Annotated in this window: 436 protein-coding genes, 4 tRNA genes and 2 pseudogenes (1 of these 442 only partly in view); 258 read left to right on the top strand and 184 right to left on the bottom strand. The window is 40.0% G+C overall.

The genetic code is table 11. The features are described 5' to 3' along the window. The 3 genes in view from mnmG to ACOV1Q_RS02200 are tightly spaced (at most 11 nt apart) and all read right to left on the bottom strand, a layout consistent with a single transcriptional unit that may run on beyond the window. A protein-coding gene (gene mnmG / locus ACOV1Q_RS02210; protein ID WP_424492805.1) for a tRNA uridine-5-carboxymethylaminomethyl(34) synthesis enzyme MnmG crosses the window boundary here: on the bottom strand, positions 1-714 show its 5' portion. The gene continues 1,158 nt to the left of window position 1, outside the view; 714 of the gene's 1,872 nt are visible here — the first part of the coding sequence; the start codon lies at positions 712-714; its stop codon lies off the left edge, out of view. A gap of 11 nt (positions 715-725) precedes the next feature. Then, complete coding sequence (gene ybeY, locus ACOV1Q_RS02205) at positions 726-1,157, bottom strand: rRNA maturation RNase YbeY (protein ID WP_424492804.1); 432 nt, start codon at positions 1,155-1,157, stop codon at positions 726-728. Then, a complete protein-coding gene (locus ACOV1Q_RS02200) occupies positions 1,138-4,401 on the bottom strand; it encodes a hypothetical protein (RefSeq protein WP_424492803.1) in 3,264 nt (1,087 codons plus the stop codon). The genes ybeY and ACOV1Q_RS02200 overlap by 20 nt, the downstream gene beginning before the upstream one ends. A gap of 118 nt (positions 4,402-4,519) precedes the next feature. On the opposite strand from ACOV1Q_RS02200, the gene gltX reads away from it, so the two are divergent. Beyond that, a complete protein-coding gene (gene gltX / locus ACOV1Q_RS02195) occupies positions 4,520-6,043 on the top strand; it encodes a glutamate--tRNA ligase (RefSeq protein ID WP_424492802.1) in 1,524 nt (507 codons plus the stop codon). A 77-nt stretch (positions 6,044-6,120) separates the two neighbouring features. Here the strand turns inward: gltX and ACOV1Q_RS02190 are convergent, their stop codons facing one another. Beyond that, positions 6,121-6,795, bottom strand: coding sequence for a hypothetical protein (locus ACOV1Q_RS02190; RefSeq protein ID WP_424492801.1), 675 nt, complete (start codon positions 6,793-6,795; stop codon positions 6,121-6,123). Between the two features lie 76 nt (positions 6,796-6,871). Here ACOV1Q_RS02190 and ACOV1Q_RS02185 point away from each other — a divergent pair, with 76 nt between their 5' ends. Beyond that, complete coding sequence (locus tag ACOV1Q_RS02185) at positions 6,872-7,834, top strand: SPFH domain-containing protein (protein ID WP_424492800.1); 963 nt, start codon at positions 6,872-6,874, stop codon at positions 7,832-7,834. A gap of 25 nt (positions 7,835-7,859) precedes the next feature. Here ACOV1Q_RS02185 and ACOV1Q_RS02180 read toward each other — a convergent pair whose 3' ends face one another. The 4 genes from ACOV1Q_RS02180 to ACOV1Q_RS02165 form a co-directional block, all read right to left on the bottom strand. Further along, entirely contained in the window at positions 7,860-8,093 is a 234-nt protein-coding gene (locus ACOV1Q_RS02180) for a DUF6327 family protein (protein WP_424492799.1), read from the bottom strand. Position 8,094: 1 nt separating this feature from the next. Next, complete coding sequence (locus ACOV1Q_RS02175) at positions 8,095-8,469, bottom strand: phage holin family protein (RefSeq protein WP_424492798.1); 375 nt, start codon at positions 8,467-8,469, stop codon at positions 8,095-8,097. A 4-nt stretch (positions 8,470-8,473) separates the two neighbouring features. Continuing rightward, positions 8,474-8,878, bottom strand: coding sequence for a YtxH domain-containing protein (locus ACOV1Q_RS02170; RefSeq protein ID WP_424492797.1), 405 nt, complete (start codon positions 8,876-8,878; stop codon positions 8,474-8,476). Between the two features lie 127 nt (positions 8,879-9,005). After that, positions 9,006-10,685, bottom strand: coding sequence for a glutamine--tRNA ligase/YqeY domain fusion protein (locus ACOV1Q_RS02165; protein ID WP_424492796.1), 1,680 nt, complete (start codon positions 10,683-10,685; stop codon positions 9,006-9,008). 140 nt (positions 10,686-10,825) lie between these two features. Between ACOV1Q_RS02165 and folB the strand changes: the two genes are divergently transcribed. After that, the gene (gene folB / locus ACOV1Q_RS02160; RefSeq protein WP_424492795.1) at positions 10,826-11,182 is read left to right on the top strand and encodes a dihydroneopterin aldolase; all 357 of its coding nucleotides are present in this window, start codon (positions 10,826-10,828) and stop codon (positions 11,180-11,182) included. A gap of 91 nt (positions 11,183-11,273) precedes the next feature. Then, positions 11,274-11,344: transfer RNA gene (locus tag ACOV1Q_RS02155), tRNA-Cys, on the top strand. Positions 11,345-11,593: 249 nt separating this feature from the next. Here ACOV1Q_RS02155 and ACOV1Q_RS02150 read toward each other — a convergent pair. From ACOV1Q_RS02150 to rnr, 3 genes are read right to left on the bottom strand one after another with little or no spacing between them, the layout of a single operon-like run. Further along, the gene (locus ACOV1Q_RS02150) at positions 11,594-12,280 is read right to left on the bottom strand and encodes a LysE family translocator (protein ID WP_424492794.1); all 687 of its coding nucleotides are present in this window, start codon (positions 12,278-12,280) and stop codon (positions 11,594-11,596) included. A gap of 31 nt (positions 12,281-12,311) precedes the next feature. Then, positions 12,312-13,007, bottom strand: coding sequence for a head GIN domain-containing protein (locus ACOV1Q_RS02145; RefSeq protein WP_424492793.1), 696 nt, complete (start codon positions 13,005-13,007; stop codon positions 12,312-12,314). Beyond that, positions 12,994-15,195: a ribonuclease R gene (gene rnr / locus ACOV1Q_RS02140; protein ID WP_424492792.1), complete on the bottom strand. Its 2,202-nt coding sequence runs from the start codon at positions 15,193-15,195 to the stop codon at positions 12,994-12,996. Before rnr ends, ACOV1Q_RS02145 begins: the two co-directional genes overlap by 14 nt. A gap of 437 nt (positions 15,196-15,632) precedes the next feature. On the opposite strand from rnr, the gene ACOV1Q_RS02135 reads away from it, so the two are divergent. The 3 genes from ACOV1Q_RS02135 (at position 15,633) to ACOV1Q_RS02125 (ending at position 17,278) form a co-directional block, all read left to right on the top strand. After that, positions 15,633-15,875: a DUF2007 domain-containing protein gene (locus ACOV1Q_RS02135; RefSeq protein ID WP_424492791.1), complete on the top strand. Its 243-nt coding sequence runs from the start codon at positions 15,633-15,635 to the stop codon at positions 15,873-15,875. A gap of 519 nt (positions 15,876-16,394) precedes the next feature. Beyond that, positions 16,395-16,826 (top strand): ribose 5-phosphate isomerase B, encoded by a 432-nt coding sequence (rpiB, locus tag ACOV1Q_RS02130; protein WP_424492790.1) that lies wholly within the window; start codon positions 16,395-16,397, stop codon positions 16,824-16,826. Then, positions 16,826-17,278, top strand: a complete 453-nt coding sequence (locus ACOV1Q_RS02125) for a GNAT family N-acetyltransferase (RefSeq protein ID WP_424492789.1) — start codon at positions 16,826-16,828, stop codon at positions 17,276-17,278. The genes rpiB and ACOV1Q_RS02125 overlap by 1 nt, the downstream gene beginning before the upstream one ends. A 3-nt stretch (positions 17,279-17,281) precedes the next feature. On the opposite strand, the gene ACOV1Q_RS02120 is transcribed toward ACOV1Q_RS02125, so the two are convergent. From ACOV1Q_RS02120 to ACOV1Q_RS02095, 6 genes are all read right to left on the bottom strand, one after another. After that, entirely contained in the window at positions 17,282-18,913 is a 1,632-nt protein-coding gene (locus ACOV1Q_RS02120; protein WP_424492788.1) for a S41 family peptidase, read from the bottom strand. 7 nt (positions 18,914-18,920) lie between these two features. Beyond that, positions 18,921-19,295, bottom strand: coding sequence for a ribonuclease P protein component (locus tag ACOV1Q_RS02115; RefSeq protein ID WP_424492787.1), 375 nt, complete (start codon positions 19,293-19,295; stop codon positions 18,921-18,923). Between the two features lie 123 nt (positions 19,296-19,418). Beyond that, on the bottom strand, positions 19,419-21,266 hold the full coding sequence (locus ACOV1Q_RS02110; RefSeq protein WP_424492786.1) for a M1 family metallopeptidase: 1,848 nt from the start codon (positions 21,264-21,266) through the stop codon (positions 19,419-19,421). Positions 21,267-21,269: 3 nt separating this feature from the next. Then, positions 21,270-22,952 carry a S8 family peptidase gene (locus ACOV1Q_RS02105; RefSeq protein ID WP_424492785.1) on the bottom strand — a complete coding sequence of 561 codons (1,683 nt, stop codon included), beginning with the start codon at positions 22,950-22,952 and terminating at the stop codon, positions 21,270-21,272. 9 nt (positions 22,953-22,961) lie between these two features. Next, positions 22,962-23,822 carry an MBL fold metallo-hydrolase gene (locus ACOV1Q_RS02100; RefSeq protein ID WP_424492784.1) on the bottom strand — a complete coding sequence of 287 codons (861 nt, stop codon included), beginning with the start codon at positions 23,820-23,822 and terminating at the stop codon, positions 22,962-22,964. A 104-nt stretch (positions 23,823-23,926) separates the two neighbouring features. After that, positions 23,927-25,714 (bottom strand): monovalent cation:proton antiporter family protein, encoded by a 1,788-nt coding sequence (locus tag ACOV1Q_RS02095; protein WP_424492783.1) that lies wholly within the window; start codon positions 25,712-25,714, stop codon positions 23,927-23,929. A 215-nt stretch (positions 25,715-25,929) separates the two neighbouring features. On the opposite strand from ACOV1Q_RS02095, the gene ACOV1Q_RS02090 reads away from it, so the two are divergent. Both ACOV1Q_RS02090 and ACOV1Q_RS02085 read left to right on the top strand, forming a co-directional pair. Then, positions 25,930-27,960 carry a cation:proton antiporter gene (locus ACOV1Q_RS02090; RefSeq protein WP_424492782.1) on the top strand — a complete coding sequence of 677 codons (2,031 nt, stop codon included), beginning with the start codon at positions 25,930-25,932 and terminating at the stop codon, positions 27,958-27,960. A gap of 147 nt (positions 27,961-28,107) precedes the next feature. Further along, positions 28,108-29,994, top strand: coding sequence for a cation:proton antiporter (locus ACOV1Q_RS02085; RefSeq protein ID WP_424492781.1), 1,887 nt, complete (start codon positions 28,108-28,110; stop codon positions 29,992-29,994). Between the two features lie 3 nt (positions 29,995-29,997). Here the strand turns inward: ACOV1Q_RS02085 and ACOV1Q_RS02080 are convergent, their stop codons facing one another. Then, positions 29,998-30,756, bottom strand: a complete 759-nt coding sequence (locus tag ACOV1Q_RS02080) for a YebC/PmpR family DNA-binding transcriptional regulator (RefSeq protein ID WP_424492780.1) — start codon at positions 30,754-30,756, stop codon at positions 29,998-30,000. A 136-nt stretch (positions 30,757-30,892) separates the two neighbouring features. Here ACOV1Q_RS02080 and ACOV1Q_RS02075 point away from each other — a divergent pair, with 136 nt between their 5' ends. Continuing rightward, complete coding sequence (locus ACOV1Q_RS02075) at positions 30,893-31,246, top strand: four helix bundle protein (protein WP_424492779.1); 354 nt, start codon at positions 30,893-30,895, stop codon at positions 31,244-31,246. A 35-nt stretch (positions 31,247-31,281) separates the two neighbouring features. On the opposite strand, the gene lepA is transcribed toward ACOV1Q_RS02075, so the two are convergent. Beyond that, positions 31,282-33,078, bottom strand: coding sequence for a translation elongation factor 4 (gene lepA / locus ACOV1Q_RS02070; RefSeq protein ID WP_424492778.1), 1,797 nt, complete (start codon positions 33,076-33,078; stop codon positions 31,282-31,284). A gap of 257 nt (positions 33,079-33,335) precedes the next feature. Here lepA and ACOV1Q_RS02065 point away from each other — a divergent pair, with 257 nt between their 5' ends. From ACOV1Q_RS02065 to murQ, 5 genes are all read left to right on the top strand, one after another. Beyond that, the gene (locus tag ACOV1Q_RS02065) at positions 33,336-34,265 is read left to right on the top strand and encodes an ROK family protein (RefSeq protein WP_424492777.1); all 930 of its coding nucleotides are present in this window, start codon (positions 33,336-33,338) and stop codon (positions 34,263-34,265) included. Positions 34,266-34,283: 18 nt separating this feature from the next. Then, on the top strand, positions 34,284-35,549 hold the full coding sequence (locus tag ACOV1Q_RS02060; RefSeq protein ID WP_424492776.1) for a sugar MFS transporter: 1,266 nt from the start codon (positions 34,284-34,286) through the stop codon (positions 35,547-35,549). Next, positions 35,546-36,313: a creatininase family protein gene (locus tag ACOV1Q_RS02055; protein WP_424492775.1), complete on the top strand. Its 768-nt coding sequence runs from the start codon at positions 35,546-35,548 to the stop codon at positions 36,311-36,313. The genes ACOV1Q_RS02060 and ACOV1Q_RS02055 overlap by 4 nt, the downstream gene beginning before the upstream one ends. Before the next feature lie 62 nt (positions 36,314-36,375). Further along, the gene (locus tag ACOV1Q_RS02050) at positions 36,376-37,992 is read left to right on the top strand and encodes a beta-N-acetylhexosaminidase (protein WP_424492774.1); all 1,617 of its coding nucleotides are present in this window, start codon (positions 36,376-36,378) and stop codon (positions 37,990-37,992) included. Between the two features lie 18 nt (positions 37,993-38,010). After that, positions 38,011-38,829: an N-acetylmuramic acid 6-phosphate etherase gene (gene murQ / locus ACOV1Q_RS02045; RefSeq protein ID WP_424492773.1), complete on the top strand. Its 819-nt coding sequence runs from the start codon at positions 38,011-38,013 to the stop codon at positions 38,827-38,829. Between the two features lie 137 nt (positions 38,830-38,966). Here murQ and ACOV1Q_RS02040 read toward each other — a convergent pair whose 3' ends face one another. The 8 genes from ACOV1Q_RS02040 to ACOV1Q_RS02005 all read right to left on the bottom strand — a co-directional run bounded on the left by ACOV1Q_RS02040 (position 38,967) and on the right by ACOV1Q_RS02005 (position 50,064). Beyond that, positions 38,967-39,791, bottom strand: a complete 825-nt coding sequence (locus ACOV1Q_RS02040) for a sugar phosphate isomerase/epimerase family protein (protein WP_424492772.1) — start codon at positions 39,789-39,791, stop codon at positions 38,967-38,969. Between the two features lie 18 nt (positions 39,792-39,809). Next, a complete protein-coding gene (locus ACOV1Q_RS02035) occupies positions 39,810-41,525 on the bottom strand; it encodes a GMC oxidoreductase (RefSeq protein ID WP_424492771.1) in 1,716 nt (571 codons plus the stop codon). Positions 41,526-41,527: 2 nt separating this feature from the next. After that, complete coding sequence (locus ACOV1Q_RS02030) at positions 41,528-42,073, bottom strand: gluconate 2-dehydrogenase subunit 3 family protein (protein ID WP_424492770.1); 546 nt, start codon at positions 42,071-42,073, stop codon at positions 41,528-41,530. Positions 42,074-42,214: 141 nt separating this feature from the next. Further along, the gene (locus ACOV1Q_RS02025; RefSeq protein WP_424492769.1) at positions 42,215-42,817 is read right to left on the bottom strand and encodes a 3-keto-disaccharide hydrolase; all 603 of its coding nucleotides are present in this window, start codon (positions 42,815-42,817) and stop codon (positions 42,215-42,217) included. After that, complete coding sequence (locus tag ACOV1Q_RS02020; protein WP_424492768.1) at positions 42,814-43,554, bottom strand: 3-keto-disaccharide hydrolase; 741 nt, start codon at positions 43,552-43,554, stop codon at positions 42,814-42,816. Before ACOV1Q_RS02020 ends, ACOV1Q_RS02025 begins: the two co-directional genes overlap by 4 nt. Positions 43,555-43,571: 17 nt before the next feature. Next, positions 43,572-44,927, bottom strand: coding sequence for a Gfo/Idh/MocA family protein (locus tag ACOV1Q_RS02015; protein ID WP_424492767.1), 1,356 nt, complete (start codon positions 44,925-44,927; stop codon positions 43,572-43,574). A 126-nt stretch (positions 44,928-45,053) separates the two neighbouring features. Then, positions 45,054-46,826, bottom strand: coding sequence for a RagB/SusD family nutrient uptake outer membrane protein (locus tag ACOV1Q_RS02010; protein WP_424492766.1), 1,773 nt, complete (start codon positions 46,824-46,826; stop codon positions 45,054-45,056). 28 nt (positions 46,827-46,854) lie between these two features. Then, entirely contained in the window at positions 46,855-50,064 is a 3,210-nt protein-coding gene (locus tag ACOV1Q_RS02005; protein ID WP_424492765.1) for a SusC/RagA family TonB-linked outer membrane protein, read from the bottom strand. Between the two features lie 583 nt (positions 50,065-50,647). Between ACOV1Q_RS02005 and ACOV1Q_RS02000 the strand changes: the two genes are divergently transcribed. The 8 genes from ACOV1Q_RS02000 to ACOV1Q_RS01965 all read left to right on the top strand — a co-directional run bounded on the left by ACOV1Q_RS02000 (position 50,648) and on the right by ACOV1Q_RS01965 (position 61,755). Further along, positions 50,648-53,752 (top strand): SusC/RagA family TonB-linked outer membrane protein, encoded by a 3,105-nt coding sequence (locus ACOV1Q_RS02000; RefSeq protein WP_424492764.1) that lies wholly within the window; start codon positions 50,648-50,650, stop codon positions 53,750-53,752. Between the two features lie 10 nt (positions 53,753-53,762). Continuing rightward, positions 53,763-55,367, top strand: coding sequence for a SusD/RagB family nutrient-binding outer membrane lipoprotein (locus ACOV1Q_RS01995; RefSeq protein WP_424492763.1), 1,605 nt, complete (start codon positions 53,763-53,765; stop codon positions 55,365-55,367). Between the two features lie 15 nt (positions 55,368-55,382). After that, positions 55,383-56,171, top strand: a complete 789-nt coding sequence (locus tag ACOV1Q_RS01990; RefSeq protein WP_424492762.1) for a DUF4397 domain-containing protein — start codon at positions 55,383-55,385, stop codon at positions 56,169-56,171. 96 nt (positions 56,172-56,267) lie between these two features. Beyond that, entirely contained in the window at positions 56,268-57,863 is a 1,596-nt protein-coding gene (locus ACOV1Q_RS01985; protein ID WP_424492761.1) for a glycoside hydrolase family 10-like protein, read from the top strand. A 30-nt stretch (positions 57,864-57,893) separates the two neighbouring features. Beyond that, the gene (locus tag ACOV1Q_RS01980; RefSeq protein WP_424492760.1) at positions 57,894-59,336 is read left to right on the top strand and encodes a sodium:solute symporter; all 1,443 of its coding nucleotides are present in this window, start codon (positions 57,894-57,896) and stop codon (positions 59,334-59,336) included. Positions 59,337-59,353: 17 nt separating this feature from the next. Further along, entirely contained in the window at positions 59,354-59,494 is a 141-nt protein-coding gene (locus ACOV1Q_RS01975) for a hypothetical protein (RefSeq protein ID WP_424492759.1), read from the top strand. A gap of 2 nt (positions 59,495-59,496) precedes the next feature. Beyond that, positions 59,497-60,522 (top strand): dipeptide epimerase, encoded by a 1,026-nt coding sequence (locus ACOV1Q_RS01970; protein WP_424492758.1) that lies wholly within the window; start codon positions 59,497-59,499, stop codon positions 60,520-60,522. Positions 60,523-60,558: 36 nt separating this feature from the next. After that, complete coding sequence (locus ACOV1Q_RS01965) at positions 60,559-61,755, top strand: C40 family peptidase (RefSeq protein ID WP_424492757.1); 1,197 nt, start codon at positions 60,559-60,561, stop codon at positions 61,753-61,755. Between the two features lie 12 nt (positions 61,756-61,767). Here the strand turns inward: ACOV1Q_RS01965 and ACOV1Q_RS01960 are convergent, their stop codons facing one another. From ACOV1Q_RS01960 to ACOV1Q_RS01940, 5 genes are all read right to left on the bottom strand, one after another. Then, positions 61,768-62,568: an endonuclease/exonuclease/phosphatase family protein gene (locus tag ACOV1Q_RS01960; protein ID WP_424492756.1), complete on the bottom strand. Its 801-nt coding sequence runs from the start codon at positions 62,566-62,568 to the stop codon at positions 61,768-61,770. 88 nt (positions 62,569-62,656) lie between these two features. Next, a complete protein-coding gene (locus ACOV1Q_RS01955; RefSeq protein ID WP_424492755.1) occupies positions 62,657-64,441 on the bottom strand; it encodes an exo-beta-N-acetylmuramidase NamZ domain-containing protein in 1,785 nt (594 codons plus the stop codon). Between the two features lie 12 nt (positions 64,442-64,453). Next, positions 64,454-65,380, bottom strand: coding sequence for an N-acetylmuramoyl-L-alanine amidase (locus tag ACOV1Q_RS01950; RefSeq protein WP_424492754.1), 927 nt, complete (start codon positions 65,378-65,380; stop codon positions 64,454-64,456). A gap of 10 nt (positions 65,381-65,390) precedes the next feature. Next, a complete protein-coding gene (gene nagB, locus ACOV1Q_RS01945) occupies positions 65,391-67,316 on the bottom strand; it encodes a glucosamine-6-phosphate deaminase (protein ID WP_424492753.1) in 1,926 nt (641 codons plus the stop codon). Between the two features lie 40 nt (positions 67,317-67,356). After that, on the bottom strand, positions 67,357-68,619 hold the full coding sequence (locus ACOV1Q_RS01940) for an ROK family protein (protein WP_424492752.1): 1,263 nt from the start codon (positions 68,617-68,619) through the stop codon (positions 67,357-67,359). 201 nt (positions 68,620-68,820) lie between these two features. Between ACOV1Q_RS01940 and ACOV1Q_RS01935 the strand changes: the two genes are divergently transcribed. From ACOV1Q_RS01935 to dusB, 4 genes are all read left to right on the top strand, one after another. Further along, positions 68,821-69,978: an acyltransferase family protein gene (locus ACOV1Q_RS01935; protein WP_424492751.1), complete on the top strand. Its 1,158-nt coding sequence runs from the start codon at positions 68,821-68,823 to the stop codon at positions 69,976-69,978. Positions 69,979-70,033: 55 nt separating this feature from the next. Then, on the top strand, positions 70,034-73,021 hold the full coding sequence (locus ACOV1Q_RS01930) for a serine hydrolase domain-containing protein (RefSeq protein WP_424492750.1): 2,988 nt from the start codon (positions 70,034-70,036) through the stop codon (positions 73,019-73,021). A gap of 169 nt (positions 73,022-73,190) precedes the next feature. Next, positions 73,191-75,605 (top strand): outer membrane beta-barrel protein, encoded by a 2,415-nt coding sequence (locus ACOV1Q_RS01925; RefSeq protein WP_424492749.1) that lies wholly within the window; start codon positions 73,191-73,193, stop codon positions 75,603-75,605. Between the two features lie 137 nt (positions 75,606-75,742). Beyond that, positions 75,743-76,735, top strand: a complete 993-nt coding sequence (dusB, locus tag ACOV1Q_RS01920) for a tRNA dihydrouridine synthase DusB (RefSeq protein WP_424492748.1) — start codon at positions 75,743-75,745, stop codon at positions 76,733-76,735. On the opposite strand, the gene ACOV1Q_RS01915 is transcribed toward dusB, so the two are convergent. Beyond that, entirely contained in the window at positions 76,732-77,931 is a 1,200-nt protein-coding gene (locus ACOV1Q_RS01915) for an ABC transporter permease (RefSeq protein WP_424492746.1), read from the bottom strand. The genes dusB and ACOV1Q_RS01915 overlap by 4 nt on opposite strands. A gap of 3 nt (positions 77,932-77,934) precedes the next feature. Next, a complete protein-coding gene (rbfA, locus tag ACOV1Q_RS01910) occupies positions 77,935-78,327 on the bottom strand; it encodes a 30S ribosome-binding factor RbfA (RefSeq protein WP_424492745.1) in 393 nt (130 codons plus the stop codon). A gap of 141 nt (positions 78,328-78,468) precedes the next feature. Between rbfA and mce the strand changes: the two genes are divergently transcribed. The 12 genes from mce to dcd all read left to right on the top strand — a co-directional run bounded on the left by mce (position 78,469) and on the right by dcd (position 87,586). Beyond that, positions 78,469-78,906, top strand: a complete 438-nt coding sequence (mce, locus tag ACOV1Q_RS01905; protein ID WP_424492744.1) for a methylmalonyl-CoA epimerase — start codon at positions 78,469-78,471, stop codon at positions 78,904-78,906. 219 nt (positions 78,907-79,125) lie between these two features. Beyond that, positions 79,126-79,199: transfer RNA gene (locus ACOV1Q_RS01900), tRNA-Ile, on the top strand. Positions 79,200-79,318: 119 nt separating this feature from the next. Further along, positions 79,319-80,158 (top strand): hypothetical protein, encoded by an 840-nt coding sequence (locus ACOV1Q_RS01895; protein WP_424492743.1) that lies wholly within the window; start codon positions 79,319-79,321, stop codon positions 80,156-80,158. A 136-nt stretch (positions 80,159-80,294) separates the two neighbouring features. After that, on the top strand, positions 80,295-80,561 hold the full coding sequence (locus ACOV1Q_RS01890) for a helix-turn-helix domain-containing protein (protein WP_424492742.1): 267 nt from the start codon (positions 80,295-80,297) through the stop codon (positions 80,559-80,561). Then, a complete protein-coding gene (locus tag ACOV1Q_RS01885) occupies positions 80,554-81,855 on the top strand; it encodes a DUF3987 domain-containing protein (protein ID WP_424492741.1) in 1,302 nt (433 codons plus the stop codon). The genes ACOV1Q_RS01890 and ACOV1Q_RS01885 overlap by 8 nt, the downstream gene beginning before the upstream one ends. Before the next feature lie 109 nt (positions 81,856-81,964). Continuing rightward, positions 81,965-83,173, top strand: coding sequence for a phage integrase SAM-like domain-containing protein (locus tag ACOV1Q_RS01880; protein ID WP_424492740.1), 1,209 nt, complete (start codon positions 81,965-81,967; stop codon positions 83,171-83,173). Beyond that, positions 83,170-83,481, top strand: a complete 312-nt coding sequence (locus ACOV1Q_RS01875) for a hypothetical protein (RefSeq protein ID WP_424492739.1) — start codon at positions 83,170-83,172, stop codon at positions 83,479-83,481. Before ACOV1Q_RS01880 ends, ACOV1Q_RS01875 begins: the two co-directional genes overlap by 4 nt. 103 nt (positions 83,482-83,584) lie before the next feature. Continuing rightward, positions 83,585-84,445 (top strand): ATP-binding protein, encoded by an 861-nt coding sequence (locus tag ACOV1Q_RS01870; protein ID WP_424492738.1) that lies wholly within the window; start codon positions 83,585-83,587, stop codon positions 84,443-84,445. Further along, positions 84,423-85,439, top strand: coding sequence for a DUF3871 family protein (locus ACOV1Q_RS01865; protein ID WP_424492737.1), 1,017 nt, complete (start codon positions 84,423-84,425; stop codon positions 85,437-85,439). Before ACOV1Q_RS01870 ends, ACOV1Q_RS01865 begins: the two co-directional genes overlap by 23 nt. Before the next feature lie 154 nt (positions 85,440-85,593). Continuing rightward, positions 85,594-85,884 (top strand): hypothetical protein, encoded by a 291-nt coding sequence (locus ACOV1Q_RS01860; RefSeq protein WP_424492736.1) that lies wholly within the window; start codon positions 85,594-85,596, stop codon positions 85,882-85,884. Positions 85,885-85,889: 5 nt separating this feature from the next. Then, positions 85,890-86,954 (top strand): hypothetical protein, encoded by a 1,065-nt coding sequence (locus ACOV1Q_RS01855; protein ID WP_424492735.1) that lies wholly within the window; start codon positions 85,890-85,892, stop codon positions 86,952-86,954. Further along, positions 86,945-87,586 (top strand): dCTP deaminase, encoded by a 642-nt coding sequence (gene dcd / locus ACOV1Q_RS01850; RefSeq protein WP_424492734.1) that lies wholly within the window; start codon positions 86,945-86,947, stop codon positions 87,584-87,586. Before ACOV1Q_RS01855 ends, dcd begins: the two co-directional genes overlap by 10 nt. A gap of 84 nt (positions 87,587-87,670) precedes the next feature. Here the strand turns inward: dcd and ACOV1Q_RS01845 are convergent, their stop codons facing one another. From ACOV1Q_RS01845 to ACOV1Q_RS01810, 8 genes are all read right to left on the bottom strand, one after another. Next, a complete protein-coding gene (locus ACOV1Q_RS01845) occupies positions 87,671-89,035 on the bottom strand; it encodes an ATP-dependent DNA helicase (protein WP_424492733.1) in 1,365 nt (454 codons plus the stop codon). 127 nt (positions 89,036-89,162) lie between these two features. Continuing rightward, entirely contained in the window at positions 89,163-89,594 is a 432-nt protein-coding gene (locus ACOV1Q_RS01840; protein ID WP_424492732.1) for a DUF3157 family protein, read from the bottom strand. A 30-nt stretch (positions 89,595-89,624) separates the two neighbouring features. Continuing rightward, positions 89,625-89,978, bottom strand: a complete 354-nt coding sequence (locus ACOV1Q_RS01835; RefSeq protein WP_424492731.1) for a hypothetical protein — start codon at positions 89,976-89,978, stop codon at positions 89,625-89,627. Between the two features lie 4 nt (positions 89,979-89,982). Beyond that, entirely contained in the window at positions 89,983-91,527 is a 1,545-nt protein-coding gene (locus ACOV1Q_RS01830) for a class I SAM-dependent DNA methyltransferase (protein ID WP_424492730.1), read from the bottom strand. After that, a complete protein-coding gene (locus ACOV1Q_RS01825; protein WP_424492729.1) occupies positions 91,520-93,307 on the bottom strand; it encodes a GmrSD restriction endonuclease domain-containing protein in 1,788 nt (595 codons plus the stop codon). Before ACOV1Q_RS01825 ends, ACOV1Q_RS01830 begins: the two co-directional genes overlap by 8 nt. Then, a complete protein-coding gene (locus tag ACOV1Q_RS01820) occupies positions 93,304-94,809 on the bottom strand; it encodes a restriction endonuclease subunit S (RefSeq protein ID WP_424492728.1) in 1,506 nt (501 codons plus the stop codon). The genes ACOV1Q_RS01825 and ACOV1Q_RS01820 overlap by 4 nt, the downstream gene beginning before the upstream one ends. Continuing rightward, entirely contained in the window at positions 94,770-95,783 is a 1,014-nt protein-coding gene (locus ACOV1Q_RS01815) for a DUF7255 family protein (RefSeq protein WP_424492727.1), read from the bottom strand. Before ACOV1Q_RS01815 ends, ACOV1Q_RS01820 begins: the two co-directional genes overlap by 40 nt. Positions 95,784-95,801: 18 nt before the next feature. Further along, complete coding sequence (locus ACOV1Q_RS01810) at positions 95,802-98,603, bottom strand: type I restriction endonuclease subunit R (RefSeq protein ID WP_424492726.1); 2,802 nt, start codon at positions 98,601-98,603, stop codon at positions 95,802-95,804. A gap of 384 nt (positions 98,604-98,987) precedes the next feature. Between ACOV1Q_RS01810 and ACOV1Q_RS01805 the strand changes: the two genes are divergently transcribed. From ACOV1Q_RS01805 to ACOV1Q_RS01795, 3 genes are all read left to right on the top strand, one after another. After that, the gene (locus tag ACOV1Q_RS01805; protein ID WP_424492725.1) at positions 98,988-99,386 is read left to right on the top strand and encodes a hypothetical protein; all 399 of its coding nucleotides are present in this window, start codon (positions 98,988-98,990) and stop codon (positions 99,384-99,386) included. Between the two features lie 55 nt (positions 99,387-99,441). After that, the gene (locus tag ACOV1Q_RS01800) at positions 99,442-99,885 is read left to right on the top strand and encodes a JAB domain-containing protein (RefSeq protein WP_424492724.1); all 444 of its coding nucleotides are present in this window, start codon (positions 99,442-99,444) and stop codon (positions 99,883-99,885) included. 329 nt (positions 99,886-100,214) lie between these two features. Continuing rightward, entirely contained in the window at positions 100,215-100,706 is a 492-nt protein-coding gene (locus ACOV1Q_RS01795; RefSeq protein ID WP_424492723.1) for a hypothetical protein, read from the top strand. A 30-nt stretch (positions 100,707-100,736) separates the two neighbouring features. Here the strand turns inward: ACOV1Q_RS01795 and ACOV1Q_RS01790 are convergent, their stop codons facing one another. Further along, entirely contained in the window at positions 100,737-100,952 is a 216-nt protein-coding gene (locus ACOV1Q_RS01790; RefSeq protein ID WP_424492722.1) for a helix-turn-helix domain-containing protein, read from the bottom strand. Between the two features lie 87 nt (positions 100,953-101,039). Here ACOV1Q_RS01790 and ACOV1Q_RS01785 point away from each other — a divergent pair, with 87 nt between their 5' ends. From ACOV1Q_RS01785 to ACOV1Q_RS01765, 5 genes are all read left to right on the top strand, one after another. Further along, a complete protein-coding gene (locus ACOV1Q_RS01785; RefSeq protein ID WP_424492721.1) occupies positions 101,040-101,549 on the top strand; it encodes a hypothetical protein in 510 nt (169 codons plus the stop codon). After that, on the top strand, positions 101,546-102,040 hold the full coding sequence (locus ACOV1Q_RS01780) for a hypothetical protein (RefSeq protein WP_424492720.1): 495 nt from the start codon (positions 101,546-101,548) through the stop codon (positions 102,038-102,040). Before ACOV1Q_RS01785 ends, ACOV1Q_RS01780 begins: the two co-directional genes overlap by 4 nt. Before the next feature lie 573 nt (positions 102,041-102,613). Beyond that, the gene (locus tag ACOV1Q_RS01775) at positions 102,614-103,471 is read left to right on the top strand and encodes a hypothetical protein (protein WP_424492719.1); all 858 of its coding nucleotides are present in this window, start codon (positions 102,614-102,616) and stop codon (positions 103,469-103,471) included. A 78-nt stretch (positions 103,472-103,549) separates the two neighbouring features. After that, the gene (locus tag ACOV1Q_RS01770) at positions 103,550-104,482 is read left to right on the top strand and encodes a hypothetical protein (protein WP_424492718.1); all 933 of its coding nucleotides are present in this window, start codon (positions 103,550-103,552) and stop codon (positions 104,480-104,482) included. Between the two features lie 376 nt (positions 104,483-104,858). Beyond that, positions 104,859-106,034 (top strand): aldose epimerase family protein, encoded by a 1,176-nt coding sequence (locus ACOV1Q_RS01765; protein WP_424492717.1) that lies wholly within the window; start codon positions 104,859-104,861, stop codon positions 106,032-106,034. Between the two features lie 91 nt (positions 106,035-106,125). Here the strand turns inward: ACOV1Q_RS01765 and ACOV1Q_RS01760 are convergent, their stop codons facing one another. Beyond that, entirely contained in the window at positions 106,126-107,349 is a 1,224-nt protein-coding gene (locus tag ACOV1Q_RS01760; protein ID WP_424492716.1) for a cation:proton antiporter, read from the bottom strand. A 208-nt stretch (positions 107,350-107,557) separates the two neighbouring features. On the opposite strand from ACOV1Q_RS01760, the gene ACOV1Q_RS01755 reads away from it, so the two are divergent. From ACOV1Q_RS01755 to ACOV1Q_RS01740, 4 genes are read left to right on the top strand one after another with little or no spacing between them, the layout of a single operon-like run. Next, positions 107,558-108,019, top strand: a complete 462-nt coding sequence (locus tag ACOV1Q_RS01755) for a hypothetical protein (RefSeq protein ID WP_424492715.1) — start codon at positions 107,558-107,560, stop codon at positions 108,017-108,019. Positions 108,020-108,056: 37 nt separating this feature from the next. After that, positions 108,057-108,605, top strand: a complete 549-nt coding sequence (locus ACOV1Q_RS01750; protein ID WP_424492714.1) for an RNA polymerase sigma factor — start codon at positions 108,057-108,059, stop codon at positions 108,603-108,605. Continuing rightward, positions 108,595-109,842: an outer membrane beta-barrel protein gene (locus tag ACOV1Q_RS01745; protein WP_424492713.1), complete on the top strand. Its 1,248-nt coding sequence runs from the start codon at positions 108,595-108,597 to the stop codon at positions 109,840-109,842. The genes ACOV1Q_RS01750 and ACOV1Q_RS01745 overlap by 11 nt, the downstream gene beginning before the upstream one ends. 56 nt (positions 109,843-109,898) lie before the next feature. Continuing rightward, entirely contained in the window at positions 109,899-110,312 is a 414-nt protein-coding gene (locus ACOV1Q_RS01740) for a ribosomal maturation YjgA family protein (protein ID WP_424492712.1), read from the top strand. 9 nt (positions 110,313-110,321) lie between these two features. On the opposite strand, the gene ACOV1Q_RS01735 is transcribed toward ACOV1Q_RS01740, so the two are convergent. Further along, a complete protein-coding gene (locus tag ACOV1Q_RS01735) occupies positions 110,322-111,386 on the bottom strand; it encodes a transporter substrate-binding domain-containing protein (RefSeq protein WP_424492711.1) in 1,065 nt (354 codons plus the stop codon). 311 nt (positions 111,387-111,697) lie between these two features. Here ACOV1Q_RS01735 and ACOV1Q_RS01730 point away from each other — a divergent pair, with 311 nt between their 5' ends. Further along, positions 111,698-111,979, top strand: coding sequence for a hypothetical protein (locus ACOV1Q_RS01730; protein ID WP_424492710.1), 282 nt, complete (start codon positions 111,698-111,700; stop codon positions 111,977-111,979). 7 nt (positions 111,980-111,986) lie between these two features. Here ACOV1Q_RS01730 and ACOV1Q_RS01725 read toward each other — a convergent pair whose 3' ends face one another. Next, positions 111,987-112,577, bottom strand: coding sequence for a riboflavin synthase (locus ACOV1Q_RS01725; protein WP_424492709.1), 591 nt, complete (start codon positions 112,575-112,577; stop codon positions 111,987-111,989). 60 nt (positions 112,578-112,637) lie between these two features. Between ACOV1Q_RS01725 and pdxA the strand changes: the two genes are divergently transcribed. The 10 genes from pdxA to ACOV1Q_RS01675 all read left to right on the top strand — a co-directional run bounded on the left by pdxA (position 112,638) and on the right by ACOV1Q_RS01675 (position 121,612). After that, on the top strand, positions 112,638-113,693 hold the full coding sequence (gene pdxA / locus ACOV1Q_RS01720) for a 4-hydroxythreonine-4-phosphate dehydrogenase PdxA (RefSeq protein ID WP_424492708.1): 1,056 nt from the start codon (positions 112,638-112,640) through the stop codon (positions 113,691-113,693). A gap of 96 nt (positions 113,694-113,789) precedes the next feature. After that, positions 113,790-114,323 (top strand): YceD family protein, encoded by a 534-nt coding sequence (locus ACOV1Q_RS01715; RefSeq protein WP_424492707.1) that lies wholly within the window; start codon positions 113,790-113,792, stop codon positions 114,321-114,323. A 12-nt stretch (positions 114,324-114,335) separates the two neighbouring features. Next, on the top strand, positions 114,336-114,533 hold the full coding sequence (gene rpmF / locus ACOV1Q_RS01710) for a 50S ribosomal protein L32 (protein ID WP_029033380.1): 198 nt from the start codon (positions 114,336-114,338) through the stop codon (positions 114,531-114,533). A 173-nt stretch (positions 114,534-114,706) separates the two neighbouring features. Continuing rightward, entirely contained in the window at positions 114,707-115,702 is a 996-nt protein-coding gene (locus tag ACOV1Q_RS01705; RefSeq protein WP_424492706.1) for a beta-ketoacyl-ACP synthase III, read from the top strand. A gap of 29 nt (positions 115,703-115,731) precedes the next feature. After that, complete coding sequence (gene accB / locus ACOV1Q_RS01700) at positions 115,732-116,232, top strand: acetyl-CoA carboxylase biotin carboxyl carrier protein (RefSeq protein WP_424492705.1); 501 nt, start codon at positions 115,732-115,734, stop codon at positions 116,230-116,232. A 51-nt stretch (positions 116,233-116,283) separates the two neighbouring features. Then, positions 116,284-117,636 carry an acetyl-CoA carboxylase biotin carboxylase subunit gene (gene accC / locus ACOV1Q_RS01695; RefSeq protein WP_424492704.1) on the top strand — a complete coding sequence of 451 codons (1,353 nt, stop codon included), beginning with the start codon at positions 116,284-116,286 and terminating at the stop codon, positions 117,634-117,636. A gap of 298 nt (positions 117,637-117,934) precedes the next feature. Continuing rightward, on the top strand, positions 117,935-119,323 hold the full coding sequence (locus ACOV1Q_RS01690; protein WP_424492703.1) for an alpha/beta hydrolase family protein: 1,389 nt from the start codon (positions 117,935-117,937) through the stop codon (positions 119,321-119,323). A gap of 41 nt (positions 119,324-119,364) precedes the next feature. Continuing rightward, complete coding sequence (locus ACOV1Q_RS01685) at positions 119,365-120,480, top strand: NAD(P)/FAD-dependent oxidoreductase (protein WP_424492702.1); 1,116 nt, start codon at positions 119,365-119,367, stop codon at positions 120,478-120,480. A gap of 3 nt (positions 120,481-120,483) precedes the next feature. After that, the gene (mtgA, locus tag ACOV1Q_RS01680; RefSeq protein WP_424492701.1) at positions 120,484-121,152 is read left to right on the top strand and encodes a monofunctional biosynthetic peptidoglycan transglycosylase; all 669 of its coding nucleotides are present in this window, start codon (positions 120,484-120,486) and stop codon (positions 121,150-121,152) included. A 4-nt stretch (positions 121,153-121,156) separates the two neighbouring features. Next, entirely contained in the window at positions 121,157-121,612 is a 456-nt protein-coding gene (locus tag ACOV1Q_RS01675) for a transcription elongation factor (protein WP_424492700.1), read from the top strand. Positions 121,613-121,629: 17 nt separating this feature from the next. Here ACOV1Q_RS01675 and ACOV1Q_RS01670 read toward each other — a convergent pair whose 3' ends face one another. The 6 genes from ACOV1Q_RS01670 to ACOV1Q_RS01645 all read right to left on the bottom strand — a co-directional run bounded on the left by ACOV1Q_RS01670 (position 121,630) and on the right by ACOV1Q_RS01645 (position 128,790). Then, complete coding sequence (locus tag ACOV1Q_RS01670; protein WP_424492699.1) at positions 121,630-122,604, bottom strand: ABC transporter ATP-binding protein; 975 nt, start codon at positions 122,602-122,604, stop codon at positions 121,630-121,632. 139 nt (positions 122,605-122,743) lie between these two features. Further along, positions 122,744-124,897 carry a prolyl oligopeptidase family serine peptidase gene (locus tag ACOV1Q_RS01665; protein WP_424492698.1) on the bottom strand — a complete coding sequence of 718 codons (2,154 nt, stop codon included), beginning with the start codon at positions 124,895-124,897 and terminating at the stop codon, positions 122,744-122,746. Positions 124,898-125,022: 125 nt separating this feature from the next. Beyond that, on the bottom strand, positions 125,023-126,012 hold the full coding sequence (locus ACOV1Q_RS01660) for an aspartate-semialdehyde dehydrogenase (RefSeq protein ID WP_424492697.1): 990 nt from the start codon (positions 126,010-126,012) through the stop codon (positions 125,023-125,025). Between the two features lie 562 nt (positions 126,013-126,574). Then, positions 126,575-127,000, bottom strand: a complete 426-nt coding sequence (mscL, locus tag ACOV1Q_RS01655; RefSeq protein ID WP_424492696.1) for a large conductance mechanosensitive channel protein MscL — start codon at positions 126,998-127,000, stop codon at positions 126,575-126,577. A gap of 40 nt (positions 127,001-127,040) precedes the next feature. After that, positions 127,041-128,150 carry an alanine racemase gene (gene alr / locus ACOV1Q_RS01650; protein ID WP_424492695.1) on the bottom strand — a complete coding sequence of 370 codons (1,110 nt, stop codon included), beginning with the start codon at positions 128,148-128,150 and terminating at the stop codon, positions 127,041-127,043. A 1-nt stretch (position 128,151) separates the two neighbouring features. Next, positions 128,152-128,790 carry a thymidine kinase gene (locus ACOV1Q_RS01645; protein WP_424492694.1) on the bottom strand — a complete coding sequence of 213 codons (639 nt, stop codon included), beginning with the start codon at positions 128,788-128,790 and terminating at the stop codon, positions 128,152-128,154. A gap of 100 nt (positions 128,791-128,890) precedes the next feature. Here ACOV1Q_RS01645 and ACOV1Q_RS01640 point away from each other — a divergent pair, with 100 nt between their 5' ends. Both ACOV1Q_RS01640 and rsmI read left to right on the top strand, forming a co-directional pair. Then, a complete protein-coding gene (locus tag ACOV1Q_RS01640; protein ID WP_424492693.1) occupies positions 128,891-129,643 on the top strand; it encodes a DUF8457 domain-containing protein in 753 nt (250 codons plus the stop codon). A gap of 16 nt (positions 129,644-129,659) precedes the next feature. After that, complete coding sequence (rsmI, locus tag ACOV1Q_RS01635; protein ID WP_424492692.1) at positions 129,660-130,331, top strand: 16S rRNA (cytidine(1402)-2'-O)-methyltransferase; 672 nt, start codon at positions 129,660-129,662, stop codon at positions 130,329-130,331. Positions 130,332-130,350: 19 nt separating this feature from the next. Here rsmI and ACOV1Q_RS01630 read toward each other — a convergent pair whose 3' ends face one another. After that, the gene (locus ACOV1Q_RS01630; RefSeq protein ID WP_424492691.1) at positions 130,351-130,728 is read right to left on the bottom strand and encodes a hypothetical protein; all 378 of its coding nucleotides are present in this window, start codon (positions 130,726-130,728) and stop codon (positions 130,351-130,353) included. A 114-nt stretch (positions 130,729-130,842) separates the two neighbouring features. On the opposite strand from ACOV1Q_RS01630, the gene recJ reads away from it, so the two are divergent. After that, complete coding sequence (gene recJ, locus ACOV1Q_RS01625) at positions 130,843-132,540, top strand: single-stranded-DNA-specific exonuclease RecJ (RefSeq protein ID WP_424492690.1); 1,698 nt, start codon at positions 130,843-130,845, stop codon at positions 132,538-132,540. Positions 132,541-132,897: 357 nt separating this feature from the next. On the opposite strand, the gene ACOV1Q_RS01620 is transcribed toward recJ, so the two are convergent. Further along, positions 132,898-133,506 (bottom strand): superoxide dismutase, encoded by a 609-nt coding sequence (locus ACOV1Q_RS01620; RefSeq protein ID WP_424492689.1) that lies wholly within the window; start codon positions 133,504-133,506, stop codon positions 132,898-132,900. Between the two features lie 228 nt (positions 133,507-133,734). On the opposite strand from ACOV1Q_RS01620, the gene ACOV1Q_RS01615 reads away from it, so the two are divergent. The 5 genes from ACOV1Q_RS01615 to ACOV1Q_RS01595 all read left to right on the top strand — a co-directional run bounded on the left by ACOV1Q_RS01615 (position 133,735) and on the right by ACOV1Q_RS01595 (position 143,367). Continuing rightward, positions 133,735-136,881 (top strand): UvrD-helicase domain-containing protein, encoded by a 3,147-nt coding sequence (locus ACOV1Q_RS01615; protein WP_424492688.1) that lies wholly within the window; start codon positions 133,735-133,737, stop codon positions 136,879-136,881. A 30-nt stretch (positions 136,882-136,911) separates the two neighbouring features. Beyond that, positions 136,912-138,108 carry a glycine C-acetyltransferase gene (gene kbl, locus ACOV1Q_RS01610; RefSeq protein ID WP_424492687.1) on the top strand — a complete coding sequence of 399 codons (1,197 nt, stop codon included), beginning with the start codon at positions 136,912-136,914 and terminating at the stop codon, positions 138,106-138,108. Positions 138,109-138,304: 196 nt separating this feature from the next. Further along, positions 138,305-139,702 (top strand): OmpA family protein, encoded by a 1,398-nt coding sequence (locus ACOV1Q_RS01605; protein WP_424492686.1) that lies wholly within the window; start codon positions 138,305-138,307, stop codon positions 139,700-139,702. A gap of 63 nt (positions 139,703-139,765) precedes the next feature. Beyond that, positions 139,766-142,522 (top strand): PD-(D/E)XK nuclease family protein, encoded by a 2,757-nt coding sequence (locus ACOV1Q_RS01600; RefSeq protein WP_424492685.1) that lies wholly within the window; start codon positions 139,766-139,768, stop codon positions 142,520-142,522. Next, positions 142,516-143,367 (top strand): alpha/beta hydrolase family protein, encoded by an 852-nt coding sequence (locus ACOV1Q_RS01595; protein WP_424492684.1) that lies wholly within the window; start codon positions 142,516-142,518, stop codon positions 143,365-143,367. The genes ACOV1Q_RS01600 and ACOV1Q_RS01595 overlap by 7 nt, the downstream gene beginning before the upstream one ends. A 190-nt stretch (positions 143,368-143,557) precedes the next feature. Here the strand turns inward: ACOV1Q_RS01595 and ACOV1Q_RS01590 are convergent. Further along, positions 143,558-143,631, bottom strand: a tRNA-Ala gene (locus tag ACOV1Q_RS01590). 110 nt (positions 143,632-143,741) lie between these two features. On the opposite strand from ACOV1Q_RS01590, the gene ACOV1Q_RS01585 reads away from it, so the two are divergent. The 6 genes from ACOV1Q_RS01585 (at position 143,742) to ACOV1Q_RS01560 (ending at position 147,048) form a co-directional block, all read left to right on the top strand. Beyond that, entirely contained in the window at positions 143,742-144,242 is a 501-nt protein-coding gene (locus ACOV1Q_RS01585) for a GNAT family N-acetyltransferase (protein WP_424492683.1), read from the top strand. Between the two features lie 71 nt (positions 144,243-144,313). Beyond that, positions 144,314-145,642, top strand: a complete 1,329-nt coding sequence (locus ACOV1Q_RS01580) for an MATE family efflux transporter (RefSeq protein ID WP_424492682.1) — start codon at positions 144,314-144,316, stop codon at positions 145,640-145,642. Between the two features lie 96 nt (positions 145,643-145,738). Beyond that, a complete protein-coding gene (locus ACOV1Q_RS01575; RefSeq protein WP_424492681.1) occupies positions 145,739-146,506 on the top strand; it encodes an enoyl-CoA hydratase/isomerase family protein in 768 nt (255 codons plus the stop codon). A gap of 4 nt (positions 146,507-146,510) precedes the next feature. Next, positions 146,511-146,702 (top strand): hypothetical protein, encoded by a 192-nt coding sequence (locus tag ACOV1Q_RS01570; protein ID WP_424492680.1) that lies wholly within the window; start codon positions 146,511-146,513, stop codon positions 146,700-146,702. 29 nt (positions 146,703-146,731) lie between these two features. Further along, entirely contained in the window at positions 146,732-146,917 is a 186-nt protein-coding gene (locus tag ACOV1Q_RS01565; RefSeq protein ID WP_424492679.1) for a hypothetical protein, read from the top strand. Next, on the top strand, positions 146,917-147,048 hold the full coding sequence (locus ACOV1Q_RS01560; RefSeq protein ID WP_424492678.1) for a hypothetical protein: 132 nt from the start codon (positions 146,917-146,919) through the stop codon (positions 147,046-147,048). The genes ACOV1Q_RS01565 and ACOV1Q_RS01560 overlap by 1 nt, the downstream gene beginning before the upstream one ends. Here ACOV1Q_RS01560 and ACOV1Q_RS01555 read toward each other — a convergent pair whose 3' ends face one another. Next, complete coding sequence (locus tag ACOV1Q_RS01555) at positions 147,049-147,696, bottom strand: 2OG-Fe(II) oxygenase (protein WP_424492677.1); 648 nt, start codon at positions 147,694-147,696, stop codon at positions 147,049-147,051. It abuts the gene before it with no gap. 223 nt (positions 147,697-147,919) lie between these two features. Here ACOV1Q_RS01555 and ACOV1Q_RS01550 point away from each other — a divergent pair, with 223 nt between their 5' ends. Next, positions 147,920-148,372 carry a 6-pyruvoyl trahydropterin synthase family protein gene (locus ACOV1Q_RS01550; RefSeq protein WP_424492676.1) on the top strand — a complete coding sequence of 151 codons (453 nt, stop codon included), beginning with the start codon at positions 147,920-147,922 and terminating at the stop codon, positions 148,370-148,372. Here ACOV1Q_RS01550 and ACOV1Q_RS01545 read toward each other — a convergent pair. Beyond that, positions 148,369-149,001 (bottom strand): alpha/beta hydrolase, encoded by a 633-nt coding sequence (locus ACOV1Q_RS01545; protein WP_424492675.1) that lies wholly within the window; start codon positions 148,999-149,001, stop codon positions 148,369-148,371. The two genes, ACOV1Q_RS01550 and ACOV1Q_RS01545, sit on opposite strands and share 4 nt — an antisense overlap. Positions 149,002-149,005: 4 nt before the next feature. Continuing rightward, complete coding sequence (locus tag ACOV1Q_RS01540; protein ID WP_424492674.1) at positions 149,006-149,959, bottom strand: VOC family protein; 954 nt, start codon at positions 149,957-149,959, stop codon at positions 149,006-149,008. Between the two features lie 134 nt (positions 149,960-150,093). Here ACOV1Q_RS01540 and ACOV1Q_RS01535 point away from each other — a divergent pair, with 134 nt between their 5' ends. After that, positions 150,094-150,849: a UDP-2,3-diacylglucosamine diphosphatase gene (locus ACOV1Q_RS01535; protein ID WP_424492673.1), complete on the top strand. Its 756-nt coding sequence runs from the start codon at positions 150,094-150,096 to the stop codon at positions 150,847-150,849. 424 nt (positions 150,850-151,273) lie between these two features. Here the strand turns inward: ACOV1Q_RS01535 and ACOV1Q_RS01530 are convergent, their stop codons facing one another. From ACOV1Q_RS01530 to purN, 4 genes are all read right to left on the bottom strand, one after another. Beyond that, on the bottom strand, positions 151,274-153,172 hold the full coding sequence (locus ACOV1Q_RS01530) for an amidophosphoribosyltransferase (protein ID WP_424492672.1): 1,899 nt from the start codon (positions 153,170-153,172) through the stop codon (positions 151,274-151,276). 60 nt (positions 153,173-153,232) lie between these two features. Further along, on the bottom strand, positions 153,233-154,156 hold the full coding sequence (locus ACOV1Q_RS01525) for a PfkB family carbohydrate kinase (protein WP_424492671.1): 924 nt from the start codon (positions 154,154-154,156) through the stop codon (positions 153,233-153,235). Positions 154,157-154,283: 127 nt separating this feature from the next. Beyond that, on the bottom strand, positions 154,284-154,769 hold the full coding sequence (gene rnhA / locus ACOV1Q_RS01520) for a ribonuclease HI (protein WP_424492670.1): 486 nt from the start codon (positions 154,767-154,769) through the stop codon (positions 154,284-154,286). Next, complete coding sequence (gene purN / locus ACOV1Q_RS01515; RefSeq protein WP_424492669.1) at positions 154,766-155,365, bottom strand: phosphoribosylglycinamide formyltransferase; 600 nt, start codon at positions 155,363-155,365, stop codon at positions 154,766-154,768. Before purN ends, rnhA begins: the two co-directional genes overlap by 4 nt. A gap of 147 nt (positions 155,366-155,512) precedes the next feature. On the opposite strand from purN, the gene ACOV1Q_RS01510 reads away from it, so the two are divergent. From ACOV1Q_RS01510 to pyk, 5 genes are all read left to right on the top strand, one after another. After that, entirely contained in the window at positions 155,513-155,749 is a 237-nt protein-coding gene (locus tag ACOV1Q_RS01510) for an acyl carrier protein (RefSeq protein WP_013069791.1), read from the top strand. Between the two features lie 17 nt (positions 155,750-155,766). Then, positions 155,767-157,020: a beta-ketoacyl-ACP synthase II gene (gene fabF, locus ACOV1Q_RS01505; protein ID WP_424492668.1), complete on the top strand. Its 1,254-nt coding sequence runs from the start codon at positions 155,767-155,769 to the stop codon at positions 157,018-157,020. A 9-nt stretch (positions 157,021-157,029) separates the two neighbouring features. Continuing rightward, complete coding sequence (gene rnc / locus ACOV1Q_RS01500; RefSeq protein WP_424492667.1) at positions 157,030-157,776, top strand: ribonuclease III; 747 nt, start codon at positions 157,030-157,032, stop codon at positions 157,774-157,776. Positions 157,777-157,873: 97 nt separating this feature from the next. Next, positions 157,874-158,365, top strand: coding sequence for an IPExxxVDY family protein (locus ACOV1Q_RS01495; RefSeq protein WP_424492666.1), 492 nt, complete (start codon positions 157,874-157,876; stop codon positions 158,363-158,365). Continuing rightward, complete coding sequence (gene pyk / locus ACOV1Q_RS01490; RefSeq protein WP_424492665.1) at positions 158,365-159,795, top strand: pyruvate kinase; 1,431 nt, start codon at positions 158,365-158,367, stop codon at positions 159,793-159,795. The genes ACOV1Q_RS01495 and pyk overlap by 1 nt, the downstream gene beginning before the upstream one ends. Before the next feature lie 71 nt (positions 159,796-159,866). On the opposite strand, the gene dinB is transcribed toward pyk, so the two are convergent. Then, entirely contained in the window at positions 159,867-160,958 is a 1,092-nt protein-coding gene (dinB, locus tag ACOV1Q_RS01485) for a DNA polymerase IV (protein WP_424492664.1), read from the bottom strand. A 148-nt stretch (positions 160,959-161,106) separates the two neighbouring features. On the opposite strand from dinB, the gene ACOV1Q_RS01480 reads away from it, so the two are divergent. From ACOV1Q_RS01480 to ACOV1Q_RS01470, 3 genes are read left to right on the top strand one after another with little or no spacing between them, the layout of a single operon-like run. Further along, the gene (locus ACOV1Q_RS01480) at positions 161,107-161,769 is read left to right on the top strand and encodes an NAD(P)H-binding protein (RefSeq protein WP_424492663.1); all 663 of its coding nucleotides are present in this window, start codon (positions 161,107-161,109) and stop codon (positions 161,767-161,769) included. Positions 161,770-161,778: 9 nt separating this feature from the next. Beyond that, positions 161,779-162,252 carry a CYTH domain-containing protein gene (locus tag ACOV1Q_RS01475; RefSeq protein WP_424492662.1) on the top strand — a complete coding sequence of 158 codons (474 nt, stop codon included), beginning with the start codon at positions 161,779-161,781 and terminating at the stop codon, positions 162,250-162,252. Beyond that, entirely contained in the window at positions 162,249-162,764 is a 516-nt protein-coding gene (locus tag ACOV1Q_RS01470) for a YciI family protein (RefSeq protein ID WP_424492661.1), read from the top strand. The genes ACOV1Q_RS01475 and ACOV1Q_RS01470 overlap by 4 nt, the downstream gene beginning before the upstream one ends. Positions 162,765-162,829: 65 nt before the next feature. Here the strand turns inward: ACOV1Q_RS01470 and ACOV1Q_RS01465 are convergent, their stop codons facing one another. The 6 genes from ACOV1Q_RS01465 to ACOV1Q_RS01440 all read right to left on the bottom strand — a co-directional run bounded on the left by ACOV1Q_RS01465 (position 162,830) and on the right by ACOV1Q_RS01440 (position 171,273). Beyond that, positions 162,830-164,230, bottom strand: a complete 1,401-nt coding sequence (locus ACOV1Q_RS01465; RefSeq protein WP_424492660.1) for an efflux transporter outer membrane subunit — start codon at positions 164,228-164,230, stop codon at positions 162,830-162,832. A 9-nt stretch (positions 164,231-164,239) separates the two neighbouring features. Continuing rightward, positions 164,240-167,386: an efflux RND transporter permease subunit gene (locus ACOV1Q_RS01460; RefSeq protein ID WP_424492659.1), complete on the bottom strand. Its 3,147-nt coding sequence runs from the start codon at positions 167,384-167,386 to the stop codon at positions 164,240-164,242. A 7-nt stretch (positions 167,387-167,393) separates the two neighbouring features. Continuing rightward, positions 167,394-168,515 carry an efflux RND transporter periplasmic adaptor subunit gene (locus ACOV1Q_RS01455; protein WP_424492658.1) on the bottom strand — a complete coding sequence of 374 codons (1,122 nt, stop codon included), beginning with the start codon at positions 168,513-168,515 and terminating at the stop codon, positions 167,394-167,396. 20 nt (positions 168,516-168,535) lie between these two features. Next, positions 168,536-169,033 (bottom strand): GbsR/MarR family transcriptional regulator, encoded by a 498-nt coding sequence (locus tag ACOV1Q_RS01450; protein WP_424492657.1) that lies wholly within the window; start codon positions 169,031-169,033, stop codon positions 168,536-168,538. Positions 169,034-169,218: 185 nt separating this feature from the next. Then, positions 169,219-170,058, bottom strand: a complete 840-nt coding sequence (locus ACOV1Q_RS01445) for a phospholipase A (protein ID WP_424492656.1) — start codon at positions 170,056-170,058, stop codon at positions 169,219-169,221. Positions 170,059-170,202: 144 nt separating this feature from the next. Beyond that, positions 170,203-171,273 carry an isoaspartyl peptidase/L-asparaginase family protein gene (locus tag ACOV1Q_RS01440; protein ID WP_424492655.1) on the bottom strand — a complete coding sequence of 357 codons (1,071 nt, stop codon included), beginning with the start codon at positions 171,271-171,273 and terminating at the stop codon, positions 170,203-170,205. A gap of 163 nt (positions 171,274-171,436) precedes the next feature. Between ACOV1Q_RS01440 and ACOV1Q_RS01435 the strand changes: the two genes are divergently transcribed. After that, the gene (locus ACOV1Q_RS01435; protein WP_424492654.1) at positions 171,437-171,952 is read left to right on the top strand and encodes a 3-hydroxyanthranilate 3,4-dioxygenase; all 516 of its coding nucleotides are present in this window, start codon (positions 171,437-171,439) and stop codon (positions 171,950-171,952) included. A gap of 103 nt (positions 171,953-172,055) precedes the next feature. After that, the gene (gene amaB / locus ACOV1Q_RS01430) at positions 172,056-173,609 is read left to right on the top strand and encodes an L-piperidine-6-carboxylate dehydrogenase (protein WP_424492653.1); all 1,554 of its coding nucleotides are present in this window, start codon (positions 172,056-172,058) and stop codon (positions 173,607-173,609) included. A 178-nt stretch (positions 173,610-173,787) separates the two neighbouring features. On the opposite strand, the gene ACOV1Q_RS01425 is transcribed toward amaB, so the two are convergent. From ACOV1Q_RS01425 to ACOV1Q_RS01400, 6 genes are all read right to left on the bottom strand, one after another. Next, positions 173,788-174,726, bottom strand: a complete 939-nt coding sequence (locus ACOV1Q_RS01425; protein ID WP_424492652.1) for an EamA family transporter — start codon at positions 174,724-174,726, stop codon at positions 173,788-173,790. 190 nt (positions 174,727-174,916) lie between these two features. Then, complete coding sequence (locus ACOV1Q_RS01420; protein WP_424492651.1) at positions 174,917-175,921, bottom strand: acyl-ACP desaturase; 1,005 nt, start codon at positions 175,919-175,921, stop codon at positions 174,917-174,919. A 113-nt stretch (positions 175,922-176,034) separates the two neighbouring features. Continuing rightward, positions 176,035-176,763 (bottom strand): metallophosphoesterase family protein, encoded by a 729-nt coding sequence (locus tag ACOV1Q_RS01415; RefSeq protein ID WP_424492650.1) that lies wholly within the window; start codon positions 176,761-176,763, stop codon positions 176,035-176,037. Position 176,764: 1 nt separating this feature from the next. Then, positions 176,765-177,901 (bottom strand): ATP-binding protein, encoded by a 1,137-nt coding sequence (locus ACOV1Q_RS01410; RefSeq protein WP_424492649.1) that lies wholly within the window; start codon positions 177,899-177,901, stop codon positions 176,765-176,767. 36 nt (positions 177,902-177,937) lie between these two features. Continuing rightward, positions 177,938-178,693 carry an SDR family NAD(P)-dependent oxidoreductase gene (locus tag ACOV1Q_RS01405; RefSeq protein ID WP_424492648.1) on the bottom strand — a complete coding sequence of 252 codons (756 nt, stop codon included), beginning with the start codon at positions 178,691-178,693 and terminating at the stop codon, positions 177,938-177,940. Between the two features lie 112 nt (positions 178,694-178,805). Continuing rightward, the gene (locus ACOV1Q_RS01400; protein ID WP_424492647.1) at positions 178,806-179,585 is read right to left on the bottom strand and encodes an aldo/keto reductase; all 780 of its coding nucleotides are present in this window, start codon (positions 179,583-179,585) and stop codon (positions 178,806-178,808) included. A 154-nt stretch (positions 179,586-179,739) separates the two neighbouring features. Between ACOV1Q_RS01400 and ACOV1Q_RS01395 the strand changes: the two genes are divergently transcribed. From ACOV1Q_RS01395 to ACOV1Q_RS01340, 12 genes are all read left to right on the top strand, one after another. Further along, positions 179,740-180,549, top strand: a complete 810-nt coding sequence (locus tag ACOV1Q_RS01395) for a DUF4382 domain-containing protein (RefSeq protein ID WP_424492646.1) — start codon at positions 179,740-179,742, stop codon at positions 180,547-180,549. Positions 180,550-180,704: 155 nt separating this feature from the next. Further along, on the top strand, positions 180,705-181,706 hold the full coding sequence (locus ACOV1Q_RS01390) for an AAA family ATPase (RefSeq protein ID WP_424492645.1): 1,002 nt from the start codon (positions 180,705-180,707) through the stop codon (positions 181,704-181,706). An 81-nt stretch (positions 181,707-181,787) separates the two neighbouring features. Beyond that, positions 181,788-182,654 (top strand): DUF58 domain-containing protein, encoded by an 867-nt coding sequence (locus tag ACOV1Q_RS01385; protein ID WP_424492644.1) that lies wholly within the window; start codon positions 181,788-181,790, stop codon positions 182,652-182,654. A 33-nt stretch (positions 182,655-182,687) separates the two neighbouring features. Next, complete coding sequence (locus tag ACOV1Q_RS01380) at positions 182,688-184,322, top strand: DUF4381 family protein (protein ID WP_424492643.1); 1,635 nt, start codon at positions 182,688-182,690, stop codon at positions 184,320-184,322. Between the two features lie 15 nt (positions 184,323-184,337). Further along, complete coding sequence (locus ACOV1Q_RS01375; RefSeq protein ID WP_424492642.1) at positions 184,338-185,342, top strand: vWA domain-containing protein; 1,005 nt, start codon at positions 184,338-184,340, stop codon at positions 185,340-185,342. A 45-nt stretch (positions 185,343-185,387) separates the two neighbouring features. Continuing rightward, complete coding sequence (locus tag ACOV1Q_RS01370) at positions 185,388-186,428, top strand: vWA domain-containing protein (RefSeq protein WP_424492641.1); 1,041 nt, start codon at positions 185,388-185,390, stop codon at positions 186,426-186,428. Between the two features lie 9 nt (positions 186,429-186,437). Further along, a complete protein-coding gene (locus ACOV1Q_RS01365; RefSeq protein WP_424492640.1) occupies positions 186,438-187,346 on the top strand; it encodes a tetratricopeptide repeat protein in 909 nt (302 codons plus the stop codon). Between the two features lie 28 nt (positions 187,347-187,374). Continuing rightward, positions 187,375-189,141, top strand: a complete 1,767-nt coding sequence (locus tag ACOV1Q_RS01360; RefSeq protein WP_424492639.1) for a BatD family protein — start codon at positions 187,375-187,377, stop codon at positions 189,139-189,141. Positions 189,142-189,143: 2 nt separating this feature from the next. Continuing rightward, positions 189,144-189,890, top strand: coding sequence for a tetratricopeptide repeat protein (locus tag ACOV1Q_RS01355; RefSeq protein ID WP_424492638.1), 747 nt, complete (start codon positions 189,144-189,146; stop codon positions 189,888-189,890). 110 nt (positions 189,891-190,000) lie between these two features. After that, positions 190,001-190,255: a hypothetical protein gene (locus ACOV1Q_RS01350; protein ID WP_424492637.1), complete on the top strand. Its 255-nt coding sequence runs from the start codon at positions 190,001-190,003 to the stop codon at positions 190,253-190,255. A 207-nt stretch (positions 190,256-190,462) separates the two neighbouring features. After that, a complete protein-coding gene (locus ACOV1Q_RS01345; protein WP_424492636.1) occupies positions 190,463-192,013 on the top strand; it encodes a SulP family inorganic anion transporter in 1,551 nt (516 codons plus the stop codon). Positions 192,014-192,070: 57 nt separating this feature from the next. After that, the gene (locus tag ACOV1Q_RS01340; protein WP_424492635.1) at positions 192,071-192,694 is read left to right on the top strand and encodes a carbonic anhydrase family protein; all 624 of its coding nucleotides are present in this window, start codon (positions 192,071-192,073) and stop codon (positions 192,692-192,694) included. Between the two features lie 84 nt (positions 192,695-192,778). Here ACOV1Q_RS01340 and ACOV1Q_RS01335 read toward each other — a convergent pair whose 3' ends face one another. Beyond that, positions 192,779-193,306 (bottom strand): CvpA family protein, encoded by a 528-nt coding sequence (locus ACOV1Q_RS01335; RefSeq protein WP_424492634.1) that lies wholly within the window; start codon positions 193,304-193,306, stop codon positions 192,779-192,781. 46 nt (positions 193,307-193,352) lie between these two features. Here ACOV1Q_RS01335 and ACOV1Q_RS01330 point away from each other — a divergent pair, with 46 nt between their 5' ends. Genes ACOV1Q_RS01330 through ACOV1Q_RS01310 form a run of 5 tightly spaced genes read left to right on the top strand, consistent with a single transcriptional unit; the run spans position 193,353 to position 196,059 of the window. After that, entirely contained in the window at positions 193,353-193,709 is a 357-nt protein-coding gene (locus ACOV1Q_RS01330) for a hypothetical protein (protein ID WP_424492633.1), read from the top strand. Next, entirely contained in the window at positions 193,710-194,429 is a 720-nt protein-coding gene (locus tag ACOV1Q_RS01325; protein ID WP_424492632.1) for a ceramidase domain-containing protein, read from the top strand. Positions 194,430-194,480: 51 nt separating this feature from the next. Next, entirely contained in the window at positions 194,481-195,500 is a 1,020-nt protein-coding gene (gene pheS, locus ACOV1Q_RS01320; protein WP_424492631.1) for a phenylalanine--tRNA ligase subunit alpha, read from the top strand. After that, complete coding sequence (locus tag ACOV1Q_RS01315) at positions 195,497-195,664, top strand: hypothetical protein (RefSeq protein ID WP_424492630.1); 168 nt, start codon at positions 195,497-195,499, stop codon at positions 195,662-195,664. Before pheS ends, ACOV1Q_RS01315 begins: the two co-directional genes overlap by 4 nt. Beyond that, positions 195,664-196,059, top strand: coding sequence for a hypothetical protein (locus ACOV1Q_RS01310; protein ID WP_424492629.1), 396 nt, complete (start codon positions 195,664-195,666; stop codon positions 196,057-196,059). Before ACOV1Q_RS01315 ends, ACOV1Q_RS01310 begins: the two co-directional genes overlap by 1 nt. 78 nt (positions 196,060-196,137) lie before the next feature. Here ACOV1Q_RS01310 and ACOV1Q_RS01305 read toward each other — a convergent pair whose 3' ends face one another. The 3 genes from ACOV1Q_RS01305 to ACOV1Q_RS01295 form a co-directional block, all read right to left on the bottom strand. After that, positions 196,138-197,769: an LVIVD repeat-containing protein gene (locus ACOV1Q_RS01305; RefSeq protein ID WP_424492628.1), complete on the bottom strand. Its 1,632-nt coding sequence runs from the start codon at positions 197,767-197,769 to the stop codon at positions 196,138-196,140. A gap of 272 nt (positions 197,770-198,041) precedes the next feature. After that, entirely contained in the window at positions 198,042-198,497 is a 456-nt protein-coding gene (locus ACOV1Q_RS01300) for a DUF1801 domain-containing protein (protein ID WP_424492627.1), read from the bottom strand. A 10-nt stretch (positions 198,498-198,507) separates the two neighbouring features. Beyond that, a complete protein-coding gene (locus ACOV1Q_RS01295; protein WP_424492626.1) occupies positions 198,508-199,503 on the bottom strand; it encodes an NAD(P)H-dependent glycerol-3-phosphate dehydrogenase in 996 nt (331 codons plus the stop codon). Positions 199,504-199,876: 373 nt separating this feature from the next. Between ACOV1Q_RS01295 and ACOV1Q_RS01290 the strand changes: the two genes are divergently transcribed. Beyond that, positions 199,877-200,110 carry a PLD nuclease N-terminal domain-containing protein gene (locus tag ACOV1Q_RS01290; RefSeq protein WP_424492625.1) on the top strand — a complete coding sequence of 78 codons (234 nt, stop codon included), beginning with the start codon at positions 199,877-199,879 and terminating at the stop codon, positions 200,108-200,110. Between the two features lie 30 nt (positions 200,111-200,140). On the opposite strand, the gene nadD is transcribed toward ACOV1Q_RS01290, so the two are convergent. The 3 genes from nadD to ACOV1Q_RS01275 are packed head-to-tail and all read right to left on the bottom strand — an operon-like array spanning position 200,141 to position 202,168. Next, a complete protein-coding gene (gene nadD, locus ACOV1Q_RS01285) occupies positions 200,141-200,725 on the bottom strand; it encodes a nicotinate (nicotinamide) nucleotide adenylyltransferase (protein ID WP_424492624.1) in 585 nt (194 codons plus the stop codon). Further along, the gene (gmk, locus tag ACOV1Q_RS01280; RefSeq protein ID WP_424492623.1) at positions 200,718-201,311 is read right to left on the bottom strand and encodes a guanylate kinase; all 594 of its coding nucleotides are present in this window, start codon (positions 201,309-201,311) and stop codon (positions 200,718-200,720) included. The genes nadD and gmk overlap by 8 nt, the downstream gene beginning before the upstream one ends. Then, positions 201,311-202,168: a YicC/YloC family endoribonuclease gene (locus ACOV1Q_RS01275; RefSeq protein ID WP_424492622.1), complete on the bottom strand. Its 858-nt coding sequence runs from the start codon at positions 202,166-202,168 to the stop codon at positions 201,311-201,313. Before ACOV1Q_RS01275 ends, gmk begins: the two co-directional genes overlap by 1 nt. A gap of 136 nt (positions 202,169-202,304) precedes the next feature. Between ACOV1Q_RS01275 and ACOV1Q_RS01270 the strand changes: the two genes are divergently transcribed. Continuing rightward, positions 202,305-202,808, top strand: coding sequence for an acyl-CoA thioesterase (locus ACOV1Q_RS01270; RefSeq protein WP_424493382.1), 504 nt, complete (start codon positions 202,305-202,307; stop codon positions 202,806-202,808). 58 nt (positions 202,809-202,866) lie between these two features. Here the strand turns inward: ACOV1Q_RS01270 and ACOV1Q_RS01265 are convergent, their stop codons facing one another. From ACOV1Q_RS01265 to ACOV1Q_RS01255, 3 genes are read right to left on the bottom strand one after another with little or no spacing between them, the layout of a single operon-like run. Beyond that, positions 202,867-203,766 carry a DMT family transporter gene (locus tag ACOV1Q_RS01265; RefSeq protein WP_424492621.1) on the bottom strand — a complete coding sequence of 300 codons (900 nt, stop codon included), beginning with the start codon at positions 203,764-203,766 and terminating at the stop codon, positions 202,867-202,869. Continuing rightward, positions 203,759-204,112 (bottom strand): arsenate reductase family protein, encoded by a 354-nt coding sequence (locus tag ACOV1Q_RS01260; RefSeq protein WP_424492620.1) that lies wholly within the window; start codon positions 204,110-204,112, stop codon positions 203,759-203,761. Before ACOV1Q_RS01260 ends, ACOV1Q_RS01265 begins: the two co-directional genes overlap by 8 nt. Positions 204,113-204,133: 21 nt before the next feature. Next, entirely contained in the window at positions 204,134-204,895 is a 762-nt protein-coding gene (locus ACOV1Q_RS01255; RefSeq protein ID WP_424492619.1) for a DUF3298 and DUF4163 domain-containing protein, read from the bottom strand. A gap of 91 nt (positions 204,896-204,986) precedes the next feature. Here ACOV1Q_RS01255 and ACOV1Q_RS01250 point away from each other — a divergent pair, with 91 nt between their 5' ends. Then, complete coding sequence (locus ACOV1Q_RS01250; RefSeq protein WP_424492618.1) at positions 204,987-206,132, top strand: cystathionine gamma-synthase; 1,146 nt, start codon at positions 204,987-204,989, stop codon at positions 206,130-206,132. Positions 206,133-206,272: 140 nt separating this feature from the next. On the opposite strand, the gene ACOV1Q_RS01245 is transcribed toward ACOV1Q_RS01250, so the two are convergent. Beyond that, positions 206,273-207,046 (bottom strand): THC0290_0291 family protein, encoded by a 774-nt coding sequence (locus ACOV1Q_RS01245; RefSeq protein WP_424492617.1) that lies wholly within the window; start codon positions 207,044-207,046, stop codon positions 206,273-206,275. Between the two features lie 183 nt (positions 207,047-207,229). Here ACOV1Q_RS01245 and gdhA point away from each other — a divergent pair, with 183 nt between their 5' ends. The 3 genes from gdhA to ACOV1Q_RS01230 all read left to right on the top strand — a co-directional run bounded on the left by gdhA (position 207,230) and on the right by ACOV1Q_RS01230 (position 211,845). Then, positions 207,230-208,573 carry an NADP-specific glutamate dehydrogenase gene (gene gdhA, locus ACOV1Q_RS01240; RefSeq protein WP_424492616.1) on the top strand — a complete coding sequence of 448 codons (1,344 nt, stop codon included), beginning with the start codon at positions 207,230-207,232 and terminating at the stop codon, positions 208,571-208,573. Positions 208,574-208,723: 150 nt separating this feature from the next. Continuing rightward, a complete protein-coding gene (gene recO, locus ACOV1Q_RS01235) occupies positions 208,724-209,443 on the top strand; it encodes a DNA repair protein RecO (RefSeq protein ID WP_424492615.1) in 720 nt (239 codons plus the stop codon). Beyond that, the gene (locus tag ACOV1Q_RS01230; protein ID WP_424492614.1) at positions 209,443-211,845 is read left to right on the top strand and encodes a TonB-dependent receptor; all 2,403 of its coding nucleotides are present in this window, start codon (positions 209,443-209,445) and stop codon (positions 211,843-211,845) included. Before recO ends, ACOV1Q_RS01230 begins: the two co-directional genes overlap by 1 nt. A 124-nt stretch (positions 211,846-211,969) precedes the next feature. Here the strand turns inward: ACOV1Q_RS01230 and ACOV1Q_RS01225 are convergent, their stop codons facing one another. The 6 genes from ACOV1Q_RS01225 to ACOV1Q_RS01200 form a co-directional block, all read right to left on the bottom strand. After that, complete coding sequence (locus ACOV1Q_RS01225; RefSeq protein ID WP_424492613.1) at positions 211,970-212,734, bottom strand: DUF6090 family protein; 765 nt, start codon at positions 212,732-212,734, stop codon at positions 211,970-211,972. 87 nt (positions 212,735-212,821) lie between these two features. After that, entirely contained in the window at positions 212,822-213,871 is a 1,050-nt protein-coding gene (locus ACOV1Q_RS01220) for a serine hydrolase domain-containing protein (RefSeq protein WP_424492612.1), read from the bottom strand. Positions 213,872-214,114: 243 nt separating this feature from the next. Continuing rightward, positions 214,115-214,618 carry a hypothetical protein gene (locus ACOV1Q_RS01215; RefSeq protein ID WP_424492611.1) on the bottom strand — a complete coding sequence of 168 codons (504 nt, stop codon included), beginning with the start codon at positions 214,616-214,618 and terminating at the stop codon, positions 214,115-214,117. Between the two features lie 437 nt (positions 214,619-215,055). Further along, on the bottom strand, positions 215,056-215,502 hold the full coding sequence (locus ACOV1Q_RS01210) for a VOC family protein (protein ID WP_424492610.1): 447 nt from the start codon (positions 215,500-215,502) through the stop codon (positions 215,056-215,058). A 281-nt stretch (positions 215,503-215,783) separates the two neighbouring features. After that, positions 215,784-216,464 carry a CPBP family intramembrane glutamic endopeptidase gene (locus tag ACOV1Q_RS01205; RefSeq protein ID WP_424492609.1) on the bottom strand — a complete coding sequence of 227 codons (681 nt, stop codon included), beginning with the start codon at positions 216,462-216,464 and terminating at the stop codon, positions 215,784-215,786. Between the two features lie 13 nt (positions 216,465-216,477). Next, the gene (locus ACOV1Q_RS01200; protein WP_424492608.1) at positions 216,478-217,650 is read right to left on the bottom strand and encodes a metallophosphoesterase; all 1,173 of its coding nucleotides are present in this window, start codon (positions 217,648-217,650) and stop codon (positions 216,478-216,480) included. Between the two features lie 219 nt (positions 217,651-217,869). Between ACOV1Q_RS01200 and ACOV1Q_RS01195 the strand changes: the two genes are divergently transcribed. Both ACOV1Q_RS01195 and ACOV1Q_RS01190 read left to right on the top strand, forming a co-directional pair. Then, positions 217,870-218,688, top strand: coding sequence for a sensor histidine kinase (locus ACOV1Q_RS01195; protein WP_424492607.1), 819 nt, complete (start codon positions 217,870-217,872; stop codon positions 218,686-218,688). Beyond that, entirely contained in the window at positions 218,688-219,383 is a 696-nt protein-coding gene (locus tag ACOV1Q_RS01190) for a LytR/AlgR family response regulator transcription factor (protein ID WP_424492606.1), read from the top strand. The genes ACOV1Q_RS01195 and ACOV1Q_RS01190 overlap by 1 nt, the downstream gene beginning before the upstream one ends. A 167-nt stretch (positions 219,384-219,550) precedes the next feature. Here the strand turns inward: ACOV1Q_RS01190 and ACOV1Q_RS01185 are convergent, their stop codons facing one another. The 10 genes from ACOV1Q_RS01185 to ACOV1Q_RS01140 form a co-directional block, all read right to left on the bottom strand. Then, positions 219,551-220,210, bottom strand: a complete 660-nt coding sequence (locus ACOV1Q_RS01185) for a hypothetical protein (protein WP_424492605.1) — start codon at positions 220,208-220,210, stop codon at positions 219,551-219,553. A 175-nt stretch (positions 220,211-220,385) separates the two neighbouring features. Next, a complete protein-coding gene (locus tag ACOV1Q_RS01180) occupies positions 220,386-220,988 on the bottom strand; it encodes a short chain dehydrogenase (protein ID WP_424492604.1) in 603 nt (200 codons plus the stop codon). A gap of 10 nt (positions 220,989-220,998) precedes the next feature. Continuing rightward, complete coding sequence (locus ACOV1Q_RS01175; RefSeq protein ID WP_424492603.1) at positions 220,999-221,268, bottom strand: CBU_0592 family membrane protein; 270 nt, start codon at positions 221,266-221,268, stop codon at positions 220,999-221,001. A 44-nt stretch (positions 221,269-221,312) separates the two neighbouring features. Beyond that, the gene (locus ACOV1Q_RS01170; protein ID WP_424492602.1) at positions 221,313-221,615 is read right to left on the bottom strand and encodes an ArsR/SmtB family transcription factor; all 303 of its coding nucleotides are present in this window, start codon (positions 221,613-221,615) and stop codon (positions 221,313-221,315) included. Between the two features lie 92 nt (positions 221,616-221,707). After that, positions 221,708-222,145: a DoxX family protein gene (locus tag ACOV1Q_RS01165; protein WP_424492601.1), complete on the bottom strand. Its 438-nt coding sequence runs from the start codon at positions 222,143-222,145 to the stop codon at positions 221,708-221,710. A 4-nt stretch (positions 222,146-222,149) separates the two neighbouring features. Then, positions 222,150-222,797 (bottom strand): dioxygenase family protein, encoded by a 648-nt coding sequence (locus ACOV1Q_RS01160; RefSeq protein ID WP_424492600.1) that lies wholly within the window; start codon positions 222,795-222,797, stop codon positions 222,150-222,152. A gap of 94 nt (positions 222,798-222,891) precedes the next feature. Further along, on the bottom strand, positions 222,892-223,185 hold the full coding sequence (locus tag ACOV1Q_RS01155; RefSeq protein ID WP_424493381.1) for a LytTR family DNA-binding domain-containing protein: 294 nt from the start codon (positions 223,183-223,185) through the stop codon (positions 222,892-222,894). Positions 223,186-223,205: 20 nt separating this feature from the next. After that, on the bottom strand, positions 223,206-223,709 hold the full coding sequence (locus ACOV1Q_RS01150; protein ID WP_424492599.1) for a hypothetical protein: 504 nt from the start codon (positions 223,707-223,709) through the stop codon (positions 223,206-223,208). A 156-nt stretch (positions 223,710-223,865) separates the two neighbouring features. Then, positions 223,866-224,165 carry a hypothetical protein gene (locus ACOV1Q_RS01145; RefSeq protein WP_424492598.1) on the bottom strand — a complete coding sequence of 100 codons (300 nt, stop codon included), beginning with the start codon at positions 224,163-224,165 and terminating at the stop codon, positions 223,866-223,868. A gap of 198 nt (positions 224,166-224,363) precedes the next feature. Continuing rightward, complete coding sequence (locus ACOV1Q_RS01140) at positions 224,364-224,939, bottom strand: hypothetical protein (RefSeq protein ID WP_424492597.1); 576 nt, start codon at positions 224,937-224,939, stop codon at positions 224,364-224,366. A gap of 842 nt (positions 224,940-225,781) precedes the next feature. Here ACOV1Q_RS01140 and ileS point away from each other — a divergent pair. The 4 genes from ileS (at position 225,782) to ACOV1Q_RS01120 (ending at position 230,941) form a co-directional block, all read left to right on the top strand. After that, positions 225,782-229,183 carry an isoleucine--tRNA ligase gene (gene ileS / locus ACOV1Q_RS01135; protein ID WP_424492596.1) on the top strand — a complete coding sequence of 1,134 codons (3,402 nt, stop codon included), beginning with the start codon at positions 225,782-225,784 and terminating at the stop codon, positions 229,181-229,183. 4 nt (positions 229,184-229,187) lie between these two features. After that, a complete protein-coding gene (locus tag ACOV1Q_RS01130; RefSeq protein ID WP_424492595.1) occupies positions 229,188-229,571 on the top strand; it encodes a TraR/DksA family transcriptional regulator in 384 nt (127 codons plus the stop codon). 71 nt (positions 229,572-229,642) lie between these two features. Then, entirely contained in the window at positions 229,643-230,260 is a 618-nt protein-coding gene (locus ACOV1Q_RS01125) for a DUF4097 family beta strand repeat-containing protein (protein WP_424492594.1), read from the top strand. A 39-nt stretch (positions 230,261-230,299) separates the two neighbouring features. Next, positions 230,300-230,941 (top strand): lipoprotein signal peptidase, encoded by a 642-nt coding sequence (locus ACOV1Q_RS01120; protein ID WP_424492593.1) that lies wholly within the window; start codon positions 230,300-230,302, stop codon positions 230,939-230,941. On the opposite strand, the gene ACOV1Q_RS01115 is transcribed toward ACOV1Q_RS01120, so the two are convergent. Genes ACOV1Q_RS01115 through ACOV1Q_RS01090 form a run of 6 tightly spaced genes read right to left on the bottom strand, consistent with a single transcriptional unit; the run spans position 230,926 to position 235,683 of the window. Beyond that, positions 230,926-231,339 (bottom strand): response regulator, encoded by a 414-nt coding sequence (locus ACOV1Q_RS01115; protein ID WP_424492592.1) that lies wholly within the window; start codon positions 231,337-231,339, stop codon positions 230,926-230,928. The genes ACOV1Q_RS01120 and ACOV1Q_RS01115 overlap by 16 nt on opposite strands. Position 231,340: 1 nt before the next feature. After that, complete coding sequence (locus ACOV1Q_RS01110) at positions 231,341-232,792, bottom strand: PAS domain-containing sensor histidine kinase (protein ID WP_424492591.1); 1,452 nt, start codon at positions 232,790-232,792, stop codon at positions 231,341-231,343. A 44-nt stretch (positions 232,793-232,836) separates the two neighbouring features. Continuing rightward, positions 232,837-233,409, bottom strand: a complete 573-nt coding sequence (locus tag ACOV1Q_RS01105) for a 5-formyltetrahydrofolate cyclo-ligase (RefSeq protein WP_424492590.1) — start codon at positions 233,407-233,409, stop codon at positions 232,837-232,839. Further along, a complete protein-coding gene (locus ACOV1Q_RS01100) occupies positions 233,396-234,385 on the bottom strand; it encodes a succinylglutamate desuccinylase/aspartoacylase family protein (RefSeq protein WP_424492589.1) in 990 nt (329 codons plus the stop codon). Before ACOV1Q_RS01100 ends, ACOV1Q_RS01105 begins: the two co-directional genes overlap by 14 nt. 3 nt (positions 234,386-234,388) lie before the next feature. Next, on the bottom strand, positions 234,389-235,261 hold the full coding sequence (gene rimK, locus ACOV1Q_RS01095; RefSeq protein WP_424492588.1) for a 30S ribosomal protein S6--L-glutamate ligase: 873 nt from the start codon (positions 235,259-235,261) through the stop codon (positions 234,389-234,391). Further along, positions 235,258-235,683, bottom strand: a complete 426-nt coding sequence (locus tag ACOV1Q_RS01090) for an ATP-dependent zinc protease family protein (RefSeq protein ID WP_424492587.1) — start codon at positions 235,681-235,683, stop codon at positions 235,258-235,260. Before ACOV1Q_RS01090 ends, rimK begins: the two co-directional genes overlap by 4 nt. A gap of 386 nt (positions 235,684-236,069) precedes the next feature. Here ACOV1Q_RS01090 and uvrC point away from each other — a divergent pair, with 386 nt between their 5' ends. The 12 genes from uvrC to ACOV1Q_RS01030 all read left to right on the top strand — a co-directional run bounded on the left by uvrC (position 236,070) and on the right by ACOV1Q_RS01030 (position 254,202). Further along, positions 236,070-237,863, top strand: coding sequence for an excinuclease ABC subunit UvrC (gene uvrC, locus ACOV1Q_RS01085; protein ID WP_424492586.1), 1,794 nt, complete (start codon positions 236,070-236,072; stop codon positions 237,861-237,863). Further along, the gene (locus ACOV1Q_RS01080) at positions 237,860-240,082 is read left to right on the top strand and encodes a patatin-like phospholipase family protein (RefSeq protein WP_424492585.1); all 2,223 of its coding nucleotides are present in this window, start codon (positions 237,860-237,862) and stop codon (positions 240,080-240,082) included. The genes uvrC and ACOV1Q_RS01080 overlap by 4 nt, the downstream gene beginning before the upstream one ends. 112 nt (positions 240,083-240,194) lie before the next feature. After that, entirely contained in the window at positions 240,195-241,355 is a 1,161-nt protein-coding gene (locus ACOV1Q_RS01075; RefSeq protein WP_424492584.1) for a homogentisate 1,2-dioxygenase, read from the top strand. A 47-nt stretch (positions 241,356-241,402) separates the two neighbouring features. Beyond that, positions 241,403-242,539, top strand: a complete 1,137-nt coding sequence (gene hppD / locus ACOV1Q_RS01070; RefSeq protein ID WP_424492583.1) for a 4-hydroxyphenylpyruvate dioxygenase — start codon at positions 241,403-241,405, stop codon at positions 242,537-242,539. A 295-nt stretch (positions 242,540-242,834) separates the two neighbouring features. Next, positions 242,835-243,608: a DUF3108 domain-containing protein gene (locus ACOV1Q_RS01065; RefSeq protein WP_424492582.1), complete on the top strand. Its 774-nt coding sequence runs from the start codon at positions 242,835-242,837 to the stop codon at positions 243,606-243,608. Positions 243,609-243,610: 2 nt separating this feature from the next. Then, positions 243,611-244,576 carry a tryptophan 2,3-dioxygenase family protein gene (locus ACOV1Q_RS01060; protein WP_424492581.1) on the top strand — a complete coding sequence of 322 codons (966 nt, stop codon included), beginning with the start codon at positions 243,611-243,613 and terminating at the stop codon, positions 244,574-244,576. A 7-nt stretch (positions 244,577-244,583) separates the two neighbouring features. Further along, the gene (locus ACOV1Q_RS01055) at positions 244,584-245,816 is read left to right on the top strand and encodes a M23 family metallopeptidase (protein ID WP_424492580.1); all 1,233 of its coding nucleotides are present in this window, start codon (positions 244,584-244,586) and stop codon (positions 245,814-245,816) included. 4 nt (positions 245,817-245,820) lie between these two features. Further along, a complete protein-coding gene (gene pgi, locus ACOV1Q_RS01050) occupies positions 245,821-247,461 on the top strand; it encodes a glucose-6-phosphate isomerase (RefSeq protein ID WP_424492579.1) in 1,641 nt (546 codons plus the stop codon). A gap of 178 nt (positions 247,462-247,639) precedes the next feature. After that, entirely contained in the window at positions 247,640-250,177 is a 2,538-nt protein-coding gene (locus ACOV1Q_RS01045; protein ID WP_424492578.1) for a TonB-dependent receptor, read from the top strand. Between the two features lie 10 nt (positions 250,178-250,187). Then, positions 250,188-251,900, top strand: coding sequence for a hypothetical protein (locus ACOV1Q_RS01040; protein WP_424492577.1), 1,713 nt, complete (start codon positions 250,188-250,190; stop codon positions 251,898-251,900). A 120-nt stretch (positions 251,901-252,020) separates the two neighbouring features. Beyond that, the gene (locus ACOV1Q_RS01035) at positions 252,021-253,667 is read left to right on the top strand and encodes an Ig-like domain-containing protein (protein WP_424492576.1); all 1,647 of its coding nucleotides are present in this window, start codon (positions 252,021-252,023) and stop codon (positions 253,665-253,667) included. Positions 253,668-253,761: 94 nt separating this feature from the next. Further along, entirely contained in the window at positions 253,762-254,202 is a 441-nt protein-coding gene (locus ACOV1Q_RS01030; protein ID WP_424492575.1) for a hypothetical protein, read from the top strand. Between the two features lie 21 nt (positions 254,203-254,223). Here the strand turns inward: ACOV1Q_RS01030 and ACOV1Q_RS01025 are convergent, their stop codons facing one another. Then, positions 254,224-255,303 carry an endonuclease/exonuclease/phosphatase family protein gene (locus ACOV1Q_RS01025; RefSeq protein ID WP_424492574.1) on the bottom strand — a complete coding sequence of 360 codons (1,080 nt, stop codon included), beginning with the start codon at positions 255,301-255,303 and terminating at the stop codon, positions 254,224-254,226. A gap of 120 nt (positions 255,304-255,423) precedes the next feature. On the opposite strand from ACOV1Q_RS01025, the gene ACOV1Q_RS01020 reads away from it, so the two are divergent. From ACOV1Q_RS01020 to ACOV1Q_RS01010, 3 genes are all read left to right on the top strand, one after another. Continuing rightward, entirely contained in the window at positions 255,424-258,231 is a 2,808-nt protein-coding gene (locus ACOV1Q_RS01020; RefSeq protein WP_424492573.1) for a TonB-dependent receptor, read from the top strand. Between the two features lie 12 nt (positions 258,232-258,243). Next, on the top strand, positions 258,244-259,659 hold the full coding sequence (locus ACOV1Q_RS01015; RefSeq protein WP_424492572.1) for a DUF5689 domain-containing protein: 1,416 nt from the start codon (positions 258,244-258,246) through the stop codon (positions 259,657-259,659). Between the two features lie 81 nt (positions 259,660-259,740). Beyond that, entirely contained in the window at positions 259,741-261,297 is a 1,557-nt protein-coding gene (locus ACOV1Q_RS01010; protein WP_424492571.1) for an NAD(P)/FAD-dependent oxidoreductase, read from the top strand. Between the two features lie 5 nt (positions 261,298-261,302). Here the strand turns inward: ACOV1Q_RS01010 and ACOV1Q_RS01005 are convergent, their stop codons facing one another. From ACOV1Q_RS01005 to ACOV1Q_RS00935, 15 genes are all read right to left on the bottom strand, one after another. After that, a complete protein-coding gene (locus tag ACOV1Q_RS01005; protein ID WP_424492570.1) occupies positions 261,303-262,031 on the bottom strand; it encodes a hypothetical protein in 729 nt (242 codons plus the stop codon). Between the two features lie 60 nt (positions 262,032-262,091). After that, on the bottom strand, positions 262,092-262,334 hold the full coding sequence (locus tag ACOV1Q_RS01000; RefSeq protein ID WP_424492569.1) for a DUF3784 domain-containing protein: 243 nt from the start codon (positions 262,332-262,334) through the stop codon (positions 262,092-262,094). A 69-nt stretch (positions 262,335-262,403) separates the two neighbouring features. After that, positions 262,404-263,624: a GTPase HflX gene (gene hflX / locus ACOV1Q_RS00995; protein WP_424492568.1), complete on the bottom strand. Its 1,221-nt coding sequence runs from the start codon at positions 263,622-263,624 to the stop codon at positions 262,404-262,406. Positions 263,625-263,780: 156 nt separating this feature from the next. Further along, complete coding sequence (locus ACOV1Q_RS00990; protein ID WP_424492567.1) at positions 263,781-264,683, bottom strand: DUF3078 domain-containing protein; 903 nt, start codon at positions 264,681-264,683, stop codon at positions 263,781-263,783. A gap of 7 nt (positions 264,684-264,690) precedes the next feature. After that, the gene (locus ACOV1Q_RS00985) at positions 264,691-265,194 is read right to left on the bottom strand and encodes a DUF2480 family protein (RefSeq protein ID WP_424492566.1); all 504 of its coding nucleotides are present in this window, start codon (positions 265,192-265,194) and stop codon (positions 264,691-264,693) included. Positions 265,195-265,230: 36 nt separating this feature from the next. Beyond that, positions 265,231-265,554: an SUF system Fe-S cluster assembly protein gene (locus tag ACOV1Q_RS00980; RefSeq protein WP_424492565.1), complete on the bottom strand. Its 324-nt coding sequence runs from the start codon at positions 265,552-265,554 to the stop codon at positions 265,231-265,233. Position 265,555: 1 nt separating this feature from the next. After that, the gene (locus ACOV1Q_RS00975) at positions 265,556-265,981 is read right to left on the bottom strand and encodes a SufE family protein (protein ID WP_424492564.1); all 426 of its coding nucleotides are present in this window, start codon (positions 265,979-265,981) and stop codon (positions 265,556-265,558) included. 1 nt (position 265,982) lies between these two features. Beyond that, complete coding sequence (locus ACOV1Q_RS00970; protein WP_424492563.1) at positions 265,983-266,390, bottom strand: META domain-containing protein; 408 nt, start codon at positions 266,388-266,390, stop codon at positions 265,983-265,985. Between the two features lie 7 nt (positions 266,391-266,397). Next, a complete protein-coding gene (locus ACOV1Q_RS00965) occupies positions 266,398-267,636 on the bottom strand; it encodes an aminotransferase class V-fold PLP-dependent enzyme (RefSeq protein ID WP_424492562.1) in 1,239 nt (412 codons plus the stop codon). A gap of 20 nt (positions 267,637-267,656) precedes the next feature. Beyond that, positions 267,657-268,970: a Fe-S cluster assembly protein SufD gene (gene sufD, locus ACOV1Q_RS00960; protein WP_424492561.1), complete on the bottom strand. Its 1,314-nt coding sequence runs from the start codon at positions 268,968-268,970 to the stop codon at positions 267,657-267,659. Between the two features lie 78 nt (positions 268,971-269,048). After that, the gene (gene sufC / locus ACOV1Q_RS00955; RefSeq protein ID WP_424492560.1) at positions 269,049-269,801 is read right to left on the bottom strand and encodes a Fe-S cluster assembly ATPase SufC; all 753 of its coding nucleotides are present in this window, start codon (positions 269,799-269,801) and stop codon (positions 269,049-269,051) included. Positions 269,802-269,845: 44 nt separating this feature from the next. After that, positions 269,846-270,238, bottom strand: a complete 393-nt coding sequence (locus ACOV1Q_RS00950) for a hypothetical protein (RefSeq protein WP_424492559.1) — start codon at positions 270,236-270,238, stop codon at positions 269,846-269,848. Between the two features lie 3 nt (positions 270,239-270,241). After that, positions 270,242-271,690 carry a Fe-S cluster assembly protein SufB gene (gene sufB, locus ACOV1Q_RS00945; RefSeq protein WP_424492558.1) on the bottom strand — a complete coding sequence of 483 codons (1,449 nt, stop codon included), beginning with the start codon at positions 271,688-271,690 and terminating at the stop codon, positions 270,242-270,244. Positions 271,691-271,719: 29 nt separating this feature from the next. Next, a complete protein-coding gene (locus ACOV1Q_RS00940) occupies positions 271,720-272,112 on the bottom strand; it encodes a four helix bundle protein (protein WP_424492557.1) in 393 nt (130 codons plus the stop codon). Between the two features lie 47 nt (positions 272,113-272,159). Further along, positions 272,160-272,489, bottom strand: a complete 330-nt coding sequence (locus tag ACOV1Q_RS00935; RefSeq protein ID WP_424492556.1) for a HesB/IscA family protein — start codon at positions 272,487-272,489, stop codon at positions 272,160-272,162. 284 nt (positions 272,490-272,773) lie between these two features. On the opposite strand from ACOV1Q_RS00935, the gene thiL reads away from it, so the two are divergent. Continuing rightward, entirely contained in the window at positions 272,774-273,829 is a 1,056-nt protein-coding gene (gene thiL, locus ACOV1Q_RS00930; RefSeq protein WP_424492555.1) for a thiamine-phosphate kinase, read from the top strand. A gap of 189 nt (positions 273,830-274,018) precedes the next feature. Here thiL and ACOV1Q_RS00925 read toward each other — a convergent pair whose 3' ends face one another. From ACOV1Q_RS00925 to ACOV1Q_RS00915, 3 genes are all read right to left on the bottom strand, one after another. Then, entirely contained in the window at positions 274,019-274,279 is a 261-nt protein-coding gene (locus ACOV1Q_RS00925) for a DUF1660 family phage protein (protein WP_424492554.1), read from the bottom strand. Positions 274,280-274,350: 71 nt separating this feature from the next. After that, positions 274,351-275,121, bottom strand: coding sequence for an alpha/beta fold hydrolase (locus ACOV1Q_RS00920; protein ID WP_424492553.1), 771 nt, complete (start codon positions 275,119-275,121; stop codon positions 274,351-274,353). Between the two features lie 82 nt (positions 275,122-275,203). Then, complete coding sequence (locus tag ACOV1Q_RS00915; protein ID WP_424492552.1) at positions 275,204-276,499, bottom strand: aminopeptidase P N-terminal domain-containing protein; 1,296 nt, start codon at positions 276,497-276,499, stop codon at positions 275,204-275,206. Between the two features lie 207 nt (positions 276,500-276,706). On the opposite strand from ACOV1Q_RS00915, the gene ACOV1Q_RS00910 reads away from it, so the two are divergent. From ACOV1Q_RS00910 to ACOV1Q_RS00895, 4 genes are all read left to right on the top strand, one after another. Then, on the top strand, positions 276,707-277,420 hold the full coding sequence (locus ACOV1Q_RS00910) for a succinate dehydrogenase cytochrome b subunit (RefSeq protein WP_424492551.1): 714 nt from the start codon (positions 276,707-276,709) through the stop codon (positions 277,418-277,420). Between the two features lie 3 nt (positions 277,421-277,423). Next, positions 277,424-279,427 (top strand): fumarate reductase/succinate dehydrogenase flavoprotein subunit, encoded by a 2,004-nt coding sequence (locus tag ACOV1Q_RS00905; RefSeq protein ID WP_424492550.1) that lies wholly within the window; start codon positions 277,424-277,426, stop codon positions 279,425-279,427. Positions 279,428-279,499: 72 nt separating this feature from the next. Further along, positions 279,500-280,243, top strand: a complete 744-nt coding sequence (locus ACOV1Q_RS00900) for a succinate dehydrogenase/fumarate reductase iron-sulfur subunit (protein WP_424492549.1) — start codon at positions 279,500-279,502, stop codon at positions 280,241-280,243. Between the two features lie 77 nt (positions 280,244-280,320). Continuing rightward, positions 280,321-281,481, top strand: coding sequence for a methionine aminotransferase (locus ACOV1Q_RS00895; RefSeq protein WP_424492548.1), 1,161 nt, complete (start codon positions 280,321-280,323; stop codon positions 281,479-281,481). A gap of 8 nt (positions 281,482-281,489) precedes the next feature. Here ACOV1Q_RS00895 and ACOV1Q_RS00890 read toward each other — a convergent pair whose 3' ends face one another. Further along, positions 281,490-281,996 (bottom strand): DUF1440 domain-containing protein, encoded by a 507-nt coding sequence (locus ACOV1Q_RS00890; RefSeq protein WP_424492547.1) that lies wholly within the window; start codon positions 281,994-281,996, stop codon positions 281,490-281,492. A 110-nt stretch (positions 281,997-282,106) separates the two neighbouring features. Between ACOV1Q_RS00890 and ACOV1Q_RS00885 the strand changes: the two genes are divergently transcribed. After that, a complete protein-coding gene (locus ACOV1Q_RS00885; RefSeq protein WP_424492546.1) occupies positions 282,107-282,889 on the top strand; it encodes an amidohydrolase in 783 nt (260 codons plus the stop codon). Between the two features lie 26 nt (positions 282,890-282,915). Here the strand turns inward: ACOV1Q_RS00885 and ACOV1Q_RS00880 are convergent, their stop codons facing one another. Both ACOV1Q_RS00880 and ACOV1Q_RS00875 read right to left on the bottom strand, forming a co-directional pair. Continuing rightward, positions 282,916-284,520 (bottom strand): Ig-like domain-containing protein, encoded by a 1,605-nt coding sequence (locus tag ACOV1Q_RS00880; RefSeq protein WP_424492545.1) that lies wholly within the window; start codon positions 284,518-284,520, stop codon positions 282,916-282,918. 52 nt (positions 284,521-284,572) lie between these two features. Further along, positions 284,573-285,253 carry a ComF family protein gene (locus ACOV1Q_RS00875; RefSeq protein ID WP_424492544.1) on the bottom strand — a complete coding sequence of 227 codons (681 nt, stop codon included), beginning with the start codon at positions 285,251-285,253 and terminating at the stop codon, positions 284,573-284,575. A 72-nt stretch (positions 285,254-285,325) separates the two neighbouring features. On the opposite strand from ACOV1Q_RS00875, the gene ACOV1Q_RS00870 reads away from it, so the two are divergent. The 6 genes from ACOV1Q_RS00870 (at position 285,326) to ACOV1Q_RS00845 (ending at position 294,106) form a co-directional block, all read left to right on the top strand. Then, positions 285,326-286,210 carry a hypothetical protein gene (locus ACOV1Q_RS00870; RefSeq protein WP_424492543.1) on the top strand — a complete coding sequence of 295 codons (885 nt, stop codon included), beginning with the start codon at positions 285,326-285,328 and terminating at the stop codon, positions 286,208-286,210. 65 nt (positions 286,211-286,275) lie between these two features. After that, positions 286,276-287,817 (top strand): glycine--tRNA ligase, encoded by a 1,542-nt coding sequence (locus ACOV1Q_RS00865; protein ID WP_424492542.1) that lies wholly within the window; start codon positions 286,276-286,278, stop codon positions 287,815-287,817. 245 nt (positions 287,818-288,062) lie between these two features. Further along, positions 288,063-291,032, top strand: coding sequence for a GEVED domain-containing protein (locus ACOV1Q_RS00860; protein WP_424492541.1), 2,970 nt, complete (start codon positions 288,063-288,065; stop codon positions 291,030-291,032). Between the two features lie 251 nt (positions 291,033-291,283). After that, positions 291,284-292,045 carry an exodeoxyribonuclease III gene (locus ACOV1Q_RS00855; protein ID WP_424492540.1) on the top strand — a complete coding sequence of 254 codons (762 nt, stop codon included), beginning with the start codon at positions 291,284-291,286 and terminating at the stop codon, positions 292,043-292,045. Between the two features lie 31 nt (positions 292,046-292,076). Next, positions 292,077-293,042, top strand: a complete 966-nt coding sequence (locus ACOV1Q_RS00850; RefSeq protein ID WP_424493380.1) for an OmpA/MotB family protein — start codon at positions 292,077-292,079, stop codon at positions 293,040-293,042. A 29-nt stretch (positions 293,043-293,071) separates the two neighbouring features. Further along, entirely contained in the window at positions 293,072-294,106 is a 1,035-nt protein-coding gene (locus ACOV1Q_RS00845) for an NADP(H)-dependent aldo-keto reductase (protein ID WP_424492539.1), read from the top strand. Positions 294,107-294,111: 5 nt separating this feature from the next. Here the strand turns inward: ACOV1Q_RS00845 and ACOV1Q_RS00840 are convergent, their stop codons facing one another. Both ACOV1Q_RS00840 and ACOV1Q_RS00835 read right to left on the bottom strand, forming a co-directional pair. Next, the gene (locus ACOV1Q_RS00840) at positions 294,112-295,260 is read right to left on the bottom strand and encodes a peptidoglycan DD-metalloendopeptidase family protein (protein ID WP_424492538.1); all 1,149 of its coding nucleotides are present in this window, start codon (positions 295,258-295,260) and stop codon (positions 294,112-294,114) included. 36 nt (positions 295,261-295,296) lie between these two features. Then, positions 295,297-295,611: an antibiotic biosynthesis monooxygenase gene (locus ACOV1Q_RS00835; protein ID WP_424492537.1), complete on the bottom strand. Its 315-nt coding sequence runs from the start codon at positions 295,609-295,611 to the stop codon at positions 295,297-295,299. A gap of 174 nt (positions 295,612-295,785) precedes the next feature. On the opposite strand from ACOV1Q_RS00835, the gene xth reads away from it, so the two are divergent. Further along, positions 295,786-296,562, top strand: coding sequence for an exodeoxyribonuclease III (xth, locus tag ACOV1Q_RS00830; RefSeq protein ID WP_424492536.1), 777 nt, complete (start codon positions 295,786-295,788; stop codon positions 296,560-296,562). An 18-nt stretch (positions 296,563-296,580) separates the two neighbouring features. Here xth and ACOV1Q_RS00825 read toward each other — a convergent pair whose 3' ends face one another. The 7 genes from ACOV1Q_RS00825 to panC form a co-directional block, all read right to left on the bottom strand. Beyond that, entirely contained in the window at positions 296,581-296,883 is a 303-nt protein-coding gene (locus ACOV1Q_RS00825) for a type II toxin-antitoxin system RelE/ParE family toxin (RefSeq protein ID WP_424492535.1), read from the bottom strand. Then, the gene (locus tag ACOV1Q_RS00820) at positions 296,876-297,121 is read right to left on the bottom strand and encodes a type II toxin-antitoxin system ParD family antitoxin (protein ID WP_424492534.1); all 246 of its coding nucleotides are present in this window, start codon (positions 297,119-297,121) and stop codon (positions 296,876-296,878) included. The genes ACOV1Q_RS00825 and ACOV1Q_RS00820 overlap by 8 nt, the downstream gene beginning before the upstream one ends. A gap of 95 nt (positions 297,122-297,216) precedes the next feature. Further along, positions 297,217-298,581, bottom strand: coding sequence for a DNA repair protein RadA (gene radA, locus ACOV1Q_RS00815; protein ID WP_424492533.1), 1,365 nt, complete (start codon positions 298,579-298,581; stop codon positions 297,217-297,219). Positions 298,582-298,602: 21 nt separating this feature from the next. Continuing rightward, the gene (locus ACOV1Q_RS00810; RefSeq protein ID WP_424492532.1) at positions 298,603-299,751 is read right to left on the bottom strand and encodes an alpha/beta hydrolase; all 1,149 of its coding nucleotides are present in this window, start codon (positions 299,749-299,751) and stop codon (positions 298,603-298,605) included. Positions 299,752-299,787: 36 nt separating this feature from the next. After that, a complete protein-coding gene (locus tag ACOV1Q_RS00805) occupies positions 299,788-300,753 on the bottom strand; it encodes a lysylphosphatidylglycerol synthase transmembrane domain-containing protein (RefSeq protein WP_424492531.1) in 966 nt (321 codons plus the stop codon). A 4-nt stretch (positions 300,754-300,757) separates the two neighbouring features. Next, complete coding sequence (gene panD, locus ACOV1Q_RS00800) at positions 300,758-301,108, bottom strand: aspartate 1-decarboxylase (RefSeq protein WP_424492530.1); 351 nt, start codon at positions 301,106-301,108, stop codon at positions 300,758-300,760. Between the two features lie 6 nt (positions 301,109-301,114). Then, entirely contained in the window at positions 301,115-301,963 is an 849-nt protein-coding gene (panC, locus tag ACOV1Q_RS00795) for a pantoate--beta-alanine ligase (protein WP_424492529.1), read from the bottom strand. A gap of 110 nt (positions 301,964-302,073) precedes the next feature. On the opposite strand from panC, the gene ACOV1Q_RS00790 reads away from it, so the two are divergent. From ACOV1Q_RS00790 to ACOV1Q_RS00770, 5 genes are all read left to right on the top strand, one after another. Then, complete coding sequence (locus ACOV1Q_RS00790; protein WP_424492528.1) at positions 302,074-302,883, top strand: glycogen/starch synthase; 810 nt, start codon at positions 302,074-302,076, stop codon at positions 302,881-302,883. A gap of 22 nt (positions 302,884-302,905) precedes the next feature. Beyond that, entirely contained in the window at positions 302,906-304,477 is a 1,572-nt protein-coding gene (gene bamH / locus ACOV1Q_RS00785; protein ID WP_424492527.1) for a BamH family beta-barrel-assembly machinery protein, read from the top strand. Positions 304,478-304,480: 3 nt separating this feature from the next. Then, complete coding sequence (glmS, locus tag ACOV1Q_RS00780; protein WP_424492526.1) at positions 304,481-306,334, top strand: glutamine--fructose-6-phosphate transaminase (isomerizing); 1,854 nt, start codon at positions 304,481-304,483, stop codon at positions 306,332-306,334. Positions 306,335-306,621: 287 nt separating this feature from the next. Continuing rightward, on the top strand, positions 306,622-308,133 hold the full coding sequence (atpD, locus tag ACOV1Q_RS00775) for a F0F1 ATP synthase subunit beta (RefSeq protein WP_424492525.1): 1,512 nt from the start codon (positions 306,622-306,624) through the stop codon (positions 308,131-308,133). Positions 308,134-308,207: 74 nt separating this feature from the next. Continuing rightward, complete coding sequence (locus tag ACOV1Q_RS00770; RefSeq protein WP_424492524.1) at positions 308,208-308,498, top strand: F0F1 ATP synthase subunit delta/epsilon; 291 nt, start codon at positions 308,208-308,210, stop codon at positions 308,496-308,498. A gap of 75 nt (positions 308,499-308,573) precedes the next feature. Here ACOV1Q_RS00770 and ACOV1Q_RS00765 read toward each other — a convergent pair whose 3' ends face one another. After that, entirely contained in the window at positions 308,574-310,346 is a 1,773-nt protein-coding gene (locus tag ACOV1Q_RS00765) for a M61 family metallopeptidase (RefSeq protein WP_424492523.1), read from the bottom strand. A 280-nt stretch (positions 310,347-310,626) separates the two neighbouring features. Here ACOV1Q_RS00765 and ACOV1Q_RS00760 point away from each other — a divergent pair, with 280 nt between their 5' ends. Genes ACOV1Q_RS00760 through mnhG form a run of 7 tightly spaced genes read left to right on the top strand, consistent with a single transcriptional unit; the run spans position 310,627 to position 316,400 of the window. Continuing rightward, positions 310,627-312,945 (top strand): putative monovalent cation/H+ antiporter subunit A, encoded by a 2,319-nt coding sequence (locus ACOV1Q_RS00760; protein WP_424492522.1) that lies wholly within the window; start codon positions 310,627-310,629, stop codon positions 312,943-312,945. 30 nt (positions 312,946-312,975) lie between these two features. Beyond that, positions 312,976-313,386 carry a Na+/H+ antiporter subunit B gene (locus tag ACOV1Q_RS00755; protein WP_424492521.1) on the top strand — a complete coding sequence of 137 codons (411 nt, stop codon included), beginning with the start codon at positions 312,976-312,978 and terminating at the stop codon, positions 313,384-313,386. Positions 313,387-313,389: 3 nt separating this feature from the next. Then, entirely contained in the window at positions 313,390-313,743 is a 354-nt protein-coding gene (locus ACOV1Q_RS00750; protein ID WP_424492520.1) for a Na+/H+ antiporter subunit C, read from the top strand. Continuing rightward, positions 313,740-315,266, top strand: coding sequence for a proton-conducting transporter transmembrane domain-containing protein (locus ACOV1Q_RS00745; protein WP_424492519.1), 1,527 nt, complete (start codon positions 313,740-313,742; stop codon positions 315,264-315,266). The genes ACOV1Q_RS00750 and ACOV1Q_RS00745 overlap by 4 nt, the downstream gene beginning before the upstream one ends. Next, positions 315,263-315,739, top strand: a complete 477-nt coding sequence (locus ACOV1Q_RS00740; RefSeq protein WP_424492518.1) for a Na+/H+ antiporter subunit E — start codon at positions 315,263-315,265, stop codon at positions 315,737-315,739. The genes ACOV1Q_RS00745 and ACOV1Q_RS00740 overlap by 4 nt, the downstream gene beginning before the upstream one ends. Continuing rightward, positions 315,736-316,008, top strand: coding sequence for a cation:proton antiporter (locus ACOV1Q_RS00735; protein ID WP_424492517.1), 273 nt, complete (start codon positions 315,736-315,738; stop codon positions 316,006-316,008). The genes ACOV1Q_RS00740 and ACOV1Q_RS00735 overlap by 4 nt, the downstream gene beginning before the upstream one ends. Beyond that, positions 316,005-316,400 (top strand): monovalent cation/H(+) antiporter subunit G, encoded by a 396-nt coding sequence (gene mnhG / locus ACOV1Q_RS00730; protein WP_424492516.1) that lies wholly within the window; start codon positions 316,005-316,007, stop codon positions 316,398-316,400. Before ACOV1Q_RS00735 ends, mnhG begins: the two co-directional genes overlap by 4 nt. Here the strand turns inward: mnhG and ACOV1Q_RS00725 are convergent. Further along, positions 316,397-316,846, bottom strand: coding sequence for an MgtC/SapB family protein (locus tag ACOV1Q_RS00725; RefSeq protein ID WP_424492515.1), 450 nt, complete (start codon positions 316,844-316,846; stop codon positions 316,397-316,399). The genes mnhG and ACOV1Q_RS00725 overlap by 4 nt on opposite strands. Positions 316,847-316,874: 28 nt before the next feature. On the opposite strand from ACOV1Q_RS00725, the gene ACOV1Q_RS00720 reads away from it, so the two are divergent. The 9 genes from ACOV1Q_RS00720 to ACOV1Q_RS00680 all read left to right on the top strand — a co-directional run bounded on the left by ACOV1Q_RS00720 (position 316,875) and on the right by ACOV1Q_RS00680 (position 324,942). Next, positions 316,875-318,023, top strand: a complete 1,149-nt coding sequence (locus ACOV1Q_RS00720; protein WP_424492514.1) for an aminotransferase class I/II-fold pyridoxal phosphate-dependent enzyme — start codon at positions 316,875-316,877, stop codon at positions 318,021-318,023. 5 nt (positions 318,024-318,028) lie between these two features. Further along, entirely contained in the window at positions 318,029-318,433 is a 405-nt protein-coding gene (locus tag ACOV1Q_RS00715; RefSeq protein WP_424492513.1) for a putative signal transducing protein, read from the top strand. Next, on the top strand, positions 318,430-319,047 hold the full coding sequence (gene bioD, locus ACOV1Q_RS00710) for a dethiobiotin synthase (protein ID WP_424492512.1): 618 nt from the start codon (positions 318,430-318,432) through the stop codon (positions 319,045-319,047). The genes ACOV1Q_RS00715 and bioD overlap by 4 nt, the downstream gene beginning before the upstream one ends. A 71-nt stretch (positions 319,048-319,118) precedes the next feature. Continuing rightward, entirely contained in the window at positions 319,119-320,396 is a 1,278-nt protein-coding gene (bioA, locus tag ACOV1Q_RS00705; RefSeq protein ID WP_424492511.1) for an adenosylmethionine--8-amino-7-oxononanoate transaminase, read from the top strand. A gap of 101 nt (positions 320,397-320,497) precedes the next feature. Then, positions 320,498-321,100 carry an SET domain-containing protein gene (locus ACOV1Q_RS00700; protein ID WP_424492510.1) on the top strand — a complete coding sequence of 201 codons (603 nt, stop codon included), beginning with the start codon at positions 320,498-320,500 and terminating at the stop codon, positions 321,098-321,100. Between the two features lie 50 nt (positions 321,101-321,150). Then, positions 321,151-322,314: a beta-ketoacyl synthase N-terminal-like domain-containing protein gene (locus ACOV1Q_RS00695; protein ID WP_424492509.1), complete on the top strand. Its 1,164-nt coding sequence runs from the start codon at positions 321,151-321,153 to the stop codon at positions 322,312-322,314. An 84-nt stretch (positions 322,315-322,398) separates the two neighbouring features. Then, positions 322,399-323,490 (top strand): biotin synthase BioB, encoded by a 1,092-nt coding sequence (bioB, locus tag ACOV1Q_RS00690; protein WP_424492508.1) that lies wholly within the window; start codon positions 322,399-322,401, stop codon positions 323,488-323,490. 50 nt (positions 323,491-323,540) lie between these two features. Further along, positions 323,541-324,425, top strand: a complete 885-nt coding sequence (locus ACOV1Q_RS00685) for a cupin-like domain-containing protein (RefSeq protein ID WP_424492507.1) — start codon at positions 323,541-323,543, stop codon at positions 324,423-324,425. A 103-nt stretch (positions 324,426-324,528) separates the two neighbouring features. After that, positions 324,529-324,942: an ester cyclase gene (locus ACOV1Q_RS00680; RefSeq protein WP_424492506.1), complete on the top strand. Its 414-nt coding sequence runs from the start codon at positions 324,529-324,531 to the stop codon at positions 324,940-324,942. 17 nt (positions 324,943-324,959) lie between these two features. On the opposite strand, the gene ACOV1Q_RS00675 is transcribed toward ACOV1Q_RS00680, so the two are convergent. The 3 genes from ACOV1Q_RS00675 to ACOV1Q_RS00665 form a co-directional block, all read right to left on the bottom strand. Beyond that, the gene (locus ACOV1Q_RS00675; RefSeq protein WP_424492505.1) at positions 324,960-325,442 is read right to left on the bottom strand and encodes a regulatory protein RecX; all 483 of its coding nucleotides are present in this window, start codon (positions 325,440-325,442) and stop codon (positions 324,960-324,962) included. Between the two features lie 87 nt (positions 325,443-325,529). Beyond that, positions 325,530-327,074 carry an Rne/Rng family ribonuclease gene (locus ACOV1Q_RS00670; RefSeq protein ID WP_424492504.1) on the bottom strand — a complete coding sequence of 515 codons (1,545 nt, stop codon included), beginning with the start codon at positions 327,072-327,074 and terminating at the stop codon, positions 325,530-325,532. A gap of 298 nt (positions 327,075-327,372) precedes the next feature. Next, entirely contained in the window at positions 327,373-327,702 is a 330-nt protein-coding gene (locus ACOV1Q_RS00665) for an HU family DNA-binding protein (RefSeq protein WP_424492503.1), read from the bottom strand. 97 nt (positions 327,703-327,799) lie between these two features. Here ACOV1Q_RS00665 and mutY point away from each other — a divergent pair, with 97 nt between their 5' ends. From mutY to ACOV1Q_RS00635, 6 genes are all read left to right on the top strand, one after another. After that, positions 327,800-328,840: an A/G-specific adenine glycosylase gene (gene mutY, locus ACOV1Q_RS00660; RefSeq protein ID WP_424492502.1), complete on the top strand. Its 1,041-nt coding sequence runs from the start codon at positions 327,800-327,802 to the stop codon at positions 328,838-328,840. Between the two features lie 117 nt (positions 328,841-328,957). After that, complete coding sequence (locus tag ACOV1Q_RS00655) at positions 328,958-329,413, top strand: single-stranded DNA-binding protein (RefSeq protein WP_424492501.1); 456 nt, start codon at positions 328,958-328,960, stop codon at positions 329,411-329,413. Between the two features lie 21 nt (positions 329,414-329,434). Next, a complete protein-coding gene (locus ACOV1Q_RS00650) occupies positions 329,435-330,757 on the top strand; it encodes a gliding motility-associated protein GldE (protein ID WP_424492500.1) in 1,323 nt (440 codons plus the stop codon). After that, positions 330,754-331,326, top strand: a complete 573-nt coding sequence (gene gldD / locus ACOV1Q_RS00645) for a gliding motility lipoprotein GldD (protein WP_424492499.1) — start codon at positions 330,754-330,756, stop codon at positions 331,324-331,326. Before ACOV1Q_RS00650 ends, gldD begins: the two co-directional genes overlap by 4 nt. A 66-nt stretch (positions 331,327-331,392) precedes the next feature. Next, entirely contained in the window at positions 331,393-332,277 is an 885-nt protein-coding gene (locus ACOV1Q_RS00640) for a DMT family transporter (protein ID WP_424492498.1), read from the top strand. A gap of 70 nt (positions 332,278-332,347) precedes the next feature. Continuing rightward, on the top strand, positions 332,348-332,488 hold the full coding sequence (locus ACOV1Q_RS00635) for a hypothetical protein (RefSeq protein WP_424492497.1): 141 nt from the start codon (positions 332,348-332,350) through the stop codon (positions 332,486-332,488). A 277-nt stretch (positions 332,489-332,765) separates the two neighbouring features. On the opposite strand, the gene ACOV1Q_RS00630 is transcribed toward ACOV1Q_RS00635, so the two are convergent. Next, positions 332,766-334,829, bottom strand: a complete 2,064-nt coding sequence (locus ACOV1Q_RS00630; RefSeq protein WP_424492496.1) for a M16 family metallopeptidase — start codon at positions 334,827-334,829, stop codon at positions 332,766-332,768. Positions 334,830-334,848: 19 nt separating this feature from the next. After that, positions 334,849-336,174, bottom strand: a complete 1,326-nt coding sequence (locus tag ACOV1Q_RS00625) for a M16 family metallopeptidase (RefSeq protein WP_424492495.1) — start codon at positions 336,172-336,174, stop codon at positions 334,849-334,851. A gap of 185 nt (positions 336,175-336,359) precedes the next feature. On the opposite strand from ACOV1Q_RS00625, the gene ACOV1Q_RS00620 reads away from it, so the two are divergent. The 5 genes from ACOV1Q_RS00620 to ACOV1Q_RS00600 all read left to right on the top strand — a co-directional run bounded on the left by ACOV1Q_RS00620 (position 336,360) and on the right by ACOV1Q_RS00600 (position 338,932). Next, entirely contained in the window at positions 336,360-336,824 is a 465-nt protein-coding gene (locus tag ACOV1Q_RS00620) for a DUF4199 domain-containing protein (protein WP_424492494.1), read from the top strand. A gap of 95 nt (positions 336,825-336,919) precedes the next feature. Next, positions 336,920-337,405, top strand: coding sequence for a 50S ribosomal protein L21 (gene rplU / locus ACOV1Q_RS00615; RefSeq protein ID WP_424492493.1), 486 nt, complete (start codon positions 336,920-336,922; stop codon positions 337,403-337,405). A gap of 28 nt (positions 337,406-337,433) precedes the next feature. Further along, the gene (gene rpmA / locus ACOV1Q_RS00610) at positions 337,434-337,694 is read left to right on the top strand and encodes a 50S ribosomal protein L27 (protein ID WP_027885029.1); all 261 of its coding nucleotides are present in this window, start codon (positions 337,434-337,436) and stop codon (positions 337,692-337,694) included. A 226-nt stretch (positions 337,695-337,920) separates the two neighbouring features. Next, positions 337,921-338,499 (top strand): DUF3332 domain-containing protein, encoded by a 579-nt coding sequence (locus ACOV1Q_RS00605; protein WP_424492492.1) that lies wholly within the window; start codon positions 337,921-337,923, stop codon positions 338,497-338,499. A gap of 199 nt (positions 338,500-338,698) precedes the next feature. Then, positions 338,699-338,932: a putative signal transducing protein gene (locus ACOV1Q_RS00600; RefSeq protein ID WP_424492491.1), complete on the top strand. Its 234-nt coding sequence runs from the start codon at positions 338,699-338,701 to the stop codon at positions 338,930-338,932. A gap of 83 nt (positions 338,933-339,015) precedes the next feature. Here the strand turns inward: ACOV1Q_RS00600 and ahcY are convergent, their stop codons facing one another. Beyond that, positions 339,016-340,332: an adenosylhomocysteinase gene (ahcY, locus tag ACOV1Q_RS00595; protein ID WP_424492490.1), complete on the bottom strand. Its 1,317-nt coding sequence runs from the start codon at positions 340,330-340,332 to the stop codon at positions 339,016-339,018. A gap of 62 nt (positions 340,333-340,394) precedes the next feature. On the opposite strand from ahcY, the gene ACOV1Q_RS00590 reads away from it, so the two are divergent. The 9 genes from ACOV1Q_RS00590 (at position 340,395) to ACOV1Q_RS00550 (ending at position 347,339) form a co-directional block, all read left to right on the top strand. Continuing rightward, on the top strand, positions 340,395-341,036 hold the full coding sequence (locus tag ACOV1Q_RS00590) for a 4'-phosphopantetheinyl transferase family protein (RefSeq protein WP_424492489.1): 642 nt from the start codon (positions 340,395-340,397) through the stop codon (positions 341,034-341,036). A gap of 2 nt (positions 341,037-341,038) precedes the next feature. Beyond that, positions 341,039-341,776: a phosphoglycerol geranylgeranyltransferase gene (locus ACOV1Q_RS00585; protein WP_424492488.1), complete on the top strand. Its 738-nt coding sequence runs from the start codon at positions 341,039-341,041 to the stop codon at positions 341,774-341,776. 76 nt (positions 341,777-341,852) lie between these two features. After that, positions 341,853-342,113: a YkoF family thiamine/hydroxymethylpyrimidine-binding protein gene (locus ACOV1Q_RS00580; RefSeq protein ID WP_424492487.1), complete on the top strand. Its 261-nt coding sequence runs from the start codon at positions 341,853-341,855 to the stop codon at positions 342,111-342,113. Further along, positions 342,097-342,729: a nicotinamide riboside transporter PnuC gene (gene pnuC / locus ACOV1Q_RS00575; protein WP_424492486.1), complete on the top strand. Its 633-nt coding sequence runs from the start codon at positions 342,097-342,099 to the stop codon at positions 342,727-342,729. Before ACOV1Q_RS00580 ends, pnuC begins: the two co-directional genes overlap by 17 nt. Continuing rightward, positions 342,690-343,268, top strand: a complete 579-nt coding sequence (locus tag ACOV1Q_RS00570; protein WP_424492485.1) for an AAA family ATPase — start codon at positions 342,690-342,692, stop codon at positions 343,266-343,268. Before pnuC ends, ACOV1Q_RS00570 begins: the two co-directional genes overlap by 40 nt. Beyond that, the gene (locus ACOV1Q_RS00565) at positions 343,258-344,805 is read left to right on the top strand and encodes a DUF4301 family protein (protein WP_424492484.1); all 1,548 of its coding nucleotides are present in this window, start codon (positions 343,258-343,260) and stop codon (positions 344,803-344,805) included. The genes ACOV1Q_RS00570 and ACOV1Q_RS00565 overlap by 11 nt, the downstream gene beginning before the upstream one ends. A 2-nt stretch (positions 344,806-344,807) precedes the next feature. Further along, complete coding sequence (arfB, locus tag ACOV1Q_RS00560; protein ID WP_424492483.1) at positions 344,808-345,209, top strand: alternative ribosome rescue aminoacyl-tRNA hydrolase ArfB; 402 nt, start codon at positions 344,808-344,810, stop codon at positions 345,207-345,209. Between the two features lie 190 nt (positions 345,210-345,399). Further along, positions 345,400-345,735, top strand: coding sequence for a hypothetical protein (locus ACOV1Q_RS00555; RefSeq protein WP_424492482.1), 336 nt, complete (start codon positions 345,400-345,402; stop codon positions 345,733-345,735). Positions 345,736-345,992: 257 nt separating this feature from the next. Then, positions 345,993-347,339, top strand: a complete 1,347-nt coding sequence (locus ACOV1Q_RS00550; RefSeq protein ID WP_424492481.1) for a sigma-54-dependent transcriptional regulator — start codon at positions 345,993-345,995, stop codon at positions 347,337-347,339. Here ACOV1Q_RS00550 and ACOV1Q_RS00545 read toward each other — a convergent pair. Beyond that, positions 347,329-349,746 (bottom strand): hybrid sensor histidine kinase/response regulator, encoded by a 2,418-nt coding sequence (locus ACOV1Q_RS00545; protein ID WP_424492480.1) that lies wholly within the window; start codon positions 349,744-349,746, stop codon positions 347,329-347,331. The genes ACOV1Q_RS00550 and ACOV1Q_RS00545 overlap by 11 nt on opposite strands. 59 nt (positions 349,747-349,805) lie before the next feature. On the opposite strand from ACOV1Q_RS00545, the gene ACOV1Q_RS00540 reads away from it, so the two are divergent. Further along, a complete protein-coding gene (locus tag ACOV1Q_RS00540; RefSeq protein WP_424492479.1) occupies positions 349,806-349,982 on the top strand; it encodes a hypothetical protein in 177 nt (58 codons plus the stop codon). A 79-nt stretch (positions 349,983-350,061) separates the two neighbouring features. After that, positions 350,062-352,440 (top strand): TonB-dependent receptor, encoded by a 2,379-nt coding sequence (locus ACOV1Q_RS00535; RefSeq protein ID WP_424492478.1) that lies wholly within the window; start codon positions 350,062-350,064, stop codon positions 352,438-352,440. A 58-nt stretch (positions 352,441-352,498) separates the two neighbouring features. Here ACOV1Q_RS00535 and ACOV1Q_RS00530 read toward each other — a convergent pair whose 3' ends face one another. Next, the gene (locus ACOV1Q_RS00530) at positions 352,499-352,930 is read right to left on the bottom strand and encodes a Rieske (2Fe-2S) protein (RefSeq protein WP_424492477.1); all 432 of its coding nucleotides are present in this window, start codon (positions 352,928-352,930) and stop codon (positions 352,499-352,501) included. Between the two features lie 116 nt (positions 352,931-353,046). Between ACOV1Q_RS00530 and greA the strand changes: the two genes are divergently transcribed. Together greA and ACOV1Q_RS00520 are read left to right on the top strand one after the other, a co-directional pair. Further along, entirely contained in the window at positions 353,047-353,523 is a 477-nt protein-coding gene (gene greA, locus ACOV1Q_RS00525; protein ID WP_424492476.1) for a transcription elongation factor GreA, read from the top strand. A gap of 152 nt (positions 353,524-353,675) precedes the next feature. Beyond that, complete coding sequence (locus ACOV1Q_RS00520; protein WP_424492475.1) at positions 353,676-354,065, top strand: HIT family protein; 390 nt, start codon at positions 353,676-353,678, stop codon at positions 354,063-354,065. A 47-nt stretch (positions 354,066-354,112) separates the two neighbouring features. On the opposite strand, the gene ACOV1Q_RS00515 is transcribed toward ACOV1Q_RS00520, so the two are convergent. After that, positions 354,113-355,273, bottom strand: a complete 1,161-nt coding sequence (locus ACOV1Q_RS00515) for a sensor histidine kinase (protein WP_424492474.1) — start codon at positions 355,271-355,273, stop codon at positions 354,113-354,115. A 109-nt stretch (positions 355,274-355,382) separates the two neighbouring features. Between ACOV1Q_RS00515 and ACOV1Q_RS00510 the strand changes: the two genes are divergently transcribed. The 4 genes from ACOV1Q_RS00510 (at position 355,383) to ACOV1Q_RS00495 (ending at position 358,253) form a co-directional block, all read left to right on the top strand. Then, positions 355,383-356,255: a flavin reductase family protein gene (locus ACOV1Q_RS00510; RefSeq protein ID WP_424492473.1), complete on the top strand. Its 873-nt coding sequence runs from the start codon at positions 355,383-355,385 to the stop codon at positions 356,253-356,255. 1 nt (position 356,256) lies between these two features. After that, positions 356,257-356,634, top strand: coding sequence for a DUF3127 domain-containing protein (locus tag ACOV1Q_RS00505; protein ID WP_424492472.1), 378 nt, complete (start codon positions 356,257-356,259; stop codon positions 356,632-356,634). Positions 356,635-356,711: 77 nt separating this feature from the next. Further along, on the top strand, positions 356,712-357,350 hold the full coding sequence (gene aat / locus ACOV1Q_RS00500; protein WP_424492471.1) for a leucyl/phenylalanyl-tRNA--protein transferase: 639 nt from the start codon (positions 356,712-356,714) through the stop codon (positions 357,348-357,350). A 105-nt stretch (positions 357,351-357,455) separates the two neighbouring features. Further along, the gene (locus ACOV1Q_RS00495) at positions 357,456-358,253 is read left to right on the top strand and encodes a sterol desaturase family protein (RefSeq protein WP_424492470.1); all 798 of its coding nucleotides are present in this window, start codon (positions 357,456-357,458) and stop codon (positions 358,251-358,253) included. Positions 358,254-358,287: 34 nt separating this feature from the next. On the opposite strand, the gene ACOV1Q_RS00490 is transcribed toward ACOV1Q_RS00495, so the two are convergent. Genes ACOV1Q_RS00490 through ACOV1Q_RS00460 form a run of 7 tightly spaced genes read right to left on the bottom strand, consistent with a single transcriptional unit; the run spans position 358,288 to position 362,995 of the window. Further along, positions 358,288-358,983 (bottom strand): DUF2490 domain-containing protein, encoded by a 696-nt coding sequence (locus ACOV1Q_RS00490; protein ID WP_424492469.1) that lies wholly within the window; start codon positions 358,981-358,983, stop codon positions 358,288-358,290. 14 nt (positions 358,984-358,997) lie between these two features. Continuing rightward, positions 358,998-359,567 carry a DNA-3-methyladenine glycosylase I gene (locus ACOV1Q_RS00485; protein ID WP_424492468.1) on the bottom strand — a complete coding sequence of 190 codons (570 nt, stop codon included), beginning with the start codon at positions 359,565-359,567 and terminating at the stop codon, positions 358,998-359,000. Next, complete coding sequence (locus ACOV1Q_RS00480) at positions 359,564-360,292, bottom strand: hypothetical protein (RefSeq protein WP_424492467.1); 729 nt, start codon at positions 360,290-360,292, stop codon at positions 359,564-359,566. The genes ACOV1Q_RS00485 and ACOV1Q_RS00480 overlap by 4 nt, the downstream gene beginning before the upstream one ends. A gap of 20 nt (positions 360,293-360,312) precedes the next feature. Beyond that, positions 360,313-361,023 carry a tRNA pseudouridine(55) synthase TruB gene (gene truB / locus ACOV1Q_RS00475; protein ID WP_424492466.1) on the bottom strand — a complete coding sequence of 237 codons (711 nt, stop codon included), beginning with the start codon at positions 361,021-361,023 and terminating at the stop codon, positions 360,313-360,315. Beyond that, positions 361,004-361,801 carry an undecaprenyl-diphosphate phosphatase gene (locus tag ACOV1Q_RS00470; protein ID WP_424492465.1) on the bottom strand — a complete coding sequence of 266 codons (798 nt, stop codon included), beginning with the start codon at positions 361,799-361,801 and terminating at the stop codon, positions 361,004-361,006. Before ACOV1Q_RS00470 ends, truB begins: the two co-directional genes overlap by 20 nt. Next, the gene (locus ACOV1Q_RS00465; RefSeq protein ID WP_424492464.1) at positions 361,802-362,059 is read right to left on the bottom strand and encodes a DUF3098 domain-containing protein; all 258 of its coding nucleotides are present in this window, start codon (positions 362,057-362,059) and stop codon (positions 361,802-361,804) included. Positions 362,060-362,116: 57 nt separating this feature from the next. Next, positions 362,117-362,995 carry a cell division protein FtsX gene (locus tag ACOV1Q_RS00460; RefSeq protein WP_424492463.1) on the bottom strand — a complete coding sequence of 293 codons (879 nt, stop codon included), beginning with the start codon at positions 362,993-362,995 and terminating at the stop codon, positions 362,117-362,119. 161 nt (positions 362,996-363,156) lie between these two features. On the opposite strand from ACOV1Q_RS00460, the gene leuS reads away from it, so the two are divergent. Both leuS and ACOV1Q_RS00450 read left to right on the top strand, forming a co-directional pair. Next, complete coding sequence (gene leuS / locus ACOV1Q_RS00455) at positions 363,157-366,042, top strand: leucine--tRNA ligase (RefSeq protein WP_424492462.1); 2,886 nt, start codon at positions 363,157-363,159, stop codon at positions 366,040-366,042. Positions 366,043-366,177: 135 nt separating this feature from the next. After that, on the top strand, positions 366,178-366,870 hold the full coding sequence (locus tag ACOV1Q_RS00450; RefSeq protein WP_424492461.1) for a zinc metallopeptidase: 693 nt from the start codon (positions 366,178-366,180) through the stop codon (positions 366,868-366,870). Between the two features lie 72 nt (positions 366,871-366,942). Here ACOV1Q_RS00450 and ACOV1Q_RS00445 read toward each other — a convergent pair whose 3' ends face one another. The 3 genes from ACOV1Q_RS00445 to ACOV1Q_RS00435 all read right to left on the bottom strand — a co-directional run bounded on the left by ACOV1Q_RS00445 (position 366,943) and on the right by ACOV1Q_RS00435 (position 369,321). Continuing rightward, a complete protein-coding gene (locus tag ACOV1Q_RS00445) occupies positions 366,943-367,455 on the bottom strand; it encodes a ferritin (protein ID WP_424492460.1) in 513 nt (170 codons plus the stop codon). Positions 367,456-367,544: 89 nt separating this feature from the next. Next, positions 367,545-367,874 carry a hypothetical protein gene (locus ACOV1Q_RS00440; protein WP_424492459.1) on the bottom strand — a complete coding sequence of 110 codons (330 nt, stop codon included), beginning with the start codon at positions 367,872-367,874 and terminating at the stop codon, positions 367,545-367,547. A gap of 73 nt (positions 367,875-367,947) precedes the next feature. Beyond that, positions 367,948-369,321 (bottom strand): saccharopine dehydrogenase family protein, encoded by a 1,374-nt coding sequence (locus ACOV1Q_RS00435; RefSeq protein ID WP_424492458.1) that lies wholly within the window; start codon positions 369,319-369,321, stop codon positions 367,948-367,950. Between the two features lie 81 nt (positions 369,322-369,402). Here ACOV1Q_RS00435 and ACOV1Q_RS00430 point away from each other — a divergent pair, with 81 nt between their 5' ends. Together ACOV1Q_RS00430 and pckA are read left to right on the top strand one after the other, a co-directional pair. Next, positions 369,403-369,792, top strand: coding sequence for a DUF423 domain-containing protein (locus ACOV1Q_RS00430; protein WP_424492457.1), 390 nt, complete (start codon positions 369,403-369,405; stop codon positions 369,790-369,792). Between the two features lie 78 nt (positions 369,793-369,870). After that, the gene (gene pckA, locus ACOV1Q_RS00425) at positions 369,871-371,472 is read left to right on the top strand and encodes a phosphoenolpyruvate carboxykinase (ATP) (protein WP_424492456.1); all 1,602 of its coding nucleotides are present in this window, start codon (positions 369,871-369,873) and stop codon (positions 371,470-371,472) included. Positions 371,473-371,542: 70 nt separating this feature from the next. On the opposite strand, the gene ACOV1Q_RS00420 is transcribed toward pckA, so the two are convergent. Both ACOV1Q_RS00420 and ACOV1Q_RS00415 read right to left on the bottom strand, forming a co-directional pair. Further along, positions 371,543-372,295 carry a uroporphyrinogen-III synthase gene (locus tag ACOV1Q_RS00420; protein WP_424492455.1) on the bottom strand — a complete coding sequence of 251 codons (753 nt, stop codon included), beginning with the start codon at positions 372,293-372,295 and terminating at the stop codon, positions 371,543-371,545. Positions 372,296-372,316: 21 nt separating this feature from the next. Continuing rightward, a complete protein-coding gene (locus tag ACOV1Q_RS00415; protein ID WP_424492454.1) occupies positions 372,317-372,976 on the bottom strand; it encodes a DUF4271 domain-containing protein in 660 nt (219 codons plus the stop codon). A gap of 103 nt (positions 372,977-373,079) precedes the next feature. Between ACOV1Q_RS00415 and ACOV1Q_RS00410 the strand changes: the two genes are divergently transcribed. From ACOV1Q_RS00410 to ACOV1Q_RS00400, 3 genes are all read left to right on the top strand, one after another. After that, positions 373,080-373,811 carry a polyprenol monophosphomannose synthase gene (locus ACOV1Q_RS00410; RefSeq protein ID WP_424493379.1) on the top strand — a complete coding sequence of 244 codons (732 nt, stop codon included), beginning with the start codon at positions 373,080-373,082 and terminating at the stop codon, positions 373,809-373,811. Continuing rightward, a complete protein-coding gene (locus ACOV1Q_RS00405; protein ID WP_424492453.1) occupies positions 373,811-375,151 on the top strand; it encodes a dihydroorotase in 1,341 nt (446 codons plus the stop codon). Before ACOV1Q_RS00410 ends, ACOV1Q_RS00405 begins: the two co-directional genes overlap by 1 nt. 69 nt (positions 375,152-375,220) lie before the next feature. Continuing rightward, positions 375,221-375,700, top strand: coding sequence for a DUF4296 domain-containing protein (locus ACOV1Q_RS00400; protein ID WP_424492452.1), 480 nt, complete (start codon positions 375,221-375,223; stop codon positions 375,698-375,700). Here ACOV1Q_RS00400 and ACOV1Q_RS00395 read toward each other — a convergent pair. Continuing rightward, positions 375,678-376,694 carry an SDR family oxidoreductase gene (locus ACOV1Q_RS00395; protein ID WP_424492451.1) on the bottom strand — a complete coding sequence of 339 codons (1,017 nt, stop codon included), beginning with the start codon at positions 376,692-376,694 and terminating at the stop codon, positions 375,678-375,680. The genes ACOV1Q_RS00400 and ACOV1Q_RS00395 overlap by 23 nt on opposite strands. An 82-nt stretch (positions 376,695-376,776) precedes the next feature. On the opposite strand from ACOV1Q_RS00395, the gene tyrS reads away from it, so the two are divergent. Continuing rightward, positions 376,777-378,072: a tyrosine--tRNA ligase gene (gene tyrS, locus ACOV1Q_RS00390; RefSeq protein WP_424492450.1), complete on the top strand. Its 1,296-nt coding sequence runs from the start codon at positions 376,777-376,779 to the stop codon at positions 378,070-378,072. A 206-nt stretch (positions 378,073-378,278) separates the two neighbouring features. Here tyrS and ACOV1Q_RS00385 read toward each other — a convergent pair whose 3' ends face one another. The 4 genes from ACOV1Q_RS00385 to ACOV1Q_RS00370 all read right to left on the bottom strand — a co-directional run bounded on the left by ACOV1Q_RS00385 (position 378,279) and on the right by ACOV1Q_RS00370 (position 384,822). After that, complete coding sequence (locus ACOV1Q_RS00385) at positions 378,279-379,259, bottom strand: LuxE/PaaK family acyltransferase (protein WP_424492449.1); 981 nt, start codon at positions 379,257-379,259, stop codon at positions 378,279-378,281. Positions 379,260-379,506: 247 nt separating this feature from the next. Then, positions 379,507-379,842, bottom strand: a complete 336-nt coding sequence (locus tag ACOV1Q_RS00380) for a T9SS type A sorting domain-containing protein (RefSeq protein WP_424492448.1) — start codon at positions 379,840-379,842, stop codon at positions 379,507-379,509. Between the two features lie 176 nt (positions 379,843-380,018). Further along, entirely contained in the window at positions 380,019-382,010 is a 1,992-nt protein-coding gene (locus tag ACOV1Q_RS00375) for a hypothetical protein (protein ID WP_424492447.1), read from the bottom strand. 49 nt (positions 382,011-382,059) lie between these two features. After that, on the bottom strand, positions 382,060-384,822 hold the full coding sequence (locus ACOV1Q_RS00370; protein WP_424492446.1) for a TonB-dependent receptor: 2,763 nt from the start codon (positions 384,820-384,822) through the stop codon (positions 382,060-382,062). A 360-nt stretch (positions 384,823-385,182) separates the two neighbouring features. On the opposite strand from ACOV1Q_RS00370, the gene ACOV1Q_RS00365 reads away from it, so the two are divergent. The 4 genes from ACOV1Q_RS00365 (at position 385,183) to ACOV1Q_RS00350 (ending at position 388,497) form a co-directional block, all read left to right on the top strand. After that, complete coding sequence (locus ACOV1Q_RS00365) at positions 385,183-385,815, top strand: MarC family protein (RefSeq protein WP_424492445.1); 633 nt, start codon at positions 385,183-385,185, stop codon at positions 385,813-385,815. Positions 385,816-385,918: 103 nt separating this feature from the next. After that, positions 385,919-386,281 (top strand): toxin-antitoxin system YwqK family antitoxin, encoded by a 363-nt coding sequence (locus ACOV1Q_RS00360; protein ID WP_424492444.1) that lies wholly within the window; start codon positions 385,919-385,921, stop codon positions 386,279-386,281. Positions 386,282-386,737: 456 nt separating this feature from the next. Continuing rightward, positions 386,738-387,421: a response regulator transcription factor gene (locus ACOV1Q_RS00355; RefSeq protein ID WP_424492443.1), complete on the top strand. Its 684-nt coding sequence runs from the start codon at positions 386,738-386,740 to the stop codon at positions 387,419-387,421. Next, positions 387,421-388,497, top strand: coding sequence for a sensor histidine kinase (locus tag ACOV1Q_RS00350; protein ID WP_424492442.1), 1,077 nt, complete (start codon positions 387,421-387,423; stop codon positions 388,495-388,497). The genes ACOV1Q_RS00355 and ACOV1Q_RS00350 overlap by 1 nt, the downstream gene beginning before the upstream one ends. On the opposite strand, the gene ACOV1Q_RS00345 is transcribed toward ACOV1Q_RS00350, so the two are convergent. Beyond that, positions 388,435-389,493, bottom strand: a complete 1,059-nt coding sequence (locus tag ACOV1Q_RS00345) for a glycosyltransferase (protein WP_424492441.1) — start codon at positions 389,491-389,493, stop codon at positions 388,435-388,437. The genes ACOV1Q_RS00350 and ACOV1Q_RS00345 overlap by 63 nt on opposite strands. 609 nt (positions 389,494-390,102) lie before the next feature. On the opposite strand from ACOV1Q_RS00345, the gene trmB reads away from it, so the two are divergent. From trmB to ACOV1Q_RS00310, 7 genes are all read left to right on the top strand, one after another. After that, a complete protein-coding gene (gene trmB / locus ACOV1Q_RS00340) occupies positions 390,103-390,777 on the top strand; it encodes a tRNA (guanosine(46)-N7)-methyltransferase TrmB (protein ID WP_424492440.1) in 675 nt (224 codons plus the stop codon). A 6-nt stretch (positions 390,778-390,783) separates the two neighbouring features. Then, entirely contained in the window at positions 390,784-391,407 is a 624-nt protein-coding gene (locus ACOV1Q_RS00335) for a LysE family translocator (protein ID WP_424492439.1), read from the top strand. After that, positions 391,400-391,729, top strand: a complete 330-nt coding sequence (locus tag ACOV1Q_RS00330; protein ID WP_424492438.1) for an MGMT family protein — start codon at positions 391,400-391,402, stop codon at positions 391,727-391,729. Before ACOV1Q_RS00335 ends, ACOV1Q_RS00330 begins: the two co-directional genes overlap by 8 nt. 127 nt (positions 391,730-391,856) lie before the next feature. After that, positions 391,857-392,984: an Mrp/NBP35 family ATP-binding protein gene (locus ACOV1Q_RS00325; protein ID WP_424492437.1), complete on the top strand. Its 1,128-nt coding sequence runs from the start codon at positions 391,857-391,859 to the stop codon at positions 392,982-392,984. A gap of 1 nt (position 392,985) precedes the next feature. Continuing rightward, positions 392,986-393,228 carry a NifU family protein gene (locus ACOV1Q_RS00320; RefSeq protein ID WP_424492436.1) on the top strand — a complete coding sequence of 81 codons (243 nt, stop codon included), beginning with the start codon at positions 392,986-392,988 and terminating at the stop codon, positions 393,226-393,228. Between the two features lie 48 nt (positions 393,229-393,276). Continuing rightward, entirely contained in the window at positions 393,277-394,338 is a 1,062-nt protein-coding gene (locus ACOV1Q_RS00315) for an NAD(P)/FAD-dependent oxidoreductase (protein ID WP_424492435.1), read from the top strand. A 14-nt stretch (positions 394,339-394,352) separates the two neighbouring features. Then, positions 394,353-394,691 (top strand): 2Fe-2S iron-sulfur cluster-binding protein, encoded by a 339-nt coding sequence (locus ACOV1Q_RS00310; protein ID WP_424492434.1) that lies wholly within the window; start codon positions 394,353-394,355, stop codon positions 394,689-394,691. Positions 394,692-394,985: 294 nt separating this feature from the next. Here ACOV1Q_RS00310 and ACOV1Q_RS00305 read toward each other — a convergent pair whose 3' ends face one another. The 4 genes from ACOV1Q_RS00305 to ACOV1Q_RS00290 form a co-directional block, all read right to left on the bottom strand. Next, a complete protein-coding gene (locus ACOV1Q_RS00305; protein ID WP_424492433.1) occupies positions 394,986-396,164 on the bottom strand; it encodes an acyl-CoA dehydrogenase family protein in 1,179 nt (392 codons plus the stop codon). Positions 396,165-396,284: 120 nt separating this feature from the next. After that, complete coding sequence (locus ACOV1Q_RS00300; RefSeq protein ID WP_424492432.1) at positions 396,285-397,004, bottom strand: tRNA1(Val) (adenine(37)-N6)-methyltransferase; 720 nt, start codon at positions 397,002-397,004, stop codon at positions 396,285-396,287. A 142-nt stretch (positions 397,005-397,146) separates the two neighbouring features. After that, a complete protein-coding gene (gene rimM / locus ACOV1Q_RS00295; RefSeq protein WP_424492431.1) occupies positions 397,147-397,671 on the bottom strand; it encodes a ribosome maturation factor RimM in 525 nt (174 codons plus the stop codon). Between the two features lie 18 nt (positions 397,672-397,689). Next, positions 397,690-398,259 (bottom strand): 30S ribosomal protein S16, encoded by a 570-nt coding sequence (locus tag ACOV1Q_RS00290; RefSeq protein WP_424492430.1) that lies wholly within the window; start codon positions 398,257-398,259, stop codon positions 397,690-397,692. 272 nt (positions 398,260-398,531) lie between these two features. Here ACOV1Q_RS00290 and ACOV1Q_RS00285 point away from each other — a divergent pair, with 272 nt between their 5' ends. The 5 genes from ACOV1Q_RS00285 to ACOV1Q_RS00265 all read left to right on the top strand — a co-directional run bounded on the left by ACOV1Q_RS00285 (position 398,532) and on the right by ACOV1Q_RS00265 (position 405,311). Beyond that, positions 398,532-398,981, top strand: a complete 450-nt coding sequence (locus ACOV1Q_RS00285) for a ferritin-like domain-containing protein (protein WP_424492429.1) — start codon at positions 398,532-398,534, stop codon at positions 398,979-398,981. A 223-nt stretch (positions 398,982-399,204) separates the two neighbouring features. Beyond that, positions 399,205-403,590 carry a DNA polymerase III subunit alpha gene (dnaE, locus tag ACOV1Q_RS00280; protein WP_424492428.1) on the top strand — a complete coding sequence of 1,462 codons (4,386 nt, stop codon included), beginning with the start codon at positions 399,205-399,207 and terminating at the stop codon, positions 403,588-403,590. A 128-nt stretch (positions 403,591-403,718) separates the two neighbouring features. Then, complete coding sequence (gene trxA, locus ACOV1Q_RS00275) at positions 403,719-404,075, top strand: thioredoxin (protein ID WP_424493378.1); 357 nt, start codon at positions 403,719-403,721, stop codon at positions 404,073-404,075. A gap of 146 nt (positions 404,076-404,221) precedes the next feature. After that, entirely contained in the window at positions 404,222-405,151 is a 930-nt protein-coding gene (locus ACOV1Q_RS00270; protein ID WP_424492427.1) for a DUF58 domain-containing protein, read from the top strand. 86 nt (positions 405,152-405,237) lie between these two features. Beyond that, a tRNA-Asp gene (locus ACOV1Q_RS00265) sits at positions 405,238-405,311 on the top strand. Between the two features lie 104 nt (positions 405,312-405,415). On the opposite strand, the pseudogene ACOV1Q_RS00260 reads toward ACOV1Q_RS00265, so the two are convergent. Both ACOV1Q_RS00260 and ACOV1Q_RS00255 read right to left on the bottom strand, forming a co-directional pair. Beyond that, positions 405,416-406,369, bottom strand: a pseudogene (locus tag ACOV1Q_RS00260) (ISAon1 family transposase). 10 nt (positions 406,370-406,379) lie between these two features. Next, a pseudogene (locus ACOV1Q_RS00255) lies at positions 406,380-406,595 on the bottom strand (ISAon1 family transposase N-terminal region protein); the annotation flags it as partial. 7 nt (positions 406,596-406,602) lie between these two features. Between ACOV1Q_RS00255 and ACOV1Q_RS00250 the strand changes: the two are divergent. The 15 genes from ACOV1Q_RS00250 (at position 406,603) to ACOV1Q_RS00180 (ending at position 430,480) form a co-directional block, all read left to right on the top strand. Further along, a complete protein-coding gene (locus ACOV1Q_RS00250; RefSeq protein ID WP_424492426.1) occupies positions 406,603-407,271 on the top strand; it encodes a hypothetical protein in 669 nt (222 codons plus the stop codon). Positions 407,272-407,768: 497 nt separating this feature from the next. After that, positions 407,769-408,491 carry a GntR family transcriptional regulator gene (locus ACOV1Q_RS00245; RefSeq protein ID WP_424492425.1) on the top strand — a complete coding sequence of 241 codons (723 nt, stop codon included), beginning with the start codon at positions 407,769-407,771 and terminating at the stop codon, positions 408,489-408,491. Then, on the top strand, positions 408,488-409,399 hold the full coding sequence (locus ACOV1Q_RS00240; RefSeq protein WP_424492424.1) for an ROK family protein: 912 nt from the start codon (positions 408,488-408,490) through the stop codon (positions 409,397-409,399). The genes ACOV1Q_RS00245 and ACOV1Q_RS00240 overlap by 4 nt, the downstream gene beginning before the upstream one ends. A gap of 11 nt (positions 409,400-409,410) precedes the next feature. Then, complete coding sequence (locus ACOV1Q_RS00235; protein ID WP_424492423.1) at positions 409,411-410,562, top strand: MFS transporter; 1,152 nt, start codon at positions 409,411-409,413, stop codon at positions 410,560-410,562. Continuing rightward, positions 410,559-412,913, top strand: coding sequence for a GH92 family glycosyl hydrolase (locus tag ACOV1Q_RS00230; protein ID WP_424492422.1), 2,355 nt, complete (start codon positions 410,559-410,561; stop codon positions 412,911-412,913). Before ACOV1Q_RS00235 ends, ACOV1Q_RS00230 begins: the two co-directional genes overlap by 4 nt. A gap of 39 nt (positions 412,914-412,952) precedes the next feature. Further along, entirely contained in the window at positions 412,953-414,737 is a 1,785-nt protein-coding gene (locus ACOV1Q_RS00225) for a class I mannose-6-phosphate isomerase (RefSeq protein WP_424492421.1), read from the top strand. A 296-nt stretch (positions 414,738-415,033) separates the two neighbouring features. Further along, positions 415,034-418,156, top strand: coding sequence for a SusC/RagA family TonB-linked outer membrane protein (locus ACOV1Q_RS00220; protein ID WP_424492420.1), 3,123 nt, complete (start codon positions 415,034-415,036; stop codon positions 418,154-418,156). Between the two features lie 10 nt (positions 418,157-418,166). Further along, entirely contained in the window at positions 418,167-419,786 is a 1,620-nt protein-coding gene (locus ACOV1Q_RS00215; RefSeq protein WP_424492419.1) for a RagB/SusD family nutrient uptake outer membrane protein, read from the top strand. Positions 419,787-419,819: 33 nt separating this feature from the next. After that, entirely contained in the window at positions 419,820-420,947 is a 1,128-nt protein-coding gene (locus ACOV1Q_RS00210) for a SusE domain-containing protein (RefSeq protein ID WP_424492418.1), read from the top strand. A gap of 58 nt (positions 420,948-421,005) precedes the next feature. Beyond that, positions 421,006-422,178, top strand: a complete 1,173-nt coding sequence (locus ACOV1Q_RS00205) for a glycoside hydrolase family 76 protein (RefSeq protein WP_424492417.1) — start codon at positions 421,006-421,008, stop codon at positions 422,176-422,178. A gap of 30 nt (positions 422,179-422,208) precedes the next feature. Further along, positions 422,209-423,633 (top strand): glycoside hydrolase family 125 protein, encoded by a 1,425-nt coding sequence (locus ACOV1Q_RS00200; protein ID WP_424492416.1) that lies wholly within the window; start codon positions 422,209-422,211, stop codon positions 423,631-423,633. A 63-nt stretch (positions 423,634-423,696) separates the two neighbouring features. Beyond that, positions 423,697-425,898: a GH92 family glycosyl hydrolase gene (locus ACOV1Q_RS00195; protein ID WP_424492415.1), complete on the top strand. Its 2,202-nt coding sequence runs from the start codon at positions 423,697-423,699 to the stop codon at positions 425,896-425,898. Between the two features lie 148 nt (positions 425,899-426,046). Continuing rightward, complete coding sequence (locus ACOV1Q_RS00190; protein ID WP_424492414.1) at positions 426,047-427,156, top strand: ROK family protein; 1,110 nt, start codon at positions 426,047-426,049, stop codon at positions 427,154-427,156. A gap of 118 nt (positions 427,157-427,274) precedes the next feature. Further along, a complete protein-coding gene (locus tag ACOV1Q_RS00185) occupies positions 427,275-429,110 on the top strand; it encodes a glycoside hydrolase family 2 protein (RefSeq protein WP_424492413.1) in 1,836 nt (611 codons plus the stop codon). A gap of 338 nt (positions 429,111-429,448) precedes the next feature. After that, positions 429,449-430,480 (top strand): LacI family DNA-binding transcriptional regulator, encoded by a 1,032-nt coding sequence (locus ACOV1Q_RS00180; RefSeq protein ID WP_424492412.1) that lies wholly within the window; start codon positions 429,449-429,451, stop codon positions 430,478-430,480. Positions 430,481-430,996: 516 nt separating this feature from the next. Here the strand turns inward: ACOV1Q_RS00180 and ACOV1Q_RS00175 are convergent. Then, a complete protein-coding gene (locus ACOV1Q_RS00175) occupies positions 430,997-431,758 on the bottom strand; it encodes a DUF481 domain-containing protein (protein ID WP_424492411.1) in 762 nt (253 codons plus the stop codon). A 98-nt stretch (positions 431,759-431,856) separates the two neighbouring features. Here ACOV1Q_RS00175 and ACOV1Q_RS00170 point away from each other — a divergent pair, with 98 nt between their 5' ends. Then, positions 431,857-432,534 carry a copper homeostasis protein CutC gene (locus ACOV1Q_RS00170; protein WP_424492410.1) on the top strand — a complete coding sequence of 226 codons (678 nt, stop codon included), beginning with the start codon at positions 431,857-431,859 and terminating at the stop codon, positions 432,532-432,534. Positions 432,535-432,550: 16 nt separating this feature from the next. Here the strand turns inward: ACOV1Q_RS00170 and ACOV1Q_RS00165 are convergent, their stop codons facing one another. From ACOV1Q_RS00165 to ACOV1Q_RS00155, 3 genes are all read right to left on the bottom strand, one after another. Next, the gene (locus tag ACOV1Q_RS00165) at positions 432,551-432,727 is read right to left on the bottom strand and encodes a histone H1 (RefSeq protein ID WP_424492409.1); all 177 of its coding nucleotides are present in this window, start codon (positions 432,725-432,727) and stop codon (positions 432,551-432,553) included. A 421-nt stretch (positions 432,728-433,148) separates the two neighbouring features. Next, entirely contained in the window at positions 433,149-433,361 is a 213-nt protein-coding gene (locus ACOV1Q_RS00160) for a helix-turn-helix transcriptional regulator (RefSeq protein ID WP_424492408.1), read from the bottom strand. Beyond that, positions 433,358-433,771: a hypothetical protein gene (locus ACOV1Q_RS00155; protein ID WP_424492407.1), complete on the bottom strand. Its 414-nt coding sequence runs from the start codon at positions 433,769-433,771 to the stop codon at positions 433,358-433,360. The genes ACOV1Q_RS00160 and ACOV1Q_RS00155 overlap by 4 nt, the downstream gene beginning before the upstream one ends. A 1,037-nt stretch (positions 433,772-434,808) precedes the next feature. Here ACOV1Q_RS00155 and ACOV1Q_RS00150 point away from each other — a divergent pair. Both ACOV1Q_RS00150 and ACOV1Q_RS00145 read left to right on the top strand, forming a co-directional pair. Then, positions 434,809-436,125 (top strand): DUF5723 family protein, encoded by a 1,317-nt coding sequence (locus ACOV1Q_RS00150; protein WP_424492406.1) that lies wholly within the window; start codon positions 434,809-434,811, stop codon positions 436,123-436,125. A gap of 441 nt (positions 436,126-436,566) precedes the next feature. Continuing rightward, positions 436,567-437,733 (top strand): PQQ-dependent sugar dehydrogenase, encoded by a 1,167-nt coding sequence (locus ACOV1Q_RS00145; RefSeq protein WP_424492405.1) that lies wholly within the window; start codon positions 436,567-436,569, stop codon positions 437,731-437,733. A gap of 91 nt (positions 437,734-437,824) precedes the next feature. Here ACOV1Q_RS00145 and ACOV1Q_RS00140 read toward each other — a convergent pair whose 3' ends face one another. Next, positions 437,825-438,514, bottom strand: coding sequence for an FMN-binding negative transcriptional regulator (locus ACOV1Q_RS00140; protein WP_424492404.1), 690 nt, complete (start codon positions 438,512-438,514; stop codon positions 437,825-437,827). A 178-nt stretch (positions 438,515-438,692) separates the two neighbouring features. Between ACOV1Q_RS00140 and ACOV1Q_RS00135 the strand changes: the two genes are divergently transcribed. Continuing rightward, on the top strand, positions 438,693-439,427 hold the full coding sequence (locus ACOV1Q_RS00135; RefSeq protein ID WP_424492403.1) for an SDR family oxidoreductase: 735 nt from the start codon (positions 438,693-438,695) through the stop codon (positions 439,425-439,427). Positions 439,428-439,669: 242 nt separating this feature from the next. Here the strand turns inward: ACOV1Q_RS00135 and ACOV1Q_RS00130 are convergent, their stop codons facing one another. Together ACOV1Q_RS00130 and gntA are read right to left on the bottom strand one after the other, a co-directional pair. Continuing rightward, positions 439,670-440,248, bottom strand: coding sequence for a DUF1989 domain-containing protein (locus tag ACOV1Q_RS00130; protein ID WP_424492402.1), 579 nt, complete (start codon positions 440,246-440,248; stop codon positions 439,670-439,672). Between the two features lie 97 nt (positions 440,249-440,345). Continuing rightward, positions 440,346-441,029: a guanitoxin biosynthesis heme-dependent pre-guanitoxin N-hydroxylase GntA gene (gntA, locus tag ACOV1Q_RS00125; RefSeq protein ID WP_424492401.1), complete on the bottom strand. Its 684-nt coding sequence runs from the start codon at positions 441,027-441,029 to the stop codon at positions 440,346-440,348. 311 nt (positions 441,030-441,340) lie between these two features. On the opposite strand from gntA, the gene ACOV1Q_RS00120 reads away from it, so the two are divergent. From ACOV1Q_RS00120 to ACOV1Q_RS00095, 6 genes are all read left to right on the top strand, one after another. Beyond that, positions 441,341-441,472 carry a hypothetical protein gene (locus ACOV1Q_RS00120; protein ID WP_424492400.1) on the top strand — a complete coding sequence of 44 codons (132 nt, stop codon included), beginning with the start codon at positions 441,341-441,343 and terminating at the stop codon, positions 441,470-441,472. Beyond that, complete coding sequence (locus ACOV1Q_RS00115) at positions 441,465-441,680, top strand: carboxylesterase family protein (RefSeq protein WP_424493377.1); 216 nt, start codon at positions 441,465-441,467, stop codon at positions 441,678-441,680. Before ACOV1Q_RS00120 ends, ACOV1Q_RS00115 begins: the two co-directional genes overlap by 8 nt. Before the next feature lie 156 nt (positions 441,681-441,836). Continuing rightward, the gene (locus ACOV1Q_RS00110) at positions 441,837-442,013 is read left to right on the top strand and encodes a hypothetical protein (RefSeq protein WP_424492399.1); all 177 of its coding nucleotides are present in this window, start codon (positions 441,837-441,839) and stop codon (positions 442,011-442,013) included. 12 nt (positions 442,014-442,025) lie between these two features. Continuing rightward, complete coding sequence (locus tag ACOV1Q_RS00105; RefSeq protein WP_424492398.1) at positions 442,026-442,214, top strand: hypothetical protein; 189 nt, start codon at positions 442,026-442,028, stop codon at positions 442,212-442,214. A 215-nt stretch (positions 442,215-442,429) separates the two neighbouring features. Next, positions 442,430-443,422, top strand: coding sequence for a DUF1028 domain-containing protein (locus ACOV1Q_RS00100; RefSeq protein WP_424492397.1), 993 nt, complete (start codon positions 442,430-442,432; stop codon positions 443,420-443,422). A gap of 16 nt (positions 443,423-443,438) precedes the next feature. After that, positions 443,439-443,627, top strand: coding sequence for a hypothetical protein (locus tag ACOV1Q_RS00095; protein WP_424492396.1), 189 nt, complete (start codon positions 443,439-443,441; stop codon positions 443,625-443,627). Positions 443,628-443,721: 94 nt separating this feature from the next. Here ACOV1Q_RS00095 and ACOV1Q_RS00090 read toward each other — a convergent pair whose 3' ends face one another. Next, positions 443,722-443,886 carry a hypothetical protein gene (locus tag ACOV1Q_RS00090; protein ID WP_424492395.1) on the bottom strand — a complete coding sequence of 55 codons (165 nt, stop codon included), beginning with the start codon at positions 443,884-443,886 and terminating at the stop codon, positions 443,722-443,724. 441 nt (positions 443,887-444,327) lie between these two features. On the opposite strand from ACOV1Q_RS00090, the gene ACOV1Q_RS00085 reads away from it, so the two are divergent. From ACOV1Q_RS00085 to ACOV1Q_RS00030, 12 genes are all read left to right on the top strand, one after another. Further along, positions 444,328-445,314: an aldo/keto reductase gene (locus ACOV1Q_RS00085; protein ID WP_424492394.1), complete on the top strand. Its 987-nt coding sequence runs from the start codon at positions 444,328-444,330 to the stop codon at positions 445,312-445,314. 194 nt (positions 445,315-445,508) lie between these two features. Further along, the gene (locus ACOV1Q_RS00080) at positions 445,509-445,763 is read left to right on the top strand and encodes a hypothetical protein (protein ID WP_424492393.1); all 255 of its coding nucleotides are present in this window, start codon (positions 445,509-445,511) and stop codon (positions 445,761-445,763) included. Positions 445,764-446,112: 349 nt separating this feature from the next. Beyond that, positions 446,113-447,327 (top strand): phage integrase SAM-like domain-containing protein, encoded by a 1,215-nt coding sequence (locus ACOV1Q_RS00075; RefSeq protein WP_424492392.1) that lies wholly within the window; start codon positions 446,113-446,115, stop codon positions 447,325-447,327. Positions 447,328-447,604: 277 nt separating this feature from the next. Then, entirely contained in the window at positions 447,605-448,813 is a 1,209-nt protein-coding gene (locus ACOV1Q_RS00070; RefSeq protein ID WP_424492391.1) for a DUF5906 domain-containing protein, read from the top strand. A 308-nt stretch (positions 448,814-449,121) separates the two neighbouring features. Continuing rightward, positions 449,122-450,030: a DUF8464 domain-containing protein gene (locus ACOV1Q_RS00065; RefSeq protein WP_424492390.1), complete on the top strand. Its 909-nt coding sequence runs from the start codon at positions 449,122-449,124 to the stop codon at positions 450,028-450,030. A gap of 106 nt (positions 450,031-450,136) precedes the next feature. After that, positions 450,137-450,433 (top strand): mobilization protein MbpA, encoded by a 297-nt coding sequence (gene mbpA, locus ACOV1Q_RS00060; protein ID WP_424492389.1) that lies wholly within the window; start codon positions 450,137-450,139, stop codon positions 450,431-450,433. Continuing rightward, positions 450,430-451,302 carry a relaxase/mobilization nuclease domain-containing protein gene (locus ACOV1Q_RS00055; RefSeq protein WP_424492388.1) on the top strand — a complete coding sequence of 291 codons (873 nt, stop codon included), beginning with the start codon at positions 450,430-450,432 and terminating at the stop codon, positions 451,300-451,302. Before mbpA ends, ACOV1Q_RS00055 begins: the two co-directional genes overlap by 4 nt. A gap of 12 nt (positions 451,303-451,314) precedes the next feature. After that, the gene (locus tag ACOV1Q_RS00050; RefSeq protein ID WP_424492387.1) at positions 451,315-451,752 is read left to right on the top strand and encodes a DUF6730 family protein; all 438 of its coding nucleotides are present in this window, start codon (positions 451,315-451,317) and stop codon (positions 451,750-451,752) included. 199 nt (positions 451,753-451,951) lie between these two features. Further along, a complete protein-coding gene (locus ACOV1Q_RS00045; protein WP_424492386.1) occupies positions 451,952-452,266 on the top strand; it encodes a hypothetical protein in 315 nt (104 codons plus the stop codon). A 79-nt stretch (positions 452,267-452,345) separates the two neighbouring features. After that, positions 452,346-454,721: a TonB-dependent receptor gene (locus tag ACOV1Q_RS00040; RefSeq protein ID WP_424492385.1), complete on the top strand. Its 2,376-nt coding sequence runs from the start codon at positions 452,346-452,348 to the stop codon at positions 454,719-454,721. Further along, the gene (locus ACOV1Q_RS00035) at positions 454,721-455,071 is read left to right on the top strand and encodes a hypothetical protein (protein WP_424492384.1); all 351 of its coding nucleotides are present in this window, start codon (positions 454,721-454,723) and stop codon (positions 455,069-455,071) included. The genes ACOV1Q_RS00040 and ACOV1Q_RS00035 overlap by 1 nt, the downstream gene beginning before the upstream one ends. A 41-nt stretch (positions 455,072-455,112) precedes the next feature. Beyond that, positions 455,113-455,607, top strand: coding sequence for a DUF4625 domain-containing protein (locus ACOV1Q_RS00030; RefSeq protein WP_424492383.1), 495 nt, complete (start codon positions 455,113-455,115; stop codon positions 455,605-455,607). Between the two features lie 339 nt (positions 455,608-455,946). Here ACOV1Q_RS00030 and ACOV1Q_RS00025 read toward each other — a convergent pair whose 3' ends face one another. Together ACOV1Q_RS00025 and ACOV1Q_RS00020 are read right to left on the bottom strand one after the other, a co-directional pair. Further along, complete coding sequence (locus ACOV1Q_RS00025; protein ID WP_424492382.1) at positions 455,947-456,435, bottom strand: thioredoxin family protein; 489 nt, start codon at positions 456,433-456,435, stop codon at positions 455,947-455,949. Positions 456,436-456,446: 11 nt separating this feature from the next. Continuing rightward, on the bottom strand, positions 456,447-458,813 hold the full coding sequence (locus ACOV1Q_RS00020) for a TonB-dependent receptor (RefSeq protein WP_424492381.1): 2,367 nt from the start codon (positions 458,811-458,813) through the stop codon (positions 456,447-456,449). Between the two features lie 218 nt (positions 458,814-459,031). Between ACOV1Q_RS00020 and ACOV1Q_RS00015 the strand changes: the two genes are divergently transcribed. The 3 genes from ACOV1Q_RS00015 to ACOV1Q_RS00005 form a co-directional block, all read left to right on the top strand. Further along, on the top strand, positions 459,032-459,415 hold the full coding sequence (locus ACOV1Q_RS00015) for a hypothetical protein (RefSeq protein ID WP_424492380.1): 384 nt from the start codon (positions 459,032-459,034) through the stop codon (positions 459,413-459,415). A gap of 83 nt (positions 459,416-459,498) precedes the next feature. After that, positions 459,499-460,341 carry a FixH family protein gene (locus ACOV1Q_RS00010; RefSeq protein ID WP_424492379.1) on the top strand — a complete coding sequence of 281 codons (843 nt, stop codon included), beginning with the start codon at positions 459,499-459,501 and terminating at the stop codon, positions 460,339-460,341. Between the two features lie 70 nt (positions 460,342-460,411). Beyond that, on the top strand, positions 460,412-461,373 hold a 962-nt coding region (locus tag ACOV1Q_RS00005; protein WP_424492378.1), incomplete at its 3' end, for a TonB-dependent receptor plug domain-containing protein.

The raw sequence follows: 461,373 nt of genomic DNA, 5'->3' as shown, positions 1-461,373 counted from the left end.
TTGTTTTTTAAGAGGCGTAGTTTCATCCAGGTAAGAAAATTTTGCCGGAATGTCATCTCCCGGTTGTTCGGTCATTTTAGTATAATCTAAAGACCTTCCATCTACCCTTGGTGGCGTTCCGGTTTTCATTCTTCCGGCTTCAAAACCTATTTGAACAAGATCCTCGGTTATACCTTTTGAAGCTCTTTCCCCAGATCTTCCTCCACCCATTTGCTTGTCCCCAATATGGATTAATCCGTTAAGAAAAGTTCCATTTGTAAGCACAACAGATTTGGCTTTTACTTCTATTCCCAAAGAAGTTTTTACTCCAACTATTTTTCCATTTTCTATAAGCAAACCGGAAACCATTTCCTGATAAAAATCAAGATTCTTTGTTGCTTCAAGGCGCAATCGCCAATGTTCTGCAAACATCATTCGGTCGCTTTGCACCCTTGGACTCCACATAGCAGGTCCCTTAGATTTATTAAGCATCTTAAACTGGATCGCACTGGTATCGCTTACCAATCCGCTATAGCCGCCCAACGCATCAATTTCCCGCACGATTTGCCCTTTTGCAATTCCTCCCATAGCAGGATTACAACTCATCTGTGCAATATTCTGGAGGTTCATTGTAATCAATAAGGTACTGCAACCAACATTGGCGGCTGCGGCTGCGGCCTCGCTTCCTGCGTGCCCTCCTCCTACTACAATAACATCATATTCTTTATCAAACATAAATTTTCCTTCTATTGTTCCACGTGGAACATTTTCATTTTTTCCTCTTCTTTACGCCGCATTTCAGCTTTCTCGTCCTCTGTTTTATCAGCAAATCCTGCAAGGTGAAGAATTCCATGGGCCATCACTCTCTTTAATTCTTCCTCAAAATCTACCATGTAAGTTTCAGCATTTTCGGCAATTCTTTCAGTGCTGATGAAAATATCTCCCTGAAGTATATTTCCTATGCAATTATCAAAAGTTATAATATCTGTATACGTATCGTGATTGAGATATTTTTGATTTATTTCGAGAAGATAATCATCATCACAAAAAATAAAACTTATCTCACCCGTCTTCTTTTCTTCTGAAAGAATTACATTTTTTAACCAATCTGAAAACCGCTTTTCATCGCTAAGCTCGAATTGATTTTCTGAATAAAAATTAATGGTCTCCTCGTTCAAAATACTCCTTTACTTTTCGTTTGTAAATTTGGCGCAAAGGTAAGCTTTGTCTGTTTAAAATTTCAGTGGTATTAAAATATTCTTTTGCCTTAAGCATTTGATCCTTAACTGTATTTTTAAACTCATCCCTATTCGTATTAGATTCCCTTTCCTGCTTACTCCCCTGCTCTAAATTTGCGTGCTCTAATTCTAGCAATTTGTGTTCCAGATTTTTCATTCTCCTAAGCGTTTCCTCGTTGAACCCATTCCGCAGCATTTCTTCTTCAATATGCTCCATTTCCATTTGTAATTCTTCACCGCTTTCATTCATTCCATTCTTTTTCAAGATATCCTCCAGTTGCTGCCTTAACATTTGTTGTTCCTGAAAAATTCGGAATAATTCGCCATTCTCCTGTTCACTACCCTGACCTTTATTCTGTCCCTCTTTTTCACCATTTCCTTCCTTACTTTTGTGAAGTCCTTCCTGCATCTTTTCACTCAATTGCTCCTGCTTTTTAATAATGTCTGGCAACTGCATATCTCCTCCTCCACCCCCCGAAGAATTCATCATGTTGCTCATGCTTTCAAGGATCTTACTAAGAAAAACCGCAAGATCGTTGGCTCCTGTAATCGCGTACTGCTGACTAGCCATTCCCTGCGGAATCTGATTATCTGCAAGGCGCTCCAATGACTTCTCAAGTGCAAATTCAACATCCGTAAGTTTTTCTGTGATATTTTCGGTGATCATTGGGTTTCTCAACGCCAGCGCATATAGACTATCATCCACATGCTTAAAATGCTCTTTCAAAAGATTCTGTTGCCTTAGGTTGGACGCAAATGCAGGATTATCCTGTCCAAGCCTCTTAAAAGCATTCAATAGGTCCTCCTGCTCAAAGGAGAAAATCACCAGGTTATCCAGAATTTTCCTTAGCATCTCGGCGTCTTCAGCAATTTGTTCACCAGCAGTCATCTGCTGTTGCTGTTGCATTTTTTGACTTAGCTGTTTCATACTTTCCCCAGCCTTTTTCTGATGCTTCCCTGCTCTAGATTTCTCATCCTCTTGAAGTTCCTCGCCAGCCTTCTCCTGCTCTTCCCCTATCTCTTTTTCAAGCTCCTTATCTCTTCCTGTCTCCATGGGTTTCGTCAGCTTCTTATTTTCCTCTTCTAATTTCTGAAGATCCTCTTTAATTTCTTCATATTTTTCACTCAAAGATTCCTGCGCCTCAATACTGTTATTTTCTTCGTCATCGGCGAGTTTCTCCTGTTCCTCCCCGAGTTTCTCCAGGTCACGTGAAATCTTTGCTCCCTTCTCCTGAACATAATATTTCTTAGTCAATTCCAGAAGTTGCTCCAGGCTTTTCTCCTGATTGCGGTTATTTTTAGACATTTCTTCAAGCTTTTTTCCAAGCTCTTCTTCATTTATTTTCTCACCATACTTACGCAATTCCTCCAGCAGTTTTTCATTTTCTTCCAAACGATCTTCTTTCTGCTCTATCCTCTTTTCAAGTTGCTCCTTTAGATCATCTGCTCCAGAATCTTCTTCCAAATTTTTTTTCAGTTTTTCGGAATATTCTTTCATCATATTCTGTTGTTTTTCCTGCCGATCAAAAAAATTCTCCAGCTTCTTACGGTCGTTGTAATCCAGGTTTTGCTTCTGTTTTTGTAATCGTGAGATCTCCTCTAAAAGCTCTTCTGAAAACTGAAGGTTTTCCAAAGATCTATTCAAACCATCAATGGCATCACTTTGCACTTCCAGCCGTTCTTCCTGTTTTTCATCTTCCGTTTTATTTCTGAACTGAAAATTTCTGCTCTTTATACTTTTCCTGTTGTGCACACCGTCATTGTCAAAAACCTGAAAATAGAATTCGAACGATTTTCCCTCCTGAAGTTCCAGGTCGCCGGGAAAAACATGCAAAAATTCGGAATAAGGTGCTTTCTGCACATCGATAGGTATTATTTCCTTTTCCTCGGGATTATCTAAGGAATAGTAAATTAATCTCACTTCAGAAATGCCGTAATCGTCAGATACTTTTCCGAAAAAATATTGCGTGTCATTTTCCAATAAATCAATCTTTTGCTCCAGTTCCAATTCAGGAAATTCATCTTTGGTAATCTCAAGCTTGTAATCAAGCTGTTCGTAATTCATAACCGCTGCATTTGAAGTGGAAATCTGATATGAAAAATCTTCAAAAACCTCCTTTTTAAGAGAAAAGCGATCAGCATCTTTCCGGAACTTTTCCAGCGTATCCATGGCATAAAAAGAAACTTCATCTGTCGCAATGGTTGCAAGCTTCCACTCTACGGTGGTTCCTTCGGGAATGGTGGCATTTCCAGAACCCTCTAAAATGGCATTTTTGAGACCCGTATGTGCCGGGTATTCCAAATGCATTTTGAAATTACGTAGTTCGGGAACTTCGACTACGCTAATAGTATAATTTTCAGAAGAAACCTTATTCCCGGAAAGATAAAATTCCACAGGATTTTCGAGTGGTTCAAATTCATATTCAAATAAACCCGGAGAGATGTTATTTAAAAAATAAGTTTGACCATTATAATGAACAGCAGGTTTTTCTGGTAAAACATTTCCAACTGTTTGTACCCTAAGTTTAAATGCTTCATTCGCCCTCGTAGTTAAATTTTTATTTATAATTTGGAATGCAAAAGGCGCGGGCGGCGCATAGACCTGATTGTAATGAACAACCCTTTTATAGCTATCGGCAAAGAGTGCACTTTTTCCGGAGAAGAAAATTAATAGAATTAGGACCGCCGGAATGGCCGCATATTTCAAAAATGGCAAATTACTTCTAAAATCTACCGCCAGGCTAAAAGGCACAGGCTTCAATTCCGAAGCCTTTTGATCAACCCCCGCAAGAAGTAATTCAGACCGTTCACCTGAACTACGTAACTGTAACAAATTCAGTAATTTATCACTCACTTCAGGAAAGTGTGAGCCAATAATTCTGGAAGCTTCAGAATAATCGATTCCTTTTGAGATCCTGAAGAGCTTCAGAAGTGGAAAAATGATAAACCTTCCGAAAAGAAAGACCTCCACTCCCACAAAAAGCCAAAAAAGTACCTGTCTGCCCGTGCTGGACAGCCATAAGAAATATTCCAGTGATAAAATGATCAGGAAATACAGTAGCCCAATCGCGAGGAAGAGAATCATTCCTCTTAAAAGCTCATTTAGGTAATATCGTTTTATAAAAGCCTCGAGCTTTTTACGTAGTACTTCAAAATTATCCATACTTCCTCCCCTTTTCATCATCTTTAAAACTACAACTAAAATTTAAAATTGTAAAGAAATGTCATTTTTCCAAACCTTCCCTAAAAACGGCATTTTAGAAACCTAAAGAAACCGTTACCTTTGCAATAAAACAAGGTTTATGTCTCAAGCAAAAGTCAGGGTGCGATTTGCACCAAGTCCAACAGGGCCCTTACATATTGGCGGTGTACGTACGGCACTTTTCAATTACTTATTCGCGAAAAAGCATCAGGGTGATTTCATCCTGCGAATAGAAGATACAGACCAGACTCGATATGTAGAAGGCGCAGAAAATTACATTATTGAAGCCCTTAACTGGTGCAATATTCCTTATGATGAAGGCCCCGGAAAAGAGGCTGACTGCGGCCCTTATCGCCAAAGCGAGCGCAAGCATTTATATAAAGAATATGCTGAAGAGCTCATTTCTACCGGAAATGCCTATTACGCATTTGACACTCCTGAAACTTTAGATGCACACCGAAAAGATCACGAAGCGAACGGAAAAACTTTTATCTATAACTGGCACAACAGGGAGAAACTAACGAACTCTCTTTCTCTGTCTTCAGAAGAAGTGAATCAAAGAATGGAGGCGGGAGAACCTTATGTCATTCGTTTTAAATCCCCGGAAGCAGAAACTATGGAACTTAAAGATGAGATCCGCGGAAATATGACCATTGAAACGAAGATCCTCGATGATAAAGTTCTTTTCAAAAGTGATGGTATGCCCACCTACCATTTGGCGAACATCGTGGACGATCATCTTATGAATATAACGCACGTAATTCGTGGGGAAGAATGGCTTCCTTCCCTTGCCCTTCACGTGCTACTTTATCGTGCTTTTAATTGGGAAGCGCCCAAATTTGCTCATTTACCTTTAATACTAAAACCTCAGGGAAAAGGAAAACTAAGCAAGCGGGATGGTGATAAAATGGGCTTTCCTGTTTTTCCGCTGGAATGGAATGATCCAAAAACCGGCGATGTTTCAACGGGATATCGCGAAGAAGGATATTTCCCTGAAGCTGTTGTAAACATGCTGGCCTTCCTTGGCTGGAATGAAGGCGGGGGCAGCGAAAAAGAAATTTATTCTCTCGAAGAACTGGTGCAAGCTTTTAGCCTGGAACACGTTTCAAAAGGAGGGTCTAAATTTGATCCTGAAAAAACAAAATGGTTTCAACATCATTATTTACAGGAAGCCAAAGATGAAACTTTAGCCGAACAGCTAACAGTTCTTTTAAAAAGTAAAACCATTGACATCTCCCCGGAATATTCTTTAAAAGTAGTTAAGTTACTTAAGGAACGTGCAAGCTTTGTAAGCGATTTTTGGGAGCTCGGCTTCTACTTCTTTGTCGCTCCTGAAAACTACGACCAGAAAGCCGCTAAAAAAGCCTGGAAAGAAGATACCGGCAACTTAATGGAGGAGCTTATTGCAGAATTAAAGAAAATCAATGACTTCAGCAGTGAAAATCTTCAGGAGCAAATAAAAGGATGGATCAAATCTAAAGAAATAGGTTTTGGAAAGGTCATGCAGCCATTTCGGTTGAGTTTGGTCGGTGCCATGCAGGGTCCCGATGTCTTTGATATTGCTTCTGCCATAGGTAAGGAGGAAACTATTTCTAGATTCGAGAAAGCTAAAAAAGAGCTTTAAAAAGCGTATTTTTGGATATAAAAAAAAGCCCTGCAGATATGATTCTGCAGGGCTTTTTTTATATGCTTTACAAACGTTTATAAGAAGAACATGACTCCGCCGGTAATGATGCTAAGGTTTCCGCTTAGATCGGTTACCCTTGGATCGCTCTCATCAAGATCCTCCCCTTTTAATCCATTAAAGAAATTATTGATTCCGTACTGGTATTGCGCAAAAAATTTCACGCTCTCAAATCCTCCTGAAATTCCTGCAGCAAAATTAACATTGAAAACAGATACATTTTCCAAATCTATGGCCTGAATGTCATAATCCTGAACATAAAATCGCTTTTTATCTTCTCTGGGTTCAAATTTTCCATTCACCTGTACGACGGGACCTGCTTCTATACTTAAATAATTACCAATGATCTTATAACTACCAAAGAAATTGGCCTGCACCGCAATCATATTATATTGCAGTGCTTCAGAAACTTCCACATCTTCCTGTAATTGCCTACCCGGTATTTCTACATTAAAATCAAAAAAATTGAGCCCATAGATAAACTGAAAATCATTATAATAATTTGCCCTGGCCGTAAAACCGGCAGTCCAGCTTGTTTTTGAAGTGACATCAAAATTCCCGGTATGTATGTTGAAATGATTCACCCCGGCCTGCATTCCTAATCGATTATAATTACCTTTCCACATCCTTTGGGAATGAGATACAAGGGAACACATTAACAAAAAGTAAAAGATCCAATAGCTCTTTTTCATGATACAATTTTTCTTTGAGGGCATAAATGTAAGGGTTTATTTTCTATCTTGACCGGTGAAATTTAAACCTCGTATCATGATTACCACCTTTCTAGCAGCCCTTTTTATCTTCTTTGGGTTAATAATTCTTTTTTCAGGAATTTTTACTGTCAAGCAACAAACTGCAGCCATTGTAGAACGTTTTGGAAAATTTCAACGTATAAGCAACAGCGGACTCCATTTTAAAGTCCCAATCATTGACAAAATAGCGGGACGTATCAATTTAAAAGTTCAGCAGCTGGACGTACTCGTTGAAACCAAGACCAAAGATGACGTTTTTGTAAAGCTTAAAGTTTCAGTGCAGTTCAGGGTAATGACGAATAACGTTTATGACGCTTTTTATAAACTGGAAAATTCACACGATCAAATTACTTCTTATGTTTTTGACGTTGTACGTGCTGAAGTTCCAAAAATGAAGCTTGATGATGTCTTTGAACGCAAGGATGATATAGCGATTGCGGTAGAAAGAGAATTAAACGATGCCATGCAGGAATATGGATATGACATCATTAAAACTTTGGTGACAGACATTGATCCCGATATACAGGTAAAAGCCGCTATGAATCGTATAAATGCTTCTGAAAGGGAAAAAGTAGCTGCAGAGTATGAAGCAGAAGCAGAACGTATTAAAATAGTCGCGAAAGCCCGAGCAGAAGCAGAAAGTAAAAGATTACAGGGGCAGGGAATCGCAGACCAGCGAAGAGAAATAGCCCGTGGTCTGGAAGAGAGTGTGGATGTTTTGAACAACGTAGGGATTAATTCTCAGGAAGCTTCTGCCTTAATTGTAGTAACGCAACATTATGATACCTTGCAGTCACTTGGGGAAGAAACCCAAAGCAATTTGATCCTGTTGCCAAATTCGCCTCAAACTGGAAGTGATATGCTAAACAATATGATCGCCTCTTTTACCGCTTCCAACCAGATTGGGGAAGCTATGAAAAAAGAAAATGCCCTAAGGGAGAGCAAAAAGAAGGAAGAAAAAAAGAAAAACAATGAATAAAAGAAAAGGATAAGAAATAGAATTCTTATCCTTTTTTGTTACCTGTTTTTCCAATCATGCCAAGTAATTTATTGGCTCCTTTCAACACAACAGCAGATTTAAAAACCGTGCCTGCCAAATCTTTAATAATGGTCATGGGGGCAAGGCTTTCTTTGGTATGATTGTAACTTAGAATCGTCTTTTCTTTATCTATCTCCATTTGAAGTTTCAATAAACGAAGATCCCTGTCTATTTCTTTAAAGTTCTTATACTGCCTCATATCAAATCTCTTTCCTATCTTCTTTTGAGCTGTTAAACACTTTTCTGGATATTTTTATAAGCATCTTTTTGCGTATTAGTTTTCTTCCGAAAAGGAGCATAAACAAAATCAGAAGAAAGTAAAAACCGGCGACAATAAAGAAACCACTGCTGGGTACGCCAATCACATCACTTATCCATACCGAAAACGCCAGAGAAATAAATAGAAGGAAAAATAAAGAAAGAAAGCCAATCACTACCATACTAATGGAAGTTGTGGCTCCTTTCATGACCTTTGCAAACATGTCAAGCTTATAATATTCGGCACTGCTCTGGCCGAGAGCTTTGACATTTTTGTTTAATCTCTCTAAGTTTGCTGATATCTTTTCAAATGCCATGTTGTTAGGCTATTGAATTATCTGTAGATGGTTTTACTGAATTAGAGGGCGTTTCAACCTGCTCTTTTTTTTCATTTTTATCGCTCCTTTGAAATTTCGCATTCTGCTTTCTAAGTTCTTCTAGTTTTGATTCTAAACCGTCAATAATTTCATCAGCTTTAAAACTTGCAGAAGAAAGAGTATCTTCCAACCTCGTTTCGAAATCCATTTTAGCCTGACGCGCTTTCTGAGTTAAGTTAGTAGAAGTTTCTCTATACTGTCGGTTAAGATTATCTTGAGTCCTTCTAGCGTTCTCTCCAATTTTGCGACGTGTTTCTTCACCTCTGTCGGGTGCGTATAACATTCCAAGACCTGCTCCAATGGCAGCTCCTGTTAATAATGCTAAAAATGTAGATCCTGTATTTGCCATGTTATCGTTTACTTTTTGATTAGTACTAGATCCAAATTTAAAATTTACATCTGTGCTTCACTGTTAATAACCGGTTAATATCATTTTCCGTTTGCTAATAAACTCTTAAATAGCAAGAGAATAAGTCTTATCCTCCCTTTTTAGTCCAGGAATCACGCAAAGTAACGGTACGATTGAAAATGAGATTTTCACTGCTGCTTTCTTTATCAACATTAAAATAACCTATTCGCTGGAACTGAAAATGATCTTCGGGTTTTACATTTTTTAAACTAGGTTCAAGATAACCTGTGATCGTCTTTAGAGAATCAGGATTTATATAATCAAGAAAATCCTTTTCCTTATCTGCATCAGGAGATTCTACTGAGAATAGGCGGTCATATAGCCTTACTTCAGCTTCAATAGCATGTTTGGCCGAAACCCAGTGCAGCGTTCCCTTCACCTTTCGCATAGATTCTTCGGTGCCGCTTCCGCTTCGGCTTTTAGGATCATACGTACAGTGAATTTCTGTAATTTCTCCGCTTTCATCTTTTATCACATCCTCACCTTTGATGATATACGCGTTCTTTAATCGCACTTCTTTCCCTAAAGTAAGCCTGAAGAATTTTCGGTTCGCTTCTTCCTTGAAATCTTCCCGTTCAATATATAATTCTCTTGAAAATGGCACTTCCCTACTCCCTGCAGCTTCATCCTCGGGATTATTTTCAGCTGTGAGCCACTCCTCTTCCCCTTCGGGATAATTTGTAATGACCAGTTTTACAGGATCCAGAACCGCCATAACTCTAGGCGCATTTTTATTAAGATCTTCACGAATACAGAATTCCAGTAAAGAAACATCGATGATATTTTCTCTTTTTGCAATACCTATAGTTTCGGCAAATTTCTTAATGGAAGCAGGGGTATAACCTCTTCTTCTTAAGCCCGAAATGGTTGGCATCCTTGGATCATCCCAGGAAGATACCATGCCTTTCTCTACCAATTGAAGCAGTTTTCTTTTACTAACGATGGTATGACTTAAATTCCTTCGCGCAAATTCCCGCTGTTTGGGTTTAAAATCATCGCTCTTACTCACCTTTTCAAGGAACCAGTTATACAGTTCCCTATGAGGAAGAAACTCAAGCGTACAAAAAGAATGAGAAACGCTCTCTATAAAATCGCTTTCACCATGCGCCCAGTCATACAAAGGATAGATCATCCAGTCATTCCCGGTACGATGATGTGCCCTATGAAGCACCCTGTACATTACAGGATCGCGCATCAACATATTTTTAGAAGCCATGTCTATTTTAGCCCTCAAAACATGGGCGCCCTGCGCTGTTTCACCATCTTTCATTTTCTCAAAAAGCTCCAGGTTTTCTTCAACCGACCTTTCCCTGTACGGACTGTTCTTTCCGGGTTCTGTAGGAGTTCCTTTTTGTTCAGCTATTACTTCTGAAGGCTGGCTGTCAACATACGCATACCCGTTCTTAATAAGCTCTACCGCCCAGTCGTACAGCTGCTGAAAATAATCTGAAGCATAACATTCCTTTGCCCATTCAAAACCTAACCATTCCACATCCCGCTTAATGGCGTCCACATATTCCTGCTCTTCCTTCATTGGGTTTGTATCGTCAAAGCGAAGGTTTACAGGCGCATTGTATTTTTCTCCAAGACCAAAATTGAGACAAATGGAAGACGCATGCCCAATGTGCAAATATCCGTTAGGCTCGGGTGGAAAACGAAATCTTAGTTGCTCCTTTTTATAATCGGCTTTAAGATCTTCTTCTATAATTTGCTCAATGAAATTGAGGGATTTCTTTTCTTCAGACATAGTTGTTTTATACTTCAATTACGAATCAAAATTACTTAAAATAAACCGCAAAACTACTAAAACAGCGGAATTTGGAAAGATAAAAATCTATTGCCTAATATGTCTCCCCAATAGTTTTTATCTTCGCAAAAAACTGAAACGTGGGTTCCATAAAGATCAAAAATATCAAGGTTTTCGCTTATCATGGCTGCCTTGATGAAGAAGGAAAAATAGGAAGCGATTACAGGGTTGATCTCAAAGTTAAAGGAGATCTATCCCTTTCTGCGAAAACAGACGCCTTGAAAGATACCATAGATTATGTTCACCTGAATAAAATTGTAAAAGAGGAAATGGCCATACGCTCCAAATTACTGGAAAACGTGGCCGAGCGTATCCTCAATCGGGTCCTGGACGAACTGCTTATAGTTCAAAAAGCTACGGTAGATGTTTCCAAGATAAATCCGCCAATTGGGGGGAATGTCAAAATGGTAACGGTGAGGAGAAGTAAAAGTCGGTAAATAAAGAAATAATCCCGAATGCCTTTTTTGGATAGTAAAAAATTATGGACTTCCTAATAAAATTTTATTACATTTGCCTTCCCAAATTTAGGGCATCGTGGCCGAGTGGCTAGGCAGAGCTCTGCAAAAGCTTGTACAGCGGTTCGAATCCGCTCGATGCCTCAACAAGAAAGCTTCCTGAAAAGGGAGCTTTTTTTGTTTCTGAAAAGAGCTTCTGAAACACCATTTTTGGATGCTTACTACGTTTAAGGCTTTAAATTTACCTTCTTCTTCTTAAAATCAGAAAGCGGTTGGAAAAAACTATATTTTCTGAATAAATGTTTCAAAAATGACATTTCTGGATGATCTTCCTGTGAAATGTTTCAGTAATAAGGTATCAGAAGCCTTTACAAGAAGCGATTTAAGCGCCTTTTATTCTCTTTCAGGTGAAATGGTATCAATTTGTTCCTGAAGTTGCGTCAACTCCTCCGGAAGCAGCCCCTGTCCTATTAAAACAAATCCAAATACAATCAAAACAATACTAATAATCCTTTTCATGAGAAAGATCCTGTTTGGAGTAAGTTTTCGGTTGAGTTTTTTAGCTAACAATATCTTGAAAACATCAAAAACTAAATAAGTTCCCAGTACAGTAGCAAAAAATACCGCGATGCGATTGGTTTGCATTTCCATCTTCGGACCAAAAACAATGATCAATCCCAACCAGAATCCTAGGACTCCAATGTTTATAAAATTCAGCAGAAAACCTTTTGCGGCAAGGCCTAAATAATCTCTTTTGTTGAGTTTCTGGATTTCGGGAACTTCCTCGTGCAGCAAAACTTTCTTCGTCTGGATAAACTGAATGATCCCGTAAGTAACTAATATTCCACCCCCAAAGACAAAGAGCGCAGGATCATCCTTTATCCTGTTCAGCAGCTTTGTGGTACTTAAATATGCGATTAGAAGAAAGACAATATCGGCAAAAATTACACCTATATCAAAGGAAATAGCAGCTCTAAACCCTTTTATTGCAGCAGTTTCCAGTAAAACGAAGAATACCGGTCCTAATAGAAAAGCAAGAAAAAAGCCGAGGGGTATGGCAGCCAGAATATCTTGAAGCATTGCGAACTTTTAATTTTACAAATGTAAGCTTTTAGTTCATTTTCTGAATTTCTCCTCCAAAGCTGGTCTTTCGGTCAAGTTGTTGCGGGTTTCCGAAGACAAGGATAGTACCTCCCAGCTTGGCGGTTGCCTTGCAGTATTCACTGGCATAAACCTCTGCTCTCCCTCCTGCACTTATCTTTACATTGGTACTTTCAGAATTAAGGTTTTTCCCGTAGAACTGTCCCCCGGTATTGATCTGGATTTCCTGCTCCTTTACCTTGCCATCAAGCTGTACCTGTCCTCCTGTCACCGCTTTTGAACTCTGCTTTATCGCATCAATCTTTGCGAAAACAGCGGCACCTTCCTGCGCCCGGAAGACCAGATTTGAACCCAAAAGTTCTCCCTGAACTTCCACAACAGAATTTTCATTTACATCAATTACCTGCAGTTTCCTGGTATATACTTTTACCAGCGTATTGTCTTCTGACCAGATGTTTTGCAGAGACATCCTAAGTTCAAGCCTGTTTTCAACCAGCTCATACTTCACCTTTTCTTTGCTGTGGCCGCTAATGACAATTCGGTTTTCTTTGGCGGGAAAAAGCTGAACTTCTATCCCGTTAAAAACCTTTAGTTCATTAAAATCTGATAAAGCTTCGGAAATGTCCTGTGCCGCTGCATTTCCTGAAAAAAGCAGCAGGAATATTCCGAAGACAATATTGTAATATTTTAACCTATTCTTCCACATCTTGCCTGGTACCCATTAGAGTAAAATCGAGATGCCTTTTTACAAGATCGGCATTCTTGACTTTTACATAAACTTCATCTCCCAACTGGTAAACTTTCTTGGTTTTACGACCTACAATTGCATAATTTTCCTGGTCAAAATCAAAATGATCTTCCTTAATATCCCTAAGACGTACCATTCCCTCACATTTATTCGCAACCACTTCTACATATATTCCCCATTCGGTCACTCCTGAAATCACTCCCAAAAATTCTTCCTCCTCGTGCTCCTGCATGTATTTTATCTGCATGAATTTAATGGAATCTCTTTCGGCATTTGTTGCAAGGCTTTCCATATTGCTGCTATGCTTACATTTCTCTTCATATTCTTCTTCCTTGGCAGAAGATTGCCCGTCAAGATAAAGTTGTAAAAGTCGATGCGTCATCACATCTGGATACCGCCTAATAGGGGAAGTGAAATGGGAATAATGACTAAAAGCCAGCCCGTAATGACCAATATTATCGGTACTGTAATAGGCTTTACTCATTGTCCTGATGGCAAGGGTGTCAACTAGGTTTTGTTCCTTTTTCCCCTGTACGTCTTCCAGTAATTTATTCAGGGATTTACTAATGGACTTTTTGTCCTTAACAGTAAATTTATGCCCGAATTTGGAAACCAGGGTTTTAAGTGAAGCCAGTTTTTCATCATCGGGTTCATCATGACAACGATAGACAAAGGTCTTTTTCGGCTTTTGTTTTCCAATAAATTCAGCTACTTTTTTATTTGCTAAAAGCATGAATTCTTCAATAAGCTTATTCGCATCTTTAGAGGTCTTAAAGAAAACCCCGGTGGGTTCATTATTCTCATTAAGATCAAATTTCACTTCAACCTTGTCAAAGGAAATAGCCCCAGCTTTCATCCTCTTCTTGCGCATAATTTTCGCCAGATTATCCATTTCCAAAATAGCAGAAACAACCGCATCTTTAGCGTGATAAGATTTTCCTGTTAAAGAAATTTCTGAAGGAATTTCACTGGCGGTAGATTCTATGATGTACTGTGCTTCTTCATACGCAAAACGTGCATCGGAATGGGTCACCGTTCTTCCGAACCACTGGTCTACAATTTCTGCTTTTTTGTTCATTTCGAAAACCGCGGAAAATGTATATTTCTCCTCATTGGGTCGCAGGGAACAGGCATTATTTGATAAAACTTCAGGAAGCATTGGCACTACCCTGTCTACCAGATAAATAGAAGTTGCCCGGTTATAGGCTTCTTCATCGAGAATGGAATCGGGCTGCACATAATGCGCTACATCAGCAATATGAATTCCAACCTCAAAATTGCCATTTTCTAACTTTCTAAAACTTAGGGCATCATCAAAATCCTTGGCATCTTTTGGATCTATGGTAAAGGTTAATACCTTTCGCATATCACGCCGTTTTTTGATCTCTTCCTCTTTAATGGAAGTATCCAATTTGCCGGCAAACTCTTCTACTTCCGCAGGAAATTCATGAGGAAGACCATACTGTGCCAGTATAGAATGCATTTCCGTATTATGCTCGCCCGGTTGCCCCAGTACCTGTGTTATTTTTCCAAACGGAGAATCGGCTTTTTCCGGCCATTCTTCCATTTCCACAACTACTTTATCCCCGTCCTTTGCATCACCAATCTTGTTCCTCTGTACGAAAATATCAGTATACATTTTGGGATCGGACATGGCCACAAAGCCAAACTTTTCTTTTAGCTGAAGAACTCCAACAAATTCTGTGCGTTTTCTCTCGATGATCTTCGTGATCTCACCTTCATGCTTTTTGTTGCGCCTTCTTTTGTAGATGTATATCTCGACTTCATCCCCATGCAATGCCTTGTTCAAATTATTGGAGGGAATGAAAACATCGTCTTCCAGTTCTTCTACAATTACATAACCGCTTCCTTTAGCCGTAAGATCCAGCACCCCGCGATAATAATCTTCGGTGCCCAAAAGCCGAAACTTACCTCGATTTACTTCTTCAATCTTTTGTTTGGCAGCCAATTGTGCCAGGTTACGAACTATCTTGTTCCTGCTGGTGGGATCATCTACTCCCAGTTTTGCAGCTATTTGTTTATGGTTGAACTCTCTTTCAGGATCTTTTCTCAAAACTCCTAAAATCCTTTTGGTAAAATCTTCGGTTTTGGCAGATCCTTTATTCTTCTTTGTATTTCTAGTCATTGTTCTTATTAAAAGATAAAATTACGGCTTATAAAACAACTCCTTCATTTTAGCCAATAAATTTTTCCCAGGCCGCTCATTTAACGCAGATTTACAAAAATATTTATATTAATTTCTAATTACCAAGTAATTGGAAGCAGTAATTATTTTAAAGCAGATAGATTTAATTCTTAAAAAAATCTTAAATTACCTAATAATTTTAATGTAAAATCCGTTGCTCGAAAGCCAGGACAGGTAAATTATGAATAAATCGACAAAACTCACCATTCTATTTATTTTAATTTTTCTGGTAGGTGTACTTCTTTATGTAATTTCTATCAATAGTTTTCTTAATCATCCCGGTTAGAATATACACTCCCTCTTATCTCAAAAAGAAGCAATTTTTACCTCTTTCATTTCAAGGCAATTATTTATCTTCATAGGGTTTAGAAAATGCTATGAGAGATTTCATCACAGTTGCTGTTTTTACGTATCCTCACGAGTATGCGGTTCTTAAATTATTGCTGGAACAGGCTCAAGTGAATCACTTCTTCCAGAATGAAACCATGGTAGAAGTTTTTCCCTTCTATTCAAACGCCCTGGGCGGAATTTATCTAAAAGTGCATAAAAGCAATACAGAAAAAGCAAAAGAGATTCTTCATTCTCTTGAAGACACAACTTCTCCCCTCAAAATCGTTTAGTTGTCAACACTTATTATATAATATTCTTTTTCTTTCTTTTTTAAAAAATTAAAATGTCTGTTATTATGGTCTGTTGATAAGGGGCATAACTTTTTTTAATTTTTCTTGCTCTTCCAGTTCATTTGTTTAGGTAACAGGTTATGAACTTCTTTATATCTCTTTAACGGCTTGATTTCTAATTAATGTTAAGACTTTATTAACAACTGTTCATAAGAAAGTGTGAAACAAAAAAGCGCATAACTATTTTCTTTTTTTATGTTTATAACCGAGTTTTTGCTGCTGAAAACTTTTCCAGAAATAGCGGATTAAAAATTTTGATGCTAAGAAATATAGTGACTATTGTGATTATTAACCAACATTCCAAATTTGGTTTTTATTTTTTCATCCAATTTTATGAACAAATACTAACATTTTCTAATCCTTTTGTTTTTAAAGCTTTGTAACATTTAATTAACAAACTATAAAATTGAAGTTGATAAGCCTATTTTCTACCTTTGTGAACAACAAAACCCAACAAAAATGAAAATCTCTATTGGAAATGACCACGCGGGAACTGCATATAAATTTGCCATTTCTGAATATCTAAAATCTCAAAATATTGAAGTAAATAATTATGGAACAGATACTGAAGAAAGTGTGGATTATCCAGATTTTGTTCATCCTGTTGCCAAAGATGTTGAAGAAGGTGCGGTAGATTTAGGTATTATTATATGTGGTAGTGGCAATGGCGCTTCCATGACGGCAAATAAACACCAGGGGATTCGATGTGCCCTTTGTTGGACCAAGGAAATTGCAGAACTGGCTCGCGAACATAACAATGCCAATATACTTAGTATTCCTTCAAGGTATACTTCGGAAGCGCAGGCGCTTGAAATGGTCAAGGTTTTTCTAAGAACGGAATTTGCCGGTGGCAGACATGAGCGCAGAGTTGAAAAAATTGCGTGTAAATAATGACAGAAGGATTTCATATTGAGATTAAAACCTTTTCCGAATTAACACTTTTAGAACTTTACCAAATTCTGCAACTGCGTTCAGAAGTATTTGTGGTGGAACAGGATTGCGTATATCAGGATATCGACGGAAAAGATCAAAAAGCCCTTCATGTGATGGGTTTCAAAAATGGGAAACTGGTGGCATATACGCGGTGTTTTCCCCCAGGAATTTATTTTGAAGAAGCGGCTATTGGTCGTGTAGTTGTTGAAAACTCTGCCCGAAAAGAAGGTTATGGTCATAAGATCATGAAGGCTTCTAAAAATGCCATTTTTGAAAGGTTTTCTACCAAAACCATCAAGCTTTCAGCCCAGACGTATCTGATTAAATTCTATGAATCCCATGGTTTTAGACAAATTGGTGAGGGATATTTGGAAGATGGCATTCCTCATATAGGAATGCTCAAAAATTAGGTTTTACTGCAGGATTCTGTTGTATTCTGAAGGTTGGGAAAGAATTTTCTTTGCCTCCAGTATTTCAGGATTCTGCTGTACCGAATAATCAAAAAGTCCTTCTTTATAGAAATATCTTTTAATGATCTCATCTGAAATCAAACTGCTGATTTCAGCTCTTTTTTCATCCAGCGCCCGTTCTTTTTCCTGTTCAAGTATATTTTCCAGTTCCTGGTAAGCAGTAGAAATTTCTTCTGAAAATCCTTCATCTTCAGCAGTTTCGTAGGCTTCTTGTAGATAATGTTCGGTGCTGGTTTCATACTGGAATCCGCTGGATTTCAGGTATTGCTTAAAATCATTATAATCTTCTTTGGTAAAGGTAAAATCTTCAGGTTTTTCCAGAGAATGTTCGTAATAATAATTTGTAGCATAGTCAAAAATGGCATTTTCGAGCAGTAATGCATTTGTCACGCTGCTGTATTCTGAAGTTTCCATAGTGACATCAGGTAAGATTCCGCCGCCATCGTATACTTTTCGACCATTTCGAGTTTTAAACTCGTTGTATTCTTCAGTTTTTATACGAACGGCATTACCTTCTTCATCACGGTTTCTGTAATCTAGTGCCTGTATACATCTTCCGCTGGGGGTATAATAGCGGGAAATGGTAACTTTAAGCTGAGTGCCATAGGTAAGATCTTTAGGACGTTGTACCAGTCCTTTTCCAAAACTTCTGGCTCCCAGGACTACAGCACGATCAAGATCTTGTAGGGAACCCGCAACGATCTCACTTGCAGAAGCACTACGGCCATTTATCAACACCGCCAGCGGAATGGAAGAATCTACCGGCTGACGCATCGTATAATAGGCTTTATTGTATTTATCGACCACAGATTTTGTAGTGGTGATCAACTCTCCTTCCTGTACAAAAATGTTTGAAACATTAATAGCTTCAGAAAGTAATCCTCCGGGATTGCCCCTTAAATCCAGAAGAATGCTTGTCGCCCCCTGATTTTTAAGTTCTTTTAGCGCCTGTATGGTTTCTTTTGAAGCATTTCTATTAAACTGGGAAAGCACGATATATCCAATATTACCGTCGAGCAATTTAAAATAAGGGACTGCTTTTATTTCGATGGAACCGCGTGTTAACACGGTGCTTTGAAGTTCTCCCTGTCTTTTGTAGGTGAGTTCCACCTGTGAAGCTGGAGCACCATTAAGCAGTTCTCCCGCATCTTCTTCAAAACTAGAAATCTCTACATCACCAATCTTAATAATCTCGTCTCCGGCCTTTAAACCGGCTTCATCTGCGGGATATCCCTTATATGGTTCCACAATGGTGATCTTGTGATCTCTCACCATAACGGTTGCGCCAATTCCTGTGTATTCTCCCAGGTTATTGATCTTTGCCGCCTGCACTTCCTGTTCATTCCAGTAATGCGTGTAAGGATCTAAATCCTCTAGCATAGAGTTTATAGCGATATCCATTAATTCCGCAGGATTGGTTTCATCTACGTAATTCATGTTAAGCTCCTTGAACAAAGTGGTGAAAATTTCTATTTGCTTTGCGATCTCAAAAAAATCAGATTTATAGCTTACGGTACTTAAAAACAACAAAACCGCACCACCCACAACTGCAATTCTCTTCCCCTGGTTTTTCATAAAATATTTATTTTAATTCCTTTTCTGTAAACCTTTTCAGCAATTCTTCAGTAACCTTAAACAACTTTTGATAACAAACCTGTTCCCTACCAATATAGATGAACATAAGGGCATATTTTAAATCCATATTACTGGTTACAAGGTACTTATTTTTTCTAAAAGCTTCCCGCATGAGACGCTTTAAATAAATCCTGTCCACGGCTTTTTTGAAATTTCTTTTAGGTACAGAGACAGCGGTTTGAAGAGTGTCATACCGCGCTTCGGAAACCGGCAGGTAAACCAGTTTTAGCGGATATTTATTTAAAGATTTTCCTTCCGTGAACAAACGGGTGATAAGGATCTTACTTTTAAGTTTTTCTTTTCTTCCGAAGCTTTCATTCATGGGTCAAAATTAAGGATAGAAAAATTGTTTTCTGCAGCCCAGGCGCTTTATTTGGAAATGTAGTATAAAAAAAGCCCTTCCTGAGTATTCAGAAAGGGCTTTAAAAATATCATTTTTGAGGCTCTATTCCTGTGTGGTTTCTTCTGCTACATATAAATTATTAGCTCTATCCACATCTGCCATCAGTTGAGACTCATCAAGTTCTATCTTGGCAATTTCAGATTTTGGTTTGGTCAAAGTAAAAGTGTAGGTAGGCATTGCCCACGCCCAGTCATCCTTGACAATCCTGTTGGCATCTTCTGCAGGTTTTTTCATGCGCATCATTTGCAACGGAATGTAAACAACCTCTTGTGAGCCGTTGTTGTAAGTAACCGTGACATCTAATGGCATTGCCATCTCTCCTATTCTCTCTAAGTTCACTTTAGTATTACCGGCATCTTCCTGTACACTTTCAATAGCATAATCAACAACAGCAGTGGTACGAGCAAAATCATTAAGGTACCAGTCCAGTTCAGCTCCCGACACCTTTTCGGCTACTCTTATAAAATCATTTGGAGTAGGATGTTTGAACTTCCAATCATCGTAATAACGATTTAATGTTTTATTCAGATTTTCCTGACCAATGATGTAGCCAAGCTGTGCAAGAAAAACCGCACCCTTAGAGTAGGCTCCAATTCCGTAGTTACGGTTCGTTGTATACCTGTCGGCATGGGTGGTCAACGGCTCTTCTTGTCCTGAATTTGCCAGCCAAAGGTAATTTCTATAGCTGCCGGCGAATGGATTTTCATTGGCCTCGTTCATCACTTGAGCCATCGCCTTAGCACTTATGTAACTGGTGAAACCTTCATCCATCCATTCATGTTTGCTCTCGTTGGTAGCCAAAAGGTGCTGAAACCAGGCGTGTGCCATTTCATGAGCAGTAACTCCTACCAGGCTTGAAAAGCTTCTTTCTCCAGTAATAAGGGTTAACATGGCATATTCCATACCGCCGTCACCACCCTGGATCACAGAATATTGTGGCCATGGATATGCACCAATATGTTCATTAAAGTATAAAAGTAGTTCTTCGGTTTTTGGCTGCAGGTTTTTCCAGTTTTCCTTGATTTCAGGATTGTTCTTGTAAAGGAAATGAAGAACGGTACCGTCTGCAGCTGTTCGTTTGTCGTGGATATATTCAGGATCTGCTGCCCATGAGAAATCGTGAACATCTTCGGCTATAAAATGCCAGTTGTGCTTGTCTCCTCTGGTTTTCTTCACTTTTACGCCTTCATCTTCATAACCGTATCCAATCTCGTTAGCGTTTTGCAGAATTCCAGATGCTCCAAGGATATAATCTTTGTCGATATTGATCTTAACATCATAATCTCCCCATACGCCGTGCCATTCCCGGCCTATGTATGGATCTGCATGCCAGCCTTCAAAATCATATTCGGCAAGTTTAGGATACCATTGTGTCATGGAGAGCGCGACTCCCTCTGCACTGTTTCTTCCTGAACGGCGGATTTGCACAGGCACCTGTCCTTTAAACTGCATGGCAAAAGTGGCTTTTTCACCGGGTAATATTGGTTCTGTAAGCTCTACTTCTAAAACAGTACCCACTTCTTCAAAAGTAAGCGGCTGTCCATTCTGGGTAAGGGAATTCACCCTTAAATAGCCTTGTTCTTCTGGAGAAAGATTGGAAATTCTGTCTCCAACCCTGCTATCGGGATCGGCGATGGTTCTTGAACGAACATCCATCTCGCTCCCGGGCTGGAAGGCATTAAAAAAGAGGTGATAAAATACCCTTTTTAGAGTATCTGGTGAATTATTGGTATAAACCAGCTCCTGTTCACCGGTATATTGAAAATTTTCCACGTTCATATCCACATTCATGGAATAATCTACATGTTGTTGCCAGTATGAAGTGTTGTTTTGCGCGTTTACCGCCCCAAAAGACGCTAATAAAGCAATGCTTAAAAAAATTCTTTTCATAAATTATTGTTTTGAAATTCTGTCTGCCATTATTAATGCATTATACAAATTTGCCATTTTTCCTGATGTTGAAAGGGAAGTAAATGCTGCTGTACTCGCAGGATTTCCACCAAGTACAACCTCTGCACTGCTGCTTAAACCGCTATCCATAATGATTTGTTTCACCTGTGGCGCTGTTAATTTAGGATAAAATGAACGAATAATAGCGGCAACTCCTGCTACAGCCGGTGCTGCCATGGAAGTTCCCTGTAAGAATTCGTATTCATTATTTGGCGTGGTGGACCATATTTGTGTCCCGGGTGCGAAAACATCAACATTAAGATTGCCATAGTTTGAAAAACTTGCCACTAGATTGGAACCATACGTATAATTTAAAGCTCCTACAGTAAGGAAATTGTCTACAATCTCACTTGGATTTTCAGGATCCTGGTCATTTGGATACATAACATTCTCATCCAGGTTGATTCCGTCGTTTCCGGCAGCATTAACGATCAAAACATCATTTTCGGCGGCATATTGAATGGCTTCTCTTACCCATTCAGGATGTGGTGAAAAAGATTTTCCGAAGCTGGTATTGATCACACTTGCTCCATTATCTACGGCATAACGTATGGCCAGGGCAATGTCTTTGTCATACTCATCTCCATCTGGAACGGCACGAATGGCCATAATTTCCACATTATTGGCAACTCCGTTTATTCCAATTCCATTGTTTCGCTCGGCAGCAATAATACCGGCAACGTGCGTACCGTGTTTGATATCTTCTTTGTCTGGTGTTGGCCCTATTACGTTATTGTTCCCGTAATTGGTATCTGTAATATCATTTGGATCATCACCTACGATGGCTCTTCCGTTAAGCTCAAGATTGAAGTGGCTGGAAAGTCTTCCGGAGAAATAATCCAGTGCTTCGTTCAGTTGGTCTATAGCTTTGGGAATACTTTCTCCCACACTTCCCAATACTTGTGAAAGAAAGCCTTTATACTGCTGCATTTCTTCGGTAGTAGCTTCCATAGAAGCAAGTTCTGAGCGCGTGTAATCTTCTTTACCTAATTCTTCTGAAACCGCCTGGTGAGCCATTTCCAGCTGCTGAAGAATTCCTTCATACTGGTTTTTCATTTGCAGTGTTTCATTGTACTGCTTCTGGTATTCTGCCTGTGCAGCTTTATAAAGCTTAAATTCTTCCTGGTTCTCTTCACTAATCGAAGAAGCAGGAATACCATCATATTTTGGTTTAAGGTCTCTGTATATCCTGGTGTATTCCAGGTTCTCCTCTACAGCATCACCAAGAAAATTCCACCCATGAATGTCATCTACATAGCCGTTATTGTCATCATCTTTATTGTTGTTTGGCTTCTCACCTTTATTGGTCCATATCACGCCATCAAGGTCCTCGTGTTCAATATCAACCCCGCTGTCTATAACACCTACAATTACTTTATTGCCTTTGTAGTTTTTAATGATCTCTTCATAAGCCTTGTTTACGCTCATTCCCGGTACAGTGTCTGAAACGAGATCTGCTCCTCCCCATCCTTTTAATTCGGTTTCAGAAAGATCTGAAACCTTCAACGGCATGGAATCTATATTTTCTAAAGGAGTTGAGACAATTGCTGGAGCAGAGCTACCACAACCTGTCATTGTTGCAGCCAATCCTGCAATGAGTAGGGGTCTAAAAATGGGTATTTTCATAGTATTCTTTTAGTTAAAAAGTTCATTAAATGTATATGTTTCCTTCAGGCGGACACCCTTTTCGGTTTCTTGAACGCGAATTATTTCGTTATGAGCATCATGCTGCATAAAAAGTAAAAAATCTTCATCTGCAGCTTTCTTTAAAAAAGTTTCTTTCTCCGGAAGGGTGAGTAAAGGTCGTGTATCAAAGCCCATGACGTATGGCAACGGGATATGTCCTGCAGTAGGAAGAAGATCGGCCATGAAAACCAGGTTCTTTCCCTTGTATTTTATATGCGGAATCATTTGCTTGTCTGTATGACCATCAACAAATAATATTCCAAAGCCTAATTCTGAATCTTCCTGGAAAGCTCCGTTGGTTCTTTCAATAAAATTCAGTTGTCCGCATTCCTGCATTGGAAGAATATTTTCTTTTAAAAAAGAGGCTTTTTCGCGGTCATTTGGATTTGTAGCCCAATCCCAGTGCTCTTTATTGCTCCAGAAACGAGCATTCTTAAAAGCAGGTTCGTAGCCGGTGCGATCTTTGTTCCACTGTATGCTTCCGCCACAATGATCAAAATGAAGATGCGTCATAAAAACATCTGTGATGTCGTCCCGATGAAAACCATGTGCTTTTAAAGATTTATCAATAGAATGATCTCCCCAGCGGTAATAATATCTGAAGAATTTGTCACTTTGCTTATCTCCCATTCCTGTGTCTATAAGAATGAGGCGGTCACCGTCTTCAACGAGAAGACATCTCGCAGCAATGTCAATCATATTATTGGCATCGGCTGGATTTGTTTTGTTCCAAAGCGATTTTGGCACCACGCCAAACATGGCACCTCCATCTAATTTAAAGTTGCCTGCCTGTATAGGATATAACTTCATTAATTGTGAATTTTTGATGAACCAGCTATAAATCAAGCTGAGATTGAATGGCACTTAACCGTAGCCTTTCAAAAATGACGTTTTAGGGGTCTAAATTTAAGGAATTATTGCAGATAAACTACTCTTTCACCTGTTTGAATGGTATCATCGTAATGAAAAGGTCTCGTTCTGCTTTCAGGATCAATAATTATAAGGGGAAGAATTCTTTTTTCCTCGTAGTCCTGAATTTTATACCATTCACGAGTACTTATCTCTTCTGAAACTTCTACTTCTTTCTCTTCAAAGTCTCCCGAAGTGATTTTGTAGATCCATGGGGCGGGAAGCATTTTCGTAGCAAACATAGAAGAAGCACCAGTTTTATCTAAAAGTTCAACATCTGCTCCTGTTTCACTGCGGGTCATGAGAACGATTTTTTGTGGTACATAGAAAGAATCGTGGGCAAGCTGTGCTGCCAGTAAATTGATTTCGCTATTCCCGGTAAGGCCTAGAAAAGTGCCTTTGTCAATAGCATTTGCTTCTTCCATCGTCTCCTCTTTCAGGATATTTCCATAGATGGTCCTAAGTCCCTGCTGTTTGGCAGCTTCGAGAAAATCCCGGTTGGAATCAACGACAGTAACTTCATTATCATCAGACTGTAATTTTTTGGCAACATAAAGGCCTAATGGGTTTGCCCCAAGAATGATATAGCCGTTACGAGATTGTTGATGAACCAGTTCACCGCGTTTCTTAAGCCAGTTGGTGGTCCAGGTAAGAAGTATGGGAACACTAAGGGTGGTAAAAATGGCCATAAAAACGAGAATGGAAAATATTTCGGCTGAAATGATCCCCATTTGGAGTCCAATACCTGCAATAATGATTTCTACCGCACCACGGCCGTTCATTCCTGTACCTACAGCTATACCTTCACGCCAGCCGAATCCGCTGGGAAGGTAAAACAATGCGGTTCCAAAAATCTTTCCTATCATAGCAACAAGGGTAACAGAAACGAGCAAAGCGAGATCAGATTCAAAAACATCCAGGGTTACGTGAAAACCTGCGGTGACAAAAAAGATTGGTGCTAAAAACCCGATAGAAATATCATGAAAAACCTCATTTATTTCCTTTGAGATTTGCCTGTTGAACACTCCATCCCTAATGAAAAGTCCGGCCATGAAAGCACCTAAAATGCTGTGAAGACCGGCAATTTCTGCTAGTTCTGCAAAGGCAAAGACGATTATGAGAATAAGGGTAAAATGAAGAGTTCGGCTTTTATTACCTGTTTTTGAGAGATATTTTCCTAAGACAGGTAAAAGATAAATTCCGGCTAATGCCGTTAGGGCAAAGAAGAGAATAGCTTTACCGGCTACCCATAGCAAGCCCAGAGTGTCAATATTTCCGGCGTCCACAAAACTTACTATTCCGGCGAAAATAATTAGAGCAAGCGTGTCAGATATCAATGCACCGGCCATTAATACGTAGGCAATACGGGTATTGAGGAGTTTTAGATCAACGAGAATACGGCTTTTTGTTGCAAGTGACGTGACTCCCACGGCAATTGCCACAAAAACGGCAGCCATATTGGTACCACCAAAGAAAATGATCGTGTAATATCCTAAAGCGAAAGGTACAATGAAACCTCCGGCAGCAGCCAATAAGCCCGGCCACGAGGCTTTTCCCAGATCGCGAAAATTAATTTCAATTCCAATGTAGACCATGAGCAGAATTATGCCCACTTCTGCAAGAACATCAAGCATTTCGGAACTCTCTACGAGTCCAATTAAAGCGGGTCCAAGAATGATCCCGATAATTAGTTCCCCTAAAATGGCAGGATAACCCAACTTTTTTGAAAGAGATCCTCCCAGCCATGCAGCTAACAGAATTATAAGAAGGTTTAAAATATTGAATTCTTCCATAAGCAGCAGTTTCTAAGGTGAAAACCAATGATTTGCAAAATACAAGGATGCTTTTAAAATTATGTTATTATAATTAAAATTTAACTTTTTTGATGAATTTAATCCTCCATATTTGTTACACCCTTAGCTACCATGAATGGTATTTTGAGGATATTTTAGAATTTGAGGACTATATCATATTTAGGTAAGATCCTGTTTTAGCAGGTACATGAAAAATGAAGGAATTTCTGGATATTTTGAGTCATGAATTTGAGTTGCCCCTTAGCAACCCGGTGCTCGTTTTTGCACTTATTCTTATCATCATACTTGTTTCTCCCGTGCTTCTAAGAAGAGTGAATATTCCGGGGATTATCGTCTTGATTGTTTCGGGAATTATAATTGGTCCTTTTGGTGCCGGTCTTTTGGAACAGAATTCGGCCATAGATCTCTTTTCCAAAATAGGTTTATTATACATAATGTTTATTGCAGGCCTTGAACTGGATATGAATCAATTCAAAGTGAATAGAAATAAAAGTTTTCTCTTTGGATTTCTCACTTTTTCACTGCCTCTTGCTATTGGTTTTCCCGTTTGTTTCTACCTCCTGAAATATGATTTTAATGCGAGTTTTTTAACAGCAAGTATGTTTGCCACTCATACACTTCTGTCTTACCCAATAGTAAGTAAAACTGGTGTTTCTAAAAATGAAGCAGTAGCGATCACCGTAGGAGGAACTATTTTAACTGACACGGCTGTATTGCTCATCCTGGCAGTGATTATGGGTAATGTTCAGGAAGGTGGCCTCACGTCCAATTTCTGGCTGCGCTTGATCATATCTTTGACCATTTTTTGTGCGATCATGTTCCTGCTGGTTCCAAAAATCGCTAAATGGTTCTTTACCAGCATGGAAAAGGAAAAACATTCCCATTACATTTTTGTTTTGACCGTGGTTTTTCTTTCCGCTTTTTTGGCAGAACTGGCGGTTGTGGAAGATATCATAGGAGCGTTTCTCGCCGGGCTGGCGCTAAACAGATTGATTCCGCATTCCTCCGCACTTATGAACAGAATAGAATTTATGGGAAATTCGCTTTTCATTCCATTTTTCCTGATTAGTGTAGGGATGCTGGTGGATGTAAGTGTAATCTTTAGCGGGTACAACGCAATTGTGGTGGCTGTGACCTTATCTATTGTAGCTATTTTGGGAAAATGGTTAGCTTCTTTTTTTACCCAAAAGCTGTTTAAATATACAGCTATACAGCGCAAGGTAATTTTTGGACTGAGTAGTGGTCATGCTGCAGCAACTCTTGCAGTTATTCTGATTGGTTACAGTGAAGGAATTATTGATGAAAATATTCTTAACGGGACGATCATATTAATTTTAGTAACATCTATTGTAGCCACTCTTGCTACTGAAAATGCTGCAAAACAAATGCTTGCTGAAACCAAAGCAGTTAATCCCCAAGAAGTAAAAAATTCTGAAAATTACAAAATGGAGAATATCCTTCTTCCCCTGGCCAACATTACAAACCTTGATAAACTTCTGGAATTTGCCATTCTTATTAGAGATAAAAATTCAACGAATCCTATTTCCATTGTTTCTGTGGTACCCAATGATGAACAGGCAGAAATAAATATTGTTCAGGCAAAAGACAGGCTAGATGAATTTGTAAAACAAGCTTCGGCAACAGAAACCGCAGTTGAAATTACTGCTACCATTGATACAGATATTGCCAGCGGCATTTCCCGAAAATCCAAAGAATTAATTGCAGATTTAATTGTAATGGGATGGCCCAGGAGTTCAGGAAAAAATGAGGTCATAGGGGAAAAAATGTCCCAGATCATCGAACAAACATCAAAAACCATCTTTTTATGCGAATCAAATAAACCCTGGGCTACACATCCAAAAATAGTATTAGCTGCGCCACCACATTCAGAAAAAATGGAAGGTTTTGAATTGTGGGTGAAAAAAGTAATTCGAATGGCGGAGGAATTAAGTGTAGAAATTGTGGTGAATTGTACTGCGGAATCTAAAAATGCTATTGAAATACTGGTTCAGAAACTAAAGATAAAAGCACCTTTTCAATTTAATGTGCTGTCAATCTGGGGTGATTTTTTGGATATATGGAAAAATGTAGGGCCTGAAGATCTTGTAATTTTCATCAGCGCACGAAAAAATGCGGCTGCCTATCAGCCAAGTTTAGATATTATTCCTCAAAAAATTGAAGAATATCTTAGTAAGAACACAAAGATACTGGTGTTTCCGCAGTAGCGTCTTACGATTTTTATTTAATAAAGTTTTAATGTTTTACCCTTCCTGAGGGTTTTAAGAGCTTCTTTATCTTAAGATAATGCCATTTTATTTGGGAAAATGGGTAACTTTCTGAAGTTTTTATTACTATAGCACAAATTTTCCTTAATGTTAGAATTAGCAGGACTCGTAATACTTGGAATACTTGCACAATGGGTGGCCTGGAGATTGAAGATCCCGGCAATTTTGCCCCTTATTTTAATAGGCCTTTTTGTAGGACCAGTTTCTACTTTAATTTCTGAAGATGGAACGAAATGGCTTGAACCTATCTGGAATGGAGAGGAGGGCGTCTTTCCGGGTGAAAGCCTGTTCTATTTTGTCTCCCTGGCGATTTCGATCATTTTATTTGAGGGCGGACTTACCCTTCGAAGAAGTGAAGTAGGAAATATTGGACCTGTAATTGTAAAGCTCATTAGTGTGGGCGTGATAGTTACCTTTATAGGTGCAGGACTGGCCGCACATTTTATTTATGGCTTTTCCTGGCAAATCTCCTTCTTGTTCTCTTCACTCATTATTGTGACAGGTCCCACGGTGATTGCACCTATACTGCGTAATATTCCTCTTAAAAAACATGTGTCTTCCATTCTTAAGTGGGAGGGAATTCTTATAGATCCAATTGGCGCTTTAATTGCTGTTTTAATGTTTGAATTTATTCGTGTCGAAGGAGGACAGGATTTCACTCAGACAGCATTGATGGAATTCGGAAAAATCCTGCTATTTGGATTTACTTTTGGATTTACTTTTGCCCATTTTCTTGCATTTCTTATTAAAAAGCAGGTCATCCCTCATTATCTGCTCAATGTTTTTACTTTGGCTACTGTTCTAGGAGTCTTTGTACTGGCAGATATGTTTGCGCATGAAAGCGGACTTCTGGCCGTAGTGGTCATGGGAATGGTAATGGGTAACCAAAAACTACCAAATATTAAAGAACTTCTATATTTTAAAGAATCTCTGAGTGTATTATTGATTTCCATACTTTTCATTCTTTTATCGGCAAATATTAAAGTGGAGGAGTTAATGCTCATTTTTAACTGGAAAGCTTTAATTTTATTTGGAGTGGTAGTGCTTGTGATTAGACCCCTCGGAGTTATTTTAAGCTCCCTGGGTTCAGGCCTAAAAGTTAATGAAATTGCATTTATCAGTTGGGTGGGACCAAGAGGTATAGTTGCAGCAGGTATTGCTTCTCTTTTTGGACTTAGACTAGCCAGGGAAGGTGTAGAAGGTGCCGAATATATCACGCCGCTGGTATTTATGATTGTACTTCTTTCTGTGCTCTTGAATGCAACAACAGCAAGACTTTTTGCAAAACTCGTAGGTGTATTTATAAAAGATGCTGAAGGAATTCTCATTATTGGAGCTTCCTCTATCTCAAGGCTGATAGGAAAATATCTCCAGGACAATGACAGGCATGTGGTTTTAGTAGATAATAATGCAGATAACATACGAAAGGCCAAAGGCCTGGGATTGGAGGCAATCGAAGGTAGTGTTTATGCAGATGATCTTATGAACAATATTGAGTTGAATGATGTAGGTTATCTCATGGCCATGACTCCAAACAGCGACATCAACAAAACAGCGATTACAAAATTTACGAAGCAGTTTGGTGAAAATGGTTCTTTTAGAGTGGTTTCTTCAGATGAAATGAATAATCCTGAAAAGAATCCTTCAGAAGGGCTTTTTTCACACACAGATGATTACATCAAATTAACCGAAGTTTCTCGAAAATATCCTACTATTCATGAAATCCCGCTTAACAGTAAAACTCACTACAGCGGCTTGATTGAAATATCAAAAACTCATCCAGAAATCATTCCTTTGTTTGTTAAAAGACCTTCAGGAGCATTGAGTATTATTCCTTCCCACAGTTCTGAAGTGGAAATACACGAAGGTTCTAAGCTGGTGTATTTGGGGAAAAAGATCCAAAAAGAAGAAGCGATGGATGAGGAAGAAGACTATGAGGAAACAGTAGAAGAACTGGATGAAAATGAACAATAGAATTTAATCTTTTTCAATCTCTTCCACTAGTTCATCTGTGATTTCCATGTTGTGATATACATTCTGAACATCATCATCATCTTCAAATTTCTCCACAAGATCAATGATTTGTTTTGCGTTCTCAACAGGAAGTTCAAGCGTGTTTAAAGGGATACGTTGAACTTCAGAATTTTTGGTTTCAATTCCCATTTCCTCTAGTTTGGAATTCATCAAACCAAAATCAGTGAACTCTGTGTAGACGGTAATGAAATCATCTTCTTTTTCTATACTTGTGGCACCTCCTTCAATTAGTTCCAGTTCAAATTCTTCCATATTCATTTGAATGTTTTCTTTTTCGATGACAAAAACTCCTTTTTTATCAAATAAAAATTCCAGAGAACCATTGGTGCCAAGACTGCCGCCATTCTTTGAAAAAATAGATCTTACAGAAGCCACTGTTCTATTGGTATTATCTGTAGTGCATTCCACAAAGATCGCAATACCATGGGGTCCATAACCTTCAAAGGTGACAGCTTCATAATTGTCGGCCTCTGCCCCACTTGCTTTCTTTATAGCGCGTTCAATGGTGTCCTTGGGCATATTTACCCCTTTGGCATTAGATACAGCATTACGCAGCGCCGGATTTGTTTCCGGGTCTGGTCCTCCTCCTTCTTTTACTGCCACACTTATCTCCTTGATCGCCCTGGTGAACTGTTTTGCACGCTTTTTATCCTGTGCTCCTTTGCGATGTTTTATGTTTGCCCATTTACTATGTCCGGCCATTTGTAGAAAATTAGTTACTGAGTTCGTGGTTCGGAGTATTTCCGATGGTCTTGACAAAGGTAAAAAAGTTCAGGACAAGGCAGAAATATGACACGAATTCTCAGTTTTTCAATTTAATAAACCTATCTGAACTTCTATGAATTTCAATTTTGAAGATTTAGAAGTGTATAAGAAGTCTCTAATTTTTACAGACCTAGTTTATAGAGTGACCCGGGAATTTCCAAAGGAAGAGACCTATGGGCTAATATCGCAGTTTAGAAGAGCTGCGGTTTCGATCTCGTTAAATATTGCTGAGGGTTCGGCAGGTTCAAAAAGAGAATTTTCAAGATATTTGGGAATAGCTTCAGGTTCCTTAAGGGAATGTGTGGTATGTATAACAATTGCAGAAAAGCAATTATTCATTACCTCCATTCAACAGACAGAAATGAGAGCAAATTTGGTTGAAATTTCCAAGATGATCTCAGGTTTAAAAAATTATCTTGAAAAATAACCTTTTACTTCTCCGAACTCCGAACTCAAAACTCCTTAATCATTTAACTTCAAAACAGCCATAAAAGCTTCCTGTGGAATTTCCACATTTCCTACCTGGCGCATTCTTTTCTTACCTTTCTTCTGCTTTTCTAAAAGTTTTCTTTTACGGGAAATGTCTCCTCCGTAACATTTGGCGGTAACATCTTTTCTAAGTGCCTTTACAGTTTCACGGGCAATAATTTTTGCTCCAATCGCCGCCTGGATAGGAATATCAAACTGCTGTCTCGGGATAAGTTCCTTTAACTTCTCACACATCTTTTTACCTATGTCATAGGCATTGTCTACATGTAGTAAAGCCGAAAGTGCATCAACGCCGTTACCGTTCAGTAGAACATCTACTTTTACGAGTTTTGACTGGCGCATTCCAATAGGGGAATAATCAAAGGATGCATAGCCTTTCGATACCGTTTTCAAACGATCATAGAAGTCAAAAACGATTTCTGCCAGGGGCATATCAAAAGACAATTCTACGCGCTCGGTAGTAAGGTAGGTTTGATTAGTGATCTCGCCACGCTTTTCAATACATAAAGACATTACCGGGCCAACAAAATCTGCTTTCGTAATAATTGTAGCTTTAATATATGGTTCTTCTACTTTCGCAAGGCTCGAAGGCTCGGGAAGGTCTGAAGGATTATTTACAAGGATTATATCTTCCGGATGCTTATGCGTGTAGGCGTGGTAAGAAACGTTTGGTACGGTTGTTATAACCGTCATATCAAATTCTCTTTCCAGTCGCTCCTGAATGATCTCCAGGTGCAGCATTCCAAGGAATCCACAACGGAAACCAAAACCCAGTGCGGCCGAACTTTCGGGAGTAAACACCAGCGATGCATCGTTTAGCTGAAGTTTCTCCATAGAAGCTCGAAGTTCTTCGTAATCTTCGGTATCAACAGGATAAATTCCTGCGAATACCATTGGCTTCACATCTTCAAAGCCGGGAACGGCTTCTGTAGTAGGATTTTTTGCATCTGTGATCGTATCTCCTACTTTAACCTCTTTGGCTTCTTTTATACCCGTAATTAAATAGCCTACATCTCCTGTCTTTATTTCCTGTCTTGGAAATTGTTTCAGCCTTAAAGTTCCTACTTCATCTGCAGAATAATTCTTGTTTGTTGCTACGAATTTTATATTCTGTCCTTTTTTAATTGTTCCGTTAATAACTCTGAAATAAGTCTCAACTCCTCTAAAAGGATTATAAACCGAATCAAAGATTAAGGCGCGAAGAGGTGCGTCGACTTTTCCTGAAGGAGGTGGAATTCGTTCAATAATGGCAGCCAGGATCTCCTCAATTCCAATGCCCGTTTTAGCACTTGCAGGAATTACCTCAGACGGATCACAACCTAAAAGGTCTACAATATCATCTGTCACTACTTCTGGATTTGCACTAGGAAGATCTACCTTGTTGAGCACTGGAATGATTTCCAGATCATTTTCCAGAGCAAGATATAAATTTGATATTGTTTGTGCCTGTATACTTTGTGCGGCATCCACGACCAGCAAAGCACCTTCACATGCAGCAATAGAACGTGAGACTTCGTATGAAAAATCTACATGGCCCGGGGTATCGATGAGGTTTAGAGTAAATTGTTCTCCTTTATATTCATAATCCATTTGGATCGCATGACTCTTAATGGTAATCCCTCGCTCACGCTCCAGGTCCATACTATCAAGTAGTTGTTCCTGTTTTTCACGATCTGTGACAGAACCGGTAAAATCAAGAAGCCTATCGGCTAAAGTGCTTTTACCGTGGTCGATATGTGCAATAATGCAAAAATTACGAATGTGCTTCATGTGTCTTTTTCATAGCTGGCTATAAAAGATAACCAACTTAAATTATGCAGGCAAATATAGTTTATTTAGAAGTCTTCAAAGAAAAATTGTAGCGCACTGTTAGCTGAAGTTTAGAAACAGACGGAGCTTCTTCAGATAAAATTGCACTTTATTGAAAATATTATAAAAGTATTTGTTTATTATAAAAAAAACAGCATACTTTGTAGGTGTGTCTTTCTTAATTTTTAAAAAGATTAGTTATTAAAACTTTCTGAAATGTGAAAGGAGAAAGTTTTCATACTTATGAAGTAATGAGTGATAGAACAATAGGTGTTGATATAGGAGCAACAAAAATCCACGTAGGAGTGGTGCAGTCGGGAATCGTACAAAGGGAGCATCAATTTCCCACTTTAGCCGGTGCCGGGAAAGAAGATATTATCCAGAACCTTATTGAAGGAATAGAAGCTATTGGCGGTAGTGATTTTGCCGGTATTGGTATTGGAGTACCGGGTTTGGTAGATGAGGAAAAAGGGATTATCTATGATCTTTTAAATATAGCTTCCTGGAAAGAAGTATATCTAAAAAGACATTTAGAACAGCATTTTCAAAAACCAGTGCGAATTACCAATGACGCGAATGTATTTGCACTGGGAGAAAAAACATTTGGCCAGGGTAAGACATTTCGGAATATGGTAGGTGTTACTATGGGTACTGGACTGGGAACAGGAATTATTATAGATCATAAACTCTACTCGGGTAACCTCTCGAGTGCAGGTGAATTGGGAAGCATTCTATACCTGGACAAGACTATTGAGGACTATTGCAGCGGGAAATTCTTTATGAATGAATATAACATTTCAGGAAAAAAGATATATGAGCGAGCGCAGATGGGTGAAAAAGAAGCTCTGGAAGCTTTGAAGGAGTATGGGAATCACCTTGGCAACGCGATCAAACATATTATGTACATCCTCTCTCCCGAAGCTATTTTCCTTGGAGGCTCAGTAAGCAAATCTTATTCATTTTTTGAAGCAGGACTTAGAGAGAACCTGCAAAATTTTCCGTTTAAGAAGGTGCTGGAAAAGCTGGTAATAAAACCTTCAGAAGTGTCAAATATTGCAATCCTTGGTTCTGCGGCGCTTATAGTTTCAGAGTTTTCCGAAGAAAAGCGTTCAGCAAAAAAAGCACATAATAAAAATTTTATATCCTAGAAATCCACTCCTAAAAGTATGGCAAATTCAGTAGCAAAAGAAGCAGATAATTCACAAGGTTCTGCCAATACCAATCGCTCCATAATTATCATTGGAGCATTATTTTTCATCTTCGGATTCGTCACCTGGCTTAACGCCCTATTGATTCCATATCTCAAGATTGCCTGTGAACTCACTACTTTCCAGTCTTATTTTGTCACTTTTGCCTTCTATATCGCTTATGTGGTGATGGCGCCTATTTCTACGAGGACATTAAATCATTTCGGGTTTAAAAAAGGAATGTCGGTCGCTTTGGGAGTAATGGCTGTGGGAGCACTGCTTTTCATCCCTGCAGCAATAAACCGTACATACCTGATTTTTCTCCTTGGGTTGTTTGTCATGGGTGGTGGATTGGCCATCCTTCAAACCGCAGTTAATCCTTATGTTACTATAGTTGGGCCGGCAGAGAGTGCGGCAAAACGTATAAGCATCATGGGAATCTGCAATAAACTTGCAGGTGCGGCGGCTCCTATTTTAATTGGATTCTTTCTTCAGTTAGACAAGGCAGAAGAACTTACGGGAACCACTAATGAAGCCGCTCTTAATGAGATGGCGCTAAGAGTAATTCCGCCATACATCGGGATAATTGTAGTGCTTATTTCTTTGGCGCTGTGGGTCTATAAGTCCAGCCTTCCCGAAGTAGAGGCCGAAGATGAAGAGGATTCAAGTGCTGTACAAAAAGGAGCGAAAAAGATTTCAGATTACCCACACGCCATTCTGGGTGTGGTGACGTTGTTCATCTACGTGGGAGTGGAAGTGATTGCTGTTGATACCATCATTGACTATGGAATTTTTCAGGGATTCGATTTTGAGACAGCAAAAGGTTTTACTACGGGCACCATGGCAGCAATGATTATAGGTTATTTGATAGGGATCGTGGCTATTCCGAAGTATATCAAGCAGGAAAACGCCTTAAAAGTGTGTGCTATTTTGGGAGTGGTGTTTACAGTTGGAGCTATTTTCACCTCAGGCTTTTTGTCTGTAGCTTTTATCGCTCTATTGGGATTAGCAAATTCTCTCATGTGGCCCGCGATATGGCCATTAGCTCTGGCTGATGTTGGGAAGCTTACAAAAGCTGTTTCCTCCTTACTCGTGATGGGAATTGCCGGAGGAGCAATTATCCCACTTGCTTATGGAGGTTTGGCAGAAGTTTTCAACAAACAAGGTGCATATTGGGTGGCCGTTCCGCTTTATTTGTTCATCCTTTATTACGCTGTTGCAGGGCATAAAATTAGAAAAGCATGAGACCCTATTTATTAGCTGAATCATCATGGAAAGACGTAAAAGAAGAGAAAACTGAAGTAGTTGTTTTACCCTGGGGAGCAACCGAAGCTCATAATTATCATCTTCCATACGCTACAGATAATTACCAGATAGAAGCTATTGCTGCGGAAGCAGGAAAACAGGCATGGAAAGCCGGTGCAAAGGTAAAAGTGCTTCCAAACATCCCTTTTGGAGTAAATACTGGGCAGGCAGATATACAACTTGATATTAACCTTTATCCAAGCACGCAGCTAGCAATCCTGTCAGATATTATTGAAGTTTTGAACCGGCAGGGCATCTATAAATTAATAGTATTAAATGGTCACGGCGGCAATAACTTCAAGCCTCTTTTAAGGGAGCTGGGATTGAAGTATCCAAAAATGCTGTTAGTGATGACCAATTTTTTCCAAACGGTAGACAAAAATGCCTTTTTTGAAGAGAAAGGTGACCATGCAGATGAAATGGAAACCAGCCTTATGATGCACTTGCATCCAGATCTTGTTCTTCCGCTTGGGCAGGCCGGTTCAGGCAGGGAAAATAAATCCAGGATCGCCGGAATAAGAGAAGGCTGGGCCTGGGCCGAAAGACAATGGTCTATGGTAAGTGAAGATACCGGCATAGGAAACCCTTACAAAGCAACGCCCGAAAAAGGAGAGAAATTCTTTAAAGCTGTTTCACAAAAAGTGGGAGAGCTGATAAAAGATGTTGCCGAAGTCGAAATAGATAATCGGTACGAATCTAAATAACACTAAGTAATTAACCCGAAAAAGCTTATATATTAAGCTTTTTCAGAATAAATCTGCATTTTATGAAATTACCGTTCCTTAAAATTTCCTCGGCCTTTGTGGTGGGATTCCTGTTCTTGACGTCATGTTCAGGCTCTCAAAAATCTCAAGAAGAACCTGTGGTGACAGTAGCAGCAGAGGTAGAAATACCGGCAATTATACCCTTGCCGCAAGCTGTAGAATGGGGTGAAAATTCCTATACGCTACCGCGAGAGAATGTGATTTGTTACACTGCGGGAAGCGAAAAATCTGTGAAATGGCTGCAACAGCTTTTAACGGCAGCAGGTTTACAATCTTCAACCACAACAGGAGAAGATTGTGGTAACTGGAACATTAGCATGGATTCAGGTTTGGAAGGAGAGACAGGAGAGGAAGGTTACCTACTTGAAATCACCGACTCTGGAGTTTCTTTAAAAGCGGCAACAGAAGCCGGGTTATTCTACGGAATTCAAACCTTACGTCAAATGTTCCCTTCTGAGATAGAAAACCAGGAACTTGAAGGCCAGGTAGTCTTACGTCAAACCTCTATTAAAGATCAACCGGAATATTCCTGGAGAGGAACGATGGTGGATGTTGCCCGAAGTTTCTTTGGCTTAGATTATCTAAAGCGTCACGTAGACAGGATGGCGCTTTATAAAATGAACCGTCTACATTTACACCTGACAGATGATCAAGGCTGGAGAATAGAAATTAAGGGTTGGCCAAAATTAACAGAAGTGGGCGGTAAAGGATCTGTGAGAAGAGGACGTGGAGGATTCCTTACGCAGGAAGAGTATAAAGAGCTTCAGGATTATGCGCTGGCGAGAAATATCATCATAATTCCTGAAATAGACATGCCGGGACATATTTACGCCGCGCTTGTTTCTTATCCAGAACTTAATTGTGAGGGATTTTCAAATTTAAGTCCGCAGCGCGTTACACCACCAGAGTTGTATGAAGAATACAACGTGGGCTGGAGTAAATTCTGTCTTGAAAATCCTGAAATTTATGATTTTGTGAGCGATGTGATTGGAGAAATGTCAAATATCACCAAAGGACCCTGGATACATATAGGTGGAGATGAGATTGAAGATCCACGATATGAGGAATTTGTTGTAAAAGCAGATTCCATTGTGCAAACTTATGGGAAGATAAGCATTGGATGGGAAGAAGTGACAAAAGCCGAGGTGAGTTCAAGTCTTATCAGTCAGCAGTGGCATGGTAAAGTGGATCCTGTGGTTGAAGGAAATAAAGTAATCCATTCGTTATGCTCCCAATATTATTTTGATCATGCTAACATCCCGGGGCAGGAAAACACAAACAACTGGTGTAAAAAGGATGGGGTAAGTCTTGAAGACACCTACAGTTTTAATAATGGTAACCCCAATGTGATTGGAATAGAGGCTCCTGTGTGGAGTGAATTTGTACTTACAGATGAGATGATGGATGACCGTTTTTGGCCTCGTACAATAGCTGCGGCAGAAATTGGCTGGACCGCAGGTGAAAAAAGAGATTTTGAATCGTTTAAGGAAAGACTGGGTGCCCATGGGGATTTGTTAAGGGCTTTGGATATCAATTTCTTCAGAACACCTGGTGTAGACTGGGGTTCTGAAAAGGCCATTCCGGGAATCTTTTCTAATTTTACGCCGGCTTTAGAATAAGAAGATTTAAAAATATCTATGGAAAATAAACAGACAACAGAGCGTTCTTCAAACTACGATCATTTAGAAAAAATGAGTAGCCGGGAACTGATCACCAATATGAACAAGGAGGATCAAAGTGTTCCTAAGACCATTGAGAAGAAAATTCCGGAAATTGAAAAACTTGTGGACGTGATCGTGGAGCGAATGAAGCAGGGGGGAAGGCTCTTCTATATTGGTGCAGGCACCAGCGGCCGCCTTGGTGTTCTGGATGCTTCTGAAATTCCACCTACTTTCGGAGTTTCCGGAGATTGGGTGATAGGGTTGATTGCAGGTGGAGACACTGCGCTTAGAAATGCCGTCGAGAATGCTGAAGATGATACAGAGCAAGCCTGGAAGGACCTTCAGGAATTCTACATTAGTGAAAAAGATGTGCTGGTGGGAATTGCTGCTTCTGGAACGACGCCTTACGTGATAGGAGGTGTGAAAAAGGCCAGAAAAGAAGGTATTGCTACGGGCTGCATTACGTGTAACGAAGGCAGCCCCTTAGCTGCGGAAGCAGAATATCCCATAGAATGCGTGGTAGGCCCTGAATTTGTGACCGGTAGCACACGCATGAAAGCGGGAACAGCCCAAAAACTGGTTTTGAACATGATTTCTACAAGTGCCATGATCAAGATGGGCCGGGTAAAAGGCAATAAAATGGTCGATATGCAACTCTCTAATAAGAAGCTGGTGCAACGTGGCGTCAAAATGATCATGGAAGAGCTAAAAGTAGGGGAGGAGGAAGCTCAGCGCCTTCTACAGGAGCACGGAAGCGTGAGAAAAGCTTTTGAATCTCATAAAAAGGGTATTTAAAAAAAATATCTGAGCAACTAAGGTGGCAAAAATGGCATTTTAGGAGCTTTTTGCTGAAAGAAAAAATAGTTGAACAAAAAATCCGGAGTTTCATCGCTCCGGATTTTTATTTCCTATTTCTTATATTTCTGAATTATTTATTCAGCTATCTTTTTGAAGTATTTTACACTTTTCTCTATTTCCGGAAGGGAATTGTCCCAGTTGTATTCATATTCTGCAGAGATTACGCCTTCAAACTTCTGGCGCTTTAATTCCTGTACCATAGCATCTACATTGCTAATTCCTGTTCCCCAGGGCACATCATGGGCTTCGCTGCTTTTCTCGTTAAGATCCTTAAAGTGAAGACTGGCGATATGGCCTTCCAATTTTTTAAGATTCTCCACAGGATTCATTCCAGAGCGTACCCAGTGACCTACATCTGCGCAGGCTTTAATATTTTCTCTACCTTTTACAGCATCCAGGACGGTGTCGGGATTCCAGTAAGTACTTGGTTTGGGATGATTGTGAAGTGCTACGGTTACATCATATTCACCTGCTAACCTGTTCACCATATCCAAAGATGCCGGAGCGGGTTCAGAATTAATGATTTTGATCCCCATGTCTTGTGCAAACCCGAAAATATTGCGCCAGTCCTGTTCATTCTTTCCTGAAACGACGCCATAGGCTACGATTTCTATTCCATTAGATTTTAATAACTGTTTAACCTGCTGGCGTCTATTGGCATCCATTTCGTAATGCATCGTGCCTTCGATATTGTTTCCAATGCTTTGTCCCGGGTAAGCTTCCACGTATTCCAGATCCATGCTCTTTATTTTATCTAAAGCCTCGGAAAAGGTGAAATTCTTAAAGGAATAAGCTTGTACACCAAGTTTCCAGTCCAGATCTTTATTGATTGAGTTGTTTTGCGCTAAAACCGGTTGCAAAGTGAATACCAGCGCGAATAGTAAATAAATTTTTTTCATATCAGGTTTTTGGTTGGTTTAACTTAGGTTTCCTTTCTTCATTTCCTTCACCGCGTGGTCTACCGCCCGTGCAGTGAGTGCCATGTAGGTTAAAGAAGGATTCTGCGTACCCGTTGAGGTCATGCAGGCACCATCTGTCACAAATACATTTTTCGCATGGTGCATCTGGTTCCATTCGTTTAAAAGGGAAGTTTTGGGATCTTTTCCCATGCGAACGCCGCCCATTTCGTGAATGTCAAGACCCGGAGCCTGGTGGCTGTCGCTGGTTTGGATATTTGTAAATCCTGCGCTTTCGAACATTTCAGTTATTTGTTCAAAATAATCCTGAATCATTTTTTCATCATTATCGTCGTAATCCACCGAAAAGTTCAATAACGGCATTCCCCATTCGTCTTTTCTGGATGTACTAAGGTTCACGTAATTGCTTTCCTTTGGAATTGTCTCTCCCATCATATGACTTCCTACTCTCCAGGGACCTAACTTAGGATTAAGCAGGTTCTCCTTTAAGGTTGAACCTATTCCTTCGGTATTAGATACGGTGCTTCGATGTGCCCCTACACCTGCAGCATATCCACGTAAAAAGTTGGTTTCCTGCTTTCTAAGGTTTCTAAAACGAGGTATATACCCGCTTGTTGGCCGGTTTCCGTCGGTGGTATAATCCAGGTATCCATCGTATTCTGCCTGTACGCGTGCCCTGTAATTATGAAACGCCATATACTTTCCAAGTAATCCATTGTCATTCCCTAATCCATTTGGAAAACGTTTTGATTTAGAATTCAGCAGGATCAAATTAGTGTTAGCGGCAGATGCATTTACAAAAATGACTTTTGCGTAATACTCTGTAGTTTCTTTTGTTTTTGCATCAATGACACGAACTCCTGTCACTTTTTCTTTTTGTTCATCATAAATCAATGATTCCACTACTGAATCTGGCTGAAGCGTTAAATTCCCAGTTCTTTGTGCCCATGGAATTGTAGATGAGTTACTGCTAAAATACCCTCCGTAAGGACATCCTCGCTGGCAAACCACTCTATTTTGGCACTGGGTTCTGCCTTGTTCTGTGAAAATAGATTTCTGTTCAGAAAGATGGGCACAACGGGCAATGATTACATGCCGGTCATTATACTTTTCAGCTACCTTATCTCTAAAGTGGCTTTCTACTTTTGTCAATTCGTAGGGGCGTAAAAACTCTCCGTCAGGTAGCTCTGGAAGGCCATCCTTATTTCCCGATACACCTGCAAATTTTTCAACGTAGCTGTACCAGGGAGCAAGATCCTTGTAGCGAATTGGCCAGTCAACGGCAAAGCCATCCCTGGCAGGACCTTCAAAGTCAAAATCACTCCAGCGTTGCACCTGTCGCGCCCACAGCAAAGATTTACCTCCAACCTGGTATCCTTTGATCCAGTCAAAAGGTTTTTCCTGTACGTAGGGATGTTCTTTATCTTTTACGAAGAAATGATCTGCGTCGTCTTTAAAAGCGTAACACTTACTTACGATTGGATTCTCTTCGATTACCTCCAGGGGAAGTCTGCCGCGATATGGCATTTCCCAAGGACGCATGTGCGTAGTTGGATAATCTTTAATATGCTCTACATTTTTCCCTCTTTCAAGAACCAGGGTTTTAAGGCCTTTTTCTGTAAATTCTTTGGCGGCCCATCCACCACTAATCCCCGATCCTACGACAATAGCATCATAAGTTTGTTTTGCCTTTGCGTCTATGTTGTAATATGCCATGATTATGCGTTAGTGTAAACAGTTTTTTCAACAGGAAAGCTTCCATTGAAGCGTCCCGGAATAAATTCATACCCCAAATGATTCTCCAGGATGTATTGGGAACTCATGTACCCTGTGACTGTTAGGTCTTTTATAAAAGAGACAAAATTGATCTTTTTTTCAGGATTTTTTTCAGCAGATTCCAGGATAGTAATCACCTTTATCTTTTGTTTTTCTGAAAGTTCTGTAAAAGGTTTTTCGAAATTTTCCTTTGAAACTTTCTCCAGTTCATTAAAACCGGCCAAGAACTCCTTTTGTATATCTTTCTGAAAACATCCGTCCACCATTGCTATAATGAAACGGTCAACCTCAAGCTCTTTTGCCCCGGGAATCTCTCCTGCGGGAATATAGGTATCTACCAGTTCTGCAAGAACTAATTTCTGCTCATCGTTTATTTCGGAAGTATCTGCGGGTAGATCATCTGTGGACCAGGAATCCATCCATAGAGGCACTGTTGCCACTCCCACTGCAGATAACCCCAGTACTTTTAAGAGATTTCTTCTTTTCATAATTAGTTTTTATAGGTAGTATGTTCAATACTAAAGTTGATAAATACAAACCTGGGCTATGATAAAACAAAAATCCACTTTAGGGTTAATACTATTTTATCTAAAGCTTGCACATTTTGATCATGTAACTGTCCAAACTGTTTAGATTTCCCGAAGCTTTATATTACGCCAGTAAACTTTTATTCCGCCGCCATCATGGATTTGGAGCGCAATCTTTCCGTTAGCTTGACCAATCTTCTCATCATTATAAGAGATCATTTCCACACCGTTTAGCCAGGTAGTTACCTGATCTCCTACGACTTTGATCCTCATTTTATTCCATTCTCCGTAATTTAAGATATCTTCTTTTTCGGGATCAGGTTTAATGAGCCAGCCTCTTCCGTAGGATTCATAGACGCCGCCCGTGTGTAGGTTAGTAGGCGCGACTTCTACCTGCCAACCGGAGATCTTGGTTCCTTCCAGGCCAGATCGAAAGAAAACTCCGCTATTTCCGTCAGCTTCCTGCAGAAATTCCAATTCCAGTTCAAAATCCTTGTAATCGTCAACGGTAGCCAAATATCCATATTGTTCATCAGGTCCGCTTTCTGCCACTAAAAGATCATCTTCTACATACCATTTTTCGGTACCATGTACCTGCCATCCTGTTAGATCTTCTCCATTGAAAAGTTCAACAGAATCTGAAGATTTACAACCCGTGAAGATAAGTGTGGCCAACAAGAGCGTTAAAAATGTCATTTTTCTCATAACTTTCTGATTTTAATGTTTTTAAACCAGGTGTAACTTCCGTGATCCTGAAGACCTATAAGTCCGGAACGGGCTTCTCCGTAATCTTCAAATTCACTCCATTTCCCTTCATTTTTCCTTTTTTTCCAATCCTCGGACCACGGATCAAACTCGACCGTTTTTTGGCCATTCAGCCAGTACGTCACTTTATCATTTGTAAAGACGATCCTGCTGGTATTCCATTCTCCCACTTCTTTTAGGGCACCTTCATAATTGGGATTGTACATGCCGTAATCTGCACCAATTGATTGCCAGGCTTCCAGTTTTTGAGGAAAACCTTCTTGATCGATAATTTGATATTCTGGAGCAGTATAATACGGAGCATCATATTTTTCATCTTCAACCACATGGTAGAAGATACCGCTGTTACCTCCTTCAGCAATTTTCCAATCCAGCTGCAGTTCAAATTCTGCAAATTCTTCATCACCATATACGATATCACCGCCTATGTCACCTCCTGTACCAAGAGATTTTAAAGTACCGTCTTCTACTATCCATGCATCAGAAAGTTCATCACCATTGTACATTCTCCAGCCTTCGGTTCCGTTTCCGTCAAATAAATATTGCCATTCGTCTTCACTTGCTTCTGAAGAAACTTCTGGATTTTCTGTATTTTCCTCCACCACTTTTTCTGCTTCGGAATTTTTGCAGCTTACAAAAGCAGCCGCAACGAATAAACTGAGTATTGCTTTTTTCATTTTACTTGATTTTAATATTAAATAATTTGCATCTTTTTGGGATCCCATTTTATGAACTTTTCCTGCTGATAACTGTCATTGCAGAGCAGGGCAGGGGCCGCAGCACGGAATCCAAAAATGGGGTTTTCGGCTACCGTTCCATTTGTCCTAATGGCATGAAAAAAGTTTGCGAAATGATCATAATGGGCTCCTTTATAACCGCTCTCAGCTTTATAAACAGTTTCTAAAGGTGCTCTCATCTTCTTTCTTTCAGGTTGACGCAAATTCTCTCGTTTTTCCTGTTCAGCAAGAAAAGGATCGTCCTGTCCCGAATTCTCGTTCCGTTTTAATACAACTTCATCCCATTTTACATCCATAGAGCCTTTACTACCAACTATTTTTAGGTAAGTACTGCCACTGGTTCCATCAACGAAATTGCAGCGAAGGGAAAGATTGAAGGGTGGGTGTTCTTCAGTATCGGGATAATCGAACATTCCAAGAAGGACATCGGGCACTTCCCTTCCATCTTTCCAGTATCTAAGACCTCCTGTGGCAGAAATCTTGTTCGGCCCCAACGAATTTGTGATGAAGTGCAGACTGGAAAAGAGATGTACAAATAAATCTCCGGACATTCCGGTTCCATAATCACGATAATTTCTCCACCTGAAGAATCGCTCTTCATCGAATGGACGCTTTTTGGTATTTGAAACGTATGTTGACCAATCTACTGTGGCGGGGGAAGCATCCTCAGGGATGTGGTACTGCCATGCACCGGTTGGAGAATTCCTGGCCCAAAAACCTTCCGCATAATTAAGATCGCCAATTGCACCTGCGGCGAGAAGTTCTTTTGCTTTTTCATTACCAAGAGAGGACATACCCTGGCTTCCTACCATGAAAATTTTCCCAGATTTTTTCCAGGCATTGATTACTTCATGCCCTTCATCAACACTGTGAACCATGGGTTTTTCGCAGTAGACATGTTTGCCCGCCTTTAGGGCATCTATACTAATTTGTTTATGCCAGTGGTCTGTGGTGCCAATTATGACGGCATCAATATCTTTCCTGTTAAGAAGGTCCTTATATTTTTTTGTGGTAGAAATGTCATTTCCCCATCGCATTTTGGCTTCATCTAACCTTCCGGAATAAAGATCGCATACGGCAACGAGTTTTATGTTGTCGTGAGAAAGTGCAGTTTCAGTGTCCTGAGTGCCCATAATTCCTGCTCCAATTAAACCTAAACGGATCTCCTTTTGTCCCGACCCCGCTATAGCGAACTTTCTTTGAAGCGATTCAATATCTTTATTTTCTGCTGAAAATGCTATTGAGGGAATAGCGGCAGCTGCAGCTCCGGCTATCCCCAGATTTTTTAAAAACAAACGTCTGTTGTTACTCATGTTCAATATTTTAAAATGGTGTTGAAATGGTTTTTTATTGATCGATTGTGGGTAAAAAAGAAATCGCCTGTTTTTTTGGACAGACGATTTATGACAACTATTAAATTCAGCTAATTCAAATTTAAATTAGTAGCCTGGATTTTGCTGAAGTACCGGTCCTTCTGAAGTGGTGCTCAAGTCAATTTGACGTTGAGGAATAGGAAAGTACCGGTCATTTGTACTGAAATTGCCACCACGCACATCAGTAGTGATTTGTCCTTCGTACTGGAAGAAATCATTGAGAACTTCTTCTGCAACTCCCCATCGTACAAGGTCAAAGAATCTATGTCCTTCCATGGCTAATTCTACCCGGCGCTCATGCATGATAGCATCCATAGCTTGCTCCTGTGATGCGAAATAACCTTCAGGATATCTTTCAACATTGTAATTTGCTGCAAACTCATTAGAAAAACCTGCTGTTGGGTTCTCTGGATCCACGTAATCTTTTAACCAGAATTCAGGGTGATCAGCCATTCTTCCACGAACCATATTAACGTAATCCAGTGCCTGGTCAAGATTTCCGGTTTGCGCATGTGCTTCGGCAGCCATTAGTAAAACATCGGCAAAACGAATTATTGCATAATTTATGGCGTTCCCGGGAGCCCAGGAGCTTTGATCAGAAAACTCATCAGCATGTTCCTGCCAGTAAATGTGTTTTTTAGGTGCATAAGGTCCTCCCGAAGATTGCTCACGAATCCAGTTATATCCAGGATGATATCCCCAGTCGTGGTATGGCACATCACGTCTTCCAACGGTCCAGTCAAGACGAGGATCTAAAGATTGCGTATCTGGTGTGAATGGTTCATTAGACAATATTCCCATGTCGTTCTTTACCGGATTGTCATTGTAATTATCAATAAAAGGTAAACCTGTGGCTTCATCTGTTCGGAAGGAATTCACAAGATCCTGAGTGGGTTGATAAAATCCGCAACATCTAAAGGGACTGTTGTAAGGATAAGCTAACATGAGGCCCTGGTTTGAATTGGCAATAGTATTGGTGCCGTCATTAGCTACCATTTGAATGGCAAATACAGCTTCTTCATTATCTTCATCTGCAGCATTGAAATTGGAATGGAAATTATCTACAAGACCATAGCTTTGCCCATCTGTAGTTACCCCGTTATTGATAACTTCTTCAAATACTACTGTTGCTTCCTGAAACTTTGCCTGGTATAGAAGGGTCTTTCCAAGATAAGCACCTGCAGCCCATTTATTGGCACGACCAATTTCTCCCTGGGTAGGAGGAAGGTTGTTGTAGGCAAATTGAAAATCTGCCTCTATGTTTGGCCATATATCCACATCATTTGGCACATTTGGGTTCTCCATCGTCTCGTCGACCCACGGTACCATGTTAAACATTTTCTTTAGTTCAAAATAGTAGTGCCCTCTCAAGAATCTCGCCTGCCCGGCAATGTTGGCACGTTCATCTTCCGGAATGTCTTCAAGGGTTGATAATAACCTGAGAACGGCATTGGTACGTGCAACTCCTTCATAAAGCGCCTTCCACTTCGTGTTAAAAAATCCATTACTGGGGTCTACATTATGAACCGCTATGGAGTTAATTGGGGGCTGGTCACCACCGTCACTTCCTTTATGTGCATCTCCTCCGGTAATATCACCATAAATCCAGTTTGTTGGGGCAGATTCCCAGGGGTTTCCTCCTCCCAGGGCAACTGCATTACCTTGTAAATCCAATGCGGCATAGGCACCTAATAATAGTGCATCAACGCCTTTGTCGTCAGAAAGAACTTCGTCACTTAATGCTCCGTAGGCCGGTTTGTCTAAAAATTCCTCAGAGCAGGAGCTTAGGAAGAGTCCAAAGCCTAATGCCCATAGCATTATTACATTTCTTTTTTTCATGTTCTAAACTTTTAAATTATGATATTGTTTATAACGAAAGATTAATTCCTCCAATGAACTGTCTTGGTGAAGGATAAGCACCTTCGTCAATTCCAAAAGCAGTAGCGCTTCCAGTTAATTCTGGATCCACACCGGAATATCCTGTTATTGTAAATAAATTAGTGGCCTGCACGTAAAATCTTAATCTGTCCAAACCTAGTCTCTCGGCCAAACCTGTTGGCAATGTATACCCTAACTGTACATTCTTGGCACGCAGGTAAGATCCATCTTCTACAAAATAAGAGTTCGGAACGTTAGCTGTACTAAAACTTCCACCAGTTTCCTGAATAGGAGCAGTGGCATTTTGATTTTGAGGCGTCCAGGAATCATATAGTGCTGTGGTACTTTTAGCACCACCAAAAGAACTGTAGAAATCATGCCACCACTTCACCTGGTTCCAGATATCGTTTCCGTAGGAAGCATAAAGGAAGATGTTCATATCAAAATTCTTGTAAGTGAAATCCAAATTAAGACCCCCTGTGAATTTTGGGTTTGGATTCCCGAGGAATGTTCTGTCTTCTGCGCTGATCACCCCGTCCCCGTTAACATCTGCATAACGGAAGCGTCCTACTCCTATGTCCTGTTGATACTCGGCATCAGGATTGTCAAGAATTTGCTGGGCAGAATTATTTGCTGCATCTACTTCACTTTGGGAATTCCAGAATCCTTCGATTTGGTATCCATAGAATTGCCCTACAGAATGACCTACAGCATTTCTTACAATAGAACTACCGTTATATCTTCTTGCTTCCTGATCAAAGTATTCAACACCTTCAGCAATGCTTACAATTTCATTATCATATGTAGTAAGAGTTAATGTAGTATTCATTCTAAAATCGTCGCTCATGTCTATAAAGGCAGTAGCGGACAGGTCAAAACCGCTGTTCTTCATTTCTGCAATGTTCACATACGGAAATGTGGAAACACCGGCAGTACCAGGAAGTTCAGGGTTATAAAGCAGGTCGATAACATCTTTTCTATAATAATCAGCAGTCACCTGTAATCTATCCTGAAAGAAAGCAGCATCTATACCTATGTTGGCGTTAACATTTTTCTCCCATCCGGCATCAGGATTGCCAATACGAGATCTTTCAAAACCTTCAGCCAGAGTTCCATTAGTTCCATTGATGTCATAGTAGGAGGTAAAACGACTACTTCCATAGGTAGTAAAGGCATTTGCGGGATCCACATTCATTTGATTCCCCATTAAGCCATATCCTCCACGAATTTTTAAGTCACTCAACCATGCTACATCTTCCATAAACGCTTCTCTTGAGATACGCCATCCGGCACTTACAGCAGGAAACCATCCGTGGCGCGGATTTTGGAATCTTGAAGTGGCATCCCTTCTAATAGTTGCTCCAAGGAGATACTTTTCGTTGTAGGTGTAGTCTAATCTTCCAAAAACGGAGAAAAGAGCATCTTCAGTATAAAATCCTGAATTCGTCTGAGTTCCTGCACCGGTACTAAGATTAACATAATCTGGATCAAAAGAATAATAACCCTGTGTTACTCCAATCATTTCTTCGTACTGATTGTGGTATGCCTCGGAACCTATTAAGACACTTACATCGTGCAGGTCATCGAAATTCTGTTTGTATTGAAGCGTATTCGACCACGTCCAGTTATAACCATTTTGAGCGGTTTTCTCAAGCTGGTTAAATGTACTGTTCTCGGCATTTTCATATTCCGGATAGATAAAAGTATGTCCATTAGTATTGTAGTAGCTACCACCAAAAGTTGTTCTAGCCGTGAAAACCTCTAGAAAATCAAGTTCTGCAAAGACATTACCGAATATGCGGTTAGTTCTGAAAAGGTTATTTCTGTTTCTTTCCAAAGTAGCGACAGGGTTGTATGAATTTCCTAAAGAAGGAGCCTGTGTACCCGCAAAGTTTCCTGCGATATCATATACCGGAATAATAGGTTGCATCCTGTAGGCAAAGTTGATTGGGTTTTCCCCAACTATGGCCACCCGGTTGTCATCTTTTAAAGATACCGACAGATTTTCACCAATTCTGAAATTTTCAGAAAAGTCAAACTGGCTGTTTACCCTTGCGGTATATCGCTCCATGTGTGTGTTGATAAGCGTTCCTTCCTGGTCCATCCAGCTTAATGAAAAAAGAACATTTCCATTTTCGCCTCCCTGGCTAACAGAAAAATCATGACTAGTTATGGGTGCAGGATTAAATATCTCCTGAAACCAGTTGGTTCCTTGCTGATTGGCTCTTATAATTTGATTAAAACCACCAAGTACACCACCATCAGTATAATAAGGGTCTAGATAATAGGCAGATTCATCCACGTCACCCTCGGCTGCACCTGCAGGAAGAATGTAAAATGGAAGCGTTGGCTGTGCTCCTGATCCATATTGCCTGTCGGTAATAGTTTCACCGGGATTGGTATTTTGCATCGCCATCCACCTAAGTTCAGCATGTTCCTGTGGAGAAGCAATGTCGTATACATTTCCGGTGGGAACTCTTTGAGTTCCGTAGAACCCATTATAATTTATTTTTAAATCCCCGCGCCCTTTTTTAGTAGTTATTATAATAACTCCGTTGGCAGCACGCGCACCATAAATGGAAGCAGACCCTGCGTCTTTAAGAACCTGCATATTCTGTATATCATTGGGATTGATAGAAGTAATATCTCCAGGAATTCCATCAATAATATACAGTGGGTTACTGTTTCCAAAGGTGTTTATTCCTCGAATTCTAACCTGAGGTGGTTCCCCGGGTTGTCCAGAACTTGCAATGGTAACCCCTGAAACTCGCCCCTGAAGCCTTTCTGAAACCTGCGGAGAAGGTTGTTTGTTCATGGATTCTATATCCACGACAGATACCGCCCCAGTAAGATCTGCTTTTCGCTGGGTTCCATAACCAACTACAACTACTTCATCTAACGAAGAGGCTGCTGGTTGCATTTCAACGTCCAGTTGCGCACGATTATCTACAGGATATTCCAATGTAGAGTATCCAAGATAACTAAATACCAGGAGTGCATTCGAAGGAACTTCAATCGTGAATTCCCCATCGAAATTTGTTACTGTTCCGTTCGAAGTCCCTTTTTCAATTACGTTGACGCCCGGAATGGGAATTCCGTCGCTATCCGTCACAGTTCCTTTTACTATGGAAATTTCCTGAGCAAAAGCCGGTGTTTGGAACAGCGTCATGATTAATAATAATAGTAAAGATGTTCTCATACTTAAATATTAATGGTTAGTTAAAAAATCCTATTGCTCATAGGTCAAGAGTAGATTGTTTAAGATTCCTTTAGGGAAAAAACGTTTTCGTTGTAGCTAATGTAGAAAAACTTTTATAAAATTATGAGAATTAGATCACAAAATTCCTCTCTTTTTCATTTAAGGAGATGAACTAGGAGTAAATTTTATATTGTTTGGAATTACAGTAGTTAAACTTTACGACAGCAAATTCACTTGATCATGATAAATTTGATGTCAGGCTCGGTTTAATAGATTAACACAGGAAAGTTAATTGAAAAAAAACATTTTTGGGTAGCCTATGATGGCTGGAATAGAAGTGTATTTATTAGATTCTGAAGGTATTTGCTGAAGACCGAAATACCGCACAACAAGACTGTTAATAAAATTCTTTAACTAGTAAGAAATAATTCAAGAAATCATACTTTGTTTAAAAAATTATTTAAGTCCTCTTAAATTCACAATAAAATTTTATGAAAGATTTTTATTTTTTTTAATATTTGCTTTATCTTGCCGCTACTTAGTAATCATACTTCATAACGATTTATTAAATAATTCTAAAATTATGAGAAAGAAACTACAAATGTTTTTTTTGTTTTTCTTGTTTCTGTTTTCTGCGCAAACCTTTGCGCAGGAACGTGCTATTACGGGAAAGGTATTTGATGCGCAGGGGATGCCAGTGCCACAGGCAACCGTGCGTGTTCCGAACACTGCAATAGGTACGACAACTAATTTTGACGGCGAATTTAGACTGGTTGTTCCTCAATTGTATAATATACTAACTGTTTCTTATGTAGGTTTTAAGGAACAGGAAATAGTTCTTGATGATCAAACCTATTTTGAAATAAGCCTTACTACTGATGTTGAAAATTTGGATGAAGTAGTTGTTACTGCTTTAGGAATAACGCAGGAGAAAAAAGCCCTGGCTTATACCGTCACGGAAATAGAAGGGGTAACAATTGCGGAAACACAACGAGAGAATTTTTTGGATGCAATGGCTGGTCGTGTGGCTGGAGTTGATATTCAAACTACTTCAGGTCTTCCTGGATCGTCCACCTCAATTGTTATTAGAGGAATTAGTTCATTAAGTGGAAATAATCAGCCTCTTTTTGTTGTGGATGGTCTTCCTATTAGTAATAATACAACTTCAACGGCAGTTTTTGCTTCTTCCATAGGGGCTGGAGGCACTTCTTTTGAAAATAGGGGAGTCGATTTTACAAATAGGGCTGCGGATATTAATCCTCAGGATATTGAAAGCATTACTATTTTAAAAGGTCCAGAGGCATCTGCATTGTATGGAATTGAAGCTGCTTCAGGGGCGGTGGTCATAACTACAAAAAGGGGAAAAGCCGGTGATATGCGGGTTGACTATAGCAATAGCTTTAGAGTTGATCGCATTGTAGAATATCCCGAAATTCAACAAGTTTATGGACGTGGGTCAAATGGATATACACTTGAAGGGGATGAAAGTCTTTACTACTTTGGAGAACGCTATCCTGAAGGTACGGAGTTTTACGACAACGTTGGGAATTTCTTTCAGGAGACAATTACCAAGAAACATAATCTTTCATTTTCTGGAGGGACTGAAGCAGTTCAATACCGTCTTTCTGCCGGACATACAGATTCGGAAGGTTTTGTTCCTACCACCGGCTTAGAAAGGTTAAACCTGTCATCTTCCATCACAGCAAATGTTAATGATTGGATCAGAGCAGATGTGACATTTGACTATACAAGATCAGATAACGACCAAACCTTTAGAGGGGCTGGAGGTCCTTTACTTCACTTGTTACTTTGGCCTTCAACAGATGATGCCAGCAACTACTTAACTCCTGGTGGACAAAGGAGGAATTATGCTGATTTCGCCACGGCGGTAGAGAACCCATTCTTTAATGTAAATAGTAACATTTTTAATTCCTTGACAGATAGGTACAAAATGAATACCCGATTAGACGCTTCTCCGTCAGATTGGTTACGTTTTGTTGGTCAGGTAGGAGTGGATTATTATACTCAAAAAAGTACAATCGTCCGTCATCCGGAGTCAAACACCGGAAGAGACTATAATGGGATTTTTGATCAAGCGCTTGTCACTACAAGAAATTTGACAATGCAATCTTATGCACAATTTACACCTCCGGCACTTTTTAGCGAAAAATTTTCAACAGACATTAAAGTGGGGGGTGCTATTTACGATTACAACACCTTTAGTGCGGCCGCAGGCGGACAGGATTTTCAAGCTCCAGACCTTTGGTCTATCAATAATACAAGATTGGATACGCACAGAGCGTTTAATAATTTAACCCAACGTAGATTAGTTGGTTTATTTGCAAGTGCGAATTTCAACTATGACGACATGCTTTACATGATGTTCACGGCACGTAATGACTGGAGTTCCACACTTCCTGTAAAAAATAATTCGTTCTTTTATCCATCAGCAGGACTGAGTTTTATCTTTACCGAGCTAGACGCTTTTGAAGGGATAAGTGACGTTTTATCTTTCGGAAAATTAAGGGCTTCTGTAGCTCAAGTGGGTAAAGATGCCCGCCCATACAGCATTCGACCCTTCTATGAAAATGCCCAGACTACTGGAGGTGGTTTTCGATATGGATTTACTGGTCCAAGTTTGAACTTGAAACCAGAAATTACTACATCCTATGAGTACGGTATGGAATTAAAGTTATTCAATGGGGCACTTGGTCTGGATGCTACCTATTTCAACAAAAGATCAGAAGATCAAATTGTACAGAACCTTCGTTTAAGCTATGCCACAGGGTTTGTTCTTATGACTTTCAACGCAGGTGAAATTCAGAATGAAGGAGTAGAATTGCAGCTGAAGGCTACGCCAATTCAAAATCAGGATTTTTCCTGGGACATCTTAGCTAACTTTACTAAAAACTGGAGTGAGCTCGTAAGTCTTCCAGGTGACGTGGCCGAGTTCTACAATTCCGATACCTGGTTGTATGGTAACGTTAGAGTTGGCTCCAGAGTTGGAGGACCGCTAACTACATTTACAGGTTATGATTTTGAAAAGAATGAAGAGGGTGAGATTCTGGTAAATCCATCCAATGGTTTGCCGATTTTGGACACCAGTGAATGGGTGGTAGTTGGCGACAGGAATCCAGATTTCAACATAGGTTTGAGCAATAGTTTCCGATACAAGAACTGGTCTATGAATTTCTTGCTTGACTTTAGGGTTGGAGGAGATGTTTATAATGCTACCGAACATTACCTTACCACCCGTGGTTTAAGCCCAAGAACATTAGACCGGGAAGTACCACGAATAGTAGATGGTGTTTTAAGGGATGGTTTGGAGAACTCTGCCGATCCAACAGAAAATAACATTCCAATCGATCTTGCCAGGAATTCAAGTTACTGGTCCTCTATTTATCCTTATCAAAGTTTCATAGAGAAGGATGTGAACTGGATGCGTCTTAGGGATGTAACTCTTAATTATTATGTGCCAAGAACTGTTTTAAATAAAACGAATGCAATAGAAAGTGCCAGCGTTTTTGTGACGGGGACAGATTTATTTCTTTTGACAAATTATTCTGGACTTGATCCTGTTGGAAGTGGAAATTCTGCCGCCGTTGGTGGTGCCGGTGGTACCGGTCTTGACTATGGTAACTTCCCAATGCCAATAGGGATCAATTTTGGAGTTAGAATTGGACTATAAAAAATTAGATATGAAAAAAATTAGAAATTTTTGCCTAATACTTACCGGCTTATTTATACTTGCTGGCTGCGAAGATTATTTGGATGTAAATACAAATCCAAATGGGCCCGATGCATTGTTACAACCAGAATTGTTTCTGCCACAAATTCAATCAGAGTTGGCTGTAGCTGTGCAATGGGATGGACGTTTCACCGGGTTCTATACACAGAACTGGATTTACGCCTCGGGAGAAGGGTATTCCCTTAACCTGCATTCAAACCCATTATCAGATTCCTATGCACAATTATGGCGGGCTGTTTATTGGAGTATGGGATATAACCTGTCAGATATGATAGAAAGTGGGATGCTAAACGAGGAATATGGCTTTGTTGGAGTAGGATACATTTTACGAGCTTACGGTTGGCAAATGTTGACTGATTATCATGGTCCTGTTATTGTAAATCAGGCTTTTGATTCTGATCGCAGAGTATTTGACTATGACGACCAGGAAGAAGTATATGCTGAAATTGAAAGGCTATTATTGCAGGGAATTGAAAATCTCGAAAGGACAGATGGAGTAAGTCCTGCAGATTCTGGAATTATGGATGCCGATTTAATATACAACGGTGATCTGGAAAAATGGAAAAAATTTGCCTATGGTTTACTGGCCATCAATAAGCATCGTTTGACCAACAAGAGCTCCTATGATCCGCAAGAGGTGATCAATTATGTAGACCAGGCACTTTCCAGCAATCAAGATAATGCTCTTATAAGGTTTGAAGGGACAGTAAGTCGTAACACCAATTTCTTTGGGCCACGAAGGGGAAATATTGGATATTACCGCCAGTCTAAATTTATAACCGGCCTATTGGAGGGAACAAATCCGGCATTTAACGATCCGGCATTGGAAGGAATGGACCCTGTTTATGAGGATCAACATGTTAAAGATCCAAGAATTACAGCTATGCTGGCTCCATCACCTGATGGAGAATATAGAGGAATTGACCCTAGAGTAGGAATTAATGAATGGACCGCTGAGGAATCAGACATGGTGCCAAAGAATTTTTGGAATGAAGAAGGCTACACAGGAAGCAATCCTTCTCCTCAAATTTATTTCTTCAACAATGATGCCCGTTTTCCTCTAATGACATATTCACAGCTGCAGTTTATAAAATCTGAAGCTGCCTGGATAGCCAATCAGGAAACAGTGGCCCTAAGTGCATACGAAGAGGGAGTTACTGCCCATATGGATTTTGCACGTGATTACGCACCAGATGTTGAGGTATTCGACCAAAGAAGAACCCAGTATTTGGAAAGTGAGGAAATCATTCCTTCTTCCCCTGATGGGTTGTCACTTTCTAAAATCATGTTGCAGAAATATATCGCTACATGGGGATGGGGATTCTTTGAGACCTGGTCTGATATGAGAAGATATCATTATAGTCAGGATAATGACGTGTACACAGGTTTTGAACTTCCAAATCCTTTGTACATCACAAATGATGAAGAACCAGCTTACAGGGCACGGCCAAGATTTAATTCTGAATATATGTGGAACCAGGAAGCCCTGGAGGAATTAAATGCTTTTGAAGAGGACTACCACACCTATGAAACCTGGTTTAGTAAGTCGGAATAAAAAAATATTAAGATTATGAAAAACATATTCAACAAGTTATTATATGTATTAGCCATAGGAGTTTTTTTTCTCTCTTGTGAAGAAAATGCTATCCCAGAACTCACAGTGCCTGTAAATGAAGAATCGACTTTTGTCAAGTTCTTTTTCCATGCTGAAGATGCACCAGAGGCTAACTTTTATTTAGACGATAAGAAAATTACAGGTGTTAATACAGATGAGGAAGAAGTGGAAGGGCTTGATTTTGGTGGAGTTTATCCAACTAACGCCTATGCCCTGGTCCCATCAGGGAATTTTGAAATGAGGGCGGTAGATATTGATATGAACGAAGTTGCTTTCACCCAGGCATCTTTTGAGCAGGGCGAGAACTATTCTGTTTACCTCGTTGGCACATCAGAAAATTACGAAGTGGCCGTTTTGGAAGACAACCTTCCTGCAGATCACCCTCAAAATATTTACTGGAGGTTTGTGCATACGATGGCTAATCTTCCTTTTGAAGTGGATGCGTATGCTGTAAGAGCAGCTGTTCCTGAGACCGAAAATTCACCTGCCGAAGAGGCGCAGGTAATAGAGTTGGGGAATAGTATAGGGTTTACAGAAGGAGGAGAGTATCAGTTATTGGAACCTGGCAGGTATGACTTTAAGATCTTTGAATCTGGCAGCGAATATGATCCTGTGGAATCCACACCTTTCATTCAGCACAGTGTTACCGTTGGAACTCGTGGAAGAGCCTATACTACACAAATTAGAGGTACATATTCAGAAGAAACAACGTCAGGTAAGATTGACTTCTGGAGGGATCGTTAATTATTTCCGATTTTTTTTTGTAGAAAAGAAAGAGACACATCTGTGGCTCTTTCTTTTTTCATATTATTTTTCGTTATGAAACAAACACTCAAATTAATGTCAAAAAAACCAGCTTACCTTTTCTTTGTTTTGGTTTTCCTTCTGTTTAATTCCTGCACCTCTTCCAGGCCTGTAGTGGAGAATAATGACGAGGAAACTCCAGCTGTTGTTGAGGAGCGAAAAGAAGAAGTGCCGGAAGTTATTCCTGAAGACGTTGAACCTGTTCCTGTCGCTAAAAAGGAAACAAGGAACTTTCCAACGGCCAACAGGGAGTTTCGCGCAGCCTGGATTGCTACAGTAGCTAATATTAACTGGCCCAGCAAACCGGGACTAACATCTAAGCAACAACAGCAAGAGGCTATTGCTTTACTTGACCTTTTGAAGGAGAATAATTTTAATGCGGTAATTTTTCAGGTGCGTCCGCAAACAGATGCGCTTTATCAAAGCGAAATTGAGCCATGGTCTTATTTTTTAACCGGAACTCAAGGGCAAGCGCCAGAACCCTTTTACGATCCCTTGCATTTCTGGATTGAAGCGGCACACGATAGGGGGCTGGAGCTACATGCGTGGTTAAATCCTTATCGTGCGCATCATACCACAGGAAAAGAAATTACCGGGCATTCTATTGTTAAGACAAAACCGGAGTTGGTCGTGAAACTTCAGGATGGTCAATATTGGATGGATCCTTCTTTGGAGGGAACAAAAAAGCACTCTACTGCAGTGGTAATGGATCTTGTAAAACGATATAATCTTGATGGTATTCATTTTGACGATTACTTCTATCCTTATGATTCTTACAATGGAGGAGAAGATTTTCCTGATCATCAAAGTTGGGCTGCTTATCAATCCGGTGGAGGAGAATTATCGCGCGGAGATTGGAGAAGAAAAAGCGTCAATGATTTCATCCAAAATCTTTATAAGCAAATAAAGGCTGAAAAACCACATGTTAAGTTTGGATTGAGTCCGTTTGGAATCTGGAGGCCGGGTTATCCTGAGTCAATTGCTGGTTATGACCAGTACGACAAGCTTTATGCAGATGCTAAACTTTGGCTTAACAAAGGCTGGATAGATTACTTTACGCCGCAGCTTTATTGGACTATTAATAAGAGTGCTCAAAGTTTTCCGGTATTGTTGGGATGGTGGGAATCTGAAAATATTCAAAAAAGGCATTTATGGCCTGGTATTAATGTAGGATTAGGTGGTGATGAGAAGAATATCGATGAGACCATCAACCAAATCATGATCACACGAGGAATGCTTCCTAAAAGTCCAGGAGTGGTTCATTGGAGTATTGGTCCCTTGGTGAAATATCCCAATCTTATCAAAGCTATTGCCGAAGGTCCTTATCGAAAAGAAGCCCTTGTTCCAGAAAGTCCATGGCTTGATGCCATTGTTCCTGCAGCCCCCGTTGTTGTACCAGAGAGAATAAGTGACAAAATAAACATTACCTGGGTTCCCGGTGATGAGGAAGAGATTTTTAAGTGGGTCGTGTATCTAAAGCGCGGCGATAGCTGGACCTATGATATCCTTGATCGCAATGCTACTTCTGTTGAAGTTGTAAGAACTGAGAAAAACCCTGTAACTGCGGTTGCGGTCACAGCAGTGGACAGAACAGGTAATGAAAGTGAATTCAAAGAGGTAAAAATAAAATAGTAGCTACTCAGGTTGCGCAAAATACAAATTATGGCCCCAATTCTTGTTTTTAGTGTCATATCCGGTTATTTCCTACTACTCCTGGGTATTAGCTATTTCACTTCGAAAAATGCCGATAATGCTACCTTTTTTACAGCCAACCGGGAATCTCCATGGTATTTGGTAGCTTTTGGTATGGTAGGCGCCACTCTCTCGGGAGTGACTTTCATCTCTGTTCCGGGAGAGGTTGGAAATTCGGGCTGGACATACCTGCAATTTGTAATGGGAAATATGGTTGGCTATGCAGTCATAGCTCTAGTTCTTATTCCGCTCTTTTATAGGTTGCGGCTGGTTTCTATTTATCAATACCTTCATAACCGTTTTGGTAAAAATTCTTATTTAACCGGGTCGTCATTCTTCCTCATCTCCCAAACGATTGGTGCATCCTTCCGGCTCTTCCTGGCTGCATTGGTACTGCAAATCGCGTTTTTTGATGCCTTTGGAATTCCATTTTATGTTACTGTTTTGGCAACTATAACCCTTATCTGGCTCTATACTTTTCGGGGTGGGATAAAAACAATTGTGTGGACAGATACCCTGCAAACCACATTTTTAATGCTCGCCGTGATTATAAGTATATATATCGTAGTTGACCATTTGGAATTAACAATTCCGGGAGTTGTGAAGGTGGTCGGGGAGAGTGATATGTCAGAGATTTTCGATTGGGGATGGCGATCGGACCGAAACTTTTTTAAAACATTTTTAGCGGGTATTTTTATTACAATTGCCATGAACGGGCTGGACCAAAATGTGATGCAGAAAAACCTGACCATTAGAAAAACATCAGATGCGCAGAAAAATATTTTTTGGTTTGCCATCACTTTTTTTATTGCAACTATATTATTTCTATCGCTGGGTGTACTTCTGTATAAATTTGCACTAGATCAGGGAATTGTAATTCCTGAATCCACCGATGATCTATACCCTATGCTCGCTTTAAACCATTTCGGTTTAGCGGCAGGAATTGTATTTCTACTAGGCATCGTTGCTGCCGCTTTTTCCAGCGCAGATTCTGCATTGACGGCTCTTACAACCTCCTTTTGTGTAGATATACTTGATTTACAATCGAGAAAATTAGAAAATCAGAAGAAAACCAGGCTTTTTGTTCATATAGGATTTACAATACTTATGTTCGTTGTAATTATTCTGTTCAATGAAATTAATGATAGTAGTGTGGTAAATGCGGTTTTTAAAGTGGCAGGATTTACCTATGGTCCGCTCCTGGGGTTGTTTGCCTTTGGGTTGCTTTCCAAGGCAAAAGTGCGGGATAAAATGGTGCCGGTAGTTTGTGTTCTATCACCAATTATCTGTATTATTCTGGATATTAATTCAACCGCATGGTTCAACGGCTATAAATTCGGTTTTGAGATTTTGCTTGTGAATGCTGCTATTACCTGTCTTGGTCTTCTTGCACTGAGTGTAAGAAAAAGATAGTTTAAAATACAGTTCTTATGAAAAATAATCTTCGTCAAAAATGCCATTTTTGGATCCTCACGTTCTCTGTCTTTTTCTTCGGAAATATTATAGCCCAGGAAAGCGGGAATTCCAGTTTTATCCGGCTGGATCAGGTAGATTATTTAGAAAATGATTAGCTATGGAAATAAAACTACATAAATATGAGTTGCAACTGAAAAACACTTTCAGGATTAGCCATATCTCTCGAGATGTGCAGCCTACGCTCATAGTTGAACTTTCAGACGGTGGTTTTACCGGTTTTGGGGAAGCCGCGGCAACTTCCTACTATGGGATTACTGTAGAGGAAATGAGTGAAGATATAAGATCCATCGAGCATGTTATTGAAGAAAACCTTTACAAAACCCCTGAAGAACTTTGGGAGATCACCAATCCTTATTTCAAGAATAAATCATTTGCCCAGTGTGCTCTGGATATTGCGGTACATGATCTTTTCGGAAAAAAGAAAGGGCTGCCGCTGTACAAACTTTGGGGCCTGAACCTAAATAATATTCCGCTGTCAAATTATACCATTGGAATAGATTCCGTAGAAAAGATGGTACAAAAGATGAAGGATTTTCCCTGGCCACTTTACAAGATCAAATTGGGGACAGAAGATGATATTAAAATCGTAAGAGAATTAAGGAAACACAGTGATGCCATATTTCGGGTAGATGCGAATTGTGCCTGGACTGCGGAAGAAACTATCAAAAATTCCAGATTCTTGAAAGATTTGGGAGTCGAATTTATTGAGCAGCCCTTACCCGCTGCCGATCTTGAGGGAATGGCAGAAGTTTATAAAAACTCAGTACTACCTGTTATTGCTGATGAAAGCTGTATCAGCGAAAGTGATGTAAGGAAATGTGCCGGTTTTTTTCATGGAGTTAACATAAAGCTAACCAAATGTGGGGGATTCACACCGGGACGCAGAATGATTGCTGAAGCCAGGAAACTTGGATTAAAGGTCATGGTGGGTTGTATGACAGAATCCACAGTGGGAATTTCTGCTATTGGGCAGCTTTTGCCATTACTTGATTATGTAGATATGGATGGCGGATTATTGATAAAGAATGATATTGCAGAAGGAGTTAAAGTTCATAGTAATAAAGTTCATTTTCCAAAGAGAAACGGAACCGGCGCAAAATTGATTAAATTTACCAGTAAATAAATGTACAAGATGAAGAATATCCAAAAATGTAGTTTTTTGGCCCTTTTATTTTTAATGATCCTTGGGTCCTGTAAAAATGAAGAGGTCGAAATTTCAGAAGAAATCAGTGAGACAGAGCAGTATATTGCCGAAGTCCGTGAAGAATATGCGCCCGATGGACGTGTGGCTTTATTTGACATTCAAGCTTCCCAGAAGGATGATAATTATGTTCTTAAAGGAGAGTCAAATCTTCCGGAGGCAGTGGCAAACCTGAAGAAACGGCTGGAGCAGGAGAATATTTCCTATACAGACAGCATTCAAATGCTACCATCAAAAGAACTGGAAGGGTCAACAGAAGGAGTCATTAAAATTTCCGTGGCGAATTTACGATCCAGACCATCTCACTCTGCTGAACTTGTCACACAGGCAACTTTAGGTATGCCTGTAAAAGTTTACAAGAAAGATGGCGGCTGGTACTATATCCAGACACCAGATGGTTATTTGGCCTGGGTGGATTATGGCGGAATAACTCCTATGACCGGGGATGAACTTCAACAGTGGAAAGCATCAGAAAAATTAATTTTTACCGAACCTTACGGGCAAAGTTTTTCTGAAGCTAATAAAGAATCACAATCGGTTTCAGATGTGGTTGCGGGAAACATCTTCAAATTAAACAGTTCTAAAAATGGCTTTTTTGAAGTACAATATCCCGATGGGCGCGTGGCCTATTTACCGCAGGACCAGGCGCAGCCGTATAAAGATTGGCTAACGTCTCTTGAGCAAACCGAACAGGACCTGGTAAAGACCTCCAAAAAGATGATGGGGGCTCCTTATCTATGGGGAGGAACTTCTCCTAAAGGAGTTGATTGCAGCGGTTTTACAAAGACCGTATATTTTCTTAATGGAACTGTAATACCACGAGATGCCTCGCAGCAGGTACATACCGGCAAACTGATTGATTCTGTAAAGAATTTTGAGAACCACCGCCCGGGAGATCTCCTTTTCTTTGGAAGGAAAGCGACAGATTCAACAAAGGAACGGGTAGTGCATGTTGGAATGTGGATTGGTGACAATAAGTTCATACATTCTATGGGTGACGTTCATATCAGCACTTTTGATGAAAAGGATTCTGAATTTGATGAGTACAACTACAATAGATATTTAAGAACCAAGAGATTGCTTGGCGAAGAAGAAGAGAAAGTGATCCAGCTGGCCGAGAGTGATCTATTTACGACTAGCGAAAGCGGAAAATAAGATTGGAAAATATTACTTCGGAAGAAGTTCCAGTACAGCAAGTACCGCACAATGATCTGAAGCTTTTTCGTCACAAATAATCTCGGTGCTAATTATTGTCCATCTATGCTTAGGATAGAACATGATGAAATCTATTTTCTTCTTAGGCAAAGTTGAAGGAAAGGTGGGTTGAGGTGTTCTTTTAGAATAAACCGAACCCCATTTTCCCTCAAGTAGGTTAACTGTTTCACTTTTGGGAGTATCATTTAGATCTCCCGCAAGAATGGCAGGAAAACCTTCATTTCTAAGCTCATTTAGCCTTTGAGCCTGGAGAACTCTGTCACGGCTGTTTTCATCATGATCCAGATGTGTGGTCAAAAATTGAATAGTATCGCCATACTTTAGTTGAACATAGGCTTCTACGGCTATTCTAGGTTCTTTTCCGGGCTGCCCCGGAAGAATGATTTTTTGCGTCCTTAAAAAGCTGTTTTTAGAGAGTATTACCTGCCCGTATTCCCCACCGGCAAAGTCGGTAGCTTTTCCGAAGATGCCGTACATCCCGGTAGCTTGAATGAGCTCTGAAACTAGATCCCTGTTGTTGACCCGGCTGGTCTTGGAGTCGATTTCCTGTAGTGCAACAAGATCAGGGTCAGCTTTTATAATTACTGAAGCCGCTTTAGAGGGATCAAAATCTCCTTTAGCGCTACTTCCATGATGTATGTTGTACGAGAGGACCCTGATAATAGTTCTGTCGCCAGATGTTTCCTGAGAGCTTCCTGAAAAGCTCAAAACCAATATGGAAACTGTGGTAAAAATCGTTCTTCGGAATGTCATTTTTAGATGATTTTAATACCTCTTTAAATCATTTGCAGTTTCACAGATATTCTTCTGGAACATATTTATTTATTCCGGTTTAAGATCTTCAGTAAAGTAGAAATTTTTTTCGCTTTTTTTGGAAGCTTGCCAAATCATCCTCCCATTTCTCTATAATCTTACTTGGATGTACCCCTGAGATCAAAGCTTCTCTCACCTCTGATGTGCCTAAAAGGCCATCCAGTCTTTCTTTTCTCCATTCCATTTTATTGGGATACAATTCTTTTAGGGCATACAGAATGTAGATTCCGGCTTCGGCAGATTGAAAACTGTCCCTGTTGGTTACCACTATTTCCACTCCATTTACCTTTTCTCCCATAAATTTTGGCGGATAAATCTTGATTCCATCAACCATACTATCGGGAACAAAAGTTACTGGTTTGAAAACCACTCCGGTTAACTGGTAACTATTCAATTTTTGGGTAAGTTTTTCGCTGTTAACCCAAGGAGCACCAAATCGTTCAAAAGGATATAATGTGCCTCGCGCTTCAGAATAATTTGTTCCTTCCAGTAAACAGGTGGCGGGATAGACTGTTGCTGTTTGCAGCGTGAGCATATTGGGTGAAGGTTTTATCCAGGGAAGGCCTGTTTCATCATACCATTGGTCCCGGCTGTAATTTTGAAGAGGAATTACGGTAAGATCTGCTTCCTTTAGATTATTTTTTTTGCGTTCACCGTTGTACATCATCGCCAGTTCTCCCACGGTCATTCCATGAGTAACCGGAATATTACCAATTCCTTTTTCAGGATCCAGAGCTTTTCCTACAGGTCCGTATTCATATTGACCTGTAATTGGGTTAGGACGATCCAGTACCACAAAAGGAATATTAGCTTCAGCAGCTGCTTCCTGCACCAATAGCATTGTTTTGATATAGGTGTAATATCTTGCCCCTACATCCTGAATATCAAAAACTAAGACATCTACTTTTTGCAGCATTTCAGCAGTAGGTTTCCGTACTTTCCCGTAAAGGGATATGATGGTTATACCAGTTTTGTTATCTATAGCATTGGAAACATGACTATCTTCTTCACCTCTCAAACCGTGTTCAGGACCAAAAAGTAAAGCCAGTTCTGCTCCTGGATGATTATTTATAACATCTATAAGATGTTTTCCATTAGGGAGCAACCCAGTGTGGTTAGTAACCAGTCCCACCCGCTTATTATTGATGAGGTGTTCGTAGGCTTTAGAAGTTAACTGTTCTGCCCCAATTTTTACCCTGGAAATATTGGTTTCATCTATTTGTTTTCGCAGCTGTGGGATTAGTTTATAAAGGTCCTCTCCGGGACAGGTTGTCTCAGCCTGGTCTTTATGACCTGAAATATTTTCGGGAGCAATCTTGTATTTTTCAGCAAGTGCCAAAACGATCTTTTTCAGGTTTTCATACTGCAGTTCGCTTATCTCTTCCTTCTCGAAATTTCCTTCTACGACCACCAGGGCATGACCGGTTAAGTCATAACCTGTATTTGAGTCGCCCTCATATTTAAGTTCTCTCCCTTCTGCAACCGTGCCATCGGCAGCGATGTAGAAATGATAGGGAACATCTGGCCACGGCTTTTTAGGCGTGACTCCATCTCCCAAAACACCTTCGGTATAAGAAAAATTTTGTAGTGCCTTGAGCTTTTCTGCCGTCGTTCTGGTTAAATTTTGATTGGTTCCTGTGTGGTGAATGGTAATGTATTTTGGAATATGCCGAATTACCTCCTTTTTTGGAGGCTGTGCATTCCACTCTTTGCGGGTGATTATGTCAAGACCCTCCACTTCAATTTGTGCAAAGGCCGGTAATCCAAAATACATGAAAAGGAGGCCAGCAAAAACATTTAGGAACTTGTACATAATTAAAAGGCTTTACAAATATTTCTGATAGAGGTTGTATAATATTTTCAGGTCTTCATCTGTCAATTTAGAAGAGACATCTTCTTGTATAAAATGAAGCTTAAATGCCCTAATTGCAGCATCCATATTACTTACGTCATAGCCAATAATTCGTAAAGCAAGTTTTGGGTTTATAGTTAGAGAAATAGTATCTGTTGGATTGCCATCTTCCAGAATTTCATTTTCTGTAACTACTACCTCTCTTACCCCTTTTGAGGGAACAAGGCTGTCTCCTACAACCTTGGGAGCTGCTTCGATATTGTCATACCACAATCCGAAACCATTTTCAGCCAGTCTTTCCCAGGGAAAATTGGCATTTGGATCTACTTTTCGGGAGGGAGCGATGTCTGAGTGCCCAATAAAATTCCTGGCAGGGATTCCATGTCTCTCTTTTAGAACCCCAAGGAGTTGTAAAAGACTCTCAATCTGTTTCTCCGAAAATGGCTCATATCCATTATTATCCAGCTCGATCCCAATCGATGAAGAATTAAGATCGCTATCATTACCCCATTTACCGGCGCCGGCATGCCAGCCTCTGTAATAGTCGTTGAGCATCTGGTAGATCTTACCATCCTCCCCAATTACATAATGGGAGCTGACTGACGTCCTCTTTAAAGTAAAAGTTTTTAAGGTATGGTCAACAGAATTCTGTGCCGTGTGATGAATGATGACATAGTTTGGCTTTCGTAAATTAAAGTTTGTGGTCCCTACCCAGTGCTCTCCATAGTCCAACCCCTCTTCATCTTTTCCTTGTTCAGGGGGAAAGGTTCGGAACTGTTTCGCATATAATTTTGCCTGTTTTTTGTGAACCTTATTTGTCTTTGAATACGGATTGGAACCGCAGGCTACAATGACCAGTGCAAGAAGAATCGTTGAGAAGACTGAAAACTGCTTTTTCATTAAATATCTTTTATTGATTAAACTTCCATTTTACGAAGGCTTCCATAGCTTCATAATTTGCTAATCCCAACTGGTGGTAATTAATGGCAGTTTCCCTGTTCCTCTCCTGCGCCCTCATCCAGAATTCCCGCTCGTCATCACCAGGAAATACCGGCCTGTCCTTCTGAGATTGATGCTGAAAAATGGCATTTTTCTTACGTTCTACTTCCATAGGAGAAAGCGGAACGGCCATTTCGATCTCATGCGTCTCAAACTCATGCCATGCACCTCTGTACATCCACAACCAGGCTTTTCTTGCCCATTCCTCGGTTTTTCTAAGTTGTTCCATTGCCGCCACTACAATATTAAAACAAACCAGATGTGTTCCATGAGGATCGGCAAAATCGCCGGCAGCAAAGATCTGATGAGGTTTGATCTTTTGAAGCAGCTCCACGGTAAGTTCCACATCGCGATCTGTAATGGGGTTTTTAACAGTTTTTCCGGTTTCATAGAACGGCAGTGCCATGAAATGGATATTTTTATCCTGCAGGCCAGCATAACGGGCGCCGGCAATAGCTTCGGTTTTTCTGATAAATGCTTTTACATTTCGTACTTCGGGAAGATCAATTTCATTAGGCTCTTTCTTCTGAATGAAAGCTCTCATTTCTTCATAAGTTCTTTCCAGTTTTGAAACATCTTCCCCAATACTTTTATTAAAATCAATGGCAAATTCTACATATCGCAACACGTCGGTATCCCATACAGCCGTATTCCCGGAAGTTTGGTATGCTACATGCACATCATGCCCCTGGTCTACCAGGCGAATAAATGTTCCCCCCATGGAAATCACATCATCATCGGGGTGAGGAGAAAATATTAGAGCTCGTTTTCGCGCAGGTTCTGCACGTTCGGGACGCTGAGAATCATCGGCATTGGGTTTTCCCCCCGGCCAGCCGGTGATGCTGTGCTGCAGCTGGTTAAAAACCTCAATGTTTATATCATAAGCGGGACCTTTTTCGGTCGCGAGCTGGGCCATTCCATTGTTGTTGTAATCTTCATCGGTAAGTTTCAGAATAGGCTTATTTACTGTTCTGGAGAGCCAGATTACCGCCTTTTTTATAAGCGCCTCATCCCAAATACAATCCTTCACAAGCCAGGGAGTATTAAACCTGGTAAGTTCTGAAGCAGCATCTGCGTCGAGTACGAATTCTGTATTTTCTGAAAGTTGCAGGTAAGTAGCAGGAACTTCTCCCGAAATTTCTCCTTCTACCGCCTTTTTAATAATGGAAGCTTTCTTGGTATTCCAGGCCATTAAAATAATTTCTCGAGCCTTGAAAATGGTACCAATTCCCATGGTGATGGCTTTGGTGGGAACATTTTCCTTCCCGCCAAAATCTCTGGACGCATCACGCCTGGTAAGATCATCAAGGGTTACCAGCCTGGTTCCCGAATTGGGAGCCGAACCCGGTTCGTTAAACCCAATATGTCCTGTTCTTCCTATTCCCAGTACCTGCAGGTCTAATCCACCCAACGCGCCTATTTTGTTTTCATAAGCAATACAATATTCGGCGATTTTCTCCTTTTCGAGTGTACCATCAGGAATATGGATATTTTCTTTCTTAATATCAATATGATCAAAAAGATGCTCATGCATGAAGGTCACATAACTCTGTTTTGACTTGGGATTCATGGGGTAATACTCGTCCAGGTTGAAGGTCACCACATTCGCAAAGCTAAGTCCCTCTTCTTTATGCTGCCTCACAAGTTCCCCGTATACTTCAACAGGGGTAGCTCCCGTAGCCAGGCCAAGTACTGCAGTCTCTCCCTGCGCCCGTTTTCTTTTAATAAGTTCTGCAATACGGTTTGCTACCGTTTTAGAAGCAATGTGCTGATTTTCATAAACGGTTACAGGTACTTTTTCAAAACGAGTTTCTTCGAGAAGGTTTAATCTTGCCATTTTATATGCAAATATTTTGGTGGTTAAAAATGTATTATTATTAATTGGCGCCGGCCAGTCTTAATTGGTTTTCAAAAATGTTTTCCATTACCGTGGCTATAGAACCCAGCAATACAGAATCCTCACCAAGTGTGGACAGGGAGATGGTTGTTTTTTCCCTTAACTGAGCCATGCAATAAGTATTTATGGACTGTTGAATTGGGGTGGTGATAAATTGTTTTGCTTCGGCAAATTTCCCTTCCAGGATGATAAGTTCAGGATTGAAAAGCTGAATAAGAATTGCAATACCTTTCCCCAGGTTAATACCTACTTTAGATAAGATATTAATGGCAAATTGATCTCCTCTATTGGCAGCTTCAATCACCGTTTGCGGTTGTATTCGTTCAATTTCTTTTTCAGATAATTGGCTTAAGACAGAACTTTCACCTGCTTTAATTCCTTCTTTGGCCATTCGTGCCAGTGCCATTCCTGAAGCAACAGTTTCAAGGCAGCCTCGCTTTCCACAGTGACACAAGAGCCCATCATCTATTAAAGGTATATGCCCAAATTCTCCCGCAAAACCTGAAGAACCCTGTTGTACCTTACCTTCTATGATAATCCCAAGTCCAATACCCCAATCCATGGAAATTACAAGCACATTCTTTTTCTGACTGGCCTGCCCAAAATTAAATTCGGCTAAACAGGCACTTTTTGCATCATTTAATATATAGACCGGTTTATTGAATTTCCTTTTTAACACCTGCTCAAGGGGTTCAGATTCTTCCTCTTTTATGAAATAAGTAAAGTTTTTACCTTCCCTCGAAGAAACCAGACCGGGCATACTTATTCCAATTCCCAGCAGGTTGTTTTCATCTATCCCCGATTCTTTTATCAGCTTGTTTGTAGTATCATACAAATGGTCTACGATACTTCCTTCTTCCTCAATCTTGAAAGGAATGTCTGCATACTCGGCAATTTTGTTGTTGTTGTTATCGAAAAATGCCATTTTTATCTTGAATCTTTCCAGTTGTATTCCTACAACATAAAAGCTTTTCTCCTGGAGCTGGTAAAGATCTGGTTTTCGCCCGCCGGCAGACTTTCCATGACCGTCCTTTTTAATCCAATCCTCTTCAATAAGCTGGTTTAGCAGTCTTATGGATGTTGGGGAACTTATATTAAATGTCTCACAAATTTCGGTATTGGTTTGGGGGCCTTGGAAATAGAGGTTTTGTAGTATTTTTATCTTTTGAAGCTGTTTTTTACGCTCCACATTGCTGGATTTTTCCAGTTGGTCCTTTTCAGTTAATAACTTCAGGTTTTTCATATTAGTTTAAAGAATATATGATCAAAAAATTCTGAATATAGAATATTTGATTTAAAAATAGAACAAAAATACAATCTCCCGGCGATCTTTCATAAAAGTTTTATTAAAGATATTACTTTTGATTAAAATTTATATTTTTATCCTGGTAAGAATCTTCGAATGTTTAGGTATGTGAAACATTCAGTTAATTGAATTTATGATATGACTGTAAAAACTGCTGCAGCATTTGCTGTTGCTCCTCAAAATCGAGAGCGGTATCTTTCTCTGGATGTATTAAGAGGCTTAACCATTGCTTTGATGATCCTTGTGAATACCCCCGGAAGCTGGAGTACTATCTACGCTCCTTTTAAACATGCCGCATGGCATGGCTTTACAATCACCGATCTTGTTTTTCCCACTTTTCTATTCGTAGTAGGAAATGCCATGAGCTTTAGTATGAAAAAGTTCAGCAAGCAGCGAGATGCTGTCTTTCTTAAAAAGGTGTTTAAAAGAACCTTTCTTATTTTTATAATTGGCTTGTTATTAAATGCTTTTCCCTTCTTTTATCGTTCAGAGGGAGAATTAGTGTTAAAAGATTTCACTTCCCTGCGAATTATGGGAGTTTTGCAGCGCATTGCACTGTGTTATCTTTTTGCGTCACTTATTATAAAATATTTGCGACTTAAAGGTGCGGTTATTGCCAGTGCAATTTTATTGCTCGGGTATTGGGCGATCATGTACTTCTTTGGCGATCCCGGTGCTCCTTACAGCCTGGAAGGAAATGCGGCTTTAAAATTTGATCATCTCATATTCTCTCCTGAAAACCTCTACCGGGGTTTCGGAATTGCTTTTGATCCTGAAGGTCTTCTAAGCACCTTACCGGCAATAGTCAATGTCATTGCAGGATATCTTGCGGGTGTTTACATACAACAATCACGCACTAATTTAAGAACTGTGCTGTTTCTGGTAGCCGGTGGAATTACCTTTGTTCTCCTTGGACAAATCTGGGATCTTGCCTTTCCAATAAATAAACCTGTCTGGACCAGTTCGTATGTTTTGCTTACCGTGGGCTGGGACCTGGTGCTAATTGGAAGCCTCATTTGGTTCATAGAAATCGCCAACGTGAAAAAATGGACTTATTTTTTTGAAGTCTTCGGAAGAAATCCCTTGTTTATTTATGTAATGTCTGGCGGAATCGTAATGTTAATGGCAATAATTGTGATTGGCGAAACGAGCCTAAAAAGCTGGTTATATCAAAACTTGTTTTTAAACTGGTTGACAGATTATAATGCTTCGCTGCTGTTCGCCGTTACATACGTGTTCCTATTATGGCTTTTGGGCTACTGGATGGATCGCAAAAAGATATATATCAAAGTATAAAACCTCCTTTATAGGATAACCCAACGAAATTTTATAAGTTTTAAATACTCCAATAATGAAATACAAAAACGCTTTATTTTTATTGCTTCTCGCCCTAACCGGGGTACTGTCGCTTCAGGCACAGGAAAATACTTCTGAAAAACCCCCTTTTCAGAAGTATGAGAACAGCGCCTGGGTAGATTCGGTCATGACAACCCTTACTCCAGACGAACGAATTGCGCAGCTAATCATGGTAGCCGCTTACTCTAATCGCGGTGAAGATCATAAACAGGAAATCTTAAAGCTTATTAAAGAGCAAAAAATAGGCGGACTCATATTTTTCCAGGGAGATCCTGCCACACAGGTTCAACTTATGAACGAATATCAAGAGGCTTCAAAAATGCCACTTTTGGGTGCTATTGATGCAGAATGGGGGCTGGGAATGCGCCTAGACAATACGATTAGCTATCCTTTCCAAATGGCCTTAGGTGCTATTCAGGATGAGCAGCTCATTTATCAAATGGGTGCCGAGGTGGCAAAACAAATTAAACGAGCAGGGCTACACCTCAACTTTGCACCGGTCGTAGATGTGAATAACAACCCAAATAATCCTGTAATCAACTACAGGTCTTTTGGAGAGGACAAATACAACGTTGCAAGAAAATCTATTGCTTACATGAAGGGTATGCAAGATTCCTTTTTGCTTACTACAGCAAAACATTTCCCCGGTCATGGAGACACAGATACAGATTCTCATTATGCCCTTCCGCAAATCAACCATTCGCTTGCGCGCTTAGATTCCCTGGAATTATATCCTTTTAAAAAGGTGCTGGAAGCGGGGATTGGTGGCGTAATGGTGGCGCACCTGGATATTCCGGCACTCGATTCTACCGGGGTTCCGTCCACTTTATCTAAACCAATTATTACCGATCTCCTAAAAGAAAAGCTGGGCTTTGAAGGGTTGATCGTGACAGATGCTATGAACATGAAAGGCGTAACTGCTGGTAACCTTCCGGGAGTTGTTGATAAAGACGCCATTCTTGCCGGGAATGATCTCCTTGAGTTTACCGAAGATGTGCCAACAGCCATTTCTGAAATAAGAAAAGCCATTAACCAGGGGCTTATAAGTCAGGCGGAAATTGACCGGCGGGTTCGAAAGATCCTGGCCGTAAAACAATGGGTAGGATTAAATAACTACCAGCCTGTGCCTTCAAAGAACATCCTCAATGAGCTAAACACTCCTGAAGCACTATTGCTCAACAGGAAACTTGTCGCGGCTTCCCTTACGGTGCTTAAAAATGACAATAAGATTTTGCCGGTAAAAGATCTTTATCCGCGCAAGATCGCATCGGTTTCCTTTGGCGCAGAAAAGAAGACAGATTTTCAGAAGACTTTGAGTTTATACACCGAAGTTGCACATTTTCAGGTTCCGGTAGATGCCAGCCAGGCTGAAGTGGATAAAATCAAGAATAATCTGAAGAAGTTTGATCTTGTGATTGGTGGTATTCATGATTACAGCAAATATCCTCGTAATAACCTGAAGCTTTCTAAAGCAGCGCAAGAACTCATTGCGGAGCTCTCAGAAGAAAGAAAGGCAATTTTTGCCCTTTTTAAGAACCCTTATGTACTCAACAAGATCAAAAATATTGAGAAAGCTGATGGTCTTATTGTGGCATATCAGGATTCCAAAAATACACAGGAACTGGCAGCGCAGCTTATTTTCGGCGGAATCAGTGCGAATGGAAAACTTCCCGTGAGCGTTGGTAAGAAATTTAAAGCAGGAGAAGGAACGACTGTGCAGGGAGGAATACGCTTTAGTTATACGCTGCCCGAAGAAGTGGGGATGGATTCTCAAATCCTCAACAAGCGCATTGATTCCTTAATGAACCAGGCAATAACGATGAAAGCCACTCCGGGAGGGCAAATCCTTGTGGCAAAAGATCAAAAAGTAATCTTTCATAAGGCTTACGGGGAACACGTGTATCATGATACCATCATGGTTGAGAAAGAGGATCTTTACGACCTCGCTTCGGTAACGAAGATTACTGCTTCCATGGCTGCTTTGATGAAATTGTATGACGAAGATAAATTCAACCTGGATGGTACGCTGGCAGATCATCTTCCGAAGTTTAGAAGGTCGAACAAGGCCGATATTCCTTTTACAGACATTCTAACGCACCAGGCAAGATTCCAGCCCTGGATCCCATTTTGGAGAAACACGCGCAGGGATAACGGGAGTTACCGGTGGTGGACCATCAAGAAAGATTCCTCTGCCAGGTATCCCATAAAGATTTCAGAAGATATGTACCTGCACCGCAATTATCCCGATAAAATAGTAAAAGCAATCAGGAAGTCTTCGCTAAGGGATAAGAAGGAATATGTATATTCCGATTTTTTTTTCATTCTCGCACCACGGGTGGTGGAAAGCAGGACAGAAGAAGATTTCCCCACCTATCTTGAGGAGAATTTTTACGGGCCACTGGGAGCCACCAGTGTAGGTTTTAATCCAGATTATCCAAAAAGCCAAATCGTTCCTACAGAAAGTGATTTTCTTTTTAGGCGGGAATTAATTCATGGAACGGTACATGATGAAGGTGCGATCATGCTGGGCGGAGTCTCAGGCCATGCAGGTTTGTTTGCAAATGCCAATGACCTGGCGAAAGTGCTGCAAATGTACCTCAACATGGGTGAATATGGTGGCAGGCGATATATTGAAGAAGAAACCCTGGAAAAATTTACGCGGCGCACCTTTCCTGATTCTGAAAATTACCGCGCCCTGGGTTTTGACAAGCGTCGCCCCAACAGCCAGGGAGTTGTTAATAATACGGCCCGTGATGCAAGTCAGGTGAGTTTTGGCCATACCGGCTTTACGGGGATCATGGTGTGGATGGATCCCGAAGTAGACCTTCTTTATGTCTTCCTGTCTAACCGGGTTTCTCCCACACGTGACAACCACCGTCTCTACCGTTTAGATACCCGCACAAATATTCAACAGGTGCTGTATGATTCCCTGAAAAAAGATGCTGAAAAAGCAGCCTCGGAAATGGCGCTGAAAAAGAGTTGAATTTCTGCCATTTTTGGATCTTCTGCTTAGGAAATTTCTTAGATTTTTCCTTTCAAATATACGATGCCCAGAGGATTTAAGGCTGGCATTATAATTTTGATGTTTTTGAAGAAATGCTATATTTGCTTGATTTTGTTATTCTTATCAAGCCAACTAACCATAGCATTCCATGATAAAATATTACCGCCCCCTTCTTATAGGTCTTAGTTTATTATCTTCTGCAGCAGCTATCGCTCAAAATTCTGTGACAGGAAAGATCGTTGACAAAGCCAGTAATCCCGTGCCTTATGCAAACGTCATTTTGCTGAATGCACAGGATTCCGTGAGCGTTTATAAAGGTGCGGTTTCTGAAGAATCTGGTGTTTTCAGGTTTTCGGAAATAGAGAAAAATGACTATTTATTAAAAATAAGTTTTGTAGGTTTTGAAGATTATCTTCGGAAGATAAACGTTTCCAAAGATGAGGATCTTGGGGAATTCATGCTTTCCGAAAACGTTTCCAATCTTGGTGAAGTTGACATTAGGGTTAAAAATCCAACCGTGAAAAGGGAGGTAGACAGGCTGGTTTTCAATGTGGCTAATACCAGTCTTTCCAGCGGAAATTCATGGGATATCCTGCGAAAAACTCCAGGCGTTATCGCTACAAACGGAACGCTTCAGGTAAGGAACCAGGGCGTGCAGGTTTATATCAATGACCGTAAAGTTTATTTAACAGCTTCAGAATTAAGAGATCTTCTTGAGAGTTATGCCGCAGAAAACATCGAATCGGTTGAGGTGATCATGAACCCTCCCGCGCGCTATGATGCCGAAGGTGGAGCCATCTTGAATATTGTCACTTCCAAAGGCATTTCCATAGGATATAAAGGAAGTGTAGATGCAGCCTGGACACAGGCGATCTTTCCAAAATACAATCTTGGAACCAGCCATTATTATAAAACCGACAAACTGAATCTTTTTGCAAATTATAGTTTTAGTCCGCGCAAGGAATTTAAGGAAGATGAGAGCTTTATCAATTTTATGGACGAAGACGAGGAAGTTTTTTCGCGTTGGGAAACAGATTTTGAACGTACTACCAGATCCAACGCTCATAATGCAAACATCATTTTAGATTATGAACTTGACGAAAAAAATACGCTGAACTTTTCTTCAAATGTGCTTTACTCTCCAAACAAGACCTTCAAAAATGAGGTTTTTACAGATATTCCTACCCAACTGAATATGCCATACAGCGATTTGTTGACGAACAGCAGCCTTGGCGAAGACCAGGTGAATTTTGCGGCAGATCTTGAATTTCGGCATAAAATGGATAAAGAAGGAGCCGAAATTTCAGCACGTGGACATTTTACAAGGTATGAACAGGACCGGCAGCAGGATGTAGCAACCAATTATTATACTGGCGGCGGCGACCTCTTCTCGACCTATGCTTTTTCTACAGCTGCACAACAGGAGATCAATATTTATGTGGGCCAAATAGATTATGTAACACCTTTGGGAAGTACAAATTTCGAAGCCGGTGTTAAGACATCTATTATAAATTCCTTAAGCGGGATTGACTATTTTGATGTGATGGGAAGCGAGGAAACCTATAACTCTCAGCTTTCTGACCAGTTTTCTTATGATGAAAAAATTTTCGCAGGATATCTAAGTTTCGCCAAAGACTGGGATGTGTGGAGCATGAAAGGCGGACTTCGCGGAGAGTTCACCGATAGAACCGGTTTTTCTGAAGCTATGCAGCAGGAAGATAACCGTGATTATTTTGAATTGTTTCCCACTTTTTACCTGCAGCACCGTATTTCCAACAATCACAGCCTTACATTTGATTACAGCCGAAGAATTCAAAGGCCACGATATGAAAGCTTAAACCCTTTCAGGTATTTTCTTACCGAATATAATTTTAATGCAGGAAACCCCGATCTTGGAGCGGCAATAAGTAATAATTTCAACCTCAACTACAGCCTTAAAAATGCCTATTTCTTTGATCTTTATTACAGAGATAACGGGCCATCTGTAAGCGTGCTGAGTTTTCAGGATAATGAAAATACGGTCCTTCGCAACGTGAACGTTAATTTGTTGGAAAGCTTTTCTTATGGGCTGGATATCACCCACGGAAGGTCGCTTACAGATTTTTGGTATACCTATGCCTATGTTTCTCTTTTTCACGAAGAGCAAACCTTTCTTGCGCTTGAAAGTAACAATGCCGAAGTCTCAAATGAGATCGACGGTTTCTTCGGAATGTGGTCCAACAGCTTTACCCTCTCAAAAGACGGGACATTTTCAGGAGATCTAACGCTTACCTATATTTCTGACTGGCTTACGGGATCTTATTATCTTGATCCCATGACCACGCTTTCCTTTGGCGTGAGAAAAACACTGTGGAATAACAGGGCAGAGGTCACGTTGCATGTGGAAGACGCGCTTAACGAAACCAATACCTGGATGCGTGCAGATTATCTCAACCAGGACAACGGCTTTTTTGCCCGTCCAGAATCGAGGTATGTGCGGGTTGGCTTCAAGTATAACTTTGGAAACTTCAGGTTGAGCGATAATGAGCGCAGCATCGAGGCCGCAGAAAGAGACCGACTATAAGCTTCCAAAAATGTGCTTTTTTGATATCTTTCTGAAAAGCTTCTGAAATACAAGAACCTTTTCATCATTTTTCAGAAAATGCTAAATCTTGAAAATCATTAAAATTTCGTATTTTTGCCACCTGAAAAACAGGAGTTTTGGCTAAAATAGGAAACATAGATGTAGGAGAATTTCCATTGTTGCTTGCACCAATGGAAGATGTGAGCGATCCGCCTTTTCGCGCCTTGTGCAAAGAGCAGGGAGCCGATGTGGTGTATACTGAATTCATTTCTTCGGAAGGGCTTATTCGCGACGCTGCAAAAAGCGTGATGAAACTTGATATTTACGAGAAGGAACGCCCTGTGGGTATCCAGATCTTTGGAGCCAACCTTGATTCTATGCTGCAGTCTGTTGAGATTGTGGAAAAATCAGGGCCAGATATTATTGATATCAATTTTGGCTGTCCCGTAAAAAAGGTCGTTTCTAAAGGCGCGGGAGCGGGAATACTAAAGGATATTCCGCTCATGGTTTCTTTGACCGAGGCCATGGTGAAGCACACCAAATTACCTGTTACTGTAAAGACCCGGCTTGGCTGGGATAATGATTCCATAAAAATTGTTGAGGTAGCCGAACGTCTTCAGGATGTTGGCGCCAGCGCCATTTCCATTCACGGGCGCACCAGGGTGCAAATGTATAAAGGAGAAGCCAACTGGAAGCCGATTGCTGAAGTAAAGAACAATCCGCGAATGCATATTCCCGTTTTTGGAAACGGAGACGTTGACAGTCCAGAAAAAGCGATGGAAATGCGTGACAAATTCGGACTGGACGGCGCGATGATTGGCCGTGCCAGTATTGGTTATCCCTGGTTCTTTAGAGAAGTAAAGCATTACTTCGAAACCGGAAAACATCTTGCCCCTCCTACCATGGAAGAACGTCTTGATGCCGCCCGCCGTCATTTGCAAATGGCGATCGACTGGAAAGGGGAGAAATTAGGGGTTTTTGAAACCCGAAGACATTATACCAATTATTTTAAAGGAATTCCGCACTTCAAAGAATACCGCCAAAAGATGGTTACCAGCGATGATGCTGCAGATGTTTTTGCCGCCTTTGATGAGGTAGAAAAAGAATTCGCGGGTTACGAGTTTGCTTAGGCGTTCAATGCTTTCTTACTCTGGCTTGCTGCCACATAAGAAGCAATAACTCCCAGTGCAGAAATAGTTAAGATCACTACCAGGATATTTTCCCAGGTGATGCTTACCGGGTACGGCAGGCTTGGCGTGATCATCACTAGATCAAACTGCAGCTGCAAGTATACAAGTAGGATCGAAAAGATAAGCCCTAAAGATCCGCCGAGCAAAGTCATAAAAACTCCCTGCCCAAAAAAGATGTTTTTGATCTGGTTTGGAGTAGCGCCCAGGCTGTGCAGGGTTTTAATATTTTCTCTTTTATCAAGGATCACCATAATAATAGAACCCACCACGTTAAAAAGCGCAATGATAAGGACGAGTGTAAAGATGAGGTACACCGCGAGATTTTCTGTATTCAGCATTTTGTAGAGCGCGTCGTTCAATTGTGCTCTGTTCCTAATTTTCACCGGGGAATTGAGAGCAGCCTGTACAGCCTCTTTCACTTCTGAAGCATCTGCGCCGGGTGCAAGCTTGATTTCTATGGCCGTGATCTGGTTTTCTTCCAGAGACAGCAGGTTTCTGGCAAAATCCAGCGAAGAAAAGATGAATTTATTATCAAGTTCTTCGTTGACGCTAAAGATTCCGGAGGCTACGGTGTATTCAGAATTAAAAGCATCTGTAGGGGAAAGCACCTGTCCCGTTCCCGGTTTGGGAACCATGATCTGCAACAGGTTTTGATAATCAAAGCGGCCAATAGAAAGTTCCCTGGAAATACTATTTCCCAGTACTACCTGTTGCTCACCTTCGGCAAACCAGGTACCAAAGACCATCATGCTGTCCAGCTGGTTCACCTTCCGGTAGTTTTGATCTACCCCTTTTATAAATGCAGTTTTGTTCTTATTCCTGAATTCGAGAAAAACACGTTCTTCCACGACTTCGGAATATTCGGCAATACCCGTAACTTCAGCAAAAGCTGCGCGTTCTTCAGAAGAAAAATCAAAGAATTTACCGGTTTCAGGAAATACTTTTAGATCGGGGTCGAACTTATTGGAAAAAGATAAGCTGAAATCTTTTAAACCCGCAAAGCCCGAAAGTACAATGAATAGTGAAAAAGCCCCTGCGAACACGCCTATGGCAGCAATGATCGTAATAATGTTGATCGCGTTCCTGCTGCTTTTGGAGAACAAATACCTCCTGGCGATGTAAAAGGGGAAATTCAAGTGTTAAGATTTTTTCCGACGAGAAAGAAGGTCCCGCTGTTCTATAGGGTTTTCTTCGCCTTTAAGAGATTTGTCTATCTTCTCGATGTATTCCAGGGAATCATCAATATAGAAAAGCAGCTCGGGCATTCTTCTAAGCTGGTTACGGGTACGTTGTGCCAGCTCGTGTCTGATCTTTGGTTTTAAAAGGTTAAGTTCCTTTAAGATCTCCTCTGCATTCTTAGAAGGAAATACGCTTAAATAGGCTTTTGCCTGGCCAAGATCACTCGTGACCTTCACTTTAGAAACCGAAATCAATATTCCTGTCACTCCTGCATCTCGTAAATGGGCCTGAAGGATCTCTGCCAGGTCCTCCTGCAATACTCCTCCAATTTTTTTCTGTCTGTTCGTTTCCATAGGGCAAAAATAACATTTTTAAATGTCATTATTCTTAAATTCGTCACAGGATAGCTTTTAGCTCTTCGTCGTGGCGGTTTTGGAAAGAAAGTTAATGGAGAATAGCTAAAAGTTCATTTTTTAGAAGATAAAATAATTGATATGAAAAAGATAGAACATATAGGCATTGCCGTTAAAAACCTGAAAGAAGCTAACAAAACTTATGAAGCATTACTGAATACTTCCTGCTATAAAACTGAAGCCGTGGAAAGTGAAGGCGTTGAAACGGCATTTTTCAGGACGGGGGAAAGCAAGATCGAGCTGCTGGCAGCTACTAACGAAGATAGTCCCATTGCAAAGTTTATCAATAAAAAAGGAGAAGGCATTCATCATATTGCTTTTGCCGTAGATGACATAAAAGCAGAAATAAACCGACTGAAAGAGGAAGGATTCGTGGTATTGAATGAAGAACCCAAAAAAGGAGCCGATAATAAGCTGGTGGCTTTCCTGCATCCAAAGTCCTCTAAAGGGGTTTTGGTGGAACTGTGCCAGGAAGCCCCTCCACAGCCCTCCCCAAAGGGGAGGGGGATTGGATCTTAATTTTACCCAAGACTTGTTTCAGAATCTTATGAATGCTAGCTGATCTTATTGAAGTTTAACCTGCTTAAAATTTTAAGTTGTTGGGTGCAAAACAAATAGCAGTAAAAAACGCCCTTTTTGAATGGTATGGACTCTGACGACACCTAAAAAATAAAAAGAAATTGTTTGCGGTGTAAAATAGATTTATCTAAATTTGCGCCCTCTCAACACCATTGAGCCGGTCCTATAGCTCAGCTGGTTAGAGCACCTGACTCATAATCAGGTGGTCCCTGGTTCGAGTCCAGGTGGGACCACTAGTAAAATCAAGCCTTTCACGATGTGAGAGGCTTTTTTTATTCCTTGGGACTAACATAGGATCAACATATTTCTTTTTCTTTTCTTTTCTTTCTGTTTCAGTGTGTATTTTTAAATTATGGAAAGTACACAAGAGGGACCTCTGCATTTTATTAAGCTTTATCTGCAGACAGGCTTGTATGAAAGCCTAAAACTGTTTTATGAACAGGGTAAAGAACTAGGAGAAATTGTAGAAATCAATAAAGAAAAATTAGAAATAGTTGTTAAAGATGCTTCTGGGCTGCTGACTTTCTCTTTTGAAGATGTTGTAGAACGCGAAATGAAAACTTTGGCAATGTATGCGGAAAGACAGCTAGAAAACAAACTTGAATCCAAATTTGAAGAGGGAACTGAACAGCAATATGTTGAGTTTCTCCTGAAACAACTGGATAGATGCCGAACATTCCCCTCCTATAGCGCATTTCCTTATCTAGAAAAATATTTGACTCAGATCCAACAGGTAATAGAGCACTATTCTACTGGACCTGCAGAAAATCTTCTTAATCTAGGATCAACCACTTCTTTTGATTTCATTGCGGCAAATACTGATCAAAAACTAGAAAAATTAGAAAAGCTCTACACTCTCTTGACCACCTCTCCTCCTCTGGTAAGATGCGAAAAAGAGGAATTCCTTCTGGCTTTTTCAGGAGGGACTGTAGAAGAAGGGATTCATTGGCTTGTAATAGGCAAAAACAATCTTACTAGTAAAAGGTCTCTCCTGTACTTTCTTGACTTATTAATTGGCAAAAGCTATCTACCTAGTGTTGATCATTTACATCTTTCCGAAAAAATATTATATGTCTTTAGAGATGTCAACGGAAGAGTATTTAAAAATGTGAAACAGTCAAAATCAAGTTGGACGGAAAGTAAAAGACCAACTGAAGGAAGCCGTATAGAATCAATTATTGAACAGCTTTAAAAATACCTTTACCCAAAAATTCAGCTATTGTAAAGTTATAGTAAAGATATCTCCTAAACTCTTCGTTGTTATTTCGCATTGTTAATAATCGGAACCTTTTCTTGGATCAAACCAATGGTTTCTTAAAACATAAACAATGAAGAATGTACTCACCGAAATTCGAGACTTGCTAGCCAGCCTTGTCTATTTTCAGAAAGAAACACTGAGCTTTAATGAGGCTGTCAAATATTTAGATGTTTCAGCTTCCTATCTCTACAAGTGTACTTCCCAGGGAAGAATTACACACTTTAAACCTAATAATAAACTTATTTATTTCAAGCGACAAGATCTTGATACTTTTCTGCAAAGAAATAAGTTTGTTGGAGATGAAGGTTTAGCTAAGAGAGGAGGCTATTGTGAATAATCCATTGATAAGCGATGATGTCTACCAGAATCTACCTCCTATACTTAAGAAATTGACAGACAATTTTGAAAGGAGGGAAAAAGATATTGTACTTCTATCTTCCTTAGGTGCCTTAAGCAGTTCTCTTCCCAACGTGTATGGCATGTATGATGGAAAAATCGTTTTTTCTAATTTGTATATCATGATAATAGCCCCACCGGCATCTGGTAAGGGCGTAATGACTTTTGCTCGAGACTTATTAAAACCAATTCATGATAAAGTGTATGGTGAAAGTAAGACCGAAATTGAAGAATGTCATGAAGTTGGAAAGCAAAATAAAAAGAAAAGAAAGAAGCCAGCTGCAGCACTTGAAGGTTCTTGTCCTCCAATTGTGACTAAAATAATTCCCGGCAACATTAGCTCCGCCGAAATGTATCCTACGATTAAAAATGCACATTATGGGGGTATTATAATAGAGTCAGAAGCAGATACTTTATCTCTTATGCTCAATCAGGATTGGGGTAACTTTTCTGATGTTCTGCGCAAGGCCTTTCATCATGAACCAATTTCTATCAGCAGAAAAATGGAGAATTTATATATGGAGATAGATGCACCACAATTATCCTTGGTAGTTTCTGGCACTCCAGATCAGCTTCAGCCATTAGTGAAATCTAAAGATAATGGCTTATTCAGCAGGATGATATTTTACACTTTTGAAGAGGTCAATGACTGGAAAGATGTTTTCAAAAAAGAAAATAGGAATCTCAAAAGTATCTTTCAGTCGACAGGGATTGAAATATTTAAGTTGTATGGTCAATTAGCCGATTTAGAAACACCGGTGGAATTTAAGTTGACCAGGGAGCAGGAGGATCATTTTAATAGTGAAATGAGTAGAATCTACGATGTAGTTGTAGAGGGGCATCCCCAATTTTTTACCTCAAATGTAAAAAGACATGGATTAATTCTTTTCCGGATATGCATGATCTTTTCTGCCTTTCGCAAAGGAAATGAGGTGCTAGCAAACTCTGTTCTAGCCTGTAGTGATGAAGATTTTAATACTGCATTAATTTTAACAAAGCAGTTGCTTCACCACGCTGATGCTGTTTCTCAAAGTGTAACCACGGGATCTTTAACTGAAATTGAAGAGGAGCTTCTCTTTGGATTAAAGGAAAGTTTTACAAGGGAAGAAGCTTTAATTAAAGCTAAAGAATTGGGTATGCCAACAAGAACGGTAGATGAGAAGTTGAAAAAATGGAGAGAGCTCAAATTCCTTAAGAGAGTTTCCCAAGGAAGGTATAAAAGAATTTTAGGATAAAACTCAGAGAACCTGCAATACCTGCAGTTTCTGCAAAATCAGCAAATTTTCAAAAGAATTATTAATAGTAGGAACCTGCTACAGGATCTCCTATGCCAAAAATTAAGTTATGCATTCAGTAAAGATAGTTATAAGAAAGAAGAAATTAAAGGATGGCAAGTATCCTGTAATGCTCCGTATTACAAAGAATAGAAGAACCAAATTACTTCATATGGGTCTACGCACCTGGAAAAATGACTTTAACGAAGATAAGGGAGAGTTCTTAAGGAGCTATCCTAATTACAGAAAAAGAAATATTTTTCTTGCTAATCAGAAATTATATGCAGAAAAAATCATAGATGATTTTTTGGAAAAAGGCAAGGTATTCACCGTTGAGGATATAGCCAGCGCAATGGCCGATGGAGACAATAGTGAAATAGATGTCTGGACCTTCTTCAAGCAAAGGGTGGATCACCTTCAGAGGTCTGATAAAATGGGAACAGCTAAGGCATATGAGGAAACAAATGCAGCTTTAAAGAAGTTCCATTCAGGATCATTGAATTTTAAAGATGTTAATGTGCAGTTTTTAGAAAGATTTGAGTTGTACATGAGAAATAGAGGAAATCAGGAGGGAGGGATCGCCTTTAAAATGAGACACTTGAGAGCTGTCTATAATGAAGCTATTCTCAAGGATGTTGTTGAGCAGAATTTCTATCCGTTCAAGAAATATCGTATTTCTAAACTGAAACGAAAAGAGAATAAAATAGCCCTTTCAATTTCAGAACTTAAAGCTTTTGAAAATGCAGATCTTTCTGAGAATCCTCATTTAATTGAATCTCACCATTATTTCGTCTTTTCCTTTTACTGCAGAGGGATGAATTTTGCAGATATGGCTTTCTTAAAATGGAGTGACGTCAGAAATAATAAAATTACCTACTCCAGACAAAAAACTCAGAAGCTTTTCGTTATTGAAATCTTACCACCAGTTGAAAAGATTCTAAAATATTTTAAGGAGCAAAAGAGTACCTCACCTTATGTTTTTCCTATTTTTCTCAAGGAGGGAATGAGTGCAAAGCAGATTGCTAATAGGAGGCACAAAGTTCTAAGCAGGTACAATCGAAGATTGAATGAGATAGCTTCATTAGTAGGCCTCGATAGAAGAATCAGTTCGTATGTGGCAAGGCATTCCTATGCGACAATTATGATGCACAAAGGAGCTTCTGTTGAGGTAATTTCAGAAGCTTTAGGACACTCGAATGTGCAGATTACCACTTCTTATTTGAAAAGGTTTGATAACAAGAGAATCGATAACGAACATAAAAAACTTTTAGACTTATGATAATTCAACACCAGGAAGCAGATAGATACAGAAAGATCCGTGGATTTGAATACGGCAAAGAATACAGTATGGATGAGGTTGCAGATAAATTGGGGTTTACCAACGGTACTGCGAAGGTTCTTTTTTATTCCAATTTGATCAAACACGGTATAATTACTCCTGAACTTAAGCCTTCTTATTTATCTTTTATGGCTGGTTTGATTCAGTGGCCTAAAGCAGGAAAAGAAGAGAATACAGTAACTTATTCAGGAACAATTATCATAGGCGATCTCTTAGAAGCATATGAAGCTTTACCTCCAAAATCGTAATCCATAATTATTAATAAACAATTAAAAAGGAGGTGGATATAAATCTGCCTCTTTTCATTTTTACCTGAAAAGGACTTCAATAATAACTTAAATATAATACAGTATGAAATTAAGAAAATCAAGCAGGAGACAAGCCAAAATAAAAATGGCACTTCAAGGACCAGCGGGAAGTGGGAAAACCTATAGTTCCTTACTAATAGCAAAAGGGCTTCTGAATGGCAGATTTGAAAAAGTAGCAGTGATTGACAGTGAAAAAGGCAGTAGTGATCTATACGCTGATCTCGGAAACTATAATGTACTTGCTCTTGATGACTACAGCCCCGAAAAGTACATTCAGGCAATCGATTTATGCGAAAAGGAGGGAATGGAGGTAATAATTATTGATTCTATTACTCATGCCTGGGAATTTCTCTTGGATTATCACGGATCTCTTTCAGGAAACTCTTTCACAAATTGGAACAAAATTACACCCCGACAAAGGGCTTTTGTCGAAAGAATCTTGAATAGCAGCTGCCATGTCATAGCTACTATGAGAACGAAACAGGATTATGTGCTGAATCAGAAAGATGGGAAGTATGTTCCAGAGAAAGTAGGGCTGAAAGCAGTTCAAAGAGATGGTGTAGAATATGAATTTACAGTTATACTTGATTTAGACATTAAACATTTTGCTTCTTCAAGTAAGGACAGAACAGGTTTGTTCATGGATAAACCAGAATTTAAGATTACTCCAGGAGTCGGAAAACAGATTTACGACTGGTGTAATTCAGGAGCAGATGTGGATAATATGAAAAACCAGATTAAGAACTGTAACTCCCATAAAGAGCTGAATGAATTATATGTGAAATTCTCTGATTATGCAGATGTTCTAAATGTGAATTTTGTTGAACAGCAGAATTTGATTAAAAGAAAAAGTTTAACCAACCTTCAAAATGTAAGTAAAAATGGAACTACAAGTAGCCAATAACAGACAACTATCCCAAACGGAAAATTATTCCAGTACCTCCTCTCCACTCCCCGGTACCAGGGAGAGAAAGGGAAACAAATCGGCTCCCTTTATAGAGGCTAACACAAGTGATGTTAGCCTTATACATTTAAAGGAGGATTGTATCATTCCTGTATTTGCAAAAGATAATGAGCAAACATTAGCTCACCAGGAATTTATAGATGTTGCTTTAGAGTGTGCGTCAAATTTATTCCCGAATGAGGATATTGATAATCCTGAGGTGAGAGTAAGCCATCAAATTAAAGGTAGAACTCCAGATGCAATTCATATTCCAGCCAAGGAATTAATGAACCATCAGAAGACTATCTACTATGAGCGCATGGCTTTTCTGGTTAGAATTCCAAGTGTAACCAGTACCATCAGCGGCAATGAACTATCTCTATCTATAGGAGGTGTAAGAGCTTACAATAGAGAAAATCTCTTTAGTAAAAAGAAAATGGAAAGCTTCAAGTTCTTCATTGGCTTTCAGAATATGGTTTGTTGTAACATGTGTATTTCTACGGATGGATATCTGGGGGAAGTTAAAGCTTCCTCTCACCAGGAATTAAAAAGAATTATGCTGCAGGCCATTCAGACCTATAGCATAGAAGATCATTTACAAGGGATGAAAAGGTTGACAGAAGAGAGCTTGACTGAAGAACAGTTCGCTCAACTTTTAGGGAAGGCCAGACTTTACAACTATATACCAAAAGAAGAAAAGTCTCAACTTCCGCAGTTGTTGCTTAATGAGAGTAATTTTACAACAGTCGCTAAAGATTATTACCAGAATGAGAGCTTCTGTAAAGATGCTTCTGGGAATATCAGCTTATGGAATGCTTATAATCTGCTTACAGGAGCTAATAAGAGCAGCTATATTGACACTTTCCTTGATAGGGGAGAAAATGCCTATGCTTTTGCAAAAGGCATCTCAAAAGCAATCAATGGTGATTCTCAATACCGTTGGTTTTTGAGTTGAGGTATGCGCTCATCTAAATATGGTGAGCGCTACTTTTTCATCGAAATTTAGTAGACTAAATAAGTTAAAATTTTCTTTTTTTTTCTACATTTGCCGCCTGTTTAAAAAAATGTTCCTAAATTAGGAATCAGGAAACCGTCTATAAACCAAGCCTATGTATCTTGCTCAAACATTGAATTCTCAAGATTTGCAAGCTCCTTTATACATTACACTGCTGGAAAATTTAATTGATGACACCAATTTGCCTGCAAAAGAAAATGTTGATAGAGCTATAGTAAATGCTCGAGAGGTTGCTCTGAATAAAAAAGATATTTATTCTATAGATCATAAGCATTATTACTTTATTTCTACTCTTTTGATAAACTATTTTGAAGGATTAAAGAGGTTAAATGGAAATAATTTCTCTTCACAAATATATTCAGAAATTTTAGATGCTTTGAAATAGTTTTAATGGATGTATCAGCCATTGAATTGCAGCTCAGACAAGTAGATGTTGCCTTTTCTAAAAGCAGGATAAATGTATATTCTGATAAGAAAAAGGAACAACATTATAATGAGCTATATGACCTATTTTGCGCTATAGACCAAGCTCCCAAAAGTGGTTTGATCTCAGAGAATGAATTGAATATCCATTTTCAGATATTAAATTATATTCTAAATGGACTTGAATATCTCGATAGTAGCACTTTAAATAATATTCCTTTTGAAATTGTTTCTTGTTTAGAATATGTTCTTGATGAGTGGATAGTTGATAAAAACTTCATTATTGTAACATCCTTATCAAATCGACACCTTGAATATTTGTTCAGTACATATTTTAATGCTGAATTATTCTCTTCCCTAAACGAGTTCATTAAAGAGAAGTATAATTTAAGCATAACAAATAGATTAATAAGAATCACATTACCAAAATCCCTAAGTCGTGATTATTTAGCAAGCATGGTTTTATATCACGAGCTTGGGCATTTCATTGATAGCGAATTAGCAGTAAGCACTAAATTTATTGCGAAAAAATATGGGTTTGATAAAATAAACGATCATATAAGTGAATTTAAACATACGAAAGAGTATTTCGCTGATATTTTTGCTGCTCAATATATAAATGATGCTTCTAATTATTTCCTGGAAAGGATAACTCCGAATGGAGCAGATCTAGATAATTATTCACATCCATCCTTAACCAAGAGAAAGAATACCGTTGAGGGCTTTTTGGAAGGAACAAATATTCATATATTAAAGGAGTTTAATAATATTTTAAAGTATTCCGAAAATACCACATTAAAAAGACGGCATAAATTAATTGATGAAGAGCTATCTTGTTTTAATAAATTAATTCCGGAAAATATTGAATCAAAAGAGGAGCTTCATTCTGTGTTTAAACTTGCGTGGGATATTTGGTTAAATTCGGATAATAATTTTCTTAAGAATTTTTCCTCTAAGGAAAAATATAATGTTATAAATAATCTGGTAGAGAAAACTATTTCAAATTATACAATATTAGAAAAGTGGAACTAATAAAGCGATTATTTAATAAGGAAAAATCTAATATGGTATATGGTTTAATTTCTAAGAAAGAATTAGAACTACTTATAGAGAACGAAGAATTGACTATAGTCCCTTTACTTGAATCTAATCAAATTGGAGCTATTAGTATTGATTTTAGAGTAGGAATAGATTTTCTGGCTCTTAACCAAGGCAGAGATGAATTTATTGATACGACTGATAACTCACATTTTAAACGACCAATTAAGGGACATTTTTCTGATTCAAGAAGGAGGTTAGGAGAATCATTTCTATTACATCCTGGTCAAACGATTTTATTTTCAACCTTAGAATACTTGAAATTGCCTGAAAATGTTTATGCCGATTTATCACTACGTAGTTCTTATGCTAGGTTAGGCTTAACATTATCTACCTTTATTCAACCCGGTTACGTTGGTTGTGCATCCGTAGAATTAGTTAATGGTAGTAATACCACAATCAAAATACTATCAGGAGCAAGAATTATACAAGCACGTTTTTATCGAATACAGAATTCTGAGGAGTATTTTAAAAATAAAAGAAAGTATAGCTGTCAGGTAAGACCTGTTTCCTCAAAAGCGAATGAAGATAAGGAATTAAAAAAATTGAAAGATCTTTTTGATTAATTAATCTATAATTTTCCCATCACCCCAATTTTTCCTTTAGATGTGAAAATGTTTTCCAACTTTTTTCTAAGATACCATATATATTTAATTATAAACAAAAACCTCATCTATTGCTCTTGTAAATGCTGTATATTTTGAATTATAATAGGTTTTTGATTGAGGATACCAATTTGATATATATAGCTTTTTCCATTCACCACCTTGCGCTTTATGAATTGTAATAGAATATCCATATAACGCTCTAATAGCACCCAGAAAAGGATCTTCCATTGCGTTCCCATTTTCCCGATACTTTTTATTTTGAATTTTACGGGTTTGATGAAGGGCTTTTTCTTTCTTCTTCCCTAGGCCTCTTGGTTCCTCTAAAGTATCAAGTAAGATATAATCTTTTACTATAAACTTTTCATTATTTATATTTTTAGCCTCTAAGATGATTTTTACAAATTCCAAACCTTCAATTGTTTCAGTACTATCCAGGTCAATCTCTTTTACAATAACATGGTCGCCATTATAAAGAGTGTATTCAGGCTTTTTTAAGGTTCGGTTAATAATTAACAATTCTCCGGGAACAATCTTTTCCGGTGGATTATCGAATAAAATGGAGCGTACATTTCTATTAAATTGCAGATTTTTACTGTGACTATAGGCAATAGCTGTACAGTAATCATGACCTTTTTCTGCAAAATCGACTGCATAATTGTATTCAGCTAATACTTGACCATTTTCTTTAAAAAAATGCCGAGTTCTTAGATCATTACATTTTCCTTCAATGACACCCTTTATGTTTTCAATATGCTTATATATAGAACTATCGTTATCCTGTCTTTTAACCTCTTGAAGTTTATAAGAATTTCCAGAAAGATTATAGTGGTTTTTAATAAAGTCTTCGGATAAGGCAGCTGAGAATTCTTCTTTAACTGGTGGTAATTGATTTTTGTCCCCAACAAATATTATTTTATTTAAGTCATTTCCCTGTTTGGCAAAGTAGATAAGATCATCTAGTAAACAGTTTCCACCTTCAAATAAGCTTTCTTGGTCTGATATGGATTTTGAAGATACCATTGAAGCTTCGTCAACAATAAAAATTGTATAGGAAGTTGATTCATTATCCTTAAGATTGAATCTAATGGTGCCTTCTTCAGGATCAGTAGCAACATTATATATTAAAGAGTGGATGGTAGAACAGGGTACATTAGCTTTTGAAGCTAATATCCTGGCAGCTCTTCCAGTTGGAGCAGCAATATTGTAATTTATTTCTTTTTGCCCGAGAAATGATATACACACCGACATAAGCAAAGTTTTACCGGTTCCCGCTGATCCATTAATAATGAAAAAATCTTCTGTACTGTTGGTAAAGAATTCTTCAAGTGCAATTAATACATTTTTCTGATCTCCAGTTGGGGTGAACGGGAATAGCTCTAAAATTGACTTCTTATCTGATGTATCCATAGATATAATTTGATTCCATTTATACCCCAAACTATGTGGGTTAGTGGGTGAGTTCCTCTCTTCTGGTTTGAACAAATAATTTGAGAATGCCAGGATAATAAATCTTATAAGTTCTATCTGCCACAGTTTAAAAAGGACTTTCCCCTTTTTCCATAAATACAGTACCGACTCTTCTGTATTGGACTTTTTTCCCGTTTACACAGAGAACATAGTTTCCGTTACCTTTCTGCTCTGAAATTTTCATAAGAATTACTTCCTCGGGCTTTACATCCAGGTCTACAGCCACGTGCTTTTTTAGATCTGCAACAGTAGCATCTCCTCTTTTTAGCCATCTTTGAATTCCTTTGTCACCTTTAGGTTCTTCAAAATTTTCCGGTAATTTACAATCGGCATCAGAAGAAGAGGTGTTATTATTAGGTTTTGGTGTGGGATCTAAAAACTGCCAGGTGTGATCCTCTTTAAGCAGAACCTCCCTCCCGTCATTAGTAGTGGCAATAATTGTTTGTGCTTGTGTTGCAAATGGCAAGGCCAATAAAACAATAAGTAGTAATTTTTTCATGATATAATTCATTATAGTTAAAGATAAATTCTATTCTTTTTTATAAACAGTTGCTGGGCTATACCCGTTAGTCACCTCCATATAACATTCTGTTCCATACCCGGCATATCCAAAGTAGAAGTCGAATGTGATAAAAATGTCTGTCCCTTTAACTTCATAGGTGTCGCCAGGACCATCAGTAAGCTCTATTTCATAGATACCGCTGTCAAGTTCTGTTTCAACCAGGATGTATTCAATTTCATCTCCTTCGTCGTCTAAAGTGCCATAATCCACCTCTATTTTTTTGTAGATCTTATCGACGGAGAAATCTTCCAGCTCTTCCAAAGATTGGGCAGAGCAGATTGTTGAAATGAAGAGAAAAGCAGTTAGTAAAACTATTCTCATATGTTTAGGTATTTATTTCTCTTTCAGGTTCCCCTTCAGAAAGAGTTTCCATGATCTCTCGGAAACTCTCCAATCCTGCTTCAAGATTATCTATGATTTCACTCGCAAGAATGTCTGGATCAGGTAAATTATCAAGATCTGCAAGAACCTTATCTTTCAACCAAAAAATATCCAGATTGGTTTTGTCTCTTTCAATGATTTCATCATAGCTATACTTTCTCCACCTTCCTTCTATATTCTCTTCAGACCAGGTTTCTTTGCGCTTATTCCTGTTTTTGGAATTATAACAGTTAATGAAATCTCTCAAATCCTCTAACTGCAGTGGTTTCTTCTTTAATGTATGATGCACATTAGTTCTGTAGTCATATACCCAAACATCCTTGGTCCAGGCATCTCTTGAAGCTGGTTTATTGTCAAAAAACAGAACATTTGCTTTTACTCCCTGGGCATAAAATATTCCTGTAGGTAACCGTAGAATGGTATGAAGATCTGTGGTTTTCATTAATTCTTTTCTCACTGTTTCCCCTGCACCTCCTTCAAAAAGTACGTTGTCGGGTAAGACTACAGCTGCTTCTCCAGTAATTTTTAGAAGACTACGGATATGTTGAAGGAAATTGAGTTGCTTGTTACTGGTTGTTGCCCAGAAATCTTGTCGATTATAGCTTAAATCCTGCTTTTCCTGCTCACCTTCTTCATTAGTAATGGTCATACTACTCTTCTTGCCAAAAGGAGGATTTGCAAGCACGTAATCCACCCTTATTCCCTCATCTGAAATAAGTGCGTCATTAGGGGAAATAAAGGTCTCTCCATCTATCTCACCTATATTATGAAGAAACATGTTCATAAGGCATAACCTTCTCGTTCCTGCTACTATTTCATTACCCGAAAATGTGTCATTCTTTAAATAAATCTTTTCCTCTTTGTTGAGGTTATGATGTTTGGTGATGTAATCATAAGCAGCTAAAAAGAAACCACCAGTGCCGCAACTGGGATCGTGAATTTTTTTATTAGGTTCTGGAGCTACACATTCTACCATAGTCTGGATTAATGCCCGGGGAGTAAAATATTGCCCTGCACCACTTTTTGTATCGGCAGCATTTTTTTCCAGTAAACCTTCATAAATATCACCTTTGACATCGGCTCCTACCATTGTCCACTGTTCCTGACCAATCATATCAATAACCTTTAGTAGCTTGGCAGGATCCTGGATCTTGTTTTGCGACTTGGTAAAGATCTGGCCGAGAATTCCTTTTTCTGAAGCCAGGGACCTCAGCATTTGTGTATAAAAAGCCTCCAATTCTGCTCCCCTTTTTTTACTGAGGGTGGGCCAGTCACAAAATTCTCCATCAGTTATTTCATTACCTTCCGTATCCTTTATTTTAGGTAAGTCAATCTGTTTATTATACGGAGGTTTAGTCATTTCATCTGCCATTTTTAAAAATAACAGATATGTGATTTGCTCCAGATAATCGCCGTAACCTACCCCGTCATCACGAAGTACACCTGCAAAATTCCAAACCTTTGATATTAATCCGTTTTCGTTACTCATTACTTTCTGTTACTTGATTTCTTTGTACTGTTTTTCCCGTTGCTTTCTCAACGGCATAGATTATTGACTCCTTTCGATCATTAAGAAAATCATCGAAGCTGTCCTTTTCCAGTAATTGTTTATTTACAAAATGGCTCCTCAGAATTTCCTGTAGCCTTTTGTCATCTATTTGCCCTTGTTTTTTTACCGTTGCAAGATATACAGAAGGCGCTCTTCCACCAATCATTCGGTTAGTTCTTGCAGTTAGTGGCGTCTTATTAAGAATACTATTATAAGTTGCAGGTTTAATCCCATTCTCCTCACACCATTTTTGCGGGAATATATGATGTACATCGATGGCTTCATCGTAATAATTTGTCCATTCTACCTCATCTCCAGATTTGAAGTCTTTAGCGCCATTCTGCATCTGAAGCACAAAAATTCCCTTGTATGCAGCACTATTTCTGGTCCTAAGGGTCCACAACCTGTCCTCTGCAAAATAGGCATCCTTGATAGTTGTAGGTTCTTCCCCTCCTTTTATCCAATCCACAACCTCAACTGCGTCTTTAGCAAAACGGGTCTCATTTGCACCACCATAAAGTTCTCCCAGGATTCCATTCCAGTACCAGCGCATAATTTTTTGCTTCACTCCATCATTAGAAAGTTCATTTTCCAGTCTTCCGATAATTACTGAAAGAGGTACTAATTGTGTAGAATAGGGAAGATCTCGGCTTTTAAAGATCTTATTCTTTTTAAGCATCTTTCCTGCTTCTACAAAAGCTTGAGTAGCAATGGAAACCCACTTCTTGTAAGTCTCCAGATCAAGCTTAAGAACATCTTTCTTTTTACAGGTTACTGCAGGAAGATTTTCGGGAGTTACTCCACGTTTTGCAGCTTCTTCCTTCCGATTAATAGAAGCAAAAAGAGTAATAGCTTGTAAAAGTTCATTACTGCTGAGGTTGCAGATGACATCATGCTGCTGGAAAATCTTTTGACGTTTTTCCCAATCTTCTCTAAGATTAAATTCATCAGCAGCAAAAGTAGCAGTTAGAAGTTCAAAAACTGTGAGGGAAACACCGCCGGTATTTACCTTTTCAAAAACCTGACAAACAGCATCCTTTGGGTTATGCTTCAGCATCTTTATTACAGGTAGCTGATAACTTTCAAATCTCTTAATGACATTGCCTTGAAAATTCTGGAAAGTTTTAATTCTCTCTTTGTCGTAGTTCCAGTATTCCATATAACCGTTTAGCCATTCTGTGGAATTGAGCACCTGGTTAACCGGGAACATCAGGTTTTCATACTCTTTTTCAGCAGTCGAAAGATCCAGTATTATATCCCGTCCAAAATTGCGGGTTATTTTCTTTTCTTCCGGAATGGAAAGAATGGCATCAAACATATCTCCATTAGGATTTAGAGCCTGCTTAATGTCAAAGTAGTACCACCTCTTAATTGCTTTTTGTTTATGGTCTTTGGTGTCAACTACCAGGGAGGAATATAATGTTTGAAAAAGGGTGGTAAGTCTTTGTTGACCGTCAAGAATAAAGCTTTCAGGATAACCATTTGAATCAGCACCGTGTATAGCGCGAGGCTTAAATCGAACGTCCGGATTTCCTGTTTCTAATAACATAATAGCACCTATAGGATAAGAGACCCCTATACTCGCAATTAATCCTTTTACCCGTTCATCATCCCATACCCAACCTCGTTGAAAATCGGGCAACTGAATTTTTCCATCATTGATGGACTTTAAAATATCATTTAGCGGTGACTTTGAAGAGTCAAATGTTTCCTGAATCATACTTCTTCTGCAACTTTAGGTTCTTTTTCTTTATTTTTAATCCTCTCCAGAAGCTTCTCTGCAGGCTCCCAATCTGGTTCTTTCCTGCAGGAGTTAAGCTCCTGTTCGGAAAGTAATTTTCCTTCAAATGCTTTTTTCAGGATACTTTGTCTCAGTGCCTCTGATCTTTGTAGGTCTTCATCAATATCTGTCACTAACTTTTCACAAACTGAAAGACGGGAATCCAACTCCTGGACTATTTGGTTTTGCTCCTCCATTGAACAAAAAGGAATTACTAAATTTTCGAGGGTAGTTAAATTTATATTTTTCTGAGCTGTGGCAGGAGCGTAGGCTTCTATTCTCAATTTTGCTGATCGAAAAAAATATTCGACATATTTGGCATTAATTATTCCCGTGAAGGGAGTAAAACCAACAACACTGTCCGGGAAACAAGCATCAACTCCTAAAAAACCAGTTTCAGCTATATTGGCGGCTATGGTAATACACATAGTGCCTTTTGGCCAAAGTTTGCTTTGAGCCAGTCCTGTTTCATTGTAGGTTTGGGAATATTCTGTTATTATATCTTGTGCTTTGACATCTCCAGTTTGAATGAAAGGATATTTCCCCCCAAAAAGGTTCTTGTCATTCCGGGGTCTATGCTTTGATTTTCCCCTTCCCATTACGCCAGCATGGGAGAGAAAGTTATAAAGCCAGGAGCTAGGCACAGAAGAGAGCTTTTTACTCTCTTCTTCAGTTAAAGGTTGAACTGCCTTTAATTTTTTAGGTTTTCCTGGTTTCCTTCCCTTTTTTCCAGTTGATTCCCATTTGGCGAAAGAGTTTTCCCATTCCAGTAATTGATGTTCATAGTATTTCAATCGTTCTTCTTCAATCTTGTTTATTAGATCTTCTGCTGTAGGTAGTTGGCTCTGTTTCCTCCGCCATTCTCTGGTAACCTCCCCTTCAAAAGCTCTCTTCAGGACAGCCTGCTTATAAATTCCCAGCTTCGCCTTAGCTTGTTTGAGATTGGTAAGGCCATTATCCAGTTCACTTAACAATTGTTCTATTTTAGCCACTATCGCTCTTTGTTCGGGAAGAGGAGGTAGAGGAATTTTTTTCTTAGAGTACAAAGATATCCAGTACCTTTTATGGGTGTCACTGCGCACTCTCAAGGTTTGCATACCATAAAAAACAAACTTTATATTTACAAGTTCAGATGCAGGAGAAAGAATCTTCATGGCTGAAGATTTCACCTTGAAAGGGAAATTAACATACTTTGAAGCTGTAGTAAAGTCATCAAAAATTATTGTTGGAAGATTACTATAGATCCCCTCAACTTCATCAGTATAACCTTTTATGAAAGTTTTTCCCGGAGTAAGGACGGGTGTTTTAAACTTGTCATTATATGCAGTGCTTTTTACAATGTAATTCGTCGGCTGCACGTAATCCAGCAGCCAACCTAATTCAGCATTTATCCAACTATTTTTCATTCTAAACCTGTGAGATATTTCTCCAGGATCTTCCAATCCTGATTATTTAATTCTTTTCTTTTCCATCCTACCAATTGAGCATGAATTCTTATTACCGGAAGCCAACCGTTTTCAATGCTCCATGCATCCTTCACCATATCCCTAAAAGCTCTTTGCCTAAGCCGATTATCTTGTTTTTCTTTACCAGGTTTTTCAGGAAACAGAGGATCAGGTGATTTGAGGAAGTAAAAACCACTCTTTTTGCTTCCCGGTTTCACTTGTTTCTCACAGAGCTTTTTGTACAGAGAAAGGTCAAAGCTTTTCCATTTTTCATAAAGTGGGCTTTCCAAAGTTATGGCACGAAATTGATTAAAATGCTGTTCTTCGTCATACTCCACAATTTGCAAGTAAGGTGAGAAGATCAATACATCAGCTTCCTGCCTGCTCATTTTAAGATTGGCTTTGTTCCTAATTATTACCTCATCCAAATCCAATTCTGCACCGTTTATCTTTCGGTATACCTCAGCTAAAAAGTGCCAGGTGTTTGGAAATTGTTCCGGTAAAGGGGTGCTCTTAAGACCGGGAATGCTTTGGGAGCAACTGAATTCTAAATTTTCGCCCTTGATCTCCTGTACCAATTCTCCTATCTGCCGATAAAAGTTAATTTTTACATTTTCTTCAGGTTTCGGTTTTTTCTCTCTTTTTAGAGTGCCAGTTTCTTCTGAGGGTGTAGTTAATGGTTCCTGGTCGGTGGTGCTATTCAAGTAAGGCAAGAAATTATATAGTCCGTTTATGACGGATGATTCTGCACTATTTAACGGGTTACCCTTTTTGGCCGATAACTTTTCTTTTAATTCAGTTTTGGAATATTGAACCAATGACTTTGGTTCATCAATTATTTCAGGAAAACTTTGCAGGAAAATATTCTCAAGATTCATCAATGCATTCAGTCTTATCTGTGGACTTTTCAACCCTTTGCTGAGGTGATCTTTTTTATAGAGATCTTTCAATTGTGCCCACTCCTTACTCATCGCTCAAAAGTACCTTGTTTATGCGGCCAAAGCCTCATTAAGATCGTCAATTATTTTCTCCATATCATTACCGAATAATTGCCACATCATTCCCCTGCCACCTTTAGAATCAAAGGGAGTATAATCAAGATCCTCAACATCTAAGTGGAAACTGCTGGAAACATGGTTTTTGATCATTCGCAGCCACTCCATTTGTTCTTCATTAAATTTATTGTGCTTTCCCGCATTTTGCCGAAATACCCAGTTCTGAAAATTTTTATCTACAACACTGCTGTACGGCGTTAACTGCTTATCTATTTCTGTGACCCTTCTTATAAGTGAAACCAGAGCAACTAATTCGTCTTTCGGATTATCACCCTTTACTTCTTCAATTTGTTCATAAGCCTCCCAAACATAACTTGGAGCCAATAATGGTTTTTCCTGCTTCAGCTTCTGAAGTAAATTTTTGATCATGGTAAAAGTTAGTTCCCTTCTTCTGTACGGTTGATCATAAAAGATACTAAGGGCAGTTATCTCGTCTTTATGTTCCTCTATATAAACCTTAAAATCTTCAACAACTGTCTTTGCTTTATCTTTTGAAAAAGAATCCCACTCGGCTCTTATAAGCTGATCCTGATTGATGTTGTCAATGATCTGTTCGTGCACCCGGCGTATATTTTCGATATAGTCATTAAGTTCTCCAGTAAAGGGTGTAGCTGCATGGTGTCTTAGGTCTTGGAGCTTTTGTTTAATTTCCTTCTCGATTTCGGCAGGTGGATCTCCTTGCCTATCCCTGGTGACGGTATCTTTTATATTTTGAATGGTGTCAGGATCATAAGCATTTAAAAGGCTTTTCACTGTACCATTCATACTTTTACCACCGGAAAGTTCAGTGAACCTTTCTTTTTCCTCATCGGTCAGTTGCTTATCCAGCCTAATGAGCCTGTTTGCTAAGGAGGTAAACAGATCTTCATCCTGGTGCCCAAAGGCTACTGCTCCTAAAAGATCTTTTAAAGGCGTTGTTGGTTTTCTTTCAAGTGGACGACTATCTGTTTTTTTAGACTTAGTGGCACCAATAGCATCAATAATGACGAAGTGACTTTTGGTATGAACAGCTGTGCGGGTCACCTTTTTAAGGTCATCAAACTTTATAGTTCTGGTGCCCCGCCCTTTCATTTGCTCAAAGTAGTTAATGCTTTTTACATCTCGCATAAAGAGCAGAATCTCCAGTGGTTTTACATCTGTACCAGTGGCTACCATATCCACAGTAACAGCTATTCTTGGTGCCCAGGAATTCCTGAATCTATTCAAGACAGACTTTGGATCATCATCAGCTTTGTACGTTATCTTTTTACAGAAGTCATTGCTTTCTCCAAATTCTTCCCGCACAATCTGAATGATGTCGTCTGCATGACTATCAGTTTTTGCAAAGACCAAGGTTTTTGGCACTTCATATTCTCCGTCTTCATTTAACCTTTTCGGAAATATTTCTTCCTTAATGGCTCTCTTGAACTCTTTGATAATTAGTCTTATTTGACTTGGATTGACAGCATCTTTATCCAGTTTATTGGAGGTATAGCTATAATCTTCGTCTAGCCGTTCCCATCTTTTTCTTCGCGTAAGCTTTTCCCTTTTATCTACAAATTCCTTAGCCCTTATATTACCGCCTTTTTGAGAAACTTCAGTTTCAATAGTGTATACATCATAAGGCACATTAACTCCGTCAGCTACAGATTCTTCGTAGGTGTACTCACTTACCACATTTTGATTAAAGAATCCAAAAGTTCTCTTGTCTGGAGTTGCGGTGAGCCCCACCAAGAAAGCATCATAATATTCCAAAACCTGCTTCCAAAGATTATAAATAGATCGGTGAGCCTCATCTACAATGATAAAATCAAATTGTTCAATGGGATTTTTTGCTGAATATTCTACAGGTATGGGATCTTTTTTCTGCCAATTATATGAAGATTCGTTTGGGTTCTTTTCTTCTTCAGCTTCATCCAGCTCTTTCCCCTGTAGAACAGAATATAATCGCTGAATTGTAGAAATACAAACCTGACTATCTGAAGCAATGTAGCTTGAACTTAATCGTTGAACATTGTAGAGTTCAGTGAATTTTCTGTTATCATCGTTTGGTTGATACTTCAGAAACTCCTGTTCAGCCTGTTCTCCCAAGTTTTTCGTATCAACCAGAAAGAGTATCCTTTTTGCATTGGCATACTTCAATAACCTATAGGTGAAAGTACAGGCAGTAAAAGTTTTACCGGCTCCTGTGGCCATTTGAATCATTGCCTTTGGACGATTCTCTTTGAAAGATTTTTCCAGCTTTTTTATAGCGTCAATTTGAGCATCCCGTAGTCCTTGTTCTGGTAAAAGAGGCATCTTTTTTAGCCTCCCCCGAAGTGTGGTCTTTTGATTGTGCCAATTTGCTAAAGTGCCGGGTTGATGGAAATGAAAAACAGGACGGGAACGGGGCTTTGGATCCCGGTAATCAGTAAACCGTGTAACTGCCCCTGTACTTTCATAGACAAATGGCAGGGGTTCATTGTTGAGGTACTTTAGTTTGCTATTCGCATAACCACTGGATTGATCTTCTGCAACAGTAAGTCGCTCTCCTTCTTCCTCACGTTTTGCTTCTATAACTCCCACAGGAGTTTGATCGACAAAGAGAACATAATCTGCGGGACCAATATCTGTTTGATATTCCCTTACTGCAATACCAGAAGCGGTGTAAAGATTCACTTTCTCCTTTGACTGCACTTGCCATCCTGCAGAAATCAACATCTGGTCAATGTTGTCTCTTGCTATTTGTTCGGGATGTTGGTTGAGGTTTGGTTGCATAAAAAGTTATTGGTAAAATGCCTACCTATTATTCTAATGTTTTTATTATTACTGGAAATTATTATAAGGTCTGGTACTAAAATTTAGCTGCCAATTACTATGTTCTGTAGGGTGAGAACGACATAGAATTGAAGATAATAAAGTTAAAAAAATTAACACGAATAATCATTCAAATTTTTTTTAAAAAATTTGCAGGTTTACTCATACGCAATGTTCCCTGTGGCAAGCCCCTAACTTCATCTTTGCAGGGGACATCCCCCCGCCCTCTATTATCAGTAATCAAATTTCACGGCCAAAAAGAAAACCAAGGTGATAGCTGTGCTTTCTTCTGGATAGAAAAAGATCTGAAGCAAGAGGTTAATACAAACTCAAAAATCAAACATTATGGTTAGAATCATTAACTACAAAGAAAGAGTAAGAGAGGACGGAGAACCCTTTTTCGTACTTGAGCTGCAAGGAGGAATTCAGATGGTAAAATCTCAGCAAACCAACAAATTTTATGTGACAGCTAAGAAAGCCACAATTCCGTCTACATTTGACGAAATCACATGTAAGGCTTTAATTGGAACTGAGCTTCCTGGGACAATTAATAAGGTGCAATGTGATCTTTATGAATACACCATTAAAGATACGGGAGAAGTAATTCAGTTGGATTACAGGTATGAGTATTCAGAGGAGAAGAAATCTGAGCCTATTCAGGAAGAAGACCTCAATCGGGCTACTGTTGAAGATATTCTCAAGATGAGTAATACACGCAGCTTTTCAGCTAACGGCGTGGAGTAAATTTGATGAGCATTAGCAGACCAGTTTCTGCTAATGCTTCTTAAAAACCAGAGAGATGAGAGAAATTAATATAAGTGAAATACGAGTTTCGTATTCAAATGAAAATCGTGAAAAAGTAAGTATCCATGGTAGTGGATCAGCCTATAGGATTTTATTAGCCTGTTGGGATAAATCTACTATGGAACTTCAGGAAGAGTTTAAAATACTACTTCTCAATAGAGCCAATCGGGTGCTAGGTGTAAACACAGTATCTAAGGGTGGAGTAGCTGGAACTTTAGTGGATCCAAAACTGGTTTTCAATGTGAGCCTTAAATGCAATGCCTCCGCAATAATTCTTGCCCATAACCATCCTAGTGGGAATTTAAATCCAAGTATCAATGACAAGCAACTCACCAAAAAACTCAAGAGTGCAGGCGAGTTTCTGGATATAAAAGTACTTGATCATTTAATAGTAACACCTGAACATTATTTCAGCTTTGCTGACGAGGGGATTTTATGAATTTACGAATGCGTGCATGAGCCAAGTTAAAGTGATTTTGGGACATATTCCAGCAACTGTAAAATTTCAAGATAATTATAATAGCCTTTTCTTTATGATGTGCTAAGGAGCATATACCGGGGGGAGAAGAGGGAGCTTGAAATTAAAGAGTTTTTTGGAATTTGTCCCTTTTACGTATTAAATATTGTCCTGGAAAACTTCAGGAATGACATAAAAGAATATTAAATATTTCCTTATAATAGCGAAAATTTAACCTAAATAATATCAGCACCTTTTCATCTTCATCCATAAAAGAACTTTTAAGCCTTAGCAATGATGACTTGTATACTATGGATAAAATTCATTGGTGGCTTTTAAAATTTAAGGAATCTTACCAATTGTTAGATGAAAAAGAACAAAGCAGATATGTTGCTGAACTAGAAGATGGTTCAGTTGCAAGGTTGCCTCCATTCCAGACACCCAATGAAAAACAGGTCTTCTTGTGCATTTATGAGGCTCTGGACACCATTTCAGATTTTCATAGAAATGAGGAATATTATCAGAGAGAACTCGTAAGGTACAAATCAATATCAAAAGCTGACACTCTTTCCCTAAAAAAATGGGTTGCTGATAATGAAAAATTAGGAGCTGAAGATTACGATTGCTTCCTACTTGATTACCTTGACTACTCAGATACTCCGAAACATCTCAGTATCTTTTTCTTGTATGCTAAAGACTTAAACTTTTATGTAAATAGGAAGAATTTCAAGTACACACTAATATTTTTAGAAATTTTCCAGGATCTTTATTGGAATCAAGATATTCTACAAAGATTTGCTTGAGGAAAAGCCAGGGTAAGCCGTAGATAAACCTTAAAATTTAAAAAGTTCTACTATACTTACTTCGAGCCCTTGGGCTACTCTGTTTAGAGTTGCTAACGTGAAATTAACCCTACCAGATTCCAGACGGGACATGTTGGATTTCTCAAAATTACATTTAGCAGCCAATTCTTGTTGAGAAATATTCTTGATTTGCCGGATCTCCTGAATACGTTTACCTACTTTTTTCTGTAAGGTTTCATCTCTCATTTGGTTGTCATTAAACGACAACTCAAAAATTGATATATATTTGCCTTACTTGGTTATCACAAACTACAACTTGTAAATCTTCACATCATGCTATATAAAATGCCACTCCTATTTCTACTATTCTGTTCTTTTAGCTATTCACAAACTGGACATAACATCAAAGATATTGATACTGCTTTGAATAGAGTTTTTTCTGAGTATAAACTGAATATTGTAGAAAAGTTTACTGATCCAGATTCCGATAATATCCTGTACACTATTAATGGTATAGGTAATAATGCTGAAGCTTTTGACAAATACGATAAAACTCAAATAGAAATCTCAGTCTTTCAACAAGGGAGTAATAAGAATTTCACCTATGTGGTAATGGAAACAATAATTTCTACACCTAGTTTTTCCACTGAAAAGAAATATAAATTTCTCAACCAATGGTCTGGTCCACCTGCTAGGGTGCATGTTTCCTGGGTAAATGAAAATAGAGTCAACTTATCAATTACGGATATAATTATGACTACAGGAGATTCATATCCACGTCTCCAGGATGCTATGATTTCACTTTTCGGTGGCTTGTATGACCTAAAAAACAAATTGAAATGAAAAAAACATTACTCTTTATTCTTAGTATTACATTTGTCTCCTGCCAAAATGAGGATCTGGAAATTATAGTCGAAAAAAATGATTGTGGTTGTATACAAGAAGTTTTTACCCAGTTTCCTACGTTATACGATACATACTGTTATGAAAAATTCCAAGACTGTAACAAGATCATTAGTGATTCTGAAGTTCTGGTAAAACTACAAAATACAAATCCAGTCATTGTGAAAAATTTCTCACGTACAAATGTTTATGAGATTTTGATTCAAAAAGATGTTGGTGGATCTGTTTCTTACCAGGTCTATAATCTCGAACCTACTTCTATGTTCTATATAGGATGTACTCGGCAGTTTGATGTGGAAATCCGCAGTCAGACCTTTAATGGCCTTGGCCAAGGAAACTTAACTTGTGAAGATCAAGTTCAAATTTCAGAGATGACTAATGTTGAGGTGAAATATAAGATACATAAAATTGAGAAACTGAAAGAATACTAATGCCTTAGATGAAATGGAATTGCATGAAAAAAACTGTGTAAAAATAAAAGAAGCATATTACACGGTCGGTTGGCATATGGATGTTGCACCTTCAGGTTTTGATAATTATTGTGATGACGTTTTCTATAAAGTTACAAAGTAGGCAACAGAAATAATATTAATTTAGAAATGAAACTGTTTAAATTAGAAAGTTAAAAATGCAGAAACTGCAGGAATTGCAGGTTTTGTATAAGTTGCGGTTCTAAGGAATTGGGACTAACATAGGATCAACAAATTGGCGAAAAAGTGAAAAAATATGAAAAAGAAAAGAAGCTCAATTTTAAATAACCCTTATGTATGTCTACAAAAGAAAGAAATTGCAATATAATGCAATTCAGTTTCTACGGTCTCATAATCAGGTGGTCCCTGGTTCGAGTCCAGGTGGGACCACTTTTTAGCTCTGAAAAGCCCTATAAACAGTACGTTTGTGGGGCTTTTTTTTAATACATGGGCGGAGAGAGGGGCGGAATAAATAAATAATTGTTCCAACATATTAGTATATTGCATAATCCTAATTCCCTTGTAGATAGCAGTATGATAACCGACCCTTCTAATTTAGAGTTCATTGATACTAAAGAATTAAAGTTTTCCCACACTAAAGAAGGGGTAGTAGCCAAGTACCAGAACAAAAAGATCATCATAAGTAATTTAACCATTTCCAAAAAGGATAATTTTACGGATGACAAATTACTTGCCCTAGCAAAAGGAACTTTTCAGCTCCAATGTGCTGTAAGAGGTTGGCCAGTTCATAAAGTTGAAAAATCTTATCCTGTTTCACCAAAGCAGGCTAATGATTACACTCCATTTTCCAAGTATGTTTCAGATGAAATATTTGAAAAATATATTAAGAAGGGAATATGGCAATTAGGAACAATTGAACAATACAAAACTATTGAGAACAAAAAGCAGAGAGATGAATTTGAGGGGATATCTTATTTAAACTTGGATATCAACGAGCATCTAGTAAGTGTTCTTTGTACTTCTGGATATAATTATCTTATTTTCTGCGGAACCAATTCTAGCGGTTCTACTAATCATCAAACTCAATTCGGAGGCAAAGAGTTGTTCTTCCCTAATGTCCGATCTTTTGCTGAGGCTGTTAAGAAGAGCATTAACGCTAAAAGATATTTTATCCAGAAAATCGAATATAATACATTCAAATTCTATGTTAATAAGAATTCTATAATCGATTCTCAAATTGACCTCAATAATGTTCTCACACCGAGATTCTTTGAAGTTTTAAAAGATCATCTAGTTTACCCGAGCCTTTTTGTTAAACCTGAATTTTTTACTCCTGAGAATGAAGTTCGTATTGTCTTTGAAATGCCTAAGGATTATAAAAAGCCTTTAAGGTTTGAAAATAGGCAGCTGTTAGATTACATTAAATATTGAATCAGGATTTAAAGAGACAAATTTCACTTTGGGGTGATAAATGTCTAAAATTTTAGACTAGCTTAAAAAACTTAAAGTATGACAAAGTTTAACTTAGGATTTATATTCACTAGAATTTTTCTTCAAAAGAGGATTGAAATTTCTGAAAACATTTCAATAATACCATTGTCCAACACTGGCAGTAACGGTCTAATAACTGATATTCGAAACAAGTTAAATGAAATTGGTTATCCCCTTTCCCAATCTGATTACATCCAGTTTTTGACTAATCATGCAGATACTGGCCAATCTATTCTACTTGAGTTACGATCCATTGAAGCTAGTGAGTTCAACGAGGCAATAGATAAATATGAAGATGAAGCTATAAGATTAGTAAATAATTTAGCAGTGATAAGTTTAAATCCGCCACAACTAATTCTTTGTTACGCCCTAAGTTCTTCAGTCCAAAATGGAGTGAAATTTTTTGTTCCTAAAGATCGAAAAATTAGTCACGCTACAAACATTCCAGGGTTTCTTGATGCCATTCCTGATTTAGTCAAAGAATCCAATGAAAACCCTAAGTTTAGATTGTTAATATCACTTTTTAAAAGCGCACTAGAACAATCCAATTGGAGAAATAAAGCTCTATACTTATTAATATTATTTGAAGAAGCTTCAGACAATGAAACAGGATCATTGGCGGCAAGATTAAAGTCACACTCAGAAAAACAAGGATATTTTGGTGATTTAGACCTTATCGCTCAAGAAATCGGAGTAAGTATACCTGAAGGAAAAAGTGTAATTGACCTTGTAGTTAAACTAAGAAATTCTGCTACCCATAACGGAACCATCACCGAAGAATCACTAAATGAATTTAACGGGGATTGGGTTGTTCCCATCATAAAAGAATCAGAGAAATTTGTTACCCTGCTAATTGAGAGTGCTAGATATATGTTGATGACTTTAGTTGGTCACGACAGAAATTCAAAAGCACTAAAAATCACTGGTACTACTGAAATAAAATTTGAATAAATTTTTGATAATCCCGAGTCCCAAAACTTTTCCTTAGGCTTGGTTCTTTGGAAAATGGTCTTCAGATACTTTTGTTTTTATCATCTAACCTTCTATAAAGGGGAAGAGTTTTTCTATTGAGGTCTATCATCTTAATTTTTAGGAATGGCTGTTCTCTGTGATCCTTTACCTCAAATTCCTTCAGAACTGCATTTAAACGCTTAAACTGATCTGTGAACTCTGTAGTGGTATAAAAGTCGGTGTAAAGCTCTGAAACACGCTTAGAGCAGTTCCAGACCTGACATTTTAATTAATATATTCGTAGAAGAGAATGAGTGCAGCAGCGTTTTTGCTTTGTATGATGTTCATCGATTAATGCAATAAAATCATTATAAAAATGAATCTTCGAAAAATCGTACCCGTTTTAGGCATTTTTGCCTGTGTCGCCTGTAAAAATTCTGAGGTAAAAGAAGAAAAAGTTTCTGTTGAAGAGGAAGAGCTCATGGAGGCTTCTGCTTTTCAGGATACCATACAGGGCAAAGGAGTCACTCTTAATAAAATAGAGAATGGGGATTTGACCGCCTATTTTACGAACTACGGGGCCAGGTTAGTAGGTTTATGGGTGCCCAATGAAGACGGGGAGCTAACAGATGTGGTGGTAGGCTTTGGAGATATTGAGGGGTACCTGAATTCCACTGAAGCTTATTTTGGAGCTACCATTGGCCGCTATGGAAACCGAATTGCAAAAGGCAGGTTTTCGCTAGACGGCGAGGAGTATCAACTTCCCATAAACAATGATCCCAACACCCTTCATGGCGGGAAAAGCGGTTTTGAAGACAAAGTCTGGGAGGTAGAACAACCCAATGACAGCACTCTGATTTTCTCCTATACTTCACAGGATGGGGAGGAAGGATTTCCCGGTAACCTTGAAACCACAGTGACCTATGCGCTTACAGATGATAACGCGCTGCGTATTACCTACGAGGCAACGACCGATGAGAAGACTGTTGTTAATCTTACCAATCACGCTTTTTTCAATCTTAATGGCGAAGGCAGTGGCAGTATCCTAAATCATGATATGAAAATTTTCGCCGATAGATATACTCCCGTAGATAGTACGCTTATACCAACCGGTGAACTGGCCAGCGTGGAAGACACTCCTTTTGATTTTCGGGAGACTAAAACCATTGGTAAAGATATTAATGAGAACAATACACAGCTGGAAAACGGACAGGGATATGATCACAATTTTGTCCTGAATGGCGCGTATGGAAAAATGCGCCCGGCGGCCATCGTGACCGGAGAGAAATCTGGAATTACGATGGAAGTTTTCACCCAGGAACCAGGAATACAGTTTTACAGCGGAAACTTCATGCAGGGGGAGAACACCTTCAAAAATGGCAGTAAAGATGATCAAGATGATCATAGAACTGCTTTTGCCCTGGAGACACAACATTTTCCTGATGCTCCAAACCAGCCCGATTTTCCCAGTACCGTCCTGGAACCTGGTGAAAAATATCAGACTGTTTCAATCTATAAATTTTCTGTAGCTGAAAAGAAGCCGAAAAAATAATGCGTTAAACCAATTAGATGTTATTAGTAGGATTGTTCTAGAATATATAGGCTTAAGAATAGCTAATAATTAAGCTCTTTTTGAGATGCTGTCACTCATCCTTCTTCCTGCTTCTGTAGTACAATTTCTCAAAAGGTACGCTGCTTACGCCGTGGAGGACTGTAGAGGCAAAAACAATAAGGCTGGGGATGATCCAGGCCTTATCAAAAGATGCAGCTTCTTTAGAATGTAAAGCATAATAAAGGGCGGCAACACCTATGGGGCCAAACCATCCCATAAGAAGAACGTCTTTAGTCTTTCCTTTAAACATAGGCAACAACGGAATCATTGCCAAAAGAGCGGGAATCCGCCGCAGGAAAATGATGAAAAGTACAATATAAAAACCTGTCCAGCCCAGCGAAAACCACTCCTGCCATGGAAGTATGAGTCCAAAGATAAAATAAGCAGGGATGGTAAATATACGCTCCATAGATTCCTGTACTCTTTCTTCCTTCAGGTCTTCATCTTCAGAGATGGTTCGCCTAAATGCCAGTCCGCCAATAAAAACTGCAATGATGCCATTCATCCCCAGTAGATCGAGTCCGGAAAGCAGGATCAAAGAGAGGGAAAGGGAAAAGGGTAAAACAGTTTTCTCGTTCATAAAACCTCGTTTATTGGCATGATGCAGAGCTCTCCCTGCAAAATGACCAACGCCGTATGCGATGATACTGCAGAGTATGGTTTCATATAAAAGGGTATGGGTGATCCATTTTTCCAGGGGAAAACTTTGGGAATTCAATAAAAATATTCCAAAAAATACAAGGGGAAAGGCCAGTCCGTCGTTTACTCCGGCTTCAAAAGACAAGGTATTCCGCACCCGTTCAGGAAGGTATTTTTTCGCTTTGTCCCCGGTTACCAAGGTAGCCGCTACAACAGGATCTGTAGGAGTGATGATGGCGCCCAGCAGGAGACATTCGGCCAGGGAGAAATCAAAAATCCAGTAGAAAATGCTGCTGCTGCTTATCCACATAAGGACCATTCCAAGAATGACGAAAGGTAGTTGGGTTTTTTTATGGCTTCTGAAGAAGCTTTTAGGAAGCCGTAGTGCAGTGGCCATTAATGCCACAGCCATAGTGAATTCACAGGTTCTTTCCAGGATATAAAACTCCTGGCTGGTATCTGTCTTTAAAAAATTTATCCCGTCGGGGCCCAGGATGACAGCAGTAAGCATAGCAAGCAGCGGCTCTGTGATCGAGATGTTCTCAAACTTCTTGAATAGAGCTCCCGAAATAAGTATAAGCAGTGCAATTATAAAAACGACCAGCATTAAATCCATAGTTCGGTAAAAGTGGTTTTAAATAAATTCTTTTCCTCTTATAATGTACATTTTTTAATCTTCTGGACGAAGCCTGCTATCAAAAAATGACATTTGTAATGATCTTTTTGAAAGTTAGATAACTCGATAGAAAATAAATTTTAAATATCACGCAACCTTTTCCAGTTTTCAGGTCATATAAGTAGATACAAACTTAAAATCTAAAAAAATGAAAAAATTAGTTTTGCTGTTGAGCTGCGTATTTCTTTTAAACAGTTGTGAAGTTGATGATGATGGCCCTAAATTTATTTCCTACTATTCCGAAGTGAGTGAAATTGATCTTCCCGCTTATTTTGAAGAAAATGAGCAGTATGAAATCGAGGTCACTTATTTATTACCAACCGAATGTCATCAACCCGTAGGACTGGAAGTGAGCAGAGGAGGGTCTACCGGTGAAGATTACCGTGATATTTATGTGGTGGGCGTTTCCAGAATGGATGCTTCTTTAGGTGAGTGCGGTGAGGAAGGTACAGACGTACCTGCAACGGCCTCTTTTTTCATCACCATTGACAGGGATGAACCTTATACATTTTATCTTTGGGAAGGTATTGATGAAAACGATGAGAACATCTTCACAGAAATTGAAGTTCCTGTTGGCGAGCCGGAGCCAAGTGAAGGAGATACTGAATAACAACCATTTGAAGTAATATGAAGAAGAAGCTTTCCAGGTGAGTTTAAAAAGACTCATAGCTCAATGCAGAAAGCAGGATAGAAAGGCCCAGGAAAAGATATACCGTGAATATTCCGGCAAATTCTTTACCCTGTGCCTTAAATATTCTGCTAACTATGAACAGGCTAAAGACAACCTGCAGGACGGCTTTATTAAAATTTTTCAGAATATTTCACAGTACAAGGGCAAAGGTTCTTTTGAGGGCTGGATGACCCGGATCATGATCAATACATCCCTGAAAAAATTCCAAAAGCAAACTGTTTACCTTACAATTGATGAAGAACAGCTTGAAGATCCTGAAGTGGAGGTGGATGATCAATTCTTTAACGTAGACCTGCTTATAAAGCTGGTGCAGGAACTGCCAGAGCGTTACAGGCTGGTTTTTAACCTGTACACTATGGAAGGCTATTCTCACAAACAAATTGCAAAAGCATTGAACATCACCGAAGGTACTTCTAAATCAAACCTTGCGAGGGCGCGACTCAAACTTAAGGAAAAGATCGAATCTCTGCAGCACAGCAAATTGGAGGAAGGATATGGAAAATAAGAAAAAGATAGGTGATATTTACCGTGAGAAACTACGGGATGTGGAGACAACTCCGCCGGCAGATGCCTGGGAAAATATCTCGGCGGCGCTGGATGAAAAGCAGCAAAAAAGCACATTTTTGCCAATCTGGTTAAGGCTTGCGGGATGTGCAGCCCTCCTGGCCATTATAATTATCGGGTTCCTGTGGCCTGCTTCTACGCTAAAGCCTTCTTCGGAACCGGCTTTTGCGGTGCCGGTAGAGAGAAATTGGAATACTATTGATCCCGTTTCACCCTATTATAAAGAAACCATGTTGAGATCATCTATTTTGCTGGAAATGTTGATGAATCAAAGCCGAAAAAGTAATGCCGCGGAAGAAATTGCATCAAAAGAGGAGTATCAGGCTTCAAATAATGCGGAAAAAGTGTTGGCCGAAACTCAGGAAAGCGAAGTAGTAATACCGGGATCAAAGGAAGAGCCTTCAGCTTCGGAAGTTGCAGAAAAAGAGCCTATCCTCCCTGAAGAAACAGAACTTTTCGAGGCGGTTAAGGGTGGTAATGAAATCGAACAGGCCTTTGCGGAAAAAAATACTTCAGAAGAAAAAACTGTCAAAAATGTCATTTCAAAGAGGTTTAGTGTGACTCCCACTGCAGGAGCTGTGTACTTTGACCATCCTGGCACTGGGAATGCTCTTACTGCGCAGTTTGCAGGACAAGAAAGTAAAGGACAGGTTTCTATGGCTTACGGGGTAAGCCTAGCGTACCAGGTTTCAGAAAAGGTGAAAATAAGAACCGGTGTAAGTAAAGTGGAACTGGGACAAAATACCACACAAACCAGTTTTGCTTCGGCAATGAATTCTACTTTAACAGTGGTAGATCCTGAGGACACCTCTTCTCCCGCCACCGGTAACCTGCAACAAAAAATGGGATTTATAGAAATTCCCATGGAAATGGAATATAATCTCTTTAAAAAGCGTTTTGGGCTCAATCTTATTGGCGGCGCCAGTGCATTGATCCTGGATAAAAACGATGTTTCTCTTGATTCACCTTATGCAACCATGCGCACGAGCGAAGCAAATAACCTGAACAGCCTTAGCTTTAGTGCAAACTTAGGATTTGGATTGGATTATGACATTTCAAATGACTTTCAGCTGAATCTTGAACCAATTTTGAAATATCAGCTCAACACTTTTAAAGATGCTCCCGGAGTAAAACCTTATTTCTTTGGGATATATTCGGGGCTTAGTTATAAATTCTAAAAATATAATAATTCAGGAAATGTAATATTTATAATTATGGGATTAATTATATAGAAATGAGTCCTTTAAATTTGAAATTAGACAAGGCTTACCTTTTTGCGACCATTTTGCTGTTTATTACTGAAGTAGTAATTGCACTTTTTGTTCGGGATAAGATCGTTCGGCCTTACGTGGGCGATTTTCTTGTGGTAATGTTATTATATACTTTTTTAAGAAGTTTCTTCAGGGTTTCTGTCCTTAAAGCCGTGCTTATAGCACTACTCTTTTCTTATTTCATTGAGATCCTGCAGTATCTCAATCTTACCGGTTTACCGGGGTTGGAGCATAAAAAAATTGTACTGGTGGTTCTTGGGAGCCACTTTGAATGGATAGATATGTTCATTTATACCTGTAGTGCCGCAACAATTTATGTGTTTGAAACCTACGGAAGAAAGATACAGGACAAACCAGGAAACCAGTTTCTTGTTTAAATCTTTTGTTTAATATTCCTTAATAAGCTGGTTCCATTCCATGGATTTAAGAGTGGAAACCAGAAGAGGATCTATAATTTCTACAAGCGGTGATCCTTTTGGAAAACTGTAGCTGTAATAATCCCTTTTTAAGCTCCGCTGAATCACTTCCAGGTCGTCTCCTGCTTGTCTTCTTGCTATTTCATACTTTAAAAGAGGTTGGTCATAAACAAAAAAGGTGGTTTCCTTACTAAGTAATTGTTCGATTCCTTCCCGGGTATTGGCCACTTTCTTACTTTGCACATTGTATTGATCCAGTAATTCCTGTGAACTGGAGTTTTCAACGGTAACTACTTCAAATCTGCCAAGATCTTCAACAGAGGTAATTTCATCGTTGATGTTTTGCACGGTGAGTGAAGAGGCAATTCCCGCAGTAAGGCTGGAGATCATAATAATAGCCATAAACATCCATATGAAACCTACAATTCTACCGCCCAGCGTTCTTGGGGATTTATCTCCATAACCTACTGTAGTCATTGTTACGGCGCTCCACCAGAATCCCTGAAAAATTCCACGGGTACCATTTCCAAATTCTTCGTGGTTCTTTTTTCTTTCAAACAGCCACACTAAAAACCCAAAGATGAAGATGACACTCAGTAACACCAGGATAGCAGAAATGAAATTCCAGCTTAACAGGTTGGCAATATATCCCCACACTTTAGAACCCGATCGCTGCGCAATTCCTGTATAAGAAATAAAATAAGGCTGTGAGAAATCCATTCTTTTCATGCGGTTGTCGGTAACCGTAATAGGATTAATACTTAAATCAATCTCTTCTTTTTCAATTCCCTGCATTAGAGCTGTGAGGGACGGGTAGACTTTATACTCATATTCTGCACCCAACTTTTCATTTACCAGTTCCCAGGAGGAAATGCTAAGACCACTAAATTCTCCGTTTTCTTCTGTGACAAAGGGCGGCGTTGGTGTAATACCAATGCGCAATTTTTGAGTTTCAGAAGTAAGTGTATCCTGGGCCGAGACCGGTAATGACAGCAGAAAAATGATTGAAAAGGCAGCTATTAAAATGTTTTTCATCTTAGCGGGAGATTTAGTGTCAAACCTAATAAAATTAAGCAATGCAAGGCAAGAGCCTTTTATCTTGTTCAGCAGAAAGCACATTGTGAAGAGGATTTTTCTTTCTGTTCCGAAAAGACATGAACAAAAAGTGGCGGATATAAGGATCTTTTTTGTTTATTTTTGTAAGTAATTTCTTTTCTTGAGACTTACGTAAAAGCATTCTGTATATTTGGCTTTTAGAAAAGTAGGTGTAAAACCTTATTTTTGAGTGGAATAAATATCTTCCGAAGAAGCCAGATTACAGTATAAACTGAAGTTTGAACAGAAGTATGGTTATCAAAATAAGAACAATTTCTTTCTTTTTTGCTCTTTCTATTTTGCTGAACCTGTCTTCCTACGGGCAGTTTTCGCAGCATCCCCCAGCGCCCATGGCTCAGGATAATACGGGTTATGATTACCAGGATTGTGCTGATGAGGTGGAGGATGATCCCGGTTCGGGGCTTCCACCGCCGCCTGCACTTTGCATGCCTATAGATGATTATTTATTGCCGCTACTCTTTGCAGGTGTCCTTCTTGGAGCTTATAAAATGCGAAAATTCGAACAGATTTAAATAGCTTCTATTTTTCCAGTTCCTGTAGCCGCTTTACATACTTCCCAATAACATCAAATTCTAGATTGACAGTATCTCCTTCGTGCAGGTGTTTAAAGGTGGTATGTTCTAAAGTATATGGAATTATGGCAACACTAAAACGATCTTTTAGGGAGTTTACTACAGTAAGGCTTACCCCATTTACAGTAATTGAGCCTTTTTCAATGGTGAGGTTTCCTAAAGCAGGGTCGTACGAAAAGGTGTAAATTGTGCTTCCTTCCTGTTCTTCGATCTTTTCACAAATCGCTGTCTGGTCTACATGTCCCTGTACTATGTGACCGTCAAGCCTTGCCCCTAGTTTCATTCCTCTTTCCAGGTTTACTGCATCACCTTTACAGAGTTTACCTAGATTCGTCTTTTCCAGAGTTTCCTTTATCGCAGTAACGGTGTAATTTTGATCTTCCAGGTCCACCACTGTAAGACATACACCATTGTGTGCTACACTTTGGTCAATTTTAAGTTCCGGAGTCATTTTTGCTGCTACGGTGATGTTCAAATTATTTAAAGACTGCTCCAGCTTTACAATCTCCCCCAGTTCTTCAATGATTCCTGTAAACATTTTACTATTATATTAATTACCTTTGCGTGTAAAATTAAGAATAAAAACGGGGAACGAATTATGAAGCCAGCCGAAAAAATTAAAGTAGGAATTAGTATTGGAGATTTAAATGGGATAGGCAGTGAAATTGCTTTAAAGACTTTTGAAGATTCAAGAATGTTGGATTTTTGTACTCCTGTCATTTTCGCTTCCGCCAAACTCATTTCTTTTTTAAACAAGACCTTTAAATTTGATATCAAATTCCAGGGGATAGAAGATGCTTCACAAGCTGTTGACGGTAAAGTGAATGTTGTGAATGTTTGGAAGGAAACAGCGCCGGTACATTTTGGAGAAGAGGAAGCCATTGCAGGTGAATACGCCTTTAAATCTCTAGAAGCTGCGACCAACGCTCTGAAAGAAAATAAAATTCATGTGCTGGTTACAGCGCCAATTAATAAGCATAATATTCAATCGGAGAAATTTAATTTCCCGGGGCATACAGATTATCTCGCAAAAGAACTTCAGGGGGATAGCCTTATGTTTATGATCACTCCTGAAGCGGCAGGTTTAAAAGTTGGCTTACTTACAGACCATGTTGCGGTGAAAGATGTAGCTACTCACATAACTCCGGAATTGATTGAAAAGAAAATTAATATTATTTCCAAAACCTTGCAGCAGGATTTCCGCATAAGTCAGCCAAAAATAGCGGTTTTGGGAATTAATCCGCACAGTGGTGATGGTGGTGTTATAGGGAAAGAGGATGATGAGGTAATGAAACCCACCCTTGAAAAAATAAGGAATAGCGGAAAACTGGTTTTTGGTCCCTATTCTGCAGATAGCTTTTTTGGCTCTGGGAATTACAAAAATTTTGATGCTATCGTTGCGGCATATCACGACCAGGGGCTTATACCCTTTAAAACCCTTTCTTTTGGGCACGGAGTAAATTTTACTGCAGGTCTAAAAAAGGTGCGTACATCACCTGATCATGGAACCGCTTATGAAATCGCAGGAAAGAATAAAGCCGATCATCATTCTTTCAAAGAGGCTGTTTTTAAAGCAATCGATATCTTTAGAAACAGGATAGAATATATGGAACTCACCAAGGATGTCCTGAAAAAACAAGGTAAAAAGATATAAACATAAAATTGTTTATAAAGAAGTGCCAATTAATTAATTTTTATATCTTTGCACCCGCCTTATCCTAGCGGGTAAGGACTCGAAACTGATGATGTAATGAGGAAATTAAAAGAGTTTACAATCCCTTTTGTGGGATTAAAACTAGGAAAGCACCGGTTTGAGTACAGTATTGACAATAAGTTCTTTGAACATTTTGAATACGATGAGTTTAATAGTTCAAACCTGAAGGTTGATCTTCTATTGGAGAAGAAAACAACTATGATGGAGTTGAATTTTAAAGCATCGGGAACGGTAAATATTTATTGTGATCTTACGAGTGAACCTTATGACCAGCCTATTGACAGTGAATTGTTTCTGGTTGTAAAATTTGGTCAGGAGTATAATGATGATAATGAAGATCTATTGATTCTTCCGTATGGAGAATTCGAAGTAAATGTACAGCAGTATATTTACGAATTGATCGTGCTCGCCGTTCCGTCAAAACGAGTTCATCCGGGAGTTATTGACGGTACCTTAAAATCTGAAGTACTTGAAAAACTTGAGGAATTGAGTCCGGGAGAAAAAGAAGTAAAGAAAGAGGAAGATATTGATCCTCGTTGGAACAAGTTAAAAAATTTATTAAACGATTAATAATACGCAGCCATGGCACATCCTAAGAGAAAAATCTCTAAAACCAGAAGAGATAAGAGAAGAACACACTATAAAGCGTCTGTTCCACAAATAGCTACAGATCCTACTACAGGAGAGGCTCATTTGTATCACAGAGCTCACTGGCATGAAGGTAAACTTTACTACCGCGGTCAGGTACTAATTGATAATACTGAAGAAGTAGAGGCTTAATTCATTAGAGCTTTGAAACTCATACAAAACTCTCACATTGTGAGAGTTTTTTGTTTTAAGTTGAAAAAGTGCTAAAAACACCTTAATTTGCACCGCTGTATAAAGAAGTTTTAGTACATTCCTGATAATGAGGCGTGTCGAATTTCTTAATGCCTGGGCATAAAATCAATTTTATGGATAAAATCACAGCAGCGATCACAGCTGTAGGCGCATACGTACCCGATTTCGTTCTGTCCAATAAGGTCCTTGAGACTATGGTAGACACCAATGATGAATGGATTACCTCAAGAACAGGGATTAAAGAGCGCCGCATACTAAAGGATTCTAGTAAAGGAACCTCTTACCTCGCCATACAAGCCGCCAAAGATCTTATTGAAAAGAAAAACATAGACCCAAAGGAAATCGATTTAGTGATCATGGCTACTGCCACACCAGATCTTCCGGTTGCATCTACCGGTGTTTATGTAGCTTCAGAAATAGGAGCAGAAAATGCCTTTGCCTACGACCTGCAGGCAGCATGTTCAGGATTTTTGTATGGAATGTCAACCGCGGCTGCTTATATAGAATCAGGGCGATACAAAAAAGTCTTGCTTATTGGAGCAGATAAAATGTCTTCCATTATAGACTATTCAGACAGGACAACCTGTATCATCTTTGGTGATGGTGCGGGAGCTGCGCTTTTCGAGCCAAATTCAGAAGGCCTTGGGCTGCAGGATGAAATGTTGCGCAGCGATGGCCGGGGAAGAGAATTTTTGAAAATCGATGCTGGTGGTTCTATACTTCCGGCAACTGCACAAACAGTGGCCGACAAAAAACATTTTGTGCATCAGGACGGGAAGACCGTATTTAAATTTGCCGTTTCAAACATGGCAGATATTAGTGCCGAGATCATGGAACGTAACGCTCTTACTAACGAAGATGTGAAATGGCTGGTTCCGCACCAGGCAAACATGCGTATCATTGATGCAACAGCAAACAGGATGAAACTGGACGATGCTAAGGTCCTTAAAAATATTCAGCGTTACGGAAATACTACTTCAGCAACGCTTCCTTTGTTGTTAAGCGATTATGAAAATAAATTGAAGAAAGGAGATAACATGATTTTTGCTTCATTTGGAGGAGGTTTCACATGGGGATCTATCTACCTGAAATGGGCATACAATTCTTAAAATAAAACCCAACACTTTAATTCAATCTTATGGATTTAAAAGAAATTCAGAATTTAATCAAATTCGTAGCAAAATCCGGGGCCAGTGAGGTTAAGCTGGAGATGGATGATATTAAGATCACCATCAAAACAGGATCTGACGAGAACCGGGAAACTACGATCGTGCAACAGGTGCCAATGGGGGGAATGCAACAGCAACCTCAAATGCAACAACCGCAAGCTTCATCACCTGCCCCACAACCTGATGCTTCATCTGGCCAAAAAGAACCAGCCGCTCAGGAAGATTCGAAATATGTTACTGTAAAATCACCTATAATTGGAACTTTCTATCGCAAACCATCGCCAGACAAAGGTCCATTTGTAGAAGTTGGAGACAGCATCAAAGAGGGAGACGTGCTTTGTGTGATCGAGGCAATGAAACTTTTTAACGAAATAGAAAGTGAAGTTACCGGTAAGATCGTAAAGGTATTGGTAGACGATTCTTCCCCGGTAGAATTTGATCAACCATTATTTTTAGTTGATCCATCATAAAATAATACCATCGTTAGGCTGGGGTAACTGGCCTGCAAAAAAATTACAGGTATGTTTAAAAAAATATTGATTGCCAACAGAGGCGAAATTGCACTGCGTGTAATTCGCACCTGTAAGGAAATGGGGATTAAGACCGTGGCCGTATATTCCACTGCCGATGCTGAAAGCCTGCACGTGCGCTTTGCAGATGAAGCAGTATGTATAGGTCCGGCTCCAAGTAACCTTTCCTATCTTAAAATTTCGAATATTATTTCAGCTGCAGAAATTACAAATGCAGATGCTATTCATCCTGGATATGGCTTTTTATCAGAAAATGCCAAATTCTCTAAGATTTGTGCAGAACACAATATAAAATTTATTGGAGCCAGTTCTGAAATGATTGACAAAATGGGAGACAAGGCGACAGCCAAAGCTACCATGAAAGCGGCTGGCGTACCATGTGTTCCGGGATCTGAAGGGATTCTTGAATCTTACGAAGAAGCCGAGCGAATTGCGCTAGATATGGGATTCCCCGTCATGCTTAAAGCAACTGCCGGAGGTGGTGGAAAAGGAATGCGTGCCGTATGGAAGAAGGAAAACCTTCGAGCTGCATGGGATTCTGCCCGTCAGGAAGCAGGTGCTGCTTTTGGAAATGATGGGATGTATATGGAAAAACTTATTGAGGAGCCTCGCCATATCGAAATACAGGTAGTAGGTGACAGTTCCGGAAAAGCCTGTCATTTATCTGAAAGAGATTGTTCTGTACAGCGTCGCCACCAGAAGTTAACCGAAGAAACTCCGTCTCCTTTCATGACAGACAAACTTCGGGAAGAGATGGGGAACGCTGCAGTAAAAGCGGCTGAATTTATTAAATATGAAGGTGCAGGTACTGTGGAATTTTTGGTGGATAAACACCGTAACTTCTACTTTATGGAGATGAACACCCGTATACAGGTGGAACATCCAATCACCGAACAGGTTATAGATTATGACCTGATTAGGGAACAAATTCTTGTAGCTGCCGGAATTCCAATCTCAGGAAAGAATTATTTCCCGCAGTTACATTCCATTGAATGCCGAATTAATGCTGAAGATCCTTATCATGATTTTAGACCTTCTCCGGGAAAGATCACAAATCTACACGCTCCCGGCGGACATGGGGTAAGAATAGATACGCACGTTTATAGTGGGTATGTGATTCCGCCGAATTATGATTCCATGATCGCTAAATTGATCACCACAGCCCAAACAAGGGAAGAGGCAATCAATAAAATGAAAAGAGCGTTAGATGAGTTTGTGATAGAAGGAGTAAAAACTACCATTCCCTTCCACAGGCAGTTAATGGATGAGCCAGATTATGTGGCCGGAAATTATACTACCAAATTCATGGAGACCTTTAAAATGAAACCGGTAGAAACAGAATAAATAGTAAGCCCCGAATCTTCGGGGCTTTTTTGTACCTATAATTTAATAAGAGCTATGTGCTTTCCTTTTTCATAATTACCTCACCATCGGTCGTTAAAAATAATGCTTTGTCAAAGAGGTGTCAAAAATGTCATTTTTGGCTATGTTTTTAGGACTAAAGCGTTTGTAGATTTTATCTTCATTGAGAATAGCGAGGAATATGGGTTGTAGCTGGCAATAAAGGGATCCAGGATTCCCTTTTTAAATGCTGTTGGTTTATTCCTAATTACTTAAATTTAGGAAATCGTAACTTCTTAATATGAAATTCGTTATTTCCTTTTTACTTCTGTTGATTACAGGTACTTCTGCAACTGCACAAGACATCACCGGCGACTGGTATGGAATCCTCAATGTTCAGGGAACCCAACTTGATGTTGTTTTCCACATTGCTGAAACCGAAGAAGGTTATGCTACTACGATGGATAGTCCAAAGCAAAACGCTTATGGAATTCCCATAGATTCTACTTCCTTTAATAATAATACGCTTCTCCTTAAGGCTCCAAATGCAGGAGGAATGACATATGAAGGAATTTTAAAGAATTCGGGGATTAACGGTACCTTTAAACAGGGTGGGATGCAACTCCCCTTAGATCTTTCCCGGGCAAAGCCGATAAGTACTTCAGAAGAAGTAAATAGGCCACAGGAACCAAAACGACCTTTTCCTTATGTGGAAGAGGAAGTGAGCTTTGAAAATATAGAAGAATCAGTAACCCTTGCAGGTACATTGACCTTACCTGCAAAAGAAGGAACTTTTCCCGCAGTGGTATTAATTACTGGTAGCGGTCCGCAGGACAGGAATGAAGAGATCCTTGGGCACAAACCTTTTTTAGTGCTTTCCGATTACCTAACTCGTAATGGAATTGCTGTTTTGCGATATGATGATCGTGGGGTTGGGAAATCTACCGGAAAATTTGCAGGAGCTACTACTGCCAATTTCGCCAATGATGCCCGTGCAGCTGTCGAATTTTTAAAAAACAGAAAAGAAATAGATTCTGAAAAAATCGGGATCATTGGTCATAGTGAAGGAGGTATGATCGCTCCTATGTTAGCTGCAAATGATAAAGATATTTCCTTTCTCGTTTTGCTTGCTGCTCCCGGGGTAGGTGGCGATAAAATATTATTGTCTCAAAAAGAGAAATTAGAGAGAAAAAGTGGAGTGCCAGAGCGTGTGTTGCAGCAAAGTCAGGAGATATTTCGCGGCGCCTATGATATAATCCTGGAAATGGAGCCTGGAGAACAAATGTATACTGCGGTCTTCAATCATTTCAAGGCAAAGTTTGGTCCTGAAGTCAAGGAAGAAACCATTACGCAAATTAGTAAACAGCTCGTTGACCCCTGGACGGTTGCTTTTGTAAAGCATGATCCTGCCGTAGCTTTGAAAAAAATAGAAGTTCCGGTGTTGGCCATCAATGGAAAAAATGATTTTCAGGTCATTTCAGAAATAAATTTACCGGCAATAGAGAAGGCGCTGGAAGAGGCTGGGAATAATAATTTGACCATCAAAAATTACGACAAGCTCAACCATTTGTTTCAGGAGAGCGAATCAGGTTTATCTACTGAATATGAAGAAATTGAGCAAACCATGGCTCCTGAAGTTTTAAAAGATGTGACCACCTGGATACTTGAAACCATTCAAAAAAGGGATTAATTCGCCCATTTCTAAAAACAACCACGATTAACCAAAAAACAATGAATTTCTCCTACTGGGAACAACAAACCTGGCTTTCCAATATAGATTTTACTATTGCAGGCAGTGGCATTACCGGCCTCAACTGTGCCCTCAGTTTAAAGCGGCGTTTCCCAAAAGCCAGGATCGTAATCCTTGAAAAAGGGCTGCTTCCTAACGGCGCCAGTACCAAAAACGCCGGATTTGCCTGCTTCGGAAGTATTTCAGAGATCCTGGATGATCTTAATTCTCATTCTGAAGAGGAAGTGCTCGAAGTGATCCAAAAGAGAGTCAGCGGTCTTGAATTGCTTCGGAAGAATCTTGGAGATCGCAATATAGGTTATGAGTCTCACGGCGGCTATGAATTGTTCACTTCAAAGGATAAAGAGCTGTATGATCATTGCAGTGCCAATCTGAAAAAAATAAACCGTTTCCTGAACCCCATTTTTGGAGAGGATGTGTTTAGTATTAAAGAAAATTCCTTTGGATTTCAGAATATTCAGGAGAAATTGATTTACAGCAAATTCGAGGGACAGATCAATACGGGAAAAGTGATGGAGACTTTGCTTCATAAAGTGCAGGCGGTAGGAGTGAAGATCCTGAACAATGTGAATATTGAAGAATTTGCAGAAGCCGGGGAGACTGTAAAGATCAAAACCGATCAATTTGAATTTTCTAGCAAAAAACTCATGATCGCCACCAATGGATTTGCTTCAAAAATGGGAATTCCTGAAGTAAAACCGGGTCGGGCACAGGTGTTGATCACGAAACCCATTCCTGATTTAAAGATAAAAGGAACTTTTCACCTGGATCGAGGTTTCTATTACTTCAGAAATGTGGAAAATCGCATCCTTTTTGGAGGCGGCCGAAATCTCGATTTTAAAGCTGAAGAGACCACCGAAATGTGTGAAACAGCGCTTGTGCAAAAAAAACTGGAAGAACTTCTGGAAAAAACCATTTTACCAGATACAAATTTCGAGATCGACCATCGCTGGAGCGGAATTATGGGCGTTGGTAATCAGAAAAAGCCGGTAGTAAAACAAATTTCTGACAATGTTTTCTGCGGGGTTCGCCTCTCGGGGATGGGTATTGCCATTGGCAGCCTCATAGGGAAAGAACTGGCAGATCTAATACAGTAAGCTATGAAACGCTTTTTTAAATTTATCCTAAAGCTACTTGTTTGGTTTTTCATCATCAGCATATTTTTAGTTGTGCTTTTTAAATGGGTTCCGGTGCCGTTTACTCCATTGATGGCGATTCGGTATTTTGAACATCTCGATGAGGAAATAAAACATGACTGGGTGCCAATGGAAGAGATTTCTCCCAACTTACAACTGGCGGTGGTAGCCAGTGAAGATCAGAATTTTTTAAGCCACAACGGTTTTGATTATGAAGCTATCAAAAAGGCGATCGAAGAGAACAAAACCCGAAAACGCGCACGCGGGGCAAGTACCATTTCCCAGCAGACTGCGAAAAATGTGTTTTTGTGGCCACAAAGCAGCTGGATAAGAAAAGGTTTCGAAGTCTATTTCACATTTTTAATTGAACTTTTCTGGAGCAAAGAACGCATCCTGGAAGTGTATTTGAACAGTATAGAAATGGGAAAAGGAGTGTATGGAGCAGAGGCTGCAGCTCAAATCTGGTTTGGGAAATTTGCAGAAAATTTGGCACCTTTTGAAGCTGCTGCGATCGCGGCTATCTTGCCTAATCCGCGGCAGTATAATGCCAGTCCCGCCAGTAATTATATTCAGCAGCGAAAGAGCTGGATTCAACGGCAAATGAATAACCTTGGCCGATTAAATTTCGAATAATAGTATGAATTCAGAATTGATACACAAGTTGAAAACAGCTGCCGGGAATTACGTGGAAGATCGTATTCAACGCATTCATACCGCAATTGCAGACCTTGAAGATGCGCTCAAGCTGGAAACCAAGTGCTCCATGGGTGATAAATATGAAACGGGCCGTGCAATGCTGCACCTGGAGTTTGAGAAACTTTCTGCGCAACTGGAACAATACAGCCGACTCAAAAAAACGCTGACCTTTATCAAAGAAAAACAGACTTCGGAAAAAGTGGAATTTGGCAGCGTGGTAAAAACTGAAAAAGTGAATTATTTTATTTCAATTCCTGCAGGGGAATTGGAAGTTGAGGGAGAGAAATTTTATGCCATTGGCGCCGGCTCTCCTGTTGCGCAGGCTATGACGGGAAGGAGCGAAAGCGAGGAATTTACTTTTAACGGGATCACCAACAAGATCCTGAAGGTTCTCTAAAAAGTCCCTTTAAAATGTCATTTTTGACGCACCCGTGATAGAATTAATTCTTTTGACACATTAATCCGTACTGTTTTTCCCGGTTCAAGTGCTTCCGGAGCTTCAAAAAAGTGGTTTTTCCCATTGATTTCTGCCTGAATAAGAAAATGTGCTCCTTTAAAGAAGGATTTTTTCACATTCACCTCAATTCCTGCTGTTTTTTTTACCTGAATCTCATGCGGATATAAAATGACATTTTTTCTGCCTTTTTCCTCCGGCAGAAATAGTGCAACAGGCAGCTCATTTACTTCTCCAAAAAGTGATGCGACATAGGCATTTTTGGGATTTTGGTAGAGTTCTTTTGGTGTGCCTTCAGCAATTATTTTTCCGGTTCTCATGGCGAACGTTTTATCGGCAAAAGAAAGGGCATCTGTGCTGTCATGGGTAGCGACAAGGCAGGTGATATTGTTCTCTTTGAAATATGAAAAAAGATTTCTGCGAAGGTTGTTCTTCCTGAAATGATCAATATGGCTAAAGGGTTCATCCAGCAGCAATATCTCCGGCGGATTGGCTAAAGCCCTCGCCAGCGCCACCCTTTGTTGTTGTCCGCCGCTCAGGAATTTTGCTTTGGCTTTTGCCATGTCGGCCATTTCCACCAGCTCCAGAAGTTCCTTCACCCGTTGCTGCTTTTTCCGCGGATACATATTTGACAGGTGCTTTCCTACATTTTCGGCCACGGTGAGCGGCGGCATAAGATCAAAGTCCTGCGTAAGATACTTGATGAATTCCTCCCCGGGAACAATATTGAAATTAGGCCCTAATAGCTCCTTGTCCTTCCAAAAGATTTGTCCTTCCACATGATGCAAGCCGTAAATGATCTGTAAAAGAGTACTTTTTCCGCATCCGCTGGCGCCAATGATAGAAACATTTTCTCCTTTTTGAATAGTAAAACTCAGGTTCTTGATAAAAGGTTTTTCGGTGTATCCAAAAGTGACATTTTTGACTGTTAACATAATGAGGATTCAGAAGTTTAAAGATACGCAGCCCAGCCTACTTAAAAAAGTGCTTTAGAAGGATGTTTTCAGGCTAACCCAAAATCAAAAAATCCCCGAAAATGCTTCCGGGGATTTGAATTTCAAAAATGATAATAATTTATCCTTTTATTTCTTTTCCGTCTTTTTTAGGTAATTCTTCGAAGCCCATGTTGTACAGGGTAAATCCGAAGATATCTGCGTACTGCTCAATAGTTTTGCTAACCGGGGTCCCTGCACCGTGTCCTGCATTGGTCTCAATACGAATTAATACGGGATTGTTACCGGCTTGTTTTTCCTGCAGTTCAGCAGCAAATTTGAAAGAGTGCGCAGGAACCACGCGGTCATCGTGATCACCTGTCGTGATCAAAGTCGCGGGATACTGCTCTCCTTTTTCAACGTTATGAACAGGCGAATAGTTGAGCAGATAATTGAACATTTTAGGGTTGTCCTGGGCTGTACCGTAATCGTACGCCCAACCGGCACCGGCTGTAAATGTATGGTAACGCAACATGTCAAGTACACCCACGGCTGGCAATGCCACTTTCATAAGATCTGGCCGCTGCGTCATGGTCGCACCTACTAACAGTCCGCCGTTGGAACCACCGCGAATTGCAAGGTAATCTTTAGAAGTGTAGTCATTTTCGATAAGGTATTCCGCAGCTGCGATGAAATCGTCAAAAACATTTTGCTTCTGAAGTTTAGTCCCGGCGTCATGCCATTCTTTTCCGTATTCGCCACCTCCCCGAAGGTTGGGAACGGCGTAAATTCCGCCTTGCTCCATCCAAACGGCATTGGCAATGCTGAAAGAAGGGGTAAGGCTCACGTTGAAACCACCATATCCGTATAGGATTGTAGGGTTCTTTCCGTTGAGCTCCAGCCCTTTTTTATAGGTGATGATTATTGGGATCTTAGTACCGTCTTTTGAGGTGTAGAAAACCTGTTCGCTGGTATAGTCTTCAGAATTAAAGTCGATACTTGGTTTGTTGTAAAGTTCCGAAGTACCTTCTTTAATATTATACTTATAGATACTTCCCGGGGTAACATAGTTCGTGAAGTTGTAGTAAAGTACATCTTCCTCTTTTTTAGCTCCAAAACCACCTGCAGAACCAATTCCCGGAAGTTCAACTTCACGCATAAGATTTCCTTCGTAGTCATACTGCTTTACGTTAGAAACCGCATCTTTCATATATTCTGTAAAGAAATATCCACCAGCGGTAGACGGACTGAGTACGTTTTCGGTTTCAGGAATGAAATCTTCCCAGTTTTCGGGCTTTGGATTGGAAGCGTCTACAGTTACGATCTTCCTGTTTGGTGCATTTCTATTGGTCACGATATATAGTTTGCTGCCAACATTCTCGATCACGTAACTATCGGTGTCTTCATTGTCAAGAATGGTTACTAGCTCCGGATTATCTTGTGTAAGATCCATCATGAACAATTTTCCTCCTGAAGTAGAATTTCTTGCCGAAATGAACAGGTAACGATTGTCTTCGGTCACACTACCACCTACATAACGGTGTTTCTGAGTTTCAGTTCCGCCAAAGACCAATTTATCATTTTCCTGGCTTGTGCCAAGTTTATGGTAGTATAATTTATGTTGATCTGTTTTAGCGGAAAGTTCACTTCCTTCGGGCTTGTCATAGCTTGAATAGTAGAAACCTTCATTTCCTTTCCAGGAAACGCCGCTGAATTTTACGTCTACCAGAGTATCTTCCTTAACCTCTTCAGTTTCTACATCCATAACGATGACTTTTCTCCAGTCACTTCCGCCTTCAGAAATGCTGTAGGCAAGGGTTTTTCCATCTTCCGAAAATGACATTCCGGCTAAGGAAGTTGTACCGTCCTCACTGAATTTGTTTGGATCAAGGAAAACTTCGGGAGCATCGTTTTCATTCTTTTTCCTGTAAACCACGTACTGATTTTGCAGTCCGTCATTTTTGTAGAAATAGATGTAATCACCTTCTTTTGAAGGAGAGCTTATTTTCTCATAATTCCAAAGTTCAGAAAGGCGGTTTTTTAACTCTTCTCGAAAAGGGATCGACTCCAGGTAACCGAAAGTCACCTCATTCTGGCGTTTTACCCAATCTTCAGTTTCTTCGCTTCGATCGTCTTCAAGCCAGCGGTATGGATCTTTGACTTCGGTGCCAAAATAATTGGTTAACGTATCTACTTTTTTTGTTTCAGGATAGTTCAAGGCAGTTTCATTTGAAATTTCATTTCCGCAGGAAGCCAATGCTCCGGCAGCAAAAATACCCATAATAGCTTTTTTCATAGGAAGTATAAAATTAGTTGTCGTAAAATTAGTATAAAACACAAAGCATATGTTACGTGCTGTTATAACAAAAAATCCTTTTTCCCGGTTGTGGGAAAAAGGATTTCAAGTTGGACTTATAATATTTAAACCAATTTGTTCTCCACAAGATATTCAGCGACTTGAACGGCGTTGGTTGCCGCCCCTTTTCGCAGGTTATCTGCAACCACCCACATGTTAAGCGTGTTTGGCTGGGAATAATCCCGCCTTATCCTGCCAACAAAAACATCATCTTTTCCTTCGGCATAAATGGGCATGGGATAGGTGTTGGTATCTGGGTTGTCCTGAACGGTGACTCCCGGGAAATCGCTAAGTAGTTTCCTCACTTCCTGCTCCTCAAAATCTGAATGAAATTCCACATTTACAGCTTCACTATGCCCACCAACTACAGGAATCCTAATAGCCGTCGCGCTTACGTTTACAGAATCATCTCCCAGGATTTTTTTCGTCTCTTTAGTAAGTTTCATCTCCTCTTTGGTGTAGCCATTTTCCTGGAAAACATCGCAGTGAGGCAGTGCGTTGCGGTGAATTGGATAAGGATATGCCATTTCACCTTTTTGTCCTGCATATTCATTTTCAAGCTGTTCAACGGCTTTTACGCCGGTTCCTGTAATCGACTGGTAAGTCGAGACAACTACTCTTTTAATTTTGTAATTATCGTGTAGTGGCTTTAAAGCCATCAATAGCTGGATCGTAGAACAGTTTGGGTTGGCGATGATCTTATCTTCGGCAGTTATTTCTGAGGCATTTATTTCGGGAATGATCAGCTTTTTGGAAGGATCCATTCTCCAGGCAGAGGAATTGTCGATGACTGTGGTTCCGGCTTCAGCAAACTTTGGCGCCCATTCCAGGGAAGTGTCACCTCCTGCTGAGAATATGGCAATTTGCGGTTTTTGTGCTACCGCTTCTTCCAGTCCGATTACTTGATATTCTTTCTCCTGAAAAATGATCTTTTTGCCTATAGATCTTTCCGAAGCTACGGGCAATAGTTCCGTTACAGGAAAATTTCTCTCTGCTAATACTTTTAACATGACCTCACCAACCATTCCGGTGGCGCCAACAACAGCTACTCTCATATTTTTTTATTGTCAGGACTTTTAAAGGCTACTTAAAAAGTCTTTTTATTAAACCTTATCCGGAAACGATGATCCGAACTTTAATTACAAATGTATTGTACTGCTGGGAATTATAAGAGGAGGAATGCTGAAATTTCAATCTACATTTAATTCTTTAACGACTTTGCACAAATTGTTAAATATGATAATTAAGAAAAAGCTTCAAAAATATCATTTTTGGAACTTCATTGTAAAAAAAGAACCCCGCCGCAGCGAGGTTTAAGGATTAAATATATAGTGTAGCGGTTACTACGTGCGTACAGTTTATTGCTGCAAATATAATTCTTTGAAATATCTCCTTCTCATTCCGTTATACATCAATTTCCAGATCTCATTTTTCTCAATTAACCCTTTGCTACTAAGTCGCATTCCATCAAGCCAGGTGCGATAGATAAGACTGTAAAACAATAAAAAGGCCAAGGAGATTTTTGGAGGGAAATAATTCCAATAAATCCCTAAAAGAATTGCGGGCAGTAAAAGTGCAATATAATAGAGAATTAGATTTTTCACGGTCTTCCACACATTACTTTTGCTTTCTCAATTCATCTCTTATTTGTGTAAGCAGTTCTTCCTGAGAAGGCCCTTTTGGAGCAGCTACTACAGGTGCTTCTTTTTTCTTTTTCGTCCTTTCATAGGCTCTGAGAACGATGAAAATAAAGAATGCCACAATAAGGAAATAAATGATTGCCTGAATGACATTTCCATAGGTGAGGACAGCGGCCTCAGCCTCTTGAGCGGCCTGAAGGCTCTCATAGTTTTCACCATCTAATGCTATAAATTGCTGGGAGAAATCTGTTCCTCCCATGAAAATACCAATGATGGGCATGATAATATCTGCAACAACCGAGGAGACAATCTTATTAAATGCCTGACCAACCACCACCGCAGTCGCGAGCGCGATGATGTCGCCTTTCATAATAAAGGCTTTAAAATCTTTGAAAAATGACATATGAATAGTTTATTTTTTAACTAATATAAAGGAAAAACTGTTAACTTCCTATTAAAATTCGTTTCACCCGTGAAGAAATCCCGGTGATTAATTCATAAGAAATGGTATTTCCTGCCGCCGCAAAATCAGTGGCATGTTGAGGTCCGCCAAAGAGAATTACTTCATCACCTTCTTTGCAGTCAATTCCCGTGACATCAGTCATTATCATGTCCATACATATATTTCCAATGATTGGGGCATATTGTCCATTGATGTAGACACCAATCTTACCATTGCCGTATTCCCTTTTGATACCATCAGCATAACCAATGGGAAGAGTAGCAGTTTTCGTAGGCTTTTCAGCAGTAAATGCCCTATTATAACCTACAGAATCTCCTGGCTTTATATGGTGAATTTGTGAAATAATGGTTTTTAAGGTGCCAACAGGTTTTAGTTTTTGATCTTCGGTTTTATCATTTCCAAAACCATAAAGACCAATCCCTGTTCTTACCATATCAAAAGCGGCTTCAGGATAATTAATGATCCCCGAAGTATTACAAATATGAAGCAGCGGCTGGTAGTCCAGCTGGTCAAAAAGCTTAATGGCAATTCGTTCAAACGTGTGTATTTGCTGCAGCGTAAAATCCCTTTCCTTCCAGTCTTCACTGGCCGAAAGATGTGAAAAAATGGAAGCCGCTTTTACTGCCGTGGTTTTATTTAAAATACTGCTGACTTTGGTTACTTCCTCCTCCGAAAACCCGAGCCGGTTCATGCCGGTGTTAAATTTTACGTGCACCGGGAAATCCTTCTGTTTAAGTTTGTCGGCAGTTGCAACGAATTCTTTTAATACAAACTCACTGTAAAGGCTGGGTTCCAGACAATGCTCTACCAGGCTTTCATAGTTGGTAGATTGCGGATGAAGTACCATGACCGGCAATTCTATTCCGGCCTCTCGAAGCGCAATTCCTTCAGAAATATAGGCAACTGCCAGGTAATCTGCTCCCAAATCGCTAAGCTTTTTAGCCATTGCTACTACATCACCGCCATAAGCCGAAGCTTTTACTACGGCCATGACCTTCACATCTTCCCTTACTTTTGATTTCAAATATTTGAAATTATGAGCAAGTGCGTTTAGATCAAGTTCCAGTACGGTTTCATGTGCTATAGGCATATCAAACTTTTTTGGGGCTTTTGATTTCTTCCGAATCACGAACTTCCAGGTTCAGTACCTTTTCTTTTAACCTGGCCTTGAAAAATGCCGCCCTGCTAAGTGGTTCGTACTCCTCTGTTTCTCCCAGTAATACCAGGTCCTCACTGGCCGCTTTCCTGTAGCTGTACTGCGCAAGATTTCCTGTGCGGGTGCAAACAGCATGGACCTTGGTAACATATTCTGCAGTCGCCATGAGATATGGCATGGGCCCGAAGGGATTGCCTTTAAAATCCATATCCAACCCGGCAACAATCACTCGTATACCCTTATTCGCAAGGTCGTTACAAACAGAAACGATCTCTTCATCAAAGAACTGGGCTTCATCTATTCCCACCACGTCACAACCGTCAGCCAGGATTCTTATATTGGCTGCAGCGGGAACGGGAGTAGACCTAATTTCATTGGAATCATGGGAAACGACCATTTCTTCATTATAGCGGGTATCTACGGCCGGCTTGAAGATTTCAACATTTTGTTTGGCAAATTTGGCACGTTTGAGTCTGCGTATGAGTTCTTCGGTCTTTCCCGAGAACATAGATCCGCAGATAACTTCAATCCATCCAAATTGCTCCTTGTGATTTACTGTATTTTCGAGAAACATTTTGTATTTTTCAAGACGAAAAAGCGAAGGTCGCTTTCGTATAAAGGTGACACAAATTTATTAAAAATACAACCGCAATTAATCCCTAAGCAGGAAAGTTATGAAAAAGCAATTGAAAGAGGAATTGATCGCTTTAGCTGAAAAAGTGCTGTCCTTAAAGCAGCAGGAGCACTTTGACTCTGAGGAATTAAAGAATCTTGCACAAAATTTATACGATAAACTAACCATTCTGGATTTCACTGAAAAAAACCTTTTTTCTGCTGAAAAACCTGTGGAAGAACAACCGAAGCAGGAACCTGTTCAGGCACCTCAAAAACCTAAGGTGGAAGCACTAAAACCCGCTCCCGAAGAAGAGGACGAAGACAGATTCGCGCCAGATGGTACTCTTTTCAATGATTCTGAAGCTATTACCGAACCCAATACCGAAAAGATAAAAGATATCGTTGCTCAAATGCCGCCAGAGGCTCAGGAATTTGATGAAATGCTGGAGCACATTCTTCCGAAGAATTATAAAAAGAACGACATGGAAGATATAGGTGGGGTACACTACGATCACCTGCCGCAGTTTGAGCCTATAAATTCCCGCGAAGCAGAAAAACCAAGGTCTTTGAATGATCGTTTAAAGAAGTCTTTTCAGGTAGGAATCAATGACCGGCATGCCTTTGTGAAGCACCTTTTTGAAGGAAGCAATGCCGATTATAACAGGGTGCTTTCCCAACTTAATACCATGAAAAGCAAAGAAGAAGCGGTAAATTTTGTTTTAAACATGGTAAAGCCAGATTACAATAACTGGGAAGGCAAAGAGGAATATGAAATAAGGTTCCTGGCCGTAGTTGAAAGCAAATTTGAATAAAGAGGATCTCCCACAAATGGCAAAATTATTTTTGGTGCCAACACCTATTGGAAATCTGGAAGATATGACCTTCAGGGCTGTTTCAGTTTTAAAACAGGTGGATACCATCTTAGCAGAAGATACGCGTAACAGCGGAAAACTTCTTAAGCATTTTGAAATTAATACGCCCATGCACAGCCACCATATGCACAACGAGCATAAAACTGTGGAGGGCATTGTGCAGCAAATCAAGAATGGTAAAACCTTTGCTTTGATCAGCGATGCGGGAACGCCCGCCATTAGTGATCCCGGATTTTTGCTTACCCGCGCCTGTGTAGAAGCCGGTATTGAAGTGGATTGCCTCCCGGGCGCAACAGCTTTTGTACCTGCACTTGTTAACAGCGGACTGCCAAATGATAAATTTGTTTTTGAAGGATTTCTTCCGGTGAAAAAAGGCCGGCAAACCAGATTAAATCTATTGGCCGAAGAAACCAGAACTATAATTTTCTATGAATCTCCGCACAAGCTAATAAAAACCTTGTCCCAATTTGTAGAATTTTTTGGAGAGGACAGGCCGGTTTCAGTTTCCAGGGAAATTACCAAATTGCACGAGGAAACCATCCGCGGCACAGCTTCTGAAGTTCTTGAGCATTACACGAGCAAACCTCCAAAAGGGGAAATTGTGGTGATCGTTGGAGGAAAGAAATAAGCTTCTTCTGTCGAATAAATTATTCAGAAACTACAATTTGTAATTTAGTAACTCCCGTTGCTGTCATTTCGGGTCCGCCGGGAGATATGTAGTGCGTGATTTCGACCTCGTCTGTCCCTGTAAAGCCCTCTTCAGGTTGATAAACATAGAAGATTCCGTCCTGTTGATATTCAATTTTACTGAATGCCGCATGTTGGGCGTCCGCTGTGATTTTTGGTCCGCCTTCTGTTGGGATTGATTCCGTAAGCAAATAACGATGCTTAAGGTTTTCCGAAGTTTTCTTTGAAATAGTAAAAGTTTCTTCCTTCATGGTCTGGTCCACATTTTGTTTCTCATTTTTATTTTCAGAACAGGCGAAAAACAGGGATAATATGAGAAGTGAAAATATTTTTTTCATAAAACTTTCTTTATCAGTCATTGAAGGTAGTATCAATCCTTAAAACGAACAAATATTTTTATGAGTTGTACCTTCAAAAAGAGCATTTACAATTACTATTTTTGAGCAAAAAATATGCGCTGGTCTCTAAAACCCAAACCCAATCCCGAAATAGTCGCTCAACTTGCCAAATCACTTGGTGTAGGAAAGCCTGTTGCTTCTTTGCTGGTGCAACGCGGAATTGAGACTTTTGACCAGGCAAAGAAATTTTTTCGACCTTCTCTTCAAGATCTTCATGATCCTTTTCTCATGCAGGACATGGAAAAGGCAGTCTTACGAATTGAAAAAGCTATCGCAGAAGGAGAAAATATCATGGTTTACGGTGATTATGACGTTGATGGAACCACCAGCGTCGCACTGGTCTCTTCTTACCTTAAAACCTTTTACCCGAATATCGCCACTTATATTCCAGATCGCTACGAGGAAGGTTACGGAGTTTCTTATAAAGGAATTGATTTTGCTGCAGACAATGATATTTCTCTTATCATCGCCCTTGACTGCGGAATAAAAGCCATTGAAAAAGTTGCTTACGCTTCTAAAAAAGGAATTGACTTTGTGATTTGTGACCACCACCGTCCCGGGGCCGAAATTCCTGCAGCCGTTGCTGTGCTGGATCCTAAAAGAGAGGATTGTAATTATCCTTATAAAGAACTTTGCGGCTGCGGAGTAGGTTTTAAACTGCTTCAGGCTTTGGGCTCTCGCCGAAATGAAACCATAGAAGACTTCATCCCATACCTGGACTTAGTGGCTACAGCCATTGGAGCCGATATTGTTCCTGTAACCGGGGAAAACCGGGTGCTCGCCTACCATGGCCTCCGCGTAATAAATGCAGCTCCAAGACCCGGATTTAAAGCCATTCTGGAGCAGGTAAAAAAGGAAACCCTCACCATAACAGATGTCGTTTTTATCATTGCGCCCCGCATTAATGCTGCCGGCAGAATGAAACATGGACTACATGCAGTGAACCTTTTAACTGAAGAGAATGAAGGAACCGCACGACATTTTGCTTCAGAAATTGAGATTTTTAATAGTGACAGGAAGGATGCGGATAAAACCATCACGGCCGAAGCACTCCTGCAAATAGAAGCGGCCAGCGAACAGGAAAGATTCACAACAGTTGTCTACCAAGAAAACTGGCATAAAGGGGTGATAGGAATAGTGGCGTCACGGCTTACCGAAACTTATTATCGCCCAACCCTGGTTTTTACTAAAAGCGGAAATAAGCTTGCAGCATCGGCACGGTCTGTCAAGGGCTTTGATGTATATGATGCTTTGGAATGCTGCAGCGAACATATTGAACAGTTTGGTGGCCATAAATACGCAGCAGGTCTCACCCTGCTGGAATCTGAATATGAAAATTTTAAACGAAAGTTTGAAAAAGTCGTTTCAGAAAGTATTGATAAGAATCTGTTGATCCCTGAAACATCTATAGATGCAGAAATTCAATTAGCAGATATTACCCCAAAATTCCATAGAATCCTGAAACAATTCGCTCCTTTTGGCCCTGGAAATATGACCCCGGTTTTTATGACGTCAAACTTAAAAGATGCAGGTTATGCAAAGTGCGTGGGTGGAGATTCACTGCACCTAAAAGCACGTTTTGTAGAGGAAAGTTCAGGAATATCTTTTGATGCCATTGGTTTTAATCTTGGTGGAAAATGCGAACTGCTTTCTAATGGCAGTAAAGTAGATGCAGCCTACTGCATTGACGAGAATGAATGGAATGGAAATATAAGTATTCAGTTAAGGCTTAAAGACATTCGGACTAAATAAGAGATTTAGGATGTAATTAACTGATTTTCAGAAAAAGAGCAAGAAATATGTTCTATTTCTTACATTCAAAATTAGACCTTTGTAATTCAACTATTTTCCCTGTAGTTGGTCTAGAATAATTTATGGAGGTGCATTTTTAATCTATATTAGCAAAGCCATAGCATAAGTAGGTTAAGTTCATGGTAGATTTGGGGCAAAGGGAGGCGGAATAACTTATTTCGCCTCCTTTTATGTTTGCCTTGCATTTCTTTTTCCTTTTTCAGAAGATTTGAAAAGAAGAGATACAACTTTTAATTTGCACGAAAATAAAAAGGCTGCCCTAGGGCAGCCTTTTTGATCATTATTCTATTTCAGCAATTATTTTTCCTGAGCATATCTTCTGGAAACTTCTTCCCAGTTGATCACATTAAAGAATGCATCAATATATGCAGGACGCTGGTTTTGATATTTTAGGTAATATGCATGCTCCCAAACATCCATTCCAAGGATAGGAGTTCCACCGCATCCAACGCCGGGCATAAGAGGATTATCCTGGTTTGCAGAAGAACAAACATCAAGCTCTCCGCCTTCTTTTACACACAGCCAGGCCCATCCAGAACCAAACTGAGTAGCGCCAGCTTTAGAAAATTCTTCTTTAAAAGAATCAAAAGAACCAAATTTCTTATCAATTGCTTCAGCAAGATCTCCACTAGGCTTTCTACCTCCGTTTGGAGACATCACTTCCCAGAAAAGGTTGTGGTTGTAATATCCACCACCGTTGTTACGAACGGCTTTGTCGTTCATGTCAAGGTTTGTAAGGATATTTTCAATGGTTTTTCCTTCCTGGTCAGTTCCCTGGATAGCATCATTTAATTTGCTGGTATATCCCGCATGGTGCTTATCGTGGTGAATTTCCATTGTTTTTGCATCTATATGCGGCTCTAATGCATCAAACGCATATTTAAGTTTCGGTAATTCGAATGCCATAATATGATATGTTTTTTTAATTATTAATTCAGATCAACCCCAAATTTAGGAATAAAGCTTTTCAGGAAAAACATTTAGATGTTATAAAATCCTTAAACCTTTAGGTTTTTAACTGAAAAAGATGCTCATTCCATAATAAATTATGCCGGGATTTTGATGAATCCGAAAGAAAATCAGGCGGTTCCATAGAACCAGAAAAGGATTTTATATTTTAGTAAAAAAAATAGCTTGAAGAAAGAGAATTCCTTTACCATTTACAATGCTTCCGCAGGATCGGGGAAGACTTTTACCCTCGTAAAAGAGTATTTATTGCTCCTTTTTTCCTCTTCCAGAACCGATGCCTATAAAAATATTCTGGCCATTACTTTTACCAACAAAGCGGTAGAGGAGATGAAATCCAGGATCGTAGATAATCTTTATGCATTTTCTAAAGATCCTGTTCCGCAGAAATTTCAGCCGCTTCTGAAAATTATTTGTGAGGAAACTGGCTTTTCTGCTTCCGAAGTCAGAGGCCGCAGTCATAATATCCTAAAGAATATCATTCACAATTACGCAGCTTTTGAAGTTTCTACCATAGATGGTTTTACGCACCGGGTTTTGAGAACATTTGCCAAAGATCTTGACCTGCCCCTCAATTTTGAGGTGGAATTGAACACCGCCGAAGTACTACAGGAGGCCGTGGAGCGATTGATCAATAAAGCCGGGGAAGATAAGGAACTTACCAGAGTTCTTATCAACTTTTCACTCAGTAAGACCGATGAGGATAAAAGCTGGGACATTGCAAAAGACCTTTATAAGATCGCAGAATTGCTGAACGCTGAAGATAATCAGGCTTTTCTGCAGTTACTGAAAAACAAAAAACTTAAAGATTTTGACTCGCTCGATTCTGAAATAAGGAATCAAAATGCCCTTTTTGAAGAGGGGGTGGTGGAGACTTCCAACCGTTTTTTTGAGCTGCTGCAAAGCAACGGACTCGAAAATTCAGATTTTAATAGAGGTAGTTGCCCTAATTTCTTCCTAAAACTTCAAAATAAAAATTTTAAGGTAGATTTCGATGCAAAATGGCAGCTGGGCATTGCAGATGAACCTTTATATGCAAAGAAACTAAGCGAAGACAAAAAGATCATCCTGGATCGCCTGCAGCCAGAAGTTGCTTCGCTCTTTAATGAGGCGAAGAGATATATTACGAAACTTCAATATTTCGCGGCTGTTGAGAAAAACCTTACTCCGCTTTCCTTGTTACGTGCCATTCAGGAGGAGGTGGCCATGATCAAAAAAGAGCGTTCTATCGTGATGATATCAGAATTCAACGCTACCATTTCCGGCGCGGTAAAAGATCAACCCGCTCCTTTTATTTATGAGCGTCTCGGGGAGCGTTACCGGCATTATTTTATAGACGAATTCCAGGACACCAGTGAAATGCAATGGGAAAATATTATTCCGTTGGTAAATCATACCTTAACGACAATACATGAAGAGGGAGAACATGGCAGCCTTACGCTGGTGGGAGATGCAAAACAAAGTATTTACAGATGGCGTGGTGGAAAAGCAGAGCAATTCATGGCGCTCTGCGGAAGCAAAAATCCGTTCAACCTGGAGAATAAGGAAGTGGTTTTACTGCCGCATAACTACCGAAGTTCGAAACAGGTCGTAGATTTCAATAATGACTTTTTTCAATTTTCATCATCTTGTTTTTCAAATCTGGAGCATCAAAAATTGTTTAAGGAAACAGCTTCCCAGGAACCGAAAAAGTCGGAGGGAGGTTACGTGAATCTTTCTTTTATTGAAGCTGAAAATGCCGAAGAAGAGATGCAGGTTTATCCCGAGAAGGTGTTGGAGATCATAAAAGACCTGCAGGAAAAGAAAGTTTCGCTGAGTAATATTTGCATTCTTACCCGAAGGAAAAAAGAAGGTGTAGCGATCGCTTCTTTGTTAAGTGAAAATGGAGTGCCGGTAATATCTGCGGAAAGCCTTTTACTTTCCCAGTCTCCAAAAGTGAACTTTATAACCGCTGTTTTACGGTTTTCCCTTGACGGACTGGATAAAAACCTGAAGCTGGTTATTCTCGACTACCTTGTGGAAAACCTTATAGCGCCAGGAAATGCTTATAAATTCATCAAAGAAAGGCTGGATCTTGATCATCAGCACTTCTTCAATAGCCTCAAAACCTTCGGGATAGAGTTCAACCTGGAACAGGTGACAGATTATTCTTTGTATGAGGCTGTGGAATATATTATAAGAAAGTTCAATTTGGTACAGTCTTCAGATGCGTATGTGCAGTCATTCCTGGATTATGTCTACGAAGTTTCTCAAAAAGAAAACCACGGAATTTTTGAATTTTTGGAACTGTGGGAGCATAAAAAGGATAGAAAAAGCATCGCCGCTTCGCCAGATAAAGATGCAGTGCAAATTATGACCATTCACAAAGCCAAAGGCTTGGAATTTCCAATTGTGATTTTCCCGTTTGCGAACAGTAATATCACAGATGTCGCCCGGGAATCTTTGTGGATGGATATTCCTGAAACTTTAAGTGAAGAAATTCCTGTGGGATATTTAAAAGCTTCCAAAGATATGCTGCAATGGGGCGAGGAGCCTTCACTTTTATACGAGAATCTTTGTCATTACAGTCAGCTGGATGCGCTAAATGTACTTTACGTGGCTCTTACCCGCCCGGTGAAGCAGTTATATATTATTTCAAAATATGAATTAAACAAGGGCAAAGAAAATCTGAATAAATTTTCCGGCTTATTTATATCATGGCTTAAATCGATTGGGAAATGGGATGAAAGTCATGAATATGAATTTGGAAGCAGGGAAGATCTTCCGGTTTCAGAAGAAATAGAAGAGAATAATAATTATCAACAGGAAAAATACTATTCCTCACCAACAGGAAGCAATGCCGTTTCTATAATAACAAAATCGGGTTTGCTTTGGGATTCTTCCCAGGCGCAGGCTATCGAAAAAGGGCATTTGGTGCATGATATTTTCTTCAGAATAAAGACTAAAAAAGATGTTCCAAGAGCCATTGCAGAGGCGCGGGAAGAAGGACTTTTTCAAAATAATGATGAAGAAGAAGTAACAGCCGGAATAATGGCAGTGGTGGAGCATCCTGAATTAAAGAAATTTTTTGAACCCGAACTTGTGGTCTACAATGAGCGTGATATCATTACCGAAAACGGAACCATATTAAGGCCAGACAGGCTTGTATTTAATGAAAATAAAGTAAACATAATTGATTACAAGACCGGTGAAGCAAGTGAGAGCCACAAATCACAGATTAACAGTTATGCGCAGGTGCTTACGGCAATGGGGTTTGAGGTAGAGAGCCGGGTTCTTATTTATATTAACCGGCAGGTCACGGTAAGCGTTGTTTAAAAGAAGTGTAATTTTGTAAAAAACAGAATCATGTACGGAAAAATAAAAGATCATTTACAGAAAGAAATAGAAGAAATAAAGGAAGAAGGCCTTTATAAAAAGGAGCGCATCATTACTTCTCCGCAAGGTGCGGCGATCACCATCCAGGGGGGAAAAGAGGTGATTAACTTTTGCGCCAATAATTATTTAGGGCTTTCCTCTCATCCTGAAGTCATCCAGGCGGCAAAAGATACAATGGATACACATGGCTTCGGAATGAGCAGCGTTCGATTTATTTGTGGAACGCAGGATATTCACAAGGAACTGGAAGGGAAAATAGCCGATTTCTACAAAACTGAAGATACCATTCTCTACGCCGCCGCCTTTGACGCCAATGGGGGTGTTTTTGAACCTTTGTTTTCAAAAGAAGATGCTATAATTTCTGATTCGCTTAACCACGCCTCTATTATTGACGGAGTTCGGCTTTGCAAAGCTGCGCGTTATCGCTATGAGAACAACAACATGGACGATCTAGAAAAGCAGTTAAAAAAGGCTAATGAAGATGGAGCGCGCTTTAAGATCATTGTGACCGATGGTGTGTTTTCTATGGATGGGTTAGTTGCACCGCTTGATGAAATTTGCGATTTGGCAGATAAGTATGACGCGCTGGTAATGATAGATGAAGCCCATGCAACAGGTTTTATTGGAGAAAATGGAATTGGTACTCTTGAGGAAAAAGGAGTGCTGGACCGAATAGATATTATAACAGGTACCCTCGGAAAAGCTCTTGGTGGTGCCATGGGAGGTTATACTACCGGTAAGAAAGAGATTATTGAAATGCTGCGGCAAAGATCAAGACCTTATCTTTTTTCAAATTCCCTGGCACCGGCTATTGTAGGTGCTTCTATTAAGGTATTTGAAATGCTGTCTACAGATAGTTCTTTGAGAAATAAGCTGAAAGAAAATACCAGGTACTTCAAAAAGGGGATTAAAGATGCCGGTTTTGATATCATTGATGGGGATGCCGCAATTGTACCGGTAATGTTATATGACGCCAAACTTTCGCAGGATATGGCCGACAGGCTTTTGGAGGAAGGGATTTACGTAATTGGCTTTTTCTATCCCGTGGTTCCAAAAGGCAAAGCAAGAATTAGAGTACAACTTTCAGCGGCCCATAAAAAAGAACATTTAGATGCTGCTATTAAAGCTTTTGTTAAAGTTGGGAAAGAGCTCGATGTTATCTCTTAAGAAGGAAATTGGGCTTTTAGAAGGTTTTGAAAGATTTATAAATTTATGAAAATATTTAGATTTTAAATGAGAAATGTTCTGTAAAGCCCCGTAAATATTGAGATATTAAGAAAACTTTATTATTATAAGCTTTGCCGCTAATGAATATCAGCCTACTTTTGTTTCAACTAACCCAATTGAATTTAAACATTTAGATATGAAACATTTAAACACTTTTTTATTGGCTGCGTTTTTTATGCTGAGCTTTACAGCTGTTCAGGCGCAGGATGAAAATAATCCCTGGGCGATAGGAATAGGTATGAACGCCGTGGATTTTTACCCTACAGGTGAAGATGCTCCTTTAGGAGGTTATTTTGAAGACTTTTTTAATGTTGGTGATCATTGGAACATACTTCCAGGTTTTACAAGACTTTCGGTTGCGAGAAATATAGGAGGAGGCTTTTATTTTGAAGGTGCAGGATCTGTGAACATGATCGAGAGATTCGGTGATGACAGTTGGGACCGACTTACTTATTATTCGTTAGACGGTACTTTTAACTACAGTTTTAGAAACGATGCCAATGCAGGGTGGTTTGATCCATTCGTTGGTGCCGGTGGTGGTTATTCGTGGGTTGACGATGAAGGAGCTGCAACCCTTGATGGTACAGTTGGACTTAACTTCTGGTTTTCAGATAATATAGCACTTTCAGTACAAACTGTTTACAAGCATGCGTTTCAGGATGATTTCAATTCTCATTTCCAGCATGTTGCGGGAATCAAAATTGCTTTTGGTGGTATGGATACTGATGGCGATGGGATTTACGACAAGAATGACGAATGTCCTGAAGTAGCCGGTCTTCCAGAATTCAATGGTTGTCCTGATTCTGACGGTGATGGTATTGCAGACAGAATGGATGCTTGTCCTAACGAAGCCGGTTTAGCTCAGTTCGATGGGTGTCCTGACACCGACGGGGACGGGATTCCTAATCCACAGGATGAATGTCCTACAGTAGCGGGAACTGTTGCAATGAACGGTTGTCCTGATGCCGATGGCGACGGGGTAAGAGACAGTGAGGATGAATGTCCTAACGAAGCAGGACCAGCAGATAACAACGGTTGTCCTTATATGGATAATGACAATGATGGTGTGGTGAACGAAGAGGACGAATGTCCAGAAGTAGCGGGAACTGTTGAAAACAATGGGTGTCCTGAACCAACTGTAGAGGTTATTAATGAATTGAACGAATATTCAAGAACAATTTTATTCGACTTGAATAAAGCAACACTTCGTGGTGAATCTGAAGAGACTTTGCAGGCAATTGCAGATATCATGGAAGAATATCCAACTACAGATTTCCACATAGAAGGTCATACTGATAGTACTGGAGCTGAGTCATATAACCAGCAACTTTCTCAAGAGCGTGCAGAAGCTGTGATGAACTTCCTTGTGGAGGCAGGAATTTCACGAGACAGGATTTCAGCGACCGGTTATGGGGAAAGTCAGCCAATAGCTACGAACGGTACAAGTGAAGGAAGACAGCAAAACCGAAGAGTGGAAATTTCACTTGAAGGTGAGCAGGGCGAATCCACAGATGAAATGAATATGAACAACTAGAAAAGAATAAATCTTTTTGTAGAAAACGCTCCGATACGTCGGGGCGTTTTTTATTTTTATACTATGATACCATTTATTACCCAGGTTCTACAGGAACTACTTTCTCGAAATAAATCTCTTGCCAATCATACCTTTATTCTGCCCAGCAAACGAGCAGGTTCTTTTTTAATCACAGAGCTCGCCAAACTTTCTGAAAATCCTTCTTTCGCTCCCCAAGTGTTTAGCATTGAAGAATTTTCAGAAGAAATGTCTGGTTTAAAAGCTATAGATAATACAACTGCTTTATTTGAATTCTATTCAGTTTATCTGCAATGCACACCTAAAGATAAAATTGAAAATTTCGACACCTTCTCCTCCTGGGCGCAAACTCTCCTATACGATTTTAATGAAATTGACAGGTACCTGATTGATTATAAGCCTTTTTTTAATTATTTGTCAGATATTCAGGAGATAAATCACTGGTCTGCGCAAAAGGAGAAGACTTCTCTAATGGAGAACTACTTAAGTTTTTGGCAGAAGCTTCCTGAATACTACGAAGCTTTAAGAGCCTCTTTGGAGCAGCGAAAAATGGCATATCAGGGGATGGTTTATCGCAGGGCATCAGAAGGAATTGAAAAATATGTAGAAGATCATAAGAACCCACATATATTCCTTGGTTTTAACGCACTAAACAATGCGGAACAAAAGATCCTCCAAAAAATGGAATCTTTGGGTGTGGCGCAAATTTTTTGGGACATTGATGAGGTCTTTTTAAAAGATACGCAGCATGATGCTTCCCTGTTTATGCGCAGGTATAAAAGAGATTGGCCAATGTACCAGGATAAGAATTTTGAATTTGTTTCCCGTAATTTCAGCGGAAGCAAAAACATCCAAATGACGGCTGTTCCTGGAAATATTGGGCAGGCGAAATACGTGGGCGAACTTCTTGCGAATTTAAGTCCGGAAGAAATGAGGAAAACAGCTGTTGTTCTTGGAGATGAATCGCTGCTGCTGCCAGTATTGAATTCTTTGCCTCAAAACGTGGAAGAAATTAATGTCACCATGGGTTTCCCGCTAAATGCGGCACCTGTGACTTCATTATTCGAAGAATTATTGAGGGTACATACTCATAAAAAACACGAGCTTTATTTCAAAGATGTCATTGGGATTAGCAACCACCCCTTGGTCCAGAAAATAACCTTTGGGTTTTCGAAGGAAATTTCAGGAAAGATTCAACAGGACAACCTGGTTTATTTTTCTACTGCCAAGCTGCTTAGCTTTATTCCTGAAAAATATTCAAAAATTTTCAGTCTGTGCTTTGAAGACTGGAAAGACGATCCGCATTTTGCCATTTCTCAGTTTCAGAAGTTGATTTTCGAGATAAAGGGAAGTCTTGACAAGGAGAAAGATCAACTCACCCTGGAATTTCTTTACCAATACCATTTGCTGTTCAATAAGCTTACGAATCTGCTGGAGACCTATTCTCACGTGAGATCGATCAAAACCTTATACACTATTTTTAAAGAGCTTCTGGCTAGCCAAACAGTAGATTTCCATGGAAAACCTTTCACGGGGCTTCAGCTAATGGGAATGCTGGAATCACGTGGACTTGATTTCGAGAACGTCATTATTACGTCTGTAAACGAAGGAGTCTTACCGGCCGGGAAGAGCAGTAATTCCTTTATTCCTTATGATCTTAAATGCTCTTACGATTTACCAACCTACAAGGAGAAAGATGCGGTATATACCTACCATTTTTACCACCTCCTGCAAAGAGCGAAAAACGTTCAGCTGCTTTACAACACCGAGAGCGACGGACTAAGTGCAGGGGAAAAAAGTCGCTTTTTGTTGCAACTCGAAATGGAAAAACAGGAGGCTCACAACATGAAAAAAATAACGGTGGCACCAAAAGTGCCTGCAATAGGGAGAAAGCTACAGCAGGTGGAGAAAAATGAGGAGATACTTGAAAAGCTTAAGCAGCTTGCGGACCGCGGGTTCTCACCCTCTGCGCTCACTACATATATAAGAAATCCCATTGATTTCTATAGGCAATACATCCTGGGAATCAAGGAAAAAGATGAGGTGGAAGAAACCATCGCCTATAATACCCTGGGCACGGTAGTGCATGATACGCTGGAAACCTTTTATAAAAACTGGATAGGAGAAGAACTCACTATGGATAAACTTAAAGAAGCAGTCAAAAGAACGCCTGCAGAAGTTGCTGTACAGTTTCAGAAAACCTACACCAAAGAACCTCTCAAAAAGGGCAAAAACCTTCTCATTTTTGAAGTGGCCAAAAGGTATGTCATCAATCTTCTGAAAATGGATATGAATTTTCTAAAAGATGGAAATATCCTGAAAATCTTGGAAGTGGAAAGTGACCTCAGAACCGAAATCCCCATTGAGGAGCTGGATTTTCCTGTTTTTTTACGCGGAAAAGTAGACCGTTATGATTGTTTGAACGGAAAGAAGCGCATTATTGATTATAAAACGGGAAATGTAAATCAAAACCAGGTAGAGATCGTTGACTGGGAAGATTTAACGAGCGATTATAACAAGTATGGCAAAACTTTTCAGATATTAAGCTATGCCTGCATGCTGAACGCTGAAAAAGCTTTTAATGAGCCTGTAGAAGCAGGAATTATTTCTTTTAAAAACCTTCAAAATGGCTTTTTGAAGTATTCTAAAAAAGATAAGCCTGGCGCCTGGGCAAAAAAAGATCCCGATATTGATGAGAACGTATTGGAGGCATATCGGGCAGAATTAAAGAAATTAATAACAGAAATATGTGATCCGGAAATACCTTTTCTGGAGAAAGAAATTCCCTCACAAACATGGTAATTAAGAAGATAAAGAACATTCCATTGCAAGGAAAGCATGGACGTCCTGTAGTCACAGATGTATTTTATTCAGAAAAAGAAGAGAAAAAGCCGGTTCTCATTTTTTGTCACGGCTATAAAGGTTTTAAAGATTGGGGTACATGGAATTTAATGGCAGAGGAGTTCGCAGGGAATGGGTTTATGCTAATCAAATTCAATTTTTCCTTTAACGGAGGAACTTTGGAGCAGCCCATAGATTTTCCCGATCTTGATGCATTTAGTGAGAACACCTTTTTAAAAGAACTGGACGATCTTGATGTGGTGCTGGATTGGGTGAGCGGAAAAGATTTTCCACATAAACCTTATGCAGATACTTCGAGCATCTCACTGATTGGCCATTCCCGGGGCGGTGGTACGGTGACTGTGAAAGCTGCCGAAGATGATCGCGTGACAAAGCTTATCACCCTGGCATCCATAAGTGATTTCGGAAACAGGTTTCCTTCCGGACCCGAGCTGGAGGCATGGAAAGAAAATGGCATCGCCTATGTTGAAAACAGCCGCACCAAACAGCAAATGCCCCATTTATATAGTTTTTATACCAATTTTAAAGAAAATGAAGAGAGGCTCACGATCTCCAGGGCGGCAAAACAGTTGGAAATTCCTTTCCTCATCATTCATGGAACCGCAGATCCCACAGTAAACGTTGATAACGCACAACATCTTAAAGAATGGAACCCAAATGCTGAATTATTTCTTCTGGAGGGCAGTAACCATGTTTTTGAAGGAATCCATCCATGGAGTGAAAAAGGATTACCAGATGCTTTTAAAAAGATTGTGGCAAGGGTAACGCAGTTCGTTCGGGAGTAGTAGGTTTGTAATAATTTAGATTCCTAAAATGCTGTTTTAGAGTTTTTTTCTCTGAAGAAACTGTGGTTCCAAAGACTGTTGTCGAACACAAAATATTGAAAAAGGGCAAGAAAATGATGAATTCTGAAAAATCACAATCAGGAAAAGTATGAAAATAAAAAAAGCCCGCTATTAACAGGCTTTCTTGATGTGGAGAATATCGGAGTCGAACCGATGACCTTTTGGCTGCCAGCCAAACGCTCTAGCCAGCTGAGCTAATCCCCCATACGGCATTGAATTTTCAAAATTCAACGAGGCAAATGTACCAAAATAATCTATACAAGGAAAGGGTTTTCTTCATTGTATAAATTATTTTTGACACCTAAATAGCAGAAATGATCCAGTTAGCCAATTCTTTAGAATTAACCGAAATTAAAAATTTAACCGAGGCTTGCGCCGTGGCGATGCAGCAAAAAGGCATTTTTCAATGGAATGAACATTATCCTTCCAAGGAAAGGCTTGCCAATGATATTGAAAAGGAACAATTATACGTTTTAAAAGAAAAAGAAGGAATTCTTGGAATCATTGTTTTGACGCCAGAGATGGATGAGGAGTATATCCCCATAGAGTGGCTCACTCCCAACCAAGAAAACCTATATGTACACAGGCTTGCTACGCATCCAGTCGTGTGGGGGACAGGATACGGGCAGCTTTTAATGGATTTCGCAGAAACTTTCGCACGCAATAATCGTTACAATTCTGTACGGTTGGACACCTTCAGCCAGAATCTCCGGAATCAAAAATTTTATGAAGCCAGAGGTTATAAACGTTTGGGCAATATATATTTTCCAAAGCAAAGCGAGTATCCTTTCTATTGCTATGAGCTGAAATTGTAAATAAATTGCTTCCATCGACATTCTGAATTTAAGCTTAAGGATTCTATCTTTGCGGCTGCAAAAGCCGAAATTTGGAATCTTCCGTAAGTTTTAGGAACATCAATCGAATTGCAATTCCCGCAATCATAGCCGGGATTGCAGAACCTCTTATTTCCCTTACAGATATTGCTGTAATTGGAAACGTAGAAGAAAATTCCATAGAAGCTCTGGCGGCAGCGGGAATCGTGGGTTCATTTCTTTCGGCGATCATCTGGATCGTGGCGCAGACAAAAACGGCGATCTCTGCCATTGTTTCCCAGCACCTGGGTGCCAGCAGGCTTCATGCGGTAAAAACATTAATTCCACAGGCGATTTATTTTAATTTCCTGTTTAGCCTTGTCATTTATGGGGTAACGGCTTTCTTTGCCGATGTGATTTTCAGTGCTTACAATGCCGAAGGTCTTATACTCGAATATTCTGAAGAATATTACCAGATAAGGGCACTAGGCTATCCTTTAACCCTCGTTACCTTTGCCATTTTCGGGGTATTTCGAGGGCTGCAGAACACCTTATGGGCGATGAAATGCAGTTTAACGGGCGCGGCGGTAAACGTAGTTCTGGATTACTTGCTGGTCTACGGAATTGAAGGTTATATTCCTGCAATGCATTTGGCGGGAGCTGCTTATGCCAGCCTTGCTGCGCAGGCAACCATGCTGGTAATGGCGCTTTGGTTCTTCTTTAAAAAAACGCCTTTCCATCTCAAATTTAGTAGGAATATTAATCCGCAGATGAGCGGACTCTTACTCATGGCTGCAAACCTATTTGTTCGAACGGCAGCACTAAATTTCGCCATTTATCTCGCCAATGCCTACGCAACAGATTATGGCAAAAATTACATTGCAGCACAAAGCATCCTCATGAATATCTGGCTGTTCTTCTCCTTCTTTATCGATGGTTATGCCAACGCGGGAAATGCCATTGGCGGTCGACTTTTAGGCGCACGAGATTATAAGAACCTGTGGCAACTAAGTAAAAAGATCAGTAAATACGCCGTTTTGATCTCGCTCATTCTTGTCGGAATCTGTGCACTATTTTACAATGAAATTGGCTGGATTTTCAACAAGGAAGCTTCGGTTTTAGTATTGTTTTCTTCGGTTTTTTGGATTGTTCTGCTTATGCAACCGGTAAATGCGATTGCTTTTATGTTTGACGGCATCTTTAAAGGACTGGGAGAAGCAAAATTCCTTCGAAATCTACTCCTGGCGGCTACTTTCATGGGATTTGTCCCCGTTTTATTGCTTACAGATTATCTTGGCTGGAAATTACACGCCATCTGGACCGCTTTTTTTGTTTGGATGCTTATTCGCAGCGGCGGACTCGTATTTAAGTTCCGAAGGAAATATCTTCAGAAGGAAGTTTGATACATTCTTAAAAGAATGAATAAAATGCCATTTTTGGAACATCAGAGTTTCATGTCTGGCCTTTATTTTTAACTTTGGAACAAACTCATTAATTCTATGACTACTACCCGCGAAAACGGAAGTTTATTTACCAATATTGTCAATGGTATCGCCAGCCTTGAATTTGGACATCCCGCCAGTAACTCTTTCCCTTCGGAACTGCTGCATAGACTGGAAAAGGAGATTCAGAAGTTATCTGAAAACGATGCGGTAAATTTGATCATCCTGAAATCTGAAGGCGAACGTGCTTTTTGCGCCGGTGCTTCTTTTGATGAGTTACTCGCAATTGGTAACATGCAGGAAGGAAAGCTGTTCTTCTCAGGTTTTGCTAACGTAATCAATGCGATGCGTACCTGTAAGAAATTAATCATTGGACGCATCCAGGGGAAGACTGTGGGTGGCGGAGTAGGACTTGCGGCAGCCTGTGATTACTGTATGGCGACTGAACAAGCAGCTATAAAACTTTCAGAATTAAGTATTGGGATTGGTCCTTTTGTCATTGCTCCCGCAGTAGAACGAAAAATGGGAGTTGCTGCTTTAGGAGAATTGACGCTTGCAGGCCACGAATGGAAAAATGCCTACTGGGCCAAGGAAAAAGGGTTGTATGCCCGTGTTTTTGAAGATATAAAAGACCTGGATAAGGAGATAGAAATATTTTCTGAAAAGCTGGCATCATACAATCCGCAGGCATTGTATGAAATGAAAAAAGCCCTATGGAAAGGAACTGAAAACTGGGATACGCTCCTGCCGGAACAAGCTGCTGTTTCAGGAGAACTGGTGCTTTCAGAATTCACAAAGGAGGCACTTAATAAATTTAAAAAATAGTAAGATGACAGTATTATTATTACAGGTGTCAGAAGAGGTTTCGCAAAGTATTCCTTACAAAATGGGTTATGCAGTTGGCTATTTTGGGCACACCTACTTTTGGCAAATTATGGCTTTCCTCGTGTTATTGACAGCAGGTGCTGTTTATCTTTTTATTAAGAAAAGAAAAGCAAGAAAATCTCTTGAGGAATTGTAGTTTTACAATACAGCTAAATAGCATAAGGTATGGCGCCACAGGAACATTTACCAAGGGATACACAAACAACTTCTGAAGAGGAATGGGGCTACACCCTCATGGAATTTCTTGGTGAAAACTGGCCGTATCTACTTGGAATCCTGATCGTATTGGGTGTTTTTCTCTATTCCCGCTACAGCTGGAGAAAAAGACATGAAAAAAACCGGATGAACTAATGCAACAGGATGACGTACCAGTAAACGAAGAAACCTTTGAACTTCTTACATTCTTGAGCGGCTACGGCTTTTGGCTTTTGCTGGCAATTGCCTTAATAGCCGTCGTATTTTATAAGAAATTCAAAAAGTAATTACCGGGTTTTGAGCCAGCCGGTGATGCTAAGACGTTCGGTCTTTACAGGTTTTACTTCGTGTTCCAACACCTGGCTTTCAAAAATCACCACTCTCCCGGGAAAGGGATAAATGGTTTTTGGAACTTCCACGCCGTTTTCTTCTTTATAAATTACTAATTCCCCGCCATATTCAGGCTTCCAGTCTTGCTCGTTGAGGTAGCAAACCATAGAGAGTTTTCTGCGGTCGTCATTCTGAAAAGTATCCAGGTGGCGCTTATAGAAAGTTCCTTCAGGATAGAGCGCGAAGTGAAATTCCTTGTGAAGGATTCCGAGGAAGCAGGTTTTATTCAGGTAATCAACAAATTTATTAATCTTGTTGAAAAATACCTTTTCTGCATCGCCGGCACTGGCTTCATTCAACCATAAAATAAAGTCTCCTCTAACGGCTTTTTCGATTACCTCGTTCACATGGTTCCCAATCGCTGCTTTTTTAAAGTTGTCTTCTTCATATTTTTCGAGAAGGGAATTCCGTAGCATTTCAACTTCAGAAAGCTCAAAAAAATCTTCAACGACGGAATATTGCTGCTCCAGAAGATCTGAAATGACCTTTTCATACAGCGGATTCTCCACAAAATTTACCTGCTCAAATAATTCGTTTTCCACCATAGTTCAATTTAAAAAAATCGTGCGAATGTAGTACTTTTTGCAAAGCGATGTTCTTCTTTTATGATTTTCTGAAATGAGGTTTATATTTCATTCTGAAGCTCTTATTTTGACAGAATAGGAGTCGTAAATGCCCTTTTTGAATGGTAAAGCTGAATAAAATCGCTCTTCTCAACCCTCTTTTTGAGACCTTATTTAATACCTTTACAGCCTTAAAGTAAATCAAATGTCAAAAGTAAGAATCACCAAGCAGTTTTCCTTTGAAACCGGGCACGCTCTCTACGGGTATGACGGGAAATGCAAAAATGTTCATGGGCATAGTTATAAACTGTGGGTGACGGTAATTGGCGAACCGGTGACAGATGAAACGAATGTCAAACTGGGAATGGTCATTGATTTTGGTGATCTAAAGAAGATGGTGAAACAGGAAATTGTGGACGTTTTTGATCATGCAACCGTTTTTAACAAGAATACACCTCATATTGAACTTGCCGACGAGCTGAAATCAAGAGGACACGACGTAATTCTGGTAGATTACCAGCCTACGAGCGAAAATATGATACAGGATTTTGCCGAAAAGATCAAAAACCGGCTTCCCGCGCCTATTGAGCTGTTTTCCCTGAAACTCCAGGAAACGGAAACTTCTTATGCAGAATGGTACGCTTCAGATAATTCTTAAGGAGTTACAGGTCTCTTAAAAATGAAATTATTTGCAATGGTTATTTCCTGTTGCAGGATGGTGTGACCGGCATTTTCGAAAACTTCAAAAAGGACTTCAGCATTTTTGTTTTTCAGGATCTCTACGCTGCGTTCTACCCGCTCCAGTGGCACATGCGTGTCTGGATTGCTAGTGCCAATAAAGACAGGTGTATGATCAAAATCTGTAATATAATCTCCGGTATTGATCGTCTCCCCAATGAGTCCGCCGATGATGGCTACGGCACCTCCATATTTTTTGGCGTTTCTGGTGATGTATTCTATAGTCAAACAGGCACCTTGAGAAAACCCGAAAAAATAGATGTTTTCTGAAGGAATTCCCTTGCTGTTGAGTTCGGCTTCAGTTTCTTTCAGAAGTTCCAGGGCAGAAGAGAGCCAGGGTTCATTTTGCTTTTCGGGAGCCATAAAAGAGAGCGGGTACCAGCTGTTGTTGTAGGCTTGGGGCGCAACCAGGGCGTAATCTTTTACGTCAAAGTGCTCTGCCAGGGTAAGGATATCTTCTGCCGATCCTCCACGACCGTGGATCATGATCAAAGCTTTATCTGCTTCCTCTATTGATTTGCCTGCGGTTATTAATTCCTTCTTGTGCATCTTTTTATTTAAATTTTTCCAGGTTTAAACGAACGGGTTTGACTGCGGATTCTATTTGTTCTCTGCGCGATTCATATTGTGACGGAAGTTTTAATTCCTCCCCCAAATGTTCTGGGGATTCATCTATGGCAAAGCCAGGTTCGGCAGTGGCGACTTCAAAAAGAACGCCGCCGGGCTCCCTGAAATAAATAGATTCAAAATACTGCCTGTCGAGCACAGGAGTAGGGTTTAAACCTCTTTTAAATATCTTGTCGCGCACTTCCTGTTGAGATTCAGCATTGGCCGTGTTAAAGGCGATATGATGAACGGTTCCGCCGCCGCCCAGTCCGCGAAGCCCATCGGGTGAACATACAATGTCAATATAATTGCCGGGTGCATCTGTAGCTGCAAACCTGAAGCGGTTTCCTTTTTCAGAAATAAGCTGATGATCCATAACTTCTGTAAGTAAGCCGGCGGTGCGTTCATAACCTTCCTGTGCGATTTCGGCGCTGTAGAAGCCTTTTATGGAATGTTCTAAAGGAATTGGGCCATAAGAAAATCCAGGGCGCGTATCTCTATCGTTAAAAACCAGCTCCAATCCTAGTCCATCGGGATCTTCAAAGTAAATAAACGCTTCCCCTTCAAATCGATCCTGTGCCGGTTTGTGGGTTATATTAAATTTCTTCAGGCGATTTTCCCAGTATTCAATAGAACCTATAGGAACCGAAAAGGTGGTGACGTTGAGCATTCCTTTTCCATGACGACCGCGGCGAATTCCCTCATAAGGAAAAAAGGTAAGGATAGAACCGGGCGCTCCTGTTTCGTTTCCGTAGTAAAAATGATATACATCGGGAGCGTCAAAATTCACGGTTTTTTTTACCATTCGCAGCCCCAGAATGCCGGTGTAGAAATCTAGATTTCTTTGAGGTTCACCGGCAAGCGCAGTAATATGATGAATGCCGGTAATCAAATTTGCCATAGCATTGTTTTTTACTAAAGATAGGCTTCTTTTACTGAAAAATCAAAAGCTGATTGCGCTTCTCTTTATGATTGAATGCAGCATTTTCCCTTTTCGGGATTTTACTTCTATCTTTACACCCAGAAATGTTTAAAATGAATATTCCGGAAGGTAAAAAAATCTATTTCTCCAGTGACAATCATCTTGGAGCACCAACTGCTGCTGAAAGTAAACCTCGCGAAGAGAAATTTGTGGCATGGCTTGAGGAGATCAAAGACGATGCGGCTGCCATTTTCCTGTTGGGAGATCTTTTTGACTTTTGGTTTGAATACAAGCACGTGGTGCCTAAAGGCTTTGTGCGTACGCTGGGAAAGCTGGCTCAAATTAAAGACAGCGGAATTCCTGTTTATTTTTTCGTGGGAAACCACGATCTCTGGATGAATGACTATTTTCAGGAAGAACTGAATATCCCGGTTTTTCATCAACCTCAGGAATTTGAATTCAACGGAAAAAATTTCCTGGTGGGTCATGGCGATGGATTGGGCCCGGGAGACAAAGGTTATAAACGCATGAAAAAGGTATTTACCAATCCTTTTTCTAAATGGCTTTACCGCTGGCTGCATCCCGATCTTGGTGTACCGCTGGCACAATATTTTTCCGTCAAAAACAAAGCGATTTCAGGAGAAGAAGATATGGAGTTTCTAGGGGAAGATAAAGAATGGCTCATTCAGTACTGCAGGAGAAAACTGGAAAAGAAACATTACGATTATTTTCTCTTTGGTCACCGGCATTTACCTATGGAGTTTTCTTTAAATGAAAAATCTACCTATATCAACACCGGCGACTGGATTAACCATTATACCTATGCCGTTTTTGATGGGGAAGTTACCAGGCTCCAGAAAATTAGCTAAAAATACCCTTTTTGGACTTAACTCTGATTGAGGTTCTAAAAATGACATTTTCAGCACGCCTTCTAAAAACTTATTCTTCTTTTGAAAATGTAGAAGTACTGAGGTAATTCAAAAATAAAAATTCAGAGGGATTGGAGATTTTTAGCTCTCCAAAAATGGTGTTTTTGACGAAGATTTTTAATAAAAACCTGTGACAGGGAAGATTTGAAAATCAGGAAAGTATAGAAAATAAAAAAGGTGGATAGCTCCACCTTTTTTGCCCCAAATCTACCATGAACTTAACCTACTTATGTTATGGCTCTGCTAAAGTAGGTAATAATAACCAGCCTCACTTATTTTTTAGATGAACTACAAGGATTCTGGATAAACAACACAAAATCTTTTTCAAATGTGCGAAATATAACCTGAACCTAATGTGCTATCTTTAATAAGCGCGATCTTTATTGCCTTCAAAGAAGTTAATAAAGGCCCGGTTTACAACCCGGTTTCCTCCAAAAGTAGGGTAGTTTCCTGTGAAATACCAGTCACCTAAATTCTGCGGACAGGCCTGGTGCAAATTTTCTATAGATTGATAGATGATTTTCACTTCTGCTTTTACACTTTCTTCACTCAGCAAATCGGCTATTTTATCTGAGATTTGTTCTGGACTAAAAGGAGCGTAGATTTCCTTTACGAAGTTCTTTACTTCTTTATCCTCCAGGTGCACCTGTTGCAGGCATTTTTTATAAACTTCTTCAATAATGCCTGATTTTTCATTCTCTTCCAGAAGTTCCAGAGCTGCTCTAAATGCTACAAGATCTTCCAGTCTTGCCATATCTATTCCGTAGCAATCGGGGTACCTGATTTGAGGTGCAGAAGAAACCACAATGATCTTTTTCGGGTTCAACCGGTCCATCATTTTTATGATACTTTTCTTAAGCGTGGTTCCCCGCACGATACTGTCATCAATGATCACCAAGTTATCCTCGGGCTTAACTACGCCATAGGTCACATCATACACATGGGCAACAAGATCATCACGGCTGCTGTCTTCAGTAATGAAGGTTCTTAATTTCGCATCTTTAATGGCAATTTTTTCGGTTCTTAGACGATGATCAAGAATCTGCTTTAAACGAGAATCCGTTAGAGTTTCTTTTTCGGCCAGGATGGTATCATTCTTTTGTTTATTCAATTCATCCTGCGCCGCTTCCACCATTCCATAAAAAGAAGTTTCCGCAGTGTTTGGAATAAATGAAAAAACGGTGTTGATCGTGTCGTGATTTATTGCCTTCAAAACCTCGGGCATCAGCAATTTACCCAGCATTTTACGCTCACTGTAAATCTCGGCGTCACTTCCGCGGGAAAAATAAATGCGTTCAAAAGAACAGGCTTTTCTTTCCAGGGGTTCAATAATCTTCTTGATTTTGACCTGGCCACTTTTCTTGGTAATAATGGCGTGCCCCGGAGGCAATTCTTGTACAGCGTTAAAATCTACATTGAATACTGTTTGGATCACAGGTCTTTCTGAAGCTACCACTACAATTTCATCATCTTTGTAATAGTATGCAGGACGAATTCCCGCAGGATCGCGCAAAACAAAAGAATCTCCATGGCCCAGAAGACCGGCCATTGCATAGCCACCGTCCCAATTCTTAGAAGATTTTTTCAGGATCTTTGATACTTTTAATTGTTCTGCAATTAGGGGCGAAGCCTCTACTTTAGAATAGCCTTCATTTTTTAGCTTTTTATAAAGTTTTCTCACCTCGTCATCCAAAAAATGCCCTATCTTTTCCATTACGGTGACAGTATCGGCTTTTTCTTTGGGGTGCTGTCCCAGTTCTACAAGATTGTTGAAGAGCTGATGAACATTCGTCATATTGAAATTTCCTGCAACAATAAGATTACGGTGCATCCAGTTGTTCTGCCGAAGGAAAGGGTGAACGGCTTCCACGCTGTTTTTCCCAAAAGTGCCGTACCGTACATGACCCAGAAAAAGTTCTCCTATGTAAGGAATATGCTTTTTCTGTAGCGCGACATCATCGGCATATTCAGGATGAAGATTTATTTCTTCATTGATACGGGCATTAATTTGCGCAAAAATATCCTGAATAGGTTGAGTGGCATTAGAACGCACCCGACTAATATAGCGATCTCCGGGAGTTGTATTTAATTTAATACTTGCAAAACCAGCACCATCCTGTCCGCGGTTGTGCTGCTTTTCCATCATTAAATACATTTTATTTACGCCGTAGAAAGCCGTACCATATTTCTCTTTATAATATTCCAGAGGTTTTAAAAGCCTTAACTGTGCGATTCCGCATTCGTGTTTTATAGCATCACTCATAAAATGTCCTTCTTAATATATTCGTGTTTGTCACAAAAAAAGCCCTGGGATTACAGGGCGTTAAGTTAATTTTATCTGGAATTGCGTAAGAGCTTTGAAATCTTCTAGGCGCTGGTGAATCTCATCTTTATTTAATTCAACCATTCTCTCGGTTCCAAATTTTTCAACACAAAAAGAAGCGAGGTTTGAGCCGTAAATTACCGCATTCTTCATATTTTTAAAGGAGATGTCACCGGTTTGCGCCAGGTATCCCGTAAATCCGCCAGCAAAAGTGTCACCGGCGCCAGTTGGGTCAAAAACTTCTTCCAGAGGTAAGGCTGGAGCAAAGAAAATTTGTTCGTTATGGAATAAAAGGGCACCGTGCTCCCCTTTTTTGATCACCACGTATTTAGGTCCCATTTCTGCAATCTTTCTTGCAGCTTTTACAAGGGAATGTTCATTGGTTAACTGGCGTGCCTCTTCATCATTAATGGTGACAACATCCACTTTGGCAATTACCTTCATAAGATCATCCCAGGTGTTGTCCATCCAGAAATTCATGGTGTCAAGCACCACAAGTTTTGGACGCTCCAGTTGCTCGAGAACGCTAAGCTGTACCAACGGGTGGAGGTTACCAAGCATTACGATGTCAGGAGATTTGAAATCTTCGGGTACCACCGGTTGGAAATCTGCCAGTACATTCAACTGTGTATCCAACGTATCTCTTGAATTCAAGTCGTTGTGGTATTTTCCACTCCAAAAGAATGTTTTTCCTCCTTTAACTACTTCAATTCCGGAGATGTCAATATTTCTATCGGTCATAAGATCGAGATATTCTTGAGGGAAATCTTCACCTACTACGGAAACTACTGAAGTTTCAATATCAAATTGCGCTGCCGAAAGTCCTATATATGTACCGGCGCCTCCCAGGATTTTATCTGTTTTACCAAAAGGGGTTTCAATAGCATCAAAAGCTACGGTTCCCACTATTAATAATTTGCTCATAAGAATTTTTAAGAATGAGGTGCAAATATAAGGAAAGTTAAAAGGTAGTCTGGCATAAAATCATAAAACTGAAGTCCTATTTTACAACCTTTTTTCTTACTTTTATGGGTACATCACAGGGTGAGGTTCAGGAAAAAAGACTCGTTCCATCTCCTTCAAAGCCTGTGTCTATAAGCAATCTTTTGCTTTTAGAAGCTGCCACGGCCAGGGCATCACAGCGTTCATTTTGCCTGTGATTGTTATGGCCTTTTATCCATTTAAAATGAACTTTGTGCTGCCGGTATTCTTTTAAGAACTCCTTCCAGAGATCGGGATTTTTCTTGTCTTTAAATCCTTTTTTCTCCCAGTTGAAAAGCCAGCCTTTTTGCACTGAGTCTACCACGTATTTGGAGTCTGTAAAGACCACTACAGAAATGCCTGGTTTTTTTAGCTTTTTTAAAGCGTCAATGACCGCCAGTAATTCCATACGGTTATTTGTGGTATGTTTAAAACCCTTGGAAAACTCCTTTTTGTAAGGCTTTCCCACCCATTCCATCACGATGCCATAACCGCCGGGACCGGGATTTCCCCTGGCAGCACCATCGGTATAAATATGCACCTGCGCATCTGTCATTCTTCGGAAGAATAAAGGATTTTTTCTATCACTTTTGGGAAATGCTCGTATTCAAGTTTGTGGATGTTTTCAGCGATATCTTCAGCGCTGTCTTCAGGTTTTACCGGGGTGGTCGCCTGGAATATAAGCTCGCCCTCGTCATAATTCTCGTTTACATAATGAATGGAAATACCACTTTCTACCTCTTTTGCCGTGCGAACAGCTTCATGAACGTTCATTCCATACATTCCTTTTCCGCCGTACTTTGGTAATAATGCAGGGTGAATATTAACGACCTTGTTAGGGAATTGTTTCAGGATCTTTTCGGGAAAAACCCAAAGGAAACCGGCAAGTACAATAAGATCGGGATTAATATCCTTCAGTACGTTAAGCACTTCATTGGTCTCATAGAAAGCTTCGCGGTCAAAATGCAGCGCCGGAATCTCGTGCTCAAATGCCCTTTTTAGCACCTTAGCGGAACGTTTATTGGAAAAAACCGCTTTTACTTCAGCTTTGCTATTCTTTTTAAAATACCTAATGATGTTTTCTGCGTTCGTCCCCGAACCGGAAGCAAAAATCACGATTCTTTTAGAGGATGATTGTGGTGGAGTGGTCAAACTGGAGCTGTTAACATTTATTAGCAAGTAAAATTAAAGGGTTTCAGTGAAATTGCGTAATTTAACTTCACATTTTTCTAGTAAAAACAGGTTTTAAAATAAAGTTTTTTATTTTTGCCACTTAATTAAAATTTAAAATTAAATATTATGTCAGACATTGCATCAAGAGTAAAAGCGATTATCGTTGACAAATTAGGAGTTGACGAGAACGAAGTAGTAAACGAAGCTAGCTTCACCAACGACTTGGGCGCTGATTCATTAGACACTGTTGAATTGATCATGGAATTCGAAAAAGAATTCGATATTCAAATTCCGGACGACCAGGCAGAAAATATTGCTACTGTAGGTCAGGCAATTTCTTATATCGAAGACGCAAAAAAATAAAAATCTAACATACCCTTATGGAGTTAAAGCGAGTTGTAGTTACAGGATTAGGTGCACTTACCCCTATCGGAAACAATATCGAAGAATATTGGGACGGACTTAAGAATGGAAAAAGTGGGTCTGCGCCTATTACGTATTTTGATACGGAAAAATTCAAAACTAAATTCGCTTGTGAAATCAAAAACTTTAAAGTTGAAGATTTCTTTGACCGAAAGGAAGCCCGAAAACTGGATAAGTTTGCGCAGTATGCCATGGTTGCTTCAGATGAGGCAATCAAGGATTCGGGAATAGATCTTGACGTAGTTGATAAGCTTCGTGTAGGCGTGATTTGGGGAGCAGGAATAGGAGGTTTGGAAACTTTTCAAGACGAAGTTCTTGCTTTTGGTAAAGGCGATGGAACCCCACGGTTCAATCCGTTTTTTATTCCTAAAATGATCGCAGACATAGCCCCGGGGAATATTTCCATAAAGCATGGATTTATGGGGCCTAATTATACTACGGTATCTGCTTGTGCTTCTGCTGCCAACGCTTTAATTGATGCCTTGAACACCATTAGATTGGGGTACAGCGATATTATAGTTACTGGAGGATCTGAAGCTGCCGTTGCTCCTGCAGGAATGGGAGGATTTAATGCAATGCATGCCCTTTCCACCCGAAATGACAGTCCTGAAACGGCTTCGAGACCTTTTGATGCCACCCGCGACGGGTTTGTATTAGGAGAAGGTGCAGGTGCTCTTATTCTGGAAGAATATGAACATGCAAAAGCAAGAGGAGCAAAGATCTATGCTGAAGTAGCAGGTGGCGGATTGTCATCTGATGCGCACCATATGACAGCACCACATCCCGAAGGAATTGGAGTGGTAGCGGTAATGGAAAACTGTCTGAGAAATGCCGGTGTAAAGCCCGAAGATGTTGATGCTATAAATACCCACGGAACCTCCACACCTTTAGGAGACGTAGCCGAATTGAAAGCGATCAAGAAAGTCTTTGGAGAACACGCCAAAAACATTAATATCAATTCAACGAAATCTATGACCGGGCATTTGCTTGGTGCGGCCGGAGCTATTGAAGCTATCGCTTCCATTCTTGCAATGAAGCATGGTATTATTCCGCCAACCATCAATCATCAAAATCCCGATGAAAACATAGATTCTGAATTGAACTTAACGTTGAACAAGGCACAACATCGGGAAGTAAAAGTGGCCATGAGCAACACGTTTGGTTTTGGAGGTCATAATGCCTGTGTGTTATTTAAAAAGTTTGACGAATAAAACTATCTCATGAGTGTTATTCGAAATATATTAAATTCCCGTTCTTCCAAAGGCGGGAATTTTTTTATTGCTATTACCAAGATAGTGGGTTTTAAACCTAAGAATATCAACTACTACAAAAAGGCATTTACGCATCGTTCTTTAAATATAAAAGACAAAGAAGGCAATGCCGTGAACTTCGAGCGTATGGAATTTCTTGGAGATGCCATGCTTAGTGCGGTGATAGCATCTCACCTCTTTAAAACCGTTCCCGGCGGAAATGAAGGATATCTCACAAAGATGCGTTCAAAAATTGTAAGTCGGAAGCACCTGAATGAACTTGGGAAGGATCTCGGCCTGCTCCGTCATATTGAAACCAATATTCCAAGCGAACAATTTGGAGTCAACATTCATGGAAATCTTTTTGAAGCATTGGTGGGTGCGATCTACCTTGATAGAGGTTACAAATATTGTAAAAGGTTTATCTACGAACGGGTTATTGAACCTTATGTAGATATCGAGCAGCTGGAGGGTACCGTGATAAGCTATAAAGGCTTATTGATTGAATGGTGCCAAAAAGAGAAGAAGGAATTCAACTTTGAAGTTTACGAAGACACCGGAAAGGATGAAATAAAACATTTTGCGGTGAAGCTTAGAATTGAAGACCGGGTGGTGGCAAAGGCACGAGCCACTTCGAAGAAAAAAGCCGAAGAAAAAGCATCAAGGCGAGCCTATTACGCATTCCAGACTAAGATCCCAAACACTTCAGATTCTTAGCAAAACTATAACGTTTTCGTATTATTCTGTAAGAATTAATGGTGAAAGTTTAATTTTTTACCCTATTTATTTTATCTTTATCAATTAAGTTGAGAATATGCTGGCGCACAAATTGGTTTTGGATGCTGTTGTTGACCAACCTTTTAAACTTATAGCCATTCACTGTTCCCTGGAGGAATACAAATTGGCTTTCTTATTAAACAAGCATCTCGATTTAAGGTTGTCCAGGGCACGCAATGATATAGATTTATATATTAAATCTGTTCGTGCTTTATTTTCATTGTACGAGTATAAAGATCAACAAAAATATTGCGACTATTTTTTGGTGAGTAACAAGTACAAAGGACTGTCCAAGAAAACAACAGAAGGCTTCGGATCCCTGTTTGGGGAAGAAGAAATGGCTTCTGAAACCACTCATCTATTGCCGGAATATGCTAAAGTGGATTTCTTTCTCAAATTAGAAGAAGAGTCCGGGTTGGTGTCTGAAGTTTTACTGCTGGACAAAATCAAGCAAATTCCACAGATCGCCACGGCATATTGCGTCGCGACTGAAAATATAAAATCAAAGGAAAATCTAATTTTTGACTAATGCCAAATAACAAAAAGACCAAAATTGTGGCTACCCTGGGTCCCGCCACAAGTTCTAAGAATGTGTTGCGTGAAATGCTCCGTGCAGGAGTGAATGTGTTCAGGATCAACTTCTCTCATGCCAATTATGATGACGTTAGAGAACGGATTAAAATGATAAGGGAGCTCAACGAAGAAGATGGTTTTACGGCTGCTATCTTAGGAGATTTACAGGGGCCTAAGCTTAGAGTTGGGAAGATGAAGGAAGAAGTGGTCGTTTCTGAAGGTGATGAAATTATTTTTGCTACCGGGGAGGAATTCGAAGGAACCGCAGAAAGGGTTTATATGAACTATGACACCTTTCCACAAGATGTGCAGGCCGGGGAACGTATTCTTTTAGATGATGGGAAACTCATTTTTGAAGTAATTAGTTCAAATAAGGAAAATGAAGTAAGGACGAAAGTGATCCAGGGAGGCCCGCTCAAATCTAAAAAAGGAGTGAACCTGCCCAACACTAAAATATCTCTTCCTGCTTTGACCGAGAAGGACGTTAAAGATGCAATTTTTGCTGTAGAGCAGGAAGTTGACTGGATAGCCCTTTCTTTTGTAAGGCACAGTGAAGATCTCATTGAACTTCAGGATTTGATAAGGCAGCATACAGACCATAAGATTCCAATCATTGCGAAAATTGAAAAGCCTGAAGGTGTCGAAAATATTGACAAGATCGTCGCGTATTGTGACGGAATAATGGTTGCTCGTGGAGACCTTGGAGTAGAAGTTCCTGCTCAGGAAGTTCCGCTTATTCAGAAGCAACTGGTTTTAAAAGCCAAGAAAGCCAGGATTCCGGTAATTATCGCTACCCAAATGATGGAAACCATGATCACCAGCCTTACCCCAACAAGGGCAGAGGTAAATGACGTGGCAAACTCTGTAATGGATGGTGCCGATGCTGTGATGTTGAGTGGAGAAACTTCCGTAGGAAATTATCCGGTACAGGTAATTCAGAAGATGTGTCAAATCTTGATGAGCGTAGAGAATTCACCGCTTATTAAAGTTCCGCATGAGCCACCGCACGTGCGTACCAAAAGATATATTACAAAATCTGTTTGTTACCATGCTGCGCATATGGCAAATGAGATAAAGGCAAGCGCCATATGTACACTTACCAATAGTGGTTATACGGCCTTCCAGATCTCTGCCTGGAGACCGGAATCAAACATTCTGGTGTTTACATCTAACAAACGAATTCTTACCCAATTGAGCTTGTTATGGGGCGTGCGCGCCTTTTTCTATGATAAATTTGTGAGTACAGATGAAACAATAGATGATATTAACAGGATCGCTTCGGAAACGGAATATGTTCAAAAAGGAGATTTTACGATCAACCTTGCCGCCATGCCTATTACAGACCGCGGAATGGTAAATACGTTGCGTATTTCTGAAATAGAATAATTTCTTCGGAAAGAAGAAAAAAAGCATACAGAGGCTGCAGATCCAAAAATGGTATTTTGCAGCCTCTTTTTTTAGAATTCAAATTTTAACTGAACGGCAACCTCTTCTTTATCTGCACTATCTTTGTCAGTTTTTTCGGTGTTGAGGTTTGATAGTGAAATTCCCAGAAGTCGAACAGAATTCTTCATTTTTTCCTGATACAGCAGGTCTTTTGCTGTCTCCAGGATCAATTCTCCGGAAGAAACGAAATAATTAAGTGTTTTACTGCGCGTTTGCAGTGTAAAATCACTGTATTTGATCTTGAGAGTGATGGTTTTTCCTGCCACTTTGCTCTTTTTGAGTCGGCGCTCTATTTCTTCTGAAATATGTTGCAGCCGCTCGAGCATAAAAATTTCTGAAGAGATGTTTTCATCAAAAGTACGTTCTGCGCCCAAAGATTTTCTTATTCTGGAGGGTTTTACTTCACTTAGATGAATACCTCGGACGACGTTATAATAATACTGACCACTTTTTCCAAAGTGATCGTTCAGGAATTCCAAAGACTTGGATTTTAAGTCTTTTCCGGTAAAAATCCCAAATTGATACATTTTTTCCGCAGTAACTTTTCCCACGCCGTAGAACTTCCTTATTTCCAGTTTTTCAAGGAATTCTTCAACTTCTTCCGGGTCTACCGTTTTTTGTCCGTTGGGCTTATTTACATCACTTGCGACCTTTGCAATGAACTTGTTAATAGAAATTCCTGCCGAAGCATTTAAACCTGTCTTTTCAAGGATTTTCTGCCGAATCTCTTTAGCGATCAAAGTGGCGCTTGGCAGGCCTTTTTTATTTTCAGTCACGTCGAGATAGGCTTCATCGAGAGACAGTGGTTCTACAAGATCTGTATATTCAAAAAAGATGTTTCTGATGCGTTGTGAAATCTCGCGGTAACGTTCAAAATTTGGTTTGACAAAAATGAGGTGAGGACAATTCCTTTTCGCAATGACACTGCTCATCGCACTGCGCACACCGTACTTTCTCGCCTCATAACTTGCAGCCGAAACTACCCCACGTTTCGAACTGCCACCTACGGCAATGGCTTTCCCCTGCAAATCTGGGTTGTCCAGTTGTTCAACAGAAGCGTAGAAAGCGTCCATATCTACATGAATGATCTTCCGAAATGCCATTTTTGGATCCACAGTGTAAAATTAATTAAACTTGCGGTGCTACTGTGGCAAATAGACCGATTTTCGTTGCTGAAACATTTGACCTAAGAAATACGCTATCTTTGATTTTAGTAATTAATGAAGTATCTTCAAAAGAAAATCAGCTTTTATGAAAACAGCTATTATTTTAGGTGCAACAGGTTTAACGGGAGGGATTCTGCTGGAAAAACTTCTTAATGATGATAGATATGAAAAAATAAAGCTTTTTTCGAGGAGCTCTACAGAGTTTAAGCATCCAAAAATTGAAGAACATTTGATTGATCTTCTGGAGCTTGAAAAGTATGAAGAACAATTTACGGGAGATGAGGTGTACTGCTGTATTGGAAGTACCCAAAAGAAAACTCCTGATGAGGAATTATATAGAAAAGTAGATTACGGCATACCAGTGACCGCTGCCAGGTTGTGTGAAAAAAACGGAATAAACACATTTTTGGCGATTTCGGCATTGGGAGCAGACAAGGATAGTAAGTTTTTCTATAATCGCACCAAGGGTGAAATGGAGGCGGAAGTGCTTCAGAAAAACATTCCGCAGACGTACATTTTCCAGCCATCCCTTATAGCGGGAAACAGGGACGAAAAACGGCCTTTTGAATACGCCTGGAAGCAGATGATGAAAGTAGGAGACCATTTACTTGTAGGGCCGCTTAAAAAGTACAGGAGCATACATGCAGCTTCCATTGCAGAGGCCATGATCTACGTAGCGAATAATACTTATTCCGGGGAGAGAATTGTTTCGCGGGAAATAAAGGAGATCGCCGAAAGTAAACGCTAAACGATTTATATGCAGGAAATAGAACGCAAATTTTTACTGCTTTCTGAAGATTTTAAAAAGGAGGCATTTAGAAAAACCAAAATCGCTCAGGGATATCTTAATTCGCATGTGGAGAGAACTGTGCGGGTAAGAACGAGAAATGAAAAGGCTTTTTTGACTATTAAAGGAAAGTCTGGCGAGAGTGGGATGAGCCGTTTTGAATGGGAAAAGGAAATCCCTCTTAACGAAGCCGAAGCTCTGCTGAAGCTTTGCGAACCAGGCATTATTGAAAAAGTGAGGTATGAAGTAAGAGCAGGAAAACATATTTTTGAAGTAGATGAATTCTTCGGATTGAATGAAGGACTTCTTCTGGCGGAAGTAGAACTTGCATCAGAAGATGAGGAATTTGTAAAACCTGCATGGCTGGGAAAGGAAGTAACCGGTGAACGGGAGTATTATAACTCATACCTTTGTAAGAATCCATATAACAAGATATCATCATGAAGAATATGATTACCCTTTTCGGTTTTTTGATCCTTTTTACTTCTTGCGAGGAAAAAACTGAAAATCCCGAAAATACACGTGGCATTCCTGGTCCTGAAAAAGTAGAAGCCGCTGTGCAATCATTTGCTAAACAACAGGATTCACTGGCAGAAGCACTCAAAAATGAGGGTTACCAGGTCTTTTCTTATCAGGAAGGCGACACAACTTATTTGATGCAGCAATACTACATGGTCTTTCTGAAAACAGGAGCGAATCGCAGCCAGGATTCTACAGAAGCAGCAGCGCTTCAGCAACAGCACCTGGCATATTTAACCCGTATGGCAGAGGAAGGCTACGCAAGTCTTATTGGGCCCTTTGGTGATGATGGAGATATTCGCGGAATAGCAGTTTACAATACGCGTACAGCTGCTGAAGCCGATAGTCTCGCCAACCAGGACCCAATGGTGAAGGCCGGAAGGTTAGAAGTGGAAGTACATCCCTGGTGGACAGCAAAAGGAGGGAAGTTGCCTTAAAAAGAAACTGCCCCATCACAAGCGACGGGGCAGAAACCAACAACTAACTAATCAATCATGAAAAATCATTCCCAGCCTCCGCCAAGAGCCTGGTATAAATCTACGATGGAGTAAAGTCTGTTCAATTCTGCATTTATAAGCTCCAGCCGTGAGTTAAGCGCATTTTCTCTTGCCGTAAGCACTTCCAGGTAGTTTGCCATTCCGTTATTAAGCAGTTCTTCGGAATAGGAGGTGGCAAGATCATAAGTCTCAAATTCCTTTGTCTTGAGCTCTATAGTTTCCACGGCGGCTTCATGGCTGTACAAAGCATCAGAAACTTCACGGGCCGCTATTAAAAGAGACCTTCTGAAGTTTAGAAAAGCGATCTCTTCCTGTGCTTCGGCTACTTCATATTGCGTTCTTATTTGCCTCCTGTTAAAGATAGGCTGGGCCAATGAACCTACAACATTGGCAAATAGCGAATTAGCATTGATCCAATCCTCAAGTTGAAGGGCTTGAAATCCGCCGGAAGCGCTCAATCTCAAACTTGGATAAAACTCACTTCGCGCCACATTCGTAAGTTGAAAAGCATTTATCAGGTTATATTCGGCCGCAATCACGTCAGGACGATTCCTAAGAAGCTGCGCAGGAACACCGGCATTAAGGTCGGTATTCATATCCTGCACGGCAAGGCTCGTACGCTCAATATTGTGCGGTGCCTCACCCAGTAAGATAGACATGGCATTCTCCAGCAGCCTGATGTTGTTCTCGATATCCACAAGTACAGCCCTCGCCCGGTATAATTGAGCTTCAGTTTGCTTTACACCCACTTCAGTAAGGTTACCGGCTTCTTTTAAAGCTCTGGTGGTTTCCAGGCTGTTTTCCCTGTTTTCGATAGTTTGCAATGTGATCCTCTTCTGTTCATCCAACGCTAGAAGCTGAAAGTACAAAGAAGCGACATCGGCAATAAGATCTGTCTTTACAGCCTGGTGCGCGGCTACAGACTGTAGGTAAGAAGCCTGAAAAGCACGGTCATTGCTTCTTATTTTTCCCCAAATATCAGCTTCCCAGGAAAGATTGGCCGAAAGATCGAATTGATCTATGGAACCACCTGTCAATGCTGCGAACTGGCTGTTCCGGGAAAGTTCCTGATGAGTAACCTGGGCATTTGCATTTAAAGTAGGAAAATAGGCTGCTTTTCCCTGTTTAACATATGCTTCTGCCGCCTCAATTTGTTGAAGGGCAACACGTATGTCTATGTTGTTTTCCAGTGCTTCTTCGATATAGGAAGTGAGAAGAGGATCTGTGAAAAGCTCTCTCCAGGAAACATCTGCCATGCTCGAATTACCTTCCTGTAGAAGATCTGTTCTGTATGATTCTGTCTCTACCACTTCCGGGCGCTGATAATCTTTGGCCACAAAGCAAGATTGCAGTGACATAAGAACGGCAGGCACTAAAACTATTTTATATATTCTTGAATTTTTCATTGTTCTAATTTATGCATGATCACTTTCTGCAGTAATTGCTTCGGGTTTTCCGCTTATTTTTTCCTGTAGCCACTGGAAGAGAATGAAAAGGATGGGAATAATAAAAACTCCAATCACAGTTCCTACCAGTAAGCCTCCTACGGCTCCCGTTCCAATAGAACGGTTTCCAGCAGCTCCCGTTCCGCTCGCGAACACCAGCGGGAGGAGACCAACTATAAATGCAAAAGAGGTCATTAAAATGGGTCGCAATCGAACTCTGGCCGCATCCATGGCCGCATCTATAATAGAATGTCCTGCGCGGCGCCGTTGTATTGCAAATTCTACGATCAAAATGGCATTTTTAGCAAGGAGACCCAGTAACATTATGAGAGCAATTTGAAAATAAATGTTGTTTTGTAGCCCCGAAAGATTTGTCGTTAAATATGCTCCCATAACCCCTACCGGCAGCGAAAGTAAAACAGCCAGTGGCAGGAGATAACTTTCGTATTGTGCAGCAAGAATAAAGAACACAAACAGGATACTCAGGAAGAAAATAAAAGTAGTTTGATTCCCAGCGGAAATCTCTTCCCGCGTAAGTCCCGAAAATCCAATATCAAATCCTGCCGGCAAAGAACCGGTTCCTACTTCCTGTACGGCAGCAATCGCGTCTCCGGAAGAATATCCGGGAGCAGCGGTTCCATTCACACCTGCCGAATTGAACAGGTTAAATCTCGTTACTGATTGTGGGCCGTAAACTCTTTCCAGCGTTACAAACTGTGTGATAGGTGCCATTTCTCCCTGATTGTTTCTAACAAACATAGAATTGAGGTCATCTACGGTTGCGCGATCTTCTGGCAATCCCTGGATGTAAACCCGGTACTGCTTACCAAATCTGGAGAAATCGGCCGCATACACACTACCAATATAGCCCTGAAGCGTGGAGAAGATATCGCTTATTGCGACCCCTGCAGCTTTTGCCTGCTGCACATTCAGGTTAATTTCGTACTGCGGGTAATTGGTATTAAATGAACTACGTGCGTATAAGATCTCTGGCCGTGCAGATAATTCAGCTAAATACTGCTGAGTCGCCTGGTCGAGATCTGCAAAACTACCGCCTGTCCTGTCCAGCACCTGCATTTCAAATCCTGAAGAAGCTCCAAACCCGGGAACACTGGGAGGTTGGAAAAAGATAATATTTGCATCGCTTATGGAAGCAGATAACTGGAAGAACTTCCCGGTAATAGCTTCCGCAGAAAGAGTTTCATCTTCACGTTCATCCCATGGATCCAATTTAATGAATCCAAGGGCATAGTTACTACCGGCACCACCAATTAAACTAAAACCGTTTACCATAGAAACTGCTTGAACGCCTTCGACATCTTCGATACGGTTTCTTAATTCAGAAGTGATTTCAACGGTTCTATCTAAAGAGGCTCCTGCGGGAAGCTCGATACTTGCGAAAACAAGTCCGCGATCTTCATCGGGTACAAAACCTGTTGGCGTATTGTTTGAAGCCCAGTATATACCGCCTATGGAAGCTAATATTATGAATGCGGTGATCCATTTATGGCGATGTAAAAACGACAGGGAATTCACATATTTACGGGTAGTGGCATCAAAAGCAACATTAAAACCTATAAAAAACCGTTGCAAAAAGCCCTTTTTTCGATCTCCTTTTTCTTCATGAGACTTAAGCAAAAGTGCACATAGCGCCGGGGAGAGGGTTAAAGCGTTTACGGCTGAAATTGCAATGGAAACAATTAAAGTAACACCAAATTGCTCATAGAACACCCCCGTGGGACCGGTGATGAAAGTTACCGGGATAAAAACTGCAGCCATCACCAATGTAATAGAAACAATAGCTCCTGCTATTTCTTCCATGGCAGAATGAGTAGCCTTGCGAGCTGTTTTAGCACCTTCTTCCAGTTTGGCGTGAACGGCTTCCACCACTACAATGGCATCATCTACCACAATTCCAATCGCCAGCACCAGTGCAAACAATGTTAACAGGTTGATGGAATAACCAAAAAGGTTTAAAAAGAAGAACGTCCCAATAATCGAAACCGGTACGGCGATCGCAGGAATAAGAGTGGATCTAAAATCCTGTAGGAATATAAATACCACCAGGAATACGAGTAAAAAGGCTTCTATTAAAGTCATTACCACTTTTGAGATAGAAGCATTCAGGAATTCATTCGTATCAAAATTTACAATAACTTCCAGACCTGTTGGGAAATTTCCAGATAGCTCGTCCAGTTTTGCGTGAATATTTTCAATGATCTCCTGCGCGTTTGATCCTGGAGTTTGATAAACCGCCATACTCACCCCGGGGTTACCGTTGGTGTAAGAGATAACGCTGTATCCTTCTGCATCCAATTCTACTTCCGCAATATCTCCAAGGCGCAGGAAGTTTCCGTTACCAAGGGATTTTATCACGATGTCATTGTATTGACTTTCGGTACTGTACCGGCCGCTGTACCTTAGTACATATTCAAAGGCTTCAGCATCATTTTGTCCTATAGAACCTGCAGCAGCCTCCTGACTTTGTTCATTGATAGCTGCAATAACATCTGAAGGGATAAGGTTATACGCTGCCAGCCTTTCAGGTTGCAGCCAGATACGCATGGCGTAGTTCTTTGAACCAAAAACCCTTACGTCTCCAACCCCGTTGATCCTTTTTAGTTCAGGAATAACGTTGATGTTGAGGTAATTCTGAATAAAAGTGGCGTCATATTCCTCATTTTCTGATAGTACAGTGAAAAACATCAACGAACTGGTTTGCTGCTTCTGCGTAGTAACCCCTGATTGTGTCACTTCCCTGGGCAACAGCGGACTTGCCCTCGCTACCCGGTTCTGAACGTTTACCGCAGCAATATCTGGGTCAACACCCTGGTCAAAAAACACCTGAATGCTGGCGCTACCGTTGTTGCTGGCAGTAGAGGTAATGTAATCCATTCCCTCTACCCCGTTTATTTGTTCTTCAATAGGAATGATCACACTCTCCAAAACAGTAGCGGCGTTAGCACCTGGATAGTTGGCGCTAACCTGTACTGTAGGAGGGGCAATGTCCGGATACTGAGTAATAGGTAAGGTGAGAATCCCCAATACCCCCAGAACTAATATTACAATTGAAATAACCGTTGATAATACCGGTCTTTCTATAAATGTTTTTAGCATTTTTTACTTATTTAAATACAGGATTGATGGAATTGGCTATACTGTCGAAAGAAACAGGTTGCGGCTGGATAGGTGTATTGTTTCGAAGCTTTCCTACACCTTTGGCGACGATTTTAGCGCCGGGTTCTAAGCCAGATTCAACTACAATGAGATTGTCTACCCTGTCGCGAACCTGAATAACCCGTGAAACTGCAAGCGTATCTCCCTGTATCCCGTAAACATATACTCTCCCCTGTTGCTCAAAAGAAGAAGATTCGGGCACGACAGGAACATTTTCATAAGTCTTAGGAATTCTTATTCTTCCGCTGTTCCCGCTGGAAAGAATTCGGTTGGGGTTAGGAAATTTTGCTCTAAAACCAACAGTTCCTGTGTTAGGATCTACCTGTCCTGTTACCGTTTGGATTTCACCTTCCTGTTCATAAATTTGACCGTTAACAAGCTCCAGACTTACTGGTGGGAAATTTTGGATTTTTTCTGAAATTGTTTCTCCTTCGGTGCTCTGAATGAAATTGAGGTAATCTCGTTCATTCATTGAATAAAACGCATAAACATCGTCTATGTCTGAAACCGTGGTAAGCGGCGTTGGATCCTGCGGACTTACCAAAGCACCTTCCCTAAAAGGAATGGCACCTACATAACCGTCTACCGGACTTTTAATGGTGGCATAGCCAATGCTGGCAGAAATACTGTTCAAATTTGCTTTTGCCTGTTCCAGTCGCGCCTTCGCGGTTTCGAGTTGCACAGGGCTAATAATGCCTTTTTCTACGAGCGGTTTAAGTTTGTCTACTTCTACCTGGGCAGCATTAACGTTGGCTCTTGCAGCACCTGCATCCTGAGATAAAGATTCGGTTTCGAGTCTAAAGAGCGTTTGCCCCTTGTTTACCTTTTGACCTTCATCTATAAGAACATCTGTGATGTAACCTGAAACCTTTGCTCGTACCGCGCTATTCACTGTACCTTCAATGCTTACGGGGTAAGCGGTATAACCGGTAACTGTTCTTGTTGGGACCTCAATAACTGGAAAACCCGCGGGTCCCTGGCCTGTTCCCGCCTGTGCACCCTGGTTTTGCTGACATGAGACGAATAAAAGCGAGCTTAATATAAAACCGATATAACTTAGTTTTTTCATATGATGGATTCTTGAGTTGATTAGCTGTTTCTTGATAAAATTTTAGACTTAAACTTTTGTACTGCAGCAGTGGTTTCTTCAAGGAAAGTGAGGAAATCTTCCTGAAATTCAAGATCGAACTTGAAATCTTCATCTTCCCTGCACATTTCGTTCTTTCTTTTCTTATACTGCTGAATTTCTATATGGATCTTCTTTTCATTTTCCCACCTGTTAATTTTTTCATCAATAATGTTCAGCATTAGATCTGGGTTAATGATGAAATATCTTTTCCGGTCCCCCGGTTTTGTATAATATTTTACCCGGTTGGTAGCCTGTAAATGATCGAGGTGGGTGGAAATTGAACTCTTGCCGGCACATAAGTCATTTACCAATTCTTCAAAGGTGATCCCTTTTTTACCCGTAAGAATTAAGGTTGCGAATATTCGCGCAGCCAGGGGGGCAAGGTTTTCTCCTTCCAAATGCACGCCTAACTGTTCTATGAGCCTTCTTTTTTGAATTTCTAAATCTTCTTTCTGCATCTTCTTTTATTTCTGAAGCGGCAAAATTACTGATTAGTTCTGAATTATCCGAACCAAATGAACCATAATTTTTTTATTGGGCATCTTAGGCTTTGTGAATTAGAAATTCTCCTCTGTGGTTAATTTTGCAAGTTTCTTTTGATCTAAGAATATTTTTAAAAGTTTTCAGGCTCTTACATCATACATCATATTTGGTTGGGTGCAGGTTTTAAGAAATTTAAATCGTCAGACCGAAAAAGAAATCCTATTCTTATCATGCTTGATAAGTTGTTGTAATTTATGAGGCTTTCTCCATAGCCATGAAACCATTCCAGCGTTAATCGATGGGTGCGCATTTCAAAAGGCCGGTATAGGAGACGCATTTTAACTGCTCCTTTCCATTCCCAGTTAAGCCCTTTCCGAAGCATAAGTTCGAGCGCCAGGTTTTTAGGTTCTAAATTATAGCTGAAGTTTAATTCTCCCGGGCCCAGATATTCCATAAGATCTGGGTTGTCTTTTTTATATCTAACAGGATACCAGCCTTCCAAGCTCATGTTGATCCTGTCACTAATTCGGGCATGAAAGCTTATTGCAATCTTGTTCCAGCTCCTGGAGTAGATACTGTCCCTGCCATTTGACTCATGCTGAGCATTCAAAAATGCCATTCCAATAAGACGTTCTTTGCTGTTATAAACGGGTTTTCCCAGGCTAATTCCCGGATTAAAGTTTATTTCAGCAAAAGGGCTTGAAGCCGCATAAACATTCCAGAAAGCAGTTTGGGTGTAAGTAAGAAAAAGATAAGAATCTAGCGGAAGGGTTTTTCGGGTAAGAAGCTGTTTAAAACTAATCTGGTATTTAATATCTGCCGATCCTTTGTTTATTTCTTTGTTGAGCGGCACTCCTGTAACCATGTAATTGTCTTCATACATGGAAAAGGAAGGCATTTTGCTAATAGTATCATCAACTTGTTCCCTAAAAAGTTGTTGAGAAAACGAGTTACTGCAAAAAAATGCAGTGAAGAATAAAAACAGCAGTGAAATCCTCATTTTATAAAGTTTGGAAGGTTTATTTAAGAACAAGGTATGTTCAACCTGCAAAACTAAACCTGAGGCTTCAAATACAAGAAATATAGAATTTAATCTTGTGTTAAAAGAGATTGTTAAGGAACTTTTCCAAGTTGCTGGAAAAATCTATTTTTCATAGATCCCTATCTTCAAATCACCATTTTTGTTCATGCTGGCACGATACATACCGGCGGTATTAAATTCCATTGCAACATTGCCTTCGCCGTCAATGGCAATAATTCCTCCGTTGCCGCCCAATTCAGGGTTTTTCTTCTGAATCACTTCTCTTGCAGCTTCCTGTAGGCTAAGACCTTTGTACTCCATAAGTGCAGAAATATCATAGGCGACCACACCTCTAATAAAAAATTCGCCCCAACCGGTTCCTGATACTGCGCAGGTTTTATTATTGGCGTAAGTTCCTGCGCCAATAATAGGTGCGTCGCCAATACGGCCCCACCTTTTGTTGGTCATTCCGCCGGTAGAAGTCCCCGCGGCAAGATTTCCATGCTTGTCTAGAGCAGCGGCACCAACCGTTCCGTATTTTGAATCTTTAATATATGGATCAATAAAAGCCGATCTATGGTCATCGTGGTCGAGTTCTGTTTTTTCTGAATCTTTAATGCGCTGCAAGCTTTTAAAGCGGTTTTCGGTATAGAAATATTCAGGATCTACCAGTTCAAGACCCTGTTTTTTAGCAAAAGTTTCGGCGCCTTTACCGGCCATCATCACATGTTCAGAATTTACCATCACCTCATATGCCAGGTTGATAGGATTCTTTACAGTCGTCACTCCGGCAACGGCGCCGGCATTTAATGTTTCTCCATCCATAATAGACGCATCAAGTTCGTTGGTGCCGGCATTGGTAAAAACCGCACCTTTTCCCGAATTAAATAGCGGGGAATTCTCCATTACATTGATCGTCCTTTGAACCGCCTCTAAAGCAGTTCCGCCATTCGCAAGAATTTCATGACCGGTCCTAATCGCTTCTTCCAGTTTCTCCTGGTAGGCTGCCTCAAGGGAATCGCTCATGTTTTCCTTGAGAATGGTTCCGGCTCCACCATGAATTACGATCCCGAAGTTATCAGCATTTGAGTTTTGTTCATTTTCTGAAGCTTCAGCGGTTACTACTGGTTTATTTTCAGAATTATTGCATCCCGTTAGAACAGCAAGGGATAATAGGAAAAGTAATTTTTTCATGGTGAGAAATTAATTTGTGGTGGAAAGTTAAGAAATTAAATGTTCTTCGTAAATGCCATTTTTGAATGTGCAGTTTCTTCCGGAATGATTCCGAAGCAAAGAAAAAGGCGCAGCTGCCGTTGTTTGGCAGAGAATGTTTAATTTTATAGTTAAAACTTGAGAGATGGCAGTAAATAAACCGTTCAACCTGAATAAATGGATTGAACAGAACCGCGATTTGCTAAAACCGCCGGTAGGAAATAAAAGTCTGTATAAGGATTCTGAAGATTATATCGTCATGGTAGTAGGTGGTCCCAACGACCGTAAAGATTACCATTACAATGAAACTGAAGAGCTTTTTTACCAGCTGGAAGGGAACATCAAAGTACATGTTCAGGATGAAGGCGAGAAGAAGACCATGGAACTGGGACCGGGAGATATGTATCTCAACCCTGGAAAAGTGCCGCATTCTCCTGAGAGAGGTCCGGGTTCTGTAGGAATTGTGGTAGAAAGAAAACGGGTAGATCTCGATGCCAAAGACGGACTTTTATGGTTTTGCGAGAACTGTAATAACAAATTGCACGAAGTGTATTTCCCACTAAACGATATTGAAAATGATTTTCAGAAGCATTTCAAGGAATTCTATGAAAGTAAGGAGCTGCGCACCTGCAATAAATGCGGCACTGTAATGGAAAAATAACTTTTTCCGGCGGAATGACTTATGCTTTTCAACACAGGAAGCCGGGTTAATTTTCTTATTTTCGCAATTAACCACACAAAATCATATTAAAACTTAAGAATTAATGAGTAAAATAGCAGAAAAATTTGGAATCACTCAAGCTCTCGAAGAGCTGGGTGTTAAAGATATAAACAACGGTACTTCCACAGGAGCCAACTGGTTTTCTTCAGGAGAAGAAATTGAATCTTACTCTCCGGTAGATGGTGCTTTGATTGGAAAAGTAAAAGCTACCACTGCCGAAGATTATGAAAAAGTGATCCAGACAGCGACCGATGCTTTTAAAGTCTGGCGAAAAATGCCTTCCCCGCAGCGCGGGGAAATCGTGAGAAAATTTAATGATGAGCTGCGAAGATTGAAAGCACCGCTTGGAAAGCTCGTTTCTTATGAAATGGGTAAATCTTACCAGGAAGGTTTGGGAGAAGTTCAGGAAATGATAGATATCTGCGATTTTGCAGTAGGACTTTCGAGACAGCTGCACGGGTTAACCATGCATTCAGAAAGGCCGGGGCACCGCATGTATGAACAATACCATCCGCTGGGGATTGTAGGGGTAATTTCTGCGTTTAACTTCCCGGTGGCCGTCTGGTCCTGGAATACTGCCCTTGCATGGGTGTGTGGAGATGTTTGCGTGTGGAAAGGTTCAGAAAAAACACCGCTAACTTCAGTTGCCTGCCAGAATATTGCGGCACGGGTTTTTGCTGAAAATGACCTGCCGGAAGGGATTTCCTGCCTTATTACGGGAGATCATACGGTAGGAGAAATGATGACGAATGATAAAAGGATTCCGCTGGTTTCTGCCACCGGTTCTATACGAATGGGGCGAAAAGTAGCGGCTGCAGTTGGAGAACGATTAGGAAAATCTCTCCTGGAACTTGGTGGTAATAATGCCATTATCGTCACTCCAGATTCCGATCTAAAAATGACAGTTATCGGGGCCGTTTTTGGTGCCGTGGGTACCGCAGGACAACGCTGTACTTCTACAAGAAGATTGATCATTCATGACTCCATTTATGACAAGGTGAAAAATGCGATTGTTGATGCCTATAAACAACTGCGCATTGGTAACCCATTAGATGAAAACAACCATGTGGGGCCGCTTATTGATAAGGATTCAGTTAAAAACTACCAGAATGCGCTTAAGAAAGTAGTTGAAGAAGGCGGAAAAGTTATTGTGGAAGGCGGCGTGCTGGAAGGAGAAGGCTACGAAAGCGGTTGCTACGTAAAACCTGCCATTGCCGAAGCCGAAAACCATTACGATATCGTACAGCACGAAACTTTTGGACCTGTATTGTACATGATGAAATATACTGGCGATGTCGAAAATGCCCTGGAACTCCAAAATGGCGTTACGCAGGGGCTTTCTTCAGCAATTATGACGAACAATCTTCGGGAAGCTGAGAAATTCCTCTCGGTTGAAGGATCTGACTGCGGAATTGCGAACGTGAACATAGGGACTTCGGGAGCAGAAATTGGAGGCGCTTTTGGAGGTGAAAAGGATACCGGCGGCGGAAGAGAATCCGGTTCTGATGCCTGGAAAGTTTATATGCGACGACAAACCAATACGATCAATTATACAACAGAACTGCCGTTGGCGCAGGGAATCAAATTTGATCTGTAATTTTTAATAAAAGCTGAAAATATAAAGTTTCAAAAACGGCATTTTTGAGGCTGTTCAAAAAGGTTAGCTTTACGTCAACCTGAACTTGTTTCAGGTTCTATTAGTTTTGAAAATGAGAGCAATAAGATTCTGAAATGAATTCAGAATGACGTGTTAATAGCTTTTTAAACAGCCTCTTTTATTTGGATTTTGTTGTAGCCCGGTTGGTGAACCTGGAGAGCATGAGTAGTTTCTTCTTGGTATTGATAAAGAAAACCCCGGTCAACAATACTCCGGCCGCAACTATAGATTGGGTGGTGATATCTTCATTTAAGAAATACCAGCCCAGGAACATGGCAATGACAGGGTTGACGTAAGTAGAAGTGGCCACTTTTTCGGGAGAAACTACCTTTAGTAAGTAATTGAAGGAAGTGAAGGCAATAATACTTCCGAAGAAAATTAAGAGGATCATAGACCATTGTGTGGGTGCAGTCCACGTGGCAGGAGCGCTCCATTCTTCCTTAAAAAAGTAGCTGGCGATCATTAGCAGGATGCCTGCCGTGAACATTTGGTAACCTGTGTTGACGAAATAGTTGGAAGGCAGGTTTGCTTTGCTCACGAATATGCTGCCGTAGGCCCAGCTCATAAGGCAGCCAAAGATCATAAGGATGCCTAAAATGGAATTTTCCTCACTCGTTACCTGCTTTTGACTTAGCAGTAAGTATATTCCGAGTAAACCCAAACCAACTCCCAGCATAGAAGTGGATTTGATTTTCTTGCCGTCAATAAGCCACATGAGTAAGAGCACCATTAGCGGCTGGGCTGAAATGACCAAAGCTGCAAATCCGCTGTCAATGAACCGAAGTGCCCATACGGCCACGCCATTTCCGAAGCTGAGAAAAAGAAAGCCGGCGATGATGGTATTCGTAAGCTGCTTGCGGGTAATACGAAGTTTCTTGCCTGAAATCTTTGCTAATATAAAAATTAGAATCCCGGCTGTTGTGAATCTAATAGAGGCCAGCATGAACGGGGGCAATTCGGTTACTGCAATTTTATTGAGCAGATAGGTGGAGCCCCAAATCACGTAAGTCGCAAAAAAAGCCAGAATGATTAAAACAGGTTTTGAAGCTTTGCTCATGCGCCTTTGTGATTTTAAAAAGGGTAAAATTAGGGAGAAACTTTATTATTCCGCAGGAATATTTTTAGGAGTTGGCAGGACCCGATCTGGCATGCAGTAGTTTGGCCGGTAAATGAGAAATATCCTGTATTTGGCCACTAAAAAACCCGCTTCTTTTCAAAAGCGGGTTTTAAGATGCTATTTTTGAATGCTATAATGTTCCGTTAGCGCCTACCCAGGTGAACTGATGTTGATCCTGTGGTACAGAGATCCTTCCGGCGATTCGGGTCATCCTGTCGGGAAGCTTCATAAGGTAATCCCGCGCTTTTTCGGCTTTGTCTGTAAGAGATGTCATTTTATCGATTTCCCAATAATCATTCAATTTCTGAAGAATATCAATATAATCGTGTGTGGTGTAAACTCCCAGTCGTTGTGCGGCATTTGAGAAGTTTTCAAAAGCTTCTCCAATGCCCTGCCCAGATTCCCGGATAAATTGAGCAGGCATTACGATCTTCTTCTTCATCATATCTTCGAAAGCCAGCATCATTTCGCTGGGGTCATATTCGAAGATTGTCTTTACAAATTCCCTGTAGGCCAGGTGGTGACGCATTTCATCGCCGGCAATGATATTACACATTTTGGCAAGCATCTTATTCCCCTTTTTTCGAGCCAGTTGCCCTACACGTTTGTGAGAAATATTGGTGGCCAATTCCTGGAAACTGGTGTAGATAAAGTTTCGGTAAGGATCTCTTCCCGTTCCAATATCAAAACCATCATTGATTAGGTATTGAGTTGTTTTCTCGATCTCTTTCATATCCACCCTTCCGGAGAGATATAAATATTTGTTCAAGGTGTCTCCATGTCTATTTTCTTCCCCGGTCCAGTGACGGATCCATTTGGCCCAGCCGTTCTGTTTCCCCTGCAGTTGCCCGTGTTGCTCTACACCTTCCATGTCCATTAACCAGGATTCATAGGTAGGTAATGCTTCTTCGGTTACCATATCGGCTACCAGAACCACCCAGAAATCATATCCCAATTCAGTCGCCTCTTCCCGAATCTGCCGTACATCTTCAAAAAAGTTCTCGTCCTGAGAGTTTGGTAGCAAATCTGTCGGTTGCCAGATATCTTCCACGGGAACAAGATATTTGTCCACAAAATCATCTATGGATTTCTCCACAGTCTTCATGACTTCTAATCTAATATTTTCTAAGGCCATATATTTTAATTCTATTCTTTAGTACTAATCAACAACCAAACCACAGGTTAATTTTGCAGTTAAATTGATCTACAAAGGTACTAAACAAAAAATACAAGACGTTTAAAATCCTCTTAATTTCTACCCTGTTCCTCCGGGTACAATTCGCATACGGGATCACTTTGAATGACTTCTTTGGTGTCTATGTTAATGACGGAAATTCTGCCTTTAAAAGCAGCACCGGTATCAATGTTCCAAACATTGGCAGCGTTTACAGGTTTTGTTTTGCCAATCCTGGTGACGGGAGTATGCCCTATGAATATTTCTTCAAAAAGTGAGAGCCTCTTTGGGAAGATGTCTTCTTCGGGTTTTAGATTTGGATTGAGTGAAAGTGCCATTTCCCATAACGTGCGATCCCAGTAAAAAGGCGTAGGAGTATATTCCTGTTCCGGGCCTTTTTGATTGGTGAAGCCGGCATGAACAAAAAGCCGGTTCTGTTTATCAATATAGTAATTGAGCATTTGGTCGTAAAATTCAATATGCTCTTCTTTTTCTTTGTTGGTAAACTTCCTGTAGGCATCAATGCTTGACTGCCCGCCATGCTGAAGCCATTTGTCATTCAGTTCTCCTGTCTTGAGCCAGCGATGAGTGAGATCGTCATGATTTCCGCGGAGGAAAATACATGTGTTTTGTTTGGCGAGCTCGATAAGATAGGAAACCACGTTTGCCGAATCGCTCCAACCATCTACATAATCTCCCAGGAAGATCAAACGATCCTGCGGGGTAATTTCTGCGCGTTCCATTAATTGGATGAGCGCTCTCAATCCTCCATGAATATCTCCTATTGCCAGTACTCTGCTCATGTTAATTATATTTTACTTTCCTTAGGATCCTGCTGCTGTCTTTGTGTAGCTGGTAAAGCTCATCGCTGTATTCCTTAAGGAGGAATTTTGAATTTTCAAGCCGCTCCATGGCATCTTCAAAACCGTTGAAGTAACAAATGAGATACGTTGAAGGCAGGTAATGCAGGTCCTTTTTCTCGTGAGGGGTCAAAGGTATATTTTTTCTTATTTTTTCGATCAGGGTGTTGTTGGTATTGTAAATATGATAAAGACTCTTCCGGTCGAACTGCGGTGGTTCAAAAAGTAGAGTGCTTTGAATATCATAAGTCGCGTTGTCTCTAAAGTAAATGTTCACTTCCTCCAGCGGATAATACCTGAAATTATCATTCAGCCCCAGGTGCACGTATTCAATGACCCGAAAACGGTCTTCGGTGATTTCAATGCTCACTTCATCAAGTTCTGAATAAAAAAGCTTTACCTGTTCATTGATCAATGCAATGTCAACTCTGGAATAATAGGTGTTTTCTTTGGTTTTCTTTTTCTTGCCAGACCAGCATACCACGAAATATTCCTTAAATACCTTGTAAGTGGGATGGATATCCTGGTGTTTTTCAAAGAAATCAAAAACGCCATCCAGCGTTAACTCAATGTTGTTCTGGGAGTGAGCTTCGATAGCAGCCACCGCTTCCTTGTTCTTTGTGGCATCTTTTAAAGGTGCTCCGGAAGGCATACTTATGCTGCCTTCCCTGAAGAAAACGGTGCCTGTGGTATATTTCCAGATGTTTTTCCGAAGCGAACAAATTTCGCCGCTATTGGGCTGAATACTTACCAGTCCCACCACGAGATCCTCAGGCAGGTGTGGGAAAGGAATGTTTTCATAGGAAACCTGCGGCGGATTTTGCAGATACGCATTGATGAGGTTTTGGATCTTACTGTCGTCAAAGAAATCTACCCCTTTTATAGCATTGTCCTCGTCTTCCACACCAATCACGATATAGGAATTGTTGTAAGGGTTAGAATTGGCAAGTGCACAAATGTGTTTCAGAAATTTAGCTTTTCCTTCTTTTTCTGAAAAATTTACCTGTCGCTTTTTGTCATAGAAGCTGTTTTCGCTGTTGTGAGCGAGCAGGTTCTTAATTAAAAGGCGCTTGTTGATCATGCTGAAAAGCTGCTTTTCCGTCTGGATTTTTTGAAGCTACTTATTTTTGTGAACTGTGGTAGAATTTGCCTGGGCTGTTGGTAAGACCAACAAATCGGCAATGTTTACATGATAAGGACGGGTCACCACAAACCGAATAATATCTGCAATGTCTTCAGGATGCAAAGGTTCAAACCCTTCATAGACAGATTTTGCCCTTTCATGATCTCCCTTAAAACGGACTTCACTGAATTCCGTTTCAACCAATCCTGGATGAATGGCGCCTACGCGAATTCCTTGTTCATTCAGGTCAATACGCATGCCTTTATTTATTGCATCTACCGCATGTTTACTGGCGCTGTAGACATTTCCATTTGGGTAAACCTCTTTCCCTGCAATAGAACCTATGTTGATGATGTGACCGCTTTTTCTCTCTGCCATCTGTGGAATTACTGCTTTGCTCACATATAAAAGTCCTTTGACATTGATGTCTATCATGGCATCCCAGTCTTCAATGCTGCCAGATTGAATAGGATCTAATCCATGTGCATTCCCGGCGTTGTTCACCAGAATATCAATCTGCCGGAATTCCTCCGGAAGGCTTTCAATGGCTTTAAAAACCTCTTCTTTGTTTCGCACGTCAAAAGATAAAGCATGAACCCGAATCTTTCCTTCAAGCTTCTTTTGAAGATCCTTCAAGGCTTCTTTTCGTCTTCCGCAAATAATGAGGTTGATGCCTTCTTCAGAAAAAGCAATTGCAGTGGCTTTTCCAATTCCGCTGGTTGCGCCGGTGATAAGGGCTGTTTTAGTCATAGTAATTATATAGGGTTTTGAAAACCACCTTCATTTGATTCTCTCAAAATTACAAACTCCACTTCTTTTTCTGTAGAACATTAGGAAAGAAAATGCTGAGGTTCCAAAAATGTTATTTTAGGAGGAAATTTATTTTCTGCCAGTCTACGGGATCAAAAGAAACTTCTTTTGACTTTACAGCACGGGCGATTTCTTCTTCACTGTCAAATGAAATTACCGGGTGCAGGTGAGAAGGATGGTTGAGGAGCCAGGAAAGCAGTAAATGTCCTTTATCACAATGGTATTTTTCAGAAAGTTGTTTGAAAATATCATTTTCGACTATTCTGTCGATTTTTTTAGGGTCAAATTCTATCATTTGTACAATTTCTTCGGAAAATTCTTGAGACTGTCCATTTTTTTCTTCCGAAGCAGAAAAATTAAATTCAGAATAATTTGCACTCAGCGAAAAATGCTCTTTAAAAGCTGTAATTTCCTGCGCCTGAAGGTTAAAACCGCCTACTTCACTTATTTTTCCCTGGGAAGACAGCTTTTCCAAATCATTTCTCAATGTTTCTGGCTGCTGTGGAGCTTCCAGTAGAAGGAGATCGAGATAATCTGTCCGCATGTTCAGCAATAAGCCGTCTACCTGCGTAATAAGGTCTTTTTCAGTATGGTTTTTAAACTTCCCTATGAGCTGAATTTCATCGCGGCTGAGTCCGCTTTCGCTCAGGGCTGTTCCGAAGGTTTTTTTAACCGTCTCGCCGTTTTCACTGCACGCGTCGAAAGAAGTAATATCATTTTCAACGCAAGAGTGAAGCAGGTGGATCATTTTGCCTTTTTGGAAGGTTTCCTGCGCTGTGCCCCAGTTAAATACATTCTGGATTATTCTGGAATAGGTGTTTTTTTTCCTCATTTTTTAAAAGTAAGAAACTAATAAATGTTGAGAGAGGCCGCTGCTGTTAAAGGACGGTTAAGGATAGTTAACAGAAGTTAATTTTTCAAAATCGCTAAATAATCTCCTGTTTACCGGCGTTATCATGGCCTAAACTTAAAAAGAACCGCAAATTATGAAGAAGTATTCAATTGCATTTATGTCGTTTTTCCTGTCTCTGCTAGCCGTTGGCTGCAGCGAAGATGACAATTCCGGGAGAAATGAGGAAACCTCAAGAATCACCGTTGAACTTACCGATGCCCCGGGAGACTATGAAGAAGTGTGGGTAGAGGTGGAAGATGTAATGGTTAAAAGAGAAGCGAGCGATGATGGGGAAGAAGGCTGGATAAGTCTGGAAGGTGTACGTACAGGAACTTATAACCTGCTTACTCTAACCGGTGGTGAAACAGAGCTTTTAGCCGAAACTGAGATCTCTGCCGGATTTATTAGCGAGATGAGGCTTGTTTTGGGAGAAAACAACACTGTAGTTGTAGACGGTGTTTCCTATGACCTGCAAACACCCAGCGCTCAGCAATCTGGGTTAAAACTTCAGGTAGATAAGGAACTGGAGGCAGATATCGAGTACAATTTTATTATGGATTTTGATGTAGATCAATCTGTGGTGAAAGCCGGTGCATCTGGAAATTATAATCTGCACCCGGTTTTACGTCTTTCTGCAATGGCCGAAACAGGAAGTATTATGGGAACAATTCATCCTACAAATATTACTTCACTTGTGGTAGCTGAAAACGCGAGTACTACTGTTTCTGCATACACGAATAGCGAGGGGGAATTTAAACTGAATGGTCTTCCGCAGGGAACTTACAAGTTAACAGTGACACCAGATGTTGGATCGAACTTTAAATTTTCTGTAGTTAACAATGTGCAGGTAGAGGTAGGAAGTATTACAGAATTGCCAGATGTAATTTTCCTTCCGGAAGGATAGACAACGAATTAGATATTATGAATAGAAAAGCAGCGGACAAACTTCGCTGCTTTTCTTATTTTAACAAATCGTTAACAATTGTTGGCTGAATATTTGCTGAATTTGCCGCGTTAGCTTTATGTAGCTATCTTCACCACATAAAATTTTAGTATAAGATGCAGGAAAATACTTCGGTTGATATCGCCGGTATCAATGAAAAAATAGAAAGAGAGAGCGCTTTTGTAGACATTCTCAGTAATGAGATGAAGAAAGTGATCGTTGGTCAAAAACACATGGTAGAACGTTTGTTGATTGGTCTTTTAGGCCAGGGGCACATTCTACTGGAAGGTGTACCGGGCCTGGCTAAAACCCTCGCCATAAACACCCTTTCTAAAGCAGTTCACGGGAGCTTCAGCCGAATTCAGTTTACACCCGATCTTCTTCCGGCAGATGTTGTGGGAACGCTTATTTTTAACATGAAGGAGAATGACTTCAGTATTAAAAAAGGACCTATTTTCGCCAATTTTGTACTGGCAGATGAGATCAACCGTGCTCCTGCCAAAGTACAATCGGCTTTACTGGAAGCCATGCAGGAAAAGCAGGTAACCATTGGTGAAGAAACTTTTATTCTTGATCGTCCTTTTCTGGTAATGGCGACGCAAAACCCGGTGGAACAGGAAGGAACCTATCCTTTGCCAGAAGCGCAGGTGGACAGGTTTATGCTGAAAACTGTGATTGATTATCCGCAGATGGAAGAGGAGCAGTTAATTGTTCGTGCCAATCTAAAGGGTGCTTTTGAGCAGGTGAATCCTGTGGTGAGCCTGGAGCAAATAAGCAGGGCGCAGTTGGCGGTTCGGGAGGTATATATGGATGAAAAGATCGAAAAATACATTCTGGACATTGTTTTTGCTACCCGTTTTCCTGAAAAATATAATCTGGCAGATCTAAAACCGCTTATAAGTTTTGGAGCTTCTCCAAGGGGAAGTATTAATCTTGCCACTGCGGCAAAATGTTATGCATTTATCAAGCGCCGCGGATATGTTATTCCTGAAGACGTAAGGGCGGTGGTGCAGGATGTATTGAGACACAGGGTAGGTATTACTTATGAAGCCGAAGCTGAAAATGTCACTTCTGAAGATATTATCACCAAGATCGTCAATGAAATTGAAGTCCCTTAATCAATGATCAATTATAGATTATCAATGATCAGGTTATTCGGTCATTGCTAATTGTTTGTTGCTAATTGTGAATTGAAAAAAATGGATACGAAGGAACTACTCAAGAAAGTCAGAAAAATAGAAATTAAAACCCGCCGCCTGAGTGATCATATTTTTGGCGGGGAATACCATTCTACTTTTAAGGGAAGGGGAATGACTTTTAGCGAAGTACGGCAGTATCAATTTGGTGATGATGTACGCAATATTGACTGGAACGTCACCGCACGCTACAATGAACCATTTGTAAAAGTTTTTGAAGAAGAGCGGGAGCTCACCATGATGCTGGTGGTAGATATTTCAGGCTCTGGACTTTTTGGAACACGCCAAAGCTTTAAGAAAGATATTATTACAGAAATTGCCGCAACTTTGGCATTTTCGGCTACCCAAAATAATGATAAGATAGGATTGATCCTGTTTTCGGATATTGTGGAGCTTTATATTCCGCCGAAAAAAGGTCGCTCTCATGTTTTAAGGATCATTCGGGAATTGCTCGAATTTGAACCTAAAAGTGAGAAAACCGATATTTCCCAGGCCCTGAAATTTCTTTCCCAGGTGATGAAGAAAAAGGCGATCGTCTTTTTACTTTCGGATTTTATGGCCGAAGATTACCAGCACACTTTAAAAATAACCAGTGGTAGGCATGACCTAACAGGAATTAGGGTCTATGATGCTCGCGAAGAAGCAATCCCAAACCTGGGTCTTGTGCAAATGCAGGATGAAGAAACCAATCGAACGATATGGGTCGACACTTCTTCAAAGTCGGTAAGGAGGAACTACGAGAAGTATTACCGTGAGCGGGTAGATTATTTTAAGGAAAGCTTTAGGAAAAGCGGAGCGGGCAACTTAAGCACAAGAGTGGACGAAAGTTATGTCAAAAAATTATTGGGATATTTTAAAACAAGAGCCTGATTTTTAAGGTCAAAAAGAATAATTGAACATAAAATGAGAAGATTAAGAATTATGGTGCAAAATGCAGAACCTGGGAAGAGGTGGATGTCTATTCCTGTTCTTTTCTGTTTTCTGTTTTCTTTCTTTTCATTTACTGCAAATGCGCAAAGAGTTGAAGCCACAATTGACACGGCTCAAATCAAAATAGGCGAACAAATAACCTATAGTGTTGCTGTGGAAGCCGGGGAGAATGATCTTGTGATTTTTCCCGAAGGGCAGACTTTTTCCCCACTTGAAATGATCGAATCTTATAAGGTTGACACTTCAAGAGTAGAGGACAGGTTGAGGTTACTAAAAGAATATGCGCTTACACAATTTGATTCGGGATCCTATACCATTCCGCAGCAGAGGGTTCTTATCAACGATCAAGGTTTCTCCACAGATTCTATTTTGGTGGAAGTGAGAAATGTACTTGTAGATACTACAAAACAAAAAATGTATCCTATCAAGCCTTCCGTTAAAGTGCCTTCAGATTTTTCTGTTCCCGGCTGGGTTTGGTGGCTGTTGGGAATAGTCGTATTGCTTTTATTGGTTTATTTTTTCTTCCGAAGAAGAAAGAAAAAGAAGGATGCTATTAAGAAATTGCCTCCATATGAACAGGCTTTATTTGAATTAAAACAGCTGGATGATTCTCATTTGCTCGAGAAGCGTGAGATCAAGGAATATTATTCCCAGCTTTCGGCAGCGGTGAGGCGTTATCTTGATGAAGAGATCTTTGATCATGCGATGGAAAGTACTACGGGAGAGCTTATCATCTATCTGGAAAATGAAAAACGTGCGGGAAATCTTAAGATAGATGACAGTACTATAGAGAAGTTAAGAAAAATCCTTCAACGTGCCGATCTGGCGAAATTTGCAAATTCTAAACCCAACGTGATCACCGCTAAGGAAGACCGCTCTAATGTGGAATGGGTGATTAACGACACAAAGGCCTCTAAACCGGAACCCACCGAAGAGGAATTGCTACGGGACGAAATGTATCGTCAAAAAGTGGCAAAAAAGAAGAAAATCAGGAAAATAATTATTGGAGTTTTTCTGGTATGTATGGTGATTGCAGCCTTTACAGCTTATATGGTCACTACCAAAGGTTTTGATTATGTGAAGGATAATTACCTGGGGCATCCAACAAAAGAGCTGTTGGAAGGGGAATGGATAAGAAGCGAGTATGGCACGCCAGCAGTGGCAATTACCACCCCAAGGGTTCTGAAGCGAGGCGAAATAGATGTCCCTGAAGAAGTAAAGGAACAAATGGCGGGAAGTGAAACTTTTCTCTCCGGAAGCCTTCTTGGGAATTATTATGTAGCTCTTACCACCGTTCCGGTTGTGGGGCAGCAATTTGACCTTGAAGCCGGCGTGGAAGGTATCTACGGTTCACTTGAAGCCCGGGGAGCAAAGAATATCCTAATGAAAAAGGAGAATTTTACCACTGTGAATGGTGTAGAAGGAATCAGGATCTATGGAACCCTGGATATTGAAAACCCAATTAATGATGAGTTGAGCAGCAATGAATATGCAATACTGAATTTCGCAGAAAAAGGCGGTTTTCAGCAAGTAACCATAATTTACAGTGAAGATGACGCCTATGCCGATGAGATCACGCAGCGAATTATTAATTCGGTTGAACTTTAAAAATACAGGAAATTAATGTTTGAGAATTTCACTTTTGAAGATCCGCAGTTTTTCTGGCTTTTGCTTTTGCTGCCGCTGGCTATTGGCTGGTACGTATGGAAGCGCCATCAACAAACAGCAGAGTTAAAGATCTCGAGCATAAAAGGATTCCAGGGCAGCCCAGGATTTCTGGTGAGATTAAGGCCGATTCTGTTTATCCTGCGGCTTTTGGTCCTGGCACTGGTGATCACTGCATTGGCAAGACCGCGCACCGTAGATGTTTCTACTCAAACAAGTTCTACGCGCGGGATTGATATCACCCTCGCGATAGATGTTTCTGCCAGTATGCTGGCAAGAGATTTTGAACCTTACAGGTTAGCGGCAACCAAAGAGATGGCAGCAGAATTTGTAAAAGGTCGTCCTACAGATCGTTTTGGACTGGTGGTGTACGCTGGTGAAAGCTTTACAAAAACGCCTATTACCAGCGATAAATCTATTGTGCTTAATGCCCTTGAAGATGTGGAGTACAACAACGTACTGGAAAATGGAACCGCTATTGGAATGGGACTTGCAACTGCCGTAAATCGTTTAAAAGACAGCGAAGCAGAAAGCAAGGTGATCATATTATTGACCGACGGAGTAAATAATGCAGGTTTTATAGATCCTAAAATTGCCAGTGAACTGGCCGTAGAATTCGGGATTAGAGTATATACTATAGGCGTGGGAAGTAATGGTACGGCATTGTCACCTGTATCAATTCGGCCTGACGGCAGTTTCCAGTATGGGAGAGTGCCGGTGGAAATTGACGAAGAGCTGATGGAGAATATAGCCGAAATGACCGGAGGCCGCTATTTTAGAGCGACCGACAATGACAAACTGAAAGAAATCTACGAGGAAATCGATGAACTTGAGAAAACCGAAATAGAAGAATTCAGGTTTTATAATTATGAAGAGAAGTTCCGTCCGCTGGTATTATTGGCAGGGCTCTTGCTATTGGTTGAAATCATACTGCGAAACACCCTTTTTAGAAGTTTTGTGTAAGGAATTTTTGCACCTGCTTAAAGGAAAATTGAAATTGAGGTTTAAATGTATCTGTTAGAAGAAAAAATATATTTTTGGTTCCTGCTGGCAATTCCGGTGCTGGTTTTGCTGTTCCTTCTGGTGATCATCTGGAAGAAAAGAACACAGAAAAAATTTGCTGATATTGATCTTTTCCAAAGGCTTAGTCCAAACCGCTCAATAATTAAATCAATATTGAAAGTCGTAGTACTTTCCCTTGCGATTGCATGTCTCGTGGTAGCATTGGTTAATCCCAAGGTTGGTACAAAATTGGAAACTGTAAAAAGGGAAGGTGTTGACGTGGTTTTTGCCGTAGATGTTTCCAAAAGTATGCTGGCAGAAGATATTGCGCCCAACCGCCTGGAGAAATCCAAACAACTCGTCACACAGATCATTAATAATCTTGCGAGCGACAGGGTTGGAATTATAGCTTACGCGGGAAGTGCTTTTCCGCAGTTGCCAATCACGACCGATTATTCTGCGGCGAAAATGTTCCTGCAGGGTATGAACACCGATATGGTCTCCAGCCAGGGAACGGCTATAAACGAAGCTATTGAGCTGGCGACTACCTATTACAACGATGAGGATCAAACCAACAGAGTACTTTTTATTCTAAGTGACGGGGAAGACCACCAGGGGGAGATTGAAAACATGGTAGAAGCCGCAGCCGAGCAGGGTATACAGATCTATACCATTGGGGTAGGAACTCAAAAAGGAGGACCCATTCCAGAGAAGAGAAATGGAATTATCCAAAGTTATAAAAAGGACAGGAACGGGGAAACTGTGATTACCCGACTTGATCAACAAACCCTTCAGGAGATCGCTTCGGAAGCCAATGGGGAATACATAGAAGGAAATGTGACCAGTGAAGTGACTGAAAAAGTGACAGAAATCCTTCAGAATATGGACAAGAAAGAATTTGAGGCAAAACAGGTAGCCGATTATAAATCACAATTTCAATGGTTTTTGGCACTAGGTTTGTTTTTCCTTCTTCTGGATATATTCTTATTGGAAAGGAAAACTTCCTGGTTACGCAAGCTGAATTTGTTCAATGAGAACGCTAAATAGAAGATGAGCATGAAAAATAGCAAAATCATACCGAATTCTTTTCTTCTGAAAACGATGATGATAATGGCATTTTTGGCTGTGCAGCAACCGCTTATTGCACAGGAAAGCCCTGAAAAAGCCATGAAGGAAGCAAAAAAGTATATGCAGGAAGCCGAAGAGGCGCTGTCGGATAACGACTTTGCTTCTGCCGAGGCATATTACCGGCAGGCGATTGCCAAAGATCCTGCTAACGCAGCGGCAAGATATAATTTAGGAAATCTTTATTACAATAAAGAGATCAATCATGAGGCTGTGGAAATGCACTCTCAGGCTGCGGAAGTGACGCCTCAAAAAGAGATAAAACACAGCTCTTTTCACAACCAGGGAAATGCTTTTATGAAGCAGAAGAAATACCAAGAGGCAGTAGAAGCATACAAAAATGCGCTTCGAAGCAATCCTGGTGACGACGAAACCCGTTACAATTTGGCGCTGGCTAAAAAGATGCTTGAAGAAGAGCAAAAAGATGGCGGTGGCGATGATGACAATAAAGATCAAAATCAGGATCAGAAAAACGAGGACCAGCAGGACGACCAGAATAAAGAAGGTGACCAGGGAGAAAAAGAGCAGAGTGAGGATGGTGAGCCACAGCAAAATAAAGAAGGTGGCGACCAGGATAAACAAGAGCAAAAAGAAGGAGAAGACCAGAAAGGTGATAAGGGAGATCCTAAAGACGATCAAAAACAAGATAAGCAACAGGATCAAAAAGGGGAGAATGGAGAAAAGCAGCCTCAGCAACAGCAACCTGTGCCCGGTCAGCTTTCTCCTCAACAGGTAAAGAACCTTTTGGAAGCTATGGGGAATGAAGAGAAAAAGGTTCAGGATAAAATAAATGCCGAAAAAGCAAAAGGAGGCAAAACAACCTCTGAAAAAGACTGGTAAAAGTGAACCCAAAACAGGGAGCAGAAGCATGAAGATCAAGTATTTATTTACAGCACTTTTTATAGTAATTTCAAACCTCGCAATGGCCCAGGTAAAATTTGAGGCTTCTGCGAGTAAAACTACTTTGGGCGTAAATGAACGTTTGCGTGTTGATTTTGAAATGAACCAGGACGGTGATAATTTCAGGCCGCCGCAGTTCAGCAATTTTACAGTGGTTGGCGGGCCCAACCAATCTGTGAGCAACAGCTGGATCAACGGGAAGCGAAGTTATTCCAAAACCTACAGTTATTTTCTCGCTCCAAAAGGCCGTGGTAATTTTACCATTGGGCAGGCAGAGATCACCATCGATGGCGAAGTATATAAGACAGTGCCTATTGAAGTGGAGGTGACTGCAGCGGTAGATCAACCTACCGGTGGAAATGACGCCGAATCTATCGCGGCTGAAAATCTTCATCTTGTTGCTGAAATCTCCAATACTAATCCTTTCCTTAATGAGGCGATAACGGTAGTTTATAAACTGTATGTGAGTCCGCGAACCAGTGTGAGCAACTGGCGCCAAATTGATAATCCCACCTATAGTGACTTTTGGAGTCAGGATATCAGTATCAGGGAATTTCAGGTAAAAAACGGAGAATATAGAGGAGAGCCGTATCGATATGTAGAACTTAAAAAGACAGTTCTCTATCCTCAAAAAACAGGTGAATTAAATCTAGAGCCTTTAACGCTTTCAGTTTCTGTTGATGTGCCTTCACAACGCAGGGATATATTTGGCGGAAGAATTTATACGACGGTAGATAAAACAGTTGCCGCCGGTAACAGAACCATTAATGTGAAGCCCCTTCCTGCTGCAGGTCGCCCCGCCGATTTTACCGGTGCTGTGGGTGAGAACCTTAATTTTAGCGTTAGTGCAGATAAATCATCTTTAGCTGCCACCGAGTCTTTGGAAGCAAAAGTGCGGGTGAGCGGTAAAGGAAATCTGAAGCTATTCAATTTGCCAGATTTAAGCGTACCTGCTTCTATGGAAATCTATGAGCCGGAGTATGCCGAAAATGTGAAGGTGACGCTCAATGGAATGCAAGGGAGCATCGAAAACACATATACCCTGGTTCCGCAGAGCAAAGGAAAATATCCTATCCCAGAAATGTCATTTTCTTACTTTGATCTTGACAGTGAGACCTATAAAACCCTTACTTCAGAAGAGATTTTGATTGATGTCGCAACAGGACCTGCTGTAGCTGCTTCCCCTTCACCGGGAAGCGTAATTTCAAATAAGCAACCGGTAGCTGCTGCCGCAAACCAGTTTAGATACATAAAATTAAATGCTTCTTTAAAACCTATAGGTGAAAATGCCTTTTTTGGATCACCTCTGTTCTGGGCCTTATTTGTTTCACCTCTACTGTTAATTCCGCTGGTATTGATCTTCGGAAAAAAACGAAAAGCGAGAGCAGATGACGTACGCGGAAACAAAATTAGAAAAGCCGATAAACTGGCTCGCAAATATCTTTCCGAAGCAAAGAAAAATCTGGGACAGGAAAAAGAATTCTATGTTTCTCTTGAAAAAGCCCTGCATAATTATTTAAAAGCAAAACTTCATATCCAGACCACCGAGATGAGTAAGGAGCGAATTTCAGGATTGCTACAGGATAAAGGAATTTCTCCCGAAACAGCTGAAAGGTTTAATAGCCTTCTCACAAGCTGTGAAATTGCAAGGTATACACCAACTTCTAATGTTGCCATGAAACAGGATTACGAGAAAGCAGTAGAAGTAATTTCTGAAATAGATAAACAGCTGTAATTATGAAAAAGCTTTTTTATTTGTTGTTCTTCTTTAGTGTAGTTGTAAATGCTCAGGAATCTGCCCTTTTTGAAGAAGGAAATACAGCCTATTCCGAAGGGAACTATGAACAGGCGATCGAGAGATACAACAGCATCCTTGAAGATGGTAAAACTGATGTGGCGGTACATTACAACCTTGCCAACGCACATTACAAACTAAATCATATTGCGCCCAGTATTTATCATTATGAAAAAGCGCTGCAGCTGGCTCCAAATGATGAAGACGTGCGCAATAATATAGTTTTTGCTCAAAATATGGCCATAGACGCTATTGAAGAAACTCCGCAATCTCAGTTTTCTGGCTGGATGGAATCAGGGTATGCCTTGTTTAGCGTTAGCGGCTGGGGATGGACCGCCGTTACTTTTGTTGTTTTGTTTGCAGCATTTTTTCTGGTTTACTACTTCAGTTCAAAACCCGTTCTTAAAAGGGCATTTTTCATTGCTGCTGTTTTCTTTTTTGTTTTAGCCATTGGTTCAGTCTTTATGGGTTATTCGCGCCAGAGTTTTGAAGAAAGTCAGGAGTATGCAATTATTTTTTCTGAAGAGGCTGAGGTTCTAAGTGAACCCAACGTTCGTGGAGCTGAAGTTTTTGTTTTGCATGAGGGGACAAAAGTTCAGGTAGTGGAAGACTTTCAGCAGTGGTCCAAGATCGAACTTGCGAATGGGAACCAGGGCTGGATTTTGCAAGATACTTTCCGGCGATTGTAAAATTTAATGATGAGTTAACATTTATCTAATGAAGGTCATTTTGAATTTAGCTTTTAAATAGTATTTTTGCAGCTGTGAAGAAAATCGCTTACATCTTAACCTTTGTGTTTATGGCATTTGTTGCCGGTCCTACTGTTGTGACCTGCATAGATGAAGATGTGGATGTTTCATTTGCCTTTACGGCCAATGAGGAGGAAAATTCTTCTAAAAACCTTCTTTCTGTGGAATACAACATAGAAGAACATCATTCAAATTACGAAAGCATATTGTTCCTTCAACAACAGGAAGCCAACCGCTTCTCTTACAAAGAGGGCGCGCACCAGGTTTTTCTGGATGTACTTTCACCTCCGCCTAAAACTGTATAATACTTTTCGCTTGAAGAATTGCCTGTAGAAGGGTTTTTTGCACTATTGTATGTGTATAAGATCGTTTATGGCCTTGTTTCAGCGTGTCTTTTCAAATCTGGATTGAGGGAGCTAAATATTCACTTCTCTCCTCTCCTTTTTCTTACAACTTAATTATTCAATCAGGTAATTAGCATGTATGCTTTTTACCGTACTAAAGTATTATATATGTTTAAAAATCTTAAAAATGATCTGCCTGCCAGTATCGTAGTATTTTTTGTAGCCCTTCCTTTATGTCTTGGAATAGCCCTGGCTAGTGGGGCCCCATTGTTTTCTGGTTTAATTGCCGGAATTGTTGGTGGTATAGTAGTGGGAGCCCTTAGTGGTTCCAGTGTAGGAGTGAGTGGGCCGGCCGCCGGACTTGCTGCTATCGTACTTGCTGCTATTGCCAGCTTAGGAAGTTATCAGGATTTTCTATTGGCAGTTGTTTTGGCAGGTGCCATTCAAATCTTATTTGGAGTTCTTAAAGCCGGAATTATCGGCTACTATTTTCCTTCCTCGGTGATCAAAGGAATGTTAACCGGGATCGGGATTATCATCATCATAAAACAGATCCCTCATTTCTTTGGATACGACGGGAATCTGGGAGATATTTATTCTCTGGATGGGTTTTGGAACGCCTTCAGTAATATAAGTCCGGGTGCGACAATAATTGCAATCATAGGTTTGGGAATCCTTATTCTTTGGGATAAAGTACTCACTAAGAAGAACAAGATCTTTAGATTGGTTCAGGGACCACTTGTGGCTGTGGTATTAGGAATTATCTTTTACCTGCTAACGAGAGATTCCGAAATGTTTGCAATTAGCGAGAAGTTCCTGGTAAACGTGCCGGTACCAGATAGCTTTGATTCTTTTATAGGCCAGTTTACCTTTCCTTCTTTCAGCATGATTGGTAGTACAGAAATTTGGGTCACCGCTTTTACAATTGCACTAGTGGCCAGTCTAGAAACCTTGTTATGTGTGGAAGCGACAGATAAGCTGGATCCTCACAGAAGAACAACACCTACCAACAGAGAATTGTTTGCACAGGGAACCGGGAATTTGGTATCAGGTTTAATTGGTGGATTACCTATTACTCAGGTGATCGTTAGAAGTTCTGCAAATATACAGTCTGGAGGGCAAACCAAACTTTCGGCTATTATTCACGGATTTTTACTGTTGATTTCGGTGATTATTATTCCAACGGTACTTAATTTCATTCCCTTATCTGTGCTGGCTGCGGTTCTGTTCCTTGTAGGTTATAAACTGGCCAAACCACAACTTTTCGTCCAAATGTACAAAGCAGGTTGGAAGCAGTATGCACCGTTTTTTATAACCGTAGCTGGTATTGTCTTTGCTGACCTTCTTGTAGGTATAGGCTTAGGATTGTTAGTGGGAATTTGTGTGATTCTTATAAAGAGTTACCAAAATTCTTACTTCCTTCACAAGGAAGATGTGGAAAATGGAAGTAAGGCAGTGAAGATGACGCTGGCCGAAGAAGTTACTTTTATAAACAAAGGAGCTATTATTAAGGAGCTGAATAGCCTTAAGGAAAATTCAAATCTTATTATGGATGTTACCAAAACTCATTATCTTGACAACGATATTATAGAAATCCTGGATGATTTTAAAATTAAAGCAGAGGAAAAGAACATTAATATAAAGATCATTTCTCAAAGAGGTATAGTAGAAAATCCAGCTAGTTATCAGCAATTTTTCATGAAGCCGAAGACGGCTTAAAACTGACCTTTTTGCAAAGCCTTTTTGGAAACAAATTTAGAACTTAATTAAACCATCATGATTAAAGAAATTATAAACAAAGAGAAACAAGAAAGTTTAACCCCAGGGAACGTATTAGACGCTTTAATGGCCGGAAACGAAAGATTTACCGAAAATAAAATGCACTCAAGAGATTACGCAAGCCAAATAGATCAAACCAGTGGCGGCCAATGGCCTCAGGCAGTGGTGTTGAGCTGCATAGATTCCAGAGTGCCGGTAGAAACCGTGTTCGACCAGGGAGTAGGAGATATTTTTGTTGCCCGCGTTGCAGGAAATTTCGAGAACACTGATATTCTTGGAAGTATGGAATATTCCTGTAAGGTTGCAGGCAGTAAACTGGTTTTTGTTCTTGGCCACGAAGCTTGTGGAGCGGTTAAAGCGGCATGTGACGATGTGGAGCTTGGAAACATCACGCATTTGCTTTCAAATATTAAGCCTGCTGTAGAGGCTACGAATTCAGATGGAGAAAAGAATTCCAAAAATGATTCTTTTGTAGCTGGTGTTGTGGAGAATAATGTTAAGCTTACCATGCAAAGAATCAGGGAAAAAAGTCCTATTCTTAAGGAAATGGAAGAAAAAGGTGAAATTAAGATTGTGGGCGGAGTTTACTCTATCTCCAGCGGAAAAGTAAGCCTTTTATAAATATATTTTCTTTAGGTGAAAGGCTAAAGAATTACTTCAGCTAATAATCCGGTGTGGAATTCCTGTAATTCCTGCCGGATTTTTTTATTTATAATCCTCTTCTTCGGAAGAAGTCTCAAAAAGTTGCCCTTCCTTAATGGTCTCTATGATACCAGGTAAAAAAAGTGGAGCCAGCCGGGCGACCGATGGATAAATGACAGATCCCTCCTTTGTTTCCTCCTCAATCTTTAAAGCTTCACTCCTATTGAGGAACATCAGGAAAATACTTGCCAAAAATGCCATTTTTAGCAGTCCAAAGACGCCGCCAAAGAATCGGTTAACAATTCCAAGAGCCAGCATTCCAGCCATCTTTGTGAGGATTTTCCCAATAATAGAGATGATCACAACTATAAGGATGAAAGTTAATGCGAAAGCCAGAACAGACAAATATTTTTCTTCCCAGGTTATGAAGAGATCAAGAAACGCATACATTCTGTGGGAAAAATGAATTGCGCCATAAATTCCCAGGATGAGAGCAACCAAACCTGCCAGTTCCACAAAAAATCCTTTGAAGAAGCCGCGAACTACCCCTAAGAGGAGGAAAATACTTAAAATGATATCCAGTGTATTCATCTTTCCAAATATAGTAAAATCCCCAACTTAGAATTATCTTTGTGGCATGGCAAGAGATGAACAATTAAAAATACGCTGGGAGCAGGTGCAGGAGAAATTATCTGGGCAGTTTGCAGATGGTGAAAAACTGGAACTGGATGCTATTATATATCTTATAGGACTTCAGGAACTGGGACAGCCGCACAGGAAGTTTAAAAAAGATCATAAACTTGATCTTATGCATATCGCGATATGTCGACTTTTAGAGCCCTATGGATATTACGAATTTGATTTTTTTGACGATGATGGCTGGCCGCATTATAAAATCCTGGAACCCCTTCCTGCACTAAAAGCAGGAGAACAATCTGTGCTTATGAAAGAAGCGATCGTACAGTATTTTCTGGAGAACGAGTACATTACATAAATGACGCTCTCCGAAAAGGTTTTAAGACTGGCTGCCGATGGCGGCCCTGTGTATACAGAAACAGATCTTAGCAGGTTTCCGGTAGAACCTTTCAACACCTTTAGCAATCTGGTGTTTTTGAGCATCATTATTTACTTTGCATTTAAGGTATACAAAGAGCCTGCAAAACACTATTTTTTAGCACTTAGTATACCGGTGCTTTTTCTTGGATTTATTGGAGGGACTGTCTATCACGCCACCCGCAGCAGCCCGGTATGGCTGTACCTTGACTGGGTACCCATCATCCTATTGTGTATGGCTGCTTCCATTTATTTCATTTTCAGGTTGCAAAAATCGCTGCTTTATAAAATAGCAATTATAGTTCTTGTGGCTTTTATTTCTATTGGAGTACGGCGCTTATCTGTTCCCGGTCTTTCGAAAGACACTGTGGGTTATATTGCTACGGCGTTGGCCTTATTATTACCATTAGTGTGGTACATGATTGCTACCGGCTTCAAAAATGCCAAATATATAGGAGCTTCATTAATGAGCTTTTCCTTTGCAATTTTTTTTAGAATGTTTGACCGGTTCGTAGAGACCGAATTCTTTTTCATGGGCACACATTGGCTATGGCACCTGTTTGGTGGTATTGCCGTATTCTTTTTAATGTCTTACATTTTCATAGGTACTACTTCTGAAAATGAACAACCACAGGCACTTGAAAAGGCCCGGGGTTTCTGAATATATACCACTTTATTTTTTTAAATTTGCTGTTTCCGAAAGTAAGGAGTTATGGTAGATAAGATCAACGCACACATTTCTGAAATTGATGCTTTCCAGGCAAAAACAATGGAGGAAGTAGAAAATTTCAGAATAAAATATTTAGGCAAAAAGGGCATTTTGAATCAGTATTTTGCTGAATTTAAAAATGTTCCCAATGAGCAGAAGAAAGATTTTGGGCAGGCAGTCAACAGGCTTAAAAATGCAGCACAAGACAAGGTGAGCGAACTTAAAGCGCAGCTGGAAAACACCTCTGAAGAAAAAGGTGTTTACGGTGATCTTTCCAGGCCCGGGGAACCTGTTCAAATTGGTGCGCGGCATCCTATTTCTATTGTAAAAAACCAAATCATCGAGATCTTTTCAAACATTGGTTTTAATGTTTCTGAAGGACCCGAAATAGAAGACGACTGGCATAACTTTACCGCTCTAAACCTACCGGAATATCACCCGGCGCGGGATATGCAGGATACGTTCTTTATCCAGACAAACCCTGATGTATTGCTTAGAACTCACACCTCCTCTGTGCAGGTGCGGTACATGGAAGAGAACAAACCGCCTATTCGTACGATTTCTCCCGGAAGAGTGTTCAGGAATGAAGCTATTTCTGCACGTTCTCATTGTATCTTCCACCAGGTGGAAGGTTTATATATAGATAAAACCGTATCGTTTGCAGATTTGAAGCAAACTTTGTTGTACTTTACAAAGCAGTTATTCGGAAAGTCAAAAATTCGTTTACGCCCGTCTTATTTTCCTTTTACAGAACCCAGCGCCGAAGTGGATATCTACTGGGGGCTGGAAACTGAAACAGATTACAGGATCACAAAAGGAACGGGATGGCTGGAGATCATGGGTTGCGGAATGGTAGACCCGAATGTGCTTAAAAACTGCAACATAGATCCAGCCGAGTATTCAGGTTTTGCTTTTGGAATGGGAATAGAACGTATTGCAATGCTGCTTTATCAAATTGGCGACATTAGGATGTTCTATGAAAATGATTTGAGATTCCTTGAACAATTTAAATCTTCAATATGAAAACAATAGGTCTGGTTATCCTTGCAATCATCGCGTTTGCAGTAATTATTGTCTTAGTAGCCATAGAAATCATTGAATTCACCATTGGTCTAATTCTATTTGTGGCCGCGGCATTAATTCTTTATGGCCTCTACAAGTGGGCAAAAAACAAGCTTGAGCGTTAGTGAAAAAAGACATTGAAATACCCGAAGTTGAGAATGTCTATGTTGCAGCGGTAAGAGAATTCAACGAGGAATTCAGGACCGATGAATGGAATGTCTACCTCATAAATGATCGGGAAACCGAAATTGAAATGGTGCTTATAGTAGCCCGTGGAGAAAGTACTAAGAAAAAAACCTCGGTCATGCGGCACAAACTGAAAAAATTACCTGCACGTTCGTTTGCTAAGATCGAATTCATTCAGGATGAGGTGCTACAGCTGGATAATGAATACCTGGTGACCTTTTTCGCAGAAAATAAAATGTATGAGCGCAAATTCAGTTTTAAGAAAAACAGCGTTTCTGAATCAAGAGCCGGGGATATTCCTGTAATTCCGAAGAAAGGAGTATTAGCAAAGTAAAGATTTAAAAAGAGAGTAAATTAAAAATCCCCTTCATTAATTAATGAAGGGGATTTTTAATTTTATTATGTACCTCGATTATAACTTATTTGAAGTATCTGTATATTCTCCAAGAATAGTGACATTGTTATTTATTCTTACGTTACCATACACATGAATGGTAGAATCATCTCCAACAAATTCGAGCGTAGCACCGCTGTTAAGGTTTAGGTCTCCATAAACAGTAAGGCTTCCCTCAATTCTCAAAACAGAGTTGGAATTGATGTTTAGATGATGGTTTTTGCCCACTGCACCTATGGCGAGTGAACCGCTCATGTTAAATGTTCCGTGGCTGTTAATATTGGTAGAACGCTCAACATTTAAAGACCCGCAAAAGTTGAGTTCGGCGCCTACATTTAGGTGCTTCACTGTAGCAACTCCGCTGTAATTTCTAGCTTCTTCATTGGAATTTATGTTCAGGTGAGGTCCTCCGTTGTACTCGGGGTATTCTGAACAGGATAGAAAGCTTTCTGAGGCTACTTCTGGTTTGTTCATTTTGAGAATTCGAAAACCAGTGCCCGAAGCCACAAAAACGTAATCATCTATCGCCTTTAAATAATTTACAGATCCTTTTACCTCAATAACACCTTCCTGGATGACCGCATTGTTATCATCTAATTTCGTAATTCCAAAACCGGCGCCACCGTTGCCCATCAGGATGTAATCGTCGGTTATGCTTACGGCGTTCGTAACTTTATCTTCTTCAGCGATCGCATCTTCAGGAAGTGTATTTATTCCTAATCTTGCGATTTCTGCAGAAGATTCTAAATTGTATAGCCCAGCTCCATTTTGGCCTTCTGAGACAAGTAAATGATTTCCGTAGAAAGTAATAGTCCTTTTAGCAGCATCTGTCATAAGAGGTAAGGATATCCTTTTTTCAGTTTGAAGATTGGCATCAAGCACCAGGAGACCTTCATCACCGCTTAAGGCTACTAATTTACCATTTGAAAAAGCAGCCGATCTAAGATCAGCATACGGAATCTCGTTTTGCAGCGTCATATTTGCTTCTCCGGAAGAAAAAGTTGCAATGCTTCCTTCGCTACCCGTGAGAGCCACAATAGAATTATCATAGAACAGTACATCTACCCCGGTTTGCCCTGAAAGCGCAACATCATCAAAAGTGGAGCTGAATCTTCCATTAGAGACATCTACCTTTCCAAGAATTGATTCATAAAAATCAAGATCTGGATTAGCAAAAGCCCCGGTGAAGTAAAGTGTATTGTTTCTTACAATTAAGGCATTTACATCAACAGTAGCTGTCATTTCTTCTACGACTCGCGGATTGTACTTATCGCTTATATCAATAATTTGAATCCCTCCTAAAAAGGTTGATCCTTCTTTATTGTATGCTACATAAGCATAATTTCCTTCAACATCTACATGAGTAGCTCGCATTGCTTGACCATTCATAACCGGTGGTTCTACTGTCGCGATTTGCTCAAGCGCAATGTTAATAGCTTCGGGATTTTCTTCGGAATTTTTAGTCGTGGAAGTAGATTGTACGCCAATAACACCAACTTCATCCATAGAAATCGAAGAGGTTACTCCGTCACCGCTATTGACATTGTAAACTTTGTCCTGCAAAATTTCAGTTGAAGAGTAATCATCTTGAGAACATGATAGGAATACCAGAAGGGTGAACAAGCTTAAGGCAAGTAATTTTTTGCTCATTTAATAGGAATTAAGTTAATAGATTCGGGTCTATATGGGAGCAAAGATAAATAGTTTTTCTATTATATTTTTATTTTTTTTCCTGATTTAGAATCTATTAGCCGGTTTATGCGTTAATTCACTGGTAGTGATAATAGCAAAAACGAGGCTTATTACGGGGGAGTACTTACTTCGGATTAATGCCATAGATAATAAAATTTCGTAGCACTTGGGTAAAGTAGTTGCAGGCTATTAAAGCTCCAAAAATGGCATTACAGGAGAGTTTTTGTCCATTATTTTTTGACCTGTTTTTCATAGAGAGAAATCCAGTCTTCCGGGGTCATCTTTGAAGCAAGTTCGCCTATCAGGTCATACGGAATGGATTTTATATTGTTAAACCGAATACAACTTTTGCCCATATCGGGTTTTTTGTCCAGCCTGTCTCGATATGCTCCTGTAAACCAATCCTGAAGCTTTTTATCTGCATACAGGCCCATGTGATAAACCGCAATATATTTTTTTTGAGAGGCAAGGTTCATAAATGGCAAGGGCTGTTTGGGGTTGCAGTGGTAACCCGCAGGATATGATTTATGCGGCACCACATAAGCCAGCATCCCGTAGGCCATTTCTTCCTGAAAACCTTCAGGAAGATTTTCTATAATGACATTTCTTAACTTCTCAACAGGTTCTTTTCGGTCTTCAGGAAGAGATCTCAGGTATTCTCGAGTAGTGCTGGCATTTGATTGCATATTTTAGTCGTTAATCCAGTTTATCAGCCAGCTTCTTAAACACTTTTTTAGGATCTTTTCCCTGGTATAAAATTCCATAAACTGCATTAATGATAGGGGTTTTTGCCCCCTTTTCTTTGTTGATCTTAAAAGCACTTTCTGTGGCATAATAACCTTCGGCTACCATGCTCATTTCCATTTGTGCGCTTTTAACCGTATATCCTTTTCCAATCATATTCCCGAACATCCTGTTACGGCTAAAGACGGAATATCCAGTAACAAGTAAATCACCTAAATAAGCCGAATCATTGATGTTCCGTTTCATTTTATGAACTTTCTTGATGAATTTTTTCATCTCCCGTATGGCGTTGCTCATAAGTACACTCTGGAAGTTATCACCATACCCGAGTCCGTGTGCGATTCCCGCGGCAATGGCGTAAATATTTTTGAGCATGGCGGCATATTCGGTCCCAAAAATGTCATCACTTGTCTTACAGTTAATATAGTCACTAGTAAGGTAAAGCGCCAGCATTTTTGCCTTTTCTTCATCTGCACAGGCAACGGTGAGATAAGAAAGCCGTTCAAGCGCCACTTCTTCGGCGTGACAGGGACCAGTAAGTACACCAATATTGTCATATGGAATTCCATAGGTGTGATGGAAATGCTCTCCTACAATGAGGCTAGTTTCCGGAACAATTCCTTTAATGGCCGAAAATATAACCTTTCCTTCCAGCGGTACCGTAATATTGTCTAGTTCCCTTTTTACAAAAGCCGAAGGAATGGCAAAAATCAGAAAATCTGACTCTTCAATGACTTTATTAATATCATTGCTCAGGTTGAGTTGGTTCACATTAAATTCGACCGAGCTGAGGTAATTGGGATTATGTTCCTGCTTTTTAAGGTGTTCAATAGCATAAACACTTCGCATGTACCAGCTCACTACTTCAACGTTTTCGCACAACATTTTAACAATAGCGGTCGCCCAGCTTCCTCCGCCAATAACGGCAAATTTTGGTGTTTTACTCATAAATTAGTTTTCTCTGCTCAAAAATAAGTAAAATATTAAGCTTTCTGTATTTCTGGAAGGAGTAGCTAAGCTTTATTAGAGAAAGCTTAATGCCTGTTTTTAAAACTTTAACATTATTGGCGGTACAAATGAACACGAAAGCGAAAACATTTGCGTTAATAAGTCAGAAAGAATGAACTTTTTCCCGAAAGAAAGTTTCCATTTTTTTTGGTTGGTTATTAGTTAGTTAGGGTTGCCTTCAGGTTTATGCTTGAAGGCAATTTTTTTATAGATTCTGGAAATCATTCTGGAAATCCTATTTTTGGATAATTACGCTCCCATTTTTATGGTTACGAGAGTAATTGAGAATAAATTTTAAAGAAAATTCTAAGCTATGGAAACTACAAGTATTTTTATCCTCGCTTTAGTGGCATTAACAGTGCTTCTATGGCTGTGGGCTTTGATCGACCTTGTAAGATCAAGCTTTAAAAAGCCTACCTATAAAATTTTATGGCTTCTGGCGATCCTGGTCTTTCCTGTAATGGGTTCCATCTTCTATTTTATGCTGAAGAAGGAATTCGTTGATCCCGGAAAGAGGAAATTTGATCCAGATTTCCAGAGAAAATAAGGGCTTCAAGGTCTTCTTTAAAGATTTCTTCTAGCGATAGAACCCCATTTGATCTATATAGCGCCACACTTTCTCCGGAAGCAGCGGCCGCACATCCTTTCCTTCCTTGATTGCCTTTCTGATAAAGGTGGAAGAAATCTCTATTTTTGGTGCATCAACCTTCGTAATCTTTGGGTGATCCAGGAATTGCGGGTGCATATCTCCTTCAGAAAAACGTGGATAAACGATGATATTATACCGCTCAAGGATGACCTCATAATTTTTCCACTTATGGAAACTTTTCAAATTGTCTTCGCCCATAATGAGGGTAAAATCATGTTTTTTGAACTTTTCCTCAAGATGTGCCAGCGTTTTGACGGTATAATTGGGTTGTGGCAATCCAAATTCAATGTTGCTGGGTTTTAGCAATGGATAATCTTCACAAAGATTCCAAACCATGTCATACCTGTGGTTGTTGTCTAAAAGGCTTTTCTTCTTTTTGTGAGGATTATGAGGAGTCACGACCAGCCAGATTTCATCAAGACTGGAATATTGCACCAGGTGATTGGCAAGGATGAGGTGCCCTATGTGAATGGGATTGAACGTACCAAAGAAAAGTCCGACCTTTTTATTCACGTGCTGCTTTCTTTTCTGCTCCTACATATTCTGAAACCAACGAATAAGCCTCTTCCAGAGCGATGTTTAGGTTATTGTTCACTATGATGTGATCAAATTGTGGTGCGGTGGCTAGTTCAATAGATGCTTTGGCCACGCGCATATTGATCTTGTCGTCAGATTCTGTTTTGCGTTTTTTAAGTCTTATTTTCAGCTCTTCAATACTTGGAGGTTTTACAAACACGGCAAGAGTTTGTTCAGGATAAATTTGCTTGATATCCAAACCGCCCACTACATCTATGTCAAAAATGACATTTTTGCCTTCTTTCCAGATTCGATTGACTTCGCTTTTTAATGTTCCGTAGAAGTTATCGCGATAGACTTCTTCCCATTCCAGGAACTCGTCGTTCTTGATCTTGTTTTTAAATTCCCGCAGGCTCAGAAAGTAGTAATCCTTTCCGTTTATTTCATTGCCTCGTGGTTCCCGTGAAGTTGCTGAAATGGAAAAATCCAGTTTCAGCTCTTTTTGAGCAAGAAGGTATTGTACGATCGTGGTTTTTCCCGAACCGGAAGGTGCGGAAAAAACAATAAGTTTTCCGTCGGCCATTAGAGTACGTTTAGAAGTTGTTCCTTGATCTTTTCGAGCTCGTCCTTCATTTGTACGACCAGTTGCTGCATAGGCGCGTAATTAGATTTGCTGCCAATGGTATTGATCTCCCGTCCCATTTCCTGGGAAATAAAAGCGAGCTTTTTGCCGTTTGAATCCTGAGAATTTAAATTCTCTGTAAAGAACTTCAAATGATTTTCCAGGCGAACTTTTTCTTCGGTGATATCAAATTTCTCGATGTAATAAACCAGCTCCTGTTCGAAACGATTTTCATCTATATTCTCCTTTAATTCTGAAACCCCTTTGTGCAGGCGTTCTCGCACCGCTTCAATTCTGTCAGGATCCATGGCGATGACATCACTTAGCAGGCCAGAAATGTTGTTTACCCGTTGCTGCAATTCCTCTTCAAGTGCTTTTCCTTCGGAAGTTCTAAACTCATTGATTTCTTTTAAAGCCTCTTCTACAGCTTCATTAATGGAATCAAATTCACTTTCATCGATCTCTTCCCTTTCGGTTTTAAGAGCATCGGGCATCCTAACTGCCATTTTTAAAAGTTCGGTTTCATCTCCGGCTACAATTTCCTTTAATTGTGCTATATAATTCTTCACAACCGCAGCATTTACTGTTGCGGTGGTTTCTTCCCCGGTGATTTCCACAAAAACAGAAAAATCTACTTTTCCGCGGCTTAAACTTTTGGAAATTTTGTTCCGCAGCAATAGTTCCTTCTCCCTGTATTGCGAAGGAATCCGCGCATTCAGGTCCATGTTTTTGCTGTTAAGTGACTTTATTTCAACGGTTATTTTCTTGGATGGCAGCTGTAAAATGCTTTTTCCAAAACCGGTCATTGACTGGATCATGTAGCTTTTTTAAAGTTGCGTAAAGATACGTAAAAGTGTAAAAGTGGGAAAGAATCTGGAGTATGAGTCGGGAGGATTTGTGGAAAGGAACTTTATTCTATGCATGCATAATAAAAATTTGTAGTTTTATGCTAAAATTGAAAAGATGTACTTTAAAGAATTTGAGATAAGGTGGAGCGACCTTGACGCGAACCGCCACCTGGCCAATACGGCTTACATTAACTTTATGAGCCACACCCGTATGGGATTTCTAATGGAAAACGGCTTTGGGCAAAAAGAACTGGCAGAGCGAAATTTAGGTCCGGTGGTTTTTTACGAGCACATTTATTATTTCAGGGAAGTCTTTGCAGGTAAACCCGTGCGTGTTTCATTGCAATTAAAAGGGCTTTCTGAAGACGGAATGTACTTTGAATTTGTTCATAATTTTTACGATCATAAAGGAAGAAATTTTGCTTCCTGTGAAATGATGGGAGCCTGGATAGATCTTGAAACCCGAAAATTGACCGCTCTTCCTGATGATTTTTATAAAAATTTCGATAGCATGGAGCACGCTGATGATTTCAAGGTTTTGACCAAAGAAGATACGCGCAGGTTTGGGAAACGTCCAAAAGATATAGACCCTGAAAAATTCTCAGCCTAAGAGAAACCTGTTTCTAAATCTTTTAGTGGAAAAACTGAAGGTTCGGCTTTTATGGAAATCATGAAGCCCTGATCTCGGTTTTCTTCTTCGTGACCATGTAAACTCCCACAAAGACCAGTAAGCCCGCAACTAATTTTGTGGTGTTTAGGCTGTCAGCCCCTGTGGAAATTGCGTAAATAATAGCAATTAGAGGTTGCAGGTAAATGAACGCACCTATGGTGGAAGCCGAAAGTTGCTTTAACGCGTAAACATTCAGTAGGTATGTGGTGAAGGTAGTTCCCAGTACCACAAATGACATTTTCCAAACCGCTTCAAAAGGTAACGCTTTCCATTGTACTGCTGTAAATTCAGAGATGGTAATGGGAAGATTAATGATGACGGCAATGGTAAAAAGCCATTTCATCAAAGTAAAAGGATGGTATTTTGAGGTGAGCGGTTTTACGATGATAAGATACAATCCATAGGAAAGCGCGTTTACAATAAACAGAACATTTCCCAGGGGGATATTTGGTGCATTGCTTTTACTTTCTGCGCTAAAAAGTACCAGTACAAGGGCCCCTGTTAGTCCTACTGCAATCCCGGTGCTTTTAAGCAAGGTGATTCTCTCCTTAATAAGTATGGAGGCGAGTATAAGCACCATAACAGGGGAAAGGGTTACTATGACCGAGCTGTTAATTGGGGTGGAAAGGCTCAAACCTTTAAAAAAGAAAAGCATGTTGATCACCATTCCAAAGACGGCACAGGCAAAGATGCGCGGCCAGTCTGAAGTTGTGATTTTTTCTTTAGGTCCAAAGATACTAATTGCCCAAAAAAGGACGGCGGCGCCAAAAACCCTTAGAAAAATGAAGCCAAATGGCTCGATGTAGGTTGGCATCACCCCTTTTGCTACTGTGTGATTGATCCCGTAGATCGCACTTGCTACAATAGCGGCGATGATCGCCAGGATACGGCTATTCATGCAGGCTGGTTTTGGCAGCTTCTACAGTTTTCTTAGCATTGCCAATAAAAATATCATCTCCATGAACGAGCACCGGGCGTTTCAAGAACGTATAATGCTCCAAAATGAGGTTTTTGTAATCTTCTTCAGAAAGATCTTTATTCTTTAAATCTCTCTCCTTATATAACCTGGCTCTTTTGCTGAAAAGAGCTTCATAACTTCCTGCCAGAGTTTTTAGTTCTTCCAGTTCTTTTTCAGAAACAGGATTGGCTTTAATGTCCTGCAGTTCAACATTGGTGGGTAAATCGAGTTCAGAAATGATCCTTTTACAGGTATCGCAGGTAGAGAGGTAGTAAATCTTGTTCATAGCGGCAAAATTTCTGCAAAACTATTCAACTTTTAAGTAGGATTCAACCTCTGCCTTGGGAATTTCCAAATAAACACTGCCTGCAGAATAAGGAGCTACTTCATAGGCGTTGTACGCCAGTAAAATTTTATCATCTTTAAAACCAATATTTAAAGGAAGGTGAAAAGTGTCATTTTCGAACCAGAAGCCCGTGCTGTTTATGTTTTCACCTTCAGGAATTTCCTGATTTTCGCGGAATACATTTTCAGCATAATCTTTGAATTCCGGAGTAAAAAGTTCTTCGTAGGTATAGAGTTTGCCTGTCTCTTTGCTGAAATTTAAAAAAGACAATCCGCGATAGCCGTGTGCGCCGCCCCTGAAGATTTCGGAATTGATGCCAACAGAGATAAGGCTGTCGCTCTCATGGTAAATTTCTCCGTCCACGTAAGCTTCCCAGGTGGGTTCTTGTGGAAAATCTGCGGCAGTTTTGCGATAATCTTGTATAAAATTATTTGCAAGTTCCTGTAATGAAGCGGGTCGTTCACCATCTACCGGAGAAATGATCTGGATGATCTCTTCCTTCAGCTCCCTGTTGATCTCCCGGGAAGCATCTGAGTTTCCTGTCGCCAGGGGGAATTTAATAGAGATCACCGTGCAGTTCTTCTCGAGATTTTCACAATTTTCACCTGTGGTTTCCAAAATGGTCTGAGTTTCAAAAATGAGATTTTCAGGCTCTTTTTTGTCAGATTTGCAAGCGGTGAAAATGAGGAAGAGCAGAGAGAGATGCCTGAAATTTAGCGCCATATGAAGTGGGTGTTAAAGAAAACTGAAAGATAAGAGGTATTTTGGGAAAGCCCAATGCTTATGGTACATTTGTGGACAAATTTTTTAAGATATGAAGTTTAATACCAAAGCAATTCACGGAGGCCAGGAAAATACAGATCCGGCCTACGGATCTGTCATGCCTCCAATATACCAAACCAGTACCTATAAACAAAGCACCCCGGGAGGACACAAAGGATTTGAATACTCCAGAAGCGGGAATCCCACGCGCGCAGCACTTGAAAACGCCTTGGCGAGTATTGAAAATGGGAAATACGGGCTGGCTTTTGGATCTGGTCTTGCTGCTATAGATGCAGTGATCAAGCTTTTTGAACCAGGCGATGAAATTATTTCGACAAATGACCTATACGGTGGTTCTTATCGTTTATTTACCGGGATCTATGAAAAGTTTGGCATCAAATTCCATTTTGTGGGAATGAATGATGCTGAAAAGATCAACGATTACATCAACGAAAATACCAAAATGATTTGGGTGGAAACTCCTACCAATCCAATGATGAACATTGTGGATATTGAAGCGGTATCCAAAATAGCAAAAAAGAACAACCTTTTACTGGCTGTAGATAATACCTTTGCAACTGCTTACCTGCAACAACCTTTAGATATGGGCGCAGATATCGTGATGCACAGTGCAACAAAATATCTTGGCGGGCACAGTGATGTTGTGATGGGTAGTTTAGTAGTGAAAGACCAGCCGTTGGCAGAAAAATTATACTATATCCAGAATGCAAGTGGTGGAGTTACAGGGCCGCAGGACAGTTTTCTTGTGCTTAGGGGAATCAAAACCCTGCATTTAAGAATGCAACGTCACTGTGAGAATGGAGAAGCCGTCGCAAAATTCCTGAAAGATCATCCAAAGGTTAAGAATGTTTACTGGCCGGGATTTGAAGATCATCCAAACCATCAAATCGCGAAAAGGCAAATGAAAGGTTTCGGCGGAATGATCTCTTTTACAACTGCTGAAGATACGCTGGAAAGTGCTGTAAAAGTGGTAGAAAACCTGAAAGTATTTACCCTTGCCGAATCTCTTGGTGGTGTGGAATCGCTGGCAGGACATCCTGCAAGTATGACCCACGCATCTATTCCACAGTCAGAAAGGGCAAAAACCGGGGTTGTTGATTCTTTGATCCGTTTAAGTGTAGGGGTTGAAGATGAAGAAGATTTAATAAGTGACCTGAAACAGGCACTGGAGAAATAAAAGGAAACCATTTTTCTGAATTACAGAAAGAGGCTGTCTACAAATCTTGCTTTACGTCAACTGGAACCTTTTCAGGTCCTAACAAATAAAATGACGTGGGTAAAGCTTTTTGGACAGCCTTTTTTATTGATGGCAGGTATTTAAAAGTTGATGTAATAGATATAACCTACATTTAACCAGTAAATGATGTCTTTAGCTTTGTTTTGAGGATTGTCGTGGTTTAGCCCATCCAGCCAGTCGGTATGGTAATACCGCCATTGCCCTATCGCTACCAGGTCACTGGACCTCCCCAATTTATATCTAATGCCCACCCCCAAAGCTGCAGACCAGGTGCTGCCCCGGTCAAAATCAAGTCCGCCTTTAAAAGTGGGAAATAAATTTTCTTCTAAAGGCCCCAGTGTAGAATAGGCATCGGGTTTATAAGAAACAAAACTACCACCAAAACTCACAAAAGGAGCAATAGGGTAAGCGAAATTCGTATAATCTCTAATGCTGTAAGGATACCATTCAAGATGTGCCCCTATTTCAAAAACGCGGGTAGAACCCTGCATTTCTCGCAGGCGCTTGCCATTTTCGTTTTGTTTTTCTGCTACGGGGCCAAAATGGTTGAGTTCGGTATAGTGAAAGTCTATTTCAGATCTCAATTTGAAATGATCGTTGAAATAAGAATCTGTAGTGTAACAATTACAGTCGGTGCTGTAAGCGAAGTTCATGTAATGAACTATCCCTACCCCAAACCCTATGTTGCTTGAATTTGCTTCAAGGCTGTAGCGCTCCCCATAATCTGAAAAGAAGGCTACCGGTCCTGCCACCACTCCTATTTCCTGCCCAATTCCATACTGTGCATTTGCAGTACCTTTTCCGAAGAAAAAAAGCAAGCACAGCAAGGTAAAAGTGAAGGAGAACTTTGTCATACAAATGAAATGGAGCCGGGACAAATATATAAAAAGATGCTTAAGAATGTGCTACTTATCTCTCTTACAGTATTAAGTTAAATTTATATCAATCTATAAATTTAAGCGGCTGATTTTTGAAGAAAACGTATATTTGCACTACCCTAAAAAAGGGCTTTAAACATCTAAATTGTATTTTATCCTATGGAAAAAAATGTACAGGAATTCTTGGATAGCGTTTCTAAAAGAAACGCAAATGAACCGGAATTTTTACAGGCGGTTCATGAAGTAGCCGAAACTGTAATTCCATTTATAGAAAAAAATAAAAAATATCAGAATAAAAAGTTGCTTGAACGCATGGTAGAGCCAGAGCGTGTGATCATGTTTAGAGTGCCATGGCTGGATGACAACGGTGACGTGCAGGTAAATCGTGGGTTTAGAATACAAATGAATTCTGCGATTGGACCTTACAAAGGAGGACTTCGTTTTCACCCTTCTGTGAACTTAAGTATCTTGAAGTTCCTTGCTTTTGAACAGGTGTTCAAAAACAGCCTTACCACACTGCCAATGGGTGGCGGTAAAGGAGGATCTGATTTTGATCCAAAAGGAAAGTCTGATAATGAAGTGATGAAATTTTGCCAAAGTTTTATGACCGAGCTTCAACGCAGCATTGGTGCAAATACCGATGTACCTGCAGGAGATATTGGGGTTGGCGGCCGTGAAATTGGATTTTTGTACGGGCAGTACAAAAGGCTTAGAAATGAATTCACCGGAGTACTTACCGGAAAAGGCCTTTCTTACGGCGGATCTTTAATTCGTCCCGAAGCAACAGGTTACGGAAATGTTTACTTCGCTGAAAATATGCTGCAGAAGAAAGGTGATACGATAAAAGGTAAAACCGTGGTAATTTCAGGATCTGGGAACGTGGCGCAGTTTGCTGCAGAAAAAGTAACCCAGTTGGGCGGAAAAGTAGTGACTCTTTCAGATTCTTCAGGATACATCTATGATGAAGACGGTATTTACGCCGAAAAACTTTCTTTCGTGATGGAACTTAAGAATGAAAGAAGAGGAAGGATCAAAGAATATCTTGAGAAATATCCAGATGCCAAATATTACGAAGGGGAAACTCCATGGAATATAAAATGCGATGTGGCGCTGCCATGTGCTACTCAAAACGAATTGCATGAAGAAGATGCGAAGGCATTGGTTTCTAACGGCTGTAAACTGGTAGGCGAAGGTGCAAACATGCCGTGTACTCCCGAAGCAATTGGCGTTTTCCAGGAGAACAAGATCTTGTTCTCACCGGGGAAAGCTTCAAACGCAGGTGGTGTAGCGACTTCAGGATTGGAAATGTCTCAGAATAGCTTGAGGTTTAACTGGACTTCTGAAGAGGTAGACGCGAAACTGAAGCAGATCATGAAGGACATCCACGAACAGTGTGTGAAATATGGAACAGAAGAAGACGGTTATGTTGACTATGTAAAAGGAGCAAACATCGCCGGATTCGTTAAAGTTGCAGATGCCATGCTCGCGCAGGGAGTTGTATAAATAAATATTCATTAACTGAATATCCAAAAAGCCGCTTTTATAGCGGCTTTTTTGTTTAATAATAGTTCACATTGGGAAACACCGAAATAGTTTACTATCGAATTAATTGTACTTTTGGGTCCATCGGGTTCAGAATAAAAACCTTAGTAAATGCTTGTCACCACCAAAGCCATTGTTTTTAGTGCGTTGAAATATGGAGAATCTGATCTTATTGTAAAATGTTTTACAGAAAAGAGCGGGTTAAGAACTTATTTACTGCGCAGGATCCTGAAATCCAAAAAAGGCAAATTAAAGACTTCTTTATTTCAGCCGCTTACCCAGCTTGAAATAGTGGCAAACCACAAAGACAAAGGCACTTTGGAAAGCATGCGGGAAGCCAAGGTGGTGCAGCCATACCATACGCTACATACCGACGTTATGAAATCTTCTGTAGTTTTCTTTCTTGCTGAAATGCTGCGGAATTCAGTGAAGGAAGAAGAGGCAAACCTGCCTTTGTTCCGTTATCTGGAAAATGCGTTTAGCTGGTTTGATACGCACAACCAAATTGCTAATTTTCACCTGTTATTTCTACTAAATCTCACGCGGCATCTGGGATTCTATCCTGATACCGACGGATTGGAAATGCCTTATTTTAATTTACTCGATGGCACATTTCAACCCGTGGAGACAAACAGGTACTGCGTTCATGATGAAAATTTAGACCTTTTAAAAAAGCTGTTGGGCACAGACTTTGATGCCCTTTCGGCCATTAAACTCAACCAAACCGGCCGTTCAAAATTTTTAATGCTGTTGCTCGAGTATTACGAGTTGCACTTGCAGGGTTTCAAAAAGCCCAAATCTCTTGCGGTCTTAAATGAAATATTTAACTAATGCGCGCGCTCCTTCTAATTGTGTTGCTGTTTTCTTCTTCTTTATTACAAGCACAGGAGATCACTGTTCTTGACAAAGCTACCCGAGATCCAATCTTTAATGTTGCAATTTTTAACCTGGATAAAAGTAAAAGTGCGCTTACGGATTTTGACGGTAAGGCAGATATTTCTGAATTTTCTACAGATGAGATCCTGTTCTTTCAGCATATGTCCCACCGAAGGTATCACAGCACAAAGAAAAAGATCCTTCGCAATAATGCTGCGGTACTTTTAAAACCCGGTGAGAACCAGCTGCAGGAAATAGTGGTTTCTGTGGCACGTTTTGAACAGGACCGGCAAAATGTTCCGCAGAAAGTCATTAGTCTGCCCAGAGAAGAAATTGTTTTTTCCAATCCGCAAACCTCGGCCGATCTTCTTGAAAACAGCGGACAGGTTTATGTTCAGAAAAGTCAGTTGGGCGGTGGAAGTCCTATGATACGAGGCTTTGCGACGAACCGCTTGTTGATCACCGTAGACGGAGTGCGAATGAATACTGCCATTTTTAGAGGTGGGAATGTTCAGAATGTAATTTCTATAGATCCTCTGGCCGTAGAAAGAACAGAAGTAGTACTTGGGCCGGGTTCTGTAGTGTATGGGAGCGATGCTATTGGCGGGGTAATGAATTTTTTCACTTTACGGCCGTCGTTGTCAATGAATGATAACACAATGTTTTCCGGAAATGCCTTTGCACGCTACGCAACCGCAAATAATGAGAAAACAGGCCACCTGGATTTTTCGGTAGGTACTCAAAAATGGGCTTTTTTGACCAGTGCCAGTTATTCAGATTTTGGAGACCTGAGAATGGGAAGCCACGGGCCTGAAGAATACCTGAGGAATGAATACGTAGTGCGCCGGGATGGCAATGATGTGATGCTGCCCAATGACAATCCAAAGGTGCAGATTCCTACAGGTTATGAGCAGCTGAATCTTCTTCAGAAGGTGAGATTTCGCCCCAATCAAAAATGGGATTACCAGTTGGGAGTGATATATTCCACCACTTCAAATTATCCGCGATACGACCGCTTATACAGGAAAAGAGATGGTGTGCTTCGTGCTGCGGAATGGTATTACGGGCCGCAACGATGGCTGCAGAGTAATTTCCAAATTCATAAAAAAGGAAACGGTAGCTTTTATGATGAAGCCAAATTAACGGCGGCTTACCAGTATTTTGAGGAAAGCAGGAACGACAGGGATTTTGGCGGAGAAATCCTTTACCAGACAGAAGAGCAGGTAGATGCGTATTCTTTCAATCTGGACTTCGAAAAAGGATACGGCGAAAACAAATTATTTTACGGAGTGGAATATCTGCTGAATGAAGTGGATTCCCACGGAAACGAGACAAATATTTTTACTAACGGCACAGTACCCGGAGCCTCGCGATATCCCAATGGCTCCACCTGGCAATCTATGGCCGCTTACGGAAGTTTTCAATGGCAGCTGGCAGAGGATCTTGTGTTGCAGACCGGCGCACGATACAATCATATTTTGCTAAATGCCACATTTGATAAGAATTTCTATGACTTTCCATTTGAAGAAGCAAAACTTAACACGGGAGCGCTCACCGGGAGTGCGGGTCTAAGCTGGATGCAAAATGAGCTGCTCAACTGGCGCCTTAATCTTTCGACGGCATTTAGAGCACCCAATATTGACGATGTGGGGAAAATCTTTGATTCTGCGCCGGGAATGGTGGTAGTTCCAAACCCTGAGCTGGAACCTGAAACAGCTTACAATGCAGAACTGGGCGTTACGCTCAACTTCGAGAATATTGTGGTACTGGATCTTGCAGGATACTACACGCTTTTAGACAATGCTATGGTTCGAAGAGATTTTTCTCTTAATGGTGAAACAATGGTTGAATACCAGGGCGAGCTTAGCCGGGTACAGGCAATTCAAAATGCTGCTGAGGCCTATGTTTACGGGTTTGAGGCCGGCGCTAAGATCAACTTTTTTGAAAACCTGCACCTGCTTTCACACCTGAACATTACCGAAAGAAAGGAAGAGCAGGATGACGGTACAACCGCGCCCCTGCGGCATGCCGCGCCACTTTTTGCAGATGCGCACCTGGTATGGAAAAATGACATTTTGAAGTTCGATCTTTTTGCCGATTATAATGCCGAATTCAGTTACGATGAACTTGCACCTACCGAAAGGGATAAGCCTTATTTGTATGCTGTAGACGCAAACGGAAATCCTTATTCCCCCGAATGGTATACAGTGAATTTTAGTACTCAGTACAAGATCACCAATGATCTTTCAGCAACAGCTTCTTTGGAGAATATAACGGACCAGCGCTACCGGACGTATTCCTCAGGAATTGCTGCCGCAGGTAGAAATTTGATCCTAGCGCTGAGTTATAATTTTTAGAATGTTCAGCTTCTTTTCGGGATTTCAGATTGTTATTTCAGGTTTTGATAATTATTATATCCTGCTGAACCTGAATATCCAAAAATGGAGTTTTTCAGAAGGTTTCTAAGTGTTTTCTGAAGAGTTAATTACTAGTTAGCGCATCTATTTCTGAAATGACACCGTGGCCGGCATCTCTTAATTGGTCGTATTCATAGACCATTGCATCAAATTGAAAGGCCGCTAAACTAATAACATTTCTATAGGGAGCAGAGGCCGTGTATTCTATGAAATCCTCGAAGTATTCAGATTGCGGGGTGGCTCTCATTCTAAGGGAATCCTGTGGTAAAAAAGCAGATGCCAGGATCAAAGACCGGTCGAATTGGGTGGAAAGATAGGCTTCCTGGCTTACCACATAATCATTATAGCTTTTCTCATTCTGGGCAATATCTTCTACTATGCTGTGATACCTTGTCAAAAGCGAATCCAGGTGCGTATTATTAATTTTTCCGAAGTAATTTGAATTTTTCAAGGCTTCATATCCGCCGGTATTTGGCTTAAAATAAAAATCTGCAAAGGCTACTCCACAGTTCATAAAAAGCAGAAGATCCTCGTCTTCTGTTTTATCCAGCATACGGGTTCGGGCTTTTTTGCACAAATTGGCCATTTGCGTTCGGTATTTCGAGATGGTATCCAGTTTCCGAAGATCTTCTAAAGTGTGGGATCTTACTTTTCCCAGATATTCATTCAGCGCCCTGTGGTCTTTTCGCGCCTGGTTCCAGTTGTTGATTTGTAACGCAATCAGGATGCCAATGACCACCAGAATGATTTCACCAACCGCATACATGAAGTATTTACTGAACTTATTTTCGGTAAGTAACTTCTGACGAATTTTCCTGAAGAATTTCATATCTGAAAATCAAATAGTTACAATAAAATTATAACATTAATTTGTAAAATGAAAAGGGAAGGAGCAGGTGAATTTTTCAGGTAAAGGCTACTCTAAAGTTTGATTCCGATTCTTCAGTATTTTGACGATACGGCTGTATACAATTTCTGAAAGATTCCAGTTATAGCCCTCGAAATTTACGGTATTGGTAAATTGAATAACAACGGCGTCTATGTCTTTATGATATTTGGCGATACTTTGGTACCCGGGGATTAAACCTGTATGATTAAATTTATAAAGAGAAGCGTATAATTCCTGTTCTTTTTTGTCCTTAAAAACGCTGCCATCATTTAAAGCCCTTAAGAACTTGCCTAAATCTTCGGCCGTGGCCAGCATAGAGTCATTGTCATCTCCCTTCAAATCGTACTCATAGCCAACGTAGTAACCACTCATCACGTCGTCCAGGTTCACATCGTGAATAGATCCATAGGTGTTGTTAAGATGTAACGGGTTTAAGATCTTTTTCTGAATGTACTGGAAACTGCTTGCGCCCGTGACCTTTTCAATAAGTTCAGAAAGTAACAGGTAATTTGTATTGCTGTATTCATAGTCATCGCCCGGTTCAAAACTGGCCGGGGAATCAAGTACCAGCGCCAGCCGTTCTTCGTTGGTTTCTTTTGGTGCCGCCCAGTAATTATAAGTGTTTGTGTAATTTGGAATGCCGCTCCTGTGCTGTACCATCATTCTCACAGTGATCTCTTCAGCATTTTCGATTCGCCCTACGAGTTCAGGGAAGTAATAAGCAAGGGTTTGATCCAGCGAAATTTTATTCTCCCTTACCAGTTTGGTGATGGCCACGGCCTCATATAATTTCCCGATACTGGCAATTTTGAACAAAGAATGCGGATTGGCAGGGATTTTATTTTCTCTGTTCTTGTAGCCGGCAGCATAAAATTCAGGTTCTTTAGCCTTCTGGTCTATGTATACAATAATGCCATCAAAACCCAGTTCTGTTGCTTCATTTACCTGCTCCTGAACCGTATCTGGTAGTGGTTTGATCCATGCGGTAACTATAGGCCAGGGAACAAAGAACAAAGAAATTGCCGTGGCCCCAAGTAATACAATTCTAAAAAGCTGTTTTTTCTGTTTTTTCGTCATTTTATGATAGCGCTGCTTTTCCTCCTAAATTTATCATAAAAGAGGATAATAAGGAAGGATACTGAAGGTAAAATATTGAGCAGGTTTTTGTAATCGCCAAATTACATCCAATAACTCCCGCCGGTTTAAGACAAAAGCAGCCGGAATATCTTCTTTAGAATAAAAAAGATAATTTTCTAGAAGTGTTAAAAATGAGATTTTTAAAACTTATTCTGTTGCGTTGAGGAAATGGCTATACCGTTTCTACAAGTTTGTTTGCAATGAAACTTCTATTAAAAATTGAAGATCAGTGGCTTCGTTTTGTAATGCTATTTCCTGATTATTAAAAACGGCTCCGGTAGGAACGTAGTAAAATAGTTCACAAGGAATTTCGACCAATTCTGCTTCAAATTCTAAAGTAATAGAAGTTGAATCGTCTAAATTAATTTTATACTCGAATTTTTCCTCTCGTGGAATAAACATAGAAAGTGTATTGTCATATTTTCGGATTTCGGCATCCGGTTCAGCATATTCATGTGGTGGAATATATCGAAAACCGGGGTTCATAAAATCACCTTCCACAGTTATATTTTCGGGGTCAATGGTTCCGATTCTGATGAGGTTAACTCCGTTTTCATCTACCATGCGTACAAATAATTCGGGAAATTCCGGGTCAAAAAGCCTGCAGTCAATCCCGTTATCATCATCGTTACTGGAGCAGGCTGAGGTGAATGCTGCAAGTAGAATTATGATAAATATCTTTTTCATATTTCAGTTTTTAAAGAGGATGGATAGGTATGACTGTCTATTAAACTCTATCTTAAAAGGTATTTAAAATGGCATTTTAAAGATGTATTCCGCACTTCGGTTTTGTTTTTCAATTCAATATATGATTCCGCTTTTAAATTGAAACTGGTCTTTTTAAAAAACCCATTTCAATTGGATTTGTTTTCCTGATTGCGTTTTGTATTGATTTATTCGAGGTGCAAGAATAGCAGAAACTCCAGCACTAATCATTCCCTTGTATGGACTCTCCAAATTCTCAAATACAATATGTAGAATTGTCCAAACCGTTAGAAAAATTACTAAGAATACTAAATGGCTCAAAATTCTCACTTTAGTTTTAATTTTTATTTTTTTAAATATTTGGACTCAATCCACAATGAATGTCAACAGTTTCAATTTTTACAGGTTGCTGTGTATTTTTATTCATTAGTGCTGGTTTTGTCATTAAAACTCATCATCCAGTTAATTCCAAATTTGTCGATAAACATTCCGAAATAGTCTCCCCAAAATGTATCGGCTAAAGGCATTGTTATTTGTCCGCCTGCAGAAAGTGCATTAAAAATTCTATCTGCTTCTTGTTTTGTATCAGTAGAGATAGCAATAGAATAATTTGTTCCCGGTGTATAGTTAGCAGTCCACTCTCCTCCTGTGTCACTTCCCATTAACATAGTTTCCTGGCTAATGGGAAGGCTTATATGCATAATTTTGTCTTTGTCTTCTTCAGAAACTGGAGGTAAACCTTCCTGTGGAGGCATTTCGCCAAATGTTCCTACATATGGAAACTCCCCTCCAAATACCGATTTATAAAATTCGAATGCTTCACGGCAATTGCCGTTAAATGTAAGATAAACGTTTACAGTTGTCATTTTTATTGAATTTAAAATGTTAATAATTAAAAAGGATTTGGGGGAGGATTCACTGCCACAGGGTTTAAGTGCTGTTTATAAAAGTAGGCGAAAAGATCATTTTTGAAGCTGTATTGTATGTTGCACAAGTTAATCAAAAGTGTTAATTTTTTATGTACATGGCAATACAATATCATGCAGCTGCCAACTATTCCCCGTAACCCGAAGAAGTATTAATAATTTACGAACCAAATGGCTAAAGCAGGGTTTTTGGTTGCGCAGCCTTGAAGGAGGGCTCTTAATTAGAAGATTTGTTTTATCCATTCAGAAAAAAGATGGTCTTTATTCAAATAAATTAGCGTTAAACCTATCGTATCAGTAAATCCATGGACTAGAACCAAAAGCAATAAGTTGTTCCTGTTTTTATAAAATAGCGTAGAAATTAAGAAGGACCATAAAAATACCGATACTATACCTACGACGCCCTGGTAGGCATGGGAAATCCCAAAATATATAGATGTAATAATTGCAGATAAGAACCAGGCCTTATTAGAGTCACCAAATAATTCAGCTAAACTTTTCATGTAATATCCTCTGAAAAGGAATTCTTCTCCAAATGCTGCAAAAACCCACATGACTCCCATAAGAATAATATAACCTACCAGGTTGCCTCTTATATCATCTACAGAAGATAAATCGAAGTCTCCCAGGTAGTGTTGAAGAATGGGGTCTATAAATACACCGAACAAAATATAAATAGCAACAGTTATAAGTAAACTATGTATAACTGTTCTTCTGGTTAATTTCTTTCTAATTCCAAATTTTGACCATTCAAAATTACCAGACCATAATATTAAAAATGCAACGCCCAATCCAAAAAAGAAAACAAAGTTTCGGTCTATAAAACCAAATAAAGGTGCAATAAGCATTGTGAGTACCACTATGTATGGTTTCGTTAGGAAATTATAAATTTTAGTTTTCATAGGATATTTGATGTTATAATTCTATTCTCTCTCCGTTAGCCTTTATGCGGAAGTATTTTCCTTTCGTTATTAAAAGACCTTCAGATCTTTTTCTGGGCCAGTTTTTATTATAGTCCTTAGGGTGCTTCACATCAATGGCAAATACTTTCCCGTTATAAAGTTTTTTTACCTTCCACTGAATGGTGTGACCAACGATAATTGCAGTCGCATTAAATTTTTCCAGACCTTTCTCAACATCTTCCTGTGATAAATCATCTTGAAAATAGCCTCTGTACCAGCATATTCCTTTTTTGTTGGAAAGTATTAGCTGTTCTACGGTTTCTTCTGGTTTGGGATAATATGAATGATAATAGTTCTCTCTATTAATTTGATTCACCTTTTCTAGGTCTATATCATAATTGACAATTTCTGGGTGTATACCACCGTGAGCAAATAAATGTCCATTAATTAGTTCCATAGTATTTTTAGAAGCCATCCATTTTCCTATAAATGCATCTTTATTGTATAGCTCGTGATGTTGTTTTCCCAGAATTGAGGCAACTCCATAATATTTATAAGAAGCAGATTGAAATTTACCCTGCATGTTGTACAGTTCATGATTTCCTAAAATAAAATGCACCTTCCCGCCTTGCTTTTTGGCATCCTGTTCTAATTTATAGATGAACCAAAGTACTTGCGTAGTTGAGAAACCTCTGTCTACAAAATCACCAACTAAGACAAGATGCCCCTTATCAAATGTCCAGTTTAAATGGCGGTCAACAACTTTATTAGCAATTAAAAAATCACGGAACGTCTTGTAGCTGCTTTCAATATCTGAAATGGCTAAAATGGGTTGGTTATCAGTATAAGTGGTTGGGGGAAATTTAAATTTAGAAGTAATATTGATTTTAAAACTGGACGAATCTAAAGGGAATTGACTAGTAACAGGAATGATCGAATTAATAGAATGATTTGTTTTATCTACATAGAAACCATCAGTTTTATTTCCTCTTATATAATTTACATTTAAGGTGCTATCTGTATCATAAAAAACATAAGGACCTTCTTTTTCTAAATATATATTTAATGGATTGCTTCCGTATTCCAGACTTCCATTCAAAGAGATTATTACCACAATGCCTATGATCAATAATACCAGGATTGTTCCAAATACATTCTTTAAATAGCGTATGAGTTTTACTTTCATTTTCAATATTTTATGTTCAATTTTTGACTGATTAGAACCAAATATATAGTGCTATCCTGGCTCGATTAATTTATTGTGATGTACGAATGTTACCTGTGGATATAAACAACTACAGAGGACTGAACAGCCTTTATCACGGGATTTGGATATTACATAGTGAATAACATTGCGTTGGTCACTATTAGTTTTCTGCCAATTTATTTGTACTATTTTTACAGCATGACGTCTATTATAAGAAGAGATAAATACCTAATATTAAGGATTGTGGTTCTGGTCACTATTCTCATTCCTTTGATAATAACGACCTACGAGTTTATAATTCTTGGGAATGAATCTGTAGTTTTCCTGGCAGAATATCCATCAGCAATAGGTATGGTAGTTATATTATACTACTCGTTACTTCTGGTTGGTGGTTTGCTTTGGCTTATCAAACAATTAAAGTCAATTTTAAGTCTAAGGAATGAAACCAGGAAAAATGAATTACTTCATTTACAAAGCCAGGTAAACCCACATTTCTTCTTTAATATGTTGAATAACCTATATGGCATTATTGACAAAGACACAGATGCGGCTAAAAGACTAATATTAAAGCTATCCGAATTAATGCGATACAGTATTTATGAAGGAGAAAAGAATGCTGTTACTTTATCTGAAGAAATATCTTATTTAAAGAATTATATTGAATTGCATAAAATGAGATACCATAAAGATATCGCTATTCAATTCAAGACAGATATTGCAAATGAAAGGGTGAAAATAAGACCATTATTATTGATCATCTTATTAGAAAATGCATTTAAGCATGGTGTTGAAAATATACGGGAAAAAGCATATGTTTCAATAGATCTAATCGCCAGCAAGGAGAAATTGATCTTTAACCTTGAAAATAATTTTGATGCTACACAAACCTCGAACCCGGTTGGTATTGGTCTCAAAAATTTAAAAAGAAGGCTGGAGTTAGTTTATCCTGAAAGGCATAAACTAACTATTAAAAATGCTGATTCAGTATACAAAGCGCACTTAGAATTACAGTTATAATGACTTATTTAATAATAGATGATGAACCTGTAGCGCACGATATCATTAAAGGATATTGTGATTTGTTGCCTAATATGAATTTGATGAAGCATTGTTATGATGCCATTGAAGCCCTGGATTATTTAAGAGAGAATCCGGTAGATTTAATTTTTCTGGATCTAAATATGCCTAAATTAAAAGGATTCGAATTTTTAAGAATTATTAAGGAGGCACCTGCAGTTATTGTGACGACAGCTTATAAAGAACATGCTTTAGAAGGTTTTGAGTTAGATGTCGTAGATTATCTACTGAAGCCTTTCAGCTTTGAGCGACTTTTAAAAGCCATAAACAAATCCACTCATTTAAAAAGTAGGATGAAGCCATTCGAATCTCCCTTAATTACTGAAGAAGAACAAGTTTTTTTATACAGCGATAAAAAACACATTCGGGTTAAACTGAACGACATATTATTTGTTGAAGCTGCAGGAAATTATTGTAAAGTTGTTTTAGCAGAAAATCAAATATTGATAAGAGAAAAAATATCGGATGTGTTAGACATACTTGATTCCGAAAAATTTATTCAGGTCCATAAATCCTTTATTGTTTCTAAAAATAAAATTGAGACAATACAAGGCAATAGAATACAAATGATAGAGCACCAGATTCCGGTAGGAAAGAGCTTTAAAAATAATCTGGTTAATTACCTGAGATTGTAAACAACGTCCCGGTTAACGCAAGTTGCGGCTTGGGAACTCGAATTTTTCCGTTTATTCGCTATTTTTAAAGGTATCCGAAAATGGCATTTTTGACTGGTCTGCCGCATTTGTATTAAGCCTTGTTGGCAACTCGCTTTTTCTCGACTCTATAATTAGAGCTTTGATTTTTAATCCTTCATTGGTCTTTCAGGAATGTAAACAAAATCAATTTCGATATCATCTCCATATTTAACTATCATAGAACACAATACTGAGACACTTTTTCCATTGTCAATAGCGGGTTTCATTACGGGCATTTTTCTAAGCACTCTCAAAATTTCAGCTTGAATGGTTAATTCTGTATCTCTGACTTTCATGCCTGTTAATTTTCCGTATTCAGTAATTATAAAAAAAGCTTCAACCTTCTTAGGTTCTGAAAGATTTAATTCTTTCAATAAATTTGAGTTAATTTCACGCTTTATAAATTCCGCTACTTTTTCTTTGAAGCATTCTCTTGTTTCTTCTTCAGAGAGATCTTCACAACCATTATACACTGGCGTAATCTCTACATTTTTTAATATAATACTATTGTCAGTAGTATAATTTGCCAAACCGTCATCCTGTGACACAATACTGCATATACTTAACATCGCTTGTTCCTCTTCTTTAGTCAAATTTCCCTGTGCCATAACCTGTTCCTGAACAGCATTGATTTTCATTATCAATTCATTTTCTCCATTTTTTGAAGAATGAGATCTTTCCTTGCAGGAAACGCATAAAAGCCCCATAGAGAGGCTTGAAAAAACAATTAAATTTTGTAATCGTTTACTTCTTTTAAAATTCAACATGTAATTCATGAGTTTGGATTTTTCAGCTTATAGCCAACGGCCTCGCATAACGACACATGGCGTGGAGTAGGGGACAGGGTTTTTTCGGTTTAACGTTTTTGTTTGCTATGAAAACTAATTTAGTTCTTTTAAATTAAACCCGCCATTTGCAGTCTACGTGGTTGGCAACCGGCTCCTAAACGTAAATTTTAATGATTTCTCCATTACCTTTTCCATCTACACTTCGAATATATCCTCTAACTACCTTTTCCATAGGTATAGGATTATGACCTGGAAAGGCATCTTTATATTTTTCATAAGCATCTTCAACCATTCCTGATGAAACAACATTAACTCGGACACCATTTTCAATTTCGAGAGCAACAGCCTTTACAAAACTATGAATTGCTCCATTTACCATAGCTGCACTAGTTGTTTGAGCTACTGGATCATCTGCCAAAATTCCAGTTGATAAGGTTACCGAACCATTTGGATTCAAATAATTTTGTCCTATTCGAACCAAATTAACTTGCCCCATTAATTTACTTTTAAGTCCGATGTAGTAATCTTCTTCAGAAAGTTGATTGAAATTAGCCCATTTTGCTTCTCCAGCAATGCATATGATTGCATCAAGCTTCCCTGTTTTATCAAACATAGATTTTATTGAATTACTATCTGCAATATCTACTGTGACATCTCCAGAATTTCTTCCTGCGATTATAATCTCATTGCTTTCTTGAAATTGGGCTACAACTCTTTTTCCAATTGTTCCATTTCCTCCAATTATTAATATTTTCATCTTTACGTTTTTAAGTTAAACATTGAGTTTTATTGCATTTTCTTTTCTCACTTCTATTATTGTAGATGGTTAAAGTTGCAATTACACTCCATAGTAAGTTTGTCACAAACGGTGGAATTGCGTGATAATAATAACAGTTTACCGCAATTAATAAACCGCCAAAAAGATTTAAATATTTACCATACTTGAAATATTTTTTGTTCTTTATCAAAGTCAGGGAGTACGCAAGAATTATTAATCCTGAACCAGTCCAACCTAATATGTCAAAAAGTAATTGCATAGTTTGTTATATTGCGATATATAGATATATTATTAGAAATTTTTTTAGCTTATAAACTTTATATACTCCTGGATCACATCTTCATTTCGCTTTAAATAAGACCATTTTCCATGTCTCGTTGAAATTAACAATCCACATTTTTCCATATTATTTAAATATGTTGAAATAGTGGATTGAGATAGTCCAGCTTTTTCTTGAATATATGTAACACAAACGCCATCATTAAAGTGTTTTAAAGTTTCATGTGGAGGAAAGTTCGTTTCAGGTTCTTTCAACCATTCCATGATTTGCACTCTAGTTTTGTTCGATAAGCATTTACCTATTTCTGTGGCAGATTTTAAATCCATAGCACAAACATATCTATATTTTCCGATATATAAAAATGTCTTTAAATAGTTTTAACGAAATTTCGGAGCGGAGCTTATCGCCATTGTGGGTATTAGTTTTTATTTTCCCCAAATAGTATAAAATCCAGGGAAAAGTAGCCGCTACCACTTATTAGTAGACTTACATAACATATTAAATAAATAAAACTTTTTTCCTGAAAAATAAAGTCTTTTCCACCATTAACTATCCAAGTGGCTACAATCATTGTTATTATTAATGGAACACAAGTCCATCTTGTTAAAAGACCAATTACTAAAAATATGGAACAAAAGAATTCGGCAAATACAACTAAGGCTAAACTTGTCTCAGTTCCAATTCCTAGAGGGTCTGCAAATTCTGAACTGATCTTGCTAAAATTTATAAGTCTTGGATATCCGTGCAGATAAATCATTGAAATCGAAACACCAATTCTCATTAAAAATAAACTGAAACTCACACTTTTTGAAGATGTAGTCACAACCGATTTTTTAAATAACTCTGTTACATCCATATTTCTAGTTTTCAAATTTTTGAAGTATTATATTTCTTGAACCTCTCAAAATGTTGTAATCATCTTTGGTTAGTGTTGTAATATTGGAAAATCCGCCGTCTCTTTCTATTTTATCTAAATAGGATGCTACTCTTGGGTCATCCGAAAACCACAAGCCAGTTAACCAATATTCAGGATAATCAGGATGTTCAATAGTGTAATGGATATGTGCAGGTTCTCCATGGTGAGTTTGATATGGTGCAGGACGTATAGTTTCAAATTCATACTTACCATTAGTATCCGTTTTCATCCAACCACGCAAATAACCGTGATATTTCCCGTGTCCAATTTCATTCCCTTTCTTAGGATAAATTCCTTGGTTGTTGGTATGATACACGTAAACAATAACATCCTTAGCTGGGGTTTTTCCATCTGGAAAATACACTGTTCCTGAAATAATAAGTTTTTCTCCTGGTTCGTCTTTTGGTGGAATTGTAGTTCTCCAGGATACATTTTCTGGGGCTTCAAATGCCCCGCTCCAACTGGGCTTTTTCTGGTTTGAAACAGATGTTTCTATATTCTTGTTTTGCTCTATAATCGATTGAGAACAAGCGTTAAAGGAAAATAGAAAAACTACAATACAAATTGTTGATATGTGTTTTAAATTAATCATTACATTGAATTTAGTTGAGCCTAAAAATCAAGAAAATAAAATGTAATAATTATATACTTTGCAGTAAATAGGCTAAAACGAGTGATTTTATTGCTTAGTGGTTGAGCAAGGTATTCCAATTGGGACGATAATGTCTGCTCAATCTAACAGAATGTTGGTTTGTTAGAATAGCATCGTAATCCCCATTTTTTCGAGAAGAAATTTCTTTGATATGGTTTTTATTAATAATTGCTGAACGGTGAACTCTAATAAAAACTTGAGGATCTAATAATTTTTCAAGTTTTTTCAAACTCTCGTCGTGTAGTAATTTCTGGTCTAGAGAAAATATTACCGTATATGGTCTGTCTGTTTTAATGACTAAGACTGTTGATACCTCTAATTTTGTTATTCGAGTACCATTCTTTACGGTTATAAATTTTTGTTCTGCAATATCGTTATTTTGATTTTTTTTCTGTTTTGGTAATCTATAACAAAAGGAAGGAAGAAATATACTAGGATTGTGATTTGTGATTGACTTGAGATAGCGTTTTTAAATATTGTTGAAAATCGGTGAGGTATTTCATAGATTATATTGCTTCCTATAATAAATAGGATAGAAAAAATAGAAATATGTAATGCAGTAAATACAAGACCAGATGCAAAAGCATAAAGAATTTTAGCTTTTTTTATTTTAGGTTGAACTTTGATTTTGGCATATTTAGCAAGTTTTATAAATGGAATAAAAAATAACCAATAAATATTATAGAGCATTGTGTCCGACCAATAAAACCCAGTCGATTTAAATCTTGAGAAAAGATAATCCTGAAAAATAGCTAGTCCATATATCAAAAAACAAAACAAGATTATTGTTCTTAAATTTGTATTTAATAATTTTCTATTCAATTTATTAAGTTCTTGTGTTCTGATTGTCATTTTTCAAATTACTACCAACGGTTTCGCTTATCGCAAGTTGCGGGATGGACGAACGCAACTGTCCAATGAACTTATTTTAAATGGTAGTCAAAAATGCCATTTTTGACAGGTATTCCGTAATTTGTGGTATTCATTGTTGTGCACTGGCTCTTTGTACTAAATTTCAAAAGGACCAAATTCTATACTACATTCAGCCCTTGTTGAACCCAATTCTAAGTAAACCCCAAACTCATATTCTAATTGAGACATATACTCATTAATTTTTTGGAGGTCGAACATCTTTTTATCATTCTTCCATTGCATCTTAACCTCTAATTCAAGTAAATTGTTGGCAGTATCTCTTTTATGGACTATAATATCGGGATAAACAGAATTTTTACTTTTTCCATACTTTTCTAGATCGAGCCTTTTTCCGATTTCATTTCCAATAATATCTTCCCCGTATTGATTTCTCATTCGATTATATTCTACGTCAACAATATAGTCGGTTTCTTTAAATTGATCTTCTAAATATATTGCTAGTCGATGTGTTATGGATCTTTCGTGAAGATCATATTCTTTAAGTATTATTTTCGAATCCTGCTCAAATTATCTGTCTAATGAAGCCTCAATTATTTCTAAGATTATATCTTGGGTATAATTCATTTTTTGGTGCTAAATAAATTGTGATAAGCTAACAGCAAAACTTCCAACTGAAGAGATATTGCTTAACAATGTTATCAAAGTCCGGATACCAAATTTTGGAATATTATTTTTATCTAAATTATTCTTTATTTCCTCAATGCATTCCTTGATTTCCTTTTCTTTAGTTGGATCAACCTTATCATCATCATTCAATCTGCTTAAGATATTATTTAAAAGGTTATTAATTTCTTGAATATCGGATCCAATATTAACTCCTGTAGAATGACTTACAATATTAGAATTTGGACTATGACTTATTGAATATTGATAATTATTAGTAATAACTGGACTGCCTTTTTCGCTAAATGAATCTTCTTCACAATACTCGATTCCAGAACTTGTTATTTTGGCGCCATCTCCATCTTTCGTTGAAAAAGTCTTTATTAGCCCTAACTCTTCTAATCTTTCAAGGATTAAACTTTGTTCATTTTCACTGATATCAATGTTTAGGGAGCCATAAATTTCTTCTGGATCAAAATATTGATTATTAAAGCGCTCTTTATAAAGTTCTTTTAATAAAATATCTAATTTTTCAATTTGTTTCATGTAAATTATTATTTAGAGCTTGTGCACAACGTCTCGTATAAAAACAGTGCGAGCTGGCGAGCTTGATTGTCCGCAGGACAATCAGGCGTTGCAAGCGAGCACGGAGTTTCGAATCAAGACAGGTTCAAGCATTGTTTTTATATGTTGTTGTAACAAGTGCTGCCCGTCTGAGTGAGCCGCCCGAGTTGGCTGCGTTTTCTTTTTTTATTTTCCAGGTCTGAGTGAGAATTCGCTTTGTTTAATTTAAACTTCCTTACTTCTCAAAAATGGCTTTTTTGCGTCCGATTATTTTTTACCGTTTGAGTGAGAAAGTCCGTTATATTTTAATTTGAAACTCTGATTTTCTTACCTCTTCAAAAAAGTAATTTTTAGCACTTCATTTTTTCTCCGCCTGAGTGAGAAGTCCGCCACCATTTCCCTTTTTAAGCTCAATTTATCTTTCTTTCCTAAAAGGACATTATAGAAGTTCGTTTTTAATCCGAGTCAGCTTTATTTTTTCCAGCGCTTTGTTTGTCAGCAGCATTTGTTACAACATAAATACAAACGTACTATGTAAATTTATTTCTCAATAAACGTACTATTACATTTATTGCTACTTTGTCTTTACTAAGATAGAATAATTTGCAAATCCTCAAGGACTTCCGCGGCGTGTTAAGAATGCACCGGTAATATTTTTAAATAAGTAAAGAAACTGTTTTCACGAAGAGGTGTCAAAAATGACATTTTCAGGCCTTCTTCATTTTCACCCGGTAAAGTTGGCCGTGGAGTAGGATTTTATTTATAAAATCTTTCTATTTGCTAAAAATCATTAATTTTGCAAATCCATTTGAAAGAAGGAGTAAATGACTACAAAATTCCCTGAATATAAAGGACTTGACTTGCCAAAAATAGCAGAAGAAATTCTCAATTTTTGGGAGGAAAAAAACATCTTTGAAAAAAGTGTAAGCAGCCGTGACGGTAAAGAACCTTTTGTATTTTTTGAAGGGCCGCCTTCAGCAAACGGTCTGCCGGGTATTCACCACGTAATGGCGCGCGCTATCAAAGATATTTTTTGTCGCTATAAGACTCAAAAAGGATTTCAGGTAAACAGGAAAGCCGGCTGGGATACGCACGGTTTACCCGTAGAACTTGGGGTAGAAAAAGAGCTGGGGATCACCAAAGAAGATATTGGCACCAAAATTACGGTAGAAGAATACAACGAAGCCTGTAAGAATGCCGTAATGCGTTATACCGATGTGTGGAACGGTCTTACCGAAAAAATGGGATATTGGGTAGATATGGACGATCCATATATTACCTACAAACCAAAATATATGGAAAGCGTATGGTACCTGCTTTCCGAAATATACAAGAAAGGCCTTATTTATAAAGGGTATACCATACAGCCGTACTCTCCAAAAGCGGGTACGGGCCTTAGTTCTCACGAGCTAAACCAGCCGGGGACTTACCAGGATGTGACAGATACTACTGTGACTGCCATGTTTAAGGCAAAAAAGGAAACTCTGCCTGCTTTTCTTTCCGAAGAAGAGGGCGAGCTGTTCTTTATCGCCTGGACGACCACTCCATGGACCTTACCGTCAAATACAGCACTTACAGTAGGTCCTAAAATTGAATATACGCTTGTAAAAACTTACAACCAGTACACTTTTGAGCCTATGAATATTGTGGTGGCGAAGAACCTGGTAGAAAAACAGTTTGACAAGAAGTTTAAAAAAGTAGAAAACGAAGAAGCTTTACAGGAATATAAACAGGGCGATAAAATCCCATTTTTCGTCGGAAAGTCTTTCGTTGGGAAGGATCTTGTAAATGCAAAATATGAGCAGTTACTGCCATTTGTGCAGCCGTATCACCATCCTGAAAATGCATTCAGAGTCATTTTGGGAGACTTCGTAACTACTGAAGATGGTACCGGAATCGTACACACCTCGCCTACTTTTGGGGCTGATGATGCCATGGTGGCAAAACAGGCACAGCCCGAAGTGCCGGCGATGCTGGTAAAAGATGAAAATGACAAACTGGTACCGCTGGTAGATCTCCAGGGGAAATTTCGTCCCGAAGTGGGAGAATATGCCGGCAAGTATGTCAAAAATGAATATTATGACAACGGCGAAGCTCCGGAGAAATCTGTTGATGTTGAAATTGCCATTCGATTAAAAGAAGAGAATAGGGCGTTTAAAGTAGAAAAGTATCTCCACAGTTACCCAAATTGCTGGAGAACAGACCGTCCTATTTTGTATTATCCGCTTGATTCCTGGTTTATCAAAGTGACCGAGGTTAAAGACAGGATGTACGAACTAAACCAGCAAATCAACTGGAAGCCGAAATCTACCGGGGAAGGTAGATTCGGGAACTGGCTGGCAAATGCCAATGACTGGAACCTTTCCCGAAGCCGTTTCTGGGGAATTCCGTTGCCAATCTGGCGAACAGAAGATGGAAAGGAAGAGATCATCATAGGTTCTGTCGCCGAGCTTAAAGCCGAAATAGCAAAAGCTGTTGACGCCGGAGTAATGGAAAAAGACCCTTTTCCAGATTTTAAAGCCGGCGATCTTTCTGAAGAAAATTACGATAGCGTAGACCTGCATAAAAATGTGGTAGATGAAATTACGCTGGTTTCAGAATCAGGGAAACCAATGAAGCGTGAAAGTGATTTAATTGATGTTTGGTTTGATTCCGGTTCTATGCCGTATGCGCAGTGGCATTATCCATTTGAAAACAAGGAAAAAGTAGAAGCCGGACTTAAAAAGGCCGATTTCATAGCCGAGGGCGTTGACCAGACGAGAGGATGGTTCTATACGCTTCACGCTATCGCTACCATGGTCTTTGATGATGTTGCTTATAAAAATGTGGTTTCCAACGGACTCGTGTTAGACAAGAACGGACAAAAAATGTCCAAACGTCTTGGGAATGCAGTTGATCCCTTTGAAACTCTTGCTGCTTTTGGACCAGATGCCACACGCTGGTATATGATCTCCAATGCAAACCCATGGGATAATTTGAAGTTTGATATTGAAGGAATATCTGAGGTGCGCCGTAAATTCTTCGGAACACTTTACAATACCTATTCTTTTTTCACATTATATGCGAACATTGATAACTTCACATATTCTGAAGCCGATGTTCCTTTAGAGCAGCGTCCGGAGATTGACCGCTGGATCCTTTCCGAATTACATACGCTAATTGAGCAGGTTGATGGTTTCTATGCAGATTATGAACCTACCAAAGCTACCCGTGCAATATCAGAATTTGTGCAGGAAAACCTGAGTAACTGGTATGTTCGTTTATGTCGCAGGAGATTCTGGAAAGGAGATTACGAACAGGATAAGATTTCTGCTTACCAAACGCTTTATACCTGTCTTGAAACAGTGGCGAAACTGGGAGCTCCCGTGGCACCGTTCTTTATGGACAGGCTTTATAAAGATTTAAATGCTGCTACTCAAAAAGAGGATTTTGAATCGGTTCATATTGCTGAATTTCCGGTAAGTGACGCCTCATTTATAGATAAGTCGCTGGAGCGCCAAATGCAAAAGGCACAAACCATTTCTTCCCTTGTACTTTCACTTCGAAAAAAAGAAATGATTAAGGTACGCCAGCCGCTGCAAAGAGTGATGATCCCGGTCTTGGATGAGCAGCAAAGAGCAGAGATCCTGGCGGTGGCGGAATTAATAAAATCTGAAGTTAACGTTAAGGAACTGCAACTAATAGATGATGCTTCGGGTATCCTTGTAAAGCAAATCAAGCCTAACTTCAAGGCTCTTGGCCCACGCTTTGGGAAAGACATGAAATTCATCGCCAAAGAGATCAACAATTTCACTTCAGAAGAAATAAGTACCATCGAGCGTGAGGGTAAAATTGAAATTGGAATTAATGGAAAAATGATTACTTTAGGCGTTGAAGATGTTGAGATTACTTCTCAGGATATTGAAGGTTGGCTGGTAGCAAATTCAGGTAATATCACGGTTGCTTTGGACATTACAATTTCCGAAGAGCTAAAACAGGAAGGAATTGCCAGGGAACTAATCAACCGAATCCAGAATATTAGAAAGGAATCTGGGTTTGAAGTAACCGACAAAATAAATGTGACCCTACAAAAAGACGGCATTGTCGAGAAAGCTGTTGAAAACAATATAGATTATATTAAAAACGAAACGCTTACTGCAAATCTCGACCTAGCAGAATCGGTAAACGATGGTGTTGATATTGACTTTGATGAAGTAGCAACAAAATTGTTTATTCAAAAACACTAACAACATGTCAGTAGAAGTAAAAGAACGTTACAGTGACGCAGAATTAGCAGAATTTAAAACCCTGATTCTTGCGAAAATTGAAAAAGCCAAGGAGCAGCTTGAATTGTACAAAAGCGCCTACATGAATGATGGGAATAATGGTACAGATGATACCTCTCCCACCTTTAAAGCTTTTGAAGAGGGTAGTGAAACAATGAGTAAGGAAGCGAATTCGCAACTGGCCATTCGCCAGGAGAAATTTATTCGTGATCTTAAAAATGCCCTGGTTCGAATTGAAGGAAAAACATATGGTATTTGCCGTGTTACAGGAAAATTAATTGCAAAAGAGCGATTAAAACTGGTTCCGCATGCCACCTTAAGTATTGAAGCTAAAAATATGCAGCGGTAACGTAAAACTATTCTTTATAAAAGCGCTCCTTTCCTTTATTGGTTTGGAGCGTTTTTTGTATCCCTTCGCCCATGAAATATTTTTTTCTACTGCTCTTTTCCTGTACCAGTTTTCTGGGTTCTGCTCAAAAAGAAACTACCAGCATCATTGATGGGAAAGAAATCAAGACAATCATGATCTCCAGTGATGAAGTCTTTAGGGTGAGCATTACGGCTGCACCGGTAGATGAGATTACCATCAGCACAAAATCAGACGGGGAATACTTTAACAACATCAGTCTGGAGGCCGAAGTAAAGGGAAACACCCTACTGCTTACTTCCCGCTACCGGGAAATACTTCAAAGCGGGTTTGATAAATTAAGCGCCCATAAAGTTTTTGCTATGGAAGTGCTGCTTGAAGTTCCTCAAAATTTAAATGTGGAGATTACCTCTAATCTTGCTGCTGTTATTGGAAAAGGGGATTATAATAAGCTTTTTGTACAACTAAAAAGCGGATTCTGTACCCTGGAAAATTTCACCGGAAACGCTGTGATCAATACCTATGACGGGAATGTGGAGGTAGAAACTGAAGATGCCTCCATTGAAGCAAATTCCCGGCATGGCAAGGTAGATATTCCTGAAAATAGCTTTGGCGCTCATTCCATTCAAATTACCACCATCAACGGTGATATAAGAGTAAAGGAAAACTAAATAAAAATAGTATTTTTGAGCGGTTTTAATTCCAATTCAATGTCTTTAAAGAAAGCTTCCGTTATCATTATCCTGGTTTTACTCATCGACCAGATCTCTAAATTTTACATTAAAACCACTTTTGCCCTCGGGGAAGAGATCAAGGTCTTTGATTGGTTTCGTATTCTTTTTGTGGAAAATGAAGGAATGGCCTGGGGCGCTCAAATTCCCGGGGAGTATGGGAAGTTGATCCTTACCAGTTTTAGGCTGGTGGCAATCGTGGGAATTGGTTACTGGTTGTGGGATTCGGTAAGAAAGAACGGTTCGAAGATTCTAATTACTGCCATTGCTCTTATTTTTGCAGGTGCTTTTGGGAATATTATAGATTCGGTATTCTACGGAGTAATATTTGAACATAGTTACAGTCAGGTAGCAGAATTTATGCCGGCAGCCGGTGGTTATGGTACACTTATGCATGGAAAGGTTGTAGATATGCTTTATTTCCCTTTGTGGAGCGGCTATCTTCCAGAGTGGATCCCGTTTTGGGGAGGTGATTATTTCACCTTTTTTGAACCTGTATTTAATATTGCAGATTCTGCCATTACCATTGGGGTTTTCCTTCTTATAATCTTTAATAAGAGAGCATTTCCTTCAGAAGAAAGTAAGAAGAATGAGGAGCAGAAGGATTACGCTACGTCCTGATCGAAAATCTTCTCAAAACGCTTTAATTCAATAGGCTTTATCAGGTAATCTGTAACCATATTGAAGGATTTCGCCCGTTCCAGGTCTCTGGGATTTATGGAAGAGCTCACCACGTAAAGGGTTATTTTTTTCTGGAAGTTGTTTTTTATCTTCACAAATTCGCTCAGGAATTCCCAACCATCCATGATAGGCATGTTTAGATCCAGAAAAATAATGTCTGGCAAACGGTTTTGATTGAGGTTCTCAAGAATAGACCTGAAATATTCCAGTGCTTCTTTGCCATTTTTGAAGATGATAAGGTTGCGGGATAGCTTTTTGATCTCAATGATCTTCTTTACCAGGTTCACGTAGATTTTGTCATCATCGATGATGCACGCTAATTCTATGGGCTGTTCCATTTTAGAATTTAATTTTAAATGTAGTGCCAATGTTTACGGTACTGGTAACAGAAATACTGCCTCCCATTGCCTCCACCTGGTTTTTGGTTATAAATAAACCTATCCCGTTTGCTTCTGGGTGCCGGTGAAACGTTTTATACATACCAAACATTTTGTCACCATACTGCTCCAGGTCTATACCCATTCCGTTGTCACTCACTTCCAGAAAGTGGCTTCCATTCTGCTCATACGTCTGAATGTAGATGACCGGTTTGCGACCTTTTTGACAGTATTTTATCGCATTGGTGATCAAATTTAACAAAATACTCTCCAGATACTCAGAACTGTAAGTAATTTCGTTCAACTTCTGGAAATCAGGGATGATCTGCGCATTTTCCCTTTTTATAAGCGAGGAAGTGGAGGCAATGACAACTTCCAGGGCATCCTGGAATTTCAATGTCTTTTTCTCCATTTTAAGGTTGGTCTGCTTCGTTACCACCTCGTTAAGCCGATGAATGGCTTCCTCAAGATTCCCGGCAATATGGTTTATATTGGTTAGGAGATCCAACTTGTCCTGTGCGCTTTTAGATTCTGATAGCAGTTGAGAAATAAGACTGAGGTTACTGCTGTGAGACCTCAGGTTATGAGAAACAATATGTGCAAAATTGAACAGCCTTGAATTTTGAGCCGCAATGATATCCAGCGAATTCTGAAGGTTGATTTCGTTGGTCTTCTGAATATCTATATCCTGAAAAACGCCGCGGATACCAATGATGTCCTGATTTTTATTATAGACCGGTTTCCCCGTGGCTTTTATCCAAAACTCACTGTTGTGAAAGGTGAGCATCTTAATTTCCACCTTGAAGGGAATCCCGTATTCTAAGCATTTTTTAAAGATTTCCTCTGCAAATTCCTGGTGTTCCGGGGCATAAAATTTCATTTTATCTCCGGGAACAGGTTCATAATCATGCGGGCAGTTCAGGATTTTTTTCGTTACCTCGTCCCAGTAAACAGCTCCAGTCTCGGCATCGTGGTACCAGCCGCCGGTAGAGGTCATTTCGGCCGTTTCCCTGTAGTAAAAGAAATTTTCCTCGATTGTATATTGATCCCGTTTCGCCTGGTGAATGTTGACAAATAAAAGTACTGAGGAATCTACATTGGAACCTTCTCTGTTCTTTAACGTACGGCATTCAAACCAGCGAAACTTGCCATTCTCCAGCTTTATCCTTAGTTCCTGGCTAAAAGGTTCGTTTTCAGAAACCAGCTTTTGGAAATTTTCCCTGAAATCATATCTAAAATCCTTGTGTAGGATCTCGTTGACGAAATGATCGCAGTTAACTTCGGGAAGCTCAGATTTTCCTACTAAAGTGTGAAAATGAGGAGACCAGGAAATTTCTTTTGTGAGAAGGTTTATGTTCCAGTAAGCAACATCAAAGTCTTCTAAAATACTGTTTAACTGGACGTCGTTGAGCATCAACAATTCGATTGGTGCATTAAAAGTAGCCGAAAAAACGGCTTTTACAAACTTTTAAAGCTATAAATTTTTGTAGGAGTCACACAAAAATCCAGCGGAATGTCATCTTCTGAAATTTCGGAAATTTCAGGTTCGGCTTCGAAGAAAGATAATCCCACTTTTACTGTTTCCACGCTGCAGCTGCTCAAAAAACGATCGTAAAAGCCTTTTCCGTAGCCTACACGGTTTCCTTTTTCGTCAAAGGCCAGCAACGGAATAAAAACCACATCGATTTTTTGTGGTGGTACCTCAATGCCATCTACAGGTTCTGGAATGCCATACTTGTTTTTCCGAAGCACCGTAGAATCTGTAAGTAAGTAGTTAGTAAGTTTAAAATTCTCAAAGTCTGTTTTGGAAACTACAATTTCCTTGTCTTTTCCATGGAGAATTTGCAGAATGAACTCGGTATCTATTTCCTTTTTTTGAGTAATGCTTAAAAAGAGGTGGAAGTAGGAGTATTCCCAAACAGGTAACTTTAAAAGGTTATTGGCAATTTCAAGACTTTGTACTTCAATTTCTTCTGAAGAAAGTTCTTGTCTAAGCTTTTTATATTTCAGCCGGGCTTCATTCTTCGTCATACGTTTTGTTTACACTTGATAAATGGAAAATGGCATCTCCCTGGTAAACGATTGGAGATTCGTTCACGTTAATAATGTAGCCTTCGTTTGGTGCCTTTACTTTGTGGCGCAACTTCCCGTAAGGATCTGTAATAATCGCAATATATTCCCCTTTCTCAACGTGTTTTCCACAGGGGATCTTGACGTGCAATAAGCCGCTGTATTTGGCCCTCATCCAGGAGCTGTTTTCGATGATCACCGTTTCTCCTTTAGGCTCAGGAACTTCAAACTTTTGCTTGAGCATTCCAAAATGGGCGAGGATGCGCATAGCACCTTCCACGCCATTCCTGGCAATGTCTTTGTTGCTGTCGTTAGATTTTCCTCCTTCGTAAAGGAGCACATGTTTTCCATGTTTTGTGCAGGTTTCTCTATAGGATTTATTGATGGTTTTGGATAAAACAGTAAAAGGCGAATTAAAGATTTTTGCATAATGCAGAGCATCCTCATCTCCTCTTACCACGCGTATTTGAGGTGCATTAAACCTGCTGGCGCCACCGGTGTGAAAATCCAGGCAAAAATTTGCTACGGGTAAAATCTTCTGAACAAACTGGTAGGCAAAACGGCTGGCCAAAGAGCCATTTTTGGATCCCGGGAAACTTCGATTGAGATCGCGCCCATCAGGGAATTCTCGTGTTTTATTAAGGAATCCAAAGACGTTGATAATAGGAATGCAAATAATTGTTCCTATCGCGGGTTTGTTGATTTCCTTGACAATGATTTGCCGCACCACTTCAACGCCGTTGATCTCATCGCCGTGAATTCCTGCAGTTATAAGAACCACAGGTCCCGGTTTTTTTGCCCTTTCGATAATTATTGGCACTTCTACCGAGGTAGCGGTGTAAAGCTTTGCCATGTTGAAATTAATAGTAGCGCCTTTTCCCGGGGGAATTCTTTTACCTAAAATTTCAAGAACGTTATTTTCGTCTATGGAAGCCATGGGCTACATATTTCTTTCAATATATCTTATAATGGTTTTTGCAATGTCTTTTCCGGTAGCTTTTTCAATGCCTTCAAGTCCCGGGGAAGAATTTACCTCGAGGATTAGCGGCCCCCTTGAGCTTTGTAGCATGTCAACCCCCGCAACACCGAGCCCCATTGCTTTAGCAGCTTTAATGGCGGCATTTTCTTCATCATCCGTCAGCTGAATGACAGATGCCGAACCACCGCGGTGCAAATTACTTCGGAATTCTCCTTCTTTTCCCTGCCGCTTCATGGCTCCTACTACGTGGCCGTCAACTACCAGCACTCTAATATCGGCACCGCCGGCCTCTTTGATAAATTCCTGCACGATCACCCTCGCCTGGAGTCCGTTAAAAGCTTCAATGACAGATTCTGCCGCGTTCTTGGTTTCAGCCAATACAACTCCAAGCCCTTGAGTGCCTTCAAGTAATTTAATAATAAGAGGTGCCCCGCCCACATGATCAATAACTTCCCCAACATCTTTGGAATAATTGGTAAAAACCGTTTTAGGCAATCCTAGTCTGGCGCGGGAAAGCACCTGCAGACTTCTTAACTTATCACGGCTTCGCACGAGAGATTGAGACTCAGTGGTGGTGAAAACGCCCATCATTTCAAATTGTCGAACTACCGCGGTTCCGTAGAAAGTAACCGAAGCACCAATTCTGGGAATGACCGCATCGGTATTTTCAAGATGTCTTCCTCTATAGAAAATAGAAGGATGTTTTTTCTCAATGATGAGGTCACATTTTAAAGGGTCGATGACCTCTATATCATGTTTCCTTGCTCTTGCAGCTTCTATAAGCCGCTGAGTGGAATATAGATTGCTGTTCCTGGATAAGATTCGTATGTTCATTCGATACGTTGATTGGCTGATACATCGAAAAATTCGGTATCAACAATGAATTTTTTAGTGAGAAATTTTCTTCCTAGCAGCACAGGAAATCTCATTTCCTGGCGGGCAGAGAGCGAAAGTGAAATCTTGTAAGTACGGTCAAAAATGGTGATTTTTGTTTGTATTTGATATCTTTTTTGTACCATCCCGTTACTGGACTTTACAAAAACGATGTCATAATCTGTAAAGGTAAATTCCCTGCCGTTGTACAGCGGATGCTCCTCATCCAAAAAAGTGCATTTTAGCACTCCTTCTTCTTCTGTAATGTTATCACAGTGGATGGACGAAGTATAGGCACCGGTATCAACCTTTACTGAAATATCGTTTAAGTGCAAATCGGGAAAATCTGCCCTGTCATAACGACCAATCATTCGTTTTTCCATGGCTGCAAGTTAATAAAACAAGAATGTTTTAATCTTAACTATTTATCAAAATATAATGCTGAATTTCAATACATTTCATGAATAAAGTTACTTTTAAATCTTCAAAAATGGCATTTTTGGAGCAGGTTATGAAGAAGATGTGCGGAAGAATTGCTTCGGAAAATCGACTTTTTGAGTAGCTGGTTTTCATACATTTCATGCGGCCTCACTTTTCTATGGAGGTAAGAAAGGCAGGTTTTTTTACGTTCTCTTCCAATCTGAAAAGATTTCGCATCAACATAAAGAAGCGGTTCTTGGCAGTGGTGCTTCTTGAATTAAGAAAAAATTAACATTATTCAGAAGCGGCTGGATTCTCTTCGGCTTTATTAAATTTTACCTTTGGATCAATGGAAAAACCTAATGTAGAACTACAGTTAAAAACCCTTCCCGAGAGCCCGGGCGTATACCAGTATTTCGACAAGAACGGAAAGATTCTTTACGTAGGAAAAGCCAAAAACCTTAAAAAACGCGTCACTTCTTATTTTACCAAGAACAATGACAGTCAGCGTATTCGGGTCATGGTAAAGAAGATTCACGAGATAAGGCATATCGTGGTCTCTTCAGAAACAGATGCTTTGTTGCTGGAGAACAATCTTATCAAAAAATTACAGCCACGCTTCAATGTGATGCTGAAGGATGATAAAACCTATCCCTGGATATGCATCAAAAATGAACGTTTTCCACGGGTTTTTCCTACACGCCGTCTTGTAAAGGACGGGAGTGAATATTATGGGCCCTACACCAGTTTTAAAACGGTGAACACTTTGCTGGATCTCATCAAGGGGCTTTATCAACTAAGGACCTGTAATTATGACCTTTCTGAAGAAAAAATAAGGAACGGAAAATACAAAGTGTGCCTGGAATATCACCTGGGTAATTGCCAGGGGCCTTGTGAAGCTAACGAGGCCGAGGAGGAGTACCTAAAAAAGATTGACGCAATACGGCAAATCGTCAAAGGGAATTTTAAAGATTCCTTGCAAGGTTTTCGGCAGCAAATGAAGCTGCATGCAGAAAAGATGGAATTTGAAGAAGCTCAAAAAATCAAATCAAAAATTGATGTTTTAGAGAACTACCAGTCTAAATCTACTGTGGTAAATCCCAAGATCAATAACGTAGATGTATTTTCTATTGTGACAGATGAAGAGTATGGTTATGTGAACTTTCTGCAGCTGTCTCATGGCGCTATTATACGGGCGCATACCATTGAAATGAAAAAGAAGCTGGACGAAACAGAGCAGGAACTTCTTGAACTTGGAATTACTGAAATCCGGCAGCGCTTTAATTCTCATACCCGCGAAATTTATGTGCCTTTTAAGGTAGATGTGGGAGAGGATATTAAAGTGACCATTCCAAAACTGGGGGATAAAAAGCAAATTGTGGATCTCTCTACCCGAAATGCAAAATATTTTAGGCAGGAGCGTTTTAAGCAAATGAAGATCGTTGATCCCGACAGGCATGTGAAAAGGATCATGGCACAGATGAAAAAGGATTTGAGGCTTAAAGAGGAACCGCGGCATATAGAATGTTTTGATAATTCCAACATCCAGGGGTCTAATCCTGTGGCTGCCTGTGTGGTTTTCAAAGATGGCAAGCCCAGCAAAAAAGACTATCGAAAATTTAATATAAAGTCGGTAGAAGGGCCTAATGACTTTGCTTCTATGGAAGAAGTGGTGTTTAGGCGCTATCGCAGACTGCTGGAAGAAGGAGAGCCTTTGCCACAGTTGATTATTGTAGATGGCGGGAAAGGCCAGCTTTCCTCCGCAGTAAAGGCGCTGGAAGTTCTGGATTTACGAGGAAAAATTGCGATCATTGGAATAGCCAAACGCCTGGAGGAGATCTTTTATCCCGGGGACTCTATTCCGCTTTATCTTGATAAAAAATCTGAGTCTTTAAAAATTATTCAGCACCTTCGGAATGAAGCGCACCGCTTCGGGATTACTTTTCACAGGAACAAACGCAGTAGTACCGCGTTAAATACAGAACTGGAAACCATTGCGGGGATTGGAGAAAAAACGGTGGTGGAATTGCTAAAGAATTTCCGATCTTTAAAGAGGGTAAAACAGGCAAGTATGGATGAACTTGCTGCAGTGGTGGGAAAATCCAAAGCGGGGATCGTCTATAAGCATTACCACGAAAAATGATAAAAAAGGTATCTTTTCTTTTTCTGTTCTTCAGCTGTATCGCTTTTTCGCAGGAGAAGGGAGATCCTAAGGTAGGCCTTGTTTTAAGTGGTGGTGGCGCAAAGGGACTGGCTCATATTGGGGCCTTAAAAGTGCTGGAGGAAGCCGGGGTGCAAATAGATTACATTGGCGGCACAAGTATGGGTGCTATTGTGGGTTCTCTCTATGCTGCAGGTTATTCGGCACAGCAGCTGGACAGTATCTTTGAAATGACAAATTTTAACGTTCTTATCCAGGATGAATTGCCACGCGGTTCGCGCACTTTCTATGAAAGAAATGATGCTGAAAAATATGCCGTAAGGTTGCCTTTTGATAATTTTCATATTTCTTTTCCGTCGGGGATATCCCGCGGGCAGAATGTATATAATATGATGTCTGAACTTACGCTTCACCTCGCAGATCGTAACAACTTTGAAGAACTGCCCATTCCTTTTTTTTGTGTCGCCACAAACGTGGAAACCGGCGAAGAAGTGATCTTAGATAGTGGCCATTTGCCGCAGGCTGTGTTGGCTAGTTCTGCTATTCCCACTTTATTCAGCCCCGTGATCGTAAATGGAAAACTGCTGACAGATGGGGGTGTAGTCAACAATTTTCCTGTAGAAGAAATGAGGAAGAGAGGCGCCGATATTATTATTGGCGTAGATGTTCAGGATAGTTTATCGGGAAGGGATGATCTTTCTTCCGCGTTTGAGATCCTCACCCAGATAAGCAACTTCCGAACCGTGAAAGACATGAAAGAAAAGGTGGAAGAGACCGATGTTTATATTGATCCGCCCATCGCGCCTTTTGGAGTAATGTCTTTTGACCGCGGAAGAAAAATAATTGATGCCGGCGAAGAGGCGGCCCGCAAAAAGTTGAACGAACTACAGGAAATCGCCCGCTTACAGAAAAAGGAGCCTAGGGAGCAGCTGGTGATCAAAGAAGTTGACAGTTTATACATCGCAGATATACGCATTACTGGAAATCATTCCTATCCCCGGGCATACGTGCTTGGGAAGCTCAAAATTCGTTACCCTTCAAAAGTGTCTTACAGAAGCTTTGTTTTGGGGATTAATAATTTATCGGCTACAGGAAACTTCAATAGGGTGAATTACAAATTGATTCCGTTGAATGGTGGGTATGTGATGGAGCTTGATTTGGAGGAAAAAGTAAATAAGACCTTTCTCCAAATGGCACTGCATTACGATGATCTATATAAAAGCGGGGCGTTGGTCAATCTTACCCGTAAAAGTCTTTTGTTTACAAACGATCTGGCTTCTTTAGATGTAGTTTTAGGAGATAACTTCAGGTATAATTTTGAATATTACTGGGATAAGGGATATTACTGGAGCGTGGGCGTAAGGTCCAGGTATAACAGCTTTAATAAAAGTGTAGGCATTGATTTTACCGAAACCTCTCCCCAATTTTCCCAAATCAACCTTAATAGGATTTCCATAGATTATAAGGATGTTACAAACCAATTATATTTTGAAACCCTGTTTGAGCAGGTTTTTTCTATTGGAGTAGGAGCGGAACATAAGTTTCTGGAGGTTTCTTCAGAAACCATTAGTGACTCTGAAAGTACTGTGCCTTCTACTGTTTTTGACAGGAGCAGTTATTTCAGTACTTTCAGCTACCTCAAGTTTGACAGCTATGACAACAGGTTTTTCCCCGGAAGCGGATTTTATTTTAATGGAGATTTTCACTTGTACCTGCTGTCTTCAGATTATAATGAAGACTTTTCAGAATTTTCTATCGTAAAAGGGGATTTAGGATATGCATTTTCACCAAGCAGGAGGTTTACCACCAGGCTTTCGACGGGCACAGGATTCCATTTTGGAAAGAACAGCAGCAATTCTTTGCACTTCCTGCTGGGTGGCTACGGGAATGATTTTATCAATAATATTTTCCCTTTCTACGGGTATGATTTCCTGGAACTCTCTGGTGACAGTTATGTGAAAAGCATGGTAGAGCTGGATTATGAGATTTTTAGAAAAAATCACCTGGTGGCAAGCGCTAATTTTGCAAACGTGGATAATGATCTCTACGGAAGCGGAAAATGGTTCTCTTTACCCAAATATTCCGGCTACGCTTTAGGTTATGCACTGGAAACTTTTATGGGGCCTATTGAGGCGAAATATTCCTATTCACCAGATACCAGAAACAGTCACTGGTATTTTAGTATAGGTTTCTGGTTTTAGATTTCTTTAATTATAAATCACACAAAATTTTCCGATATTTGTAACTAAGCGAAAGCGGATGTCTGGTTTCTCTTTACAAGTCACGAAAACGTTTTCAGTTAAAACTCCAATTATGCCATTTTATCATAAACTAGGAAAGATCCCTCCAAAAAGACATACCATTTTTAAAAAACCCGATGGCAGCTTGTATTATGAACAGCTGTTTGGAACTATTGGTTTTGATGGAATGTCTTCTAATATGTACCATGAACAGCGGCCAACGCAGGTGAAGGAAATAAAGGGTAGTTATGATGTACGCCCAAAAATAGCAAAAGAAGACAACATTCAATCTTACAGGTTTAAGGGTTTCCAGGTGAAACCGGAACCTGATTATCTTGAAAGTCGGAAGGTGGTACTCAGCAATTCAGATGTGGATATCGTTCTGGCTGCTCCGCAACAATCTACTACAGAATACTTTTATAAAAATTCAGATTCCGACGAACTGCTATTTGTTCATAAAGGAAGTGGAAAATTAAGGACGCACCTGGGAAATCTGGATTTTAAGTATGGCGATTACTTAGTAATTCCCAGAGGTACCATTTATAAATTGGATTTTGATGATGAGGTGAACCGGTTATTTATCGTAGAATCACGACGACCCATTTACACCCCTAAAAAATACCGCAATTATTTTGGACAGTTGCAGGAACATTCTCCTTTTTCTGAAAGAGATATTCGCCAGCCTTACGAGCTTGAAACCAATAATGAGAACGGTGATTTTCTTATTAAAATCAAGAAAAAAGGAAGGATCTTCGATATGATCTATGCTTCACATCCTTTTGATGTGGTGGGTTATGACGGGTACAATTATCCCTATGCCTTTTCCATACATGACTTTGAACCCATTACAGGAAGAATCCATCAACCGCCACCGGTGCATCAAAATTTTGAAACCGATGCTTTTGTGGTTTGTTCTTTTTGTCCCAGGTTATATGATTATCACCCGGAGAGTATTCCGGCGCCGTATAATCATAGTAATATTGACAGTGATGAGGTGCTTTACTATGTGGATGGCGATTTTATGAGCCGGAATGATATTGAAGCTGGTCATATTTCGCTGCACCCGGCGGGAATTCCGCATGGGCCGCATCCGGGAGCCGTAGAGAGAAGTATAGGTCAAACCAAAACAGAAGAACTGGCGGTCATGGTAGATACTTTTAAACCTTTGATGGTTACCGAGGAAGCCATGAAAATTGCCGATGAAACTTATCACCAGTCCTGGCTGGAGCATTAAAAATTTAAATTAAAATCAATTCCGCAAGGCGGAAAGAAATAAAAATTATGTCAACAGAAAATACAACCGAACTTAAGAAAACAGTACCACAGGCAGAAGACTTTTTGCCATTGCTGGGAACAGATTTTGTAGAACTGTACGTAGGAAATGCCAAGCAGGCAGCCTATTATTATCAACAGGCCTGGGGGTTTCAACCTGTGGCCTATTCAGGTTTGGAAACCGGAAGTAAAGACAGGGTTTCTTACGTGCTTCAGCAGGGTAAAATAAGGCTGGTGCTTACTTCCCCAATCCAGCCTGGCGGCGAGATCAATGCACATATAGACAAGCACGGCGACGGAGTGAAAATTGTTGCCTTGTGGGTGGATGATGCGCGTAAGAGTTATGAAGAAACGACTAAACGTGGGGCAAAATCATACGTAGAACCCTACGAAATTAAAGATGAACACGGGCAGGTAGTTCTTTCAGGAATCCATACGTATGGAGAGACGATACATATGTTTGTGGAGAGAAAGAATTACTCGGGAGCTTTTATGCCTGGGTACAAAGAGTATAAGCCTAATTTCAGCACAAAACCCGTTGGTTTAAAATACATTGACCATATGGTAGGAAACGTAGGCTGGAACGAAATGAACAAATGGTGTGAATTCTATGCTAAAGTTATGGGATTCGCACAGCTGGTCTCTTTTGATGATAAAGATATTTCTACAGATTATACTGCTCTTATGAGTAAGGTAATGAGCAATGGAAATGGAAGAATTAAATTCCCTATCAATGAGCCGGCAACAGGTAAAAAGAAATCTCAGATCGAAGAATACATAGATTTTTACCATGGAGCGGGAGTGCAGCATATTGCTGTAGCTACAGATAATATCATAGAAACAGTAACAAACCTGCGGGATCGCGGAGTTGAATTCTTACATGTTCCCGATACTTATTATGATGATGTTCTTGATCGTGTAGGGGAAATCGATGAGGATCTTGAGCCTTTAAGAGAGCTTGGAGTGTTAATTGACCGTGACGATGAAGGTTATCTTCTGCAAATATTTACGAAACCGGTTCTGGATCGTCCTACTATGTTTTTTGAAATTATTCAGCGAAAAGGTGCTCAATCTTTTGGAAAAGGTAATTTTAAAGCACTTTTTGAAGCTATTGAAAGAGAACAAAATTTACGGGGAACCCTGTAAATTTATGCATTATTGAGAGAATGTATTAACCACAACATCAATATGATGATTTATTGACTAATTTTTAGTTAAAGTAAATTTTTATATTGCAGGTAATGTAGAAATATGAGACTTTTGCACCGCAATTTTGGAGTGGTTACCAGAATTGTAAAATGAAAATTTTTTTTTCATAATTTAAGTTTTAGTTGGTTAATAAGATTAAAAACCCTGTCGTTATTTGACAGGGTTTTTTCTTTTGAATACATTTGGAATAGAAATTGTAATTCTTGAGCAAAGCCCATCTAATCTATAATGAATGAAGAAAATAGTTACAGTTGTTTTGCTCCTTTTAACCTATGTTGGAAGTGCACAATCGCACCAGGCATTTCAGGACGGTGAATGGTTTAGGTTTAGGATACACTATGGAATTTTAGATGCGGGTTATGCCACCCTTGAAGTCAACGAATCAAAGTATAAGAATAATCCTGTATACCATGTGGTAGGAACAGGAAAATCAGCCGGAGCTGTTCACTGGTTTTTTAAGGTAAAGGATAATTACGAATCTTACTTCAATAAATATTCTGGGGCACCTTACAAATTTATCCGGCAAATTGATGAAGGCGGTCACACACGAGACATTGTGATAGATTTTGATCATAAAGACAAAGAGGCGCTGGTTTTTGACAGGAAGCGCAATACCGAAAAAAGATATCCTGTAAAGGATGATGTTCATGATATGCTTTCAGCATTTTATTACCTTCGCAACAATCTTGACGTAGAAGACCTGCAGGAAGGAGATGTTATGGATTTGAACATGTTTTTTGATGATGAAAATTTCGATTTTCAGTTAAGATTTCTGGGGCGGGAGGTAATTGATTCAAAAATTGGGAAAATTACTGCGCTTAAATTTCGACCCTACGTGATGGCGGGAAGGGTTTTTAAAGAAAAAGAAAGCCTTACCATTTGGGTAAGTGACGATGAAAATAGGATGCCCATTAAAATAAAAGCGAAATTAGCAGTTGGCTCTCTTGATGCAGATATTGATGCCTTTAAAGGGCTAAAACATCCTCTTCGGATAATAATGGATTAAAAATGAGGGAAATTAAACCCGAAATTGCTGAGAAAGTTTTTCAGCTGGAAGAGAAGTTCAAAAACTCGGGGCAGGATCTGGGTTCTTATCTTGACGGTTTGCTCTATGATCGCTACCTTACCTATTGGGATTACATCAATCTAGACACGCTTTTAAGCCTTCAAAAACCGCTTACGCATTTTCCTGACGAAGAAATATTCATAGGATATCACCAAATTACCGAGCTTTATTTTAAGCTCGTTATTCATGAGCAGAAACAAATAATTGAAGCCGAAGATCTTACTGCTGAATTTTTTACAGCAAAGTTGCACAGGATCATTCGTTATTTTCGCATTTTGACCGATTCATTTGACGTGATGATACGGGGAATGGAGCGTGAGCAGTTCATCAAATTCCGGATGGCTCTTTTACCTGCGAGTGGATTCCAGTCCGCTCAATTTCGAATGATCGAACTCTTTAGTACACCTCTTCGGAATCTTGTTCATACTGAAGTTCGTGAAGAGCTGGATGAAAATGCAGATGTTGAGAACCTATTTGAAAATATTTACTGGAAAAGAGGCGCTACAGATCTTTCTACGGGAGAGAAGACGCTCACGCTGAAGCAGTTCGAAAAAAGATATACACATCGGTTTCTTAGAATCGCTAAAGAGCACAGGGAAAGTACCCTTTTTCACAAATATGAACAGCTTTCTTCCGAAGATAAAAACAATAAAGAATTAATTGCCGCGTTGCGTAATTTGGACACTGCAGTCAATGTTAACTGGTTGCTTGTACACATTGGCGCTGCGCAAAGATATTTGATAAGCAAAGACAAATCTGTTGCACCGGCGACAGGAGGAACAAACTGGAAAGAATTTTTGCCCCCTAGTTTTCAGCGAATTTCTTTTTTTCCGCAGTTGTGGAGTGAAGATGAATTAAAAACATGGGGTAAAGAATGGGTGGAACAAACATTTAATAATAAAAAATAAAAATAAGTTGAAGAGATTTAGTTACCTGCTAGTAATGTTGTTGGCTTTTACGGCCTGTAGTGATGAAGTGCGAAAAGCTGAAATAGCTGAAATTATTGAAGAAAAACCGGTTCCTGAAATTAAAGAATTTGGATTTTCCCTTAATGATTTTGTGGTCGTGAGGGATACCATTAGACGCGGAGACAGTTTTGGAAATATCCTAATTAGTCATGGAATTGGTCACGGGAAAGTTTTTGAAATCGTGCAGGAAGTAAAAGATGTTTTTGATCCTCGCAGAATTGTTCTTGGCAAACCTTATGTTATTCTGAAGGCGAAAGATTCTGCTCAAACTCCGCAGGCCTTTATTTATGAAAATGATAAAATAGAATATACTGTCGTGAATACCGGAGATAGTATTGCTGCCTACAAGGCAGAAAAGCCGGTGACAATTAAGCAGCGTGCGGTTTCGGGAGTGATTACTTCCAGTCTTTCTGAGGCTGTGGAAAGTGAAGGCCTTAATTTTCTCCTTACACATGAGCTTAGCAATATTTACCAGTGGAGTATAGATTTCTTCAGACTTCAAAAAGGTGACCGTTTCAAACTTGTATTTAATGAGAAGTATATTAATGACACTATTTATGCCGGCATTGAGAATATAGAAGCTTCTGTTTTTGTGCACCAGGATAAACCTTATTATGCTTTTAACTACAAAGCAGATTCTACTGCGCTTGATGGTGATTTTTATGATGAAGAAGCCCGCCCTTTGCAAAGTTTCTTTCTTAAGGCGCCTTTAAACTATAGCAGGATTTCGTCAAGGTTTAGCCCACGCAGGTACCATCCGGTACAAAAGAGATGGAAGGCTCATAAGGGTACAGATTATGCCGCGCCTCATGGTACGCCCATTTGGAGTACTGCCAATGGGGTGGTGATTGCTTCAAGCTATACCGGTGGTAATGGGAACTATGTAAAAATCAAACACAACAATACATATACAACCCAATACCTTCACATGTCGAAACGAGCAGTAAAACAGGGACAGCGTGTGAAGCAGGGAGACATCATTGGATACGTGGGCAGTACAGGGCTGGCTACAGGTCCGCATGTTTGCTATAGATTTTGGGTGAACGGGGTGCAGAGAGATCCATTTCGCCAGAACCTTCCGTCTGCAGAACCTATTGATGATAAGTTAAAGCCATCGTATTTTGCTGCTATTGAGCCACTGAAAGCAGAATTAGGTAAAATCGAATTTAAAAATATATAATCGAATGAAGAATATTAATCCTACCCATACAAACGCCTGGAATAAACTGAAGGAACATTTTAAAACCGCGCAGGATTTCAAAATGAAGGAGCTTTTTGAAAAAGATCCAGGTCGTGCAGAGGATTTCAAGATTCAATGGGAAGATTTTTATGTAGATTTCAGTAAAAATTTAATAGATAAAGATACGCAGTCACACCTGCTTTCTTTAGCTGAAGAAGTGAAGCTGAAAGAGGCAATAGACGCCTATTTTTCAGGAGAAGCGATTAATAGAACCGAAGGTCGTTCTGTGCTTCATACCGCCTTAAGAGAGGAGAAAGATGCGAATGTTGAAGTAGACGGAAAGAATATTATTTCTGAAGTTTATGAGGTAAAAGAAAAAATTGCATCTTTTACAAATGCCGTTGTAGAGGGTAGTCAAAAAGGGTATTCTGGCAAGGCTTTTACAGATGTAGTAAATATTGGGATTGGAGGATCTGACCTTGGTCCTGTAATGATCACCGAAGCACTTGAATATTACAAGAACCACCTGAAGGTTCATTATGTTTCTAATGTAGATGGAGATCACGTGCATCAAACCATCAAAAACCTTAATCCTGAAACTACTTTGTTTGTGGTGGTTTCCAAATCATGGTCTACACAGGAAACTTTATCTAATGCGAGTACTATTAGGGACTGGTTCACAAAAAAAGCTCCGAAAGAGGCTGTTGCAAAGCATTTTGTAGCAGTTTCAAGTAATGTGAAAGCTGTTCTGGAGTTCGGAATTGATAGTGAGAATATTTTCCCTATGTGGGATTGGGTAGGAGGAAGATTTTCTCTTTGGAGTGCAGTTGGTTTATCCATTAGCCTTTCTATAGGTTTCGAAAATTTTGATGCGCTTCTAAAAGGAGCACACGCAATGGATGTTCATTTCAAAGAAAGTTCTTTTGAAAAAAATATCCCTGTTCAAATGGCACTTTTGACTATCTGGTATAATAACTTTTTCAAGGCAGAGTCTGAAGCTGTTATTCCTTACTCCCAGTATCTTCACAGGTTGCCGGCATATCTTCAGCAGGCGATCATGGAAAGTAACGGGAAAAGCGTAGATCGAAACGGAGAAAAAGTAGATTATGAAACCGGAACTTTAATTTGGGGAGAACCGGGAACCAACTCTCAACATGCATTCTTCCAGTTGATTCACCAGGGGACAAAATTGATTCCCGCGGAATTTATTGGCTTCAAAAAGTCCCTTTTTGAAGATGCTAATCACCACAACAAGCTTATGGCAAATTATTTTGCCCAAACTGAAGCATTGTTACAAGGGAAAAGCAGAGATGTTGTAGAGCAGGAGTTAAGATCCAAGAATCTTTCTTCGGAAGAAATTAATTCGCTTGCACCTTTTAAGGTTTTTGAAGGGAATAAACCTACAACCAGCATTCTTATTGATAAGTTAACCCCCGCAAGCTTAGGGAAATTAATTGCTTTATATGAGCACAAAATTTTCGTGCAGGGAGTGATTTGGAATATTTATAGTTATGACCAGTGGGGTGTGGAATTGGGTAAGCAATTGGCAACGAATATCTTGAAAGAAATTGATGGAAATGACGTTGGGCAGCACGATTCTTCTACTTCAAAAATGTTAAAATTTTTCCTAAGCGAAGAGATATAATTTAAGTTTCTAGCCGCACAAGGTTTAAGTTTTTGATTTTTAGTAATTTGCGTGATTTTGAGATAAAGTTGTTAACGAAATCCTTTGAGGAAAAATCTTAACGTTCAGTTAAAGGATGTTTTTCAGGAAATGTGTTCTTTTGCATCAACTTTTAAAACTCAAACTAACAAATTACACAATGAGGAAATTATTAGCAATGGCGTTGTTCTTTGCAACAGCTACAATTTTTGCTCAGGGTACTATTACGGGAACAGTAATAGACGCTCAAATGGATGCTCCCCTTCCTGGTGCCAACGTATCGGTTCAGGGCACCACTACTGGTGGAGTAACAGATTTTGACGGGCAATTCAGTCTGGAAGTTGATCAGGCAACAGGCACAATTGACATCACTTTTCTTGGCTTTGAAAGAAAAAGTATTCCATTTTCAGTAGCAAATGGACAAACAATTGATCTTGGTCGTATTTTACTTGCGCCAGATGCCGACGCTTTGGATGAAGTTGTTATTACTACTTATTCTATTGCAATTGACAGGAAGACTCCTGTAGCAGTTTCAACTATTCAAGCTGAAGCCATCGAAACTAAATTAGGAAACCAGGAGTTTCCTGAAATCCTTAAATCTACTCCGGGTGTCTATGCGACCAAAGGTGGTGGTGGTTTTGGAGATTCAGAAATCAGGTTGAGAGGTTTTGAATCTGAGAATATTGCTGTTTTGATCAATGGTATTCCTGTAAATGACATGGAAAACGGTCGCGTTTACTGGAGTAACTGGGCAGGTCTTTCAGATGTTACAAGATTTATGCAGGTGCAAAGAGGTCTTGGAGCTTCTAAAGTAGCTGTACCTTCTATTGGTGGTACTATTAATATTGTGACCAGAACAACAGACCAGGAAGAAGGTGGGGCTGTTATGTATTCTATAGGTAACGACGGATATGAAAAGGTTTCTGCAACTGTTTCTACCGGAAAAATGGATAATGGTTGGGCTGCAACTGTTTCCGGTGCCAGAACAACAGGAGATGGATATGTGGATGGAACCGAATTTAGTGGTTTCTCCTATTTTGTGAATATAGCTAAAGATTTTTCTGATAGTCACCAATTGTCTTTCACAGCTTTTGGGGCGCAACAACATCACGGGCAACGTCAAAACGCACAGCCTATTGATATCTACAGGATGAGCGAAAGCGGAACCCGTTTTAATGCAGACTGGGGTTATAAAAATGGCGAGGTGATTCATATTGAAGATAACTTCTACCACAAACCACAAATGTCTCTTAACCATTACTGGGATATTTCTGAAGATACTCAATTGTCTACTTCTGTTTACGCTTCCTTTGGAACTGGAGGGGGTGGTGGTTACGGTGGTGTAAACAAGTTTGGACTTGGTACCGCTAATGATCCTTCGCCTTACCGAGATGGATACCTTCAGCCTGTAAATGTAGATCTTATTGTTGACGAGAACGTAGCACAAGGAGCACTTGGATCTGAGACTTATTTAAGGGCTTCAAGAAACAATCACGAATGGTACGGTGTTCTTTCTACCCTTTCATCTGAAATTTTGGAGAACGTAGAATTCACCGGTGGCGTTGACTTTAGATATTACCAGGGAGAACATTATACAGAAGTGACAGATCTTTTGGGAGGACGTTATGTTCTTGATGAAGATGATGAGAACAACCCTTTCAATGCTGCACAGGTTGGAGACATTATTGATTACCACGATATAGGAACAGTACTTTGGGAAGGACTTTTTGCTCAGGCTGAATATTCAGATGATCAATTATCAGCTTTTGTAACAGTAGCTGGTTCTAATACTTCTTATAAAAGAAAAGATTTTTTCAACTATTTAGATTCCGATCCTTTACAGGAAACAGATTATCAACATTTTCTTGGCTACAGTGCAAAAGGTGGTGCTAACTTTAACATTGACAGTAACAATAATGTATTTGCTAACATTGGTTACTTTGAAAAAGCACCTTTCTCTAATGCAGTTTTCTTAAATTTTGCAAATGATTTGAACGAAGATGCTAAGAATCAAAAGATCTTTAGTGCTGAACTTGGATATGGTTATCGAAGCTCAAACTTTAGGGCAGATTTAAACGTGTATAGAACGGTATGGAATGATAAAACCCTCGTTCAAAGATTTCAAAACCCTGATAACACTACAGGGTCTGCAAACATCTTAGGTCTTAATGCACTTCACCAAGGAGTTGAACTTGAGTTTAACTACCGTCCTATGGAAAACCTTACTTTAAATGGTATGGCTTCTGTTGGAGACTGGACCTGGAGAAATGATATTAGAAACGTTGATATCTATGACGAAGAGCAAAACCTTGTAACAACTATTGATCTTTTTATTGAAGGTCTTAAAGTTGGAGGATCTGCACAAACTACTTTTGCTGCAGGTGCAGACTATGAAGTGATGGAAGGAACTCACCTTAGAGCGAACTGGAACTACTTTGATAACCTTTACGGAGAATTTGATCCAGAAACAAGAAGTACGAGTGAACTTGGACAATCCTGGGAACTGCCTGCATATGGTTTAGTAGATTTAGGATTGACACATAAATTCGATCTTGGAGATTTTGAGGCGATGCTTATAGGGAATGTTTATAACATGCTGGATACAGAATACCTTTCTATCGCACGAGGTGGAAGAAATGACGGTGTTTACTATGGTTTCGGAAGAACTTTCAATATTGGAGCCAAAATTAACTTCTAAAAAAACGAAAATGAAAAAGTCCATTTATTTATTAATGATGCTAGTGGGAGCAGCTTTTACGAGTTGTGAGCCCATGGAAGACATCCATGAGGAAGCAGATGCTTCAATAGATGCTATGCCGGTGCAGGGTGTTGAAGAATACGAGTTCACAGATGAGGATTATGAAGCCCTTGAACTTAATTTTGGAAACTTTAGTTCCCTTGAGGATGCAAGAGCAATGATTCCTGGGTTTTTAACGAATAATTTTCCTATATGGGGAGAAGGTTCATTGGCACAGGTAACTTTTGATCTTTACGACCCACTTAGAGTAGAAGATGCTGAGGTGACTGCAGCAGGTTATGAGGCAGTAGGTCTTTCAGAAGATTACTTCTCAAGCATGGGAGAGATTCAAGATTTTCTTGGGTACGAGTTCCCGTTGGCTGAAGAAGGTGATTATGTAGAGCTGACATACCGTATCGTTGCAGATGAGATTATGTATGCTTTTGATAATGACGACTTTGACCTGGTTAAAGAAGAATTGGAAGAAAAGTATGCAGATCAAGCTTCAAGTGCTGCGCAATACAATAATTTTGAAAGAAGGGAAACAAATGATGCTTACTGGAGCAATGAAATGATCCTTGAAGCCATTAACGTTGTTCTATCTGAAAACTATGATGGAGTTGAAGGACAAACCTACAACGTTTCTTATCCAATCTATGATGGAGACTCAGGGTCAGAGAGTATGACTGTTCAGTATGATGGAAATGTTTATATAGCTGTAGACAGTGCGGAATCATACACATTCACCGATGCAGATTATGAAATGGCCGGTACAGAGTATGCAGATGTTTATCCTGCTCCTGCGGCAAACGTTGCTCAATATGGAAGTTTTGCTATTCAGGAAGGTGATAACTACTGGAGCGAAGCAATGCTTCTAGAAGTGATCAATGATGTATTGATGGAACAATACCCTTCAGCGGAAGTTGGAGCTGAGTTCATCGTGGAATTTGACATATACGATGCAGGTGTTTCTACAACTTCAAGAGCTGTTGCTCTAACCGAGGATGGATATGTCTATAACGAAGAGTCTAATACTTCTGTGATTCAGGAAACAAGGGTGTTTGCTTACACAAATTCAATGTGGAATGTTCCTTTCACTCTGGATTCTGAAGCTTATACAGAAATGGGACAAAGCTATTCTAACTTTGGCGATGAGGAAGAAGCAATGTACAAGATTGGTATCTATCTTGGAAGAGAGTTTCCATATGCGCAAGAAGGAGATTTCATGGCTGTAGCTTTTGATCTTTATACAAGCGGCGAAGGAACTTCAACTGAATATGTTAATTACGTTTTGGAAGACGGAGAGTGGAATGCTATTCCAAGCGTTATCGAGCAGACCTTACAGTTTGGTCATGATGGTAATGCCTGGGTAGTTGATAATACCATTACTCATACACTCGCTCCAGGAGACTATGCCTTCATTGGGGAATATTTTTCAGAAATATATCCAGATCCATCATGGAGTGTTGGTAACTATAACAACTTTGACAGAAGACCAGGAAATAGAAACCAGTGGACAGATGAAATGATCCTGGAAGCCATGAGTGCGTTGCTTGATAACAGGTTAGCTCCAAATGCTGAAGAAGGACAGAAATATGTTCTTACTTTTGATATCTATAATGGAACAAATACTACCGAGCAAGTAAGCCTTATAAAAGAAGGTGATGCATGGGTACGTGTTTAGTAAAAACCTATATTGTTGAATGAGCGAAAACCTCTTATCCTGTCCATGGGTAAGAGGTTTTTGTTTAAATTAACCTGGAATTGACACTTTAGAAATAAGTTTTAACAGAAAGAGAAATAAATGAAGAAGGTTTTTTATTTAGCACTTTTAACAATTAGCCTGTTGGGGTGCAGCAAGGATGACGACAGTCGCGATGAACCCATAAATCCAGAGCCAGGAGTGGATGTACCGGTGGCAGTAGATGATGATCTTTCAACTGCTGAGAATTCAGATCTTATCATTGATGCCGACGATCTACTCGACAATGATACTGTCTTTGAATACGCAAGAATTACAGATTTTGATGCAGAGAGTGAAGAAGGCGGTTCTATTGAAGACAATCGTGATGGTACTTACACCTACACACCACCACAGGACTATATGGGTGAAGACTTCTTTTCATACACCATTTGTGACAACGCAGCTACCCGCAATTGTTCAACGGCACAGGTAACCATTGCTATTACCGCAGCTTCGCCTGTTGCTGAAGATGATTCCTACGAAATAAAGGAAGATAATACTTTAACGATCAGGAGTTATCTTGATAACGACCAGCTACTGGACAATGCTGAAGTTGAATCCATAGATATGGAAGGTGCCAGCGGTACCGCTGTTCTGGAAGAAAACGGTAATATTACTTACACTCCTGCCGATGGTTTTGTGGGAGAAGATTCTTTTACTTATACAATTTGTGACGACGATGAAACACCAACCTGTGTAAGTGCCACGATCACTGTAAACGTAGTTGATGAAGGCACTCCCGTAGCTGCCAATGATTCTGTCATTGTTTCTTCGGAAAATACGGGGCTGGTAATAGACGATCTGCTGGAGAACGATAATCCTGTTGATGATGCTGTCATAACTTCTGTGAACGCTTCGGCGACTGCGGGAACCGTTGTTCTTAATGATGACGGAACCGTTACCTATACACCCCAAAATGGCTTTTTAGGAGAAGATTCTTTTGAGTACTCACTCTGTGATGATGACACGCCAAATGCTACATGTGTGACAGCAACGGTTACTGTTACTGTTGTTGATCCCGTTAGTTTTAATATTCCTGCCGATCTTCAGGACTACTACAGGAATTTTGCCTTTTCGACGAATGCTGAAACAAATCTTCAGTACATCAGCGATCTCACTTCAGATAAACACACGGTACTGCTTTCTTATACAGACAGACATGATTATCTTTATGAGGCAGATGCCAGCCTGGAGAATCCGGAAAATGTGGTTTTGATGTATTCCGGAGAGGAAAGATATTGGAGAGAATATACATCGGGTTCTAATGATTATGAAACTCAAACTTTTAATACAGAACATATCTATCCGCAGTCAAGATTAACTTCAGATCTTGCAGTGGCAGATCTCCATCATCTCAGAGTTGCCGATGCCAGCATCAATTCTCTTCGCCTAAATTATCCCTACACCGATGGTAGCGGAAATTACGGCCTGGTAGGAGATGATGAGTGGTATCCCGGTGATGAATGGAAAGGAGATGTCGCGAGGATGATCATGTACCTAAACGTTCGTTACGGGCAGTCCTTCTCCAAAGTGGGAAGTATTGAGCTGTTTTTAAAGTGGAATGCCGAAGATCCTGTTTCAGCTTTTGAACTGCAACGCCAGGAAGTGATTGAAGCCGCACAGGGCAACAGAAATCCTTTTATTGATAATCCATACCTTGCAACCCTTATTTGGGGAGGTGATGCAGCTGAAAACCGCTGGGAATGATATTGATCAGATATTCTAATTTTAATGAACCGCCTCTTTAAAAGGGGCGGTTTTTTTTATGAAAAAAACTACCTTTACGGTAAAATCTACATTTATGTATTCAACTGTATACTTTATTCATTCCTGGTGGGCCTACCTTGTGGTCCTCGTCCTTTTAATAGCTTCTGTAAATGCTCTTATTGGGTGGTTATCAAAAAAGGAGTTTGGAGCCAATGATTTTCGCATCTCATTATTTACTTTAATTACCGCACATATTCAATTGTTGATTGGTATCGTGCTGTATTTTGTAGCACCCTATTTTAATGCCTTTTCAGAAATGGGAATGGGGGAAGTAATGGGCGACAGTACACTGCGACTTTACCTTGTGGAACACCCTTTAATGATGATCATTGCCGTGGTTTTGATTACTATGGGGTATTCTAAGCACAAAGACAAGCTTACTTCAAAAGCAAAATTTAAAACACTTTCCATTTTTTACATTCTGGCGTTGCTATTCGTACTTTCAAGAATTCCCTGGGCCGCCTGGTTTAACTAAAGAACAATTAAACTGAGCATATCAGTTACCTCTTTCAGGAATGGAAGAGGTAATTTTTTTGTCTCTGATGAGGTAAATATACACAGGGAAATGATCTGAATATCCTCCCGTGTAGCCACCATATCCAAAGCTTCGGAAGGGATAACCCTTGTATTGTCCTGTAGAAGTGGTGAGATATGTTGCATTTCCAACGCCTGCTTTAAAAAACCTGTAGGTTTCATAATCATCTTTCAGGAAAGGCTGTGATATAAGTATTTGATCAAACAGGTTCCAGCCATCTCTGTAGGCAGAACTGCCTATTCCCCTGGAGAAAATGGCAGCCATGGGATTATACATTTCTTTTAAATTCACATCTCCAATGCTCATTTTTGCTCTCAGTGTTTTCTTAAGGCTTTTATCAGTTGGATCGTCATTAAAGTCACCCATAGAGATTATTTTTGCGTAGGGATCTTTGCGTTGCAGGGAATCTATGATCTTAAGATTCAGTTTTGCTGCTTCAATTCTTTTAGGACTACTTGCTGCGGTACCGCCACTTCTTGAAGGCCAGTGGTTGACAATTAAATGTATTTCTTCTCCTTCTAAAAGTCCGGTGACCACCAGTTGATCTCTTGTGTATACCCTTTTTCCGTCCTCAAAAATGAAAAGTTCATGTGCTTTGGAATGAAGCGGGGAAAAGGCATTTTTGAGATATAAGAGCGCTACATCAATTCCCCGCCTGTCAGGCGAATCATAATGTACGATGCCGTAGTTGAAATCTTTTAGATGTGGCTCATTAATGAGGTCTTCCAGTACTTTTCTGTTTTCCACCTCACAGACTCCCAGTAGCACAGGCGGATTTCTAACCATGTTTGAACCTATATTACGTATTGCAAAAGCCATTTTTTGAAGCTTATCCCTGTAGATCTCTTCTGTCCAGTTGTCTTTTCCCTGTGGCGTACGATCATCATCATAGGTTACAGGATCATCTTCTGTATCGTACAAATTTTCAAGGTTGTAAAAAGCTATTGTCTGAATCTGAAAATCTTTTTTTTCCTGTGAAAATACCGAAAGTTTAAACAAGAAAAGCAGCAAAAATACACCGCAGGTCTGGCATGGCTTCATTAGATGCAAGTTTCTGAAAATTAGATAAATAAAATACTGAGGGAGCGTCAAAGATATCATTTAAATGTGTATGTTTGGCGGAATTTTTTCGCCCCCTGCACTTTAGACTTTGTATTGAAAATGAATAATCTAAAAACTAAGGGGATCCTTCTTTTATTTACTTTTTTTACTATGCTGTTGCAGGCTCAGGAGCCGGCAGTAACCGGAATAGTAATAAATGCAGCAACCAATGCTCCTATTGAAAATGTAACTGTTTCCCTTCAGGGAGAAATACTCAGCGTTACATCTTCTAATGGTGAATTCACTCTTTTTCACCCTCTTCCCGTTGGAGAACAGGTTATCAACTTTGAGAAACCGGGATACATTGGCCAAAGATTCACAGTGGTCATCGAAGAAGTTGCTGTAAAAGAATTAGGGGTGGTTCTTTTAAGACCTGATTTGCTTCAGGATCAACAACAGGCGAGTTTCATAAGCCTTGCAGATGATGAACTGGATGAAGAGGAAGGAGGTTTTGATAATGTATCCGGACTGCTACAGGCAACCAGGGATGTTTTTTTAAATGCTGCGGCCTACGATTTCAGCGCTTCTTTTTTTCGGCCACGAGGCTTTGACAGTGAACACGGCAAAGTTTTGATTAATGGTATTGAAATGAATAAGCTTTACAACGGCCGGCCGCAATGGAGCAATTGGGGCGGATTAAATGATGTACAGCGCAACCAGGTTTTTTCTATGGGTCTTAGCCCTTCTGAAGTCAGCTTTGGCGGGCTGGCCGGGACAACGAACATCATCATGCGCGCCTCAGAATACACCAAAGGCGGGAAAGTTTCCTATGCGACATCCAATCGTACCTATTCTGGTCGGGTCATGGGCAGTTACAGTTCCGGGTTAAACCTTCACGGCTGGGCATATACTTTTTCTGTTTCACGTCGTTTTGCTGAAGAAAGCTTCAGGGAAGGCACCACCTATGAAAGCAATGGAATTTTTGCTTCGGTAGAAAAGAAAATCAACGGTTCTCACAGCCTGAATTTCAGCGGAATTTATACTCCCTTGAGAAGAGGGAAAACTTCACCGGCCACTTCCGAAGTTTATAATTTAAAAGGTATCCGCTACAATTCTTACTGGGGTAACCAGGATGGAGAAATCAGGAATTCAAGAATGAGTAAGGTTGAAGAGCCGGTTTTAATGCTTAATCATTTTTGGCAGTTGAACAGGAACAGCAAACTAAATACGAATGTTGGCTATCAATTCGGAAGGATTGGAAACAGCCGTTTAGATTATGGAGGAAGTACAGTTTATTCCGAAGATGGACTGGATATTTTTCTTGGTGGTGGCAGCAACCCAGATCCTGCCTACTATCAGAAGCTACCTTCTTATTTTCTGAGAATACCTGTCGAACCTGATTATAGAGAGGCTTACCTGGCACAGCAGGAATTCCAGCAAGATGGGCAAATAGACTGGGCGAGCATGTATTCAGCAAATCTACTTAATACGGCTGCGGGCGGCAACGCTGTTTATATGCTGTATGAAGACAGGAATGATGATAAAATCTTTAGTGCAAACACCATTTTTGAGAGTCAGGTAGACCCAAACATCCTGCTCCATGCCTCTGTGGGATATAGAAATATGGAAAGTGAGAATTTCGCTGCCATACTCGATCTTTTAGGCGGAAATGCATTTCTGGATGTAGATTCTTTTTCTGAAGGAGCTCAGGCCCAGAGTGATTTGCGGCAACCAAACCGGCTGGCGGTGGAGGGAGACAAGATCAAATATCATTTCAGGTTTTTAGCAGAAGTCTTTGATGCTTTTACCCAGGCGCAATTCAACTATAAAAAATATGTTTTTTTCATGGCACTCAAAGGATCTCAGACTCAATATTTGCGGGAAGGATTCTTTCAAAATGGCAATTTTCCTGATAATTCTTTGGGGAAAAGCAGTATCCTCTCTTTTACAGATTATGGAGCAAAATCAGGGTTGTTGTATAAAATTACAGGCAGGCATTTGCTGGGAATTAATGGAGGCTATTATACAAAAGCACCAAACCTGCGGAATTCCTTTTCAAATTCCCGACAAAACAATGACGTGGTTACAGGACTGCAAAGTGAAAAGATAGCGGCTGCAGATGCAAGTTATATCTATCGTTCTCCTATTGTCAAAACAAGGCTAACGGGATATTTCGCCCAGGTAACCGATGCCACCGAAATTTCCTTTTACTATGCCGATGGGATCTCGGGACTCGGAAGAAATACCACGACTGCCTTTGTACAGGAGGTTTTAAACGGGATCGAAAAAAGGCATTTTGGAATGGAATTCGGTTTGGAAGCACAGGTGACTTCCACCATCAAATTAAAGGGAGCAGCCGGGCTGGGAGAATATTTCTACAGCAATAATCCGAAGCTTTATCTTACTTCCGATGATTTTGATGAAGTACTTGACATGGGCACTTCACACCTAAAGAATTACAAAATAGCCGGTGGGCCACAGCGGGCTTATCAGTTGGGTTTTGAATATCGTGATCCGGAATTCTGGTTTGTATCAGCCAGTGCAAATCATTTTTCAAATGCATTTCTTGATGTGGCACCTCTCACGCGAACTTATAATTTCTCGACAGATGCAGATGGGCTTCCGCTTTTAAACTACGACGAAACAATCGCAAGAGAATTACTTAAACAGGAGCAATTTGATCCCTACTTTCTCCTGAATATGACCGGCGGAAAAACCTGGCGAGTGAGCAAATATTATGTAGGTGTTTTCGCCAGTGTGAATAACCTTTTGAATACGATTTATAAAACCGGCGGTTACGAACAGTCAAGAAACGCCAACTATACAACCATGAAAGCCGATTTTGAAAGGCACCAGCCCATTTTTGGGCCAAAGTACTGGTACGGCTATGGAACCACCTATTATTCTCATGTTTACGTAAGATTTTAATTTATTTCAGTTATGAAAAATTGCTTTAGCATACTCCCGAAAGGCCTATTGTTGCTTTGCCTTACTATCTCATCCTGTGTGCCTGATGATGAATTTGAGGTGCCACCTTCCGCAGTGATTAAAGGGCTGAACATAGAGACGAATTCTGACCTTTATGCCGTTTTAGGCGCATATTTTCAAAATGGCGGTGAAATTGTCACTTTTGAACAGGAAGTGATCGTGGCAGTGTATGTGGTTTCCAGTGACAAAGCAGGAAACTTCTATAAAGAATTGATCGTTCAGGATAAACCGATAGATCCTATTGCCGGGCTGGCAGTACAGATCAATCTGCCGTCGTATTATGAAACCTATGATTTTGGCAGGAAACTATATTTGAAGTTGAAAGGACTGAGTATTGGTGAAAAAAGCGGAGTCGTAAGCCTGGGCGTTTTGAACGGCCGGCAAATAGATCCCATTCCTTTGTCCCAATTGTCGCAGCATATTTTGCGGACTTCCGAAGTTGTGGAAATTGTGCCAAAGACTGTAAAGGCGGTGGATTTTAGTGATCGTATGGAAAATTTATATGTGAAACTGGAGGATATCCAGTTTTCAAAAATGCTGGTGAATGATGAAAATCCTGTTACTTACGCGAGTGAGGGAAACGACGAATTTGACGGCGAGCGAAAAGTGGAAAGTTGTACCGGAGATTTTCCCTTCGTGCTTAGCACGAGCACATACGCCAATTTTAAATCTTTGAAACTTCCGGTTAATTCCGGAAGCCTCCAGGGGATTTTGACGCGTGACTTTTATGATGATTTCTTTACGATCTATCTAAATCATCCATCAGATGTTCATTTTGATGAAGAAGGCCGTTGCGACCCAGAGACCTTTGACTGCGGAAGAGCTACAGAGGCAGGCAAAAATGTGCTTTTCAAGGAGGAATTTCAAGGTCAAAAGAACAATACTCCTATAAAAGGCAATGGATGGACAAACTTGGTAACTGAAGGATCTGAAGGCTGGGAAGGTTTTACCGCAACAGGTGTCAACGCATCTTTGGGAAGAAGTGCGCGGGTGCAGACGACCGGATCTGGAGATTATTTAACCGAAAGCTGGCTCATAACCCCTCCCATTGACTTTGATGTCCAGGAAGGAGAGGTGCTTGAATTTAAAACTTCAACAAGTTTTGCTAATAATAGCATTTTGGAAGTGCTTTTCTCAACCGATTGGGATGGAACGGAAGAAAACTTCTATAGCGCCACCTGGAGAGCGCTATCGTCGGCTTACGTGGCACAGCGAACAGATTTCTTTGGGGACTGGATCTCTTCAGGAAAGGTTTCGCTATCGTGTGCAGAAGGGATTGGCTATGTTGCTTTTAAATATACTGGAAGTGACAGGGATTATTACAATGGCATCTATGAGCTGGATGATATATTTATAACTTCAGATTAACTGAAGCTCAGGAACTAAAAAGCCTTTAGTTTCGGGCAGGCTATAAGGAATCAGTTATATTTGTAGCATTTTTGACACCTTATGCAATACGAATATAATTTACAGGTAAGTCCTGAAATCGCCGGAAATGCCCTGGCTTTAAAACATTTTGTGGCTCAGCACTCCGGGATTTCCGTGGAAGAAATTTCGCATGTAGAAATTCTAAAAAGGAGTATAGATGCACGGCAAAAAGCCATAAAAGTGAATTTGAGGCTGTTGGTATTCGTGCTGGAGGATTTTGAGGAAAACCAAGCTTCCCTTCCTGATTATAAGGATGTCTCAAATGCTGAAGAGGTTGTGATCATTGGCGCAGGGCCTGCCGGGCTCTTTGCTGCCTTAAAATGTATTGAACTTGGTAAAAAACCCGTTGTTCTTGAGCGCGGAAAGGATGTAAGGGCGCGCAGAAGAGATCTGAAAAAGCTGAACATAGAGCATGTTGTCAAAAAAGATTCCAATTATTGTTTTGGGGAAGGTGGCGCAGGAACATATTCTGACGGAAAATTGTACACCCGAAGCAAAAAACGTGGTGATGTAAAGCGTATCCTTGAACTATTTGTGGCCTTTGGAGCGACAAAAGAAATCCTGGTGGAGGCGCACCCTCATATTGGCACTAATAAGTTACCCGCTATTATTCAGGATATGACCAAAACCATTCTTGATCATGGAGGGCAGGTGCTGTTCGAATCCAGAGTGGTAGATATTGAAATAAAGAACAGCGAGATTTCTGGAGTGACTTTAAAGAACGGCACCAGAATTCAAGCCAAAAAGCTCATTTTAGCAACCGGACATTCTGCGAGAGATATTTTTGAATTACTGCATGAGAAGGAGATCCATATTGAAGCAAAATCTTTTGCGCTCGGAGTACGGGTGGAGCATCCCCAGGCACTTATTGATAAGATCCAGTACAATAGGGAAGACAGAGGAGAATTTTTGCCTCCTTCGGCTTATAGTCTTGTGAAGCAGGTGGAGGGCAGGGGAGTTTACTCTTTCTGTATGTGTCCCGGCGGAATCATTGCGCCCTGTGCCACTTCTCCCGGTGAGATCGTCACCAATGGCTGGTCACCCAGTAGGCGCGACCAGGCGACGGCCAATTCGGGAATCGTCGTTGAGGTGCGTCCCGAAGATTATAAGGCTTTTGGAAACTCTCCACTCGCAGCACTCCGTTTTCAGCAGCATGTGGAACAAAAGGCCTGGACAGAAGGGGGAAAAACCCAAGCTGCACCTGCCCAGCGACTGGTCGATTTTAGCAACGGAAAGCTGTCTGCAGATCTTCCGCAGACTTCTTATAAACCCGGAATAACTTCAGTAGAATTGGGAAGTGTGCTGCCAGATTTTATTTATCAAACTCTTCAAAAAGGTTTCCAGGAATTTGGAAAAAGCATGCGCGGATATTTTACAAATGATGCGGTTGTGCATGCCACCGAATCAAGAACTTCTTCGCCGGTGCGGATTCCACGGGACAGGGAGACCTTAGAACATGTTCAGATCAAAGGATTATACCCTTGCGGAGAAGGTGCGGGTTACGCCGGCGGAATTGTTTCTGCCGCTATAGATGGTGAAAAATGTGCTGAAAAAGCTGTTGCTGCCATGCGAAAATAACCTGATTATTCAGGTTGATATGCTTCTTCATAAGGTGACCAGATCTCGTACATAGGATCTCCTTTGGAGCTAAAGCCGCTGTGATGCCATTCTCCATCCTTTACCTTATAATCGAACCCCAGACTGGCGCCAACTCTGCTGGCGTCTCTTGAAAAGAACTCTATGTTCTCGGTGTATTTCCCGTTTTCGGCAGAATAGGTGCCGCCTCCTGTGCCGTGAAATTCTTTAGTGTCGCTATTAAATGCCACCCATTGAAACCTATCACCGCCAAGAATTTTTATAGTTCTTCTTGCGCCCGGAGTGCTGTTGCGCATTTCGCCATTGCGCTTTCTTCCGGTAATTACCCAATTGCCGGATAGGTCATTTTCTGCATCTGAAATCTTTTGCCAAACCTGTGAATGCTCGTCGCTCCAGACCTTCACTTGATCTCCCTGGACTTCTATTTCAAATTCTGCTGTTGTTCCCACTTTACCAGGGTTTTCAGTAGTGAAATCTAGTGTTTCTTGATAGTTAGATTTATCTAGAGTATATTTTCCTCCTCCAGCTTCAATAAAATTGTTAGTTTCCGTTTCTTTTGTGCCGTAGGCAAAATAACCGTCTTGGTAAATTCTAACAGTTTCTGTATTTGTAATTTCCTGACCATCTTTTTCTACAAGTTTCCAGGATCCATCTATATCCTGCGCAGTTATAATTCCGCAGAAAAAGAAAAACTGAAGGATGAATAGCTTTTTCATTAACTTTTAGATTAGAGTTGATTAAAAATAGGCAAATTTTTTAAATAGGCTCTATATTTTTCACCGTCTATATCTGCTGGAATTCGATTTAATAAGAAGGTAAGGAATGCCTATTGCAAGGGCTCCAAAAAAGAAAAAGGTTTGAACATTGCTTTCCATCCACTGTGAAAGCATGAGACCAAAAAGAATTGCTAGAGCCATTCCCAACATGACATTCCAAAAAAGTGACGCAATTCCTTTAATATCATATTTTTCCCTTTTTTCTTTTGACATAGTATTGTATCCTGCAATTAGGAAATACATTTTTCCATACTTGATTAGAGCTCCTAAGATTATAAATATTCCAGCTGTAATTATCATGTGAAAAATATCCTATTCCTCTTCTCCGTAGGTGTCATATTCGGGGTAAAGGAAATTGTTGTACGGAAACCTGGTGATGTGGATCTCGCGAACAGCTTCATATACCTTCTTCCTGAATTCTTCCATGTTTTCCTTGTTCAAAGCCGAAATAAACAACACATTATCTCCCAGCCGGTTCATCCAGGTGTTTTTCCAGTCATCTAGCGAGTAATGCGCTTCTGTCCTTTCGGTCATAAGATCGTCTTCTTCGATCTGCTCGGCTACGTATCTGTCAATTTTGTTGAAAACCATAATAGTGGGTTTATCACCACCTTTTATTTCTGACAAAGTTTGATTCACAGAGGCAATATGTTCTTCAAAGTTAGGATGTGAAATATCAACCACGTGCAAGAGTAGATCGGCTTCCCGGACTTCGTCCAAGGTAGATTTAAATGATTCTACCAGCTGTGTAGGTAATTTTCTTATAAATCCTACAGTGTCAGTAAGTAAGAACGGCAGATTGCGTATTACCACTTTACGCACCGTGGTATCTAAGGTGGCAAAAAGCTTGTTTTCAGCAAAAACTTTGCTCTTGCTTATCACATTCATAAGGGTGGATTTTCCAACATTAGTGTAACCCACCAGTGCTACCCGAACTAATTGTCCACGGTTGCCGCGCTGTACTTCCATTTGTTTATCAATGGTTTCCAGTTTTTTCTTTAAAAGTGCTATTTTATCGCGTACAATCCGGCGGTCAGTTTCTATTTCTGTTTCCCCGGGACCACGCATTCCAATACCTCCACGCTGCCTCTCAAGGTGCGTCCACATACCTGCAAGCCGCGGAAGCAAATATTGATATTGGGCAAGTTCTACCTGGGTACGTGCGTAACTTGTTTGCGCCCGTTGGGCGAAAATGTCTAAAATTAGGTTCGTTCGGTCAAGGACCTTACATTTTAGGATCTTTTCAATGTTTTTTTGTTGTGCCGGGGAAAGTTCATCGTCAAAAACTGCAGTCCCAATCTCATTTTCATCCACATAAAGACGCACCTCTTCCATTTTTCCGGAGCCAATGAAGGTCTTTGGATTGGGCATGTCCATTTTTTGGGAAAAGCGTTTTTTTACTTCACCGCCAGCGGTATAAGTAAGAAATTCAAGTTCATCAAGATATTCCTTCAGCTTTTCTTCATCCTGTTCCCGTGAAACAATACCAATTAAAACAACTTTCTCGTATTCTAAATCATTCTTCTCTAGCATAAATATCTATTGCGTTTCATACAAAGTTACGGAAATGATCTTTACAAAAATGCTTCGGAAAAAGCACTTCTACGGAATCTCGAGATAAGAAGTTGCTCCAAAAATGGCATTTTTGAGTAACTATTTTAGCCAGAATTGCTATTGCTGATTTGGCAACTACAATTTGATGTTAAAACCAAGACCGAAAACCTCTCTTATCTGGAAAGCGCCAATAGCATTGTCATCATAAATGGCCTGGAAAATAAGTGTGGTCGACAAGAAGTCATTGATTCCCATTTCAAGATTGAGAAGGTAGTCTATATCAATGTTTCCGGGCTTGTCAAGATAGTTGGAATAAAGGCTCAGCGAATTTTCCATGGAGACATTCTCGAAAACTTCAAATTTTGAATATCCTGTGAGCGATGCACCTAATTCAAACCTGCTTGATTCTCCTTTATCTATTCCGAAGTAGCTTCCTTCAGGATAGTTTGCGCTACTGGTAAAACGCGGATCTACAAAGATAAACCTAGCCGTAGACGGCGCAATATTTACAAATAAATCTTCGCTTTTCTTCCACATAATACCAGGGCCAAATTGCAGGTAGGCTGGGGAAAGGAATCTGGTGTATTCGGTTCGTGTGTCTTCGCCTGTGTCGGGATTTTTTTCGTATTGGTAACCTTTATCGAATTGCGTTCGAAAATTTGTGAAAAAGGAGTAAAACCAGTTTGATTCCTGAACTTGTTTTCCTAGGGTGGAGTTTATTTCCAGACGGTCACTCGTTTTTCTAAAGAAATCACTGGCCTCGGTACGGGTGAGTCCGTAATTGGCGAGTAACTTTGTTGCCCACGTAATATCGCCACGTGTGTAGTTAAAATCGTAATCAAGGGTGAGATTTCCGGCGATGCTTGAAGTTCCGCCGCCCGTCCATTCCTTGTTAAAGGCCGATTGGTTGAATAAAATCTGAAGCTTGCCTTCTGTGGTCCAGCCTTGCGGTTCTGTTTCCTGTTCTTGTTCTGTTTCCTGTGCGTATCCCGAAATAAAACTTATTAAAATGAAAACTGAAAAGAGCAATTTCTTCATGAAAAATCTATTTTTTGAATAATGGGACCGAAGAACAGGCCTCTCCATACATTAAACTTTTAACTACCGGTTGTAGTTTTTCTATGATTTGAATATAAGCATTTTGTGGCACCGGCTTATTTGAACAACCCTTCACAATAACCGGTTTATCTGCATATTGAGAAACATCAAGCTTGTCAATTACTTCAGAATAAAGGATGCTGTTAAGAAGGTCTATATCTCCAACTACCACTTTTTTTGCATAAGGCGTAAGATAGGTGGTGATTAACATGTATGCCCAGCCGGGAATAATTGCGTCTGTAGAACAGTGCAGCGCAACAAATTTGCCATCATAAGCAGACCAGGCGTGCGTTTTGGCCGCTTGTCTAAAATCTTTTTCGCGCAACACAAAACCTTCCAGTAACCAGTCGCTAATATCAAAAAGCACTCTCTCGCCTTGCGGATAGAGGTCCTCCAGATCGAAAGTGACCAGTTTACTGTTGGCGACCCTGTTTACTATTTCTGCCGACATCTTATTCTTTTTCTATTATTCCTGAATTCAGGAAATCTACAGCATTCCCAATTCAAGCTTGGCTTCTTCACTCATAAGTTCCTGCGTCCATGGCGGATCAAAAGTGATTTCCACTTCGCAATCTTTTACTTCATCAAGTGACTTTACTCTTTCTTCAACTTCCTGCGGAAGAGATTCTGCCACCGGGCAGTTCGGGGTAGTAAGGGTCATAAGGATCTTTACCTCCTCATCTTCGTTGACCATAACGTCATAGATGAGTCCTAATTCGTATATATCTACAGGAATTTCGGGATCGTAAATTGTTTTTAAAACCCTTACGATTTTTTCACCCAATTCTTCTGAATTTTCTGCGTGTTCCATTTTAGTTCAATTGTGTTTGGTATGCCACAGCATACATTTTCAGCTGCTTGATCATGCTCACCAGCCCATTTGCGCGTGTAGGGGAAAGATGCTCCTTTAGCCCTATCTCATCGATGAATTGCGTATCTGCATCAATGATATCTTTAGGGTGTTGATTTGAATAGGCTCTTATCAATATTGCAATAATTCCTTTGGTAATGATCGCGTCGCTATCTGCAGTAAAGATCAATTTCTCGTCCTTCATTTCTGCATGAACCCAAACTTTACTCTGGCAGCCTTTTATAAGATTATCTTCGGTTTTATATTTTTCTTCGATCAAGGGAAGAGATTTTCCCAATTCTATCATGTGCTCATAACGCTGCATCCAATCGTCAAAAAGAGAGAATTCATCAACAATTTCTTCCTGTATTTCTTTTATATCGCTCACCTTAATTCTTTTTTGTTAAAGTAATTAGTTGTTCGTCTTCGCTGGAAAGGAAGATATAATCGTTTCCTGTTCTAATAAATTTCACTGCTTCTTCGAAGGAGGATAATATTTCGCCTTCTGTCTTCATTTTCCCTTCACAGTACTTTCGGGTGGTTATAGGCATCGTAAATTCCAAAGCTCTTCCATCCTGGTGATAATTGGCGGAAAAATCATTACAGCCCGTGTTACCTCTTACAATATTTCCTATGGGATTAAATTCCAACACTATTTCTTCCGCCGAACTTACACTTACCCCAGCAACATCAGTTAAGTAGTACCTGCCATTTAACTGGTCGTCTGACACTGTGTCTCCTATATTTCCGCAGGATGTTAGAGAAACTATTATGAATACCAGTAGAAATGCTCTCATAGAATTTTTAAGATAACATGTTTTTTGCCCTTTTTACGGCCTCGACAAAAATATCGATTTCCTCCTTTGTATTGTAGAATGCAAAGGAAGCGCGCACCGTCCCAGGAATTCCGAAGAAATCCATCACCGGTTGTGCACAATGATGTCCTGTGCGTACTGCAATCCCCAATTTGTCAATGATGGTTCCAATATCGTAAGGATGTAGATCGCCAATATTGAAAGAAATCACTGCTGTTTTTTCTTTAGAAAGGCCGTAGATCTTAAGATCTTCTATTTCGAGCAGTTTTTTGGTGGCATATTCCAGCAATTCGTGTTCATAAGCGGCGATTTGCTCAAAGCCAATTCCATTCATATAATCAAGTGCCGCTCCAAAAGCGATTCCGCCGCAAATATTTGGAGTCCCTGCCTCAAATTTGTGAGGAAGATCTGCATAAGTGGTTTTTTCAAAAGTAACGGTGGCGATCATTTCGCCGCCTCCCTGGTACGGGGGCAGCTTTTTCAGCCATTCTTCCTTTCCGTAGAGAACACCAACGCCTGTGGGACCACACATCTTATGAGCGGAAACTACATAAAAATCCACATCCAGTTCCTGTACATCTGCCTTTATATGAGATGCCGCCTGGGCGCCGTCCAGAAGAACTGCAGCATCAACCGCATGTGCTTTTTCAATAATCTCTTTCACAGGATTCACAGTTCCCAGGGCATTGGAAACGTGGTTCAGGAAAACGAGTTTAGTTTTTTCAGATATAATATCTTCAAAAACTTCCATTTTTAAGACCCCGTTTTCGTCCATTGGAATCACCTTCATCTTAGCACCGGTACGCTCACAAAGCATTTGCCATGGAACGATATTGGAATGGTGCTCTAATGCAGAAACGATGATCTCATCACCTTCAGAAAGTAAAGCGGTGAAACCATGTGCCACAAGGTTAATGGCATGAGTGGTTCCCGAAGTAAAGATAATTTCATGTGCCTTGGCAGCATTAAAATGTGCTCTTACTTTTTCGCGTGCTCCTTCGTAAGCATCGGTAGCTTCCTGGGATAGCGAATGTACGCCACGGTGAATGTTCGCGTTGTATCGGGAATAATAATCTGAAATTACATCAATTACCTGCTGCGGAGTTTGAGAGGTAGCTGCATTGTCAAAATAAACGAGCGGGTGCCCGTTTACTTCTCTTGAGAGGATGGGAAAATCCTTCCTCACAGCTTGAACGTCAAAAATGTCTTTTTCAGCAGCAATTTTCATTTCAGGTATTTTTTTAGTTCTTAAAGGTCGAATCCTACACTCACTCCCAGTTTATGTGCGATGATCTTGTTGATCTTTCTCTTAAGCTCCGGAATTTTCACACTTGCGAGAACGTTGTTCGCAAAAGCATACATGAGCAATGCGCGGGCTTCTTTTGCAGGAATTCCGCGGGAACGCAGGTAGAATAAAGCGTCTTCATCAAGCTGGCCAATCGTACAACCGTGGCTACATTTTACATCATCTGCAAAAATTTCCAGTTGCGGCTTTGAATTGATGGTTGCCTTATCATTCAGTAAAATGTTGTTATTGGACTGGAAAGCATTCGTTTTTTGTGCTTTTTGGTCTACCAGAATCTTTCCGTTAAATACTCCGGTGGCGTTTTCATCAAAAACACCTTTGTAGTCCTGATGGCTTTCGCAATTAGGTTCCTGGTGATGTACCAGCGTGTTGTGATCTACGTGCTGTTTCCCTTCAATCACGGTCACTCCCATAAGGGTAGAATCAATGCGTTCTCCTTTTTGATAGTAGTTAAGATTGTTTCGGGTAAGACTACCGCCAAATGAAAAGGTGTGAACAGAGCAAATACTTTCCCGTTGCTGTTCTATATAAGTATTGTCAATTAATGAAGCGGTGGTACGATCGTTTTGAATCTTGTAGTAATCCACAATAGCACGCTTATCTGCAAATATTTCGGTCACAGAGTTTGTGAGTACAGGATGATCTGTAAGACTCTGGTGGCGTTCGATGATTTGTACATGAGAATTTTCTCCCACCACGATCAAATTTCGCGGTTGTACCAGTAAGGCAGATTCATTTCCGGTGGCAAAATTAATGACCTGTATGGGTTTATCGGCCATCGTGTTCTTCGGAATATTAATATAGGCACCTTCCCGGGAAAAAGCCGTATTCAGGGAAGTCAGGCTTTCTTTAGGCGCAACTTTATTAAAATAGTTATCAATGACTGCCTTGTATTTTGGATTGTTCATGGCCGAAGACATGAGACAGGCATCGATCTTTTCGTGTGTAGTAGCGGATAGATGAGAAGAATAAATTCCGTCAACAAATACTATTTTATAAGTATCAATGTCATCCAGAAAATATTTCTCAACGTCACGGTAATCTATAGTATCTTCTTTCTTTGGGAAAAGCGTGTAGTCGTGCTTTAAAACCTTGTTCAAAGAGGTATATTTCCAGGCTTCGTCCTTTTTGCTGGGAAAACCCTGGGCATCAAAATCTTTAATGGCACGGCTTCTTATGTCGTGCACTTCGGAATGCATATTTACCTGCTCTTCAAAAGCCAGAAAAGAGGATAATAATTTATCTTTTAACTCCATAATAATGTCTAATTGTCTTTTCCGTAAACGGAAATTCTTTGTTTCAGAAGTGAAAAACTTTCGGCTTGGAGGCCTGTATTATGCTCCAACTTCTTCTTTTAGCCAGTCGTAACCTTTGGCTTCGAGCTCTTTTGCCAGTTCCTTGGTGCCTGATTTTACGATTTTCCCATTCACCATTACGTGAACAAAATCTGGGATAATGTAATCCAATAGCCTTTGATAATGTGTGATCACCAGTGTCGCATTATCTGGACGTTTAAGTTTGTTCACACCATTGGCCACAATTTTTAAGGCATCAATATCCAGACCTGAATCTGTTTCGTCAAGAATAGCCAATTTAGGTTCAAGCATCGCCATTTGGAAGATCTCATTTCTTTTCTTTTCCCCTCCGGAAAATCCTTCATTGAGGCTACGCGATAAAAATTTCCTGTCTATTTCAAGAAGTTCGCTTTTCTCACGGATTTTCTTCAGCATTTCATTGGCAGGCATATCTTCCAGCCCTTTTGCTTTCCTGTTGGCATTAATTACAGCCCTCATGAAGTTGGTTACAGAAACCCCAGGAATTTCAACGGGGTACTGGAAGGAAAGGAAAACTCCTTTATGAGCTCTTTCCTCGGCATCCAGTTCTATTAGGTCTTCTCCTTCAAAACTTATATCTCCGCGAGTTACTTCATACTCTTCCTTTCCTGCAATCACCGAAGACAGTGTACTCTTCCCAGATCCATTTGGTCCCATAATGGCATGTACTTCGCCGGGATTGATCTCAAGATTAATACCTTTTAATATTTTAAGGTCTTCTACTTTCGCGTGTAAATTGTTTATTTTAAGCATAATATGTATTGAATATATCCTGGTCTCCAGGTTTTTCCGTTGTTTTATTCTTCTAGAGCTTCCTGGGAAGCCGTTTTTTCATCTGCTATTTTGAGTACTTCTCTAATTTCAATGATTTTGTCCCAGCTATCTCTGTTTCCGCCAGGGATGATCTTGGCTTTTAGACTAACAGGAACCATGTCAAAATTTTCTGTTTTGTATGGTTTTACCTTCTCTGCAAGATCCCGGGCAAGCGAATCAACAGTTACCCCATAGATGAAATTTTCTCCCTTCAGTATAGCCTGGTCTGATAGAAATATGAACCGACCGTTCAAAGTGGGAATACTGTCTTCCAGAGCTTCAGGTTCTAAACTTTGCACCTGTTCATCACCAGATTCATCTCCGCAAGAAGAGAACAGGAATGCACAAATTAATATGGTTAAAACCCTCTCTTTCATTTCTTATCCTACAGATCCTTCCAAAGAAATTTCCAGTAGTTTTTGAGCTTCTACCGCAAATTCCATTGGGAGCTTGTTAAGTACTTCTTTGCTAAAACCATTAACAATTAATGCAATGGCTTTCTCGGTATCCAGACCACGTTGGTTACAGTAAAATATCTGGTCTTCCCCAATTTTGCTGGTGGTTGCCTCATGTTCTATCTTAGCCGATTTGTTCTTCGCTTCAATGTAAGGGAAGGTATGAGCGCCGCATTCATTTCCCATTAAAAGCGAGTCACACTGGGAGAAATTTCTTGCGTTCTCTGCACGGCTATTGATTTGTACCAGTCCACGGTAGCTGTTTTGGGATTTCCCTGCAGAAATACCTTTGGAAATAATGGTGCTTTTCGTGTTTTTGCCAAGGTGGATCATTTTCGTACCCGTATCTGCCTGCTGGAAATTATTGGTAAGTGCGATAGAATAAAATTCCCCTACAGAATTATCTCCTTTTAAGATACAGGAAGGATATTTCCATGTTACGGCCGATCCTGTTTCTACCTGAGTCCATGAGATCTTTGCGTTCTTCTCGCAAATTCCTCTTTTGGTCACGAAGTTGTAAACTCCTCCTTTTCCTTCTTTATTTCCGGGGAACCAGTTTTGTACCGTTGAGTATTTTATTTCTGCATCATCAAGTGCTATCAATTCAACAACCGCCGCGTGCAATTGATTTTCATCTCTGGAAGGAGCAGTACAGCCTTCAAGGTAACTCACGTAACTTCCTTCATCTGCAACAACAAGTGTACGTTCAAATTGCCCTGTTCCAGCCTGATTGATCCTAAAATAAGTAGAAAGCTCCATAGGGCATCTTACTCCCTTCGGGATATAACAGAAAGAACCATCACTAAATACCGCGGAATTTAAAGCAGCGTAAAAATTATCTTTTTGCGGCACCACAGTACCTAAATATTTCTTCACCAGTTCAGGATGTTCCTGGATAGCTTCTGAAATGGAACAGAAAATAATTCCTTTTTCAGCCAGCGTCTTTTTAAAAGTAGTAGTTACGGAAACCGAATCCATCACCACGTCTACCGCAACTCCGGCAAGCTTTTTTTGCTCATCAAGAGAGATTCCTAGCTTTTTGAAAGTATCCAGTAATTCGGGATCAACCTCATCAAGGCTGTCGTATTTAGGTTTCTTATTGGGAGCCGAATAATAGGAAATGTTCTGAAAGTTTGGCTTCTCGTAATGTACGTTCGCCCAGTTTGGCTCCTTCATTTCTTCCCACGCTCTATAAGCTTCCAGGCGCCAGTCGGTCATCCATTCCGGCTCGTTCTTCTTTTTAGAGATTGCACGAACAATATCTTCATTCAAGCCCACAGGAAAGGTATCAGATTCTATATCGGTATAAAATCCATACTTATATTCCTCTTGTTGGTCGAGCTCTTTTTTTAAATCGTCTTCAGTATATGCCATAATTCAAGTTTAAAGTTTAAAGTTCAAGGTTAGCTCCTGAACTTCGCTCCTTTGTAATCATTGTTTTGCAGGTAATTCATAAAAGAACTTATCTGCTTACTCAATGACGTTAGTTTATTATAATAAATATCAAATTCTTCCTTTTCAATGTACTTTCTGTCAAGAATTCGATAAAGTTGAGATCTGCTTTCACCACAGGAAGCTTTAGCAATAGAAAGAAACTGGTGAAATTCTTTATTTCCGTTCCTTTCAAATCCTTCAGCTATATTATCCATTGTAGATCCGGTGGATCCATTTATCTGATCATAAAGTCTGTAATCTGTCTTTAGATCTGTTTCTTCCCTTATTTTAAACACATCCCGGGAAATTTCTCTTGCTCTGTTCCATATTTCCAAATCCTCGAATTTTTTCACTGTACCCATTCCGTGCATTTAAAACTTTGAATTTTAAACCTTGAGCTTTGAACTTTTTAAAGTGAGAAACTTTCGCCGCAGCCACAGGTTCTCTGGGCGTTTGGGTTATTGAATACAAATCCCTTGCCATTTAGTCCGCCGGAATATTCTAAAATAGTTCCCGCGAGATATAATACGCTGCGTTTATCAACAATGATTTTAATATCGTTGTCCTGGATGAGCTTGTCTTCTGCATCCTGGTTTTTATCAAACTTCAATTCGTAGGAAAGGCCTGAGCAGCCACCACTTTTAACTCCCACACGAACATAGTCCTGATGGGCGTCAAAACCGTCTTCCATCATTAAAGCGGCAATTTTCTTTTTTGCACCTTCACTGACCTTTATCATAGTTTATAAAGATTAAGTCTAAATTATCTGCAAATATACATTAATCTGGATGTTTTACCATAGCATTCCCTATTGGAAAAAGGAATATTACCATTGCATCTGGCTATGTTGCGCTCCTTGAGGATTGCGGCTTTCCTATATAGCAAAAAGCTGATAATTAATTACTTCCATTTTTGTCATTTTTTGGATACCTGGTTTCATAAATCTCTCTTCGGAAATAAAGGCTCATATACTTTGATTTGATTTTTATCCATTAATTTTGCACTTCATAAATAGAGAAAAGTATGTTTCAGAATAGTCGGGAAAACAAGACAAGCCTTTCAGATTTAGGAGAATTTGGTTTGATAGATCATCTCACCAAGAATTTCAAGATCACGCATGAATCTACAATTAAAGGAATTGGTGATGATGCCGCTGTGCTTGATTTCAAAGGTAAACAAACCGTTGTAACGACAGATCTATTAGTGGAAGGAGTGCATTTTGATTTGGCTTACATGCCGCTCAAGCACCTTGGCTATAAATCTGTAATGGTGAATCTTTCTGATGTATACGCGATGAATGCTACGCCAAAGCAAATAACTGTTTCCATTGCCGTTTCAAATCGTTTTCCATTAGAAGCTCTTGAAGAACTTTATGCAGGGATTCAATTAGCTGCAGAATTATATAAAGTTGATGTGGTGGGAGGTGATACCACCTCTTCTGCTTCAGGTTTATTGATAAGCATCACTGCTCTTGGGGCTGCTTCTGAAGAAGATGTCGTGTACAGGAGCGGTGCAAAACCAAATGATCTTCTTGTGGTTACGGGTGATCTTGGAGCTGCCTATATGGGGCTTCAGGTTTTAGAGCGCGAAAAAGAGGTTTTTAAGGTGAACCCAAATTCCCAGCCAGATCTTGAGCCTTATTCTTATCTCGTGGAAAGACAGTTAAAGCCGGAAGCACGAAAAGATATTCCCGATTTATTTAAGGCGCTCGAGTTGAAGCCGACTTCAATGATCGACATTAGCGACGGACTTTCTTCTGAAATTATCCATCTCTGCAAAAGCGCCAAAACAGGTGTGAATCTCTTTGAAGAGAAAATACCACTTGATCCTGCGGTTATTTCTGTTTGTGAGGAATTTGAGATTGATAGTACTACGATAGCATTGAGCGGTGGTGAGGATTACGAGCTTTTGTTCACCATAGACCAGAGAGATTATGATAAAATAAAAGCTAATCCAAACTTCACGGTTATTGGTCATATGGCCGAAGAAAATGAAGGAATGCATCTTGTTACTCGTGCAAATCAGAAGATTCCTCTGATCGCCCGAGGATGGAATTCTATTGGTAAAGAAGAGGAGTAAAAGGATTAGTAAACAATAATGCTTTGCTTGTGGAAAACAATGTAGGTGTCTTCTTTGTAATGGTTACAGTTTGAATGGCGAAAGTTTGTATTTCACCTAGGTTTAGAAAACCTTAAAGAAGAAGTTCATATCAACTACGATTTCGATTTTCATAAAGCTACTGTAGAAGAAAAATTTTGAAGCAATAACTTATGAAGCTTCGGAAAAGGTTCTTTTCCTGCGGATTCTTCTTTCGTGAACCTGTGCCAAAAATGCGTTGGTTTCCTTGAACTTCGGAGTCAATTTTGCAAGAATTCCATTGGCGGTGTCTGTAAGTTCTTCACCACAATGCCTGCATTTGTATTCCTTAATGTGATTTGTAATTACATTCGATACCCGATATTTATGTCCGAAAACTGAGCAAAAAATTCGGGTGATCGAAAAAGAATGGAGGGCTTTTTCGCTATTCACGGTTATCAATTTTCTTGGATTGTAACGGTGAACTTAGGAAAAAAAATTAAATAAATGTTAAAAGTGACAGATTATTCGATGAAAAGCATGATTTGAAGAAATTCATCCTTGTTTTCTATAGGTAATAAATGCCCATCTGGGAAAGTGAAAAGGCTGCACTCAGTTTCTTCTGCTAATTTTTTGATGTCTTGATAAGGTAAAATAGGGTCTTTTTCTCCCGTAAGAATGTATTTATCACCGATAAAGTTCTTTAGAACATCAATTCTGCTTGTACGAATTTTCATGCCTTCAAGTGCGGCAATAATTCCCTGTAATGGAAATTCTTCTGCCTCTTTCTTCATAATGCTAAGTTCATTTCTGAATTTTTCACTGTTTTCGGGGCTCAAAAGATTTGAAATTGCCATGCTAACAAAAGCCGCCTTGTTTTTCTTTACTACCGATATGGAACGCTCTCTGTTTTGCTTTTTTTCTTCAGAATCGGCAGCCGGAGTGGAATTCAGCAGGATGAGTTTATTGATTTCCTCCGGGTACTTTTCCAGGTAAGCAAGAGCAACATAACCGCCCATGGAATGCCCTGCGAAATCGGCTTTTTGGATATTCAATGTTGACAGAACTTGGTGAACCGCTTCGGCCATTTCTTCCATGCTGTGAACTTCATCAAAACAACCCGATTTTCCATGCCCGGGAAGATCAATAGTCACTATTTGCCGTTCCTTCTCATATTCCTGGATGAATTCTTCCCACACTTTTCCCGATTCCAGAAATCCGTGTAAGAGAATAAGCGGGTTTCCACTTCCGCGAGTGGTGAAGAAGATTTCAGCGCCTTTATAAGTTGTGGTCATTCCTCTTGTAATTTAAAAAATAAAGCCACGAATTGCAGACATTGTCGTGCTTCCGTGGCTTTAAAATGAGTTAAGTTCTGAATTATTTGGAGTTCATGATCTCCTCGATTTCATCGGCCTCAATAGGAATATTTTTCATGAGGTTAAAAGGCTCTCCTTTTGACTGGATCACCACGTCATCTTCGAGTCTAATTCCGAAGCCTTCATCTGGAAGGTAAATCCCCGGTTCTACGGTGAACACCTGGTTTGCTTTCATAGGTTCATGTAATAGACCGTAATCGTGCGTGTCCAGGCCAATGTGGTGTGAAGTACCGTGCATGAAATATTTCTTATAAGCCGGCCATTCAGGATCTTCGTTTTGAACATCGGCTTTGTCGAGCAGGCCAAGTCCAAGTAATTCCGAAGTCATTAATTTCCCTACTTCTACGTGATACTGTGCCCAAAGCGTCCCTGGAACCAGCATTTTTGTAGCTTCATTTTTCACGCGGTTTACCGCATTATAAACTTCTTTTTGTCTCTTGCTGTAAGTTCCTGAAACGGGAATAGTTCGCGAAAGGTCACTGGCATAGTTCGCGTATTCGGCGCCTGTATCTAGCAGGATCAATTCTCCTTCCTTGCATTGCTGATTGTTTTCAATATAATGAAGCACATTTGCATTGCTTCCGCTGGCAATAATGGGAGTGTATGCGAATCCGCGGGAACGGTTGCGTATCATTTCATGCCAGTATTCGGCTTCGATTTCATATTCCCAAACACCTGGCTTTACAAAACCTAGTACTCTTCGGAATGCTTTTTCGGTGATATCACATGCAGTTTGCATAAGATCCAGTTCAATGGGATCTTTTACAGATCTCAACCGCTGAAGGATAGGATTACTCTTGGCAACCTTGTGCGCCGGATATTTTTCCTTACACCATTTCACAAATCGGGCTTCCCGGGTTTCGGTTTCCACATTAGCGCGATAGTGTTCATTCGTGTTAAAATAAACGGTTTCGCACTGCGTCATGACTTCAAAAAATACCTTTTCAAAATCTTTAAGCCAATGCACATTTTTGACACCTGAAACCTCAAAAGCTTTTTCCTTCGTCAATTTCTCCCCTTCCCACACGGCAATATGCTCATTGGTCTCAGTTAAAAAGAGCATTTCCCGGTGTTTTTCTGAAGGTGCATCGGGGAAAAGCACAAGAATGCTTTTATCCTGGTCTACACCGCTAAGGTAGAAAAGGTCTCTTGCCTGTTCAAAAGGCATGGTACTGTCGGCCCCAATGGGATAAACGTCATTGGAGTTAAAAACCGCCAAACTATTGGGCTCCATGCGAGCCATAAAGTTTTTTCGGTTCTTGATGAATAAATTTTGATCTATTTGATGGTATTTCATGTTCAAACTTTTAGGTTGTTCCACAAATTTAAAAAATAATTGGGGGAAGGCTTGCCTGTAGAAGATAAACTTCGACAGGGTAAATTGAGGTTCTTGCGGGTTCTTTAAACCCATTCTAAATAGCGATCAAAAAAAGTGTGAAAGTTTGTGAATCACTTCAAAGGGGTGTATTTTTGCTTCACTTTTTATCAAATAATCATTTATTTTATGGCAAAATCTGCGCTATTAAAGTCATCTCTGGCAAAAAAATACTGGATGGCTTTCACCGGCCTTTTTCTTTGTTTGTTCCTGGTAGGGCATCTCGCTGGAAATCTACAATTGTTGGTTTCGGGGGAAGGTGCAAGAGATCAATTCAATGAGTATGCTCTTTTCATGACAACAAATCCGGTGGTGAGGATTCTATCCATCGTGACTTTTGTGAGTATTATTTTTCATGCAATAGACGGGGTGATTCTCACAATCAATAACCGCAAAGCCCGGCCAAAGGGTTATGTGAGTTTTAAACCATCTACCAATTCTACATGGTCTTCCCGTAACATGGGAGTTCTGGGAACAGTTATCCTTGCTTTTATTATAATCCACCTAATAAACTTTTGGGGTGAAATGAAGTTTGGAGGCTTAGATGGCACCATGTACACTACTGCAAACGGAGAAGAAGTAAAAGACCTTTATACTTTGACCATTCGCACTTTTCAGGATGCTGAATTTGGATTGATATGGGCCTTTGGGTACCTTATTTCAATGATTGCAATTGGTTTTCACTTGTACCACGGGTTTGGAAGCGGATTCCAGTCTCTTGGGCTCAACCATCCGCAGTACAATAGTGTGATAAGGAAATTGGGTGTGGCTTTTGCTATCATTGTTCCTCTATTGTTTGCTATAATACCTTTTTACATCTACTTTGTACTAGAAACTATTTAAGCTATGGGAGTATTGGATTCAAAAATACCACAGGGCCCGTTGGCCGATAAGTGGGTAAAACATAAAAACGATATTAATCTCGTTAACCCGGCAAACAAGCGTAACATAGATGTTATTGTTGTTGGAACAGGGCTTGCAGGAGGAAGTGCTGCGGCCACGCTGGCAGAGCTTGGATATAACGTTAAAACCTTCTGCTATCAGGACTCTCCAAGACGCGCACACTCTATTGCGGCACAAGGAGGGATTAATGCAGCGAAAAATTACCAGGGAGACGGGGATTCAGATTACCGTCTTTTCTACGATACAGTGAAAGGTGGAGATTACCGCTCACGTGAAGCAAATGTGTACCGACTTGCACAGGTTTCAGGAAATATTATTGACCAGTGTGTCGCACAGGGTGTGCCTTTTGCCCGCGAATATGGCGGACTTTTAGATAACCGTTCTTTTGGAGGGGTTTTGGTTTCCCGTACATTCTACGCAAAAGGACAAACCGGGCAGCAGTTATTATTGGGTTGCTATTCAGCAATGAACAGACAAATCAACCGCGGGAAAATCAAATCCTATACACGTCACGAGATGCTGGATATAGTATTGGTTGGCGGGAAAGCCCGTGGGATCATTGCCAGGAATTTAGTGACAGGTGAGATCGAAAGACATTCTGCACACGCGGTGGTAATTGCTTCTGGTGGATACGGGAATGTATTCTTCCTTTCAACAAATGCTATGGGAAGTAATGTTACCGCATCCTGGAAAATACATAAAAAAGGGGCGTATTTCGCCAATCCCTGCTTTACGCAAATTCACCCTACCTGTATTCCGGTTTCGGGAGAACATCAGTCTAAATTGACCCTGATGTCTGAATCCCTACGGAATGATGGGCGAATCTGGGTTCCGAAGAAAATTGAAGATGCAAAGAAAATAAGGGAAGGGAAACTTAAGCCCACCGAACTTGCTGAGGAAGATAGAGACTATTACTTGGAGCGCCGCTATCCTGCATTTGGTAACCTTGTGCCTCGTGATGTGGCTTCAAGGGCAGCTAAGGAAAGATGTGATGCCGGTTACGGAGTAAATAAAACCGGGGAAGCGGTTTATCTTGATTTCAGCGCTGCCTTTATGCGTTATGGAAAAGAGGCTGTCGCAACACAACATATCTCAAATGCTTCAGAAGAACAAATAAAGGAACTTGGAAAAAAGGTAGTGGAAGCCAAATATGGTAACCTCTTCCAGATGTACGAGAAGATCGTAGATGAGAATCCTTACGAAACTCCAATGAAAATTTATCCTGCGGTGCATTATACCATGGGAGGGATTTGGGTTGATTATAACCTGGAAACTACTATTCCCGGATGTTTTGCAGCTGGGGAAGCAAATTTCTCAGATCATGGAGCAAACAGGTTAGGAGCATCTGCTTTGATGCAGGGGCTGGCAGATGGATACTTCGTGTTGCCGTACACTATAGGAAATTATCTTTCCGCAGATATTAGTACTGGTCCAATCTCTACTGAAACAAAGGAATTTGAGGAAGCCGAACAAAAAGTGAGAAAGCATCTTGAACAGCTTTTGAATATTCAGGGAACGAAAACCGTAGATAATTTCCATAAGAGATTAGGAAAGATCATGTGGGACAAAGTAGGAATGTCCCGTAACGCCGAAGGTTTAAGAGAGGCTATCACAGAAATTAAAGCTTTAAGAGAAGAGTTCTATCGAGATGTTAAAATTCCAGGGACGGCAGATGGAATGAACACAGAGCTTGAAAAAGCTGGAAGAGTAGCCGATTTCCTTGAGCTTGGAGAATTGTTTGCTAAAGATGCTTTGCATAGAGAAGAATCTTGTGGAGGTCATTTTAGGGAGGAATATCAAACAGAAGAAGGAGAAGCCTTACGTGATGATGAGAACTTCATGTATGTTGCAGCCTGGGAATACACAGGAGAGCCAGGGGATGCTGTGCTACATAAGGAGGACCTGGTTTATGAGAATATTGAAGTTAAAACAAGAAGCTATAAATAATTTGAACATCTGAAAATGAGGTAATTCATAAATTAACTCATCATCAAATCTTCAAATCTTCAAATTAAAGATATGAATCTTACACTAAAAATATGGCGTCAAAAAAATGCCAACGTAAAAGGAGCTATTGAAACTTATAAAATAGCTGATGTAGATCCAGATATGTCTTTCCTGGAGATGCTGGATGTATTGAATGAAGGACTGGTGGAAAAAGGAGAGGAGCCGGTAGTATTTGACCATGACTGTCGTGAAGGAATTTGTGGAACCTGTAGTCTTCAAATTAACGGAGAGCCTCACGGACCCGATCGAGGAGTAACTACCTGCCAGCTTCATATGAGAAAGTTCAAGGATGGTGATACGATCGTAATCGAGCCGTTCAGAGCCAAAGCTTTTCCTGTCATCAAAGATCTTGTGGTAGACCGTAGTTCTTTTGAACGTATTCAACAGGCTGGTGGATACATTTCAGTCAACACTTCGGGAAATACCCAGGATGCGAACTCCATGCCCGTACCAAAAGATGATGCCGATGCTTCTTTCTTTGCAGCGACCTGTATTGGTTGTGGTGCCTGTGTGGCAGCCTGTAAAAATGCAAGCGCAATGTTATTCACCTCGGCTAAAGTAAGCCAGTATGCACTTCTTCCGCAGGGAAAAGTGGAAGCTACAAGAAGGGTGCTGGATATGGTAGAACAAATGGATAAAGAAGGTTTTGGGAACTGTACCAACACAGGAGCCTGTGAAATTGAATGTCCTAAGGGAATCTCCTTAGAAAACATAGCCCGTATGAACAGGGAATATTTAAAAGCCAGTGTGATTTAAAGATTTTACAACCTTTATAATTCAAAACCCGGACTTTGCAGTTCGGGTTTTTTTTATGCATCTTCAATAAAAAAACTATGGCGGGATTAGAATCACTTCCTTCAAAGCTTCCACGAAGTAAAACCAGTATTTTCACTGTGATGAGCCAAATGGCTTACAAACATAAGGCGGTAAACCTGTCACAGGGCTATCCCAATTTTGCAATGGACCAGCAATTGAAGGATTTAGTCACGAAAGCTATGAATGAGGGGTATAATCAATATGCACCTTTGGCAGGAATTTCGGCCTTAAGAGAACAAATCGTAAAAAAGGTGGAAACGCTTCATGCCCATAAATATAATGTGGATACCGAAGTGACGGTGACCAATGGTGCCACACAGGCGCTTTTTTTAGCTATTACAGCCTTTGTTAACCCGGGAGATGAGGTGGTTGTTCTAAAGCCCGCCTATGATAGTTATGAACCGGCCATAGAACTTAATGGAGGAAAACCCGTGCCGGTACAATTAAAAGGAAAGGAATTTACGCCAGACTGGGATGAAGTGGAAGCAAAGATCACTTCCAAAACCAGGATGATCATTATTAATACACCCCACAATCCCAGTGGCCGACTGTTTACCAAAGATGATATGCAGCGGTTGGAACACCTGCTCAAAGGAACTAATATCATCCTTCTTAGCGATGAAGTTTATGAACATATCGTTTTTGAAGATCACAGGCACTTAAGTGCTTCCTCATTTGCCGGGCTTGCGAAAAGAGCTATTGTGTGCGCCTCCTTCGGAAAAACCTTTCACAATACAGGCTGGAAAATGGGATATTGCGTAGCTCCTGAAGTTTTAATGAAAGAAATACATAAGGTTCAGGAAGTAAATGTGTTTTGTGTGAATCACCCAATGCAAAGAGCTTATGCAGAATATCTGCAATCGCCGGAACATTACCTGAATCTGGGTAAATTCTATCAGCAAAAAAGGGATAAATTTTTGTCACTTTTGGAAGGTACCAGGTTTAGGATGAAACCAACGCAGGGAACTTATTTTCAGCTGCTGGATTATTCCGAAATTACCGATGAGAACGATGTTGATTTTTCAAAGCGTCTTATAACTGAACACGGTCTGGCCTCAATCCCGGTATCAGTCTTTAGTATGCCTGGCAATGACCACCGGCAATTGAGATTTTGCTTCGCCAAAAAAGATGAAACGCTTGAAGAGGCCGCTGCAATTCTCCAAAAGATCTCCGGCTAATCCCCTTTTTAAATCTTTTTTATTCCCTGGCTTACAGTCCCACGAACAATTTCTGTAGTAACACCAAAAAGCACATGCGCAAGTAATTCCTGCAGTTGGGTTTTAATAGGTACATCTTCAGGACTCTTTTCCAGTCCGGCAAGGGGCAGCGAAGTTTCATGCGTGGATGCCCAGGTGGTTGCCCCCAGAATCACCCCATCAAAAAGATTGATGTCATCATCGTCTTTTTTCCCGTAACCATAAGCCGCGCCAACACTTGCACCTAAGGGTATTTCGGCAAATTGTTCAGCGATATTTTCACTTACTCCACTAAGCTGACTGCCGGTAAGTTTTTCCGAAAGATCATCTATGACGGTCATCTGCGCCTCTTCTTCATCGATCTTTCGCACCTCAAGAAACTTTTCCGCAGTAGATTTTACCAGTGTGCCTACAAGACCGCCCAAAAAGCCGGAAATGATTCCGCGGGCTATATTCGCTTTTGAAGAATTGTTTTGGTTGAAGGTGTCAAGGCTCATAATCTTTCTTTCTTTTTTTGGTTCTATTTAAAACTATTTATTCTAAGACTGGAATGCAACCATTTAACAAGTATTTAGCAGGATCTCTTTAGAAAATGCTATTTTTACATATGGCGAAAAAACTAACAACAGCCTTGCTTCAGGCCAACCTGGTTTGGGAAAATGCAACGGCGAACAGGGAACAATTTGAGAAGAAAATCAACGAGCTTTCTTCGGAAGTAGATCTTATCGTGCTACCCGAAATGTTTAGCACCGGCTTTTCTATGAATGCCAAAAACTTAGCAGAACCCACAGGAGGACCTTCCCTTTCCTGGATGCAGAAAATGGCTTCGGAAAAAGATGCGGCTGTCACGGGAAGCCTTATCATTTCTGAAAATGGCAAATTTTACAACCGTTTGTATTTTGTATTTCCTGATGGAACTTTTGAAAAATATGATAAAAGGCACACGTTCACGCTCGCAAAGGAAAATGAAACATACGCTTCAGGAAAGGAGCGGCTTATTGTGAACTACAAAGGCTGGAAAATTTGTCCGTTGGTGTGCTACGATCTGCGTTTTCCCGTTTGGGCAAGAAATACGGAAGATTACGATGTATTAATTTATGTGGCGAACTGGCCTTCTGTAAGAGTACAGGCCTGGGATGCGCTTCTTAAAGCCCGTGCTATTGAGAACATGTGCTACTGTATTGGTCTGAACAGGGTGGGTAAAGATGGAAATGATCATCAATACCCGGGACATTCGGCCGTGTATGATCCCCTGGGAAATCCGCTCAATAATGCTTCGGTTGAAGAAGAATTTGAGAAGGAAGTGGTGCTGGATAAGGAAGACCTGGAGGAAACGCGAACTCAGCTGCGCTTCCTGCAGGACCGGGATAAATTCAGGATAGAATACTAGTCTAAAATTCCATTTTTGGATGCTTTTTACAGCATGAAGCTAATTGTTTGATCCCAGTTTGCGCGCACGTCAATAACTTCGGGGAAGTAAATGATCTCTTCAGGCTGGTTTCCTTCAAGATAACTCCCGGTGTCCCATATTCCGTTTTCATTAGTGTCATAAATGACCCGTAGCATATAAGTACCTGGTTTTAAGAACCTGAATGTGAAATTTGTTGCTGAAGTGCTTTTTTGCTGAGCCTGTACCTCTCCTTTTTCATTGGTAAGCTGGACCAAAATAGGGAACTGCTCCACATTGGAAAGGCTTGCAATCACATTGCCATAATCTGAAATGGCTTGTGTTCGAAAACCTTTATTAATTGTATCATTTTGGGTTCCGAAGAAATCCACGAGTCCGCCGGGAAGCACCTGCAGCCTATAATTGACATTCTCTTCTTTTTCAAACCTTATTAACACACGATTTTCAAAAGGTTCATAATTTGTGGTAAAAGCCACGGGAACCGAATCCTGTTTAAAAAGGTTTATTAAAGTATCATTCACCGCCTGCAGCGGAATGTTGGGCAGGATACTTATGTCTTTGTTAAACGACAGCGTACCTGACGGGTCGTAGGTAAAGTTTAAGGAGTCTTTCTCCATTTCTCTTCTTCGGGTGATCAAAGTGTCGAGATAGTCGCCTGCCGATGCTACGAAAATAAGGCTGTCATTTTCTATGAGCGGCTTATACCAATAATTCAAAGTATCTTTTAATGGATCTTTAGTGATCCTACTGGTAAAACCTTCAGGTTTTGAAGAGATCATTTCAATCGCTATGCTGTCCTTGTCGAGCTGCCCCGTATACCCAAACATGATGCGCTGCTGTGCCGCCTGGCTGGGGCGTGTAGTTGCAAAAGGCAGTATTTCTCTAAACAGGCGCATTTCATAGAGAGTATCTTTTGGTACAGTAATAAATTCCTTTAAAAATGCGATTTTCTCATTCTTAGGGTCGAATTTGTAGTTGTTGTTCTTGTCGCTTATCGCCAGCATTTGATAGGTGCCTGCTTTTAAATTATTCAGTTGAAAAAAAGTGGAATCCAGCGTGTTAGTAATGTAGCGAGGAGTTTCCTTGTAAATTACAGAATCTGAGTAAGTAGAATCCACTTCATAGAGCATTACGGTAGTAAAAGGTTCGGGAGCTGCGAGGTAGGCATCAGTAACCACTCCCGCAACCGTGAGGGAGTCAATATAACTTCCGGTGGAAAAAACGTACTGGAAAAAATCTAGGGGATTTCCTTCGTTGTTATCAACAATACTTCTTCCGAAGTTGATTGTATAGGTAGTATTTGGCTGCAACGTATCGTTGATCTTAATTCTTATTGATTTACTTGCGGTGCCAAGAGGTGTAATTTCCGGCATGGGATCCATGGGGGGCGAAATGATGATTTGGCGCTGGGCTTCGTTCAGCTTTATATATTCATTGAAGACGATCCTTATTTCTTCGGCATCAAAATTTGTAGAGTAATTCTCCGGACTTGCTCTTACAAATCTTGGGGGTTCTATATCAATGGGTCCGCCCTCAGGGTTACCTCTTTTTGCGCAACTGTGGAATGCTAAAATAAGCGCCAGAAAAAATATGATGCTGCCTGCCTTGTTCATGTGGTGGAAACTTTTCACAAAGAAACGATTAATTCTATTATTTCTGAAGCTGTTAATGGGTAACCGCCATCGTGGCAATACTAACTTTGACACCGGGAATATTGAGGAGTTTTAGCGCGCAGGCTTCCAAAGTTGCGCCCGTGGTTACGAGGTCATCTACGAGAAGAATATGTTGATGTGCTACTTTTTCAGCATTTTCAATTAAAAACGTGGATTCAATACTTCCCCAGCGAGCGAATCTCTTTTTGATGGTTTGTGTTGAAGAAGCTGTTTTCTTTACCAGAACAGAATCTTCATAGGGAATTTCAAGAGAATGTGCGATCGCCCTGCCAAATTTTTCAACCTGGTTATACCCTCTCTTTCTTAACTTTGATTTGTGCAGGGGTACAGGAATGACTACATCTATCTGTTTATAATTTTCTATCTTGTGGAGGTCCTCTCCCAGCCAGGTGCCAAGAAAATCTCCAATTTCTTCATGGCCTTTATATTTTAAGTTGTGAATAAGTTGCTGCACCATTCCTTTCTTTTCAAAAAGAAGCAATGAAGTGGCATATTCGAGCTTTACTCTTCCGTAGAAAATTTTTTCCACTTCATTTTCCTTTTCCAGATGGAAATTGGTAACCGGCAGTTCATGAATACAACGGGTGCAAACAACCTTTTCATTGCTTAACAAAACTGCTTCACAAGTATGGCACACCTGCGGATAAAGAAGCTCTAACAAATCGTGAAACATTTGTTAACAAATTAGTAATTACTTAGTTAAAACTCATAAATTTACAAAACTAAATTTGAAAATTAAGGAACGATGAGTGAGCAGAAAAATAATAATAATGCCCTGAAGATCCTTACAGGTATACTGGCAGTGGCTTTGGTAGCTCTGGCAATTTACACCGTGAGATTTTATAATGAAGAAAAAGAAAACCAGGAGTTGCTGGAACGGCAGAAAGCGGTTATAGAGTCTGAATTGAATGATTTGATCGTGAGATATGATGAAGCCATAGGCGAGAACGATTCTTTAGATGCCGAATTAACTGCCGCAAAAGGCCGTATTGTAGCATTGCGCGATTCTGTGCAGGATATGGAAGTAAGCTTACGTGTTTTGGATAGGTATCGAAATGAATTGAATAACCTCAAAAGAGAACGCGACGAATTATTCCGGGTGGTTGACAGCCTTAGCAATCAAAATCAGAGATTGATCGTGGAAATTGACAGTACAAATAACGTGCTCCTGGAAAGAACCAGGGTGTCAGATTCCCTTCAGGAAAGAACCCAAAGACTTTCTACACAGGTGGATCGTGCAGCCGAGTTAAAGGTGAGCGGACTTAGAGGAGAAGGAGTGATAGAAAGGAACAGCGGGAGACTGGTGCCAAATGAACGTACCAGGAGAGTAGATAAAGTAAGGACCTGCTTTACCATTACCCAAAATGAATTAACCGAACCGGGAGAAAAAGAATTATATGTGCAGGTTTATAACCCAAACAACAACCTGGTGGGAGACCAAATTGCAGTGCAGCATGAAGGTGGAGTAATGGTCTATAGTGCTGCAACAAAAGTTTATTATGAAAATGAGGAACTTGATGTGTGTATTCTTGCCAATACCATTGAAGACAACCTAATTGAAGGAACCTATAAAGTACTGCTTTATAACGGTTCAGAGCTTATAGGTGCCACCAATTTTAACCTGAGATAAAAACCTCATTTAAAATTATATCACCGCCTTGACCGGAATCAGGGCGGTTTTTTTATTTTTGTGCTATGGCAAAACAAGAAGATCTTTTTAAAAATGTGATTTCCCATGCGAAAGAGTATGGGTATATCTTTGCATCAAGTGAAATTTATGACGGGCTTAGTGCTGTCTATGATTACGGCCAGAACGGCGCCGAATTAAAGAAAAACATTCGCGAGTACTGGTGGAAAAGCATGGTGCAGTTACATCAAAATATCGTGGGCCTGGATGCCGCTATCCTTATGCATCCCACCACCTGGAAAGCTTCGGGCCACGTAGATGCTTTCAACGATCCATTAATTGACAATAAGGATTCAAAAAAGCGATACAGGGCCGATGTTCTGGTAGAAGATCACGCCGAAAAAATTTATCAAAAAGCTCAAAAGGAAATTCAGAAAGCCAAAAAGCGCTTTGGAGATGCCTTTGATGAAGAGCAGTTTGTGAATACCAATGACAGGGTGCAGCGTTACCTTTCTGAAAGAAAAGCTATCCTGGAACGTCTTGGCCGCTCGCTCACCAATGAAGACCTTGCAGGTGTAAAGGCCCTCATCGAGGAGCTTGAAATTGCAGACCCTGAAACCGGATCAAAGAACTGGACCGAAGTAAGGCAGTTCAACCTCATGTTTGGAACCAAGCTGGGAGCTTCGGCAGAGTCGGCTTCAAATCTTTATCTGCGTCCCGAAACCGCTCAGGGAATTTTTGTGAACTTTTCAAATGTTCAGAAAACCGGAAGAATGAAAATTCCTTTCGGGATCGCCCAAACCGGAAAAGCCTTTAGAAATGAGATCGTTGCACGACAGTTCATTTTCAGGATGCGCGAATTTGAGCAAATGGAAATGCAATTTTTTGTTCGTCCCGGGGAAGAACTAAAATGGTACGAACACTGGAAAGAAGTGCGTCTAAAATGGCATTTGTCGTTAGGTTTAGGGGAAGAAAATTACCGTTTTCACGATCACGATAAGCTGGCACATTACGCCAATGCCGCAGCCGATATAGAATTTAACTATCCCTTCGGATTTAAAGAACTGGAAGGAATCCATTCCCGTACAGATTTCGACCTGAAGGCTCATGAAGAACATTCGGGTAAAAAACTGCGTTTTTACGATCCTGAACTTAAGGAAAATTATGTTCCTTACGTGATCGAAACTTCCATAGGTCTTGACAGGATGTTTTTGGCAGTACTTTCCGCAGCGCTTAAGGAAGAAACACTGGAGGATAACAGTACCCGTACAGTTTTAAAACTTCCTGCTGTACTTGCGCCGTACAAGGCGGCAATTTTGCCTCTTGTGAAGAAAGACGGCCTGCCAGAAATGGCACAGGAGATCGTAGAGGAGCTAAAATGGGATTTCAATGTGCAGTATGACGAAAAAGATGCCATTGGTAGAAGGTACAGGCGCCAGGATGCAGCTGGAACCCCGCTATGTATCACGGTAGATCACGATTCCCTCGACGACAAATCGGTTACCGTGCGTTTTAGGGATACTATGGAACAAAAAAGGGTGAAAATATCTGAACTTTCAGAAATAATTGCGAAAGAAGTAAACTTTAAAAAATGGCTTAAAACCGAATAGTTTTTTGCCATTTCTGAATACTTATAAGAGCCGCCTGCGGAAGAATAATAAATTCTTTCGCAGGTGGCTCTTCAGGTTTTAAGAATAGAATTATTACCTGTTGTTCAGGAGCATTGTTGAGGCTGTGGTATGATAAAAATGGGAAATTTGTAGAGGATTTTCTGAAAAATTGTGGGTTAAATCTTTCTTTATTTGTTTCGGCTATTTTAATTTCTGTAATTTTAGAGTTATTATTAGAAAACCACATGCTCAAAAGATATATTTTTTTACTTTTTCTCTTCACTAGTTTCTCCTGGACTACTTTTTCCCAGGAGCATGAAGAAGCAAAACCGGTTTGGACTGGTTCCAGCGGTGCCATTCATACAGAAGCCCTTGCTAAAAAAGATTTGCTGCCACCATCGGGAGAGTATAAAGTGGTAAACCCCAGGAATAGGGGATCAAATAAAGTGGTGCCTGGAAAGGGATATCCAAAAACAAAAGATGCTGCCCGGCAATCTGAACCCGGAGAAATAAAGGCTAAGGCACCCATATTAAGTTTTGATGCTGCCACGGCAGGATCCACCCCTACAGATCCTACCGGTGCTGTAGGCCCAAACCATTATGTGAATGCATGGAATTCTTCTTTCGCTATCTATGACAAAGAAGGAAATATTCTTTCCCCGCCTACTTCCCTGCGAAGTATTGGCGGTACTTTTGAGGATGAAGATCTTGGAGATCCTATTGTTTTATATGATGAGTTTGCAGACAGGTTTTTGATTACTCAATTTAGCGATACACCCAACAGTTTTTTAGTTGCCATTTCTCAGGGACCCGATCCCGTTAATGACGGCTGGTATACGTACAGGTTTGAAACCGGTGCCGCTTTCCCAGATTATCCTAAATATTTTGTTTGGAGCGATGGCTATTACATCACCACAAATAAAGATTCCAGAACTGCCAGTTCAAGTGAAGTCGTGTATGTGCTGGAGCGTGACCAGATGTTGAACGGAGAACCGGCACAACATGTGGGTTTTCCGTTGCCGGGAGTTGATACGAACGGGTTTTATAGTCCGGCGGGGTTTTTTGCTGTCGGGGATGAGTTGCCTCCTCCGGGAGATGCGCCCATAATTTATTTCCAGGATGACGCTTGGGCCGGGGTAAATGAAGACCATTTAAAAATGTGGGAAATTAATGTGGACTGGGACGATCTTCAGCAATCCTTCATAGTTGAATCACAAATTCTGGGCCCTGCGGAAGGGGTTACTCCTTTTATCGCCACTTTTGACGGGGGTTCTTTTACCAACCTGGCACAGCCGGGAGAGGATACACCCGAAGTGGATGCCCTGCAGGGCGCGGTCATGTATATGACTCCCTATAGAAGATTTGAGGATTATAATTCTGTAGTATTGAATTTTGTGGTAGATATTGATGCATCTGCTGCAGAACATGCTGGGGTGCGGTGGTATGAGCTGCGACAGGATAATGATGGCCAGCCCTGGTACGTGTATCAGGAAGGCACGTACGCGCCCGATGGCAGCGATCGCTGGTGCGGAAGCATTGGCATAGATGAAGATGGAAATATTGGCCTGGGATTTACTGTAATGAATGACAACCCTGAAAATCCTGTTTTTCCTTCGCTTCGTTTTACGGGCCGTTATGCAGGTGATCCTTTAGGGCAAATGACGGTGCGTGAGCAAAGTATTGTAGAAGGACCCAGCCCTAATCCTGCCAGCCGTTATGGAGATTACGCTCATTTAACAATTGATCCCGTAGACAATACTACTTTTTGGTACATTGGGGAGTATTTCGTGAATTCGCAAAGAAGAAACCGGGTGGGGGTTTTTGAATTGGCGCCAGACGATATGAACGATGTGGGTATTGTTGATATTATCTCACCTCGCAGCGCAACATTAGGGGAAGAGGAAGAAATAACGGTGGTAATCAGGAATTTTGGTGTTGCTACACAAACCAATATCCCGGTGACATTTACCGTGGAAGATGGAGAAACAATTACTGAAGTTTTTACCGGCACGCTTCCAGGGACTTCCGAAACAGAATTTACTTTTTCAGGAAGCTTAGATCTTTCAGAAGAAGGAGAAATTTACGAGGTAACTGCTACGACAAATCTTGAGGGCGATGAAAGCGAAGAAAACGATGCTCATAGCGAAATAGTTGAAAATCTGCTGCCGGTTGATGTCGGGGTAACTTCTATTGATGCACCAACTACAGGGCAATCTTTAAATACTATAGAAGAAGTAACAGTAACCATTCAAAATTTTGGAGGTGAGCCCCAAACCGATATCCCAGTGGCGTACTCCATTAATGATCTTGAGCCGGTCGTTGAAATATATGAAGGAACTTTAGGTGTTGGTGAAGAGGTGTCTTATACTTTTGAAGAAGGAGCAGATATTTCTGTGCCGGGAGTTTATAATTTTTATGCAGAAACTAATCTTGAAGGAGATTCTGATGAGGCAAACGATGGAACTGAAAAGGTAATTGCCAATTTAAGTTGTATCCCTGAGGGATCTGACTGTAGTTTTGGGGATGGTATTTCCCATTTTTATCTTGGAGATATTGAAAACCTCAATATTCCCTGTGGTGATGGTTATGACGATTTTGTGGGATACAGTACAGATCTCGACCGTTCTGTGGGAACGTTTGAAGTTGGAATTCGTACGAGATATGCTTCGGAAGAAGATGAAAAATTTTCAATGTGGATAGATTTTGACGATGATGGCGCTTTTGAGGAGGAGGAAATTCTTATTAGCAGGCAAGTGATTCCCGTAGAAAATGAAATTCAGGTTTATGAATTCGAAATTCCCGAAAATGCCGAACTTGGAGAACATATTTTGCGCGTAAGAGCAGGTGATACGTCTTTTGAGGGTGATCTTAACGACCCATGCAGTATCATGGAATATGGAACGACTCACGATTATTCGGTGGTAATTACAGATTCCACAATTAGTCTTGACGATTCAATTCTCAACGAGGCAGATTTGATCATTTCCAGTCAGGACAACGAAATGTTTAATGTTAGGATGATCACTCCTTACGAAGAAACGCTGCGTATTACGGTGCATGATCTTCTGGGGCAAAAACTAGTGGAAAACAAGATTGAAAAATCTGCCAGAGCCTACGAATACGAATTGAATATGTCCTATGCCGCCGCCGGAGTCTATCTTATTCGGGTGGGAACACGTAAAGTGGGGAAAGTGCAAAGGATTATTGTGTATTAAAAATGCCATTTTTGAGTTCTTTTCTGAAAATGCATTCTTGATTTTTCTTCGGACTGAAGAAGTGTCGAAATACGCTTTTTCAGAAGTCAGAAGGCGAAGAATCAAACCTTTTCAATTGTCATCGACTTTTCCACTGCTGCCATTGAATAAATTTAGCCTTCGGTTTAACGGAAAGTGGCCCATAAATCCTAATTTTGAAACGCAACGAGAAACAAAAGTTTTCTGCTAAAAAATATTCAGAAGTAAAGCATATGAAAATAATCTCTTACAACGTCAATGGAATAAGAGCCGCAATTAAGAAAGGATTTGTAGAATGGCTGAAACAGGCGAACCCCGATGTTCTTTGTCTTCAGGAGATAAAAGCTAACCCAGACCAGTTTGATACCGGCATTTTTGAGGAGATTGGTTATAAGTACAACTACTGGTATCCTGCCACTAAAAAAGGCTATAGCGGCGTTGCGATCCTGAGTAAAATTGAACCCGAAAATGTCACTTATGGCACCGGGATAGATTATATGGATTTTGAAGGCAGAAACCTGAGAGCAGATTTTAAGGATGTTTCTGTAATGAGCCTGTACCTTCCTTCGGGAACCAACATTGCCAGGCTGGATCATAAACTGCAGTTCATGGCCGACTTTCAGGAGTATATAAATGAGCTTAAAAAGGACATTCCAAACCTTGTTATTTGCGGGGATTACAACATTTGTCATCAAGAAATCGATATTCATGATCCCGTAAGACTGAAAAATACTTCAGGATTTCTTCCGGTGGAAAGGGAATGGATCGACAACTTTATGAACAGCGGATTTATCGATTCCTTCAGGCACTTTAATTCCGAACCCGATCATTATTCCTGGTGGAGCTATCGTGCCGGGGCAAGGGGTAAGAACAAAGGCTGGAGAATTGATTACAATCTTGTGGCAGAACCCTTACAGGATCGCTTGAAACGAGCCGTTATTTTACCCGAAGCAAATCACAGCGACCACTGCCCAGTGCTGGTGGAGCTTGAATAAAATCAAACAATATTTAAATTTTCCCATTATGATGTCAAAAAAGATGGTGTTAGTCTTTATTGGAAGCAGCCTTTTGCTTTCTTCTTGTGTTTCCTCCAAAGTTTATAAAGATTTGGAAGATCGTTATGCTGGGCTTGAACAGGAGAATCAACAACTTTCTTCAGATTTGCAGCAATTAACAGACAGAAATGCTCGTAATGAACAGGACCTGGAAAACCTGCAACTGGAATATGAGGCTACCGTGAGGGAAAGAGATCGTTTACAGGAGGAATATGCAGCCACCAAGGCAAGTTATGAGAAGCTAAAGGCATCTTATGACGCCCTGGAAGCTAATAGTTCCTCGGCACTCGCAGAGAATTCCAAAAGAAACCGGGAATTACTGGCCGAGCTTGATGCTAAGGAAAAAGCGCTCGCTGCAGAACAAAGCCGACTTGAAAAGCTTGAGAAAGACCTTGCAGCTCGTTCCAGAAGAGTTGATGAACTGGAAAGTGTAATTGCAGCAAAGGATGCAAAAATGAATGCACTTAAAAACAGCCTTTCTGAAGCCCTCACTAATTTTGAAGGTCGGGGATTAACTGTAGAGCAACGCAATGGGAAAGTGTATGTGTCTATGGAGAATAAATTGTTATTCAATTCCGGAAGCTGGGCGGTGGGACCTGAAGGTAGGCGCGCTGTGCAGCAGTTAGGGGAAGTGCTGGCGCAAAACCCCGATATTGCCGTGCTTATTGAAGGGCATACAGACAATGTGCCCTACGGCGGCAGCGGTCAGCTGAAAGACAACTGGGACCTTTCAACAAAAAGAGCGACTTCTATTGTGCAGATCCTTCGGGAAAACGGCAACATTGACGCACAAAATCTTACGGCTGCCGGGAGAGGCGAATATGCCCCTGTGGCCACCAATGATACTGCGGAAGGCAGGGCGAGAAACAGGAGAATTGAAGTCATTCTTACACCCAAACTGGACGAAATTTCGCGCCTGCTAAATGAAATTGAATAATTTTTTTACCAAATTTTTGAAGTACACTTATGAAATATACCACCTTACCCAATTCTGAGATTAAAGTAAGTAAGATATGCTTAGGCAGTATGACCTGGGGACAGCAAAACAGCGAAGCCGAAGGCCATGAACAACTGGATTACGCCCTGGAGCAGGGAGTGAACTTCATCGACACCGCCGAAATGTATTCTACGCCTGCCCGCCCCGAAACGCAGGGGAGTACTGAAAAGATCATAGGTTCCTGGCTGAAAAAGACGGGCAACCGGGAAAAGGTCGTCCTAGCATCAAAAATAGTGGGGCCGGGGGAATCTATGCAGCATATTCGTCCAACCCTCGATTATACAAAAGAATCACTTTCCAAAGCACTTCACGGCAGTTTAGAAAGGCTGCAAACAGATTATCTTGATCTTTACCAACTTCACTGGCCTGAGAGAAGTACAAATTTCTTCGGAAAACTGGATTATGAAATAGATCCTTCAGAAGAGTGGCAGGATAATTTTAAAGAAATCTTGCATCACCTTGAAGAATTTATTCGGGAAGGCAAGATCAGGAAAATTGGTTTGTCAAATGAAACACCTTTCGGCGTGATGAGGTGTGTGGAGGAGGCAAGAAACGGAGCACCAAAGATAAGTAGCGTTCAAAACCCGTACAGCCTGTTAAACCGGAAGGACGAAGTGGGTCTTACAGAAATTCTGCACCGGGAGAATATTGGTTTGCTGCCTTACTCCCCGCTGGGAATGGGTACTCTTAGCGGTAAGTATCTTGACGACAAGCCGGCAAATTCCCGCCTTACTTTATTTCCGCAGTACAGCCGGTATTCGAATCCGCAGGCGGTGGAAGCCACAAGAAGATATGTTGAGGTTGCGAAAAAGTATGAATTGAATCCGGCGCAAATGGCACTGGCCTTTGTAAACCGGCAGCCTTTTGTCACCAGTAATATTATTGGGGCAACTTCAATAGACCAGTTAAAAGAAAATATTGACAGCATCCACGTTGAACTTTCTGAAGAAGTTTTAACAGAAATTGATGCTATTCACACTGCTATTCCAAATCCGGCGCCATAAAGGAATTAAATAGGCGACACCAGACTTTCGTGAATAAACGATCTTTTTTGGTTAGTACGAATATGATACCAGTCCTTAGCTTTTCCAAGGAATTGCAGCGTATCTTGTGCTTGTAATTGACCCAGGACAGGGAAATTGGTGGAAGGTCCACCGCGAAGATTGGCTCGTGCTCCAGTGACCACAAGAAATTCTGAAAATTTTTCGGCTGATACATCCCGAGTTACAGGTGGTTCTGTTTCGGCTATGTAGTTGAAGGGATCCACGGCGCCTCTGTAGCCTTTATAGATTCCGAAGTGCAGGTGCGGCGGAGTGGTACGTGCGTTTCCTGTATTTCCAACGAGTCCAAGGGTATCTCCCGGAGACACACGTTGTCCCGAAGTAGCAATGATGCTGTTCAGGTGTGCATAGTAAAGAGAATTGCCCCTTTTTCCATCCCTAAGCCAAACCTGTTTTCCGCCAAGCCCTCTGTTGCCTGTTCTGGTGACACGACCCGAAGTGGCTGCTATTACAGGAGTGCCACGCGGAGCGAAAATATCAACCCCCTCATGGCTTCTGCGGCCACCATCTCTTACGGCACCCCAAAAACTCTGAATATTTTTACTTTTTTTCGCCGCCACCGGAAATTTATATACCGGTTCGCGATACAACTGTAGATCAAATGGAGTATTAGCATTTATTTCGGGCTGGATGACGATCTTATAGATTCCGGGTTGAGTAATTTCTTCAGCGAGGGCAGAAGCTTCCAGATCTGCACTCTTCAGGTGCTTGAAAGTTTTTAGAGAATCATCTTGCTGCTCATAGAGATCAATAAAAACACGCGTTTGTGCACTGTCTGTATCTATATCCACATTTATTCTTTCCCCGGGATTCAAGGCGATATCGTAAGCGTATATCGGGAAGGATCCCGGGGTGAAAATACCGTTCTCAGCGTATGGAAGGTTCACTGCTAAGGAGTCAAAAAGGGCATTTTCGGCCTGCTTTTCCCAAATTGCATACTGCTGGGGATTTTCCTTGAACTCCCGGGAATAGATTTCCCTCGCAGAAGGATTGATTACAAGATCTTTGACTTTATTGATCCTGGAGCAGGATGAAATAACAAGAGCAATAAATATCACCCCTGCAAATATTTGAAGTACAGTCTGTTTCTTTTTCACGTATCAGAAAAAGCAGAAATTATGCCATTTTTGGAACTACATGCTGCTATATCTTTGCTCGCAGTGAACCGTTCTTTGGTCAAAGCGCGATAAAACCTGTCGCGCCTTGTCGGGAACGTAAACTGTTTCATAATCTTCACCTACAAATTTTTTTACCGAGTCAAGATCGTCAAACCACAAAAGCGTGGTAAATTCCACTTCATCTTCAAGATCTCTTCGCAACAGCTGCACGCCGCGATAACCTTTTATGTTTTTCGCCTGAATTTCAGGGAAGATCTCCTGTTCCACTAATTTTTCATATTTATCTGCATTTTCCCTGCTGGTGTAGCCGTGCCAAATTCTTGTGATCATATGGTTTTTATGCTGAAGTTAAAAAATTCCAGTGAAAATGTCATTTTCGGACTCCCTTAAAGATATCATTTTCTTTTTGGTTTGCATTCGGCCTATTCCTTTCTAAAATGGCATTTCTACAAAGGATTCCGCGGAAATTTGTAACTTGATGAAGCCTAAAACTTCAGAAGAAAAATGAAAATTGCCACCTATAACATCAACGGAATAAATGCTCGCTTACCGGTTCTTTTGCAATGGCTTGAAGAAGCAAAACCCGATGTGGTTTGTCTTCAGGAGTTAAAATCTCCCGATGAAAAGATTCCCAAAAAGGCCATTTTTGAGGCCGGTTATAATGCTATTTGGTACGGGCAAAAAAGATGGAATGGAGTTGCTATTCTGGCCCGGGATATGGAGATCAAGGAGCTGGAAAGAGGACTTCCCGGTGATCCTGAAGATAAACAGAGCCGCTATCTTGAGGCGGTGGTGAATGAAGTGGTGATTGGTTGCATCTATTTACCCAATGGAAATCCTGCGCCGGGTCCAAAACTGGATTATAAGTTAAAATGGTTTGATCGCCTGTCTGCGCGGGCAGCAGAATTGATCGAATATGAAGTTCCGGCGATTTTGGTGGGCGATTATAACGTGATGCCAACCGAAATGGATACCTATAAACCTGAAAAATATAAAAATGATGCACTTTTCCTGCCCGAAGTAAGGGAAGCTTTTCACAACCTGATCGCCCAGGGCTGGACGGATGCACTAAGGAAACTTTATCCCGACGAGGAGATCTACACTTTCTATGATTACTTCAGAAAAGCCTATCAACGCAACGCCGGACTGCGAATTGATCATTTTCTGTTGAGTCCGCACCTGAATAAAAAGTTGGTTTCCGGCGGAGTTGACAAACATGTGCGGGGCTGGGAGAAAACCAGTGACCACTGCCCCGTTTGGATTCAACTGGGGGAGGAGTAGACGGATTTTGTACAGGGATTATTTCAATCTATTTTTCAAATTCATTCTTTGATGAAGGATTCTTATTATCTGAATTATTCCATCTTCTGACTTCCTGTAGAAAATTAGGTGCGTTTTCACTTTGGTGACGCGGTATCCTTTACGGATGTGATCTATGGATTTCCCGATCATGAAATTGTCAGCAACAAAGAGAATTTCTTCAATAATTAAGTTATAATATCTGTCAGCTTGTTCAATCGACCATTTTTGTACTGTATAATGCCAAATTTTTTCTAGATCCTTGATTGCTTGTCTACTGATGAGGTATTTATGATTACTCACTAGTGGTACGGTGTAACATTTTCAAATGTTCAGATGGAGCAAAATTGTCGAGTAATTCGGTTTTCTCACCAACTTCAAGTTCTTTGATTAACTCTTTTTCTTTTCGTTCCTCTTGTTCAAGAAGACGTAATGCAGAGCTGATAACATCACTCACTGAATTGTATCTGCCGGAAGAAATCTCTTCACTGATAAAATCTTCAAGATGTTCTTCTAAATAGATTGAGATATCTTTATTCATAACTTTTGCATTTGATTAAAATTACGGAAATTTTAATAATAATGGATTGAGATGTAATAATTTATGGAAGGATGAACAACATGTTCAAGGTCTCCTTACCCAAATAAATAAGAGACAATATCTTCTATTTTTGACACTTTTTGAATGTTGATGGAGTAATTGCTGCCGGGAATCTTGCTTTGCTTCGAGATCATGATAGTGCTAAAGCCAAGCTTTTCGGCTTCCAAAATTCTTTGTTCCACTCGTGTTACGGGACGTACTTCACCTGCGAGACCTATTTCCGCAGCAAAACAAATATCCTTGGGGACTGCTATATCTTCACTAGACGAGAGGATAGCGGCTATCACGGCAAGGTCCAGCGCGGGATCATCAACTGAAATTCCGCCGGTGATATTCAAAAATACATCTTTTGCACCCAATTTAAAGCCGGCACGTTTTTCCAGCACGGCGAGGAGCATGTTAAGGCGCTTTGCATTATATCCCGTAGTAGAGCGTTGCGGAGTGCCATAAACGGCAGAACTTACCAGAGCCTGGATCTCGATCATTAACGGCCGCATTCCTTCCAAAGTGGCAGAAATAGCAGTTCCACTTAGGTCTTCTGCATTTTTAGAGATGAGTATTTCCGAAGGATTGTCTACTTCTCTTAGTCCGTTGCCCTGCATTTCGTAAATACCTAGTTCATTGGTAGAACCAAAACGATTCTTATGGGCTCTCAGAATCCTGTAGACGTGGTTGCGATCTCCTTCGAATTGAAGAACGGTATCAACCATATGTTCAAGCACCTTGGGGCCGGCAATGCTTCCTTCTTTAGTAATATGACCAATAAGAATCACCGGGACGCTTGTTTCTTTAGCGAATTTGATGAGTTCTGCAGTGCATTCCCTAATTTGGGAAATGCTTCCCGGGCTGCTTTCTATATAATCACTGTGCAGGGTTTGAATGGAGTCTATTATGACAATTTCTGGCTCCAGCTTTTCAATTTGCTTGAAAATGTTCTGGGTTTTTGTTTCAGTTAGAATGTAACAGTGAGAAGCCTCGGGTTTGATTCTATCGGCCCGCATCTTTATCTGCTGCTGACTTTCTTCTCCCGAAACGTAAAGGGTTTTCAGCTTTAGATGGAGAGAAATTTGAAGTAAGAGCGTACTTTTACCAATTCCCGGTTCGCCGCCTAGAAGTGTGAGGGATCCGGGAACAATTCCTCCGCCCAGTACCCGATTTAATTCATTGTTGTAAGTATTGAGCCTAACCTCTGTCGAAGTTTCAATTTCTGAAAGTTTTAAAGGTTTTGCCGCACGTTTTGCCTGTTTTGTTGCAGGTGATTTCCAGTCTTTGGGATCTTCTTTTTGCAATACTTCCTCTACCAGTGTATTCCACTCCCGACAGGAAGAGCACTGGCCCTGCCATTTTGAATGTTGGGTGCCACAGTTTTGACAGTAGAATGTTGTTTTTGTTTTGGCCATTCAGGATGAATTTTGAAAAGGCTAATAACCGAAATCTTCTTTAATTTTTTCAGCCTTTTTCAGCATAAAATCTGTTGTGATAAAGGCTATTTCCTGCTGTCCGTATGCATTTTGATAGGTGCGCATGGCTTTTTTTGGCCTGCCTAGTTCCTCATAAGAGCGTGCAAGGTAATAGGTGCCCAGCATAGTCTCAGGCAGGTGTTCCAGGGCCAGTTCTCCCAATTTTTCAAGTTCTCCCCACTTTTGATTAAATTCTAGCGCCTTACCAATGGCTAAAAAATCGTTCAGCCTTATTTTTTGTTTTAGACTGTAATAGCTTTCTATTTTTTCATATTTGTTTATCAGGTAATCGTAAGGAGAATTACCAGAATTTACGATTTCCCGGTCATAATCTTCCTGGTTGATGGGCCTGTAAACATCAAATATAATTTCCAAAGCCCGGGGAATTGCCTGGCCTACGACCGAGTAATGGGTGGCATTATCAAAATTCTCAAAGGTATAGTGCAGGTTTTTATTCTCAATCCTTTTTAGATCCCGGTCAAGGTCTTCGCAACCTTCACGTAAATTCTTTATGTCGCCGGAAGCTGTTGCAAGATAGAACCAGACGGGAGTTTTCGTGGTTCTAAGACTTTGCACAATTCTCTCCTGCATTTGTGGTGCAAGATCTGGGCTAAGGTTTATGTAAGCCTTGAAAAGTGGCTTTTCTTTAAAAAGATAATAATTGATGAAGTTTGCGGTAAGATCATGTCCTGCAAGGACAGAAAAGCGGGTAGTTCTATACTTTGCATCAAGATGAGGTAAGAGTTCCATACCAAGAAATTCAAAGAAACTGGCACCGGCATCATAAGGGAGATAATCTTTTTGACTATAAAATGTATCATCTTCACGAGAACCTTCCTGGTTTACGCCCACTACAATAGCTTCAGGCAACTCATCCCAATACGAATAATAATCTACATTGCCGGCCATGGGCTCAAAAAGATAATCGCCATCAAGAACTATAATTAACGGATATCTTTTTTCTGGTCTGCTATCGTAACTTCGGGGAAGCTGGATCTTTATTTCTCTTTCCTGCTTCAGTTTGGAAGACTTGAATGTTTCGTAGTTGACCTGAGATTGAACTAACGCAGAAATAAGGAATATGTATGCTAAAAGTAGTTTTTTTGTCATATGCTATAGATTTGGAAATCATAGCAATATAACTATTTATTTGTTTTGGTTGAAAACAGGGAGCAACAAAAGGGAAAGTCCGCCAAGCACCAGGACCATTAGGGTTTGTGAGCCCCAAACGATCCACCCAAAGGCTTCTCCTGCCTGCTGGTTTATTCCGAAGAGCAAAAGAACAGCTCCCATGGCGACAGGATAAACTCCAATCCCGCCACTGGTGGTGGAAATAGCGAAGGTACCTACAATAAAAGCAGCCATGATTCCTGCCCAGGAGAGAGAAACGGTTTCGGGTATGGTGAATTTGATGACGTAAAACATGAGTATGTACATGGCCCAGATGAAAACCGTGTGGAAAATAAAAGCACCTTTTTGTTTCATTTGGAGAATTGTGCGCATGCCTTCCAGTAAACCCTGAGCGAATTTCCTGATTTTGACAAAAAAAGGCCAGGTTGAGGTTTTTATAATTTTTAACCCAATTACTCCCAGAACAACCAATAATAGAAAAGCGCCAATAGAGACGAAAGGATTTATGTTTTGTTCATCAAAGTAGGAGAGAAGACTATCGGTTTGTAGAAATAAACTGAAGATAACAATAAACAGCAGCATGATAAGATCGGCTATTCTTTCAGAAACAATGGTGCCAAAAGCCTTATCAAAAGGCACATTTTCATAGGTGGTGATGGTGGCGCCCCGAAGGACTTCCCCGGAACGTGGAATGCCCATATTTGCTAAATAACCTGCCATGACAGCCATGAAACTATTGGAGAGGCGGGGTTTATAACCCAAAGGCTCCAGCAGGTATTTCCAGCGCCATGCCCTGGAGAGATGCGAAAAAATTCCTAGTACAATTGAAATCCAAATCCATTTGGAGTCGGCGCGAACTATATTTCGCCACAATTCCTGCCTTTCTTCGGCAGATGCGCTGCCCAGGGAATACCAGATCAAAAAAACTCCCAGCAATAGTGGGAGTATGGTTTTTAAAATGGTTCTGGTTTTCTTCTTCAACTTGTTAGGTCAACATGTTATTTTCTTCATTAGGAAAAACGAGTGAAGGTTTGAAGGCTTTCGCTTCTTCTATATCCATCATCGCGTAAGTAATAAGAATAAGAATGTCCCCTTTTGCCACTTTGCGGGCTGCAGCACCGTTTAGGGTAATTTCTCCCGAATTCCGCGGACCGGGAATTGCATATGTTTCCAGGCGTTCTCCATTGTTGTTGTTAACAATTTGCACTTTTTCACCTTCAATGATGTTAGCGGCATCCATAAGATCTTCATCTATAGTGATACTTCCAATATAATTAAGGTCTGCGCCTGTTACTTTTACTCTGTGAATCTTTGATTTTACAACATGAATTTGCATAATGGCCTAGTTTAAAGCTATGTTATCTATTAATCTAACGTCACCTGAATACGCTGCAATAAATGCCCGGTATCTTTCACCGTTAAGGGGTTTTGTTGCAGACTTTAAAGTTGCTTCATTAGCGATCTCGAAATATTCGAGTTTCAGGTCTGGATTTTTCCCGAATTCGTTTTTGACGTTTTCGGTTACTTCCAGGACACTTTTTGTGCCAAACTCCTTTTTCACTTGCTGAAGCGTTTCATAAATGAACGCCGCTTTTTGTCGGTCTTCTGGAGATAACCTTTCATTTCTTGAACTTCTTGCAAGACCATTAGTTTCGCGGTCAATGGGACAGCCTATAATTTGAATTGGCCAGTTATGCTTTTCGGTTAATTTTCTTATAATTTGTAACTGCTGAAAATCTTTTTCTCCAAAAAAGGCTTTATCGGGTTGTACTATTTCAAAAAGCTTTTTCACCACAGTTCCCACTCCGTCAAAATGGCCTTTTCGAAACTTTCCTTCCATTTCGTATTCGAGACCGTCAAAGGAAAAATGTTCAGGAGAAATATCATTTCCGTAGATGTCGAAAGGATCGGGGGAGAAAATGATGATGTTTTTGTCAAGCCTTTCAAGTTGAGCCAGATCGGTTTCAAAAGTGCGCGGGTATTTTTCGAGATCTCCGGCATTATCAAATTGTGTAGGGTTCACAAATATGCTCGTCACCACTCTGTCACTGGAGGCCAGCGCCTGCTTCACCAGGGAAATATGACCTTCATGTAATGCTCCCATGGTGGGGACAAAACCAATGCTCAAACCGTCATTTTTGAAGGTTTTAATGAGGTCGCCAATGGCTTGCTTCTCCTTATAAATCTGCATCTTATTCGAAAATTAACAGCGTGCAAACTTAATATAATACTGGCAATCTGCATAAAATTTTGTAATTTTGCTTGTTTTTTATTCCCAACAGCATTAAAAGAAGTGATTCTATGAAAGATAAGAGGATATTGTACGTATCATCTGAAGTAATACCCTACTTACCCGAAACCGAAATCTCATCATTATCGTTTGAAGCCCCCAGAGCAGTGAACAATCAGGGTGGCCAAATTCGTATTTTTATGCCCCGGTTTGGGAACATTAATGAACGAAGGCATCAACTTCATGAAGTGATAAGGCTTTCAGGTATGAATCTCGTGATCAATGATCTGGACATGCCTCTAATTATTAAGGTAGCCTCCATTCCAAAAGAGCGGATGCAGGTTTATTTTATTGATAATGAAGATTACTTTAAAAGGAAAGCAACACTTACAGATGAGGAAGGAAAGCTCTTTCCTGACAATGATGAAAGAGCGATATTTTTTGCTAAAGGAGTGATTGAAACTGTTAAAAAATTAAACTGGTCTCCAGATATTATTCATGTTAATGGATGGCTCTCTTCCCTGTTGCCACTTTACCTTAGGAACTATTATGGTAATGAGCCGTTGTTCAATACTGCGAAAGTTGTTACTTCTGTATACAATTCAGGCTTCGAAGGTACGTTAGATAAAGATATGCACAAGAAAGTACTTTTTGACGGACTCGAAAATGAACAGGTGCGGCATCTTAAGACGCCAAACTATGTGAACCTTATGAAAACCGCTGTAGAAAATTCTGATGCTGCAGTGATTGCGGGAGATAATATCCCTGAAGAGCTTAAAAAGTATCTCAAGAAGCTTGATAAGCCGGTGCTTGACTATAAGAATAAAGAAGAATTTGCACAGGCATACCAGGATTTCTACACTAATGAAGTTTTATCTTAAATCGAAGAATTCAATAAACCGAATGACTATAAAAAGAACGATGTTGAAAATAACAGCAATTTTTATTGTTGTTTTTTCTTTTACAGGATGTGAGAATGATTTTGATTCCATAGGGAGCGATATCATTGGAGCACCAAATTTTAACGCGGCACTATATGAAGATGCCGAGATTTCTGCAAGAACTCATCGCTTAACGGCTGTGCAAACAAATAATCTGCCTGTGCACCTCCTTGGAGTTTATAATGATCCTGTTTTTGGATTGGAGCAGGCAAATGTGTTAAGTCAATTGGAGCTTTCATCGACTAATCCCACTTTTGGAACAGAACCCGTACTTGATAGTGTGGTGTTGACGATTCCTTATTTTTCTACAGAAGGAGAAACCTCTGAAGATGGTGTGGTGGAATATGAACTAGATTCACTCTACGGAATGGGACCGGTGCGTTTGTCCATAGAAGAGTCGGGCTTGTTTCTGAATAACTTCGATCCTGAAACAGATTTTGAAGACACCCAGAAATATTATTCAAATATGCACCCGCGTATTGAGGAAAACCTTACCGGAAATGTCATTTTGGAGGAGCAGGAGTTCCTACCATCCGGGGAAGAGGTGATCTATTTTGAGGAGAACGAGGAAGGTGTAATGGATACGCTAAGACTTGCGCCAAGAATGCGGTTAAAACTGTCTACGGAATTCTTTCAGGAAAAGATTCTAGATATGGCAGGTTCAGGAGAACTGTCAAGTAATAACAATTTTCAGAATTACCTGCGCGGACTATATTTTAATGTAGAGCCGGTAAATAACGAGGGCACGATGATGCTGCTGAACTTCAAGAATTCGGAAGCCGGGATTACCTTGTACTACACGACAAAACAGGCAGACGCCGATGATGCCGATGATGATGGTGATACTGAGGAGCTTGTGAATGTTCAGGAATCATTTGAACTTGGTCTTGGGCAGAATATTGTAAATACATTTGAACAGGAATCTCCGCAATTTCAGGATGACAGGCTTTACCTAAGAGGTGGTCAAGGCTCCATGGCTGTGATAGAGCTTTTCTCAGGAAGTGATGCCGATGGGGATGGAGTTTCAGATGACCTGGAATCCCTAAGGGAAAGCGAATGGTTAATTAATGAAGCCAATCTTATCTTTTTCGTAGATCAACAGGAAATGGCGGCAGGCCGTGAACCGGAGCGTTTATATCTTTTTGATCTTGACAATGGTATCATGTTGGCCGATTATAGGTTTGAAACCCCCGGGCAAGTAAACCCAATGACTTCTACGATTAACGATGCCCATCTTGGGCCACTAGTTCGTGATGACAGTGAAAATGGTGTTAGTTATAAGATGAGAATGACAGAGCATGTGCGAAGAGTGATCAATGCAGATTCAACCAATGTAAGACTGGGACTGGTGGTTTCCCAAAATGTAAATTTAATAGCAAATTCAGCAGTTAAGGAATCTTCAGATGTAGAAATAGAAAAGATTCCTTCAGGTTCAATCATTTCGCCTTTAGGAACAGTTCTTTATGGGCCTGAAGCAGAAAATGAGGAAAAGAGATTGAAACTGCAGATTTTTTATACAGAACCAAAAAATTAGATCATGTGTGGAATTGTAGGATATATTGGCCATAGAGAGGCTTATCCAATTGTACTTAAAGGTTTGCAAAGGCTGGAGTACCGCGGCTATGATAGTGCGGGAATGATGTTGTATAATGATGACAAACAAGAATTAAAATTAAGCAAGACCAAAGGAAAGGTTGTAGATCTTAAAGAAAAACTTGAGAATGAAGTGGATCCTTCGGGAACAATTGGTCTTGGTCACACGAGATGGGCTACACATGGTGTTCCAAATGATGTGAATTCTCATCCTCACTACTCAAATTCTGGAGAGCTGGTGATCATCCATAACGGGATCATTGAAAACTATGAATCTCTTAAAAAGGAGTTGGTGAAAAGGGGGTACAATTTCACTTCAGATACAGATACTGAGGTTTTGGTAAACCTTATTGAAGATGTAATGAAGAAGGAGGAAGTGAAGCTTGGAAAAGCCGTGCAAATAGCCTTGAACCAAACCATAGGTGCTTATGCAATTGCTGTTTTTGATAAGAACAAACCGAATGAGATTGTAGTTGCACGTTTAGGTAGCCCGCTGGCTATAGGGGTGGGTGAAGATGAATATTTTATCGCTTCAGATGCTTCTCCGTTTATAGAATTTACCAACAATGCCATATATCTGGAGGACGGTGAAATGGCTGTAGTTCGAAGAAATAAAGGAGTTAGTGTGCGTCAAATAAAAGATGATAAACTGGTAGATCCTTACATCCAGGAATTGCAGTTAAATCTTGAGCAAATAGAAAAAGGCGGTTTTGAGCATTTTATGCTGAAGGAAATATATGAGCAGCCAAATGCCATTTCTGACACCTATAGAGGAAGACTTCTTGTGGACGAAGGAATTATTCGAATGGCTGGAATTGATGATAATTTGGAGCGTTTTACCAACGCCAAAAGGATCATCATTGTTGCCTGCGGTACTTCATGGCATGCAGGACTGGTTGCAGAGTATATCTTCGAAGACCTCGCCCGTATCCCGGTTGAGGTAGAATATGCTTCTGAATTCAGGTACAGGAATCCTGTAATCACTTCAGAAGATGTAGTCATAGCTATATCACAGAGTGGTGAGACGGCAGATACTATGGCGGCCATTAAACTTGCTAAAGAGAAAGGAGCTTTTGTATTTGGAGTGTGTAACGTCGTAGGTTCTTCTATCTCAAGAGAGACCAATGCAGGTGCTTACACCCACGCAGGACCAGAAATTGGTGTTGCTTCGACCAAGGCTTTTACAACTCAGATCACCGTTCTTACTTTGATCGCGCTCAAACTGGCAAAAGCAAAAGGAACAATTTCAAATTCCGATTTTCACATGCATTTGAGTGAATTGGACACCATTCCTCAAAAGATCGAGGTTGCGCTGCTGTCTAACGAGCACATCCAGGAAATTGCAGAAAAGTATAAAGATGCTCGAAATTGTTTGTATCTGGGGAGAGGATACAACTTTCCTGTAGCTTTGGAAGGTGCCTTGAAATTAAAGGAAATCTCTTACATTCATGCAGAAGGTTACCCTGCTGCCGAAATGAAACACGGTCCAATAGCTTTGATCGATGAAGAAATGCCGGTAGTGGTGATCGCTACCCGAAAAGGGCATTATGAGAAGGTAGTTAGTAACATTCAGGAGATCAAGTCCAGGAACGGAAAGATCATCGGGATCGTGACCGAAGGAGATACCAGTGTACGTGATCTTGCAGATTATGTTATTGAAGTGCCAGATACAATTGAATCCTTGACTCCGCTCATTACGACAATTCCTTTACAATTGCTTTCCTACCATATAGCAGTATTGCTTGGTAAGAATGTGGACCAGCCACGTAATCTGGCGAAGTCGGTTACTGTGGAATAAGTGAATTCTCAAATAGTTTGAAACCCCTGCGGAAAAGGATTTTCTGCAGGGGTTTTTATTTTTTCGGAATAACGGCTGCAGAATTTCGACAGTTGAAGTCTTTATTGCCTGAAGACCAGAGAAAATGCGGGTTTGAAGGAAGTTGAAAAAGTTGTGATTTCCGCTATAAACTTTTGCGCAAAAAACATATCTTTGCAGCCTGAAAAAGATATTGACTTTGGGTAAATGTATTGGGCCCGATTTATTTTTTTCTTATTTATTTTATAAAAACAATAAAGTATTAGATAATGTCTAAAGTTACAGGTAAAGTTGCACAAGTTATCGGCCCTGTGGTTGACGTAGCTTTCAACACAGAGATTGCTGAATTGCCAAGGATCTATGATTCTTTGGAAATTACCAGAAAAGATGGGTCTATCCTTGTTCTTGAGGTTCAATCACACATTGGGGAAGATACTGTAAGAACAGTTTCTATGGATTCTACAGATGGATTGAGCAGGGGCGTGGAAGTAGTTGCTACGGGAGCTCCTATCCAAATGCCGGTTGGAAAAGATGTCTACGGAAGATTGTTCAACGTAATTGGTGATGCGATCGACGGAATTGGCAACTTGCCAAAAGCCGGTGAAGCCGGACTTCCTATTCACAGGGAAGCGCCAAAATTCGAAGACTTATCTGTATCTACTGAAGTATTATTTACCGGGATCAAGGTAATTGACCTTATTGAGCCTTATGCAAAAGGAGGTAAAATTGGCCTTTTTGGAGGTGCAGGGGTGGGTAAGACCGTATTGATCCAGGAACTTATTAATAACATTGCAAAAGGACACGGTGGTTTATCTGTGTTTGCAGGTGTTGGAGAAAGAACCCGTGAAGGAAATGACCTTTTGAGAGAGATGCTTGAATCTGGTATTATAAAATATGGAGATGACTTTATGCACTCCATGGAAGAAGGTGGATGGGATCTTAACAAAGTAGATAAATCTGCTTTAAGAGATTCTAAAGCAACTTTCGTATTCGGACAAATGAACGAACCACCGGGAGCACGTGCACGTGTGGCACTTTCCGGTCTTACAATTGCTGAATATTTCCGTGATGGAGCGGGAGAAGGACAAGGGAAAGATGTACTTTTCTTCGTTGACAACATTTTCCGATTTACACAGGCAGGTTCCGAAGTATCTGCACTTCTTGGACGTATGCCATCTGCGGTAGGTTACCAGCCTACACTTGCGACAGAGATGGGTGCGATGCAGGAGCGTATTACTTCTACTAAAAACGGGTCTATTACTTCTGTACAGGCGGTTTATGTACCTGCAGATGACCTTACTGACCCTGCACCGGCAACAACCTTTGCCCACCTTGATGCAACAACAGTATTGTCTCGTAAAATTGCCGAATTAGGTATTTATCCTGCGGTAGATCCACTGGATTCTACTTCAAGAATTCTTACTGCTGAAATTTTAGGAGCAGATCATTATAACTGTGCTCAAAGAGTAAAAGAGTTACTACAGAGATATAAAGAACTTCAGGATATTATCGCCATTCTTGGTATGGAAGAACTTTCTGAAGAAGATAAACAAGCCGTATCACGTGCGAGACGTGTACAACGTTTCCTTTCGCAGCCTTTCCACGTAGCCGAGCAGTTTACAGGTTTAAAAGGTGTGCTTGTTGATATTAAAGACACGATTAAAGGCTTTAATATGATCATGGACGGGGAATTAGATCACCTTCCTGAAGCAGCTTTTAACCTTAAAGGAACTATTGAGGAAGCGATCGAGGCCGGAGAAAAAATGTTGGCTGAAGCATAAAAAAGTGATCAGTATTCAGTAGGCAGTAATTCGTTATTGCCTATTGATTACTGTGGACTGAAAACTAAAAAAATATGTATTTAGAAATAGTCACGCCTGAAGCGGTTCTCTTAAGTTCAGAAGTAGATTCTGTAAGCGTTCCCGGAGTTGAAGGTGAATTTCAAATGTTGAACAATCACGCACCTATTGTTTCTGTTTTAGGAAAGGGAACTGTGAAAGTTTATACGCACTCCACAAGCCTTGATGAGAAGAAAATCTCTAAAAAGTTTAGCAGGGATACTGCAGATAATAAGATCCTTTTGCTTGAAGTTGATGGCGGAGTAGTTGAAATGAAAGACAATAAAGTAATTGTTTTGGCTGATTAGCCACTACAAAATATTCTATAAAAAAAACCTGTTGTGTTCGCACAACAGGTTTTTTGTTTTATAAGGCTCTTAAAATTACTTTGCAGAAAGCCATTTTTGACGCTTCTGCTTTTCACTCTTTCCTGCATCTTCATTTATTTCAATGGTATACTGCGGATTGGAATCCAATTTCACCGCTTTCTCCATTTCATTTCCGTAGCGTTCAATCTTAAGCTGAAGTTGATCTCCGGGTTTCTTTGTCTCCAAAAGCTCCTGAAATTGCTTTTTATCCTCTAATTCTACGCCGTCTACAGAAATAATCCTGTTGCCCTGGTTCAACCCTCCTTCATAAGCCGGAGTATATTGAGATACATTTCTGCTTATCACCACTCCTTCGGAAGCATCTTTTAAAGAGGCTCCAAAAAAGGCATTTTTGGATGCTCTTTTCAGTTCAAGGCCAACCGAAGCGAATAGCACCTCGTAATTGGGTGTTTTGCTGTTATAAATGAAGTTTCCAAAGAAGTTTTCGGCAAAATCCTGCCCGGCGTACGCTGCTAAAGTCCGCTCCAGGTCAGAAATAGTATAAGCTTCTTCAGTTTTTCCGAATTTCTGCCACATTAGTTTCATGAAATCATCAAGATTCAGCCCTTTTTGACGCAGTTTAAGATCAAGTGCGAGTCCCAGCATGCTTCCGTAGGAATAATAAGAAATAAAGGTATTTTCACGGTTCACAGGGTCTACAGAAGTCGCAGCATCCACAAACGGCGCCTGGTAACTCATTTCAATTGGGTTGAAATATTGAAGAGCGGGAGAATTCCACACATAATTAAACGTGCCGTTAAGGCTTTTTACATACTCTTGCGTACTTATAATTCCTGCGCGGGCAAGGATCAAATTGGTATAGTAACTGGTAAAGCCTTCGGCAAACCAAAGGGCGCCGCTCATATTTGCTTCGGAAAAATTAAAAGGCTCCAAAGATTTTGGGCGGATTCTCTCCACATTCCAGGCGTGAAAAAATTCATGGGAAACAGTCCCGATGTTTTCTTCCATTCCGCCTTCGCCAAGACTGGTGACATCTGTAAGAATCGTACTGTTGCGATGTTCCATCCCGTCTCCGGATGCATTCGGCATATAATCTGCAAGAAATGTGTACTCTCCAAAATCGAATTTCGGAAGCTCGCCAAAAACTGCTTTTTGCTGAGCGACGATCTTTTTCACCTTTTCGAAATATTCATCAAATTCCTGATCTGTTCCCGGGTGATGCAAAACAAACCTGATGGTTTGCCCGTCCATTTCAAACTCCCTCATGTCATAGTCACTGAGCTCTACGGGGCTATCCATGAAATAGTAGAAGTCGGGTGCAAAAAAGGTGCTTTCGTCAAGCCTTTTAAGCTGCGTAGCTACTTTCCATTCAGGATGAGAATTAGTAATAAATTTCACTTCAACAGGGCGTTGTTCTTGGTCTTCAGCATAGATAAATGTCGCCGGAATGTTGAGATGGGCATGTGATTCGTCAATTTGAGTGTAAGTACCATCGGCACGATTTCCGAAGAGAAGATATTCCACATTTACAGTGCCGTCATGGCTTGTCACAGCCCAGGAATAAGGATCTGGTCGGGAGATTTGAACGGGTTCTCCCTGGCTGTTAGTGACTTTAAGGCCGTACACGTTTTTAACAAATTCATGAAGTGCATAGCGGCCGGGTGACGTGCGGCTCATCCTTAAAATAAGGGTGTCTTCAGAAATATCGGGAAAAGTTGCGTTTATGAAGGCCTCGTGGTGTTTGGCATTTTCAAAAGACACTTCGTATGTGTTCGTTTGGGCAAAGCCAAAACCTGTGAACAACAATAAACAGATAATTATTCGCATATCTCAATAAATTTTGAAGTCTAAAATTAATAATTTCCTTCGGAAGCTGTGGCTACTCTTCGTCTTTATATTCTGGAAAATCTAATTTTCTTTTTCATCTCCTTTCTTCTGCTGTCAGTGAAAAAATAAAGCAATGATCCTGTTAAATTATTAATCAGCGGGCAGTTTTTCCAAGGTTTATTGTTCAATAAAATTTCTTGATTATTAAAAAGTAAAGGCAAGTTTAAAACCTCATTTTTTCCTGCTATATTTGCATTTAACGGAATTTTGAACGTTTACTATGCTTGCAGCAATACTCACAGGCTTCTTATTTTCATTGTTTCTGGTAATCGCCGGTAAATATTTTAGAGGTAAGTTAGCTGTACTTTCATCCATCATTCCTTTAGGGCTTTTCGTTTATTTTGCAAGTTTCATTGGGAAGGTATCTGGAGGAGAGATTATTACCGAATCGCATCAATGGGTGCCCTCTTTTGGCCTGAACCTTAATTTTACCCTTGACGGACTATCCCTTTTGTTCTGCCTGCTTATTACCGGGATAGGATTTTTAGTTTTTGCTTACACTGCAGCTTATCTCAAAGGCCATTCTTACATTGACAGGTTCTATGGTTACCTTGGTATTTTCATGGGGGCAATGCTGGGCCTTGTGCTATCAGACAACCTGCTTTCAATGTTCCTTTTCTGGGAACTCACTAGTATAAGTTCCTTTTTCCTTATTGGATTTAACAATACAAGTGAGGCCTCGCGAAAGTCTGCTATACTTGCGCTGGCCATCACCGGTACGGGAGGTTTTCTCTTTCTAGCAGGAGCATTGCTGCTGGGAAGCGTGGCCGGGACTTATAGCATTTCCGAAATGATGAACCTTAGCGGTGCCATTACCGGAAGTGAACATTATCTACTTATCGTTATTTTGCTTTTCGGGGCGGCTTTTACAAAATCGGCACAGTTTCCTTTTCACTTCTGGCTTCCGGGAGCGATGAAAGCACCAACGCCGGTATCAACTTATCTGCATTCCGCTACTATGGTAAAAGCGGGAATTTACCTGCTGTTACGTTTTACGCCGGTGCTTGGAGATACAGAGTTCTGGAATACTACCTTGATAATTGTGGGTGGAATTACCATGTTCTATTCAGCTGTGCATACACTTTTCAGGACAGACATGAAAGGCGTGCTCGCATATTCAACAATTTCGGTGTTGGGTATTCTGGTCTTTTTAATAGGGTTGGGAACCCAATATGCTTTAACTGCAGCAGCGGTTTATATCATTGTTCATGCCTTGTATAAGGCTACTTTATTTTTGGTTACCGGAATTGTGGATCACGAAACCGGAACAAGGGATCTTACAGCACTCTCTGGCCTTCGGAAGGTTATGTTGCCGGTAGCCGTCATAGGAGTTTTAGCTGCGATTTCCAGTGCCGGGATGCCGCCTACAGTCGGTTTTGTTGGAAAAGATCTGGTATATGAAGCTACCTTACACATGGGAGGCTGGACCATACCGCTCACTATACTTGCAATTTCTACCAATATCCTGGTGCTCTATGCCGGCTTTGTAGTGGGCATCAAACCATTTACAGGCAAATTACCCGAAGCTTATTCTAAAGTACATATGCCGCCATTTCTTATGTGGGCACCACCGGCCTTGCTGGCCACTCTTGGAATCCTTTTCGGGATTATTCCATCTATAATTGACACTCCAATAATAAAACCGGTAGTAAATGCGGTAGGAATGAATGGAGCCGAAGTTCATTTAAAACTATGGCATGGCTTTAACAACGTTCTGGCCTTAAGCGCTCTGACTCTGGCTCTTGGTTTTATTCTTTATTTTGTCTTAAAACCTTCGGCAGCACGGGAGAAGGCCATTGCAAAGCTGGATCCTATAGCACCCAAAAATTTGATTTTAAGCTTTGGTTCTGGATTTCGTTACGTTTCTAATGTATGGACAGGCTTTTTTCAGAATGGTTTCCTGCGGAATTATGTGTCAACCGTCATTCTATTCCTAATCATACTTGTGGGATATTCCCTTTTTACGACACAAAGAAACTTTCCTGTTGATTTCTCTTCGTTTTCCAGAATGACATACTATGAAATGGTGATTATGGGGATCATGTTCTTATCTGTTCTATTCGTGGTGATTGCAAAGTCCAGGCTTACTGCAGTGGTGGCCATGGGGATTGTGGGTTATGCTATTTGTCTATTATTCGTGATCTACAGCGCGCCCGATCTTGCAATGACTCAATTTTCAATTGATACCCTCACGGTAATCTTATTTGTACTTGTACTGGCAAGTCTACCAAAGTACCTATCGATTACTGACTATAAAATGCGGTTTAAAGATGGCATTTTAGCCACTGTTTTTGGAGCGCTTATCACTCTTATTTCTCTCGAGGTGTTATCTGAACCCGTGAATAAGGAAATTAGTCAATTTTACGCCGCTAACTCTTATGTGATGGCACATGGAAAGAATGTTGTTAATGTGATACTCGTTGATTTTAGAGGGTCAGATACTTTAATAGAAATTTCAGTTTTAACTGTTGCTGCGTTAGGAGTTTTCAGTTTGCTGAAGCTGCGGTTGAGAAAGGAAGAAAGAAATATTAACGACTGATTTTTTCTGAAGTAATTAAAAAAGATAAAAATGAAAACCATCATCTTAAAAATAGCCTCGAATTATATGCTTCCATTGTTGCTGGTTTTCTCGGTATTCATATTATTGCGGGGGCATTACCTGCCTGGAGGTGGTTTTGTGGGAGGTTTGATAGCTTCTATTGCTTTCGTGCTGCATGCCTTTGCGAACAGCCTGGAAAACACAAAGGAATTAATTCGTATTCACCCGGGATTTTTAATGCCTACGGGACTGGGAATCTCCTTCTTAAGTGGGATTGTCCCGTTGCTTGGTGAAAAACCTTTTATGACAGGGGTTTGGTATCCTCATCACATGCCGGTATTAGGAAGTCTGGGATCTGCATTATTTTTTGATATAGGTGTTTACCTTGTGGTAGTGGGAGTGACCCTTACAATCATTTTTACAATTTCTGAATCCACTTAAGATATGGAAATATTACTGGCTATAATGGTTGGGACTTTATATGCTGCAGGCATATACATGATCTTACGCCGTAGCCTTGTTAAATTAATAATTGGAATCATCCTCCTGGGGAATGGTGCCAACCTGCTTATATTTTTACTCGGAAGAATCGCAAAAGGGCAACCGCCTATTATTCCTGCAACTTCCGATGTTTTTCTGGAAGCATATTCAGATCCGCTTCCGCAGGCATTAATTCTTACCGCCATTGTTATCAGTTTTGGACTGCAATCTTTCGCTATTATTCTGGTGAAAAGGGCGCACAAGGTCGTAAAGACTGATGATTTGGATGAAATGAACGCAACAGACGAATACTCATGACCCAACAATTAGTAATTTACCCTTTACTGCTTCAAATGTTTCTGGCTATCGTTCTTATGTTCTCCTGGAGCAGAACGAGCTGGCAAAAGGTAATTAGTATCACAGGAAGTTTAATAAGCCTTGGTGTGGCTGTATGGCTTTTTTCGCATGTCTGGGAATACGGAACTCAAACCATACAGGCCGGTAACTGGGCCCCTCCCTTTGGGATCACATTTGTAGCCGATACATTATCGACTACCCTTGTACTTCTTACCTCTATTGCAGGAGTTGCTGTGTCAAGTTTTTCCTCTGCTTCAGTGATACCTTCGCGTCTAAAATTCGGATATTTTCCAATATTTCATTTCCTATTGTTAGGTCTCAATGGAGCATTTTTAACGGGTGATATCTTTAACCTTTACGTTTGGTTTGAGATCATTATCATAACATCTTTTGTGCTGTTAACTATAGGAGGGGAAAAAGCTCAGCTGGAAGGAGCTGTGAAGTACTTCACGTTAAACATCCTGGCTTCAGTAATTTTTTTGACAGCTATTGCAGTATTATATGGGCTTACCGGAAGTCTTAACATGGCCGATCTCGCAGGGAAAGTCGCGGCTGTTGAAAATCGTACGCTCATCCAGGTCAATGCCCTTTTGTTTCTTATAGGCTTCGGAATAAAATCGGCTGTTTTCCCATTGTACTTCTGGTTGCCGGCTTCCTATCACACGCCGCCTTCCGCAGTTTCGTCTATTTTTGGAGGGTTGTTGACAAAGGTGGGAGTTTACGCTCTTTTAAGGGTCTTTACACTAATTTTTGAAATAGATGCATTCCTGGAGAATGTACTTCTTACAATAGCTGTTCTTACCCTCTTTAGCGGTGCTATTGGAGCGCTTGTTCAGAATAACATCAGGAAAATGTTTTCATACCTGGTGATTTGTCATATTGGGTATATGGTCGCGGGGCTGGGAATGATGACTGAAGTAGCCATAGCGGGGGCCGTATTTTACCTGGTGCACGACATCCTGGTAAAAACAAACCTTTTTATGGTCACAGGTTTAATTTATAAGATCAAAGGAACCAACAGTATGAAAAAACTGGGTGGCTTCTATGCAGATCATCCTATGTTGAGCCTTTTATTTGCAATACCTTTATTTTCTTTGGTAGGAATTCCGCCTCTCTCAGGATTTTGGCCAAAATTATCTCTAATTAGTGCTGGTTTTGAAACCGGGAATTATGTTGTAATTGGAGGAATTTTGTTTGCCAGTTTCCTTACTTTATTCGTAATTGTAAAATTCTGGTCAGAAGTATTCTGGAAGAGTGGCGCACCAATAAAGAGAATTAAAAATTTTCCTTATTTTAATAGGCTCCGGAGTTACAGGAAGGTGCAAATACTTGGACCCATTGTATTTCTTTCTATTGTAACACTGTACGTTGGTTTTGGAGCCGAAAATATTCAGGAGCTTGCCACCCGCATCTCTTTTGAACTTTTAAATTCTGAAGGTTATATTGAAGCCGTGTTTAATAATGCCAGAATAGTGCAGCCATGAAAAACAGATTTTTAGCCAACTTACTGCTTACCTTCATCTGGGTGGCTCTTACCGGGAGCTTTGAATTTCCGAACGTGATCTTTGGATTTGTACTGAGTTTTTTTCTACTGTGGATCATTACTCGTGGGAGCGGAAATGTACGCTATTTCAAGCTGGTACCTCGTATAGTAGCTTTTTTCTTTTTCTTCTCTTATGAATTAATAAAAGCAAATTTACAGGTGGCATACGAAGTAAGTACACCAAAATTGAATATGAAACCCGGAATTGTGGCGGTGCCACTGGATATCACATCAGACTTTGAGATAACCATGCTGGCAAACCTCATTACTTTGACACCCGGTACTCTTAGCCTCGATGTTTCTGAAGACAAAAGCGTACTTTATGTACATGCTATGTACATTACAAATAAGGAGGATTTTATTAGGAGTATAAAAAATGGATTTGAAAAACGCATAATGCAAATTTCAGCATGATTTTAGAAGATTATCTATATTACATTATCCTGCCTGTAATATCACTGGCCATTCTGCTGGTGTTTGTAAGGTTTATAAAAGGGCCTACCATTTCAGACAGGATCATTGCGGTAGATCTCCTGGTAACCATCGGGATTGGTGTAATTGCTGTTTACAGTATTCTTACTAACCATTCTACCTTTCTGGATATAGCGTTGATACTCGGTTTAATCGCGTTTTTAGGAACGGTAGCCTATTCCTCTTATCTCCAAAAAAGAAAAAAGAAATGAGTGAAATTATTATAGCCGTCCTGGCAACTTTTGGTGCGATCTTTTTTTTACTGGCTGGCGTGGGTATACTTCGAATGCCCGATACTTATTTGCGCATGGCTGTGACAACAAAAGCAGCCACCTTAGGTGTGGGTTTGATCCTTATTGCTGCTGCCGTTTATTTTAATGATCTCTCCACTACTACAAGAGTCCTGGCGATTATAGTTTTTGTATTGCTGACAGCACCCGTAGGGGCACATCTTATTGGAAGGGCTTCGTATATTATTGGAAATAAACTTTGGGATAAATCTGTGATGGATGACCTAAAGGATAAATACAAAAAGACAACTCCTCAAAAAAAGAAACCTGCAGAACCCTCGGGGGAAGATGAATCTACTATTCCGGAGGATTAATCATCTAGTTTCTCATCTTCAGAATTATCGAACTTGTTCCTGATAAATTTATCAACAGGTCCAAAAAAGACATTTACAAAGACAATTAAAATGACCAAAGCAGTTAATTCGGCAAACTGCTCTATGGCAGCAAGGCAACCGGCACCTGCGCTGCACCACACCGTGGCGGCGGTGGTAAGACCGCGTACAATAGTTCCTTTGTGAAGAATTACTCCGGCGCCTATAAATCCAATACCAGTTACTACCTGTCCAATGACACGGGTAATATCCACATACTCTTCCCCTCTAAAATGCATAGAGACCAAAACAAAGACGCAAGCTCCAAGCGACACCAGTGCATTGGTTTTTAATCCGGCATTTTTATTATGTATTTCACGTTCAATTCCAATGAGGAGGCCTGCTATAAGGGCAGCACCTATTTGAACCAGGAAAGAATAAAGTTCCATAAATATTTAATGTGTAAATTTGATTTTCATGAGAAAATATCCTTTAAAAGTAGCAAAAAGTCTCGAGACGAGAAAGCAGGAACACGCTTTCCGGAACCTTGGAAATTGCTCTTCATTAATTGATTTTTCTTCAAACGATTATCTGGGAATAGCTGCTTCAAAAGAGGTTTTTTGGAAAAGTCACGAGATCCTTCTCGAAAACAGCATTTTACAAAATGGAGCTACCGGCTCGCGTCTTCTTTCAGGAAATCATAAGCTTTATGAAATAGCAGAAAAAGCCATTGCAAAATTTCATGAAACAGAAGCCGCGCTCATTTTTAACTCAGGTTATGATGCTAATGTTGGTATTTTTTCCAGTATTCCCAAGCGTAATGATATCATATTGTATGATGAATTTGTGCACGCTTCCATTCGAGACGGTATTTCTATGGGAAAGGCGAAAGCTTACAAATTCAGGCACAATGACCTTTCCGATTTAAGAAGAATCGCCAAAAAAGTAACTGATACAAATGATGATGCTGAAGTCTTCGTGGTTACAGAGGCCGTTTTTTCCATGGATGGCGATTCCCCAAATTTTGAGACAATGCTAACATATGCCGAAGAGCAAGGTTTTTTCCTAATTATTGACGAAGCACATTCTGTGGGGGTAGATGGGACGAATGGCAGCGGATTGGTTCAAAAAATGGCATTCCAGGAAAGGATTTTTGCCAGGATCGTAACCTTTGGGAAAGCACTTGGCGCCCATGGCGCTGCTGTACTGGGAAGTGAGGTGCTTCGGGATTATCTCATCAATTTCGCCCGCAGCTTTATTTATACTACAGCGCTGCCGCCACATGCGCTGGCCACTGTTATTGCCTCTTATGAATATCTTCAAAATTCTGCAGAAGTAGAAAAGTTGAACAAGCGTATTCATTTCTTTCAATCTGAAGTTCAAAAAATGACATTTAAAGACCTTTTTCTAGAAAGCGATTCTGCCATTCATTGCTGCATCCTTCCGGGAAATGAAAAGGTAAAAGCGGTAAGTGCACGGCTTAAAAAGGAAGGTTTTGATGTTAAAGCAATTCTTTCGCCAACGGTTTCCCCAGGGAAAGAACGCTTAAGGATTTGCCTTCACAGCTTTAATTCTGAAGAAGAAATAAGCAGGCTTCTCTTCTTAATAAATACCTTTGTAAAATGAGCCAGATGTTCACTATTGTTAAAGTTTTTCAATATTCTGCCGAAGCGCAGGTCATGAAAGGCCGTTTTGAAGCCGAAGGAATTCCCTCATTTTTGAGAGATAACCATACCATAGATACAGATCCTTTGGTAAGCAATGCCATTGGCGGCGTAAAACTGGCTGTTTTTGAAAAGGATTATCAAAAGGCGGTAGAAATCCTTGATTCCATCAATAAATATTCGACAGATGATGAGGGGAAAGAAATTATTTGCCCGGAATGTGGAAGCTCAAAAGTAGAATTGCTTTCGAACGTTAAAGATATAAAATCGCTACTGTTCTTTGTATTCTCCTTCTTCATGACGGCACTACCTATCTATGTAAAATACGAATACCGCTGCGAAAACTGCAAAAATAAATTTAGATTAAAATGAAAGAGAGGTTCTTTATTACCGGCATCGGGACCGAAGTTGGAAAGACCATTGCCTCAGCCATCGTGACAGAAGCGTTAGAGGCCGATTATTGGAAACCGATACAGGCGGGCGACTTGGAAAATTCGGATACGCACAAGGTGAAAAATCTTATCTCAAATGATAAAACCGTTTTTCACCCCAATAGTTTTGCCTTGAAAACACCTATGAGTCCGCATGCTGCGGCCGAAATTGATGGCGTGAAAATTACTTCGGAAGCAATAAAGGAGCCCAAAACGAGCAAGAATCTTGTTATTGAAGGTGCCGGCGGATTGCTGGTGCCAATTAGCGATCACGAAATAATCTTGGATCTTATAAAACCAGAACATAAAGTCATCGTGGTTTCCCGTCATTACCTGGGTAGCATCAATCATACTTTGCTAACTATTGAGGCGCTTAAGAACCGCGGACTCCAATGCTTCGGAATTATCTTTAGTGGAAATGAGAATCCTTCTACCGAATCCATCATTCGAAAAATGAGTGGAGTTCCTGTTATTGGAAGAATTTCTGAAGAAAAGGAGTTTACACAGGAAACTATCAGGAATTACGCAGAAAAATTTCGATGCAATCTGGTTTAAAATTTCTAGAATCCAGACCTAATAGGTTATAAAAACCTGTTAAGTCTCAAAATATTTTGACAGCCTTTAAAATGCAAAATAAAAACCTTTCCCAACGCGACCAGGAACATCTTTGGCACCCGTTAACCCAACATAAATTGAGTCCTGAAATGCTCGCCATCGTAAGGGCAAAAGGCAGTATTCTATATGACGAAAACGGCAAAGAATATGTAGATGGAATCGCTTCCTGGTACACCTGTATGTACGGGCATTGCAACGATCATATCACTCAAAGAGTTGCCGCGCAAATGCAGCAGCTGGACCAGGTGGTTTTCAGCGGATTTACGCATGCGCCCGCGGTAGAACTTTCTGAAGCCTTGATGAAAATTCTGCCTGAAAATCAGCAGAAATTGTTCTTTAGTGACAATGGTTCTACCGCGACAGAGATTGGAATTAAAATGGCGCTGCAATATCACCACAATCTTGGGAATGACCGAAAGGTGATGCTGGCTTTTGAAGAAGGTTTTCACGGGGATACTTTTGGTGCTATGTCGGTTTCTGGATTATCTGTTTACAATGGTGCTTTTGAAGATCATTTTATAGAAGTGGTGAGAATTCCGGTGCCGAAAAGGGGAAATTTAGAGGAGATTCTGAAGCAGTTGAAAAAGCTTATTTCAGAATTCAATATTGCCGGTTTTATTTATGAACCTTTGGTGCAGGGAGCAGCAGCAATGAAGATGTACGATCCCGCCGGACTTGAAGAGATCCTGAAAATATGCCGTGAAAATGCCATTTTACTGGTTGCAGATGAGGTCATGACCGGGTTTGGCAAAACAGGAAAGTATTTTGCTTCAGATTATATGCAAATCAAGCCAGATATTATTTGTATGTCTAAAGCTTTGACTGCGGGGCTTTTACCTATGGCGGTAACTTCCTGTACGCAGCAGGTGTACGATGCATTTTATTCAGATGATATAGCAAAAGGGCTTTTTCACGGGCATACTTACACGGCTAATCCGCTGGCCTGTACAGCCGCTCTCGCCGGAATTGAATTGCTCACTTCCGAAGAGATTCAGAAGGATATTCAAAGGGTTATGCAGTCACACAAAGAATTTGGAGAACGCATAAAAGCACATCCCAAAGTGGCAAACATGCGTCAACTGGGGGTCATCTTCGCATTTGATCTTGATGTGAAAATGGAGCGCTACGGAAACCTCAGAAATCAGCTTTTCAAGCATTTTATGGACGATGGAGTTTTCCTTAGGCCGCTGGGCAATACGATCTATATTTCAGCTCCTTTCACCATTTTGGATGATGAACTGCAAAAAATCTATAAAAGTATAGAATCTGCACTCGGAAATTTTGGATAATTCAAAATTATGAAGCTTTGTAAAAAACTGGTTTCCAGGTAAAAAAGTTCATTTTTGGATACTTTCATTTTGTATATTAGGAAGCTTAATTCCTTTATTATATGATGCATCCAAATACGAAAATTGATTTCATTAGCGATGAAATAGGCTATGGTGTAGTCGCTAAGAAATTTATTCCCAAAGGGACCATTACATGGGTGCAGGATGAGCTGGACCAGGTATTTTCGCCACAACAATACGAGAAAATGAAACCAGCTTCCCGCGAGATGATGGATAAATATTCCTTTAGGAATAATGCTGGAAATTTCATCTTGTGCTGGGATTTGGCAAAATACGTGAATCATAGTTTTCAAGCGAATTGCCTTTCTACTGCGTATGATTTTGAGGTCGCAATACGGGATATTTTTCCCGGAGAGCAGTTGACAGATGATTACGGTTTTTTAAATGTCACTGAACCTTTTGTGCCCAAAGACGAAGGAACCGAACGAAAAGTGGTGTTTCCCGATGATCTTCTGAATTTTCATAAAGTATGGGATGAAAAGCTGGAAGAGGCTTTTTTCGAATTAAAATCTGTAGGACAGCCTTTGCTGCCACTGGTTTCTGAAAATATTCAGAATAAAATTGAACATATTCTAAAAGGAAAACAGAAAATGGATTCCATCCTCAACCTTTTTTATCACGGGAGTCAAAAAATTACGCAGTAAAATTTAGCAAAAGCGGAGTTGCGCCTTACTTTTGCTGAAAAATTAATGCTTTGAAGAACCCTGTTTCTATTACCTCTATTGCTTCTGTCTCACCACTTGGGTCAAAACCCGAAGATATATGGAGGAAATATCAAACTTCTGAACATGCCATTACTGCTCATGATTTTGAGGGGAATAAAGCCTTTGGAGCCTTTCTTCCGAAAGAATTAGAAGAGGAAGTAAAAAAATTGCGGCTTTCTTCTCAAAAGTGGAAAAATCTTGATCGCTCTGTATTATTAGCTGTGCTGAGTGCTCGTGCAGCAGTCGCGTCTTCAAACTGGGCTAAAGGAGCAGATATTGGAATAAATATAGGAAGCTCGCGTGGTGCAACAAATCTATTTGAAAATCATTATGATTATTTCCTTAAAAACGGACGTGCAGAAACGCTCGCATCTCCAAATACAACTTTGGGAAATATTTCTTCCTGGGTGGCCCAGGATCTAAGAAGTTCGGGGCCCGAAATTTCACATAGTGTGACTTGTTCTACAGGTCTGCATTCGGTTTTAAATGGAGTGGCGTGGTTGCAGTCGGGACTTTGCCAGAAATTCCTGGCGGGGGGAAGTGAAGCGGCTCTTACACCCTTTACTATTTCGCAAATGCAGGCGATGAAAATTTATGCTTCCGAAGAAAAGAAGTATCCTTGTCTGGCTTTAGATATGTCTAAAGAGAAGAATTCGATGATCCTTGGTGAAGGTGCGGCAATGCTTTGCATGGAAAATGGGAGCAGGGAAAATGCGATCGCCGAGATCAGTGGGATTGGTTACACCACGGAAGAATTGAAGCACAGTGTTTCAATATCTGCAAATGGAGAAGGTTTTCAAAAATCCATGAAAATGGCTTTGGAAAAAGTGCCTCCCGCTGAAATTGATGCGGTGGTGATGCACGCTCCGGGAACGATCAAAGGAGATGCCTCTGAAGTGAACGCGATAAATGCCATTTTTGGAAAGGAAGGTCCGGCTTTAACATCAAATAAATGGAAAATAGGCCACACTTTTGGAGCTTCAGGTTTGCTGAGTCTGGAGTTGGCCATAATGATGCTGCAACACCAGGAATTTATTCCTGTTCCTTTTAGTGAACTCAGTAATAAAAGACTTCCGAAGAGGCTTAAAAACATTTTGGTAAATGCCGTAGGTTTTGGCGGGAACTCGGTTTCAGTACTCGTGTGCCGAAAATAAGAGTTCAAAAGCACATTTTTAAAAAGCCCGGGAAAGGTTTACAATTAAAGCAGTTTTAGCTATTTTTGAATATAATTTTATTTTATGGCAACGAAACACGACTGGACACAGGAAGAAATCCTGGAAATATATAACAAACCTTTTATGGATCTGCTTTACGAAGCAGCTTCGGTACATCGGGAAAATCATGATGCTAATACGGTGCAGGTTTCCACCCTGCTTTCTATAAAAACCGGCGGTTGCCCTGAAGATTGCGGGTATTGCCCACAGGCAGCGCGTTATCACACAAATCTTGAAGGTAATGACCTTATGAGTGTAAACCAGGTGAAAGCGCAGGCACTTCGTGCAAAAGCAGCCGGAAGTTCACGTGTTTGTATGGGGGCTGCATGGCGAAATGTGAAAGATGGGCAGGAGTTTGATGATGTGCTGGAAATGGTTCGCTCCATCAATAAACTTGACATGGAGGTTTGCTGTACGCTGGGAATGATCACTGAAAACCAGGCACAAAGATTGGCAGAAGCCGGGCTGTATGCTTATAACCATAACCTTGATTCTTCGGAAGAATATTATAAAGAGGTGATTTCAACCCGTGGATTTGAAGATCGTTTGAAGACCATTGATAATGTTAGAAAAACGAATGTGACGGTTTGTAGTGGAGGAATCATTGGAATGGGTGAAACGACTGAAGATCGTGCAGGAATGCTCGTTGCTTTGTCTACTTTGAATCCGCAGCCGGAATCTGTTCCTATAAATGCATTAGTCCCCGTAGAAGGAACTCCAATGGAAGAGCAGGAGCCGGTGCCTATTTGGGATATGGTGAGAATGGTGGCTACTACCCGTATTGTTATGCCCGAAACCCAGGTGCGCCTATCTGCCGGTAGAACACAAATGAGCAGGGAAGGACAGGCAATGTGTTTCTTTGCCGGTGCAAATTCAATTTTTGCAGGTGATAAACTTCTTACAACCCCAAATCCAGATGTGAATGAGGACATGGAAATGTTCAAAGCTTTGGGATTGAATCCTCAAAAGCCATTTGTTAAAAAAGCTCAGCCGGAAACTGTTTCTGCAGAAGATTCCAAATTTCAAAACCTTGGGGAAAAACCAAAATGGTCACGACCAGGTCATGTAATTGAACGTAACTTAGAAGCCCAAAAAAAGGCGAAAACAAGAGCCTAGTTGGTGCAGACCTTTTAGGCGGTTTTACAAAATATCCTGAAAGAGGAGGAATGATGAAGGAACGAATGAACTTAACTGAAATCCCCCGGGAAGGTAAAATTTCCCGGGAAGATTTTATTCAGAAATATGTAAAACCACAAAAACCGGTGGTACTGGAGCACCTTATTGAGGATTGGCCGGCTTATAAAAAGTGGTCTTTGGATTACATAAAGCAGGAAGCGGGTGATAAAACCGTTCCTCTATTTGATAATAGGCCTATTTCTTCAAAATATAAATTCAATGAGCCGCATACGCACATGAAGATGCGGGAATACATTGATTTGCTAAAAGCTGGTCCCACCAATTACCGTATCTTTTTATATCATTTGTTGAAGGAAGTGCCTTCGCTTCAAAAAGATTTTGAGTTTCCAAAGATAGGATTGCGGTTGATAAAACAAATCCCAATGTTGTTTTTTGGAGGTGAGAACTCCAAAGTTTTTATGCATTACGACATTGATTTTGCAAATATTCTTCATTTTCATTTCCATGGGAAAAAGAAATGTATCCTTTTCCCGCCCTCAGAAACAAAATACCTTTACAAAGTGCCGCATGCGCTTATTTCAAGGGAAGACATAGATTTTCATGATCCTGACTTTGAAAAATTTCCGGCTTTGAAAAAAGCAAAAGGAATGGTTACGGAACTAAAACATGGTGAAGTTCTGTACATGCCCGAAGGTTACTGGCACCAAATGACTTACCTCACCCCCGGATTCTCTATGAGCCTGCGCGGTACACCAAGAAAGATCACCCATCTTTCGAAAGCTCTGTACAACATCTTTGTAATGCGTCATTTCGACAATTATATGCGGAAGTGGAAAGGCCAACAATGGATTGACTACAAAAACGATCAGGCTTTAAAGCGGACAAATAAGAGGAACAAAGTTGTTCAGGATTAAAAGAACTTCTTAATCTCTGTTAATCTATATTAATTAGGGAAACATTAGCTCTTTTCCATTTTATATTGTTGATATTAAATGTATTAATCTCAAAACTATAAATATGAGCAAAGAATTGAATAAAGAGTCGCAGAAAAAATTTGGAGAGGCAATCAACTCCGGAAATCTTGAACAATTAAGAGATCTTGTAGCCCCAAATGTGAAAGATCATGATCCTGCGCCAAATCAAGGTCCCGGCCCTCAAGGTTATATTGACTTCTTTACAATGATGAGAAATGCTTTTCCAGATATGCAGACGGAAGTTGAACATATGGTTGTGGATGATGAAAATGTAGCCTTCGCATATACACTTAGGGGTACTCATAAAGGGGATTTTATGGGAGTTCCCGGAACAGGTAAGTCTATTGAAGTCCGGGGAATGCAAATAAGCCGTTTTGAGAACGGTAAATTGGCAGAAAGATGGGGAAGCAGTGATGAGCTGGGAATCCTTAAGCAAATAGGTGTGAATCCTGTTTAAGCGGCAAAGTATAAGAGTTAACGGATCAATTCTTCAACTACTTCATAAACCAATGGAGGTTCATAGCCTTTTCGTAGTAAATGATCTGTTAACTTTTTTCTTTTTTTAAAGATGTTAGGCTCCCGTATAATAGCCAGTTTCTTTTCTGCTATTCCAAAAAGGGTGTTTTGGTAGTCTGTTTCCTGAATTTCCGTAAGGGCAAGTTTAATAATGGGAACTGAAATTTCCCGTAACTTCAGCTCTTGCTTTATTTTGTTACGTCCCCATTTCTTAATCCTGAATTTACCGCGTACAAAGCTGCGGGCAAAGCGTTCCTCATTTAGGAAATCTTCCTGCATCAATTTCATGATGATTTGCTCGCAGGCGGCGGGAATCATCCTCATATCTTTTAATTTATCCTCTACCTCTTTGTGAGAACGGTCGCGATAAGCGCAATACTGCATTAGCTTTAATGTGGCTTCTTTTACAGTGTATGATTTGTTCCCGGGATTGGCATGCATGGCGCAAAGGTAGAAAATGAAATGTGATGAATAAAAGGGGCTTAAATAAAAAAACGCCTTTCAAGCTAATGAAAGGCGTTTCTTGAATTATAGTTTTATCAATTCCCCGTCTTTATCGTGGAAGTGATATTCCATGTACGTGTAAGCGTCTCTGGGTATAACTTTTATCCAGCGCTTGTGGTCCATAAACCATTTTGCGCGGGGTGATGGAAAACCTCTTGTTAAAAAGGCTGCTATAAAAGGGTGAGTGCTTAAAGTCACCTTTTTAAAGTCTTTTTTCAATAATCTTTCAAGGTCGGTGTTGATCTTATCTATTAAAACGATTGGAGCTTCAATTTCTTCCCCGTTCTTATTGGGATTTTCTTCTCTTGTTTTAATATTCATTTCGGGCCGTACCCTTTGTCTTGTAATTTGTATTAATCCAAACTTGCTGGGAGGCAAAATTTTGTGTTTTGCCCTGTCGTCACTCATTTCATTTCGAAGGTGATCGTACAATGCCTTTCGGTTCTCGGCCTTATTCATATCAATGAAATCAACTACTATAATCCCACCCATATCGCGCAGGCGGAGTTGACGTGCGATTTCGGTCGCGCTTATAAGGTTTACCTCAAGTGCGGTATCTTCCTGGTTTTTGGATTTGTTTGAGCGATTTCCGCTGTTCACATCTATGACGTGCATAGCTTCTGTGTGCTCAATGACCAGGTAAGCCCCTTTATTCATTGATACTGTTCTGCCGAATGTTGTTTTGATCTGTCTTTCTATTCCGTATTTCTCAAATATCGGAACATTGGAGTCATACAATTTTACAATGGATTCTTTTTTTGGGGCGATCTCGCCCACATAATCTTTAATTTGCGTGTATAAAGCCTCATCATCTACAATGATTGAAGTAAAGGAATCATTGAATACATCTCTTAAGAGAGAGGATGCTCTGTTCAATTCTCCAAGAACTTTTGAAGGGTGAGGTGCTTTGTACAACTTTTTGCACATTCCGGTCCAACGATTCATTAAATTTTGAAGGTCGTTGTCCAGTTCTGCTACTTTTTTGCCTTCTGCTACGGTACGTACGATTATTCCAAAACCTTTTGGTCTAATACTTTTAACCAGTCGTTTTAATCTTTCTTTTTCTTCCTTACTTTCTATTTTTTGCGAAACAGAAATCCTATTAGAGAAAGGTACTAAAACAATATACCGGCCCGGAAGAGAAAGTTCAGAACTTATTCTTGGGCCTTTGGTTGAAATTGGCTCTTTTACAACCTGTACCAGTAGCGATTGATTTGATTTTAAGACATCGGCAATACTTCCGTCTTTATCAATATCTTTTTCGTTAGGAAAATCCTTAAGCGAATAATCCTTTAATTTACCTGTGCTTACACGTTTTACGAACTTCAATAGAGAATTAACCTGCGGGCCAAGGTCATGATAGTGCAAAAATGCATCTTTCGTGTAGCCAACATTTACAAATGCGGCATTTAGTCCCGGAACAGATTTTCGAATTTTGGCGAGAAAAATATCACCAACTGCAAAATTACTGTCGTCTTCCTCTTTATTGAGTTCAATTAGTTTTCCATCTTTTAATAAGGCAAAATCTACAGCAGAGGAACCGGTTCTAATAATTAACTCTTTGTTCACTCTAATCGATTTTTATCCCGATTTATCGGGATGGATTAACAATAATTGATCACAGGGTTTTTAATCCTGAAGAGATGCAGGTTATTTGAGTTTCAATTAGCCAACATCTCGATTTCAAAGAACGTTTTTAAATAAAAAAAGTAGTATGAAAACTACTTTTTCTTGTGGCGGTTAGCTCTTCTTCTTTTTTTACGCTTATGCGTAGCTACCTTATGTCTTTTTCTTTTTTTACCACTTGGCATAGTGTGACTTTTTAATTAGTAATTTATTTTTAACCCAAATTGGCGGGCTGGTTCTTTTATTTTACCTCAACGTTGGTTTTTACACCTTCTACGAAAATTTTAGCCGGCTTAAACGCTGGTATATTGTGTGCAGGTATTTTAATAGTGGTGTTTTTGGAGATATTTCTCCCTGTTTTTTCAGCTCTTGTTTTGATAATGAAGCTTCCAAATCCTCTTAGGTAAACGTTGTCGCCTGCTTCTAATGAAGTTTTCACTTCATCCATAAAGGTTTCAACGGTAGCTTGAACATCTCCTTTCTCCATTCCTAATTTTTCGGAGATCTTTGCTACGATATCTGCTTTCGTCATTGTCGTATAATTTAATAATAGGGGTTTATAAAATTTCAAGATGCAAATATAACAATTAAATCGGCAACTATTCAAGCCTAATTCACTAAATAATAACAGAATAAAGAATTATCATTGCACCAAATTATTTTCTGTAATGAATTTTTCTAAAACTTTGATAATATGGTATTTAGAAAACAAGAGAGATCTTCCCTGGCGTAGAACAAGCAAGCCCTATTTCATTTGGTTGAGTGAAATTATATTGCAGCAAACCAGGATTGAACAAGGTAAACCATACTACTTGAAGTTCAAAAAAACATTTCCTACAGTTTTTGAACTTGCGGCAGCTTCAGAACAGGAGGTGCTGAAGTTATGGCAGGGGCTTGGCTATTATTCCCGGGCGCGCAACTTGCATGCGGCGGCAAAGTATGTTGTGGAGGAATGCAATGGAGAATTTCCAAGTTCATATAAGGAGCTGCTAAAGCTCCCTGGAGTAGGTGATTATACGGCCAGTGCAATTGCATCTATTTGTTATAAGGAACCTGTAGCTGTGGTAGATGGGAATGTTTACAGAGTGCTTTCAAGGATTTTTGGTATTGCGACTCCTATTAATTCTACTGCAGGTGCAAAGGAGTTCAAAGCTATAGCTCAAAAATTGCTGGATAAGGAAATGCCTTCGGAGTTTAATCAGGGAATGATGGAATTTGGCGCAGTACAATGTAAGCCGCAACTGCCCCTGTGTTCTACCTGTCCTTTTTCAGGAATTTGCGTGGCATTGAAAGACAACAGGATAAAAGAGCTGCCAGTAAAGCTGAAAAAGCAGAAGGTCAAAAAAAGACATTTTAACTACCTTGTTTTTATTTCCGAAGCAAAGGAGACACTGCTCAATGAACGTAGAGGTAAAGGTATATGGGAGGGTTTATATGAATTTCCTCTTTTGGAAACTAACAGGGAGGTGTCACATAAAAACCTGTTGATGGAAAGCAATGACCACATTTATGCTGCAGTAAAAGAACAATCTTTAGAACTTTATAATGAGGCTCCCATTGTTCATAAACTTTCACATCAACATATTTATACTAAATTCTGGATAGTGAATTGTCGTGAACTTCCGGAGGCTGGAATACCAATTGAAAATATTTCTCACTTCCCGGTTCCCGCTCTTATAGATAAATTTATTGAGGCTTATGATTTTTGAGAAAGCCGCTTTTTTGTATTTTCCCCAAATATTTAAGTAGTAAAAAGGATAAAGTTGCATAGGAAGCCAAATCTTTTTTACTTAATTTAGAAGTTAATTCTATCAAGAAATTATCATATGACTGGAACTTTAAATAAAGTAATGCTCATTGGGCATACGGGAGACGACGTGAAAATGCACTATTTTGAAGGGGGCGGTTCTTTAGGGCGTTTTCCTTTGGCGACAAATGAGACTTACACCAACAGGACCAGTGGCGAACGTGTAACAAATACCGAGTGGCACAACGTTGTGGTTCGAAATAAGGCTGCTGAAGTTTGTGAGAAATACCTGAAAAAAGGGGATAAGGTTTATATTGAAGGTAGGATCAAAACGAGAAAGTGGCAGGATGATAAAGGCAATGAACGCTATTCTACCGAAATTCACTGCACAGATTTTACTTTTCTCACCCCCAAAAATGAAAGTGCAGCGCCAAATTCTTCCAATCAGGAAAATTATGCTCCACAAAAGCCTAAAAATGATACTTTTGCAAAAGAAAATCCGCCTCAGGAAGAGGAGGATGATTTGCCCTTCTAAGTTTAATTAAAACCACAGCTATTGGATCCTGATCCTGCCAGTTTAATATTCTCCTTGTTTGCCGTAGATTTCTCGCAATTACTGGGAATCATATTTTTGTTATTGTTCCTTATTGGGTCTGCACTTATCTCGGGGGCAGAAGTTGCTTTTTTTTCTCTTACTCCGGCCGATTTTGAAGCCGATGAATTGAAGAGGACTCAAAAAGAGCAAATTGTCATCAAATTATTAGATAGGCCCAAAAAATTGTTAGCCACTATTCTGGTTGCGAACAACACCATCAATATTGCTATTATTCTTCTTTTTGACACCCTTACAGATGTGGCTTTTGAGAAGATCGATACCGTAATCCTGGGAATAAACGTAAAATTTATCCTGGAAGTGGTGGTGGTAACTTTCCTTATTTTACTTTTTGGTGAAATTCTACCAAAAGTATATGCGAGCCGTAACAAAGTGAATTTTTCCCACTTTATGGCTTATCCGTTAAACGTGCTTGATACAATTTTTTCTCCTTTGAGTCTGCCTATGAGATCTGCTACGTTGTACATTCATGAGCGACTGGGGAAACAGCGCAGCGGGATAAGCGTAGATCAACTTTCACAAGCGTTGGAGCTAACAAGCCATCATGACACCACAAAAGAAGAACAAAAAATTCTGAAAGGAATTGTCTCTTTTGGCAATACAGATACCAAGCAGGTGATGAGACCGCGTATGGACATTTTTGCGCTAAATGAAAATACTCCATACAGGGAAATCATTCCGGAAATCATAGAAAACGGGTATTCTCGTATTCCGGTGTTCAAAGAAAATATTGATAATGTTACTGGTATCTTGTATGTCAAGGATCTTCTGCCTTACCTTGATCAAAAAAACTTCGAGTGGAATGCCCTTTTACGGGAACCATATTTTGTTCCGGAGAACAAAAAGCTTGACGACCTTTTAAATGATTTCAAGAACAAGAAAAATCACCTGGCCATTGTGGTGGATGAATATGGGGGAACCAGCGGACTTATTTCCCTTGAAGATATTATTGAGGAAATTGTAGGGGATATTAGTGATGAATTCGACGATGAAGATCTTATATTCTCGAAGCTTGATGATCATAATTACGTTTTTGAAGGTAAGACACCTCTAAAGGATTTTTATCGTGTTCTTAAGCTGGAAGATCCAACCTTATTTGAAGATAATAAAGGAGAAGCTGAAACCCTGGCAGGTTTCTTATTAGAGATCTCGGGAAGTTTTCCAAAGAAGAACGACGTAATCCTTTTCGATGGATACAGCTTCACAGTTGAAGTCATTGATAATAAAAGGATAAAACAAATTAAACTTAGTATTTCTGGGGTATGAAAAAGGTGTATTTATGCTTTCTTTTTTTAGGGTTTCTTACTTCCTGCGGAGAAGATCCTCAACCAAAACCGAAAGGATTTCTTGCACTGGAATACCCGGCACATGAATATGAACCTGTAAATCTGAACTGTCCTTACAGTTTTGAAAAAAATACACTGGCACAGGTGGCAGACGCAAGAGGAGCCAATGCGTGCTGGCTCAATCTCGAATATCAACTGTTGAAGGGTACAATATTCATTACTTACCAGCCTGTGCAGAATAACCTGGATTCTCTGCTGCGCGATGCTCAAAAATTACCTTTGCAGCACACAATTAAAGCGGATGTGATTGAGGGTGATCTTTATGAAAATCCGCGGCAAAATACATACGGAATGTTTTATGAAGTGACAGGGGACGCCGCTTCACAGGCTCAGTTTTATCTTACCGATAGCTTAAATCATTTCATGACAGGTTCGGTCTATTTTGAAGCTCAGCCGAATTATGACTCCATTCTTCCGGCAGCCGCTTATCTTAAAAAGGATATTAGACATCTTATGGAAACAGTTAGCTGGCGATCAACATCCAATTAAATTTCCCGTATAAATCAGCGGTCATCCCAGGTGAAATTCTGATTTTTGCAGCTTTAATTTTCGCAGATGCAGAATAAACACCTCAAATGGCTTTTTTTGATCCTGCTTTCGCTTGTGTGGGGAAGTTCTTTTATTCTTATTAAAAAAGGGCTCGTGGGTCTTTCTGCCCTTCAAGTAGGGTCCTTGAGAACAGTCTTTGCTGCATTGTTTCTTGTGCTGGTAGGATTTAGAAGCTTGAAACAGATTAAAAAAAAGCAGTGGAAATGGATCGCTTTTTCCGGCTTTTTCGGAACCTTTTTTCCTGCCTATCTGTTTTCCTACGCTGAAACGGAAATTGACAGCGCCATTGTGTCCATTTTAAATTCAACCACTCCTTTGTTGTCAATGCTATTGGGGATTTTCTTGTTTGAGGCTATCTTCGTTATGCGCAAATTTGTGGGGGTTATCATTGGTTTAGCAGGCACTATTGGCTTGATCTTGAGTGGTGCAGCAGTCAATCCAAATCAAAATTACTGGTATTCGCTGCTAGTTATCCTGGCTTCGCTGTTTTATGGAATGAATGCTAATGTTATTAAGAAGTATTTGCAAACCATCCCTGCTCTGGCGATTACAACAGGAAATTTCATGGTTATTCTCATCCCCGCTTTAACTGTACTTGCCAGCACCGGATTTTTTTCTATGACAACTTTGACGGCGCCAAATGTTTCTATGTCTCTTCTTTACATAGCAATTTTGGGAGTGATTGGCACGGGAGCGGCTTTGATCATGTTTAATAAATTAATCCAGATCTCAGATCCTGTTTTTTCAACTTCAGTGACTTATATTGTTCCTATAGTGGCCATTGGCTGGGGTACTTTAGATGGTGAGAATTTTACTTTTTTTCAACTTTTTTCGGGGTTGGTTATACTTTTAGGAGTCGTTATCGTGAACACACGTAGAAAAGGGAGCTAACCAATTTGCAATTTATTTAACTTTCCGTTAACTTTATATTTGTAAACTGAAACCCTTAAGCCTTGAGATTATGAAAAAGAGAATGTTTTTTGGTCTTACTATCTTCGCAATGCTTTTTACTTTAGTCGCCTGGCAATATGCTAGTGCAGAGCTAGTTGAGCTGGAAAAGAAACCTGAATTTTCCCAGCAGCAATATTCTGAAGCAGCTTAATTACTACTCCGAAGTTTTTTGGACAGATTTTATTTCTTATGAAATAGAATCAAAAAATTCCCCTGAATGAAATCCTCTTAATGAATTAAATATTCTGTTCTGTCCCCGGTATACATGTAGATCCTCTTTTGAGTGTCAAAAGGCAAAAATAAAAATAAGTGTGTTTTTAACCCTTCTTCTTTAAAAGATTATAGACTAGAATTAGACAAGTCATTTTTGTAGATATAAAAAAACCGCTTCCAACTGGAAGCGGTTTTTAGTTTTGTAAATCTAAGTTTTATTCGAAATCGGCATCGGTAACACCTTCATTTACTTTAATTTCAGTAACATTGAATTCAAAAGATTGAGGACCCATGGACTGGCTAATTGTGAAAGGAAATTTCACTCCCTCTACCTCCTGGTAATTGCTGAACTGAGTTGGAATGCTAATCGTCTGTGGGCCTTGTGTGACGGTCTTGACAGATTGAATTTTTAATCCCGAATCAACGCTGTAGTAATTCTTCGTGTCAGCTGCCATTTCTATTACATAAGCATCTTCACCATTTACTTTCTCGATTCCTTCAACAGTGGCATTTGTTGCAATTGTTTCAGGAAAAGGATTGGCTTCCACTTTGGCTGCAGCTATCTGTTCTTCGTTGTAAGGCATTTTTTGGCCTCTTGCCATTACATAACCAGTTTGCCCGTCAAAAACCTGTTTCTGAAAAACACTTCCCCCCATAGTGATTACATTAGAGGTCTTTCCGGAAGTAGTGGTTTTTGTTTCGAGTTGTAATTGTTGCCCCTGGATATTGGCTTCGGCTAACATTACAACAGAGTTGACATTTTCAACAGCACCTTCTCCACCAATCGCTTCAAAGTATTTATCAAAAACTACTTCAGCAGTTACAGTTGGATCAACAGTCTTATTGTATTCTGGTTTATCTATGGGAGTGGCAGTCTTATCGAAGTATTTAACAGGTAGTTTCTTGCCATTGTAGGTAATATTCTCTAGCTTCTCGGCTACTTCACTTCCTTTTCCTGCAACTACTATTCTCATGTCACTTGTTCTGAAATACTTTTGTGCGACTCGTTGAATATCTTCAGCAGTGACATCATTGATCCTTTGCAGGTATGTTTGATAAAAATCTTCAGGTAGATCGTTAGTTTCTATATTCAGGGCATAATTTGCAATAGTAGAAGGTTGTTCCAATCTTAACACGAAATTACCTGCAAATTTGTTCTTTGTGTCTTCAAGAAGTTGCGCATCAACAGGTTTGGTTCTAATGCGATCTATTTCCTTTAGTGCCTCTACAACAGCGCTGTCGGTTACCGCGTTTCTTACGCTGGCCTGTGCGACAAATCTTGATGCATATTTGTCTGCCCCAGCACTACTTCCCGCACCGTACGTGTAGCCATGTTCCTCTCTCAGGTTCATATTAAGGTAACTGCCAAAGCTTCCCCCAAGGATTTGATTGGCAACTAGAACAGGAAAATAATCATCATCAGACATTTTTAAATCAATGATGTTTTGTAACCTAAGCTCACTTTGAACAGCATTTGGCATATCGATGAAAGCAATTTGAGTTGCATCAACATTGCTTACCTGCGGAAGTTGTTGTGCCGGAGGAGTTGCTCTATTCCAGTCTCCAAAATGACGTTTTGCAAGCTTCTTTACTTCTGAAGTTTTGATGTCACCTACCACTACCAGATAAGCATTAGAAGGTGCAAAGTAGGTGTTGTAATAATTTTGAACGTCCTGAAGGCTTACCTGTTCGGTGTTCTCGACGGTTGAAAATTCGCCGTAAGGATGGTTTTTACCATAGGCCAGGGCAGAACTTGTTCTGTTTGCTATAGAACCTACATCCTTTGATATGGACTTAAGGTTTTCTATTTGTTTGGTCTTTTCTGTTTGAAATTCTTCCTCTCTAAAATCTGGGTTAAGTGCCCCGTCTGCCATTAATTCAAATACTCTTGGGAAAAATTTGGAAAGAGACTGTGCGAAAGCACTTTCGGAACCAAAATTAATGGAAGCCCCTAAAAAGTCAACTTCTTCATTAAAATCCTCCTTAGACATGTTTTTGGTCCCTGTACCCAGAAGCGCAGAAACAAGGCTGGCTGTGGCAGGTTTCTCTTCGGCATGCGGCGTATTGTCAATGATGAGAGAAGCGGCTACCCGCGGTAATTTATGATTTTCTACTACAAGAACTTTTAAGCCATTTTTCAATGTGAATTCTTCGGGCTCACCAAGATTTATAGTTGGAGCCGGACCCGGTTCTGGCATTGTTGAACGATCCACCTGTGCCGTAGATGCAGTCGTGGCAACAAAACAGATGATTAGAAATGCTAATATTTTATTTTTCATTCTGATAATTTTTTTGGTTTTATTCCTGTTCACTTTGAGGTAAGTATTCAAGTTCCAGACGCTGGTTCTTATTTAAATACTCTTTCGCAACTCTTTGAATGTCTTCTCTCGTGATGTTTTGGTAAATATCAATTTCTTCATTAATCAAATTTGTATCATCATACAAAACGTTATAAGTAGCCAGAGATGAAGCTATCCCCTGAACGCTGCTGTTAGAGTTCACAAACCTGTTTAAAAATTTATTCTGAAGCTTTTGATATTCTTTTTCGGAAATTAATTCATTCTGAAGTTTTGCAATCTCTTCATCCATAGAAGCTGCTAAAGTATCTAAAGGCGTTTCTCCCAAAGGTAAGGCTCCCATGATGTAAGTTCCATAGTCTTCTTGAGATCTTGGGAAAGCAAGTACCTGTAATGCTTCTTTTTCCTGGTCTACCATTTTTTGATACATTCTGGAGCTTCTTCCGTCAGTCAAAATAGAAGAAATCATGTCAAGAACATACGCATCTCTTTCGGTCATTGCAGGAGTGCGATATACAAAAAGCTTCGCCGGAATTTGAATGTTATTGTCATATTCTGTACCTTTAATAGTTTCAGAAATAGGCGTTTCTTCAATCGTGGTTCGCTCTACTTCCGGGCCTTTTGGAATGTCCGCAAAATAGTTTTCAATCATTTCTCTAGTCTTTCCTTTATCAATGTCACCGGCAACAACCAGAGTGGCATTGTTAGGGCTGTAATATTTATCAAAGAAAGCTTTGAATTCATCAAGTTGCGCAGCATCTAGATCTTCCATAGTTCCTATTACAGAATTTTTGTACGGATGCTTTTCAAACATATATGGATTGATACCGGTGCTATATACTATTTTTCCATAGGGAGCATTATCAATTCTTGACCTCTTTTCTTCCTTAACAACCTCGTTTTGTGTGTCTACACCTACTTGATTAATTACCGGTTGCAGCATACGTTCAGATTCCATCCAAAGTCCAAGCTCCAGACTGTTGGACGGGAAAGTTTCATAGTAATAAGTGCGGTCTTGAGTTGTATTTGCATTGTTGCTTCCGCCATGGGCAGCTACAATATTAAACCATTCTCCGCGCTCAATATTTTCGGTCCCTTCAAAGAGAAGGTGCTCAAAAAAATGGGCAAATCCAGAACGGCCTTCCTCTTCGTCCTTGGCACCTACATGGTACATAACGCCCACGGTTACAACCGGTGCCGAGTTATCTTGATGAAGGATAACGTGCAGTCCATTATCCAAATCGTACTCGGTAAATTCTACCTCCTGCGCAAACCCCATGACACTTAGGAAAGCCGCACAGGCCGTTAATTTAATTTTGTTGATCATTTTTAAATCCGTTTATCATTAATTTCGATTAGTTAGTTGGGAAAGTAGTAAATTGTTACATATTCCCCTGTTAAAATTAAAGAGATGTAAAAGTGAAATGCCTCCTGTAATCCTAAATTAACAAGCTCTTAAGGTATAAATACTTATATTTTTTGGAAATTTAGAAGTACAAAAAAAGAAAACTCATGAAGAAATCATCTATTCCATTATATTATGGACTTTTTATTGCATTAGGTCTTATTGCTTATTTTTTACTGCTGTCTCTTTTTGGATTGCATAAAAACCCGGTTTATAGCGTCCTTAATATTATAATAGTTGGTGGGGGTATGTATGCTATGATCGTGAAGTACAGGAATGAAAAAGGTCCAAAATTTAAATATCAAAAAGGCTTCGCATCTCTTTTTACGACAGGAGTGGTGGCAACTACTGTTTTTACAGCTTTTTTTGCAATTTACGCCAGTGAATTAAATCCAGATTTTCTCACAGAATTAATTACGATGTGGGAAACAGAATGGTTCGTGAATATTGGACTGGTAGTTTTTACAGTGGCATTGATGGGGTTTGCAACAAGCGTAGTGCTCGCACTCGCTTACATGCAGTGGTTTAAAAAATCCTGGAATACCAAAGAGGGGCAAAAACATACTTACTAAAAGATCTAAAGCCTTTGCGAATTAATTATTTAGAAGTATATTTGCACCCGCCTAAGAAAATAGGCGGAGTAAAATAAACTTTTAATTATTACGCTATGTACGCAATTGTAGAGATAGCAGGGCAGCAATTTAAAGTTGCAAAAGACCAGAAAGTATTTGTGAACCGTCTTGCGGGAGAAGAAGGAGATAGTATCTCTTTTGATAAAATTCTTCTTACGGGTGATGGTGACAATGTTACTTTGGGCGCCCCAGCTATAGAAGGTGCTTCGGTAGGAGCAAAAATTACCAGGCATTTAAAAGGAGACAAAGTAATTGTTTTCAAAAAGAAAAGACGTAAAGGTTATAGAGTTAAGAATGGTCATCGCCAGGCTTTAACTGAAATCCTTATCGAAAGTATTTCAGCAAAGGGAGGAAATTCTTCTTCTGCTAAAAAAGAGTCAAATGATTCTGCTAAGTCTGACAATTCTGATGATTTGAATAACAACACAGTTGTTGAGCTAAGAGAAATGGCTAAAGAAAAAGGAGTTGAAGGTTATTCAACTATGAAAAAAGCTGAATTAGTTGCTGCTTTAAGCAAGTAAGTTACCATTAAATTAAAAACACAATAAAATGGCACACAAAAAAGGAGTTGGTAGTTCCAAGAACGGTAGAGAATCAGAATCGAAACGCTTAGGTGTGAAAATTTTTGGTGGACAAGCTGCCGTAGCCGGAAACATCATAGTACGACAAAGAGGTACTGCGCACAATCCTGGTGAGAATGTGTATGCAGGAAAAGACCATACTTTACATGCCAAAATAGATGGTATTGTAAAATTTACTAAGAAAAAAGATAATAAGTCTTACGTCTCTATAGAGCCGTTTGAAGCTTAATCGACTTTCTTTTTAATACAAACAAATGTACCCTTTCTCTCAGGAGAAAGGGTTTTTTTATGCCCTGTCATTTGGAGGAAAGTTAATGGCGGAATGGTATTCCTTTCTAAGATTATTGATATTTCCAATTCCTTGTTTTTTCTGCTGAAGTTTATGTTTTGTTAATTATTGTTCTGATTGTCAATATTTTTTTAATTTCATTAAATAAACTTCTAAGCTTTTTATTATGAGAAAATTAATTTTGTGTGGAGTGCTGTCATTATCACTTCTAAGTACCAGTTGCCTTGGATCATTTAGCGCCTGGAATAATTTGCGTGACTGGAATGAAGATGTTGCCGACAATAAGTTCGTGAACAATGCCATTTTTTGGGGCCTTAATATTATCCCGGTTTATCCACTGTTTTACGCGGGAGACGTTTTAATCTTTAATCTTGTGGAATTTTGGAGCGGCGATAACCCAATAGCTATGAATGAGGGTGAAATTGAAAAACAATTTATTGAAAAAGATGGAGTGAAATACGAAATGATCGCTACCAAAAACGAACTTAAGATCAAGGTTCTTTCCGGTGCACGCGAAGGGAATGAATTAAAGCTGATCTATGAACCTTCAGGTAAATCCTGGAATGCCGTAAAAGACGGGGAGAAAATTAAACTATCTTCTTACGAGGAAGGATTTTACATTGTATATCTTCCCGAAGGTCAGGAGGTGAAAATTGATCAAAATGCTACCAAACAGGAAGGTTTGGCTCTTATCAATAGTGAAATTGCAGCTTTTGAAAAAGGTATGTTAGCTAGAGCTGAATAATTTATATAATACCTCAAATAGGGATGAAAGCCTTCAGGAAAGATTATCCTGAAGGCTTTGCTTCTTATATTAGCGGCTATTAGAAAATGATATTAAAATGCCATTTTTGAAGTCTGTAGAGTTGATATTTATTTTGCTGTGGCTTTTTAGAAGAAGTCAGGTAGAATTTAATTTATAAGTAATCTAACAATTTTTAAAAATGAAGTTCATTACTATTTATAACACCATTCATGCGAACGAAGTTTCAATAATTAGCAATATTCTGGAAGAAAATAACATTGATTTTCATACACCCGATGAAGCTACGAACAGTGCAGCAGGAATTGGCGGACTTGGCATGGCTGGGATGCGTGTAATGGTGCCTGAAAACCAAATAGAGGAAGCATTGGCTGTTTTAAAAGATCGTGGTTTTGCTGTCAACAGCGGCCAATAGCTATGCTTGAAATATTTAAAATAAAAAAGCCCTTTCAAAAACTTTTGAAAGGGCTTTTTTATTTTTTTTAAACCTAAAGCTTACTAGTACCTGTAGTATTCTGGTTTAAATGGTCCATTTACTTCAACGCCAATATAATCTGCCTGTTCTTGATTCAGTTCCGTAAGTTCTACTCCAATTTTCTCAAGGTGCAAGGCGGCCACTTTCTCGTCCAGATGCTTTGGAAGCATATAAACTTTGTTCTCGTATTTATCTGTGTTCTTCCACAGTTCAATTTGAGCCAGGGTTTGATTAGTAAATGAGTTACTCATCACAAAACTTGGGTGCCCTGTTGCGCAACCAAGGTTTACCAGGCGGCCTTCAGCTAAAAGAATGATATCTTTCCCATCTATAGTGTATTTGTCTACCTGAGGTTTAATCTCATCTTTTGTATCTCCGTAGTTTTCATTAAGCCACGCCACTTGTATCTCATTGTCAAAATGCCCAATATTACATACAATGGTCTTGTCTTTCATTGCTTTGAAATGCTCGGCACGAACAATATCCTTATTTCCTGTAGTGGTGATCACAATGTCTGCCTTAGGAAGTACTGTTTCCAGCTTTTTAACTTCAAATCCGTCCATGGCGGCCTGAAGCGCACAAATTGGATCAATTTCGGTTACAGTAACGATAGAACCGGCTCCTTTAAAAGATTGGGCAGTACCTTTACCTACATCACCATAACCACAAACCACCACTCTTTTTCCCGCCAGCATTACATCTGTAGCACGACGAATGGCATCTACCGCGCTCTCACGGCAACCGTATTTGTTGTCGAATTTAGATTTGGTAACAGAATCATTCACGTTGATGGCCGGCATAGGAAGTGTTCCATTTTTCATCCGCTCATAAAGACGGTGAACTCCAGTAGTAGTCTCTTCAGAAAGTCCTTTAATTCCTTCGGCAAGTTCGGGATATTTATCCAGCACCATATTTGTAAGATCTCCACCATCGTCAAGGATCATGTTCAGTGGCTTTCGATCTTCACCAAAGAAAAGAGTTTGTTCAATACACCAGTTAAATTCTTCTTCTGTCATTCCTTTCCAGGCATAGACAGGGATACCGGCTTCAGCAATTGCTGCGGCGGCCTGATCTTGAGTCGAAAAAATATTACATGAACTCCAGGTAACTTCAGCTCCAAGAGATACAAGGGTTTCAATAAGAACGGCTGTTTGAATGGTCATGTGAAGACAACCGGCAATACGAGCTCCTTTTAATGGTTGCTCGTTCTTATATTCTTCTCTAAGGGACATGAGCCCGGGCATCTCAGCCTCGGCAAGCTCTATTTCTTTTCTTCCCCAGGCGGCAAGGGAAATATCTTTTACTTTATAAGCAGTATAAGGTACTGTTTTCGTTGACATATTATTATATTTGATTTAGCATTTTGCAAAATGCAAAAGTAAAGAATATCTAACACTTTCTTATGCCCCTTTACAAAACAATAACAGTAAATAACGACACTAAAGTCCTCATTTGGAAGATAGAAGAATCTTATGAAGACTTGCGTGCAGGCATAGATCTTACTTCTCCCTGCCAAAGTAGATTGGAAGGGATGAAGTCAAACATTCACCGCAGGGGCTTTTTAAGTGTGCGACATCTTTTGGCTGTGGAAGGGTATACAGATCATGACCTTTTTTATGACACCGAAGGAAAGCCGCATCTACAAGATGAAAAATTTATTTCTATCACGCACTCCTTTACTTTTTCTGCTATAATAATTGGTAATGCTGCTGTTGGGATCGATATAGAGAAACAGCGGGATAAAATTCTTCTCATAGCTCAAAAATTCACACCAATTAAGGAATATCGTACGCTTGCCAATTTTGAAGCTTTGATTCGGAAACTAACAATTGTTTGGGGAGCGAAAGAATCTATTTACAAACTCTATGCGCAGCCGGGAGTGAGTTTTCTGCAGCACATCAATATCACCGACTTTGATTTTGATGATTTCAAAACTACCGGAAAAGTCCTTTTTAAAGGCGAAACTTCTTACTACAAGCTCGATTTTTTAGAGTTTGAAGGTTTTACCTGCGTTTATGCACTTCCTGAAAAAATTCTTGTTTAAAAATGTCATTTTTGAATACGCTGCAGTTTGCCGCTCTCCAAAATGAAAAATTATTGGCTGTATTGGTAGATCCTGACAAGTTTGAGGAAGCCAAAGCGGCTCAATTTCTTCGGAAACTGCCAAAAATGACCTCTTTCCTGCTCGTTGGTGGAAGTACGGTTGAAAAGGAGAAGACGCATTTAACAGTGATGGCTTTGAAGAAGGAAAGTGAGCTTCCTGTAATCCTTTTTCCTGGAGATTATGAGCAAATATCTAATGCAGCTGATGGAATTCTATTCCTTTCGCTCATTTCAGGGCGTGATCCTGAATATTTGATCGAACAACATATTAAAGCTGTTCCATTGCTTAAAAAAAGTAAGCTGGAAATTATTCCCACAGGTTATGTTTTGATTAACGGCGGGAGGGAATCTGCCGTGGAAAGAATTAGTCGTACAAAACCCATTTTTCAGGAGGAAGAAGATAAGATTGTGAAAACAGCCCTTGCCGGTGAATATTCAGGAAAACAAATAATTTATCTGGAAGCGGGAAGTGGGGCGGCATTTTCAGTGAATTCGGAAGTTATTTCCGCAGTCAAAAATGCCATTTCTGTGCCTCTTTTTGTAGGTGGCGGAATTAGAAACCGGGAACAGCTGGAAGCCGCGTGGAATAGTGGTGCAGACGTTGTGGTGGTGGGAACTGCCTTTGAAGAAAATGAATTTTCAGCCTTTGCCGGTTCAGAAAACCATACTTTGCGCGAGTAAAACAGCACAAACTTCCTACTTTTGAAAGCAGTAAAGGAGTCAGAGAATTCACTCTTCGGAAAAATCTATATTTTTTATGCAAATCTCAGTAGAACTTACCTTAACCCCGCTTCAGGATGATTTTGAAGCACCTGTCAAAAAATTTATCCGTGCATTGAAAGCATCTGGATTTACAATTCTCGAAAATCCGCTGAGCACACAGGTGTATGGGGAATATGATAAAGTAATGGATTTTCTGACTGAAGAGATTAGAGAAGCTTTTACGGCAACAGAGCATATCCTAATAAACATGAAAATAGTAAATAGCAACCGAAGCGACTATGCAGCCGATTTTTGATTTTCTATTTCAGCAATATGCAGATTATCCCACGCTCTATATTGTACTGGAGCTGGTAGCTGTCGTTTTTGGCTTTCTTTCTGTTTGGTATTCAAAGCAGGAAAACATCCTGGTTTATCCTACCGGAATTATTAGTACTGTGATTTTCGTGTATTTGCTGTGGCAGTGGCAGCTTTTGGGTGATATGATGATCAATTTTTATTATTCCACCATGAGCATTTATGGCTGGTATGTGTGGACCCGAAAAGTAGATGCAGTTCATTTTATTCCCATTACGACCACCACCCGTAAGGAAAAGCTTTGGAGTATAGTAATATTTACAGGAACATGGCTTTTCACATTTGCCATTTATGAATTCTTTGATAAGTGGAATGACTGGACAGCGTATGTTGACACAATTACGACATCCATCTTTTTCGTGGGAATGTGGCTTATGGCCAAAAAGAAGCTCGAAAATTGGATATACTGGATCATTGGTGATATTATTTCGGTGCCGTTATATTTCTATAAGGGTCTTACTTTTACGAGCATCCAGTATTTAATTTTCACCGTAATTGCCATTTATGGATACCGAACATGGAAAAACAACTTGAACAGTCACGTACCAACTGCCTGAAAATTGTTCTCTACGGCCCCGAATCTACAGGGAAAACAACTTTGGCAAAAAAGCTTGCTGCCCATTACAACACGCAATGGGTGCCCGAATTTTCCCGTGATTATTTGCAGGAAAAATGGGATCGTGAACGGGAAATATGCGATATGGGAGATATACTTCCCATTGCTGCAGGTCAAATGCAGCTTGAAAATGCCCTTTTAGAAAAATCTAATAAAGTGCTTTTTTGCGATACAAATCTCCTCGAAACCGTTGTATATTCTCAGGCTTACTTTAATGGATTTTGTGATCCTCTTCTTCTTAAACAAGCGTTAAAGGCTCATTATGATTTATATTTTTTGACGTATATTGATGTTCCGTGGGTGGAAGATGATCTACGGGACAAGCCGCAGGAGCGGGAAGAAATGTTCCGCAGATTCAAGCAAACCCTCGATGTTTATGAAAAGCCTTATCAAATTCTCCGCGGAAATTTACAGGAGCGGTTTGAAGAGGCAGTAAAAAAAATTGATGAACTTTTAAAGAAAAAAGAAGTTGAGCTTTAGTAACGAAGATGTAACCCAAATTAAGGAAAAAGGATTAACCACCGAAGAGGTAGAGAAACAGATTGCCATTTTTAAACGTGGCAATATTGTGGTAAATATACGAGAAGCGGCTACTGTGAAGAATGGTATTCGTTCCTTTTCAGAAGAAGAAAAGCAGCGTCTCACTAATTTATATGATTCAAAGAAAAATGATATTGAAGTGCTTAAATTCATTCCGGCTTCAGGGGCCGCAACGAGAATGTTCAAGGCACTTTACAATTTCGTAAAAGAATATGATCCTAAACTAGGATCTGTAGAGGATTATACCGATAAAAAGAACGACCCAAAACTGGAGATGTTCTTTAACCGAATGGAGCAACTGCCATTCTTTGAGGAAGTAAAAGGACAAATTGAAGAAGATTACAATTCTCGTGCAAAAGATGAACAGCAATATGCTTTTGCAAAGGCCATGCTTGCTGAGGATGGGACAAACCTGGGTGATTATCCTAAAGGTTTGGTGCCATTCCACAAATATGAAAACCACTTAAAAACAGCATTTGAGGAGCACCTTATAGAGGCTGCGGAATATGCAGCTTCCAATGGAAAGGCAAAACTTCATTTTACAGTCTCAAATGAGCATTTGGACAAATTCAAGGAAGAGTTTAATAATGTGCAAAAAAGGGCGGAAGAAGAAACAGGAGTCAAATTTGAGGTTTCTTATTCCTTCCAGGATCCCAAAACAGATACTATTGCCGTTACGATAGAAAATGAGCCTTTTCGAGATGAAAACGGAAAAATTTTCTTCAGGCCTGGTGGTCATGGAGCGTTGATAAACAACCTCAATCAGCAGGATGCAGATGTTATTTTTATCAAGAACATTGATAATGTGGTTATTCCTAAATATCGAAAAACTCTTACGGAATATAAAAAGATGCTTGCCGGTGCTCTTTTGGAACTCAAGGAGAAATCTTTCAGCATTTTGAAAAAGCTGGAAAATGAAAAAAATGTTTCAGAAGAGAATTTATCTGAAATGATTGCTTTTGTTCAGCAGCAGTTGAACGCTGCACTTGAAATTGATTTTGAAAAGCTTTCAAAATCTGAAAAAATATCTGCTTTAAAGGAAAATCTCGATCGGCCCATCAGGGTGTGCGGAATGGTGAAAAATGAAGGAGAACCGGGTGGTGGCCCATTTTGGGTCACGCATAAATCCGGTGCTATATCTTTGCAAATTGTAGAAAGTGCACAAATCGATCATGACAATTACCAGCAGAGCAAGATTGCGCAGGAAGCGACACATTTCAATCCTGTAGATGTCGTATGCGGAAAAAAGAATTATAAAGGTGAAAATTTTGATCTTCAGAAGTTTGTAGATGAAGAAACCAGCTTTATCGCCAACAAAACAAAAGACGGCAAGGAACTGAAAGCTCTTGAGCTCCCGGGACTTTGGAACGGTGGAATGGCGGGCTGGATCACGATTTTTGTTGAGGTGCCCGTAGAAACCTTTAACCCAGTGAAAACCGTGGCAGATTTGCTTAACCCCACGCACCAGGTCAAGTAGGTTTGGATGAAAAGCAACTCATACGGGAAATAAATTATAAAGCGGTTCGAAGTTCGGGTGCGGGAGGGCAAAACGTTAATAAAGTTTCTTCTAAGGTCGAACTTCACTTTACAGTTTCTGCTTCCGAAGCCTTTTCCGAAGAAGAGAAGAATTTTATCCTTCATAAGCTCAAATCTCGCCTTACCAATAGCGGAGAACTTATTCTTCAAAGTGATGAATCCCGAAGTCAGCATAGAAATAAAGAGCTGGTCACGAAGCGTTTTTTGAACCTGGTAAAAGAGGCTGTCCTAAAACCAAAGCCGCGAAAAAAGACTAAACCTTCCAGAGCAGCCAAACTTAAGAGACTGCGGGAAAAGAAAAAACTATCTGAGAAAAAGAACAACAGGAAGGATCCTCTTAAATAAGAACGCAGCATTATCTGTAGATTATTTCTACATAATTGTGTGGATTTTTAAGAAATCTACACCTATTTAAAAGCTGTTACCTCATACAAACCTCTATTTTACAGGGGTTTTCTTATTTTATTGAAAAGGGAACAATTCTTTCATATAACATTTCAGATTAACAAAGAAAAAACCTAAAAAATCTGATATTATGAAAAAGATATGTTTAACAGCCGTAGCTGCAACCGCAATGCTTTTCTCCGTTCAAAATGCAACCGCTCAGGTGTATGAAGAAGGAACTGAAACTACACAGGAAACTCAAAAAGAAGAAATGGAGCAAATAGAAGTTGCAGAATTGCCTGATGAAATCCAACAATCTGTAGAAAGGGATTTTCAGGGAGCCACAGTTTCTGAAGCTTATTTTAAAGAAAAAGATGGAGAGAAAAAATATAAAATTGTTTTAACAACTCTTCAGGGCGAGACAAAAGAATTATATGCAGATGCCCAAGGCAACTGGATAGATAAGAAGGATAAAGCCGGTAAATAGAAATTGTTGATACCCGCAAAAAAGGAGAAGCCAACTCCAGGGTGACGAAGGCACGGCCGTAACATGTGCAAACAGACCGGAAGCTAAATAGGTTAGATGATGGAATTAGTTTAGGCCGTGCCTTCGTAAAATGGACTAATAATCACCTTTAAATGGTTATAAATTAGAAAAAGGGGCTGTTTTCAGCCCTTTTTTTATGTTTATTTTTAGAGTCGGACTAGGGAATATTCCTAATTTTGTGAATATTCTCCTAAATTATGGCTAAAATTCTCATTGTTGAAGATGACGTCGCCTTTTGTACGATGTTAAAGACTTTCCTTCTGAAAAAGGATTTCAATGTTAGCGCTGTTTTTAACGCTACAGAAGCCTTTGCTATGTTGGAAAAGGAGGATTTTGATATTATTATTTCTGATGTACGGCTGCCAGATAAGGAAGGTTTAGAAATTTTACGGGAAATAGCTAAAAAAGGAGCTGCTTCCGAAGTAATAATGATGACCAGTTATGCCGAAATTACCATGGCTGTAAATGCCATGAAAGAAGGAGCTTTTGATTATATAGCCAAACCTTTCAATCCTGAAGTTATTCTCAAGACGATTCACAACGCGCTGCACAATGAGAAAAAATCAAAACCAGCCAGGGATAAACCTTCTAAACCATTCAAAAATGGGGTTTCTGGGGATAATTCTTTTATTAAAGGTGTAAGCGATGCTTCCAAAAAACTTAATGACTATATTGACTTAGTAGCGCCTACAAATATGTCTGTGCTCATCATGGGCGAAAGCGGAACCGGAAAGGAACAGATCGCAAAAAGCATTCATGACCAAAGCAAGCGCAAAGAAGCACCTTTTATCGCGGTAGACTGTGGTGCAATTCCAAAAGAATTGGCTTCCAGTGAATTCTTTGGGCACCTTAAGGGTTCTTTTACCGGTGCAGTTGCCAATAAAACAGGTCACTTTGAGGCAGCCAATGGTGGAACATTGTTCCTGGATGAAATTGGTAACCTTAGCTATGAATTACAGGTGCAGCTTCTTAGAGCATTGCAGGAGCGAAAGGTAAAACCGGTAGGGAGTAACGAGGAAATTCAAGTGGATATAAGGGTAATTGCTGCCACTAATGAAGATTTATACGAACTCGTAAAACAAGGGGATTTCCGGGAAGATCTATATCATCGCCTCAATGAATTCTCCATTAAAGTACCGGCACTCAAAAACAGAAATGAGGATTTAATGATTTTTGCCAATTATTTTCTGGAAATGGCCAATGTTGAGCTGGAGAAGGAAGTAACAGGCTTTAGCCAGGAAGCTATGGAGTCTATTCATAATTATCACTGGCCGGGAAACCTCAGGGAACTTAAAAATGTCATTAAAAGAGCGGTTTTGTTAAGTCAGGATGATATAGTGGAAGCAAAGGTGCTTCCGCAGGAAATAGTTGCGGCAGAGGTGCCCGATGAATCCTTTAGTCTCTTCAAAAATAAAAATGAGCAGGAACTTATTCTTGACGCTTTAGAAAAGACCAACGGGAACAAAAGTAAAGCGGCAAAATTACTTTCCATAGATAGAAAGACACTTTACAATAAACTCAAGCAGTATAACATTAGTCTTTAATTTCTTCCTTGATTTCCTGTAAAAGATTATTAATTTGAGCTGTAAGTTCATGTATGTTCACTTCACCGTATTTTTCGCAATTTGAAGATTCCAGAATCTCCAGTTGGCCTATCACATTCTTTACCTTTAACTGCCGGAACATTGGGAGCATTTTGTGAGCAATGGCGGCGATCTTCGTTTTATTTCTTTTAACCTGCGCCTGATTCAATGCCTGAAGATTTACCTGGGTGCTTTCTATAAAAGCGCGAAGAATGGTGTTCAAAGCCTGTTTATCACCACCGGCAAAAAGTTCTACTTCCTCAAAGGAATAGTTTTGAGAAGAAATATTACTTTCCAGTTTTGCAGAAGGTTTCTTTAACTCGGTTTGAAGCACATTTTCAATTTTTTGAAGCAGGAGCGATGAGGAATAAGGCTTTAAAAGGCTTCCGTTAAAACCCATTTTTAAATATTCACGAGATGTTTTTGTCGCCTGTCCAGAAAGTGCCAGTACAGGAATATTCTTGGTTTCGGGATTTTTCCTGATAAAGGAGAGCAGTTCTGTTCCGCTCATTTTTGGCATTTGAATGTCTGTAAGAACCAGGTCAAAATGCTGTTTTTCCAGTTTTTTCTTAGCTTCTTTCCCATTGCTGCTGGTTTCAATGGACATTCCTGTAGTTTTAATGAATTCGCTTAACAAGCTCAATTGTGCCGGTTCGTCATCCACAATTAAAACCGAGAACCGGCTCATTTCTTCCTTAGGCTGTTCGGGAGTTGTGGAAGGTTCTATTTCTTTTTCTTCAACAAACTGTACGGGAATTTTAACGGTAAATTCACTGCCTTTTCCGTGCTCGCTGTCTAGTTCTATTGATCCTTTTAGAAGCTGCGTGATTTTTTTACTAATGGCAAGTCCCAATCCAGAGCCGCCGTATTTCTTTTCTATGGAACTGTTTTCCTGAGAGAATTCTTCAAAAATGGCTTCCTTTTTCTCTTCTGAAATACCAATTCCGGTGTCTTTTACTTTGATCACAAGGATTTTTTTCCGGTTTTGGGTGTCAAAAAAGGCATCTATTTCAATGCTTCCTACTTCAGTAAATTTACAGGCATTGGTGACGAGATTGGTAATCACCTGTTTAATACGGAAGGGGTCACTCTTAACTCTCCTGTCAAGCTCTTCAGAAATATTTATGATGATAGCTACTTCCTGGCATTTTTGCAACGGCACGGCATTTTCAACGGTATCTTCAATGAGATTCTTCGGATTAAAAGAAAGATATTCTACCGTCATTTTACCAGCCTCCAGCCGGGAAAGATCCAGCAGGTCATCCACGAGATGGAGAATATAATCTGACGATTTTTTTAGGTGGTTGAGGTAATGTGACTGGGATCTGCTTAATTTCGTTCTCTCTAAAAGATCTGTATAACCAACCACCGTATTGAGTGGTGATCTAAGATCGTGCGTAACAGTAGCCATGAACTGTTCCCTGCTTTTTAGTAGAGATTCTGCATATTGTTTGGCGGCTTCCAACTGGTTGCGGTACTGGTAACTTCGGGTGACATCGCGCATTACTAGAAAGAGAAAAATAAGGATCACGGCAAAACTGGTCGCACCTAAGATGCCAATAGTTCGGGAAGTGCTTCTAACAATTTCTTGTCTTTCGGCCACCTGGGTCAGGGAAATGCTTCTTTCTTCAGCTTCAATTGCCGTCAATAAATTTCTTAACTGGCTGTTGAGGTTAACTTCATTTACCAGTAATTGATCTTCTGTTGCGCGAACTGTCCTTCTAAAACGGCGATCGGCCAGTTCAAGTTCACTTAACACGGTCTTGACAGACTGCACAAGGGAATCTAGTGTTTGAGTAGTGATTTGCTGAGCATTATCCCTTTCAGAATATTGCAGTAGTTTTACCAGCACCCGCCGTTGGTGTGGTGCCAGATCTTTGAAACGTTCATCATAATCACGGCTGCCAAAATTTTCATCCACCCGCTGCAATTCTGAAATTACCCGGGAATAATAACTTTGATTTCCTTCTCGTTCCCGTAACTCCAAAAGTTCTTCCAGGTTTGCTATTTTAAGGGAAAGAAGAAGATTAATGCTGTCTACTTCCTGCGAAAGATCGGTATCTGCCGAAGTCTGGGCGAGCGAGTCCAAAATAATCCGAATGCTATCAATTTGAGCTTTATATGCTTTCAGCTTTTCCGGCTCTCCAGATTGAATTAATTGCCGGCTTAAACTTTCTGCTTCATACAGGTTTGTGGCTGCCTGTCCTACCAGTAAAAGGCGTTTATTACTGGAAAGATTATTCTCGGCCATACTGGTGTAGTCAATTACCTGTGAATAAATAAACCACACGGCAAAACCGGCCAGCGTAGTAAGCAGCAGGTAACCTGCTATAACTGTAAATGTTATGGACTGTTTGTTTTCTTTCATAGCCGGAACAATTTTTAAATTTAGCATTTAAAAATCAAAAGCCGTAAAAATTAGGTAAAATGAAAAACTCATTCTACATTTGCGGCCATCTCAAAGGGGTGCAGAATTTTCGGAGATTCTTCGGAAAGGAAGCTGAGATCATACCCAAAGAACCTGGGCAGGTAATGCTGCCAAGGGATAAAACGCCAAAGTGGCGTGGTAGCAACGCACTCCTGAAAATCATCCTTGCAATTTAGATCGGATGGGTTTCAGGATTTATTTTTTAATGTAACCAAAGAATAATGCCCCTTTTATTCGTAATAAATTTTTTTACGGATGAAAAACCTATTATTTTCTTTATGCCTTTTTGTATTTTCTGCCGGTTTGACCGCTCAGGAATATACAGTTCAGGGAACAGTGACAGACGGAGAGAAACCGCTTCCTGCCGCCATCGTGCGGGTGCAGGGAGAAGCTTCGGGAACTCAAACTAACAGCGAAGGGAGATATTCCCTGCAGCTTCAGGAAGGAAGCTACACCCTCATCTTTTCTTACGGAAACAGAAAAGAATTCACAATTAATCTTAGCGGAGACAGGATTCTCAACGTAGACCTTAGTGACGCCGAAGAGGTACTGGACGAAGTATTCTTATCGGCAGTACGCGTAAGTGCAGAATCGCCTATTACCTATAGTAACCTCTCTAATGAAGAGATCGAAGACCGAAACCTTGGACAGGATATTCCCACTCTTATGAACTACATGCCCAATGTAGTGACAACAAGTGATGCCGGGGCTGGGATTGGTTACACAGGAATAAGGGTGCGCGGTAGCGATGCCACCAGGATCAATGTGACCATAAACGGAGTGCCTTACAATGATGCCGAAAGTCAGGGCACGTTTTGGGTGAACCTGGGAGATTTTGCTTCTTCTGTAGAAAATCTTCAGTTACAACGGGGAGTGGGAACTTCCACCAATGGTGCAGGAGCTTTTGGAGCGAGTATCAACATTCTTACAGATCGATATAAGGCAGAACCATCGGCCGAAATAGCCAGTAGTATTGGTTCTTTTAATACCAATAAGAATACCGTGAAATTCAGCACCGGACTTTTCAATGAGCATTGGGAATTTGCTGGACGAGCATCTACCATAAAAAGTGATGGCTATATTGACCGTGCTTCAACAGATCTGAAATCTTATTTCCTGCAGGGAACTTATGTGGGGGAAAGCACTATCGTGAAGGCGCTAACTTTTGGCGGAAGTGAAGTAACTTATCAATCATGGGATGGAATTGATGAGGATCAGCTTGAGGAAAACCGCAGATACAATCCCGCGGGTGCTTACGTGGATGCAGAAGGAAATGAGCAGTTTTACGATAATCATGTAGATGATTACAAGCAGGATCATTTCCAGTTACTGTGGAATGAGAAATATGGCGGCGGCTGGTCTTCTAATATGGCTTTGCATTATACCTACGGAAGAGGATTTTACGAATCTTACAGGGCAGGAGAGGATCTTGAGGAGTATGGCCTTGATCCTTTTACAGCAAATGGGGAGGAAGTGACTTCAAGCGATCTTGTAACAAGGAAATGGCTGGACAACGATTTCTACGGAATTACTCTAAATGCTAACTACAAAGATGATCTTTTGAACCTGGATCTTGGAGGTGGTTGGAACAAATATGAAGGAGATCATTTTGGAGAGGTAATTTATACCAGGTTTGCACCAAGCGAGCCCGATCAGCTTTATTACAAAAATACCGGGGATAAAATAGATTACAATGGTTACGCTAAAGCAAATGTTGCGGTAACCGAAGACCTTTCTTTATTTGGAGATCTTCAGCTAAGAAGGGTAATTTACACGGTAGACGGTAACATCGAGGAAGAAGTTCCTTTTATTGTGGACGATTCCCACACCTTTTTTAATCCAAAGGCAGGTTTGACATATGAAGTTTCAGAAGCCAATCAATTGTATTTTTCCTATGCCCGCGCACACCGTGAGCCAAATCGTGATGATTATGAAAACGGTGACCCTGAGCCTGAAGAGTTGAATGACTTCGAACTGGGCTGGAGATATGGTGATCGCACTCTACAAATCAATGCAAACCTTTATTATATGGATTACCGCAACCAGCTTGTACTTACAGGAGAACTCGATAATGTGGGTTCTTACATTAGGGCCAACAGCGGGAACAGTTACAGGGCAGGTATTGAAATCGACGCAGCTGTGCGACTGGCAGAACCGCTCGTTATTCGACCTAATATCTCCTTGAGCCGCAATAAAAACAAAGATTTCCTTTCTAACTGGAACGGTGAACTGGTGAATTTTGGAGATACTGATATTTCCTACTCTCCTGAAATTATCGCAGGAAACATCCTGGAGTACAGGCCTGTTGAAAACCTCGAGCTTAAATTCCTTTCCAAATATGTGGGTGAGCAGTATATGAGCAACATTGAAACCGAAGGTTCTTTGCTGGCAGATTATTTTGTCAATGACTTTAATGTGCAGTATACCTGGACCACAGCACCTCTTTTTGAAGAAGTTGTCTTCACCGGACTTATAAATAACATCTTTGGGGAAGAATACGTCTCAAACGGATATTACTACACCTATGATGTTGCCAATGAAGATCTTCCGGGTGGTGCCGAAACTATTGAAGGTGCAGGATACTATCCGCAGGCGGGAATCAACTTTCTTGCAGGTGTGACGTTACGCTTTTAAGAAGTACGAATTTATATTCAAAAAGGGCTTTTCCGAATTTCATTTTGGGAAAGCCTTTTTAATTTGAAATTTCCAAAATACTTCCTCTTCTCTCTATTCTATAGGCTTTTAAAGGATATTGCCCGTCGCCCGTAAGCTGCTGGCCGGTAATGATGCTGTATTTGTTTCCGTCTTCACAACGGCAGCTCACTTCTGTACCATTTAGTTCCAGCGTAGAACAATCTGTTAAAGGATGGTTGGGGTCAGAAAATTCAAAAGCGGTGTAGACAGAATTGTTTACGTTGTAAATTACCACGCCATTAATTCCGTAATTATAGTTTACAAAAGCATTTCCCGGAAACTGTAAATCGTTATACTGCGGAAAATTCAGGTCCATTTGAAATGAAAAATTCAGGTCTACCAGATAAGGATTATTGTTTCTGAAATTATCATCACTCGAGCAGGAAGTCAGCAGGACAAAAGCCAGTAAAATAGTAAATATTTTGAGCATGTTTTGCTTTAAGAGTGGCAATATAATATAATTGTACTGCATTTTTTAATTTCTTATATTTGTTTTAAATCCCGTCGGCGAATGGGATTTTTTCTATTTATGTAAACGATGAAGTTATGAGTAAAGTATCCTATTATACAGCAGAGGGGCTTAAAAAACTGCGGGACGAATTGAATCATTTAAGAGATGTGGAACGTCCCCGCGCTTCACAGGCCATTGCAGAAGCCAGAGATAAAGGTGACCTTAGTGAGAATGCCGAATATGATGCAGCCAAGGAAGCCCAGGGCTTGCTAGAGATGAAAATTTCCAAACTGGAAGAAGTGTATTCCAATGCACGTTTAATAGATGAGTCGCAGCTGGATACTTCCAAGGTGCTGGTTCATTCTAATGTGAGAATAAAAAACCTTACCAATGGTGCCGAAGTAAAATACAAATTAGTAGCCCAAAGCGAAGCCGATCTTAAATCGGGGAAAATTTCTGTTGATTCTCCCATCGGAAAAGGCCTTTTAGGTAAGAAAGTTGGCGAAACTGCAGAGGTGCAGGTGCCAAACGGAACCATTAAGTTTGAGATCCTGGAGATTTCCAGAGATTAACTGTAAAACACATACTTAAAAATCCTTTTTTGACGATCAAGAAAGGATTTTTGTATTTTTATAAAGTGCCTGAGCTTTTCATGTAGAAAGTCTGCATTATAAATGCTTCAAAAATGAGGTTTTGAAGCCGAATTCTAATAAATTTAAACGCTATGTCAACGCTGTTCACCAAGATCATAAACGGGGAAATTCCCGCCTATAAAGTAGCAGAAAATGATGATTTTCTGGCATTTTTGGATATCCGCCCCAATGCTAAGGGACATACTTTGTGTATTCCGAAGAAGGAGGAAAATAAAATCTTTGATCTTGAGGAAGAAACTTACCAGGAGCTTATGCGTTTTTCCCGAAAAGTGGCAATAGCACTTGAAAAAGCGATTTCATGCAAACGTGTGGGAATGGCAGTGGTGGGGCTTGAAGTTCCTCATGTGCATGTGCATTTAATTCCGTTGAACGCGATGAGCGATATGGACTTTAGCAATAGTCTTTCTTTTTCTGAAGAAGAATTTCAGCAAATTGCAAATGGTATCAAGGCGCAGCTGTAAAATTACTTCGGAAAAATAGGTTGAAAAAGGCCATTTTTGAGAAGTTTTCAGGCAACCTTCTTCAGCTTGGGCAAGGTGATCTGAAAGGTGGTTCCTTTGTTTATCTCGCTATGGCTTACCTTTATTTTTCCTTTATGATATTGCTCAATAATGCGCTTTGAAAGCGAAAGGCCAAGTCCCCAGCCGCGTTTTTTGGTGGTGTAGCCGGGTTCAAAGATCTGCCGGAATTTATCCCTTGGAATTCCTTTTCCCGAATCCTGAATGAAAATGTGCACACATTTAGGTTCCTCCCGAATCCTGATGTAGAGATCTCCTTTTCCGCGCATGGCGTCAATGGCATTTTTTACAAGATTCTCAATCGTCCAGCTGTAAAGTTGTTTGTTGAGATCTACATAGATCACTTGATCTGGAAGGTCAACGCTAAAATTGATGAGTTTGGAACTCCGGCTTTTCAGGTAATCAAATGAGACCCGTGTTTGCTCTACAATATTGGCTGGTTTAAGTGTTGGCGCCGAACCTATTTTAGAGAACCTTTCAGTGATCGTTCTAAGTCGGTCAACATCTTTTTGCATTTCGGAAAGGTATGATTTGCTCACATTTTCCTGTTTCAGAAGTTCTATCCAGCCAATGAGGGAGGAGAGTGGTGTACCTATCTGGTGAGCAGTTTCCTTAGCCATTCCCGCCCATAGCTTGTTCTGTTCACTCGATTTTGTAGTGGTATAAAAGAAATAGATCACCGCTATGAAAAGGAGGATGATGAGCATTAAAACCAGTGGATAATACTTGAGTTTATTGAGCAGCGGGGAGTTTCCGTAGTAAATATGATGCACCTTCCCCGGTCCCAGGTCCATTTCTATGGGTTCGTTTTCTCCTTTGATCTCCTGCAGATAATTTTGAAGCTTTCTTTCTTCAGAAATAATCTCGTCGGGCACATTTAAAACGTCTACAATCTGGTCTTTTTCGTCTACCCAAATCGTGGGAATGCTGGTATTGTTGTTAATGATACTAAGGGTGAGATCAAGATCTGTATTTTCATCTGCCTGGTCTAGAGAAACCTGAGCGGCAGCCCAAACATTCATATTTCGGCGCTCGTCTTCCTTTAACCGCTGAAAAAAGATAACGGTGTTCCAGACGATTAAAATAATAATGGCAATGGAGGAAAAAACAAGAAACCAGCGGCGGAATTTCCGTTCGTCAGAAAAATTCATGTACCCTTACGTTTGTAAATTTTAAAGATAACGTTTTATAGGAATATTATTGTTAAGGCTTCTCTTTTCATTGAATAGTGGTTTCTTTACCTTTGTCAAAAATCCAGGAATGTTAACTATTGATCCTAAAGAATTGGAAACTCGTGAGCTTCACCAGTATATGCTGGGAGCTGTGGGGCCAAGGCCTATCGCGCTGGCAAGTACTATAGATTCTCAGGGCAGGCCGAATTTGTCGCCTTTTAGTTTTTTCAATATGTTTAGTACGAATCCGCCGGTGTTGATCTTTTCTCCGGCGAGAAGGGGAAGGGATAATACGGTGAAGCATACGTTCAATAATGCCAAAGCAACGAAAGAAGTTGTTATTAACGTAGTGAACTATGACATCGTGCAGCAGGTTTCATTGTCGAGTACGGAATATGCCGAAGGTGTGAATGAGTTTGAGAAAGCCGGCCTTTCAATGCTTAAGTCTGAAGTGGTAAAACCTTTCAGGGTGAAGGAATCTCCGGTGCAGTTTGAGTGCAAGATAAAGGAAGTTGTTGAACTGGGAGACCAGGGAGGATCTGGAAACCTTGTGATTTGTGAGGTCTTAAAAATGCATGTAAACGAAGCTATTCTTGGCGACGATGGTTTTATAGATCAACACAAGATAGACCTGGTGGCTAGAATGGGCGGCAACTGGTACAGCCGCGCGAAACCAGGAATGTTCGAAGTCCCAAAACCATTGGCTACCCTTGGAATGGGAATAGACGCCATTCCCGAGGAGATAAGAAAAAGCACTATCTTGACGGGGAATGATTTAGGCAGATTAGGTAACGTTGAAAAAGTGCCTTCCGAAGAAGAGATATTAGCATTTGGTAAAAACGAACCCGGATTGAATGAAATCCTTGAGGACAGGGAGAAAGTGCATAGAAAAGCAAAAGAATACCTCGATAAAGAGGAGCCGGCAGCAGCCTGGAAAATATTATTAGCAAAAAAGAAATAACATGGAAGTACAAGGAAAGATCAAGATGATTGATGAGACTAAAACCTACGGCAACAACGGTTTTAGAAAGAGAGAAGTGGTAATCACTACAGAGGAACAATATCCGCAGCATATTTTAGTAGAATTTGTTCAGGATAAATGTGACTTACTGAATAACTTCAGCGTTGGACAGCCGGTGAAGATCGGGGTGAATTTAAGAGGAAGAGAATGGGTAAACCCACAGGGAGAAACCAAATATTTCAATTCTATCCAGGGTTGGCGTATTGAAAACCTTGCAGCGCAATCTCAGGGAAATAACATGCCTCCTGTGCCACCTGCAGATCAATTTGAGCCTGCAGATAATATGAACGATGAAGATTATGACGATTTGCCATTTTAGAAAGCAAATTATAATTTGAAATACTGAAAGCCTGGCCGGTAAGGCCGGGCTTTTTGTGTAAAAAAAACCTGTTAAAAATGTACTTTTTGAGACCTGGTGAAAATTTTCCTTCAATAGAATTGGCTAATGAGGATGGCCTGCTGGCAGTTGGAGGCGACCTTTCTGTTGAGCGGCTTCAGGAAGCATACCGGCGCGGAATTTTCCCCTGGTATGATGCTTCACAGCCCATCCTGTGGTGGAGCCCCGATCCGCGGATGGTTCTTTTTCCAGATGAGCTGAAAGTCTCAAAAAGCATGAAGCAGTTGCTTCGAAAAGGTGCTTTTAAAGTCACATTTAATTCGGCTTTTGAGGAGGTAATCACAGCATGTGCTGCGATAAAGAGGGGTGGCCAACAAGGGACATGGATCACGCCGCATATGAAACAAGCTTATCTTAAGCTTCACCGCCTGGGCTGGGCCTATTCTGTAGAGGTTTGGCAGGAAGATTTCCTTGCCGGCGGCCTCTACGGAATCTATTTAAAGGAGCAAAAGGTGTTTTGCGGCGAAAGCATGTTCACAAAAGTCAGCAATGCCTCAAAGTACGGGTTCATACAACTGGTAGAAAAGCTAAAGGAGGAAGGAGTTCAGCTAATAGACTGCCAGCTGCATACAAATCATCTTGAAAGTCTGGGTGCCCGGGAGATCGCTAGAAAAGAGTTTCAAAAATACCTTTTTTGAATCTCTGGCTGGGGATAATTTCCGGAACTATAAAATTTTTATAAAACCGCCCGTCTTCTCCCTAAATTCAAAACAATTAAGGCTGAATTACTTAACTTTAGGTCCATGATTGAGGATCTATTGAATACGGAAACAGCAACGCCTTCGGCATTTATTGCCTATGTACTTATTTTCTTCTTTGCGATTTTGTTCCGGTATTTTGTGGCTGCAGGAATTTTCTATTATTACTATTATGTTTGGAATTCGGATAAATTCAGTGAAAAGAGGTTAAGTACCAGGAAACTTCGAAAAGGTCAGCTTAGAAAAGAGATCATCTGGAGTACAAAATCTTCGGCAATCTTCGCTTTTGCAGGTGCTGTAACTTACTGGCTGTGGCAAAAAGGCTGGACGGCTGTCTACCTGGATGTACAGGAATTTGGCTACTGGTATCTTCCGGTAAGCCTTTTGATCGTCCTGCTCATTCATGAGACTTACTATTACTGGGTTCATAGGTGGATGCACCATCCGCGGGTGTTTCGCCGTGTGCATAAGGTGCATCATGATAGTTTCACACCAACACCCTGGACAGCTTTTTCCTTTCATCCATGGGAAAGTCTTATCGAAGCTTTGATCCTGCCGCTAATACTGCTTGTAGTGCCTGTTCACCTGTTTGTTTTGGGGTTTTACCTGCTGCTCATGACGGTTAGCAGCGTTATAAACCACCTTGGGATAGAAATTTACCCTGAAAGTTTTCAGAAAAGCTGGTTTGGCCGCCAATTTATTGGAGCTACTCACCATCATTATCATCATGAAGAGTATATAACGAATTATGGCCTATATTTTACATTTTGGGATAGGCTGATGGGAACCGAAAGTGAAAAGATGGAATCTGTCTCTGCAGAAAAGAAGCAGCGTTCGCATTAATTACCTTCCAAAAATGCCAATTTCAGAAAGATTTCTATAGTTTTAGCGTGGCAGCAGTAAGAAAGAATAGTTCATTCTGGGGATTTCGTACATAATTATCTCTTCGGAATTCAGTTCCGAAATAAAACTGCCAGTCATCAAAAGTGGTATTCTTCAATCCAATTTCGAGTCGCTGTTCGGGTTCAGGTTTGGACTGTGGGGAGATAGCGTATAATGCTTCTGTAGCTAGTTGTAACGTAAAGTGAGAATTGAGTTGTTTTGATAAACCAAACTCATACCGCAGCCTGAAAATAGTTTCTGAACTTCTAAGTCTTTGCTCGAACCTTGCTCTATGGGACCATCCGAGGAAGTTATTGGAATCTTTCGAGCTGAATTGCTCGATAAATCTCATTTCATCCTCTCTCTGGTCATTGAAGATCTTCCTGAAGCGATATCTAAGCCCCAGGCTTAGGCTTGATTTTTCCCATGCTTGGTAAGAAGTGAAATGGTTGATCTCGAAATGCACATTGGCGTAATCATTCTCATCTAAATCTTTCACTGTCTCGAGGAGAACTCCGCGGTTTGCAAATCCAAAAGAATAAGACCAACGCGTCTCGGTAGAAAGCGCTACTTTAAATTCCGGTTCAAGTAAATAAGCGTCAATTTCTTGCGAAATTGAAGTGCTGTTACTAAAAATGAAAAGTACGACAAAAAGGATTTTTATTTTTTTGTAGTAAAAGGCTTTTTTCATGCTATGATTCTTATTCAAACTTCGCTGTATCTAAAACAAGTAGTTTCGTGATCGTTGACCATGCCTGTTGCTTGCATGTGGGCATATACAACTGTGGGGCCTACAAATTTAAAACCCCTTTTTTTGAGATCTTTGCTTAAAGCAATGCTTACTGCAGTAGTGGCTGGTGCGTCTTTATAATTCTCCCAACTGTTTTTTACAGGTTGCGCATTTACGAAGCCCCAAATATAATTAGAAAATGTGTCAAATTCCTCTTGAATTGCCATAAAGGCTGCAGCATTTGTCACGGTTGCTCTTATTTTTTGTTGATTTCTAATTATGCCTTCATTTTGTAGCAGTTCCTGGATTTTTTCTTCAGGGTATTTGGCTATTTTCTTATAGTTAAAATTGTCAAATGCTTTCCTGAAGTTTTCACGTTTTCTAAGGATTGTGATCCAGCTGAGTCCTGCCTGAAAGGTTTCTAAAATGAGGAATTCAAAGATGGTTTCATCATCGTAAACGGGTACACCCCATTCGGTGTCATGGTAAGCTTCGTAAAGGGCGTCACCTTCACACCAGCCGCAGCGTTTTTTTTCTCTTATCATTGTCCCTGAAAGTAATAAGTGATGGTTCCTTTTTGTTCATTGCGCCCACTCAGCCTGGAGAAGGAGGCTCCCGCAGCATAATCAAGTGCCCGGTCTACCAGGCACTCATTCGAAGATGTAGAGCTAACTTTGTTAATTGAAGTGTTGATAACCCGGCCTTCCTCGTTAACCAATATATTTACTACGATCTTTCCCCGAGTATCGCAGGTATAGATAGGGTTTGGGATTTGATAGGCAGATCTTCCTACGAGAGAAAAAGAAATAGAACTGTTCCTGTAGTTTCCCGTGTTGGGAGATATTTCTTCGGAAAAATCATCTCCATCAGATTGTTGCTGTGCTTTTTCCTGTTTATTGGTATTTAAATTTACGTCCCCTTCAGAAGTTGTTGCCTCATCTGTTTCGGAAGCTGTTTGTTGCGAGGCATTTCTTTCAAATATTTCCTGAAGACGAGTTTCAAAATCGGAAGTTCTTTGCTGTTGATTTTGGTTGTATGCCTGGTGGGTTCGTTGCTGGGAAGGTTGCGGTGCAGACGGTTCTTGTTCCTCAGCAGGTTCAGGGGCTTTTTCAACTTCCGGTTCTTCAACTTTGAAGTTTTCGAGGTCTACGAGTGTTTCCTGTCGTTCTTTCTTTGTATTTGAAAGTTGGATGTTGTACATAAGGAGCAGCAACAGGGATAGCAGGAGAACGGTAATAATCAAAGCTTTATTTTGATCAAAAAATCCCATATTTCGCTGCAGTTTTTCCCTTAAAGATACTCATTTATGAAAGAATCAAGGGAAAGGGCATCGTCTACTTTAAACTCCCCGATTCTCGTTCTGCGCAGGCTAGATAAATATCCGCCGCTGCCAAGTTCTTTACCAAAATCATGCGCCAGGCTTCTAATATACGTTCCCTTGCTGCATATCACTCGAAAAGAAACTTCGGGAAAGTTAATTTTTGTTATTTCAAATTCGGATATAGTGATACTTCTTGAAGAAATCTTAACATTTTCCCCTTTTCGAGCGTATTCGTAAAGCCTTTTACCGTCTTTTTTAAGTGCTGAGAAAACCGGCGGATATTGTTGAATATCTCCAGTAAACGCTTTTGTGGCAGCTTTTACTTTATCTTCGGTTAGATGATCTATGGGATAAGTTTCATCCACTTCGGTCTCCAGGTCATAAGAGGGCGTGGTGGCCCCGAGCGTGATGGTGCCAGTATATTCTTTTTCCTGCCCCTGGAAAGTTTCTATTCTCTTGGTCATTTTTCCGGTGCAGAGAATAAGTAATCCAGTAGCGAGGGGATCTAATGTCCCGGCGTGCCCGACCTTAATTTTCTTGATCTCGCAGTTCTTTCGTATGAGCCATCGCACTTTGTTGACCAGCTGGAAGGAAGTCCACTCAAGGGGCTTGTCGAACAGGAGAATTTTACCTGCTTTAAAGTCTTCTGCTGTAATTTTTTCAGACATTGGAGTACTCATATATGATGGCTATAAGTCCGACGATGAAGCAATAGACAGCAAAATAAGATAGCTTGCTCTTTCGTACTAATTGTATCATCCAGGTACAGGCTGCAAATCCTGCGACAAAAGCAGCGATGAATCCTGCTAAAAGAGGAGTTAGTTCCATGGTGGTATTAGAAAGATCACCAAAAAGTAGGTCTTTTGCAATTTTTCCTAGGATCAACGGAACGACCATAAGGAAGGAGAAACGTGCGGCCTTAGTCTTATCATTCCCCAACAGTACAGAAGTGGAAATGGTCGCGCCACTTCTTGAAATCCCGGGTAAAAGGGCGATGGCCTGTGCAAAGCCTATGACAAAAGCATTAGCATAACTTACCGGTTTTTCGGTATTTTTTGCTTTATCTGCCAGCCATAAAAGCAGTGCGGTGATCAATAGCATAAAACCTACAAAGAGAAGATTTCCGCCGAAGAGCAATTCGAGTTGCTCTTCAAAAAATAAACCTACAAAGGCTGCGGGAATCATGGAAAGAATGATCTTCATTGAAAAAATGGTTTCACTGTTCCATTTAAATTGAAATAATCCACGCAGTATATCTGCAATATCTTTTCTAAACACCACAATAGTACTCAGAGCAGTAGCAAAATGAAGTACCACGGTAACCATTAAAGACTCTTCGGGCATGCTGTCATCTCCTAACAGTGCTTTGCCAATTTCAAGATGTCCGCTGGAGGAAACAGGAAGAAATTCAGTTAAGCCCTGGATAATACCAAGGATTATAGCGTCAATAATTTCCATTTATTTTTTTTGTGGATTCAGAAGTATGGCGTAAACTTCTATGGCAAAACCAATTAGCACCAGGGTTGGGGCAAGACGAATCCTTCTGAAGTTATAAATTTCAGGATTAAAAACATTTGGATCGTCACTACCTCCACCAGACATCAGGATAAAACCTAATGCAATTACTGCAAGGCCTATTGCCATGACGACATAATTTTTCTTTCCGAAGACAAAACTTAAATCCTGTTTGTGTAAAGGCTTCTTGTTTTTGTTCATTTTTACTTTTTTTGAATCTTGATTTTTACAAAATTCTGTGGTTATCACAAAAAAATGCTAGTAATACAACTCGTCAGTTTTAAGGTTAAGAAAGCGTTGGGTGGCAAAAAAGGTACTTAACCAGGTTATTATTACACCCATAAAAAATACACCTGCAAACAAGACAATTAAAATTGTAGAGTCGTTTAACAGGTTGAGCTGGGGAAAGCTTTTTTGCATGTAGTACAGTACGGCGCCCATACCCATAAGGGCGAGTACGGCTCCTATCATTCCAAGTTTTACACTTTGCCATATAAACGGCTTTCTGATAAAACGCTTTGTAGCGCCCACCATTTGCATAGTTTTTATGGTGAACCTTTTTGAGTAAACAGATAATCTTATGGAGCTGTTGATCAATAAAACCGCGATAAAAGTGAAGATCGCACTTATGGCCAGGATCCAGAAACTTATTTTAGTTACGTTTTCATTTAAAAGAGAGATCAACGGCTTATCATAAACTACTTCATCTACAAAGTTTTTGCTTTGCAGTTCCTGAGCAATGGTATCTACCTCTCCAGAACTGATATAATCTGCCTGTAGGTAAACATCAATTGAATTTTGCAGCGGATTGTAACCCAAGAATTCCATGAAATCCTCCCCAATTTCTTTGCTGTGTGCCTCGGCCGCTTCCTCTTTGGAAATAAAGGTGGTACTTTTGGTATATTCAGCCAATGCCAAACTTTTTTCAAGCTGCGTCATTTCTACCTCTTTCGCAGTATCCTTGAAATATATGGTGAGGGCAATCTGTTCTTTAAAGTGATCGGCTATTTTTTTGGTGTTCAGCACCAGCAAACCAAGCAACCCCATTAGAAACAGTACCAGTGCGATACTTATCACGACTGAAAAATAAGAGGAGATCAAACGCCTTTTTTGATACCTTTCAAAAGATGAACTCATAGAATAGCTTCAGGAATTTTGTGTAAAAATAAGAAAGTAAATCATTCTCATTCTTTAAAACGCTCAAACTTTTCACTTTCGTACATTAAGTGTATTTTTGCCCTTTCCTGAACTGTTTCAGGAGGTTTTACCTTGAAATTACTGCAGAATAAACTTCAGAAATGAGTTACAACTTCAACAAAATAGAAGCCGATTGGCAAAAATACTGGGCAGAGAATCAAACTTTCAAAGCTTTAAATGATTCAGATAAACCAAAATACTATGTGCTGGATATGTTTCCATATCCGTCGGGCGCAGGGTTGCACGTAGGGCATCCCCTGGGCTACATCGCCAGTGATATATATGCCAGGTACAAACGCCACAAGGGCTTCAATGTGCTGCATCCGCAGGGATACGACAGTTTTGGGTTGCCTGCAGAGCAGTATGCCATTCAAACCGGGCAACATCCTTCGTTGACGACCGAGCAGAATATTAAACGTTACCGCGAACAACTTGATAAAATCGGATTCTCCTTTGACTGGAGCAGGGAAGTGCGCACCAGCGATCCTGAATATTACCGGTGGACACAGTGGATTTTCATCCAGTTGTTTAATTCCTGGTATGATGAAGCTTCTCAAAAAGCACGTCCTGTTTCTGAACTTGAAGAGATCTTTTCTGCGGAAGGAAATTTAACGGTGAAAGCGACCTGTGATGATGATGTACAGGATTTTTCTGCAGAAGAATGGCGTTCTTTTTCTTCAGAAGAAAAACAAGAGCAATTATTAAAATACAGGTTGACCTACTTAGCTGAAACTGAAGTGAACTGGGTTCCTCAATTGGGGACAGTGCTGGCGAATGATGAAATTGTCAACGGAGTTTCAGAACGTGGAGGCTATCCTGTAGTGAGAAAGAAAATGACCCAATGGAGCATGCGCATTTCTGCCTACGCAGAACGTTTGCTGCAGGGGCTTGAAAATATTGACTGGACAGAAAGCTTGAAGGAAAGTCAGCGCAACTGGATTGGAAAATCTGTTGGGGCCATGGTCCGGTTTAATCTTCAGGAGGAGACCCTGAAAAAAGTTCAGGGTGACGATAAAACAGGAGCTGCACCAGGAATTTCTGTTTTTACTACCCGACCTGATACCATCTACGGAGTAACCTTTATGACCCTGGCTCCCGAGCATGATCTGGTTTCAAAAATCACCACTCCCGAACAAAAGGAAGAAGTCGAAGCTTATGTTGCGGCGAGTGCTAAACGCAGTGAGCGCGAACGGATGGCCGATGTGAAAACCATTAGCGGAGTCTTTACCGGCGCGTATGCAGAGCATCCTTTTACGAAAGAACCGGTGCCAATCTGGATTGGGGACTATGTCCTGGCTGGTTACGGAACCGGTGCCGTAATGGCGGTTCCCTGTGGTGACCAGAGGGATTATGATTTTGCAAAACATTTTGCCGGACAAAATGGAATGCCTGCAATAAAGAACATTTTTAAGGATATTGACATTTCCGAAGAAGCTTTTTCAGGCAAGGAAGGAACTGTGATCGCAAATTCAGACTTCCTTAGCGGAATGCCTTACAAAAAAGCCTTAAAAGCTTCCATAGAAAAACTGGAAGAGATGGGGCAGGGAAAAGGAAAAACAAATTACAGGTTGCGAGATGCCGTTTTTTCTCGTCAGCGCTATTGGGGAGAGCCATTCCCGGTCTATTATGTAAACGGAATGCCGCAGATGATTTCTGAAGAACATTTGCCGATTCGCCTACCTGAAGTGGAGAAATATCTTCCAACAGAAACCGGGGAACCGCCCTTGGGGAATTCCTCAAAATGGGCCTGGGATACTTCCAGGAACGAGGTAGTCAAAAATGACAAAATTGATCATGTTTCTGTTTTTCCGCTGGAGCTTAATACCATGCCGGGCTGGGCAGGAAGCAGCTGGTACCTTTTCAGATATATGGATCCGCATAATGATGAGCGTTTTGTTTCTTCGGAAGCACAGCAGTACTGGGAGAACGTAGATCTTTACATTGGCGGAAGCGAACACGCAACAGGACACTTGTTGTATTCCAGGTTCTGGACAAAATTTTTAAAAGACCGTAATTTTCTATCAGTTGAAGAGCCTTTTAAAAAGCTCATCAACCAGGGGATGATTCTTGGAACGAGTGCGTTTGTATACAGGTTGGAAGGAGAAAATAAATTTGTTTCTAATAATCTTATTGAAGGGAAAGCTGTTCAGCAAATCCACGCCGATATTTCTCTTGTGAATTTTTCAGATGAACTGGATATTGAAGGTTTCAAAAACTGGCGCCCGGAATTTAAAGATGCTGAATTTATCACAGAAAAAAATGGCTCCTACATTGTTGGAAGGGAAGTCGAAAAAATGTCCAAATCCAAATATAACGTGGTAAATCCCGATGATATTTGTGAAGATTTTGGTGCTGACACGCTTCGGATGTATGAAATGTTCCTTGGTCCGCTGGAGCAGGCGAAACCCTGGAATACTGCCGGGATCACCGGAGTGCATAATTTCCTGAAAAAGCTGTGGAAGCTGTATCATACCTCACCTTCGAGGGAAGAGGAGGTGTTTTCTTTTTCAGAAGGAAAAGCTTCAGCCGATTCTTTGAAGACATTGCATAAAACCATTAAAAAGGTAACCGAGGATATTGAGAATTTCAGCTTCAATACTTCAGTTTCAACATTTATGATTTGTGTGAATGAACTTTCGGCTCAAAAATGTGATCAACGGGAGGTTCTTGAGCCATTAGCAATTCTTATTGCACCTTACGCGCCGCATATCGCAGAAGAATTGTGGAAGAGGCTTGGACATAATGAATCAATAACCACGGCTGCATATCCTGTTCATGAAGAAAAATTCCTGGTGGAAAGTACAAAAGAGTATCCTATTTCCTTTAATGGAAAGATGAGGTTTACCATGGAGCTTCCGCTGGACCTGTCAAAAGACGAAATCGAGAAGCAGGTAATGGCAAATGAAAAAACACAGCAACAACTGGCAGGGCGGGAGCCGAAAAAAGTAATTGTAGTACCTGGCAAGATCGTCAATATTGTAGGTTAGGTTTTCGGGAACTGACATCCCGCTGAAGCAGCTGCAGCTGTACGCTGACATGTAATAGGACATTATTTCATAGAAGACCAACTTCTTCAATTTGGCTGGATTTTTGTTTGTATGTTTATATAAAAATAAAAAACTATGATAGGATATTATATCATTGCGGGACTCATTTTTGTAGTGAGTTTGTATGTGAGTAACAAGCTCAAGAGTAAATTTAAGCACTACTCCAAGGTGCATCTCCAGAATGGCATGAGCGGTAAGGAGATTGCAGAAAAAATGCTTAGTGACAACGGCATTTATGATGTAAAAGTGATTTCAACTCCGGGAAAGCTAACAGATCATTATAATCCGGCGAAGAAGACCATCAACCTTAGTGAATCTGTTTATACTCAGCGTAACGCAGCCGCTGCGGCCGTAGCAGCTCACGAATGTGGTCATGCTGTGCAGCACGCCAAAGCCTATAGCTGGTTACAAATGAGGAGTAAATTGGTGCCGGTGGTAAGTGTGGCTTCTAAATTTTCGCAATGGGCGATTATGGGGGGCTTGATCCTTATGACAATGGTATCGGTAGGAATTGGGCAGACGGTGCTTCTAGTTGGTATTATACTTTATGGAATGGGAACACTTTTTAGTTTTATTACCCTTCCCGTAGAATATGACGCAAGTAAGAGAGCGCTGGTGTGGCTGGAAACAGGAAATATGCTGAATTCACAGGAACATAAAGCTGCTGAAGATTCCCTAAAGTGGGCTGCCCGTACCTATGTAGTGGCTGCCGTAGGTTCGCTTGCAACTTTATTGTACTTCCTGAGCATTTATTTGGGAAGGGATTAAAAAAAGAATTATCTAGATATCAAAAAAGGACGCTTTTGCGTCCTTTTTTAGTTTATAAAACTACTTTATAATTTAAACGTCCTGCACTCGTTCGTCAATGAGCTTAAGAGCAATTCCGTCAGTTCCCATAAGATCAAAAAGCTCAAGGACTCTGCGCATTTTTTGCTCTTCTTCCATTTGTTCCTGGATGAACCATTGAAGGAAATATTCGGAAGAAAGATCCTGAACCTTTCTGCACTTCAATACAATGTTATGAATTGATTTAGTAATTTCTATTTCCTGGTCTAAAGCAGATTCATAGATCTCCTGAAGAGAATTGAATTCATGCATTACATTCCTGACTTCCGGAGAAAATGCAGTACCACCATTATCATTTATAAACCTGAAGATCTTCAGCATATGTTCACGTTCTTCTTCAGATTGTTTATAGAAAAGATCGGCACTGTTGGTTAAGCCATTTTGGTCACACCAGGACGCCATGGCAAGATATGCCGAAGATGAATGGGCTTCTTTGGTGATCTGTTGGTTTAACAGGTCCATTACATCTACATTTATACTTATTTTTTGTCTTACGAGATCTTTCATAATTCATCTTTTTTTAAAAATACTGAAAAATCCTGTCTTAGCCTCAGGGAAAGGAAAATTTAGAAGGAGTCTAATTCTAAAGCGGATGGTTATAAAGTCTGGGCAACAAGCGCATTGAGCTCCAGCATTCCAAAAGTGGCTTTTATAAGCTGTTTTAGGTCTATCACCTGCAGGGTATCAAGTATAAGAATATGCTCCCGGTTGCACAGGGTAAGAATTTCTATTCCGTGAAAATTTAATTCGCTGTCAAAATGAGAATTAAGATCGATAGCATTGACTTTTTGACGCAATGCAAGCAGCTGACAAAAACTAATTTTGACAGGTTTTTCACCAAAGTCAACAAAAAAGCACCTTTTGTTGTCACACTGGTACGAGGAATAGTAATATGATTTGTAGAGCAGGTTCATTTTGAGGTTCAAAAATAAGCTTATTTAGACTTATTCCAAAGAATAAAAAAATTTTATCTTTCTAAAGAACCCCCTACTTGGTGCTTTAATTTCCAACCATTCCAAATGGATTGTAACCTAAATATTCTTTTTCTTCCTCTCTAAATTGGATGCCGTTTTCCTCAAGTTCTTTCAGTATTGGCTGGTAAACCTCTTTAGAAATAGGTATTTGTACCCCAGGCGTAGCGATTTCGCCATTCAGGATTTTTAGAGCAGCAATAGCTACTGGAAGTCCAACCGTGCGGGCCATAGCCGTTTCTTTTTGATCTCGGCCAATATTCACCATTGTTGCGTCTATTTGTTTCTTCTCGCCATTAAGTTCATATCCAAACTTGTGATACATGACGATCATGTCCTTATCATCCTGTCCCAGCGTCCATTTTTCCATCAATATCTTCTGAAGAATTTGCGCCGGAGTGGCATTTTTGAGCTCTACCTTTTTCTGTGCATTAAAAATATCGAGTTCAAGAAGTTTTTCCCACATGATATCGTCCTGATCTATTTTAAGGTTATGGCGAAATTTAAGTTCAACCGAATCTGTAGGAGAGTAGGGAAGAAAGGAATTGACAAAATCCCGGTAACTCATCTCTTCAGAATTTTCCATAATGTAACTGTCATCTGTCATGCCTAGTTGTACAAAAATGTTCCATGCCTTGCTGAAGCCTACCCGTCGAATGGTTCCGCGGTAAAGGGTAAGAACATCGCTTAACCCATAAATGTCTTTGTATTTTAACGAATTACGATTGGCATAAACTTCGAATTTTCCGTAATCTGGAATTTCAAGAAATTCCGTTCTTCGGAACAAGCGGTTGTAAGGAATATATTTAAATTTTCCTTCCTGAATGAATTTGGCGACTCCGCCCTGTCCTGCCACTACTACATTTCTTGGGTTCCAGGTAAACTTATAATTCCAAAGGTTGGTGTCGCTCTCGGGAGCTACGAGTCCGCCGGTGAATGATTCAAAAAGAAGTATTTTTCCGCCTGCGTCCCGAATCCTGTCGATCACCTGCATGGCGCTCATATGGTCTATTCCCGGGTCCACCCCAATTTCATTCATAAAAACGAGGCCTTTTTTCTTCACTCCCTCATCCAGCAGGGCCATTTCATCACTTACATAAGATGCCGTAACCATGTTCTTGCCAAATTTGACACAATCTTTTGCCACTTCTATATGAAATCTAGCAGGGAGCATAGAAATGACAAGATCTGCCGCTTTTACAGCCTCTTCTCTTTCTTGTTGTTTGAAAATATCTAGGGAAATTGCCTTTGAAAGGGGATGGTCTCCGGCTACTTTTTCGGCATTTTCTTTAAGAATATCGCCAATGGTAATAAAAATGTCTTCAGATCTTGCCTTTTTCAGAAGGTATTCTATAAGAACACCGGTAGATTTTCCTGCCCCAACAATAAGAATATTTCGCATGAACAATAACTTGATTAAGTTTGTAGAGAATTCGTTGTACTAACGAATGTACTTAAATGTTTTCATCTTGAAAAATTTACTATGGGGAAGAAAATTTTGATCACAGGTGCTATTTTTGGGCTTTTTGGAATCATATTAGGAGCTTTTGCAGCTCATGGTCTTAAACCACAGCTTACCCTGGAGCAAAGAATAACTTTTGAAACAGGAGTGAAATATCAAATGTATAGCGCTTTCTTTCTGCTCTTCCTGGGGGTATATGCGAGAGCAAAGGAAAAAGTTAAAAATATTTGCTTTTTCTTAACATTTATAGGCACCCTATTGTTTTCAGGATCTATTTACCTATTGGCTACCAACCACCTCACTTCTTTTGATTTCGCAGTAATTGCATTAACTACCCCTCTTGGAGGCTCTTTAATGATAGGCGCCTGGGTAGTGCTGTTGGCGTCTTTATTTAAGTTAAAAAAGAAATAAAGCAGTTAGGTGTCACAGGAATCACTAGGACTTTTTCTACTTTTGTTGATGTAATAGAAACACACAAGTAAAGAATTTATGTTGGCAAACACACAATTTACGAAAACGATTGCGCTGGATGATTACGGGATTCGAAATGCGACAGTACATTACCAGTTGGCACCGGAGGAGTTGCAACAAGCTACCTTAGAGAAGGGACAGGGAGTGGAAACCCGATTGGGAGCTTTGGCAGTGAACACAGGGGAATTTACGGGTCGTTCTCCAAAGGACAGATTTATTGTAAAAGATGAAATTACAAAGGATAAAGTCTGGTGGAGCGATATTAACATTCCTTTTGATTCGCGAAAATTTGATTCCCTTTATGAAAAGGTAACAGAGTACCTTTCTGAAAAAGAGGTTTACGTAAGAGATTCTTACGCCTGTGCAGATGATGACTACAAGCTCAACATTCGAGTTATTAATGAATATCCCTGGTCAAACATGTTCGCGTATAACATGTTCCTGAGACCAGATGAGAAAGAACTTGAGAATTTCCAGGAAGATTGGGTTATTGTAAATGCCCCTGGTTTTAAAGCAGATCCAGCAGTAGACGGAACAAGACAGCACAATTTTGCTATACTTAATTTTGAAAAGAAAATTGCTTTAATTGGAGGAACGGGTTACACCGGAGAGATCAAAAAAGGTATTTTCTCTGCACTTAACTTTATACTTCCGGTTTACAAAGATACGCTGCCGATGCACTGCTCGGCAAATGTAGGTGAAGAGGACGATACCGCGATTTTCTTCGGACTTTCGGGTACGGGAAAAACTACTCTTTCTGCAGATCCCAGCCGAAAGTTGATAGGCGATGATGAGCATGGCTGGACAAAAGAAAACAGTGTTTTCAATTTTGAAGGAGGTTGTTACGCAAAGGTGATCAATCTTTCAGAAGAAAATGAACCGGATATTTACCGCGCTATAAAACCAGGAGCGATCCTGGAAAATGTCATTTTAAATAAAAACGGTGATGTGGATTTTTCAGATACGTCCATCTCACAAAATACGCGGGTAAGTTATCCTATTCATCATATTGACAATATTCAAAATCCTTCTGTAGGGAAAAATCCGAAGAATATCTTCTTTTTGACTGCTGATGCTTTTGGGGTACTGCCTCCAATTAGTAAGTTGACCCCGGGACAGGCGGCCTATCATTTTATTAGCGGGTATACAGCCAAAGTTGCAGGTACCGAAGCAGGTATTAATGAGCCAGTGCCAAGTTTTTCAGCGTGTTTCGGGGCGCCGTTCATGCCGCTTCACCCCACAAAATATGCTGAAATGCTGAGTGCTAAAATGAAAGAAAATAATGTAACGGTCTGGCTGGTGAATACCGGATGGACCGGAGGACCATATGGAGTAGGATCACGAATGAAACTAAAATATACCAGGGCCATGATTGATGCTGCTTTGCGGGGAGACCTTGAGGATGTTTCTTTTGAGCAGCATCCTGTTTTTGGTTTAGCCATGCCGGTAGAATGTAACAATGTACCTGCAGAGGTGCTCAACCCAAGAAAGACCTGGAAAGACAAAGAAGCCTATGATTGCAAGGCAAATAACCTGGCGCGATCTTTTAAAGAAAATTTTGAGAAGTTCGAAAAACAGGCGAACGAGGAAATTATGAAGGGTGCTCCTAAAGCTAATTAGCAGAAAAATCAGTGCTAATAGCAAAAAATCCCGCAATTGCGGGATTTTTTATTTATGCTATTGATAACTCTTAATGATGTTTTTTATTCATTTCCTTGATATACTTTTCAAGGGCCATTGTCATGGATGGAGTTTCAGGAGTTGGTGCCTGAATGTTAACCGTTAAACCATGCTCTTTGGCTGCTTTAACCGTTGTATTTCCAAAAACTGCAATCCTTGTATTTTTTTGTTCAAAATCGGGAAAGTTTTCAAATAAAGATTTGATCCCGCTAGGACTAAAAAAGACAAGAATATCATAAAAAACTTCTCTTAGATGAGAAAGGTCACTTACCACAGTTTTGTAAAAAGTTGCCTGTTTCCATTCCACACCAAGTTTATTTAAAGTCTTGGGAACATCTGGCTTCAGCATATCAGAAGAAGGAAGTAAAAATTTCTCATTCTTGTACTTCTTGATTAATGGAGAAAGTTCCTGGAAAGTACGTTTTCCAACATAGATTTTACGTTTTCTGTAAACCACGTATTTCTGTAAATAATAGGCTACGGCTTCACTCTGGCAGAAATATTTTAGAGTATCTGGCACCTTGTATCTCATTTCATCTGCAATCCTAAAGAAGTGATCTACAGAATTTCGGCTGGTTAAAATAATGGCAGTATAATTGGCAAGGTCAATTTTTTGTTGCCTTACATCTTTGGAGGAAACTCCTTCGACGTGGATAAACGGTATAAAGTCTATTTTTACTTTTTGTTTTTCCTCAAGTTCAAAGTAAGGAGAATTTTCAACCTTAGGTTCTGGTTGAGAAACCAAAATTGTTTTCACTTTCATAAACATATTCTTTTTACAACCTTACCTATTTGTAATTAGCTTATACAAAATAAAATACGGTCCAATTTCGAGAGCGCAAAGATACAAAATAAAATAAAAGGAATGCTGTATTATCTGCTGCTGGTTTTTCCTAAAAATTGAGGTAAGGGTTATAATGTTTGATAATAAAATGAAACCGAGGCAAATATAAAGACTCAATTGGTTTGGTTTCCATATATATATGAATATCAAATTTGCTGGGATTAGCAGCATAGAAGTGAAATTCCGGTAGCTAAGCTTGTAAAAAAGGTAATGGTTCATCAATTTATCAATTGACGTAATATTGGCCAGGATCTTTTCCAGGGAAAATTTAAGAAGTACAAAGGCTGTATAAGCAGTGGCAATCCTTATAAAGAGAATTTTGGGACGTCCAAGTTCAGTGGTAATAAAGGTTTGGTAAGCAATAAAGATGAATAATGAAACCGAGATAATATTTACTCCAAAGAGCAGCACATTGAAAGGATGAAAAATTTTGGCTTCTTTACCTTGTAACAGCAAATATTTATTGGTTGCAAAGAGCATGTAGAAATCTGAGAACCTGTGAGGGAAAGTATATTTCGCAGCCACTAAAAGAACAAGTACAGCAATTAGCAGTATGGTTATCCAGTCTTGTGAAACTGTGAATCTTTCAAGAGCCTCCACGCGCAATAATTTTTAACAAAGGTATAATTAAATAAGCTGAAAAGAAGCCGCAAAAACAAAATGTAAACCTTAAAAATAGTTACATTTGCGCAAAAGATATTGTATGCCAGATGGGATTGTAATAATACCCACCTACAACGAAAACGAGAACATTGAACGATTAGTTAGAAATGTGTTTTCACTGCAGCGCAATTTTCATATTTTAGTAGTAGATGACGGCTCTCCAGATGGAACCGCCGAAACAGTAAAATTGCTGCAAAACGAGTTTGGGGATCAGCTTTTTTTACAGGAAAGAAAAGGAAAATCGGGACTGGGAACCGCATATATTGCCGGTTTTAACTGGGTTCTTCAGCGGGAATATGAATATATTTTCCAAATGGATGCAGATTTTTCACACAACCCCAATGATCTTATCAGGCTTTACAATGCATGTAAAAAAAAGAATGCAGATGTGGCTATCGGCTCACGGTATAAAACTGGAGTAAATGTTGTAAACTGGCCAATGAGCAGGGTGCTCTTATCATGGCTGGCTTCGAGGTATGTCAGGTTCATAACGGCTATGCCTATTTACGACACAACTGCAGGTTTTGTTTGTTATAGAAGAAAAGTCCTGGAAAATATACATCTGGACAAAATACAGTTTATAGGATATGCCTTTCAAATAGAAATGAAGTTCAAGGCTTATCTCTTAAAAATGAATATCCTTGAAGTCCCCGTTATTTTTACTGACAGGACACGAGGAACTTCCAAAATGAGTGGCTCCATAATTTGGGAAGCTATTTTTGGAGTGGTAAAAATGAAGTTTAAAAGTCTGTTTAATAAGATGAATATATAATGAAGAAGGTACTCATAAAAAATGCACGTATAGTAAATGAAGGAGCCATCACAGAAGGAGACGTTTTTATTGAAGATGGTATTATTACAGAAATTGCAGATAGTATAAGTGCCAAATCACCCGATTTAAAGATATTCGATGCCGAAGGCAATTACTTATTGCCGGGATTGATCGATGATCAGGTGCATTTCAGAGAACCGGGACTTACTCATAAAGAAACTATCGCCACCGGTTCTAAAGCTGCTGTGGCCGGGGGGATTACTTCCTTTATAGAAATGCCGAATACTCAGCCACAAACCACTACTATAGAAAGGCTGGAGGAGAAATTCAAACTTGCAGAAGAAACCTCTCTTGCAAATTATTCTTTCATGTTTGGTGGTACCAATGATAACCTGGAAGAAATAAAAAAAGTAGATCCAAAAACCACGGCGGCCTTAAAGCTGTTCCTTGGATCATCTACCGGAAATATGTTGGTAGATGATGAGAAAGTACTTGAAAAGATCTTTCAGGAATCTCCTTTATTGATAGCAGCGCATTGTGAAGATGAAGAAACCATACAAAGAAATTTAAAGGAATGTGTGGAGCGTTACGGCGATGATATTCCTGTGGAGCTGCATCCAAAGATAAGAAGTGAGGAAGCCTGTTATATTTCTTCTTCAAAGGCCGTGGCCCTGGCAAAGAAAACAGGTGCAAGGCTGCATGTTTTCCATATTTCTACTGCGAAGGAACTTTCCCTTTTTGACAGTAAAAAAGCATTAAAGGACAAAAAAATTACTGCGGAAGTCTGTATTCATCACCTGTGGTTCAATGATCAGGATTATGCCAAAAAAGGCACTTTTATAAAGTGGAATCCGGCGGTTAAGACAAAAAAAGACCAGGAAGCATTGCTAAAAGGCCTTCTGGATGACAAAATAGATGTCATCGCTACAGATCATGCACCGCATACTAAGGAAGAAAAAAAGAACGTCTACACTAAAGCTCCAAGTGGTGGGCCTCTTGTGCAACATGCCTTGCCTGCATTGCTGCAAATGTATCACCAGGAAAAGATCTCTCTTGAAAAAATTGTAGAGAAAATGTGCCACAATCCGGCAATTTTGTTTCAGATTGAAAAGCGCGGATTCATACGCGAAGGTTATAAAGCAGATCTGGTGATTGTAGATCTAAACGCGCCCTGGGCAGTTCAGCCTAACAATACGATTTACAAGTGTGGCTGGTCTCCTTTTGAAGGAACTACCTTTAAATCTAGAGTAACACATACTTTTGTAAATGGAAACCTGGTATACAATAATTTTAAATTCAACGGATTCCAAAAAGCGGAACGGCTTACTTTCGATAGATAAAATATGCGCAAATTGAGCTTCATATTCTTATTGCTGTTTCTGATAATTTCCTGTCAGGATGTAAAAAAGATGGATAAACCCAAAGATCTTATTCCTGAAGCTAAGATGGTAAATGTACTCACCGAAATGTCTTTGTTGCAAGGCGCTCGCAGTTACAGCAAACAGGAACTTGAACGACGCGGAATAAAGCCCGACGAATATCTTTGGGAAAAATTTGATATTGATAGTTCCCAGTTTAACCGAAGCAATGATTATTATACTGCCAATTATGTCGCTTACCAGCGTATATATGAAAAAGTGAGGGACAGCCTGGAGCAGCTTAAAAGCAGGTTTGACAGCATTCGTGAAGAAGAGGAGCGCGTGAGAGATTCAATAAGAAAAGAGCAAAGAGAAAGACGAGACAGCCTTAATGAAATACGTAGACAAAAAGGATTAGATAGTCTTCCCGTAGAAGAGGATACTATAGATGCTGGCAGAGATAGCCTGGTACCAAGCCTTTCTACAGGAGCTTCGTTAAATGAGGAAATCAGGCAGGATTCTCTTCCTTAAAGATCTTCGCCGTCTTCTTAATGACCAAATCCATTTCTTCAAATTTAAAACTCAGCGCTTCTTTGATCTTTTGGTTGGAGTAGAACGAATCTTGGTATAAATCTTTGACAGAGTGCCTGGTTAATTGTTGCTTCTTTCCAAACAAGCTCAAAAAACGTTGCCCGGCCCATCCTACGGCTACCATCCAGGGCTTTAGCTCTCTTTGTGGCGCAGGTTTATCCAGATATTTTGCTGTTAATTCAAAGATCCTTCGGAAGGAAATATTTTCAGAAACTACTATGAATTCCTCATTTTTGATGGGTGAAGACATAAGAGCTCTCATGCTTTTCACTACGTCATAAACTCCTACAAAACCACTTACCTTCGGAAAATGGTATTTTAAGCCGGAATTTATTCTGCTGAAGATTTCTCCGCTACCCGAATTCCAAAAGCCGGGACCAATTATAATTCCGGGGTTGACGATTACCACGGGAACACCTTCCTGGCTCGCTCGCCACACTTCTATTTCTGCACCATATTTCGTTATCGCATAAATATTATGGTTTTCTTCTTTGTTCCAAAAGGAGGTTTCAGAAATGACATTTTCACCCAGCTTTTTATCAAAAGTTGCGATGGAACTTACATAACAAAGTTTCTCAATATTATTTTTAATACATAAGTTAACAATGTTTGCTGTACCTTCTATGTTGGCTTTCCGAAGTTGCTGGTAAGCCGAGGGGTCAAAAGAGACCAGGGCGGCGCAATGGTAAACCTTTTTTATGCCAGTAAAAGCTTTTTCCAGGGAAGGAATATCGGTAAGATCTGCAACCACCCATTCGATTTTCGTGAACAGTCGGTTCGCTTCCTCGGCAGAATGTTCGTGAGAAAACACCTTTTTGACACTTTCCAGATCACTGTTTTTCCTGTGAATAGCCCGAACCTTTTCCCCCGATTTCATTAAATCCAGAAGTAAATGTGAACCTACCAAACCTGTACCACCGGTAACTAAAATCATTTGGTAAATATAGCTAAATCCACTTAGGAAAAATGCAGGTTTATGGTATCTTTACGGCTGTTTTTTATCCAAAAAAGATATTATGCACAAGAATTTTGTAGAAGAGATCACCTGGAGAGGGATGTTGCACGACATCATGCCTGGCACCGAGGAACATTTGCAGGAAGGTTTGAGAGCCGCCTATGTGGGAATTGATCCCACGGCCGATTCTCTTCATATTGGTCATTTGGTAGGAGTAATGATGCTGCGCCATTTCCAGTTGTGCGGGCACAAACCCGTTGCTTTGGTAGGTGGTGCTACTGGGATGATTGGGGATCCTTCAGGGAAATCAAACGAAAGGAATTTGCTGGATGAGGCTACGCTGCTTCACAACCAAAATGCCCTTAAGAACCAGTTGAAGAAATTTCTTGATTTTGAAAGCGAGGAGCAAAATGCCGCTGTCCTGGTAAACAATTATGACTGGATGAAAAACTTCTCCTTCCTGGAGTTTATCAGGGATGTGGGAAAACATATTACCGTGAATTACATGATGTCGAAAGATTCCGTGAAGAAGCGTTTGTCTTCAGATGCTTCCGAAGGAATGTCTTTTACAGAGTTCACTTATCAGCTGGTGCAGGGGTATGATTTTCTTCATTTGTACAGAAAGCAAAACTGTACCCTGCAAATGGGCGGAAGCGACCAATGGGGAAATATTACAACAGGAACAGAGCTTATTCGCAGAATTGGCGATGGGAAAGGCTATGCACTTACCTGCCCGTTGATCACCAAAGCCGATGGAACTAAATTTGGGAAGACAGAATCTGGTAACATCTGGCTGGATCCTGAGCGTACTTCGCCTTACAAATTTTACCAGTACTGGTTAAACACCAGCGATGAGGATGCAGAAAAATTCATCAAGATTTTCACCTTTTTGCCAAAAGAGGAAATAGAATCTTTAGTGGAAAAGCACAAAGAAGCACCACATTTAAGACAGCTGCAAAGAGTTTTAGCCGAAGAAATTACTGTGATGGTTCATTCTCGGGAAGATTATGAAAATGCCGTCAAAGCTTCGGAAGTTTTATTCGGAAAGAGTACTGCAGATGACCTTAAAAATCTGAATGAAGCCACATTTCTAGATGTTTTTGAAGGTGTGCCACAGGCCGAAGTAGAGAGAGCAGATGTGGAAGCCGGATTAGATATGATTGCAGCACTTTCAGCAAAAACCGATTTTCTTAAATCAAACGGAGAAGCCAGAAGGGCGCTGAAGGAGAATTCTGTCTCTGTAAACAAAGAAAAAGTCACTGAAGATTTTCAAATCACTTCAAGAGATCTTTTGAACGACAAGTACGTGATCATCAACAAAGGCAAGAGAAATACGTATATCATTAGGGTGGTATAATTAAAAAACCCCTTGCGACCGAGAGGTGCTAAGGGGTTTCTAACTAACCAACCAATTATGAAATACATAATCTAACCGAACATTAAGTCGGGTATATAAGAGTTACCTTACACTACGTATAAATTTTTTTTCAAATTTTTTTTGTGTCTTGTAGTTTCTTGGAAGCGGGCTTGAACACTGACCTTGAGAATGTTGTGGTAAAGTATTTACAACACCATTAAGTTACATCCCCGAATATCGCTGTTGTCGAATCTTCCTAGAATCTCCAATTTGCCATCTGCAGTTTCTTTGCCGAGGTCCTGGGTTGCGATAAAAGAACAGGAATTTACGTTTGCCAGATCAACAATGTTTAATCCGCCGGTTTTCCCCTGCGGAAGTAACTGCAGCGCATCTTCAGGGTCACGGATTAATATCTTCATCCAGGGCGGACAGTCAAAAAGGCCATTTCCGGTAGAATATGCCTGCGAAAGCAATTCTGTCATTCCATATTCGCTGTGAATTTTTCCAACTCCAAAGCCTTTCGAAAGGCGTTGATGCAATTCTTTTCTAATCATTTCTTTCCTTCGGCCTTTCATGCCACCGGTTTCCATAATAACAGTATTTTTAAGCTCAAATTGATGCTGCTCTACAAGGTCTAAAAGTGCAAAGGAAACACCAATTAATAGGATCTTTTGCCCTTTTTGATCTAGTCGTACCAGTTTTTCTATTAATGCAGAAAGATCGTTGAGGTAGAATCCGCTTTCGGGGTTTTTACTTCTTTCAATAAAATCCTGGGCCATATAAATAAGCGAGGAGCCTTCTCTTTCAAGGTAAGAGGGAAGAAGTGCGAGAACGGCATATTCTTCAATATTTCCGTAGAAATTTTGAAAGCCTTTTTGAAAACTCTTTTTATACACTTCAAGATCGGTTACCATATGTTTGCTGGTTTGACTCCCGGTGGTACCGCTACTGGTAAAGGTAATTTCTACAGTGTTTTCTGAAGAAATAACAGGAAAGGATTTAAAAAACCCGATTGGCAAAAAGGGGATTTCATTAATGCTTTTTACCTGCTTCGGATCTTTGTTTAAAAGTCTGCAAAATTTGTTGTACACCTCATTCTTTTCATATTGATGTCTAAAAACCTCCAGGGCTGCCGCTTTGAATTCTTCAGCGGTGGAAATGGAAAAAATGTGGTTAAAATCGGGCATTTAAATTGTGTCTAAGGCTGCAAAGGTAGAAAAAAGAAGGTTTCCGCTTTAGAAGTAATTTGGGCATGCGATTTTTTCAAAAAATACAAATAGAATGTCATTTTTGAAGCTGTAGCGCAATGGAAATTTAGAAAATAACACTTTCATTGCATGAATATATTCGCGAAAGTCTAAAAGGGGTAAAAAATGAGAAAGTAAAAAAATAAGTGGTAGTGGAAACCACATTTTTAAATTCCTGGATGTGAAACTATCGAATCACAAGTTTTCGGGTAGCCGAACTTTTCCCTTCTTTTATTTTTAGGATATAAATACCGGGTTCCAAAGCAGAAATATTAAGTTCTGTCCCGGAAAGCATGGTAGATAATACCGGTTTTCCAAGTACATTGAAGATTTCTACCTTCTTTGTTTGATTGGTTTTTGTAGAGATATAAACTTTTTGTCCCGTCGCAGGATTGGGATATATAGAAAGTTCCTCGATAGTTGTTTCATCGGGACTTCCAGCTGTAGATGATTGAGCACTAGCCGATTCTGTATAGAACGACAAGCTAATGATCAATAAAAAGCACAAGTAGAGTTGTTTCATCTTCAGTTTTCTGGTTATACAAATTTAGAATAAAATATTCAAAAATCAGACCAAAGAAAATATTCTTATTTGTTAAAAATGAACTTATTGTGCGTGATGTGTTAAAAAAAGAGACTGCCTTTAAAGGCAGTCTCTGTTCTAAACCGTGGATGTTTGAGTTTTGGCTAATTCAAACACTATAGGTTTGTAGAAACCCATCCAAACATTTCTTCATCTACAGTGGGTTCTGCATCGTAAGCGGCATTCAGGTCGGCATTTGCACCTTCTATTTGAATTGTTGAAAGATCTGTTCTTCCGTCTTCAGCTATGTCAATATTCGTGTCATAACCTGAAAGCGAAAGGCCTGTGATAGTCGCACCAGATTGTGCTTTAAATTGTAAAGCGACACCTCCAGTTGTGGAAACCGCAGTAAAGTTTGTAATCGTTGGGTTACCATTCAATCCATCTGCTTCTATAGCGGTAGAGAAATTCTCGATAGTATGGGAAACATAAACGTTTTCTACAGCACCATCCCAACCTTCGGTCCAGTCTACAGCGTCATCTTCGTTATTTTCAAGGTAAAGGTTCATTGCAGAAACAGACCCTCCAAAGAATTCCACTCCGTCATCAGCTCCATTAAGGATAGCAACATTTTCAATAATAGTTTCTGAACCTACAGCATACAAGGAAAATCCGTTATATTGAGATTCGGTATTGATTTGAGCACCGGCATCAGAAAGAATAAGATATTTAATAGAACCTGAATTGTCTTCAGGATCGTTACCACCATAAATAATTCCTCCCACTTCGGCAGTTGCATCAATTCCTGCAGTTGTTTCTGCCTCACCGGCAATCACAATGCCTCCCCAGCTTCCAGGAGTTCCGGAAGTGGAATTCATTACTACCGGGCTGTCTTCAGTTCCCTGGATATCAATCATGGCTCCCTGCTGTACAACAAGGTAAACACTTGATCCTGCCTGGTCTTCATCTGTTCTTGCAGTAATTCTTGTTCCTGCAGGAATAGTAAGAGTAGCACCATCCTGCACGGAAACGATTCCATTAATTACATAAGCTGAATTGGCATCAAGGCTATAATCTGAAGAAATTGTGCCGGGTAGCACAGCTACCTGCCCTCTATTGGTAACCCAGTCAAAAGAGCTGGCTTCCACAGTAGGAATTTCGGTATAATTCATATCAAGGTCTGCATCGGCACCGTTAAGTTGTATTCCTGATAAATCGTTTCTTCCATCCTCAGTAATTTCTACGGCAGTATCATAACCAGAAAGGGAAAGCCCTGTAATCGTAGCACCAGATTGCGCCTTGAACTGCAAAGCAGTACCGCCTACAGTAGAAACAGCGGTGAAGTTAATAATTGTAGGGTTTCCATTCACACCATCAGCTTCGATAGCAGTAGAGAAATTTGGATCGTCGTTAAGAACGTAAACATTATTTAAAGTGCCATCCCAGCCTTCGGTCCAGTCTACGGCATCATCTTCATTATTTTCAAGGTACAGGTTGGTCGCAGAAACAGAACCTCCAAAGAATTCCACTCCGTCATCAGCTCCATTGAAAATAGCCACGTTCTGGATGGAAGTTCCTGAACCTACCGCGTAAAGTGAAAGTCCGTTGAATTGAGATTCGGTGTTGATTTGTGCCCCGGCATCAGAAAGAACAAGATAATTTATAGATCCCGAGTTATCACTGGAATCTGAACCACCATAGATAATTCCTCCAACTTCGGCTGTTGCATCACTTCCGGCAGTAGTTGCTGCGTTCCCTGCAATAATTAGTCCTCCCCAGCTGCCTGATTTTCCATTTGCTGAAGACATGATCACAGGTGCAGAAGATGTTCCCTGAATGTCGATCATTCCTCCTCTTTGAACAACAATATAAACGTTGGTCTCGTCATTATCATCAAGATCTGCATCGGCTACGATTTGCGTTCCTGCGGGAATGGTTAATGTGGCACCAGATTCTACGGAAAAGATTCCTGTAAGGGAATAAGTTTCTGCAGAATCCAGGGTGCGATCTTCTTCAAGGGATCCAGAAAGTTCTGTTCCTTCATTTTCTCCACCTCCGTTCCCCGGATCGATCACTTCGATGTTAGTGTCATCACTGCTACATCCTGTGGCTATAAGGCCCAGAACTACAGCAAAGATCATTAAAATTCGGTTGCTTACTTTTTTCATGATTTTTTAAATTTAAGTTTTGGTTTATTAGTGGTTATGGTTTGATAGATTAAAATGAATAGTTCACTCCTAAGCTTACAACTGTACCACGGGTATAGGAGCGAACGGTTTTAGTACTTTCCACCCCGGTAGAACTTGGTCTTACATCCTGTATTCTTTCAATTTCAGGATTCAGGAGGTTCTGTCCGCGAAGCTGAATACCCCAATGCTCTCCAAGATCCTGAGTGAATACAGCATCCAGAACAACAAAGCCCTTTTCGACTATTTCATCATTGTAGAATACGTCGTTTTGCTGCTGTGCCTCAGGGGCGCCAAGCGCATAGATCTTGTCTGAAGCATAATATCCAACCAGAGAAGCTCTAAAAGGATTCTCAGAATCTGTAGAGAAGTTTAGAGAACCATTAAAAATCCAGTCTGAAGCACCTTGCAGTCCTATTTCTGTTTTGTTGTTGTACTGGAAAGTCCTTACAAAATTCCCTTCAGCATTAAATACATCTTTAAGATCCTGTTTGTGCCAGGTTCTGGAAACGTTAAATGCGACATCAAAATCAAGCCCCCTGGGTTCTTCATTATCAATGATATCAATCCTTGTTTCGAGTTCTAATCCATAGATGTTTGCCTCTTGTCCTGCATTAAAGTAGGAGAACACTCCGGCAGCACCTCTGTCCTGCACCTTATTAATAGGATCATCAATTCTTTTGTAAAAACCAGTGAGTGAAATCAACTCCCCTGCACTGGGAAATAACTCATATTTAATGTCCAGGTTTATATTTTTTGAAGCTTCCAGGTTTGGATTACCTCTGGTAACCTGCCCTGTTTGAGAAACATACTCAAAAGGAGCAATTTCTTTAAATTCCGGTAATGTGATAGTTCTGCTTGCTGCCAGCCTGATGTTGGAATTCTCGTTTGGCGAAAACTTAATGGTTAGGCTTGGATAAATGTTGTCGTACGACTGGAATGAATAATTAGGCTGATTTTGAGGATAATTATTTACGTCAAAAACAACGTCAAGATCATCGTGTTGATATCTTGCACCTATATTAAAGTTCCATTGGCCGGCACCATAATTGAAGTTGGCAAAGCCGGCATAAGATTCCAGAGAGGCCTGGTACTGGTCGGCATTCAATACATTAAGGTCAAGCGTGTTGTTCTCAAAATTTCCGGTGGTGAAAATGCTGGTAAGGTTATCAATTGATTGCGGGTTAACAGAATTCAGTCTGTTTTCTTCTACCCCAAAAAACTGTGAGTAAAAATCCCTTTCTTTGCTCCTGTAATTACCTCCCACCTGCAGGAAAGTATTGGCATTGGTCGTTTCATTCCGAACGAAGTAGTGCTGATCTGTGATCATCGCATTGAATTCATTGTCGTCAATCTCCTGAATAGATTTTCTTTGCTGGAATCCGCCCATTCTCCCCAGTTGTACAAATCCCTCTTTGTTGATATTTAATTCATTTCGAATTCTGTTAGGCTCATCGGCAGTTACTAGGTTGTACCCGAGTGCCCATTCCAGAGCATTCATTTCAGATAATAGATGATCCCCATGAAGTTGATTCACCCATAATCTTGTTTGTTTGATGTTCTGGTCGCGTACAAACTGGTTTAAATTTTCAGCGGGAGCAGTTTCTTCAAATATGACACCCTCTGCGTTGTTACCTGCTTCATAAACCTCATCGGTTAATTTGTTGATGAAAAGACTGGTCACTTTTATGTTGTGATCATCGTTGAGTTCATAACCTACATCCAATAAGCCCGTAGTGTTTACAGTCTTTTGATAATTTTGAGTGTCAGAAAAATAATCATAGAGGTTGTTGTTGCGATATTCTCTAAATAACCCGCTGCTGTATTCAAAATTGGTAGATTGAGAGCCTGTAATGAGTACCTTCAGGTTTTCGCCCAGCTTCTTACCTGCAGTCAATGCATACCTGCGGTTGAAAGGCGCATTAGCCATTTGCGGCTCCCATTTTTGATTATTGACAGCATATTGAATTGGAATGCTTTGATCATAAAAACCAAAATGGACATCCTCCTGATTTGGAGAAACTTTGAAATTACCATAGGTTTCCATTGCATTGGTATTTACCCCAACACGAATGCCCAGGTCGAATTCCTGAATTCCGTTCAATTCCCTTGAATCAATATTTATAGTTCCTGAAGCCTGATCGGCAGAATTTTCAGGAGAGTAAGTTTTACTAATACTTACGCTCTGCACTACGCGGGTAGGGAAGAGACCAAGGTCAATGTTTTTTCGCTCTACATCGTCTGAAGGGACAGGAAGATTATTTAGTGTGGTATACAGATACCTGTCCCCAAGCCCTCTTACAAAAAGATCTCCGGAAGCTTCACTGGTGGTAACTCCTGAAAGTTTTGTAGTTGCAGTAGCGACATCAGAAACTCCCAGCTTAGCCAATTCCTGCGCGCCAATACTTTCTTTTATTTGAGTGGCTGCTTTTTGTTCAAGTAATAAAGCCACCTCAGAATCTCTCCTGGAAACAGTCGTAATAACTACTTCGTCCAGAGAGGCGGCACTGCTGCCCAGTTCGGCGTTGATTTCAGTCACTTTGTCGCTGATGACTTCCACATTGGGAATTTCAAGAGTTTCATAGCCCACAAAACTGAAAGCAAGTGTGTATGTTCCCGGTTCAAGGTTTGTTACGGAATAAAGACCATCCATGTCTGTAGTGGCTCCTTTGGAAGTGCCTTTTATTAGAACATTGGCAAATGGTAAAGGTTCCCCATTCATTTCGGAATCTGAAAGACGGCCTGCAATAGAGCCTGTGCTTTCATTTTGAGCATGCAGTACATTATTTGTCATTAGTACTGCGATTAGTAGAATAAAAAATCGCTTCATATTATCTGTTATTGTCTGCCGCAAAATAAAGGCGCATGTGTAAAGAAGCGGTTAACTATAAATTAATGCTCTGTGATGATAATGTTAGCTTAAGGTTATCTGCTAAATCAAAGCGCAGGAACTGTCCTTTACTTGTGGGGATGAAGAAATTCGGCGAGCTAAATGAGCAATTTCTTTTTTCTGCATTTGAAAAATGAAAATGGGGAATGCAGGAAATTAAAAGGGCAAGCAGCAAAAGAATTTTATTTCAGAATATTATAAAGGTTATTTAATGTTAATCTTCATTATGAACCTATAAGCAGATGCATTTTTGCAACAAAAAACATGGATATTTTCATATTTGTTTTCGCTGCTTTGTTTTCGGTAATTAATCCGCTGGGAACCATTCCTATTTTTGTGGGACTTACTCAGGAGCACACGGGGAGAGAGCGCTTAAAAATTTCACTTTTTACTGCTATCAACGTAATGGTAATTCTTATAATTTCATTTTTTACTGGGAGGTACATCCTGCACTTTTTTGGAATTAGTTTGAACTCTTTAAAGATTGCGGGAGGATTAATTATTGCCACCTCGGGTTTTGCATTACTTACAGGTTCTTTTTCCAAACATAAGGGTATGGAGAAACAGCGTGTCAAAGATGACGCTTTTCAAAGAGATTCTGTAGCGCTCACTCCTCTGGCAATTCCAATGCTGGCCGGTCCCGGCTCTATCTCATTATTAATTGGATTATATGAAGAATATGGCCTTTTTTATCAAAAAATCATGGTAATTGGTGCAATTATAAGTGTTTGTGGTGTTACTTTTTTAATGTTAAGATGCTCACATTACATTGTGGGGTTGTTGGGAGCTTCCGGAATAAATGCCATTTCCAGAATTATAGGTTTTATCGTCATAGCTATAGGAGTGGAGTATATTTGCTCTTCTATTATAGTCCTTCTACAGGATTTAACCTTATAACCAGAATATCAAGAATTCCAATGTTAATTTAATGTTACGTGAATGTTTCGAGTAAGTAAATTTTTTCTTATATTTGGAATAAGGACATTAAAGAAAATGGAAGATGAAAACTATAAAAACATTCATGGTTGGGATTCTGATGCTCTCAGGAAGTATAGTAATGGCCCAGCAAAACGATACTAAAAAGGAATTTCAGAAAAAGGGGGATATCATTGAAGCTGTTTTTTATCATGAAAATGGAGAGATTGCTCAGGAAGGACAGTTCAAAGATGGAAAACTTCATGGGGAATGGATAGCCTATGATATGAACGGTAAGAAAACCGCTATTGGAAAATATGCCATGGGCGATAAAGTAGGAAAATGGTTTTTCTGGAATGACGAAATTCTCTCTGAAGTAGATTTCAACGAAAGCAGAATCGTATCTGTAAACCATTGGACGAGCGAAGGCGATCTTGTAAGTAACTAATATCTTCTGAAAGATATTTCTTGAACTTCCTTATAACGAACTTTTGAAAAGCTGACAAAGTAGAAGTTGACAAGAATCCTTCTCGAGTAGAGATTAAAATTCAGAATGATCATTTTTAAATTTGATATCATTAGGCTTATAAAGCATTGACAGCAATTTAAAAATTTGATAACTTTTGCTTTACGCGATTAGGACTCAAAAATGACATTTTTGAACTTCTTAATGTGCATTGAGATAAATCATATTATCTTAGTTTTTGTCGATTTAGATGTATGGAAGGTTGCCTCGGCCAGGCAACCTTTTTTTGTGCCTTATTTTTTAGAGGAAAGGCCATTTTTCTGATCACTTGATAGCAGCAGTTGTGTTAGGATAAGGTTATGAATTAATAGAGGAGGTGGTTAAAACAATTTTATCTTTACATTTACACTATATTATATAAATATAGCTATAAAGGCAATGAAGAAAAAAGATATTTGTATCCTCCTCGTTGACGACGAACCGGATATTCTTGAAATCGTAGGCTACAACCTTTCTTCGGAAGGCTATAATGTCATAACCGGCGAAAACGGTCTGGAAGCAGTAAAGCTTGCTAAAAAGCACAACCCGCAGCTTATTATTCTTGATGTTATGATGCCCGAAATGGACGGCATTGAAGCTTGTGAACAAATAAGGAAAGTTCCCTCCCTTAGTGAATCGGTTATTACCTTTTTAACAGCACGTGGTGAAGATTATTCCCAAATGGCAGGTTTTGACGCCGGGGCAGATGATTACATCACCAAGCCTATTAAACCAAAAATTCTTATTAGTAAGGTGAAAGCCTTGTTACGCCGATTTAAAGATACTGAAGGTGATTCCAGCATCATTGAAGTTGGTGATTTGGTGATCAATAGAGATGAATACAAGATCTTTAAAAATGATCAGGAATACATGTTACCCCGTAAGGAATTTGAATTGCTTTCGCTCCTGGCTTCACAACCGGGTAGAGTTTTCAAAAGAGAAGAGATCCTGGATAAGATTTGGGGTAATGAAGTGGTTGTGGGAGGAAGAACTATTGATGTGCATATAAGAAAACTCCGGGAAAAAATTGGGGATGAAAGTTTTCAAACAGTAAAAGGTGTGGGATATAAGCTGGTGATTTAATGGCGAAGAGTTTTAAGCGTTCTTATAAGTTTGCAGTAAAAACTTCTTTTTATATCAGTGTTTTCTTGACATTGATATCAGCCATATTTCTTTATTTCGCCAATGCGCTAGAGTGGTATTTTGTTCTTAGTTATGCCCTCTTATGTTTTACCTTTTCGTTTTTTATAATTCAATACCGGGTAGAGCATTTTATCTACAAAAATATTAAGAAGATTTACAACAATGTACGCCTTCTGGATGCCACAACTCTGAGGCCCGGGCAGGTCACTTCAGATATGGCTACGCTCACCCGGGAAGTGGAGAAATTTGCAGAAGGTAAAAAAATGGAAATTGAAGCGCTCCAAATACGGGAAACCTACAGAAAAGAATTTATGGGAAATGTTTCTCATGAATTAAAAACACCACTTTTCACCGTTCAGGGCTACATTGAAACCCTGCTGGATGGTGCAATGAAGGATAAGGCGGTGCGTAAAAAATACCTTAACCGCGCCGCAAAAGGGGTCGATCGCCTTATTTACATTGTAAAGGATCTCGACATGATCACAAAGCTTGAAACCGGCGATCTGCACCTTAAAATGCAGAATTTTGACATGGTTGAAGTGGTGCAGGGTGTTTTTGATCTGCTTGAAATGAAAGCCTCTAAAAAAAATATTACACTTACGTTCGACACAGATTATGAGCCGGTGTGGGTGTTTGGAGATATTGAAAGAATACAGCAGGTGCTCACAAACCTTGTGGTGAACTCCATCAAGTATGGAAAGAACGATGGTACTACCGAGGTAAACCTCTCCGATTACAAGAAGAATAAGATTATTGTCAAGGTATCCGACAACGGAGAAGGAATTGAAAAAAAGCACATTCCGCGGCTTTTTGAACGGTTTTTTCGGGTAGATAAAAGCGGTTCCAGGAAGGAGGGTGGTTCTGGTCTTGGGTTATCTATCGTGAAGCACATTCTTGAAGCCCACGAAGAAAAAATCTTTGTGGAGAGCGTTCATGGCGTGGGAAGTGAATTTTCATTTACTCTCGAAAAGAGTAAAAAGGTCGCGAATGCCGGGAGTGAATTCGAACTCGCTTAATCCTGAAAATTCTTCTTGGTGATCCAGCAACGATAAATCAAATTCATCTTGCTTACAGTAGGCTGCAAGACCTAAATTTCTTAAACGTTCGGCAAGATATTCCTGTTCAGGTTGCCCGGGAGTAGGAATAAAAAAAGCCCTTTTTTCTAGCTTTGCCAGGTCCATAAGAGTAGTGTATCCCGAACGAGAAATAATCTGCCTGCTGCTGTTAATGACTTCTTCAAGTTCTTCCCCAAATAAATAATTGCTGATGGTTACATTTGGATTCAGGCAAGTAAATTCTTCATCGTCCATTACACCTCTAATAATATAGATTTGTTGCGTGGTTTTTCTGAAAGCCTTAAACAGGATATTCTGAAGCATCGTACGCTGCGGTTCGGGGCCAGAGAGTACTATAAGGTAATCATATTTTATAGGAAGTTCCCTTTTTCTGAACCTGCTGAGAGCACCTATATATTTCACATTGTATGGCTTTTTTATCGGGTGTCCCAGGATTCCGCTTAGATTCTTTTCTCCGGGTGCATCAGGTACCCAGCATTCATCAAATTTCCTGATGTAACTTTGATGTATCCTGCTACTCAAAAATGTGGTTTTTCCCGATAAAACTGTAAGTTGGTGCGTTATAAAAACACTCTTCACTTTTTTAGAATAGGTGCCAAAGCGGTTGTCTGAGATAATCCCGCTAATATTTTCCTCCTCCACAAGTTTATGGATCATTTTCTTTTCAGCTCGAATAGTGCGTAGAATGTGGGGAGTATCAAAAATGAGCTTCCATTTCAGCATTTTTGGATTCTGAGCATACCTGATATTATAGGAAGGTAATTCAAAATAAGGAAGATGGGGAAATTCCTTTCGGAGTAAAGAAAGGGCCGCTCCATCTGAAGCTAATAAAGGCTGAAAGCCCTCTTTCTCGAGTGCGCTAATAATTGGAATGCAACGTGCGGCATGGCCCAGGCCCCAGTTCATCACGCAAACCAGGATTTTCTTTTTCTCCATGCTGCAAATATAAGAGCTTGAAAAAGAAGTGGTTTTTCCCCTACTTCATCAAACCATTAATTTAAAGTAATCAACATTGCATTTAAAATATTGATTAAAAATAAGTTAGTGGATAATAAACCGTTTAACGGTAATCGTTATTTGTATAGAAGTAATGACGAGCAAAAAATGGAACTAAGTTTACAGCTTATACCAAAAAGCCACAAATGCTGGTTTAAGTGTTAATTTTAAAAATATGATCAACTACAGAAGTGAGCCTGATTATAGGCAACAACACAGTTCTTTCTTCAGCTGGGATCGACTCCTGAAGGACTCACCTACAATATTTTTAATTTTATTCTTTCTCTTTTTGTTCCTTCTTATTCTTTGGGCTCAACTTAAATATGATCTTTTTTGTTTAGCTTTTTGTCCAATATGATCAAAAAGTAATTTTTTCTTTTGCTAACAAATAATGTTGTCTGCTTCTGGAGAATTCCAAAGAGACCATTAGATGCCCTTTTCAGCTATTTCTGTATCTTTGCCGGTTATAAATCCTGTTGATGTGGGAAAGCAATTGTGCTTTTTCTGAAAATTTCAACAGGAAGATTTAATCCAAAATCAGGTATTTCCGTGGGAAGTAAGAATAAACTTAAGAGATTTAGAGAGAACGAGACTTTTGAAAATGTCATTCAGCCATCTCGGGAAGAAGTTGTAGGGGAAGGTTTTCAATTCAAGGGGAATTGGAACAAGGAATTCTTTAAAAATGACAATCCGCTGGTTTTGGAATTGGGCTGTGGAAAAGGCGAATACAGCGTTGGTCTTGCCCAGGCTTACCCGCAAAAAAACTTTATTGGAATAGATATCAAAGGTGCCCGCTTTTGGAGAGGTGCAAAAACTGCTTTGGAGGAGGAACTTTCCAACGTTGCTTTTATACGGAGCCAGATTGAATTGGTAGATTACCTTTTTGCTGAAAATGAAGTAGACGAGATATGGATTACTTTCCCAGATCCACAAATAAAGTACAAAAGAACAAAGCACAGGCTCACAAATTCTGAATTTCTTCAGAAGTACAAAAAGATACTCAAACCAGACGGAGCGGTGAATCTCAAAACCGACAGTGAATTCATGCACGGTTACACCTTAGGGTTGCTACATGGCGAAGGTCATGAAATTCTTCATGCTAATCATGATGTCTACAAGAATGAATATTCTCCAAAAGAAGTAGTTGGAATTCAAACTTTTTACGAAAAACAGTATCTTGAACAGGGAAAAAGAATAACTTTCGTGAGATTTAGGATAAAATAGCCACTTTTGGAAGAGACGAAACTTTTCCTTATCACTTATTTTGCTGCCCTTTTAGGAGTAGTGCCACCGGGGCTTGTTAACATGAGCGTGGCTAAAACCTGTGTGCAAAAAGGAAAACGCAATGGAATGTATTTTGCCAGTGGTGCATCCTTCATTGTGCTCATCCAGGCTTTTATAGCTATTTTACTGGCTAAATACATTTTTAATAATCCTTACGTCCACAATATTCTTCTACGTACCGGCCTTGTCATTTTTATCCTTATGGCTGTTTATTTCTTTGTTATGGCGCAAAGGAAAAAGAAGGAAGTTAAAGTTGAGGACACTACAGGAATGCGAAGCATTATAAAAGGAATGGCGGTTTCTGCGCTCAACGTCTTTCCCATACCCTATTTTTGTGCGCTTGGAGCGGCGTTAAATGTTAGTGGAAAAGTTGATTACCACAACATTCAGATTTTATTATTTGTTATAGCGGCTTCCCTTGGTACTTTTTCGACGCTCTACCTATATGTGATGTTCTTTATTAGAATTGAAGAAAAAGCCACTTACTTCTCTCGTTATTCCAATTATTTCATGGCCATTTTAATGCTGGTACTGGTGGTGATCACCCTCTTTAGAATCTTTTATGGCTGAATCTGAAAGCTTTTTTGAAAGAGTCTATGCAGTTGTGCGCCAAATTCCTGAAGGAAGAGTGACGAGTTATGGTGCTATCGCCAGGTTTTTGGGAGCTTCTGGAAGTTCCAGGATGGTGGGCTGGGCCATGAATTCGGCTTCAAAAATGGAGGATATTCCCGCGCACCGGGTGGTAAATCGGAATGGTTTGCTCACCGGGAAACATCATTTCCCGGGAACCTACGTCATGCAGCAACTGCTGGAAGAAGAAGGGGTTGAGATCAGGGACGATAAAGTTGTTGCATTTAAATCGCTTTTCTGGGATCCTTCCGAAGCAGAATAAGGCTCTAAAACCCCATTTTTGGATCTTAATCAAAAACTGATAATAGCTTCGTTATCTTAGCTTTTCAACTTATATTTGCATTTAGAATCAATCTATATAAGACACCTAATTCAGGAAAAATCACAGCATGAAATTAGATAAAAAGGAAATATTAAAGGCACTTGAAACAATTTCTGTTTCCGGAGAAGGAAAGAGTATGGTGGAGAGTGGTGCAGTGCAAAATATAATGACCTTTGGAGATGAGGTGGTTGTTGATTTATTGCTTACAACTCCTGCTCTTCATATTAAAAAAAGGGCCGAAGTGGATGTGATGAAGGCTATCCACGAGCATGTGTATGAGAAGGCCAAGGTAAAAGTGAATGTGAAGGTGCAGGCGGCCGATAAACCGGAAATTAAGGGGAAGCAAATCCCCGGAATTAAAAATATCATAGCAGTAGCCTCTGGAAAAGGAGGAGTAGGAAAATCTACGGTGACATCAAACCTTGCAGTTACCCTGGCAAAAATGGGTTTTAAAGTGGGTGTTCTGGATGCCGATATTTACGGTCCTTCTGTGCCTATGATGTTTGATGTAGAGGCAGAAAGACCACTTTCTGTAAATGTTGACGGAAAATCCAAAATGAAGCCGGTCGAAAATTATGGGGTGAAGATCCTTTCGATTGGGTTCTTTACAAAGCCAAACCAAGCGGTGATTTGGAGAGGCCCAATGGCTTCCAAGGCTCTTAATCAAATGATCTTTGATGCAGCCTGGGGAGAATTAGATTTCATATTAGTGGATTTACCACCGGGAACAGGAGATATTCACCTGTCCATCATGCAATCGCTTCCTATAACAGGAGCGGTGGTGGTGAGTACGCCGCAAAATGTTGCGCTGGCCGATGCAAAGAAAGGAGTTGCAATGTTCCAGCAGGAGAGCATTAATGTTCCGGTGTTGGGAATTGTTGAAAATATGGCTTATTTCACTCCGGAAGAACTGCCAGATAATAGGTATTATATCTTCGGAGAAGGAGGTGCAAGAATGCTTTCAGAAGATTTACAGGTGCCATTCCTGGGAGAGATTCCAATAGTGCAGAGCATTCGTGAAGCGGGTGATATTGGTCGTCCCGCAGGTCTTCAGGAGGGAACTCTTCTGGTAGATTCCTTTGAGAAAATGGCACAGAATGTAGTACAGGAAACCGTTCGAAGAAATAAAAGCCTTCCGCCTACCGAAGCTATTAAAATTACCACTATGGCTGGCTGTAGTGCAGTAAAAAAATAATATGACAAGCGAAGAAGTAAAAACAAATGTAGAGAGAGCGCTGGAGGAGATCCGGCCTTTTCTTAAAAACGATGGAGGGAATATTTCCCTTATTTCCATTGAGGATGATCGCCTGGTAAAGGTGCAGCTAGAAGGAGCCTGTGTAGGATGCAGTGTGAACCAGATGACACTAAAATCTGGAGTGGAAATGACTATAAAAAAATATGCCCCACAAATAGAAAGAGTCGTGAACATTGAAAGATAGCGGCTGCTATTGGTTCTTGTGATCTTTTTCTGAAAATGTAAGAAAGCAATGATTAAAACAGATATGTTGATTATAGGCGCCGGCCCAACCGGGCTTTTCGCCGTTTTTGAAGCAGGATTATTAAAATTAAAATGCCATTTAATAGATGCACTTCCTCAACCGGGAGGGCAGTGTTCTGAAATTTATCCTAAAAAACCCATTTATGACATCCCTGGTTTTCCAGAGGTGCTTGCTGGCGATTTGGTGGATAATCTCATGGAACAGATCAAACCTTTCGAACCGGGATTTACTCTTGGGGAGCGGGCAGAAACCATTGAGAAACTGGAAGATGGTTCTTTCGTGGTGACTACCAGTAGGGGCACGCAGCACAATGCACCGGTGGTGGTTATTGCTGGCGGTCTGGGTAGTTTTGAACCAAGAAAACCACCTATTTCTAACATTTCTGAATATGAAGATAAAGGAGTGGCCTATATTATTCGCGAGCCAGAAGTTTACAGAGATAAAAAGGTAGTAATTGCCGGAGGTGGAGACTCTGCTTTAGACTGGTCTATCTATCTTGCCGATATTGCTTCGGAAGTTTCCCTGGTGCACAGGAGAAATGATTTTAGAGGGGCGCTTGATTCTGTAGAAAAGGTGTCTGAATTAGCAAAACTTGGAAAGATAAATCTTATTACTGAAGCCGAAGTTGTTGGTTTACGTGGAGAAGACCATTTGGATTCCGTGGTAATAAGACATAAAGGAGAAGCTTCAGACGAAGAAATAAAGGAAACCGATCACTTTATTCCCCTTTTTGGATTATCACCCAAACTAGGACCAATCGCAAACTGGGGACTGGAAATCGAAAAGAATGCTATTAAAGTAGATAACAGCTACGACTACCAGACAAACATTCCCGGAATTTATGCAATTGGTGATGTGAATACCTACCGTGGTAAACTGAAGCTCATCTTATGTGGATTCCACGAAGCTGCAATTATGTGTCAAAGTGCGTACCAACGTATATTCCCAGATAAGAAATATGTGATGAAGTATACAACCGTAAGCGGTGTGAGCGGCTTTGACGGTAGTAAAAAAGAGGCAAAAAGAGAAGTGGTAAAAAGTATAAATTAAGCGGGTTTTATAGGATGTCAGATATTAAAGTTACAGTAATTGATCGCGAAGGTGAAGCGCATCTGGTCGAAGCGCCTACAGATATGAACATGAACCTCATGGAAGTGATTCGGCTACATGAACTTGCTCCCGAAGGAACTATTGGAATATGCGGAGGAATGGCAATGTGCGCCTCCTGCCAGTGTTATATGCTCAGCCACGATCACCTGTTGCCCGAGAAAAGCTATGAAGAAGAGGATATGCTGGACCAGGCTTTCTTTGTTAAAGATAACAGCCGACTTAGCTGCCAGATTCCCATCACTCCCGAGCTTGAAGGGCTGGAAGTAAAACTGGCACCTTCTTCTGAGGAGTAAGCTTCAGAAAAAGATTAAATAATAACAACATTTAAATTCCGCTCTCGCTTTGGGAGCGGTTTTTGTATTTCAGAAGGAATAATTTTATCTTAAAGAGATGGTGTGGAATGTACTTGTATTTTATTCAAAAAAGTCAAGCGACTACCTGAAATACAACGGTGTGATCTCCAAAAAGGAGGTAAAACTGAAGGAGGTTTGCTGTGAAAAATATAAAAAGGGCAAACGCTGTAAACGCTGCCCTTGTTTTGACCTGAACTTAAATGTTCAGGATCTTTAAAGTTTTATTTCCAGGCTTTATTGAAATGCCGGGATTCCTGTAATGTCAAAACCAGTAATTAAAAGATGGATATCGTGTGTACCCTCGTAAGTGATCACACTCTCCAGGTTCATCATATGGCGCATAATGCTGTATTCCCCGGTTATTCCCATTCCGCCCAGTACCTGTCTCGCTTCTCTGGCAATTTTGAGAGCCATTTCTACATTGTTTCTTTTCGCCATTGAAATTTGTGCTGAAGTTGCTCTTCCTTCGTTTCTTAAAACTCCTAATCTCCAGGCGAGCAATTGAGCTTTGGTGATCTCGGTGATCATTTCGGCCAGCTTCTTTTGCTGAAGTTGAAAACCTGCAATGGGTTTTCCGAATTGTTCTCGTTCCTTAGCATATCGAAGCGCAGTGTCGTAGCAATCCATAGCTGCACCTATTGCTCCCCAGGCTATTCCATAACGAGCAGAATCCAGGCATCCTAAAGGAGCTCCCAAACCGCTTTTTTCGGGCATCAGGTTTTCCTTTGGAACTTTGACATTGTCGAAAATTAATTCTCCGGTAGCACTGGCCCGCAGAGACCATTTGTTGTGAGTTTCGGGAGTGGTAAATCCTTCCATGCCACGTTCTACAATAAGTCCGTGGATACGACCTTCTTCGTTTTTGGCCCATACAATGGCAACATCTGCAAAAGGAGAATTTGAGATCCACATTTTTGCGCCGTTAAGCAGATAGTGATCTCCTTTATCTTTAAAGTTGGTGGTCATTCCGCCAGGATTAGAACCGTGATCGGGTTCTGTAAGTCCGAAGCAGCCCATATATTCTCCTGATGCGAGTTTCGGCAGGTATTTTTTCCGTTGTTCCTCTGTTCCGTATTTATAGATAGGATACATCACCAGCGAAGATTGAACGGAAGCTGTGGAGCGAATGCCGCTGTCACCCCTTTCAATTTCCTGCATGATCAATCCATACGAGATCTGGTCCAGTCCTGCACCGCCATATTCTTCGGGAATGTAAGGGCCGAAAGCACCAATTTCCGCAAGACCTTTGATGACCGGTTTGGGGAATTCCGCTTTTTGCGCTGCATCTTCTATAATGGGAGACACATCACGCTTCACCCATTCGCGGGCTGCGTCGCGAACCATTTTATGTTCATCGGAAAGTAAGTCGTCAATATTATAATAATCTGGAGCCTGGAAGAGATCTTTTTTCATGTGCTTGAGTGTTGAATCTGTAAGATTTTACAGGTAAATTTAGCGAAAGCACATCAAGCCGCCAATATTTTGTACAAATAATAAAAACGGCAGCCAGATTCTGGAAAAGGGTAGTTTGCACTACATTTTCAGATAAAAATCCTTTACCAGGTTAATATATTCTTCGGTGTAGTCGTGGCGTGTATTTTCAATAACCAGTTCTTCCGGTTTTAATCGTGTTTTAGAAAAACTAAGTTCCAAAAGTGTCCTTTTTTCGGCAGAATCCGCAGTTCCCTTTACACGTGTTATTCGTTGAGGATAAAGTCCTACCTCCTGTGCTTTTTGTAGGAAATGGTTTTCTTCCTTTCTTGGAAAAATGACACAAAATTTGCCATTTTTGGATAATAAGTGGGTGACTCCCTCAATAAGTTCATCAAAAGGCAAGGCTTCAGCAAATCGCGCAAGATTTCTTTTTGCATCTCCTGAAGAATATTCATCAGAATAAAATGGCGGATTACTCACGATAAGGTCATATTTCTCCTCATTCTGCATTTCCTCCACAAATTCATCAAAAGCTGCATGATAACAAAAGAGTCGGTCGCCCCAATCGCTGTTTTCAAAATTCTCCACGGCCTGTTCGTAAGCGTCTTCATCAATTTCCAGGGCGTCGATTAGCTCCGCATTGCTTCGCTGAGCAAGCATAAGAGCAATAACGCCGGTACCGGTTCCAATATCAAGGATGGTCTGCGGATCGTGTTCCAGAGAAGCCCAGGCGCCCAGTAAAACTCCATCGGTCCCAATCTTCATCGCGCATCGCTCTTGTTCTATAGAGAATTGTTTGAATTTAAAAGGCTTGTTCATAAAATTTGGAAATAAAAGCACCAGATTCCAAACTTTTAGAATGGAACAGTAATGCTATGGTTTCGATTTCAAAGTTTGAATTTTCTTTTTGAAATTCCTTGAAATAAAGTGCAGATTGGAAATTAATTTTCTGGAATTTGATCTACAAGTAGAGGTCGATCAAGCCTTCAGGTGTCTTGACAAAAACTGTTTTGTTTTCTTTATCCATTTTATGAAGGAACTCATCATTCATTGGGATGAGTATTTGTTTTCCATTCTTTTCTATTTCGAAAAGCGCCTGTGACGTAGTGTCGTTAATTCCCGTGAGAATACCCACTGTGCCATAATTGATATCTTCCACAGTGAAGCCAATCACTTCATGGAAGTAAAATTGATCTTCGTTAAGCTTTGGAAGAAGGGCAAGCGGAAGATAAATATCACACTTCAATAGATCTTCGGCATCTTCTTCGCTTTCCACATCTTCAAATTTCACCCTAAGCAGGTTACTTTTTTGAAGTGAACTTTTTTCAATAAAAAATGGAACCAGATTATTGTCATAATTGACAAAAACTGATTCCATTTCTAAATAACTTTCAGGTTCATCGGTATCGAGTTTGATCAATACCTCTCCTTTAAAACTGAATTTACTAACGATCCTGCCAAGATAGAAACATTCTTCTTTTGTCATTGTTCGCTAGTTAGAACGTTATGATCCTGCTTGTTCTTGCTTTTCGTCTGTTTTTGCTTCTTCAGCAGTTGCGTCGTCTACCTCATTGGCAGCAGCAGCTTCCTGATCTTCAGTTGTTTCTTCAACTTCAGGTTGTGCAGCAGCGGCAGCTTCAGCTTCACGTTTTGCATTTACTTCTCTTTCAGCTTCAAGCGCCTTATCTTTGGCTTCTTGTTGCTCTTTGCTTAAAGTTTCCTTTTTAGCATCTACTTTACCTTCTTTCTCCTGAAGCCATGCATTGAATTTCTCTTCTGCTTGTTCTTCGGTTAAAGCGCCTTTTCTAACTCCACCTGCAAGGTGGTTCTTAAGTAAGACTCCTTTGTAAGAAAGGATAGCTCTTGCAGTATCTGTTGGTTGTGCTCCATTCTGTAACCATTTTACAGAACTGTCAACATCCAATTCGATTGTTGCAGGATTGGTGTTTGGATTGTAAATTCCTAATTTTTCAAGAAACTTACCATCTCTTCTTGTCCGCGAGTCTGCGGCAATGATCCAGAAAAAAGGCTTCCCTTTTTTACCGTGTCTTTGTAATCTTATTTTTACAGGCATAAAAATTAATTTGTGGGGTTCCCGACCCCGATTATTAATGAGGATGCAAAGATACTATTATTTTTGTTTCGCGATTACAGGAATGTGAAAAAAATAATTCCTTTATAATCCTTGATATTCTGAGGATTAGGATGGGTGTCTGGCTCCTTGTGAAAACCCGTGAAGTAGTGCTAAAGCATGTTAAATCCTGCAATGACATTATGATTAATCCTTATCTTTATCCAGGCGCAAAAGCGTTTTGAAAAATTGTAAATGAAAAATGATGAGGAAGTATGAAGTATTCAGAAGAAATGGCAGACAAGCTTAATGAACTGCTGGAAAAGAACTATGACTCCGAAAAGGGATTTAGAAATGCGGCAGAGGACGTTCAAAATTCGCGGTTAAAAGGCTTTTTTGAGGAAAAGGCAGCAGAGCGTTATGATTTTGGTCATGAATTGAAAACGGAGATTAGAAATTTTGGAGAAGCACCCGATAAAGGCTCCAGTATTAAAGCCGATGCCCACAGGACCTGGATGAATTTAAAGTCTGCTTTGAGCGGCAACAACGAGGAAGCTGTACTGGAGGAAGTGATTAGGGGTGAGAAGCTTGCGGTTGAAAATTACAATGAAGTAATTGAGAAGATTGACTTTCCACCAAGTACAAAGAATCTTCTCTTAAAGCAGCGCAATGCGATACAGCAAACCATTGAAAATGCAAAATCTCTTGAAGAATCGTTTTCATAGGGATTTGGTTTAGTTAGTTAGCAGGGAGACCCGGAAATTTAATTTTCCGGGTTTTTTTATGGAATTAAGCTTTGTTTTTGGAATTTGAAAAGACGTTGATAAAACCTCAAAACTTTCTTGAGGATGCACTTTTTTTATCCTTAATTTTATGGCTGAATTTTTGCTCCAATAATTTCTTCTTAAAACCTCATTTTCAGAAGGAATACTATAAAACTCCTGTAGCATGTACCTTATATTTGATACCGAAACCACCGGATTGCCCAAACGATGGGATGCACCCCTGACCGATTCTGACAATTGGCCCAGATGTATTCAAATAGCCTGGCAAATCCATGATGAAATGGGAAACCTTGTGGAAAACCAGGATTATCTGGTCCAGCCTGAAGGTTTCAATATACCTTATGATGCCGAGCAGGTTCATGGGATTTCTACAGAACTGGCGCAACAACAGGGCGCACCTTTAAAGGAGGTTTTAGAGAAGTTCCAAAAAGCCCTTTCCAGGTCGAAATTTGTGGTAGGTCAAAATGTAGGTTTTGATGTCAATATTATGGGAGCGGAATTCTATCGGGAACAAATGGAAAATACCCTTCAGGAACTACAGGTACTGGATACCTGTACCGAAAATACTGCACAACTTTGTTGTATTCCCGGAGGGCGTGGGGGAAAATTTAAACTTCCAACTTTAACTGAATTACACGAATTCCTGTTCAATGAACCTTTTGCTGAAGCTCACAATGCAACTGCCGATGTGGAGGCTACCACCCGTTGCTTCCTAGAATTGATCAGAAAAGAGAGCTTTACCGCGGAAGAACTGGATGTTTCTCCAGATTACTTTAGAAACTTTTCAGAAGCAAATCCGCAACCAATTCAGCTCATCGGGTTAAAGCATATCAACCTGAAAAAGGCTTCCGATGAAATAAGGAAGAAGCTTAAAAAGGAGCAGGGTGGAGCAGAAATTTCTTCCGAAGAAATAGAAGAAAACCTGGAAATGCTTGATGAGGTTCAGTTTGCTCATCTTCATAATCACAGCCAATTCTCAATTCTGCAGTCCACCATTAGCATCAAAGATTTAGTGAATTCTGCAGCTGGCAATAATATGCCGGCTGTCGCTCTTACAGATCATGCTAATATGATGGGCGCCTTTCATTTCGTAAAGGAAGTGGGAGCGTATAACAAAGGAATAAAAGCAAAGAACGAAGCTGCCGCCGCTAATAATGAACCCGCGGAAGGGAAGGAGCTTAAAGCAATTATTGGTTGTGAATTCTTTGTATGTGAAAATCATAAAGATAAATCAAGAAAAGATAATGGTTACCAGGTGGTGCTCCTGGCTAAAAATAAGAAGGGTTATCACAACCTGGCGAAAATGTCTTCCATTGCCTATACCGATGGATTCTATTATGTGCCTCGAATAGATAAAGAAGTCATTAAACAATATAAAGAAGATATCATTGTCCTTACCGGAAACCTGTACGGTGAAGTTCCCGGCAAGATCCTGAATGTTGGTGAAAACCAGGCCGAAGAAGCCCTTTTATGGTGGAAAGAGCAATTTGGGGAAGATCTTTACATTGAACTCATGCGGCACAACCAGGAAGACGAAGACCGGGTAAATGCGGTGCTGGTGCAGTTTGCAGAGAAACACGATGTGAAGCTGGTGGCGACAAACAACACCTATTATTGTGCACAGGAAGATGCCAATGCTCATGATATTTTACTTTGCGTAAAAGACGGTGAAAAACAGTCTACCCCTATTGGCCGTGGCCGTGGTTATCGTTATGGGCTTCCAAACAACGAATATTACTTCAAATCTGGTGATGAAATGAAGTCTCTATTCAAAGATTTGCCACAGGCTATTTCTAATGTCCAGGAGATCGTGGATAAAATTGAACCTTATGAACTGGCGCGTGATGTATTATTGCCGGCATTTACCATTCCGGAAGAATTTCTTGTGGAAGAGGACAAAGTAGATGGTGGAAAGCGAGGTGAAAATGCATACCTGAAGCATATTACCTACGTTGGAGCAAAAGAACGTTACGGTGAGATTACGCCATCCATAAAGGAGCGGCTGGATTTTGAGCTTTCTGTCATTGAAAATACGGGATATCCGGGTTATTTTCTTATTGTAGAAGATTTTATTCGGGAGGCGAGGAATATGGATGTATCGGTAGGACCTGGAAGGGGTTCGGCTGCAGGAAGTGCTGTTGCCTATTGTCTCGGGATTACCAATATTGACCCGATTAAGTACGATCTGCTTTTTGAGCGCTTCCTGAATCCGGACAGGGTGAGCATGCCCGATATTGATATTGATTTTGATGACGAAGGTCGCAGCCGTGTGATGGACTACGTGATCCAGAAATATGGAGCCAACCAGGTGGCGCAGATCATCACCTATGGAACGATGGCGGCGAAATCGGCTATTCGAGATACCGCGCGCGTGCTGGATCTTCCGCTGAGCGATTCAGACAGGATAGCCAAATTGATCCCGAATATGTCTAAGCTGGGCAAAATTTTTGGGGTTGATGAAAAGGATCTGAAGAAGAAATTCAGAGCTGAAGAACTTGAAAAAGTTCATGAGCTTTTAAATATTTCCGAAGGAGATGACCTGGAAGCGCAAACTGTGAACCAGGCAAGAATTTTGGAAGGTTCTGTGCGAAATACAGGAATACATGCCTGTGGAGTGATCATTACACCAAGTGATATTACCAATTTTGTTCCGGTCTCGGTTGCAAAAGATTCAGATCTTTATGTGACCCAGTTCGATAACTCGGTTGTTGAAAGCGCCGGACTGTTAAAAATGGATTTCCTGGGATTAAAAACCCTCACCTTAATTAAGGATACGGTGAAGATCGTAAAAGGACGCCACGGAATTGATCTTGATCCCGATAGCTTTCCGCTAGATGATGAGGAAACCTACAAACTCTTCCAGCGAGGAGAAACAGTAGGGATTTTCCAGTATGAATCTCCCGGGATGCAAAAGCATATGAAAGACCTGAAGCCCACGGTTTTTGATGACCTTATTGCCATGAATGCGCTTTACCGTCCCGGGCCCATGGAATACATTCCCAGCTTTATTGCCAGGAAACACGGGAAGGAAGAAATTGCCTACGATTTACCTGATATGGAGGAATATCTTCAGGAAACCTACGGAATTACAGTATACCAGGAGCAGGTGATGTTGCTTTCTCAAAAGCTGGCAGGATTTACAAAAGGTGAAGCCGATGTGCTTCGGAAGGCGATGGGGAAAAAGATTTTTGCCTTGCTGGAACAGCTTAAACCTAAATTCCTGGACGGTGGGGAAGCAAAAGGTCATCCGCGGGAAATTCTTGAAAAAGTATGGAAAGACTGGGAAGCCTTTGCAGCCTATGCCTTCAACAAATCGCACTCTACCTGTTACGCCTGGATCGCATACCAGACGGCTTATTTGAAAGCGCACTATCCTGCCGAATATATGGCTGCAGTGCTTTCCAATAATATGAACGATATCAAGCAGGTGACCTTCTTTATGGAAGAATGTAAGCGTATGAAGCTGAATGTTTTGGGACCCGATGTAAACGAATCTTACCATAAATTTTCGGTAAATAAAGACAATGCTGTTAGGTTTGGGATGGGCGCCATTAAAGGAGTCGGTGCGGGCGCGGTTGCGACCATTGTTGAAAACCGAAAAAAGGGAAATTACAAGTCCATTTTTGATTTAGCAAAGCGAATCGATCTACGGGCTGCCAATAAAAAAGCATTTGAAAACCTTGCACTGGCGGGAGGTTTTGACAGTTTAGGGAGTTCACACCGCGCCCAGTTCTTTCATGATGATGGCGACGGAATTACATTTTTAGAAAAAGCTATAAAATATGCTGCGAAATTTCAGGAGAATGAAAACTCGGCGCAGGTAAGTCTTTTTGGAGATGCGAGTGATGTGCAAATCCCCGAACCTGAAGTTCCGCCGTGTGGTGAGTGGGGAACCATGGAGAAATTGAAGCGGGAGAAAGAAGTGGTGGGAATTTACATTTCAGGGCATCCCTTGGATGATTTCAAGATAGAAATGAATTATTTCTGTACAGGAAAAGTCTCAGACTTTAAAGACCTTGAAAAGCATGTGAACCGGGAACTTTCTTTTGGTGGAGTGATTAGTGATGTGCAGCACCGCACCTCAAAAATGGGAAAAGGCTGGGCTGCTTTTACGGTGGAAGATTATTCAGATTCTTATGAATTCAGGATGTTTGGAGAGGAGTATCTTAAATATAGACACTTCTTAATTGAAAATAACTTTGTCTACATCAAAGCTTTTATTAAGGAGGGCTGGATGAATAAAGATACCGGGAAAAAGGGAGAACCTAGGCTTCAGTTTAACTCTTTTCAACTGCTGCATGATGTGATGGATATTTATGCGAAGAAGCTTACTATTCAGCTAAATATAGATGAGCTTATGGAAGAAAAAATCACGGCGTTAAAAGACATTTTTAGCATGCACCAGGGTGACCAGCTTCTAAATTTTGTGATTTATGAGATGAAGGAGCAGGTGAAATTGCATATGCCAAGTAGAAAGCAAAAAGTGAAGATCTCCCAGGAATTGCTGGACACGCTGGAAGAGGAGCAGGTGCTTTATAAGCTGAATTAGGATTCCAAAAAAGGGACTTTATGAAGAAGTTTCTGAAGAACTTGTGATTCGTCAAAAATAGCGGCAGACAATATGCAGATAGGCAAATCCAATCTGTAGTTTGTAAGGATTGCAAAAATATTTGACTAATTTTACAATTATATACAAAAGAACAAAAAAGAACAATTATGGCTTTAGAGATAACTGATGCAACTTTCGAAGAGAAAGTTTTAAAGAGTGACAAACCTGTGATGGTTGATTTTTGGGCAGCATGGTGCGGCCCTTGTAGAATGGTAGGACCCATCATTGACGATTTAGGAAAAGAATATGATGGCAAAGCAGTTGTTGGTAAACTTGATGTAGATGCGAACCAGGAATTTGCTGCCAAGTATGGAGTGCGAAACATTCCAACTGTTCTTATTTTCCAAAATGGAGAAGTGGTAGGACGTCAGGTAGGTGTTGCTCCAAAAAATACCTATGCCGAAGCTTTGGATGCTTTGTTGTAGTAGATGATTTTTCCGAAGAAATGCTTCGGAAGAGTAGAAAAGGTTCGGTTCATTGCCGAACCTTTTTCTTTTTGGGTAAAATTAGGTTTAAATAAATTAAATTGCTCTCAAAATGCCATTTTTGAGTGGTGTAACAGCAGTATCTTATGGATCTACGGCAGGAAGTACATAAAGCAGATGGATTTACAAACCTTGAGCTGCTGGCAAGGCAGGTGGTGGAAGGTTTTATTTCCGGAAAGCATAAAAGTCCCTTCCATGGATTCTCTGCGGAATTTGCCGAACATAGAAGCTACAATCCTGGGGAGAGTACGAGGCACATTGACTGGAAACTTTTCGCGAAGACAGATAAGATGTACACCAGGAGGTATGAAGAGGAGACAAATCTCCGTTGTCATCTCATTTTAGATAATTCGGCCTCCATGCATTTTCCGGAGATAAGAAACTTCGGAATAGATTCTTTGAATAAGATTGGGTTCTCGGTACTGGCGTCGGCCTGCCTGATGAATATCTTCAAGAAGCAGCGGGATGCCGTGGGATTAAGTATATACAGCAATTCATACGAATACTATGCGCCCGAGAAAGGAAGCGACAGGCATCACCAGATGCTTTTGTACGCTCTTTCTAATGCTGTTGTAAGGCCGAAGAAAACTAAGAAGACAGAAACTTATGCCTACCTTCATCAAATTGCTGAAAAATTAAAAAGGAGGTCACTTATTTTTTTATTTTCAGATATGTTCCAGACAGATGTAGAGGAAAAACAGCTTTTTGAAGCTTTAAGACATTTAAAGTATAATAAACATGAATTGATCCTTTTTCATACGGTAGATAGAAATAGAGAAATCCTCTTTGATTTTGACAATGCGCCCAGGCGATTTACCGATGTGGAAACCGGGGAAAAAATAGATGTTTATGCTGAAAATATTCGAGATAACTATCATCGTGCGGTATCAGAATATTTTCAGGATCTCAGGCTAAGGTGCGCTCGTTATGGGATTAAGTATGTGGAAGCAGATGTTAATGAAAATTTCAGTAAAATTATGACGACGTATTTGATTGAACGTCAAAAGTTTATTTAGAAGTTTAAAAAACTTTTGAAATTTATTTAAAAATATATTTGTGGAATCTAAAAACAGCTGTATATTTGCCCTCGCAATCAAGCAACGGTCTGGTAGTTCAGTTGGTTAGAATACCTGCCTGTCACGCAGGGGGTCGCGAGTTCGAGTCTCGTCCAGACCGCAAAGTTGCAAAAGCCTTTCAGAAATGAGAGGCTTTTTTTATGGGTAAATTTTTGCAAAATTGTGGAAACTCCTATACTTCGGATCATTCCTAAATGTTGTGGACTAGGCAAATATTCTGGTTAATCTGAAGAGGAAGAACTCTACATTTTCCACCCCTCTGAATTGACTTCTAAAAGCCTTAATTTTTGCATTAAATGATTCTGCAGAGGCATTCGTACTTCTGTTTTGGAAGTAGTTTAACATGGACCTATAGTTGAGTTTAATGCTGTTGGCGACAGTGTTAAAGGCTCTAAAACCAGTTTCCTCCACTTCCCTTTACCAGTGCGCGAGCTTTGTAAAGGCTACACCTTTGTCCTTTGTTTGATTGAATATACTTCTTAGGTTGTTCACCAAAGAGTAAGCTTGATGAATATCGGGATATTCCTTGAAGAGGATCTCTGCACGCTTTGTTTGCTTTTTTGTCCATTTGGAGGTGGCTTTGTAGAGTAGATATGTGCTTCTGGCAAGTAGCTGTTTATGAGAATCACCATTTGACAGCAACTCAGGGATATATTTCTTTCCTGTTTGTTTAGCTTTTTGTAGTTGTTCATTCTCTCTATCAATAGCTTCCCATCGGTGTTTGATTCTTTGATTCTGAAGTGCATCTATAGCTAGCTTCTGGACGTGGAACCTGTCAGTTACCTGAATAGCTTTAGGGAAGCATTTAGAAGCGATATGCTTCATTGAAAAAGCCATATCCAGATTTATCTCCCGAACCTTGTTTCGCAGGGATGATGGGATCTTAAGTAGCTGCTTAACGATTGGTTCAGCCTTTGTTCCTGCTATAATGGCCACTAAAGCACCTTTCTTTCCTTTAGCTTTTTTATTGGTGATGATGGTGTAGAGTTCCCCCTGAGATAAAGCTGTTTCATCAAGAGAGAGGTGAGGGCCAATATTTTCAGGAAAAATCAGGTACCGCTTAGCATGTTTCTTTTCCTTCCACTCTTTAAAATCACTCAGATGGTCCTTATACTGCCGCTGTAACTTCTTTCCATTGACAGCAAAGAATGATTCGATGGTATGGCAATCAGATGCCTTCGTATCGACTAATTTCTTTTAAAAAAGCAGCGAACTCTGTGGTCATCCGAGTTCCCTGTGCTACTAAGTTCCAGTCTCTTTGAACTAGTTGACCTGTATCTTTATCTATCCATCTACGACGTTTAACATGAAGATAAACCGTGTTTCCTCGTAAAGGAAAATCCTGAATAGTCACTTCTTTATGGAATCCTTTAGATGCCAATACCTTCGAGGTGATCCTTGCGCTTTTGTTGTTGGTAGCTACTCCCTCTTCGGCTCAGGAAAAGGGCAGGGTTCTGGAGGAGTTGCTGATTGCCGTTGAAAATTCTTCCATTTACGATGAAGCTAAATTAGAGCAGATAGATAGCCTAAGACAGGAGCTGGGCAAAAGCGAAGCTGATCTCTTTTCAAGGTTTGAGCTGAACAGAGAACTACTGCAGGAGTACAAAGTCTTTCATCAGGATTCTGCTTACGCCTATGGAATTAGAACACGAAGACTGGCTGAGCAGCTGGACAGTATACCATTAATAGCCGATGCTGTTTTAAACCTTGCCGATGTAAGTGTATCGGCAGGAATGTATAAGGAGACACTCGATCTGCTTGAATCCATAGATCCCGATGAAATTCCTGAACATCTGAAATCCCTTTATTACGGACTTTTGGGAAGAGTGTACAGTGAGATGGCAGAGTACAGTAATCTCTCGCATTTTTCGGTGCAGTATGCGGAAAAAGTCAAAATCTACAGAGAAAGAGCCCTGAGCTATACGGAAGAGGGAACTTTCTTTCATTCCTTTCTGGCAGCTTTTATAACTTTAAACGAGGGAAAGGAGGAAGAGGCCCTCGAGATGTTTTCTGATCTACTTGAACAGAATTTGCAGCCACGGGAACAGGCTTTGGTGTAGTATTTCCTTGGAGATATCAATGACCGCGTCGGAAACAGGGAAGAAGCCATAGAATATTTTGCCAGGGCTTCTCTCCGGGACATTGAACTTCAACCAAGGAAACATAGACGAACATTCGGTATCTGAACTTCTTTTTGAGAGAGATGATTTGAGAGACATTCAACATTTATTCAAAAGATGAACGAAGACGCAGCTTGTTATGGAGTGCAGTATCGTAGGATTCAGGTAGGTGCAATGAAGAAAAAATAATTACCAGAATCGAGGAACAAAGAGAGCGGCTGTAGCGGCAGACGCTAATAGTTTCTTTCCTTCTCATATTTGTTTTGATCCTGGCAATAATTGTTTATCTCCAGGCGAGAAGCCTTAAGTCCGCAAGAAAGGCTCTTTTGATCGCACATGAAACCTTGAAAAAATTACCACGTTCGGGATAATTAACAAAAATTATTTATATTAGTACTTTGTTTGAACATACTAACATAGTATTTAAGAAATCTTAGTTGAAATTAAAAGTTGATCATCAGAGCCCTGTGCCTTTACATATACAAGTTGAGCATCTTCTGCGGAATTTAGTTGAACTTCCGGAATTTCAAAATGGAGCTTTTCTTCCCAAAGAATTAGAGCTTTCAAAGTTGCTGGGGGTTTCCAGAAATACCATTAGGCAAGCTGCTAATAAACTGCAGAATGAAGGATTAATTATTCGGAAGAAAGGGGTCGGGACAAAGGTTTCAAAAAAGGTGATCTCCACCAACTTAAATGAATGGCATAGTTTCACTCAGGAAATGAACTCCAAAGGAATTCCATTTAAGAATTTCTCCTTAGACGTAAAATGGGTGTATCCTGATGAACATATTGCAAAATTTCTGAATGTTTCAACAGATAATAAAATATTGCGATTATCCAGACTAAAAGGGAGCGATGAGCCCCTGGTATATTTTCAAAGCTTTTTTCAGCCTCGTCTCGGGTTAACCGGTGAGGAAGATTTTCAAAGACCTTTGTATGAGATACTGGAACAGGATTATCATACTGTGCCTGCTGTTTCAAAAGAAAATATTAAAGCAGGAAAGGCCAATGAATATGCAGAAGTTCTAAGGATAAAAAAGCAGGACCCTATATTAATTCGGGAAAGGTTTGTTTCTGACCCAGGGAATCGCCCAATAGAATATAATATCGGTTATTACCGGAATGACAGGTTTACCTATTCGATTGAAATTAGACGATGATGTATAGCGTAGGTGTAGATATTGGAGGAAGCCATGTAGCATCCTGTATGTTTGAACATAGGAACAAAATATTGCAGAGGAACACCTGGGTATACAGGCCGGTGGACACAATGGCTTCAAAAAATGTCATTATTCGGCAGTGGGTTGAAACTATTAAGAAATCAATTGAACTGTCAGGGCAGGAAATTGTAGGAGTGGGAATAGCTATTCCTGGACCCTTCAAATATTTTGAAGGAATAAGTATGATTTCTGGAGTGGAAAAACTGGAGGCGCTATACGAAGTAAATGTTCGGGAGGAATTAGCTGAAAAATTAAATATACCAGCTTCTAAGATTCGTTTTATTAATGATGCAGCTGCATTTTCTATTGCTGAAACTGCCATGGGCCCGGCTTCTGAAGTGAAAAAAGTAGTCGCTATAACTCTGGGGACAGGTTTAGGCTCCTGCTTCCTCCATAAAGGCCTGCCACTTCTGGACCATGCGAAGGTTCCTAAAGGAGGTTTTTTGTACAACCAGGTATACCATGGTAAAAATGCTGATGATGTATTTTCTACACGTGGCATTCAAAAACATTATTATGAGCTTGCAGGTAAAACAGTTAACAGTGTAAAAGAATTAGCTGATACAGCAGCTTATGACACAAAGGCTGCAGAAACTTTTCAATGGTTTGGAGTAGAACTAGGGAAATTTCTTGCGCCTTACCTACAGGAATTTGAAGCGGAAATGCTGGTGATAGGAGGGAACATTTCAAAAGCTAAAAAATATTTTATGCCGGGTTTGATGGCGCAGGTGAAGCATACCAGAATATATATTTCGAATTTTGGAGAGGAGGCAGCGGTAATAGGGAGTAGTCTTCTGTTAGAAGATGATTTTTACACATCATTAATTCCTACTCTAAAATCAATGTAAAAGAAAAGGCCATGAATAAAACGAACTTAAATTTTATTCTTCCTGTACTTCTTTGTTATATAGTGATGGGTTTTGTAGATATTGTAGGTGTTTCGGTAGGTTATGCACAGCGCGATTTCGATCTGTCCCCAGAGCTTGCGCAATTAATACCTTCCATGGTCTTCGTTTGGTTTTTTATTCTTTCTATTCCCGTCGGAATCTTTCAGAACAATTACGGAAAAAGAAAGGTTCTTACCATTGGTATTTTCTGCACGGCCTTAGGAATGTTTGTGCCATTCATTTATTATTCTTACCTCACGTTATTACTTTCTTTTGTCATTCTTGGAATAGGAAACACAATAATTCAGGTTTCTTCTAATCCACTTTTACAGGACACGGTGAGTGAAGAAAAATTTTCCAGTTTTATGAGCCTTTCTCAATTCATAAAATCTCTAAGTTCATTATTGGGTCCTGTGATTGTGACAATAGCGGTGTCTTATTTCGGTGATTGGTTGTACGTTTTTCTGGTATATGGATTTTTCTCTATCATTTCTGGACTTTGGCTTGCCTTTACACCTATTCAGGAAAACCGGTCAGATGTAAAAGCCTCTTTCAAGACTTCGCTTCGGTTGCTGAAGAATCCTCTGGTTCTCTCGATGGTGCTTACCATTTTTCTCCTTGTAGGCCTGGATGTAGGTATGATCACAAATATTCAAAATTTATTAGTTCAGAAATTCAGTATCCCGCTAGAAGAAGCATCTTTGGGAATAAGCCTTTACTTTTTAGCTTTAATGATAAGCCGATTTGCCGGAGCAGTATTATTGACCAGGATTAGCAATGAAAAGTTCCTTTTTTGGTCATCATTATTGACGGTTTTTTTTCTTTTATGTTTAATTCTTGCCCCTACCGGAACGCTGGCTTTAACTGCCATTTTTTTAATCGGTTTAAGTTCCGGAAACCTGTTCCCGCTCATTTTTTCTCTCACCATAAGCCGCATTCCGAAACGGTCCAGTGAAATTTCCGGATTAATGATCATGGCAATTGTTGGTGGTGCTGTTATTCCCCCGGTGATGGGTTTCGTGCACAAAAGTGCAGGGATTACAATGAGCTTTGGGATACTTCTCCTTTGTGCGACTTATGTATTTTTCTCCTATTATTTATTTAAAAAATTAAGTCAAAAATGAACAAGTTACTTATTAGCCTTTCAGTTTTAGCTCTGTCAGTCTCCTGTATGAACCCTGTGACTTCTGAAAAAGAGGCCGTAATCACTAAAGATTTACTGGGGTATGTTGATCCCAACATAGGAACTGCGCATAGCAGATGGTTTTTTTACACTCCGGCTGCAGTACCCTTTGGAATGGCAAAACTGGGTCCTTCAACAAACGGCAGTTATGGAAACGAAAATGGGTGGGAAGCTGTCGGTTATGACGGAAGACACACCAGTCTTGAAGGATTTGCCAATCTCCATGAATTTCAAATCGGCGGATTTCTTTTTGCCGCCACTACGGGAGAATTACAAACCACACCGGGAACTTTGGAAAATCCAGATTTGGGATACAGGTCTCGATTTGATAAAGAAGACGAAGTGGCAACACCTGGATATTATAAGGTGAAATTAAAAGATTACAATACTACAGCTGAACTTACTGCCACTAAAAGGGTGGGTTTTCAGAAGTATACATTTCCAGAATCCAAGGAAGCTCATATCATTTTAGACATAGGAAATCAGTTGGGTGAAAGCGGGAAGGTAAAGGATGCCTCGGTGACTTATAATGAAGAGAATCATACGGTTGAAGGATGGGTGATTACCTATCCTGAATACGTTAAAAAGTATCAGCCTGAAGGAGAAATAAGGATGTATTTTTATGGCGTGGTAGACAAGGAGCCAAGGGAGACCGGCACATTTAAAGGTGAAGAGGTTTTTCCCAATACCACCAGTGCTGCCGGAATAGGAGCGGGTCTTTACCTGAATTTTGATACGGCTCCAGAAGAAGAAATTACCATAAAAGCAGGTTTTTCATACACTTCTGTTGAAAATGCAAAATTAAACTTAGAAATTGAAGCCCGTGACCTTTCTTTTGAGGAAGCAAGATTGGCTGCGGAACAAGTCTGGTTTGAGGAATTGAGTAAATTAAAGGTAACAGATACTTCAGAAGTAAATAAGACGAAATTTTATACAGGCCTGTATCATGCCATCCTGGGAAGAGGACTGGCAAATGATGTAAATGGAGAATTTCCTGAAAATGATGGTTCAGTCGGTCAAATACCCTTAGATGAAAATGGACAGCCTGAATTCACATTCTATAATACAGATTCTGTTTGGGGCGCCTACTGGAACCTGACGCAGCTCTGGACCCTGGCGTGGCCGGAGTATTATAATGATTTTGTGCAGTCACATTTAGCAGTGTATAAAAATTCCGGATGGTTGGGGGATGGTTTGGCCAATTCGAAATTCGTTTCCGGAGTAGGAACCAATTTTGTGGGCTTGATCATCGCTTCAGCATATCAAAGTGGCATTCGCGATTATGATGTAGAACTTGCTTTTAAAGCAGCTTATGAGAACGAAGTGAAACATCTCAATCGCAATCTAGGAGCAGGAAAAACAGACCTGGGCCAGTTCGTGGAACAGGGATATATAGATTACACACCTGGTTGGGATACTAATCCCGAGGGGTCTGCTTTTTCTGTGTCACATACTTTAGAATATAGTTACAGCAGTTACGCGGTGGCTCAATTTGCCAAGGCTCTTGGCAAGGAGAAAGAATATCAGGAATTAATGGAATTATCACGCAACTGGAAAAATCTCTACGATGCGTCTATAGATTTCGTGAGACCAAGAACATCATCGGGAGAATTCCTGGCAGATTTTGATCCTTTTGCTCCCTGGGTCGGATTTCAGGAAGGAAATGCGTGGCAGTACACCTTCTATGTCCCACATACACCTAAGGAATTGGTATCTACTATGGGTGAAGAAAAGTTTGTAAAACGATTAGACTCCATTTTTACGGTTTCTGAAAAAACCAAGTTCGGTGGAGAGGAAATAGATGCATTTGCAGGTGTAAAATATTTGTACAACCAGGGTAATCAGCCGAATCTTCATATTCCTTGGCTTTTTAATTATACAGATCATCCATGGCTGACCCAGAAATGGGTAAGGGAAATAGGCAACGAATTCTATGGAACCGGGGAAGTGCATGGATATGGATATGGGCAGGATGAAGACCAGGGGCAGTTGGGCGCTTGGTATGTGATGTCTTCTTTAGGGCTATTTGATGTAAAGGGATTAATAGAGACCGAGCCCAGTTTCCAGTTTGGCAGTCCTCTCTTTAAAGAAGTAAAAGTAGATGTTGGTGCAGGAAATACCCTTATCATAAGAACGATTAACAATGAACCTGATAATTATTATATACAGGAAATAACATTAAACGGAGTACCCTATTCCAAAAAGGAAATCCCTCTGGCAGTGTTAAAAGACGGCGCTGTATTGGAATTTACCATGGGATCAGAACCTGAGCCTGCTCTTTATAGAAATTAAATTTTAACGTTTAGGAGTTTATAAAATGAGCTTTTTTAAATGAATTTAGAAGAAAAGATGGAATTAAAAGGACCGATAAGAAAAACAACACAATTTGAATTTCCAGTCAAAAAGGGGAGTGAAGTAAGCGAATATAACATTTATCCAACTCATGAGATTGGGATGGATCAAATTAATTATGGGTATGATTCTTTGGCGGAAATATTAGTTTCGTCCAGAACAATCAGGATTGATGGCTATGTTGGGGTGAGATTTCTGGATATTAAAGAAGAGCTGAACACTGCCTTTAAAAAAAAAGGTATTGAACCGGTTTGGATCAATGTAGAATCAGCTTTAAAAGACGAGCAAAAAATTGAGGAATTAATTGCTCCTTTTCTCGGAGGTGACGACCCTGTTTTTGGAAAGCTTTGTGATCTTCATTTAATTGATTTCTTTAAGAAAGAAGCCTTGGTAGCCCTTGTTAAAAAGGCTTCTGCAGAGCCCATTATTTTCTACGGCATAGGTGCAGCCTTAGTACCTGTTGATGGGGAAGTGGTTTTTTTCGAATTAAGCAAAAATGAGATTCAATTCAGGTCAAGAGCCGGATCCATTACCAATCTTGGCGCCACCCAAGCGTGTAGCTCTCAAAGCATGTATAAAAGATTTTATTTCGTCGATTGGCCCGTCCTTAATAATCATAAAAAGGAACTAACCGGCAAAATAGATTTTCTGGTTGACGGCCAGAGGAGCGAAAATATTACCTGGATAAAGGGAAATGATTGGCGAGAAAGTATAAACACAATAGTCGAGGGGCCTCTGAGGGCTAGGCCCTGGTTTTCACCGGGAGCCTGGGGAGGACATTGGATTAAAGATAAGATAAAAGGATTATCTGATGATGTTGTTAATTATGCCTGGTCCTTTGAATTAATTGTCCCCGAAAATGGAATTATTATAGAAAGTAATGGCTACATGCTGGAATTTTCTTTCGATTTCCTGATGTTTCATGCAGGAAAGGAAATACTTGGGAATGATTTTGAGGTTTATAAATATGAGTTTCCAATTCGCTTCGACTTTCTTGATACTGTTGAAGGGGGAAACCTGAGTATTCAATGCCATCCTCAGAAAGAGTATATGAAAAGGCATTTTGGAGAGAATATTACACAAGAGGAGACATATTATATTCTGGACAAAAAAGATGATGCACATGTATACCTCGGTTTCCAGGAGAACATTAGTCCGGTAGAATTCCGTCGTGCATTAGAAACCAGCTTTCAGGAGAGCAAAGAAATTGAAATTACTCAATACGTTCAGAAATTTAATTCACAAAAACATGGATTATATCTTATTCCCCCCGGAACAATCCATAGTTCCGGAAAAAACAATTTAGTGCTTGAAATAAGTTCGACTCCCTACATCTACACATTTAAAATGTATGATTGGCAAAGGCTCGATCTAGACGGAAAGCCAAGACCTTTAAATATCGAACGAGGTATGGCGAATCTTGTTTTCGAACGAGCGGGAACCACTGTAGAAGAAGAACTCATTTCAAGGCCTTTAGAAGTGGAGGCTAATGAAAACTGGATTTTAGAGCACCTTCCTACTCATAAAGAGCATTTGTATGATGTGAATAGGTATACGGTCTATACATCTGTGACAATTAATACTTCAGGGAAGGCTCATGTATTAAACGTAGTTGAAGGAAAAAGCATTGAAGTTATCTCTGGAAGTAAATCTGTGGTGTACCATTATGCCGAAACATTTCTCGTACCGGCTCAAGTCAAAGAATATTCCTTGAAAAATAGTTCAGAAAGACCAGTCAAAGTGATTTTAGCTTTTGTGAAATAAAAATTCCATGTGCTAAACAGGGAAATAAAATTGATCCTAAGGCAAAGGAGGCAGATGTTAAAAATCATTAAAATTCCCAAGAAGTGCAGAGTAATTAATTTTTTAGTTAAGGCTGGTATTCTTTTCATTTTATTAAACCGCACGGCTAATAACGCTTAAAGTCATAATTATTAAGGGGTAATATTGAAGGTTTGAAAATAACAAATAAAAAAAATTCATTTTTGTTTGTTTTCCTAAAACGTTTTAGTAGTTTAGTTCTTCATTAATGTTCTGTTAAACAATTTAAAAGTAGTTGGATGGGAAATTTATTATTCTTTCAAAAATTAAAAGGAAAACGTTTTCGTGCCGGGCATAAATTTCTGGTGGAATCATTCCTGTTGAGCGCTGCCTTTTTTCTTTTAGGAACCGTGAGCAGTTTTGCATATCAACAAGATCCAGTATTAATAGAGGGTAATGTAACGAATACGGCGGGAATTCCTCTTCCGGGAGTAAATATCCTGGAAAAAGGTACTACAAACGGGGTTATGACAGACTTTGATGGGGAGTACAGCATTGAAGTTAGTTCGGGGAATGCCGTACTGGTTTTCTCTTACCTGGGTATGAACACTATTGAAAGAGAAGTTGATGGTGAAACTGTGATAAATGTCGAACTGGCTGAAGATCAACAAGCCCTGGATGAAGTTGTTGTTGTAGGGTATGGTACTCAGCGCAGGTCTCGAGTAGTATCAGCAGTTGATCAGGTTTCTTCTGAAGCACTTGAAGGAAGACCGGTGTCAAATGTGACTCAGGCATTGCAGGGAACCTCTCCCAGTTTGACCATTCAACAAACCAATTCAGAGCCTGGTGCAGGAATAAATATGAATATTAGAGGGATTAGTACACTCGGAAACAACAGTCCCTTAGTTGTAATTGATGGAATTGTTGGAGGAGATATTAATAGGCTAAATCCGGCAGACATAGAAAGTGTATCGGTTTTAAAAGATGCAGGTAGTGCAGCAATTTATGGATCGAGGGCCAACAATGGGGTGGTTCTTATTACTACAAAGAAAGGAAATAAGAACCGTCCCATGAATGTGGAGTACAATGGAATAATGGGAATCAATCACCCTAAGTATTTTGCTGAACCAGTATCAGGTTACGAAAATGCCATTTTACGAAATGAATCGGCTTATAATTCAAACCTCGGATCAGCGGTTTTTACGCCAGAACAAATTCGCCAGTTCTATGAAAATGGAGATGAGGAGTGGTTCGCCGATGAAATAGTACAAGATGCAATTCAGCAAAACCATAACATTTCAGTTTCTGGAGGTAATGAAAACTCCTCCTACCGTGTTTCAGTGGGGTACTTTGACCAGGAAAGCAATTTCGTAGGGCCCGATAAAGGGATGCAGAGGTACAATTACAGGATAAACTTGATTAATGAATATGGAAGGTTTAAACTTACCTCTACACTGGCTTATACCAAGCAAAGAATAAAAGATCATGCTTCGAACACAGGAACATTAATGGCAGATGCTAACCGTGTTCCGTTGTATTACAGACAAATAGATGAAGAAGGGCGGTATCTAACCAATGATGTGCTTCAACAATTCAATCCGTTAGGGATATTGGAAGAGGGCGGGTTCCGCAGATATGACAATGATGATATCTTCGGAAGCCTAACTGCAGAATTAGCTATTACAGATGAATTTTCATTAAGAGGAATTTTTGGTGGAAGGTTATTTGCTAATTCTATGTTTCAGAGAACAACAAGGGTAGACTTTTATCCTCAGGGGGTATTTGGAGATGAAAACACGACGAATGATGTAACCAGTAAAGGGTTGTCTTTAAATTCACAACTACTGGCTGAATACTCTAATATATTTGATGAGGTTCATGATGTAAACGTCCTTTTAGGAGTTTCAAATGAAAGTTATGAGCAGAGAGGTGTAGGATTATTCATGAGGTATACAGACCCAGATCTTGGAACCCCTATTACTGATTCTGAAATTGATGAAAATACTGATAATACTTATAATTCTAACCTGGGTTCTTCCCAGAATGCGCTTAATTCCATATTTGGACGTGTCGCTTATTCCTATGACGAGAAATATATTGCAGAGTTCAATTTTCGCTATGATGGTTCGTCTAGATTTAGAAAAGATCTTCGTTGGGGGTTCTTTCCTTCTGTAAACCTTGGATATATGATATCACAGGAAGATTTCATGACCAACTACAGGGAGAATATGGGGAGCTTAAAATTCAGGGCTTCCTATGGTCTTCTTGGAAACCAGAACGTTGGCGATTTTCAATATCAAACCACCTATTTTACTTTTCAAAATGCCTATGGATTTAACAATGCTGGGGTAGGTGGAACAGGTTATAACTATGCTAATCCTGATATACAGTGGGAAACAGCGGCAACTCTTAATGTGGGTGTGGATGCTGAATTCTTTGACCGTCAATTATCGGTCTCCTTCGACTACTTCGATAAAGTGACTTCAGACATTCTTGTTCCACCCGCAGTGCCAGGAGTGTATGGTGCCGATTTGCCTGATTTTAATGCTGGAAAAGTTGGAAGCCGGGGTTGGGAATTTAGCGCCACATATTATAACTATGGTGATTTGTTCACTCACGCCCTATCGGTAAATGTAGGTGATTCCAGGAATAAAGTCCTGGATTTCCAGGGAGAAGAGCGACTCATAGGAGTTGAGGAACTACAGGTGCTGCTTCGTGAAGGTCATGCGTACCAGTCTTACGTAGGGCTGAAAAAAGATGGTTATTTTCAGAGTCTTGAGGAAATTGAAGGTGCCGCAGTACCTGTTGGTCTCTCGGTTCAGCCAGGTGATAACCGGTATGTAGATGTTAATGAAGATGGTGTAATTGATGATGATGATAAAGTAATCTTCGGAAGTCCTTTTCCGAGGTTCAATTATGGGTTGACTTATAACGTGAATGTAAAAGGCTTTGACCTGAATGTTTTCCTGCAGGGAGTGGGAAAACGAACTATGATGATCCGCGGGGAATTGGTAGAGCCGTTTCATTATAACTACGGTATGACTATGTATGACCACCAGCTAGACTACTGGACGCCACAAAATACGGATGCACGTTATCCCCGACTTGCTGACAACGGAACTCAGTCTAACACCAATAACTACAGAAGAGGATCTGACCAGTATTTATATGATGGGGCTTATTTAAGGTTGAAAAATATCCAGTTGGGATATACTTTACCGTCCAATGTTTCAGAAAAGCTAGGGATGCGTAAATTTAGGACTTATCTAACAGGGCAGAACCTGTTGACGTTTTCAAAAGTGAAATTTGTGGACCCAGAATTATCCGAATTTAACAGCAGTCTTGGCGTTGGAGGGGCAAATAGTGCAAGAGCATATCCAACGATGGTTTACTATGGGTTAGGATTAGACATAACATTTTAAAATTTGCGAAATGAAAAAAATATATAAAGTTACTTTTTTTATAATGGCCGTTCTGTCTTTGTCAGGATGTGAAAAGCTGGATCTTGATCTGGCGCCGGAAGATCAGTTCACTGATGCGAATTACTGGACGAGTGAAGATAAGGCACAAAGTCTTCTTAACACCGCATATTCTCAGATGTACAGTAGCAGCCATTTCTTTTATAATGAAGCAGCCTCAGACAATGCTTACATGGGTAGGGGAGATGCCGCCGGCGCGGCCTCATTGGCGGCCGGAACTTATGATGCTTCTTTAGCCAGAATAAGCCAGGAATGGAGTGATCGTTATGCTGGTATAAAATCTACCAATATTCTGCTGGAAAATATCGATAGAGTGCCAGATTTACCTGAAGAGACTCTAAATAGAATGAAAGCAGAAGCACGATTCATAAGAGCTTTTCAACATTTCATGTTAATGACCTGGTTCGGAGATATTCCTTTGCTTGATTCCGATATTAGTATAGAAGAAGCGCAGACAATCACCCGTACTCCAAGAGAAGAGGTACTTTCTTTTATCTTGTCTGAATTGGATCATGCAGCAGAAGTGTTACCGGCTAATACTGAACTTCCAGCCGCTGAACGTGGTAGAATTACCAGTGGTGCGGCTGTTGCTTTAAAAGCCAGAGTGCAACTTTACGAAGGAAACTGGAGTGGAGTAATTCAGGAAACAGAAAAACTTATTAACGGTGGTGCTTATGGCAGCTATGGGTTATTTCCTTCTTATGAGGGATTATTCCTTCCAGAAAATGAATACAATCAGGAAGGTATCTTTAGCATTCAATATGTCCCCGAATTAAGAACCTGGGGCGAATTCTTTGATTTGGCGCCATTATCTGCCGGTGCCAGATTAAATGCAATGGCTCCAACACAAGATTTGGTAGACAGTTATTTGACAGCAAGCGGTCAAATGATCTCTGAAGCTGGTTCCGGATACGATGAAGAGAATCCTTATGAAAACAGAGATCCCAGGCTGGAGGCTACAGTGGTATATCATGGCTATGAATGGGAAAACCCTGACGGTAGCACTCACACGATTTATATTGAACCGGGTTCAGATCCAGATGAACCTCTGGATGAATACGCACCGGGATCGTCTGCTACTTCTACAGGATACTACCTCAGGAAATACTTTGATCCGGAACATCAGTCAGGACTGGCATCCGGTTTAAATTTAATACTACTTCGATATGCTGATGTGCTGTTGATGCACGCCGAAGCAAAAATGGAGTTAGGAGAGTTTGACGAAAGCACCTGGAATATGACCATTCGCCCAATTAGAGAACGTGCCGGATTCACAGATCCCGCGGCCCTTGACTATCCTTCTTCCCTCGGTCAGGAAGAATTGAGAGACCTTATAAGAAATGAAAGAAGGATTGAATTAGCTATGGAGGGTCTTCGCATTTTTGATATCAGACGATGGGAAATTGCGGAAGATGTGTTAAATGGTTGGGTGCGTGGTGCCAGGTTTGGTCCAAATAATACTTACCTGCAGGTTAGCCAAAGGACTTTCGATCCAAGCAGGCATTACCTGTGGCCAATTCCCAGAGATGAGCGACTCATTAATGATAATTTAACCCAGAACCCGAATTGGTAACGGGGAAAAAGTTTTAACAAAAAATCGGAAATTATGAAAAAAGTTATTAGCCAGTTAATATTTTTAGCCCTTGCTGTGTTTTTAGTGGGATGTGAAGAGGATGATTCTCTTTCCAACAATGAGGTTTCTCAGGTAGAAAGCCTTTATTCACCCCAGGACAATATTTTTTACAATCTGGGTGCACAGAGTTCTGCTGTCTTTGAATGGCAGGCAGCAAAAGCAGAGGACAACGGCGTAGTGCTATATGATGTGGTATTTGATGTTGAAGGAGGCGATTTCTCAGACCCAGTATACGTTTTACCTTCAGATGGACGAGGTATGCAACGTACACTTAATTTACCCTTTTCAACACTTAATCAAATTGCAGGAATGGCCGGGATTGAATCTCAAAGTACCGGAAGACTTCAATGGACAGTTTGGTCATCTAAAGGAATAAATGTACAGGAATCGGGGATTTACAGAACTATTGAAGTAGAACGCCCCGGAGGATTCCCAACTCCTGATGAACTCTTTTTGGTCGGCTCAGCAACTGAAGCAGGTGATGACTTAGGAAATGCCATTCCAATGAAGAAAACAGGTGCAAATACTTATGAGGTTTACACTTCCTTGTCTGAAGGAGAATATCAGTTTGTCACCAGAACTTCCGGAACACCTGAAACATATTATATTGAAGATGATAAATTAAAAATTAATGGTACAGCAGCCTACACAGGTGAGGAAAAGGTTTATCGTATTCGGGTAGATTTCAGCGATGGTAATGCAGAAATGATCGAAATTCAAAATCTGCAACTTTGGTTTGCTCCTAATGAAGAGTTTATGTTTGACCTTCCTTATGTTGGTAATGGTACCTGGATGGCCGAAGATCAGGAGGTAGAGTTCAGACAGGAAGACTGGGGGCGAGATGAGCGCTATAAATTTATGTTTACTGTTGTTAATGGCGGAGAAACTCAGGAAGAATGGTATGGTAGCACTAATGGAGATAACCAGAGACCGAATGCCGATAGCCCTGCCTCTTACTGGCATATGGTTCCGGTTACGAATGACCGCTGGAATAACAGCTTTAAGTTTGCTGATGAGGTAGATATGAGTACTGTTGATGTTGAAGTCATTTTCAATGCTGAGGTGCCAGAGTACACCCACCGTGTAACAGTAGTCGAGTAAGACAAGATTTGCAGTAATCCCCCTGGATCTTTCCAAGGGATTTTAAATTATAATAATTATGAAAAAAAGTTCAATCACTGTTGGAAGATTAATGGTGTTACTATCTGTCATTCTTCCAGCTTCCTGCACGAATGATGATTTGGTGCCATTAAGAGATCCGCAGCAAACAGAAGAAGAAATTGCTATCGACTGGGCGGCTACGGCCGATTCAATGCAGGATGCCACTTACGGCACGTATTTAGGATCTGAAGGGGTCTTTGTGCAGGATAACACCGGGAACAGTACATTTCACTACTGGCCGAATGCTCATGTACTACACGTTTTAGTGGATGCTTACCTGAGAACCGATGACGGTGCTTATCTCGATAGAATGAAATCTTTGGTAAGGGGCATAGAAATAAGAAATGGAGGGTCATATCAAAATGTTTTTAATGATGATATGCTGTGGCTCGGTAATTCAAGTATGCGCGCTTATAATGCCACTGGTGATGATGAATATCTTGAAGTTGCAGAATATTTATGGGATGAAATCCGGCTAAGCTGGAGCGATGAAGTTCTTGGAGGAGGAATTACATGGAAGAAGAATACTCCATTCCAAAAAAATGCTGTTTCCAATGGCCCAGCGGTCATTCTGGGGACAAGGTTGTATGAAGCAACTCAAAATCCGGAAGATCTGGAATGGGCAAAAAAGATATATGAGTGGCAAAAAAACAACCTCGTAGATCCCGTAACCGGACTCGTATGGGATGGTGTAAGCCTCGAAAATGGTGAAGCTGTAGTAAATAAGGACTGGATTTTCACCTATAATGCCGGAACATGGATAGGTGCGGGTCTCAAGCTTTACAATATAACGGGGGAGGAGCAATACCTGAATGATGCCTTAAAAACTGCACGTTCCCTTATGACGAGTTCAGAATTAACGACGGAAGGTGTTCTAAAAAGTGAAGGACAGGGAGATGGAGGCCTTTTTAAAGGTATTTTGGTAAGATATTTTACCCAGCTGATTCTTGAACCAGACATACCTGAAAGTGACAGGGAAGATTTTGTGGATTTCATGGAGTTTAATGCCGAGACATTTTATGAGAATAGCCTTAGCAGGCCCGGAATGCTCGCGGGACCTGATTGGAGAAATGCACCTGAATCAAGAACCGATCTTACTACTCAGTTAAGTGGTTTAATGCTTATGGAAGCTGCCGCTCTACTGGATGAACAAGGTTATTTTGAACAATAAAAAGCTACATTAATAAAGAAACAATTTATCATGCAGAGAAGAAAATTTATACAAAATACAGCATTATTCGGCGGAATGCTGATGATGAACCCTTTTTCTGTTGCCGCAGGTCCCGGCCTGCGAAAATTCCCAGTGGTAAGACCTTCTGAAGGTCAGAGAAACTTTGAAAGCAGGGCCATTGAAGATGCTATTAAAGAATTTCAGTCAAAAGTTAAAGATGGAGAGTTGAGTTGGATATTTAACAACTGTTTTCCTAACACTCTCGACACGACTGTTACCTATACTGAAAAAAATGGAAGACCAGATACTTACGTGATCACGGGTGATATAGATGCTATGTGGCTTAGAGATAGTTCTGCTCAGGTTTGGCCCTATATGGCATTTGTAGATAAGGATGAAAAGTTGAAGAAATTAATAGCCGGAGTAATTAATCGGCAGACCGCTTACATACTTAAAGATCCATATGCAAATGCATTTTATGACGATCCGAATAAAAAAGGTGAATGGTTCTCTGACCTTACAGATATGGAACCGGGAGTTCATGAACGGAAGTGGGAAATAGATTCTCTTTGCTATCCTATTCGATTGGGATATAATTATTGGAAAACAACAGGTGATACGTCTCCTTTTAATGAAGAATGGCAGAAAGCAGTAAAGAATATTCTCAAAGTTTTTAGAGATCAACAAAAGAAGGAAGATCGTGGCGAATATTCTTTTCAGAGGGAAACGCCTAAGGCAACAGATACGAGGGCACTGCATGGGTATGGGTATCCTGTCAATCCTGTTGGCCTTATCTGCTCGGCATTTAGACCGAGTGATGATGCTACAGTATTCTCATTCTTAATACCGTCTAATTTCTTTGCTGTAGTCAGCCTTGAACAGGCTGCTGAAATGATGCAAGAAATTGCAGGTGATTCCACCACCGCAAGCCAGCTAAACGAATTAAAGAGAGAAGTTCAGGACGCATTAAAAGAACATGCTGTTGTAGAGCATCAAAAGTATGGAAAAGTTTATGCATTTGAAATTGATGGATTTGGTAACAAATTAATGATGGATGATGCAAACGTTCCCAGCCTTTTATCCTTGCCTTATCTTGATGCTATTAAAGATGGAGATCCCGTTTACAGAAATACAAGAGATTTTATTTGGTCCCTGGATAATCCATTTTTCTTCAAGGGAACGGCAGCAGAGGGTATTGGCGGGCCTCATGTAGGAATGGATATGGTTTGGCCTATGTCTATAACTATGAAAGGTTTGACAAGTAAGGATGATGAGGAAATAAAGCAATGTATACAAGCTTTAAAATCGACTCATGCCGGCACAGGTTTTATGCATGAAACCTTCCATAAAAATGACCCTGAGAATTTCACAAGATCCTGGTTTGCATGGGCAAATACCCTATTTGGAGAATTCTTATGGAAGACATATCAGGAAAGGCCTCATTTATTAGTTTAAGGTCTCCAAAATGCTTTTTTGAACTTAAATTATTGTAAGTACTTAAAATTAATATGTAAAATAATGGTCCTACAGCTTAAGAACATTCCGTACAAACTCCTCATTCTGGGAATTTTACTTTTAGTTTTTTCTTGTAAGACCAAGAAAAGAACAGAGGATAGCTCGATAGCAAATTCCCAGAATAAATTCACCAAATGGGTGAATCCTTTTATTGGTACGGCACCTCTTACTGATCCCGACAAGATTGGATATACGCCTCCAGAAGGATGGCGGGTTTGGGCGGGTCTTACTTTTCCAGGTTCATCATTACCAAACGCTATGGTGCAACTCAGCCCTATTACGGAATATGGTTCCGGTGCTGGATATGAATATGAAGATGAAGAGATTCTGGCCTTTGCACATACAAACAAAGGCCATTGGAATTTGGTGAATATTCCTGTTTTACCTGTTTCCGGAGAGGCTTCAAATCCCTTTAAATCCACTTTTTCTCATGATACGGAAAAGGCTTCCCCCGGGTTCTATGAAGTCTTTCTTGAAGATTTCAAGGTGAAGGTAAGGCTAACATCTACCTTAAGAGCAGGTATTCATGAATATAATTATGAGGATAAAAAAAACAGGAAAATTCTTTTTGATTTAGGAAAAGCAAACAATCGGGTTTCCGATTGGGAGATCACCACCCATGGCAATAATGAAATCAGAGGCTACCAGCGAGTCGGAAGAGATAGAATTCATTTCGTCGCTAAACTCAATACAGTAATAGAAGACTTTGAAGTGACCGAGCAGGGAGAAAGAGACGGTTATGCCATGGTTTATTTACAAGATGGTTCCGAAGAGGTGCTTATGAAAATCGGTCTCTCCTATGTTAGTACAGAGAATGCGGCAGAAAACCTGGAACAGGAAATAGGAACGGCGTCTTTCGAGGAAATTCGAAATAGAGCAAATGAAACCTGGGAAACTCTATTATCTAGCGTTGAGGTTAGTGGTGGTAATGAAAAACAAAACGAAATGTTTTATACATCCTTCTATCGCAGTTTTTTATGGCCGGCATTGAGGAGTGACGTCAATGGTGAATTTACCGATGTTAACGGAGACGTGGTCTCTGCAGATTTCAATTATTATACAGATCCTTCATTTTGGGATACTTACAGGAACAAGCTTGTACTGTTGACAATTGTTTCTCCGGATGTGACCAGAGATGTTATAAAATCTCTCATAGAAAAAGGTGAAAAAACAGGTTTTATTCCTAATTTCTTCCATGGAGATCATGCTGCACCTTTCATTTCGGGTGCTTATAAAAGAGGGTTGAGAGGATATGATGTTGAAAAAGCTTACGAATTACTTTTGAACAATGCTTATAAGGAGGAAGGACCCAGAGCGCATATCCTGGAATATATTGATAAAGGCTATATTTCAGATCCTAATGTAAAAAATCCGGAAGTGGAGACTAAAGGAAATGCAGGTGTTTCTAAAACGCTGGAATATGCTTATGACGATTATTCTCTTGCATTATTGGCAAAGGAGCTTGGAGATACACAGCATTATGAGGATTTAATGAAGAGATCAGGTAATTATAAAAATGTTTTTGACAGTTCTACTAACTTCATGCGCGGTAGACTCGAAAATGGTGATTGGATAAGCCCTTTTGATTCAGAGTACCCCTATTATGAATACATGTTCAGAGAAGCCAATGCGTGGCAGGTTTCTTTTTTTGTTCCCCACGATATGACTGGATTGATTAAGCTCTACGGGGGTGAAGAAAATTTTGAAAAGAAGCTGGATTCCCTTTTTACCGTGCCGTGGAACCCTAATCATATTGCAAGAAATGTTTCCAGCTTTATAGGGCAATATTCCCACGGAAATCAACCAGGACATGAAGCGCCTTTTTCTTATTATTTCATAAACAAACCAGAGAAATCTCAGGAGATCATTGATAATATCTTGGAGAATTACTACGGAATAGGTGAAGAAGGGTTGGCACTTTCAGGAATGGATGATGCGGGAGAAATGTCTTCCTGGTATGTCATGGCAGCTACCGGTCTATATTCTTTTTCACCGGCCGATGATGAGTACATAGTAACAGTGCCTATCTTTGAAGAGGTTAAATGGAACATTCCCGGTAGTAAGCAGTTGGTTATAACCAACCCCAATTCCGGTAGAAAACTGCGTGAAATACAAGTAGACGGTCAACCTATTGATGGTTACTTTGTGCCTCACGATCTTTTTATCAACGGTGGGAAAATTGAATTAGTCACAGATAAAAATTAAAAGCTAATCCGTAAAATTTTAAAAACATCTTATGCACTTTGGAAAGATGTTCTAAAAATGTAGAATACCAGTTGGTTTTACACAAATTTATCCTTCTGATTTGATAAGCAATATCTAACAGCAGGAAATAAAAGATGTTGAAAGTGTAATGAATATATATAAAGATAGAAGGATTGTAATGACCTTAGACGCGGGAGGTACTAATTTTGTTTTTTCAGCCTTACAGGGGGGAGAAGAGATTGTACCGCCAATTATTTTAAATTCGAGTCCTTCAAATCTTGAGTTGTGCCTACAAACGATAATAGATGGTTTTACTTCTATAAAAAATCAACTCTCTCAAGAGCCGGTAGCTATTAGTTTTGCTTTTCCAGGCCCGGCTGATTATGAGAATGGAATAATTGGAGACCTGCCTAATTTTGGATCATTCCGTGGAGGTGTTGCTCTTGGCCCAATGCTGGAAGGTATCTTTCAGCTTCCTACCGTTATTAATAACGATGGTGATCTTTTTACATATGGAGAGGCTGTTTCCGGATTTTTGCCCAAAGTAAATGCGGTCCTGAACAAGAAAAATGCAGGTAAGACCTACAAAAATTTAATTGGGATAACACTGGGAACTGGCTTTGGAGGAGGAGTGGTCGTTAATGGTGCAATATGTAAGGGAGACAATTCGGCAGCCGGTGAGATGTGGCTTATGCGAAATTATAGAGAACCCCGGTTAATAGCGGAAGAAGGAATTAGTATTAGAGGGATCCAACGACTGTATAAAAAGTTTTCGAAAGATAGCGCTTCCTATTCCCCAAAGGAAATTTACGAATTTGCATCTGGCAAAAGAAAGGGGAATCAGGCTGCTGCTGTTTCTGCATTTGAGGAAATGGCGATTATTATAGGAGAATCTTTGGCAAACGCAATCACTCTTATTGACGGACCAGTGGTGATAGGAGGAGGAATGGCCGGAGCCTCCGAATTCCTGATACCAAAAATCGTAGATCATTTAAACGGAAAGATTGAGAATTATGCGGGAGAAAAAATGCCAAGACTGGTCTCTAAAGTTTATAATCTGGAGGATTCCCATTCCTATGAGGAATTTTTAAACTTTAAATCAAAAAAAATAAAGGTTCCTTTTGTCGATAAAGAAGTTCAGTATTCCGATGAAAAAGCAATTCCAATTGGAATTTCCACCCTGGGAACCAGTAGGGCAATATGTTTTGGTGCTTATGCTGTGGCATTAGCCCATTTAAACAAAATGGCGAGGGTTTAATTTGAGGAATAGAACAGTCTATCTTGGGTTTTACAAGTTTGCTAGTGCGCCAAAAAGGGGATTTAACGAATTCAATTTAGCATTCAAGAACCAGAGATTTAAATTTAAAAGCAATATTATGGCAAATTGTAAAGTGAAGATTATTTTGTTTTTCGTGATTACCACGTTCTTTAACCATTACAAATTAATTGGCCAGTGGGCTCCTGCAGGTGAGAAAATTAAAACTGAATGGGCTGCAGAAATAGACCCTGATAACGTTTTACAAGAATATCCTCGCCCCATAATGGAACGCAAAGACTGGAAGAATCTAAATGGATTATGGAATTACAGCATTAGGCCATTAGGGGAATCAAAACCTGAAAAAAATGATGGAAAAATTCTGGTTCCTTTTCCGGTAGAATCCAGTCTTTCCGGAGTTATGGAAAACGTTGGTTCCTCAAACGAACTGTGGTATGAAACAACTTTTGATGTTCCTTCCAGCTGGAAGCGCAAAAATGTCATCTTAAATTTTGGTGCTGTAGACTGGAAAGCAGATATATGGCTTAATGACGTAAAAATAGGCTCACACTCTGGTGGATATGCACCTTTTTCATTTGATATCACTCCTTTCCTGAAGACAGGTGGCCAAAACCTAACTGTTAGGGTTTGGGATCCATCCAATGAGGGGCCGCAACCGCGTGGAAAACAGGTAAAAGATCCTGAAGGGATATGGTATACTCCGGTGACAGGTATTTGGCAAACGGTGTGGATAGAACCTGTGTCTGAAAAAAGGTTTGAACATTTAAAATTCACACCAGATATAGATAGAAATACCATTAAACTGAAGCCTGAAATATCGAAGGTCAACTATGGAGATTTAGTGGAAGTTGTCATTTTAGATAACGGCAGGGAATTGAAGAAGGTGAGAACAGCAATGGGACAGGAAGTAGAAATCCAATTAGATAACCCTAAGCTTTGGTCTCCGGAGTCACCCTATTTATATAGAACCGTTGTGCGGTTAATTAGTGACGGAAAGATTTTAGACGAGGTAAAAACATATTTTGCCATGCGTAAAATCTCTACCAGCAGGGACGAAAACGGAGTGGTGAGGATGCAGCTGAACAATAAAGATTACTTCCATTTTGGTCCTCTCGATCAAGGTTGGTGGCCAGATGGGCTTTATACAGCTCCAACAGATGAGGCTTTAAAATATGACATTATTAAAACAAAGGAGTGGGGTTTTAACATGATCCGAAAGCACGTAAAGGTAGAGCCTGCGAGATGGTACACCCACTGTGATGAAATTGGAATTCTGGTGTGGCAAGATATGCCTAATGGTGATGAACAACCTATCTGGCAAATGAGAAAATACTTTGACGGGAATGAATTGCAGCGAAGTAATAATTCAGAGCAGATTTATAGGAAAGAATGGAAAGAAATTATGGATTATCTTCATTCTTACCCAAGCATTGTAGTGTGGGTTCCCTTTAATGAGGCGTGGGGCCAGTTCAAAACTGAAGAAATTACCGAATGGACAAAACAATATGATCCTTCCCGGCTTGTCAATTCTGCAAGTGGAGGTAATCATTTTCAAACCGGTGATATACTTGATCTTCACAATTATCCCGGGCCCGAACTTTACCTGTACGATGCACAAAGAGTGACCGTATTGGGAGAATATGGCGGAATTGGTCTGCCTCTAAAGGGTCACTTGTGGCAGCCGGAAAAGAACTGGGGATATGTGCAGTTCAACAATTCTGAAGAAGTGACAGATAAGTATATAGAATATACCAATACTCTGGAGAAACTTGCAAAAAGAGGCTTTTCAGCAGCGGTTTATACCCAGACCACAGATGTTGAAGGAGAGGTTAATGGTTTAATGACCTACGACCGAAAGGAGGATAAGATGAATGTTGAACGGATAAGAGAAGCAAATCTTGAAGTTATCAATGCAATTCATGACGATGCAGAATAAAAAGTGCATCAAACCTCCTATCGTTCTAAAGGAGTAGTTATTAAAATAAGGTGTTCAAGAAGGATCACCTTATAATTTATTTATGGGCCTGTAACCTCTTTACTTCACGCGACTCGATTTATGTCTGAGTATGTTCTAATGGTAAACATGTAAAAAATATTGAAAAATAAGATTATGTTCCTTTATTTTTTCACCATAATATATATAGGTCTTGTGGCCCATATATAGATTTATATATGTATTTTCACAAATCTTAAAACACGAAGCGTATCCAGAAACTGAGAAGTTATGTAAGGATGATGCGGGGTTGATTTCTAGGTTTGAAGCGAACATTCTTCATGAAAAAAGCGAAAAAGCAATCTATTAAAGGTATAGCCGAAAAATTAAATATTTCAGTAACAACTGTCTCCTTTGTTTTAAATGGAAAGGCCAAAGAAAAAAAGATTTCCGATGAAATGATCAAAAAGGTCAAGGCCTATGTAAAAGAAATCAATTACAAGCCTAATCAACTCGCCCAAAGTTTAAGGACGGGAGAATCGAAGATTATTGTCTTCATGGTAGAGGATATTTCTAACTACTTTTTTGCAAGTATAGCGCGTAAAATAGAAGATTTGGCTTATGATAAAGGCTATAAGGTACTGTTTTGCAGTAATGAAAATAAGGATTTAAAATCCCGGGAACTGATCAAACTTTTTAAGGAAAGGCAGGTAGACGGATATATTTTGAGTCCGAGTCCGGGTATAAAAGAAGATATACAGGAATTAATGGATGAAGAAAAACCGGTAATTTTATTTGACCGCTATTTTCCTGATTTAAACACCAATTATGTTGGGATAGACAATGATAACGATTCTTACAACGCGGCACTTCATCTCATTGAAAATGGGTATAAAAAAATAGGTTTTGTTACCTTGAACACGGGGCAAACCCAAATGGTGGCTAGGAAAAAAGGCTATCAACGAGCAGTTAAAAATCATGATTTGCCTGAAAAAATTCTTGAGATAGAATTTGAGGCAGGTTATTACGATCATCAAAAAGAGTTGATTAAAGATTATATTTTTAGCGAAGATTTAGATTCAATCTATTTTTCTACAAATTATCTTACCCAAAGCGGACTAGAGGTTTTTAAAGAAAATTCGCCGGAACTAATCGATAAATTCGGGATTCTTACCTTTGATGATCATGATTTTTTTAAGATTCATACTCCTTCTATTTCAGCTATTTCCCAGCCAAGAGAGGAAATGGCTACGGAACTTATGACTTTGATGCTGAACCTTCTCGATAAGAAAAATTCAAATCCTGAACCCAGGAAAATCATTATTAAAAGTACTCTTCATGCAAGAAATTCTACTATCCGTAAAAACAGATAAGTAAATATTATATTTTAGACCATCTCATGACAACCTTTGTCAGTGCTGTTTTTAGAGTGAAGAATTGCATTTTAAATGATAGAATTTTCAAATATGCTTTTTCAAATTATTTGTTTAACTCTTCAGTTTGAATCCCCTATTTAGATGCTAACTTATTGTTTTGTAAATTAAGTTTTGTAATGCGCCCTCAACTGTCCTGCAAAGATTAATAAGTTCAGAGATTAGGATAATACCAGTTCATATCATTTGATATATGACTCATAATAGGAAGTTAAACTTTTCTGAACGGTGCCGAATTCGGTGAGTGCTAAAATAGGCGCTTTCGAAGGCCTTGCCAAACAAGAAATTTCCTGGATAGCTCGAATCTCGTCCAAACGTAAATTGCAAAAGCCTTTCAGAAATGAGAGGCTTTTTTTATGGGGTGAATTCTGGTGTGGCTCTTCGCAAATTCCTCCCCAACTTTTGAAAATGATCCATTTAGGAATGATCCGGAATGGTGACTTTCTATCTAATTTTCTAAAAACTCAGTCCAGCACCAAAATTTAGATTGGAAGTGTATTCCCGGGCATTCAAAGGAGTTTTGCTGTCAAAATAATAATTGTAAACTGTGAAAACCTTAAACCATTTGCTAAGTGGAATATCCATTCGAAATTGCTCGAGGATTCTGTAGTCATTCAATTCCATGTAGAGCGGTTGATAATAAATCGTATTGGCTATAGAAAATTTATTAGATTTAGCTGTATAGGACAGCGTAAAGTAGGTACTGTTGCGATGATTGTATCTAGTAGTTCCTGCCTGCTCACTATATTCCACTTCATATATATAGCTATTTCCGGCATAACCAGTGAAACGCTTTTTATCTACCCATTTTGTTCTCAAGCCTGCGCCAATGAGGTTGCGTTGTTCTACAATTAGAAGTTGGTTATATTGCCCCTGAATGAAACTTTCCAATCTTAGTATTTCAATAATTTTATAATTAAATCTGGCGTGCAGAAACCATGCATTTTGTAGATTTTCTTCTCCGGAATCGATGAACTGATAGCTACCCAGAAAGAAATAGATTTTTCGAAGGTCTTTTGATTTTAATTGGGTAGTTAGCGCAGCATCGATTTGGTTGACCTGGGTACCGTCATTATTGGAATGATTAAATGAAAAGTCTGCGTTTAAAGTATAACGTATCGAATCGGTCTGCATACGTTTGGATTCAATATTTACCAGTTGAGCCGAAAGAAATCCGGGAGTAAAAAAAAGTATAGCTAAAAGAAGAATTCTAATCATAACATGGAATGAAAACCAAAAGTAAAAAATCTTCTTACGGTTTCCATTAAATAAGATGGTTCAAAAAAATTATTATCTTCGGAATAAAGATGGGGTATATGATGAGCAGCTACAAGAAAGAAGCCTGTGTGGGAAATTTATTGCAGGTGAAACAGGCAAAAATTCGTGGTGCAGACAGGGTTGAGCTATGCGACCGATTGGATCTTGATGGGATCACTCCCTCCAGGGATTTCATAGTTGCGGCCGTAAAAACGGGACTGCCGGTAAGAGTGATGATTAGGCCGCGGGCTGGTGATTTTATTTATTCCGAAGCTGAGTTCGATGAAATGATTGATTCCATAAAATTGTGCAAAGAACTGGGCGTGGAAGGAGTTGTGTTTGGAATCCTTGATAAAGAACATAATCTGAATTTTAAACAAATTGAGAGACTAGCCGAAATTGCTTCGCCTTTAAAAGTAGTAGTTCATAAGGCCATAGATGAGACCCCAAATCCTGTAGATGCGGTAAGAAATTTATTAAAAATTGAAGCGGTTTCAGCTGTATTGACATCTGGAGGCAAATCAACGGCTCTTGAAGGAGAAGAAATTTTGAAGAAGATGCTAAAAGTAGCTGGCAGGAAATTCGAAATTGTGGCGGCAGGAAAAATTACCGATAAAAATATACATGAGGTTCATCACCTTGTTGGCGCAGGTACTTATCACGGGAAAAAGATTGTTGGGGATTTAAATTCCAACGCAAAAGAATCAGCCCCCACAAAGAATATTTATGGGGGCTGATCTAAGAATACCTTCCTTATTTTTTAGATTCTGCAATAGAAACTTTACGGAATTCCTTTAATAATTTCTCAAGTTCCAAAGATGACTTTCTTGCTCTGGTTCCAGCGCTTTTATTGCCGTCTTCTAATTGGGTATTGGCATCTTTCTGAAACGATTCAAAAGTAGTCTGGATGTTTTCGATAAGATCTTTCATGATAATATTTTTAAGTTTATGATGGCGAAAATAACAGAATAAACGCTGTCTACCTTGAAATTTTGGTTTTTCTAACAAGTACTTCTCTAATGTTTAACAACCCAGGAGGCATGTCATGATGTGAGCATGAAGATTTTCAATATTTTACAGCATACATCTTTAAAAGTTAATTTATTCCATGGAAGCGCCGGAAAGGATAAAATTCCAACGCTTTTCTGAGCTGAGCTTTCGAGAAATATGCTTAAAAATGTCACTTTTGGATAAGAATATCAGGTTTTATTGATCTCGAACCTGCATGAAGAACTATTTCCAAAGCATTCCAGCCCTTTTGCAAGAAGTGACATTTGCAATTTTGATGTACATTAGATAAAAAGTAGGCAAGGAAATGAACTTCTAAATACCATTTTTAAAATCTCATGAATCACGGGTTTACATCTGTTTTTTCTGCAAAATAAAATATTTCTTCTATTGGTTTCTGAAATAATGAAGCCATCTTAAAAGCCAGGGGCAGGCTTGGGTCAAATTTTCCTTTTTCTATAGCGTTAATGGTTTGCCTGGAAACATCCAGTTTTTCTGCTAAATCTGCCTGTGTCAGGTCGTGTTCGGCCCTGAGTATTTTGATCCTGTTTTTCATTTGTACCTATAACTTCCGTAAATAACTCCAGCTAAATAAGTGAGAGCAATTAGAACCACCAGGTGGGAAATTTCTGCATCGTAATGAATCAAATTTGCAATGTCCATCATGGAATAAGCTAAGCCCGCTACTACTGCTATACCAAGGCTTATTCCCATTGCTTCAAGTTGAATCTTGCGCTGCATTTCATCCTGTGCCTTAAGATGTCTCCTGTTGGCCAGGATCATTCCAATTCCTATAGCAAAGTTCACAGCAATTGCAACTCCACTGATTACAGGATTAAAATCCCAGATTAATTTGGCCCCAAAGGAGACGATAGCCATTGTAATTACCCAGGCAGCGGTCCATTTAGCAAGATTAACTGTGTTCTTCCTGATCCTGGCCTGAAAGTTTTCATTAGAATTTTTCATAGTTTCAAGTTTGTAAAGTTTACTTTACACGAAAGTATATAAAAATTTCTTACTAGAAAATAAAACTTTACATTTAGTAAAATAAACTTTACATAATTTTTCATTGGTCGAGTTTACAATGTTTTCTGCATTATCTTCCCTTGGCGCTCTATAGGAAAAGAAGTTACATTGCCTCTTCGAATAATATGTTTTTCGAAAATTCTTCTGAAGGTAAGGTCATCTTTTTCCCTACTAATCAATCAGGCAGTACCTTTCTGCGCTTCAGCTACATTTTTCACCAGGGTGTATAAGGGTTCCAGAGGGTCTTCAGCAGCTTAAATTCTTCAATTTTTATTGTCTATTAAAAACTAGTAATTATATATTTGCCTGCTGCTTTCAAAACATTGAAGGGATAAAATTCTGTTAAGTTCAGAGTTATTGCAGTTTTGGATGTTTTACAGCTTAAGAAATTGACTTGATTTCGGCTCGAAGTGTCGAGCTAAACATAATATAAAAAGCTCAGAGCTTTTTCAGTACTTACGATTAGTTGTGTTGTTTGTGGTAAATCTTTTGATTTACCTTGGTTTAGTAAACCAATGAGAAGCTTTTCCTATTTAGGAGAGGCTTTTTTGTTTAAGGGCTTCTATGAATTTTTTATTTGCTGAAGAAAATTATCGGGTTACTTATATTCTGATAGAGGAATCGAGCATAATCCGGTGGATTTTATTATTCAATATCTAAGGGAAAGATGGCTCCTGGTTTTTCTGAATAGTACAAAAATTGGAAATCTGGAAGGTCTTTATTTAAAGTGGGTCTGCTCAATGCTGTTTCGTATTTGAAATATGAGTTATCTCGAAAAGCCTTCGTATGATTTTAAAAAAATAGGACAAGGGAAGTCTTTAAACGGGGTTGACAAAACAATAGTGTTAAACTTCGACACTATTAATTGATTGTGACGTTTGTGTTCCAAGGCTGAAGTGGTTTAGAGAAATACCTACTTATAGGTATTTCTTTCAGAGGAAAATTGGTGTAGGTTTATTATGAAATAAATATCAACCATGAAAAAACTACAACAAGCATTTACAGTTTTGGGGCTCTTTTGGTGCACGGCTTCTTTTTCACAATCTTACATAGGCCATACTCTGGATCATTATAGCGGAATTCAGGGAATTACGCTTAATCCTTCTTCAGTAGTAGACAGTAGGCAAAGAGCAGATATTAATCTTTTATCTGTCAGTGCTTTTGGCGGAAGCGACTATTTAGGTATGGATATAGGCAGTATTTTGGAAAGTGAGGAAGGCTTTAGTTTTGATGACAGTATGGAGGAGTTCCCTTCAGATCAAAACCAGTTTTTTCTGAATACAGATGTTCTTGGGCCCTCTTTCATTTTTAATCTCACTCCTAAAAGCAGTATTGGGATCATTACCAGGGCAAGAGTTTTTCTAAATCTTAATAATTTAAATGGTACCCTCTATGAAAATATTTCTGAAGATTTTGATGAGAATGAAAATTTTGATTTTGAATTAAATAATTTCAGCGGGACCATACATGCATGGGGAGAAATAGGTTTTACTTACGGACATATCCTTATGGATAACGGCAGCAATTTCCTTAAAGGAGGAGTTACTCTCAAATACCTGCAGGGAGCAGGTTCCACCTTTATGAATACCTCCTCTGCGATAGGGCAGTACAATGCTTCCACAGAGGTTCTGTCTTCCTCGGGTGCTTTCAGCTATGGTAGCAGTCAGGATTTTGATAGTGGAGAAATTGATTTTGAAAATTTAAGTTCCGGCTTTGGGGGCGATATAGGTTTTGCTTATGAATATCGCCCTTACAGTAGTCTTGATACTATTGCTCACAGCGATTACACAGTAAAAATAGGTGTTTCTGTAACCGATATTGGAAGTATTTCTTATAGCGAAAGCATGGTGACTACCTACGATCTAAACAACTCTGTAGACCAAAGTGAATTTGAAGATGATTTACAAACAGTACTGGAAGAAAATTATGAAGGTGTTGAAGAAGAATTAAAAAGTACTATTAGCCTTCCCACCGCATTTCATGCTTTTGTGGATTACAAAATGCAGAAGCGGCTCTTTGTAAGCCTGCAGGGGTCTCTCTCCTTGATAGGGGCAGAAAAGGCACAGGCTAACAGGATCATCAATTCTTTGGTGGCTACGCCGCGTTACCAGGCCAGGTGGTTTAGTTTTTATCTTCCTGTGGGCTTAAGGCAGTATGATGGATTGATAATGGGTGCTGGATTGCGTTTAGGACCATTAAGCCTAGGTTCCGGTTCTATAATTAGTAATTATATTTCCGATTCCAGTAAAACAACCGATGTCTATTTAGGTTTAAAAATTCCTATTTATAGATAATTTAGCCGTACTGCTTTGTGAGGCATTTCTTCAGCTTTTAAAGTAGTAAAAAAGAGGCCGCATAAGACATTTTTTTACTTAATGTTCTTTTGTGGCCTTTCTGTATTTGCTGCTTAAATCTTCCCTTAGAAAGCACTTTTTGGGGCAGGATTTATGAGTTATTTTAAACCTTTGTTAAGAAACATTGCTAGGAAAAGTGTATTACATACTTTTATCCTCATAATTTACCAGTTATATGAATCCCTTTAAAGTTAATAAAGTTGTCGTAGTAGCGCTTCTTTTATTTTGCCTTCTTGCCGTGTTGTTCTTTCAGTACCTCGAAACACTTATTTAGCCATAATTCTAGAAGCAAAGATTCCTTTGTTTTAACCAAGCCTTAACTCAGTTTCTGAAGATTAACAACTAATTTTTGATCTTGAAAAGATTAAAAATCAAATTGTTATGAGAAAAATTCTACTACTTCTATTTCTAGGCAGTATTTCATTGAACGCGCAACAGCAGGACAGCATTATTTCTGAAAGTATTACGGGACATATCTTTAAGCCTAAAATTGTCAAAGCTACAGATGAACGTATTTCCCAGTTGCAGTTACCGGCAGGCTTTAAAATTGAAAAATTTGCTGAGGGTCTTAAAAATCCGCGTATCATCGAGGTGAGCCCTCAGGGAAATATCTATGTAAGTACACGCCAGGATGAGGTGCTTCTGCTTAAGGACACCAACAACGACGGGAAGGCAGATCAACAGCAGGTGATCGCTTCTAAACCACAATCTCATGGCCTTGCCTTTCATGACAATATGTTTTATCTCATTACTGTAAATGAAGTTTTTAGTGCGCCCATGAATGAAGATGGTACCGTAGGGGAACTGGAAAAGATCATAGAAAATCTTCCCGATGGCGGGCAGCATCCAAATAGAACAATAGCATTTGGACCCGATGGGATGTTATATATTTCTGTAGGAAGTACTTGCAACGCCTGTGATGAGACTCGTGAAGAAAATGCTACGATGCTTCGTGCAAATCCCGATGGCAGCAATAGAACCATTTTTGCCAAAGGATTAAGGAACACCATAGGGTTTGACTGGCACCCGGAGACAAATGAGCTTTTCGGGATGGATCATGGCATAGACTGGCTGGGAGATAATGAGCAAAAGGAAGAACTAAACCGCATTACCGAAGGTTCAAATTATGGCTGGCCTTACATTTATGCTGACGGAAAAATCAATGAAGCCGATGAACCTGCCGACATGAGCTGGAAAGAATATGCCGAGATGTCTACAGAACCTGAAATGCTCTTCACCGCCCATAGTGCGCCCATGAATCTGAAGTTTTACGAGGGCGAAATGTTTCCTGAAGAGTATAGAAATTCAGCTTTTGTCACTTTTAGGGGTTCCTGGAACCGCAAACCTGCTTCGGGTTATAAGATCATGAAAGTAGATTTTGAAAATGGAAAACCTGTAAATTCTGAAGATTTTGTCACGGGTTTTCTAACCGATGATGGTCAATCACGTTTCGCACGCCTGGTAGGCCTCACTGAATTGCCAGATGGTTCGCTCCTGGTAACCGATGATGAAAACGGAATCGTCTACAGGATCTCATATGAGGATTAGCGATATTGCAGTGATAAATGAAATTGTTGTTCATCCAAATCCGCCCTCTTTTCGGGGCGGAATGGTTGAAGAAAGCAAGCCTTTTTTAACCTTAATCTTTTAGCTTATTTTCTTCTTCAATGTCTTTTGCTAAGGCCGATGTTTCCCCCCTTGTCTTTAAATGCTCCACGACAGAATGTACATCTTGCTTACCGTAAGTCTGGTGTAGTTTCGCCACTGCCTGAATTCTTATTGGCTCACACCAAAAGCCGGTGATGTGTGGTAGGTGATCTTCCACCATTTGCTTTGGAAGTTCGTGGTAGTACAAAGGCTTCTCCTGCCCCTCTTCAAAATGTGCAATTAATTTTTCAAGAGAATTTTCCAACTCGTTGCGGGACTGAAGCTTCAGCCTTACATTTACATGCACCGCCGAATAATCCCAGGTGCTAATATCCTTTTCCTGATACCATGAAGAAGAAACATATCCATCGGCGCCTTTAAAGATCAATAGAGCTTCCTCACCGTCTTTTAAAGACTCATACTGTTCATTGTGATTGGCAATATGTCCGTATAATGTAAAGTCCTCCGGTTTTCCCTGAACGAGTATCGGAATATGCGTTGCAAGTAGCTGCTTCCCCTGCATCACGAAAGTGGCAAATGGGTTTTGTTTTATAAATTCGAAGATATAGGCAGGATCTTCTTTTCGATATTTTTTAGGCTGATACATAACTGTAAAGGAAAGCAGATTTGGCGAATTTGCAAAAACATCAACTTTTATGTTATGTGAATCCAGTAAAATCATTTGTAAGTTTGAAGTTAAATTTAGGCAGAGATAAATTTGGAGTGACAAATTTTATTGCGTCCATTCTTTCGGAAATTAATTTTTAAAGTAACCGTTACGAAGTTAAAGTCCTGTTATTTAAAAAGTCTTTAACTGCTCACTCATCATAAAAAATCGATCTTGAGAAAAATCAGAAAAAATGGAACTTAAAAATAAAGTAGCAGTTGTGACAGGTGCCAGTAGCGGCATTGGGGAAGCCATTGCCCGCAAACTTTCTTCAAAAGGTTGTAAGGTGGCGCTGGCAAGTCGCAGCATCGATAAGCTACAGAAATTAGAAAAGGAATTAGAAACCGATACCTTGGCTGTTCGTCTGGATGTTACCGATACCGGAAGTGTGCAGGGTGCTTTTGAAGACATCTACCGGGAACTCGGGCAGGTAGACATATTGGTGAATTGCGCCGGAGTCATGCCGCTCACGTATCTCAAGAATCGTCATCTCGATGAATGGTTGCAAACCATAGAAGTTAATGTGAAAGGTACGCTGCGCTGCATTCATGAGGCGCTTCCGCCCATGAAAGTGCGAAAAAGTGGCCATATTGTAAATATTGCTTCTGTTGATGGGAAAGAGATCTTTAAAGGTGGTGCGGTGTATGGAGCTTCCAAAGCGGCGATTATTGAGCTTTCAAGAGCAATGCGAATGGAACTATCACCAGATTTTAATATCAGAGTAACTTCTATTGAACCGGGAACGGTGGCGACCAATCTTAGGGATGATATTAGCGATAGCGAACTGCTTAAAGAAAAAGATTACAGCTACGATGAAGAACCTCATCTTGAGCCCGAGAACATCGCCGATGCTGTATTATATGCAGTTTCTCAACCGGACAGTGTGAACGTAAATGAGCTTCTTATAAAACCTACGGGGAAAGCTTAAAGAATTTCAAAGTATAGGTAATCAAACGCCGTCATTCTGAATTTCTTTCAGAATTGCATAATGAAATTCCGGATGACGAACATATGAGAAGTAGCATAGCAAAAGATTTTCTCAATTAAATCTTTACAGTAGGAAATGTCTTTTTTTAGGTGGATTCTAAAGCCAGTTTAGGATACTGTTGAAAAATGGCATTTTAAAATAGTTTTCAAAATGAGCGGGAACGTGTGCGTTTTCCGTTCGTTTTAAATTATCTCGTAATGAATTGGTTTAAAACTTCCGCCATTACTGTCTTCAGCGGAGCATGCGGTGAGAGCTACGATAAGATCCATTTCGGCTTCAAAAAGAACGTGATCCCCGGCCTTACTTAAGGGTGGATCAACGCTCAATTTCCCTTCAGCATCAAATTGTACATTCATAAAAATATTGAATGCAGTAGGGACATCATCGGGTTCAATACCATAAGGAGCCAGGTTGGTGTATAAATTTTCAAAGCAACTCGGGTGGTAATTTGGGTTGTTGTACATGATTTTAAAAGTCTCAGGACTGCAGGGCGCAAGCAAAAAGTCGTTGCGACCGTTCGTGTCTTCCAGGATATTCATCATTTTCCGGCTTCGGTTGCTCCAGAGATGGTTTCCTTTAGTGATCAAAATACTTTCTTCGAAATCTAGCGTTTTTCCTGAAGAAATCTTTTCTTTTGAATCATCGGCATTAAAAAGTACCATATCACTAACCTGTTGTCCCTTTGGATCAATAACCTTCAATTTTTGCCCTTTTTGAAGCTTAAAAGCGGCACCCGATTGTTTTTCAATTTTTTGAATCATAAATAAAATAAATGCTGAAAAGTTTCCTGTTTCGAAGTAATTAGAAAAGTGGTTTTACGAAGTTATAAAATTTGTAGAAGCACAAACGCGTGAAGGTCTATTTGTGGTGAAAAGGACATTTCCACTTTTCACCCACTGCGCGACCACTATACTGCCGGGCTTCACTTTTCTCTCCAAAATCTTCCAGCATAGGGTTGTTATTCCCCTGAAGTTCAAAATCTCTTTCTCTTATTTTATTCCGTACGTTTCCATACGCACCCATTTCACGTAATTTCTCAAACTGCCAGTGCAGGTTGAAAACCATCACCGGGAAAGGACTCTGTCGGGCCATTCTTGAGCTACCTGGGTGCATCCCCACCAGGTAAAAAGCTTTACCTGCAATGCTAAAGCTAAAATTTTTACTATCAGCTTCGGGGCTTACCTCTTCATCCCAGGCCGCTTCATCAATTTCATGAATGTATTGCAGCTGTTGCCAGAGTTTTTGTTCAAACTCCTCTTCACTCATTTTTTCAGTATTCCTGAAAGCAGCGACAAAAGTGAAGAAGTCGTTAGAGCTGAAATCGTATTTAGAAAGGTAAGATTTTAGATCTTCCAGAATTTCCCCTGCCGCAGCAGGCGTTCCAATTTCGCCATAGGCGTGAAAATCAACTTGTTTTTGTGTGAAAACGCTTTGTGCCATCACACAGGGGTGATTACCTGCAATAATGAAATCTTCAAATTGCGATTCCATTTCTTCTTCGCGTGGTGGGGCTTGTGTAAGAATTTGATTTCCGGAAGTCATATATAGATTTCTTAGTTATTCTCAAAAATATTGTCTTTGTGGCCCATCTCTGCCCTGTTTATGAAGCTCTTAATGCATTTTTAGAAATAGATTAACATTGAGGCCTAAATAATTACCTCCTCCATGTAAACATATCAGCTCCTTTATGGTAGATTTAGGGAGATTCGTTCCATCTTTATAAATCTAACCGCCAATATTGAAACTCATTAAAAAAGAATTTATCTCCTAACTTTTGTTTTCTGTATCATAGGGAGAACAATGATCGCACAGGAGCAAAGCACGGTGCGAATCACTCTTCAAGAAAGGCACTATTGAAGAATCTTTTGATTCACAAGCAGGTTGGAACTACCAAGCCTGCGGCCGTTCCGCATGCTGTAGAAATAAAATATTTCCTCGGAAATCTTAGCCGAAACGAAAATTTTACCTTGATCAAAGATATATAATCTGTTTTCAGAGACCATTCAGCAGTATCTTGAAAATTTTATCAAAACCGGAAATCCTAATGAAGAAGGTTTGCCGCAGTGGCCTTCGGCAAAAGCTGCAGAGAAGAATCCGCCGGTTTTAATTGTAGACTTGGAAACTCGGGTGGAAAATGCCATTAATGAAGAGTGCTATTTATTTCTTGACAAATCTTACGGGAACGATAAATAAGAAGATCTTAAGTGGTATGCCCATGTTAATGCAGTGTTTCAAAAAGGTTATTTTGGAGCAGCTTTGTTTATCGTTAAAAAAGTGTTATTTGGAAAGTTCTTAACGTGTTGGGTTCGAATCTATCCCGATCTTACATCAAACTAAAATAAACAAATTATGGACGTGAAGAAAACTGCGAAAGAAGCAGCAGAAAAAGGAGCCAAGTTATGGGCTGCAAAAAAAGGATTTAAAATGACGGGAAGCCTTCTAAAATGGGGAGCCGTTGCCGGCGCAGGTTACCTTGGATATAAATTGTACAAAAAGAAACAAGGAGAACCTCTTTCTCAAGAATAGTAAAAGGAAAAAATGTTAGCGAAATATTCCAATGAAAATTTGAAAGAAGTACTTACATCTACCATGAAACTGCTGGCGAAAACAGCAGCATTGAAAGTGGGAAAATCTTTTATAAAAAGAGGTAGTGTGGCTACTATAGGTACAGCAGCTGCCTTTGGAATTGGATATTATGCTTATAGGGCTTTAAAAAGCCGAAAATAAAAGTCCCTCGTTTCTTAATTAAATATGCGTCCCGATCCTTCAGGAGTTTCAGAATCTAATCCCTACAATTAGAGCTGCAATAATTGAATTATCGGGACTTTTTTTGTCTACTGGCTGCTAAGGTCTCACTATTTTTTTCATTGTGGTCCACGAACTTCATGATGTATTTCTTCTCAGAAAATGTATATATTTAAAGGATTTTAAATCCTTCTATGATGAAAACCAGTTTATTTGCCTTTCTGATTTTACTTTTAATTAATGGCCAATCGGTAGCCCAGGAATATTCTCCTTCAAAAGACGCATTTGCACATACTTTTTCCATTGTTGCCCGGGATTCGATTACCGGTGAAATGGCGGTAGGCGTACAAAGTCATTGGTTTTCTGTAGGTTCTATTGTTTCATGGGGGAAAGCCGGTGTGGGTGTGGTGGCTACTCAATCTTTTGTAAATCCTGCTTATGGTCCTAAGGGGCTTTCATTAATGGCTGAAGGAACTTCTGCTTCTGAAGCGTTAGAAAAATTGGTGTCTGAGGATTCGGGGCAAGCTTACCGCCAGGTGGCATTTTTGGATAACATGGGAGAGGCAGCGGCCTATACCGGAAAAAATTGTGTGGAGTCGGCTTCTCATTATGTGGGGCGAAATTTTTCGGTACAGGCGAATATGATGTTGAACGATGAAGTGGTGCCGGTCATGAAAGCGGCTTTTCAGGAGCATTCAGGTTTACCTCTGGCCGAACGGGTGGTTAAGGTTTTGCAAGCGGCTCAGTCTGCAGGAGGGGACATTCGCGGAAAACAATCTGCTGCCCTTATCGTGGTGGGGCGTGACCGTGTAGAGAATTCCTGGGAAGAGAAAAAGATTGACCTTAGAGTAGATGATCATTCGCAACCTTTAACGGAATTGGAGCGTCTTCTATCTGTAGCAAGGGCTTATGAGTTTATGAATCGTGGAGATTTGGCCATGGAGGAAAATGATGTGGAGGAGGCCTTGGAGCAGTATGGAAAAGCGCAGGAATTATTCCCCGAAAATCTTGAGATGAAATACTGGACTGCTATTGCACTTGCCAATAGTGGCAGGTTAGAGGAGGCGTTGCCGCTTTTGAAAACTATTTTTAAGAAAGATAAGAACTGGCGAACAATGACCCGGCGTTTACCTTCATCTGGATTGCTGAATGTTTCTGAAGATGGATTACAGCAAATTCTGGAGCAATAAAACGAAACCAAGCCCTATGAAAAATTTATCCTCTTTATTAATTATCCTACTTTGTTTTTTAGCTAATTCAGAAGCTGTTTGTCAAACTTCCATTCGGGAATTCTATGAGCTGAAGTTATATCATCTTGAGAATGAGGAATATCAAAACAACGTCTCACACATTGATGCGGTACTGCTTCGTGCTACGGGATATTCGGGAATCTAAATTAGTTGCATAAAAAAAATCCTCGAGGTAAATATTTAAAAAAGGTAAGTAATAGAAGGAGGTAAAGGGTGGCTGAAATGCCATTTTTGAAGCACTAGCTGGCCGACCTCTGTCTGTAGCGTGCTGCTCTCTTCTCCATTTTTTTAGTTTCCCGGAGCTTTCTAAGCTGCGCCTTCTTTTCAATTTTCTGAAGTTTCTTTTCGTAATTCACATTGCTGCGCATGACCAGGATGAGTTGGTAGGCAGTAAATACAATCATCACCAACAAAATGAGGCACAAAGAGTAAAAAAGAATATTAGATTCAGGTGCGACCAAAAACTTTGCTTAATCGGAAAATCAATAAGAAACCTACTGTTTTTCCGAGGTTTAGAACTTTGGCGAATTTAGTTTAAAATGTAGGAATTTAATTCAGGAGTAATGTTAATACTTTGCTCAATTATATTCTTGCCATAAATGAAAGTAACTAGATGATTAACAGTGAATAATCATTGTGAATTTTTCTCACAATTAATTTTTTCCTCTGTTAAATTTCTCACTTGAGTTTATCTTTTTAGCGTCAAATTTTGTGCTTTTGCCGATTTTATGACCAAAAAAAGAACATGTAAATTGAACCCAGTTTCCAGCGAATTTCATATTTAAATAAGCGAAAATTTTTACTGTAGCTAATAGAATCTTTAATTTTAGGAAAAACTATAAAAAATGAAATATAGAACATTAGGAAAAACAGGATTGAATATTTCCGAAATATCTCTTGGCACCTGGCAAGTTGGTGGAAAATGGGGTTCGGGATTTGATGATGCCACTGCCGATTCCATAATAAATACTGCCATAGATAACGGAGTGAATTTCATAGATACCGCAGATGTGTATGAAGATGGAATGAGTGAAAAAGCTGTGGGCCGTGTAGTAAGATCAAGATCTGAGAAAATATATGTAGCAACCAAATGTGGCAGGCAAATAAATCCGCATGTGAATTCTGGTTACCAGCCGGAAGTTCTCATAAAGTTTGTGGAAGACAGCCTTCAAAGAACGGGCTTGGAGACGCTGGATTTGGTGCAGTTGCATTGTCCGCCGACAGACGTATATTATCGTCCTGAAATTTTTGAAACATTTGAGCGTCTTAAGGAGCAGGGAAAAGTGCAGAATCTTGGAGTGAGTGTGGAAAAGGTGGAAGAAGCAATCAAGGCTATGGAATTTGAAAATGTAGCGACGGTGCAAATCATTTTCAATCTTTTTCGGCAAAGACCTTCAGAGTTGTTTTTTAAGAAAGCAAAAGAAAAAAATGTGGGTGTAATTGCGAGGGTGCCTTTGGCCAGCGGATTACTCACCGGAAAATTCGATGAAAATACCACTTTTGACAAGGAAGATCACCGTAATTTTAATCGTAACGGGGAAGCTTTTGACCAGGGAGAGACTTTTGCGGGAGTAGATTTTGACCGCGGACTAAAAGCTGTAAATGCTTTAAAACAACTATTTCCCGATATTCCAAATCTTGCACCCGTTGCGCTGAAGTGGATCCTTCAGTTTGATGAGGTGAGCTGTATTATTCCCGGTGCTTCAAAAAAGGAACATTTGCTCAGTAATCTTTCGGTGTACGAGCTTCCCGAACTTTCAGCTGAAAAAAAGAAAAAGATGAATGAAATTTATGAAAATTATATTAAACCGGAAGTTCATCAGCGCTGGTAAGCGCATCCATCTTAAGTATTAAAAAAGCCGGTTTTGCACCGGCTTTTTTGATAAATGCTTCTTCAGATTATTCAAACTCCTTTCAGGAATGAGATTATTAACACTGGGGTAAAAGGTTTATGGCATCCTTAACGCAGTAGTAAAACTTCTTCGGTAAAGCAGGAATATCTTTGCTTAAATTTAAAACTAAAGTTATGATAGCGAAAGAAAAAACCATGCTGGCAATGGAAACTATTGAGTTTCCCGTTTACTACCACAGTGCCGGGCAAACCATTAAAGATTCTAAAGGAATGATGGTGTGTGACGTTAGGGGCTGGAGCAAAATTCAATTTATGGGAAAATCTGAAGAGAGGCAGGATGCCATAGGTGAACTCATAACGCATCTTCTAAATGATTCGTGCGGCCAGTTAGAAGGACAGCTGGAGGAAATGCAGTTGCTGTATGTATAGGTGCGGTAAATTGACTATGCTGAAGTTCCCGGCAGTTGAGAATTGAGAAAGCCCTTCAATATGAAGAGCTTTTTTTGCCTTGACGGGTCACAATAAATAAAAAAGCCGACTTTAAAAAGTCGGCTTTCGCTCGTTGTGCGGGCGGGGAGACTCGAACTCCCACACCGCGAGGCACTAGATCCTAAGTTGTTAAAAAATTAACACAACAAACACTAAAAGGACTCAAAATCAATTACTTATATATTTTTTAGTATCAGATAATATCATTTAAAAGGGTTTAATATCAGCATTTGTTGTACCTATGTTGTACCAAAAATATATATCTTTAAAAGGTAAATATCAGTATGTTATGAATTCCAGTGCATCTATAACTCTCCGTAAAAAACCGAATAAAAAAGGCCTTTACCCTTTGGCTATTCGTTTAACGAAATTTAGAAAATCATCTTACTTGTATATTGGTCATTATATTGAACGGAGCCATTGGGATGAAATGAAAAGCGTGGTCAAAAAATCACATCCTAACGCTCCACGTTTAAATAATCTTTTGCTTACAAAATTAGCTGAAACGAATAGATTTCTTTTACAATTACAATCTGAAGGAAAAGATTTTTCTGCAGCTCAAATAAAAACGGAAATTCTTTTTTTAAGTTCAGACAAAAACTTTTTTGATATTGCAGATGCCCACCTGGATGAAATCAAAGCAAACAATAAGTTTGGACGGCTAACAGTAGATAAGGCTTACATTGGACATATAGCAAGTTTTGTAAGGTCCAGGCAGCTATCTTTTCAGGATCTCAATGAAAATTTTCTTAGAAAGTATACTATTTTTTTAAGAAATTCTAGAAACCTGTCTGAAAGGACGATAGCGAATCATCTTGTCCTAATACGGCTACTATATAATCGAGCGATCAGACAAGGTTTAATAGACCGAAAGTTTTATCCTTTCGGGAAAGACAAAGTAAAAATCAAATTTCCTGATACCCGAAAAGTTGGTCTAACGGTACAAGAAGTCCAGAGCAGTGAGAAACTAACAAATCTCACAGAAGAGGAGTTTCATACAAGGAACGTATGGCTTTTTAGTTTCTATCTTGCGGGAATTAGAGTTGCCGATGTGTTGAAAATCCGATGGAGTGATATTTATGACAACCGCATTCATTATACAATGAATAAAAATTCAAAATTGGTGTCTCTACAACTTCCTGATAAAATTCATTCTATTTTAAATCAATATACTCAATTTAGACGAGGTGCGGATGACTTCGTTTTTCCGGAATTAAAAGTTGTTGATCCTAATGATCAAAAACAAATTTATGCCAAAGCAAAAATTGCCAACAAATGGCTGAATGGGCATTTAAAAGAAATAGCAAGGAAGTCTGGTATCACAAAAAAGCTAACAATGCACATCTCTAGACATAGTTTCGGAAATATTGCAGGGGATAAAATTCCTGTTCAAATGCTTCAACAATTATATAGGCATTCTTCAGTAACAACTACAATGATGTATCAATCATATTTTATTAGTCAAGAGACAGATAAAGCATTGAACAATGTTGTTGATTTTTGATATTGGTACAGTCTTTTTTTAAAGCTTATATACGCATTAATTCCTTTTTGGCTTTTTTTTGTGCTCAAGCCCTCAAGGACTATTTTTGCCCTGTTTAAAGAAAAGTGTTATTTAATGTCATTTGATGCTTTTATCCCGTGGGTTTTCTTCTAAACGGTATCAAATTACATTATTCTCAGTCAAAATAAATAAATATTATTTTTTGTTCAACTAAAGGATTCTTTTATTAAATTTAATTGATGATTTGTCATTACTTTAATGAAGATGAAAGATATCCATGGAAAGGGAGGATTTATATATACGAGTTGGGACCCAGTATTACAAATTAGTAAAAGCACCAAGTATTTCCGGTCATGTTAATGAATCCCTTGTTCCGTGGAATATTGAAACTATCCGGCAGGATCATGGCAAGACCTACCTTGCAGGTATATCGAAGTTTGATGGCTTCACCTGTATTCCCGATCATCTGAATTTCAAATCATCCTATCATAACTTCTATAATACCTATGCGCCCCTGAGCCATAATCTACAAGAAGGGGATTGTCAGGTCTCATTGAGTTTTGTGAAGCATATTTTTGGAGCTCATTACGAATTGGGTCTGGATTACCTGCAACTCCTATTTACCAAGCCTACACAAATCCTACCGATCCTATGCCTGGTCTCACGGGAACGCTCCACAGGGAAAAGCACTTTTCTTAAATGGCTGAAACTTATCTTTGAAAATAACCTTACCTATCTCACCAATGACAGCTTCACCAGCCAGTTCAATGCTGATTGGGCGAACAAGCTCCTGATCTGTATCGATGAAGTATTGTTCAACAAAGAGGAATTAACCGAAAGGATCAAATACTTAAGTACTACAAATATTAACAAACTCGAGGCAAAAGGAAAAGATAAGCGGGAAGTAGAATTCTTCGGCAAGTTTATCCTCTGCAGTAATAATGAAGAGAACTTTATCAAGATAGACCATCACGAAACCCGCTTCTGGGTATTACAGGTTCCTGTGATAAAGAAAGAGCAAACGGAATTTCTGAAAGCCTTAGCCAAAGAGGTTCCTGCATTTCTGTTTTACCTGAAGAATCGAAAGCTCCATTCCAGGCACCAAACCCGGATGTGGTTTTCTGCTGATCAAATAGAAACTCCTGCTTTGAAAAAACTGGTGCAGAATAACCGGAACAGGGTGGAAAGGGAACTGGCCAATATGCTTCTGATGGTGATGGAGGACCAGGATCTGGATGCGCTGGATCTTTGTCCGATGGATGCCTATAATGCCATTAGTAAATCCCGACTTCGAACCGATCTTACCCAAATTCGGAAAATCCTGAAGAAGGACTGGAAACTGGAAAACCAGCCCAATTCAAACCGCTACCAAAAGTTCCTGCTCTGGGGAGATGGTACTGCTACTTTCAGAGAAGCTAAAGGACGATATTTCACTATAAATAAAAATTTCCTTCTGGAGAATTTTGAGGATGATAAAATCAGCTGAATTCTCTCTTCCGAAGTATAAAACGATGAAATGATGACAAAACGATGACAGGGAATCTCCAGTGTTTGCGGGAGGTTCCAGCTGCTGTCATCGTTTCATCAAAATGAAAGCTGCTTTTGAGGGTAAAACTTTGAATTACTATTTATTTTTTGATGAATTGATGACAGAATAAGATAAGACCAGTAATAGTAAGGGTTCAGGCTGTCATCATTTTGTCATCAAACTGTCATCAAAAATAAAAATGATGACAAAAGAAGAAAAAGAATAAATCTGTCATAACATAACAAATAGCTCTAAATAAAATGCTGATGAAAACAAAAAGAATGAGCTGTGAAACAGCCCGTAGCATTTGCATCGTCAAAGCGCTGACAAAGCTAGGGCACTTCCCCAGCCGCAAATCGGAAAAAGAAGCCTGGTTTCTGAGTCCCCTTCGGTCAGAAACCCAGGCCTCTTTTAAAGTGTCTTTTCGGCTCAACAGGTGGTACGACTTCGGAATCGGAAAAGGAGGAAATGTGATCGACCTGGTATGCCTAATTTCCAATTGTTCGGTAGCAGAAGCACTGGCTTTTTTATCAGAAGGAATACCAGTTTCTCAGTCCTACTCTAATTTCGAAAGTAATAGGCAAAGACCCGAACCGAAAAATAGAATCTTACAGGTTTTGAATATAGAACATGGTTTACTGCAGAAGTACCTTTCTTCCCGCAAGATTCCTATGGAGATTGCAAAAACGTACTGTAGGGAGATCCGGTATGAATGCGGAAGAAAAATATTCTTTGCTTTGGGACTGCAGAACCATTCAGGCGGATGGGAACTTCGGAATATTTACTGTAAAAGTTCCACTGCACCTAAAAGTTATTCCTATTTAAAGAAGGGGGGAGAAAAGCTAATTGTACTTGAAGGAATGTTTGACCTGTTATCATTGGCAGTTATAATTCCGGAAGAGACAGAGAGAGCAGATTTACTAATTCTGAATTCCCTGTCTTTTATACCTGAAGTCCTTCCGCTCTTTGCACATTATAAAACAGTGACCTTATACCTGGACAGAGATCTTTCCGGAATAGAAGCAACTGGAAATATCCTAAGGATTTATCCGCAGTATCAGGACGGGAGTAGCCTGTATGAAGGATATAAAGACCTCAATGAAATGCTCGTGAAAAACAGAGATGACAAATATTTTATTGCTAATAATGAAAAAATGGCTACAGGTAAAAATTAATTAAAACTTCATATAAATATCATTTTGAAGAGCAAAGCGAGATGTGTCATTATCATGACAATCCCGCTTTACTCCCGGAGGTCGCAAAGATTTTAAAGAAAATTAAATGAAAAGGGAATACATCCAGATCCGCTGCTCGATATACGAGAAAAAGCTGCTCAAAAGAAGAGCGGCCAGGGCAGGAATTTCCCTTTCAGAATATCTTCGCTCTACTGCCTTTGAAAGAAATATTGTGGAACGAATGACTCCGGAGCAACTGGAATATTACCGGATGCTGGTACAGTACAAGAACAACTTTTCCCGCATCAGCAATATGTTCAAAAAACGGGATCCAAAACTAGCTGCAACTGTAGTGGAACTTGCGGAAGAAATCAGGACTCACCTAAAAAACTTTAAAAAATGATAGGGAAAGGACATGCTATATCCAGCACCAGGGCTTCCTTAGCATATGGCTGGAACCAGGAGAAAGAAGCGGAAGTAGTCCTCAAGGAATACCTGGCGGGAGATACCCCCTTAGAAATTACGGAAGAATTCAAGATCATCCAATCGCAGAACGAAAGGTGCATTAACAACACCCTTAGTTTTGTCGTCAGTCCCACCATAGAAGATGGTAAACATTTATCTTCTGAAGATCTTGGTAAGGTTGCAAAAGAATTTTTGAAGGAGATGAACCTGAAAAATCATCAGGCCATTGGTTTTGTCCATAGGGATAAGGAGCATACCCATATCCACATCTACGCCAACCGCATCAGTCTTACAGGCGAAGTATATAAGGACAGCTTTATTGGAAAACGAAGCCAGATTGCCGCAGATAATGTGGCGAAACAATTAGGTTTTATAAGAGTAAAGGAAGTACAACAGGAGAAACTACAGGAATTCCAGCAACACCGGAAAGAGGTTCAAAACATCCATGAAAAAGTGCTGCAGTCCAGGCCTAAATCCCTGGACGAGTACATCAAAAGAATGCAGGAGCATCAGGTGAAGGTAATCCCGAATTTCAACAAGTCAAGACAGCTGCAGGGTTTCCGGTTTGAATATAATGGAGTAAACCTTAAAGGAAGCGAGATCCATAGATCTATGAGTGGCAATAAAATTATCCTTGGCATCAGTCAGAACGATAGCATCACCAAACTAAAAGAAGCTCCAAAGTCATTGCAGCTATTAAACAGCACGGTACAGCTCAGCACCGGGATCATAAATAAAATAGCAAAAGACCTGGTAAAACAAACCATCAAAAGAGTATTGGATACAGGGATAGGAATGGCATATTAAAGACAAAAATAGATGAAGAAATTGGATGAAATTATGGAGCTAATGGCTGATGAAATGCAGGATTTCCAGGTAGGTCTTCTGCAGTTGAAGAAGATGACGAACGAACTTCAAAACCGTAGTATTCCTATAAGTACAAAAGTAATGGAAGAACATCTGAATTTTTTCTTTCAGAAGCAACAGGAAAAAGAAACACTCGCCGCAGAAAAACTAGCAGCCATTGATGAAAAGCTGAAGAACGCTTATATCCTTCCTAAGAATTTAGGGATGATTTTGGGATGTTGTTTGATCCTTCTGATCAGCTTGATTGGATATTTAGGGTTTGAGGTAATAGAATCAAAAAATCAAAAACTTCAGGAGCAACCAAGAATTTTGTGCGATCGCTACTTCCTGGAAAACCCTAACGAAAAAGAGGCTTATGAAAATTGGCTGCATAACCAGAACATTCCATAATGCGCCCTATGCTGTTTTTACTTAACGCTTAACTTCCCGTACGCTATAAAAACAGCACAGGATCCTGCGCAGGTAAGTTATGGTAGATTTGGGAGCTGAAAAGAGAGTTATGCTCTACAAAAAACGAGTGACTCTCAGAAATTAAAATTTTTCATTGGTTTTAAAATCCGGAAGCTTACCTTTGCACTTCATGAAATTGATGAAAGCATATATAAGTACTGTGTTAACCATAGTGATTTTAGCTGGAAGCCTGTTGCCGGCTCTACATGCTTTTGAACATGAAATAAGTTCTTCTGAAAATGATTCGGCTTTAAGCCAGAAGTTTTCCCAGGCATCTGTAGACTGCGATTTGTGTGATTTCCGAATTGCCACTGCCGATGCACCTATTTTTTATACTTATGAGGTTTTTTCTCCGCAAAGGGAAACCGTATATTTTATTTCCCTTGCAGAAACTGTAAACCTTTTTCCCAATCCTTTATTTTCTCTTAGGGCACCCCCTGTAGTGATTAGCTAAAAAACTTTTTTCAGAAATCGGCTTTTTCAATACCGAATTTCTGAATTATTCTTTTTTAATTAATCACAGTATTTTTCCTATGAAACAACTTTTGCTTGTTTTATTACTTTTCATCATTTTCCTAAATTTTTCTTACTCCCAGCAATTGAACCTGGAAGGAAGAGTTGTAGATGAACAAGATTTGGGGCTGGAAAATGCCCATATCCATATCAACAAGAAGTTTGCCTTAGCCGGTGAAAATGGTCATTACCATATTGGTAATCTAAAGGAAGGTGAATACACCATTAGTATCTCCTATCTTGGGTTTCATACGCTGGATACAGTGGTCTCACTTTCGGAGAGTACTGTGATTAATTTTCAGTTATCTGAATCAGCGGCAAACCTTGAGACCGTTATTTTAGAGGGGAATTTACGTCGAACTTCTTCAGAAAATGTAGAAAAAATTAGTGATGAATATCTTCAGGAGCATTTTTCCGGATCCCTTGCCAGCTCTCTGGAAAAACTTCCGGGAGTGAATTCCGTGGAAATAGGGGCAGGAGCATCCAAACCTATCATCCGCGGACTTGGATTTAACCGGGTAGCTGTAAGTGAAAATGGAATTAAGCAGGAAGGCCAGCAATGGGGGGCAGACCACGGACTTGAAATAGATGCCTTTTCAGTAGAAAATGTGGAAGTAGTCAAAGGTGTTGGTGCCATTGAGCACGGCAGCGACGCTATTGGAGGATTAATTAAGATCATTAACGACAGGGTGCCCGTAGAAGGATTTGCAGGAGAAGTAATCGGTTTTACCAAAAGTGTCAACAATACCATTGCCGCCTCTACCAATCTATTTTTTAGAACAAATAGACTTTTCTACAAACTCAAAGCAACGGGAAGCGAATTTGGCGATTATTCTGTCCCGACAGATAATATCCTTTATTTAAACCGAAACATTCCCATATATAACGAAAGGTTGAAAAACACTGCGGGAAAAGAAGTTGATCTGTACGGGCAAATAGGGTACCTGGGAAGTCACTATAAAGGAACTCTAAGCCTCAGTAATGTATATTTCAAATCGGGGTTTTTTCCCGGGGCCCACGGAATTCCTACTCTTAGCCGGGTACAGGACGATGGGGACCAACGGAATATAGAATATCCTTTTCAACGTGTAAATCATTTGAAGATCATCAATAAAAACGAATGGTTTTTCCACAATTATTCGTGGGAAGTAACTCTGGGCTTTCAGAATAATCACCGGCAGGAATGGAGTCGGTTCCATACGCATTATACCGGCCAGGTTGCTCCGGAAGTCAATCCTGATCTGGAACTTGACTTCAACCTAACCACCTATGATTTCCAGGCCCAATACAGCAGGGATTTTAATGAATCCCATAGCAGCAGCATGGGAATACAGACCCAGATTCAGAATAATTCCATCACCGGATTTAATTTCTTGCTGCCGGAATATTACCGTACAAATCAGGGGGTTTACGCCACCCATTCTTACCAAGCTTCAGAAAAGATAAACCTCAATCTGGGTGCAAGGCTGGATCTAAGCAGGATTGACATGGAAGGCTTCTATGATCCCAACCTGTACGAATATCTTATTGACAACGGAAGAACTGAAACCATTGCAAATAACTATGCGACCCGAAGCAGCGAAACCCAGAGGGATTTCAGCAATTTCAATTTTATGGGAGGCGTTTTGTATAATTTCCATGAAAACTGGGATTTATCGCTAAATGCAGGTACAAGCTTTCGGCTGCCAACGGCTATAGAACTGGGAGCAAATGGAATTCATCACGGCTCCTTCCGCCACGAACAGGGAGATCCCAATCTGAACGCGGAAAAAGGTTATGTACTCGACACTAAATTAAATTACAACAAGGATTCCTTCAGTGCCTCTTTCAGCCCTTACCTGTATTACTTTGACAACTACATCTTTTTAAATCCCAGCGGGGAATTTTCCATTCTCCCGCACGCCGGCCAGATCTATAAATTCACTGAAAGCCGGGCGATCTTAACAGGAGTGGAGTTGGATATCCATAAAGTTTTTGCTGAAAAATGGCGCGCACAACTCACTTTTGAGTATTTGTACAACCGGCAAATTAATACCAACAGATCCCGAAACTTTCCCTTACCCTTTACCCCGCCGGTTAATGGATTTACTGAAGTTGGTTACACATTACTGAAGGATTCAAAGACTTTTGAAGATACTGAGATTTTCACCAATACAAATTATGCACTGGAGCAGGATCGTATTGCCCAAAATGAACAGATCACTCCCGGCTATATGATCTTTGGAGGAGGTTTAAGAACAAACCTGAATCTTGGGGATTTTAAAGCCACTGTCAACCTGCAGGCAACGAATATTTTCAACACTAAATATTTTAATCACACCAACTTTTACAGGGCCCTTGAGATTCCCGAGATGGGCAGGAACATTCAGTTAATGTTTAAAATACCTCTTAATTAATGCAGGTTTTTAAACGACATATCGCGATTTTACTTCTTGCAGGATTCCTTTTCCCGCAGGTGGTAAGCGGTATGCATTACCTGGTGGTATCGCATAGCTATTCTTCTGAAAACAGCACCTCTTTTAAGAAAGCAGATCGTAATTATCTAGTTCATACCTGCCATTATTATTTGAATAGTTTTCCTTCAGTTTTACCCTCTCAATATGGCCTTAAGAACAATAATTGTGTAACACCACAGGCAACTCTGAATTTTTTTAGCCTTGAGGATTATGTGCATCAGGAAGACTTTAATTTTCAGCTTCGGGGTCCGCCCTTTAATTGTTTTCCTGAATTCAAGATAAGGCTGTAAAGCCTGTAAAACTTAATAAAACACACTTAAATAGTATAAAAATGAAAACCAAATTAGTTTATTTATTCAGTATTACCGCTTCATTGTTTTTAGCTTCCTGTAGCGAAGATGACGATGTAATAATTGACACCGAAGCCCCTGAAATTTCCATTGCAGAACCTCATGATGAGGAAGAGATTGCCCCGGGTGGGGAAATACATTTCGACGCTTTGTTTACCGACAATGTGGAGTTAGCTTCATACAAAATTGAGATTCATAGCGCCTTTGACGGGCATACCCACGCGATGACTAAACAAGAAGATCACCAGGATAACCCATGGAGTTATAGTGAGGTATATACTATAGAAAACGGGCAAACCAGCTTTGAGGCACATCATCACATCCCTGTACCTGCCGAAATAGGCGGGGAGGCTATTAGTGAAGGGCATTATCATTTTGGAGTCTATGTGACTGATGCGGCAGGTAATGAGGAGCAGGCGTTCCTGGAGATTCATATTGCAGGAAATCACGACGATCATGATGACCATGAACATTAAGAATAGTAACTATTTTAAAGAAGGTCGTCTAAAAGTGATTTTAGATGACCTTTTTTATTTCTTTTCAGAATATTCAGTTCAACACAGTCACAAATCAATTATAATTAAGCAATAGCATCTTATAAACCTTTTAAAGGATGATAAGAAATGCTCATAAGCTATTCATTTTGATAAAACAAAAAGCGTGAAAAATAAGTAAAATGGAAAGTGATTCGAAAAAGGTATTTTAACTCATAAACGATAATTAATTTTGGGTGTGCAACAGCCTGTATTTTCGCATGACTCTCATGAAAAGATTTGAAATAATTATTCTATAATGTTCCTGCCAGTTTAAAATGTCTAAAAACGACTTTTTGTAAGAAAATTTTTCAAATCCTGAGAAGTAAGGTATTCAAACTTCCTGTGCACCTGCCTGAAGTTTTCATCAAGTAATATAAGAGCCGGAACGCTAAACTTCTTATTTTTCCGGCTGGCTAATAATAGTGGTAATTGATGTACTCCATTGCGCCGTGTTTTTGCCTGTTCATTAAAAAACTGTCTTCCATCAAAACGAATGGTATCAAGGCTCTCAACATCCATTTTTACGGCGAAATACTCATTGTTAAGAATTTGGACCACTTCAGGATTTTTGAAAGCGTTTTGGTCCATTTTTCTGCAGTATACGCACCACGCTGCCGTAAAGTAAAGTACTGTCTTTTTAGGACTGTGACGTAGAGAATCTTCTAATTGTTCAAAGGTGATCCATTTTACCCCACTCTGCTGCTGGCCTGAAGCAGGAATAGAGGCACACATAATTATGAACATGAGTAAAATCACAGGTCTCAGCATTACTTAAAAGTTTAAAGATTATGAAGATTTCCAAATTTTAATCCGAAGTATACACTCCTTGGTAAGGACGGGCCATAGACATATCCTGAATCACGGGTAGGGCCGGTATCAAAATCGTCCTGGTAACTGTCAAAAATGTTTTGGACACCTCCAAAAATGTTTACCTGAAGGTTTTCATTTATGTGGATGTGGTGATTCAGTTTAATATTTACATCGTAGAAAGGATTACTCTTATTAAGCTGTACATATCCTGTTTCACTAATTACCAGGGGAACGATCATAGAGCCGGTATAGGTGCCGGTAAGGTCAATGCTACTCTCTCCCAGAACCGAGAGGTTTATGTTGAAATAACCATAGAATTCCGGATTTCGGACAAATTCTGAAATAACCACGTCCGGCTCCTGCGCATTATTTTCCTTGGTATCAAACAGCACCTGGGCTTTTTTGTATCTTGATTTTTGCAATGTTCCGCCTAGCATAAAGGCAGACCTGGAGGACGGGGAAATTCCCAATTCAACATTTGTGCCGGCAACGTAGGCTCCACTGCCATTGCGCACCTCCTGCAGGATGGAGCCGTTAGGCAAACTGGCTCCTGTGCTTACAGTCGTGAATGGATTTTGCAGCTCGGTATAAAAGCCTTCCAGGAGAAAGTTTGACTGTAAATTGTTGAAATTTCTTGAGAAATTTAATGAAGCTGTAAATGCGTTGGAGAATTCGGTTGTCAAATCCTGAGACAGGATTACAAACTGTGGTTCGCCCCCTACAGAAGAAATGTGCAAATCTTCATTAAAAGCTTGCGGTGCGCGGAATCCACGAGCATATCCTCCTCTAAACATCCAGGATTCTTTGGGCCGGTACATTAAAGTAATTCTTGGGCTGAAAACGGTTTTTTCAACTGATGATGTCCTGTAGATATCCTGAACCGTATAATCTCCTTCCACATGAACATAGTCAACACGCCCACCTAATAGAGCGGTAAATGTACCGGCAGGTTTCCACTCATATTGTGCAAAAGCCCCCACAGAGTGTACTTCCTGGTTTATGGTTCTTTCATAGCCGGGGATATTGTCCTGTGTGCTGTTAAGATTGTATTCCGTTCCCACAGTCAGAACGTCCTGATTGTCAAGGAAATTTCGGGTAAATTGCCCTCCTGTGAGGAACGATAAATCATCTGTATTCCCATAGGAGTTCGCTGCTGCTATGGAATCCTGCCTGGTTCTTCCGCCGCCAAGTCCGCCATAGTAGCTTTTTCTACCTGTATACTGTCCGGAGCTGTACAGGGACAGAAAATTTCTTCCTCCTATATTATGAATATCATAGGTAAGGCCTCCAATAATGATGTTATGATCGAGTGCTTCGGTAATATCTGTAAGATGTGGTGCCAGATCCAGCCGATTTCCCCCGCGCCTGTATTCTTCCAGAGCAGTGAAATCCAGCGTTAATTTACTTTTGTTCCCGGGAGTCATGAAAGCTTTGGCTCCTAAGGTTGTATTGGTCAAGGCTGTTATTTCAGTAAAGCCGTCGGCATTGGCATCATAGCTGCCACGGTCGCGCTTCATTCCAAAAACTGTAATTCCGCTGCTTAGATCTTCACTCACCACCGTGGCATCCATGTTGATTGTTTTGTCTGCTACTTCTGCATTTATAAGTCCCAAAGTGGAGGAAACCTGCCACGAATTAAGCACAGGATCTTTTGTAATGATGTTTATGGTACCGGCAATAGCGTTCGATCCATAAAGGGCAGAGCCTCCGCTACGAACTACTTCAATACGGTCTAAAAGGGAAGTAGGGATTTGTTCCAGTCCATAGACACTGTTGAGAGCCGAGAAAACAGCACGATTGTTTACCAAAACCTGAGTATAACTGCCATCCAGTCCGTTCAGGCGGACTTGTGTAAATCCGCAATTCTGACAATTCGTTTCTACACGAACGCCGGGCTGGTAATTTAAACTTTCTGCTACTGAAACAGATTGGACTGCATTAAACAGTTTTGGACCCAAAACATTTACTACAACCGGAGCCTGCTTACGGTTGACTCTGTTTCGGGTGGCGCTGATCACTACTTCATCCAGCCCCAGCTGGTCTTCTCTTAATGTAATTTCCAGGGGCTTATTTTCAAATTCCCCGGTATTGATCCTCCTGTTTTCTGCTATAAATCCTACGGCCTGAATTTTTAGAACATGGTCGCCCTCCGGAATATTCAGTTCAAAATAGCCATCAGCATCGGCTGCAGTTCCCCAATCCTCTCCTTCGACGATCACGGTGGCATAAGCAATAGGTCCGTCTTCGCCTGATATTTTCCCATTAATGTAAACGTTGCTTTGCTGCGCTTCCATCAGTAAGGGTAGGTATAGTAAACATGTGAAGAGAGTTTTCATTTTTTTAGATGAGTATATTGTTATTTTTTAGGCTAATCTAAAAAATATTTTTAAAAGATTGAATAGTGTTTTGAAACATTAACAGAGGAGTGTTTTTAGACAAAGAATAAAAAATAGATCACCACTTTTTTTTACTCTGTACTTTTAACAAGTAAAATGATCATGATCATACGATGCCCAGATCCTTTCATCTATCTTTGCAAAAGCAAATTCAGGAGTTGAAAATCTTATTCAAATATATTCTGCTTGTTACTTTCCTTCTGGGAACCTTATTCTACAATATAAGGTTCACCTACCTGGTGAGCTTTTATACCCTGAATAATGAAAGTTTTACAGAACTTTTTTGCGAAAACCAGGACAAGCCTGAAATGCAGTGTAACGGGAAATGTGCCATCACCAAAGCTTCCCAGGATCTGAACCAGGAAAAAAATGATCTGGTGCTTAATTCTTTTCAAAAGGAAATTACCTTTTTCGTCCAGGTAAACCTTCCGGAAAAAATTTTTATTACTAATAAAAACGGTACTTCACAATACAGGTACTTAAACGAATATTCTTTCCTGTTTATACCATACATTTCCCATCCTCCCATCAGGATCTCCTGACTTTAGAATAAATCCCTTTTACATTCCCGTACTGTTTATAGCAGAATGCAGGAAAGTTATACCCTAACTTCAAACATATAAAAATGAAAATATTAAAATATATCAGCCTTTTTTTAGTGGCTGCAGTTACCGCCTGTTCTTCAGATTCAGATGAAATCCTATTGGTTAATGAAACTGAAGGACTCCTAAAAATCCAGACGCTCCAAAATGAACATCACGAGCTGGAATTATATTCCGAAAATGGCAAATTACAAACCGGATACAATAAAATTGTGCTACGGCTTAAAGATAAAGAGGATGAAGCATATATTTCTAATGCCGAAATTAACTGGATGCCAATGATGCAGATGGAATCCATGCAACACTCAGCACCAAAATCGGAAGTAGTTAGGCTGCCTGAAACAGAAACTCTCTACGCTGGTTATGTAGTCTTTCAAATGGCCGAAAATGAATCTGAATTCTGGAGCCTGGAAATTAATTATTCTATTGGCGGTCAAAGCTTCACTATGCAGGATGATATTGTTGTCTCTGCCTCAAACCGAAGAAAAGTTGCTGTTTTTACAGGAAGTGATGATATTAAATACGTGATGGCCTTAGTCGAACCACGGGAACCGCAGGTGGCCACTAACAACATTAGCATTGCATTGTTCAAAATGGAAGATATGCACAGCTTTTCAATAGTAGATCATTACAGGATCTTAATAGATCCGCGTATGCCGGGAATGGGCAACCACAGTTCTCCAAACAATGTTCACCTTACCCAGAATATGGAGGATGGTTTCTATTATGGAGACCTTAATCTAACCATGTCCGGTTACTGGAAAATTAACCTTCAGCTGGAGAATGCAGCAGGAGAAATCGTCAAAGGAGAGGCCATCGAAGGTACGACCGAAAGCAGCAGTATTTTTCTGGAGCTGGAATTTTAATAGAAAAACTGTCCGGGAATTCTGGAATCCTATGGATTGTTATTCCCGGGCAGCTTTAAAAATGGAGGTAATGAGAAAAATCTTATATCTTTTTTTGCTGCTGTTCCCACTAAAAAATGTGCTTCTCTCCCAGGAAACGGAAATAGATACGGCGGCATACATCCCAATAAAGGAAATTATCGTCATAGGAAACAAGGCTGAAGTTTCTCAAAAGGAAACCAAACCTTTGGCTACAGTTGATGAGTATCTTGAAAAATCATCAAAAATCGCAATGATCAAAAGAGGAGCTTATGCCTGGGAACCCATGATTAACGGAATGGCTACAGAACGTACGGTAATTACCATAGACGGGATGCGCATATTTAGTGCCTGTACAGATAAAATGGATCCTGTAACCTCATATGTGGAGATCTCCAATTTATCTGAAGCAGTTGTTTCCAGCGGCCAGGAAGGCGCTGAATTTGGCGCTACCATTGGAGGGGCAGTGGACATGAAACGCCATTCTACAGGATACAAGGAAACGGGTTGGGAATTTGGCATGAGTTCGGGGCTGGAATCCAACGGAGAACAAAAAATAGCAGGTGCCAAAGTAAATTACGCCCGGAAATCTTATTTTTTTAATGGGGATTTCATGTTTCGGGATTCCAAGAATTATGATGCAGGTGGTGGTAAGGAAATCCTTTACTCGCAGTTTACAAAATATAATTTTTCCGCAGTAGGAGGGTTTAAACTCTCCAAGCACCAGTCTGTTGAAGCATCGGTAATTTATGACAAAGCTACAGATGTAGGTTATCCTGCGCTTCCCATGGATGTTTCACTGGCTGAGGCTTTGATTACTTCTGTAAAATACGACTACCATCAGCCATTAGAACCTATTGAACATTGGGAAACAAAAATCTATTTCAACAGCATACAGCATGTTATGGATGATTCAAAACGGCCAGATGTTCCAATACGAATGGATATGCCCGGCTGGAGTGACACCTATGGTTTCTATTCCAAAGCAAGCGGGACATTCCAAAATCATAAAAT

The organism is Salinimicrobium maris, assembly GCF_049680855.1.
Taxonomy (GTDB): Bacteria; Bacteroidota; Bacteroidia; order Flavobacteriales; family Flavobacteriaceae; genus Salinimicrobium.
Note: the sequence above shows the minus strand (reverse complement) of the source record. Positions and strands in the feature narration are given on the sequence as shown.

Excerpts from the sequence above, each read along its gene's own strand:
- ACOV1Q_RS01140 (WP_424492597.1), bottom strand. The coding sequence starts at position 224,939 with ATGAAACAAATTGAAAAATTAGATATTTTATTAAAAGAACTTTATAAA.
- ACOV1Q_RS00400 (WP_424492452.1), top strand. The coding sequence starts at position 375,221 with ATGGATAAACCCAAAGATCTTATTCCTGAAGCTAAGATGGTAAATGTA.
- ACOV1Q_RS00655 (WP_424492501.1), top strand. The coding sequence starts at position 328,958 with ATGACTGGAACTTTAAATAAAGTAATGCTCATTGGGCATACGGGAGAC.
- ACOV1Q_RS00860 (WP_424492541.1), top strand. The coding sequence starts at position 288,063 with ATGCTCAAAAGATATATTTTTTTACTTTTTCTCTTCACTAGTTTCTCC.
- ACOV1Q_RS00640 (WP_424492498.1), top strand. The coding sequence starts at position 331,393 with ATGCAGAATAAACACCTCAAATGGCTTTTTTTGATCCTGCTTTCGCTT.
- ACOV1Q_RS01205 (WP_424492609.1), bottom strand. The coding sequence starts at position 216,464 with ATGAAAACTAAAATTTATAATTTCCTAACGAAACCATACATAGTGGTA.
- ACOV1Q_RS01935 (WP_424492751.1), top strand. The coding sequence starts at position 68,821 with ATGACTGTAAAAACTGCTGCAGCATTTGCTGTTGCTCCTCAAAATCGA.
- pckA (WP_424492456.1), top strand. The coding sequence starts at position 369,871 with ATGTTGGCAAACACACAATTTACGAAAACGATTGCGCTGGATGATTAC.
- ACOV1Q_RS01090 (WP_424492587.1), bottom strand. The coding sequence starts at position 235,683 with ATGGAAAAACGAATGATTGGTCGTTATGACAGGGCAGATTTTCCCGAT.
- ACOV1Q_RS00010 (WP_424492379.1), top strand. The coding sequence starts at position 459,499 with ATGAAAATATTAAAATATATCAGCCTTTTTTTAGTGGCTGCAGTTACC.
- ACOV1Q_RS01870 (WP_424492738.1), top strand. The coding sequence starts at position 83,585 with ATGAAATTAAGAAAATCAAGCAGGAGACAAGCCAAAATAAAAATGGCA.
- ACOV1Q_RS01360 (WP_424492639.1), top strand. The coding sequence starts at position 187,375 with ATGAAGATCAAGTATTTATTTACAGCACTTTTTATAGTAATTTCAAAC.
- ACOV1Q_RS00190 (WP_424492414.1), top strand. The coding sequence starts at position 426,047 with ATGAATATATATAAAGATAGAAGGATTGTAATGACCTTAGACGCGGGA.
- ACOV1Q_RS00950 (WP_424492559.1), bottom strand. The coding sequence starts at position 270,238 with ATGAAAGAGAGGGTTTTAACCATATTAATTTGTGCATTCCTGTTCTCT.
- ACOV1Q_RS01450 (WP_424492657.1), bottom strand. The coding sequence starts at position 169,033 with ATGCAGAAAGAAGATTTAGAAATTCAAAAAAGAAGGCTCATAGAACAG.
- ACOV1Q_RS01400 (WP_424492647.1), bottom strand. The coding sequence starts at position 179,585 with ATGAGGAAAAAAAACACCTATTCCAGAATAATCCAGAATGTATTTAAC.
- ACOV1Q_RS02035 (WP_424492771.1), bottom strand. The coding sequence starts at position 41,525 with ATGGCATATTACAACATAGACGCAAAGGCAAAACAAACTTATGATGCT.
- ACOV1Q_RS00380 (WP_424492448.1), bottom strand. The coding sequence starts at position 379,842 with ATGAAACAACTCTACTTGTGCTTTTTATTGATCATTAGCTTGTCGTTC.
- ACOV1Q_RS01465 (WP_424492660.1), bottom strand. The coding sequence starts at position 164,230 with ATGAAAAATTCAAGAATATATAAAATAGTTTTAGTGCCTGCCGTTCTT.
- ACOV1Q_RS01190 (WP_424492606.1), top strand. The coding sequence starts at position 218,688 with ATGACTTATTTAATAATAGATGATGAACCTGTAGCGCACGATATCATT.
- ACOV1Q_RS01495 (WP_424492666.1), top strand. The coding sequence starts at position 157,874 with ATGCTGGCGCACAAATTGGTTTTGGATGCTGTTGTTGACCAACCTTTT.
- lepA (WP_424492778.1), bottom strand. The coding sequence starts at position 33,078 with ATGAAGCACATTCGTAATTTTTGCATTATTGCACATATCGACCACGGT.
- ACOV1Q_RS01875 (WP_424492739.1), top strand. The coding sequence starts at position 83,170 with ATGATAATTCAACACCAGGAAGCAGATAGATACAGAAAGATCCGTGGA.
- ACOV1Q_RS01955 (WP_424492755.1), bottom strand. The coding sequence starts at position 64,441 with ATGTACAAGTTCCTAAATGTTTTTGCTGGCCTCCTTTTCATGTATTTT.
- ACOV1Q_RS00460 (WP_424492463.1), bottom strand. The coding sequence starts at position 362,995 with ATGAGTTCATCTTTTGAAAGGTATCAAAAAAGGCGTTTGATCTCCTCT.
- ACOV1Q_RS00755 (WP_424492521.1), top strand. The coding sequence starts at position 312,976 with ATGAAAACCATCATCTTAAAAATAGCCTCGAATTATATGCTTCCATTG.
- ACOV1Q_RS00215 (WP_424492419.1), top strand. The coding sequence starts at position 418,167 with ATGAAAAAAATATATAAAGTTACTTTTTTTATAATGGCCGTTCTGTCT.
- rpmA (WP_027885029.1), top strand. The coding sequence starts at position 337,434 with ATGGCACACAAAAAAGGAGTTGGTAGTTCCAAGAACGGTAGAGAATCA.
- ACOV1Q_RS02190 (WP_424492801.1), bottom strand. The coding sequence starts at position 6,795 with ATGAAAAAGAGCTATTGGATCTTTTACTTTTTGTTAATGTGTTCCCTT.
- ACOV1Q_RS01470 (WP_424492661.1), top strand. The coding sequence starts at position 162,249 with ATGAAGAATATGATTACCCTTTTCGGTTTTTTGATCCTTTTTACTTCT.
- mce (WP_424492744.1), top strand. The coding sequence starts at position 78,469 with ATGAAAAAGATAGAACATATAGGCATTGCCGTTAAAAACCTGAAAGAA.
- ileS (WP_424492596.1), top strand. The coding sequence starts at position 225,782 with ATGACTACAAAATTCCCTGAATATAAAGGACTTGACTTGCCAAAAATA.
- ACOV1Q_RS01805 (WP_424492725.1), top strand. The coding sequence starts at position 98,988 with ATGGTTAGAATCATTAACTACAAAGAAAGAGTAAGAGAGGACGGAGAA.
- ACOV1Q_RS00625 (WP_424492495.1), bottom strand. The coding sequence starts at position 336,174 with ATGATCAACAAAATTAAATTAACGGCCTGTGCGGCTTTCCTAAGTGTC.
- sufD (WP_424492561.1), bottom strand. The coding sequence starts at position 268,970 with ATGGAGTTAAAAGATAAATTATTATCCTCTTTTCTGGCTTTTGAAGAG.
- ACOV1Q_RS00065 (WP_424492390.1), top strand. The coding sequence starts at position 449,122 with ATGAAAACAAAAAGAATGAGCTGTGAAACAGCCCGTAGCATTTGCATC.
- ACOV1Q_RS02075 (WP_424492779.1), top strand. The coding sequence starts at position 30,893 with ATGAATTTCAATTTTGAAGATTTAGAAGTGTATAAGAAGTCTCTAATT.
- ACOV1Q_RS01845 (WP_424492733.1), bottom strand. The coding sequence starts at position 89,035 with ATGGATACATCAGATAAGAAGTCAATTTTAGAGCTATTCCCGTTCACC.
- ACOV1Q_RS00585 (WP_424492488.1), top strand. The coding sequence starts at position 341,039 with ATGTCATTTTTGAATACGCTGCAGTTTGCCGCTCTCCAAAATGAAAAA.
- ACOV1Q_RS00605 (WP_424492492.1), top strand. The coding sequence starts at position 337,921 with ATGAGAAAATTAATTTTGTGTGGAGTGCTGTCATTATCACTTCTAAGT.
- kbl (WP_424492687.1), top strand. The coding sequence starts at position 136,912 with ATGTACGGAAAAATAAAAGATCATTTACAGAAAGAAATAGAAGAAATA.
- ACOV1Q_RS01225 (WP_424492613.1), bottom strand. The coding sequence starts at position 212,734 with ATGAAATTCTTCAGGAAAATTCGTCAGAAGTTACTTACCGAAAATAAG.
- ACOV1Q_RS01020 (WP_424492573.1), top strand. The coding sequence starts at position 255,424 with ATGAATAATCTAAAAACTAAGGGGATCCTTCTTTTATTTACTTTTTTT.
- ACOV1Q_RS01165 (WP_424492601.1), bottom strand. The coding sequence starts at position 222,145 with ATGGATGTAACAGAGTTATTTAAAAAATCGGTTGTGACTACATCTTCA.
- ACOV1Q_RS02085 (WP_424492781.1), top strand. The coding sequence starts at position 28,108 with ATGTTAGAATTAGCAGGACTCGTAATACTTGGAATACTTGCACAATGG.
- ACOV1Q_RS01665 (WP_424492698.1), bottom strand. The coding sequence starts at position 124,897 with ATGAAAAAAGCTATTATGGGTATTTTTGCTGCCGGAGCATTGGCTTCC.
- ACOV1Q_RS00890 (WP_424492547.1), bottom strand. The coding sequence starts at position 281,996 with ATGAGCCTTGACACCTTCAACCAAAACAATTCTTCAAAAGCGAATATA.
- rimM (WP_424492431.1), bottom strand. The coding sequence starts at position 397,671 with ATGACAAAAGAAGAATGTTTCTATCTTGGCAGGATCGTTAGTAAATTC.
- ACOV1Q_RS00105 (WP_424492398.1), top strand. The coding sequence starts at position 442,026 with ATGTTAGCGAAATATTCCAATGAAAATTTGAAAGAAGTACTTACATCT.
- ACOV1Q_RS00370 (WP_424492446.1), bottom strand. The coding sequence starts at position 384,822 with ATGACAAATAATGTACTGCATGCTCAAAATGAAAGCACAGGCTCTATT.
- ACOV1Q_RS01150 (WP_424492599.1), bottom strand. The coding sequence starts at position 223,709 with ATGACAATCAGAACACAAGAACTTAATAAATTGAATAGAAAATTATTA.
- ACOV1Q_RS01985 (WP_424492761.1), top strand. The coding sequence starts at position 56,268 with ATGTCAAAAAAACCAGCTTACCTTTTCTTTGTTTTGGTTTTCCTTCTG.
- ACOV1Q_RS01620 (WP_424492689.1), bottom strand. The coding sequence starts at position 133,506 with ATGGCATTCGAATTACCGAAACTTAAATATGCGTTTGATGCATTAGAG.
- ACOV1Q_RS00630 (WP_424492496.1), bottom strand. The coding sequence starts at position 334,829 with ATGAAAAATAAAATATTAGCATTTCTAATCATCTGTTTTGTTGCCACG.
- ACOV1Q_RS00835 (WP_424492537.1), bottom strand. The coding sequence starts at position 295,611 with ATGATCACAAGAATTTGGCACGGCTACACCAGCAGGGAAAATGCAGAT.
- ACOV1Q_RS00090 (WP_424492395.1), bottom strand. The coding sequence starts at position 443,886 with ATGATTGTATTTACTGCCTACCAACTCATCCTGGTCATGCGCAGCAAT.
- ACOV1Q_RS00545 (WP_424492480.1), bottom strand. The coding sequence starts at position 349,746 with ATGAAAGAAAACAAACAGTCCATAACATTTACAGTTATAGCAGGTTAC.
- ACOV1Q_RS00495 (WP_424492470.1), top strand. The coding sequence starts at position 357,456 with ATGATTGAGGATCTATTGAATACGGAAACAGCAACGCCTTCGGCATTT.
- ACOV1Q_RS01230 (WP_424492614.1), top strand. The coding sequence starts at position 209,443 with ATGCGCGCGCTCCTTCTAATTGTGTTGCTGTTTTCTTCTTCTTTATTA.
- rpmF (WP_029033380.1), top strand. The coding sequence starts at position 114,336 with ATGGCACATCCTAAGAGAAAAATCTCTAAAACCAGAAGAGATAAGAGA.
- ACOV1Q_RS00555 (WP_424492482.1), top strand. The coding sequence starts at position 345,400 with ATGAAAAAGATATGTTTAACAGCCGTAGCTGCAACCGCAATGCTTTTC.
- rnhA (WP_424492670.1), bottom strand. The coding sequence starts at position 154,769 with ATGACAGATGCGCAGGTGCATATTTATACCGATGGTGCTGCCAGGGGA.
- ACOV1Q_RS00160 (WP_424492408.1), bottom strand. The coding sequence starts at position 433,361 with ATGAAAAACAGGATCAAAATACTCAGGGCCGAACACGACCTGACACAG.
- ACOV1Q_RS00820 (WP_424492534.1), bottom strand. The coding sequence starts at position 297,121 with ATGAATAAAGATATCTCAATCTATTTAGAAGAACATCTTGAAGATTTT.
- ACOV1Q_RS01630 (WP_424492691.1), bottom strand. The coding sequence starts at position 130,728 with ATGAAAAAAATATTTTCACTTCTCATATTATCCCTGTTTTTCGCCTGT.
- ACOV1Q_RS00885 (WP_424492546.1), top strand. The coding sequence starts at position 282,107 with ATGGCGAAAAAACTAACAACAGCCTTGCTTCAGGCCAACCTGGTTTGG.
- ACOV1Q_RS00675 (WP_424492505.1), bottom strand. The coding sequence starts at position 325,442 with ATGCATGCCAATCCCGGGAACAAATCATACACTGTAAAAGAAGCCACA.
- ACOV1Q_RS01125 (WP_424492594.1), top strand. The coding sequence starts at position 229,643 with ATGAAATATTTTTTTCTACTGCTCTTTTCCTGTACCAGTTTTCTGGGT.
- ACOV1Q_RS01220 (WP_424492612.1), bottom strand. The coding sequence starts at position 213,871 with ATGACGAAAAAACAGAAAAAACAGCTTTTTAGAATTGTATTACTTGGG.
- ACOV1Q_RS02110 (WP_424492786.1), bottom strand. The coding sequence starts at position 21,266 with ATGAAAAGAATTTTTTTAAGCATTGCTTTATTAGCGTCTTTTGGGGCG.
- ACOV1Q_RS00875 (WP_424492544.1), bottom strand. The coding sequence starts at position 285,253 with ATGTTTCACGATTTGTTAGAGCTTCTTTATCCGCAGGTGTGCCATACT.
- ACOV1Q_RS02115 (WP_424492787.1), bottom strand. The coding sequence starts at position 19,295 with ATGAATGAAAGCTTCGGAAGAAAAGAAAAACTTAAAAGTAAGATCCTT.
- dinB (WP_424492664.1), bottom strand. The coding sequence starts at position 160,958 with ATGGCATTTCGGAAGATCATTCATGTAGATATGGACGCTTTCTACGCT.
- bioD (WP_424492512.1), top strand. The coding sequence starts at position 318,430 with ATGAAAGAGAGGTTCTTTATTACCGGCATCGGGACCGAAGTTGGAAAG.
- ACOV1Q_RS00150 (WP_424492406.1), top strand. The coding sequence starts at position 434,809 with ATGAAAAAACTACAACAAGCATTTACAGTTTTGGGGCTCTTTTGGTGC.
- ACOV1Q_RS00770 (WP_424492524.1), top strand. The coding sequence starts at position 308,208 with ATGTATTTAGAAATAGTCACGCCTGAAGCGGTTCTCTTAAGTTCAGAA.
- ACOV1Q_RS01030 (WP_424492575.1), top strand. The coding sequence starts at position 253,762 with ATGTATTCAACTGTATACTTTATTCATTCCTGGTGGGCCTACCTTGTG.
- ACOV1Q_RS01555 (WP_424492677.1), bottom strand. The coding sequence starts at position 147,696 with ATGGTGGAAAACGAATTATTTGAGCAGGTAAATTTTGTGGAGAATCCG.
- radA (WP_424492533.1), bottom strand. The coding sequence starts at position 298,581 with ATGGCCAAAACAAAAACAACATTCTACTGTCAAAACTGTGGCACCCAA.
- ACOV1Q_RS01565 (WP_424492679.1), top strand. The coding sequence starts at position 146,732 with ATGGCGCCACAGGAACATTTACCAAGGGATACACAAACAACTTCTGAA.
- ACOV1Q_RS00175 (WP_424492411.1), bottom strand. The coding sequence starts at position 431,758 with ATGATTAGAATTCTTCTTTTAGCTATACTTTTTTTTACTCCCGGATTT.
- ACOV1Q_RS00315 (WP_424492435.1), top strand. The coding sequence starts at position 393,277 with ATGATTAAAACAGATATGTTGATTATAGGCGCCGGCCCAACCGGGCTT.
- ACOV1Q_RS02135 (WP_424492791.1), top strand. The coding sequence starts at position 15,633 with ATGAGAGATTTCATCACAGTTGCTGTTTTTACGTATCCTCACGAGTAT.
- murQ (WP_424492773.1), top strand. The coding sequence starts at position 38,011 with ATGGAAAATAAACAGACAACAGAGCGTTCTTCAAACTACGATCATTTA.
- ACOV1Q_RS02185 (WP_424492800.1), top strand. The coding sequence starts at position 6,872 with ATGATTACCACCTTTCTAGCAGCCCTTTTTATCTTCTTTGGGTTAATA.
- panC (WP_424492529.1), bottom strand. The coding sequence starts at position 301,963 with ATGCAGATTTATAAGGAGAAGCAAGCCATTGGCGACCTCATTAAAACC.
- ACOV1Q_RS02090 (WP_424492782.1), top strand. The coding sequence starts at position 25,930 with ATGAAGGAATTTCTGGATATTTTGAGTCATGAATTTGAGTTGCCCCTT.
- ACOV1Q_RS01745 (WP_424492713.1), top strand. The coding sequence starts at position 108,595 with ATGGAAAATAAGAAAAAGATAGGTGATATTTACCGTGAGAAACTACGG.
- ACOV1Q_RS00180 (WP_424492412.1), top strand. The coding sequence starts at position 429,449 with ATGAAAAAAGCGAAAAAGCAATCTATTAAAGGTATAGCCGAAAAATTA.
- ACOV1Q_RS00965 (WP_424492562.1), bottom strand. The coding sequence starts at position 267,636 with ATGAAAATTGCTGCTGAAAAAGACATTTTTGACGTTCAAGCTGTGAGG.
- ACOV1Q_RS00790 (WP_424492528.1), top strand. The coding sequence starts at position 302,074 with ATGAAAGATAAGAGGATATTGTACGTATCATCTGAAGTAATACCCTAC.
- ACOV1Q_RS01530 (WP_424492672.1), bottom strand. The coding sequence starts at position 153,172 with ATGAGTGATGCTATAAAACACGAATGCGGAATCGCACAGTTAAGGCTT.
- fabF (WP_424492668.1), top strand. The coding sequence starts at position 155,767 with ATGGAGTTAAAGCGAGTTGTAGTTACAGGATTAGGTGCACTTACCCCT.
- pgi (WP_424492579.1), top strand. The coding sequence starts at position 245,821 with ATGAAGAATATTAATCCTACCCATACAAACGCCTGGAATAAACTGAAG.
- ACOV1Q_RS01475 (WP_424492662.1), top strand. The coding sequence starts at position 161,779 with ATGCAGGAAATAGAACGCAAATTTTTACTGCTTTCTGAAGATTTTAAA.
- ACOV1Q_RS01570 (WP_424492680.1), top strand. The coding sequence starts at position 146,511 with ATGACAGTATTATTATTACAGGTGTCAGAAGAGGTTTCGCAAAGTATT.
- ACOV1Q_RS01865 (WP_424492737.1), top strand. The coding sequence starts at position 84,423 with ATGGAACTACAAGTAGCCAATAACAGACAACTATCCCAAACGGAAAAT.
- amaB (WP_424492653.1), top strand. The coding sequence starts at position 172,056 with ATGAGTAAAATAGCAGAAAAATTTGGAATCACTCAAGCTCTCGAAGAG.
- ACOV1Q_RS02175 (WP_424492798.1), bottom strand. The coding sequence starts at position 8,469 with ATGGCATTTGAAAAGATATCAGCAAACTTAGAGAGATTAAACAAAAAT.
- ACOV1Q_RS00435 (WP_424492458.1), bottom strand. The coding sequence starts at position 369,321 with ATGCGAAATATTCTTATTGTTGGGGCAGGAAAATCTACCGGTGTTCTT.
- ACOV1Q_RS00040 (WP_424492385.1), top strand. The coding sequence starts at position 452,346 with ATGAAACAACTTTTGCTTGTTTTATTACTTTTCATCATTTTCCTAAAT.
- ACOV1Q_RS00855 (WP_424492540.1), top strand. The coding sequence starts at position 291,284 with ATGAAAATAATCTCTTACAACGTCAATGGAATAAGAGCCGCAATTAAG.
- ACOV1Q_RS01025 (WP_424492574.1), bottom strand. The coding sequence starts at position 255,303 with ATGAAGCCATGCCAGACCTGCGGTGTATTTTTGCTGCTTTTCTTGTTT.
- ACOV1Q_RS01260 (WP_424492620.1), bottom strand. The coding sequence starts at position 204,112 with ATGAACAAGATTTACTACCTCTCTACCTGCGATACCTGTAAAAGGATC.
- ACOV1Q_RS01005 (WP_424492570.1), bottom strand. The coding sequence starts at position 262,031 with ATGAAAAAGCTATTCATCCTTCAGTTTTTCTTTTTCTGCGGAATTATA.
- ACOV1Q_RS00530 (WP_424492477.1), bottom strand. The coding sequence starts at position 352,930 with ATGCTCAAAATATTTACTATTTTACTGGCTTTTGTCCTGCTGACTTCC.
- ACOV1Q_RS01925 (WP_424492749.1), top strand. The coding sequence starts at position 73,191 with ATGATAAAATATTACCGCCCCCTTCTTATAGGTCTTAGTTTATTATCT.
- pdxA (WP_424492708.1), top strand. The coding sequence starts at position 112,638 with ATGAAGCCAGCCGAAAAAATTAAAGTAGGAATTAGTATTGGAGATTTA.
- ACOV1Q_RS01660 (WP_424492697.1), bottom strand. The coding sequence starts at position 126,012 with ATGAGAGTAGCTGTTGTTGGCGCCACCGGAATGGTTGGTGAGGTCATG.
- ACOV1Q_RS01780 (WP_424492720.1), top strand. The coding sequence starts at position 101,546 with ATGAAAAAAACATTACTCTTTATTCTTAGTATTACATTTGTCTCCTGC.
- ACOV1Q_RS00510 (WP_424492473.1), top strand. The coding sequence starts at position 355,383 with ATGTTAACTATTGATCCTAAAGAATTGGAAACTCGTGAGCTTCACCAG.
- ACOV1Q_RS00300 (WP_424492432.1), bottom strand. The coding sequence starts at position 397,004 with ATGAACAAGCCTTTTAAATTCAAACAATTCTCTATAGAACAAGAGCGA.
- ACOV1Q_RS02120 (WP_424492788.1), bottom strand. The coding sequence starts at position 18,913 with ATGAAAAACCAGGGGAAGAGAATTGCAGTTGTGGGTGGTGCGGTTTTG.
- ACOV1Q_RS00205 (WP_424492417.1), top strand. The coding sequence starts at position 421,006 with ATGAAAAAAAGTTCAATCACTGTTGGAAGATTAATGGTGTTACTATCT.
- nagB (WP_424492753.1), bottom strand. The coding sequence starts at position 67,316 with ATGGCAAGATTAAACCTTCTCGAAGAAACTCGTTTTGAAAAAGTACCT.
- xth (WP_424492536.1), top strand. The coding sequence starts at position 295,786 with ATGAAAATTGCCACCTATAACATCAACGGAATAAATGCTCGCTTACCG.
- mutY (WP_424492502.1), top strand. The coding sequence starts at position 327,800 with ATGAATTTTTCTAAAACTTTGATAATATGGTATTTAGAAAACAAGAGA.
- ACOV1Q_RS02010 (WP_424492766.1), bottom strand. The coding sequence starts at position 46,826 with ATGAAAAAAAGAAATGTAATAATGCTATGGGCATTAGGCTTTGGACTC.
- ACOV1Q_RS02145 (WP_424492793.1), bottom strand. The coding sequence starts at position 13,007 with ATGTGGAAGAATAGGTTAAAATATTACAATATTGTCTTCGGAATATTC.
- ACOV1Q_RS00535 (WP_424492478.1), top strand. The coding sequence starts at position 350,062 with ATGAAAAACCTATTATTTTCTTTATGCCTTTTTGTATTTTCTGCCGGT.
- ACOV1Q_RS01930 (WP_424492750.1), top strand. The coding sequence starts at position 70,034 with ATGAAATACAAAAACGCTTTATTTTTATTGCTTCTCGCCCTAACCGGG.
- ACOV1Q_RS01790 (WP_424492722.1), bottom strand. The coding sequence starts at position 100,952 with ATGAGAGATGAAACCTTACAGAAAAAAGTAGGTAAACGTATTCAGGAG.
- ACOV1Q_RS01895 (WP_424492743.1), top strand. The coding sequence starts at position 79,319 with ATGGAAAGTACACAAGAGGGACCTCTGCATTTTATTAAGCTTTATCTG.
- ACOV1Q_RS00980 (WP_424492565.1), bottom strand. The coding sequence starts at position 265,554 with ATGGAACACGCAGAAAATTCAGAAGAATTGGGTGAAAAAATCGTAAGG.
- ACOV1Q_RS00760 (WP_424492522.1), top strand. The coding sequence starts at position 310,627 with ATGCTTGCAGCAATACTCACAGGCTTCTTATTTTCATTGTTTCTGGTA.
- ACOV1Q_RS01575 (WP_424492681.1), top strand. The coding sequence starts at position 145,739 with ATGACTACTACCCGCGAAAACGGAAGTTTATTTACCAATATTGTCAAT.
- ACOV1Q_RS01420 (WP_424492651.1), bottom strand. The coding sequence starts at position 175,921 with ATGGCCTTAGAAAATATTAGATTAGAAGTCATGAAGACTGTGGAGAAA.
- ACOV1Q_RS01855 (WP_424492735.1), top strand. The coding sequence starts at position 85,890 with ATGGATGTATCAGCCATTGAATTGCAGCTCAGACAAGTAGATGTTGCC.
- ACOV1Q_RS00410 (WP_424493379.1), top strand. The coding sequence starts at position 373,080 with ATGCCAGATGGGATTGTAATAATACCCACCTACAACGAAAACGAGAAC.
- ACOV1Q_RS01175 (WP_424492603.1), bottom strand. The coding sequence starts at position 221,268 with ATGCAATTACTTTTTGACATATTAGGTTGGACTGGTTCAGGATTAATA.
- rnc (WP_424492667.1), top strand. The coding sequence starts at position 157,030 with ATGAGTGTTATTCGAAATATATTAAATTCCCGTTCTTCCAAAGGCGGG.
- ACOV1Q_RS02025 (WP_424492769.1), bottom strand. The coding sequence starts at position 42,817 with ATGAGAAAAATGACATTTTTAACGCTCTTGTTGGCCACACTTATCTTC.
- ACOV1Q_RS00085 (WP_424492394.1), top strand. The coding sequence starts at position 444,328 with ATGAAATATAGAACATTAGGAAAAACAGGATTGAATATTTCCGAAATA.
- ACOV1Q_RS01045 (WP_424492578.1), top strand. The coding sequence starts at position 247,640 with ATGAGGAAATTATTAGCAATGGCGTTGTTCTTTGCAACAGCTACAATT.
- ACOV1Q_RS00520 (WP_424492475.1), top strand. The coding sequence starts at position 353,676 with ATGTCAACGCTGTTCACCAAGATCATAAACGGGGAAATTCCCGCCTAT.
- accC (WP_424492704.1), top strand. The coding sequence starts at position 116,284 with ATGTTTAAAAAAATATTGATTGCCAACAGAGGCGAAATTGCACTGCGT.
- ACOV1Q_RS00395 (WP_424492451.1), bottom strand. The coding sequence starts at position 376,694 with ATGATTTTAGTTACCGGTGGTACAGGTTTGGTAGGTTCACATTTACTT.
- ACOV1Q_RS01415 (WP_424492650.1), bottom strand. The coding sequence starts at position 176,763 with ATGAGCAGAGTACTGGCAATAGGAGATATTCATGGAGGATTGAGAGCG.
- ACOV1Q_RS00135 (WP_424492403.1), top strand. The coding sequence starts at position 438,693 with ATGGAACTTAAAAATAAAGTAGCAGTTGTGACAGGTGCCAGTAGCGGC.
- ACOV1Q_RS01300 (WP_424492627.1), bottom strand. The coding sequence starts at position 198,497 with ATGCAATCAAATGCCAGCACTACTCGAGAATACCTGAGATCTCTTCCT.
- rpiB (WP_424492790.1), top strand. The coding sequence starts at position 16,395 with ATGAAAATCTCTATTGGAAATGACCACGCGGGAACTGCATATAAATTT.
- ACOV1Q_RS01480 (WP_424492663.1), top strand. The coding sequence starts at position 161,107 with ATGAAAACAGCTATTATTTTAGGTGCAACAGGTTTAACGGGAGGGATT.
- ACOV1Q_RS00720 (WP_424492514.1), top strand. The coding sequence starts at position 316,875 with ATGAGAAAATATCCTTTAAAAGTAGCAAAAAGTCTCGAGACGAGAAAG.
- truB (WP_424492466.1), bottom strand. The coding sequence starts at position 361,023 with ATGAGTACTCCAATGTCTGAAAAAATTACAGCAGAAGACTTTAAAGCA.
- ACOV1Q_RS01350 (WP_424492637.1), top strand. The coding sequence starts at position 190,001 with ATGGCATTTGTTGCCGGTCCTACTGTTGTGACCTGCATAGATGAAGAT.
- ACOV1Q_RS00050 (WP_424492387.1), top strand. The coding sequence starts at position 451,315 with ATGAAGAAATTGGATGAAATTATGGAGCTAATGGCTGATGAAATGCAG.
- rplU (WP_424492493.1), top strand. The coding sequence starts at position 336,920 with ATGTACGCAATTGTAGAGATAGCAGGGCAGCAATTTAAAGTTGCAAAA.
- ACOV1Q_RS01130 (WP_424492595.1), top strand. The coding sequence starts at position 229,188 with ATGTCAGTAGAAGTAAAAGAACGTTACAGTGACGCAGAATTAGCAGAA.
- hflX (WP_424492568.1), bottom strand. The coding sequence starts at position 263,624 with ATGCTAGAGAAGAATGATTTAGAATACGAGAAAGTTGTTTTAATTGGT.
- ACOV1Q_RS01685 (WP_424492702.1), top strand. The coding sequence starts at position 119,365 with ATGAATTTCTCCTACTGGGAACAACAAACCTGGCTTTCCAATATAGAT.
- ACOV1Q_RS01110 (WP_424492591.1), bottom strand. The coding sequence starts at position 232,792 with ATGCTCAACGACGTCCAGTTAAACAGTATTTTAGAAGACTTTGATGTT.
- ACOV1Q_RS00685 (WP_424492507.1), top strand. The coding sequence starts at position 323,541 with ATGATGAAGGAACGAATGAACTTAACTGAAATCCCCCGGGAAGGTAAA.
- ACOV1Q_RS02170 (WP_424492797.1), bottom strand. The coding sequence starts at position 8,878 with ATGGCAAATACAGGATCTACATTTTTAGCATTATTAACAGGAGCTGCC.
- ACOV1Q_RS01395 (WP_424492646.1), top strand. The coding sequence starts at position 179,740 with ATGAAGAAGTATTCAATTGCATTTATGTCGTTTTTCCTGTCTCTGCTA.
- ACOV1Q_RS00470 (WP_424492465.1), bottom strand. The coding sequence starts at position 361,801 with ATGGAAATTATTGACGCTATAATCCTTGGTATTATCCAGGGCTTAACT.
- ACOV1Q_RS01640 (WP_424492693.1), top strand. The coding sequence starts at position 128,891 with ATGAAAAAGCAATTGAAAGAGGAATTGATCGCTTTAGCTGAAAAAGTG.
- ACOV1Q_RS00345 (WP_424492441.1), bottom strand. The coding sequence starts at position 389,493 with ATGGAGAAAAAGAAAATCCTGGTTTGCGTGATGAACTGGGGCCTGGGC.
- ACOV1Q_RS01830 (WP_424492730.1), bottom strand. The coding sequence starts at position 91,527 with ATGAGTAACGAAAACGGATTAATATCAAAGGTTTGGAATTTTGCAGGT.
- ACOV1Q_RS01105 (WP_424492590.1), bottom strand. The coding sequence starts at position 233,409 with ATGACGAAGAATGAAGCCCGGCTGAAATATAAAAAGCTTAGACAAGAA.
- gdhA (WP_424492616.1), top strand. The coding sequence starts at position 207,230 with ATGGAAAAAAATGTACAGGAATTCTTGGATAGCGTTTCTAAAAGAAAC.
- ACOV1Q_RS01265 (WP_424492621.1), bottom strand. The coding sequence starts at position 203,766 with ATGAATAGCCGTATCCTGGCGATCATCGCCGCTATTGTAGCAAGTGCG.
- ACOV1Q_RS01840 (WP_424492732.1), bottom strand. The coding sequence starts at position 89,594 with ATGAAAAAATTACTACTTATTGTTTTATTGGCCTTGCCATTTGCAACA.
- recO (WP_424492615.1), top strand. The coding sequence starts at position 208,724 with ATGCTTGTCACCACCAAAGCCATTGTTTTTAGTGCGTTGAAATATGGA.
- ACOV1Q_RS01250 (WP_424492618.1), top strand. The coding sequence starts at position 204,987 with ATGAAGTTTAATACCAAAGCAATTCACGGAGGCCAGGAAAATACAGAT.
- ACOV1Q_RS01585 (WP_424492683.1), top strand. The coding sequence starts at position 143,742 with ATGATCCAGTTAGCCAATTCTTTAGAATTAACCGAAATTAAAAATTTA.
- ACOV1Q_RS01550 (WP_424492676.1), top strand. The coding sequence starts at position 147,920 with ATGTCAAAAGTAAGAATCACCAAGCAGTTTTCCTTTGAAACCGGGCAC.
- ACOV1Q_RS00155 (WP_424492407.1), bottom strand. The coding sequence starts at position 433,771 with ATGAAAAATTCTAATGAAAACTTTCAGGCCAGGATCAGGAAGAACACA.
- ACOV1Q_RS01290 (WP_424492625.1), top strand. The coding sequence starts at position 199,877 with ATGGAAACTACAAGTATTTTTATCCTCGCTTTAGTGGCATTAACAGTG.
- ACOV1Q_RS00480 (WP_424492467.1), bottom strand. The coding sequence starts at position 360,292 with ATGGGATTTTTTGATCAAAATAAAGCTTTGATTATTACCGTTCTCCTG.
- ACOV1Q_RS00970 (WP_424492563.1), bottom strand. The coding sequence starts at position 266,390 with ATGAGAGCATTTCTACTGGTATTCATAATAGTTTCTCTAACATCCTGC.
- ACOV1Q_RS00450 (WP_424492461.1), top strand. The coding sequence starts at position 366,178 with ATGATAGGATATTATATCATTGCGGGACTCATTTTTGTAGTGAGTTTG.
- sufB (WP_424492558.1), bottom strand. The coding sequence starts at position 271,690 with ATGGCATATACTGAAGACGATTTAAAAAAAGAGCTCGACCAACAAGAG.
- ACOV1Q_RS01540 (WP_424492674.1), bottom strand. The coding sequence starts at position 149,959 with ATGGCAAATTTGATTACCGGCATTCATCATATTACTGCGCTTGCCGGT.
- bioA (WP_424492511.1), top strand. The coding sequence starts at position 319,119 with ATGCAAAATAAAAACCTTTCCCAACGCGACCAGGAACATCTTTGGCAC.
- ACOV1Q_RS01080 (WP_424492585.1), top strand. The coding sequence starts at position 237,860 with ATGATAAAAAAGGTATCTTTTCTTTTTCTGTTCTTCAGCTGTATCGCT.
- ACOV1Q_RS01775 (WP_424492719.1), top strand. The coding sequence starts at position 102,614 with ATGATAACCGACCCTTCTAATTTAGAGTTCATTGATACTAAAGAATTA.
- ACOV1Q_RS00765 (WP_424492523.1), bottom strand. The coding sequence starts at position 310,346 with ATGCGAATAATTATCTGTTTATTGTTGTTCACAGGTTTTGGCTTTGCC.
- ACOV1Q_RS02015 (WP_424492767.1), bottom strand. The coding sequence starts at position 44,927 with ATGAGTAACAACAGACGTTTGTTTTTAAAAAATCTGGGGATAGCCGGA.
- ACOV1Q_RS00880 (WP_424492545.1), bottom strand. The coding sequence starts at position 284,520 with ATGAACAAGGCAGGCAGCATCATATTTTTTCTGGCGCTTATTTTAGCA.
- gntA (WP_424492401.1), bottom strand. The coding sequence starts at position 441,029 with ATGACTTCCGGAAATCAAATTCTTACACAAGCCCCACCACGCGAAGAA.
- ACOV1Q_RS01275 (WP_424492622.1), bottom strand. The coding sequence starts at position 202,168 with ATGATCCAGTCAATGACCGGTTTTGGAAAAAGCATTTTACAGCTGCCA.
- ACOV1Q_RS01800 (WP_424492724.1), top strand. The coding sequence starts at position 99,442 with ATGAGAGAAATTAATATAAGTGAAATACGAGTTTCGTATTCAAATGAA.
- ACOV1Q_RS02030 (WP_424492770.1), bottom strand. The coding sequence starts at position 42,073 with ATGAAAAGAAGAAATCTCTTAAAAGTACTGGGGTTATCTGCAGTGGGA.
- ACOV1Q_RS00740 (WP_424492518.1), top strand. The coding sequence starts at position 315,263 with ATGAAAAACAGATTTTTAGCCAACTTACTGCTTACCTTCATCTGGGTG.
- alr (WP_424492695.1), bottom strand. The coding sequence starts at position 128,150 with ATGCCTATAGCACATGAAACCGTACTGGAACTTGATCTAAACGCACTT.
- ACOV1Q_RS00445 (WP_424492460.1), bottom strand. The coding sequence starts at position 367,455 with ATGAAAGATCTCGTAAGACAAAAAATAAGTATAAATGTAGATGTAATG.
- ACOV1Q_RS01795 (WP_424492723.1), top strand. The coding sequence starts at position 100,215 with ATGGATAAAATTCATTGGTGGCTTTTAAAATTTAAGGAATCTTACCAA.
- ACOV1Q_RS01200 (WP_424492608.1), bottom strand. The coding sequence starts at position 217,650 with ATGAAAGTAAAACTCATACGCTATTTAAAGAATGTATTTGGAACAATC.
- ACOV1Q_RS00725 (WP_424492515.1), bottom strand. The coding sequence starts at position 316,846 with ATGGAACTTTATTCTTTCCTGGTTCAAATAGGTGCTGCCCTTATAGCA.
- ACOV1Q_RS02165 (WP_424492796.1), bottom strand. The coding sequence starts at position 10,685 with ATGTCTGAAGAAAAGAAATCCCTCAATTTCATTGAGCAAATTATAGAA.
- ACOV1Q_RS01510 (WP_013069791.1), top strand. The coding sequence starts at position 155,513 with ATGTCAGACATTGCATCAAGAGTAAAAGCGATTATCGTTGACAAATTA.
- panD (WP_424492530.1), bottom strand. The coding sequence starts at position 301,108 with ATGCAAATTCATGTTGTAAAATCAAAGATTCACAGAGTAAAAGTAACA.
- ACOV1Q_RS01990 (WP_424492762.1), top strand. The coding sequence starts at position 55,383 with ATGAAAAACATATTCAACAAGTTATTATATGTATTAGCCATAGGAGTT.
- bamH (WP_424492527.1), top strand. The coding sequence starts at position 302,906 with ATGACTATAAAAAGAACGATGTTGAAAATAACAGCAATTTTTATTGTT.
- ACOV1Q_RS01410 (WP_424492649.1), bottom strand. The coding sequence starts at position 177,901 with ATGATCAACAAGCGCCTTTTAATTAAGAACCTGCTCGCTCACAACAGC.
- ACOV1Q_RS00895 (WP_424492548.1), top strand. The coding sequence starts at position 280,321 with ATGGCGGGATTAGAATCACTTCCTTCAAAGCTTCCACGAAGTAAAACC.
- ACOV1Q_RS01100 (WP_424492589.1), bottom strand. The coding sequence starts at position 234,385 with ATGGCTTCCATAGACGAAAATAACGTTCTTGAAATTTTAGGTAAAAGA.
- ACOV1Q_RS01715 (WP_424492707.1), top strand. The coding sequence starts at position 113,790 with ATGAGGAAATTAAAAGAGTTTACAATCCCTTTTGTGGGATTAAAACTA.
- ACOV1Q_RS00715 (WP_424492513.1), top strand. The coding sequence starts at position 318,029 with ATGTTCACTATTGTTAAAGTTTTTCAATATTCTGCCGAAGCGCAGGTC.
- ACOV1Q_RS00375 (WP_424492447.1), bottom strand. The coding sequence starts at position 382,010 with ATGAAAAAAGTAAGCAACCGAATTTTAATGATCTTTGCTGTAGTTCTG.
- ACOV1Q_RS01340 (WP_424492635.1), top strand. The coding sequence starts at position 192,071 with ATGATTAAAGAAATTATAAACAAAGAGAAACAAGAAAGTTTAACCCCA.
- ACOV1Q_RS00935 (WP_424492556.1), bottom strand. The coding sequence starts at position 272,489 with ATGATAAAGGTCAGTGAAGGTGCAAAAAAGAAAATTGCCGCTTTAATG.
- ACOV1Q_RS01760 (WP_424492716.1), bottom strand. The coding sequence starts at position 107,349 with ATGGATTTAATGCTGGTCGTTTTTATAATTGCACTGCTTATACTTATT.
- ACOV1Q_RS00915 (WP_424492552.1), bottom strand. The coding sequence starts at position 276,499 with ATGAAATACCATCAAATAGATCAAAATTTATTCATCAAGAACCGAAAA.
- ACOV1Q_RS01170 (WP_424492602.1), bottom strand. The coding sequence starts at position 221,615 with ATGGATTTAAAATCTGCCACAGAAATAGGTAAATGCTTATCGAACAAA.
- ACOV1Q_RS00225 (WP_424492421.1), top strand. The coding sequence starts at position 412,953 with ATGAATTTAGAAGAAAAGATGGAATTAAAAGGACCGATAAGAAAAACA.
- ACOV1Q_RS00865 (WP_424492542.1), top strand. The coding sequence starts at position 286,276 with ATGGCAAAACAAGAAGATCTTTTTAAAAATGTGATTTCCCATGCGAAA.
- ahcY (WP_424492490.1), bottom strand. The coding sequence starts at position 340,332 with ATGTCAACGAAAACAGTACCTTATACTGCTTATAAAGTAAAAGATATT.
- rsmI (WP_424492692.1), top strand. The coding sequence starts at position 129,660 with ATGGCAAAATTATTTTTGGTGCCAACACCTATTGGAAATCTGGAAGAT.
- ACOV1Q_RS01345 (WP_424492636.1), top strand. The coding sequence starts at position 190,463 with ATGTTTAAAAATCTTAAAAATGATCTGCCTGCCAGTATCGTAGTATTT.
- ACOV1Q_RS01880 (WP_424492740.1), top strand. The coding sequence starts at position 81,965 with ATGCATTCAGTAAAGATAGTTATAAGAAAGAAGAAATTAAAGGATGGC.
- ACOV1Q_RS01325 (WP_424492632.1), top strand. The coding sequence starts at position 193,710 with ATGACGCTCTCCGAAAAGGTTTTAAGACTGGCTGCCGATGGCGGCCCT.
- ACOV1Q_RS01770 (WP_424492718.1), top strand. The coding sequence starts at position 103,550 with ATGACAAAGTTTAACTTAGGATTTATATTCACTAGAATTTTTCTTCAA.
- ACOV1Q_RS01010 (WP_424492571.1), top strand. The coding sequence starts at position 259,741 with ATGCAATACGAATATAATTTACAGGTAAGTCCTGAAATCGCCGGAAAT.
- ACOV1Q_RS00405 (WP_424492453.1), top strand. The coding sequence starts at position 373,811 with ATGAAGAAGGTACTCATAAAAAATGCACGTATAGTAAATGAAGGAGCC.
- ACOV1Q_RS01525 (WP_424492671.1), bottom strand. The coding sequence starts at position 154,156 with ATGAGCAAATTATTAATAGTGGGAACCGTAGCTTTTGATGCTATTGAA.
- ACOV1Q_RS01740 (WP_424492712.1), top strand. The coding sequence starts at position 109,899 with ATGAGTCCTTTAAATTTGAAATTAGACAAGGCTTACCTTTTTGCGACC.
- ACOV1Q_RS00920 (WP_424492553.1), bottom strand. The coding sequence starts at position 275,121 with ATGACCACAACTTATAAAGGCGCTGAAATCTTCTTCACCACTCGCGGA.
- ACOV1Q_RS01375 (WP_424492642.1), top strand. The coding sequence starts at position 184,338 with ATGTTTGAGAATTTCACTTTTGAAGATCCGCAGTTTTTCTGGCTTTTG.
- rnr (WP_424492792.1), bottom strand. The coding sequence starts at position 15,195 with ATGACTAGAAATACAAAGAAGAATAAAGGATCTGCCAAAACCGAAGAT.
- ACOV1Q_RS00140 (WP_424492404.1), bottom strand. The coding sequence starts at position 438,514 with ATGATTTTACTGGATTCACATAACATAAAAGTTGATGTTTTTGCAAAT.
- ACOV1Q_RS01295 (WP_424492626.1), bottom strand. The coding sequence starts at position 199,503 with ATGAGTAAAACACCAAAATTTGCCGTTATTGGCGGAGGAAGCTGGGCG.
- mbpA (WP_424492389.1), top strand. The coding sequence starts at position 450,137 with ATGAAAAGGGAATACATCCAGATCCGCTGCTCGATATACGAGAAAAAG.
- ACOV1Q_RS01970 (WP_424492758.1), top strand. The coding sequence starts at position 59,497 with ATGGAAATAAAACTACATAAATATGAGTTGCAACTGAAAAACACTTTC.
- ACOV1Q_RS01390 (WP_424492645.1), top strand. The coding sequence starts at position 180,705 with ATGCAGGAAAATACTTCGGTTGATATCGCCGGTATCAATGAAAAAATA.
- gmk (WP_424492623.1), bottom strand. The coding sequence starts at position 201,311 with ATGGCCGACGGAAAACTTATTGTTTTTTCCGCACCTTCCGGTTCGGGA.
- ACOV1Q_RS01365 (WP_424492640.1), top strand. The coding sequence starts at position 186,438 with ATGAAAAATAGCAAAATCATACCGAATTCTTTTCTTCTGAAAACGATG.
- bioB (WP_424492508.1), top strand. The coding sequence starts at position 322,399 with ATGGCAACGAAACACGACTGGACACAGGAAGAAATCCTGGAAATATAT.
- ACOV1Q_RS02080 (WP_424492780.1), bottom strand. The coding sequence starts at position 30,756 with ATGGCCGGACATAGTAAATGGGCAAACATAAAACATCGCAAAGGAGCA.
- ACOV1Q_RS01950 (WP_424492754.1), bottom strand. The coding sequence starts at position 65,380 with ATGAAAAAGCAGTTTTCAGTCTTCTCAACGATTCTTCTTGCACTGGTC.
- ACOV1Q_RS00045 (WP_424492386.1), top strand. The coding sequence starts at position 451,952 with ATGAAAGCATATATAAGTACTGTGTTAACCATAGTGATTTTAGCTGGA.
- ACOV1Q_RS01940 (WP_424492752.1), bottom strand. The coding sequence starts at position 68,619 with ATGAAAAACCTGAAGTTATTAACTGAAAAGGACCAACTGGAAAAATCC.
- ACOV1Q_RS00845 (WP_424492539.1), top strand. The coding sequence starts at position 293,072 with ATGAAATATACCACCTTACCCAATTCTGAGATTAAAGTAAGTAAGATA.
- pnuC (WP_424492486.1), top strand. The coding sequence starts at position 342,097 with ATGCAGCCGATTTTTGATTTTCTATTTCAGCAATATGCAGATTATCCC.
- leuS (WP_424492462.1), top strand. The coding sequence starts at position 363,157 with ATGAGTTACAACTTCAACAAAATAGAAGCCGATTGGCAAAAATACTGG.
- ACOV1Q_RS01835 (WP_424492731.1), bottom strand. The coding sequence starts at position 89,978 with ATGAGAATAGTTTTACTAACTGCTTTTCTCTTCATTTCAACAATCTGC.
- ACOV1Q_RS02060 (WP_424492776.1), top strand. The coding sequence starts at position 34,284 with ATGGCAAATTCAGTAGCAAAAGAAGCAGATAATTCACAAGGTTCTGCC.
- ACOV1Q_RS00310 (WP_424492434.1), top strand. The coding sequence starts at position 394,353 with ATGTCAGATATTAAAGTTACAGTAATTGATCGCGAAGGTGAAGCGCAT.
- ACOV1Q_RS00110 (WP_424492399.1), top strand. The coding sequence starts at position 441,837 with ATGGACGTGAAGAAAACTGCGAAAGAAGCAGCAGAAAAAGGAGCCAAG.
- ACOV1Q_RS00385 (WP_424492449.1), bottom strand. The coding sequence starts at position 379,259 with ATGCCCGATTTTAACCACATTTTTTCCATTTCCACCGCTGAAGAATTC.
- ACOV1Q_RS00055 (WP_424492388.1), top strand. The coding sequence starts at position 450,430 with ATGATAGGGAAAGGACATGCTATATCCAGCACCAGGGCTTCCTTAGCA.
- ACOV1Q_RS00990 (WP_424492567.1), bottom strand. The coding sequence starts at position 264,683 with ATGAAGAAATTGCTCTTTTCAGTTTTCATTTTAATAAGTTTTATTTCG.
- ACOV1Q_RS00020 (WP_424492381.1), bottom strand. The coding sequence starts at position 458,813 with ATGAAAACTCTCTTCACATGTTTACTATACCTACCCTTACTGATGGAA.
- ACOV1Q_RS01255 (WP_424492619.1), bottom strand. The coding sequence starts at position 204,895 with ATGGCGCTAAATTTCAGGCATCTCTCTCTGCTCTTCCTCATTTTCACC.
- gltX (WP_424492802.1), top strand. The coding sequence starts at position 4,520 with ATGTCTCAAGCAAAAGTCAGGGTGCGATTTGCACCAAGTCCAACAGGG.
- ACOV1Q_RS01975 (WP_424492759.1), top strand. The coding sequence starts at position 59,354 with ATGAAAAATAATCTTCGTCAAAAATGCCATTTTTGGATCCTCACGTTC.
- ACOV1Q_RS00700 (WP_424492510.1), top strand. The coding sequence starts at position 320,498 with ATGATGCATCCAAATACGAAAATTGATTTCATTAGCGATGAAATAGGC.
- ACOV1Q_RS01545 (WP_424492675.1), bottom strand. The coding sequence starts at position 149,001 with ATGCACAAGAAGGAATTAATAACCGCAGGCAAATCAATAGAGGAAGCA.
- ACOV1Q_RS00870 (WP_424492543.1), top strand. The coding sequence starts at position 285,326 with ATGAGTGAGCAGAAAAATAATAATAATGCCCTGAAGATCCTTACAGGT.
- ACOV1Q_RS01560 (WP_424492678.1), top strand. The coding sequence starts at position 146,917 with ATGCAACAGGATGACGTACCAGTAAACGAAGAAACCTTTGAACTTCTT.
- aat (WP_424492471.1), top strand. The coding sequence starts at position 356,712 with ATGTACTTTTTGAGACCTGGTGAAAATTTTCCTTCAATAGAATTGGCT.
- ACOV1Q_RS01765 (WP_424492717.1), top strand. The coding sequence starts at position 104,859 with ATGAATCTTCGAAAAATCGTACCCGTTTTAGGCATTTTTGCCTGTGTC.
- ACOV1Q_RS01370 (WP_424492641.1), top strand. The coding sequence starts at position 185,388 with ATGTATCTGTTAGAAGAAAAAATATATTTTTGGTTCCTGCTGGCAATT.
- ACOV1Q_RS00230 (WP_424492422.1), top strand. The coding sequence starts at position 410,559 with ATGAACAAGTTACTTATTAGCCTTTCAGTTTTAGCTCTGTCAGTCTCC.
- ACOV1Q_RS00360 (WP_424492444.1), top strand. The coding sequence starts at position 385,919 with ATGAAAACTATAAAAACATTCATGGTTGGGATTCTGATGCTCTCAGGA.
- ACOV1Q_RS00355 (WP_424492443.1), top strand. The coding sequence starts at position 386,738 with ATGAAGAAAAAAGATATTTGTATCCTCCTCGTTGACGACGAACCGGAT.
- ACOV1Q_RS01160 (WP_424492600.1), bottom strand. The coding sequence starts at position 222,797 with ATGATTAATTTAAAACACATATCAACAATTTGTATTGTAGTTTTTCTA.
- ACOV1Q_RS02180 (WP_424492799.1), bottom strand. The coding sequence starts at position 8,093 with ATGAGGCAGTATAAGAACTTTAAAGAAATAGACAGGGATCTTCGTTTA.
- ACOV1Q_RS01755 (WP_424492715.1), top strand. The coding sequence starts at position 107,558 with ATGAAAAAATTAGTTTTGCTGTTGAGCTGCGTATTTCTTTTAAACAGT.
- recJ (WP_424492690.1), top strand. The coding sequence starts at position 130,843 with ATGCGCTGGTCTCTAAAACCCAAACCCAATCCCGAAATAGTCGCTCAA.
- ACOV1Q_RS01330 (WP_424492633.1), top strand. The coding sequence starts at position 193,353 with ATGGCAAGAGATGAACAATTAAAAATACGCTGGGAGCAGGTGCAGGAG.
- rimK (WP_424492588.1), bottom strand. The coding sequence starts at position 235,261 with ATGAACATACGAATCTTATCCAGGAACAGCAATCTATATTCCACTCAG.
- ACOV1Q_RS02020 (WP_424492768.1), bottom strand. The coding sequence starts at position 43,554 with ATGAAAAAAGCAATACTCAGTTTATTCGTTGCGGCTGCTTTTGTAAGC.
- ACOV1Q_RS00485 (WP_424492468.1), bottom strand. The coding sequence starts at position 359,567 with ATGATAAGAGAAAAAAAACGCTGCGGCTGGTGTGAAGGTGACGCCCTT.
- ACOV1Q_RS00080 (WP_424492393.1), top strand. The coding sequence starts at position 445,509 with ATGATAGCGAAAGAAAAAACCATGCTGGCAATGGAAACTATTGAGTTT.
- atpD (WP_424492525.1), top strand. The coding sequence starts at position 306,622 with ATGTCTAAAGTTACAGGTAAAGTTGCACAAGTTATCGGCCCTGTGGTT.
- ACOV1Q_RS01455 (WP_424492658.1), bottom strand. The coding sequence starts at position 168,515 with ATGAAAAAACTAAGTTATATCGGTTTTATATTAAGCTCGCTTTTATTC.
- ACOV1Q_RS01785 (WP_424492721.1), top strand. The coding sequence starts at position 101,040 with ATGCTATATAAAATGCCACTCCTATTTCTACTATTCTGTTCTTTTAGC.
- ACOV1Q_RS00305 (WP_424492433.1), bottom strand. The coding sequence starts at position 396,164 with ATGAAAAAAGATCTCTTCCAGGCTCCAGATTATTATAATATTGACGAC.
- ACOV1Q_RS01000 (WP_424492569.1), bottom strand. The coding sequence starts at position 262,334 with ATGTATTTCCTAATTGCAGGATACAATACTATGTCAAAAGAAAAAAGG.
- sufC (WP_424492560.1), bottom strand. The coding sequence starts at position 269,801 with ATGCTTAAAATAAACAATTTACACGCGAAAGTAGAAGACCTTAAAATA.
- ACOV1Q_RS02095 (WP_424492783.1), bottom strand. The coding sequence starts at position 25,714 with ATGGAAGAATTCAATATTTTAAACCTTCTTATAATTCTGTTAGCTGCA.
- ACOV1Q_RS01145 (WP_424492598.1), bottom strand. The coding sequence starts at position 224,165 with ATGAGAAATCAATACGGGGAAGATATTATTGGAAATGAAATCGGAAAA.
- ACOV1Q_RS01335 (WP_424492634.1), bottom strand. The coding sequence starts at position 193,306 with ATGAATACACTGGATATCATTTTAAGTATTTTCCTCCTCTTAGGGGTA.
- ACOV1Q_RS00900 (WP_424492549.1), top strand. The coding sequence starts at position 279,500 with ATGAATCTTACACTAAAAATATGGCGTCAAAAAAATGCCAACGTAAAA.
- ACOV1Q_RS00365 (WP_424492445.1), top strand. The coding sequence starts at position 385,183 with ATGGATATTTTCATATTTGTTTTCGCTGCTTTGTTTTCGGTAATTAAT.
- ACOV1Q_RS01860 (WP_424492736.1), top strand. The coding sequence starts at position 85,594 with ATGTATCTTGCTCAAACATTGAATTCTCAAGATTTGCAAGCTCCTTTA.
- rbfA (WP_424492745.1), bottom strand. The coding sequence starts at position 78,327 with ATGGAAACGAACAGACAGAAAAAAATTGGAGGAGTATTGCAGGAGGAC.
- ACOV1Q_RS00505 (WP_424492472.1), top strand. The coding sequence starts at position 356,257 with ATGGAAGTACAAGGAAAGATCAAGATGATTGATGAGACTAAAACCTAC.
- ACOV1Q_RS00145 (WP_424492405.1), top strand. The coding sequence starts at position 436,567 with ATGAGAAAAATTCTACTACTTCTATTTCTAGGCAGTATTTCATTGAAC.
- ACOV1Q_RS00590 (WP_424492489.1), top strand. The coding sequence starts at position 340,395 with ATGCCCCTTTACAAAACAATAACAGTAAATAACGACACTAAAGTCCTC.
- ACOV1Q_RS00195 (WP_424492415.1), top strand. The coding sequence starts at position 423,697 with ATGGTCCTACAGCTTAAGAACATTCCGTACAAACTCCTCATTCTGGGA.
- ACOV1Q_RS01245 (WP_424492617.1), bottom strand. The coding sequence starts at position 207,046 with ATGACAAAGTTCTCCTTCACTTTTACCTTGCTGTGCTTGCTTTTTTTC.
- greA (WP_424492476.1), top strand. The coding sequence starts at position 353,047 with ATGAGTAAAGTATCCTATTATACAGCAGAGGGGCTTAAAAAACTGCGG.
- ACOV1Q_RS01185 (WP_424492605.1), bottom strand. The coding sequence starts at position 220,210 with ATGTTGAATTTTAAAAGAAGTAAACGATTACAAAATTTAATTGTTTTT.
- ACOV1Q_RS02200 (WP_424492803.1), bottom strand. The coding sequence starts at position 4,401 with ATGATGAAAAGGGGAGGAAGTATGGATAATTTTGAAGTACTACGTAAA.
- ACOV1Q_RS00515 (WP_424492474.1), bottom strand. The coding sequence starts at position 355,273 with ATGAATTTTTCTGACGAACGGAAATTCCGCCGCTGGTTTCTTGTTTTT.
- mscL (WP_424492696.1), bottom strand. The coding sequence starts at position 127,000 with ATGTCATTTTTCAAAGATTTTAAAGCCTTTATTATGAAAGGCGACATC.
- ACOV1Q_RS01075 (WP_424492584.1), top strand. The coding sequence starts at position 240,195 with ATGCCATTTTATCATAAACTAGGAAAGATCCCTCCAAAAAGACATACC.
- tyrS (WP_424492450.1), top strand. The coding sequence starts at position 376,777 with ATGCACAAGAATTTTGTAGAAGAGATCACCTGGAGAGGGATGTTGCAC.
- accB (WP_424492705.1), top strand. The coding sequence starts at position 115,732 with ATGGATTTAAAAGAAATTCAGAATTTAATCAAATTCGTAGCAAAATCC.
- ACOV1Q_RS00420 (WP_424492455.1), bottom strand. The coding sequence starts at position 372,295 with ATGAAAGTGAAAACAATTTTGGTTTCTCAACCAGAACCTAAGGTTGAA.
- ACOV1Q_RS00680 (WP_424492506.1), top strand. The coding sequence starts at position 324,529 with ATGAGCAAAGAATTGAATAAAGAGTCGCAGAAAAAATTTGGAGAGGCA.
- ACOV1Q_RS00600 (WP_424492491.1), top strand. The coding sequence starts at position 338,699 with ATGAAGTTCATTACTATTTATAACACCATTCATGCGAACGAAGTTTCA.
- ACOV1Q_RS00570 (WP_424492485.1), top strand. The coding sequence starts at position 342,690 with ATGGAAAAACAACTTGAACAGTCACGTACCAACTGCCTGAAAATTGTT.
- ACOV1Q_RS00200 (WP_424492416.1), top strand. The coding sequence starts at position 422,209 with ATGCAGAGAAGAAAATTTATACAAAATACAGCATTATTCGGCGGAATG.
- ACOV1Q_RS01705 (WP_424492706.1), top strand. The coding sequence starts at position 114,707 with ATGGATAAAATCACAGCAGCGATCACAGCTGTAGGCGCATACGTACCC.
- dnaE (WP_424492428.1), top strand. The coding sequence starts at position 399,205 with ATGTACCTTATATTTGATACCGAAACCACCGGATTGCCCAAACGATGG.
- ACOV1Q_RS01385 (WP_424492644.1), top strand. The coding sequence starts at position 181,788 with ATGGATACGAAGGAACTACTCAAGAAAGTCAGAAAAATAGAAATTAAA.
- ACOV1Q_RS00350 (WP_424492442.1), top strand. The coding sequence starts at position 387,421 with ATGGCGAAGAGTTTTAAGCGTTCTTATAAGTTTGCAGTAAAAACTTCT.
- ACOV1Q_RS00030 (WP_424492383.1), top strand. The coding sequence starts at position 455,113 with ATGAAAACCAAATTAGTTTATTTATTCAGTATTACCGCTTCATTGTTT.
- ACOV1Q_RS01995 (WP_424492763.1), top strand. The coding sequence starts at position 53,763 with ATGAAAAAAATTAGAAATTTTTGCCTAATACTTACCGGCTTATTTATA.
- ACOV1Q_RS01180 (WP_424492604.1), bottom strand. The coding sequence starts at position 220,988 with ATGAAAATATTAATAATTGGAGGAAATGGAACAATTGGAAAAAGAGTT.
- ACOV1Q_RS01735 (WP_424492711.1), bottom strand. The coding sequence starts at position 111,386 with ATGAAAAACATTTTAATAGCTGCCTTTTCAATCATTTTTCTGCTGTCA.
- ACOV1Q_RS00745 (WP_424492519.1), top strand. The coding sequence starts at position 313,740 with ATGACCCAACAATTAGTAATTTACCCTTTACTGCTTCAAATGTTTCTG.
- ACOV1Q_RS00075 (WP_424492392.1), top strand. The coding sequence starts at position 446,113 with ATGAATTCCAGTGCATCTATAACTCTCCGTAAAAAACCGAATAAAAAA.
- ACOV1Q_RS00095 (WP_424492396.1), top strand. The coding sequence starts at position 443,439 with ATGAAAAATTTATCCTCTTTATTAATTATCCTACTTTGTTTTTTAGCT.
- ACOV1Q_RS02050 (WP_424492774.1), top strand. The coding sequence starts at position 36,376 with ATGAAATTACCGTTCCTTAAAATTTCCTCGGCCTTTGTGGTGGGATTC.
- ACOV1Q_RS01605 (WP_424492686.1), top strand. The coding sequence starts at position 138,305 with ATGAAACATTTAAACACTTTTTTATTGGCTGCGTTTTTTATGCTGAGC.
- ACOV1Q_RS00940 (WP_424492557.1), bottom strand. The coding sequence starts at position 272,112 with ATGGGTACAGTGAAAAAATTCGAGGATTTGGAAATATGGAACAGAGCA.
- ACOV1Q_RS00270 (WP_424492427.1), top strand. The coding sequence starts at position 404,222 with ATGGATCTACGGCAGGAAGTACATAAAGCAGATGGATTTACAAACCTT.
- ACOV1Q_RS02125 (WP_424492789.1), top strand. The coding sequence starts at position 16,826 with ATGACAGAAGGATTTCATATTGAGATTAAAACCTTTTCCGAATTAACA.
- ACOV1Q_RS00070 (WP_424492391.1), top strand. The coding sequence starts at position 447,605 with ATGGAAAGGGAGGATTTATATATACGAGTTGGGACCCAGTATTACAAA.
- ACOV1Q_RS00320 (WP_424492436.1), top strand. The coding sequence starts at position 392,986 with ATGACAAGCGAAGAAGTAAAAACAAATGTAGAGAGAGCGCTGGAGGAG.
- ACOV1Q_RS00550 (WP_424492481.1), top strand. The coding sequence starts at position 345,993 with ATGGCTAAAATTCTCATTGTTGAAGATGACGTCGCCTTTTGTACGATG.
- ACOV1Q_RS01380 (WP_424492643.1), top strand. The coding sequence starts at position 182,688 with ATGAGAAGATTAAGAATTATGGTGCAAAATGCAGAACCTGGGAAGAGG.
- ACOV1Q_RS00430 (WP_424492457.1), top strand. The coding sequence starts at position 369,403 with ATGGGGAAGAAAATTTTGATCACAGGTGCTATTTTTGGGCTTTTTGGA.
- ACOV1Q_RS01890 (WP_424492742.1), top strand. The coding sequence starts at position 80,295 with ATGAAGAATGTACTCACCGAAATTCGAGACTTGCTAGCCAGCCTTGTC.
- ACOV1Q_RS00170 (WP_424492410.1), top strand. The coding sequence starts at position 431,857 with ATGATGAGCAGCTACAAGAAAGAAGCCTGTGTGGGAAATTTATTGCAG.
- ACOV1Q_RS01210 (WP_424492610.1), bottom strand. The coding sequence starts at position 215,502 with ATGACAACTGTAAACGTTTATCTTACATTTAACGGCAATTGCCGTGAA.
- ACOV1Q_RS00025 (WP_424492382.1), bottom strand. The coding sequence starts at position 456,435 with ATGCTGAGACCTGTGATTTTACTCATGTTCATAATTATGTGTGCCTCT.
- ACOV1Q_RS02105 (WP_424492785.1), bottom strand. The coding sequence starts at position 22,952 with ATGAAAATACCCATTTTTAGACCCCTACTCATTGCAGGATTGGCTGCA.
- ACOV1Q_RS01065 (WP_424492582.1), top strand. The coding sequence starts at position 242,835 with ATGAAGAAAATAGTTACAGTTGTTTTGCTCCTTTTAACCTATGTTGGA.
- ACOV1Q_RS01690 (WP_424492703.1), top strand. The coding sequence starts at position 117,935 with ATGAAATTCGTTATTTCCTTTTTACTTCTGTTGATTACAGGTACTTCT.
- thiL (WP_424492555.1), top strand. The coding sequence starts at position 272,774 with ATGTTTCAGAATAGTCGGGAAAACAAGACAAGCCTTTCAGATTTAGGA.
- ACOV1Q_RS01015 (WP_424492572.1), top strand. The coding sequence starts at position 258,244 with ATGAAAAATTGCTTTAGCATACTCCCGAAAGGCCTATTGTTGCTTTGC.
- ACOV1Q_RS01595 (WP_424492684.1), top strand. The coding sequence starts at position 142,516 with ATGGTAATTAAGAAGATAAAGAACATTCCATTGCAAGGAAAGCATGGA.
- ACOV1Q_RS01730 (WP_424492710.1), top strand. The coding sequence starts at position 111,698 with ATGGTTATCAAAATAAGAACAATTTCTTTCTTTTTTGCTCTTTCTATT.
- ACOV1Q_RS01815 (WP_424492727.1), bottom strand. The coding sequence starts at position 95,783 with ATGAGTAAGGAGTGGGCACAATTGAAAGATCTCTATAAAAAAGATCAC.
- mtgA (WP_424492701.1), top strand. The coding sequence starts at position 120,484 with ATGAAACGCTTTTTTAAATTTATCCTAAAGCTACTTGTTTGGTTTTTC.
- ACOV1Q_RS01600 (WP_424492685.1), top strand. The coding sequence starts at position 139,766 with ATGATACCATTTATTACCCAGGTTCTACAGGAACTACTTTCTCGAAAT.
- ACOV1Q_RS01215 (WP_424492611.1), bottom strand. The coding sequence starts at position 214,618 with ATGAAAAAGATATTTATCATAATTCTACTTGCAGCATTCACCTCAGCC.
- gldD (WP_424492499.1), top strand. The coding sequence starts at position 330,754 with ATGAAAAAGGTGTATTTATGCTTTCTTTTTTTAGGGTTTCTTACTTCC.
- ACOV1Q_RS01445 (WP_424492656.1), bottom strand. The coding sequence starts at position 170,058 with ATGAGGATTTCACTGCTGTTTTTATTCTTCACTGCATTTTTTTGCAGT.
- ACOV1Q_RS00330 (WP_424492438.1), top strand. The coding sequence starts at position 391,400 with ATGGCTGAATCTGAAAGCTTTTTTGAAAGAGTCTATGCAGTTGTGCGC.
- glmS (WP_424492526.1), top strand. The coding sequence starts at position 304,481 with ATGTGTGGAATTGTAGGATATATTGGCCATAGAGAGGCTTATCCAATT.
- ACOV1Q_RS00100 (WP_424492397.1), top strand. The coding sequence starts at position 442,430 with ATGAAAACCAGTTTATTTGCCTTTCTGATTTTACTTTTAATTAATGGC.
- uvrC (WP_424492586.1), top strand. The coding sequence starts at position 236,070 with ATGGAAAAACCTAATGTAGAACTACAGTTAAAAACCCTTCCCGAGAGC.
- ACOV1Q_RS01035 (WP_424492576.1), top strand. The coding sequence starts at position 252,021 with ATGAAGAAGGTTTTTTATTTAGCACTTTTAACAATTAGCCTGTTGGGG.
- ACOV1Q_RS00465 (WP_424492464.1), bottom strand. The coding sequence starts at position 362,059 with ATGAACAAAAACAAGAAGCCTTTACACAAACAGGATTTAAGTTTTGTC.
- ACOV1Q_RS01960 (WP_424492756.1), bottom strand. The coding sequence starts at position 62,568 with ATGACATTCCGAAGAACGATTTTTACCACAGTTTCCATATTGGTTTTG.
- ACOV1Q_RS00285 (WP_424492429.1), top strand. The coding sequence starts at position 398,532 with ATGAAGTATTCAGAAGAAATGGCAGACAAGCTTAATGAACTGCTGGAA.
- ACOV1Q_RS01980 (WP_424492760.1), top strand. The coding sequence starts at position 57,894 with ATGGCCCCAATTCTTGTTTTTAGTGTCATATCCGGTTATTTCCTACTA.
- pyk (WP_424492665.1), top strand. The coding sequence starts at position 158,365 with ATGCCAAATAACAAAAAGACCAAAATTGTGGCTACCCTGGGTCCCGCC.
- ACOV1Q_RS00850 (WP_424493380.1), top strand. The coding sequence starts at position 292,077 with ATGTCAAAAAAGATGGTGTTAGTCTTTATTGGAAGCAGCCTTTTGCTT.
- ACOV1Q_RS00165 (WP_424492409.1), bottom strand. The coding sequence starts at position 432,727 with ATGAAAGATCTTATCGAAAACATCCAGACTACTTTTGAATCGTTTCAG.
- ACOV1Q_RS01670 (WP_424492699.1), bottom strand. The coding sequence starts at position 122,604 with ATGTTAACAGTCAAAAATGTCACTTTTGGATACACCGAAAAACCTTTT.
- hppD (WP_424492583.1), top strand. The coding sequence starts at position 241,403 with ATGTCAACAGAAAATACAACCGAACTTAAGAAAACAGTACCACAGGCA.
- ACOV1Q_RS00210 (WP_424492418.1), top strand. The coding sequence starts at position 419,820 with ATGAAAAAAGTTATTAGCCAGTTAATATTTTTAGCCCTTGCTGTGTTT.
- ACOV1Q_RS02000 (WP_424492764.1), top strand. The coding sequence starts at position 50,648 with ATGAGAAAGAAACTACAAATGTTTTTTTTGTTTTTCTTGTTTCTGTTT.
- ACOV1Q_RS01675 (WP_424492700.1), top strand. The coding sequence starts at position 121,157 with ATGAATTCAGAATTGATACACAAGTTGAAAACAGCTGCCGGGAATTAC.
- ACOV1Q_RS01535 (WP_424492673.1), top strand. The coding sequence starts at position 150,094 with ATGAATATTCCGGAAGGTAAAAAAATCTATTTCTCCAGTGACAATCAT.
- ACOV1Q_RS00580 (WP_424492487.1), top strand. The coding sequence starts at position 341,853 with ATGCAAATCTCAGTAGAACTTACCTTAACCCCGCTTCAGGATGATTTT.
- ACOV1Q_RS01405 (WP_424492648.1), bottom strand. The coding sequence starts at position 178,693 with ATGACTAAAACAGCCCTTATCACCGGCGCAACCAGCGGAATTGGAAAA.
- ACOV1Q_RS00240 (WP_424492424.1), top strand. The coding sequence starts at position 408,488 with ATGATGTATAGCGTAGGTGTAGATATTGGAGGAAGCCATGTAGCATCC.
- ACOV1Q_RS00620 (WP_424492494.1), top strand. The coding sequence starts at position 336,360 with ATGAAGAAATCATCTATTCCATTATATTATGGACTTTTTATTGCATTA.
- mnhG (WP_424492516.1), top strand. The coding sequence starts at position 316,005 with ATGAGTGAAATTATTATAGCCGTCCTGGCAACTTTTGGTGCGATCTTT.
- ACOV1Q_RS01645 (WP_424492694.1), bottom strand. The coding sequence starts at position 128,790 with ATGTTTCTCGAAAATACAGTAAATCACAAGGAGCAATTTGGATGGATT.
- ACOV1Q_RS00905 (WP_424492550.1), top strand. The coding sequence starts at position 277,424 with ATGGGAGTATTGGATTCAAAAATACCACAGGGCCCGTTGGCCGATAAG.
- ACOV1Q_RS00750 (WP_424492520.1), top strand. The coding sequence starts at position 313,390 with ATGGAAATATTACTGGCTATAATGGTTGGGACTTTATATGCTGCAGGC.
- ACOV1Q_RS00130 (WP_424492402.1), bottom strand. The coding sequence starts at position 440,248 with ATGATTCAAAAAATTGAAAAACAATCGGGTGCCGCTTTTAAGCTTCAA.
- ACOV1Q_RS01195 (WP_424492607.1), top strand. The coding sequence starts at position 217,870 with ATGACGTCTATTATAAGAAGAGATAAATACCTAATATTAAGGATTGTG.
- ACOV1Q_RS01810 (WP_424492726.1), bottom strand. The coding sequence starts at position 98,603 with ATGCAACCAAACCTCAACCAACATCCCGAACAAATAGCAAGAGACAAC.
- ACOV1Q_RS00490 (WP_424492469.1), bottom strand. The coding sequence starts at position 358,983 with ATGAAAAAAGCCTTTTACTACAAAAAAATAAAAATCCTTTTTGTCGTA.
- ACOV1Q_RS02005 (WP_424492765.1), bottom strand. The coding sequence starts at position 50,064 with ATGAGAACATCTTTACTATTATTATTAATCATGACGCTGTTCCAAACA.
- ACOV1Q_RS01060 (WP_424492581.1), top strand. The coding sequence starts at position 243,611 with ATGAGGGAAATTAAACCCGAAATTGCTGAGAAAGTTTTTCAGCTGGAA.
- ACOV1Q_RS00035 (WP_424492384.1), top strand. The coding sequence starts at position 454,721 with ATGCAGGTTTTTAAACGACATATCGCGATTTTACTTCTTGCAGGATTC.
- ACOV1Q_RS01115 (WP_424492592.1), bottom strand. The coding sequence starts at position 231,339 with ATGGAACAGCCCATAGAATTAGCGTGCATCATCGATGATGACAAAATC.
- ACOV1Q_RS00810 (WP_424492532.1), bottom strand. The coding sequence starts at position 299,751 with ATGACAAAAAAACTACTTTTAGCATACATATTCCTTATTTCTGCGTTA.
- ACOV1Q_RS02040 (WP_424492772.1), bottom strand. The coding sequence starts at position 39,791 with ATGAAAAAAATTTATTTACTATTCGCGCTGGTATTCACTTTGCAACCG.
- ACOV1Q_RS01435 (WP_424492654.1), top strand. The coding sequence starts at position 171,437 with ATGGCAGTAAATAAACCGTTCAACCTGAATAAATGGATTGAACAGAAC.
- ACOV1Q_RS02150 (WP_424492794.1), bottom strand. The coding sequence starts at position 12,280 with ATGCTTCAAGATATTCTGGCTGCCATACCCCTCGGCTTTTTTCTTGCT.
- ACOV1Q_RS01460 (WP_424492659.1), bottom strand. The coding sequence starts at position 167,386 with ATGCTAAAAACATTTATAGAAAGACCGGTATTATCAACGGTTATTTCA.
- ACOV1Q_RS01440 (WP_424492655.1), bottom strand. The coding sequence starts at position 171,273 with ATGAAAAAATTACTTTTCCTATTATCCCTTGCTGTTCTAACGGGATGC.
- ACOV1Q_RS00910 (WP_424492551.1), top strand. The coding sequence starts at position 276,707 with ATGGCAAAATCTGCGCTATTAAAGTCATCTCTGGCAAAAAAATACTGG.
- ACOV1Q_RS01725 (WP_424492709.1), bottom strand. The coding sequence starts at position 112,577 with ATGTTTACAGGAATCATTGAAGAACTGGGGGAGATTGTAAAGCTGGAG.
- ACOV1Q_RS01040 (WP_424492577.1), top strand. The coding sequence starts at position 250,188 with ATGAAAAAGTCCATTTATTTATTAATGATGCTAGTGGGAGCAGCTTTT.
- ACOV1Q_RS00220 (WP_424492420.1), top strand. The coding sequence starts at position 415,034 with ATGGGAAATTTATTATTCTTTCAAAAATTAAAAGGAAAACGTTTTCGT.
- ACOV1Q_RS01315 (WP_424492630.1), top strand. The coding sequence starts at position 195,497 with ATGAAAACAATAGGTCTGGTTATCCTTGCAATCATCGCGTTTGCAGTA.
- pheS (WP_424492631.1), top strand. The coding sequence starts at position 194,481 with ATGGTAGATAAGATCAACGCACACATTTCTGAAATTGATGCTTTCCAG.
- ACOV1Q_RS01305 (WP_424492628.1), bottom strand. The coding sequence starts at position 197,769 with ATGAGCAAAAAATTACTTGCCTTAAGCTTGTTCACCCTTCTGGTATTC.
- ACOV1Q_RS00290 (WP_424492430.1), bottom strand. The coding sequence starts at position 398,259 with ATGCCTGTAAAAATAAGATTACAAAGACACGGTAAAAAAGGGAAGCCT.
- ACOV1Q_RS01120 (WP_424492593.1), top strand. The coding sequence starts at position 230,300 with ATGTCTTTAAAGAAAGCTTCCGTTATCATTATCCTGGTTTTACTCATC.
- ACOV1Q_RS02055 (WP_424492775.1), top strand. The coding sequence starts at position 35,546 with ATGAGACCCTATTTATTAGCTGAATCATCATGGAAAGACGTAAAAGAA.
- ACOV1Q_RS01425 (WP_424492652.1), bottom strand. The coding sequence starts at position 174,726 with ATGAGCAAAGCTTCAAAACCTGTTTTAATCATTCTGGCTTTTTTTGCG.
- ACOV1Q_RS00635 (WP_424492497.1), top strand. The coding sequence starts at position 332,348 with ATGAAAAAGAGAATGTTTTTTGGTCTTACTATCTTCGCAATGCTTTTT.
- ACOV1Q_RS00185 (WP_424492413.1), top strand. The coding sequence starts at position 427,275 with ATGGCAAATTGTAAAGTGAAGATTATTTTGTTTTTCGTGATTACCACG.
- ACOV1Q_RS00985 (WP_424492566.1), bottom strand. The coding sequence starts at position 265,194 with ATGTCGGCAGAAATAGTAAACAGGGTCGCCAACAGTAAACTGGTCACT.
- ACOV1Q_RS02100 (WP_424492784.1), bottom strand. The coding sequence starts at position 23,822 with ATGAAGTTATATCCTATACAGGCAGGCAACTTTAAATTAGATGGAGGT.
- ACOV1Q_RS01355 (WP_424492638.1), top strand. The coding sequence starts at position 189,144 with ATGAAAAAGCTTTTTTATTTGTTGTTCTTCTTTAGTGTAGTTGTAAAT.
- ACOV1Q_RS00540 (WP_424492479.1), top strand. The coding sequence starts at position 349,806 with ATGAAAAACTCATTCTACATTTGCGGCCATCTCAAAGGGGTGCAGAAT.
- ACOV1Q_RS00735 (WP_424492517.1), top strand. The coding sequence starts at position 315,736 with ATGATTTTAGAAGATTATCTATATTACATTATCCTGCCTGTAATATCA.
- ACOV1Q_RS01825 (WP_424492729.1), bottom strand. The coding sequence starts at position 93,307 with ATGATTCAGGAAACATTTGACTCTTCAAAGTCACCGCTAAATGATATT.
- ACOV1Q_RS00235 (WP_424492423.1), top strand. The coding sequence starts at position 409,411 with ATGAATAAAACGAACTTAAATTTTATTCTTCCTGTACTTCTTTGTTAT.
- ACOV1Q_RS00325 (WP_424492437.1), top strand. The coding sequence starts at position 391,857 with ATGAAATTAGATAAAAAGGAAATATTAAAGGCACTTGAAACAATTTCT.